The following is a 436,992-nucleotide window of genomic DNA, read 5'->3' on the forward strand; positions in this document are numbered from 1 at the left end:
CCAGCTGCCCAACTACCGGCTCGCCACCGTGGCCCATGCCTTCGGGATCCCGGCGCGGCCGGGGCAATCGGCGTTGTCCGGCGCACGGACCGTCGCGCAGCTGGTCTCGACCCTCTTCGGGCGACACGGCTTCACCTTCGCGACTCCGCCGGTCCTCCCGGCGCTGCCGCAGTTCGCCGTCGGGCCGCTGCGGCCGCGTCCCGACGTCCCGGTCGCCGAACCGGGGTGGATGGCCGAGGCCGTCGAGCGGGTCGTGGCCGGCCGGAACACCGACGCGTACCTGGACCTGCTCGCCGGGGTGGTCGCCGACCAGCACCTTTCCGCGGACGAGGTGTCGGCGCTGGCCGCGCTGGCGGCCGAGGCCGGCTGGCCCGAGGACCGCGTGCGCACAACGCACCAGCGGTTCGTCCACGCCCTGCAGGAAATCGCGGAACGGGACGGCGTGGTGACCGCCGAAGAAGCGCGCGGGCTGCGGCACGTCGCGACCGCGCTCGGCGTCACCGGTGTCGATCCGCAGCCGACCGCCGGTGGGAAGCCGATGCGGGTGCTGGTGCTCGGCACCTCTGTCGCCGCGGACCAGCTGCGGGCGCGAGTGCTCGCCGAGGGTGTCCAGCTGGCGAAGAAGCTGACCGCGAGCGTCACGCACCTGGTGGCCGACCCGAGCGTGCCGGCCGACGAGCCCCGGCTGGCCCGGGCCGCCGAGCTGGGCGCCGCCGTGCTCGACGTCCGCGCTGCGCCGGTCGCGCTCGGCTTCGAGCCACCGCCGTTGCGGGCCGTCGCCACGACGCCGGACCGCTCGATGCGGGTGCTCGGCGGACGGGTGCTGATGGGGGTCGGGCTGCTGCTGATGTTCCTCATCGTCATCGGCATGTTCGGCGGCACACCGCTGGCGGGCGGGATCTTCATCGCCGCGCTCGGTGTCGGCGCGCTGCTCGGCGGCTGGTGGATCACCGATCCCGCGCCGCGGTGAGCCGGATTTCGGTACCGTCGGTCCGGTGCCACGACTGATCCACCTGAACGGGCCGTCCGGGATCGGGAAGTCGACGATCGCGCGGTCCTACGCCGAGCGGCATCCCGGGGTGCTCAACCTCGACACCGACCGCGTCGTCTGCCTCATCGGCGGCTGGCAGGACACCTTCTTCGAGACGTTCAAGGCCGCGCAGCTGCTCACGCTCGCGATGGCCGAGACGCACCTGCGGACCGGGCACGACGTGGTCATGCCGCAGCTCGCCACCCGCGTCGTCGACATCGAAGCGTTCGAAACGGCCGCCGCGCAGTGCGGGGCCGAGTACCGGGAAATCCTGCTGACCGCGGACAAACCGGTCGCGCTCGAGCGGTTCGCCGTCCGCGCCGCGAGCGGGGACGCCGCGACCAAGGGTGTCGAGGACGTCGTGCAGGAACGCGGTGGCACCGCCGTGGTCGAGCGGATCCACGACCAGCTCACCGCCTACCTCCCGCAGCGGCCGCGATGCGCCGTCGTGCCGACCGACGGGCTCGCGCCCGAAGCGACCTACGAAGCCGTCCTCGCCCAGCTGCGCGCGAGCTGAGCAGGTCGGGTTCACTGGTCGGCATGGCGGCGATCCCCGAATTCGCGATGCGGCAGATCGAACGGTGGTGTGCCCAGCGCGGTTCCGAAGGCGGCCGCGTCGAGTGCCGGGTGCGGGAGCGTGCCGTTGTCCTCGTCGAACGGCTGGACGACGCCGGGGAACGGGAAATCGCGCAGTTGTCGCTCGACGAGTTCGGGATCTGGTCGATGCTGCGGCCCGACGGCGCCGGCGGGTGGCTCGCCGACCCGGACGCGCCCGTCGCGAGCACGCCGCCGCCGTTGCTGGCGCAGCTCTGACTCAGGACGGTGGCGGGAAGCGGACCTCGTTGCGGTCGATCTTCGCGTGCGCCGCGGCCGCGAGGTCGACGCCGAGGCGGTCCGCCAGCTGCAGCAGGTACAGCGTGACGTCGGCGATCTCGTCGAGCACCTTCGCTTCCAGCGCGGGATCTTCGCGCCACGCGTCGGACTCCTCCGGCGTGAGCCACTGGAACAGCGCGGTCAGCTCGCCGGCCTCGCCGGACAACGCCATCACGAGGTTCTTCGGGGTGTGGTACGGCTCCCAGGAGCGGGCCGCCGCGAAGCCGCGGAGGCGCTGGGTCACGTCGTCGAAGGTCACGGGGACGATTGTCCCCGGTGGTCACGGTCCGCTAACGGCCGTATGGCGGACTGCCGTTGACCGGTGAATCTCTCACTCAATAGGTTGAACTTCGTCGGGATCCTGCGGGGCCCAGGGCACGGGAAGGAACGTCTTGAAGTACCTGCGATCCGTCCGCGGCCGCATGCTGTGCATCGCGTTCATCCCCGGTGGCGGGCTTGTCGTCGTGGCGCTCGTGATCGCGTTCTTCCTGGTCCACCAAGCGGTTCGGACCAGCGACCTGGCGATGGAGACGGCGGGCGCCGCGGACCGGACGGCGCGTTCGGTGGGCGTGCTGCAGGCCCAGCGCAGTGACGCGATGGCCGCGCCCGACCACCGGGCCGGGGCGTACGCGAATTTCACCCAGCGGATCGACGGCGCGATCACCGGACTGCGCGACTACGCGCGCCGCGCCCCGAACGCCGAATCCGGGTACCAGCAGACGACCGCCGTCGAGCTGCTTTCCGTCGCCGAGGGCATGGACCGCTCCGATTCCCTCGCCCTCGCGGGGATCGACGGGGTGACACGGCGGCCGTACGCCGCCGCCGTGGCCGCCTACCGGGCCGACCTGACCCGGGTTGCGCCCCAGCTCACCGAGAGTGGCCGGACGGCGTACGAGTCGCTCACGCGCAGCGCCGATTGGAGCAGGCTGGCGGCCGTCGAGGACGCGTTCGCCACCGCGGAACCGTTGCCCGTCCCCGAATCGACGTGGCGCAGCGCCGCCTACACCGTGTCCCAGCAGCTCGGCCGGCTGTACTCGCAGCAGAGCCAGTACGCCGTGCAGCTGACCCTCGACGACGGCCGCCGCACCCTGGCCGGCGCGCTCGCCGCGGGCACGGCGCTGCTGCTGTTCGCCGGGCTCCTGCTGGTCGTCGTGCGCCGGCTGGTCGCGCGGGTGCCGGTGCCGGTCGTGCCGATCATGGTGCCGATGGCGCACGCGGCCATCCCGCGCCCCCGGCACGCACGGTCACGACGGCCGCGCACGCCGGAGCCGTGGCCGCTGAAAGCCGTGCTCGACGACTTGCGGCGATTTTAGGCCGATGACGGAGCGTCATGGATTAGGCCGAAAAGAGCACGCGGTTGGCCCACACGCCACGCCGTCGCGGTCGGGCAGACTGGGGCGCGTGAGTCCCCACTCGGATCTTCGCCCCTACCTGCGCACTTTGGACGCGGAGACGCTGGCGGACCTGCTGCACGCCCACGCCGAGCGTGACCCTGAGTTGCGCCACTCGCTCGAACTGCGCGCGGCCACCCAATCCGGTGACGTCAGCGAGGCGCACCGGCTGCTCGACGCCGCGGTGACCGACGGGAACGTCGAGTACACCGCGAAGATCGGCGCGGTCCTCGACACGCTGCAGCGGATGCTCGACCTCGGCAGCCGCGCCGACCTGGCCCCGCTGGCCCGCCGCACGGTCGACGACATCAGCGAGGTGCTGGAACAGTCCGGCGACCACACCGGCGACCTCGGCGACCGGCTGGAGCGGGCCGTCGAGCTGTACGCCCGCGCGTGCACCGCCCGGCCGCCGGACCCGGAGAAGCTGGCCGACTGGATCCTCGAGGTCGAGTTCGACGGCCCGGGCTGGCCGGTCATCGACCTCGCCGAGTTCGCCACGGCACTGGGCGAGCCGGGCCTGCGCCGGATCAAGTCCACTGTGGACGACGTGCTCACCGCGACCGAGGCCGGGCACCGCCGTGACGTGGCCGAACGGCTCCGGGAACAGCTCGCCGAGGTGCTCGGCGACGTCGACGAGCTGGTCGCGATCCTGTCCGCCAAGCCGCCGCGGCGCGACGTCAGCCTCAAGATCGTCCGGGTGCTGCGGGCCGCCGGGCGGCACAGCGAGGCCATCGCGCACGCCGCCCGCGCGTTCCTCCACGACAAGAACGGCCACGCGCCGCCACCGCCACCGCCATCGCCACCGCCGGCACCGGTCGAGGAGGACGACGACGTTTCCCGCCGTCGCAAGGACTTCGACGCCCGGCCGGACCGCGAGACGTACGCCGCGCTGCGCGAAGCCGCCACGGCCGCGGGCAAGTGGACGTCGCAACGGCGAGCCGCGCTCGCCCGCCTGCGCGAACTGGCCGCCGAAGGGCCCGAGCAGGCCGAGGAGCTCGCCCGCGTCCTGCTCGACGACGGCCGTCCCGACGAAGCCTGGCGCGCCTGCGTGCGGTTCGGGGCCTCGCCGGAACTGCGGCTCGAACTGGCCGAGCAGCGCGCCGCCGAGCACCCGGCCGAGACGATCCCGGTCTTCCGCGAGCACGTCGAAGAGCTCATCGAGCGCAAGGACCCGCAGGCCTACCAGGAAGCCGCGCGCCGGCTGAAGCTGTTGCGCAGCTTGCACAAGCGCGCCGAAACCCCGGACGAATTCACCGCTTACCTTGCCGCGCTGGTGGAAACCCACCGCCGGAAAACCCGCCTGATCACGGAAATCCGTACCGCGCGGATCGCCTTGCCGAAAGCCGTATCCTCGCCGCGCACGCCTCGTTGACCGAGGTGAACCGGTGTTTCACGTGCACCGGGACATCGAAGGTCCCGCCAAGACGGCGACGCTCTTGGCCAGCGATGTCGCGGTGGCCCTGTTCCGCCGTCCGGCTCGGCGCCTCCCCGCCGAGCCCGCGGCGGGACCCGCGCCAGGGCCACCGCGACCAGCTCTGAAAGCATGAAGGCATGAGCCCGGTAAGTCGCGCCCGCAAGAAGGCACCGCAGCCCGTCACCCACAGCGTGACCGGACTGTTCAAGGACGTCCTGAACGACTTCTCGGCGCTGGGCGCCGACCCTTCCCCGGTCGACGTCGAGCTCCTCACGTCCGAAGTCCTCGGCCAGTTCCACGACGTCCCGCTCGAAGAGGGCGACGAGCCGCTGGGCCTCGAGCTGATCGCCTTCGCGCAGCGCAAGATCACGCCGGGCGCGGCCGCGCTGCTGGCCGCGCTGAAGGTCGTCGCGGAATCCGACGTCGAGCGCAAGGCCGCCGAAGACGGCCTCCAGGTTGTCCTCGGCCGCGGCATCCCCGAGCCCACCTGGGCCGCCGGGCTGGGCCGGGCCACCGCCGGCGAGTGCTGGCGGACCGGTGACGTCTACGGCGACGAGTCGTCCCTGCTCTGCGTCTTCTCCCACGGCGACCAGCAGCACGGCCTGCTCGCGCTGCTCGACTTCAGCGAGGCCGGCCGCGTGCGCGACCTCGTCGTGATCGAGCAGCCCGGCGAAGTCCTCGCCGAGATGCGGGCGCAGGCCGACGCCGACCCGGAGCTGGTCGTCTTCGAAGCGGTCGAGCCCGCCGAGGCACACCGCCTGCTCGCGGACGGCCTCGCCGCGACCGACCACCTCGACGAGGCCGACGTCAGCGAGGACTACGCGCGCTTCCACGCCGTCGCGCTCACCTGGAGCCGCGCGCTGCCGGAGCCCGCGCTCGTCCCCGAGATCGCCGAATGGTCCGAGACCGAGCGAGCGGCCGTCGTCGAGCAGTTCGTCGCGGCGAGCGGTGAAGACGCGGACGCCGCGCGCGCCATCGGCGGCCTGCTGCTGGAGCACGGTGTGCGCACCGACCCGGCGAACCCGCTGCGGGTCGGCCCGGAGAAGCTCGCGCGGTTCCTCGAGGGCCTGCTGGGCGAGGAGTACGAGCTCGACGCCGACCACGAGGAAGCCGTCGAGCCGGTGGTCCTGGCCTGGGTGCAGTGGACGGCGGAGCGGGCCGGCCTGACCGAGACGGCGATCGCCGCGCTCGACGAAGCCGTCGCCGACTACCTGAGCGAGTACGCCGACGAGGACGACTCCCCGCTGGAGCGCTACTTCGGCGACGTCGGCGACCTGTCGCCCACCGAGCTGGCGGACGCGCTGGAGCGCCGGATGTTCGCGGTGCCGTCGCTGACCACGGAGATCGAGGACGAGGAGGTCGACCTCGACCCCACCGACCCCGACCAGCGCCGTGCGCTCGTCATTGCCGAAGCCGACGAAGACGAGGACGAGCAGCGGCTGGTGCTGCGCGCGACGATCGTCGACCAGCTGTGGGACGACGAGCCCGCCGAGGTCTGGCAGGTCGTGCAGCGCCTGCAGGAGGGCGAACTCGACCGCGACGAGATCTTCGAGCGGCTGATCGACGCCCTGGAAAGCAGCCTGCTGGACTCGGAAAGCCTCGAATACGACGCCGACGGTTACCTGGAAGCGCTGGCCGAGCTGGCCTGAGTCACGGGAGGGGGCCCGCGGGCTCGACGGGCTTGGTCTTGCGGCGGCGCTCCTGGATCTTGTCGTCGAAGTCCACGACGAACGTTCCGGCGGCCATCGCGATCAGCAGGGCCAGACCGAGCACCGCACCGACCCACGTGAGGATCATCTCGAACATCGTGGGCCTCCTCCCCAGCTCAGAGTCGTTTTCCGGTCTCCTTCAGGGTCGCTTTCCGAACGGGGCACCGGTATCGGCCAACCGGTTACGCCTGACGGCCCCGCCTCGGCCGATCGGCCGGTGAACGGACGCGGAACGTCGCCGCGCGCAACACCGAGTGCCCGGGTGTTCGCCCAGTGTGGGAATGATCGGCATGTGGGTGACGGGGTGCGTCACCGATCCGACGAATCAGAGCTTGCGCAGGCGGACCCGGTTGATGGTGTGGTCGGCGTCCTTGCGCAGCACCAGCGTCGCGCGCGGCCGCGTCGGCTTGATGTTCTCCATCAGGTTCGGCTCGTTGATCGAGCGCCACAGGTGCCGCGCCTCGGCGCGGGCCTCGTCGTCCGGCAGGCCGGCGAAGTGGTGGAAGTGCGACGCCGGGTCCGCGAACGCCGTGTGCCGCAGTTCCAGGAACCGCTCGATGTACCAGCGCTGGATGTCGTCGGTGTGCGCGTCGACGTAGATCGAGAAGTCGAAGAGGTCGGACACCATCAGCCGCGGGCCCGGCTGCAGCACGTTCAAGCCCTCGAGGATGAGGATGTCCGGCTGCTGCACCACCTGCTCCTGGCCGGGCAGGATGTCGTAGGCGAGGTGGGAGTACACCGGCGCGGCGACCCGCTCGGCGCCCGACTTGACCTCGGTGACGAACCGCAGCAGCGCGCGGCGGTCGTAGCTCTCCGGGAACCCCTTGCGGTGCATGATCCCGCGCCGCATCAGCTCGGCGCGCGGGTGCAGGAAGCCGTCGGTGGTGACCAGGTCGACGCGGGGGTGGTCCGGCCAGCGGGCGAGCAGCGTGCGCAGGATGCGGGCGGTGGTCGACTTGCCGACCGCCACGCTCCCGGCGATGCCGATCACGTACGGGACCTTCGTGCCGCGGGAGTCGTCACCGAGGAACGTCGTGGTCGCTTCGTAGAGCCGCTGGCGCGCGGCGACCTGGAGGTTGATCAGGCGGGAGAGCGGGAGGTAGACGTCGGCCACTTCGGCCAGGTCGACCTGCTCACCGAGACCACGCAGCCGCAGCAGCTCCGCCGCGGTCAGCGGCAAGGGCGTCGAACTTCGTAGTTCTTTCCATTGTTCCCGGTGCAGCTCGACATACGGGCTGAGTTCGCGGACCCGGGTCATCGCACACTCCTCCGGCCGTCGCCTGCACTGGCGGACGTTTCACCTGCGTGATTAACGGTAGGGCTTACGGCCGGTGAACGCGCTGTGATGTAGTCCACCCCCTAACTTCGGGTGATCACCGAGGGTGACGGCTACCGAAGACCTCGTCCCAGGCCGCCGCGACCTGCCGCGCGCACGTGGCGGGGTCCACCCCGCCGACGCCGGTGCCCAGCCCGGGCATCGCGATCGTGTCCACGAACTCCCGGACCGGCCCGTCGTCGAGCCGGCCGTCGCGCCAGTTCAGGAACACCGCGCGGGCGGCGAGGTACGGGTGCACGGTGTCGGCGGGCAGCCGCTCGCCCGGTCCCCGCATGGTCGGCGCGCTGATCAGCCACGCCGGTTCGGCTTCGCCGGTCGGGACGATCACGGCCTCGCCGATCGGCAGCTCGCCGCCGTGAAAGGCCAGGACGGCACTGCGAACGCTCTGCTCGACACCCGGGAACGCCCGCGCGTAGACGGCGTCGATGCCGCCGCGCATCCAGCCGTAGGAGTTGGCCGGGCTGACCACGGCCTGGGCGACGACGTCGAGGACCGACCCGCGATGCACCCGGACCCGGCCGACCACTGATTCGGCAGCAGTCGTCCAGGCGGTGGCGAGTGGTTCGTCAACGGCGCACAGCACCAGCTCCGGTGTGCGAGGGGAGACCGGCGGGTGTGCGCCCTCACGGCCGGTGTGCGTGCCCGAGTCGGCGGTCACGCACCTAAGCATCGCAAAAAATGCCACCCGGCGTAACCGGGTGGCGTACCGGCTGTCCGAGTGAAAGTCGCCACCCCCGTAGCCTGGTGGCGTGTCACGGATCGCATACTTCGGCCCCCAGGGGACCTTCACCGAACAGGCCGCGCGGGTCCTCGCCGCCGGCGAAGAGCTGGTCCCGGTCGAGACCATCCGGCTGGCGATGGCGGCCGTCCGCAAGGGTGAGGTGGACGCCGCGTGCGTCCCCATCGAGAACTCCGTCGAAGGTGTGGTGCCCGGGACACTCGACGGCTTCAGCGAGGCGACCCCGCTGGTCGCCGTCGCCGAGGCCATCCTGCCGGTGCACTTCAGCGTGCTGACCCGGCGCGGCGGCGCGCCGATCCGGACCGTCGCCAGCCACCCGCACGCGCTCGCCCAGGTCCGCGACTGGCTCGCGGCGAACCTGCCGGACGCCCACCCGGTGGCGTCGTCGTCGACGTCGGCGGCCGCGGTCGGCGTGCTGGACGGCGATTTCGACGCCGCCATCTGCGCGCCGGTCGCGATCGAGCACTACGACCTCGAGGTGCTGGCCACCGAAGTCGCCGACGTCACCGACGCGGCCACACGGTTCCTGCTGGTCCGCGAGCCGGGTGAGCTGCCCGCCCCGACCGGCGCCGACCGGACGTCGGTGGTGGCCGCGGCGGTCAACCGCACCGGCACGCTCGCCGAGCTGCTCACCGCGCTGGCCGACCGCGGGATCAACCTGACCCGCCTCGACGCCCGGCCGACCCGCAACAACTTCGGCGAGTACCGCTTCTTCATGGACTTCGAGGGGCACGTGGCCGAGCCGCGGATCCTCGACGCGCTCACCGCGTTGCGCCGGCACTGTCGCAACCTGCGCTTCCTCGGTTCGCACCCACGCGCCGACGGGATCCGCTCGACGATCGAACCCGGCTTCGGCAACAACGAGTTCGTCGAAGCGGCCACGTGGGCCGAGGCGGTCCGCAAGGGAGAGCTGGCGTGAGGCTGCTGCTCATCCGCCACGGCCAGACCGACGGGAACGTCCGGGGCGCGCTCGACACCGCCCTGCCCGGCCCGCCGCTGACGGACCTCGGCCGCACGCAGGCCGACGCGCTCGCCGAGCGGCTGGCGGGAGAGCCGATCGTCGCGGTCTACGCGTCCCAGGCGATCCGCGCCCAGCAGACGGCGGCGCCGCTGGCCGCGCGGTTCTCCCTGGACGTGCAGGTGGTCGACGGCGTCCACGAGGTCGTCGCCGGTGACCTCGAGGGCGCGACCGACCACGAGTCGATCCGGACGTACATGGGGACGGTCCGGCGGTGGACGCTCGGCGAGCTGGCGCCGGCCCTGCCCGGCGGCGAGAGCGGCACGAGCGTCCGCACCCGCATGCTCGACGCGGTCACCCGGCTGCGCGCCAAGCACGAGCAGGCCGACCCGGACGGCGTGGTCGCCCTGGTCAGCCACGGCGGCGCGATCCGCCTGACCGGCGAGTGGCTGGCCCCGAACGTCCACGCGGACGTCGCCAACGCCGCCCTGATCCCGAACACCGGCCTGGTGGAGTTCGACGCCCGCCCGGACGGCGAGTGGTACTGCCTGACCTGGGTCGACACCCCCCTCTGACCGCGCCCCGCACGATCACCGGAACGTGGTCGCGCGATCGCGGAAGTGCACCACATGGATTTAGAGTCTGTGGGTAATTAACGAGTGGGAGCCAACCCACCCGGGGGCCGGTACGTCTACCGACCAGGAACACCCAACTAGGGAGGCGAATGGAATGCAGCTTTCACGGTTGTTCCCGGTCGTGGCGGCCTCGGCGGGCGTCTTGGCGCTGTCCGCCTGCGGGGGTGGAGCCACCCCGGCCGCCAGCAGTTCGACACCGACGACGTCGGAGTCGCCGACTTCCACGACGGCCACCACGGCCGCCTCGAGTCCCAGCAGCTCGGCACCGGCCCCTGCGCCGAGCGCCGCGCCGGTGGACAACGGGCTGTGCAAGGCCGGGGACGTCAAGCTCGCGCTCGGGCAGGGTGACGCGGGCGCCGGCTCGCTGTACCGCCCGCTGCGCATCACCAACTCCAGCTCGAAGCCGTGCACCATCCAGGGCTTCCCCGGGGTGTCGTACGTGGCCGGCGAGGACGGGCACCAGGTCGGCAAGGACGCCTTCCGCGAGGGCACCAAGGGCAACGCGGTCAAGCTCGACCCGGGCCAGACCGCGGCCGCCGACATCCAGTTCGTCAACGTGCGGAACTTCGACTCGGGCACCTGCCAGCCGACCACGGTGAAGGGCCTGCGGATCTACCTGCCGCAGGAGACCGCGTCGAACTTCGTGCCCGCCGAGGGCACCGGCTGCGCGAGCACGAAGATCCCGGGCAACCAGCTCGCCGTGAAGACGGTCCACCCGGCCTAGATGCGGCCGCAGATCTCCTTGGCCTCGACCAGGTGCCGCTGGCCGGAGATGTCGTTGAAGTGCAGGCTGAGCACCATCCGGCTGACACCGTCGATGTGGTCGGCCAGCGGCTGGTAGGTGGCGTTCACCTGGGCGGCCGCCGCGGCGAGCTCGCGCGCGGCCGTCATCCGGTGCAGGCGCTCCCCGCTGAGGCCGGGCGTCAGCGACGGCTGCGCGTCCCGGCTCGTGTCCGGCAGCTCGCCGATGCGGTCGAGCGCCTGGCAGGCCGCGAGGGCGTCGTCGAGGGCGCCCGCGTGCACGCCGGACAGGCCCCAGAGCAGGCCGAGCACCCCGCCGCCCAGGACGAACCCGGCGACCGCGCACAGCACCAGCATCCGGCGTGACGGCGGTGGGCCCGCCGTCACCTCGCCGGTCTCGGCCGACGTCTCGTCCGAGGGCTCGTCGAAGTCGGGACCGGCCTCGGTGCCGGTGCCCGGGTCCACGGTGCGCATAAGCCGCCTCCCACCACCTGGGTGATGAGACATTTCAGCTCACAAACCCGGATCCTGGTGCAGTAGTGCCCCGGCTGAGTCCGATTCGTCATCCAGCGAGGACCGCCGCAGCGCGCCGAACGCGAGCCCGGCGATCACCAGCATCACCACGCCGGACACCGCGAACGTCCGTGCGGCCGTGCCGAGCGCCTCGGTCAGCACCCCGCCGAGCAGGGCGCCGAGCGGGATCGCGCCCCAGACGACCGTGCGCCACACCCCGAGCACGCGGCCGAGCAGCGCGCCGGGCACCAGCCGGTGCCGCGCGGTCGCCAGCACGACGTTCACCGCGACCACCGCCGCCGCGAACAGCCCGAACAGCGCCGCGCCCGCGACCGGCGAGCGGACCAGGCCCATCCCGCCGAACCCGGCGGCGCACCCGATGATCCCGCCGACCACAACCGCGCGGCGGCCGGCCGCACGCACCAGCCGTGGGGTCACCCCCGCGCCGATCAGGCCGCCGATGCCGCCGACGAACGCGAAGAACCCGAAGGTCGCTTCGGACAGGTGGAGGTCTTCGAGTGCGTAGAGCACCAGCTGTGCCTGCGCGAGTTCGCTGACCAGGCTGAGCAGGCCCGCGATCGTGACCAGCCGCAGCAGCAGCGTGTGCCCGCGCAGCCAGCGCAGGCCTTCCGCGAGCTCGGTGCGCAGCTTCGCCGGCCGGACCGCCACCTCCGCCACCTCCGTCGTCCCGCGGTAGGTGCCGGCCAGCCCGAGCAGCACCGCCGCCGCGATCGCGAACCCCGCGGAGTTCAGGAAGAACGGGAAGGCGGCGAAGAGCGCGAACGACAGGCTGCCGATCGGGCCGCCGAGGAACGTCTGGCCGACGATTTCGCACGCCTGCAGCTTGCTGTTGGCCGCGTCGAGCGAACCGTCGCCGACCACCGCCGGGACCAGCGCGTTGGCCGCGCTGTCGGCGATCGTCTCGGCCGTCCCGATGACCAGCGCGGTCAGGTAGACCAGCCAGATCGTCATCCCGCCGGCCGCGACGACCACCGCCAGCACGCCGACCGCCACCGCGCGCACGGTGTTCGCGACGATCATCGCGCGCCGCCGGTCGATCCGGTCGACCAGCGCGCCGGCCACCGCGGCGAACAGCAGCCAGGGCAGGAACTGGGTGGCGGACAGCCCGGCGATGAGCACGGGGTCGCGGGTCAGGGTCGAGGCGAGCAGGGGCAGGGCCACCTTGCCGAGGCCGTCGCCGAGGTTCGACGCGGCGCTCGACGTCAACAGCCAATTGAGTCCGCGGGTCTTCTCCATCGGCCCCCCGGCACTGCTCGCAGTCACCCCATGACTTCGGGTAACAGGATAAAGGCGCTGTCACCCGTTCGTGGTCACGGTGTCACTACGTGTGCGAGCTCAGCCCCAGCCGAGCTCGTGGAGCCGGGCGTCGTCGATGCCGAAGTGGTGACCCAGCTCGTGCACCACGGTGATCAGCACTTCTTCGACGACTTCGTCCTCGTCCTCGCACATCGAGAGGATCGGCTGCCGGTAGATCGAGATCCGGTCGGGCAGCACCCCGCCGTACGACGACGTCCGCTCGGTCAGCGCGATCCCGTGGTAGAGCCCGAGGATGTCCGGCGCCTCGTCGTTGAACTCCTCGACCAGCACCACGACGTTGTCCATCGCCTTCGCGAACTCCGCGGGCACCTCGTCCAGGGCCTCCGAGACCAGTTCTTCGAACCGCTCCCGGCTCATCTCGACGGGCATCAGCCGTTCTGCTTCGACGTCGGCGGGGCGGAGCTCGACGTCGCCGGACCGCCGCCGCCGTCCGACGGCGGGCCGCCGTCCTGGGGCTGGCCACCGTCCTGCGGCTGGCCGCCGTCGGCGCCCGCCGGCGCCGCCTTGATGCTGCCGGTCACCGCCTGCAGCCCGCTCTTGTCCGGCAGGAGCGCCGCGACCTTGCAGTTGACCTTGGCCGACCCCGCGTCCCAGCTCTCCTGCTCCCGCAGGTCCCAGGTCAGGATCAGCTTCTTCGCGTCCAGGTCGGCGCCGCCGGTGTAGTCCGACGCCTGCTTGGTGCACTCGGTGTCGAGCCAGGCCTTCTGGTCGTCCTGCGACGGGTAGCCGTCCTTGAACTTCGTCTTGAGGTCGAGGGTCGCGATGATCTCGTAGGAGTGCGGCTTCGTGCAGTCGACCGGGTCGCCGACCCCCTTGCCCTGCAGCGCGAGGCAGGTGCCCGGCTCGAACACGAGCGACTGGTCCTGCTCCTTCGCCGGTCCGGTGGTCGCCAGCAGCGTGCCGCCGGGGCCCGCCCACTGCAGGCCGCACCGCAGCTGGCGGTCGCCGTCGTCCCACTGTGACGGCGTCGGGCGCAGCAGGTTCGTCGTGAGCTTGCCGTACGGGTCGAGGTTGTGACCGAGGTACGGCTTCACGTCCGAGGTGCACTTCTGCTGCGCGATCTGCTGCCACTGCTCCAGCGACGGCACCGGCGCGCCCTCCGGGAACTGCGCGCCGATGTCGACGAGCGCGGTCACCTCGAACTTGTGCGGCTGCGTGCAGGCGACCTTGCGCGCGTCGCTCGCGTCGGGGTTCGTCCAGGTCAGGCAGCTGCCGGGCGGGGAGTGGAAGGCCTCCTCCGCCTCCGGGGACAGCTTTCCCGCCCCGCCACCGGACCCGCCGGCAAAGCCGCCGCTGCCGGTGAACAGGACGCTGAGGGCGAGCGCGATGAGCGCGCCCGCGAAGATCCCGCCCATCACGACGCGAGTGCGCAGCGTCTGCGTGGTGGCGGCAGGGAACCGATCGGCGCTGGGAGACATCGCAGTCCATGATGCCCGCGCCGCGTGTGACGTGCGCGATCCGGGTGGTTAGGGTGGGCCACGGGTTCGTGGTGGCAGCGATTACGGAGCGTGTATGACGCAGGACAACAACACTGGGGACCAGCCGCCCCCCGAACCGCCGCAGCGCGGTTCGATGAGATTCCAGGACTCGAGCACCCAGCCCCGCCAGCCGTCGGTCGCGGAGCAGCGAGCGCGTCAGCAGGCCCTCGCGCAGGAGGAGCGTGACGCCGAGCTGGCCCGCCAGGCCGACGCCAAGGCGGAGACCCGGCGGAAGATCCTGATCGGCAGCGGGGTCACCGTCGGCCTCGTCGGCCTGGTCGCGACGTTCTACACGGTCGCCAAGCCGGCCGGCACCGTCACGGCGGTTTGCACCGACGCCAGTGGTGTCATCCAGAACGACGACAACTGCGACGAGAACTACGTGACCAGTCACGGCGGCCACGTAAGCGGCGGTTTCCTGTTCCTGCCGATCGGTGGTGGCGGTTTCAACAGCTACCGCTACAACTACGGCGGCACCGGCACGATCGGGCAGCGCGTGTCCGGCGGCACGTACGACGCGCCGTCATCGCGCACCAGCGTCAACACGAAGTCGGGCAAGTCCGTCCAGCGCGGTGGCTTCGGCATCAGCGGCAAGAGCGGTAGCACCGGCGGCGACAGCGGCAAGAGCGGGGGATCGTAGGTGTACCGGGACCGGCGTGAGCCGCGGCGAGACTGGCAGCGGATCGTCGAGGAGCAGGGACTCGTCTACGGCACGCCGGCCCGCGACAGCAGCGGCCGGATGCGGCCGTACTGGGACGAGTCGGTGCACTACGTCTTCGACATGGACGAGGTGCTCTCGCTCGAAGCCGACGTCGAACTGCTGCACTCGATGTGCCTCGAGGCCGTCGACAACGTCGTGACGACCGAGGGCTACCAGCGCTTCGGCATCCCCGAGTGGGTCTGGCCGCACATCGCGGAGTCGTGGAAACGGCAGGACCCGCACGTCTACGGGCGGTTCGACCTGCGCTACGACGGCAAGTCGCCGGCGAAGCTGCTGGAGTACAACGCCGACACGCCGACCACGCTGCTCGAGGCGTCGCTGCTGCAGTGGCACTGGAAGACCGACGTCTTCCCGGACGACGACCAGTGGAACTCGATCCACGAGAAGCTGGTCGAGCGCTGGGCGTTCCTGCAGGACAAGCTGCCGTCGAACGAGCTGCACTTCACCTGGTCGGCGGCCGACCCTTCCGGCGAGGACAACGTCACGACGGCGTACCTGCAGGAGACCGCGGCCGAGGCCGGGCTCGACACGGTCGGCCTGGCGATCGAGGAGATCGGCTGGGACCCGCTGCTCAAGCGGTTCGTCGACCTCGAAGAGTCGCAGATGGCGACCGTGCTGAAGCTGTACCCGTGGGAGTGGGTGGTCGACGAGGAGTTCGGCCGCAACGCCGTCGAGTCGCTGCCGCGGACGCTGTGGATCGAGCCGCTCTGGAAGATGATCCTCTCCAACAAGACGCTGCTGGCGGTCCTGTGGGAGAACTACCCGGGCCACCCGAACCTGCTGCCCGCGTTCGCCGACGACCCCGGGATCCTCACCGAGTACGTCCGCAAGCCGAAGCTGGGCCGCGAGGGCGCGAACGTCCAGATCGTCGCCACCGGTTACGAGACCCAGACCGACGGTGTCTACGGCGCCGAAGGGTTCGTCTACCAGGCGTTCGACCCGCTGCCCGAGTTCGACGGTTACCGGCCGGCGCTCGGCGCGTGGATCGTCGGCGACAGCTCCGCGGGGCTGGGCATCCGGGAAACCGGCGGCCTGGTGACCGATGACGGTGCGGCATTTGTCCCACACCGCATCCCCGAGTCGTGATACAACACCGCTGCTGATCAGCTCTTTTTCCTGGGAGAGAACTCGTGAACACGACCCTTGCGCTGTCCGACACGTTCGGCTCCGACCTCGTGCGGGGGATCGGCGCGATCCTGCTCTACGGCGTCATCGGCCTGCTGCTGATGTTCGCCGGCTTCTACGCCATCGACTGGACCACCCCCGGCAAGCTGTCGAAGCTGGTCACGCAGGGCCTGCCGAACGCGGTGATCGTGACCGCGTCGGGGATGCTCTCGATGGCGTTCATCGTCGTCGTGGCGATCTTCAACTCGGCGAGCGACCTCACCGAGGGCTTGATCACGTCGCTGGTCTACGGCCTGCTCGGGATCATCGTCCAGGTGGTCGCGGTCCGGCTGCTGGAGTGGGCGACCCGCATCGACGTGGCGTCGACCATCGAGAGCGAGCACTTCGCCCCGGTCAGCATCGTCGTCGCGGCGGCGCACATCGGCCTGGGCCTCGTGGTGGCGGTCGGCATCTCCTGACGATCACCCTACGATCGACCGTGAGCCGGGCCAGATACATGGCCCGGCTCTGTCGTTCCCACTAGCGTGGGGTGCGTGCGCCTGCTGAGGACACCGGACGACCGGTTCACGGACCTGCCCGACTTCCCCTTCGAGCCGAAGTACGTCGAGCTCGACGACCCGCACGGCGGCGTGATCAGAGTGGGTTACGTGGAGGCCGGCCCGGCCGACGGCGAGCCCGTGCTCCTCCTGCACGGTGAGCCCAGCTGGTCGTACCTCTACCGCAAGATGCTCCCCGTGCTCGCGGCCGCCGGGCTCCGCGCCATCGCGCCGGACCTCGTCGGGTTCGGCCGGTCCGACAAGCCGGGCGACCTGGTGGACCACACCTACGCGCGGCACGTCAACTGGATGCGCGGGTTCGCCTTCGACGCCCTCGACCTGCACGACGTGACGCTGGTCGGCCAGGACTGGGGCGGCCTGATCGGGCTGCGCCTGGTCGCCGAGCACCCGTCCCGCTTCGCCCGGGTCGTCGCGTCCAACACCGGCCTGCCGAGCGGCGACCACGACATGCCGGCCGTCTGGCACGCGTTCCGCGAGGCCATCGAGAAGGCCCAGGTGCTGGACGTCGCCCGCTTCGTCCAGTCCGGCTGCCGTTCCGAGCTGTCCGACGAAGTCCGGGCGGCGTACGACGCACCATTCCCGAACGAGATGTACAAGGCCGGCCCGCGCGCGATGCCCGGCCTGGTCCCGTACTCCCCGGACAACCCGGCGACGGAGGCCAACCGCGCGGCTTGGAAGACCCTTTCCGAGCTGGACCTGCCGTTCCTGGTCGCGTTCTCCGACGGCGACCCCATCACCGGCGGCCTGGCCCCGATCCTCCAGCGCTCGATGAAGGGCGCCCAGGGCCGCGAGCACCCGGTGATCGCGGACGCGGGCCACTTCCTGCAGGAGGACAAGGGCGAGGAGCTGGCCGAGCACGTGGTCAGGTTCATCCGCGGCTAAGCAGCCCGCCGGAAGCCGGCAACGCAAGCCGACCACGAGGTCACCAGACCTCCCCCGCCCCTCGTCCCAAGCTGCACTTCAGTCGACGCTCGGGTTTGTCAAGGCACGCTTTCCCGCCTTGACAAAGCTGAGCGTCGACTGAAACTCCTACCGGAGGGGCGGGGGAGGTCGGACCCGTCGTTCTGCCGCGGCAGAACAAAAAGATTGTCCTCGCCGGACGGGCAGGCTCCGGGATGACCACCGGTCCCGCTGTCTTCTCACCTCTGTGAGATGGGCCGCTGGGTGGTCATCCCGTCGCCTGAACGAGGCCTATCACTTTGAGCCGGGCCCGCAAGCTTGCGTCGCTGTCTTGTGGTGCGCTGTGGGTTGCGGGCCCGGCTCAAAGTGATTTCACGGCCTCAGGCGACGGGATGACCACCCAGCTCCTTGGTTTTAGAGGGCTGCGTGCGTCGCCGCCAGGGAGTCGACCAGGATGTCCAGGCCCTCCTGGGCCTCCTCGGCGGTGAGCGTCATCGGCGGCCCCAGCCGCAGGACGTTGCCGTGCAGACCGCCCTTGCCGATCAGCAACCCGCGCTTCTTCGTCTCCTCCAGCATCCGGGCCGCCGCCGCCACGTGAGGCTCGGTCGTGCCCGGCTTGATCAGCTCCACGCCGATCATCAGCCCCTTGCCGCGCACCTCGGCCACCAGCGGCGAACCAGCCGAACGCAGCCCGTCGAGCAGCTGACGGCCGCGCGCCGCGCAGTTCGCCTGCAGGTCGTGGTCCTTGATGTAGTCGAGCACCGCCGTCGCGCCGGCCATGGACACCGGGTTGCCGCCGAACGTCGAGAACGACTGGGCCTGGAAGCAGTCCAAGACGTCCCCGCGGGCCACCACGCCGCCGACCGCGAGGCCGTTCCCCAGGCCCTTCGCGAACGTCATCATGTCCGGCGTGACGCCGTGTGCGTCGATGCCCCAGAAGTGCTCGCCGGTGCGGCCCCAGCCCGTCTGGACCTCGTCGGAGATGAACAGCACCCCGTACGAATCCAGCACCTCCTTCATGGCCCGGAACAGGCCGTCCGGCGGGAGGCTGAACCCGCCGACACCCTGGATGGGCTCGGCGATCAGGCACGCGACGTCGCCCGCCGTGGCCGTCTCCAGGACGTCCACGAGGTCGGCGACACAGGCCTTGATGTAGTCAGCGTCGGACATGTCCCGGAACGGGCTCCGGTAGCGGTAGCCGCCGTGGACGTAGTTGACCTTGACCGGGCTCAGCGCCGACGCCGACCAGCCGCGGTTGCCGGTGATGGCGACCGTTCCGAAGGACCGGCCATGGTAGGAGTTCCGCATCGCCAGCACCTGGTTGCTGCGCCGGAACTGCGTCGCGAGCATCAACGCCGTGTCGTTGGCCTCGCTGCCGGAGTTGGTGAAGAAGACCTTCGCGTCCGGGATGCCGGACAGCGAAGCGATCCGCTCGGCCAGCTCGACCTGCGAGCGGATCAGGTACAGCGTCGAGGTGTGCAGGATGCCGGTGTCGAGCTGCTTGCGGACCGCGTCGCCGATCTCGGCGACGTCGTAACCCATCGAGTTGGTCAGCACACCGGCGAAGAAGTCGAGGTAGGTGCGGCCCTGCGAGTCCGTCATCCGCCGGTCGTGCGCGTGCACGATTTCGATCGGCTCCTCGTAGAGCAGCGACATCCAGGACGGCATGACAGCGCGGTGCCGGGCCAGCAGCTCGTCGGTCATCAGACGCCTCCTCCGGGGTTTCTTGGAGTATGAGGAGCCCGCGAACAGCGCTTCAACGATCAGACTGTCGGGATAACCCAGTAGGGACGCACAGTCTGTACGGACTACCCTCTGTCTTCGTGATTGACCCCAGGACTCTGCGCGATGACCCGGAAGCCGTGCGCGCGTCGCAGCGCGCTCGTGGTGAAGACGAGGGAGTGGTCGACAAGCTGCTCTCCCTCGACTCCCGGCGCCGCTCTTCGATCGCGGCCGCGGACAAGCTGCGCAACGAGCAGAAGATCCTGGGCAAGCAGATCCCGAAGGCGCCGCCGGCGGAGAAGCAGCAGCTGCTGGCCACGGCCAAGGAGCTCGCCGCGCAGGTCAAGGCCGCGGAGGCAGAACAGAACACCGCCTCGGAGGAGTTCGACACGCTCTTCCGCACCGTGGCCAACCTCGTCCACCCGGACGCGCCGGTCGGCGGCGAAGACGACTTCGCCGTCGTCAAGCACGTCGGCGAGCCGACGAAGTTCGACTTCGCCCCGAAGGACCACCTCGAGCTGCTCGAAGCGCTCGGCGGCGTCGACATGGAACGCGGCGCCAAGGTCTCGGGCTCGCGGTTCTACTTCCTCACCGGCGTCGGCGCGCAGCTGCAGCTCGGCCTGCTCAACATGGCCATCGCGCAGGCGCTCGAGAACGGCTTCACGCCGATGATCACGCCGTCGCTGGTCCGCCCGGAGATCATGGCGGGCACCGGCTTCCTGGGCCAGCACTCCAGCGAGATCTACCACCTCGAAGACGACGACCTGTACCTCGTCGGCACGTCGGAGGTGCCGCTGGCCGGCTTCCACGCCGACGAGATCCTCGACCTCAACGACGGCCCGAACCGCTACGCGGGCTGGTCGTCCTGCTACCGGCGCGAGGCCGGCTCCTACGGCAAGGACACCCGCGGCATCATCCGCGTCCACCAGTTCGACAAGGTGGAGATGTTCGTCTACACCAAGCCGGAGGACGCCGAAGCCGAGCACGAGCGGCTGCTCGGCTGGGAAGAGCAGATGCTCGCGAAGATCGAGGTGCCCTACCGGGTCATCGACACCGCGACCGGCGACCTCGGCACGTCCGCGCACCGCAAGTTCGACTGCGAGGCGTGGATCCCGACGCAGGACACCTACCGCGAGCTGACCTCGACGTCCAACTGCACGACGTTCCAGGCCCGCCGCCTCTCGGTGCGCTACCGCGGGGAGAACGGCAAGCCGCTGATCGCCGCGACGCTCAACGGCACGCTGGCGACCACCCGGTGGATCGTCGCGATCGTCGAGAACCACCAGCAGGCGGACGGCTCCGTGCGCGTGCCGGAGGCGCTGCGTCCGTTCGTCGGCGGCAAGGAAGTCCTCACGCCGCGCTGAATCGGGCGGATCCCCGGTGCTCTCCCGTTCGTCCCAGTATCGTGCGGGCCGAACGGGAGAGGACTCATCGCATGCGCATGAAGTGGCAGGTCGTGGTGGCGCTGGCCGCCCTGACCGTGGTGTCCGGCTGCACGGTGGCCGTCAGCGGTTCGGCGGCGCCGGTGCCGGGCCAGGGCCCGATCGCCAAGGCGATGGACGCCTGCACGCTGCTCGACGAGGCCCAGCTCGACGCCCTCGGCTACGAGGCCAAGGGCCGCTCGGTGGAGGAGAACAAGGAGCGGCTCCAGACGCCGATGTGCCTGTGGAACACGAAGGACGACGTCGAGCCGTCGGCGATCCTCAACGTCGGCTACACCACGGACATCGACTTCAACGAGTACATCGCCGGCGCCGTCCCGAAGTCCGGGCCGCAGCAGATCGCCGGCTTCACCTGGACGCAGTACCCGTCGATCATCGGGGACGACTGCGTGATGTACGCCATCCTCGGTGACAAGTCCTTCGCGTACGTGAGCGTTTCCGAGCCGCCCCTCGAGAAGGCCTGCGAGATGGCCAAGGTGACGATCCCGCGGGTCGCGGCCCACCTGCCCGGCGGGCAGGACGCGCCGTCGATCACCCCGACCGGGCCGGCGAAGGCCGAGCCGGGCGGGCCGCTGCTCTCGGTCGACCCGTGCACGATGCTGAAGCCGGAGCAGGTCGCGCAGCTGCCCGGCATCAAGCCCGAAGGTGAGAAGGACAACTCGTCCGCGGTGCCGAACGCGTCCTACTGCCTGTGGGACGACACCGACGGCGACCAGGGCCAGAAGGCGTTCGAGGTCTGGTTCGGCCCGAGCACCCCGGTGACCGAGTGGCCCGGCGCGAAGGGTGTCCCGGCGACCGAGACCCTCGACGTCGGCGGCAAGAAGTGGGGCCTCTTCCCGAACATGGGCGGCCTCCGCGCGACCTGCGGCGCGACCCTGGCGATCACCGAGACGTCGTCGGTGCAGGTGGTCAGCGGGTTCATCGGTGACGACACCAAGACGTGCGACCTGGTGAAGAAGGGCCTGCCGCTGGTGACGGCGAACCTGCCGGGCTAGGCGGACACCTGGTCGGCGATGTGGCGCGCGATCTCGAGCGCGCTCGTCGCGGCCGGCGACGGCGCGTTCAGGACGTGCACCTGGTCACGCGCGGTCTCGATGAGGAAGTCGTCGACGAGCGAGCCGTCGCGGCGCATCGCCTGGGCACGCACCCCGGAGCCGTGGCGGACGATGTCGTCTTCGGTGACGGCCGGGACGAGCCGCGCGAGGCTGGCGGCGAACCGCTTCCTCGAGAACGAGCGCCGGACCTCGTCGAGCCCGGTCGGGAACGCGTACTTCTTCGCGAGCCGCCAGACGCCGGGGAAGGCGGCGACCTCGGCGACGTCCTTCGCGGAGAAGTCGCTCCAGCGGTAACCCTCGCGGCGCAGCGCGAGCACGGCGTTCGGCCCGGCGTGCACACTGCCGTCGAGCATGCGGGTGAGGTGCACCCCGAGGAACGGCAGTGTCGGGTCCGGAACCGGGTAGATCAGGCCCTTGACCAGGCCACGGCGTTCGGGCTTGAGCTCGTAGTACTCCCCGCGGAACGGCACGATCCGCGCCGACGGCGTCAGCCCGGCCAGCCGCGCGACACGGTCGGAGTGCAGGCCGGCGCAGTTGACGAGCCCGTCCGCGACGATGACGTCATTGCCGGTGGCGACCTCGACCCCGCCGTTGCTCCCGGCGCGGATGGCCAGCGCGGGACTGTTGAGGCGAAGGTCGACGCCGGCTTCGTCGAGCAGCCGGACGAGCGCTTGGCACACGCCCGGGAAGTCGATGATCCCGGTGGATTCGACCCGCAGCGCGGCGACGCAGGCGACCTCGGGCTCGTACTCGCGGGCTTCGGCGGGGGAGACCTTCTTCGCCGGGACGCCGTTCGCTTCGGCCCGCTCGGCGAGTGTGTTGAGGGCGGGGATCTCCTTCGCGTCGGTGGCGACGACGAGCTTCCCGCACACCTCGACCGGCACGCCGTACTGGCGCGCGAAGTCCACGATGGACCGGTTGCCGGCGACGGACATCCGCGCCTTGAAGGAGCCCGGCTTGTAGTAGAGCCCGGCGTGCACGACGTTCGAGTTGTGCCCGGTCTGGTGCGCCGCCCAGTGGGATTCCTTTTCCAGCACCGTGACGTCCAGCCCGCGCCTGGTCAGCTCCCAGGCCACGGCCAGACCGACGATCCCACCCCCGACGACCACCACGTTGCGCACGATCGACCAGGCTACGCGAGTGTGCTGCGGCTGCCGCTCCCTGGCGTTACCTAACAGTCGTCAGGTACAGTACCTAACCGATGTCAGGTAAGCGATTGACGCGGGAAGCCCGGCGCGAGCGAATCCTCGCCGCCGCCGGCTCGGTGTTCGCGTCAGCGGGTTACGACGCGGCGGGCATGCGCGAGGTCGCCGCGGCGGCCGGCATCAGCACGCCGGTGCTCTACGACCACTTCCCGGCGAAAGCGGAGCTGTACGCGGCACTGCTGGAGTCCGAAGTGGACGACCTGCTGGCCGGCTGGGGCGCACTCCCGCCGTCGGACGACCCGGAGGTCCTGCTGCGCAGCAGGGTGTCGGCGATCTTCGCGTGGATCGAATCCCACGAGCGCGGCTGGCGGATGATCTTCGCCGAAACGCCGTCGGACCCGGCGGTCGCCTCGGTGCACCGCGCCGGCCAGGAGCGCGCGACGGCCAACCTGGCCGCGTTGTTCCACGGCGTGCCGCTCGACCTCACGGCCCGCATTCCGCGCCCGCTGGCCGAGGAAGTGCTGGCGGAGGCGTCCAAGAGCGCGCTGAACGCGGTGGCGACGTGGTGGTGGCGCCACCGCGAGGTGCCGCGCGGCGAGGTCGTGGCGCTGACGGTGGATTTGCTGTGGCGCGGACTGGGAACGCTGACCAAGGGGGACCGATGAGCACGGAAATCTATCGCCGAGCGGCCGAAGCGGGCGACGCCGACCTGGCGCTGACGGCGTTCGCGCCGGACGCGGTGCTGCACTCGCCGCTGACTTCGCGGGTGCGCTTCACCGGGCATGAGGAATTGAGGGCGCTGATCGAGGTGGCGTACACGCACCTGTCGGAGATCCACTTCCACACGGACGTCGGCGACGCGCGGACTCGGGTGATGGTTTACACGGCCCGGATCGGCGGTGAGCCGATCGAAGAGGCAACGGTGGTGAAGCTGAACGCCGCCGGCCTGATCTCGGAGGCAACGCTGTTCGTGCGGACGCTGCCGGGCCTGGTGGCGCTGATGGACCGCTTCGGCCCGGACATCGCGCGGAGGAACGGTCGCCCCCTGGCGGCGCGGGTGCTGAGCGTGCTGGCGAAGCCGCTGCTGGCGATGGTGCGGTCGGGGGATCGGCACGCGGTCCCGCTGGTCAGCGGCCGAGCTGGGTGAGGAACGCCCGCCGTCGGCTTTCAGCTCCAGTCCTCGCCGCGATCGACCTCTTCCGCCAGCCCGATGAGGAAGCTCGAGGACTCTGCCGGGCTCATCGCGACCGCTTGGATGCCCTTGACAGCCGCGCGGTATTTCCGCACATCGTGGTCATCGGGCACGAATGCGCCGGAACTCAAGTGTTCGAAGTAGACCACCGCGCTCTTGTCCGGGAACGAGTACACGATGAAAGGCCCGGGGATTCCCGGATGCCACCCGCAGCGCGCCGGGACCACCCGGACCGTGATCGTGCGGAACTCGGAGATCTCCGCGAGGAAGCGCAGCTGCTCCGCCATGACGGCCGGAGTGCCGAGACGTTCGCGAAGGGCCGCTTCGCCGATCAGAGCCTCGAACGGAGTCGGCTCACTCCCGACGATGATGCGGCGCCGCTCCAGCCGCACCATCACCTTCTGATCGACTTCGTGCTCGGACGATGACCAGGAGCCGAAGAGCGCGCGGGCGTACGCGGGTGTCTGGAGCAGGCCGGGAATGCCCATTGCCGACCACTCGACGATCGAGCCGGCCGCTTTCTCGCACTCGATCACCGCCGCGAGCTGCATCCCGGGTGTGCCGTACGTGATCCAGCCCGGCTCCGAGGCCCCTTTCGCGAGGGTCAGGATCTGCTGCTTCCGATGACCGACCACGCCGAGCGCGCCCAAGATGGCTGTCACGTCCTCCAGCCGTGGGGTGCGGTGGCCGTACTCCCATTGGCTGAGCAGCTGGGGAAGGACCCCGATCCGGCGGGCGAGCTCTCGCACGCCCGAGCCGGTCTCCTTGCGTACCTCGCGGATCGATGCGGCCAGGGTCCGCGATCGCGGGGTGACCGTGTTCGTCCTCGGCATGCACGCAATTTACGTGTCCGAACTCGCGGACACCTCTCCCTCGATCGAGTGCTCCAGCGCCTTCTGCGCACTCATCCCCAACCCGGCCTCATAAGCCCGCGAGAACCCACCGGCCCCCAGCGACTCGACGACCCGGCCCCGCACCGACGTCACATCCGGATCCCCGCTGATCGCGATCCCCCGAACCCCCGCCGCCGCGCCCAACAACACCGCCGCCTGCTCCGGCGACTCCGCCGCCCCGGCGAGACCCTCCAACGCGAACGCCACCAAGTCGCCCGCGTGCCACTGATGCCCGGTCAGCAACGCCGTCCGATGCAGCTGAACCGCCTCGGCCACCCGGCCCTCGTCCAAAGCCAGCCAGCCCAACGAGATCATCGCCGCCGCGCGGGCCGTCTCGGCTGCGAACGAGCCGCCCGGGCACTCCGCCAGGGCCCGCTCGCACAACGCGCGGGAAGCGGCCAAGTCACCTTCGTACCGGGCCAGGTTCGCCAGCCCGATGTACGCCGCCGCGCGGGACTCCGGCATCCCCGTGCGGCGGGCCGTTGACACCGCCAGCTCGTAGTCGACACGAGCGCCGTCGCGGTCGCCCGACAACAGGCGTGCCCAGGCTCGGCGGCTGATGAGGTCCGCGGCGTCGTCCGTCGCGCCGATCTCGTGCATCAGGCCGAGCGCTTCGTCCATCAGCGGCAGCGCCGCCTCGTGCTCACCCCGCCACGTCAGCAGCTGTGACAAATGATCAAGCGCCATCGACAGGCCCCACCGCTCACCGAGCGCGCGGAACTGCGTCGCGCCCTCGCGCAGGCCCTCTTCGGCGCCGGTCAGGTCGCCGTTCATCATCGCCTGCAGGCCCATGCCCGTCGGCAGGAGCGCCCAGCTCCACGCGTCGCCCTGGGCCAGCAGGCCCTCGCCGCGGCCGGCCAGCTCCGCGTCGTCGCCGGGCGGGCCGACGACCACCCCCAGGAGCATCACCAGCATCGGGTTGCGGGGTGACCAGTCGCCGTCCGCCGCGTACCGCCGGACGAGCGGCAGGTACTGCTCCAGCGACTCGTGCGCCGACCCCGACATCGCCCCGAGCACACACACGAGGAACTCCTCGACGTACTCCTCGCGCACCTCCGGCGGGCACCGGGAGACCACGGCCAGCGACAGCCCGGCGCCCTCGAACCGCCGCCCGCGCATCCACCAGTACATCGCCAGCAACGGCACCAGCCGCAGCGCGAGCGCCACGTCGTGCTCGGTCGCCCAGCGCAGGGCCGCCAGGAGGTTGTCGTACTCGGCGTCGATCCGGTCCAGCCACTCCAGCTGCGACGCGGTCCGCAGCATCGGGTCGGCTTCTTCGGCGAAGCGCAGGAAGTACTCGGCGTGCGCGCGGTGGAACTGCTCGGTCTCGCCCGCTTCGGCGAGCTTTTCCGCGCCGAACGCGCGGATCGTCTCCAGCATCCGGAACCGGCCGCCGACCGCTTCGACCAGCGACTTGTCCGCCAGCTCGAGCACCAGGTCCGCGTCCGCGCCGCAGACTTCGGCCGCCGCGGCGAGTGTCGCGCCGCCCGGGAACACCGTCAGGCGCCGGGCGAGTTCGTGTTCCTCCTCGCCGAGCAGGTCCCAGCTCCACTCGACAACGCCGCGCAGCGAGCGGTGCCGCGCCTCGGCCGTCCGGCTGCCGCGGCCCAGCAGCCGGAACCGGTCGTCGAGGCGGGTCGCGATCTCGCCGATGGCCAGCGCCCGGACGCGCGCCGCGGCCAGCTCCAGAGCCAGCGGCAGGCCGTCGAGGGCCGCGCAGATGTGCTGGACGTCGCCGATGGTCGACTCGTCGACGGTGAACGCGGGGTCACTCGCGGCCGCGCGGTCGGCGAACAGCCGGACCGCCGGATACGTCAACGCCTCGGCGGCCGGCGTCCCCGGCGGCGGGACGGCCAGCCGTGGGATCGGCGCCAGCTGCTCACCCGTGATGCCGAGCGGTTCGCGGCTGGTGGCCAGCACCCGCAGCCCCGGGCAGGCGGCGAGCAGCCGCGCGGCCAGCCGGGCCGCGACGTCGACGACGTGCTCGCAGTTGTCGAGCACCAGCAGCGTCGTGCGGTCGCTCAGCGCCGCGACCAGCCGTTCGACGGGGTCCTGTGCGGTACCGCGCCGCAGTGACACGTCCCGGAGGCCCAGCGCCCCCAGCACCGCGCGGGCGACGTCGGCACCGTCCTGCGGCGCGAGCTCGACAAACGCGACCGGTCCGGCTTCGGCCGCGGCGACCTCGACGGCCAGCCGCGTCTTGCCGGTGCCGCCCGGCCCGGTCAGCGTCACCAGCCGGCTGCGCGCGAGCAGCTCAGCGACCTGCCGCAGCTCGTCCGCCCGGCCGACGAAGCTGGTCAGCTGCGCGGGCAGGGCCGAGATCACCGGCTTCTCGGTTTCGCCGCGAAGCACGGCGAGGTGCGCTTCGGCGAGTTCCGGGCCCGGGTCGGCGCCGAGCTCGTCGGCCAGCGTGCGGCGGGCGTCTTCGAACGCGGCCAGCGCGTCGGCGGAGCGGCCCACCGCGGCCAGCGCCCGGACCAGCTGTGCGCGCGGCCGTTCCCGCAGCGGCTGTGCGGCGACGGTCTCGCGCAGCCCGGCGAGAACGTCTTCGGCCTGGCCCAGCGCCAGCCGGGCCTCGACGTGGTCGTCCGCCGCGTCGGCTCGCAGCTCGTCGAGCCGGGTGGCCTGGGCGGCCGCGAACGGCGCGTCGGCCAGGTCGCTGAACGCCGGTCCGCGCCACAACGCCAGCGCTTCGCCCAAGATGGACGCCGCCCGCGTGTGCTCCCCGTTCTTCAGCAGCGCACGGCCTTCGCGGATGAGACGTTCGAAGGCGTGAACGTCCACTTCGTCCGGCTCGACAACGAGCCGGTACCCCGCCGCGGTGAACTCGACCGGCGCCAGTTCCTTCAGCGCCGTCCGCAATCGGGACACTTGGGACTGGAGGGCGTTCGCCGCGCCGTCCGGCGGGTGTTCGCCGTACATCCCGTCGATCAGCCGTTCGGCCGGGACGAACCGGCCGGCCTCGAGGGCGAGCAGCGCGAGCAGCGTCCGCGAGCGCGGGCCGCCCACCGCCACCTGCGTGCCGTCCGGGCCCCACGCGGTGACGGCCCCCAGCACCCCGAATCGCATGTGGCCAGCGTAGGACGTCTTCTGACCTGCGGTGGGCGTCACACGAAAGAGGGGTTCGGCGTGGGCCTGTGAATCAGCTGAGCGTGCGTATATACACTTCGCCGGGTCCCCACGCAATGGGAGAGGTATGTCGTTCGACAGCATTGCCCTAGGTCAGCCGACGGTGGGCGAAGAAGAGCTCGCCGCGGTCGCCGAGGTCTTCCGGTCCGGCTGGCTGGCGGGCGCCGGCCCGGCGTGCCGTCGTTTCGAAGAGCGGTTCGCCCAGGTCACCGGCACCGCCCACGCGTTGACGACCGCGAACTGCGGCTCGGCGCTCTTCCTGGGCCTCAAGGTCCTCGGGGTCGAGCCCGGCGACGAGGTGATCGTCGGTGACTACACGTTCCCGGCCACCGGCCACGCCGTGGTGCAGGCCGGCGCGACCCCGGTGTTCGCCGACATCCGGCCGGACGTCTTCAGCGCCGACCCGGCCCACGTCGAAACGCTGATCACCCCGCGGACCGTCGGCATCCTCGCCGTCGACGTCGCGGGCCAGCCGGGTGACTTCGACGAGTACCGCGCGATCGCCGACAAGCACGGCCTCTGGCTGTTCGAGGACGCCGCGTGCGCCGCGGGCGCGACGTACAAGACGCGCCCGGCCGGCAGCCTCGCCGACCTCGCCGCGTTCTCCTTCCACGGCCGCAAGGGCATCACCGCCGGGGAGGGCGGCGCGCTCGTCTCCGACCGCGAGGACCTCATCGCGCACGCCCGCAAGCTGCACACCTACGGCATCGAGCCGGCGATCAGCCGCGAAGGCTCGAACACGCTGCCGATCCCGGAGTTCCACGAGCTCGGCTACAACTTCCGCATGTCGGACGTGCAGGCCGCGATCATGAACGTCCAGCTCGACCGCCTGCCGGATCTCCTCGCCGCCCGCCGATCCGTCGCGAAGCGCTACCACGAGGCCTTCGAGGACGTCGGCGCGCTGACCGTCCCGGTCGAACTGTCCGATCGCGAACACCCGTGGCAGGCCTACCTGCTCACGGTCGCGCCGGAGGTCAGCCGCGACACCCTCGCCCTGCGCATCCGCGAGCAGGGTGTCCAGTGCAACTTCGGCACCTACGCCTCGCACCTCCAGCCGATCTACGGGCCCCAGACCCCGCTGCCCGTCTCCGCCGACGCGTTCGCGCGTCAGCTCGCGGTCCCCATGCACGCCAACCTGACGGACGCCGAAGTGGCGCGCGTCGGCGAGGTCGTGCGCGAAGCCGTGCAGTCCCTGTCTTGAACCCGCCGACCGAGGAGAAATTGGTGTCCGACAAGAAGGTGCTCTTCACCGGGGCGGGTGGGTTCATCGCCGCGCACGTGATCCCGCTGCTCATCGAGGGCGGCTACACCGTGCGCATCTTCGACAACATGACCCGCGGTGACCGCGCGCGGGTGAACGAGTTCGTCGCCACCGGCAAGGTCGAGCTCGTCGAGAAGGACGTCCGCTACGGCGGCGCGGTGCGCGAGGCCATGCGCGGCTGCACGCACGTCATCCACTTCGCCACGGTCTCGATCAACAAGTCGATCGCCGACCCGCACGAGTCGTTCGACATCAACATGACCGGCAACCACAACGTGTTCGCCGCGGCCGCCGACGAAGGTGTCGAGCGCCTGGTGTTCGCGTCGACCGCGTCGGTCTACGGCGAGCCCAAGCGCCTGCCGATGCACGAGGACGACGAGCTCAAGCCGCTCACGCCGTACTGCATCTCGAAGCGCGCGGGCGAGGACATGCTCGGCTTCTACGAGCGCCAGAAGGGCCTGTCCTGGAACGCGTTGCGGTTCTTCAACGTGTACGGCCCGGGCCAGAAGATCGAGGCGTACTACACCTCGGTGATCAACCACTTCATCCAGCGCCTGCGCGCCGGCCAGCCACCGATCATCGACGGCCGCGGTGACCAGTCGATGGACTTCGTGCACGTCACGGACCTGGCGCGGGCCGTCGTCGCGGCGCTGGAGTCGGAGCAGGCGAACCTGCCGATCAACATCGGCACCGGCATCGACACGTCGATCGCCGCGCTGGCGAAGATCCTCATCGAGGCCGTCGGCGTCGACGTCGAGCCGCTGTTCAACGAGCGTGACGTGCTGGTCTCGCGGCGCGCCGCCGACATCACCCGCGCCCGCGACGTGCTCGGCTGGGAGCCGCGGATCACGGTCGAAGAGGGCATGCGGCAGCTGGTCGAGGAATCCGAGTGAATGCCACCGCGGGGCCGGCCCAAGGACGTGCGATGCGCATCGCGGTGGTGAACAACTTCTTCCCGCCCCGGGTGGGCGGGAGCGCGCACATGTCGGCGTCGCTGGCGGCGCAGTTCGTCGAAGCCGGGCACGAGGTGCTGGCGATCACGGCCGCGTACGCCGACGCCCCCGCCGAGGAGGAGCGCGACGGTTACCGCGTCGTGCGCCTCCCGGCGACGAAGATGCCGCAGGTCGGGCTGTCGATCGACTTCGACATGAGCTTCGCGTCGCTGCGGCCGGGCAACTGGCGGCGGCTGTGGAAGCTGCTGAACGAGTTCAAGCCGGACGCGATCCACCTGCACGGCCAGTTCTTCGACCTGTCGTGGCTGGCCGGGATCTACGCGCGGCGCCGGAACATCCCGGTGCTGCTGACCATCCACACGCTCCTGATCAGCGACAACAAGCTGTACGGCGGCGTGTTCCGGCTGCTCGACGCGGTCCTGGTGCGGCCGATCCTCAGCTACATCAAGCCGCGCTACGTCATCCTCGACAAGCTGGGCGTCGACTACTGCGTCGACCGCTACGGCACGAGTGACGCGAATTCGGAGTACTTCCCGATCGCGGTCGACACCGGCCACTTCGCGAAGCCGGTGACGAAGGACGTCCGCGCGGAGCACGAAATCGGTGACGCGCCGCTGATCGTCTCGCTCGGGCACGTCATCCCGCTGCGGAACCGGCTGCCGCTCATCGAGGCCCTGCCGTCCATTTTGGACAAGCACCCCGGCGTGCGGGTGGTCGTCGTCGGCCGCGTCTACCACGACGCGTTCCTGAAGCGTGCTGCTGAGCTGGGCGTTTCGGACGCGCTGGTCGTCACCGGCGCGGTGCCGAAGGAAGACGTCCCGGCGTACTTCGCGGCCGCGGACATCGTCACGCACGACCTCAACGGCGGCTGCGGCACGGCGTCGCTCGAGGCGATGCTCTCGGGCACGGCGACGATCGCGTCGGTCACCGAGGACAACTACCCCGGCATCGAGCTGCGCAACGGCGAAAACGTGCTGCTGGTCCGCCCGGACGACTCGGAAGCCGTGGCGCGCACGGTGGTCGAGCTGCTCGACGACCCGGACCGGCGCGCGCAGATCGCGCAGCGCGAAAGCGAGATGGTGCGGGCGAACTTCGGCCTCGACGTGGTCGCCGAGGAGCACCTGCGGACCTTCGAGAAGCTGGTGTCGGACGCCCATGTTCTTCGATGACGAGCGCAGCCACAAGCTGCGCCCGCAGATCCTGACCGAGCTCGTCTCGCAGTACATGAACGACGCCGAGCGGGCGCAGTTCTACGGGCTGCCCTCGACGTGCCGCGTGCGCGAGCGCGTCAAGATCATCAGCCCGGAAAACCTCAAGATGGGCGACCACTGCTGGATCGGCGAAGGCGCGGCGCTCGACGCGAGCGGCGGCCTGGAGATCGGCGAGCACACCAGCATCGGGCTGAACACGCTGATCTTCACGCACTCGAGCTGGCTCGCGAACATGACGCTGCAGAACCATTCGGGCAGCGACCTGATCGAGCGCAAGCCGGTCAAGATCGGCAAAGGCTGCTTTATCGGCGGCCTGGTGGTCATCATGGCCGGCGTGACGATCGGTGACTTCGCCACGGTGCAGCCGAACTCGGTGGTGGCCAAGGACGTCCCGCCGCGGACGCTGGTGGCGGGTAATCCGGCTCGGGTTTTCCAGCGGTACGACGAGGAGTACATCCAGTCCGAAGTGGACCGGGTGCAGGCGGAGAACGCCCGCCGCCGCGCCCTGGCCGAGGAACGCGGCGGCGACGCTTCCGGCTGGGGTGCGCCGTCCGGGGACTTCTCGGAGTAGCTCAGAGCCGGTCGCCGAGCAGCTTCGCCAGGGATTCGCAGACGTCGGCGCGGCTGCGGCCCATCTCGATCTCGGCCACCCGCAGCTGGCCGTGGGCGTGCTTGGCGACGAACACCAGCGAACTGGCGCCCGAGCCGTAGCAGTAGCTCGCGGTCTCACCGGCGCCCGGCACCGGCTTTGCCGGGTCGTCGCACTCCGACTGCAGCTGCTTCACCATCGAGCTCGCCGACTTGCTGCCCGCCACCGCCAGGACGTACAGCTCGCCGAACGCGTAGGAGCAGCGGAACGCCTTGCCGGGGCCGATCGGCTCGGGCGGCATCTCACTGGGCTCCCGCACGTTCCACGCGGTGCCCAGCACCTGCGCGAACTCGGCGTTCCCGAGGAACGGGCACGCCCCGGTCACCTTCGCCGGCGAGACGGCCGGTGCAAAAGCAGGCGGTGCGGTGGTGGCCGGCTTCGGCTTGCTCACCGAAGTGGATGACGGCGGCGCCGACGTGATCGCCGGCGCCGCCGTCGTGGAGCCGCCCGAACACGCTGTGACGCAGGTCAGCAGGCATGCGGCGGCGAAGATTCCCCCTGGGATGCGCACCGGAAGTAATCTAGCGCTCGGTAACTGAACGCAGGATATCGGTTACGCAACGTTTCAGCCGTGTCCCACTCCGGTGTCACCCGTTGGAAGCTCGGCGCCCGCCGCGTCGAAGGCCTTCAGGCCCTCCGGCTCCGCGACACCCGAATCGAACCAGAACACCACGACGTTCGGGTCCACGCTCCACTGCGCCTGGTGCGCAACCCCGGACTGCGCCGTGATCTTCGCGGCCGGGCCGTAGTAGTACCCGAAGCTCGGCACGTCCTGGCCGTCGGCGTTCAGGCCGCCGGTCACCGCGTGAAAACCGGCCGCCCTGTCGGACCCGTTCGTCTCGTTCGCGATGACGAGGTCCTTCAGGCCGCCGGCGTCCCGCGTCCCGGCCATGATGCCGAACGTCGTCTGCGGAAGGCGCGGCTCCTGCACCTTCACGCCGTAGAACACCAGGTCGCCGAGGCCCGACGGGATGACGTCGCCCAGCACCTCGTGGTCGGGCGCGGCGACCCGGGTCGGCGGCGGCGAAACCGGCGCTGCGGCAACCGGCGCCGCCGCCACCGCGACCGGCGCGGTCTCGGCGTTCGCCACGGTCAGGACGCCGGACACCACCAGCGCACCGCACGCGGCGGTCACCGCACCGGCGATGACGAGGCGTTTCTTCATGGTTCCTCCCTCAGTCGCAAGATCGTCCGGAGGGAACTACGGGCGTACGCTCGGAAAGGTTGAGAGCAACCTTTCCGCGGCCCGGCCGTCGCTGGGGGAGAAGGAAACGGGGTGGGCATGGCGCGCGGTGACGACGAGTTCGCGGAGTTCGTCCGCGCGTCGTCGGCTCGGCTCACCCACGCCGCCTACCTGCTCACCGGTGACCGCCACCAGGCCGAGGACGCCGCCCAGACCGCCTTCACCCGCACGTACGCGGCGTGGTCGCGCGTCCGGCACAAGGACGCCTACGGGTACGCCCGCACCGTCCTGATGAACCACGTCATCGACGGCTGGCGGCGCCCGATCCGCGAGTACGCCACCGAGGCGATGCCCGAGCAGCAGGACCGCCTCGACGTCGACAAGGCCGTCACCCAGCGCGCGTGGCTCACCGCGGTGCTCAAGACGCTGACCGCCCGCGAACGCGCCGTCGTGGTGCTCCGCCACTTCTTCGACCTGCCGGAAGCCGACGTGGCCCGTGAACTCGGCGTTTCGCTGGGTACCGTGAAGAGCACGAACTCGCGGGCGCTGGCCAAGCTGCGGATCGAAGCGGGCACCGAAGACACGCTGATCGGAGGGAGCGGGCGATGAACGACCTCGACGACTTCCGTGCCGCGCTCCGCCGGCCGCCGGGTGAGCCCTTCGCCGAGCCGGACCTGGCCAAGATCATGGCCGACGGCACCCGCATCCGACGCCGGCGCCGCGTGCTGCAGAGCACCGCCGGGGTCGCCGCCGCGGCCGTTGTCGTGCTGGTGGTCGTGTTCGCCGTCCAGCTGCGGCAGCCCGCGCCGGCGCCGGTCGCGCAGCCGCCGTCGATCTCGGTCACTACACCGCCGACGACCACCACCGGGTCGCCACAGTCGGTGCCGCTCGGCGACGTCGTCGGCACCGGCATCCAGACCGGTGCCGGCGAGATCGTCCTCTTCGCGCGGGCCGTCGACGAGCCGCGGCTGCTCCCGGACATCCACTTCGGCCTGGTGGCCGGGTTCCGCTCCGGGACGTCGTTGCAGGGTGCGCTGGCGACGAACGAGGTCCGCGGCTCCGACCGGTCGTTCGGCTTCCACGCCACCGACGGCGGCGAGCTCGTCAACGACCAGGTCATCCCGGTCTTCGGCTACTTCGCCGGGCCGGTCGCGCGCATCACGACGACGGTGAAGGGCAAGACCGTCGAGGCGAACCTCGCGAAGTGGACCGAAGACCCGAACGTGGTCTTCTTCTGGTTCGACCGCACCGAGGTCCCCGACTCCGGCGCGCTGACCCCGCTGGTCGCCTACGACGCGAACGGCAAACGGCTCACCAAGTAGCCGGGCGTCCGGTCGGCGGTACACGCCGGTGGGGCGCGGGCGTAAGACGTGAACGGTGACCTCTCGACGAGCGTTCCTCACCGCCACCGCCGCTCTCGGCGTGGCCTCCGCGGCGGGTGTCCCGGCGGGCGCCGCCGAACTCGGTGACCGCGGCCCCGGCGGCCCGGTCCGGCCGCAGCCGCCCGGCCCGGAGCTGCGGGCGTTGCTGCGGCAGGTCGACGAACGCCGGATCGAGGCCACCGTCCGGCGGCTGGCCGCGTTCGGCACCCGGCACACGCTCTCGTCGCAGGACGACCCGGTGCGTGGCATCGGCGCGGCCCGCGACTGGCTCTTCGCGCAGTTCCAGCAGGTCGCGGCCGCTTCCGGGGGCCGGATGAGCGTTGAGCTGCAGTCCTACGTCCAGCCGCCCGCCGACCGGATCCCGGTGCCGACGAAGATCACCAACGTCGTCGCGACGCTGCGCGGGTCCACCGATCCCGGCCGCGTGTACGTCGTTTCGGGGCACTACGACTCGCGCTGCTCCGACGTCATGGACTTCACCAGCGACGCGCCGGGGGCGGACGACGACGCCTCGGGTGTCGCGGTTTCCCTGGAGCTGGCGCGAGTGCTGTCGACCCGGCAACCGGCCGCCACGATCGTCTTCGCGGCCGTCGCGGGCGAAGAACAGGGCCTCTACGGCTCGCGGTACATGGCGCAGCAGTTCAAGGCGGCCGGCACCGACGTCCAGGCGATGTTCACCGACGACATCGTCGGCTCCAGCCGCGCCGACGACGGCACGCGGGACCCGTCGACGATCCGCCTGTTCGCCGAGGGTGTCCCGACCGCGGAGACACCGGCGGAGGCGAACCTGCGCCGCAGCATCGGCGGGGAGAACGACTCGCCGCCGCGGCAGCTCGCGCGGTTCGTGAAGTCGGTGGCGGAGAACGATGCGACCGGCATGACGGTCCGCGTGATCTACCGCCGTGACCGCTACCTGCGCGGCGGTGACCACATCGGGTTCCTCGAGCAGGGTTACCCCGCGGCGCGGTTCACCGAGCCGGCCGAGGACTTCGCGCACCAGCACCAGAACGTCCGCGTGGAGAACGGCGTCCAGATCGGGGACCTGCCGCAGTTCTGCGACTTCCCGTTCATCACCCGCGTCGCGCGCGTGAACGGCGCGGCGCTGTGGTCACTGGCGACGGCGCCGGGCACCCCGAAGGGCGTGAAGATCCGCACGGCGGCGCTGACGAACGACTCGGAGCTGCTGTGGGACGCGACGCCGGGCGCGTCGAGTTACGAGGTCGTCTGGCGCGAGACGACGGCCCCGGACTGGACCCACACCATCAACGTCGGCCCGGCGCTGACGGCGAAGATCGACCTGTCGAAGGACAACGTCTTCTTCGCCGTCCGCGCGGTGGGCCCGGACGGCCGCCGAAGCCCGGCGGCCTTCCCGGTGCCGGTCAGCTAGCGGGTCCGCCACTGCTCGGCATGCTGTGCCGATGGCGGCGCGTGTGAGCAGCAGCGGGGCTCACCTCGCGTATGCGGGGTTCCTGGCACTGATCGCGCCGAGCGGCTGGCTGCTGCTTTTCGCGGTGGGCACGGGAACTACGCCGTTGAAGAGGACGGCGAAGTCGCCGCGGTGGTCTTCGGAGTCTCTAGCGTTGATCCTATGGACGCCACGCCGTATGAATGGACACCACACGGATTGCCCTGCTACCGGTCACAGGCCGCTCCAGCCTTCCTGTGCACGGAGGCCAACTACGCTTGCGCAGCCCGAGAAGTGGCCGCCGACCCACCCCGAAGCCGGATTGTGACAACGGCCGGCAGCACCGCGTCAAGGCGGGAAAGCGTGCCTTGACCCGGCACTACCGGCCGCGTGCTGGCTTCGTATCGGGGTGGCGGGGGGGGGCTGGGTGTGCCGCTGGTCATGCCATTTGCCTGCCATTCAGGCCGGTCAATCAAGGTTCAACAGCGGGTGCCGCGAGACAGCTCTGCCCGCAGGGCCTGCCGGTGCTGGAGACGCTGCACTCGCAGCCGGCGGGTTGGTCAACCGCGGGTACTTCCGCGACTTCACCGTCGCCGCGACGGCGATCGACGACTTAGTGCAGGTCTCCAGCGGCGTCCGGGTCGTCACCGACAGCGGCTCACGCCGGCCGGCCGCCGGGGCCGGGTTCGGGGACTACCCCGGGGAAACCCGGCGCCGGCTGGTGGCGTGGCACACGACCGTCAGGCGGCGGCCTGCGTGAGGACCTGCTCGACGACGTGGTGCGAAGGCAGGATCAGATCCCGCTCGGTCTCGGCGTCGATCTTGCCTTCCAGCAGGTCGCAGAAGCGGTCCAGCTGGGTGGCCAGCGGCTCGCGCGCCGTGACGAGCTCCGGGATCTCGATCACCGTTTGCTGCCGGTAGCCGAGGCCGTCCGGGGTGACGGAGTCGTGCGAGATGTGCCGGTAGATCGTGACGTCGCGGCGCAGCAGGTCGATCTCGATCAGGCGGTCCAGTTCGGACACGACCAGCGAGCGGACCTTCTTCTGCCCCAGGCGGGACGCCGAAACCGTGGCCAGGCCGGTCGGGAACGACAGCACCGTCTCGATGGTGTCCTCGGCGCCCTCGACCGACTGCGGGTGGAAGTAGCCCGCGCCGGACGTCACGCGGGCCGGCGTCGCGCCGCCGAAGAACTGGATCGCCAGGTCGACGTCGTGCACCAGCAGGTCCCACGCGACGCCGGTCTTGATGCGCGGCGCGTACGGGCCGTGGCGGCGGGCCATCAGGTGGATCGGCTCCTGGACCAGCGCCCGCGCGGTCATCACGGCGGGGTTGTAGCGCTCGAGCAGCCCGCACATCAGCGGCACGTCCTGCTTCTTCGACAGCGCGACGATCTCCTGCGACCGCTCGAAGCTGTTGCACACCGGCTTTTCCACCAGCATCGGCTTGCCCTGGCCGAGGATCTCCTGGGCCAGGTCGTAGTGCACCTCGGTGGCCGAGGCCAGCACGACGGCGTCCACATCGGACAGTGAGCCGATCTCCGGCGTCCACTTCGTCTCGTACCGTTCGGCGACGGCCTTGCCCGCCGCTTCGCGCGGATCGATCACGCGGACCAGGTCGACCCGCTCGTTGGCGGCGAGCACACGGGCGTGGAGGGAACCCATGTTCCCGGTCCCGACAAGAGCGATCCGATGCGTCATGCGCCCAGTACCTCGCGAACGGTTTCGATGATGGTGTCCAGGTCGGACTCGGTCAGGTGCGGGTGCACCGGCAGCGAAACGGCCTGCTCCGAAACGGCCTTCGCGACCGGGAAGTCCTCGACGCGCGCACCCGGGATCAGGTCGTGACCGGAGTAGCAGTCGTAGTCGAAGACGATCTTGGGGTAGTAGATGCCGTTGCCGATGCCGCGCTCGGTGAGCGCCGCCGCCAGCTCGTCGCGCGAGAGGAACGCGTGCGGCCCGACCAGCACGGTGTACTGGTGCCAGACGTGCTCGCGGCCCGGCAGGACCTTCGGCACCTCGAGACCCGGCGTGCCCGCGAGGCCCTCCGAGAGCCGCTTCGCGTTGGCCTGGCGGGCGGCGGTCAGCTGGTCGAGCTTCGCCAGCTGCGGGATGCCGACGGCCGCGTGCAGGTCGGTCATCCGGTAGTTGTGCCCGGCGACCTCGTACTGGTAGCGGGCGCGCATGCCCTGGTTGCGCAGCACGCGCAGCTTGTCGGCCAGCGCGTCGTCGTCCGTCGTGATGACGCCGCCCTCGGCGGTGGTGATGTTCTTCGTCGCGTACAGCGAGAAGCAGCCGATGCCGAACGAGCCGGCCTGCTTGCCCTCGAACGACGCGCCGACGGCCTGCGCGGAGTCCTCGATCACCTTGAGCCCGTGCTCGGCCGCGAGGGGCGCGAGCTTGCCCATGTCCGCGGTCTGGCCGTAGAGGTGCACCGGCATGAGCACCTTGGTGCGATCGGTCACCGCCGCGGCGACGGCGTCCGGGTCGATCGCGAAGTCGTCGCGCCGGATGTCGGCGAAGCGGACGGTCGCGCCGGCTTCGAGGATCGCGTTCAGCGTCGCGACGAAGGTGAACGGCGACGTCACGACCTCGTCGCCCGGCTTCAGGTCGAGGACCTGGAGCGCGGCGACCAGTGCGGTGGTCCCGTTGTTGACCGCGATCGCGTGCTTCGTCCCGGAGACCGCCGCAAAGGCGTCTTCGAAGCGCTTGACCATCGGTCCCTGTGCGATGGCGCCGGAACGCAGGACCTCGACGACGAGGTCCTCCGCGTCGCGGACGTCGACCACGGTGATGGGGATCATGGGCAGTCTCTCTCGGCAGGCGATTTCGGCGCGTCCGGTACAGTGAGCCGCCGGTTCTGCGCCCGGCCGCCCTGCATGAACGCGGGCCACACGTTACCGGGCGCGGTAGCACGCCCAGTACCCAGCCGCCGACGAACGGATACCCGCCCGTGGCCAACCGCATCCACCCGACCGCCGTCCTCGGTGAAGGCGTCGAAATCGGCGAGGACAACGTGATCGGCCCGTTCGCCGTCGTCGTGGGCCCGACGCGGATCGGCGACGGCAACTGGATCGGCCCGCACGTGACGATCGGCACGCCCGGCGAGGACCGCGGCCGGCCCCACCCGGCGGCCTGGGAAGACGCTCCGGCCGGTGACGCGGATCACGACGGCCACGGGGTCGTCATCGGCAGCCGCAACCGGATCCGCGAGTACGTGAGTGTCCACCAAGGGACCTGGCGGACGACGACGGTCGGCAGCGACGGTTACTTCCTCCGCAACTCCCACATCGCGCACGACTGCCTGGTCGGCGACGGCGTGACGATCGCCTCCAACGCCGTCACCGGCGGCCACTGCCACATCTGGGACGGCGCCAACCTGGGCATGGGCGCGATCCTGCACCAGAAGGTCGTGATCGGGCCGGGCGCGATGATCGGGATGGGCTCGGCGGTGCGGCGCGAGATCGGCGCGTTCACCATCGCCGTCGGCAACCCGGCGCGCGTCACCGGCATCAACGTCGTGGGCCTGTCCCGCCGCGGCCTCGACGAGGAGACCATCGAGGCGCTCGGGCCGTGGCTGAAGGGGAAGGCGGGGCTCCCGGACAACACGCTGCCCGCGGAACTCTCTACCTTGGTAAAGGCGTGGGACGCCCGCCCGCGCGAAGAGCACTAGGAGCTGTCTGATGTCGGAAGTCGCCCCCAAGCTGCGTGAGGTCTTCGTCGAGGCGTTGGACCTCGACGGCGACGTGGACGTCGAGAACCTGAAGTACCGCGACCTCGAGGCGTGGGACTCGGTCGGCCACATGGCGCTGGTCGCGGCCATCGAGGACGAGTTCGACGTCGAGTTCGACACCGACCAGGTGATCGACATGTCGAGCTTCAAGGTCGCCGTGGACATGGTGACCGAGCTGCAGTCGAAGAATGACTGATCTGGCAGGTCGCGTCGCGCTCGTCACCGGCGGGACGCGGGGGATCGGCCTGGCCACCGTGCGCGCGCTCGCCGAGGCGGGCGCGACGGTGGTGCTCACCGGCCGCGACGAGGCTCGCGCCAAGGAAGCCGCTTCGGCGGCTGGTGCCGCGGCCGGGCTCGCGCTGGACGTCACCGACGCGAAGGCGGTGTCTTCGCTGGTCAGGGGCGTCGCGAAGGAGCACGGCAAGCTCGACATCGTGGTCGCCAACGCCGGGATCATGGAGGACGCGCTCCTCGGGATGATCCGCGAGGAGCTCGTCGACACCACGCTGAGCACGAACGTCGCCGGCACGCTGCACACCGTCCAGGCCGCGGCCCGGGCGATGATGCGCAAGAAGACCGGCTCGATCGTGGTGCTCGCGTCGATCGTCGGCGAACACGGAAGTGCTGGTCAGACGGTGTACGCGGCGTCGAAGGCGGCAGTGGCGAACATCGCACGCTCGGCCGCGAAGGAACTCGGCCGGTCCGGCATCCGGGTCAACGCGGTCGCGCCCGGCGTCATCGAGACCGACCTGACCGCGGGCCTGAGCGAGGACGCGAAGGCGGAGAACACCGGCAAGACGCCGCTCGGCCGGCTCGGCCGGGCGGAAGACGTGGCGAACGCGATCCGGTTCCTGGTGAGTGATGAAGCGTCCTTCATCACCGGCCAGGTGCTGGGCGTCGACGGAGGCTTGGTGCTGTGACGCTGTTGGGTGCGGGAGCCCGGCTGGTCGATGTGGCCGGGGGCCGCACGCTGGCGGGCGCGGAACTGTCGGCCGAGGTCGGCCGCCGGATGGAAGAGCTGGCGTCGCTGCCGACCGGCGTGGTGTTCGCGCGGATGTCGGTGGACCTGCCGAGCGTGCTGACCTACCTCGGCGCGTTCGAATCCGGCCGGGCGATCGCGCTGATCGACCCCGCGCTGGACGCCGACGTGCTGGCCGGACTCGTCGAACGCTTCCGACCGGCGGCCGTGCTGTCCGCTTCGGGCGACGCGCCTGCCGGGTACACGACCCGGGGCGACGACTGGATCCGCGACTCCGCCGAAGGTGTCCCGCCGCACCCCGACCTGGCCGTGCTGCTCCCGACCAGCGGATCCACCGGCAATCCCAAGCTCGTCCGGCTCTCGCGCCAGGCGATCCTCGCCAACGCCGACGCCATCGCGCAGGTGCTGCACATCACCTCCGACGAGGTCGCGCCCACCTGCCTGCCGCTGCACTACAGCTACGGCCTGTCGGTGCTGAACTCGCACCTGGTGCGCGACGCGACCGTCGTCATCGAGCCGTCCGGCGTGCTCGGCCGCGGCTTCTGGGACGCCGTGAACACCTACGGCGTCACGTCCCTCTCGGGCGTCCCGTACCACTACGAAATGCTGCGGCGGCTCAAGTTCGACCCCGCGAAGTACCCGACGCTGCGCACGCTGACGCAGGCCGGCGGGAAGCTGCGCGACGACCTGATCGCCGAGTTCAACAACAAGATGCTGGCCGTCGGCGGCCGGATGTACGTCATGTACGGCCAGACCGAGGCCGCGCCGCGGATGACGACGGTGCCCGCCGAGCGGCTGGCCGAAAAGCTCGGTTCCGCCGGGCCGGCGCTGCCAGGAGGCAAGTTCGCCGTCCGCCGGGACGACGGGTCGGAGACCACACACCCGAAAATTGTCGGTGAGGTCGTCTACCGTGGGCCCAATGTGATGCTGGGTTACGCGGACGACGAGTCCGGCCTGGCCAAGGGTGACGAATACGGCGGCGTGCTGGCCACCGGTGACCTCGGGTACCTCGACGAAGAGGGGTTCCTGTTCATCACCGGCCGGCTCAAGCGCATCGGCAAGGTCTTCGGCAACCGCGTCAGCCTCGACGACCTCGAGCAGGCGGCCCGCACGGCGGCGGTCGGCATCGACGTCGTGGCGGCGGTGCCCGCCGGCGACAAGGTCGTGCTGTTCGCGGAGGGTGTTGACAAAGCCATCTGCAAGGACGCGTCGAGGGCGCTGGCCGAGCGGCTGCACCTGCACGCCAGCGGGTTCGACGTGCGCCCGATCGACACCGTGCCGCTGCTGGCCAGCGGCAAGATCGACTACCGGTCATTGGAGGCGAAGGTATGAGCGTGTTCACTCGGTCGCAGGCCGACCGGGAGGCGTTGCTGCTGCCTGAGCTCGCCGCCCTCACTGCACACCATCGGGCGAACTCCGAAGGCTACGAGCGGATCCTGTCGTCGCTCGGAATCGCGCCGGACGCGTCCTTTGCCACGATCGCCGACCTGCCGTGGCTGCCGGTGCGGATGTTCAAGACACACGACCTGAAGTCCGTGCCGGACAGCGAGGTGTTCAAGACCCTCACCTCCTCCGGCACCACCGGCGCCGGCGCGTCGCGGATCTACCTGGACAAGGAGGCGGCGGGCGCGCAGACCAAGCAGCTCGGCGCGACCCTGCAGGAGGTTCTCGGCGGTGAGCGGCTGCCGATGCTGATGGTCGACACCATCGGCATCATCAAGAACCGCCGCTCGTTCTCCGCGCGCGGCGCGGGTGTGCTGGGCATGGCGAACTTCGGTCGTAAGCACACGTACGTGCTCGACGAGAACGACCAGCCGGACGTCGAGGCCGTCAAGAAGTTCCTGGCCGAGTACGGCGACAAGCCGTTCCTGATCTTCGGCTTCACGTTCATGGTCTGGCAGTATCTCTACGAGGTCGCGCGGGACAACGGGCTCGACCTCTCGAACGGCATCCTCATCCACTCCGGTGGCTGGAAGAAGCTGATCGACCGCGCGGTGGACAACACCGAGTTCCGGCGGCGCTTCAAGGAGGACACCGGGCTCACCCGGATCCACAACTACTACGGGATGATCGAGCAGATCGGCACCGTGTTCCTCGAGGGCCCGTCCGGGAACTCGCTGTACTGCCCGGACTTCGCCGACGTCGTGATCCGCAACCCGGAGACGTGGGAAGAGCAGCCGGTCGGCGAGCCGGGCGTGATCGAGGTCGTCTCGACGCTGCCGCGGTCCTACCCCGGCCACGTGCTGCTCACCGAAGATCTCGGCGTGTACAACGGGATCGACGACGGTGACTGGCCCGGCAAGCACTTCTCCGTGCTCGGACGGCTGCCGAAGGCCGAGGCCCGCGGCTGCTCGGACACCTTCTCGGGAGCGGCGGCGTGACCACTCTGACCCAGCGTTTCCCCGCTTCTTCCGGGATCGAGGCCGGCGACCTGGTCGACGAGCTGCGCGCCGAGCCGCCCGGCGGCCGGTTGCGCGTCGGCGACCCGCGGGTTGTCGAGTTCGTCACGAAGTTCGCGCGCAAACTGCTGGCCCCGGCCACCGCGCGCCGGTTCCCGGAGCTGGCGTCCCTCGGCTTCTTCCTGCGCAAGGGTGAGATCGCCAAGGCATTGTCCACTTTGGACACCAGTGGTGGCGCGCTGCGGTTCCCGCGCGGGCTGGTGTTCCACGTGCCGCCGGCCAACGTCGACACGATCTTCGTCTACTCGTGGGCGCTGTCCGCGCTGGCGGGCAACCACAACGTCGTCCGGGTGTCGTCGCGCTCGGCCGGTGCCGCCGAGGCGGTGCTGGAAGCGCTGAACGCTGCACTGTCCGAAGTGGACCCCGATACGGCAGCGGCCATCACCGCCACCCAGCGCATGGTCACCTACGACCGCAGCGACGAGGTGAGCGGCGCCCTGTCGCTCGCCGCCGACCTGCGTGTCATCTGGGGCGGCGACGGCTCGGTCGCGGCCCTGCGCAAGTACCCGCTCGCGCCGCACGCGCGTGACCTGACGTTCCCGGATCGCTCGTCGTTCGCCGTCGCCTCGGTGGCGGGCTGGCAGCGAGCGTCCGAAGCGGAGCGCCGCGCGGCCGCCGAGGGCTTCTACAACGACTCGTACTGGTTCGATCAGGCCGCCTGCTCGTCCCCCCGCGCGGTGTTCTGGGTCGGCGACGAGTCCGGCGCGCAGGCCGCGGGGAGCGAGTTCCGCACCCTGCTGGCCGAAGTGCTGAAGACGAAACAGCACGTCACCGAGCCGGCGATGGCGGTCCAGAAGCGCGTCTCGGCGTACGGCGCGGCGGTCGACGGGCTGGTCAAGGAGATCGCGTTCGACGGCAACGGCCTGGCCACTCTGGAGCTGACTGATCCGGCGATCATGCCGCGCGAGTGGCTCGGCGCCGGCACCTTCGCCAACGCCCACGTGTCCTCTTTGTCCGATCTGGTGCCGATCGTCCTCCGGAAGGACCAGACGGTCGGCCAGTTCGGCTTCAGTGCCGACGAGCTGACGGCGTTCGCGTACGAACTGGCCGGTCGCGGAGTCGACCGGATCGTGCCGTTCGGGAGCGCCCTGACGTTCTCCGCGGTGTGGGACGGTTACGATCTGCTGTCCGAGTTCAGCCGCCTGGTCACCGTGCAATGAGGCTTATTCAGCCGTCGGCCGCCGCATGACTTCTGCGGTGATCAGCACCATGCGGGCGGGCCGCGGCGGCCTAACCAGAATAAGCCTCAGACCTGAGGAGATGCGCCGATGACGACACTGGAGTCGCCTGAATGGGAGACGCCGGCTGCCAAAAAGCAGCCGAAGTCCACCAAGGCGAAGATCCTCGACGTCGTCCGGTGGGTCGCGATCCTGCTGGTCATCGGCTTCGCGGCGAAGCAGCTCGCGTCGAACTGGGGCGAGTTCTGGCACACCCTGAGCGACGTCGCCTGGCAGTCGTCGCTGCTGAGCCTCGTTGCGCTGGTCGCCGCGATCATGGTGTCGACCTGGGGCTGGCAGGTGATGGTCGACGACCTGGGCAAGCCGATCGGGTACGCCCGGGGCGCGCAGATCTGCCTGGTCGGCTCGCTGGGCAAGTACGTGCCGGGCTCGGTCTGGGCGTACCTGCTGCAGATGGAGCTGGGCCGCAAGGCGGGCCTGGCCCGCGCCCGGATCTTCACCGGCTCGCTGATCCAGCTCGGTGTCGGCGTGGTGTCGGCGCTGGTCGTGTCGCTGCTGGCGGCCCCGGCGGTGTTCAGCAACAGCCCGCGCGCGCTGTGGCTGTTCGTGCTCATCCCGGTCGGCCTGGCGATGCTGCACCCGAAGATCCTGACCTGGGGCACGTCGCTGGTCCTGCGGATCCTGCGCCGCCCGCCGCTGCAGCACCCGCTGAGCTGGCGTGTGGTGGGCAAGGTCTTCGGCGCCTCGACGGCGGCCTGGTGCCTCCAGGGGGTCCACCTGTGGCTGCTGGCCAACTCGGTCGGCGCCCCGGGCTTCAGCGGCTTCGTGTTGTGCGTCGGCGCGATGGCGGTGGCGATGACCGTGGGCACGTTCGCGTTCATCCTCCCCAGCGGGGTGGGGGTCCGCGAGGTGGCGCAGGTGGCGGTCCTGACGGCCAGCGGCCTGACGGTCGGCCAGGCCACGGCGTTCGCGGTGGCGTCCCGGGTGATGTTCACGGTCGCCGACCTGCTGACGGCCGGCATGGCCGCGGTGGCCGCCCGCTCGACCCGCCCGGCGGTCACGTCCGCCTGACCGGGTTGTCCACCGGCTGTACCCAAGTTGTCCACAGGGCTTACGCACATGTGGACAAGTGTGTCGGGAATTAACCCGATCTCACCGCACCAGGCGATAGATCACCGCATCCGAGTTGCGGTACGCCTCCTGCAAAAACGGTTCTCCCGCCAATCCGATCAACCCGGGCTGATAAGGCTTCCCCGGCACGGTTGACGGCTTCCCCAAAATCACCCAACGGACGTTCAACCGCTTGACCGCCGCCCGCACCACCGCGTCCGTCGAATAGTCGCGGAACCGGTCCGCCAGCACCAGCGCGTCCGTGGGCGGCAAAGTCTGGTCGTAATGCGCGGCCACCGTCCGGACGCCTGAGAGCGCGTACGTCCAAGCCGTCCCGTCGAACCGGTCGTTCATCGCCCAGTCGCCCGGCGCCGCCAGCTTCCCGAGCTCCACCATCGCCGACGCCTCACCCGGCGTCACGCCCAGCTTCGACGGGTCCGCGGCCTGGTAGCCGGTGTAGACGCGCGCGCCGTTGGAGCGGAAGTACAACCCGTTCGAGAGCACCACGAACCCCAGCAGGACGACCGCGGCGACCGCCACCGCCGGCACCCGGGACGGCAGCCGGTCACGCAGCCAGGCCTGCGTCGAGGCCAGACCGTGCGCCGCCAGGACGCACAGCGGGATCGCCGCCATCGAGAAGAACCGGTACGGGTCGTCCCACCAGGGCCGGGACAGCGTCATCACGATCGGCTCGTTCGACGACGCCACGGTTATGTAGGCCAGGCCGGTGACCGCCGCCGTCAGGCCGATCCAGCGCAGCGCGCCCGCGCGCGCGAAGAACACGAACCCCAGGAACAGCGCCACCGACAGCCAGATCTGCGGGTGCGGTTCGACGTGCTGGAAGCCCAGCAGTGCGCCCAGCGCCGTCGACGCGCGGTACTCGTTCGGCCAGCCGTAGTACGGCACCGCGCTCGTCGCCAGCCCCAGCGCGCCGAACAACTGCAGCCACGCCACCAGCAGTGACACCGCCGCGATCGGCAGCAGCGCCAGCAGGTCGCGGCCGATCCGGCGCCACTGCGAAAGCCAGCGCTGCACCAGCAGCGGCCCGGCGAACAGGATCGCGCCGAACAACGTCGACGAGTGGATGCACAGCAAGCCCACCGCGGCCAGCACCAGCACCAGGCCGGTGTCCGGCGCGACGCGCTCCAGGTAGCGCCGCAACGCCACCGCGGCCAACGGCGTCAGCGTCACACCCAGTGCGAACGGCAGCAGCGGCCCGCGGTCCATCGACTCGTAGACGCCCATCACCGGCGCCACCGCGGTCAGCGCCACCGCACCCGCCAGCACCGCGCGGCCGCGGAACTCGCGCACCAGCGTCACCAGGGACAACGCGAGCAAACCGGGCAGCAGCACGGTGTTCGCGTCCAGGACTTCCGGGATCGACGACCCGCTGAGCCGGTAGGTCACCGCCGCCAGCAGGTGGTACGCGTTGGGGTAGAACACCGGCGCCGCGTCGCCGTACCAGTTCACCTGGCCGGTGCCGAACAGGCTGCCGTCGCCGGTGTCGGCGATGTAGCGCACCGCGTTGCCGTGGTACACCGCGTCGAAACCCTGCGGCAGCGCGCCGATCCGGCCTAGCCCCCGCATCGTCGCGTAGAGACCGACCGCGGCCGCGAAGAGCAGGCACACCACCACGGCCAGGTGCCCGCGCCGTGCCCACAGACCCGGCTCCGGTTCCGGCGGCCGGCGCCGCACCGTCAGTTTCCGGACACCAAAAGCGATCGCCGCGAACACCACCGTCGAAAGCGCGTAGGTCAAGGGTGTGAACGACCACCCGAGCGCGGCGGTCCACGGTCCGGTCAGCCCGCCGACGGCGTAACTCAGCAACGGCGCCAAACCGGCCAGGGCCCACCCGCGCAAACCGGCGGCGAGACCGGTGAACAGGCCCGGCAGGGCGATGACGAGAATGGCGACGGTGACGGAGAGCACGGTGGAGAGTAAGCCGACAATGCCCGGCCGGACGCTCCGGGGTTGACGGTTTCATCGGGACAATTGACAAATATCTCTTCGTTACACCCGATCGGGTTATATTGGTGAGTGTAGTTCCCTGCTTGACTGGCGCCGGCGGAGCGATCTTCAGAGGGGGCCGGGTGGTCTACGCGGTCGTGGTGGCGTGGCTGGTGCTCGCCGCGATCGTGGTGCTGACCTGGGGCCGCCTGGATACCGACCGCGGCTGGCGCGGCACCGTCGTCGCCCTCACGCTGGGTCTTTCACTGCTCCACCAGCTGTTGTTCGCGACCGTCACCGACGACGCGCTCGTTTCGTTCCGCTACGCGCAGAACATCGCGGACGGCAACGGCCCGGTCTTCAACCCCGGTGAACGCGTCGAGGGTTACACGAACTTCCTCTGGTTGGTGTTGATCGCACTTCCGCGGGCCGCATTCGGCGCGGATGTGCAAACGACCGCCGTGGTGTTCGGAGTTGTCTCGACACTCGGTTGTGTGCTTATTTCCTACTTTCTGGTGAACCGGATCGTTGTGCTGGCCACGCCGGACGGCGCCGAGCCGCGCCCGGCGATCGGCGTTGCCGCCGCGGTGCTCACCGCGAGCGCCGGCGGCCTGGCCGTCTACGGGCCGTCCGGCTCCGAGGTCCCGCTGTTCGTGCTCCTGGTCCTGGCCGTCTGCTACTCGCTCGCGGCACGCCGCCCGGTCGTGGCCGGCGTGCTCGTCGCCTTCGCCGTGATGACCAGTCCGGAGGGGCTCGTCGTCGCCTTCCTGGGCGAGTTCTGGCTGCTCGGCGCCGCGCTGAAGAAGAAGCACAGCTGGTGGGCACCGGTGGGGTACGTGCTCGGCGCGCTGGTGTTCCTGATTCCCCGGCTGGCCTGGCGGGCGACGTTCTACCAGCACTTCCTCCCCGCGCCACTGGCCGCGAAGCTCGGCGGCCCGCTCGGCTCGCAGGTCGCCGCCGGCTGGCCGTACCTGTCCGGGTTCGCCTTGGCGCACCAGGGTTTCCTGCTCCTCGGCCTGGTCGCGGCGGTCGGGTTGCTGCTGCGCCGCAGCAAGGGTGTTGCGATCGAAGCGCGCGCCCTGATCTGGCTGCTGTTCGCGACGGTGGTCGGGCTCGCCGCGGTCGCCGTGCCGGCCGGCGGCGACCTGGGGCCGTCGTGGCGGCTGCTGGTCCCGGTGCCGCCGCTGCTCGCCGTCGCGTCCGTCGCGGTGTACGGCGTGCTCACCGCGGACGTCGAGGCAAAGCCGGCGCCCCGGCCGAGGGCGTGGCCCGCCGCGACACGGCTGGTCCCGGCCACCGCCTGCGGGCTGGCCGGGATCGCGGTGCTCGTCTCGGTGTTCAGCCCCGAGATGCTCGACCGCGTGCGCGACTGGCGCACCTACGGCTCCGAAATCGCCGAAATCGGCGGCTGGCTCGACGAGTACCTGCCGCCCGGGTCGGTGGTCAGCGGCACCGCGCCCGGCGCCCTCGCCGTCCACGGCGAGCAGCTGCTCGTCATCGACGTCCTCGGCCGCACCGACGACCACATCGCCCGCGAGGGCCGGCACGCCGACGGCGTCGCGACCGACTACGACTACGTCGTCAACGGCCGCCGCCCGACCGTCGCCGTGCCCGCGGACGGCGGTTACGCCGATCGCCAGCACTGCACGATCGACCCGGTCTACGCGGGCAAGTACCAGGTCGCCACGTTCCGGCGGGTCGGTACGCCCTACTGGGTCGCCGTCTACCCGCGGGCGGAACAGGCGAAGTCCGTGGTCACCGACCTCGACCAGGGCCCGGACTTCCGCTACGTACCCTGTCCTTCGTGAAGCTCGAGGTCCCGAAACGGCAGCTGGACGCCGAGGCGCTGCTCGGACTCGGGGTGTTCGGCGCGTCGCTCGCCCTGTTCGTGGTGCGGTTCCTGGTGCCGCGCCCGATCGCGATGTCCAACAACGGCGACGGCGCCCGCGTGCTGTGCGGCGCCGGGATCACCTGGCACGGCGGGCCCGAGCCGTTCATCCACCTCGCCTACAGCGCGGACCCCGGCGCGGCGCCGTGCCGGCCGACCTACCTGCTCACGCAGGGCTGGCTCGCGGACGTCGCCGTCCGGCTGGGCGGCCTGGTCGGCGTCCACGGGACGTTGAGCCTGGTCGTGCTGGGCCTGCTGAGCAGCATCATCGCCGCGGCGGCGATCACCACGATCGTGCTCGGCCTGCCGCACGACCGCCGGGCGCGGCTCGCCGTGGCGGCCGGGCTCCTGCTGGTCGTCGCCGATTCGGCGTTCTTCGGGTACTTCGCCGCGGTGCTCGGTGAAGGCGCCGCGTTCCTCGGCCTGCTGCTGGTCGCCGGCGGCCTGCTGCTGACCGCCCGCGAGGGCCGGTGGAGCTACGCGGGCATGGCGGTGGCGCTCGTGGGCGGCGTGCTGGCGGTCAACGCCAAGGTCCAGACGCTGACCATCCTGCCGATCCTGGTGCTGGCGATCCTCCTGGTCCGGCCCGGCACCCTGCGCGGCGCGCGGCGGTGGGCGTCGGCGGCGCTGGTCATCGGTGCTCTCGGCGCCATCACGCTCTACGCGCAGCAGAGCGTCGAACCGGCCGTCGCCCCCGACGGCACGCTCGCCGCGCGTCCCGGCGACGACTCGCGCGAGATCAACGTCTTCAACTCGATCTTCCTGAACATCGTCGACGGCAAGCACGACACCCAGGCCGACCTGGCCGAGCTCGGGCTGCCGCCGTCGTTCGCGCAGTACGCGGGCAACGGCTGGTGGCACCCGCACCCGGCGCGGACGGACCCGAGCTACGGGCAGTACCGCGGGCAGCTGAGCCGCCGGAACGTCGTCACCTACTTCGCGACGCACCCGGGCCGGACGCTGGAGGTGCTGAACCGGGCCGCGACCGACCAGCTCACCGCCCGCCCGGACTACCTCGGCAGCTTCGACCAGTCCGCCGGTTTTGCGCCGCACGCGCAGGAGTACCGGGTGCCGGTGGTGTCGTGGCTGACCGGCCTGATCGCCCCGCTGGGCCTGTTCGTGCTGGTGCCGATCTGGCTGTTCGTGCTGGTCAGGGCGTGGTTCCAGCGTCGCGAGCCGCTCGGGGTGGTGCTGGCGTTCCTGCTCGCCGTCTCGCTGACGCAGTTCGGCACGGCCGCCCTCGGTGACGGCATCGAAGGCATCAAGCACCAGTCCGTTGCGCTGTTCACCGTCCTGCTGGCCGTCGTGCTGGCGATCCCGGTCCGGCGGCGAGCCGTTCGGACCGCGTGAGCTACGCCCGTTTTGTGTTCTTCCCCGCTGAACCACCGGCCGTAACCTACGGTCCCGTAACCTGGCGGAATGGCTGACTTCGTGTACCCGCCCGTGATCGGAGCGGCCCGGGCGATGTTCCGGGTACTGGACAACCGCATCCGGGTCGAGGGCGCGGAGCACATCCCGCGCACCGGCGGCGCGGTCATCGCGTGCAACCACGTGAGCTACCTCGACTTCATCTTCTGCGGCCTCGGCGCGCGCCCGGCCAAGCGGCTGACGCGGTTCATGGCGAAGCAGGAGATCTTCGACAACAAGATCGCCGGGCCGCTGATGCGCGGGATGCACCACATCCCGGTCGACCGGTCCGCGGGTCTCGCCTCCTACCGCGCCGCCCTCCAGAAGCTGAAGGACGGCGAGGTGGTCGGCGTCTTCCCGGAGGCCACCATCAGCCGGTCGTTCACCGTCAAGGAGATCAAGTCCGGCGCCGTCCGGATGGCCGCGGCGGCGGACGTCCCGGTGGTGCCGATGGCGCTGTGGGGCACCCAGCGGCTGTGGACGAAGGGCCGGCCGAAGGACCTGACCCGCCGGCACGTGCCGATCTCGATCCTCATCGGCGAGCCGATGCACCCCGCGAAGGGTGACGACTGGGACGTCGTGACGAAGGAGCTGCGCGACCGGATGAGCGCGCTCGTCGACCGCGCCCAGGCCGAGTACCCGGAGCAGCCCGCGTCCGACGAGGAACGCTGGTGGCTGCCCGCGCACCTGGGCGGGGCCGCGCCGACCCCGGAGGAAGCGGCCGAGCTCGACAGGCTGTGACAGCCGGGGGCCTCCGCCACTCGGACCCCCGCAAGACGGTCAGAACCAGCGCTCGAGGACCTGCGCCACCCCGTCGTCCCCGGCCGGGCCGGTGACCTCGTCGGCCACCTCGAGCACCGCCGGGTGCCCGTTCTCCATCGCGACGCCGTGGCCGGCCCACCGCAGCATCTCGACGTCGTTGGGCATGTCGCCGAAGGCGATCACCTGCTCGGCCGCGACGTCGAAGCGCTCGGCGACGTCGGCGAGGCCGGTCGCCTTGGTGATGCCGTGCGCGGAGATCTCCACCAGGCCGCCCGACGACGAGTAGGTCACGTCGACCTCGTGCTCGAACAGCGAGTTCACCGCGTCGGCCATCTCCGCCGACGACATCCCGCGGTGGCTGACCAGCAGCTTGATCGCCGGGTGCCCGAGCACCTCGGCGCGCGGCCCGGTCCGGCCTTCGCCGTCACCCCACGGGTTGTGGTAGTCCGGCTCGATCACGAAGTTGCGCATGTCGTGGTCGACCGCGCCGGTGCTGACCCGCTCGGACGCCAGCCGGCAGCCCGGCAGCGCCTTGTCGAGCGCGCTCGCGATGTCGTGCAGCAGCGTCGGGGCGAGCAGGCCGTGCACCTCGACGATCTCTTCGGTGCCGCAGTCGTAGAGCACGGCGCCGTTCGCGCACACGGCGTACCCGGTCAGCTCGAGGGGCTTGGCGATCGGGGCGATCCAGCGCGGCGGCCGCCCGCTGGCCAGGACGAACGGCACCCCCGCGTCGATCGCCCGGCGGACGGTCGCGATGGTGCGGCCGCTCAGGGATTCGGAGGGGCCGAGCAGGGTGCCGTCGACGTCGGACGCGATCAACTGGGGTCTCTCCACCTCGCCATTGTCCCTGACACGTCCGGGTGGGCCGCCGCCCGTCCGTGCGACTGCCGGTGGTTCCCGATAACGTCCGGCGGTGTGCGAGTAGGCATCGTGATTCTCCCGGAAGATCGTTGGTGGGCCGCCGAGCCGAAGTGGCGCGCCGCCGAGGAATACGGCTTCGACCACGCGTGGACGTACGACCACCTGGGCTGGCGCAACCTCGTCGACGGGCCGTGGTTCTCCGCGGTCCCGACGCTCACCGCGGCGGCGATGGTGACGTCCCGGATCCGCCTCGGCACGTTCGTGGCGTCGCCGGTCGCCCGGCACCCGGTGCCGTTCATGCGTGAGCTGGTCACCCTCGACGACGTCTCCGACGGGCGGTTCGTCCTCGGTGTCGGCGCGGGGGTCGACCACCTGCACTACGACGGCGCGGTGCTCGGCGCGCCGGAGCTGTCGGCCAAGCAGCGCGCGGACCGGTTCACCGAGTTCGTCGAGGCGCTCGACGGGCTGCTCATGACCGACAAGTTCGACTTCGACGGCGAGTACTACCGGGCCCGCGAAGCCCGCAACCTGCCGGGCACGGTCCAGCGCCCGCGCCTGCCGTTCGTGGTGGCGGCGAACGGCCCCCGCACGATGACGCTGGCGGCGCGCTTCGGCGCGGGCTGGGTGACCACGGGCAAGGGCGGCGCGACCGAGGACGAGTGGTGGCGCGGCATCAAGGAGCTCACGCAGGTCTTCGACGAGCGGCTCGACGCCGTCGGGCGCGAGCGGGCGAGCATCCAGCGTCACCTCAGCCTGGACGCGTCCCCGGTGTTCTCGCTGAGCAGCGTGGAGGCGTTCCGCGACGCCGCGGGCCGGGCGGGAGAGCTGGGCTTCACCGACGTCATCGCGCACTGGCCGCGGTCGTCGTCGCCGTACGAGGGCCGCGAGGCCGTGCTGGAGCAGGTCGCCAGTGAGGTCCTGCCGGAGCTGCACGCCGGCTGATCACTAAGCCGAACGGGTGACATCCGGGCGGCCGGGAAACCGATTGCCGTCCTCCCGGCGTCCTTCAAAGCAGACGTCAAGGATCACCCCGGGGGTGGTTGGGGGACGGGAGGCCCTCGTGGCCGCGGCACGGGGCGCCGCGGCCACGAGGGCTCTTTACTTCACGATCCGGTAGATCACCGCACCCGGGTTCCGGTACACGACCTGCAGGAAGTCGTGCCCGTCCAGGTGCTGCAGGCCCGGCGCGATCGGGGTGTCACGGCGGATCGTGCCGCTGCCGATCAGCACGTAGTGCACGTTCAGCCGCTGCGTCGCCGCGCGGACCTGCGGGTCGCTGTCGTAGTCGCGGAAGTGGCGGGCCAGGTAGTCGGCGTCGAGGGGGACCACGCCGGCGTCGTAGTGCGCGGCCACCGGGTGGACGCCGGTCAGGGCGTACATCCACGCCGTGCCGTCGAGGCGGTCGTTGAGCACCTTCTGATCGGCCGGGATGCCGAGGGTGGCGAGCCGGTCCATGGCGTCGATCTCGTCCGCGCTGACCGGCGGGACCACCTCGCCGGGCAGGCCGTTGTAGTACAGCAGCGACACCGTCTTGGCGTTGGCCGCGCGGTAGAACCCGCCGGTCAGCACGCCCATCGCGACGACCAGCAGCACCGCCGACGCCAGCCCGACCCGGCCGGTCAGCCACGGCCGCGCCCGCACCCACGCACGTCCGCTCGCGACCTTCGCCAGCCACTGCTGGGCCTCGCTCATCCCGTGCGCGGCGAGCAGGCACATCGGGATCGCGGCCAGTGCCATCAGCCGGAACCGGTCGTTCCACCACGGCCGCGACAGGCTGATCACCCAGTCTTCGCCACCGAAGCACGCGACGACGATGAAGAGCGCCGACAGCACGATCGCCGAGAGCCCCACCCAGCGCATCCGCCGCAGCCGGACGAGCGTGAACACGCCGAGGGCGAGGAACACCGTCAGCCAGATCTGCGGGACCGGCAGCACCTGCTTGAACGTCGCCAGCATGGCCAGCGCCTTCCACAGCGGCATGTGCGAGCCCCACGCGTGGTACGGGTACGACCCGGACGTGAAGGAGATCGCGCCGAGGATCATCGGCGCGGCCAGCAGCCCGGCCGCCACCATCACCGGCACCATCCGCAGGACGTCCCCGCCGGCGACCCGCCACGCGGCGCGGCGTTCGGGCACACCGTCGACGGCGCGTCCGCGCAGCGCCCGGTACCAGCGCTGCACCACGACCGGGAGCGCGAACAGGATCGCGCCGAACAACGCGCTCGAGTGCGCCGCGAGCAGGCCGGTCGCGCTCAGCGCCAGCACCGCGCCGGTGTCGACACCCGGCCGCACGACGAATCGCTGCAGGGCGACCACGGCCAGCGGCGTCAGCACGATGCCGAGCGCGAACGGCAGCAGCCCGCTCGACACCGATTCGTACGCGCCCGTCGTCGCGCCGCCCGCGACCAGTGCGGCGCTGCCGGCGAACACCGCGCGGCCGCCGAGCTGGCGCACCAGCGCGACCATGGCCAGCGCGAACAGCCCGGCGATCGGCATCGTGACGGCGTTCAGCGTGACCGGGATCGACGTCCCCGACAGCTGGTAGACCAGCGCGCCGACCAGGTGGTAGGCGTTCGGGTAGAAGGAGCCGTCGGGGTACCAGTTGAGCGTGCCCATGCCGGTCAGCGAGCCGTCGCCGGTCTCGGCGATGTACCGGATGCCGTTCGCGTGGAAGACGGTGTCCCAGCGCTGGAACACCGCGGTCGTCCCGCCGCGGCCGGAGACCACCACGGCGATCGACACGCCCACGGCGATCGCGACGCAGGCGCCGACGGCCAGGTGCGCCCGGCGCGTCCACGGCACCGGCGGCTCCTCGGCGCCCGGCGTCATCCACCCGCGCGCCACCGCCAGCCGGCGCAGGCCGTAGAGCACGGCGGCGAGCAGCAGCGTGCACGCGGCGACGCTCAGCGCGCCGTACGGCACGTGCACCATCGCCAGCCACGGCCCGGCCAGGCCGGTGATGGCGTAGCTGAGCAGCGGCGCGAGCCCCGCGAGGGCCCACCCGCGCAGGCCGGCGGCCCACCCGGCGACGCCGCCGGGCACCGCGAGCACGGCCAGGTAAGTGACCACCGCGGTGAAGTAACTCCAGAAGTCCTCGGGTGCAGGCACTGCTTTCCAGGTGTGTCGTAGGCCGAAATGTGATAGTCGGGTGCGGGCCGGGTTACCGGACTGCGTACCCTCGACGCCCGTGAGCGCGCACACGAACCCCGCCAAGGTTACTGAAGCCGATTTTGCTGGTTACGACCTCGTCATCGTCGGGTCCGGATTCTTCGGCCTGACGATTGCCGAGCGAGCCGCGGCCGAGCTCGGCAAGAAGGTCCTCATCCTCGAGCGGCGCAGCCACATCGGTGGCAACGCGTACTCGGAGGCCGAGCCCGAGACCGGGATCGAGGTGCACAAGTACGGCGCGCACCTGTTCCACACCTCGAACAAGCGCGTCTGGGAGTACGTGAACCGGTTCACCCAGTTCACGAACTACCAGCACCGGGTGTTCGCGCGGGTCAAGGACCAGGTCTACTCGTTCCCGATGAACCTGGGCCTGATCAACCAGTTCTTCGGCAAGTCCCACACGCCGGACGAGGCCCGCGAGCTGATCGCGAAGCAGTCGTCGGAGTTCGAGACCAGCGCCGCGCAGAACCTCGAGGAGAAGGCCATCTCGCTGGTCGGCCGTCCCCTCTACGAGGCGTTCATCCGCGGGTACACCGCGAAGCAGTGGGAGAACGACCCCAAGAACCTGGGCGAGAACATCATCACGCGCCTGCCGGTCCGCTACAACTTCGACAACCGGTACTTCAACGACACCTACGAGGGCCTGCCCGTCAACGGGTACACCGCGTGGCTCGAGAAGATGGCCGAGCACGAGAACATCGAGATCCGGCTGAACGTCGACTACTTCGACGTCCGCGAGCACATCCCGGCGGGCACCCCGACCGTCTACACCGGGCCGCTGGACCGCTACTTCGGCTACTCGGCGGGCCGATTCACCTGGCGCACCGTCGACTTCGAGTCCGAGGTCGCCGAGACCGGTGACTTCCAGGGCACCTCGGTCGTCAACTACAACGACCAGGAAGTCCCCTACACCCGCATCATCGAGTTCCGGCACTTCCACCCGGAGCGGGACTACCCCAAGGACAAGACGGTCATCTTCCGGGAGTACTCGCGGTTCGCGAAGGAAGAGGACGAGCCGTACTACCCGATCAACACCCCGGAGAACCGCGAGAAGCTCGAGGCCTACCGCGAGCTGGCGAAGACCGAGGCGCGCGAGCGGAACGTGCTGTTCGGCGGCCGGCTCGGCACCTACAAGTACCTCGACATGCACATGGCGATCGGGTCGGCGCTCTCGGCGTTCGACAACAAGATCGCCCCGCATCTGACCGACGGCGCGCCGCTCGACGGGTCCCTCGATGCTTGAGAAGGGCGCCCCGACGGGCGAGGTCGCTGTCCTCTCGAAGGCGCAGGGCTTTCTGAAGAGTGACGTTTCGGTGAAAGCCGCGCGCGGCATGTCGCACTTCGGCGAGCACGCCATCGGCTGGTTCGGCATCGGCCTGATCGGCGCCGTGGTCGACAAGAAGCGGCGCAAGGACTGGCTGGTCGCGTCGGCCGGCGTCGTCGGCGCGCACGCCGCCTCGATCGCGGTGAAACGCGTGGTCAGGCGGCCCCGACCGGACCACCCGAGCGTCGAGGTACTGGTCGGCACGCCGAGCAAGCTGAGCTTCCCGTCGTCGCACGCGACGTCCACTACGGCGGCGGCGGTGCTCTACTCCGGATTGACCGGGCGTAACCTGGTGCCCGCCCTGGTACCGCCGATGCTCGCCTCGCGGCTCGTACTCGGCGTTCACTATCCGACAGACGTTCTGGCCGGTGCGGCCCTCGGGGGGCTCGTCGGTGGTCTGATACGACGGAAGCTGAAGAAGAACCCATGAGCGAGACGACCGAGCAGCGCAACAGCGACGAAGCGGCCGTGACTCCTGAGGCGCCGGAGACCCCGGTGACGGCGGAGACGACCACGGCGACCGCCGTCCGCGGGCCGTTCGGCCTGGTCGGCGGCGTCATCAAGACGGCGCGGCCGCGCCAGTGGGTCAAGAACGTGCTGGTCTTCGCGGCCCCGTTCTTCGCCTTCTCGAAGTCGACCGACCGCACGGGCCTCCTGCTCGACGCGATCGTCGCCTTCGTGGCGTTCTCGCTGGTGGCGAGCTCGGTCTACCTCATCAACGACGCGGTCGACGTCGAGGCCGACCGGGCCCACCCGACCAAGCGGAACCGGCCGATCGCGGCCGGGATCGTGCCGGTCCCCGTCGCGTACGGGGCCGCGGTCGTGTTCTTCCTGGCCGGTCTCGGCGTGTCGTTCTTCGCCAGCTGGCAGCTGGCGATCGTGCTGGGCGTCTACGAGGCCGTCCAGCTCGGTTACTGCTTCGGCCTGAAGCACCAGCCGGTGGTCGACCTGGCCATCGTCGGCTCGGGCTTCCTGATGCGCTCGATCGCCGGTGGTGTCGCGGGCGGCCTCGCGCTCTCGCAGTGGTTCCTGCTGGTCACGGCGTTCGGCTCGCTGTTCATGGTGGCCGGCAAGCGCTACGCGGAGATCATGCTGTTCGAGCGCACCGGCGCGAAGATCCGGTCGTCGCTGAAGAAGTACTCGGCCAGCTACCTGCGGTTCGTCTGGGCGACGTCGGCGGCGATCCTGATCATGTCCTACTGCCTGTGGGCGTTCGAGATCCGCCAGACCGAGCACAACTCGGTGTGGGCGCTCATCTCGATGGTGCCGTTCGTGGTGGCGGTGCTGCGCTACGCGGTGGACGTCGACGGCGGCATCGCGGGCGAGCCCGAGGAGATCGCGCTCAAGGACCGCGTGCTGCAGGTGCTCGGCGCGACCTGGGTCGCCACGCTGTTCCTCTCGTTCTACCTGTGACTCATGGCGGATCGACAGGTTCGTTTCAGGTGACACACAGCTGAGCGGCGCACCCTGAAGTGGTGGGGGCGGGCAGTGCGCCCGTCCCCGTGACCAGGGGAGCCACGATGAACGACCAGCCGCGCGAAGAGAAGGCCCCGGAGGGGGCCGACCACCCGACCGGCGAGCAGCCCACGGCCCAGGCCGGCGCGGCTGAGCAGCCGACCGTCGAGCAGCCGACCACGCAGCAGCCGGCAGCCGCCGCGCCGGGACAGAGCGAGCCCGCGACTCAGGCGGCTCCCGCCGCTGCGCAGGCCCCGGCCGGGAACACCTTGCCGAACGCCGGGCCGCCGGCCGACCAGACCGCCGTCCACGGTCAGCAGCCGCCACCCGCCCCACCCACGCCGCAGCTTTCCCAGCCCGGCCCCGGCCAGGTCTACGGCGCCTGGGGCCCGCCTCAGGCCGCCCAGCGGCAGCCGGGCGGCTTCCGGCGCTTCGTCGGGCACCGCGCCACCCAGCTCGTCGGCGTCGGCGTCCTCGGCCTGCTGATCGGCGGCGGCATCGTCGGCGGGATCGCCGCCGCGACCAGTCACGGTCCTCGTGATGGCCGCCCCGGCATCCACCGCCAGTACGACGGCCCGAACGGCAACCAGGGCTTCGACGGCCGTGGCCCCGGCTTCCCGGGCCGCGGCGGCGGCAACTCCGGCAACTCCGGCAACACGGGCGATTCTGGCTCCGGGAACGGCATCTGATCGCTGTGGTCTGAGCCACCTGCACCGCGCTCAGATCACAGAATCATCACGAGCAGAGTACGGTGTTCGTGATGCGAAGCGCCTCCGCAGAACTCCCGAAGGTCGCCGGTGCGCTGCCGGCGGCCCTGCCCGTCGCCCGTTCGTGGGCCTTGCCGGCGGGTGCCGCGGTGGCTTCCGCGCTGGTGTTCGCCCTGGTCAGCAGCCATCTCATCGATGACACCTACATCACGCTGTCCTACGCGAAGAACCTCGCCTTCCACGGCCACTGGGGCCTGATCGAGCAGGGGACGGCGAACACCGCGACGTCACCGCTGAACGTCCTGGCCCTCGGCGTGGTCACGTTCGTCGTCCGCGACGCCGTGCTGGCCGCCGGATTCGTCTTTGTCGTCGCGCAGGTGCTGCTTGTGCTCGGCCTGCGCCGGCTGGGCGAGCGCAGTGGGCTGCCGGCGGCGTTCGCCCCGCTGACGTTCGGGCTGCTGCTGGTCAATCCGCTGCTGTTGTCGTCGATCGGGCTGGAGGTCGCGCTCGGCGCCACCGGTGTCGTCTGGACGCTGGTCTACGCGGGGGAGCGGCACGCGGGCCGGCTCGGCGTGGTGATCGGGCTGCTCGCCCTGGTCCGGATCGACCTGCTGCTGATCGCGGCGGTGCTGTTCGCGGCCCGCCGCGAGTTCTGGACGGGCATCTGGCGGACGGCGTTCGCCGCGCTCGCGGTGACACTGCCGTGGTTCGGGTTCAGCTGGGTGGTGCTCGGCTCGGCCGTGCCGGACACGCTCGTCATCAAGATCAGCCAGCAGTCGTGGGGGCCGTTCAGCTTCACCAACGGCCCGCTCCTGTACTGGCGCACCTTCCCGGTCGAGGCGACGCTGTCGTTCCTGTCGCTGCTGCTCGCAGGCGTTGCGGGCGTGGTCTGGGTCGTCCGGTACCGCCACGGCTCCGAGATCGCCCGCCGCCTGACGCCGTTCGCGGCGCTCGCCGTCGCGGGGGCCCTGCACTACGTGGCCTACAGCCGCCTCGGTGTGCCGCCCTACCACTGGTACTACGCGCCGAGCATCATCGGCGCGACGATCTTCCTCGCCGCGTGTGCTTCGGCGGTCCCCGAACGGGTGCGCCGCGGCACGTGGACGGCGGCCGGCGTGGTGCTCGCGGCGAGCGTCGCGGCCTACGCGATGCCGGGCCTTCCACGCCAGTTCGCGCCGATCACCAGCAACCACGCGTCGACCACCGAGTACCGCGAGATCGGCCACGAGCTGGCGGCGATCGCCCACGGCCGCAAGGTGGAGACGGCGGGCGAGGTCGGCGCGCTGGCGTACGCGTGCGACTGCGAGCTGGTCGACGAGTTCTCCGACCGCGGCGCGGTCGACCCGGCGATCACCGAGACGAAGCGCCGCAGCGGCGACGTCGGCCGGGCGCTGCTGGAGGCCAACTTCCACAACTTCGACCACAGCGTCGCCCCGATCAGCCCGGACCTGATCCTGACGACGACCCGCCGCGCCCCACCGCCGACGGCGCTGGCGAGCTGGCGGATCGACTCGCCGTGGATGGGCACGCAGAACCTGTACCTGATGCCCGCCCACGCCGCCGGCAGCTGAGCTTCAGCTCCGGACGGCGGTGACGTCCAGCGTCAGCGTGAACTCCCGGCCGCCCAGCCGCTTCCCGTACGTCAGGCCGAACGCGAACCGGTCGACCACCGTCGCCGCGCGGGCCGAGAAACCCTCCGGGGACACCTGGACCGCGTCGATCGCGCACCGGACGCGGCCGGCCGTCCCGCGGACCGTGACGATGCCGTCGAGCTGCCACTTCGGCCCGGCCGCCACCGGCCGGCCCTCGGTGAACGTGATCAGCGGGTGCTCCCGGCCGTGGAGGAACCGGCGCGACTGCAGTTCGGTGTCACGCAGCCGTTCGCCCGTGGTGAGGCCGGTCGCGTCGATCTCGGCCGTCACGAGCGACTCCGTCACCGGGTCGGCGACCACGACCACCCCGCCCACCAACGGAAACGTGCCGTCCACAGTGGACATCCCGAACAGGTGGGTGCCGGACACGCCGATCCGGCAGCGCGCGGGGTCCAGCCGGTACTCGCCCGGCGGCGGGATCTCGATCATCGGCGTGCCCACATCCGGTTCATCGTGCCCTCCCGCGCGAGCAGCACCTGGGTGACCACCTGGAGCACCACAAAACTCGCGATGGAGAGCACCGTATCGAGTCCGGGCACCACGTCCACCGGGAACGTGTAGGCCATGACGATGCTGAGCCCGCTGTGCACGAGCCCGCCGACACCCCAGACCACCGTCAGGACCTGCCACACCCGCCGGAACGACGGCGTGTCCGCCCAGCGCGCCTCCAGCTCGTCAGTGCGGCCGGGCAGCAGGGCCAGCGTGGCCTGGTACGTCGTCGGGCGGCGGCCGATGCGCAGGCTGGCCAGCATCCAGACGCCGATCAGCACGCTGAACCACGCCCCGCGGACCAGCTGCAACCGCGCGTCGCCGGTCAGCAGCGACGTCACCAGGCCGAGCGCGACGATGAGCAGCACGAACACACCCATGCCGTCGACCCGCCGGTGCCGCACCGCCAGGTAGAGCACCCGCAGCGCCGGCGGGAGGCCGCTCAGCGTCAGCGCCCAGATCGGCGCGACGTCGAACGCCCGCAGCAGGTAATAACCGCCGACCGGCGCGGCGATGTCGCAGAGCAGCGCAAGCAGCGATTTCCCCATGCCTCAGAGCATCGCGGGCGGGCGCGGCCGCCACCATCGTCGAGGCGGTGGTCACGCATCCACCGTCCGGTTGATGCCCATCCGCTGCCGCGTCACCTTCACGCCGAGCACCACGGTCCCGATCGTCAGCACGGTGTCGAGGATCGGCACGACGTCCACCGGCAGCGTGAACGCCATCACCACGACGGCGCAGGCCAGCAGGACGCAGCCGGCGCCCCACCAGAGCGTCGCCGAACGCCATCGCTGCCGGAACGGCGCCGAAACGCCCCACAGCCGTTCGAAGTCGCCGGCGCGGGCGGGCTGGAGGGTGCACACCGCCCGGAACAGGAACGGCCGGCGGCCGACGAGCAGGCTCACCAGCATCACCACGCCGAGCGGCAGCGTGATCCAGGCGCTGCGGACGAGCAGCAGCCGGGCGTCACCGGAGAACACCGCCACCGCACTGTTGACCAGCAGCACAGCCAGCACGAACGCGCTGACCGGGTCGATCCGCCGGTGCCGCGCCAGGACGTACCCGGTCCGCAGGGCCGGCAGCACGGCGCCGGCCAGCAGCGCCCACAGCGCGTCGACGTCGAAGGAGCGGAGGACGTAGTACAGGGCCATCGGGAGGGCGACGTCGCGCAGGAGCATCGTCAGCCCGCCACGGTCGCTCGTCGTGGTTGTCATGGTGACAGTCTGTTTCGACGGTCGCCACGACACATCGGCGTGCGGGCGGGGCCCGGATGGAACCCCGCCTCAACCCGGGGGTGGAGAGATCAGACGGGGAGCTTGCGGAAGATCGGCCGCGGAACGTGCCGCAGCACCGACATCACCAGCCGGAACGGCGCCGGCGCCCAGATCAGGTCCTTGCCCGCGCGAGCCGCCGCGACGGCCTGCTCGGCCACCTGGTCGGCGTTCTGGGTCAGGGGAGCGTCCTTGAGGCCGTCGGTCATCTTCGTCCGGACCTGGCCCGAGCGGACGACCGTCACCTTCACGCCGTGCGGCGCGAGAGCCTCGCCGAGGCCCAGGTAGAAGCCGTCGAAACCGGCCTTGGTCGAGCCGTAGACGAAGTTGGAGCGCCGGACGCGCTCACCGGCCACCGAGGACAGCGCGATCACCGTGCCGTGGCCCTGGGCCTTGAGCTTCTCCGACAGCGCAACGCCGACCGACACCGCGGCGGTGTAGTTCACCGTCGCCGCCTCGACCGCCTTCGCGTGGTCCTGCCAGAGCTCCTCGGGGTCGCCGAGCAGGCCGAACGCCACCACCGCGACGTCGATGTCGCCGTTCTCGAACGCCTTGTCCAGCACGCCCGGGTGCGACGCCAGGTCCTTCGCGTCGAAGTCGACGGTCGAGACCTCGGCGCCCTTGTCCTTCAGGCGCTGCGCGGCCGCGTCCAGCCGCGGCGACGGACGCGCCGCGAGCACGACCCGCAGCGGCTTCTCGGCGAGGTACTTCTCGGCGATCGCCAGCGCGATGTCGGACGTGCCGCCGAGCAGCAGCAGGGACTGGGGGTTGCCAACAGCGTCGATCACAGCTCGAGCCTCCGGCTCATGTCAGAGGCGAAAACGCCTTCGGGGTCAACGGCGGCGCGCACCTTGCGCCACTCTTCGAGGCGCGGGTACATCTTCGCGAACGTCTCGGGCGAGGTGCGCGAGTCCTTCGCGGTGTACAGCCGGCCGCCCAGCTCGAGGACGTCGTCGTCGAGCTCCTGGCAGAAGCGGCTCAGGCCGTCCTTGATCGGGAAGTCGACGCAGACCATCCAGCCGGGGTGCGGGAACGACAGCGGTGCCGCGTTGCCCTCACCCATTCGCTTGAAAACGTTGAGGAAGGACACGTGCCCCGACTCGGCGATCTTCTTGACGATCTTGCGCAGCGGCTCGGCCGCGCCCAGCGGCGTCGAGAACTGGTACTGCAGGAAACCCTTCGAGCCGTAGGCCCGGTTCCACTCGCCGAACATGTCCAGCGGGTGGTAGAAGGCCGTGAGGTTCTGCACCACGCCGCGGGCTTCCTTCGGCGTCTTGCGGTAGTAGAGCTCGCCGATCGTGCCGAAGGTCAGCTTGTTCGCGAGGCCGTTGGGGAAGACGTCCGGCAGGGTCGCGAGCTGCGGGGCGTCGAACTTGAGCGGGTTCGCGCGCAGCTTCGGCGGCAGCTCGTCCAGCTTCGCGAGCGAGCCGCGGCCGAAGGCGGCGCGGCCCAGCTTCGAGCCCGTCGAGATCGTGTCGAACCACGCCGACGAGTACGTGTAGTTGTCGTCGGAGCCGTTGCTGACCAGCTCGAGCGTCTCGTCGAGGTTGTTCGTGCGCTCGTTGTCGGCGAGGAAGTACGCCGTCTCGGTCTTGGTCATCCGGATCGTGGCCCGGGTGATGATGCCGGTCAGGCCGATGCCGGCGACGGTCGCCCAGAACAGCTCGGCGTCCGGGCCCTCCGGGGTCAGCGTGCGGACCTTGCCGTCCGCGGTGACCAGGTCCATCGACACGACGTGGTTGCCGAAGCTGCCCGCGCTGTGGTGGTTCTTGCCGTGGATGTCGTTGGCGATCGCGCCGCCGATGGTCACCTGGCGCGTGCCCGGCAGGACCGGGACCCACAGGCCGTACGGCAGCGCTTCGCGCATCAGCTGGTCGAGGCTCACCCCGGCGTCGAGGTCGACGAGCGCGCTGTCCGGGTCGATCGAGTGGATCCGGTTCAGGGCCGTCATGTCGATGACCAGACCGCCCGCGTTCTGCGCCGGGTCGCCGTAGGACCGGCCGAGGCCGCGCGCGATGACACCGCGCTCGCCGGCCCGGGTCACGGCCCGCGCGATGGCTTCGACGTCTGCGGTGCTCAGCACGTCGGCGGTGGTCGGTGCCGTCCGCGCCCAGCCCGTGAGCGTGCGACGCTGTGTCTCGGGTGCTTGGGTCACCCGACCAGGGTAGCCACGCCGAACGACGCCCGGAACGTGACCCTGAAGTGCTCGCTTCTACACTTTGCGCATCAAGGCACAAGCGCCCGCGCGGGTGACCATGACTCAGGCAACGAGGTAAAGCAGTGGTGGCGACCGATCCGCAAGCCGACATCGCAGCTGCTCAGCCGTCCTCCATCGGACTGCTCGGGCAGCTGATCCGCTTCGCCCTGATCGGCGGCTTCTGCGCCCTGGTCGACCTGGGCACGTACACGTTGCTGACCCAGGTGGCCGGGATGGCCACTTCACCGTGGGTCGACGTCGCTCGCGCTATCAGTTTCATCGTGGGCACCACCACGGCGTTCTTCCTGAACCGCAAGTTCACCTTCTCCGGCGGACGGCGCGACGGGAAGGCGCAGGTCGGCTCGTTCGTCCTGCTCTACACCGTGACGTTCTTCGTCGCGGTCGGGGTGAACCAGCTGATGTTGCAGGTGCTGCCGGAGTCCGCGTGGCAGCACACCCTGTGCTGGGCCGTGTCGCAGGCGACTGCCACGGTGATCAATTTCGTGATGCTCAAGTGGGTCGTCTTCCGCGAGCCGTCGACCGAGGAGAACTGAGGAACTCAATGCCCGGTAAAACAGCCACCCCGGCGCCGACCACCACAGCCGGCGCGGCCGCCGAGACGCGGTTCACCGAGCACACTCCGCAGGGTCGCTTGACGGCGCAGCGCGGGCTGTACGCCGGCCCCGCGCCGATCGTGAGCAAGGACCTCTACGCCGAGCTCGAGTGGGGTTCGGCCGTGCGGGAACGTGCGGTGATCACCCTCGAGCCCGCCTCCAAGGTGTCGGGCAACACGTACTTCGGCCGCTTCCCGGCCTCCTACTGGCAGCGCTGGTCGACGGTGACCGAGGTGTCGGTCGAGGCCGTCGTCACCGGCACCGGCCTGCTGTCGATGGGCGCCTCCGACGTCGAGGGCGAGCCGCGGGTCGTCGAGGCCGAGCAGGTCGCCGACGTCAAGCAGCACAAGGTCACCCTGACCGGCAAGCTGGACAAGTTCTACGACGGCGGCGCGCTCTGGCTCGACCTCGAAACCGAGGGCGGGCAGACGCTGCGTGTCGAGCAGGTCCGCTGGACGGTCGAAGCGCCGGAGAAGATCCGCCCGACCGCGGTGACGATCTGCACGATGAACCGCGCCGACGACTGCCTGAAGAACCTCCAGGCCCTCGCGGCGGACGTGTCGTCGCTGGACACCCTGGACGCGATCTACGTCGCCGACCAGGGCACCGACCTCGTCGAGTCCCGCGACGGCTTCGAGCAGGTCGCCAAGGACCTCGGTGACAAGCTGCACTACATCAAGCAGCCCAACCTCGGCGGCGCCGGCGGTTTCACCCGCGGCCTGTACGAGGTGGCCGGCCACACCGCCACCGAGCACGCGAACGTCCTGTTCATGGACGACGACGTGCTGCTCGAGCCGGACCTGGTGATCCGGATGACGGCGTTCTCCAACCGCGCCGCCAACCCGATCATCGTCGGCGGCCAGATGCTGAACCTGTTCCACCCGAACCAGCTGCACGTCGGCGCCGAGTACGCCCGGCTCAACACCCTCGAGCCCGGCCAGCCGGTCGAGCACTCGCTCACCACCGCCGACCTGCTCGGCGTGGACGAGGAGACGCTGAAGCCGAACCGCCAGGAGCGCCGTCTCGACGCCGGTTACAACGGCTGGTGGTCGTGCCTGATCCCCTACGAGGTCGTGCAGGCCACCGGCTACCCGATGCCGTTCTTCTTCCAGTGGGACGACGCGGAGTACTCCTACCGCGCCCGCGCGCACGGCTTCCCGACGGTGACGCTGCCGGGTGCGGGCGTGTGGCACGCGGACTTCCACATGAAGGACTGGGACGAGTGGCACCGGTACTTCAACCTGCGCAACTCGATCATCACCGCGGCGCTGCACTCGCCGTTCAACCTCAACCTGCTTTCGCGGGTGCTGCTGGCCCAGCTGGTCCGTTACCTGCTCGGCATGCAGTACGGCCTGTCGGCCACGCTGATCAAGGCCGTCGAGGACTTCCTCGAGGGCCCGGAGGTCCTGCGTGACGGCGGTGTCGAGGCGATGAAGGAGATCCGCCGGATCCGCGACCAGTACCCGGAGACCAAGCGCCACAAGGCCACCGACGTCCCGGGCATCGCGTCCAACGACATCGGCATCATCAACAGCGCGCCGCGGCCCAGCATGCAGCGCCTGGTGCTGATCAAGCGCGTGCTGGACCGCGTCCTCGGCCGCAGCCGTTTCGGCCTCGGCGCGGTGCCGATCGACGAGGCGAACTGGTGGCACATCGCCCTGTTCGACACGGCGGTCGTGACGGACGCGAACCAGGAGGGCGTCCGCGTCCGCTCGTACGACAAGGTCAAGATGTTCGACCTGGCCAAGCGCGGTGCGAAGGTGGTGCAGCGGCTTCGCAAGGAAGGCGCGGCGGTGCAGGAGCAGTACAAGCGCGCCATGCCGGAGCTGACTTCGCGCGAGAACTGGCAGCGCCTGTACAAGCTCTGACCACAGGCTCACGAAGGCCGTCTCACGCTCGTCGTGAGGCGGCCTTCGTGCGTCAGGAGTGCATGCCGAAGACCGTGGACTTCCGGTTCAGGTCGTCGACGTAGGCGGCGGCGACGTGGGCGAAGTTGATCGCCACCGCCGCGCCGTCCTTGGTGGTCACCGTTTCGACCGCGCCCGTCTTCACGAGCTCGGCGAGCTTGCCCGTCAGCTTCGCGGATTCGTCGGTCTTCAAGGCGAACAGCAGCGGTTCGCCGCCGGTGGCGAGGTGGAGCACGAGTGCGGGTTTCGGGTCAGCCATGCCTCCATCGGACCAGCGGCGATCTTGCGCTGACAAGCGGTTTCGCTGTAGGCGCAGCATCCGGCTGCGGGCGGGGCACGCCGTGGACTACCGTTTCCGGAGGCCAAGGAACCCGCGGGGGGAAGACAAGATGCCGCACTCGTTCTCGCTGTCGCTGGCGGCGGTGGACATCCTGCTCGAACAGCTCGGGCTGGGCCGCGCGCCGACGCCGTTCGAAGTTCCGCACGTCGGCACGACCGTCGAGCAGCGGGCGATGATCCGCGACGCCGTCGTGCGCGACCTGTCCGGCCGCGGGCTGTGGAGCCGCGGCCGCCTCGACGCGGACGCCGAGCTGGCGCTCGCCACCTTCGTCCGGGGCAGTGTGGTGATCAACGCGGCGGCCGAGCTGGGCGACCGGCACCTGTTCGCCCGGGTCGCCACCGACGGCCAGTTCGCGGTGCTCGCCCGGCAGGAGGAGAACCTCATCGTCTTCGAGGAGGTCCGCCCGACCGGCATCGTCCCGGCGATCGTCGACCTGCTCCCGCTCACGCCGGCCGCGCCCGGCCAGTCCGTCACCATCTCGCGCCCGGCCGAACAGCCGCGCCACCAGCGCCGCGACGACGTGTACGACCCGTTCGCCGGTGTCAGCGGCCCGCGCTCGCAGAGCAGCAGCGGCGGGCCGCAGCTCCGGATGATCGAGCGTGTCTTCCAGGAGCCGAAGAAGCGCGTCGGGCAGTTCACGGCCGTGACCCGCGGCGGCACGTTCCCGCCGCTGGCCTGGTTCGACACCCCGTCCGGCCGCTGGCTGATGTCCTCCCGCGCGGCCGCCGACGGCCAGCGCTGGATCACCTACGCGCCGGCCGACAACGCACGGCTCGCCCAGCAGCTCTACGCCCAGCTCGACGGGCAGTTCTGACCTTCGGGAACCGCTCGTCGCGCGGCTGCGTCACAGCTGAAGATCGGTGAACGGCCGTTGCGCAGGGTGCCCGGCTAGTAGACTCCCGGGTGCACACGCACGGGTGAAGTGATTCGGGGTGGAACAGCGATGCAGATGGCTGACGGCGGGGGCGGCGGCACGTTCGCGGACGTCATGAACCTCGGCGCCATTCAGGGTGTCACGGCGGAGACCCAGAAGCTGGTCGACGCGGCCAAGAGCGGCGGCTTCAAGATCACCCCGGAAGGTGTGAAGCCGATCCGGGACGCCCTGACCGACCTCGTGAACGGCCTCGCCGACGTGCAGGCCACGAGCTACTTGCTGGACCAGAACCCGCAACTCGGCAACCACCCGTACGGGCACTCCGTCGCCAAGCACGACTCGACGGCCGCCAGCAAGGCGACCGAGGTTCTGGAGCAGCTCAGGCGGGTCGCGCAGCAAGCGGACGAAGCGCTCGCCAGGGCCGCGGGCCTCTACAAGGAGACGGAGAACCAGGCCTTCTCCGCTCTCCAGACCAAGCAGGCTTGAGGTATGACGAAACTTCTCGTACGGGTTCTCTTTCCGCTCGTGGCCGGTGGCGCGCTGCTCGCCGGGTGCACCACGACGCAGGGGGGAACGGCGTCACCCGCCCAGTCCTCTTCGGCCAGTGAGCCGGCGGCGCCGGAAAGTCCGGCTGCCGGGGGCGGCGGGACGCAGTCGATCACCGATGCCTGCTCGCTGCTGGAAGCGGGTGACCTCAGCGGCTACGGCGAGTTCAAAGACCCGGTGCAGGGCACGACCGGCGACGTGCGCACTTGCAGGTACCAGAAGAAGATCACCTCGGCGAGTGACAACGCCACGGTGGTCGCCGTCAACGTCCGCGACACCGCGTCGGTCGCGCAGGTCAACGACACCGGCGGCGGCCTGGTCGACAAGGACGTCAACGGCCGGAAGGCGAAGGAGGCGCCGGGTGGTGCTTCCGTGGCGGCCTGCACGCTCGCCCTGCCGGTGGGAGATGCGTCGCGGGTGGATGTTGCGGTGACCGGCGCCGCCTCGGCGGACGAGGCCTGCCAGGTCGCCGAGGCGGTCGCGAAGGCCGTCGAGGCGCGGCTGCCGAAGGGATAGGGGAACCCAGATGACGACGCAGAAGCAGCCGCCGCCGATCAAGACGCCGGCGGAAGTCGCGGACATGGCTCCGGCTGACCGTGACGCCTACCTCCAGGCGAAGGCCGAGGCGGGTGTCGACCGGAACGACCCGTTGTTCGGGTGGGTCCAGCGGTTCGTCGCCCAGGCGCAGGCCAAGAACCAGTCCCAGGAGGTCGGCGACAAGAACGTCGCCGACGCCACCAAGGGCCGTGACGTCGAGTACGTGCAGGGCCTGAACCCGTCGAGCGCGGACTACAAGGGCAGCGACCACACGCAGCTCAAGGGGTACCTGGACACCAACTTGGACGTCAGTCAGGTTTCGGAGCTTTCGACCGCGTACCACGACGTGCACAAGGTCTTCGACAAGTTCGCCACGTCGATGAACACCGCGGTCAACGCTTCGAAGGGCACCTGGGAAGGCAGCGCCGCCGAGAGCGCGCAGCAGTACTTCACCAGCCTCGGCAAGTGGTCCGACGCGAACTCGCAGAACGCGAAGCTCGCCTCCGAGACCATCTACGACCAGGGCCAGGCCGCGTCCACGGCGAAGAACGCCATGCCGGCGCCGATCCCGTTCAGCTGGAAGGACGAGTTCTCCAACTGGGCGACGTCGAACCCGTTCAGCCTGCCGGACAACGTCGACAAGTCCCTCCAGAAGCAGAAGGACAGCCAGGCGGCGCACGACGAGGCCGCCGGTGTCATGTCGACCTACGACAAGAACCTCTACGAGGCCGCGTCGAAGCAGCCGGCCTTCGCGCCGCCGCCCAGCTTCAGTGCCGGGGGTGACGGCGGTGACCCCAACGGCGTGGACAAGAACGGCATCAGCGACCACAACACCAACGTCACGATGCCGAACAGCAACCCGGTGAACACGCCGAACGGGACGAACAACAACTTCACCACCGGCAACGTCCCCGGCCCGAACATCACGCCGAACATCACGCCGCACATCACCGGCCCCGGCTCGACCACCGGCACCGGGATCGTGCCGGCCGGGACCACCACGCCGTCCGGGTTCACCCCGGGCTCGATCCCCGGTGGGTCGACGCAGAACCCGAACCAGTCGTTCGGCGGCATGCCGCCGATGAGCCCGATGCCGATGGGTGGCATGAACATGGGCGGCGACGAGGCCTACAACTCCAAGGTCGGCGGCGGGGGCGGCGGTCGCGGGAGCGGCAGCGGCTTCGGCCCCGGTGGCTCCGGCGCCGGCGGCAGCGCGACCGGTGCGGGCGCCGCGTCGGGTGCGGCCCGGCCGGGTGGCATCGGTGCGGCCGAAGCGGCCGCGGGCCGCGGGATGGGCGGCCTCGGCGCCGGTGGCGCGGGTGCCGGTCGCGGTGGCATGGGCGCGGGCGGCGGCATGGGCCGCGGCCAGAAGGGCGAGGGTGACGAGGACACGGAGCACTCGCGGCCGACGTACCTGGTCGAGGGTGACCCGGACGAGGTCTTCGGCACCGACATGCGCACAGCGCCGCCGGTCATCGGCGAATAACGGACAAAACGAACGGGTCCCGGGTTTCCCGGGGCCCGTTTTGTCTGTTCACGCTGGTCATGGAACCAGTAGCCTTCGCTGCGCGTCGGACACCGCGGAGGCGAGGATGACACCTGAGGAATGGCTGGCGGGCTTCGAAACGAAGATCGCCGACGTGCGCGAGAAGGCGGAGCAGTTCCGCGTCGGGCTCGAGGCCGCCGGGACGACCGTGGCTTCGCCGGACGGGACCATCCGCGTCGGCGTCGCGCCCAACGGTTCCCTCACCGACCTGCAGCTCACCGACTCCGCGCTGACCGGCAAGTCGGGCGCCAAGCTCGCCGAGGAGATCCTCAAGCTCGCGCGCAAGGCCCAGCGTGACGCCGCGGTCAACGTCGCCGCCGCGTTCGAGCCGCTCGGCGGTGACTCCGAGGCGATGCACATGGTCACCGGTTACCTGCCGCCGGAGGAGCCCGAAGAGCCGCCCGCGCCCGAGGCCTACCAGGAGCGCCGGCTCTGGCAGCACGAAGAGCCGGAAGCCGCGCCGCCGCCTCCGCCACCACCGCCGGTCCGCCGTCCGGCGCGGCCCGTCCGCGACGACGATGACGACTTCGGGGACAACACGTTCATGCGCCGGGACTGAGGGGGATCTGGACCATGACCACCGCTACTTCGGGTGCCGGCATCGTCGACACCTACGCCGGGCTCGTCGACTCGATCAAGGCCGACTCCGAGTCCGAGGGCGAGCGTGTCCTCGAGGTCTCGATCAGCGCGGCCGGCGCGGTGGTCGACACCGTCGGCGCCGCGATCGACCCGCTCGGCGCCGTCCTCAACGCCGGTGTCGGCTGGCTCCTCGAGCACATCAGCTTCCTGCGCGAGCCGCTCGACGCGCTGCTCGGCAACCCCGACGAGATCAACGCGAACGTCGACCAGCTCAAGTCCGCGGCGGCCGAGATGCACACGCTCGCTCAGGAGCACCGCGACGACCTGCGCAGCGTCGCCGAATGGACCGGCCAGGCCGCCGACGCCTACCGCGACAGCCTCACGAAGATGGCCGAGGAGCTGGAGTCGCTCGGCAAGACGCTCGACGGCACCGCGGCCGTCGCCGGCATTTCCGGAATGCTCGTCTGCACGCTGCGCGGCATCGTCTTCGGCCTGATTTCGTCGGTGATCGCCGAGCTGATCCGCGACGCGCTGATCGCGGCGGCGTCGGCCGTGTGCACCTTCGGCGGGTCGATCGCCGCGTTCTGCGGGGTCGCGTCGGCCCGCGCCGCGGCGACCGCGTCGAAGATCGCGGGCAAGATCAGCAAGCTCCTCGAGGGTTTCGCACGGCAGGGTGGCCGCCTGGCCAAGCTGCTGGAGGCGATGGAGAAGCTGACCAAGGGCCTCGACCGGTTCTCCACGGTCGGTGGCCTCGCGATGGGCGCCTACCAGGCCGCGAAGCCGTACGACACGCAGCAGCCCGCGGAGGCGTGACATGGCGACCCACCACACGACGCACACCAGCACGCCACACCACACGAGCACCCCGCACCACACGGACACGACGCCGACGCACCACGAGACGTCGGCTCCGCACCCCACCGAGCCACGCCCGGCGCACGAAACACACCCGAGCGGGGGCGGCGCCGGCAACGGGTACGCGCTGCACACGGACTCGCTCGGCACGATGGAGGGCCACCTCGGCCGCACGAAGGACAAGGTCCACGCGGTCGGCCAGACCGTGGCCGGCACCAGCTTCGGCGCCGAGTCGATGGGCGTCGTCGGCTCCGGCATGACGGGCACGCTCAACAGCGCCGTCTCGGGCGCGAAGGAGCACGTCGCCCTGGCCGGCAAGGCAGTCGACGACGCCGGCGCGCGCACGAAGGCCGTCAAGGAGCACTACCAGACGACCGAGGCGAACAACGCCTCGACGATCGCGTCGGCAGCCAAGCCGGTCGACGCACCCCCCGCGAAGACGGCCGGGGGCGGCGCCAACCCACCACCCCCGGGCTCGAACCCACCCCCACCGCATTCGCCCGACGGCGGCGGCGGAATGCACAACAACCAGGGCCACCACGCGACGGACGCCGAGCTGCAGGGCCAGTACACCCGCGACTCGATGCAGACCCGCCCGACCTCGACGGACAACCAGATCCGCGACGCGGCGAGCAGGCTGGGCTACGACCCGGACCGGCATCTGGCGATGACCCTCAAGCCGGTCACGGATCTCACGCACGCCGAGCGGGCCGAGATCGTGGCGGTGCGCAACGAGCTGAAGGCCAACCCGGGTGAGCTCATGACGAAGGTCGTGAAGCCGGAGATCGGTGAGGCCACTCTCTCGAACGAAACCACTTACGTAGATCGCCACACGGGCAGCACCGAGACGAACTACCCCACCTCAGTGGCCGGGTCGATCGCCCGCGGCAGCGACAGCGCGCAGTACGGAACTCCGCAGGAGTTCCGCGACAGGCTCGCCCTCGACGACAAGGGTGCGGGGTGGACCCCGATCAAGGCCGGGGCCAATGAGGCGTACCAGCTCCGCTTCCCGGCCTCGCGCGATTCGTCCGCGATGGAGGTCAGCTACGGCGGCACCGACCCGGGCTCGGTCAAGGACATGCAAGCGCTCTCCGGCCAGCCGAACCCGCGGCCGATGGACCCGCCGTTCCTGGGCACCGGCTACACCGGCGGAGGCGTGCCCGAGTGGATGCACTCGCCACGCGGTTATGCGGGCCGTGGTGAGATGTGGCTCGTGCACGCGGACGGGTCGGAATCGCTGGCGGGCGTGTACCTGCCCGACCGCGGCTGGTTCGACGTACGTGGCCGAGGAGGCTCCAGTGCCGGAAGTCCGTAGGGTTTCGCCCGCCGAACGCGCGGTCTACCAGGGCGAAACGTATGCCGCGGCCGAGCGGGCGCCCGACCACGTGCAGCTCTACCGCGATGGCGCTCCCTGGCAGCTGGTGCCGATCACGGACCTGGACGAGTGGTACACGGTTCGCACCTGGGGCACCTTCCTCGAGCACGAGTTCGAGGTGGTGGACGAGCGAGACGGCCGCTACTCGCTGTTCTTCATGGCCGGGGACGGCCAGTGGGCAGCACGGGTCTGGGCCGAGCCGGAAGCCCATCCGGACGTGGACTTCCAGCAGCAGGACAGGTACACGTTCATCGCCCTCGCGCCGAAGGACCGGGTGACCGGCATCCGCGAGGTTCGCACCGACATTCTCGAACCGAAGGAAACCGATGAGTCCTGACGCTCCGGCCGGCCTGGCCGGCGGCACCGTCGTCCAGCTCCCGGTCAAGCCCGGGCTCGTCGGCCTCTACCTCGGCAACGTCATCGTCCCCGGCCGGTTCGAACCCCACCGGATCCAGGGCTTCGCCGGCCGCGCCGAAGACGTCTCCGAGCTCGACACGGCCGCGATGGTCCGGAACTACGGCCTCGGGAAGATCCCCGGCTGGGGCCCGCTCGACGAGCTCTACCTGCTCCGCTTCACCGCCGGCCACACCTTCCCGTTCCGCACCTCCTACGGCGCGTCGGACCGGGAGATCGCGGCTGAGTTCGGCGTCGCCCGCGTCTACCCGCCGCCGTTCCTCGGGACCGGGTACTTCCCCGGCGTTGACCACCCGCTGCCCGAGTACGTGCTGCAGCTGACCGAACTTCCCGTCGGCGCCGAGCTTTGGGTGCGCCGCGCGGACAACACCGCAGAGCGGCTCGGGCAGTACCACAGCCGGAAGGTCGGCTGGATCCCCGAGCAGAAGGACGCGTTCGGCGAGGCCACGTTCTTCCCGCCGCCGGTGCCGCTGCCGCCGCTCGTGCGCCGTGGTTACACCGCGCGGTACCGCGGGGGCGACTTCGACGCCGAGTTCGCCGGGCCGGGCCGGGTTGTCCTGCACCCGTTGCCGGGGGCCGCCGCGCCCGCCGACTTCGGGGAGACCTACGGCTTCCGGATGAAGGCCGTCGACCAGGTCGAGCTGGACGAGCTCACCTTCGTGCGGACGCTGTGCCGGTGGCACGGCGGCACCTTCGAGGTGCTGGGCCGGCCGCGGGACACCGCCGACCTGCACCTGGTCGACGAGGACTACCTGCTCGCGCGCGACCTCGGACTGTCCGAAGTGGACTACCGGGTCTGGCGCCGGACCGTGCCGGGCGCCGAGCTCACCGACGTCCGGACCGAGTCCGTGCCGGTGCCGCTCGAAGGGCAGTTTCAGTAGCGGTAGAACTTCTCCGCCCGGCCCTGCCGCACCAGCTTCAGCCACTGCAGGAACGCCTTCGGGTCACGCTTGACACCCACGAAGTACAGTCCGAAGCGGACGATCTCCAGCGCGCCGATCTTCCGCATCCCGGGCTGGGACAACAGGTATCCGCGGTTGCGGTAGGTGTAGTAGCGCTTGACCTCGTTCTCCGGGTCCTGCGCGTGGAACTTGCCGCCCAGCATCGGCTTGAACTCGTCGGAGCCGTCCGGGTGCAGGTACTTCGTCTTCAACGACGTGCCGAACGGCAGCCCCGAACGGACCAGCCGCCGGTGCAGCTCGACCTCGTCGCCGCGGAAGAACAGCCGCAGGTCCGGCACGCCGACGACGTCCAAAGTGGACGAACGGAAGAGCGCGCCGTTCATCAGGGACGCGATGCCGGGCAGGAAGTCGACCCCGAGCTCGGACTGCGAACGCTTCCAGGTCAGGCCGCGGCGCAGCGGGAAGGCCAGCTTGTCCGGGGCGTCGATGTTGGACACCACCGGCGAAATCTCCGCCAGGTTCCGTTTTTCGGCCTCGGCCAGCAGGATCTCGAGCACGTTCTCGTCGGCCGGGCGGCCGTCGTCGTCGGCCAGCCAGACCCAGTCCGCGCCCATCGACAGCGCGTGCAGCATGCCCAGCGCGAACCCGCCGGCGCCGCCGAGGTTCCGGTGCGACGGCAGGTACGTGTGCGGCAGCGGGTAGTTCTCGACGACCTCGCGGGCCGAGTCGTCCGGCCCGTTGTCCACCACCACCAGGTGGTCGACCGGCCGGGTCTGGGCGGCGATGACCTTCAGCGAGTCCGCGAGCAGCTCGCGCCGGTGCCGCGTGACGACCACGCCGACGACCGCGCCGTCGGGCAGCTGCCGGGTCTCGCTGGTCATCATTCCCCGCCGTTCGTCGTCGCCGCCGGCTCGACGCCGAAGCGCGCCAAGGTTTCCTGGCTCATGTTCTCGAAGGGGTCGCGCCCCTTGTATGACGTGAGGACGTCCCGCAGCGAGCCCTGTTGCTTGAGGTGCCCCTCGTCCATCCAGATGGCCGAGTCGCACAGCTCGAACAGGAACTCGTCCGAGTGGCTGGCGAACACCAGGATGCCCGAGCGTTTCACCAGGTCCTTGAGCCGGTCGCGCGCCTTGTTGAGGAACGCCGCGTCGACCGCGCCGATGCCCTCGTCGAGGATCAGGATCTCCGGGTCGATCGAGGTGACGACACCCAGCGCCAGCCGCACGCGCATGCCCGTGGAGTACGTCCGCAGCGGCATCTGCAGGTAGTCGCCGAGCTCGGTGAACTCGGCGATGTCGTCGACCCGCTTCTCCATCTCCTTGGCGGTCATGCCGAGGAAGAGGCCGCGGATGATGATGTTCTCTTCGCCCGAGATTTCCGGGTCCATGCCGACGCCGAGGTCGAACACCGGCGCGATCTTGCCCTCGATCCGCGACGAGCCGCGGGTGGGCTCGTAGATGCCGGCGAGCAGGCGCAGCAGCGTGGACTTGCCGGCGCCGTTGTGCCCGACGAGGCCGACGCGGTCGCCCTCGCGCAGGTTCAGGGTCACGTCGTGCAGGGCTTCGATGATCGGCACCTTGGTTTCGGTGCCGATCTTGCCGCCGACCTTGCCGAGGACCTTCTTCTTCATCGACCGGGTCTTCGCGTCGAAGATCGGGAAGTCGACGAAGGCGTTGTGGACGTCAATGCTGACCATTTGTCACACCCAGTAGGAGACGCGAGCACGGTAGTTGCGCATCGCGACGAGCGCGAGCGCCCAGCCGACGATGGTGATGGAGCCGACCACGATCCAGTTGCCCACGGTGAACTGCTGGCCGATCAGCGGCGCCCGGACCACCTGCATGAAGTGGTACAGCGGGTTCAGCTGGATGATCGGCAGCACCCACGAGATGCTCGCGCGTGTCCCGCCGGAGAGCAGCTGGTCGACCGGCCACACGATCGGCGTGCCGTAGAACAGCAGCTGGATCAGCGAGTTGATGACCTGGGGGATGTCGCGGAAGCGGGTCGAGATGATGCCCAGCAGCAGCGTCACCCAGCCCGCGTTCAGCGCGAGCAGGAAGAACCCGGGGATGGCGAGCAGGATGTTCCAGCTCAGGCCCGGGTGGCAGAACAGCCCGGCCTGGCAGACACCGTGCGGATCGCCCAGCGAGTACCGGTTGTCCAGCGCCGAGAAGAAGATCACCAGGATCACGACGTAGACGATCATGTTGTGCGCCAGCAGCAGCGTCTGCCGCCACACCGTGCGCAGCATGTAGACGCTCAGCGGGGCCGGGAGCTGCTTGATCAGCCCCTCGTTGGAGATGAACGTCTCCATGCCTTCGGCGAGGCAGCCGCTGATGAAGCCCCAGAGGATGAAACCGGTGCTCAGGTAGGGCAGGAACACCTGGATCGGCGAGTTGAACAGCTGCGAGTACAGCAGGCCGAGCCCGAGCGCGATGACCGCCTGGCTGATCGTGATCCAGAACGGGCCGATCACCGAGCGGCGGTACCGCTGCTTGATGTCCTGCCAGCCGAGGTGACCCCACAGCTCGCGGGCGTGGAAACCGGCCTTGATGTCGGCGAAGGCGCGCGAGAACGTCTTGCTGTCCGACGTCGGCGGGGCCGAGGTCGTCACGGGTGAGTCTGCGGCCTGAACCGTGCTGGTGGCATGCACGTGGACGAGGGTACCGATGGGATGAGCGGCGTCCGGCCCACCCCGCCCCTGTGGTAGAGCTCAGGGACCCGCTACGCGGCGGCGTCACTCGTCCGTGCTGGTACTTTCTCGGCTTATGACTGCTGCTCTCGGCGCGGCGAGCTTGATGGTCAACCTGCTCGCGGCCTACGCCGACCGGCCCGACCCGCTTTCGGTGGCGGTCGTCGGCAACCAGCCGCTCCCGCCCGACCCCCAGCGGGCCAAGGCGATCGACGCCTGTGACCTGGTGATCCGGGTCAACGGGTTCGTCGTCGACAAGCCCGGCGAGGAGGTCGTCGGCAGCCGGACGCACGTGGTGGTGTTCAACCGGGCGATCCGGGCGACGCCGTACGTCTTCCAGGACTACCGCAAGCGGCTCTACCTGCTGGTCGAGCCGGGCCGGATGCACTGGGAGCCGGAGGACCTGCCGGGCTGGTGGCCCGCCGACCTCGGCGCGGTCCCGGTGTCGAACCGCGAGGTCGTGCTGCCGCTGTCGGACGCGCTGGGGCTGCCCACGCGCGACGAGCCGACGTGGTCGACCACCGGCACGCTGGCGGCGTGGATCGCGCGGACGTCGTTCCCGACCGCGCAGCTCGTGCTCACCGGGTTCTCGTTCATCGACAACCCGGACCAGACCTCGTGGGAGCACGCCGCCGGCGACTCCTGCATCGTCGGGCCGGAGCACCAGATCGCCGCCGAAGGGCGGCTGCTGGACTCCTGGACCAAGACCGGTGACACCACCCTCCTGCGCTGAACGCGCGTCCCCACTCCAGGTAAGGAACTCCCCATGGCAGTGCAGAAGCTGGGCAGAGGCCTGATCGAGCGGATCGTCCGGGTCGTCGACTTCCGCGTGGACGAGCGCACCCGCGGGCTCGCCGAGCGGGTCAACAACCTCGAGCACGCCACCGCCGACCACCGGCGCCGGCTCGACAGCGCGGAGCACAACCTCGAGCAGGCCCGTGGTGACCTGCGCTGGGCCCGCGCCGAGCTGGACCGGCTCATCCCGCACGTCGCCGCCCAGGAAGGCCGGCTGGAGACGCTGCGCGAGTCGATTTCGCTGGTCCCCACCGGTGACAGTCACCAGGTCGCCGAGGCCCGCACGCTGATCGAGGAGATCCAGCGCCAGCACGCGCAGATCCGCGCCCGGCTGGCGGGCATCTCCCGTTACGAAGACCGGCTGCGCCGCCTCGAGGACCGGGTCGAAGAGCCCGTCGCGCCGTAGGTGCGTGCCCGCGAGGCCACCGAGGCGGACGCCGAACTGCTGCTGACCTGGCGCAACGACCCCCGCACGCGGGAGTCGTCACGCTCGACGGCCGTGGTCACCCTGGCCGAGCACCTCGGCTGGCTGCGTGGGGTGCTGGCGGACCCGGACCGGTTGCTGCTGGTCGTCGAGCACGAGGATGCGCCGGTCGGCACCGTCCGGTTCGACCGGCGTGACGGCGACGGCTGGGAGGTCAGCATCACGCTCGCCCCGGAGAGCCGCGGCCGCGGCCGGTCCGGGGCGGTGCTCGCCGAGGGCGAGCGGGCGGTGCGGGAGCAGCTCGGCGTCCGGGTCGTGCTCGCCGCCGTGCACCAGGACAACGCGGCTTCGGCCGCCCTGTTCGAGCACGCCGGGTACGCCGAAGCCGCGCCTGCCGTCGGGGGCTTCCGGCAGCTGCGCAAGACTCTGGGGTGACTGAACCGTTCCACCCCGGGGAGGCACCCATGCACGACATCCGGTTCGGCGCGCACCAGATCGGTCCGGGCCACCCGCCGTTCGTGATCGCCGAGATGTCCGGCAACCACAACGGCGACCTCGACCGGGCGCTGGCCATCGTCGACGCCATCGCGGAAACCGGCGCGCACGCGGTCAAGCTGCAGACCTACCGCCCGGACACGATCACCATCGACGTCGACACCCCGGCGTTCCGGATCGGCGACTCGCATTCCCTTTGGGGCGGCGAAAACCTGTACAAACTGTACGAAAAGGCCCACACGCCGTGGGAATGGCACGCGCCGATCTTCGAGCGCGCCCGTTCGCGCGGGTTGGAGATCTTCTCCAGCCCGTTCGACCCGACGGCGGTCGAGCTGCTGGAGTCGCTGGACGCGCCGGCGTACAAGATCGCGTCGTCGGAGATCGTCGACCTGCCGCTGGTCGAGCTGTGCGCGCGCACCGGCAAGCCGCTGGTCATCTCGACCGGCATGGCGAACGTCGCCGAGATCGACGCCGCGGTCCGCACCGCACGCGCGGCGGGCAATGACCAGCTCATCGTGCTCGGCTGCACGGCGAGCTACCCCGCGTCGCCGTCCGAGAGCAACCTGCGCGGCCTGCCGTTGCTGGCGGGCCTGACGCAGACGCTGGTGGGGCTGTCGGACCACACGCCGGGCATCGGCGCGCCGGTCGCGGCCGTCGCGCTGGGCGCTGTCGCCATCGAGAAGCACGTCACGCTGGCTCGTGCGGACGGCGGCGTCGACTCGGAGTTCTCGCTGGAGCCGTCCGAGCTGGCCGCGCTCGTCACCGAGACGCACCGCGCGTGGGAGGCGCTGGGTCAGCCGGTGCTGGGCCCGCGCGAGAGCGAGAAGGAGGGCCTGCGGCTGCGCCGGTCCCTCTACGTCGTCGAGGACGTCCGGGCCGGCGATGAGGTCACGGCGGCGAACGTCCGGTCGATCCGGCCCGCGGGCGGGCTGGCCCCGGCCGAGATCACGGCCGTGGTGGGGCGCACCTTCCGCGTCGACGCCGCGAAGGGCACGCCCCTGACCTGGGACCTGATCTAGAAGAAGTCGCGTACGGCGTCGACAACGCGGTCGACGTCGGCGTCCGTCAGCGACGGGAACAGCGGCAGCGACAACTCCTGCTCGTAGTACGCCTCGGCGTTCGGGCAGAGGCCGCGCCGGTAGCCGAGGTCCTCGAACACCGGGTGCCAGTACGCCGGGATGTAGTTGACCTGGACGCCGATGCCGACCCCTCGCAGGTGCTCGAACAGCGCCTTGCGGCGGCCTTCGAGGACCTGCAGCGGGTAGAGGTGCCACACGGGATCGGCGCCCGGGCGGCTCGGCGGTGTCGCGACGCCGTCGACGTCCGCGAAGGCCGCCGTGTAGCGGGCGTGGATCTCGGCGCGGCGCTTCTTGAACTCTGCGAGCCGGGTGAGCTGGCTGCTGCCGAGCGCGCAGAGGACGTCCGGCAGGCGGTAGTTCAGCCCGAACTCGTGGACTTCCTGGTGCCAGGCGCCTTCGTCCGGGTGACGCTGCTCCGCGCGGTCGCGGACCAGGCCGTGGTTGCGGAACTTCCGGGCGCGGTCCAGGAGGTTCTCGTCCGGCGTGACGACGGCGCCGCCCTCGGCCGTCGTGAGGTTCTTCGTCGGGAAGAACGAGAACGTCGTCAGGTCGGCGATCGACCCCACCGCGCGGCCCTGCCAGGAGCCGCCGACGGAGTGCGCCGCGTCTTCCAGGAGCAGCGCGCCCGCGTTGTGGGCGATCTCGGCGAGGGCGTCCAGCTCCGCCGGGTGCCCGGCGTAGTCGACGGCGGCGACGACCTTCGTCCGCTCAGTGACCGCGGCTTGTGCCGCCTCGACCGAAAGGTTCCCGGTGTCCGGTTCGACGTCGGCGAAGACCACCTTCGCGCCGAACAGCGCGGCGGTGGCGGCCGTCGCCACGAACGTCATCGGGCTCGTGACGACCTCGTCACCCGGCTTGATCCCGGCCGCCGCGTAGGCGACGTGCAAGGCCGCGGTGCCCGAGGTGACGGCCACCGCGGGTGTGCCGCCGGTGTGCGCCGCGAGGTCCGTCTCGAACTGCTGGACCGCGGGGCCGGTGGTCAGCCAGTCGCCGCGCAGCACGCTGACGACGGCTTCGATGTCGGCGTCACTGATCGACTGGCGGCCGTACGGGAGGAAGTCACCCATACTGCTCGACCAGTTCGCGCAGCTCCTCCGCGTCCAGCCAGAGGTCGTTGGTGTCCGAGCGGTAGGCGAAGCCCTCCGGCATCGGCGTGCCGCCGGCCGGCTCCTGGTAACCCCAGCCGGCGAGGTGCGGCTGCACGACGTAGCGGTCCTTGAGCTGGACCGTCCGGCGCGCGTCGTCCGGGGCGATCATCTCTTCGTGCAGCTTCTCGCCCGGGCGGATGCCGACCTCGTGCATCTCGCCGCCCGGCGCGATCGCCTGGGCCAGGTCGACCAGCCGCATGCTCGGGATCCGCGGCACGTACAGCTCACCGCCGTGCATCTGGTCGAACGAGTCGACGACGAACTGCACGGCCTGCGGGAGCGTGATCCAGAAGCGGGTCATCTCCTTGTGCGTGATCGGGAGCGACTCGCCCTTTTCCGCCAGCTTGCGGAAGAACGGGATGACACTGCCGCGCGAGCCCATCACGTTGCCGTAGCGGACCACGGAGAAGCGCGTCACGTGCGCGGCCGCGTAGTGGTTGCCGCTGATGAACATCCGGTCGGCGCACAGCTTGGTGGCGCCGTAGAGGTTGATCGGGCTGGACGCCTTGTCGGTCGACAGCGCGACGACCTTCTTGACGCCGGTGTCGATCGCGGCCTCGATGACGTTCTGCGAGCCCACGACGTTGGTCTGGACGAATTCGAACGGGTTGTACTCACCGGTGTCGACCTGCTTGAGCGCGGCGGCGTGCACGACGTAGTCGACGCCGTGCATGGCGCGCTCGAGCCGGCGCCGGTCGCGGATGTCGCCGATGAACCAGCGCAGGCGCGGGTCGTCGTTGAACAACTGCCGGGCTTCGTACTGCTTCAGCTCGTCGCGGGAGAGCACGACCAGCCGGCTCGGGTTCAGTTCGGCCAGCGCGTAGGCGATGAACGCCTTGCCGAAGGAACCGGTCCCGCCGGTGAGCAGGATGCTGGAGCCATCCAGCTCGGACATCGTTGACCTCCGCGTTCGGGGTGGGTTGCCGTCGGCCATCATGTCACCCATGCGTGCAGCGCCCGTGGTCAACGCCGTCATCCAGGCCCGGTCGTCGTCGACCAGGCTGCCCGGCAAGGTGCTGCGCCCGCTGGCCGGCCGGAGCGTGCTCGGCTGGGTCGTCCGCGCCGCGGCGGCCGCTCCCGGCGTGGACCAGGTGGTGGTCGCGACGTCTTCGGACGCTTCGGACGACGAGGTCGCTCTTGAGGCGGCTCGCTGTGGCGCAGCCGTGGTCCGCGGCCCACTCGACGACGTCCTCGACCGCTTCGGGCTGGCGCTCGCCGAGCACCCCGCCGACGCCGTGATCAGGCTCACCGCCGACTGCCCGCTCCTGGACCCGTCGCTGATCGGCCAGCTCGCGACACTGTGGCGCGCCCAGCCGTCGCTCGACTACGTGAGCACCACGCTGGTCCGGACGCTGCCGCGCGGCTTCGACGCCGAGCTGGTGCGGGCTTCTGTGCTGACGGAGCAGGTCGCCACGGCCACCGGCGCGCACCGCGAGCACGTCACCTCGGGCATCTACTCGCAGCCCTCGCGCTATTCGTGCACCGGGATCGTGGTGAGCCCGGCGGCCGACGACCTGCGGGTGACGTTGGACACCGCCGAGGACTGGGCCCTGCTTTCCGCGGTGGTCGGCGAGCTCGGCGACGGTGTCGGCGACTGGCGAGCGGTGGTGGCGCTGCTGCGGTCGCGCCCGGACCTGGTGGTGTTGAACGCGCACGTCGAGCAGAAAAAGGTCGGCCGGTGAGGCTGCTCCTGCGCGCGGACGCGTCGGCGTCGATCGGCGCCGGGCACGTCTCGCGGGCGGTCGCCTACGCCGAGCGTGCGGTGGTGCGGGGCTTTTCGGTCGCGTTCTCGGGCCAGGTCGACAACGCGGAGTGGCTCGCTTCGCGCTTCGACGAGCTGGGCGTCGAGCGCGTGTCTTTCGACGCTTCCGGGTTCGAGGCGGTGATCGTCGACCACTACGGCCTCGGTGAACTGCGGAAAGAGGTCAACGCGGCGGGTGCGCTGCTCGTCTCGATCGAGGACGACGTGTTCGGGCGCCGTCCCGCCGACATCGTCGTCGACTCCGGCTTCGCGCCGGCTCCGCGTCCGGACGACGGCTCTGACGTCCTGCTGCGCGGAATCGCGTACGCGCCGCTGCGAGACGTCGTGCGGCACACGCGCCGGACGTCGGCTGCGCCTCCACTGCACGTCACGGTGGTCCTGGGTGGCGGCGCCGAGTGGGCGTCGACGGTCGAGTTGCTGCTTCGCGCGCTTCGCGACACGGAACTGCCGTTCGTGGCGGACGTCCTCGTGCGAGGGGAGCCGTCGCTGCCTGCCCTGCGTCCGGACCAGACGATCCGGGTCGCGGCGCCGAGCCCGGCGCTGCTGGAGCTGTTCGCGACCACCGACGTCGCCGTGAGCGCGGCCGGGGTGACGTTCGTGGAGCTGTGCTGCCTCGGCGTCCCGACGGCGGCGGTGCAGCTGGTGGACAACCAGGGCCCGGGCTACCGGGCTGCGTTGGAGATCGGCCTGGCGGCCGGGCTCGGCCACGCGGCGACTCTCGCCGACCGGCTGCCCGCGGTGACGGCGACCCTGCACACGCTGCTTTCCGACGCCTCGCTCCGCCGGACGCTGTCGGAAACAGCGTCGTCCACAGTGGACGGCCTCGGGGTGGACCGGGTCCTGGATCGAATCGAATCGCGGACCGGAACTGTCCGCGATGCCGCCTACCGTTGAGGCATGACCTCAGAGATCACGCCGTTCCGCATCAACGTCCCCCAGGCCCAGCTCGACGATCTCCGCGCGCGCCTGGCGAACACCCGCTGGCCCGACCAGCCCGCCGACACCGGCTGGCGGCTCGGGGCGCCGGTGGATTACGTGCGTGAGCTGGCCGAGTACTGGCACACGGGCTTCGACTGGCGGGCGCACGAAGAGCGGCTCAACGCGTTCCCCCAGTTCATGACGACCATCGACGGCACGAACGTGCACTTCCTGCACGTGGTCTCCCCGGAGCCGTCCGCAACACCGGTGCTGCTCACGCACGGCTGGCCGGGCTCGGTGGTCGAGTTCCTGGACGTGATCGGGCCGCTGACGGACCCGCGCGCGTACGGCGGCGACCCGGCTTCGGCGCTGACCGTGGTGGTCCCGTCGATCCCGGGTTACGGCTTCTCCGGCCCCACGCCGACGGCCGACTGGGGCCCGGACCGCGTCGCGCGCGCATTCGCGGAACTGATGACGCGCCTGGGTTACGACCGTTTCGGAGCCCACGGCGGCGACTGGGGCGCGATCATCTCGCGCGAACTGGCGGTGCAGTTCCCTTCGCGGCTCCTCGGCATCCACGTGACGATGCTGGCGTCGGCGGTCGCCCGCACCGAGGCGGACCTCGAGGACTTGCCGGACCAGGAGCTCGGCCGGCGTTCGCTGGAGAAGGGCCGCGCGTTCTCGGCTTCCGGAACGGGCTACGCGATCATCCAGGCGACCAAGCCGCAAACGCTTGCGTACGGCCTGCACGATTCCCCGGCGGGCCAGCTGGCGTGGATCGCGGAGAAGTTCCGCTCGTTCTCGAACACGTCGGTGGACCTGATCGACCGCGATGATTTGCTGGCCGACGTGTCGATCTACTGGTTCACGGAGACGGCGAACTCATCGGCCCGCCTGTACGCGGCCTTGACGGGTGGCTGGGGCGCACCGCCACCGGCCAACACGGTCCCGACCGCGGTCGCGGTGTTCCCGGACGACATCGGCCTGCCGATCCGGACCTTGGCGGAGCGAACGGACAAGATCGTGCGCTGGACGGAGTTCCCGCGCGGCGGGCACTTCGCGGCGTTGGAGGAACCGGACGCGCTGATCGGCGACATCCGCGAGTTCTTCGGTTCCTTGGACTGACGTCCGGACGCTATTCGGCTCGCTCTCGGACCGCTGCGGTGGGGATGGCGTTCTCGCCGAGGACGGCCGCGATAGGCGAGTTGTCCACAGCAGTTGTCCACATCCCCCTCGGTCTGTGGACAACCTCGCCGCGGCCCAGAACCGAGTCAACCCCGACAACAGACCAAAACAGTGAAGGCCTCCCAACCGGCAAAGCCGACAAAGGGAGGCCTTCACAAAAACCGTCAGAGGTACTGACCCGTCCCCGAAATCCCGGGCCCGTGCCCATGCCCCTCAAGCCCACCACTCGCCGAAGGCCCGGCCGGCAACCCCCGCCGCATCTGCTCGAGCTGAACCCGCGCCGCCATCTGCTGGGCGAACAGTGCGGTCTGTATCCCGCTGAACAACCCCTCGAGCCACCCGACCAGCTGCGCCTGCGCGATCCGCAGCTCCGCGTCCGACGGTGTCGAATCGTCGGTGAACGGGTGGACCAGACGCTCCAGCTCGTCGCGCAGCTCCGGCGCCAGCGAGTTGGACAGCTCCTTCACCGACGTCTGGTGGATCTCGCGCACGCGGGTGCGGGACGCGTCGTCGAGCGGGGCCGCCCGGACCTCCTCCAGGAGCTGCTTGATCATCGTGCCGATCCGCATCACCTTCGCGGGCTCTTCGATGAGCTCGCCCACCGCTTCGGCGTGCTCCGCGCCCTCGACAGGTGAGCCGTCCGGTCCGACTACCACCACGTGGGGTGAAGATTCGTGGTCGGCGTCACCCGCTGTGCCCGATTCCCGGAAGTTCGGCTCGGTCATGTGCTCCATCCTGGCTTGCGTTCAACACGCTCCGCGACGCCCGAGGGGCGTCCGTCTCCGAGCGTAGCGGCTCTCCGGCTTTCCGGTGGCTCTCCACCCAACCCCGGACGCACGGCGAAACCGCACGTCCGTACGGTGTCCCCATGGCGTTCGACGTCGCTCGTATCCGTGGGCTCTTTCCCGCGCTGGGTGACGGCTGGATTCACTTCGACGGCGCCGCCGGAATGCTGGTCCCGGAACAGGTCGCTTCGGCCGTTTCCACGGCGATGCGCGCCCCGGTGTCGGGGCCGGGCGGAGCGTTTCCGGCCTCACAACGCGCGGAAAGCATCGTGACCGCGGCCCGCCGGGCCGTGGCCGACCTGGTCGGGGCCGACCCGGCCGCCGTGGTGCTCGGGCCGAGCTCGCCGGTGATGCTGCGCCGGCTCTGCGACGCGCTCGCCGAGCGCTGGACGATCGGCGACGAGGTCGTCGTCTCCCGGCTCGACGAACAAGCCAACCTCGCGCCGTGGCAACGCGCCGCGAAGCGCGTCGGCGCGGTCGTGCGGTGGGGCGAGATCGACATCGAGACGTGCGAGCTGCCCGCGTGGCAGTACGAGCAGCTGGTGTCGGCGCGCACGAAGGCCGTCGCGGTCACGCTCGCGTCCGGCTCCGTCGGCACCCGGCCGGACGTGCCGACGATCATCGAGTTCGCCAAGCGGGTCGGCGCGCTGGTCGTGGTCGACGCCACGTACGCCGCGCCGTTCCTCCCGCTGGACATCAACGCCCTCGGCGCCGACGTCATGGTCGTGTCCGCGCAGGCCTGGGGCGGGCCTTCGGTGGGCGCGCTGGTGTTCCGCGACCCCGAGCTGATCGAACGCATCTCGTCCGTCTCGCTCGACCCGGCGGCGCGCGGTGCGGCCCGGCTCGAGCTGGGCCCGCACGCCTACCCGTTGCTGGCCGGGCTGATCGCGTCCATCGACTACCTCGCCGGCCTCGACGACGCCGCGTCCGGCTCCCGGCGCGAGCGGCTGGTCACCTCGCTCGGCTCGGCGAAGTCGTACCACGCCGGGCTGCTCGCGCAGCTGTCGACGGAACTGCTGTCGTTGCGGCACATCATGGTCATCGGCAACGCCATGCGCCGCATCCCGGCGCTCGCCTTCGCCGTCGCCGGCAAGAAGGCGCCCGAGGTCGCCGAATACCTGGCTTCGCAGGGGTTGTGCGCCTTCGCCGATGACGGCGCAGCAGGCGTCTTCGCGTCACTCGGTGTCGGAGAAGTGGGCGGCGCCGTGCGGATCGGGCTCGCCCACTACTCCAACGTCTTCGAAATCAACCAGCTCGTGCGGGTGCTCGAAGAACTGCGCTAGGACTTCGCGGCCAGCAGGATCTTCCCGAACACACTGCCCTCTTCCAGGGCGCGGTGCGCGGACGCGGCTTCGGCCATCGGGACGACCTGGCCGATGATCGGCTTGACGGCGCCCTCCGCAACCAGCGGCCACAGGCGTTCGCGGACGTCGGCGACGATCGCCGCCTTCTGGTCCAGCGGCCGGAAGCGCAGGCCCGCCGCGAACACCTCGGCCCGCTTGCCGAGCAGCGCGCCGACGTTCAGCTCGCCCTTCACCCCGCCCTGCATGCCGATGATCACGAGCCGGCCGTCGGTCGCCAGCGCGTCGATGTTGCGGCCGAGGTAGGACGCGCCCATGTTGTCGAGGATGACGTTCGCGCCGCCGGTCTCCTTGCGGAGCACCTCGACGAAGTCCTCTTCCTTGTAGTTGATGGTGATGTCGGCGCCGAGCTGGCGGCAGCTTTCGAGCCGTGACGCCGAACCCGCGGTGACCGCGACGGTCGCGCCGAGCGCCTTGCCCACCTGGATCGCGTGCGTGCCGATGCCGCCGGCGCCGCCGTGGACCAGCAGCACCTCGCCTTCGGTGAGCTTCGCGTGCATCACGACGTTCGCCCACACCGTGCAGGCCACCTCGGGCAGCCCGGCCGCGGTGATCAGGTCGACCTCGCCCGGCACCGGCAGCAGCTGCCCGGCCGGCACGACGACCTTCTCCGCGTAGCCGCCGCCCGCGAGCAGCGCGCAGACCTCGTCGCCGACGTTCCAGCCTTCGACACCTTCGCCGAGTTCCGCGATCGTGCCCGAACACTCGAGCCCGATCGTCTCGCTGGCGCCCGGCGGCGGGGGATAGTGGCCCTTCCGCTGCAGCAGGTCGGCCCGGTTCACGGCGCTCGCCGCGACGTCCAGGAGGACCTCGCCGGCCCCGGGTCGCGGATCAGCGACCTGCGTCCATTCGAGAACGTCCGGCTCGCCCGGCTCACGGATGGTGATCGCGTACATACGTCGACCGTATACCGGCCGCCGAAGTTCCCGCCGAATGACGCATTGACGTACTTCTCATATCGAACAAAGGTGAGCAACCATGTCACTCTTCCGAAAGAGATTCCTCCCTCCGGTGGCCCTGGCCGCCGGAGCGACGCTGGTGCTCGGCCTCACCCCGGCCGCCGCCGCCGTCAGCACGGTCCCCGACGGCCCCGCACTGGCCAAGCAGCTCGTCAAGAAGGTCGACGTCAACGGCGTCAACCGGCACCTCATCGCCCTGCAGCGGATCGCCGACACCAACGGCGGCACGCGGGCGGCCAGCACCGACGGCCACAAGAAGTCCGCCGAGTACATCGCCACCAAGCTCGAGGCGGCCGGCTTCCAGGTGACCCGCCAGGAGTTCCCGTTCACCTACGCGGAGACCCTGGCCGAGAAGCTCACCGCGGGCGGCGCGAACGTGCCGATCATCGCGATGGAGTACACCCCGTCGACCCCGGTCGGCGGCATCACCGCGCCGCTGTCCGTCGTCGCGGTCGACGACACCAGCGGCTGCGAGGCCACCGACTACACCGCGGACGTCGCGGGCAAGATCGCGCTGATCAAGCGCGGTGGCTGCTCGTTCGCGCAGAAGCAGGCGACGGCCGCGGCCGCGGGCGCGATCGGCGCCATCGTCTACAACAACACCGACGGCGACCTGAACGGCACGCTGGGGGACCCGGCCGACGCGAAGATCCCGACCGGTGGCGTGACGGCGGCCGCGGGCGCGCAGCTGGCGACCCTGGGCGGGCAGGCCGTGACGCTGGAGCTGCGGGCCTTCCAGGAGGCGCGGACCAGCTACAACGTCATCGCCGAGACCAAGACCGGGCGCAAGGACAACGTCGTGATGCTCGGGTCGCACCTCGACAGCGTCCCGGCCGGCCCCGGCATCAACGACAACGGCAGCGGCTCGGCGGCCCTGCTCGAGACGGCGCTGCAGCTGGGGAGCAGCCCGAAGGCGAACAACGCCGTCCGCTTCGGCTTCTGGAGCGCGGAGGAGTTCGGCCTGATCGGCTCGACCTACTACGTCGACTCGCTGAGCTTCGAGCAGCAGCTCGACATCGCGCTGTACCTGAACTTCGACATGATCGGCTCGCCGAACGCCGGGTACTTCGCCTACGACGGTGACGACTCCGACGGCGTCGGTGCGGGCCCCGGCCCGTACGGCTCGGCGCAGATCGAGAAGACCTTCGTCGACTACCTGCAGGCCGCGCGCGGGGTGGCCCTCGAAGGCACCGACTTCACCGGGCGTTCGGACTACGGCGAGTTCATCGCCGTCGGCATCCCGGCCGGCGGTCTCGACACCGGTGCCGAGGTCCTGAAGACCCCGGCGCAGGCGGCGAAGTGGGGCGGCACGGCCGGCATCGCGTTCGACCCGTGCTACCACCAGGCCTGCGACAACCTGGGCAACATCGACCGGGTCGCGCTGGACCGCAACTCCGACGGCCTCGCCTGGGCCCTCGGCGTCTACGCGACGAGCACCGAGAGCGTCAACGGCGTCAAGCCGGGCAAGGCGAAGACGGCCAAGCAGAAGGCCGCCGAACGCGGTGCGCAGCGGAACTTCTCCGCGCACGCCGTGGCCGGCGACCCGCACGCGCTGACCGCCTGAGAACAGACCGAAGGGGCCGTCCCGCCGGGACGGCCCCTTCGTCGTGCGTTAGCCCAGATTGCTGGTGGCGAAGGTGTCGCAGCGTGCCGGCTCGCCGGTCTGGAAGCCGGTGGTGAACCACTTCTTGCGCTGCGCGGACGTGCCGTGGGTGAACTTCGAGCGGTCGACCTGGCCGCCGCCGAGGTTCTCCTGGATGTAGTCGTCGCCGATGCGGGACGCGGTGTCCAGCGCCGACGCGATGTCGTCCTGCGTGACGTCGCTGATCAGCGGTTTGCCGCTCTCGGTCGGCGTGGTCGAGGCGTGGTTGGCCCAGACGCCGGCGTAGCAGTCGGCCTGCAGCTCGAGCCGCACCGAACCGGACGTCGGGCCGGTGCCGGTGCCCTTCTTCGACGTGCCGAGCAGGTTCTGAACGTGGTGGCCGTACTCGTGGGCGAGCACGTACGCCTCGGTGAAGAGGCCGCCCTGCGCGCCGAAGCGGGTCTTCAGCTCGTCGAAGAAGGTGAGGTCGATGTAGACCTCGGAGTCGGCCGGGCAGTAGAACGGCCCGGTGTCGGAGGTCGCGCTGCCGCAGCCGGTGCGCACCCCGCCGTTGAAGAAGTTGGTCGGCGCCTTCCGGTAGGTCGAGCCGGAGCGCGAGAACTGCTGCGTCCAGTAGTCCTGGACGGAGTTGACGATCGCGACGATCGCGCAGTCGTGGTTCTTGTTCGCGTCGGCGCCCGTCTTGCACTCACCGGCGAGCTTGGAGTTGTCCACCTGCTGCCCGGAGCCGACGCTCCCGAGCCCGCCGCTCAGGCCGCTCCCGCCGTCGCCGCCGATGCTGACGCCGCCGAGCTGGGAGAGCACGAAGTAGATGATGACGCCCACCACGCCGAGCCCACCACCGCCGAGCGCCACGCGGCCGCCGATCCCGCCGCCGCCACCACCGCCGCTGCCGCGCAGGTCCTGGACTTCGGAAGCGTCCAGGCCGGCGTCGTCGTCGAATCTCACGCGCAGATGGTACTGCGCCGCTCGGCACCGGGCGCGGTAACGAGCCCGGGCCGCGTCCGTCGCGCTGACGGCTGCAACCCGGGCTCTGTACCGAGGTATGTCTTTGGTCGAGCGGTTGGCCGCGTTCGGGCCGGCGTGCAGGCGCTGTCGTCACGGCTGCCGAGGCCGTGACCGGAACCAGGCCCGATCGACGCCGAATGCGTGAGGCGCATGGAAGCCCGCGCGTAGAGCTGTTCACAATCGCGCCCGGCCCGTTCGATGCCGTTCCGGTCGCGGGGACACAGCTGGGCGGTCAACCGCGAGAATCACCCGTCACGCAACCACCTGACCTCTCCCGGCGGGGGGCCGGGCCGGCACGTCACCGTTGCCGAGCCGCATACCCTGGCCGACCTTCCGCCACAAGCAGAATGCGCCTTTTCCGGCCGAGTCTCAACCTTTTCGTAACCCCACCTTCGGGCGATGTTGCGACGGTATTTTTACCGGCACGCAGTTCGGACTCGGACCGCGCGGTCCCTTGATCACCGTTCTAGGCTGCCTTATGACCGAGGAGCGGCCTGTGCGTTGGTTGAACGAAGCCGAGATGGCTGCTTGGCGCTCCTACATCGTCGCGACGCTGCGGCTGCGGCAGCGGCTGCACCGCGAACTGTCCGACCAGCACGCGGTGTCGCTGACCGACTACGAGGTGCTCGTCTGCCTGGAGTTCCAGCCCGGGCAGCGGATGCGGATGTCGGAACTGGCCGTGCTGATGGGGTCGACGAAGAGCCGGTTGTCCCACCAGGTCGGCCGGCTCGAGGACGCGGGGCTCGTCCGGCGCGTGCGCGACCCGGAGGACAAGCGCGGTGTCATCACGGAGCTGACGGACGCGGGCAACGCCCTGCTGCAGACCGCGGCGCCGACGCACCTGGAAGGGGTGCGCGAGCACCTCATCGACCTGCTGAGCCCGGCGGAACAGGCGACGATCGCCGCGGCGTTCGAGCGGGTGCTGGACCACCTGTCGGAGGTCGAGGGCTGAACCCGGGCGCGGCTACTCCGCGCCCGGGATCCGGAGCGGTAGCGGTGGGATTCGAACCCACGGAGAGGTTGCCCCCTCGCATGTTTTCAAGACATGTTCCTTCGGCCGCTCGGACACGCTACCTCGCCCCACGAGCCTAGCCGACGGAGTTCGCGGCAACCTTGGCCGTGCCTGGGACGTGCACTGCGCATGGACGCGCGACCGGAAGCCCGGGGCCCGGCCCCGACCGTGGGCTCGATCCTCTTGCTGGTGATCCTGGTGGCGTCCGTCATCGGAAGCTGGGTCGTCGTGGGCGCTCTCAGAGACCGCGCCGGCTCCGCTGTCACCACTGCGACGGTGGACCGGGTCGTCGCCCTGGACAAGGTGGTCGCGCGCGTCGACGAGCCGGGTGGCGAACGGTATCGGGACGTGCGGCTCGACACGCGGTACGACCGCCGTGAGCACCGGTGGCTCGGCCCCGGTTACGTGCGGGGCACCCGCATCGAAGTCCGCTGCCGGCCCCACGACGGCGGCGGCTGCACCGACACCGCGGGCGAGCTGTGGCTGCCGGGGGCGTGGGTCCTGGCCATTCCCGTGGCCGGGCTCGTCGCCGGGTTCGGCGGCCTGCTGCTCCTCGCCCGGCGACGGCGGGCTAGGTCCAGCTCAGCGTGAGCGCCGCGCCCTGGGCGAGGCCCGCTTCGGCGGCCGGCTTGCGGGTCGCCGGATCCAGCGGGTTGTCGCCGAACGCCGTCACCGACGCCTCGTCCGGGGTGACCAGCGTGACCTCCGCGCCCTTCGCGCGCAGGTCGTCGAGCACCGTGAGCAGTGGTTTCTCCATCGGCAGCGGGGATTCCACGCCCAGCGGCGAGACGACCGTGACCCGCGTGAAGCCGGTCGCGTAGTCCGCGTTCTCACCCGAGCGGACACCGCCGTCGACGTAACGGCGGCCGTTGATGGTCACCGCGGGCCAGACGCCCGGGACCGCGCAGCTCGCCGCCACCGCGTCGACCAGCGGCACGCCGGACGCGCGGTCGAACTGCCACGGCTCCCCGGTTTCCGCGTCCACCGCGACGATCACCAAGCGCTGCGCCGGCCACTCGTGCACCGGCAGGCGAGCCGCGATCACCGCGCGCCGGTCCGCTTCGGACACCGTGTCCGCCGCCAGCGCGAGCTTGCCCACCGCGCGGCGCACCTCAGCCGGAGAGGTGGCGCCCGTGACCGCGCCGCCGAAGTCGGCGGCGAACTGCTCGAAGTCGATTTCGGCCGGGATCTCGGGTGTTTGACGCGCCGGGTCGGTCTGGCGGGCGAGCAGCTCCTCCAGGGAAACGCCGCTGGTCACCTGCGCCGCGACCGCCGCACCCGCCGACGTCCCGACGAGCAGGTCCGCGCCGGTGAGGTCCTGGCCGTGGCCGGCCAGCCCGGCGAGCAACCCCGTCGTCCACGCGATCCCGGCGAGCCCGCCGCCGCCCAGCACCAAAGCCTGTCCGCTCATGCCGGCAGCGTATCGAGCGGGACCGACAGTTTTGGTGGATCAGGGCTGGCGCAGGGCCTTCGCGGCGATCCTCGCCTGCACCTCCGGCCGGCGCAGCGGCGGCACGGTCGCCGGCGGCTGGCGGCGTTCGGGCAGCTGCTCCAGCAGCCGCGTGGTGATTTCGGTGATCTCGGCGACGGCGGCTTCGAACGGCTCGCGCGTGGCGTCCGAGAGGGACTGGACCCCGGTCACCTTGCGGACGTACTGGCGGGCCGCGGCCTCGATCTCCTCGCCCGTCGCGGCCGGCTGGAGCCCTCGGAGGGTGGTGATGTTTCGGCACATGCCGCCCAGGGTACGACGCTTCGGAGCCCCCGATCACACGGTCGGGTTGGCTGTCCCCGGCGTCGTTGACGCTGCTGCCCGCGGTTGGGCAGTGTCGGGGAAGTGCCTCTCAGACCGCGTCCCTTCCGCTCCGCCCGTCCCGATCCCGGCATCCTCGAAGAAGCTCCGCCGGAAACCCCGATCCCGGAACAGGCCTGGCCCCGCGTGCGGGCCGACGAGCTGGTCACCCTCGTGGCACACGTCTTCGCCGCCCACGGCTTCCCCGAAGCACGCGCCCGCATCGCGGCCGAAGCGCTGTGCCACGGCGATCTCACCGGGTCGCCGGAGACCGGCGTCGCCGACCTGACCCGCGTCCACCTGCCGATGCTGGAGAACGGGCTCGTCGTGCCGCGCGCCGAGCCGTTGATGATCGCCGACCGCGGCGCCGCCGCGCTGATCGACTACCGCCGCGCGTCCGGGCTCTGGGCCGTCGGGGACGCGATGGACCGGGCGGTGACGCGGGCCGGCCGCTTCGGCGTCGGGCTCGTTTCCCTGCGTGGCATCGGGCCGTTCGGCCGGGCCGGGCACCACGCCGCGCGCGCCCTGCCGCACGCGATGATCGGGCTGGTGCTGGCCGCGGGTGGTGAGCCCGGCCAGCCGATGAACCCGCTGGGCATGGCGGCCCCGGGCGGCGCGTACCCCGAGTTCGTCTTCGACATGGACCGCTCCGGCTCGGAAGGCGCCGGGCTGACGCTGCTGGTCGAGGTCCTCGCCGGTGTGCTGTCGGGCGTCGCCGACCACGAGCACGACACGGGCCTGCTGGTCCTGGCGATCGCCCCGACCACATTGCGCAGCGCCGACGGCTTCTACCGCGCGGCCAGCGCGCTGTTCGGCAGCATGCTCGGCTGGGAGGGCGGCGCGCCGATCCGCTACCCGGGCTGGCGCGAGGCCCAGCACCTCGAGCAGTGCCGGGCGCTCGGCGTGCCACTCGGCGGGCCGGTGCGGCGCGAGCTGGACGCGCTGGCCGCGTCACTCGGCCTGCCGCCGCTGACCAGCGTGGGTTAGCGGACCAGGACGACCCTGCCGCGGTCGGGGCCCACCGCCACGACGTCGCCGTCGGTCAGCTGACGGCCGCGGCGGGTCTCGACCTCGCCGTTGACCGTGACCTCCTCCGCGTCGATCAGGTCCTTCGCGTGGGAGCCGTCTTCGGCGAGGCCGGCGAGCTTGAGGAACTGGCCGAGCCGGATCGGCTCGCCGGTGATGGGTACGTCGACGGGGTCGGTCATACCCCGCATCATGCCGGGTCAGGCGCGGGCGGTCGTCTGCCGGTAGAGCGCCTGGACGTCCGTGTCGAAGTAGCTCGAGTACGACGTGTCGGGGTCGTCGCCGCCGTACTCGAAACCGCCGATGACGCCGATCACCGTGCCGAGCCGGGTCCGCGGGTCCTGGCCGGCCACCCACGGGCCGCCGCTCGTGCCGGTCGGGAAGCCCGCGCAGTCCACCTTCAGCTGGTAGGTGTCCTGCCGGCTGGTGGTGTTCCGGCAGACGGCCGGGGTCTCGGAGTCGTCCGGGTAGCCGGTGAGGGTGATGGCCTGCTCGAACTCGCCGCCGGTGGCCAGCGTGTTCGCGCCGACCAGGCTCTCCAGCGACTTCGTCGCGCCCGTCTGGTGCGCGGTGGCGAAGCCGACGTCGAGGTCCTGGTCCGACGACGCGGTCCAGCCCGGCGCGACCAGCTCGTCGGACACCGTCCAGAAGCCGAACGGCGCCACCCCGTCGTGGTAGCCGGGCGCGAAGGTGACGCCGGTGAGGTAGTCGCCGCCCTCGCCGTCGTGGATGCAGTGGGCGGCGGTCAGCAGCACGTCACCCTGCTGGCTGTGCACGACGCTGGCGGTGCAGTAGTGCGAGCCGTCGAGGAACAGCGCGCCGACCGCGGGACTGGAGTCCGGGGCCACGACCGGAGCGGCTTCCGGAGCCGTGGCGGCCGCGGGCTGCGTCCGCCGGCCGGCGAAGACCACGACGAAGGCCGCGCCCAGCAGCAGGACCGCGGCGAGGATGAGCAGGACGGCGGGCCGCCGCACGCGCATCGCCTCCTGTCCGCTCGTCCCCGGGCTCCGACCAGATCACCATAAGACTTCGCTCCGGCACAACGAGCACACCCACAGCAAGCTCACAGCCGCTAGTATCCGTAACTCGGGAGTAACACCTAGGGAGGGCCGATGAAGCAGTTCGCGGACAAGGTCGTGGTGATCACCGGGGCGGGCTCGGGGATCGGCCGGGCGCTTTCGCTGGAGTTCGCCCGGCGCGGGGCGCGCGTCGCCCTCTCCGACGTCAACTCCGCGAACGCCGAGGAGACCGCGAAGCTGGCCGGGGACAAAGCGCGGGCCTACACCCTGGACGTCGCCGACCGGGCCGCCGTGCTCGCGCACGCCGAGGAGGTCGCGGGTGAGTTCGGGGGTGTCAACGTCATCGTGAACAACGCCGGTGTTGCGCTCGGCGCGACCGTCGAGGAGATGACCTTCGAGGACTACGACTGGCTGATGGGGATCAACCTCGGCGGCGTGGTGAACGGCACGAAGGCCTTCCTGCCGCACCTGATCGCCTCCGGCGACGGGCACGTCGTGAACATTTCCAGCGTCTTCGGCTTTGTCGGCGTGCCGACGCAGAGCGCGTACAACGCGGCGAAGTTCGCGGTCCGCGGATTCACCGAGGCATTGCGCGAGGAAATGCTGATCGCGCGGCACCCGGTCGCGGTCAGCTGCGTGCACCCGGGTGGGATCAAAACCAACATCGTGCGCAACGCGCGAAGCATCGGCGACGACCAGGAGAAGGCCGCCGTGGGCTTCGAGCGCATCGCCAAGACCACACCGGAAAAGGCGGCACAGACGATCCTGCGCGGGATCGAGCGGAAGTCGGCGCGGATCCTCATCGGACCGGACGCCTACGTGATCGACGCCATCCCGCGCGTCCTGGGCTCGGCTTACCAGCGGCCGCTGGCGGTGCTGGCGCGGCTCGGCCTCAAGCAGATGGAAAGCTGAACAGCTTTTCGTATTGCGACTTTCGGGCGAACCCCCTGGCCGGGGAAGGAGTCTTCAGGACACTCTGGATCGCCTTGTTCGGGTTGCCCGTCGGAGAGCTGCTTCACTCAATGGAGTTGCGTTTCTGACAGGACCGTCCGAAATGGTCCAGAATGCTTGGGGTCCACGAGCCCCGTACCGGAGGTCCTTGATGCTTCGCACCGCAACCCGCAGTGCGACCCGTCCGTCCGGCGACACCGCGGTGGAGCTGCTGGATCGCACCGGCATCATCGCGGCGAGCCTGCCGCAGCGCCGCCGCACCGACGACGACCTGCCGGAGCTCGAGCAGATCTACACCCGGCCACCGGTGTGCGACCAGGACGTGCGCCCCAAGTCGGTGGTGATCCGGCGGCGCGCCCGCACGTGGCTCGGCAGCGGCGCCGCGGTGCTGCTCGTCGCGGTCGGATGGCTGGGTGGCGGAATGCTGTCCGGTGGCCTGGCCGGCTCGCCGCCGGCCGACGACGTCGCCCAGCTGGACCCGCGCCCGGCCGTCGCCGAGGGGCCCGCGCCGCAGCCGCAGGCCCCGCAGGCGCCGGCGGTCACGCCGCCGCCGACCACCGTGTACGTGGCGGTGCCCGCGAAGCCGGCCCCGAAGACCGTTCAGGCGCAGGCGAAACCGCAGCCGAAGAAGAAGTCTTCCGAGGAGGACGTGCCGCGCGTCGACCTGCCGTCACCGCCGCCGCCGTCGACCACCAACCCGGTCCAGGTCTGGGTGAACGCCGCCGAAAGCATGATGCAGCAGTACCAGTACCGCTCGGAGACGACCACCCGCCGCTGAGTCAGGCGCCGGACCAGCGGTACTCGTGCTCGGGGCGCCCGGTGGCGCCGTAGCGCAGCCGCATCTGGATCGTCCCGGACTCCGCCAGCGCCGTGAGGTACCGCTGCGCCGTCGCCCGCGCCATGCCCAGTTCACCGGCGACCTCCGCCGCCGACAGCGGACGCCCCGCGCGCCGCAGCTGCTCCGAGACGAGCCGGGACGTCGCCGTCGACTGGCCCTTCGGCGCGGACGTCCGGTCCTGATCGTGCAGCACCCGGTACGCGCGGTCGACGTCGTCCTGGGCCATCGGCCGGTCGGCGGTGAGCAGGCCGCGGAAGCGCGCGTACGACGTCAGGCGTTCCGCGAGCTGGCGCGTGGTGAACGGCTTGATCAGGTAGTTCAGTGCGCCGGCCCGGATCGCCGCGGCCACGGACGCGCTGTCGGTCGCCGCGGACAGCACGATCGTGTCGGTCTGCAGCTCCGGCAACACCGCCAGGCCGGACTCGTCGGGCAGGTAGACGTCGAGCAGGACCAGGTCGGGCGAGAGCTCGCGCACGCGGGCGCGAGCCTCGGCCGCGGTGTGCGCGGTGCCGACCACCGCGAACCCGTCGACCTCCTCGACGAACCCGGCGTGCACCCCGGCGACCCGGAAGTCGTCGTCCACGATGAGCGTGCGGATCATCCGTCCTCCGTCAGCATTCCGGGCAGTTTGGCGACGAACAGGGCGCCGGTCTCGCCGTTGCCGGGGCTCGCCAGCCAGACGTCGCCGCCGCGGGCGCGGGCGGCTTGGCGAGCGAGCGCCAGGCCGAGCCCGTGGCCGGGCGCGATCTTCGTCGAGACGCCTTCGTCGAACAACGTCCGCCGCAGGTCTTCGGGCACCCCGGGGCCACTGTCCACAACGGACACGTGCAGCGTGCCGGCCTCGGCGAGCAGGGAGATCTCGACGGTCGCCGGCCGCCGCGGACCCATCCGCGCGGCGTGCAGGGCGTTGTCGACGAGGTTGCCGATCACGGTGTTCGCGGCGATCGGATCGGTCACCGTCGTGGGCACCCAGGTGTCGTCGGCGAGGGTGAGCGTGAGGCCCTTTTCCTGCGCCTGCTCGGTTTTCGCGACCAGGAGCGCCTGCAGGTACGGGTCGGCGACGGCGTCACCGAGTTCGCTGGAGCGGGCCGACGGTGAGTCCGTGAGCGTCTGCAGGTACTCGACGGCTTCGGTGTGGTGGCCGAGCTGGAGCAGTCCGTAGAGCGTGTGCAGCCGGTTCGCGAACTCGTGCCGTTGCGCGCGAAGGCCGTCGGACAGCGCGCGGATACCGTCGAGCTCGCGGGTGAGCGTGTCGAGGTCGGTGCGGTCGCGGAAGGTCAGCACGGTGCCGATCGGCCGTTCGTCCAGGTGCACCGCCCGCGAGTTGATGACGAGGACCCGGTTCCCCGCCACGGCAAGGAGATTGTCCACCGGCCGGCCCTCGGCGACGGCCTTGTGCACCCGCGGCGACAGCTCGAGCTCGGCCATCGCCGCGCCGATCGGGAGCTCGGTGCCGAGGAGGCGTTCGGCTTCGTCGTTGCGCACCGAGACGCGGTTCGCCTCGTCGACGGCGAGCACGCCCTCGCCGATGCCGTGCAGCACGGCTTCGCGTTCGTAGAGCAGCTCGGTGAGTTCGTGTGGTTCGAGGCCGTGCGTCACGCGCCGCAGCCGCCGGTTGAGCAGCGCCGACGCCCCCGCGCCGAGCAGCAGCGCACCGCCCGCGAACAGCAGGGTGGTGACGAGCAGCTGGTTGAACGCGCCGGTCGGGTCGGCGACGTCGAACCCGACACTCACCTCGCCGACCACCCGCCGGTGATCCGCTGTCCAGATCGGCGTCTTGCTGCGCACGGACAGCCCGAGCGTGCCGCTCTGCACCGCGCTGACCTCGTCGAACCCGGCGAGCGCCCGGTCGGCCGGGGTGCTGACACGCTTGCCGATCTCGCTCGCCGTCGGGTGGGCCAGCCGGATGCTGTTGTTGTCGGTGATCACCACGAACAACGCCTCGGTCCGCTCCCGCACGGCGAGCGCGCGCTCCTGCAGGGCCCCGCCGGGGCGCTTCGCGGCGGTGTCGGCGACGACGACCGGGTCCGCCGCCACCGACTTCGCGATGGCCAGCGCCCGCTGCCCGTACTGGTCGGTGAGGGTGCGGCTCAGCAGCACGCTGATCAGCGCGACGCCGATCCCGACGACGAGGAGGACCACGCCGATCTGCAGCAGCAGCACCTGCCTGCTGAACCGCATCCGCGGGAAGAGCGCCCACTTTGGCATGGGTCGGAACATACCCCCAGCTCACGGGCGTGCGCTAAACGAGCAAAACATTCAGAACGCGCAGCTGCGACGCAGAACGTCGACAAGCTTCACCTGGGCGACCCCCGTACTTAACGTGCCTTCCAACGTGACAGGCACCACGTGACGAAGGAGTCACCTCCCCATGGTTCCCCCACTGATCGAACTCACCGGAGCCACCAAACGGTTCCCGAGCGGGTCCGGTTCCGTGCACACGGCCGTCCGCGACCTGACCATGACCGTCCAGCCCGGCGAGTTCGTCGCCGTGGTCGGCCCCACCGGCTGCGGCAAGTCGACAACGCTTTCGCTGGTCTCGGGGCTGCAGCCGCCGTCCGCCGGCCGGGTGCAGGTGAACGGCGAAGACGTGAAGTCCATCCCGGACGGCGTCGGGTACATGTTCCAGACCGACGCCGTGATGCCGTGGCGCTCGGTGCTGGACAATGTCGCCTCCGGCCCGCGTTTCCGCGGTGCGTCGAAGGCCGAGGCCCGCGCGCAGGCCGTCGACTGGATCGCCCGCGTCGGGCTCGCCGGGTTCGAGAAGTACTACCCGCACCAGCTCTCCGGCGGCATGCGCAAGCGTGTCGCGCTGGCCCAGACACTCGTCACCAAGCCGAAGATCATGCTGATGGACGAGCCGTTCTCGGCGCTGGACGTGCAGACCCGCGCGCTGATGCAGGACGAGCTGCTGCGGCTGTGGTCCGGTTCGGGGGCCGCGGTGATCTTCGTGACGCACGACCTCGACGAGGCGATCGCGCTGGCGGACAAGGTCGTCGTGCTGACTTCCTCGCCGGCCACCGTGAAGGACACCTTCGAGATCCCCCTGGAGCGGCCGCGGAAGGTCGAGGAGCTGCGGCTCACCGAGGAGTTCCGCAAGCTCTACGCCGACATCTGGGAATCACTGCGCAGCGAGGTCGACAAGGCCCGTGAGAAGGGAGCGAGCAATGTCGCTTGACATGCTTCCGACCGCGAACCCGAACCCGGTCATCGAGACCGAAGCGAGCATCATCGCGCAGCAGAAGCGGAAGTCGTCCGCCCGCCGGCGCAACATCTGGCTGCTGCGCCTGGCGATCGTCGTCGTGTGGCTCGGCAGCTGGGAGCTGACCGCGACGTACTGGATCGACCCGTTCTTCTACTCGAAGCCGTCGAAGATCTGGGAACGGCTCGTCGAATGGTTCAGCGCCGGCACGGACTTCGGCTCGATCTGGTACCAGATCCTGGTGACCGTCGAGGAGGCCGCGATCGGCTTCGTCATCGGCGCCATCGCCGGGGTCGTGCTCGGGGTGATCCTCGGCCGCAGCGCCTACCTCGCGGACGTGCTCGCGCCGTTCATCAAGGCCGCCAACGCGTTGCCGCGCATCGTGCTCGCCGCACTGTTCGTCATCTGGTTCGGGCTCGGGCTGTCGTCGAAGGTCGCGACGGTCGTCGTGCTCGTGTTCTTCGCGGTGTTCTTCAACGCCTTCACCGGCGCCCGCGAGGTGGACCGCAACGTGATCGACAACGCCCGCATCCTCGGCGCGACCCGCGGCCAGGTGCTGAAGTCGATCGTGCTGCCCAGCGCGACGTCGTGGATCCTGTCGTCGCTGCACGTCGCGTTCGGCTTCGCGCTGATCGGCGCGGTCGTCGGCGAGTACACCGGCGCGAAGGCGGGCATGGGCTTCCTGATCGCCAACGCGCAGGGCACGTTCGACACCGCCGGGGTGTACGCGGGGATGCTGATCATCACCGTCGTCGCGCTGCTGGCCGAATGGGGCATCGCCACGGCCGAGGGCAGGTTGCTGCGCTGGCGGCCGCGGGCGGCCGACGCCGGGCCGGGGATCTGACATGCGCCTGAAGAGGACAGTCGGCGTGGTGGCCGCGCTCGCGGTCACCCTCGCCGGGGTCACGGCGTGCCGCGACTCGCGGGAGATCGCGCTCGGCACCACCGGCCAGCCGCACATCAAGGTCATGATCGGCGGCCTCTCGAAGGTCATCTACCTGCCCGGTCAGCTCGCCGCGCAGATCGGCGCCTATAAGAAGCAAGGCCTGGACGTCGAACTGTTCGACCAGCCGTCCGGCGCCAACGCCGAGACGTCACTGCTGGCCGGCGAGGTGCAGGCGGTGGTCGGGTTCTACGACCACACGATCGACCTGCAGGCCAAGGAGCAGTGCATCCAGAGCGTGGTGCAGTTCGCGAACGTGCCGGGTGAGGCCGAGATGGTCGCCACCGGCAAGGCGGGTGAGATCCGGTCCGGCAAGGACTTCAAGGGCCGCAACCTCGGTGTCACGTCGCTGGGTTCGTCGACGGACTTCCTGACGAAGGCGCTCGCCTCGCGCGGCGGGGTCAGCTCGAAGGAGTACACGCCGGTGAAGGTCGGCGCCGGGCAGACGTTCATCTCGGCGCTGAACCAGGGTTCGATCGACGCCGGGATGACCACCGACCCGACGATCGCGCAGCTGACCAACACCGGCCAGGCCAAGGTGCTCTACGACATGCGCACGGTCGAAGGCACCAAAGCCGCTTTGGGTGGTTTGTACCCGGCGAGCTCGCTGTACATGGGCTGCGAAATCGTGAAACGCTATCCGGACATCGTGCAGAAACTGGCCAATGCGTACGTCGAGACGTTGAAGTGGATTTCGACGCACACCGCGGAACAGGTCGCCGACATCATGCCGCCGTCGTTCGCCGGCGGGGACAAGGCGCTGTACGTGAAGTCGCTCAAGGACAGCCTGCCGATGTTCACGAAGGACGGCCGGATGGACCCGGCGGGCGCGCAGAACGTGCTGAAGGTGCTGGGTGAGTCGTCCAGCAACGTCAAGCCGAAGAAGGACAAGATCGACCTGTCGCAGACGTACACCACGAAGTTCGTGGACACGGCGCACGCGCAGGCCGCGCAATAGCCCCGCTCACCTGACCGGGCGGTAGGTGAGCTGCATGAGACCCGTGAAGGCCTCTTCCCCCGCGGAGGCCTTCACGGGTCTTTTCGTTCAGCGGGGCGTAAAACCGGCAAATGGTGAGTATTTCCCGGAATGTGAAGACCCTTCGAAAGTAGCTACCTTCTTTTCGGTGCGGATCCAACACTTGAGGTCACGGTTTTCCCGGTCCCCCTCGGTGAACGGAGTTCCCGCATGTCCAGATTCCTTTCTTCGCGTGCTGTCCGCGTCCTCACGGTGACGGCCGCGGCGGTGGCCGGCCTGGCCGTCTCGGGCACGGCCCACGCGGCGGTCGAGTACGGGTCCCACTTCCACGGCCACCAGTTCTCCGGCGGCAACTGGGGCGGTTACGTCAGCTTCGGCTCCTTCACGACGGCCACCGCGAGCTGGACCGAACCGTCGGTGACCTGCCGGTCGAGCAACGACCTCTTCGCGCCGTGGGTCGGCATCGACGGGGACGGATCGTCCACTGTGGAGCAAACCGGCGTCGAGACGGACTGCTCGAGCGGGCGTCCGGTCTACTCGGCCTGGTACGAGATGTACCCGGCCGCGCCGGTGTACTACAACGTGTCGGTCAGCGCCGGGGACCACATCACCGCGACGGTGACGCGCACCGCGACCAACACCTACCGCCTCGACCTGTCCGACACCACCAAGGGCTGGACCAAGACGACCACGAAGTCGCTGACCTCGAAGCACGCGTCGGCGGAGGCGATCATCGAGTCGCCGACCGACTCCTACCCGACGATCTCGGGCGGCATCACGTTCACCGGCGTCAAGTTCAACGGGACGAACCTGGCTTCGACCAGCCCGTCCGCGCTGAACGCCGACGACCGCGGCACGAACACCTGGATCCCGGGCGCGATCGGCTCGGACGGCCAGAGCTTCACGATCTCGCGCCACTGAGCTACTTGAGGTTGTTGATCGCCCAGGCGACCACCATCACCGCCAGCACCAGCGAGACGACGGCCTGCAGCATCATCGTCATCTTCGCCCAGATCCGCAGGGGCATGACGTCGGTGGGGCTGAAGGCGGCCGCGTTGGTGAACGAGAAGTAGAGGTAGTCCAGGTAGGATGGTTCCCAGTCCTGGTGCGCCAGGTCCGGGTCGGCCATCTGCGGGAACTGCAGGTCGGGGAACTCCGCCCGGCCTGCAGCCCGCCGGCCCGAGCCGCCGCGGTCGAACTCCCAGTACCAGAGCGAGAAGGCCACGATGTTCGTCCAGTAGACGATCCCGCCGGTGACCAGCACGGCCCCGGCGCGGTCGCCGATGGAGCTGGTGACGATGCCGTAGACCAGCTGCACCGCGGATGCGACGTTCACCGTGGTGACGGCCGCGACCAGCAGCAGCGAAATGACCCGTTCGACGGCGCTGAACTCCGTCATCCGGCCCGGGTTGACCAGTAGCAGCGCGACGACGAGCAGCCCGGAGACGGCGGGCAGCAGCCACTTGGGGTGCAGCGCCATGTCATCGGGCAAGGCGACCTGCAGGACGAGCGTGGCGACAACAACGCCCATCGCGGGCCAGCGCGTCTCACCGGCGGTCCGCCGGCGCCACGCGGGAAGGGCAGCTTCAGTCACCGGCCCACGTTAGGACGGCGCCGCTCACCCCGCCAGCGCTCACCCCGTTCGGTCAGCCGGCCGGGGCGGTGGTGACTTCGCCGGGCAACTTCCTCGCGACGTCCGTGCGTGAGCGCGCGCCGAGCTTTCGCAGCACCTTCGCCACGTGCTGCTCGACGGTCCGCGGCGAGAGGAACAGCCCGTCCGCGATCTCCCGGTTCGTCCGCCCCTCGGCCAGCATCCGCGCCACTTCGCGCTCGCGCGGCGACAGCTCACTCCCGTACCCACGCCGTCCACGCTGCGAAGGCGCCCAAGCGCCGTGCTCTCGCAGCTGGTGACGGCACCGTCCCGCGTCCCGCGTCGCACCCAGCTGTTCGTACGCCTCGGCCGCGGCCGTCAGCTCCTCGACGGCGTCGCGGTTGCCCGCGGCGAGGCGGCACATCGCGGCGCGCTCCCGCATGGCCGTCGCGGGATAGGGCATCGGCAGCGTCACGTAGCCCGACGCGGCTTCGTCGAACAACGTGGCCGCGGCGATGTGCTTGCCGCGCGCTTCGAGCAACACCGCGCGTCCGGCCACCAGCGCTGCCGAGGCCACCGGCGCGTCCCGGCTTTCGATCCCGCGGGCGAACGCCTCGACGACGTTGTCCGCCTCCGGCCAGCGCCCGGCCCGCGCGTACGCCTGGGCCGCCGCCGGCACCAGCGCCGCCGCCCAGATCCAGACGCCCTTGCGCCCGGCCGCGGCCACCGCGGTGTCGGCCACCGCGCACGCGCCGTCGACGTCGTCGGTCGCGAGCAGCACCGTGATCAGCACGCCGGCGGCCGACAGCACCACCGGGATCGGGCCACGGTCCGGCGCGTGCACACTCGCCGCCGTGAGATGTCGTTGTGCCGCGGCGAACTCGCCGCGCACGGCCGCCAGTCCGCCGAGCACCAGCGACGACTCCATGACGATCGGGCCGAGCTCCGGATAGCTGTCCCGCAGCTGCTCGGCGGCTTCGGCGAGCCCGGTCCAGCGTCCGCGGACCCAGTCCAGCCGGACGCGGGTGCCCTGGATCAGGCCGATCGCGTACAACGCGCCCGCGTCGGTCGCGCGCCGGACGCCTTCGGTGACCAGCCGCTCCGCCCGGTCCAGGTACCCGGCCCAGGCCTGGCCGTCGGCGAGGTTGCACCACAGGCGGGCCAGCTGGACGCGCTCGGCGACCGTGCCGACGGTGTCCGACATCGCTTCGAACTCGGCCCACGCCGACGGGTCGCCGACGTGCGAGGCGGCCGCGATGCGGTCGGCGGTCAGCGCCAGCCGCAGCTCGGTGTCGTCGAGCCGCTCGTACACCTCACCCGCGCGGGCGCGCCAGGACTCGTGCCACGACAGCGGGGTCAGCCCGTCGATCGGCTGGGCGAGCAGCGTGATCCCGCGGGCCGCGAGGTCGGGCCGGTCGGTCAGCTCGCCGATCGCGCGCTCAACCTCGAGCCGGCCACGGCCGAGCCCGCCGATGGTCCGGACCAGCAGCATGCCGAGGCTCAGCCGGATCGAGCCGCGGACCGAGGCCGGCAGCGTCACCTCTTCGAGGACCCGTTCGAGCGTGCCGATCACGTCCGGGCGGAAGCCGCGCAACGCGACCTGGCTCAGCTTGCCCGCGACGCGCCCGATGTCGGACTGCGCCGGGCCGGGCTCGGCTAGCACCGCCTGCAGCAGGTCGATCGCGCGGGACGTCTCACCGCGGGTGATCGCCTCGTCGGCGGCTGCTTCGGCATAGTGGCGCCACTGGTCGACCCGTCCCGCGGCGCGCGAGTGCCGGGCCAGCAGGGTGAGCGGCGGGGACGGCTGCGCGGCGAGCACGCGGATCGCCTGCGCGTGCAGCAACGCGCGTTCGGGTCCGCTGACCGTGTCGTAGACGGCCTTGCGCGCCAACGGGTGCCGGAAGCCGTACTTGCCGTCGCCGACTTCGCCGAGCACGCCGCCGGACAGCGTGTCGAGCAGCGCCGTGCGGAGGGTGTCGTCGGAGAGCCCGGCCAGTTCGCCGAGCACAGCGGCTTCGGCGCCGACGCCGAGCACCGCGGCCGCCCCGGCCAACCGCACAGCGGCTTCGGGCAGTGTTGCCAGCCGTTCGGTGACGGCTTCTCGCAGCAGCGCCGGGACTTCGAGGTTCTCCAACAGCCGGTCGGAGAGGACTTCGCCGACCGGCAGCCGCTCGGCCGCTTCCCGCAGCGCCCGCAAGGTTTCTTCGACCACGAACGGGATCCCGGCCGTGCACTCGTGCAGCTTCGCCGCGAACTCGTCGGTGACGCGGGGGAGTTCGAGGATTTCGACGGCGAGCCGGCGCACGGCCGTGACGTCGAGCGCGCCGAGCGCGACACGGGCGGAGTGGACGGCCGGGTCGGTCCGGAAGGGGGAGCCGAGCGGGCCGGGGCGGACGTCCGTCGCGGACCGGTAGGTGGCGACGACGGCCAGCTCCGGCGGCATCGCGCCGGCGAGGAACCGCATCAGGTCGCGGGTGTCCTCGTCGGCCCACTGGAGGTCGTCGATCAGCACGAGCGCCGGCCCGCACGCGGCGAGCAGCTCCCGCACCGCGCGGAACACACGATGGCGTTCGGCGACGGGGTCGGCGAGCGGCTCGGGCCGCGGAGGAAGCGCTTCCGCGAGCTCCGGGAGCAACGGCCGCAGCACCCCGGCGACCGGGCTGAGCGGCCCGAGCGGACCGTCACCCACCGCGCGAAGCGCTTCCAGAACGGGGCCGTAGGGAAACGGTTCCCGCAGTGGCTGGCAGGCGCCGGTGAGCACGCGGCCGGCACTGAACTCCTTGCGTCGCCCGATCTCGGCGAGCAGGCGGGTCCGGCCCATGCCGGGCTCACCTTCGATCAGCACCGCGGCGGGTCGCCGGCAGAGCACCTCGACGATGGCGTCGAGTTCGGCGTCGCGGCCGGTGAGCCTTGTGGGCCCGGACCGGACGGAGACCGAGGTCGGACGGGGCGCGGTCAGCCACACAGGGACCTCCTCGACGCACCAGGACTGTGCGCGGAGCCTAAGCAGCGCTCAACCGTCCGTAAACCTTTCACCGAATAGGTGGTGGCCACCGCGCTCACACGTCCGCCTACGCGCCGTCACCGGTTTGCCGGTGGAACCGCGGGAACGGGGTTACGCCGCGTGCGAAACGTCGGCGTCTAGCGCTTTCAGGCGTCGCTTAACGCGTTCGTGTGCTGAGCGTGACTACCGAAAGTAATTCACGGAAACCCTACTTACGGACCTGTCCGACCGGGTGACAGCGCCGGCGGGGATCGCTTGGAGCAGGGATTCGTCCGTCGTCAATGCGTATACCCATTCGCCGGGCGCCCGGATTGCACCGTAACGCCCACTGCGGGGACCCTCACCCGGGGGAGTACCACTGCGTGGCCGGTGCAGAGCCGCGCGTAACCAGCTAGGGAGAAGCATGAAGATCGCGAGACTTCTCGGTGCCGCTGCCACCGCGGTCATGGCGACGGGCGCGCTCACCGCGCTCGCCGTCCCCGCGTCGGGCCAGGACCTGCTGAACCCGGACATCGTGCCCGCCATGCAGCGGGACCTGGGCCTGACCCACGACCAGGCGCTCGCGCGGCTGAAGAGCGAGGACGTCGCGAGCAAGGTCACCGCGACCCTCAGCGCGGCGCTCGGCGACGCGCTCGGCGGCGTCACCTACAACGCGGCTTCGGGCAAGGCGCACGTCACCACGACGAACGCGACGCTGGTCGGCAAGATCCGCGAAGCCGGCGCCGAAGCCGAGGTCGTGAAGTTCAGCGCCCGGCAGCTCAGCTCCACTGTGGACACCCTGAACGCCGCCGACAAGGCGGCGCCGGCCGCGATCACCGGCTGGGGTGTGGACGACACCACCAACCGCGTCACGCTTTCCGTGCTGCAGGGCCAGCGCGCCGCCGCGGACACGTTCCTCACGCAGTCCGGTGTGGACAAGTCTTCGATCACGATCCTCGAAACGGCGAGCAAGCCGACCACCTACGCCAACATCCGCGGTGGTGACGCCTACTACATCGGCGGCTCGTCCCGCTGCTCGGTCGGGTTCTCGACGACCACCGGCTTCCTCACCGCCGGGCACTGCGCGGCGCTCACCGGCGGCGGCTCGCTGACCGGTTCCAACGGCGCTTCGCTCGGCTCGTGGGGCACCTACCGGTTCCCGGGCGCCGACTACGCGCGGGTGAACACGAACAGCAACTGGACCCCGGTCGGCCAGATGAACAACGGCACCCGCGTGACGGGTTCGTCCAACGCGGCGACCGGCACCTCGGTCTGCAAGGCGGGCTCGACCACCGGCTGGACCTGCGGCACCATCGGCGCCAAGAACCAGAGCGTCCGCTACGCCGAGGGCACGGTCAACGGCATGACCGCGACCAACGTCCGTTCGGCCGCGGGTGACTCGGGCGGCGGCTTCATCGCCGGCAACTCGGCGCAGGGCATCCTGTCCGGCGGCAACACGTCCGTGACGTACTTCTACCCGATCGGCGCCGCCCTGTCGGCGACCGGCACGACGCTGCGGCTCGGCTGAACCTCCTGAAAACGGCGAAAGGGCGGGTTTCGAGTGCCTCCAGCGCACTCGAAACCCGCCCTTGTCCTCGCCGCGGGAATGGGAGGTTTCAGGGGTCAGACGTTGCTGATCTCCTCGATCAGCCCGTCGACGTCGAAGTGCGCGCTCTCTTCGCCGAGCGGCACCAGTTCGTAGGACGCCTCGAGGAACGTCCGGACGTCTTCAACTTCGAGCTCGAACGACGCATAACCGTCCGGTGACTCGATTTCGAGGGTGAGAAAGTCTTCGTCCTCGGACAGGTCCGGGCGGACCCGGACGTCGCCGAGCCCGGCCGGCTCGTCGAGCCCGGACACGAGCAGGTCACGCGCGAAGGTCCACTCGATCCACCGGCCGCGCTCGGTCCGGAACGCCACGGTGACCGCGAACGGCTCGAGGGCGTGGTAGGAGAGGCGCGAAAGGACGGGCGTGGTGCTCTCGTTCAGCACCACGAACTGGCTCTGGTGAATGGCGTCGGTGTGCACGGCCCCTCCTGGAGTCTCGGGTGGTTCGCGCGGCGCGAACTGTTCGGCAAGGAGATGACCGGGGAGCTCCGCCATGACGAAGGAACTCCCACGTTCACTTGATCGGTTGCATCCGTCCATTGTGGTGTAACGCCCGGCACATACCCCTTGCGTTCAAGCGGCGACTGGTGGTGACGGTTCGCGCAGCGCGACCGGCAGCTTCTTCCGCAGCACGAGCAGGGCCGGGACGGCTGCCGCGCAGGTCAGGGCCAGTACGGACCAGGTGAGCGCGTTGTCCACGCTGAGCAGTGCGGCCAGCAGGCCCGGCGCGAGTGCCACCGGCAGGCCCCAGGAGAGCTGGAAGATCGCGCTGGCGCGGCCTTCGGCGCCCGGGGGAGCCGCCGCGGCCGCCGCCGCGGTGCCGGTCGGGCCGAACATCGCTTCCGCGACCGAGAAGCCGAGGCTGGTCACGAGGATCAAGCCCGTCGCAACTTGCAGAGGGACCATTTCCAACGGGACCAGCAGGGTGAAGGAAACCGCGAAGAGCACGGCGGCGCCGATCAGCCCGGCCGTCCGGCTGCGGCCGGCGAGCAGCGCGACGATCGGGCGCTGCGCGGTGACGACCACCACGGTGCCGAGTGTGATCGCGGTCCCGGCGATCCACTGTGGACCGTGCAGCAGATCCCGCACGACGATCGGCAGTACGGCGAACTTGCTCGCGCTGGCGAGCGTGAAAGCCATGTGGGTGACGCAGAACCCGGTGAACGGCCGGTCGCCCAGCACCGCGCGCCAGCGTCCGGACGGCGGGTGGCTGCGGGCTTCGGCGCGCGGCAGCAACCCGATCAGCACGGCTGCCACCGCGAAGCTCGCCGCGTTCACGTACGCGAGCAAGTGGAACGCCCACGGGCTCGTGATCGTCGGCAGCACCGCGGTCGCCGCCGCCCCGATCCCCGCGCCCGCGAACCGGCCCACCGTCTGCGTCGCCAGCATGCGGTCCGTCCCGCTCCCGGACGTGAGCCGCGTGACCATCGGCGCGTTGCACGTCCAGAACAGCCGGTCGCCGAAGCCGGCGACCACCGAAACCACGATCACCTGCCAGCTGGTGTGGACCAGTGGATAGGCGCAGAAGGCCGCGACCCGCACGAGGTTCCCGGCGACGAGCAGCGCCCGCGGCCCGAACCGGTCCATCGCGGCCCCGGTCGCCGGACCGCTGACGAGCGCCAGCAGCGCGCCGGTACTCAGCGACGTTCCCGCGTCGAGCAGGCCCATGCCCTGGCCGTGCACGAGGAACAGGAGCGCGAACGGCACCCACAGCCCGCTGCCGAGCGCGTCGATCAGAGTCGCGGCCAGAAAGATCCGGCGATGTCGAAGCATGCTTCCCCCAAGAAGGTCAGCGTACCCGACTTCATAAGATGCTAGTGTCTACTAGCATGGAAGACCGAATGGGATGGGCCGAGCGGGCCGCGGCCTTCTTCGCCGAGCAGTACGGCATCCCGCCGATCGCCGGCCGCATCCTCGGCTGGCTGATGGTCTGCGACCCGCCCGCGCAGTCGGCGACCGCCATCGCCGAGGCCATCGGCGCGAGCCGGGCGTCACTCACCTCGAACACGAACCTGCTGACGGCGTCGCGGCTGGTCCGCAAGCAACGCCTGCCGGGTGACCGCACCACCTACTTCCGGATCGACGACGACGCGTGGCCACGCGTGGTCCGGGAGCGCATCGCGACGCTCGCCTCGTTCGTGGACATCGCCGACGACGGCTTGGCGCTGTTCGAACCCGGCGACGAGCGCGCTGCCCGGGTCCAGGCCGCTCGCGACACGTTCGCGTGGCTGGCCGAGGCACTGGAGAGACCGCGATGAAGGCAGTGGTGGCGGGCGCCGGCATCGGGGGCGTCACGGCGGCGCTCGCGCTGACCCGGGCCGGCTGGGACGTCGAGGTGCTCGAACGCGCGCCCGAGCTCGGCGAAGTCGGCGCCGGCCTCTCGATCGCGCCGAACGCCCTGCGTGCGCTGGACACGCTGGGCATCGGGGAGAAGGTCCGCGAGGCGGCGACACCGTCGCAGGCCGCTTACAACCTGCGGGTGCCATCGGGGGCGTTCCTGCGGCGCTTCGACCCGGCGCACGACACGCCGTTGTCCTGCTTCCACCGCGCTGACCTGCACCGGCTGCTCGTCGCCGAGCTGCCGCCGGGGATCGTGCGGACCGGCTGCGCGGTGCGTTCGGTGACCCCGGACGGCGAGGTCGTCCACGAACACGGACGGCTGCGGGCCGATCTGGTGGTGGGCGCCGACGGCATCCACAGCGCGGTCCGGGAGGCGCTGTGGCCCGGCGTGACGCCCCGGTTCCGGTACACGGTCTGGCGCGGCGTGACCGAACCCGCCTTCACCGAGGCGGGCACCTTCACCTTCGGCCGCGGCGCGTACTTCCTGGTCCACCCGGTCGGCGGCGGGCGGGTGTACTGGGCGCTAGCCGGGCGCGAACGGCGGCCAGGCGTTCGCTACGACGACGACCTCGCCGAAGTTCGCCGCCGCGTGCGGGGCTGGCCCGTCCAGCAGTTCCTCGACGCGACGCCGAAGGTGCTGCACAACGACGTCACGGACCTGCCGCCGCTGCCGGCGTACGTCCGCGGCCGGGTGGCCCTGCTCGGCGACGCGGCGCACGCGATGACCCCCGACCTGGGCCAGGGCGCGTGCCAGGCCATCGAAGACGCCGTCACGCTGGCCGCGGTCGGCCTCGAAGGCTACGACCAAGCCCGGCTCGCGCGGACGCACGGCATCGCGCGGATGGCCCGGCAGAAGGGCGCGCTGGCCCTGACGACGTCACGGCTGGGGTACGCGGTGAACCGGCTCGGCATGCGCGCGCCCGCGGCGGTGATCCGGAAGCAGACGGAGAAGCTCTGGGCCTGGACCCCGCCTACGGGCCCAGCGGCAGGTTGAGCCCCACCTTCACCCGGTCCATCGCCACGCTCGTGGTGAAGTGCCGGACGTTCGGGTTGTCGAAGAACATCCGCCGGGTGAAGGCCTCGAAGCCGGCCATGTCCGGGCACGTCACGATCAGCACGAAGTCCGCGTTGCCGGTGACGTAGTAACACTGCTGGACGCAGTCGTCACCGAGGACCTGGCGGCGGAACGCGTCCAGCACCGCGAGGTTCTCACGCTCCATCTCGACCATGACGACGAACGTCATGCTCAGCCCGAGCGCCTGCGGTGACAGCACCGCCACCTCGCGCTCGATGACGCCGGCCTCGCGCAGCCGCTTGATCCGCCGCTGCACCGCCGCGGCCGAGAGACCGACCTTCGCGCCGATCGTTTCGGCGATGGTGCGGGCGTCCTCCTGGAGGCAGGCGAGGATGGCGGTGTCCAGCTGGTCGAGGTCGGGAGTCTGCACCTCAGCAGGCTAACCGGGACCCCCGACGATTTGCCGCGAGTTCGCGCTGGGCTCACCCCTCCGTGACCCTGCTCACTACTCCGTACGCCGGGAAGATGAAACAACTTTCTGAGTGAGCTGGAACACAACTCACCGGTCTACCAGGGGGTAGCCCATACAAGTGGAAGACCAGCCGGACGCTCCGCCAACCCGCCGGCGTGGGGAGGCTCTCCCGTGCCCGCACCTGCCGCCGTGCTGACCGGCCTCGGTTCGTGGTTGCCGACAAAAGTCCTGGACAACCACGAGATCGCCGCCCGGCTCGACACCTCGGACGAGTGGATCCGCACACGCACCGGGATCCGCGAGCGCCGCGTCGCCGGGCCCGGTGAGTCCACTGTGGACCTGGCGGTCGGGGCGGGGCGCAAGGCGCTGGCCTCCTCCGGCGGCTCGGCCGACATGGTCGTGCTCGCCACCTCGACCCCCGACCAGCCCTGCCCGGCCAGCGCGCCGCAGGTCGCCGCCCGGCTCGGGCTCGGCACGGCCGCGGCGTTCGACGTCAACGCCGTCTGCAGCGGCTTCGTCTACGCGCTGGCCACCGCCGCGGGCTTCATCGCGGGCGGCCTCGCCGAGCGCGTGCTCGTGATCGGCGCCGACACCTTCACCACGCTGATCGACCCCGCCGACCGCACGACCGTGCCGATCTTCGGTGACGGCGCCGGCGCGGTGGTGCTGCGAGCCGGTGACGCCGATGAGCCCGGCGCGTTCGGGCCGTTCGACCTGCACAGCGAGGGTGAGCACGCCGAGCTGCTGTGGGTCGAGGCCGGCGGCGCGCGCAAGCGCCTCTCCGACGACCCGGGTGACCGCTTCCTGGCGATGCAGGGCACCGCGGTGTTCCGCCACGCCTGCGCGCGGATGGCGGAGTCCTCGCGCACGGTCCTGGAGCGGGCGGGCTGGATGGTCGGCGACGTCGACCGCTTCGTCGGGCACCAGGCGAACATCCGGATCCTGCAGGCGGCGGCGAAGCAGCTCGGCATGCCGGCCGACGCCGTGGTCGCCAACATCGACCGCGTCGGCAACACCAGTGCCGCGTCCATCCCGCTCGCGCTGGACGACGCCCGGCGCGACGGCACCCTCTCGCCCGGCAACCGCGTGCTGCTCAGCGCGTTCGGCGCCGGCCTGACCTGGGGCTCGACCGTGCTGCGCTGGCCGGACCTGGGTCAGCTGTCCTGAGGTTCCGGGCCGGCCGTCCAGGTCGGCGTGACGGCTTGGCGGCCGCGTAGCTCCAGCTCGCCGTGCTTCGCCCAGTGCGCGGCTTCGCTCTCCCATGCCGCGGAGACGACGGCGTCGCTGGCGAGGATCCGGGACGGCACCGCCTTGGCCAGTTCGGTCAGCCGCGCGGCCTCGTTCACCGCGTCGCCGATCACGGTGTACTCGAGCCGGCTGCTGCTGCCGAGCTGCCCGGCGAACACCGGGCCGCTCGAGACGCCGATGCCGAGGTCGAGCTCACCCGTTTCCCGCACCGCGTCCCGGATCGCCCGGGCCGCGGCCAGCGCGGCGGTCGGCGCGTCCGCGAGCCGCGTCGGGGCGCCGAAGATGCACAGCGCGGCGTCCCCCTGGAACTTGTTGACCAGGCCACCGCGGGCGTTGACCGCGGAGACGACGGCGGCGAACAGCCGGTTCAGCTTCCCGACCAGCTCCTCCGGCGGCGTGCGGTAGGCCAGCGCGGTCGAGTCGACAACGTCGACGAACAACGCCGTCACCTCGCGGACGTCACCCGACAGCGACGCGCCGTACTCCAGCGCGTGGCGGGCGACGTCGGCGCCGACGTGCCGGCCGAAGAGGTCCCGCATCCGCGCCTGCTCGCGCAGCCCGGAAGCGAGCTGGTTCACCGACGTCTGGAGCAGCCCGATCTCGCTGGAGTCGTCCACGTCGACCGCGACGGTGTTGTCCCCGCGGGCGATCCGGTCGAGCGCGACGCGCAGCCGGTGCAGCGGCGCCGCGACCGCCCTGGCCAGCAGCGCGGTGCCGATCGCGCCGACCACGAGGCCGATCACCGACAGCATGACCAGGCTCGCGGTGTGGTTGCCGGTGCCGAGGTCCGGCGGGGTGGCGATGAGCAGCACACCCACGAACGGCACACCGCTGGCCAGCGCCCAGGTGACGACCAGCCGGGTCAGCACGGTGACGGGCAGCGAGCCACGCGGCGGCAGGATCCCCAGCGCGATCGTCATCACCGGCCGCGCCACCCACTCGGCGGCGAGGTAGGTGAGGCCGACGGTGGTGAGCCCGCCGAGCCCGATGACTGTCGCCATGCCGGCGGCGTCCTCACCGGAGCCGAGCACGCCGGCCAGCACCGCGAGGACAACGGTGCCGATCAGCCAGAGCGTGCCGCTGACCACGGCCATGTCGACCGGCAGCCGCAGCGCGCGTTTCGCCTCGCTTTCCGACGGCGGCCGGCCGAGCACGAACCAGATGGCGGTGCGGCGCTGCAGCCACGCCGTCCACAGTGTCCCGGCGAGCAGCGCCACGGCGACGATCCCGGCCGCGGTCAGGCCGAGCACCCAGCCGCGGTCCCCGACGTCCTTGGGCAAGCCCTGCAGCACCAGCAGCAGTGCGACCACACCGGACCCGGCAACACTGGAGCCGATGCCCAGCCCGGCGAAGCCCAGGCTGGTGCGCAACACCACCCGGAAGTTCTTCACGGCGATCTTGCGCACGAGGGTGATCGTACGGCCGAAAATGCGTGGCCACCGCCGGTGCCCGGTCGTTACGGTGCCGATCATGGAGCCACTCGGCCAGGACGAGATCCGGGCCTCGTTCGTCAACTGCACCCGCGGCGAGGCCAAGGGTGTGACGCTGCCCGCCCGGCCCGACGAAATCCCGTGGGAGCGACGGGACTTCCTCGGCTGGCGCGACCCGAAGGCGCCCGGGCGCGCCTACCTCGTGCTGCCGTACGGCGGTGAGGTGATCGGGCTCGCGCTGCGGGCCGCGCCGTCACCGAAGTCGCGGCTGCGCAGCAACATCTGCGGCTTCTGCACGACGACCCACGGCCTCGCCGACATCACGCTGTTCTCGGGCAAGCGCGCCGGGAAGCTCGGCCGCGAGGGCAACACCTTGGGCATCTACGCCTGCGGAAACCTGGGGTGCTGCCAGTACGTCCGCGGTGAGCTGAAGTCCGACGTGCCGCAGCCGCACGAAACGCTCTCGGTCGAGCAGCGCCTCGCGCGGCTGGAGGAGAAGGTGCACAAGTTCGTGGCGCGGGTGCTGGAGTCCCGTTAGAAGCGGTACCGCACGATGTGCGCCATCCGCGCCATCGCCGGGAAGTACTTCAGCATCCGCAGCTGGAACCGGGTGAACGGCCGCAGCCGGGCCATCACCTCAGGCTGGGACCAGTGGGCGGCGTCCAAAGAGGACATCAGGTCGAGGCCGTGGCGCTCCAGCTCGTGCGGGTCGTCGATGCCCCAGTGCAGGGTCGCCTTCGCTCGCCGGACCGGGGTGTTCAGCTTCTGCGCCTTGATGCCGAACTTGCTGAAGACGTCGCAGATCAGCTCGCCGGACGGGAACTTCGCGACCAGCCGCCGGACCAGCTCGTTGCCGGTCTCCGGGGTCAGGTACATGGTCAGGCCCTCGGCGACGATCAGCGCGGGACGGTCCGACGGCACCTGGTCGAGCCACTCGAAGTCGGTCACCGACGTGCCGATGTTCGTGTGGTTCGGCGCCGGCGCGTAGAGCTTCTCACGCAGCTCGACGACCTCGGGGTAGTCGACGTCGTACCAGTGCACGGTCTCGGGCGGCGCAAGGCGCTGGAACCGGGTGTCCATGCCGCAGCCGAGGTGCAGCACGATCGCGTCCGGGTGCTGCGCGAGGTAGGCGGCGGCCCATTCGTCGATCGGCTTGGCGCGCAGGACGACGCTCACCGCGCTGTCGCGGGTGATGCCGAGCTTCGCGAAGTCGTAGTCGATCTGGCGGACGGCTTCGTCGGCGGCCCGGTCACCGAGGACCGGCTCGGCCTCGCGGCTGTCGAGCGCGCGGCCGTACAGCGTGGCCAGCATGGTGGCCTTTTCTTCGGTGAAGTGAACCTTCTCCATCACGACCCCCAAAAAATTCACAATGTTGTGAAAAGTCTAGCGCTCTTCGGGATGCGCGGCGAAGTCGTGCGCGTACGTCTTTGCGTCCACCAGGTGCTTGAGGGTCAGCTCGCGGGCCGCGGCCGGGTCCGACCGGCGGATCGCGTCGAGGATGGCCCGGTGGTCGTCGACGGCCTTGCGGATCTGCCCGGGGAGTTTCAGCGCGGCCCGGCGCTCCTCGCCGACCAGCGCGAGCACCGACCGCAGCAGCCCGGCGACGTCGTCGTTGCCCGCGTTCTGCGCGATGACCCGGTGGAACTCGGCGTCGGTGGCGATGACGCGCAGCATGTCCCCGTCCTCGGCGGCCCGGGTCATTTCGGCGACGTTGTCCTCGAGCCGGCTCACCACCTTCGCCGTCGCGTGCCGGGCGAGCCGGCCGGCCAGCGTCGGCTCGACGGTCGCGCGCAGGTCGAACAGCTTCTCGACGAGCTGGTCGTGCTCGGTGAACCAGGTCCGCAGCGGCTGGTCCGGCTCCTCCTGTTCGCGCACGTAGGTGCCGGAGCCGGCGCGGATCTGGACGTACCCGATGGAGTCGAGCACCCGCAGCGCCTGCCGCAACGACCCCCGGCTGATGCCGAGCTCTTCGCAGAGCACCCGTTCGGCGGGCAGCCTGCTGCCCGGCGCCAGCGCGCCGGAGTCGATCAGCGACCGCAGGTGGTCGACGGTCGCGCTCCAGACCTGCTCGGTGTCCTCTCCCACGGCTCCCATCCTGACAGCCCACCCGGAATTGTCGGGGGTGGCTGCCATGATCGCGGGCATGGACATGCTGGGGGCGTGGGTGCAGGGCTGGGCGGTGTCACGGGCGGCGCCACCACCGGTCGACGAGCCGGACGGCCACCGCGTCGACGTCGGCCTGCCCGGGCACCGGGTGCGCTACCTGCTGCGGACGCCGTCGACGGTGGCGCGGCGGGCTCGCACGGTGGATGCGCCGGGCACGTGGCTGAAGACGTGCGGCGCGCGCTCCGCCGTGCTCGCGGGCCTGACGGCCGAGTGGGTGGTGGGGGAGACGGAGTACCTGATGAGCTTCGACGGGGGCTTCCCGCCGGTCGAGGTTCCGGCGCCGTACGCGGTGGCGGTGACCGGGGACGGACCGGTGTGGCAGGTGGTGGTGACTTCCGACGGGGCGCCGGCGGCGCGCGGCTGGGTCGCGGTGGCCTCGGGCGTTGCGGTGTTCGACCGGATCGTCACGGAGCCCGAACACCGTCGCCGCGGGCTCGGCCGGGTGGTGATGCACCGGCTGGGCGCCGCGGCCGGGGCGCGTTCGAGTGTGCTGCTGGCGTCGACGGCCGGGCGCGGGCTGTACGGCGCCCTCGGCTGGCGCGTGCTGTCCGACGTCGTCCCCGCCCACGTACCGGAAGGAGCGGCATGACCGCGCAGTTCAAGGACCTCGCCCTCGACGCGAACGACCACCAGGCCCTGGCGGACTGGTGGTGCCGCGCCATGGGCTACGTCCGCCGCGACTCGCTCACCGGTGACACGCGGCCGGACGACTGGCCCGTCCCCATCGTCGACCCGGCCGGCAACGGGCCGCTGATCTGGCTCAACCCGGTCGCGGAGAAGAAGACGGTGAAGAACCGCATGCACCTGGACGTCTTCGGCGACCCGGCGGAACTCGAAGCCCTGGGAGCGACGCTGATCCGCGCCCGTGGCGGCGACCTCGAGTGGGAGGTGATGGCCGACCCGGAAGGCAACGAGTTCTGCGTCTTCACCCCGCGGTGACTGTTCGACCAGACACATCTGCGTCGCGGGACCGGCCCACGATGCTTAGGCTCCGCACGTGAGTGCTTCATGACGTGGTGGCACGCGGTGATCGTCGTGGTCGCCGGGATCTGGGCCGGCACCATCAACGCCGTGGTCGGGTCGGGGACCCTCGTGACCTTCCCCGTCCTGGTCGCGCTGGGGTATCCGCCGGTGACGGCGACGACGTCCAACGCGATCGGGCTGGCGCCCGGGACCCTCAGCGGCGCCTGGGGTTACCGGCACGAGCTCAAGGGCTACTGGCGGCAGACCGCCCAGTTCGCCGTCGCGTCGTTCTTCGGCGCCATCGGTGGCACCATCCTGCTGCTGTCGCTGCCGAAGGACGCCTTCGAGGCCGTCGTCCCGATCCTCGTGGGGCTGGCCGTGATCCTCGTGATCGTGCAGCCGCGCGTCTCGAAATGGGTCGCGAAGCGCCGCGAAGGCAACGGCGAAGAGCACAAAGCCGGCCCGCTGCTGATGTTCTTCATCTTCCTCATCGGCATCTACGGCGGGTACTTCACCGCCGCGCAGGGCGTGATGCTGATGGCCGTGATGGGGATGCTGCTGTCCGAGCCGCTGCAGAAGCTCAACGGCGTCAAGAACGTCCTCGCTGCCGTCGTGAACGTCGTCGCCGGGGTGATCTACGCGTTTGTCGCGCCGATCAGCTGGCCCGTGGTGCTGTGGCTGGCCGTCGGCTCGACCGCCGGCGGCTTCCTCGGCGCGAAGATCGGCCGGAAGCTGCCGCCGGCGGTGCTGCGCGGCGTGATCGTCGTGATCGGCGTCGCCGCCGTGATCCAGCTGGTGGTCAAGCAGTTCAGCGAGTGAATTCCCGCGCCGCGGCCAGGAAGAGGTCGTTCTCGTCGCGGGTCCCGATGGTCACCCGCACACCGTCGCCGGCGAACGGCCGCACCACGAGCTTGCGGTCGAGCGCGTGCTCGGCGAACGGCACGGCCTGCGCACCCAGCGGCAGCCAGACGAAGTTCGCCTGCGTCTCCGGCACCTGGTAACCGGCCGCGATCAGCGCTTCGCGCACCCGCCCGCGTTCGGCGACGATCTCCTTGCACCGCTCGAGGAGCTCGTCCGCCGCGTCGAGCGACGCCAGCGCCGCGACCTGGGCCAGCATGTTCACCGAGAAGGCGACGTACACCTGGCGAAGCGCATCCGCGATCCGCTCGGGCGCGACGGCGTAACCGACCCGCAGGCCCGCGAGGCCGTACGCCTTCGAGAACGTGCGAAGCACCATGACGTTCGGGCGCGTGCGGGTGTACTCGACACCGTCGGGGACCTCGGGGTCGGTGACGAACTCCTTGTACGCCTCGTCCAGCACGATCAGCACGCGCTCGGGCACCGCGTCCATGAACCGCTCCAGCTCGGTGCGGCGGATCGCCGTCCCGGTGGGGTTGTTGGGGTTGCAGACGAAGACGACGCGCGTCCGGTCGGTGATCGCCGCGAGCATCGCGTCGAGGTCGAGCTCCTGGCCCTCGGTGATCGGCACCTTCACGGACACGGCGTTCGCGACCTGCGTGACGATCGGATAGGCCTCGAACGAGCGCCAGGCGAAGATGACCTCGTCGCCGGGCGAGCAGACCGCCTGGATCGTCTGCTGGCACAGCGAAACCGAGCCGCAGCCGATCGCGACGTGCTCGACCGGCACGTCCAGGTCGCGCGCCAGCCGCTCGCGCAGCACCTGCGAACCGGTGTCCGGGTAGCGGTTGATGCCGGCCGCGGCCTCGGCGATCGCCCGCGCGACGCTCGGCAGGGCGCCACCGGGCACCTCGTTGCTCGCCAGCTTGATGGCGCCTTCGATCGTCCGGCCGGGGACGTATTTCGGCAACGATTCGAGATCGGCACGCGGGGACACGGACGACATCTTCGGCGCTCCTGGATTTCGACGGGACGACCCCGTCACCGTATCTTTTCCGCCCGCCGCCCCGCGAGTCCCTTCAGCCGGTGAAGGGTGCGATGAGCTGCCACACTGGGTTCCTTCCGTTCACCAAGTAGTGATTGAGTGACGCAATGACGTCGACCAGCACCGTGGACTACCAGCGCACCGACGGCCGTGCCCTCCGCCTGACCTTCTCGGAACCCGAAGCCGCGCTACGCGGCGGTTTGGTCGTGCTGCACGAGGCGGACGGGGTCACCGACGGTGTCAAGCTGCTGCTCGCGAGCCTCGCCCTCGAGGGCTGGCTGACCGTCACCCCGCACCTCGAGAACGACCAGCTCACGCAGCAGGACCTGCTCGACGCGACGGACATCACACTCGCCTGGCTCGTCGAGCGCGGTGTCCAGGCCGACCTGCTCGGCGTGATGGGCTTCGACCTCGGCGGCACCGCGGCGCTCGTGGTCGCGTCGCACCGCAAGCTGGGCGCGGCCGTCAGCGTCGGCGGGCAGCAGGTCGCCGAACTGCCCGCGCTGGTCGAGATCGCCGGGAAGCTCACCAGCCCGTGGCTCGGCATGTACGGCGACGCCGGTGACGAGGCCGGCGGGGCCGAGGTCGAGCGGTTGCGCGACGCCGCCGCGTCGGCGCAGGTCGCGACGAACGTCGTCCACTACCCGGGTGCGAACCACCGCTTCGACGCCGACCCGGGCGCGGCCGCCGAAGCCTGGCAGCGCACGCTCAACTGGTTCGACGCGCACCTGCGCTAGGCGGATTACCCTCGGGGAGTGACGCACACCGCCGACGCCCCCGAAGTGCTCTGGCGCCCTGAGCCGAGCCACGTTGCCGACACCAAGATCGAAGCCTTCCGGCAGTGGCTGCGCGCCGAACGTGCCGTCGAGGTGGACGATTACCGCTCGCTCTGGGAGTTCTCGGTCGAGCGCGGCCCGGACTTCTGGGCGGCGGTCGCGGACTTCCTGGGTGTCCGCTGGCACGACCAGCCGGGCGAGGTGCTCTCGGGCGAGATGCCGAACGCCGTCTGGTTCGAGGGCGGCACGCTGAACTACGCCGAGCACGCGCTCACCCCCGGTATAGCGGGCGCCGCGAAGGCTGACGACGAGACAGCAGTGATCTTCCACCGCGAAGACGGCTTCGCGAGCCACCTGACCTACGGCCGGCTTCGCGCGCAGGTCGCCGCGGCCCGGGCGGCGTTCCTCGAACTGGGGGTCGGCAAGGGTGACCGGGTGGTCGCGCTGGCGCCGAACTGCCCGCAGACGCTGGTCGCGTTCCTCGCCGCGGCGAGCATCGGCGCGGTCTGGTCCTCGTGCTCGCCGGACTTCGGCGTCCGCGCGGTCGCGGACCGGTTCGTGCAGATCGAGCCGAAGCTGTTCTTCGCCGTCAACGCCTACGCGTACAACGGCCGTCAGTTCGACATCCGGCCGACGGTCGCCGACCTGCGGGAGAAACTCCCGTCGCTGGCCGCGACCGTCGTGGTCGAGTACGTCGGCGAGGGCCGGCTGGAGGGCGCGCACGACTGGGCCGAACTGCTCGCGAAGCACGAGGGCGCGCCGCTGCTGTTCGAGCCGGTCGACTTCGCGCACCCGCTGTGGGTGCTCTATTCGTCCGGCACCACGGGCCTGCCCAAGGGCATCGTGCACGGCCACGGCGGCATCACGCTGGAACACCTCAAGGCCCTCGGGCTGCAGACCGACCTCGGGCCCGGCGACCGGTTCTTCTGGTTCAGCACCACCGGCTGGATGATGTGGAACTTCCTCATCTCCGGCCTGCTGGTCGGCACCACGATCGTGCTCTACGACGGCAGCCCGGGGCATCCGGACCTGAACGCGCTCTGGCACCTCGCCGAGCAGCACCGCGTCACGTACTTCGGCACGTCGGCGCCGTACATCCAGAGCTGCCTGAAGGCGGGCATCAAGCCCGCGGAGCGCTACGACCTGACCGCGTTGCGGGCGCTCGGATCCACCGGCGCGCCGCTGAGCGTCGAGGGTTTCCGGTGGATCGTGAACGAGATCGGCAGGAAGGTGCAGATCTGCTCGGTCTCCGGCGGCACCGACCTGTGCGCGGCGTTCGTCGCGTCGGCGCCGGACGTGCCGGTCTGGCTGGGCGAGCTGTCCTGCCCCGCGCTCGGCGCCGCGGTCAACGCGTTCGACGAGGCCGGCAACGCCGTTGTCGAGCAGGTCGGCGAGCTGGTGATCACGAAGCCGATGCCGTCGATGCCGGTGTTCTTCTGGAACGACCCCGACGGCTCGCGGCTGCGTGAGGCGTACTTCGAGATGTACCCGGGGCAGTGGCGCCACGGCGACTGGATCCGGGTCACCGGCCGCGGCTCGGCGGTGATCTACGGCCGCAGCGACTCGACGCTCAACCGCGGCGGTGTCCGGATGGGCACCGCGGAGTTCTACCGGGTGGTCGAGGGCTACGACGAAGTCGCGGATTCCCTGGTCGTGGATACCTCGGCGGCCGGGAACGACGACGGGCAGCTGATCTGTTTCCTGGTGCTCGCCGGCGACGTGAAGCTCGAAGACGTCGAGCCCAGGCTGCGGAAGGAGCTCCGTAGCGCCCTGTCGCCGCGCCATGTACCCGATCGGTTCGTGGTGGTTTCCGAGATACCTCGTACCTTGAACGGTAAGAAGTGTGAGGTACCGGTGAAGAAGATCCTCGCCGGTGTGGCTCCCGACCGGGCCGTCAGCCGCGACGCGCTGGCCAACCCGGCGGCGCTGACGCCGTTCGTGGAGCTCGCCGGGGGGTAGACGGGGGAAGCATGATCGTCCATAACGGGTTGTACGGGTGGTGACGGGGACTCGCGCGCAGACCACCTGGCGGGTGGCGGGGGCCACCACCGTGGGGGTGATCACCTGGGTGACCCGGCTGGCCGGACTGATGACCTTGGTGTCGGTCCTGGTGCCGGCCGGGCGCCGCAACCTGCGCGGGCACCTGTCGGAGTGGCTGGAGCTGCCGCAGGAGGCGACCGTCGCGGCCGCGACGGTGGCGCTGGTCACCGGGGTGCTGCTGGTGCTGCTGGCCGCGGGGCTGCGTCGTCGCAAGCGCCGGGCCTGGCAGCTCGCGATCGGCGCGACGGTGCTGCTCACGGTGTCGCACATCGGGCTGAAGCACGTCTTCGCCGCGGGCTTGGTTTCGGTCGTGCTGCTGGTGGGCCTGATCGTGAACCGGCGCTACTTCGTCGCGAAGCCGGACCCGGTGGTCGGGCGCTGGCGGGCGATGCGCGTGTTCGTGCAGCTCGTGCTGGCCGGGTTCGTGATCAACCTCATCCTGCTCTCGGTGGCCTCCCGGAACGTGCTGGCGCCGATGAGCTTTCCGGACCGCCTGGCCGAATCCGCGCTGGCGCTGGTCGGCGCCAGCGGGCCGGCGGTGTTCCGCGAGATGTGGCTGGAGGACCTGACGGCGGCCGTCGGCCTGCTGTTCGGCCTCGCCGCGGTGCTGGTGTCGGCGTACTTCCTGCTGCGTTCGGCCGAACCGGCGCCGCGGCTGACCGACAACGAGGTCGACCGGCTCCGCAAGCTCCTCGACGAGCACGGTGAGCGTGACTCGCTCGGGTACTTCGCGCTGCGCCGCGACAAGTTCGTGGTGTTCTCCCGGACCGGCAAGGCCGCGGTCACCTACCGCGTGATCGCCGGGGTGGCGCTGTGTTCGGCCGACCCGCTGGGCGACCACGAGGCCTGGCCCGGCGCGATCGAGGAGTACCTGGAGGTCTGCCGCCGCAACGGCTGGGTCCCGGCGGCGATGGGCGTCTCCGAACTGGGCGCGACGGTCTGGGCCCGGTTCGGCCTGGAGGTGCTGGAGATCGGCGACGAAGCCGTCGTCGACGTCGCCGGGTTCACTTTGGACGGCCGCATCATGCGCGGCGTCCGCCAAGCCGCGGCGCGCACCAAGCGCGCGGGCTACAAGGTGCTGGTGCGCCGCACGGAGGACCTGCGCCCCGGCGAACTGGCCGAGCTGGAGGCGCTGGCCGCGAACTGGCGCGGCACGGACACCGAGCGCGGCTTCTCGATGGCGCTGGGCCGCATGGGCGACGCGGGATCGGTGCTGGTGACGGCCGAGCAGGGCGGCCGGGTCCGCGGCGTGCTCCAGTTCGTGCCGTGGGGCGCGAAGGGGCTGTCCCTGGACGTCATGCGCCGCGACCGCACGGCCGACAACGGCGTCAACGAGCTGATGATCTCGGAGCTCCTGCTGGCCGCCGACCGCCACGGCGTCGAGCAGGTGTCGCTGAACTTCGCGGCGTTCCGGGCGTTGATGGAACAGGGCCAGCGCATCGGCGCGGGCCCGGTCGCGCGCATGTCCGCGAAGGTGCTCCACTTCTTTTCCCGCTGGATCCAGATCGAGACGCTGTACAAGTTCAACGCGAAGTTCCAGCCGCGCTGGGTGCCCCGGTACCTGGTGTACCCGGGCGTGCGCGAACTCCCGCGTGTCGGCATCGCGACGTTCGAGGCCGAAGGGCTCGGCGGACGATCTCCACGCCTGCTCAGACTGCTGCGCCGAGCGTGAGGGGGGTGCCTTCGGAGGTGGTCCGGGGGGTGTGTAACCTATCTGAGCAGTGGTCGTTGGGCCCAGGAGGCTTCGCCTAGTCTGGTCTATGGCGCCGCACTGCTAATGCGGTTGGGGGTAACCCCCCCTCCCGGGTTCAAATCCCGGAGCCTCCGCTGGTACCCGGTTCGCCGGGTGCTAGGTTAGAGAACAACTGAACACGCGCCCGTAGCTCAGCTGGATAGAGCATCTGACTACGGATCAGAAGGTCAGGGGTTCGAATCCCTTCGGGCGCACGTCTGGTTGAGACAGCACTACAAGAAGCCCTCCTGCTTGCAGGGGGGCTTCTTGCTGTTCCGGGTAAGCGGCGGCCCACGTTGTTCGTCATTGGCCAACATGGCGCCGCACGTGCCCGCGTGGCCGCAGCCGGGGCAGGCGCCGGGCTGGAACCAGCAGCAGCGGGGCTGGGGACCGCCGCCCAGCGCTGAGCCCGACCGACAAAGCAGCCGAGTCCGATCGCCGGGCTCGGCTGCTTTGCGTAACTGGACTGGACCAGTGCACGCGCAACGCCGATCACCGGTTTCGGTCGTTCGGCGGCTGTTCGGCACTCTCCGTGGTGGTGCTTCCATAATTGGTCTGGACCACGTACCGTTTTCGCAAACGGCACAAAACACCGTCCTGGTCCCCGCCGGCGGTGTTGGTCCCCGCCGTTCCTGCCCCTGGCTCAAGGGAGAGTTATGTCGAGAAAGAGATGGCACCTCCTCGGTCTGTTCACCGCGGTCGGCGCGATCGCGATCGGCCTCGTCACCGTGCCGGCCAGCGCCGCCGGTGGCGTCAGCGCCAGCTTCACGAAGGGCTCCGACTGGGGCTCCGGCTACGAAGGCAAGTACACGATCGCCAACGGCTCCGGCTCGGCGCTGCCCAGCTGGACGGTCGAGTTCGACCTCCCGTCCGGTGCGAAGATCGCCTCCCTCTGGGACGGCAGCTACACCGCGGCCGGCCAGCACGTCACCGTCAAGAACACCTGGAACGGCAACGTCGGCAACGGCGCGAACGCCAGCTTCGGCTTCAACGTCAGCTACTCGGGCACCTACAGCGCCCCCTCGAACTGCAGGCTGAACGGCGGCTCGTGCGACGCCGGCGGTGGCACCCCGACCACCACGCCGACGACCCCGACGCAGCCGACCACCACCCCGACCACGCCGACCACACCCCCGACGACGACCACCACGACGCCGCCCCCGCCGGGCGGCCTGAAGAACGTCGGCTACTTCGTGCAGTGGGGCGTCTACGGCCGCAACTACCACGTCAAGAACATCGAGACGTCGGGCTCGGCGAACAAGCTGACCCACATCAACTACGCGTTCGGCAACGTCAAGAACGGCCAGTGCACGGCCAACGACGACCCCTACGCCGACTACCAGAAGACCTACGACGCCTCGACCAGCGTCGACGGTGTCGCCGACACCTGGGACCAGCCGGTGGCGGGCAACTTCAACCAGCTGCGCAAGCTGAAGAGGCTGCACCCCGGGCTCAAGGTGATCTGGTCGTTCGGCGGCTGGACCTACTCCGGCGGCTTCGGCCAGGCCGCGCAGAACGCCGCCGCGTTTGCGCAGTCCTGCTACAACCTGCTGAAGGACCCGCGCTGGGCGGACATCTGGGACGGCATCGACATCGACTGGGAGTACCCCAACTCGTGCGGCCTTTCCTGTGACACCAGCGGTGCCGCGGCCTACAAGAACCTGATGGGCGCGCTGCGGGCGAAGTTCGGCTCGTCGTTCCTGGTCACCTCGGCGATCACCGCGGACGGCAGCAACGGCGGCAAGCTCGACGTCGCCGACTACGGCGGCGCCGCGCAGTACCTCGACTGGTACAACGTCATGACCTACGACTACTTCGGCGCCTGGGCGGCGCAGGGTCCGACGGCCCCGCACTCGCCGCTGACCAACTTCACCGGCATCCCGACGCCGGGCTTCTACTCCGACGCGGCGATCCAGAAGCTGAAGAGCAAGGGTGTCCCGTCGAGCAAGCTGCTGCTGGGCATCGGGTTCTACGGCCGCGGCTGGACCGGTGTCACGCAGGCGACGCCGGGTGGCACCGCGACCGGCCCCGCGCCGGGCACGTACGAGCAGGGCATCGAGGACTACAAGGTCCTCAAGAACACCTGCCCGTCGACCGGCACGTTCGCCGGCACCGCGTACGCCAAGTGCGGCAGCAACTGGTGGAGCTACGACACCCCCGGGACCATCAACGGCAAGATGTCCTACGCCAAGCAGCAGGGCCTCGGTGGCGCCTTCTTCTGGGAGCTGACCGGCGACACCACCAACGGTGAGCTGATCACCGCGATGAAGAACGGCCTGTCGTGAGGCGCCGCTGGTTGCCCGCACTCGGGCTGGCGGCCGCGGCCGCCACGATCGGCGCGATGTTCGTGATCGCCCCGGCGAACGCGGCGGGCGGCGTGTCCGCGACCTTCTCCAAGGGCTCCGACTGGGGCACCGGGTACGAGGGCAAGTACACGATCGCCAACGGCTCGGGCTCGACGTTGTCCGCCTGGACGGTGGAGTTCGACCTGCCGAGCGGCGCGAAGATCTCGTCGCTCTGGGACGGCAGCTACACGGCGGCCGGCCAGCACGTCACGGTCAAGAACACCTGGAACGGCAACGTCGGCAACGGCGGTAGCGCGAGCTTCGGCTTCAACGTGACGTACTCGGGTTCGTACGTCGCGCCGTCGAACTGCAAGCTCAACGGTGGGTCGTGTGCGGCCGGGGGGACACCCCCCACGACGACACCGCCGCCTACGACGACGCCCCCGCCCACGACCACCCCGCCGCCGGGCACCGGCGGCAAGGGCGCGCCGTACCTCTACATGGGCTGGGGCAGCCCGCCGAACCCGCAGACGGTGATGAACGCGACCGGCGTCAAGTGGTTCACCATGGCGTTCATCAACGCCTCCGGTGGCTGCAACCCGGCGTGGGACAGCAGCCGTCCGCTTTCGGGCAGTGCCGACGCCACGGCGATCTCGCAGATCAAGGCGGCGGGCGGCCAGATCGTCCCGTCGTTCGGCGGCTGGAGCGGCAACAAGCTCGGCCCGAACTGCTCGACGCCTGCCGCGTTGGCCGGCGCGTACCAGCAGGTGATCAACGCGTACGGCCTCAAGGCGATCGACATCGACATCGAGAACTCCGACGAGTTCGAGAACGAGGCCGTGCAGGACCGCATCCTGAACGCGTTGAAGATCGTGAAGCAGAACAACCCGGGGATCCAGACGATCCTCACTTTCGGCACCTCGACGACCGGCCCGAACTACTACGGCAACCGGCTCATCGACCAGTCGAAGGCGCTGGGCGCCGGGGTGGACGTCTACACGATCATGCCGTTCGACTTCGGCGGCGGCTCGAACATGTACCAGAGCACGGTGAACGCGGCGAACGGCTTGCGCGACAAGCTGAAGTCGACGTTCGGGTGGAACGACGCCACGGCGTACAGCCACCTGGGCATCTCGGGCATGAACGGCCTGTCCGACCAGCAGGAGCTGACCGATCTTTCGACGTGGACCCAGATCACGAACTGGGCCAAGTCGAACAAGATCGGCCGCCTGGCGTTCTGGTCGGTCAACCGCGACCGCGGCTGCCCCGGTGGCGGCGTGCAGTCCGCGTGTAGCGGCATCGCGCAGAACGACTGGGATTTCACGAAGGTGACGGCGGGCTTCTGACGCCGTTGTGAAAGAAGGCCTCCTTGCCGGCTCCCCGGGCCGGCAAGGAGGCCTTCGTGTGTATCAGCGCCTCCCCGGCGCGGCTCTGTCCGGCATGAGATCTCTGAAGACCGTGGTCTGCACGCTGTTGCTCGCCGCGTCCCTGACCGGTTGCGAGCTCGAGAACACCGGCATCGAGGAGAGGGCCGGGACGGCGGCGCCGAGCGTGACGGCCGCCGGCTGCGGACGGCCGGGCACCCAGGTCGCGCACTGGCTCCCGAAGTTCGACGGCCGCTACGACGCGAAGGGCGTCAAGGCCGTGGGCAAGAACCCGTGCCCGCCGTTCCTCGACCTGGCGTCGAACGTCGAGCAGCTGATCCCGGAGGCGAAGGAGACCGAGAAGGCCGCAGCGAAGGAGCTGGCCGGAAAGGTCCGCGGGATGGCGGGCAGGTTCATCGCCGCGGCGGACACAACCCGCTGTTTCTACGAGGCGGACCGCCTGGCGGTGGCGGTCTACCAGCACGAGGAGGCGGGCTGGTCGCTCGGCGTCGTCCTGGTGGTCCGGACCGGCGCGGGCGCCCTCGTCGACCTCGCTTCGTGTTACCTGGTCGGCAACCCGTTCGCCGACGGCTTACGCGAAGAGACGCGGCTGCTGCGTCCGGACGGGTGCCTAAAGGTGGCTCAGCGGGAGCGGGCCGGCGAGACGTACCTGGTGGCTTGGATGGGCTCGTCGAACTGGATGTGCACCGCCCTGCGGCGCGACCTGCCGAGCAGTTAGGGCGGAGCCGCCGTCAAAGTGTCTTGACGGCGTCCCCGATCGCCTCGTCGAGGATCGACAGCCCGAGCGAAATCTCCTCCTCGGTCGCCGTCAGCGGTGGTGCGATCCGGAACACCCCGCCCATGCCCGGCAGCTGCACGATGTTCATGTGCAGCCCCAGCTCGAGGCAGCGCCGCGTGACGTGGGCGCCCAGCTCGTCCGAGCCTTGTTTCGTGTCGCGGTCCACCACCAGCTCCAACCCGGCCAGCAGGCCGCGGCCGCGGATGTCGCCGACCACGTCGTGGTACTCGGCAATCTGTTCCAGGCCCCGGCGCAGCACGCCGCCGAGCTGGCGGGCCCGCGAGTCCAGGCGGTCGCGGGTCAGCACGTCGAGGACCGTGTTGCCGACCGCCGCCGGTAGCGGGTCCGCGACGTGCGTGGTGAAGAACAGGAAGCCGCGGTCGTGCGCCTCCTGCTCGATCTCGGCGCTGGTCAGCACCGCGGCCAGCGGCAGCCCGGCGCCGAGGGTCTTGGACAGCGTCAGGATGTCGGGGACCACGCCGTCGCGCTCGAACGCGTACCAGGTGCCCGTGCGGCAGAGCCCGGTCTGGGCTTCGTCGAGGATCAGCAGCATGCCGCGTTCACGGCACTTCTGCTGCAGCGCGGCGAAGTAGCCGGGCGGTGGCTCGATGATGCCGCCGGAACTCAAGATCGGCTCGACCAGGCAGGCGGCCAGGCTCCCGACCGACTGCGCGTCGATCAGGTCGAAACCGAAGTCGAGCTGGCGCCGCCAGTCCAGCTTTCCGTCGGCGTCGGTGAAGTCCGGCCGGTACGCGTGGGGTGCCGGGATGGCGAAGTTGCCCGGCGCGGCGGGCCCGTACCCGCGGCGGCCGGCGCTGTAGGTGGCGCTCGCCGCGGCCTGCGTCATGCCGTGCCACGAGCGTGCGAACGAGACGATCTCGTGCTTGCCGGTGACGAGCTTGGCCATCCGGACGGCCGCCTCGTTCGACTCGGCTCCCGTGGTCAGCAGCAGCGCCTTCTCCAGCGGCGCCGGGAGCGTCTCGGCCAGCCGGCGCGCGAGGTCGACGACCGGGCGGCTCAGCATGCCGCTGAACAGGTGGTCCAGGCGCCCGACCTGGCGCCGGACCGTCTCGACGATCTCCGGGTGCGAGTGCCCGAGGATCGCGCTCATCTGGCCGGAGGTGAAGTCGAGGATCCGGCGGCCGTCCTCGGTGAAGACGAAGCTGCCTTCGGCGTGGTCGATGATCTCGCGGGTGAACGCACCGGCGCCGGCGTAGCGCACGAGGTGCCGGTCGGCGTCGGCCCAGAACGTGGCGGTGGGGTTCATGCGCTCGACGGTAGGTCCGCTCCGAGCGTCACGTCCAGCTCACAATTCCGGCTTTGCTGTTCGGTTCTTCCGCACAACAATGGGCTGATGCTGAACCCGTGGCGCCTGCGGCTGCTGAGCCGCCTCGACTCCCTGGGCACGATCCGCGCGGTGGCGCAGGACGCCAACCTGAGCGCGTCGAGCGTGTCGCAGCAGCTGGCCGTGCTCGAAGCGGAAACCCGCACCCAGCTGCTGGAACGCACGGGGCGCAGGGTCCGCCTGACCCCGGCGGGCCTGATGCTGGCCCGGCGCGCGCGGGCGATCCTCGACCACCTGGACACCGTCGAGGCGGAGCTGCGCAGCCTCGGCGAGGAGCCGGTCGGGCTGGTGCGGCTCGGCGCGTTCCAGAGCGCCATCCACACGATGGCGGTCCCGGCGGTGACCCGGCTCGCGAGCACGTACCCGCATCTGGACGTCGAGCTGCTGGAGCTGGAGCCGCACGAGAGCATCCCGGCCCTGCGCGGCGGCGACGCGGAGGTGATCATCACGACGACCGACTTCGTCGAGCAGCCGCTGGGCCCGGACCTCGACATCGTCCCGCTGGCCACGGACCCGATCGTGCTGGTTTCCTCCGGCGACGCCCCGCGAGGCCCGGCAGTGCTGTCGGCCTACGCGGACGAGCCGTGGGCGCTGGACGCGCCGCAGTCCTACATGGCGAACCTGACGCTGCGCCTGTGCCGCGAGTCGGGGTTCGAGCCGCGGGTGGTGTGCCGCTTCAGCAATTACCTGATGACGCTGCAGCACGTGGAGGCCGGGTTGTCGATCGCGTTGCTGCCCGGGCTGGCGGTCGACCGGCGGTATCGCGTGGTGACGCGCGAGCTGGCGACGCCGGTGAACCGCACGATCGCGGCGGTGGTCCGGCGCGGCTCGCCGACCCGCGCGGCGGTGAACGTGGTGCTGGACGCCCTGCGGCAGCAGCCGGACCTGCCGGCGCTGGCCGAATGGGCCGACAATGGGGGTAATCAACCCGAATCTACCCTCGATTGACGTGTGGGCCGGGTTGAACCCAAGGCAGCCAGATCGGGTCCGTGTATTCGGGTGGGTCGAAGCTCGCCACGATTTCGAGTTTGTCCGGTTCGTCAGCGATGACCCAGAGCGGGAACTTCGCTTCGTAAAGACCGCTGGCCACGCCGACGAAATAAATCAGCGGTCGCCTTTCTTGGAAGGCGCGACGGAGGGCAACATTGGTGAATAGATTCGGATCGTCGCCTCGGTACTTGTAGTGGACTAGTCCGTCGTCGCTCTCTTCGTCGTCGTAAGGCCGGCGCCGGCTTGGTGGCGTATACGCCGTCTTGATCGAAAGGGCGGCCTTCAGTACTTTCGGCTTCCGGATACCTTGCTGTTGGTCAGCCAGTGCGATCCGTTCGTCCTCAAAGGTAAAAAGGCCGAGTTGGCTCGAAGGTATGCGGTTGCCGTACTCCTTGCTCGCTTCGCTAAGCCAGGTGAAGGCCTGCAAGCGAAGTCGAGTGTCGAACTCCAAGCTCTCGTCGCGGACGGGCTGAACCCGCCGGGTGACGGTGGAAGTGTATCGACGCAGTGGTGAAGTGGCCGGCGCACGGAACAGCAGGTCCAATCCGAGCTCCGTGCGGATATCTTCGGCGATATCAGATTTGAAATAATCGCCAAGAAGCGTTTCGATGACGGCAAGTAGCGTTTCTGGGTAGTTCAAGAGCCGGACGAATTCTGGCTTCAATGTACCGCGTGCTCGACGCGCCTTGAGCCAGGAGCCGCTTTGCAAGGGGGAGTTTGCGATCGCCGTCCCCCTCGAGTCCGTCACGTCCCAGAGCGTGCGTTCCAAGTTGATGAACGCCGCTGCGGCCACATCGACGCTGTGCGGACCCGGCGCGTACTTATGGATCAGCTTTCCGACGGAGGTCTCGACCTCGGCGTAGGTCACGGTCGACGCGCGGGATAGGACGAATCTTTGTACGAGCGCGAGCGCGAAGAGGGACTTGTGGGACACCGGCAGACTGCCCCCTAGTCCCTGAAATGCCCCTACTGCGGCCAGGGCCTGCCTCTCGTCCAAGTCACCCCTCCGTGCATTCCGGCCACCGAGTGTAGCCGTGTGAAGCACGCGTACGCACGCTTCGCACGGCTTAAGCGGACCGTGTCCTGCACTATTGAGCAGGACAACGGTGACGCAGTGTGTACGGTTGGCTGTCATGACCGAACTGCCGCAGCGGCTCTTGGACGAGCTCGCGCGTAGTGAACTTGCTGACGCCGATCGCACCAAGCCCGGTGAAGGGCTTCGACTGCTGGAAGTGCTGTTAGCTACAAACGCCGGGTCATTGCCGATCGACAAGGTTGTTGCTGTTCGCAGCGTTGACGGCGAGGAGCTCATCGAGCAGTTCCGGAAGGCCGGCCGGCTCGCCGATACCGTCCTCGGGGTGGCGCTGGTGGATCTGGAGGCTGGTGGCAACCAAGTCGCCGGCCTCTCAGAGGAGTTCTGGGATCTGCTTGTGGCGCCTGCTCCCGAGCGGGTCGACGTTGGTTTGATCTTCGGTCGGAAGTCGAGTGGCTGGGAAGCCGTCTGGCTCGGTTATGCCGAAGTCGCGCGAGCCACGGCCACGGTGCTGAGTGAGTTCCTCGGCATTGAGGCGGAAGAAGTCGCGCCCATCGCCAGACCCAGGTACCAGCTCCACCTCGATGACCGTGTTCGGCGCATGCTCAGGCTCTCGGTCCGTTCGCGGCCAGCGTTGATGCTCGTGGGGCCGCCCGGTACGGGGAAGACGCATTTGCTCACCGAGTTGGTCTTCGCCATCTCTCAGGAGCCGGAGACCTACGGGTTGACCCGAATCCGAAAGCCCATGCTGGTCACGCCAGACGAGTCGTGGACCGCGCGCGAGTTGGTCGGCGGGGACACCGTGGATGACGACGGACGGCTCCGCTTCAGTCCCGGCCACGTGCTGGAAGCCATCCATCGCGATCGGTGGCTGATCTTGGACGAGGCGAACCGCGCAGACCTCGACCGCATTTTTGCCGGCCTGTTCACCTGGCTGTCCGGGCAGACGGTGGAGGTAGGCCGGGCGAGCGCAGCCCCGGGGGCGAGCAAGATCATGCTCGGCTGGGCCGATACCCGGCACAGCCAAGTCATCGGAGCGAACCGCCTGCGTCACGGCGGCACGACAGGCGGCCCGATCTACTACCTGGCCGGCCAGGATTGGCGGCTCTTAGGGACGTACAACGCCGTTGACGCCCAGCGGGTCTTCCGCTTTGGCCAGGCGCTCGGTCGCCGATTCGACCACATCCCGGTGCCTGTCCCGGACGGTACTGCCTTCACTGCGGCCCTCGACGTGCGGCTGAACGACGTCACGCCGAACCTCGAAGACCAGGAGAAGTCGAGGCTGGCGACGATACTTGCGGAGATTTATCGTGCTCACCTCGAGCAAGGCGAGACGATGGGGCCGGCCGCGCTGTTGTCGATCCCGCAGTACGTGGCGGCTGGGCGGCAGGACAGCGTCGACGTCCCGTTGGCCCAACTCGTCGCAGAAGCCTATTTGGCCGGCATGGGCACTTGGCTGGTCGGGCTCGACACGGCTGGTTCCTTCGAAGCCCGGCTGAGTGGGGAAGAGGTCCTCGGTGCGGAGTGGGAATGGATCCGCAGTCGGCTCACTGAGCTGCAGTGACGTCGCCGGCGTTGAGTACCAAGGCTCCGAGTCTGTCGATCCCCTGGGAGGGGATGCGAGAGCTGTTCCACAGCTGGTCGGGGAAGGGCGACCTCTTCGACGGGCTGGCAGCCGCACTGGGCGAGGATAAATTCAGCCGGTGGACCAAACGTGACGTCGAGCGGCGTGCCCACCGCGTGTTGTTCGAGAACTGCGTGGTGAGTCTTCAGCGCATGCCCGTCCGAACGCGCGACTGGCTGGCCATCATCCCGGTTCACTCGCAAGTGACCCCCGCGGCAACGCCGGCGCCACACGGACGGATCGACTGGGCGGCGACCAGGCAGACCGGGTGGCCGCCTCGCCAGTTTGTCGGGCGGACGCGGCAGCGAACTTCCGACGACGCGTTGCTGAGTGGGCTGCGGTGGACGGTTGAACGCATGCTCCTGGTGTACGGCGATGCGCGCTACGGTCGTCTGCGCGAAAAGAAGCCGGTCGTCGAAAAGCAGTTGGCGGCCCTCGATGGGCTCGTCGGTCGGCCCGAATTGCAACAGGTCGAGGCGGCCATGCCCGACCGAGCCACGATCAAGGATCTGCAACGCTCCGGACCGAAGTGGCGGCTCATCGGCGATCTGGCTGATCTCTTGCGCCAGGAAGAAACCAGCGATCTTATGGCGCTCGCCAAGGCCCAGATCATGCCGGACGCGACGATGGCCGCCGCGCTTTTCCACCTGGGGGTGTTCGGCCTCGTCCTCAGCGTGCTCAAGGAGAGCGGCGCCAAGCCGGTCAGCCTTCGCCCGCTGCGTGGAGGCGCTACCGGCGCCGCCTACGAGCTGAAGTTCTCAGGTCAGACCTGGTCACTGTGGTTCGAAGGCGCCGGAATCTGGTCCAAGCTTCGTCGAGTTGAGCCCTATGTGAACGCAACAAAAGGACTCAAGAGCCCGGGAGGGACAAAAAGTCCGGACATCCTCCTCATCAACGAAAAGACTCGTCGTGCTCTCATCGTTGAATGCAAGTACAGCGACGACTCTGAATACGTTCGCAGTGGCTACAGTCAAGCGTTGACCTACCTCGTTGAAGCGCGGACGATCATGATCGATGCCGGTGTTGCCTTTGTGGTGGCGCCCAGTGAGATGGTCTCAGCTCTCAGTACCGGTCACACCCACGCCGGACCAGTGTCGTTCTGTGCTCCTGAGCAGTTCAAGGATGCCTTCGGCGCGAACTTCGCCGATCTCTGCCGGTAGCCCGCTCGATCTTTGCTCGGACCAGGCGCAGACTGAGCGGGTGCGGGTGGCGATCAGGGTCGCTGGGGTGGTGCAGGGCGTGGGGTTTCGGCCCTTCGTCTACCAGCTTGCGCTCCGGCACCACCTCGCTGGGTTCGTGGGGAACGATGTGCATGGCGTTTTCCTTGAAACTGAAGGCACACAGGCCCAAGTAGAGGTGTTCGTCCAAGCGCTGCGGACCCAGGCGCCGCCGCTTGCGGTGGTTGAGCGGGTTGAGGTCTGCGAGATCTTGGTGACGGGGGAGCGTGGCTTCCGGATCGTCGAGAGCCCCGACGGGGGCGCCGCCGACACGCTCATCTCGGCCGACTCCGCCACTTGTGACGACTGCCTGCGCGAACTCCGCGACCCCGCCGACCGGCGCTACCGGTACCCCTTCGTGAACTGCACCCACTGCGGCCCGCGGTTCACCATCGTCCGAGGGGTGCCCTACGACCGGCCGCTCACCACCATGGCCGGCTTCGCGATGTGCGCCGACTGCAAGCAGGAGTACGAAGACCCGGCCGACCGGCGGTTCCACGCCCAGCCCGTCTGCTGCCCGGCCTGCGGGCCCACCCTGCGGTTCGAGCCCGGCGATGGTGATCCGATCCACGAAGCCGCGGCGGCCATCAACCAAGGCGCGATCGTCGCCGTGAAAGGGCTCGGGGGTTATCACCTCGCCGTCGGGGCGAGGCATGAGGAAGCCGCGAAGAACCTGCGGGCGAGGAAACACCGGGAGGACAAGCCCTTTGCCGTCATGGTTGCCGACTTGGAGCAGGCCCGGGAGCTCGCCGAAGTTGGTGAAGCGGCTGAGAAGGCGCTAAGCAGCAGGCGGCGGCCCATCGTGCTGCTCCCCAAGAAGGCCGGACTCGCCGACGCCGTGGCGCCCGGGAACCGGCGGATCGGGCTCATGCTGCCCTACACCCCGCTGCACCACCTTCTGCTGGAACTGACCGGGCCGATCGTTCTGACCAGCGCGAACGTCTCCGACGAGCCCATCGTCTACCGCGACGACGACCTCGGCCGCCTCAAAACCATCACCGACGCCTTCCTCACTCACGACCGGCCCATCCACATCCGCACCGACGACTCCGTCGTGCGCATCACCCGCGGTGCACCCCAGCTGCAACGGCGGTCACGCGGGTACGCACCCGAGCCGGTCCGTCTCAACCACGAGACGAAACTGCACCTCCTCGGCTGCGGCGCCGAACTCAAGAACACCTTCTGCCTCGCCAAAGGCCGCCACGCCTTCGTCTCGCACCACATCGGCGACCTCGAGAACTACGAGACGCTCAGGTCGTTCACCGAAGGCATCAACCACTTCAAGCACCTTTTCGACATCAACCCGGTGCTCGTCGCGCACGATCTGCACCCCGAGTACCTGTCCACGAAGTACGCACTCGACCAGGACGTCGAGCTGCTGGGTGTGCAGCACCACCACGCGCACATCGCCGCCTGCCTGGCCGACAACAATCACCAGGACCCCGTGCTCGGCGTCGCCTTCGACGGCACCGGTTTCGGGCCGGACGGCACCATCTGGGGCGGGGAATTCCTTCTCGCCGATCTGAGCGGCTACCAGCGGCTGAACCACCTGCGGCCGGTCGTGATGCCGGGCGGCGCCATGGCCATCCGGCAGCCCTGGCGGATGGCCGCGTCCTATGTGGACGAACTGGGGCGGCCCGCCGACGAAACCATCGTGAAGCTGAAACGCAGTGGCCTCAACTCACCGCTGACGTCGAGTGCGGGACGCCTCTTCGACGCCGCTGCCGCGCTGCTCGGCGTGCGGGACACGATCAACTACGAAGGCCAGGCCGCCATCGAGCTGGAACAGCTGGCCGACCCCGCCGAGCAGGCCGCCTACCCGGCGCGCGTGGACGACGTCGTCCACGGTGAGGACCTCATCGCCGCTCTTCTGGACGACACCGCCACGAAGGCCAAGCGAGCCGCGCGGTTCCACAACGGGGTCGCCGCGGTGATCGCGGACACCTGCCACCGGCTGCGGGACCACAGCACCACCGTCGCGCTGTCCGGCGGGGTGTTCCAGAACGTCCTCCTGCTCGACCGGACCGTGGAAGCGCTGGAACAAAAGGGCTTCCACGTCCTGACCCACCGGAACGTGCCGACCAACGACGGCGGGATCAGTTTCGGTCAGGTCGCCGTAGCCAGTTGTACCACTCGGTGAGGCCGTCGCCGCGGGTCGCGCTGACCGGCAGCAACGCCGCCGACGGGTTCACGCGGCGGAAGTCCCGCTCGAACTCGGAGACGTCGAAGTCGACGTAGGGCAGCAGGTCGACCTTGTTCAGCAGCACCAGGTCCGTCGCGGCGAACATGTGCGGGTACTTCAACGGCTTCCCGGGCCCCTCGGTCACCGACAGGATCACCACACGCGCCGCCTCGCCGAGGTCGAACAGCGCCGGGCAGACCAGGTTGCCGACGTTCTCGATGAACAGCGTCGACCCCTCCGCCGGCGCCAGCGAATGCACCGCCCGGTGCAGCATCGACGCGTCGAGGTGGCAGCCGGCGCCGGTGTTGATCTGCACCACCGGCGCGCCGGTGGCCTTGATCCGCTCGGCGTCCAGCAGGGTCTCCTGGTCACCCTCGACCACCGCGCAGGGCGTGTCCAGAGCCTGGATGGTCCGCTCCAGCAGCGTTGTCTTCCCGGCGCCGGGAGAGCTCATCAGGTTGATCGCGAAGACGCCGGACGCGCGGAAGTGCGCGCGGTTGTGCGTCGCCAGCTCGTCGTTCTTCGCCAAGATGTCCTGCTCCAGCACCACTGTGTGGGCTTCGTCGGTGATCCGGACGTCGCCGTCCGAGCAGCCGCAGGTGTCACACATGTCCGACCTCCACCGAGGTGATGCGCAGTTCCCGCCCGGCCAGCACCTCGACGTCGGCGCTGCCGCAGGGGCACAGCAGGATGAAGTCGTCGAGGCCGAACTCCTCGCCGCAGTCGCGGCAGCACGCCCGGCCGGACGGCTCGCTGATCTCCAGGTGCGCGCCGGCCAGCGAAGTGCCCGCGCACAGGACGTCGAAGCAGAAGCGGACGCTGTCCGGCACCACGCCGGACAGCCGCCCGATCTCCAGCCGCACGCTCGTCACGGTCGCGTCGCCGAGGCGGGCGACGATCGTGTCGACGACCGACTGCGTGATCGACATTTCGTGCATTCAGCAGATCCTCGGCAGCGGGTCCCCGACCAGCAGGTCCACGATCCGGGTGCCGCCGAACGTGGTGTTCAGCAGCACCAGCCCGGGCGGGTCGTCGGCGATCCGGCCGATCACCGCGGCGTCCGCGCCGAGCGGGTGTGAGCGCAACGCGGCCAGCGCGTCCCCGGCCTGGGCACCGTCGACGACCACCACGATCCGGCCTTCGCAGGCGACGTACAGCGGGTCGATGCCGAGCAGCTCCGACGCGCCGCGAACCTCGGTGCGGACCGGAACGGCCTTCTCGTCGACGACCACCGAGACGTCCGCGGCCTTCGCGATCTCGTTGAGGATCGTCGCGACACCGCCGCGGGTCGCGTCCCGCATCGCGCGCACCCCGGGCACCGCGGCCAGCAGGCCGGCCACCAGTTCGTGCACCGGCGCGGTGTCGGACTCCAGGTCGGCGTCGATGTCGAGTTCGCCGCGGGCCAGCATGATCGTGACGCCGTGGTCGCCGATCGGCCCGGAGACGAGGACGGCGTCCCCGGGCTTCACGGTGGCGACGCCGAGCCCGGTGCGGGTGAGCACCCCGACCCCGGCGGTGTTGATGTACACGCCGTCGGCCTTGCCGCGCTGCACGACCTTCGTGTCGCCAGTGACGATCTGGACGTTGGCCGCCAGCGCCGCCGTCTTCATCGAGTCGACGATCTTCAGCAGGTCCTCGACGGGGAAACCCTCCTCGAGGATGAACCCGCAGGTCAGGTACAGCGGCCGCGCGCCGGAAACGGCGAGGTCGTTCACCGTGCCGTTCACGGCCAGGTCGCCGATGTTGCCGCCGGGGAAGAACAGCGGCGAGACGACGTAGGAGTCCGTCGTCAGGGCCAGCCGGGCGTCGCCGATGGTCAGGGACGCCGAGTCCTCCAAGGGTTCCAGCAGCGGGTTGCGGAACGCGTCGAGGAACACCGCCTCGATCAGCGTGTGTGTCGACTTGCCGCCGGCGCCGTGGGACAGCGTGATGCGCTCTTCGCGGACCTTCGCACGCCGGCGCCGCGCCCGCTCGATCCGGTCGAGGACCTGCTGTTCGCGTTCCGTGGTGGTCATGCGCGGCTCGCTTCCCGGACGCGCTGGCGGCTGAACCGGCCGAAGTTGTAGTACGCCGCGCAGGCGCCTTCGGGGGAGACCATGCACGTCCCGATCGGCGTCTCCGGGGTGCACGCGGTGCCGAACACCTTGCACTCCCACGGTTTCAGCACACCCTTGAGCACCTCGCCGCACTGGCACGCCTTGGGATCGGCGACGCGCAGGCCGGGGATCTCGAAGATCCGTTCGGCGTCGAACTCGGCGTACTTCTCGCGGATCGCCATCGCCGAGTGCGTGATGAACCCGAGGCCACGCCACTCGAAGTACGGCCGCAGCTCCATGACCTCGTTGATGGCCTTCAGCGCGACCATGTTGCCGTTCCACGGCACGACCCGCGAGTACTGGTTCTCGACTTCGGACCGCCCGGAGGACAGCTGCAGCATCAGCATGTAGATCGACTGCAGGATGTCGAGGGGCTCGAACCCGGCGACCACGACGGGCTTGCCGTAGTCACGCGAGATGAACTCGTACGGCCGGCAGCCGATCACCGTCGAGACGTGCCCCGGGCCGATGAAGCCGTCGAGCCGCAGGTCGGGGGAGTCGAGGATGGCCTTGATCGCCGGGATGATCGTGACGTGGTTGCCGAACACCGAGAAGTTCTCGATGCCTTCGGAAGCCGCGCGCAGCAGGGTCATCGCGGTGGACGGCGTGGTCGTCTCGAAGCCGATCGCCATGAACACGACCCGCAGGTCCGGGTTCTGCCGCGCGATCTTCAGCGAGTCCAGCGGCGAGTACACCATCCGGATGTTGGTGCCCTCGGCGTTGGAGTCGAAGAAGTTCCCGCCGGACCCGGGCACGCGCATCATGTCGCCGAACGACGTCATGAGCACACCGGGCTGCCGCGCGATGTGGATGGCGTCGTCGACCCGGCCCATCGGGATCACGCACACCGGGCAGCCGGGCCCGTGCACCAGCGTGATGCTCTCGGGCAGGTAGTCCTCGAGGCCGTGTTTGTAGATGGTGTGCGTGTGCCCGCCGCAGACCTCCATGAACTTGTAGTGGCGGCCCGGCTCGCACAGCGACGTGATCTTCGCGGACAGCGCCCGCGCCTTCTCCGCGTCGCGGAATTCGTCGACGAAACGCATGGTCACTCCTATTCGATCTGGGATTCGAGCAACGCGGCCATTTCGTCTTCGTAGGCCTTGCCGATGCTTTCCAGGAAGTCCAGCGCCGCCGCGGCCTCCGCCTCGTCTATTTTGGACAGTGCGAAGCCGACGTGGATGAGGATCCACTCGCCGGGCTTCGGCGGGTCGTCTTCGAGCAGGCCGATGTTGATGAGCCGTTTGACACCGCTGACCGCGACCTTCGCGAGGTCCGGGCGCTCCTCGCTGATTTCGATGATCTCGCCCGGGATCCCGAGGCACATGGCTCAGACCTCCGTCTTTTCCTTGACCGGCAGCTGCGGGCTGGTGCCCCAGGTGAGTTCGATGACGGCGCGGACCGCGGCCGGCACCGCCGCCGCGACCGCCGGGGAAAGGCCGATCCCTTCGTCGAGGCAGTCCGGTTCGCACCCGACGATCAGCACCCGCCCGGCGTCCCCGCCGAGCAGCCGCAACAGCCGGAACACCGCTTCGGGCTGCATGCCGTGCGCGTCGATCGACGACGCCGTCGCCAGGTCGTCGGTGTCGGCTTCGATGAGCGAGAGGGTGCCGGGCGGCCGGCCGTGCGGGGTCGCGTCGAGCAGGATCGTCGTGTCGTAACCGCCCAGCAGGTCGTAGGCGAGGTGCATGCCGGCGATGCCGTAGTCGGCGATCTGCACCCACTCCGGCAGCTCGGCCTGCTCCAGCTCCTTGATGACTTCGACGCCGAAGCCGTCGTCGCCGAGGAAGATGTTGCCGATGCCGGCGACCAGTACACGTGGCCTCATTCCGCGACCTCCAAGGGCTCGATCTCGTCGGGGGAGAAGTACCGGTACCGGCCTTGCGCGTGCTGCAGGTCGGCACCGGGGTCGTCGTCGAGCGTCACCGCGATGTGTGTTGCCCCGTCCACATCGGACAAGATGACGTGCACGGTCGCGGTCTTGCCGGTGAGGAACATGTCCTGGGCGTCGGCGCCCCGCAGGTTCGGCAGCAGCCGAACCTGCGACCCCGCGGCGACGCGCACCCCGGCGACGACCACTGAAGGTTCGACCGGCCGAAGGGAGCGGACCGCGCCGTGGAGCCGCTCCAGCAGCTCGGGCGGCATCGAGTCGACGCGGTCCACGATGGCCGCCGCGCGCGGGTCGGTCGCCCGGGCCTCACGCTTCTCCTCGTCGGTCAGCGTCATCGTGCGCAGCGTCAGGATCTCGTCGATCTCGGTGCCGTCGAAGAGGTCCCCGGGGCTTTCCTCGGCGATCGACGGGTTGTCGTAGAGGATGATCGGCGACGCGAGCATGACCGTGCTGCGGGCGGTGTCGCCGATCAGGACCGGCCAGAGCCGTTCCTGCCGGCAGGCTTCGACCGCGGGTTTCGCCCACTCCGGCGGGTCCAGCATGGACAGGAAGTGCCCGGTGTCGACGCTGAGCACGAGGTGAGCGGCCAGCAGCGAATGCCGGAGAGCGTGCTCGCGGACGCCGTCGGCGGGCCACGACGTCGTGTTGTGCACCTCGACGCGCAGGCGGGCGCCGCCGAACGGCCCGTCGAGCGGTTCGACGCGCGCAGTGAGGACGCCGGACAGCGGGTGTGTCCGTTCTTCGCCTGGCACGTGGAACGCCTTCTCGGCCGGGAGTTCCGAAAGCGGCAGCTCGAAGTTGATCTCGTGCTCGACGGCCTCGTCCCACGTGAGCAACGTCCGCGTCTGCAGGAATCGCACCTTGACGTGCAGGATCGTATGGGCCAGGGGTTCCAGCAGGCACTCGACGCGCGCGGACGCGTGCTCGCCGATCTCCGCCGAGGCGTAGGACGGCGGCATCAGCACACCCCACTGCCAGCGCACCTTGTTCTTCCCGGCCGACGCGCGGTACGGGTAGAGCAGGTAACCCTCGTAGAGCACGGCGTCGCCGATGGCGCGGGCCTGGTCCCCGGCGTTCACGGCCCACCGGCCAGCAGCTGCTCGATCGCCGCTTCCCAGGTCGGGATGGCGTTCGCCGCCTTGTACTTGAGCAGTGCGTCGACCGTCTCGCGCGGCAGCTTGATCCACGCGACGTTCGGGAAGTAGCGCGCCATCAGCTCGTCCCAGACGGTCACCGGCATCCGGCACTCGGCCTGGGTGTGCCACGGCACCTGCTCGACCCAGAACCCCGGCCCGCCCTTGCCGAACACCGTGCCGCTGAACAGCAGCACCATCGGCACGACCCCTTCGGCCAGCGCGTGGAAGTACTTTCCGGCCGCGACTTCCAGGTCGTAGGTGCACGGCACCTCGGCGTCGACCTCGGTGGCGCCGGAGAACCCGGGCACCGTCACCGAGACCGTGGTGAACTGGAACGGCTTCAGCGTCTCGCCCCACCGGGCGCGCTCGCCGAAGAGATGGGTGAGCAGCTCCGACTCCTCATCGGAGTACCGGCGGCGCTGCGGCTCGATCCGGATCTGGACCCGCAGCACCATCGCGTGGACGGGCTGCCCGGTCAGCTCGGTGATCCGCAGCTTGAACGCCAGCGTCGGCGAGGCCGCGTACTTCAGCGGCCGGACGTCGACGCAGTCGAAGGTCAGCTCAGCCATCCGTCACGACCTCGCTGCGCTCCCGCAGCTTCGCGAAGAACGCGTCGATGGCTTCGTGCGCCTCGGTGCCGCCGTCGAAGCCGCGCCACGTCGTCCGGACGAGCCCGACCAGCTCGTAACAGACGTCGATCGGCACCAGGAAGCACTCGAACCCGAGGTCGAGCTGGTTCAGCAGCAGCGCTTCGACGTCGTCGGCGATGTCCGCGAACGCCGGCGTGCCGGCCAGCAGCTCGTCCCACGTGCCGAGCTCCAGCAGGGACTCGGTCGCCCCCGCCGGGCTCGGGTAGAACGCGACCGGCCGGTCCTGCACCGAGTTGCGGAACAGGAACGCCGTTTTCACCGGGATCCCCGCCGACTCCCACAACGCCGTGCCGGGGCCGAAGCGCGGTACGTGCCGGAACCGGTCCGGCACCGCGCGGTGCCGCTTCCCGCCCGCGCCGCGGTGGGTGAACAGCAGGTAGCAGCCCCGGCAGGCGCACAGGATCGTCCGGGATTCGAGGTCGATCACGTGCCCGTGCTCGGCGCCGATCGGCTCCGCGCACATCTCGCACCGCTCGCCGGGGGCGGCGCGCGGTGCGGGCGTGCGGAAGCGCCGGAGGCCGCCGGTCACCGGACCTCCACGGGGCACTCGAGGGCTTCGAGCGGCAGCAGCGGCCGGCCGCCGGGGCCGGTCTCCTCGGGCACCACACCCTCGACGACGACGTCGGAGATCTCCGGCGCCACCTCGCGGACCATCCGTTCGATGGCGTACTTCGCGGTGACCGTCGAGGACGGGCAGCCGTCGCAGGTGCCCTGCAGCTGCAGCCGCAGGACGCCGTTGTCGTCGATCCCGACGAACTCGACGTCGCCGGCGTGCGAACCCAGGTACGGCCGGACCTTGTCGAGGGCTTCGGTCACGCGCTCGTGGGTGGACTTCGGGTGCAGGTCGTGCAGCACGAGCAGACCGCGGACGTGGTCGTCCTCGGCGAGCCGGTCCAGCAGCGGCCGGTTCGCCTCGCCGACGACGTCCACGATCCGGGCCAGGCCGGCGCCGTAGAACTCGAGCAGCGTGTGGACGAGGTCCTCGGCCAGTTCGGCGTCCTTGCCGGAAAGCTCGCTCAGCAGCCGCTCGATGCGCTCGCCGACCTGGTCGACGTCGGCCATCAGGCGATCTCCCCGCCGAACGCGTGCGGGGTGTGCAGCCGCTCGATCACCTTGCCCTTGCCGGTGTACATGTGGACACCGCAGGGCAGGCACGGGTCGAAGCTGCGGACCGCGCGCATGATGTCGATGCCCTTGAAGTTCTCCTGGGTGTTCTCCTCGAAGATCGGCGTGTTCTGCACGGCGTCCTCGTACGGCCCCGGCGTGCCGAAGCTGTCGCGCACGCTGCCGTTCCACGGTGTCGGCGGGTACGGGTGGTAGTTCGCGATCTTGCCGCCCTTGATCACCATGTGGTGCGACAGCACACCGCGCACCGCCTCGGTGAACCCACAGCTCACGCCTTCGTCGGGGACCTTGAACGGCTCCCACGTCTTCGTGTTGCCCTTGCGGACCTCACCGAGTGCCTGCTCGGCGAAGTGCAGGGCCATCGCCGCCGAGTACGCCTGGAAGTACGTCCGGGCGCGGTTGCGCTCGAGCGCGTTGCTCCACTGCGGGATCTTCCACTCGAAGGCGACCTCGGGTTTGGTGGCCGTGCGCGGCAGGGTGATCGTCACGCTGTGCCCGGTCGACTTGACGTACGGCGTGTCGACGAGCCCGGCGAGCGCCGTCACCCACAGGCGGGCGATCGGGCCGCCGCCGGTGTCGAGGGCGAGGTGGTCCTTGCCGTCGAACCAGCGCGGCGACATCGTCCACGAGTACTTGCCGTCGAAGTCGCGCTTGGCCGGGCGCGGGATGGTGTGCTGGTTCCACGGGTGGCGCTGGTCGACCGGGTTGCCCAGCGGGTCCTGCGTGACGAACATCGGCTGGTCGGCCCAGTCCTCGTAGAACGAGCTGCCGAGCAGGATCCGGATGCCGAGGTTGATGTCGAGCAGGCTGGTGGTGACGAGCTTGCCGTCGACGACGATGCCCGGCGTCACGTACATCTTCCGGCCCCAGGACTCCATGTTCTCGTAGCTGAAGTCGCAGTACTCCGGGTTGTTCAGGCTGCCCCAGCAGCCGAGCAGGACGCGCCGCCGGCCGACCTCTTCGTAGCCGGGCAGGGCTTCGTAGAAGAAGTCGAACAGGTCGTCGTGCATCGGCAGGCAGCGCTTCATGAACTCGACGTAGCGCATGAGCCGGGTCAGGTAGTCGGTGAACAGCTGCACGGTGGCGACCGTGCCGACGCCGCCCGGGTACAACGTGGACGGGTGGACGTGCCGGCCCTCCATCAGGCAGAACATCTCACGCGTGCTGCGGGAAACCTGCAGGGCCTCGCGGTAGAACTCGCCTTCCAGCGGGTTCAGCGAGCGCATGATGTCGCCGATGGTCTTGTAACCGTGGTCGCCCGCGTGCGGTGCTTCGGTGCGGTTGGCCAGGTCCAGGACGCCGGGGTTGGTCTCGGCGACCATCTTCTCGCAGTAGTCGACCCCGACCAGGTTCTCCTGGAAGATGTTGTGGTCGAACATGTACTCGGCGGCCTCGCCGAGGTTGAGGATCCACTCGCCCAGGTGCGGCGGGCGGACGCCGTAGGCCATGTTCTGGGCGTACACCGAGCACGTCGCGTGGTTGTCACCGCAGATCCCGCAGATCCGGCTGGTGATGAAGTGCGCGTCGCGCGGGTCCTTGCCCTTCATGAAGATGCTGTAGCCGCGGAAGACCGACGACGTGCTGTGGCACTCGACGACGCGCTTGGCGGCCCAGTCGATCTTCGTGTAGATCCCGAGGCTGCCGACGATCCGGGTGATCGGGTCCCACGCCATTTCGACGAGGTCGGTCCGGCCCTTGGTGCTGACGCCTTTGTCCGTCATTGCCCGATCCCTTTCAGCGCCAGGAGGACTTGTAACCGGTGTTGAGCTTCTTGCCCGTGTGCCGCCACTTCGGCTCCTTGTCGAGCTTGCGCTCGGTGATCTTCCGCAGCCGCCGGATCACCGACCCGTACGCGCCGCTGGCGAACGACGACACCTGCGCGCCCGGCGGTTCGTCCATGAACGGCATGAACTTGTCCGGGAAGCCCGGCATCGTGCAGCCGATGCAGATGCCGCCGACGTTCGGGCAGCCGCCGACGCCGTTGATCCAGCCGCGCTTGGGCACGTTGCACTTGACGACCGGGCCCCAGCAGCCCAGCTTCACCAGGCACTTGGGGGAGTCGTAGGCGTCGGCGAACTGGCCCTGCTCGTAGTAGCCGCCGCGGTCGCAGCCCTCGTGCACGGTCGCGCCGAAGAGCCACTGCGGCCGCAGGTGGTCGTCGAGCGGGATCATCGGCGCCTGGCCGGCGGCCTGGTAGAGCAGGTAGGTGATGGTCTCGGACAGGTTGTCCGGGTGGGTCGGGCAGCCGGGCACGCAGACGATCGGGATGCCGGCGCCGGACTTCCAGTCCCAGCCCAGGTAGTCGGGCACACCCATGGCGCCGGTCGGGTTGCCCTCCATCGCGTGGATGCCGCCGTAGGTGGCGCAGGTGCCGACGGCCATGACCGCCAGCGCCTTGGGCGCCAAGCGATCCAGCCACTCGCTGGTCGTCATCGGCTGACCGGTCGCGGGGTTGTTCCCGAACCCGCACCAGTAACCCTCCTCCTTGATCGCCTCGTTCGGGATCGAGCCCTCGACGACCAGCACGAACGGCTCCAGCTCACCGCGGTCGGCCTTGTAGAACCACTCGATGAACGTGTCGGCCCCCTTGTCGGGGCCGCACTCGAAGTCGATCAACGGCCAGTGGACCGCGATCTTGGGCAGGCCGGGCAAAGCGCCGAGGACGATTTCCTCGATGCTGGGTTGCGTGGCGGCGGTCAGTGCGACGGAGTCGCCGTCACACGAGAGGCCGGCGTTGATCCAGAGGATGTGGATGGGCTGTTCTTCGGTCTGCTCTGCGGCATGCGTCACGGCTGATCACCCTTGGCGAGGTCGTCGAGCGCGCCGAGGGTCAGCTCCCACAGCGCGTGGTAAAGGGTCGTCTGGGCTTCCTGGATGCGGTGCACGGACGGTGACGGGACGACAAAGAGGTGGTCGATGCTGTCCAGCTCGGCCATCTTTCCGCCGTCGTAACCGGCGATGCCGACGGTCACCATGCCGCGCCGGGCGGCTTCGTCGAAGCCGCGCACCAGGTTCGCGGAGTTCCCGCTGGTGGACAGGCCCACCGCGATGTCGCCGGCCCGCCCGAACGCGCCGATCTGGCGGGCGAACACGACGTCGAACCCGATGTCGTTCGACAGGGCGGTCACCACCGCGATGTCGTTCGTCAACCCGAAGGCGGGCAACGGTTTTGCGTCCCCCGCCGGGCTGAGGAACAGGCTGGCGAGGTCCTGGGCGTCGGTCGAGCTCCCGCCGTTGCCGAAGGCGAGCAGCCGCCCGCCGCCGGCGAACGCGCGGGCGACGTCCTGCGCGCAGGCGAACAGGCGCTCGCCGTCGGCCGCCAGCACCCGGGCCCGCAGCGCGACGATCTCGCGCACCTTGTCCACAGTGGACTGTTCGACCTGATCGAGGACGGCGTCGACGTCACCGGAACCCGCGTAGAGGAACGGGTACAGCGCTTCGAGGCCGTCCGCGCCCACGGGGGACTGTTCCCGCGTCATGGCGCGTCAACTCCCTTGGTCAGGGATTCTCCAGACGGGCGATGGCTTCCCCGGCGTGCACCAGGATTCGGTCGCCGACGCCGGCCGAGACCAGCGCCACGCTCACCTCTTCCCGGCCCGAGCCGGTATCCACGACAGCGAACCCGAGGTCCAGGAGTTCGACCACGGTCACCTCGACCGCGGTGTCGGAGCAGGTGATGCACACCCCGTCATGGCAGACGGGGCCGACGTCTCTGTCGGCGTCAGAGGCGCTCACGACGCCACCTCCGGGGTCAGCAGGCCGGGCTGCTCGAAGAAGACGTGCACCAGCTCCCACAGCACGTGGTAGGTGGTCACGTGTACCTCCTTGACGACCAGGGGGTCGTCCGAGTGGGCGATGAAGACGTGGTCCAGCCCAGTAGTCGCAGCGATCGCGCCGCCGTTACCACCGGTCAGCGCAACGGTGAGCATGCCGAGGTCACGCGCCGTTTCGAGGCCGCGCTTGACACCCGCGCACTCGCCGTCGGTGGAGATGCCCAGCGCGATGTCGGCCGGTTCGCCGATGATCCGCAGCTGGTGGGCGAAGACGTCGTCGAGGCCGGTGCGGCTGGCGACCCCGGTGACCGTCGCGACGTCGGCGGTCAGCGAAATCGCCGGGAGCGCGCGCTTGCCGACGATCACCGGGTGGACGAACTCGACCGCCACGTGCTGGGCGTCGGTGCTGGGGCCGCCGTTGCCGAACACCACGAGCTTGCCGCCGCGGTGGAAGCGGCGGGCCATGTCGTGGCACGCCTCGGCGACCGTGCGCGCGTCGTCGGCCAGGGCGAGCACCGGCGCCTCGCGCCGTTCGAAAAGGGCGTTGACGGAGTCCGGGTGATTCGGTGACCACGACACGCGGCACTTCCTCGGGGCTGCTGCTCGGTGGTGGGAGCCCACCCCAGGCTAGAGGTGTGAGTTGGATCACACAATAGATCTACCCGGGTGAAAATGGTCCGTGGTGCCGTTCGGGTGCTCGCCTGTGCAGCCGATCAGTAGTGGTGCTCGCGGTCGTCCTGCACGTGCTCCGCACGGGCCAGCCACACGTCCGCCTCATGGGCGGCACCCCGCGACCGCAGCATCCGGGCCAGGCTGAGCATGCCCTGGACGTCGCCGGTTTCGGCGGCCCGCCGGAACCACTGCTCGGCCGCGGAGAAGTCCTCCCGGTGCTCGGCGAGGTGCCCGAGGTTGGTCAGCGCGGGCACGCTGCCGTGTTCGGCGGCCTTGCGGTACCAAGCAGCGGCCTCGCCCTCGTCACCCCGGTTGCGGGCGAGCACACCGAGGTTCGTCATCGCCGCCGGGTCGCCGCGCTCGGCGGCGTCGAGGTACCAGCTCTCGGCCTCTTCGAGGTCACCACGGCGGTGCAGCAGCAGCCCGAGCCGCACGATCGCCTCGACGTGCCCGCCGCCCGCGCCCTGGCGGTACCACGACTCGGCGTCGCCCGGCCGGCCGAGCCGCTCGGCCTGCCGGCCCAGCTGGCAGGTGGCCGCGAGGTCGCCGGCCAGCACCGCCGAGCGCCACCAGCGGGACGCCTCCGCGGCCTGGCCGCGGTCGCGCAGCACGATCCCCAGGTCGATCATCGCGCCGGTGATCCCGGCGTCGGCGGCCTGCCGCAGCCACGACTCGGCCTCTTCGGGTTTCCCCTGTTCCCGCAGCAGGTGCCCGAGCGAGGCGATCGACGGCAGGTCGCCGGTGCGGGCCGCCTCGCCGTACCAGTGCTGGGCGTCCTCGCGCTTCCCGCGCCGCTCGTACGACCGGGCGAGGTTCAGCATCCCGTGGGGGTCGCCGGCCAGCGCCGCCTCGTGGTACCAGCGCTCGGCCTCCTCCCGCTCGCCGCGTTCGGCCAGCAGGTGCGCCAACGCCGACATCGACACGCGGTCGCCGCCCATCGCGGCTTTGCGGAACCACGACTCGGCCTCGGAGAGCTGCCCACTCTCCCGCATCGCCGAGCCCATCCGTGCCATGGCGACGACGTTGCCGCCCTCGGCGGCCTTGCGCTGGAAAAACTCGTCGAACTTCTTGAGCCGACCGGGCATCGGCTGCTCCCTCCGGATGGTTCCTGCTCCGGTAGTCGCAGTTGAGCGGCTCGGTGTGACATCTCCGCCGTGGGTGGGCGAGATCACATTCGCGCCAGGTCGTCGTGTCGGCGCGGTTGTCCCGGGCCGGCAGAGGTGAGACTACGCCGCGCGCACCCGCAGGTGAGAGGAGAAAATCTTGGCGGCCCGCGGTTTTAGGCTCAGCGTGACGCAGCGAACTCTGCTGGTAGTCGCGATCCTCGCGGTCGCCCTCGTCGGGTACTGGGTGACGAGCAGAGGTGCGGGCGCGACCCCGCCCGCGTCGTCGTCCTCGTCTTCGGCGCCGGTCCCGGTCTCGGCGGCGGACGCGCAGAAGCAGCTCGGCGAGCTCACCATCGCCGCGCGGACGTCCATGGACGGCTACTCGCGCGAGAAGTTCCCGCACTGGGACAGCCAGGGCTCGGGCTGCGACACCCGCGAAGTCGTGCTCAAGCGCGCCGGTCAGGACGTCAAGACCGACAAGGACTGCAAGGCGACGGCCGGGACGTGGAAGAGCGTCTACGACGACGAGACCTGGACCAAGGCGACCGACCTCGACATCGACCACATGGTCCCGCTCGGGCAGGCCTGGGCGAGCGGCGCGAAGTCGTGGACGACCGAGAAGCGCGAGCAGTTCGCCAACGACCTGACCCGGCCGCAGCTGTTCGCCGTCACCGACAACCTGAACCAGCAGAAGAGCGACAAGGCGCCCGACCAGTGGAAACCGCCGCTCGTGGCGTTCTGGTGCACTTACGCGACCGACTGGATCGTCGTGAAGCACTACTACGGCCTGACCGTCACGCAGGGCGAGAAGACCGCCTTGACGGACATGCTGCGCCGCTGCTGAGCTGGCCGGCATGACGACGTTCGCGCTGATCCACGGAGGCGGCGGCAGCGGGTGGGACTTCCACCTGCTCGGCCCGGAGTTGGTCGCCCGCGGCCACGGCTTCGTGGCGCCGGACCTGCCGATCACCGACTCCTCGGCCGGGCTGGATTCGTTCGTCGACACGGTGCTGGACGCCTTGGAGGACACTTCGGACGTCGCCGTCGTCGGCCATTCCTACGGCGGGTTCACCGCGCCGCTCGTCGCGGCGAAGGTGCGGGCGCGGCTGCTGGTGTACCTGGCCGGGATGATCCCGGCGCCGGGGGAGCCGCCGGGGCAGTGGTGGGGGAACACGGGCTTCTCGTCGCCGGCCGGGCTGAGCGAAGCCGAGCAGTTCTTCAACGGCGTCCCGGCTTCGCTCGCCGAGGAGTGCCAGGCCCACGGACGCGAGCAGGTCAGCAAGGAGTGGGACGAGCCGTGGCCGCTGCCGGCCCACCCGGACGTCCCGACGCGGGTGGTGCTGTGCCGCGACGACCGCTTCTTCGTCCCGGACTTCCAGCGGCGCGTCGCGCGGGAGCGGCTCGGCGTCGAGCCGGACGAGATCGACGGCCCGCACTGCGTGCCGCTGAGCCACCCGGCCGCCTTGGCCGAGCGCCTGGTCAGCTACCTCTGAGCCGCTTTGGGCCGTTCGGGGTGTCCGCGGACTTAAAGGTCTAGACCTATTGACTGAGTGGTCCAGGCCACTTACCGTTTTTCCAGCGGCGAACCCGCGCTTCTCCACCTTGCGTCACCTCCACCCCGGTCCCCACCACGGAGGTTTCCCGCCATGCGCTTCGCCAGGGTCTTCGGGTTGGCGGTCCTGACCGCCGCCGGCCTGCTCACCGCCCCCGCGCTGCCCGCGTCCGCCGCTGTTCTGCCTGCGTGCCAGCACTTCTACCCCGGCCCCATCCCCGACCGCCCGGTCACCGGCGGGCACGGACCCGGCACGCTCGTCGGCGCCGTGGACGTGAGCAACCGCCTGCCCGCACCCGGTTCCGTCAGCGGCGGCCTCGGCGCCGACGCCAAGGTCACCTTCACCTTCGCCCGCGTCCCCGGCGCGAAGGCGTACCGAGCGTTCCGCAACGGCCAGGCCCTGCAGTGGATCAGCGACTGGGGTCAGCCGACGCTCACGGTGACCGACACGAGCCCGTGCCAGAACGCGAACTACCAGCTCTACGCGATGACGGCCGAGGACAACTCACCGGGCTCACTCGGCCAGCTCTCCACCGCTTACCGCCTCGACGGCGCCGACCGGCTCGCGCCCTACCGCGTCCCGGCCGGCACCACGCTGAACTACCGCGTCACGTCCTACAACGACGTCGCGCAGACGGCTCTCGGCTACAGCGCGGGGCCGGGCTTCTGCGCCGTCGACGCCCGGATCATCCCGTGGGGCACCAGGTTTTCGGTCCCCGGCTACGGCGAGTGTTACGCGGCGGACATCGGCAGCTGGATCAAGGACGACATCGTCGACGTCTGGCTACCCGGCTCTCAAGCTGACGCGTGGGGCATCCAGCGGCTCACCCTGACCGTGCGCTGAGAGCCGCCGCCGAACCACCCGGCCGCCGAAAGGCGGTGAAGGCCTCCTTGCCGACGTCCCCAACGCCCCGGCAGGGAGGCCTTCACGGCGGTCACCAGCGGTCGAGGTGCAGGACGTCCTCGAGGGGCTGCCGCGCCGCCGGCTTGAACGTGTCGCCCGTGTAGAACGCCGTCGGGATCAGCGCCGCCTGGTGGACGTTCTTCGGCAGGCCCAGCACCTCCGCCGCCTCCTGCTCGTACTTCAGGTGCAGCGTGGTCCACGCCGTCCCCAGCGTGACCGAACGCGCGGCCAGCATGTAGCTCCACACCGCCGGCAACAACGACGCCCACATCCCCGCCTGGTTGCCCGCCGGCAGTTCGGCGGCCGCCGTCTCGAGGCAGGGGACCACCAGGACCGGGACGTCACCCATCCGGTCGGCCAGGTACTCGACGCTGTCACCGACGCGCTTCTGCACCGCGGCGCGCGCCGGGTCGTCCGCGAACTGCTTGCCGGCCGCGTTCGGGGACGCCAGGTATTCGTGGCACGCCCGGCGGTAGATCTCGCCGAGCGCGGCCCGCTGGTCCGCGTCCGTGACGACGAGCCACTGCCACCGCTGGGTGTTCGAGCCGCTCGGTGCCTGCAGTGCGACCTGCACGCAGTGTTTCACCAGGTCGAGCGGCACGGGCCGGTCGAAGTCCAGCCGCTTGCGCACGGTCCTGGTGGTCGTCAGGAGCTCTTCGGGCGTCATCATCGGCCCATCATGCCGGGCTCACCAGCGATCGTGCACCAGCGGACGGATCAGCTCGTCGTACGTCTCGCGGACACCCGCCAACGCCTCGGGTGACAACGGCCGCAGCGAAGCCGCCGCGGTGTTCGCGGAAGCCTGCGCGGCGTTGCGCGCGCCCGGGATCACCGTGCTCACGCCCGGCTGGTCGATGATCCAGCGCAACGCGAACTGCGCGAGCGCCTGACCCTCCGGAACGAGCCCCCGCAGCCGCTCGACGGCCGCCAGCCCGACGTCGTACGGCACACCCGCGAACGTCTCGCCGACGTCGAACGCCTCGCCGTGGCGGTTGAAGTTCCGGTGGTCGTTCGCGGCGAACGTCGTCGAAGCCGTGTAGCGCCCCGACAGCAGGCCCGACGCCAGCGGCACCCGCGCGATGATCCCGGCGCCCGCCTCCGCCGCCGCGGGCAGCACGCGCTCCAACGGCTTGAGCCGCAGGCAGTTCAGGATGATCTGCACCGAAGCGACGTTCGGCCGCGCCAACGCCGTCAGCGCCTCTTCGCACGTCTCGACGCTCACGCCGTACGCCTTGATGCGCCCCTCGGAAACCATCTCGTCGAGCGCGTCGTACACCGCGTCGGACGAGTACACCGGCGTCGGCGGGCAGTGCAGCTGGACGAGGTCGAGCGTGTCGACGCCGAGGTTGCGGCGCGACCGGTCGTTCCACTCGCGGAAGTTCGCGCGGACGTAGTTCTCCGGCACCTGCTCGGCCCGGCGGCCCATCTTGGTCGCCACGAAGACGTCGCCGCGGTCGGCCAGGAACCGGCCGACCAGGGTCTCGCTGCGGCCGTCGCCGTAGACGTCGGCGGTGTCGAAGAAGGTGACGCCCGCGTCGGCCGCTGCGTGCAGCACCGCCAGTGCGTCGTTCTCGTCGACCTCGCCCCAGTCCGCGCCGAGCTGCCAGCAGCCGAGCCCGACGACGGACACCTCGCGGCCCAGCCGGGTGATCTTCCGGTTCTCCATGCCGCGATCCAAGCACACGCCCCCGCCTATGATCGGCCGTCATGGCGCTGACATCGGGTCCGGACGGGCTGGGGACCCGGATGCGGCACGTCCTCGAGATCCTCGACGGCGACGTCGCGAAGTTCCTCGCCGACATCGGCCTCGACGGCTACCGCCCGCGGTACTCGCCGGTCGTGCGGGCGCTGCTGGCGAGCGGCCCGCTGGCCATCCGCGACCTCGCCGCGGAAATGGGCGTGACGCACTCCGCGGCCAGCCAGACCGTCGCGCAGATGAACCGGGCCGGGCTCGTCGCCCTCGAGCCGGGGGCCGACGCCCGCCAGCGGATCGTGTCGCTCACCGCGAAGACGCGCGAACTGCTCCCGCTGATCGAGGCGGAGTGGACGGCGACCACCGAGGCCTCGGAGGCGTTGGAAGCGGAACTGCCGTACCCGTTGCGCGGGGTGCTGCAGGCGATCGTCGAAGCGCTGGAGCGGAAGCCGTTCCGGCAGCGGATCGGGGAGACCGAGGCGGCGCGGGAGCTCCTCGAGCCCTGATCAGGCGTCGGGGAGGCGGAACACCGCCCAGACGAACTTGCCGCCGGGGCAGCGTTCGAAACCCCAGTCCTCCGACAGCGCCTGGACGAGCACGAGCCCGCGGCTGCGTGCCTCGGCCGGCGACGGCGCCCGCAGCTCGGGCAGCATCCGGCCGGTGTCGTACACCCGCAGCGCGAACCGCCCGTCGGCGTAGGCCAGCTCCATCCGCTCGGGCCGGTCGCCGTGCTCGAAGGCGTTCGTGACCAGCTCGGAGGTCGCCAGCAGGACGTCGGCGAGCCGCCGTTCCCGGAGCCCGGCGTTCAGCAGCGCCCGGCGGACCTCGTGGCGCGCCCGCGCCGGGGCCGTCACGTCAGCCGGGAGGAACACCGTCAGCGGCGCGGCCGGCACGGCCGTGCGCTGCGGCATCTTCGACATCGTCATCTGGTCCCCCTCCCGGTGAGTTCGGTACCGTCCGCGAAGTACCCAGGCGGCCGAACGGCTAATCAGGTGCCGTCGGCCAGCTCGGATTCGTCCAGGCCCGAACGCAGCTTCTTCAACGTCGCAGCCAGCAACCGCGACACCTGCATCTGGGAGACCCCGACGCGGCGGGCGATGTCCGACTGGCTCATCCCGGAGCCGAAGCGCAACGCGACGATCTTGCGCTCCCGGTCCGGCAGGCTCTCCAGCATCGGCCGCAGCGCCTCCCGCAGCTCGGCCTGGCCCAGCTCGGCGTCCGGCGCCCCGAACCGCGTGTGCGCGGCGTTCTCCAGCAGGTGGTCGAGCGACGCGCCGTAGCGGCCCTGACCGGCGCGAAGACCCTCGTAGACGTCTTCGATCGGCACGCCGAGCCGGCCCGCGATCTCACTCGGCTTGGGCGCGCGCGAGAGCTGCACGGTGAGCTCCTCACGCGCCGCCGAGATGTTCGCGTTCAGCTCCTTGAGCCGCCGCGGCACCCGCACCGACCAGCTGTTGTCCCGGAAGTGGTGGCGCAGCTCGCCGGAGATGGTCGGCACGGCGAAGGCCAGGAAGTCCGTGCCCTGCGCCGGGTCGAACCGGTCGACGGCGTGGATCAGCCCGACCGTGGCGATCTGGACCAGGTCCTCCATCGCCTCGTCCCGGTTGCGGAACTTCCGGGCCAGGTTGCGCGCCAGTTCGAGGTGGTTGCGCACCAGCGTGTCCCGGATGCGTTCGCGCTCCGGGGAGTCCGGCGGCAGCGCGGCGAGCTCGGAGAACAGCGCGCCGACCCCCGCGTCGTCCCCGCTGCGCCCGGCGGGATCGGTCACGAGTCCGCCGCCTGGCTCTCCCGGACGAGGTCGACCCGGGACAGGTAGCTGCCGTCCTTCGGGGTCACGGTGCGCTCGGCCGACGTCGCCAGCGCGGTCAGCAGCTGCCACGAAAGGCCGGAATCGTCCTCGTGGTCCGGAGTGTCCGAAAGCACTGAGACGGAGACCTCGATGCGCGGCCCGTTCCAGGAGAAGACGCAGGTGAGCCGGCCGTCGGAGCTGGCGGGGAGCAGCAGCGAGCAGGCTTCGTCCACCGCCATCCGCAGATCCTCGACGGCGTCGAGGTCGAAGTCCTGGCGCATCGCGATGTCGGCGACGATGGTCCGCAGCGTCGGCACCACGTGCGGGATCGCGGCCGTCCGCACCTCGATGACCTGCGCGCCTTCCGGCACGAGCGGGGCGTTGTCCTCCACGTTTGTTCCTTTCTCCGCGCTCGCGCTGGGGTGAAGAGGCGGTGTCCTCCGACGCCCGGTCAGCGAGATGCCCGTGGGGTGAGCAAACCAAACCCGCGTTTGATCCGCTCCACCGGCGGGCACATAGCGATCGACGTGCTGATCCTGGGAAAGGCAGGGACGACATGGCTGACGTGAGCCGGCTGCCCAATGTGGTTGCTGAAGAGTGGGAATGGCAGCTGCGCGGCTCTTGCCGGGGTGCGGACAGCAGCCTCTTCTTCCACACCGACAACGAGCGCGGATCGGCGCGGGAGCGGCGCGAGTCGAGGGCGAAGGCGATCTGCCAGACGTGCCCGGTGCTGGCCCAGTGCCGCACGCACGCGATGACCGTGCAGGAGCCGTACGGCATCTGGGGCGGCCTCGGCGAGATCGAGCGGCGGCAGCTGTTCCTCCGCCAGCGCCGGGCGGCCCGGAAGGTCGTCGGTGCGCACTGAACAAGGCGCTGAGCAGGCAGGATTCGAGCACACGTGAACAGTGAGCGGGAAAGGGCGGCGGCCGTGGCGGGCCCGGCCGCTTCCTGGGCTAGGGTTGGCCCCGGAGTTGCCTTGACCGTGTCCGGCGCGGGGTCCTGCCCCGGCTGTGAAAGGCACGGTGACACGGATGCCGCTTGAGACGACAGGCGCGTACCCGGCGCAGGAGCAGCGCCTGACGAGGAGAAACTGCATGCCCGCAGCCGACCAGAACGCCACCCCGCCCGGGTTCGGCATCACGCTGGACACCGACGCGACGGAGCCCCGGGTGGTGGTCACCGGCGAGCTCGACCTGCTCACCAGTCCGCAGCTGCAGGAGGCCCTGGCCGGGCTGATCGCGGACAAGCGCGCGCAGCGGGTCGTGGCCGATCTGACCGGGGTGACCTTCTTCGATTCCTCCGCGCTGAACGTGGTGCTCCGCGCACAACGCCAGGCCGGCGAGCAGGAAGTCGAGCTCGAAGTCGTCCCGAGCCCCGCCGTGAGCCGGGTGATCGAACTCACCGGCGTGGCCGAACACCTGAGCGTGTCGGAGGACCCCCAAGCCTGACCGCCCGCTACGGTTCCGCGGATTGATTTTTCTGCGTGGACCTTGGGGGCGGCACGATGATGGGGCGCACGCACGCCCTGACCGGTTGGTGCGCGGGCTTGGCCCTGGCGCCCGCGGTCGGGGCCGGTTCGGTGCACCAAGCGGTGGTCTTCGCGGCCACGACGGCCGGGTTCGCCCTGCTGCCCGATCTGGACCACCCCGGCGCGAGCGCGTCCCGGCTGCTCGGTTGGCTGACGGGTGCCTTGTCCTGGCTGCTGCGCCGCGTTTCGGCGGCGTTCTACGCGCTGACCAAGGGCCCGCGCGACGAGAAGGTGACGGGCAAGCACCGCCACCTGTCCCACACGGTCCTCTTCGCGGCCGGCTTGGGGTTGCTGACGTCGTGGGGCACCACCACCGGCGGCCCGTGGGCCGTGGTCGGCGTGGTGATCTTCGGGTTGATGCTGGCCGAAGGCGCCCTGGGCGACTGGCTGCTGCCGGTGAGCGGGGCGGCGGTGGCGTGGTGGTTCTTCACCGCCCCGCCCGACCGGGCAGGTGAGCTGGAGTCGATCACGGGCTGGCTCGGCGTCGCGGTGGCGGCCGGCTGCCTGACCCACTGCCTCGGTGACGCGCTGACCGAAGCCGGCTGCCCGTTCTTGTTCCCGGTGCCGATCGCGGGTGAGACCTGGTACGAAATCCGGCCGCCCAAGGCGCTGCGGTTCCGCACCGGCAAGAAGGTCGAGAAGCGGCTCATCTTCCCGGTGTTCGCGTTGCTCGGCGTGCTGCTGGTGCCGGGGGTGTGGGGTTACACGGTTGCCACGTTCGAGCGGTTGTTCATTCCGCCGACGAGCCAGCAGGCGACGACGCCCTGAGCTGCCGGATCCGCTCCGCCGCCGCGGCGGTATCGGCGTAGTCGCGGGAGTACGTGATCAGCCCGTCCCGCACCGTCATGACCATCACGTACGTCGACACGAACGCCGAGCCGCCCAGTTCGCCGTGCAGGTCGAACTCCGCCACCAGCACCGAGGGATCCGACGTCTCGTGCACCACCACGTTGTCCGCCTTCACCAGCCGGCGGACCTTGCCCGCCGCGAGGAACCGGCCGCGCAGCTCTTCGCGGCCGTGCGTCAGCCGCGGCACACCGGCGGGCGTGAACGGCATCTCGATCACGACGTCCGGCGCGTACAGGTCGGCGAGGTCGTCCCAGCGGTTTTCCACCGAGGCTGCCAGGAACGCGTCGAACACCGCCCGGGCCGGACTCGCCGGCACTCGGCGGTAGTGGCGGTAGGACGTGATCTCGCCGGCTGCCACCGTCAAAACCCCGACGGCGACTCGAGCACGAATCCCGTCTCCGACAAGGTCACGGTGATCGGCGCCTGCTCCGTGTCCGGCCCTGCGGCGAGAGCAGCCAGGACGGCTTCGCGACCTTCGAACCGTTCGGACTGGAACGGCAGCTCGTATACCGCGTCAGCGGCGAACGGAGCGGTTTCCGGCACGGGCGTCCCCTGACGGACCAGGGCGGCGATTTCGGGCACGGTGCGTGGCATCGGAATTCTCCTGGGAAGCTGGACGTTGAATCGGAACGGTGCACCCGCTTAGGACGATACGGAGCGAGCGCTCCGGTTGTCAACGAGGAGGCTTGATGGAGAAGATGCGCGCGGACGCGCGGCGCAACCGGGCGAAGGTCCTGGCTGCCGCCGAAGAGGCGTTCGCCGCCGACGGGCTCGCGGTGCCCCTCGACGACATCGCGCGCCTGGCCGGGGTCGGCGCCGGCACCGTCTACCGGCACTTCCCCAGCAAGGAGGCGCTCTTCCAGGCCGTGGTCCTCGAACGCATCGAGCAGTTCGCCGAAGAGGCCCGCAAGCTCGCCACGGCCGAGGACCCCGGCGCGGCGTTCGTCGACTACTTCGTCCGCGTCATCAAGCAGGCTTCGCTCAACCGCGCGATCTGTGACGCCCTCGCCGAGTCGAGCGGGCACGCGTTCAAGGCCGGCGCGGGGAGCGAGTTCCGCGAGGCCCTGGCCGAACTGCTGGCCCGCGCCCAGGCGGCGGGCGCCGTCCGATCCGACATCGACGGCGACGACCTGCGGGCGCTCATCGTGGGCTGCCTCGCCGTCGAGCGGTACGCGCCGGGGAGCCGCCACCTGGTCCGCGTGGTCGTCGACGGGCTCACGGCGACGCCGGCAGCTCACGCAGCTTCCGCACCGGCGAGCACACCATGATCACCGCCGAAGCCAGCACGCCGGCCGCCGCGATCTGCAGGGTCGCCCGCATGCCGGCCACGCCGGCGAGCCCGCCGCCGAGGAGGCTGCCCAGCGGGACGGCGCCGAAGACCAGCGTGTGCGTGATCGAGTTGATCCGGCCGAGCAGTTCGGGCGGGGCGGCCGACTGCTGGAACGTCATGCCGAACACGTTCAGCACGATCACGCCGAAGCTCGCGAAGAATCCGGCGACGACGTAGCAGGCGAGCGCCCAGCCGGGGCCGGTGAACGGATAGAGCTGGTAGGCCAGGCCGTAGAGCACCGCCGCGCCCCACAGCGCCCGCGCGCCGCCGATCCGGTCGCCGAGCCACCGCGCGGTGAGCCCGCCCGCGAGGGCACCGGTGAGGGTCGACGTGCTGAGCAGCCCGATCGCCCACGGCGACAGCCCGACGTCGCGGCTGAGGAAGACGATCACCACCGCCAGGTGCACCGACTGGAAGAAGCTCGAGACCGCGCCGTGCGCGCTGATCGCCAGCAGGATCCGATCACCCCGGACCACCTGCAGGCCGTCGCGGATTTCGCGGAGCAACCGCCGCTCGCGCGGTTCGGGGCGCACGTCCGGTGTCTCGATCCGGCGCAACCAGAGCGCGGACCACAGGTAGCTGACGGCGTCGACGGCCAAGGCCGCGGCGGTGCCCAGTGCCGAGACGATCAGTCCGGCCAGGCCGGGGCCGGCCACCGCGGCCGTCGAAAGGCTCGTCTGGAGCCGGGCGTTGGCGTCTGGCAGCTGCTCGCGCGGCACCAGCCGGGGAACGTAGGTCTGGTGGGCGATGTCGAAGAACATGCTCAGCAGCCCGACCCCGAGCACGACGACCAGCAGCTGGGGCAACCCGAGCACACCGAGCAGCGCGGCGACCGGGACCGACACGATCAGCGCGGCGCGGCCGAGGTCGGCGGTGATCAGCACCGGGCGGTGCCGGACCCGGTCGCACCACGCGCCGGCCTGCAGGCCGAGCACCAGGTAGGGCAGGGTTTCCGCGGTCCGCAGCAGGGAGACCTCGAAGACCGACGCGCCGAGCGTGGTGATCGCCAGCAGTGGCACCGCGAGCACGTCGATCCGGCTGCCGAACTGGCTCGCGAGATCGGCCAGCCACAGGCGGCGGAAGTCGCGGTTCCCCAGTGCCCCCATGATCCCAGCGTGGCACGTGCGCGCGGCGGACGCACCAAAGTTGAGTCATCTCGACTCAGGGTGCACCGTGTGTAACACGAGCTAAGATCAACGCGAGTTAGTCCTCGAACCTGCGCTACGCGTGGCGAGGGGGTGCCCGGATGAGTGGCCGACCTACTTGGGGCTCCGCCGCGGTCACCGGGCTGGCGGGTTTTGTCGCCGGGTTGCTGGTGGCGGCACTGCTCGTGGCCGGCCGGTCCAGTCCGCGGCCCGCGGAAGTCACCGCGCCGCCGACCCCCTCCGCCAGCCCCGCTGTGCCGGTCACCGTGACCGCGCCCGTGCCGTCGCCCGCGACCGTCACGTCGATCGAGACGTCTCCGCCGACCACCACCACGAGTTTTGTCGAAGTGACGGTGGAACCGACCACCTCGACGACGGTCACGCCGACCTCGACGTCGCCCGCTCTGCCGCTGACCAGCGGCCGGCGGGACTGACGATGCAACCGCGCGGCCGCTGAGCCCGTCTTGTCCGGCATGCGCTTTGTTCCGTGGATCGCGGTGGTCCTCGCCCTCACCGCCGGCTGTGGCCAGGCCGGCTCGGGCCCGGAGGTCGCCTGCCCGGCGATCGGCACCCGGATCGGCATCGGGCTCACCGTCCCGGAACCCGCGGGCATCTCCCGCGCGACGCTCGAAGCGTGCTGGGGTGACCAGTGCGTCACGCGCCCGGTCGACCTGATGCCCGAGACGGCCGCCGGTCCGGCGACCTGCAGCGGCACCGGCCCGGACAGCGCCTGTGGTGTGCAAGCGGTCCCGACCGGCGGGCTCCAGGGCTTCGCGGACGTCCCGGGCCTGCAGGCCGTGCCGATCCGGGTCACCGTCCGGTTCGACGACGGCAAGCCGCACACCACGGTCGTCACGCCCGCCTTCACCGAACCGGGCGGCCCCGCCTGTGGGAAGGCGGGGCCGCAGGCTCAGCTCGTGGCCGGGGCCGACCGCGAGATCAAACCGCGCTAGCCGACGTCGCGGCGGCGCCAGCCCACCAGGCCGGCGACCAGTGCCACGATCGCCACCGCCGTGAGCCAGACGAGCGGCGTCGCGACGAGCTCCTGGCCGGGGATCTTCGGCGGGTGCTGGAACGGCGAGACGTCCAGCACCGCCTGGGGCAGGTCGACGACCGGGCCGAACAGGCTCAGCAGCAGGGCCAGCGCGCCGACCGCCCAGGCCGCGGCCGAGAAGGACGGCAGCAGCCCGAAGATCGTCACCGCGAGCGCGACCACCACCCAGGCCGCGGGCAGCTGGACGAGCATCCCGGCGAGCGAGTCGCCGATCGAGCCGCCGACGTCACCCGCGCGCAACCCGTTGGCCAGCCCCATGAACAGGCCGCCGGACAGCAGCAGCAACGCCGTGCCGAAAAACGCGAACACGAGGTGGCCCGCCGCCCAGCGCAGCTTGCCGACGCTGGTGGCCAGCACCGGCTCGAGCCGGATCGCGGTCTCTTCGCCGCGCATGCGCAGCACCGCCTGGATCCCGTACAGCGACGCGACCATCGCGAACATCCCGGCCATGGCGGCGAGGAACGCCTGCGTGAGTGCTTCGCTGCCGCCGAGGCGCGCCATGATCTCCTGCGCCTGCGGGCTCGAGCCGACCAGGCCGCCGATGCCGCTGGCGATCGAGCCGAACACCGCGCCGACGACCGCGGTGCCGATGGTCCAGCCGATCAGCGGGCCGCGGTGCAGCCGCACGGCGAGCGCGAAGGGCGAGCGCAGGCTCGGCGCCGCCGTCGCCGGGCCCGGCCGCGGCGGCAGGATGCCGACCCCGACGTCACGGCGGGGGAGCAGCCAGTACGCGAGCGCGCCGACCACCAGCGCGGCCGCCACCGACAGCAGCAGCACCCACCAGCGTTCCCCCGCGAACGGGCGGGTCTGCTGCACCCAGCCGATCGGCGACAGCCACGACAGCCAGCGAGCGTCCACAGTGGAGTCTCCGGCGCCGCGGAGCAGGAACGCGGCGCCGACCACGGCGGTGCCGATCCCGTTCGCGGTCCGGGAGTACTCGGCGAGCTGGACGGCGACCGCCGCGACGGCCGTGAACACCAAGCCTGCCAACGCTTCCGACACGCCGAAGGCGAGCGAGCCGGCCGTGGGCAGCCCGGCGCCGACCATGGAGCCGTACTGGACCAGGCCGATCAGCACACTCGCGCCCCCGGCCACGAGTACGGCCGACGTCAGCGCCGCGTACCGGCCGACCACCGCGGACGCGAGCAGCTCCGCGCGGCCGGTGTCCTCCTCGGCGCGGGTGTGCCGGGTGACCGTGAAGACCACCATCAGGCCGGTCAGCAGCGCCAGGAACCCGCACATGCGCCAGGCGATGAACCCGCCGGCGGTGGTCAGGTCGAACGGCGGCCCGTAGAGCAGCGCGTACGACGGGTTCGTGTTCGCGCCGATCTGCAGCGCCTGCCGGTCGGCCACCGTGGGGTAGAACTGCGTGAACGTCTTGGCCGTGCTGGCCGGGACGATGCTCAGCAGCACGATCCAGATCGGCAGCACCACGCGGTCGCGGCGCAGCGCGAGCCGGGTGAGGTGCCAGGTGCCGGCCAGCTCGTGGGCCGGCGCGACCTCGACGGGCTGCTCGAGGGTCGCGGTCATTTTGCGCTCGCCTCGGTGGTGTAGTGCCGCAGGAACAGCTCTTCCAGCGTCGGCGGCTGGCTGACCAGGCTCCGCACGCCGACCTGGGTCAGCTGACGCAGCGCTTCGTCGAGCGAGCGCGTCTCGACGTCGAACCTGACGCGGTTGCCTTCGACCTTGAGGTCGTGGATGTTGTCGAGCTTCGCCAGCCCGTTCGGCGGCCCGGCGAGCTCGGCGGTGATCGACGTCCGGGTCAGGTGGCGCAGCTCGGCCAGGGTGCCGGACTCCACCGTGGCGCCGTTGCGGATGATGCTGACCTTGTCGCACAGGGCCTCGACCTCGGCGAGGATGTGGCTGGAGAGCAGTACCGTGCGGCCCTGCTCGCGCTCCTCCTGGATGGCGTACTGGAACGTCGCCTCCATCAGCGGGTCGAGGCCGGACGTCGGCTCGTCGAGGATCAGCAGGTCGACCCGGGAGGCGAGCGCGGCGACGATGGCGACCTTCTGCCGGTTGCCCTTCGAGTACGTCCGCCCCTTCTTCTTCGGGTCGAGGTCGAACCGCTCGATCAGGTCGGCGCGGCGCTTCTGGTCGAGCCCGCCGCGCAGCCGCCCGAGCAGGTCGATCACCTCTCCGCCGGAGAGGTTGGGCCAGAGGTTGACGTCGCCGGGCACGTAGGCCAGGCGGCGGTGCAGGCTCGCCGCGTCCTTCCAAGGGTCGCCGCCGAGCAGCCGGACGTCCCCCGAGTCCGCGTGGAGCAGGCCGAGCAGGACCCGGACGGTGGTCGACTTCCCAGCGCCGTTCGGGCCCAGGAAACCGTGCACTTCCCCAGTAGGTACCTGCAGATCGAGGCCGTCCAAGGCCTTGGTCCGGCCGAACGACTTGTGCAAGCCGGAGATCGCGATGGCATTTTCCATGCTTCGGAAGCTACACTGATTTCACGAAGTTGTGAAGTTAAGAAAATGTCTAGATGGAGTGATCTTGACGTACCGGTACGGGAGGATGGGCCGATGACGACGCCTGACACGAAGCGAGATGAAGACGCCGTCCGCCGGTACGTCGAGAGCCTGGCCCTGGTGCTCTCGCAGATCGGGATGCAGCGCATGTCCGCGCGGGTCTTCGCGGCCCTGATGACCACCGACGACGCCCGGCTGACCGCGGCCGACCTGGCCTCGCAGCTGTCGGTGAGCCCGGCGGCCATCTCCGGCGCCGTGCGCTTCCTCGAGCAGATCGGCCTGGTCGCCAAGGAACGCGAGCCCGGCGAGCGCCGCGACCACTACCGCCTCTTCGACGACCTTTGGTACGCCACGTTCCTCAAGCGCGACCGCATGATCATCATGTGGCGCGACGCCGCGGGCGACGGCATCGACGCCCTCGGCGAGGACTCCCCGGCGGGCCGGCGGCTCGCCGAGATGCGGGACTTCCTGTCGTTCATGCTGGAGGAGCTCAACGGCATGTACGAGCGTTGGCACAAGCTTCGCGCGGAGAAGAACGCCTAGAGCCCGGCGAGCAGGGTGTCCGCGAGCCGGACGGCGAGGTCAGCCGGCTCGCTCTCTTCGAACGTGGCCAGGAACGCCTGCTGGAAGCACGCCCCGAGCAGCAGGGACGCGGCCGCCTCGACGTCGGTGTCCGCGCTGATCCGGCCCAGTTCCCGCTCGGCGCGCAGGTAGTCCGCGACGCCCTTCAGGGGGATGCGCGGACCGGTCGTGCCCATCCGCTCGCGGTGGTTCCGGAGCAGCTCGCGTGACGAGAACACCGAGACCGCGATCGGGAACCCTTCGAGGTAGAACGCCAGGCCCAGGCGCGCGACGCGGACGAGGTTGTCCCGCAGTGGCGCCTGGCCGGGGTCCGCGGTCAGGTCCGCCAGGGCCGCGCCGAGGGCGGGCAACTCCTCCGCCATGACGCTGAGGAACAAGTCGGTCTTGTCGCGGAAGTGCTTGTAGAGCATCGCTTCCGAGTAGCCCGCGGTCTGCGCGATGACCTTGGTCGTCGCGTGGGCGTAACCCTGTTCGCGCATCACCTTCGCGGCCGCGGCGACGATCTCCGCACGGCTTCCCATGACGGCTCCTGAGTGTGTTCTCAGCGTGGTTAGTGAACACTCACCCTACCTGGTGAGTGTTCACTAACCGAGGAGGAACCACCATGAAGATCACCGTTCTGGGGGCGACCGGCGGCGTCGGCGGCGAGGTTGTCAAGCAGGCGCTGGAGCGCGGCTGGGAGGTCACGGCCGTGGTCCGTGACCCGGCCCGCCTGAAGCTGCCGGCGCAGGTCGTCGTCGCCGGCCTGCACGAGCACGACAAGCTGACGGCCGCGATCGAAGGGCGGGACGCGGTGATCTCCGCGCTGGGTTCGCGTGACCGCGGACCGACCACGGTCTGCGCCGACGGTGCCCGCGCGGCGCTCGAGGCCGGGGCGAAGCGCCTATTGGTGGTCAGTGCCAGTGGGCTGGACGCCGACGGCGACGGCGTCTTCACCCGCACACTCGTGAAACCGCTGCTCAACGCGGTTCTGAAGCACGGCTACGCGGACATGCGCGCGATGGAGGCCCTGGTCACGGCAGCCGACCTCGACTGGACCGTGGTCCGCCCGCCGATGCTGCTCAACGGCGCGCGCACCGGAGTTGTCGCGAGCCGGCTGGACGGCAACGTGCGGGGCAGCTTCACCATCCGGCGCGCCGACGTCGCCGGCTTCCTCCTCGACGCCGTGGCGGAGCCCACGCTGATCAGGGCGAAAGTTTCGATCGCCCACGGCTAACTTCGAACGCATGGTGATCCTCGCTCAAGCCGTCTACGTCAAGCGGAAGACCCCGCGGCTCCCCGGCGCGTCCGGTCCGACCGAAGGACGAGTCCCGGGCGACGGCGAGCCCTTCCGCCTGGCCGTCCTCGGCGAATCCACAGTGGACGGTGTCGGCGCGGCGAACCACGAGGAGGCGCTCACCGGCTGCCTCGCCCGGGAGCTCGCCCGTGACGGCCGGGCCGTGCGCTGGCAGGCGGTCGGGCGGACCGGCGCCAACGCCCGCACGGTCCGCGCCGAGCTGGTGCCGCTGGTCCGCCCGGCCGACCTGGTGGTGGTCGCGCTCGGCGTCAACGACACCATCGAGCTGCGTTCGGCGCCCGCCTATCGCCGTGACCTGCTGAAACTGGTGATCGACCTGCGGCGGAGGCTCGGTCCGGTCGACGTCCTCCTGGCCGGGGTACCGCCGATGTCCCGCTTCCCGGCTCTGCCGAGGCCGCTGCGCGACGTCCTCGCGGCCCGCTCGACCGCGCTCGACAACGCCGCCGCCACCCTCGCGCGGATCCCCGGCGTCACGCACCTCCCGATGGACCCGCGCCTGCTCGACCCGGCGGCCTTCGCGTCCGACCGCTTCCACCCGGGCCCGGCGGGATACGCGCGCTGGGCGCAAACGCTTGCGGACGCACACCCAGTGATCGCTTAGCCGCGCTGCGTCGATCTTCGAAAAAAGTCGGCGGATCCGGTATCTGGCGGTCCCCCCACTGCGTCCTGTGGAGCAGCCAAGCACGGAGATGGAACGCGGCAGGGGGTGCCGAGTTCGGAAATGCGCGGTGACCGGGAGCCGAGGGGGCTCCCGGACACCGTCGGCCGGGTGCCCTTCGGGGGAGGGGACATCCGGCGGGGTCCGTTGGGGAGCGGACCCTTGAGGGAGGGGAGTATCGGCCGGCGCGGGTCCACCCGCTCGCGCCGGCCGGTACCTCCCCCCAACCGTCCCTGACCGGAAAGCGCGACCGACGAAGTAAGTGACTTGATGTATTCGAGATCCACCTGCACGCTCCTTCCCCCCGAAGGACCCGCGATACTGCCGAAGCCGACTCGAAGACGTTTCCGAAGAGGGGCAGATACGGTGACCGACGTGCAAACTGCAGAGGTAGACCCTCCGTGGGAGGGGCTGACCGGCGCCGAGCTGCATGCCGCCTGCATGCACGCCGCGAGAGACGGCGACCGCCAGGCGATGGCCCGCCTCGTCGAGGAGCTGACCCCGCTGGTCTGGCACGTCGCCCGCGCCAACGGTCTCGACCGCTCGGTCGCCGAAGACGTCGTCCAGACCGTCTGGCTCGCGCTTTTCAGCCAGCTCGGCAAACTTCGTGACCCCAAAGCCCTCGCCGCCTGGCTGATCACCACCACCCGGCGCGAGGCCACCCACCCCTTCGGCCGGCGCATGCAGCCCGTGCCGCTGAGCGACGAAGTCGCCGAAGCCATGCCGAGCACCCAACCGGCACCCGAAGACGAAGCCGTCCGCGCCGACCGTGACCGCCGGGTCTGGCGCGCCTTCGTCCGGCTGCCCCACCGCTGTCAAGAACTGCTCCGGCTGACCGTCCTCGCCGGCCGCGCCGAGTACCAGCTCGTCGCCGAGGCGCTGCGCATGCCACGCGGCAGTGTCGGACCGACCAGGGGGCGTTGCCTCGACCAGATGCGAGATCTCCTCGCCAGCGAAGGGGGAAGCCGATGAACGACGTCGGGGCGCCGGGAGGCCAAGCCTTCCGGGACGACGAGATCCTGCTGGCCGACATCGGCCGCTTCCTCGACGAGCTCGACCCCCCGCCGGACGACCTGGTGCAGCGGGTCCAGTTCGCGCTGGCGCTCGAGGACCTCGACGTCGAGGTCGCGCGGTGGGAACGGCTCGACAACCTCGCCGGGGTCCGCGGTGGCGGCACCGGGACGATCACCTTCACCGTCAGCGACCTGACCGTGATGATCAACCTCACGAAGATGGGCAAGCTGCACCGCATCGACGGCTGGCTGGTCCCCGCGGGCCAGTACGGCGTCGAGGTGCGGGTCGCCGAGCACGGCACGTCGTCCACGACCGCCGACGAAGGCGGCCGGTTCGTGCTCGACAACGTGCCGAGCGGGACCACGCAGATCCTCGTGCACCTCGGTGACGTGTCGTGCCGGCGCACGGTCGTGACACCGACAGTCGTGCTTTAACCCAGGAAATCGGCCAGGGGGACGGGTGTGAGCCCGTCCCTTTTGGCTTGGTCGACGAAGGCCGTGTAGTCCTCTTTGAACGTCTTCCGGAAGTGCATCAGCACCACGTCGCCCGGCTTGAGCTTGTCGCCGGCCTGGAACTGGACGTGCCCGTCGTTGACCGCGGCCGTCCACAACACGGCGGCGCGCATCCCGCACGCGGCCGCCGCGCGCAGCGTGTTCTGGTCGTAGTTGCCGAACGGCGGCCGGAACAACGCCGGCCGCACGCCGAGCTCGCGCTGGAAGTCGTCGGCGTCGTCGCAGATCTCCTTGTGCTGGAACTCGTACGGCTTGCCCTTGAGGTTCGGGTGGTCGACCGTGTGGTCGCCGAGCGTCGCGCCGGTGGCGTCGAGGATCTGCTTGAAGTAGGCCTCGTGGCCCTTCACGTACTTCTGGTTCAGGAACAGCACCGGGTGGGTGCCGTTCTGCTGCATCAGCTTCAGCGCGTCGGGGTCCTTCACCGCGCCGTCGTCCATGGTCAGGAAGACGTACGGCTTGTCGGTGGTGATCCGGCGGACCACCCCGACCTGGCCGTTCGTGATCGCCGGCGCCTTCTGCTGGACCGTGCCGAACGGGTAGGGCGCCGACGTCGTCGCGCCGGGACCACCACCCGGCGCCGGGTTCGGCTGGCTGGTGCCGAGCTCCCGCTGGTTCGGTTCGTTCGCCGAACAGGCCGTCAAAACCAGTGCCGCCGCGACGACGACCGCTGCCACGCGCTTCATCCGCGCCCCCTTTCGCGTAGTTCAGAACTACCCGATCGGGTGACGCGTAGGTGGGGGACGAAGTTGCGCCGGCTGATCTTGTGTGGCCGGAGCCACCCAGGTCAGCGCCCGGTTTCGGCCGCCTTGACCAGCTTGGCCGAGAAGAGCCGGATCGTCGCGCGCAGACCGGCGGCCAGCACGGGGCCGCTACCGCGGACCGGCTCGGTGAACGACCCGGTCCAGCGCAGGTGCGTGCCGCCGTCGGCGGTCGGGGTGAAGAGCACCTCGGCGCGGTAGTCCTTGATCGGGTTGGCCCCGAAGAACGTGTAGACGTGCTTGCGGCCGGGCTCGTATTCGAGCGTCTCCTCGCGGATCAGCACCGGCCAGAGCCCGACCTCGCGGACGGCGCCGACGCCGGCCGGCTCTTCGGTGCCCGGCCGCTTCCAGCGGGCCTGCACGATGAGTGGTTTTCCCCACTCCGCCCAGCGCGGGCCGTCGGTCTCGAGCGCGAACAGCGCGGCCGGCGGCGCACTACTCGTGCGGTTGACCTCGTAGGAGTACTTGCGGCCCACCGGAACCTCCCGCGTTGTTGACAGGTTGATAATTAAGCGTTTCCGGCAGCGTAGGTCAAGATGGGGGCGTGAGCACGACGCGCCCCGACATCGCCGCGCCGCACTGGCTGACCCAGCTCCTGCGCAGCAAGCCGGTCCCGGTGCCGTGGAACATGGTCGCCCGCGCCGTCGTCGCGCTGGCCGTGCCGCTCGCCGTGGCCTACGCGGCGGGGGACATCGGTGTCGGCGCGCTCATCTCGACCGGCGCGCTGCCCGCCGTCCTGTCCGAGTCGGCCGGGCCGTACCGCTACCGCGCGCGCCGGCTGGGGGGCGCCACGCTAGCGGCGACGGCCGGGTACCTCGTCGGGCTGCTCACCGGCGGCACCCCCGCGCTGTCCGTGCCCGCGGTGATCCTGGTCGCGGCGGTGTCCGCGCTGATCAGCGCGGCCGGCAGTAACGCCTCGGTCGCCGGGCTGCAGATGTTCGTCTTCTGCGTGCTCGGCACCGGCCAGCACGCGACCGGCGTCCGCGTCGAGGTCCTGTTCGGCTTCTTCTGCATCGGCGCCGCCTGGAGCTTCCTGGTCGCGCTTGCCAGCTGGACGTTCCGGGCGACCAGCCCCGAACGCTCCGCCGTCGCGCACGTCTACGTCGAGCTGGCCGCGATGCTCTCGGCGACCGACGAAGCCGTCTCGCGGGTGGCGCGCCACCGGCTGACCACGGCGATGAACACCGCCTACGACCAGCTGCTCACCGCGCGCTCGTGGCTGTCCGGCCGCGACGCCGCTTACCGGCAGCTGCTCAACCTGCTTTCCGCCTCGACCCCCGCGGTCGAGGCCTCGGTGGCGATGGTCAACGCCGGCCGCCGCACGCCGCCGGAGGTCATCGACCACTTCGTTGCGCTGTCCGCGTCGGTGCTGGCCAGCCAGCCGCTGCCGGAACCGCCGCCGCGGCCGGCCGAGGACGCCGACCCGGTGCTCACGGCGTTGTACGCGGGGCTGGTCCGGATCGGGAAGGGGGACGACCGGAAGCGCCGTGAGCCGACCCCTTGGTACCGGCGGCTGCGCGCGTGGGCCGGGTCGCTGGCGTCCGGCCCGCTGACGTGGATCGCCGCGCTGCGGCTGACGCTGTGTGTCGCGATCGCCGAGGTCGTCGGCCTGCTCGTGCCGCTGGAGCGGTCGTACTGGCTCACCCTGACCGTCGGCATCGTGCTCAAGCCGGACTTCGGGTCGGTCTTCGGCCGCGCGGTGCTGCGCGGGATCGGCACGGTGGTGGGGGTCGGGATCGGCGCCGTCGTGCTGGCCGCCGGCGGGCACGGCTGGGTGCTGGTCGCGCTGATCGCGATCTTCGCCGGCGGGGTCGCGGTGGGGAAGGTGCGCAACTACGGCATCCTCAGCGCCTTCGTGACGCCGTTGATCATCCTGCAGATGGACCTGGCCAACAGCGGGAGCTGGAACGTCGTGGTCGCGCGGCTGATCGACACCGTGCTGGGCTGCGCGATCGTCCTCGTTTTCGGTTACCTGCTGTGGCCGGGCAGCCGGCGTCCCCAGGTCGGCGGCCGGCTCGCCGACGGGCTGGACGCGGTTGCGAAGTACGTCTCGGGTGCGCTGGTCGAGGCGTCCGAAGGGGAGGCCCGGCTGGCGCGTTCGCGGGCCCGCCGCGGCGCCTACCGGGCGCTCGCCGACCTGCGGACGGCGTTCCAGCAGGTGGTCGTCGAGCCGTCCGCGAACGGCCGCCAGGCGGTGGCGTGGTGGCCGGTGATCGCCGCGCAGGAACGCGTCGCGGACGCCGTCACCGAGGTCGGCGTGACCATCGGGCGGGGGGTGCCGCCGCCGGCGGCGGGTGACGTCGAGCTGCTCACGGCCGCGATCGACGAGCTGGCCGCGTCGATCCGCGAACAGCGCGAGCCGCGGTCGATGCCGTTGCCGGACGCGCCGCAGCTGTCCGGCGTGGTCGACCAGCTGGAGTCGGCGTTCGACGCCGTCCGCGGTCCCGACCTGGTGGAACACACCCCGCTGCGGCTCGTGCGGCGGTTCCTGCCCTATCACCGGCGTACCTGACCGGCGTGCTGTTCAATTGGCCTCATGGGAATCGACTTCGACGCGTTGAAGGGCAAGGCCGAAGAGGCCCTGCGTGAGCACAACGACAAGATCGAGCAGGGGCTCGACAAGGCGGCCGACTTCGCGAAGTCGAAGTTCACCGGCCACGACTCGCAGATCGACGGCGGCGTCGAGAAGGCGAAGGACTTCCTCAACAAGTTCGACGACAAGCCGGACAACCCGCCGCCGGCCGCCCAGTAGCCCGAAGTCATGAGCGGCACCCTCATGGCTTTCAAGTCCATGAGGGTGCCCCTCATGGACGTTCCTACTGGACTTCGCCGGTCGCGGTCCCGTCGGCGAGCCCGGTGATCCGGCCACCGCGCTCGCCGAGGGCGATCAGGCCCTGCCGCGCGTCCGGGGCCGCCAGGCTGATCCGGACGCCGGCCCGCTCGACGTCCAAGCCGGCCGCGAACGCCTGCGCGCCTTCGTGTCCCGCGTTGATCGTGGCCGCGAGCCCGCCGGTGGACGCCAGCGAGCCGCGGGCCGCGCCGAGCCGGCCGAGCGCCTCGTCGACGATCGGCAGCAGCGCGTCCCGGTTGCCTTCGGTCATCGCGCGGACGAGGTGCGGGTTCGAACTCGCGACGCGCGTGCCGTCCCGGTAGGACCCGGCGGCCAGCGACATGGCCAGCGGCCCGCCTTCGGCGCCGATCGTGGCGAGGATCGCGGCGAACAGGTGCGGCAGGTGGGAGATCCGCGCGACGGCCTCGTCGTGCGACTCCGCGGGCAGCGGGACCACGTGCGCCCCGACGTCCAGCACGAACCGCGCCACCTCGGCCCAGGCTTCGAGGTCGGTGTCCTCTTCGACCCCGACCACCCACGCCGCGCCCTCGAACAGCGCGGCGTCACCGGCCGGCCAGCCGGAGTCCGACGTCCCGGCCATCGGGTGCCCGCCGACGTACCGCGTGTACGGCACCCGGCGGCGGACGGCGTCCAGGACCGGGGCTTTCACACTGGTCACGTCGGTGAGCAGGCAGTGCGACGCGTGCTGCGAGACCAGCCGCAGCAGGTCTTCGACGGCCGGGAGCGGCACGGCCAGCACGACCATCGCGTCCTCGGCCGCGGCCCGGTGCAGAGCCGCTTCGACGTCGGTCGTGACGTCGAACCCCGCCCTGCTCGCCGCGTCGGCGTCCACTTCGGAAACCGCGGCTCCCCACGCGGTGCGGCCGCTCGCGGTCGCCGCGCGCAGCAGCGACCCGCCGATCAGCCCGAGCCCGATCACGCATACGTCTCGCACGGGGTTCATCCTGCCAGTGCGGAGCCCGGGACGGGCGGTGGAACTACAGCGTGGCGGCCAGCCGGGTGCCCTGGTCGATGGCGCGTTTCGCGTCCAGTTCGGCCGCGACGTCGGCGCCGCCGATGAGGTGCACCGCGAGCCCGGCGGCCCGCAGGTCGCCGTCGAGGTCGCGCACGGGTTCCTGACCGGCGCAGACGACCACTGTGTCGACTTCGAGCAGCCGCGGCGCGCCGTCGACGGTGATGTGCAGGCCGGCGTCGTCGATGCGTTCGTAGGTGACGCCGGGAATCCGTTCGACACCCTTCGCCTTGAGCGCGGCGCGGTGCACCCAGCCGGACGTCTTGCCGAGCCCGGCGCCGATCCCGGACTTCTTGCGCTGCAGCAGGTAGACCTGTCGCGGGGACGGCTCGGGCTTCGGCTCGGTGAGCCCGCCGGCCGCCTGTTCCGGGTCGGTGACACCCCATTCGGCCATCCACGCGTCCCGGTCGAGCGCGGGCGACGCGGAGTGCGTGAGGAACTCGCTGACGTCGACGCCGATGCCACCGGCCCCGATCACGGCGACCCGCTCGCCGACCGGCTTCCCGTGCCGCACGACGTCGACGTAGGACAGCACCTTCGGGTGATCGATCCCGGGCAGCGACGGCACACGCGGTGTGACGCCGGTGGCCAGCACGACCTCGTCGAAGCCGGCGAGGTCGTTCGCGGTGACGCGGGTGCCGAGGTGCAGCTTCACGCCGGTCACCTCGAGGCGCCGCTGGTAGTAGCGGATGGTCTCGGCGAACTCCTCCTTGCCGGGGATCTGCCGCGCGATGCCGAACTGGCCGCCGATCTCGTCGTCCGCCTCGAACAGCTCGACGCTGTGCCCGCGTTCGGCCAGCGCGGTCGCGGCGGACAGCCCGGCGGGCCCGGCCCCGACCACGGCGACGTGCTTCGAACGCCGGGCCGGGGAGAGCGTCAGCGTCGTCTCGTGGCCGGCGCGCGGGTTGACCATGCAGGACACGAGCTTGCGCTTGAAGGCGTGGTCGAGGCAGGCCTGGTTGCACGCGATGCAGGTGTTGATCTCGTCCTCGCGGCCGGTCTCGGCCTTCCGGATCCACTCGGGATCGGCGAGGAACGGCCGCGCCATCGACACGAGATCGGCGTCGCCACTGCTCAGCGCCTCCTCGGCGACCTGCGGCATGTTGATCCGGTTCGACGTGACGACGGGGATCCCGACGTGCGGCTTGAGCTTGCCGGTGACCCAGGTGAACGCGGCGCGCGGCACCGACGTCACGATCGTCGGCACGCGGGCCTCGTGCCAGCCGATGCCGGTGTTGATGATCGTCGCGCCGGCGGCTTCGACGTCCTTCGCGAGCGCGACGACGTCTTCCCAGCGCTGGCCGCCGGCAACGAGGTCGAGCATCGAAAGCCGGTAGATGATGATGAAGTCGGCACCGACCTTCTCGCGCGTGCGCTTCACGATTTCGACGGCGAACCGGCGCCGCTTCTCGGGTGTGCCGCCCCAGGCGTCGGTGCGCTTGTTGGTGCGCTCGGCCAGGAACTGGTTGATCAGGTACCCCTCGGAGCCCATGATCTCGACGCCGTCGTAGCCCGCTTCGCGTGCGAGAGCGGCGCAGTCGGCGAAGGCGCGGATCTGGCGAAGCACGCCGTAGCCGGTCAGCGCGCGCGGCCGGAACGGGTTGATCGGCGCCTTGATGCTCGACGCCGACACGCTCAGCGGGTGGTAGGCGTACCGCCCGGCGTGCAGGACCTGCAGCGCGATCTTGCCGCCCGCCTCGTGCACCGGCGCGGTGAGCTGCCGGTGTTCCCGGGCTTCGGCGGACGTCGTCAGCTTCGACGCGAGCGGCAGCAGCCAGCCGGTGCGGTTCGGCGCGAACCCGCCGGTGACGATCAGCCCGACACCACCGCGGGCGCGTTCCGCGTAGTACTCGGCGAGCTCGGGGAAGTGCGCGGCCTTGTCCTCGAGGCCGGTGTGCATCGACCCCATCAGTACGCGGTTGCGCAGCGTCGTGAAACCGAGGTCGAGCGGCGACAGCAGGTTCGGGTACTGGCTCATCAGGCGTCCTTGGTGTGGTGGAGGGCGGCGAGGACTTCGTCGAACCACTCGACCTGGCCCTCTTCGACGCGGATTCCGCCGCGCAGCACCAGGTACTGGTGCAGGTGCTGACCCTGGAGGCCGGCGGGCGCGGGGAAGTCGCGCTTCTCGATCTGGCGGTAGACGTCGAGGCGCTCGGCGTGCGCCGCGCGGTGCCGGACGATCTCGGCCGCGACGGCGCCGGGATCACCGAAGGACGCACCGCGGATCTTCAGCGCCAGCTCGACGGGTCCGGCCGAAGGGTTCGGTTCGGTGAGCCAGCGGACGAGTTCGGCGCGCCCGCCTTCGCTGACCGTGTAGACCTTCTTGTCCGGCCGCCCCGACTGCGCGACGACGTCGACGGCGACCCAGCCGGCCTCTTCCATCCGCTTCAGCACGCGGTAGATCTGCTGGTGGGTGGCGCTCCAGAAGAGCCCGATCGACTTCTCGAACCGGCGCGTGAGCTCGTAGCCCGAGCCGGCGCGCTCGGACAGCGAGACGAGGATCGCGTGCTCCAGTGCCATGCGCCTCAGCATGCATATGCAACTAGGTGCAGTGCAACGAGGCGCACGTCACTTCACCCGCGCGAGTGACACCCTGCGTTGTTCACAAATCGGGTCGACGAATCGCCGGAAAAGACCAGGATGGGAGGAGTGCACCCGGTACTCGAACTGATCTCCGAACGGATGGCGACCGGCAGCGTCCCGGGCGAACGCACCGACGGCCGGCGCCTCGCGCTGGCCATCGAAGGCGGCAGCAGCCGCGGCACCTACTCGAGCGGCATGGTCCTGGCGCTGGACGAACTGGGCATCACACCCGCGTTCGACGCCGTCTACGGCTCGTCGGCCGGCGCGCTGAACGGCGCCTGGCTGCTCTGCGGCCGGTCGTCCACCGGCGTGCGGACCTGGTGGAACCCGGTCGTCATGCGCCGGATCATCAACCCGCTGCACACCCTGCGCGGCCGCGCGGTGATCGACCTCGAATACCTCGTCCACCAGGTCTACTCGGTGCTGGAGCCGATGGACTTCCCGGCGATCCTGGCCAACCCGGTGACGTTCCACCCGCTGGCCACCGACGCCGACACCGGGGAGCCGACCGACCTGCACCCGCTCCTGGACGACGTCGACGCGATCAAGGTGTCGCTCGCCGCGTCGTCGTGCATGCCGGTGCTGGCCGGGCCACCGATCCCGATGGCGGGCCGCCGGTTCGTCGACGCCGGGGTCGCCGAGCCGATCCCGTACCGCACGGCGCTGGCCCAGGACGCCACGGACGTCCTGGTGCTGCGCACCCGCCGCGCCGACGAGCTGCCGCTCCCGCCGCCGCGGGCGTACGACGTCGTGGTGCCGCGGTTCCTGCGCCGCCAGGCCCCGGGGGCGATTCCCGCCTGGCGCGACACCTACCGCCGTGACGTCGAGGACGAGGAGGTCCTCGCGTCCGATCCGCGCATCCTCAGTATCCGCCCGCCCGCCGGGGCACCCGACGTCGTGGCGCTGGAGCGTGATCCCGAGGTCCTGCACAAGGCCGTCGACCTGGGCAAGAGCGCGGTCCTCGACGTCCTCGAAGGGCTACGCGAAGCTTGCTAGCCGGGTGGCCCGGGACTGCACGACCAGCCGCTGCACACCCAGGGAAACCGCGAGGTAGAGCAGGATCGACGCGCCGGACAGGCCCTTCGCGCTGCTGTCGAAGAGGACGTCCAGTCCGATGTGGACACCGATCGCGACCACCCACAGCGCGATCGTGAGCCAGGTGCCCTGGCGCCACAGCTGCCCGTCCTGGCGCCAGAGCTTGACGCTGTGCGCGCGGACGACGCCGAAGCCCGCCGCGAGCACCAGGCTGCCGACCAGCAGCAGGATCACCGTGGCCGACGTCGAAGCGGTCTTCAGGTACGTGCTCAGCTGGACCACCCCGAGCACCAGCAGGATCAGCAGCACGGTGGGCTTGCGGTCTTCGCGGACCAGCCGCTTCTGCGTCTGCCGCCACAGCAGCCACGCCAGGACGACGAGTCCGATGAGGATGTTGGCCGAGCTGTCCACGAGCTTTCCCTTCCGCGACGATCTCTTGATCACCACGGTGCCCGCGCGACGGCGTCAAGACGTCAACCCGGGGGTGGAAGCCAGGTGGATCAGGGTTTGCGCGCGATGCCGCCGATCACCCGCGACTCGGACGGCGAGCCGGCGAACACGGTGTGCTCGTCCGGGTGCCACGCCGGCGCGTAGACGAGCCCCGGCTCGAGCATCGGCCAGCCGCCGAAGAAGCGTTCGAACTCGGCCATCGGCCGCAGGAAACCCGGGTTCGTCGTGGTCTCGTAGTACTCGAGCAGGTCGATCAGCGCCTGCCGCTCGTCCTCGTTGACCGGGTTCTCGTTGGTCATCTGCGAGAGCACCAGCAGCGAGCCGGGCGCGAGCTTCCTGCGGTAGAACGCGAGCAGCCGGTCGGGGTTCGCGTCGTCCTTGATGAAGTGCATGACGGCGTTGATCACCAGGGCGATCGGCTCGCGGACGTTGATGATGTCCGACGTGGCGACCCGCTCCCAGAGGTCCTCCGGCTGCAGGAAGTCCGCGGCGATGGCGTGGTGGCGCTCGGGGTCGGCGGTGTCGGCGAGCAGCAGCGTCGAGTGCGCGAGGGCGATGGGCTCGTTGTCGATGTAGAGCACGCGGGTGTCGAGCTCGTCGCGTTCTTCGTCGGCGACCTCGTGGACGTTGCCGGCGGTCGGCAGGCCGGAGCCGATGTCGACGAACTGCCGGATGCCGGCGCGCACGCACTCGCGGATCGCGCGGCCGAGGAACTGGCGGCTGGTCAGGCAGTACTCGCCCATGAGCGGGAGCCGCGCGCGGACCTTTTCGGCGAACGCGCGGTCGATCGCGTAGTTCGTGTTGCCGCCGATGAAGTAGTCGTAGATCCGGGCGGCGGAGGGCCGGTCGAGGCTGCTCTCGACGGCTTTGAGCGCGTCGTCGTGGTTGATCATGACCATCCCTTCGAGGCCATGCTAACCAGCCGGGGCGAGCGCTTCCCGATAGGCGTTCACGGATTCCGTCAACCGGTCCAGCTCCGCGCGCATCCGGGCGAGTCCGGCTTCGTCCAGGCCCATCGCCGCGCCGATCACGTCCGGGATGCCGACGGCCTTCTCGCGCAGCGCCTTCCCGGCGTCGCTCAGGCTGACCATGACCGCGCGCTCGTCGTCGACCTGCCGGTTGCGTTCGACCAGCCCCGCCGAGTGCAGCCGCTTGAGCAGCGGCGACAGCGTGCCCGAGTCGAGGTTCAGCTCGGCGCCGAGCTCCTTGACCAGGCGGTCGTCGCGCTCCCAGAGCGCGAGCATCACGAGGTACTGGGGGTAGGTCAGGTCGAGGTCGGCCAGGACGACCCGGTACAGGGACGTCACCGCGCGCGACGCCGAATACAGGCCGAAGCAGAGCTGGTCGTCCAGCCGCAGTGAGCCGGTGTCCGTCATGGCGTCCTCCTCTTGCCCGTAACTCTCCATGGTCCCGGACCCGGGTGCGCGCGGCAACTTAAGTGCCATAAATCTCATTGGACGTCATTCAGTTGTGCACAACTCAGTTGGGAGCTACCTTTACGTCATCAGGTTGCTCCACCCGCCCCGAGGAGGCAGACATGACCGCCAACCCGCACCACCTCGCCCTGGAACCGGCCGCGCAGGCGTTCGCCGAGGCCACCGACCAGCCGCCGTACCTGTTCCAGCTGCCGCCGGAGGAGGGCCGCAAGGCCGTCGACGGCGTCCAGGACGGCGAAGTCGCCATGGCCGACGCCGACATCGAGGTGCTGAAGGTCCCGGGCGGTCCGACCGGCGAGGTCGAGACCCGCATCGTGCGCCCCGTCGGCGTTTCCGGTCCGCTGCCGGTCATCGTCTACATCCACGGCGCCGGCTGGGTGTTCGGCGACTTCCACACCCACCAGCGCCTGGTCCGCGAACTGGCCGCCGGGGTCGGCGCGGCCGTCGTCTTCCCCGAGTACGACCGCTCGCCGGAAGCGCGCTACCCGGTCGCCATCGAGCAGAGCTACGCCGTCGCGAAGTGGGTTGCCGAGCACGGCGCGTCGAAGGGTCTCGACACCTCGCGCATCGCGATCGCCGGTGACTCCGTCGGCGGGAACATGACGGCGGCCCTGACGCTGCTGGCCAAACAGCGCGGCGACGTCACCTTCCGGCAGCAGGTGCTCTTCTACCCGGTCACCGACGCGAACTTCGACACCGAGTCGTACCTGAAGTTCGCCGAGGGCTACTTCCTCGGCCGCGAAGGCATGAAGTGGTTCTGGGACCAGTACACGACCGACGAGGCCCAGCGCGCGGAGATCACCGCGTCGCCGCTGCGCGCGTCGCTCGACGAGCTCGCCGGCCTGCCGCCGGCCCTGGTGATCACCGGGGAGGCGGACGTGCTCCGCGACGAAGGTGAGGCGTACGCGGCGAAGCTGCGTCAGGCCGGGGTGCCCGTCACCGCCGTCCGGTACCAGGGGATCATCCACGACTTCGTGATGGTGAACGCGCTGCGCGAAACCCACGCCGCCGAGGCCGCGATCACCCAGGCGATCACCGTGTTGTCCCGGGCGCTCCGGAAATAGTTGAGAAATCGCTGAGTGAATCGCTCGTTGCGGCCCTATGACGGAACTCACAGGGCCGCAACGTGCACGGGTGGTCAAACGTGATATATGTGCGAGTCCCGTGATCCGGGCGCGCATTTCTCGCCGCCCGGAAGGACCGTTCCCATGCACCTGAGCAGCATCCGGCTGGATTCGTCGCTCACCATGATCGTGGTGGTCGTGCTGACGCTGCTCGCGATCATCGCCGTCCCGTGGTTCTGGGACCGGTGGAAGCGGAAGCGGTTGTGGCGCAGCGCCACGATCCTGCTCGCGGTGGTGCTCGTGGTGCTCACCACCGGCCTGACGGGCAACATGATCGGCGGGTTCTTCCCGACGGTCGGGTCGGTGCTCGGCACCGGCGCCTACGACGCGCAGGGCACCGACGCCGAAGCGGCGCAGAACGGCGAAGGCCTGGAAGACCTGCGTGTCACCGGGGCGGCGCGCGGGCACCGGGGCAAGGGCACGGTCGTCCACATGAAGGTGACCGGGCGGCGCACCCAGCTGACCCGCGACGTCACGGTCTACCTGCCGCCGCTGTACTTCGACGCGGCGTACCAGGGGCTGCGGTTCCCGGCCGTCGAATGGATCCCCAACTACCCGTCCGGCCCCGAGGTCTTCACCAGCGGCTACCAGATGCCGGAGCAGCTCGACGCGGCGATCGCCAAGCACGCCCTGCCGCAGGCGGTCGTGATCGTGCCGGACCCCACGGGCGTCCCGAAGATCGGCCACGACACCGAGTGCGTCGACGAGGTCGACGGCACCGCCAACGACACCTACCTGACCGCGGACCTGCGGGACTGGGCGCTGCAGAAGCTCGGCGTCTCCCCGAACCGGCGGGCGTGGACGATCGCTGGCTGGTCGTCCGGCGGGTTCTGCGCGATGAACCTGGCGACCCGGCATCCCCAGTGGTACGGGCAAGCGGTCAGCGTCAGCGGTTACGACAAGGCGCAGATCGACGCGGAGACCGAGGACCTGTTCAAGGGCCGGCAGGACATCAACGACGCCAACAACGTCGGCGTGAACGTGCGTCTGCACCCGTCGCCGGTGGACATCCTGGCGATTTCGGGTGACAAGGAAAACTCCGAGAACTCCGCGATCGACCGGATCCGCGCGGCGGCGCGGCCGCCGATCCAGCTTTCGACGTGGCGGGTTCCCGACGCGGGGCACAACATGAACACCTTCAAGTCGCAGATCCCGGATGTCCTGGCCTGGATCGGCGCGCACACGACGGCGCCGGCCCCGGCCGGACGGCGGGTGGAGACCGGTGGCGGGGTGCTCCCGTGGCCCCTGCCGCGCTCGGGCGCGCACGGTTCGTTGGCGGACATGGACCAGTAGCTGCTTCTCAGCCGAGCAGCGCCCGGACGACCGCCGTCACCCGCTTCGAGCCGGTCGCGTAGTCGACCGAGCTCGGGTTCTCGCTCAGCACGACCACGATGTAGCGGCCGTTTTCGCCGACCACGCCGGAGGTGTGCAGCATCCGCGTCGGCCCGCAGCACGACCAGCCCTGCTTGACCGCCCACGGCTGCTGCCCGGCGGCGTCGGGGATGCCGAAGTACTGCCGGAAGCCGTCCGAGCCCCGTTCGGTCGCGCCGCGCAGGGCAGCGAGGATCGTGCCCGGCGCGTGGGCCAGCATGTACTGGTAGATCCGCACGACGTCCGCCGCGGTGATCCGTGTGTCACCCCAGCGGCCGGGATCCGCGGGCGCGCGGGTGCCGGTGAGGCCGATCTTCTTGGCCCAGCCGGTGACGATCGCCGGCCCGCCGTACGACGACCAGAACCGGCTCGCGAGTTCGTCGTCGCTGCGCGAAAGCATCCGCTGCACCTGTGCCGCGGGCCCGCCCCGATCGAGCACGGCGAGCGCGATGAGCAGCTTCACGAGCGAGGCCGAGGTGTAGGCGCGATCGGCGTGCGCGGAGACGGTCGCCGCGCCCCGCTCCCGGTCGAACACGACGGCGCTGACGTGGCCGCCGGGCACCAGGCGGTCGAGCGCGGCGGCGTCCACTTCGGACTTCTTCTCGGGGGGCGGCGACGCCTTCGGGCTCGGAGTGGGGCTCGGCGTCGGTGTAGGGGTCGGTGTGGCCGATTCCGACATCGTTGTCACCGCTTCGGTGACCGCGATCGGCTTGGGTGCCGCGACGGTGCCGTGACTCGCCGTCACGACCACCGCGCCGATCGCCCCCACGCACAGCCCCACCAGGAAGATGCCGCTCAGCTTGCGCATGATCCGGATTGCCGGAACCGCGCTCCGGCGTTCCCCGGATCGGGTGGGTTTGTGGGATAGCTCTCGGATCGGCCCGGATCCGGGAACGCCGCGGGGCCCTGCGGGCAAGCGGCATCGTTTCGCTCCCCGTGTTCACGGGGTACCTGTGTGCGGTGACGGTCGTCACCACATGCTGGGAAGGACTGGAGTCATGACTCACGCGAAAGGCGCACGCATCCGGGTTCGCGGCCTGCAGCCGGCGCAGGTGCTGGCCGGACTGGCCGGGATCGCGTTCCTCGTCGTCGGCATCATCGGATTCACCAGGACCGGTCTCGGCAACTTCGCCGGGCACCACGACGCCGGGATCTGGCGGTTCTCCGGCAATCCACTCATGAGCCTGGTCCGCGTGGTGACCGGCGTCGTCGGCCTGCTGCTGGCGTTCGGCTCGGGCCGCGCGCGGATCTTCGGCTGGCTGCTGTTCATCGGCTACGGCGCGCTGTTCGTCTGGGGCCTGATGATCGACGGCCTCATCTCGAACAACCCGTTCGCCACCGCCGGCAACCCGATGGACATGGGCCGCGCCGACACCTGGCTGCACCTCGGTGTTGCCGCGCTCGGTCTGCTGATCGCCGTTCTGCCGGCCCGCCGCACCATCCTCGTCCCCGAAGAGGAGACCGGGATCGCCGACGAGCCGACGGTGGTCGAGCAGCGCACCGACCGCGTCACCGATGGCCATGTCACTGACGACGACCGGGTTGCCGACGAGCCCCGCACCCGCTCGTTCCTGCGTCGTGGACGCAAGGAGCGAGGCCCGGAGGTCGCTCGTGAAGAGCGTCCGCCGGGCCTCGCCCACTAGGAAGTTCGAGGTGGCTCAGTAAGTGGTGCCACCGGCGCCGCTCCCGGTGCCGCTGTCAGCCGGAGCAGGAGCCTGGCTGGCGGCGGCGCCGGCAGGGTTGGTGCCGACCTTGCAGCCGGCGGGCTCGATGACGAACCAAGTGCCGTTCACGCCGTTGCCGTTCGCGTCACCGGGCTTCGTGTCCTTCGAGAAGGTGTAGACCGGCCAGCCGCCGATGGTGACCTGCTCGGTGCCGTCCGCACGCTTGATGCTGCCGAGGAGCTTCGAGTCGATGCCCTGCAGCTCGACCTTGCCGTTCGAGAGCACCGCCGGCCAGGTCTTGGCGCAGTCACCGTTGCAGGCGGAGGTCTTGGCCTTCTTGGTGTCCTTCTGGAACAGGTAGAGCGTCATGCCGTTCTGGTCGACGATCGCGTCGCCGAGGCCGTCGATCTTGCTGGCGCTCAGCTTGACCACGCCGGCTTCGGCAGCGGCCTGCCCGGCCTTGCCACCCTTGGCGTTCGCCGCGTACCAGGCGCCACCGACACCCTGGCCGGTCGCGTCACCGGCCTTGGCGTCCTTGGCGTAGCGGTAGAGCGCCCAGCCACCGACGGTGATCTGCTCGGTGCCGTCGGACCGCGTCACCTTCCCGACGAGGTTCTTGTCGACCCCCTGGACCTGAACGTCCCCGGTGGCCAGCATCGGCGGCCAGGCCTTGGCGCAGTCACCGTCGCAATTGGACTTCGGCGGCTTCGCCGTGTCCTTGTCGAACCGGTAGAGGGTCATGCCGTTCTGGTCCGTCAGCACCTGCCCGACGGCCGCGACATCCGCGACGACCAGTTTCGACTCGTTCGACGCCGGAGCGGCGTTGCCGACCTGCCCGTTGGCGATCTGGCCGCCTCCGGTGCCACCGGCGGCCGCCGGGGCGATGACCGGCTGAGCAGTTTCTGCACCCGAGCAAGCGGTGAGCACTGCCAGCCCGGCTGCCGCCGCGGCGACGGAGACGGCGATGCGCGTGCGAAGCATGGAAGTTCTCCTTGTGTCCGTTGGGGTTTCCCGCCGCTCGGTGCGGCTGCTTGATACCCACTACACGGACACCCGGCGAAGGCGGTTCAAAGAAATTTCGACGGGAGCGCACGCCTGGTCAGAAGGGGGCGGTCACCGGGGCACCTCGCCGAGGGCCCGGTCGACCAGCGTCGCCGCCGCGCCGGTGTAGCCGGCCGGGTCGAGCAGGTCGTCCAGCGCCGCCGGGGTGAGGACGCCCGTGATCGCGGGCAGGTCGTCCAGCACGTCCCGCAGCGGCCGGTCTTCGCGCACGGCTCGTTGTGACGCCTCACCCAGCAGTTCCTTGGCCTTCGCCTTGCCGAGCAGCGGCGAGAGCACGGCGGAAAGCCGTTCGGAGACGATCAGCCCGTGCGTCGACGCCAGGTTCGCCCGCATCCGCTCGGGCTGCACGGTGAGCCCGCGCGCCAGCTCGGCGGCGGTGTGCGCGGACCCGCCGGCCAGCCGGAGGCACTCGCGGACCAGCTGCCACTCGGCGTGCCAGACCCCGGCCGAGCGTTCGTCCTCGGTCAGCATCGACTGCGTGACACCCGCGGCCAGCACCGGCACCTGCAGCGCGGCCGAACGGATCAGCGTCGCGAGCACGGGGTTCCGCTTGTGCGGCATCGCCGACGAGCCGCCCCGGCCATCGGCGGCTGGTTCGACGACTTCGCCCAGTTCGGTGCGGGTGAGCGTCTCGACGTCGACGGCCAGCTTCCCGAGCGCACCGGCGGTGAAGGCGAGCGCGTTCGCGAGGTCCACGACCGGCGTGCGCAGCGAGTGCCACGGCAGCGTCGGTGCGGCCAGGCCGGTTTCCGTGGCGAACGCGGCGGTCAGGCGTTCCGCGTAGGTGGGATCGACGTAGGTGGGATCGACGGTGTTGCGATCATCGCCCCCGCCCCCGCCCCCGCCCCCGCCCCCGCCCCCGCCTTTTGCCGCGGCCGCGTCGGTCGCGTCGCCCCGCACGGCGTCGGCCAGGCGCGCGTACTCGACGTACGCCGCCAGCGTCCCGGCCGCGCCGCCCAGGGAGACCGGCAGCCCGCCGTCGAGCACCCGCCGGACCCGGACGGCCGCGTCCAGCACCAGTTGCCGCCAGCCCGCGGCCTTGAGCCCGAAGGTCGTCGGCACCGCGTGCGCCGTCAGCGTCCGGCCGGCCATCGTCGTGTCCCGGTGGGCGCGCGCCAGCTCGGCCAGCGCCTCGGCGGTGGTGTCGAGGTCCGCCACCAGCGGCCGCAGCGTCCGGTCGGCGACCAGCATCATCGCCGTGTCGAAGATGTCCTGGCTGGTCGAGCCGCGGTGCACGTACTCCGCGGCCCCGGGTGCGATCTCCCCGACCGCCGACATCAGCGCCTTGACCAGGCCGACGACCGGGTTCGCGGTCGCCCGCGACTCGCGCGCCAGCTCGACGACGTCGATCCGCGCACCGCCCGCCGCCTCCGTGATCGCGGCCGCGGCCTCGGAAGGCACCGTTCCGAGCCGCGCCTGCGCTCTGGCGAGCGCCGCTTCGGCGTCGAGCATGGCGCGCAGCCAGGCCTCGTCGCCGGTCGACGCTTCGGCCGGCGTACCGGCCCGCACCGGGGACAGGAGTCCGGAATCGGGGTCGACGCTCATGGGCGCCAGCATCGCACGCACCCGACCTCCGCGACGGCTGCGCAGCCGCGTCTGGCACGCTCCTCGGCCATGAGCAGCGTCACGTCCGACGAAGACGCCGTCGGCTCCGAAACCCGGGGGATCGCCGCCGAGCGGCTCACCTTCTTTTCGGACGCCGTCGTGGCCATCGCGATCACCCTGCTCGCGCTCGAGCTGCCGCTACCGGAGGGCGCCACCAGCGCCGAACTGCTGCGGTCACTCGGGCATCATCAATCCGAATACATCTCCTTCCTGATCAGTTTCGCCGTGATCGGCGGCCACTGGCGCGCGCACCACCGCCTGTTCCACCACGTCACCACGCTGGGCGGCGGGCTCGTGCAGCTCAGCTTCGGCTGGCTGCTGATGCAGGTGGTCATGCCCTTCGCCACCAAGGTGATCGGTGAGGACGGCGGCTTCGAGTTCCGCTTCGTCTTCTACGCGCTCGTGCAGGTCGTCGCGCTGACGCTGTTCCTCGTGATGACCCGGCAGATCCAGCGTCACCGCCTCTACCGCGCGGACACCCCGCCGGAGCTCTTCGGCGGGATCTACCGCGGGGTCGGCACGATGGCCGCCGCCTTCGCCGTCTCGATCCCGGTCGCCTTCTTCACGCACTGGGCGTACGCCTGCTGGATCGTCGTTCCCCTCGTGGGCAGCCTCCTCTTCCGGTTCCGCCGTCGCGCCGCGGCAGAAGCCTGAGCCGTTATTCGCCGGTCGCGCCGTCGATCCGTTCGCGGACCAGGTCGGCTTGGCCGAGGTGCCGCGCGTACTCGCCGATCATCCGCAGCATCAGCCAGCGCAGGGTGAACGGTTCGCCGGTGCTGATGCGGGTGCCCGTCTGGTCGAAAGTGCTGGCGGCCACGATCTCCCGCGACCGCGCACATTCGCTGTGCCACAAAGAAAATGCTTCGTCGACGTCGCCGTCCAGCGCTGTGAAGTCCTGCTCCGGGTCGTCGTCGGAGTAGTAGAGGTTCGGGAGGTCCTCACCCGCGAACTGGATGCGGAACCACCAGCGTTCGACGCCGGTGAGGTGCCGCAGCAATCCGTGCAGGGTCAGCGTCGACGGTGGCACGGAGCGTTCGGCCAGCCGGGCCGGGTCCAGGCCTTCGCATTTCAGCTCGAAGGTGCGCCGGTAGTAGTCGAGGCTTTCGGTCAGGGCCTGGCGTTCGTCGGCGACCGGGGTCGGATCGATCCGGTCACCGGTCAAGCGTGCCGGGGCCGCCACCGGAGTCGTGTGTTCGGTCATGAGCGGAGCGTGCCACAGGGGTCTGACAATTTCGGATCATGCCAGCTCAGGCCCGGTCTCGAAGGACCCGGCGCCGCACCGCGTCGGCGGTCTCTTCGACGGTCTGCTCGGTGGTGTCGATGACGTTCCGTTCGAGCTCGCCCAGTTCGGCGAACGCGCCGTGCATCCCCTTGATGGGCTCGATCTCCGTGAGCTCCCGGCCTTCCCGACCGGTCCCCCGGGCGAGGGTGACATCAAGACTCGGCCGCAGCACGACGTAGCAGAGGTCCAGACCGTCCCGCTTCGCAGCGTCGCGGAAGGGATCCAGCGCCCACGGCCCGACAATGCCGTCGAGCACCACGTCGTAGCCCCCGCGCGCGTAACCGCACGCGGCTTCGGCGATCACCCCGAGCACAACGTCGTTCTGCCGCGCGGCCTCGGGCAGGTACGGCGGCACGAACCCGGTCCGGATCCAGACGTAGAAGCTGTCGGTGTGCAGGTGAACGGTCGCCCGCGGCGCATCTTCGGTGATCAGCCGCGCAACGGTGGACTTCCCGGCCCCGGGCGGCCCGGTGAGGATCAGCAGCGAACCCAGCATGAACGCATCATGGGCGGCCACCCCGCCAAGAACCAGTCTTGACCTTCAGCGACGCCTGAGCCGGACCCGGTGTGCGGGTGGGTGACCAGCCCCTGGCTAAACTGGACGCGCGGGCCGTTAGCTCAATTGGTAGAGCTGCGGACTTTTAATCCGTAGGTTCTGGGTTCGAGCCCCAGGCGGCCCACTCAAACTCCCTGGTCAGCGGCCTGTTGGTCGCTACTGGTCAAGATCGGCTCCCCGGGTTATCCCCGGAATTGGGGTCCGACGGTTTATCTGGGGGAGCGGCTGGCTGCGGGACGGTGTGCTCCGCGTCACTCGGCTCGTCTGATTGGCGCACTGGAGTAGGCGGCCTGGCGTCAGCGGTGCGGTGACCGAGCTCGGCCGCCACCTGGTCGGCCAGTGCTCGACGGGCCTCGCGTTCGACCGGACGGAGTTCGCGCAGCTTCATGTACGGCTGCCCGAAGTCAACACTTCCGCTGTGACCCTTCTGCGCGGCGTCTCGTTCTAGGTCGATCAGCCCCACCGCTGAAATGATGTCTCTCACGACCTCCCGCCAACGATCAAGGCGTGACCGGACCTCGTGCGATCCGAATGCGCTCACGGTTGCTTCCACTTCGGTCTGCGCCTCGATTTCTGGAAGTGGTGGGACGGGTTGCGGCGGGTCAGTGTCCATCATCGGCTTCACTGACTGAGCCCAAGCGCCACTACGTTCAGCCATGACAAGTAATCGGACGTAGGCGCCCCCTAGTCGCTCCTGCTCTCGGGCCTCTTTGGCAAGTTGCCGTTCGTGTCGCGACCGCTGCTGAGCAAGGCGTTCAGCGTGATCTCGCCCCTGTTTTGAACTGAGCCACGTGAAGAACATGCCAGCTAGACCGAGGAATCCTGCTACCGAGACGCCAATCCATTGATTTGTCATGAATCCGATTATGCGCTTACGAATCACATCGCCGTTCAGCTTCTTTTTCACTGCCGGTACTAGCCACGTCCAAGAGCCCTTCGAGGGCCTTCGCCGTGATCGGGTCCACGGTCTTCCGGCCCAGGTAGGTGTCCTGCGTCATCGACACCCGCGAGTGGCCGAGGTGATCAGCGATCAGCCGAGTCGGGACGCCCGCGTCGTCCAGCGCGGTCGCCGTCGTCTTCCTGAAGTTGTGCGACGTGAGCCATAGGAAGTCGTCCGATCCCCGGATTTCACGGAGCACCCGCAGGACGTTGTTCGGGTCCCGCAGCGTGCCGACCGTGCTCGCGAAGATCGGGCTCGCCAGAGGCCGGCCATCCGCCTTCGCCTCAGCCCACCGCCGCTCCAGCAGCGCCAGCGCCCAGGACGGCAGGGGGAGTGCGCGCATGCTCGACTCCGTCTTCGGCCGAGGCTTGCGGAGCAGGCCCTCGCCCTTGACCCGCACGACCGTGTGCGTGATGTCGATCGTGCCCTCGACGAAGTCGACGTCCTCCCAGTACGTCGCCAGGGCCTCGCCGACCCGGACGCCCGCCGCCATCATGAAGCGCGAGAGGTCCGGCAGGTCCCAGCGCCGCGCCTTCTCGCTGGCCTCGACCTTCGCCAGCCACTTCGTGCGCTCCTCAGCGTCCAGGGCGCGGGGCTTCTTCTTGCTCTTCGGGATGCGCCGGGTGTCCCGCGTCGGATTGCTGTCAATCGCGTCGTACCGAGCGGCCAGGCCGAGCATCCCGGACAGCGCCGTCCTCGCGGTCTTGGCGGTCGAGGCCCCGACGGTCCGTTGAAGGGCGCCGAGGAACCGGTCCAGCCGCATCACGGTCGCCTCGCGCACCCGCAGCTCACCCATCCCCGGGACCACGTGGCGCTTGAGGATGGACTCATAGGTGTTGATGGTCGTCGGCGACTTGATGCCCTCCCGGACGTCCTGCTGGACCTGTTCGATCCACACAGCGGCTAGATCCTTGAGCCGGGTCTCCCGCGTGATCTCGCCGACCGTCGAGCCCTGCCAGTTGAGGAAGGCGGCCCGAAGCCGGTTTGCGGCTTGGGTTTTCGTCTTCCCCGAGCGCTCGACCTCCCGCGTCTGGCCGTCGAAGTCGCGGAAGAGCGCCCGAGCCCGCCAGCCCTTTGCAGTTGCCGAATAGCGGATCTCCCCGTACGTCCCGATCTCCAGCTGAGGGCGAGGCATCACGCCACCTCGTCCGACAGCTGGTCGACCCACGAACTGACGTCCTCCGGCCGGTACCGGACGTACTTGCCGATCCGACGGCCGGCCGGACCGTAGCCCTTAGTCCGCCACTGGTACAGCGTCGACACCGGGACGCCGAGGTAGTTCGAGACGTCCTCGACCGTCCACAGCCGACTGAACCCCGCGAAGTTGTTCATGCCTCCCCCTTCCAATCAAGCCGCGAGCTGAGTTGCCGAAGCTTCCGGACCGTCCCCTGGTGGTCCGGCGGCGAGTAGCGCCCGGTCGTACTCGGCCCTCCACGTGATCCGTTCCGCGATCGCGCGCATGACCAGGTGCGGCCGAGGCGGAACCTGCGGGTCGCCGGGCTCGACCTTCCGCCAGACCAGCCGGGCCGGGTCCGGTTGCGGCTTCTCAATCCCGATCGCCGCCAACGCCTGCGTGACGAAGGCTTTCCGGTCGGCTTTGTGATCGTCGAGGGTTTTGCCCGACCACTTCCGTGACACCAGCACCCGACGGCCGGGAAGCCCGAGCGTGATCCGCCGATGAGCCCGTCCCTTGCAGTGCCCCGGAGTCGTCTTGCTGCCCGCACCCTTCGGCTGGATTCCATACAGCAGCCAGACTGCGCAGCGCGGCGAGCACGGCGTGACCGACAGTTCGGCGTGCAGCCGGTCGTGGTGATCCCGCAGCCGCGCCGTGTCCGCCTCGACCACTTCCCCGGTGGACTTGGTCAGGTACTTCGTGAGGTAGCCGATGTGGCGGCCAGCCTCTTCGGTACCGCCGAGGATGCCCTTCGAGTGCACCTGCCGCCCGAACGTGACGACATGCGCCGGGTCCTCCACGGCCTCAACCGCGTCATCCCAGTTGGTCAGCGGCGTACGGGTGTCCGGGTCGAGGAACATCCGGGTGTCGCCGTCCCACACGGGCAGCCGGTCAACGTAGACGATCTGGTCGTGATTGGGCCACCAGACCTGGTGATAGGTGGCTTCGGTGACCTGCCGGATGACGTCGTGCGGGATCGCCCCGCGAATCGCCGCGTGCAGGTGCGGAGCCGTCCGCTTCTGCGGCTCCACGGTCGCGAAGTACTGCGCATCCCAGCCGACCACGCGACGGAGGTTCTGCCACCACCGGTCCACCAGCGCCGAGAAGTGCACCGCGTCCCGAGCGGCCCGCCGGTAGTCGTACCGGGCCGGGTCGACCGGTGCCCCATCTCGAACGGGGCCGTAGGTGTCGCAGGTCAGCGTGACGAACATCGACGGACGGAACTTCCCCGCGTACTCCCGTCCCACGGTGGTCTTCGCGACCTTCTGCCGAGGCAAGTTCGGCGCGTCCTGCCTCCGCCTGGTCGAGCGCTTCACCGCCCGCTTGGTCGGGACGTCGAGAGTGGGCAGCCGGCCCCGCATCCCGAGTTGCCGAAGTTCCGCGTCAACCCCGGCGACCTCCTCTCGCAGCTCCTCGGCCTCCGCCTGGTCGTGCTCGATCACCTCCCGGTAGGCCGCGACCAGGTCCGCGCGGTAGGTCAGCAGCTCTTTGTGGTCCTCGGACGGAGGCTCGGCGGCGAGGACGGGTTCTTCGGTCATGTGCCAGCCCTCGCGGCACTGCGCCTGCCGAAGCGCTTTCGCCTTCCGGGCGCAGGGTAGGCACACCGATTCCACTGTGGAGCCGCAGGGAACCGGGACGTAGCGAAGTTCGCCCGTTTCCGTGTCGCCCACTTCCATCGTGAACGGGCGGACGCAGACGCCGTGTTTCTCCGCCGTCGCCCGGATGACTTCGGCGGCCAGCGGTGATCGCATCCGTTCGGCCCGCGTACCAGTCGTGGCCGGCTGGCTCTGTTCCTGATCGGTCATCAGGCAGCCACCTCCCCGGGGCGGGACCATTGCCGGAGCTGGAACACGGGCATGTCCTGCCGCTCACCGGCGGGCAGGTCCGGGAACATCGCCGGGTCGTGCGAGACGCCGCCGTAGACCAGGACCGGAATCCCGCACGGCGTCCGACCAGTGACCGACAGGTGCACTGAACGGCCGTCACGGGTCCGCCACAGCTGTGCGGCCACGCCGTCGAGCGTGTTGGCCCAGGTCAGCAAGGCCCCGGCGACGTCGGGCAGCCGGTGGGCATCGAGCTGGACCGTGAGCGGGTCCGACCAGGTCCGCACGGTCACCGTCGCCACCGGCGGGAGCTGGTGGAGGTCGAGGTGGTCTCGGATGGTGTCGAGGAAGACCATCAGCCGGTTCACGCCGCCACCCCCTCGCCGCCAAGCACAGGGCGGGCCACGCCGCCGTTGGTGACGTACTGCTCCAGCGCCTTGACCGTCTCGTCTGAGACCCAACCCGCACGAATTCGCAGGGGTTCGCGGATGCCCTCGCCCCACACGAATCCGACTCCGGCCTCGGAATCGCCGATCCGGTTGGCCCACGCGCCCCGTTCGTAAGCGCCGTCGCCGAGGACCATGCCGACGTGCGTCTTCGAGGTCACTCGCAGGCACACCCGGCGAGTGAACAGTTCCCGCACGGGGACGGTGTCCTTGGTCGGCTCCTGCACATAGCCGCGAACGGAGATGTTCAGAGCCCGCCCCTGAGTGTTCAACAGCGCCACGCGCTCGACGATCTGTTCGCGGGTCTTGCGATCGGTGTACTTAGTCAGAGCGCCGATCTCGTCGAACTCCAGCAGCTCAAGCGGATAGTCGGTGGACAGGGGGATGGTGCGGACGTGGCCGGCGAACTCCCGCTTGCGGGTCTCCATCTCCTCGACCAGGCCGTCGAGCACCTCGAGCGCGTCCTTCCCGGACACCGCATAGCGGGCGAAGATCCCACGCCCGTAGGCCAGCTCCATCCCCTTGGGATCGATCCCGGACATGCGCACGAGGCCCGAGCGGATCGCGGGTGCCGCCGCGACGAGCGGGCACCACATCACGCTGTTCTTGCCCGCGCCCGAGGCACCGGCGGTGAGGCAGTGCGCGCCGGAGCCGAGCAGTGGGACTTGCCAGTCGTGCCCGTACTCGGTTCGACCGGCCCAGACCTTGCGCAGGTCCACCGCGGATTCCCCCTCAGGAAGCGCAGGGGTGTGCACGAGCGCGGCCAGCTGGTCACGGCGTTGGAAGTCGACGGAGACCACGTTCGGCTTCAGCTCCCGTACCTGGCAGCGTGCGACGTTCCGCGCCGAGGCCAGTGCACGGGCGGCCTCGTCGAAGTCTTCGGGCTTCTGGCCGGGCACGAGCTGAACCCGCACCTCATCCCATGACGGGCCAGAGCGGACGCCGAGAACCTTGGGGATCTGCACCCCGGACTGCCGGGCCGTCGCCCGTGAAGCCTTCCGACGACCGACCAGGTTGACGGTGACCTCGACCGGCAAGGCGGCGTCTCGGACACTGAGGCCGCAGGCGTGCAGCCAGCCGGGCAGCTTGAGGTGATAGACCGCCCAGCGCAGCCACCACGACCGCAGAGGCCGGCCGCACCACTGGTCGAACGAGGTCACATCGAGCAGCCGCCACACCCCGAAGATCAGCGCCAGGCCGCCGAGGTTCACGACGAGCCAAACCCAGCCAAGCCACACGCACCACAGGTAGACCGCGATCACGGTCAACGACGTGCGCCAGTGGATCACGACCTGAGAGAACAGCCAGAACACGACCTTGCAGGCCCACCACAAGGCGAAGAACACGACCGCCATCGCAGCCAGCGCCTCAGCCATCGACGCCAACGCACGCCCGATCTTGGCCAGCACCCACACGCCGAGGCCGAGGCCGGCCAGGGCGATCACGAGCATTCCGGGGGAGGTCATCGCCGACCACCACCCAACACCGCCGAGAGATCCAGCGGCAACGCACCCAAGCAAGGGGCGCACTTGGTCTCACCCGGCAGCAGCCGGGCGAACCGTTTGCATTCCGAGCATCGCGAGCGGGTGACCCCCACTGGCGATGGTTGCTTGTCATCGTCTAGCGTCTGCATTGTTCACACCTCGCGGTTGTGGACAGCGCAGGAGCGGCATGGTTGGTAGCCGAGTTTCCGCTTCTGCGCCTTGCCTTTTGGTCGCCGCATTTGGGCGTGCGGCATCGCCGCGCGACCCCAGCGCACGTTTTGTCTAATGTGGACTGTTCTAGTTGGACTTGTGCTGTTCTCGGTACCGTCGCTCGCGGTCGGCTATCGCCCGATCGATATGGGCGACGCAGTTGCGGCAGACGTAGTAGCCGTCAAGCTGGAGGAACGACCCGTACCCGCACATGCGGCAGACGAGCCACTTGAGCCGAACGCGACGCAGGCGCTTGGCTCGGTACGGGTGATCGCGTCGCCAGCGGGTGAGCCGTAGCCTGGCACTCACCGCTTCACCTCCCTTGTGGAACGTGGACGGGAGGCACGGGGACGGTGGCAGGGCCAAACTTCCAACCGTCCCCGTGCCGGACTTAGGTGCCGGACTCGCCCGGCTCGGTCTGCAGAACCTTGACCATTTCGTCAGCCGCGTCGCGGAGTTCGCGGAGGAACCTGACGAACTCCGGCCACGTCGCCGGGCCACCCGGTGTCGTGATCGCGATGCTGTCCTTGTCCAGGTACATCACGAGCGCCGGTTGGTTGTGGTGGATTCCGACGACCTGCATCCCCGCGACCGCTTCCGGCCCAGGGGCCCACGTCGCGTTGAACGCCATGGCCTTGTCCTTCCTCGCTGTCCGAGCGCGCCTGCCACAGGAGCGCCTGTTCCTCGAACCCTTCGATTGCGGCGGTGACGGCCGCGAGCACCCACCAGGAAAGCTGGCCCTGACTCGCGAGACCTCGCCAGGCAGTCGCGACGTCGACCGAAGCGGCAGCCAGAGCATGAGCGGTACGGCCGTCGGCCTGGTCGCCTGCCCGTGTCGACAGGTCGCCATAGCGCCGGTAGGCCGCCTCCCAGGCTTCGACCAGGTACCCAGGTGCGAGCGAAATGCTCCCGTTCCTGGGCACCAGGGCACCCATCACGCGGCCTTGGGCGTCGACTCGGTGTTCGTCCGAGCCGACTTCGTGCCGCCACCGGAAGCCGCGGACTTGAAGCCGGTGGCACGGTAGACGTACGACTGGTACTTGAACTCACCCTGACCAGCGACTTTCGGCTCAGCCGTCAGGCCGTCCAGCTCGATCGGACGCATCCCCGGCAGCGCCTCCGCCGTGGTCGGCACTGGCTGCACGTCGGCCAAGAGCGTGATCTCGAACGATGCTCGCTTCGCCTTCGTCTCATCCGGGTCAGTGACCGTGGCCTTCCACTGCCGCTTACCGGTGATCTCGTCGACCCGCTGTCGAGCAGGCCGGCCAGCCGCCTTGTCCTCCCGAGACTGGTACTCGTTGTCCGGCGAGACCTCGCCGACCAGCACCAACCCCTGCGGGAAGGCGTGGTCGAAGCCGATCTCGAACCGGTGTCCCCTGGTGATCGCCATCGTGTGTCCCTTGCTCTTCGTGGTGCCCGCCGTCCGGGCCTGCGTTGGTCCGTTCGAACCAACCTCGTATACGAAGGTAAACCTCGTATGTGAAGCTGTCAACATACGAGGTTCATGAGACGATGACAGGCAACGACCAGGAGGAGACATGTCAGAGCTGCTGTTCGGCGACCACCCGGAGTTCCCGGACAACGACGAGCCCCGCTACAAGCAGATCGCCAAGGAGTACCGGGCCCGGATCATCAGCGGCGAGCTGCGGGATGGGGAGAAGCTGCCAAGCGAGGCTCAGCTCTGCGAGATCCACGACGTCTCGCCGATCACCGCGCGCGCTGCGATGCGCCTGCTACGGGAGTGGGGCTTCGCGAACGGCATCCGGGGCAAGGGTGTGTTCGTCCGGCGCCTGGACAAGCTGACCCGGATCGCGCCGCTGCGCTACTTCCGAGGCCAAGAGGCCCGCACGTACGTGCGCGAGGCCGAGGCTGCGAACGTCGAGATGCAGGTCGAGCACAAGACGACCAAGACGACGGCGCCGGCCAACATCGCCGAGCGGCTGGGCATCAACGAGGGCGACCCGGTGACCTGTACCCGCTACTTCATCCGGATGGGGAACCCGCCGCAGCCTGTCACGAGCAGCCTGGCTTGGGAGCCGCTGGCCATCACGGGCGGGACGGACATCGAGCTGCCGCACGAGGGGCTGCACGCCGACAAGGGCATCGTCGACCGGTTCTCGGCGATCGGACACGAGGTTAACCAGGTTGAAGAGCGCCTGGACATCCGCACGCCGACTGCCGAGGAGGCCAAGCTTCTAGACATCCCGGCGAACCGGCCGGTCGTGCAGATCACGCAGACGTTCCGCATTGCCGATCGTTTCGGCGCGGAAGACGACCTTGCAGTGGAGACAGCGGATATTCTTTTCCCAGCTGATCGCTATGAACTGCGTTATGTAATGGAAATCCGTTAATGCGGCCGCGCTTGCAGAATGAATCAATGACCGGCTAGTCGTACAGCCTGGGCGGATTCCCTTTTCTTTCAAGCACTGTTCGCACTTGATGCTCCCAGCGAGTTAGTATTTGATTCCATTCCGATGACTTCAGGTAGTTGAGTGGATCTCCTGTAAGGTCAAACTCTGGTGCGTACAGACCTGTTACACCCTTTTCGAGGAGTCCATCTGCGAGAACGCCGCTTTCTCGCATGATCAAAGTGGGTAGACCGAGTTGGTAAGCCATCGCTGGCTCAATGTGGATCCAAGGAGTGCTGAGCCAGACGTCCGACAATGGATACTGATTGATATGGTCGAGGTCGGCTCGAAAGTTGCCCGTGCCGGATTCAACGTAAATCCGTCTAAATGCTACAGCGAGAAGACCGTGGGATTCAAACATTAGGCGCCTGACGGCCCGCAGGGGTGCGTCCATGTCGTAGTCGGTGACCCCTAGTGTGCGTGGGAAAAATCCTCGGCTCTTTAAGTTCTCCGACAAGTGCCTAATGAAGGCTATTTGAGCAGCATTGTAAGGCTTCGGAAAGCTGAAGAAAATCGAGGCCCCGTACCCAGTTCCCGGCTCTAGGTAGGAAGAGCGGCCGTCTTTTGCGCCGCCATGCTCGTCTTCAGGCATCTGTTTAGGTGTTCTTACCCAGGTCGCGTGCGACCTTATGGATTGCGGCTAGGTAGGGGTCATCTTCTGACTTGGTGCGCGCATCTAGTTGATCAAATGGTACAAGAGACTTGTGTTGCATACCCTTCTGGATGATCCAACCAGACCATGCATCATGTACGTCCGAGAGTGAAGTCTTTGTGCCCTTTGCTCGAACGAGGATCGCGTACAGGACGAACAGGTCATCAGTATCTGCCGGTGGCTCGATTTCCGATGGTACCGCTGCTCTGACTCTTGCCGCCAGATCGGACAGGTAGTTAGACATTAGGTGAGTCTAGCAACCAGCAGTAGTATGTACAAAACGGCAAACAGTGCAGGTATTATTCGCTCAATTGTTCCCAGTTCGGCGTATCTTCCACGCCATCCTGGAATTGGATCTCTTTTGAGGCTTTCCCATTCATCGGAGAAGATGCTAACCGGTAGTCTATCTTCCATTTTGTTGATGACCGTAAACTTTGCCCTATTCAGATCTCGGTAGCTCCTCAACTGCAGCCACCACGATATCGAAATTGCCATCCCGACAATTGATACGACTAAAGAGTTCCACCAATTGGATTCATTTAGCTTAGGTGTGACTATTCCCAGAACTGTGACAAAAGCAGTTTGGACGGTCAGGTAGAACGTATTCGCGGTCGAGCGCCTTGCTGATACTCGATCGGCCATCTCAACGGCCAGCTTGTATAATTCGAGTTCCCGCGGGTCGATCTCCGACGCTTTATCCGTCACCTGGCGCCACCGATTAGCTTCTTGAGATTCGGCCAGGTCCAGTTGTACATCTTGTCTGATGCGCGCGCCGTAGTAGGCTTGTAGCAAGTTTTCGAACTGTAGCCCTGTAGGAGAAAGTAAGAAATCTCTTCTTCTTGAGCTATTTCAAGCTCAACGCCGACCCCGATTGCCTGGTGAGTATGTTCTCCGCATAGCACGACTACAATATCGGACGCGCGAATTCGGTATCGCGCTTTTTTCTTCCAGTCCGCGGAGGCTTCCTTGATTGACCAATCTGAAATTGAAAACGGCGAGTCGGCATTTTTTGACTGTCCAACTAAAGCTTCCTTTAGAAACTGGTCGTAGTCGTAGTCGAAGCTGATGAACACTCGCTTTGCCATGATTCCTGAACCCTCTCGTCATCTTTGTGTCGAAGCATACTGCCGAATTTGGCTCTATGGGATCAAGGGCGCGCCGCCGGGCGGCGCGCCGGTCGCCTGGCGTAACTGCTCCCGTTGGCGACCACGCCCGTGCCCGGCACGGTCGGCTCCGCTCCGCTCTGCCGACCGGCCGGGCGGCGTGGCCGCCTTCGGTGCAGTTGCGCAGCGCCGCCCGCCGACGGCGTGTCTGAGCCATCCAGTCAACGTCGAGCCCTCCCTCGCCGATGAGTCGTACAACCCGGGTCGCCGCCAGATGCCACCGTGTTACGCCCATCTGGCGGTAAGCGCCATCCCGAAGCTTGATCGTGACAACGGCCGGTGACGCCGCGTCAAGGCTGAGAAGCGTGCCTTGACCCGACGCCACCGGCCGCGTGCTGGCTTCGTATCGGGATGGCGGGGGAGCTGTGGGCGGTACAGAAGGTACGCGCGAGCTGGCAGCAAGAGCCGCGAAGAGAGCATGATCATCTCCCCGGTTTTCCCCCGGGAAACGACGCAGAACGACGAGAACCAGTGACCGAGCATGATCGTTTGGCGCGGACGTCCATGCAGGTGAAGACTGGTATCGACAGATGACGAGAACTAGCCGCTGACCTGGGCTTATTCTCCGTAGGTTCTGGGTTCGAGCCCCAGGCGGCCCACTCAAAGCCAGGTCGACGCCTGGCGTCGCTAGGGTGACGGCCATGGACGCGACCAGGTGGCTCATCGTTCTCCGGCACGCCAAGTCGGACTGGTCGGACGACCTCCCGGACCACGAACGGCCCCTCGCGGCCCGTGGCATCCGCGATGCGCCCAAGCTCGGCCGTTGGCTCACCGAAACCGGGCACGTCCCCGAGCGAGTCGTCTGCTCCACCGCTCGCCGTACCCGCGAAACCTGGCAACGACTCAGCGAAGCGCTCCCGGCGCAGCCGCCCGTCGAGTACGACGAAGACCTCTACGGCGGCGACGTCGACGAGTTCCTGAACGCTGCTCGCCGGATGCCGCCGGAAGTCACGACGCTTGCGCTCGTCGGGCACGAACCCGGTGTCAGCGACTTCACCCTGCACCTTGCCGGCCGTGGTGAAGACACCCGGCTGGTTCAGGCCAAGTTCCCGACCGGTGCCGCGGCCTTGCTCGCCACCACCGATGGCTGGGACGCGCTGTCCAGCGCGCGGCTCGTTGCTTTCTTCCGGCCCCGCGACATCTGACGTCGCAGGGCCGGAAGAATACTTCCGGGAATCAGACCCCGGCCACCTGGGAAATCCAGCTGCGATAACGCGTGATGTTCGTGTACGCGGTGTTGTTCGACCGGTCGCTGGTCGACGCGACGCCGACCTGGCGGCCGGAGGCGAACATCGGGCCGCCCGAGTCGCCGCCGGCGGTGATGCCGTTGACGCGGTTCGCGCACACCGCGACGCCGCCCGTGTAGTCACTGCAGCCGATCGAGTTGACGCGGACCGTCGCGACCTTCAGGTACCGCGACTGGCAGTTGATCTCGGAGCCGCACTGGCTGGTCGCGCCCCAGCCGTAGACCGAGACGTTCTGGCCGACCGAGACGTCGCCGACGCTGCCGAGCGGTGAGTACGTCGCGTTCACCGACGTCGTCAGCTTGACGATCGCCAGGTCGGCGCTGCCGTTGTAGCGGGTGATCGTCGAGCCGGTGGCCATCGTGCCGCCGCTGGACTGGTCCAGGCTGCCGATCCGGAACGTGTAGGTGCCGGAGCTGCTCACGCAGTGCTTGGCGGTGAGGATGTACTGCGGCGCGATGATCGTCGCGGTGCAGTTCTGCTGGCCGTTCACGAACAGCCGGGCGGCCCACGGACCGCTCGACGCGGTGCTGCCGCCGATGATCGACGGCTGGGCCTGCGGGGTGCTCTCGGCCGCCGCGGGGCCGCCGAGGCCGACGACGGCCAGTGCGGTGCTCGCGGCCAGCAGGACGAACTTGCCGAATTTCACGCTGACTCCTTTTCGCGCGGAGAACCGCGCGGGGGAAAGCCGGTGGGGACCGAACTCCGAAAGTGTCCGAGTTCGCGGGGAATGTCCGGAACCGACGAAAGTCCGGTCGAATCCGTATTTATTTCCCGGACCGGGCTACGTGCAGTTCCCCGTACTGTTCCGCGCTCAACCCAGGGGTGGAGGCCCCACCCATCGGGTTCAATCCGGGGCTTGAGGACTCCGGCGCCGCGCCGCCCTAGCGTTTTCGGGGACCGGAGGGGGAGACATGACGGTGACGGCCGAGGTGCGGACCAGGCGGGGCGAGTGGGTTGCGGTGGGGGTGGTCCTCGCCGTCGCGGCGGTGCTGTGGGGGTGGGCGCTGGGCAGCCGGCCGCTGCAGCCGTACTACGTCTCCGCGGTCCACTCGATGTCGCGCGACATCTCGGCGTTCTTCTTCGCGGGCTTCGACCCGGCGGGCGTCGTCACGGTCGACAAACCGCCGCTCGCGTTCTGGACGCAGACCCTCGGCGTCGCGGTGTTCGGCTTCCACCCTTGGGCGATCGCGCTGGTCCAGGTCGTCGAGGGGGTCGCCGCCGTGTTCGTGCTGAACCGGGTGGTGCGCCGTTGGGCGGGACCGCGGACCGCTCTGCTCGCCGCGGCGCTGTTCGCGCTGACGCCGATCACCGCGGCGATCAACCGCGACAACCTGCCGGACACCCTGCTGGTGCTCCTCCTGCTGCTCGCCGCCTACTGCGTCACCCGGGCGGTCGAGGAGGCCGGGACGCGGTGGCTGGTGTGGGCCGGCGTGTTCGTCGGGCTCGGGTTCCTCACGAAGATGCTCGCCGCGTGGATCGTGCTGCCCGGGCTGGCGCTGGCCTACTTCGTCGCAGCTCCCGGGTCACGCGGTCGCCGGCTCGCGCAGATCGGCCTGGCGGGCGTGGTGACGCTGGCCGTGTCGCTGTCCTGGCCGGTGGCCGTGAGCCTGTGGCCGGGCGCGAAGCCGTTCGTCGGCAGCACCACGGACGGCTCGGTCTGGCAGCTCGCCTTCGGTTACAACGGCCTGACGCGCCTGGTCGGCGGGGCCACCGGGATCGGTGGCGGTTACGGCGCCACGGTCGGCGCGGCCCTCGGTGGCGGGCCGGGGCCGCTGCGGTTGTTCGACGCCGAGGTCGGCGGTCAGATCGCCTGGCTGTTGCCGCTGGCGCTGGTTTCCCTGGTTGTCGCCGTGTGCCGCGCCCGCGGCGCCGCGCCTCTCGTGAAGGCGGGCTGGGCGATGTGGGGCGGCTGGCTGGTCGTCGGCGCAGGGGTCTTTTCGTTCACCGGCGGCATCTTCCACGCGTATTACACCGCCGAGCTCGCCCCCGCCATCGCGGCGCTCGCCGCGGCGGGGCTGGTCACGGCCTGGAGCTGGTACCGCGCCGGGGGACCGGCCCGGTTCGTGCTGCCGGCCGCGGTGGCCGGGTCGGCGGTCTTCGCCTACGTCCTCCTCGACCGGACGCCGGACTGGGCGCCGTGGCTGCGGTACACCGTGCTCGCCCTGGCGCTGCTCGCGGTCGTCGCGGCGCTCCTTCGTGCGGGAGCCGTGGCGGTTGTGGCCGGACTGGCCGCCGTCGTCGCCGGTCCCGCGGCCTTCGCCCTCGACACTGCGACGCGGCCGGTCAGCGTGCTGGAGACGGCCGACCCGGGTGCCGGGCCGCCGTCGACGTCCGCGTTGCGCACCGTCGTCGGCATCAACACCGGTCAGGGCGCCGAAGCCGGGTACGTCCGGTTCATGGAGAGTGCGTACCTCCTGGGCCCGGGGCAGCGGGAGGTGCTCGAGTACGCCCAGGCCCAGGCGCCGTCCGCTGAGATCGTGCTGGCGGTCGAGGGTGGCACGTACGGCGCGGACCCGTTCCTGCTGAACACCGACGCTCGCGTGGCGCCGCTCGGCGGTTACCTCGGCTTCGACCCGGCGCCGGCCGCCGCGGACCTGCCGCGGTGGGTGTCGGCCGGGAAGCTGCGGTTCGTGCTGCTGCCCCAGGTGTTCGTCGACATCGGGCGCGCCGGCTCGAAGCAGCGGGCCGAGGTGTCGGTGGGGGACGCGGGCGAGCTCACCCGGCGGATCGGCTGGGAGGCGAAGCACTGCCGATCGGTGCCACCCGCGCGGATCGGCGCGGACGCCGCCACGGCCGGAGTGCTGTTCGACTGCGGCGGGCTCAGGCCGTGACCTTCGCCGGGGCGGTCCGGCGCAGCCAGTACAACCCGACGACCGGCAGCACCAGCGGGATGAACAGGTAACCCTCGCCGTAGACCGACCAGACCGTCGGGTGCCGGAACGCGGCCGCGTCGACGAGGCTCAGCGTGCCGATGGTCAGCACACCCAGGAGCTCGATCGAGCAGGCCGTCAAGGCCACGCGCCACCAGCCGTCGCCGCGGCGGGCCAGCGCGATGGTCGCGACGATGTAGACGACCGCGGCGAACGCCGAGAGCAGGTACGCCAGCGGGGCTTCGTGGAACTTCGTGCCGATCTGGACGCCGGCCCGCGACGTCGCCGCCAGCGCGAAGATCGCGTACACGGCGACGAGCACCCGTCCGGGGCCGGTGGCCGTCCTACGCTGTTGCTCCACTCCACACCTCGTTCAGTCGCAACACCATCACCGGGATGGCGATGCAGGCGATGCCGAGCACCGCCGTGCTCGACCGGCTGCGTTCGGCCAGCGCCCAGGCGGCGCCGACGGGCAGCACGACCAGGCTGCCGATCAGGTAGGCCAGGTAGGTCGCCAGGCTGCCCGGGCGGTCGCCGCCGGCGAGCAGCACGATCCCGATCACCAGCTGGGCGACCAGGAGCAGTTGGAGGACTGCGAGCGCGACCAGGAGCGGTTTGTCGGGCAGCCGGTTGCGGGCCGACTGGACGAAGCTCCACAGCGCGACGAGCGTGGCCGCCACGGCGACCGTCACGGCGAATCCGAAGACCACCCGTTCCTCCTTCCGGTCCGCCGGGGGCCAACGTACTCCGTAGTGCCGATGGGTCCGTCCGCCGAGGTGCCGCGGGGTGGCGTGGACCACCCGGGCCGCTCCACTGTGGACTTGTCCGAGGTGACCAGTTGTGCTCGCACCGAGTTAATTGATCACCAGAAGGTCTTGATGGCATTGTGCCAATTCCGTCGTTTATTCCGTGTTATCTTGGTGTGGACCTGCGGGAATGTTGCAAAAAGCTTCGTGTTACACCCCGACAGGGTGGTTGGCCATCGGCCAAGAATCACGCTGGGTTCGACTACCGGCCGGTATGTGCCCTTTTTGCCTACCTCGGATAGCCCAGTTGAACCCCCGGGTTGGCGGATAGGCGCGAGGCCGTCCGGCATGGGGGAATATTCCTCGTCCCCGGTGCCGAGGTACCCGGGGGAACACACGAAGGGGTATCTTCGATGGACCTGCGCTACGAAGCATTTTGCTTCGCCGACCCGTTGTTCTACGACGAACAACAGGAAATCGGCGCGCCGGTCGACGACTTTGCCCAGGCACTGCCGATGCCGGCCACTGGCTGGGTCACCGCCGGTCGCGGGGTCTGGCGAGTGCTGCACCCCGAGGGTCGCGAGCTGCCTGGTCAGGGCTGGAAAATCCACGTTTCCGCTGGTCTGGACAATGCCCGGCGAGTGCTCGTGCAGGTGCACGAGTACTGTATCGAGCACCGGATCTCCTACAAGCACCTTCGCTCGCTGATGATCCTGCTCGCCCGCAATTCGAAATACGCCCCCCGTGACGGCAGCGCCAAGCTCATCACCATTTACCCGGCTGACGAAGACGAGCTGGGGCGTGTTCTCGAAGATCTGGGGACCCGGCTCGAAGGTGAGCACGGCGCCTATATCCTGAGCGACCTGCGATACGGCGACGGACCACTCTACGTGCGTTACGGCGGATTCGCCGAACAGTGGGTCGAACACGACGGCAACCGCGTCTTGGCGATCCGCAAGCCGGACGGCCGGCTGGTGCCGGACAAGCGGGAACCGACGTTCTCCATCCCCGACTGGGTGAAAGTTCCGGCTTGTTTGCAGAGCAGCATCGCCGCGCGTAAGGCCGGCGACCCGAGCCAGTTCCCCTATCGGGTGACGAGCTCGCTGCACTTCTCCAACGGCGGCGGCGTCTACCTCGCCGACCCGAAGGCGGGCGGCGACGAGGTCGTGCTCAAGGAAGCCCGGCCCCACGCCGGCCTGGACCGCGCCCAGATCGACGCCGTCGCACGGCTGCGCCGCGAGCACGAGGTGCTCGACGCGCTGGCCGGCATCCCCGGCGTTCCCCGTGCCTTCGAGCACTTCACCGTCTGGGAACATCACTACCTCGCCATGGAGTACATGCCCGGCACGTCGCTGGGCAACTGGCTGGCTCGCAACTATCCGCTGACCAGGCGCGACACGACCGAAGCCGACCTCACCGAGTACGCCGCACGGGCGCTGGCCGTGCTCGCGAAGGTCGAGGAAATGATCGAGGCGATCCACGCCCGCGGCTTTGTCTTCGGTGACCTGCACGCGCTGAACATCCTGATCGACGAAGACGACGAGAGCCGAGTCTCGCTGATCGACTTCGAAATGGCCGCCGACGTCGAGTCCGGCGAACGGCCCGCGCTCGGCGCGCCGGGCTTCCGCGCACCGGCCGACCGCAACGGCTTCGAGATCGACGAGCACGCCCTCGCGGCGCTGCGGCTGTGGATCTTCCTGCCGCTGTCAGCGTTGCTGGAGCTGGCACCGGCGAAGCTGCATGGCATCGCCGACTTCGTCGAACGCCGGTTCGGCCTGCCCGAGGGCTATGCCGACGCCGCAGTCGCGGTGCTGGCTTCGCGTGAGAAGACCGCGGAGCCGGCACCGGTTCACACGGAGCTCGACCAGGAGAAACCGGACTGGCCGCTGGTCCGCAAGCAGATCGCCGAGGCGATCCTGGCCAGCGCGACTCCCGAGCGCCAGGACCGGCTGTTCCCCGGCGACATCGAGCAGTTCCGGGTCGGCGGCGCCTGTTTCGGTGTCGGTGCCGCGGGTGTGCTGCACGCCCTCGACGTCACCGGCGCCGGCCGGTTCCCCGAACACGAGCGCTGGCTGATCGACTCGGTCCGCCGTGAGCCGCCGACCCGGCCCGGGTTCTACGACGGCAGTTACGGCATCGCGTACGTGCTGGAGAACCTCGGTCACCACGACGAGGCGAGCCGGCTGCTGGCGTCGTCGGCGCGGCTCGTCGAGCAGACCACCGACCACGCGCTCGAGGGCGGACTGGCCGGCATCGGCCTGACGCAGCTGCACTTCGCCGCGGCCCGGCAGGACAACGAGTTCGGCCGGCAGGCACTGTCCACCGCCGTCCGGCTGGCCGAGGCGCTCGAAACCGCGGCGCCGCCCGGGAAGTTCGCCCGCGCGGGACTGCTGTCCGGCTGGTCCGGCCCGGCGCTGCTGTTCATCCGGCTCTTCGAAGGCACTGGCGAGCCGGCGTGGCTGGCGTTCGCCGACCAGGCGCTGCGCCGTGACCTCGAAGAATGCGTGCTCGCCGACGACGCGTCACTGCAGGTTCGTGACGGCGCAACGCGCACGCTCCCGTACGCCGGCATCGGCAGCGCGGGGATCCTCACGGTCGCCGAGCAGCTGGCTCGCCACCGTCCGGACGCCGTCGCCTGCGAAAGCCTGCCCGAGCTGCGCCAGTCGTGCCGCGGCGAGTTCGTGATCCACCCCGGCCTGCTCTACGGCCGGCTCGGGCTCGCGGTCGCCCTCGGCATGGGCGCCGAACCCGAGCAGCGCGTCCGCGACGCGATCGACCTGCACCTGGCCCGGCTGGCCTGGTACGCGGTGCCGTTCCGCGGCGGGCTCGCCTTCCCCGGCAACCAGCTGCTGCGGTTGTCGATGGACGTCACCACCGGCGGCGCGGGGATCCTCCTCGCACTCGCCGCCCTCCTGGACGGCAAGGAGGTGCTGCCCTTCCTGGGCGGCACGCCGTCCCCCCACACCTCCGGTCGTTGAAGACCGGCGGACACGAAGAAACCGAGGAAAGGAACACCATGGAACTCGTTCTGGAGCTGCAGGCCCTGGAGACCCCCGAGGTGCTCAACGGTGGTCACGGCGGCGGGGGCGGCGCGCCGTCGAACCTGAGCCTGCTGGCCTCCTGCACCAACAGCACCCTCTCGCTGCTGACCTGCCACTGACCTGGCAAGTCCGCCGCAAGTAGTGCCTAGGTGAACAGTGCGGGAGCGGCACAGGCCAAGTGCGCCGCTCCCGCACGTTCATTGTGGCCCCGGTACCGCCTCGGCGGTACCTCGTCCGAAGGAGTGAGATGCGCGGCTCCGCCGATCGGTTGCTGGTCCGGGTAGCCGGCCTCGACCGACCGCGACTCGCCGCCATCGTCCTCACCGCCCTGGTCGCCACCGCGGCCGGTCTGCTCCTTCCCGGCGCGCTCGCGGCTGCGGTCGACGCCGTGGTCGCGGGCCGCCCGAGCTGGCCCGAAGTCTCGTGGCTGCTGCTCGTCGGCGGCGCGGAGATCGCGGCCGACGTCGTCGGCGGGATCCTGACCACCCGCGTGACGGCGACCGCCTCCGCGTGGTTGCGCCGCACGCTCTCCGACAAGCTCTTCGCGCTCGGCGCCCGTTCACGCCTCGCCGAGGGCGACGCGATCAGCAGGCTCACCGGCGACTGCGTCGGCGCCGGCGGCATCGTGACGATCGTCGTCCAATGCGGCTCGATGCTGGTCATCTCCTCCGGCGCCGTGGTGCTGCTCGCCCTGCTCGAGTGGCGCTTGGCGCTCGTCTTCCTCGGCAGCATCCCGTTCGCGCTGCTGCTCGCTCGCAGCCACCTCAAGCACACCGCCGACGACGTCCTCGCCTACCAGCGGGTTTCCGGCGAACTCGCCGCCCGGATGGTCGACGCGGTCGCCGGCCTCCGCACGATCGCGGCGTCCGGCACAGCCGACCGCGAAGCCGAGCGCGTACTGCGCCCCCTGCCGAAGCTGGGCATGGCCGGGCTCGGCATCTGGCGCACGCAGGCCCGCATGGTCTGGCGTGCCGGCTTGCTGACGCCCGCGGTGGAAATCTCCGTGCTGGCCGCGGCCGGCTTCGGCGTCCTCGCGGGCCGGCTCAGCGTCGGCGACGTCGTCGCGACGCTCGGCTACGTGACCCTCGCGCTCGGCCTGGTCACCCAGATCCCGCTGCTCACCATGTTGTCCCGGGCGCGCGGCTGCGCCGAACGGCTCGTCGAGGTCCTCGACGAGTCCGCACCCGAGCCCGGCAAGCTCCCGCTCCTGGCCGGTGACGGCACCCTCGACGTCCGCCACGTCGGCGTCACCGGCGCCCTCGCGGAGATCGACCTGCGCATCGACGGCGGCACGTTCCTCGCGGTCGTCGGCCGGTCGGGTGCGGGCAAGTCGGCGCTGGCCGGAGTGCTCGGAGGGCTGATCACGCCCGACGAAGGCCAGGTCCTGCTCGACGGCCGCCAGCTCGAGTGCCTCCGCCGCGAGGAACTGCGTGCCGTTGTCGGCTACGCCTTCGAACGGCCCGCCCTGCTCGGCACCACGGTCGCCGACGCGGTCGGCTACGGCTCCTGGGCCGGTGAGTCCGCGGTCCGCAGCGCCTGCCGGACGGCCCAGGTCGACGAGGTCGTCGTCCGCCTCCCTGACGGCTACCACACGCCGTTGACCGAGACGCCGCTTTCGGGCGGCGAGGCCCAGCGGCTCGGTTTGGCCCGCGCGCTCGTGCACAACCCACGCGTCCTGATCTTCGACGACGCCACGGCCAGCCTCGACACGGTCACCGAAGCCGCGGTCGAGCGTGCATTGGCCAGCGTGTTGCCCGGCCGCACCCGCGTCGTCGTGACCCACCGCGCCGGCACCGCCGCCCGCGCCGACCTGGTGGTCTGGCTCGAGGAGGGCCGGATCCGCGCGGTGGCCCCGCACGCCGCCCTCTGGCAGGACCCCGGGTACCGGGGCGTCTTCACGGAGGACGACGAGTGAGCCTGCGCCGGTTGTACTGGTCCGCGCTCGCCGGGCAGTGGCGTGGCGGCGTGGTGCTGCTCGTGTGTTCGGTGCTCGAAGGCGTACCCGCTTTCTTCTCGGGACGGCTCGTCGAGCTGTCCGTGGACCGGGGTTTCTCGATCGGCGACCCGGCGTCCGGCCTCGGCTGGCTGACGTTGTTCGGGCTCGCGGCCGTGCTCGGTGCGTTCGGCTCGCGGATGGTCTGGCACCAGCTCGGCAAAGTGGTCGAGCCGTTGCGCGACGCTCTGGTGACCGCGGTCGTCCGAGGTGTGTTGCACGACGAGTCCCCGCCGCGCAACCAGCCGGACTCCAGCGGCGTCGCCCGGATCACCCAGCACGTCGAGGTGGTCCGCGACGCGACCGCCGGCCTGCTGGTGCAAGCCCGCGGCATGCTGGTGACGACGGCATCCGCGCTCGCCGGCCTCGTGACGGTCGCCGGCGCGCTGGTGGTCCCGGTCGCGGTGCCGGTGGTCGTCTCGTTGGTCGCCTTCGTCTGCCTCCTTCCCTCACTCGCCCGCCGCCAGCGCGCGCTGGCTCTGGCGGACGAGCACACGGCCGCGACGGCGGGCGCATCCTTGGCCGGGATGCGCGACATCGTGGCCTGCGGTGCCGAGCCGATCGCCGCGCTGGCGATGTACGGCGCGGTCGACGAGCAGGCGACGGCCGCGATCCGCGTGGCGCGGTCGAGCGCCCTCCGGTCGCTGGTGATCTCGATCGGCGGGTTCGTCCCGTTGCTGCTGGCGCTGGCGCTGGCCCCGGGGCTGGTCGCCCGCGGCGAACTGACCGCGGGCGCGGCGCTGGGCGCGCTGGTCTACCTGGCCACGACGATGCAACCGGCTCTCCGCGGCCTGGCGGCTACCGCCGGCACGGTCGTCCTGCGCCTGCTGGTCGCGCTGCGCAGGCTGGCGGAGACGGCCGAGCTACCGGTCGTGTCCGATGGCACGGCGACCCCGCGCGGCACCGACGTCCAGGTCCGCGGCCTGACGTTCGGCTGGGGCGCGGCGGCCGAGCCCGTAGTCCGTGGGCTGGACCTGGGACTGCGACGGGGGGAGCACCTCGCCGTCGTCGGGCCGAGCGGTATCGGCAAGTCGACGTTGGCCGGCTTGCTGACCGGGATGCTCACACCCCAGGAAGGCCGGGTGCTGCTGGGCGGTGTCCCGGTCCGGGACGTACCCGCGGCGCTCCGGCACCAGCTGGTGGCGCTGATCCCGCAGGAGGCGTACGTCTTCGCGGGAACCGTGCGGGACAACGTCGGTCTCTTCGCCCCGTCAGCTCCGGACGACGCACTCTCGGCCGCCGCGGATGCGGTGGGCGCAGGCACGCTGCTGAGCCGCCTGGGTGGACTCGACGCCGAGATCGGTCACGGCGGCGAAGGCGTCTCCGCGGGCGAAGCACAGCTGCTCGCGTTGGCCAGGGTGTACGCCAGTTCGGCGGAGTTCGTGATCCTCGATGAAGCGACCTCCCATCTCGACCCGGTGTCGGAAGCCCGCGCGGAGCGGGCCTTCGCTGCGCGTGGCGGTGTTCTGGTGGTGATCGCGCACCGGCTTTCGTCGGCCCTGCGCGCGAATCGTGTCCTCGTCATGGACGGCCGGGAGACCGCGGTGGGCAGCCACGCCGACCTGATGGCCGGCTCGGCGCGGTACGCGGAACTCATGCAGGCCTGGGCGACACCGGCGGCTCGGAAAGCAGCCACCGGTGTCGCCAGACCGGAGAGAGACGGGCCGGCCGGTACCGCCGGACCGCCTGCGGGCGGTGCGGTCGCGATCGTCGCCGGGGCGCCTGCCGGCGACTGACCGCGAGCACCGTCGCTTCGTCCTGTGGACGATGGTCCTCCCGGCCGTGGGCGGGGCGCCTTCCGCGAACGGCCGGGCGACCATCGTTCAGCTCTCTGCGACAGTGGGTGTTCCCTCCCCGCGGGCGGGGCGCCTGCCGGCAACAAGGACGGTCACCACTGTCGACCGCATGAAGCAGTGGGTCCGCGACCGCCGACGCGATGGCGGATTCGCTACCACTGCCGGGCCGCCTGCACACTCGGTCCGCCGCAGACACCGATCGACGCCTAGGTCGCCACCTGCGCTGCGTGCGGAGCCGGGTGAACCGGCTGCCCATCCACTGTGGACCCGTTCACTGTATCGCCGTGGAAGGGTGCCGAAAGGGCTCGTTCCAGATCTGTGGACAACACGCCGATGCGCACGGCCCCTGTGGATAACTCGAGCCGATCGCCGCGTTCTGTCGGTGCGGTGGTGCATGATCGGAATCGCGGGAAGAACATCGCCCGGCAACCGGCATCGTCAGGAAGGAGGTGAGCCACGCTTTACCCAGGTTGCAGTGCTTCCAGCGCCGCGCGCAGCTTGCCGGAGAGCGGTGTCGGCCGGCGGGACTCGCGGTCCACGAAGACGTGCACGAAGTGCCCTTCCGCGACCAGGGACTCGTCGGCGGCGTACATGCCGATCTCGTAGCGCACGCTGGACTTCCCGAGGTGTGCCACCCGCAATCCCACCCGGAGCGAACCAGGAAAGGACACCGATGCGTGATACCCGCAGTGCGACTCGACGCACAGCCCGATCACCTCCCCGGTCTCGATGTCGAGGCCGCCCTGCTCGATGAGCCACGTGTTGATCACGGTGTCCATCAGCGAGTAGTGCACCACGTTGTTGACGTGCCCGTAGACGTCGTTGTCCTTCCAGCGCAACGGAACCGTCTGCCAGTGCGGGTACCCGTTCACCACAGCGACACCGACTCACGGAGGATGCCGGAAAGGTCCTCCGCGGATGCCTCGCGGGGCGCTGTGGCCAGCAGCCGTTGCTGCTTCAGGGTTCCTTCGACCAGGGAGTCCACATCGGACTCCGTGTAGCCGACGGCGCCGATGCCGTCCGGGATGCCGATCTGCCGCATCAGGTCGATCAGCACCGCGGGCAGGTGGTCGGCGAAGTCGCCGGGCCACTCGAAGTCGGGCGCCAGCAGGCGTGCGACGCGCAGGTGGCGGTCCGGTGCCGCGTCGAAGGTGAAGCGGAACGCGGCGGGCGCGGTCAGTGAGACGGCCATGCCGTGCGGCACCATGGGCTCTTCGCCTGGGTAGCCGTCCGGGTGGAAATCCCTGACCTGTCCGGCAATCGGGTACGCGTTCGCGTGCGGGATGTGCACACCGGCGTTGCCGAACCCGAGTCCGGCGAACGTCGCGGCCAGGGCCATGGCTTCGCGGGCCTTGAGGTCGGAGCCGTCGCGCACCGCGGCGGGGAGGGCCCACGACAGCAGCCGCAGCGACTGCTCGGCGAACATGTCGGCCAGCGGGTTCGAGCCGCAGTACGGCACGCGCTGTTCCGGGCGCTTGCGGTCGAACTCGGTGTACGGCTTGGCGGTGTAGCTCTCGGCCGCGTGGCAGAGGATGTCCATGCCGCTGGCGGCGGTCACGCCGGCCGGCTGGCTGACGGTGAGCCGCGGGTCGACGACCGCGAGGGTCGGGCGCAGCCGCAGGTGGCTGATCCCGCTCTTGACGCGCAGCGACAGCACGTCCAGCACGCAGACCGTGGTGCTCTCCGAACCGGTGCCGGTGGTGGTGGGGACCGCGACCAGCGGCTTCAGCGGGCGGTCCGGCGCGCGGCCGCCGCCGACCGGCGCGTTGACGTAGTCCATCAGCTCGCCGTCGTTGCTGGTGAGCAGGTTCGCGGCCTTGGCGGTGTCGATGGCCGAGCCGCCGCCGACGGCGACGAACGCGTCGTACGGACCGGTTCCGCGGGCGAAGTCAACCGCCTTCTGCATGCTGACATCGGTGGGTTCGACGTGTACGCCGTCGAAGATCTCGGTCTCGATGCCGTAGCCCGCGATGCCGTCGGCGATGCGGCGCGGCCAGCCGGTCGCGGCCACCTGCGGGTCGGTCACGACCAGCACGCGGTGCACGCCGTACTGCGTGAGGTCGTACCCGATCTCGTCGCTGGCCCCCGTGCCGTACTTCAACCCCGGTGCGCCATAAGTAAAAACAGTTTCACGTTCGGTCGCGGTCAAGACTGCGGTCCTCGCTCCCATGATCGGCTGACAGACGGTCAAAGCGGACATTCAGTCCATCCTTGCCGAGTTTCGGCCAAGATCACTTGACTGCACTGAACGGTGCCCGCCTAAGCTCTCCTCATTAGATACCAACTGGGAGCGACCGTCGCCCAGACGGCCGTGCGGATCCTGACCGAGGCGCGGGTCCGCCGCGTGTACGCGGTGGTCGGTGAGTCGTTCCTGGAGGTGCTGGACGCGCTTCAGCGCGAGCGGGAGATCACGCTGGTCTCGGCGCGGCACGACGCCGGCGCGGCGTTCATGGCGGAGGCGGAGGGCAAGCTCACCGAGCGGCCCGCCGTGCTGCTCGCCAGCCGGGGGCCGAGCGCGGCGAGCCTGGCGATCGGCGTCCAGACGGCCTACCAGGACGAAACGCCGATGGTCGTGCTGCTGGAGACGCCGGCTACCGAGCCGATGACGTCGTCCTCCGGTGAGCTGCCGACGGCGGACCTGACGGACATGTTCGAGTCGATCGCCAAGTCGACCTTGCGGGTGACCGACCCGGACAGCCTGCCCAGCCTGCTGGCGCACGCGCTGACGACGTCGCAGGAGGGGCGCCCGGGGCCGGTTGTGCTCGGCGTGCCCTGCGACATCTGGGGAATGCCCTACGACGCGGCGAAGCCGATGGCGCGGGTGCGGCCGCCGGCGTCCGGGACGCTGGGCCGTTCGGCGGACGCCGTGGCGCAGCTGGTGGACGAGGCGAAGTACCCCGTGGTGATCGTCGGCGGGCGGGCGCGGTCGGCGCGCGACGAGCTGATCGCGGTCGCCGACGAGCTCGCGCTGCCCGTCTACAACGCCTTCCGGCGGCAGGACTCCTTCCCGGAGAACCACGCGCGCTACGCCGGGCACCTCGGGCTCGGCATCCCGGCCCGGCAGCTGGACGCCTTGGAACGTGCGGACCTCGTGCTCGCGCTCGGCACCCAGCTCGACGAGGTGACCACCCAGGCCTACCGCTACCCGACCGCCCAGCAGACGCTGGTCATGGTCGGGACAGGCATCGAAGTCAGCCCGCGGCGGCGGGGGCTGACCTTCCGCGTCGACTCCGAGGTGGAGCCGTTCCTGCGGGAGCTGCGGGAGGTGGCGGCGCCGCGGACGCGTCGTGCTTCGGCGGCGAACGCGGCCGTCCATACCTTCATGACCCCGCCCGACACCAGCGGCAACACGCGGGTCCACCCGGTGGACGTCGTGCGCGCGCTGCGCAAGCTGGCGCCCGAGGACACCATCGTCACCAGCGACGCGGGCAACTTCGCCCAGTTCATGCACCGCTACTGGTGCTTCACGGCGCCGCGCAGCCAGCTCGGGCCGAGCAACGCCGCGATGGGGTACGCCGTGCCGGCCGCCGTGGCGGCGAAGCTGGCCGAGCCGCGGCGGACCGTGGTAGCCATGGTGGGAGACGCCGGGACGCTGATGACCGGCCAGGAGATCGAAACGGCCGTCCGGTACCGGGCGCCGGTGATGGTGGTGGTGTTCCAGAACGGCGTTCACGGGGCGCTCGCGATACACCAGGCGCGCACGCACGGCAGGCTCTCCGGGGTCTCGATCCCGTTGACCGACTTCGCTTCGTGGGCACGCGGGCTCGGCGCGGCCGGGTACACGGTGGACGATCGGGAAGAGCTGGAGCCGATCATCGCCAGCGCTCTGGTGCGGCAGCGGCCGTGCGTCATCGACGTGCGGACCGACCCCGACGTCGTGACCCCGGACGTGCGGCTTTCGGCCCTGCTGGGCCAGGCGCACCCGCAACCTCCCGCCCAGTAAGGGTTTTGCTCGGTTTCATTCCGGAAAACGCCGGGAATGTCGTGTGGTAGCGGGGCCTTGGCTCAGGTAGCCTGGCGGTGTTCCGGTGGTGGTTCGCCGCTGAACCTTCCCGGCCGGGTCCCGGCGGGAAATAGCCGGTTTCTGTCGGTGCCGCATGGCACCATCACGGTCATGACCCGCGCCGCAGCGGGCAGGGAACGAGGGGAGTTTCGACGTGACCGATCACCAGCACGCATCCGAAGCAGCGCGGAAGTCCTCCGGCGTCGTACCGGTGCTGTTCAGCGCCAGCTCGGAGGCCCACGACGACGCCGTGGTCGCGGCGGAACGCGACACGACCTGGCGTTCGCCCTTCTCGGCGGAGGGTCTGCGCCCCGCGAGTGGCGAATAGCTCACCCCTCCCGGGTGACGACTGCTTGTCCGCCCTGGTCAAGGTGTGCTTTACTGCACATGGTCTCGATTTTTGTGTTCGTGTTGAGTCACGCTCGCAGAATTCAGCGGGCGTAGTGTCTCCTCGCCGAGGAAGCAAACCGTCCCCGTGGTTGACCCGGGTCGCCGAAGTGGCTTCCTGTTTTTGGTGTTACACATGGAGACTTTTTTATGACTCAGGGCACTGTGAAGTGGTTCAACTCCGAGAAGGGGTTCGGCTTCATCACCCCCGACAACGGTGGCGGCGACGTCTTCGTTCACTACAGCGAGATCCAGGGTAACGGCTTCAAGAGCCTGGAAGAGAACGCTCGCGTCGAGTTCGAGATCGGCCAGGGCCAGAAGGGCCCGCAGGCCACGTCGGTCACCGTGATCTGACTTTGATCTTGAAAAAGGGCCGTCACCCGTTCGGGGTGGCGGCCCTTTTCGTAAACTCCGCGCCATGATCGAGCACGGCTACACCGTCTCCGGGATGAACTGCGGGCACTGCGCCCAGTCGGTCACCGAAGAAATCAGCGCGCTGCCCGGAGTGACCGAAGTGGACGTCGACGTCCCGGCCGGCCGGGTGGTCGTGCGTGCCGAAACCGCGCTGGCGGAAGACGCCGTCCGCGCCGCGGTCGAAGAGGCGGGCTTCACCTTCGAGGGCACGGCCAACCTCGTGCCGTAGCCGCTCGTGCCGTAGCCGCTTGCCGGGGCTCGGCTCCGGTTGGTTCTTCTCCGGCCGTGCGGCGTTCGCCTCCAAGGTGGACAGTCCATTCGAGAGCGCGGACCGCGCCGAGTGTGATCTTCGACGCTCCGGGTGCGCGCCCACCGGGCTGACCTCGTACGGGCCGCCGGTCGCCGTGCGCGGGTGAAGTGCAACGCCCTGCAACCCTTCCGTTCGCCCCCGTGTTCGGAGTCTCCTGTCCTCCGATGCGCTGTCGGGAGGTCAGGTGGGTGAAACGGTGGCGGGGATCGTCGCGAATCCGGCTTCGGGGCGGGACATCCGCCGGCTGGTCGCGCAGGCTTCGGTGTTCCCCACCGCGGAGAAGGCCAACATGGTCCAGCGGCTGCTGGCGGCGTTCGCCGTGACCGGGCTCGACCGGGCCCTCGTCTCGACCGATCTCGGTGGGATCTCCGCCACGGTCCTGCGGGCCCTGGGCCGGGGCGGGGCCTGGCCGAAGGTCGACTTCTGCGAGGACGACCCGATCACCGGCACCGCCGCCGACACGACGAATGCGGTGCGCCGGATGGTCGAGGCGGGCGCCGGGGTCATCGTCGTCCTCGGCGGGGACGGGACCGCCCGGGTCGCCGCCGCGGCCTGCGAAGACGTGCCGATCCTCGCCCTCTCCACCGGGACCAACAACGCCTTCCCGCAGATGCGGGAGGCGACCGTCGCCGGTCTGGCCGCCGGGCTGATCGCCACCGGGCAGATCGATCCCGACCTCGTCACGCACCGCGTCAGCATGCTCGAGGTCGTCACGAAGGCGCGTCGTGAGATCGCGCTCGTCGACGTCTGCGTGTCGCTGAGCAGGCACATCGGGGCTCGGGCGCTGTGGGACCCGTCGTCGCTGACCGAGCTGTACTGCACCTTCGCCGAGCCGGACGGCATCGGCCTCTCCAGCGTGCCCGGCCAGCTCTGCCCGAGCCCGCGGTCGAGCCCGGACGGCGTTGCGCTGCAGCTCGGGCCGGTCGGCGAGACGCCGTACGTCGTGCAGGCGCCGATCGCGCCCGGGCTCGTGCGGCCTGTCGGCGTGCGCGGGTGGGGTGTGCTCAAGGCCGGCATGCGGGTCGAACTGGCCGCGGCCGGCGGTGTCATCGCGCTCGACGGTGAGCGCGAACTCGAGCTGAAGACCGGCGAGAGCGCGTTCGTCGAGCTCAAGCCGGACGGGCCGTGGGTCGTGGACGTCCGGGGGGCGATGGCGGAAGCGGCGCGGAAAGGGCTGTTGCGCGCGGAAACCGAGCAAGGGAAGGAGCGTCGAAGATGACGGACACCCTGCGGGAGGCGTATCGCGTGATGCGCACCATCCGGGCCTTCGAAGAGCGGGTGCACGAGGAGTTCGCGACCGGGGAGATCCCGGGGTTCGTGCACCTGTACGCCGGTGAGGAAGCCTCGGCCACCGGCGTCTGCCTCCACCTCGACCACCGCGACGCGATCACCAGCACCCACCGCGGCCACGGCCACTGCATCGCCAAAGGTGTCGACGTCAAAGGCATGATGGCCGAGATCTACGGCCGCCGGACCGGGTCCTGCCACGGCAAGGGCGGCTCGATGCACATCGCCGACCTCTCGAAGGGCATGCTCGGCGCGAACGGCATCGTCGGCGGGGGACCGCCGCTCATCTGCGGCACCGCGCTCGCCGCGAAACAGCAGAACACCGGCGGTGTCGGCGTCGCCTTCTTCGGCGACGGCGCAAGCAACCAGGGGACGACGCTGGAGGCGCTGAACCTCGCGTCCGTCTGGAACCTCCCCGCGATCTTCGTCGCGGAGAACAACGGTTACGCCGAAGCGACGTCGAGCCGCTGGTCCGTCGCGTCGGACAACATCGCCGACCGGGCCGCCGGCTTCGGCATGCCCGGCGTGATCGTCGACGGGTTCGACTTCTTCGCCGTGCACGAAGCCGCGGGTGAAGCTGTCGAACGCGCTCGTGAAGGCGGCGGCCCGACGCTGATCGAGGTCAAGTTCACCCGCTACTTCGGCCACTTCGAAGGTGACCGGCAGACCCACCGGGCCGGCGAGGTCGCCGACGTCCGCAAGAACCTCGACTGCCTCAAGCGGTTCCGCGCCGGCGTCACCGAGAGCGGTGAGCTGCCCGGACAGGTCCTCGACGACATCGACGCCGAAATCGCGAAGCTCATCGAAGACGCCGTCACCGAAGCGAAGGCCGCGCCGAAACCCACGAAGGATGACCTCGAAACCGACGTCTACGTCTCGTACTGAAGCTGAAGGAGCGCCGTCATGGCCAGGACGATCAGCTACCGCGACGCGATCAACGAGGCGCTCGTGCAGGAGATGACCCGCGACGAGTCGGTCATCGTCATGGGCGAGGACAACGCGGGCGGCGCCGGCAGCCAGGGTGCGGACGACGCCTGGGGCGGTGTCCTGGGTGTCACCAACGGCCTCTTCCACCGGTTCCCGGGCCGGGTGCTCGACACGCCGATCTCCGAGTCGGCGTTCGTCGGCGCGGCGATCGGCGCCGCGACGCGCGGGCAGCGGCCGGTCGCGGAGCTCGTGTTCATCGACTTCATGGGTGTCTGCTTCGACCAGATCTTCAACCAGGCGGCGAAGTTCCGGTACATGTTCGGCGGCAACGCCCGGACGCCGGTGGTGATCCGCACGATGTACGGCGCCGGCCTGCGGGCCGCGGCGCAGCATTCGCAGTGCCTGTACCCGATCTTCACGCACATCCCCGGGCTGAAGGTCGTCGTGCCGTCGAGCCCGTACGAGGCGAAGGGCCTGCTCATCCAGTCGATCCGGGACGACGACCCGGTGATCTTCTGCGAGCACAAGGCGCTCTACGACACCAGCGGCGAGGTGCCGGAGGACAGCTACACGATCCCGTTCGGCGAGGCGAACGTCGTCCGCGACGGCGGTGACGTCACCATCGTCGCGATCGGCCGGATGGTCGGCATGGCCGAAGAGGCGGCGAAAGAGCTCGCGGACAACGGCATCGAAGCCGAGATCATCGACCCGCGCACCACCAGCCCGCTCGACACCGAAACGATCCTGGAGAGCGTCGGGAACACCGGACGGCTGGTCGTCGTCGACGAGGCCTCGCCACGCTGCAACCTGGCCACGGACATCTCCGCGCTCGTCGCCAAGGAGGCGTTCGGCTCGCTGCGGGCGCCCATCGAGATGGTGACGCCGCCGCACACGCCGGTCCCGTTCTCCGACGCGCTCGAGGACCTCTACATCCCGGACGCGCAGAAGGTGCTCAACGCGGCGAAGGCGGTTGTGGAGTACCGGCGATGATCCAGCACGGCGACGCGCAAGGCATCAACGCAGGTCGACTGCCGTCCACAGTGGACGCACTGAGGCACACGAGCCGGGGCGCCGAAGACGCCGTGCCGCCGCTCTTCCGATCACCGGATCAAAAAGGCAGACTGAGGAGGAAGAGCGCAAGGAGCGGCGGTTGGGGCGACAAGACCTCGAGGCAGCGTTGCCTGCCGGGGCGGACCCTCGGCGGCACGCACGCGTCCTCGCGCAGGTCCACGAAGCGGCGCTGAGCGGAAAAGCGCTGCCCAGCCGCCCGCGGGCCGTCATCGGCGCGTCCTGGCAGCGGATGCGCCGCCTCGGCATGGACCCGGACAGCCGCGCCGCCGCGCCCGTCCTGACCTTCGAACAGCTGGAAGTGCGCCGCCGCACGAGCCGGCTGGCCGAGGCGCTGCCGACCCTGCGCGGCGGCCTGATCAGCCTCGCCGAGCAGGCCTCGCACATCATGGTGATCGTCGACGCTGGCGGGATGGTGCTCTGGCGCGACGGCAGCGCCGCGGTCCGCCGCCGCGCCGACGCCCTCGGGTTCGTCGAAGGCGCCGACTGGCAGGAGGAAGCCGTCGGCACCAACGCGATCGGCACGGCGCTGGTGACGCGCCGCCCGGTGCAGGTGTATTCGGCCGAGCACTACGTCCGCGCGCAGCACTCCTGGACGTGCGCCGCCGCGCCGCTGCACGACCCGCGTGACGGCAGGCTGCTCGGCGTCGTCGACCTCTCCGGCCCGGCCCCGACCGTGCACGCGACGACGTTGGCGCTGGTCGACGCCGTGACACGGCTCGCCGAGTCCCAGCTGCGCGCCGCCCACCTCACCGAGCTGGAACGGCTTCGCGGCTTCGCCGTCCCGGTGCTCGCGAAGGTCGCTGGAAGGGCCGTCGTGGCCGACGACCACGGCTGGGTCGCGGCGGCCGCCGGGCTCGCGCCGGTCGACCGGATCGCGCTGCCCACCGGCCTCGCGCCCGGCCGGGTCTGGCTGCCGGCGTACGGCAACTGCGCGGCCGAGCCGGTGCCCGGCGGCTGGCTGATCCGGCTGACCGAGCACGAGACCGCGCCGCCCACCCGCGTTGTCCTCGACGTCCGTTCGCCGCGGGAACCCGAGCTGACCGTGGCCGGCGCCTCCGGGACATGGACGCACCGGCTCAGCCCGCGCCACGCCGAGATGCTGTACGTGCTGGCCAGCCGCCCCGAGGGCCGCTCGGCGTCCGAGCTGTCGCTCGACCTGTTCGGCGACGCCGGCCGCACCGTCACCGTCCGTGCCGAGATGTCCCGTCTGCGGCGCCACTTCGGCGGCATCCTCGGCGCGAAGCCGTACCGCTTCGCCGACGACGTCGAGGTGCTGGTCCGGCGGCCGCCGGACCCCGAAGCGGTGCTGCCGCATTCGCTGGCCCCCGCCATCCGCGGCTGACGCCGGGGGAAGATGGGGGCGTGCCGAACCGTCCCGCGCTGCCGGACACCATCGCGCCGAGCTGGCTCGTCGTGCAGCTGCTCGGCACCCTCTTCTTCGCGGCGACGCTGCTGACCGCGCACGAATCGGACCCGTGGATCTGGACCTGCTACGGCGTCGCGAGCGCCTGTTGGCTCGGATTTGTCGGTTTTGCGTCGCGGGCGCCGAAAGCGGCGGCCGTGCTGCTCGCCGTCGCGGGCACCCTGCCGGCGGTGATCGTCGGGTGGGCGGAGGACTCGTCGGCGATCGTCCTGTCCGTCATCGCGCTCGGCCGGCTCGCGACGCTGACCTCGGTCGGCGTCGGCGCGATCCTCGGGATCGGGCTGTCCGACATCGTGCTGGTGGTGGTCTCGCACCTGGTCGCCGGGCAGTCGGCGGCCGGCGCGTTCTCCGACGCCGGCGTGATGCTTCTGCTCGTGCTGATCGGGCTCAACCGCCGCCAGTACGAGGTCCAGGCGCTGCAGGCCGAGGCGCTGCTCGAGCAGACCCGGGTCGCGCAGGCGGAGCACGCGCGCGCCGCCGCGCTCGACGAGCGCACCCGGATCGCCCGCGAGCTCCACGACGTCCTGGCGCATTCCCTTGGCGCGCTGGGTGTCCAGCTCGAGCTCGCCGAGGCGCTGCTCGACGAACGGTCCGATGTGGACGGTGCGCTGAAGTCCGTCCGCCGGTCGCGGCGGCTCGCCGCCGACGGGCTCGTCGAAGCCCGCAACGCCGTCACCGCGCTCCGCCGGGACGTCCTGCCGCTCGCCGACGCGCTTGCCGCGACGGCCGCCGCACACGCCCGTGACCACCGCGTTTCCGTGGCCTTCGACGCCGATGGTGAGGCCCGGCCGCTGCCGTCCGCGGTGGTCGTCGCGCTGGTGGGCATCGCGCGTGAAGCACTGACGAACGCGGGGAAACACGCGCCGGGCGAGGACGTCCGGATGCGGTTGACGTACGCACCGGAGGCGGTCCGGCTCGAAGTCCGCAACGCGCTCGGCGAATTCACTCGGACAGGTGAAGGTTTTGGGCTGGCCGGGATGCGCGAGCGGCTCGCCCTCGCCGGTGGCACGCTGGCTTCGGGCCCGGAAGACGGCCACTGGCGCGTGCTCGCGGAGGTGCGGAGTTGATCAGGGTGGTCGTGGCCGACGACCAGCAGGCGGTGCGCGAGGGTCTGGTCGCGTTGCTCGGCCTGCTCGACGACGTCGACGTGGTCGCGTCGGCGGGCAACGGTCGCGAAGCCGTCGAGATCCTCACCGCCCACCCGGCCGACGTCGTGCTGATGGACCTGCGCATGCCGGGCCTCGACGGCGTCGCCGCGACCCGGCTGATCCGGCGCGACCACCCCGGCACCGCCGTTGTCGTGCTGACGACGTACGCCGACGACGCGTCGATCGCGGACGCACTCCGCGCCGGCGCCCGCGGTTACCTGACGAAGAACTCCGGGCGCACCGAGATCGCCGCCGCGCTCCGGTCCGCGGCGGCCGGGCAGGCGATCTTCACCGGCGAAGTCTCCGACCGTCTGGTCGCGGCGCTCGGGACCTGGTCCGCGCCCCGTGAGAAGCCCGAACTGCCGGACGGCCTGACCACCCGCGAAGCCGAAGTCCTCGTGCTGGTCGCGCGCGGGTTGACCAACCCGGAGATCGCCGCCGAGCTCTACATCGGTGAAGCCACGGTCAAAACGCACATCAACAACACTTTTGCGAAGATCGGCGCCCGGCATCGCGCGGAGGCCGTCAGATACGCGTTGACGCACCGCCTCTGAGATCACGTGCTGATGACAGCGGGCGGTGCCGGTGGCTGCACCGACCGCGACTCGGCTACCTTCTGCGGGTACCGCTTTTGGGGAGGAATCGGGGATGACCAGCACTGCGACGGCCCCGGGTCCCACGGCGCCCGCGCCGGGACCCCCACCGTCGCCACCGGACGGCCGCGACCGCGCCGGGGGCCGCAGCGGTCTGCTGGGGCTGCTGGACCTGCCCGGCCAGGGGGTGCGCGCGATCATCCGGTCCGCCGCGACCACACCCGGCCGGCTCACCGTGATCGCCGTCGGGCTGGTGCTGCTGGCGCTCGTCTCCGGACTGGTCGCGACCCTGTCGGTGCAGGACCGCGACGACACGATCAGCGGTGTCATCGACCACCGCGAGCCGCTCGCCGCCGCGTCGCAGCAGGTCTACCGCTCGCTCTCGGACGCCGACGCGACCGCGGCGAGCGCGTTCCTTTCGATCGGCACCGAACCGCCGGAACTCCGCCAGCGCTACGAGCGTGACGTCGCCGAAGCCGGCGCCGCGCTCGCGAAGGCGGCTTCGGACGCTTCCGACGTCGCCGACGCGGCCGCTCCCGTCGACATGCTGAACCAGCAGCTGCCGGTCTACACCGGGCTCGTCGAGACGGCGCGCGCGAACAACCGGCTCGGTTACCCGGTCGGCGCGTCCTACCTGCGCGAGGCGTCCGAGCTGATGCGGGCGAAGATCCTGCCCGCCGCGCAGGACCTCTACCGCGTCGACACCGCGCGGCTGATCGAAGAGCAGGACAGCGCCACCGGTTTCCCGTGGCTCGCCACGATCCTGATGGTCGCGCTGCTCGCCGCGCTCGTCGTGGCGCAGGTCTACCTGACCCGGCGCACCAACCGGCTGCTGAACGTCGGGCTCGTCGTCGCGACGGTCGCCGTCGTGGTGTCGCTGCTGTGGGGCGCGGTCGCGCTGATCCTGCAGGGCACCCTGGTCGCCAGCGGCCAGGAGGACGGCTCGCACCGGGTGGACGTCCTGGTGCGCGCGCGGATCGCCGCGCTGCAGGCCCGCGCGGACGAAACGCTGACGCTGGTCGCCCGCGGCGACGGCGCGACGTACGAGCGGGACTTCGGCACCAACGCGGCCCAGCTGCTCGGCCCCGACGGCCAGGCCGGCCTGCTCGGCGAAGCCCGTGGCCTGATCCCGGACGGCGAAGGCGCCGCGAAGGTCGCCGACGCGACGAAGGCCGCGAACGACTGGCTGAAGGCGCACGCGCAGGTGCGTGCCCAGGACAACGGCGGGCTGTACCAGGAAGCCGTCGACTCCGCCGTGCTCGAGAGCAAGGAAGGCGGCTCGGCGCCGGCGTTCCGGCGGCTCGACGACAGCCTCCAGGCGGCGATCGACGTCGGCAGGCAGCAGTTCCTCGACGACACGCACAACGGCGACCGCGCGCTGACGTTCCTCGCGCCCGGCCTTGCCGTGCTGGCGATCGTCGCCGCGGCGGGTGTCACCATGGGGACGCGGGAGCGACTGAGGGAGTACCGGTGAGCAGGCGCGGCAACACGGTCCGGGCGGGTGTGCTGGCGGTCGTCGCGCTGCTGGCGGCGTCCTGCGGCAGTCCCGGGAACCCGGTCGACCCGGCGCCGGTGAGCAACGCGGCCTGGCCGCAGCCCGCCCACGTCGGCGGGCCGGACACGAGCGCCGGCGGCGGCTCCGACACCAGTTGCAACCCGCTGGCCAGCCTCTCCCCGAGCAGCACCAGCGTTCCCGACAGCTCGACCATGGGCGAGATCAAACGGCGCGGGAAGCTGATCGCCGGGGTCGACCAGACCACCTACCTGTTCGGCTTCCGCAACCCCACGTCGGGCAACCTCGAGGGCTTCGACATCGACATGGTCAACGAGATCGCGCGCGCGATCTTCGGCTCGCCGGACGGGCACGTCCAGTTCCGCGCGATCACGTCGGGGCAGCGCGAGGAGGTCCTGGAAAAGCACCAGGTCGACATCGTGGTCCGGACCTACAGCATCACCTGCTCGCGCAAGAAGGACGTCCAGTTCTCGTCCGTCTACTACAAGGCGGGGCAGCGGATCCTGGTCACCAAGGAGTCGAAGGTGACCAAGCTGGCCGACCTCACCGGCAAGCGGGTGTGCGCGGCGAAGAAGTCGACGTCCGCGGCGAAGATCGCGACGGACCCGGCGAAGCTGGTGCCGGTCTCGGTGGACAACTGGTCGGACTGCCTGGTGATGCTCCAGCAGGGCCAGGTCGACGCGGTGTCGACCGACGACACCATCCTCGCCGGGATGGCCGCGCAGGACCCGACGCTGCAGGTCGTCGGCGGCCAGTTCACCGAGGAGAACTACGGCATCGGCGTGCCGAAGGACAACGAGGACATGGTCCGGTTCGTCAACGCCGTGCTCGACGAGGTCCGCAACGGTGGCGCCTGGCAGGACAGCTACCGCCGCTGGGTCGAGCCGTCGCTGGGCGCCGCGAGCCCGCCGTCGCCGCAGTACCAGTGACTAGGATCGACCCGCGCACGTCGCCGGGATCTGGGAGGTAGCAGTGTCGGAGGAGCCGCGCCGTCCTCGGCACGCCGCGCCGGACGACGAGCAGCAGGTGGCCGCGCCGAGCTGGCAGCCGCCACCGCCGGTGCGGTGGGAGACGCCGGAGCCGTCGATCTCCGGCCGCCTCGACGACGGCGAGCCGTCCGGCGCGTCCGGTGGGGAGGAGACCGTCTTCCACGCGCCCGTGCGCCGTCCGCCGACGCCGCCGCGCGGCCAGCCGGCACCGCCGCGTGGGCGAGTTCCGGGTGCGGAAGACCCGACGCGCCCGCCGGGCAGCTTCACCCCCGTGCCGCCGCCGGTGCAGGCGGTACCGCAGCCCACGCAGGTCGTCCGCCCGGATCCGAACGCGCCGCAGCCGACGAGCGTGCTCGCCGCGCCCGCGCCGGAGACCCAGAGCATCATGCCGCCGGCGCCCCGCCCGGAAACCGGGCCGGGCATGCCGCTGCCGGACCCCGGCACCGAAAGCGTGCTGCCCGAGCGCCCCAGCGAAGGCCGGCACACCGGCACCGGCACGGGCAGCGGGAGCGCATCGGGCTCCGGGCCCGGCGCGTTCCCCGGCACCTCGCGGCGGACGTCGTCGCGCAGCACCCGGTCGCGGCGCGGCCGGCTCGGCGCCGGGCTGGTCGACGTCCCGCCGGTGCCCGCGCGCGACCCCGCGTCGGCGGTGCTGGCGAACCCGATGGTGTCGGAGGAAAAGCGCTTCTGCAGCAAGTGTTCCGCGAAGGTCGGCCGGAGCAAGGACGGGAAACCCGGTGCGGCGGAAGGAAAGTGCGACAACTGCGGCACGCCGTTCTCGTTCCTGCCGAAGCTGCAGCCGAACGAGCTCGTCGGCGGCCAGTACGAAGTGCTCGGCGCGCTCGCCTACGGTGGCCTCGGCTGGATCTACCTGGCGCAGGACCACAACGTCAGCGACCGCTGGGTCGTCCTCAAAGGACTGATCGACTCCGGTGACCCGACGGCGCTGGCGGCCGCGGCCAACGAGCAGCGCTTCCTGGCCGAGGTCGAGCACCCCAACATCGTCAAGATCCACAACTTCGTGCAGCACCCGGACCGCCAGAGCGAGACGACCGTCGGCTACATCGTGATGGAGTACGTCGGCGGCCAGTCGCTGCGGCAGCTCGCGCTGGCGCACCACCGGGAAAGCCGCCGGCCGGAGCCGCTGCCGATCGGCCAGGTCATCGCGTACGGGCTGGAGATCCTGCCCGCCATGGGGTACCTGCACAGCCAGGGCATGCTCTACTGCGACCTCAAGCCGGACAACGTGATCCAGACCAACGAGCAGCTGAAGCTGATCGACCTGGGCGCGGTCCGCCGGATCGACGACTACGAGAGCCCGCTGTTCTTCACCACCGGCTACAGCGCGCCGGAGCTGGCGACGCAGGGCGCGTCGGTGGCGTCGGACCTGTTCACCGTCGGGCGCACGCTCGCGGTGCTGAGCTTCGAGTTCACCGGCTACACCACCAAGTTCAAGACGACCCTGCCCAGCCCGGACGCGGTCCCGCTGTTCGCGCTCTTCGGTTCGTACTACCGGTTCCTGCGCCGCGCGACGCACACCGACCCCGACCGGCGGTTCCTCTCCGCGGAGGAGATGTCCGACCAGCTGACCGGCGTGCTGCGCGAGATCATGGCGCTCGGCACCGGAAAGCCACGGCCTGGCGCGTCCACTGTGTTCGGCCCGGAGAGCCGTACGTTCGGTGTTCAGCTGGTGGTGCCGGAAGCCGGCGCCAGCGTGCCGCTGCCCGGCGCGGCCGAGGTGGTCGCCGGCCTGCCGATCCCGCAGGTGGACACCGACGACCCGGCGGCGGGCGTGCTCGCCACCACCACCGCGCTCGACCCGCGCGGCGCCATCGAGGCGCTGGCCGGCGCGCCGCGGGAGTCGATCGAGGTGCGGCTGCGGATCGTGCGCGCCCGCATCGAGCTGGGCGAGTTCTCCGAGGCGCAGCGGCAGCTGCAGGCCGCGCAGTACCTGGCGATCAAGAACGGCTTCCCGCACGACTGGCGGATCGACTGGTACCGCGGCCTGATCGAGCTGGCCGGCGGCCGCTCCCGCGTTGCGCACGTCGCGTTCGAAGCGGTGTACGACGACCTGCCGGGCGAGATCGCGCCGAAGCTCGCGCTCGGCATCAGCGCCGAGGGTGTCGGCGACTACTTCGCCGCCGCGCGGTTCTACGAGCTGGTCTGGCGGACCGACCGGAACTACGTCAGCGCCGCCTTCGGCCTCGCCCGGGTGTACCTCGCGCAGGGCGCGCGGTCGAGCGCCGTCGAGGTGCTCGAGACGGTGCCGCCGTCCTCGACCCACTACGTCGACGCGCAGGTCGCCGCCATCAAGATCAAGACGACGGCGACCAAGGCGAACGGCCGCGAGACCCCGGTGACCGAGCACGACCTGCTCGACGCGTCGGCCCGGCTCGAGCGGCTCCGCCTGGACGTCGAACGTCAGACTCGGCTCAGCGCCGGCGTGCTCGAAGCCGCGTACGAGTGGCTTCGCGGGCCGAAGCAGGGCAGTCCGACGCAGGGAGCGCGCGTGCTGGGGTGTTCGCTCGAGGAACGTGAGCTCCGGTTCGGGCTGGAGCGGTGTTACCGCGCCCTGGCACGGCTGGCGGGCACGATCGAGCAGCGCGTCGAGCTGGTGGACCGCGCGAACGCGATCCGCCCGCGCACCCTCACCTGAGCCCTACGGGTTGATCTCCCAGTCGCCGCGCTGCCGCTGGTTCTTCTCGTGCTGCTCGGCCAGCTTCTGCAGCGCCTGCGGGTCACCGTGGGTGCTGAAGTGCTCAAAACCGACCACGATGAACAGCGCGCGGGCGCTCACCGCGATCGGGCCGTCTTCGGCGTCGAGACGGCCGTCCGCGCTGACGTAGATCTTGCGGCCCGCGATGCCGTCGAGGCGGGCCTCGATGAACAGCGTCGAGCCGACCGGGACGGGACGGCGGAAGTCCGTCTCGAGCTTGCCGGTCACCGCCGGGCGGCGCATCAGGTTGCCGACCGTCGAGCCGAGGGCCTCGTCGAACGCGCAGGCCAGCAGGCCGCCGTGGGCAAGCCCGGGCGCGCCCTGGTGGGCCGCGGTCACGGTGAACCGCGAGTGCACGACCTGGCCTTCGCCGACGGTCGAGCGCAGGTGCAGCCCGGCGTCGGCCTCGTCACCGCACCCGAAGCACTCGCCGAAGTGCACCCCGAGCTCGGTGCCCGGCGCCGGCGCCTTCGGGTGCGGGACCGCCGGCTCCACGGCCACCGGCGGCCAGGGTTGAGAAACACGACTCATGCGCTGACGTTAACTCGCCGGTAGCGGGCGCCCGCGCGCGACCCGCGCGGTATGCAGGCAACGTACACCTCTCAGTAGCCGGAAAGTTCCCCACCGTAGATGTTTCGCGGTTCAGACTGCCGAGGTCAGGGACCCACGCAAGACTGAAGGGATGAGCTCGAACGGCCCAATGGGCACTGCACGGAGGAGGTCGTCGCCGGCATGAGCGAACCAGCAGCAACGACGGGGAAACCGTCAGTGGACGAGAGAACCGTCAAGCGCGCGGTGTGGGCGTCCGCCATGGGCAACGCCACCGAATGGTACGACTACGGCGTCTTCACCTCGGGTGCGATCGCCGTCAGCATCGGCTCGGAGTTCTTCCCCGGCGAAGGCAACGCGGTGCTCAAGTCGCTGGCGCTGCTCGCGGTCGGGTTCATCGTGCGGCCGTTCGGCGGGGCGTTCTTCGGGCCGCTCGGCGACAAGATCGGCCGCAAGCGGGTCCTCGCGATCACGATCCTGCTGATGTCCGGCTGCACCTTCCTGGTCGGTGTCCTGCCGACGTACGCCGGTAGTTACAGCATGGGTATCGCGGCGCCGATCGCGATCCTGCTGCTCCGGATCATCCAGGGCTTCTCCACGGGTGGTGAGTACGGCGGCGCGGCGACGTTCATCGCCGAGTACTCACCGACGAAACGCCGTGGCTTCTTCGGCAGCTTCCTCGAGCTCGGCACGCTGGGCGGCTACGTGCTCGGCAACCTCGTGGTGCTCTCCGTGACGCTCTCCCTGTCGGCCGACCAGGTCGACGCCTGGGGCTGGCGGATCCCGTTCTTCGTGGCGCTGCCGCTCGGTCTGATCGGGCTCTACCTGCGGAACAAGCTCGAGGACACCCCCGAGTTCCGCCGGATGGAGGCCGCGGGCGAGGCGCCGAAGAAGGCGCCGCTCAAGGAGATCTTCACCCGCAACTGGCGGATGATCCTCAACCTGATCGGCATCGTGCTGCTGCTGAACGTCGCGGACTACCTGCTGCTGACCACGATGCCGACGTACTTCACGGAAACGCTGAAGATCAACGACAACACCTCGACGTTGATCATCATCGCGGTCGAGGTCATCCAGATGGCGATCATCATCCCGCTCGGCGCGCTGTCCGACAAGATCGGCCGGAAACCGCTGCTGCTCACCGCGGCCATCGGGTTCCTGGTGCTGAGCTGGCCGTCGCTCAAGCTGATGCAGTCCGGCAGCATCTTCTGGCTCTTCGTCGGGTTCCTGATCGTGGCGCTCCTGCTGGTGCTGATGCTCGCGGTGATCGGCTCGACGTTCCCGGCGATGTTCCCGACCCGCGTCCGGTACGGCTCGTTCGCGATCGGCTACAACGTCTCGACGTCGCTGTTCGGCGGCACCTGCGGTGTCATCGTGACGGCGTTGATCCAGAGCACCGGAAACCCGGACTGGCCGGCGTACTACCTGATGGCCGCGGCGCTGATCGCGATCATCCCGATCATCAAGATCCCGGAGACGTCGCAGGTGCCGATGGACGAGATCGACACCGAAGGCAGCGGGGGCAAGCTGACCTCCGCGGCCGCTCAGCGCTGAGCGGCTCGCGCCGGAAACACGTGTGCCCCGTCCGGATCACCGGGCGGGGCACAGGTGCGTCGTGGGTCAGTTCGCGTCGCTCCGGGGAGTGAAGCGCTTACGAGACCAAGCGGCGAGCGCGCCCGCGACCACAACAGCGATTCCGGTTTCGACGACGAGTGCGGCGAACACCATGTGCTTCCTCCTCGGGTTCTCGGGCCGGCGGCAGAGCGTCCGGCTGAGCAGGTTGTCCGGCGTCCGATCGGAACACCACCGGGTTCATCGCCACGAGAAGCTCGGGCATTTCGTCAAAAACCCACTTCGGGACGGTGATCTGCGCCACGTCGCTGACCTGCGGAAACAGCTAGCGTGACGTGGTCGCGACGGGCGCTTCCGGGATCGTCGAGGTCGGGTTCGCCGAGGGCGGTGACGTCGGCCGCTCCACCTTCCGGGCCGAGGACGGGGTCGGCTGCGTCGTCTTCGACGCGCGCGGGGTCCGGCCCGGCTCGGCCGCGGGCGGCGCGATCGAGGTCGCCGGGACCTCGGTGGGCGGCGGCGAGCTGGGAGCGGTGGTGCCGATCGTGGAGAGCACGGGGCCGGCGGGCTGCACCGGCTCCGGCGGTCCGACGCGGTGCCCGGCCAGGAAACCGGCCACCGCGAGGACCACCGCCGTCGCGGTCGAGGTGCCCGCGACCGCCAGGCGCTTGCGTCGTCGCCGGATCCGGCCGCCACGCTCGATCACGTCGGCGGCCTCGAGCCGCATCGGCGGAGTGTCACCGGTGGCACCGGTGAGGATCGCGCGGACGTCGTCTTCGGGGTCCATGTTCGTCACCTCCCCTCCGTGGTCGCGCTGAAGGTCAGCGCTTCGTAGTGCGGGCCGAGCCGGTTGCGCAGCGTCGCCAGGCCCCGGGAGGCCTGGCTCTTCACCGTGCCGGTGCTGCAGCCGAGCGCCTGCGCCGTCTCCTCGACGTTCAGGTCCTCGAAGTACCGCAGCACCAGCACGGCGCGCTGCTTGGGGGCCAGCACGGCCAGCGCGTGCCGGACCAGCATGTCCTGGTCGCTCCCGGCGGGTTCGGCCGGGAGCTCGGGCAGGGTGTCGGTGAGCCGCTCCCGTTTCCACCTGCTGCGCCGGTGCTCGGCGAGGAACGTGCGCAGCACGACCTTGCGGGCGTAGGCGTCCAAGGCGTCGTGGCGCGACAGCCTCGGCCAGGCGAGGTACAGCTTGAGCAGCGCGGCCTGCGTGAGGTCCTCGGCCTGGTGCCAGTCGCCGCAGAGCAGGAAGGCCGTGGACCGCAGGCTGTGCGCGCGCTCGCCGAAGTACCGGGCGAACTCGCCGTCCCACGGCGAGCCCGGCCCGGTCGACGGACGGGAGCGGGAGATCACCTGGTTACCGGGACACCCCGATGGCGGGCAGGTGCAGGTCACCGGTCGGGCCGGCGGGCACGGCCCGGGGAACGCGCTGCGGACGCGCGGACGGCGCCTTCGTCGCCTCACGCGGCGGCGCGGGCATGGCGGTTGGCGCCTCGGTCGGCTTGCGGCTGGTGGTCGGGATCGCGGACGGCGGCGCGGTGGGCCGGGTCGTCGCGGTCGGGGCCGGCGGCTGCGCCTCCGAAGCCAGCGCGATGCCACCGGTCAGGGCACCACCGGCGAGCACGAGAGCGCCGAGGGAAAGGGCGATACGGATACGCAAGACAGCTCCTCTTCTCGCGGGCGCGGCTGGGGTCGCCGCGCCTCTGCCCTTAGTCATGCCGTGGGTGATCACCGGGGTTGCATCGAGTTCCGGCCGATCTTGAAGACGTTCGGCGCGGGTGCGGAGTTGCGGCGGCCGGTCCTGGGATCTGCGGGCGCGGCGAGCCGGCTGCCCGGTCCCTGGGGTAGCAGGGTTATGCACCCAATGTGGCGTTCGGTGCGTCGGACGCACCCAACGCCACATTGGGTGCGTCGCGCCGAGTCGCGGGCCGCCGGTCGAGCTGCCCCGAAACCGCGAACGGCCGGGAAGTCCGCTGGGGACTTCCCGGCCGCCCGGGGTTCGAGAGGTGGTCTCAGCCGGCGAGCGCCGACAGCTTCTGCCAGCTCGCCCAGTCGTAGGTCCAGTCGCTGTAGTCGCCGTCCTTGGCGGTCAGCGTCTGGGTGCTGCCGGTGATCTCGACCGGGTCGCCGGTGAGCACGCCGTCGTAGTACTCCTTGGCCCGCGCCGGTGACAGGTTCAGGCAGCCGTGCGAGACGTTCTTCTTGCCCTGCGCCCAGACCGACGCCGCGAGGCCGTGGATGAACTCGCCGTTGTTGGAGATCCGGACCGCCCACGGCACCACGACGTTCTCGTAGTGGTACTTCGGGTTGCTCATCGCGTACGTCGACTGCTTGCCCATCACCACGTGCACACCGCTGTGGGTGACGCGGCCCGGGTCGGAGTCGAGGCCGTAGCTCACCGGGTAGTCGGCGATCTGCTGGCCGTCGCGGATCACCTGCATCGTGTGCTGCGTGGTGTTGCCCTTGACGATCTGCGAGCGCCCGATGGCGAAGCTGGCCGACACGTCCTGCTTGCCGTACACGCCTTCGCCGATCTTGACGCCGTAGATCTTGGCGTTGACCTTCACCTGCGTGTTGGGCTTGAAGTACTCCTTCGGCCGCCAGTGCACCGAAGTGTCGCCGTTCAGCCAGGCCCAGGAGCCCTCGGTCTTCGGCGTCGTCTCGACCGACAGCGCCTTCTCGACGGACGCCTTGTCGGTGACGCGGCTCGGGAAGGTCAGCGCGATCGGCATCGCGATGCCGTACGTCTGGCCGTCACCGACGTTCAGGCTGGCCTGCATCTGCCGCTTCGGCTTGACGGTGGTGAACGCGCCGCCGATGGGCACGTTCTTGCCGTCGGCGCCCTGCGCCTGGCCGGACCAGGTGTAGGTCTTGCCGTAACCGAGCTGCTCGGTCGTGTTCCAGCTCTTCTTGTCCGCCGACGTCTGCCCCTGGACCTGCTTGCCCTCCGGGTTGGTCAGCGCCACCGAGACGATCGTGCCGCTGTCGACCTTGACCACGACCGGTTCGCCGGGCGGCACGTCCTGCGCGCCGCCGGCCGGCGTCACCGTCAGCTTCGCCGGCTGCGCGGTGGGCGCGGGCGCCTGCGTCGGGCCCCCGCCCGAAGATCCGCTCGCCGACACCGTCGGCTCGTTGCTGCTGCACGCCCCCAGCGCGAGCACAGCGACCAAGCCCAGTGCCACAGCCGCGCCCCGGCGCCGCGTGGAAGTCCTCACCGTCACACCCATTCCCCTTTGCCCCTTTGGTGCTACCCCTCTTCGAGACGTCCCGCGGACCTGCGACGTTGAGCAAAAGTCGCGTGACGAAGGTCACAACGGTGCGCGGGTGCTCTAACTGAGGGGGCACGGGCGACTCCGAGCCGTATCCGGTGATCACGGTGTCGCTGTGCTGCGCAAGACTATCCGGTGGGTCCGACAGAACGCGGCGGGGAGCCCTACGACGTTCCGGTGACCTTGGCCCGGACCGGCGTTTTTCGCCTCGATCACGGGGTTCAACTTTGGCCAGATCCCGGTAGTCTGCTTGCAGGCCGTCGTTTTGCGTGTTCGTGGCTTCACACTCGCGGAACTTCTGACGCGAGCCATGGAGCCGACACGCTCTTGACTCGACTCGTTGGAACCGCCCGGGACGGCCGGGGTGCCGCTTCGGTGGCATTCGAAGCGGATCTGTGTAACGAGGAGAACAGCGGTGGCGCAAGGCACTGTGAAGTGGTTCAACGCGGAGAAGGGCTTCGGCTTCATCGCGCAGGACGGCGGCGAAGGCGACGTGTTCGTTCACTACTCGGAGATCGAGGGGCGTGGCTTCCGCACCCTCGAGGAGAACCAGCGAGTGGAGTTCGAGGTCGGCCAGGGTCAGAAGGGCCCCCAGGCCCAGAAGGTCCGCGCGATCTGACAACAGGCCCTCTGCGTGTCTTAAGGCCTGAGCGAAGGGCCCCCGGCGATCTTGCCGGGGGCCTTTTCTCTTGGGAGCGGGAGGGCGGCGCTCAGCGCCGTCCGACGACCGGCGCCTCGAAGGCGTCGGCGGGGAAGTGGAACTCGTCGGTGAGGTCGGTGAGCTCGCCGGCGTCGACCTGCCGCTGGTCCTGCAGCGACGCGGCCTGGCCTTCCCAGTTGAGCCGCTCGAGGATCCACTCCTGAGCGAGCGCCTGGGGCGAGATGTCCCGAGCTTCGGCGATGTCCTTCAGCTGCTGGCTGGCGATGAGGCTCATCCGCAGCTGGAAGACCTGCGCTTCACCGAAGCGCTTACCGGTCCCGGTGCTTTCGTTGTCGGCATCCGGCGCCAGTGCCGCCAGATACGAGGTGAGTTCCGTGTCCTCGACAACGCCATCATCCGCCGGCTTAGCGGCACCACGATGGCGTCCGGAGGACGCGGCTTTGAGGTTCGTCCGGCTGCTCAAGCGGCCAAGGGAGGGAAGAGGCACGAACGCCACGATAACGGTTAGGTCTCACCACACAAACCACTGTGAGCCACAACACGCCGCCAACATTCCCCAATCAGCCCAACCCCCACCCATTCAGCCCAACAGAAACAAACACGCTGCAACCGGTCACTAACAGTACGAGTCGATCACACAAAGAAAAGGCAAGGGCGCAAAGCGCCCGAAGCCACCACCCCAAAAGCCGCACGCACGGCACCGCGGGGGCTCCGGGGGCTCGGCCCCCGGGCGATAAAACCGAAATGATCCGGGGCGGCGAAGGGCGAAGCCCGAAGCAGGCCCGAGAAATGGAGGACCCCCGCGCCAGGGGGAGGAACGCGGGGGTCGGAGGGGATCTCCACAGGCGCTGACCGGGGGTGTGTCAGCACTTCGATTGTTGCACGAGTTGGCTGGTTGGGCGAGTGGAGAGCGGGAAATTTCCGCGTCCGGTGTCACTCGGGGCCGGGGGTGACCGTCGTTCGGGTGGTGTTCTTCTCCGTGGTTGCCGATTGCGCTGCGTTGAGCGGAGCGTGGCCTCAGGTTCACTCTCCGGGGGGCTGTGTGCGGCGGCCGGCGCTGGTTAGCCTCGCGGCCAAGTTGTTCTGAGCCGTATGGAGGGGCTATGGGCGGGTCTGTTGAAGTGCGGCAGTTCCTCCTTCGGTACGAAGGTGCCGATGGGGGGAGTGCTCCGTTCGCCGGGGGGTTGCCGGCGCAGCGGAGCGGGTCTGCTGATGCGCAGCGGGTGTCGGACGATCAGGTCCGGCGGGCGCGGCTGGCGGTGGCGAACGGTGCGCTGGGGGTCGAGGACTGTGCCCAGTTGCTGGAGATGCTGGGGCTGAACGTGGACGAGGACGGGCAGGCGCCGGTTCAGCGGTGAGCGGGGTCGGGCCCGGTGGGCGGATGTCTGCCGCCGGGCTCCTCCGGTGATGTTCCTGCAGGTTGTAGCCGTTTTTGGTCGGTGATTCCCGAGGTCGTGGAACTTCCTTGACGCTAGTTTCGTAACAGTGTTACGGTTGCGGCGTCGAAAGGGGACGTCATGACGACGCTCGAAGATGGGGCCGGGCTGGCCAATCGGATCCGGCCGGTCGTGCAGGTGCTGGGCGGCAGGTTCATGACGTCGCCGGAGCTGGCGGCGGTCGAGGCGGAAGCCGGGCTGCCGCCGCGTTCGCTGTACCTCCGCGGGCGTTCGGCGGTGCTCGGCGACGTGCCGCCGAAGGTGGCCGCGGAGCTGTTCGGGATCTTCCCGCACTGGCTGTTCGACTTCGTGCTGCCGCCGGCGACCGAGGTCCTCGACGCACCCGCCGCCGTCCGCGCCTACGCGGAGTCATCGGCGCGTTGGTCACGCGTCCACCTTTCGGCCGTATCGGAGCCCGGGCGGCTGGCAGACCTGCTGTTCCGAGTAGTCGACTCCGCGGACGCCAGCGGGCTGGCACTCTTCGCCGGCTGGAAGAACGCTTCGCGCCCTTCCGTGGACGTCGAACGCCTCGGGTTCGCGCTGATGGTCTTCCGCGAGCTGCGCGGCGGGCTGCACTTCGCGGCGTTGCGGGCGCTGGGGCTGTCCGTGCCGGAGGCGGTGGTCGCGGACCCGGAGGGCGGCCGCGCCCGGCTGCTGCGCACGGCGTGGCCGGAGGAGGCGGCGGACGAGCTGATCGCCGCGGCGGCGCGCAAACCGGACCTGCTCGACCGCCACCGGCGAGCCGAGGCGCTGACGGACGACCGCGTCGGCGAACTGCTGGCGTCGGCGCTGACGGAGGCGGAGCAGGCCGAGCTGGCGCGCCGGTTGGCGGATCTGGAGTCGTTTGCGCAGGTCCCGGCTTCGGCTGGGGCTTAAGGAACCCCCTGTGCAAAGCGGTGGTGGCGTGCCCTATGCTTGTAATCGCTCCCGGGGGGACCTGAGAGCGCGGTCGGTCGGTCACCCGAAACCGGCCGGGCTCCCATCGTCCAGCGGCCTAGGACTCCGCCCTTTCAAGGCGGCAACGCGGGTTCGAATCCCGTTGGGAGTACGCAGTACTGTAGTAGAAGCAAGATGCAAGGCCCTGTGGCGCAGTTGGTTAGCGCGTCGCCCTGTCACGGCGAAGGTCGCGGGTTCGAGTCCCGTCAGGGTCGCAAGATCGTTCGGCTCCAGGCCGGCGTTCCCGGCCAGGTAGCTCAGTTGGTACGAGCGTCCGCCTGAAAAGCGGAAGGTCGCCGGTTCGACCCCGGCCCTGGCCACCGCTCACGAGACCGCTCTGACTCAGGTCAGGGCGGTTTTCTCGTATCCGGGGCCGATCTTGACCTTGATGGACCGCCGCCGTTGGCCTTCGCTAGTTGCATGCATGTTGCACGGCGGGCCTGGCGCTCTCGGAACTCGCAGCAGTCATCCGGCTTGCCCCGCTGTGGCCCAGGTCCGGCATCGTCAAGCGCTGAAAGGAACGACCACGATCTGGTCGGCGTCCTCGTAGATGATCTTTCCGGGCGCGTGGCGCGAGACCAGCTTGTCGCACCGAACGCCATGGGCATCGAGGACTTCGAGGTAGCCGGCGGCGCGGGCGACGAGCGCTTCGGCCGACTCCTTGAACCACGCGGTTGCGCCCGGGTTGACCGAGTGGTCGTAGACGGTGGGATCGACCGTTGCCGGGTTGGCGTAGTGGGACTCGTACCAAGCGTGGTTGGTCCGGCGGAACTCTTCCTGCTCGGCGGTGAGGCGACCGGCCTTGCTCAGATTGTTGATCAAGCCCAGGAAGCCTGGGTGGCGCCCTTCGGCGTTGGGCTCGGCGCTCTGGAACCTGACGTAGGCCATGTGCCCTTCATATCGAGGTGCCTGTCGAGGGCTGACACTAGGCCAAGTGATCGAACATTTGTTCTAACACTTGTGGCCTAGGGTCGTGATCCGCGAAGCTGGCCGAACCGGGGGGATGCGGGTGTCGTTGATGTACGGCGCCCGAAGTGTGGAGTCCTCCCGGCTTGTCCGACTGGGAGGGAACCCTTGCCAATGCTGAGATCCAGGCTGGCCGCGCTGGCCACGGCCGCCGTTGCTGCTTCGGTCACGCTCGTGTCCGCGGCTACACCGGCAGCCGCGGCGGCTTGCGCCTACGTTGCCGAACCTCTTGCGCTGCCCGCGGGTGTGACGAGCGCGGCGGCGACCGCGACCGACGGGGGCACCACTTTTGCCGGGCGGAGCCTCACCACGGTCCGTCAGCAGCTGATCGTCTGGCATGACGGTGTTCCGGAAGCGCTGCCCTCGCCGAGTGGTTCGCTGGATCTGACCGGGGTCAACGCGGCCGGCGATCTGGTCGGTGGGCGGTCCGTCGAAGTGGGGACCGGCTCGCCGCTTTGGTACCACGCCGGAGCGTTTCAGTCGCCTGGGGTGTTCGGGGACGAATCGCCGAGGCTCCACGGGATCAACGCCGCCGGGGACATCGTCGGCCTGATTTCGCGGAACGGCGCGCAGAAGGTCGCCGTGTGGCGGGCCGGGCACCTGGCGGACCCGCCGGCCGTCCTGTCGACGCCGGACGGGTTCTTCCCGACGGTTCCGCAGATCGGTGACGACGGGAGCGTCGCGATCTTCGGCGTGATCGAGTCGGCTGCCTACGGCTACGTCTGGGCCCCCGACGGAACCCGCCGGACCCTCACCACGCCGATCGGCGGAACGATCTCCCGGGTGGCGGGCATCCGCGGAGACCGGATCATCGGGTCGGCCTGGGGTTACGGGGCGGTCGAATGGGACCTGTCCGGGGCGTTGCTCGCGGCGCCGGGCACGTCGACGACCGAGGGGATCGCGGTGACCTCGGCCGGCACGGTCCTGATGAGTTACCGGAACCCGGCCGGGCAGGCCACGGTCCCGGTTGTTGTCAGTCCCGGTGCGGACTGGCAGTACCTGCCGGCCCCGGCGGGCTCCAGCAGTGCGTCCGCCGGTTCGATCACCGAATCCGGAGTTGTCGGCGGCAGCTACGTCGACGCGGTGACCGGGAAGACGCTGCCGGTGCGGTGGAAGTGCGTTTCCTGAGACCGGTCGTCAAGGCGTAGCCGAGACGGGCCCCCAGCCCTCGGGGTTGGGGGCCTGCTCGACGTTGCGAGGCCGGGACGGCTCGGCCAATCTCGGGGCTACGAACCCGCAACCCTCGAAAGTCAGGGCAGAGCATGACTTCCACCCGGCACGACGGAGACACCTGGGACCTGGCGTCCAGCGTCGGCACGACCGCCACCGCCGCCGCGGCGGCCCGGGCGATCGCGACCCGCGAGGATCGCTCGCTCATCAACGACCCGTTTGCCGAACCGCTCGTCCGGGCGGTCGGCATCGACCTCCTGACCCGGCTGGCGAGCGGCGAAGAGCCGCCCGGTGAGCTGGTCGCGCGGGCGGCGATCGACGTTGCCAAGGTGCGGACCAAGTTCTACGACGACTTCTTCCTCGACGCGACGAAGGCGGGCGTCACGCAGGTCGTGATCCTGGCTTCGGGGCTGGATTCCCGCGCGTACCGGCTGCCCTGGCCGGCCGGGACCGTCGTGTACGAGCTCGACCAGCCGCAGGTTGTCGAGTTCAAGACCCGGACGCTGACCGAGCTGGGCGCCGAGCCCACTGCCGACCGGCGGGTGGCCGCGGTTGATCTGCGTGACGACTGGCCCGCCGTCCTGCGCGCCGCCGGTTTCGACCCGGCACGGCCGACCGCGTGGAGCGCCGAAGGCCTGCTGGGTTACCTGCCGCCCGAGGCGCAGGACCGCCTGCTGGACACCATCACCGAACTCAGCGCGCCGGGCAGCCGGGTCGCCACCGAAAGCCGGCCCACCCCGAAACCGGGCGACGAGGACAAAACGAAGGAAAACCTGGACCGTCTCTCCGAACGCTGGCGTGCCCAAGGTTTTGACCCCGACATGGCGAAGCTGCGCTACTTCGGCGAGCGCAACGAAGCGGCGCCCTACCTGACCGGCCTCGGCTGGACGCTGACCGGGAGCACCGTCCGGGACCTGCTCACCGCCATCAACCTGCCGCCGCTCGAGGAAGACGACCTGCGCATGGGCGGCGTGCGCTACGTCAGCGGTGTTCTCGGGCAACCCGGGAACTGAGTCGCGCGCTCCTTGTCTCCTCGGCGGCGGCCGCGGGACGATCGGGCGATGACCGGGGTGGCCGAACTCGACAGCGCTTTCTTCGCCGACCCGCACCGGGCCTACCGCGAGTGGAGTGCGCGCGGCAGTGTCCACCGAGTGCGGTTTCCCGACGGACGGACCGGCTGGGTCGTCACCGGGTACGCCGAGGCACGGGCGGCGCTCGCCGATCCGCGGCTGCGGAAGTCCGGGGCCAACGCGCGGTGGGCCGGGGTCGCCTCGACCGGGAGCACCCACATGCTCGACGCCGACCCGCCCGACCACACCCGGCTCCGGAAGCTCGTCAACCAGGCCTTCACCGCGCGCGCCGTCGAGGCGTTGCGGCCGCGGGTCGAAGAGATCAGTGCCGCGCTCCTCGACGACCTGGCCGGCCACGACGAAGCCGACCTCCTCGCCGGCTTCGCCGTGCCGTTGCCGATCACCGTCATCGGCGAACTGCTCGGCGTCGCCCCGGGGGAACGCGCCGAGTTCCGGCGCCGCACCGCCGGTTTCGGGGCGGGCAGCGCGGAACCGGAACAGGTCCGGCACCTCAAGGAACTCCTCGTCGAGCTCGTCCGGCGCAAACGTGAAGAGCCGGCGGACGACGTGCTTTCGCGCCTGGTGCGGGCCCGCGACGAGGACGACCGGCTCAGCGAGCGCGAACTCGTCGCCACGGCGTTCTTGCTGCTCTTCGCCGGCTACGAGACCACCGTCAACCTCATCGGCAACGGCGTGTACGCCCTCCTGCGCAACCCGGACCAGTTCGACGCCCTGCGCGCGGACCCCTCGCTGGTGCCCGCCGCCGTCGAGGAGTTCCTGCGCTACGACGGGCCGGTCGGCTTCGCGACCCTGCGCTACGCCGGCGAGCCCCTGGAGATCGGCGGTGTCCGCATCGCCGCGGACGAGTTCGTGCACGTCGCGCTCGGCGCGGCCAACCGGGACCCGGCGAGGTTCGACGGCGCCGATCGGCTGGACGTCGGGCGCAACCCGGCCGGGCACGTCGCGTTCGGCCACGGCATCCACCACTGCGTCGGCGCGCCGCTTGCGCGGTTGGAGGCGCAGATTGCGTTTTCCCAGCTCGTGCACCGGTTTCCGCGGTTGAGACTGGCCGAGACGGCACCACTCGCGTGGCACGAAGGGATCCGGATCCGCGGGCTGGTCAGCCTGCCCGTTAGGCCGAACGAGTGAACCCCGAGAGCCCGTGTCCGGACTGGGCGACAGGCTCCGACCTCCGGGTGAAACGCAGCCCAACCGGGGCCGCCACCCACCGGGGAGCCGACCATGCGATACCTCCTGACCCTCCACATGAACCCCACCCTCTGGGCCACCCTGACCGACGACCAGAAGAACGGCGTCTACGAAGGCCACGGCGACTTCATCAAGCTGGTCACCGAGTCCGGCGAGATGGTCGAGACCAAGGCGCTCGCCGAGCCGGACGACAGCAAGACCGTCCAGGTCAGGAACGGCGCGCCGCAGATCAGCAACGGCGGTTACGTCGAGGCGGAGTCCTTCTTCTGCGGCTACTACGTCGTCGACGTCGACAGCGAAGAGCGCGCGCTCGAACTCGCGGCGAAGATCCCCGACGCGCAGTACACCGCCGTCGAGGTGCGGAAGGTCGTCCACGAAGGTTGACCTCGATCTTGGTCGAGGTTGCATCCTGGACACCATGGGCACTGAATGGGGTATCGAAGCCGTTGATCTCGACGCGTATCTCGAGCGGATCGGGCAACCGAAGCGGCCGCCGTCGGAGGAAGCTCTCCGAGACCTCGTGCAGGCCCACGTCGGAACCATCCCGTTCGAGAACGTCGACGTTGTTCTCGGTCAGCACCAAGGGATTTCGCTCGACGTCGTGAGCGCCAAGCTCGTCGGACGGCGGCGGGGCGGCTACTGCTACGAGCAGAGTGGCCTCTTCGCCGCCGTTCTCGAGCTACTCGGCTACACCGTGCACCGGCTTTCCGCGCGGGTGCAGCCGCGGCGGCCGGGGCCCTACACGCACATGACGCTCGTCGTCGACGTCGACGGCCGGCAGTTCCTCGCCGACGTCGGGTTCGGGGCCGGGATCCTCGCCCCGATGCCGCTCGTCGACGGCCAGGAGGTCGACCAGGCCGGCTGGTCGCACCGGCTGAAGCATGAGAACGGCTGGTGGACGCTGCAAAAGGACACCGAGGACCTGCTCGAGTTCCGCCTCAACGGCATGCACCCGATCGACTACGAGGTCTACCACCACTACACCTCGACGCACCCGAAGTCGCCGTTCACCGGGCGGTTGGTGGTCATGACGCTCGAACCCGGCCTCAGCCGCAAGCTGCTCGGCCGCGAGCTCACCGTCGAAAAACCGGACGGCAGCAGCAAAACCACCACCGTTGCGCCGGAGGAGCTCGACGTCACCCTCAAGGACCTCGGCATCGAACTGACATCCGGCGAACTCGCCCGGCTGCAAAAGGTCTACTGACTCCCGAACAGCTCGGCCGCCGGGACCGGCCGGCCGAGGTGGTACCCCTGCGCCTGGTCACATCCCAACGAGCGCAACAGGTCCAGCTGCTCCGCCGACTCGACCCCTTCGGCGATCACCGTCAGGTCGACGGCGTGGGCCATCGCGATGATGCTCGTGACGATCGCCGCCGCGTCGCGGGATTCGGCGATGCCGGTGATGAACGAACGGTCGATCTTGAGCGTGTCCAAGGTCAACCGGCGCAGCTGGGCGAGTGACGAATACCCCGTGCCGAAGTCGTCGATCGCCAGCAGCACCCCCAGCGCCCGCAGGGACGCCAGCACTTCCGCGGCCGCTTCCTGGTCACGCATCAACGCGCTTTCGGTGACCTCCAGGCACAGCGCGCCGGCGGGCAGGCCGGTGCTCGCCAGTGCGTCCTGGACCGCGGGCACCAGGTGCGGGTCGTCGAGCTGGCGGGTCGACAAGTTGACCTTCAGCGTCAGGTTCAAGCCCTGCTGGGTGCGGCGCGCGGCGAGCTCGCGGGTGGTCGCGCGGAGCATCTCCTTGCCGATCACGTTGATCAGATCGCTCTCTTCGGCGAGCGGGATGAACTCCGCGGGCGAAATCGCGCCGTAGCGGGGGTGCGTCCAGCGCAGCAGCGCCTCGACCGCGACCATCTCGCCGGTCCGCAGGTCGACGACCGGCTGGTACGCGGGCCAGAGCTGGCCGTCGTGCACCGCGTCGCGCAGGTCCTGCTCCATCCGCAGCCGCCGCTGCATGCGCTCGCGCAGGCCGACGTCGAAGAAGTGGTGGCGGCCCCGGCCGAGCGTCTTCGCCTGGTACATCGCGACGTCCGCGTCGCGCAGCAGGTCTTCGGCGCTGCGGCGGTCCGCGGTGCCGACGAGCACCACGCCGATGCTCGCGTCGAGGTGCAGCTGCCGGCCGAGCACGCCGATCGGCTCGGCCAGCGCGGCCCGCAGGTGCTCGGCCAGCGCACGGACCTCGCCGGGTTCGGTGACTTCGCCGGTGACGACGACGAACTCGTCACCGCCGAGCCGGCCGACCAGGTCGTCACGCCCGGAGCAGCGGCGCAGGCGCTCGCCGACGATCCGCAGCACCTGGTCGCCGACCGAGTGCCCGAGCGAGTCGTTGATGACCTTGAACTTGTCGAGGTCGAGGAACAGCACCGTGACGACGCCGCGGCCGTGGAAGTCGAGCCGGTCGAGCACCAGGGTCCGGTTGGCCAGCCGGGTGAGCGGGTCGTGGGTGGCGTCGTGGGCGAGCTGCGCGCTGATCGCGCGGGTCTCGGTGATGTCGGTGAACGACGTGAGCACGGCCATCGACGTCGGGTCGTCCGGGTTGAGCAGCCGCGACGTCAGCGACACCCAGACGTCGCGCCCGTCCGGCCGGCGCAGGCGCACGACCAGGCCGTTGTGCGTGACGCCGGTCCGCCGCGTCTGCACCGACGGCAGCTCGTCCGGCGGGATCCACTGCCCGGACTCGGTGAACAGCACCAGCGTGTGGCACGGGACGCCGATCAGCTCGGCTTCGGCGACACCGAGGATCCGGCACGCCGCCGGGTTCGCCGCTTCGATGAGGCCGGCCGGGCCCATCACCAGCACACCTTCGTCGAGGGACGCGACCACCGTGCGGTAGTTCTGCTCGGCCCGCCGTCGTGCCGTTTCGTCCGCGCAGACGAGCACGTAACCGTCGTTCATCTCAGCTGCCGAGACGCGGACCGCCAGGGGCGCGCCGTCCCGCCGCCGGTGCACCGCTTCGGTGACCCCGCCGCCACACAGGTCGAGGGGCGCGCCGACCAGCTCGCTCGCCCGGCGCCCGACGGCTTCGGCCGCGGTCCAGCCGTACACCGTTTCGGCGGCCGGGTTCCAGCTGGTCACGACGCCTTCGCCGGTGGTCGCGATCAGCGCGTCGCTGACGTGTGACACCAGCGCGGCCTGGAAACGCAGGGCGTCGGCCGCTGCCTTCTTCGCGGTGATGTCCCGCATGACGACCTGGTACGCGTGCCGCCCGCCGAGCCGCACCGACACCGTCTCGACGGCGAACTTGCTGCCGTCCAGCCGGGTCATCAGCGCTTCGACGGGGGCGGTCGCGGCGCCCGGCTCGCTCAGCCGCGTGAGCTCCTCCACCAGCGCGCCCCGCGACTCCTCGGCGACGAAGTCGGTGAAGCGCCGTCCGACCACCTCGTCGGCGGAGCGCGCGGCGAACGTCTCGAGGGCCGCGCGGTTGGCGTAGGTGACGACGCCCTTCTCGTGCACGCAGATCGCGTCCGGGCTCAGCTCGACCAGCTCGGCGGTGGAAGGCGCGGCCGGCCCGTTCTCGGCGACGGCGTCTGCCTCCATGTGCGTCCGCCCCCCATGCTCCGCGGCTGTGGCCCGTCGATTACACCACCGACTCCGGCTTGTGCATACCCGCCGGAATCCGGGCCCGGCCTGCGGATGCGCGACGCAGCCGCGGCCCCCAGAACAGCAGCCCGAAGTGCGCGGCGAACGTGTGCCCGAGCAGCGTGACGACCGAATCGAGGCTCGCCGGGTCGTCGCCGAGCCAGATCACCGCGATGAACGCCTCCATCACGGCCAGCGCGACGAGCCGCGCCCGGCCGCGCAGCAGGAACACCAGCGCGCCGGCGGTGGTGAAGAAGCCGTAGCTGACGCCGATGTCGAGCCAGTGTCCGGCGGAGCTCGGCAGGAGGTGCGCGCTGATCAGGGCCATCACCGGCAGCTCGGTGACGAGCGTGGCCAGCACGTGGCCGGAGAAGAACACGGTCGCCGCGCGGCGGGCGCCGAACCGGCGTTCCAGCGGCGCGACGGCGATCGCGAAGATCACGACGTAGGCGAGCCAGCCTTCGTCCGAGAGCCAGATCGCGCTGGTCAGCAGCGACGTGAGCGGCCGCCGCCACAGGTTGTGGGCGTCGGTGCTGGACAGCTGGAGCAGCCGGTCGGTCAACGCCGGGTCGGCGAACCGGAGCAGCAGGGTCGTGCCGAGCAGGAGGACCAGGTAGCCGAAGGTGAAGGGGGTCGTCTTCGGGTTCGGGACGAACCGGACGAGCGACCGCACGCTGCGCCGCGCGACGGCGGTCCGGGGGACCGGCCGATCGGCTTTCAACAGCATGGACTGAGCCTCGCCGGTCATGCTGGGAGTATCACGAAAGCCAGCTGTGAAAACGCTGTGGATTGTCACTCACCGTCAGATCTGGCGTTACGTGACGAATTTTTGCCAATACCTCACCCGTTCGGGTGCTTTGTGCGGTAAAAATACGGCCACGATGTCGGCCGAAAGGCCTTTCGGGAGGGTCTGTCGGGGTGAACGACGAGGTATCGGTCGCCGAGCTGCTCGTGCGCGAGGGCTGGGGCGACCGCGATGCGCCGGGGCAGTCGCGGTGGCGGGTGCTCGCGGTCATGCTCGCCGTGGTCCTGGGCTGCGGCGCCGCCGCGGTGCTGGTCGCCTTCGGCGGCGGCAAGGAGAGCCAGGACGCCTCCCCGGTCGACCAGATCCAGGTCATCCCCTTCCCGCAGCGCACCACCGGGCTCGGCGGCGCGGACCAGGCCACCGACTCACCGCCGGAGGGCGGCACCGGCGGCGGTGACGTCGTCCCGGGCGCCGGAGTGCCCCGCGAAACCGTCACCGAGGTGCCGGGCAGCACGCCGGCGACGGAGAGCAGCACCTCCGAAACGGCGACGACGACCACCACGACCAGTGGCACTTCGGTCACTCCGACCACCACAGCTCCGCCGGCCGGTCAGACACCGCCGCGGACGACCCCGCCGCCGCGGCCGACGTGCATCCTGATCATCTGCTGGTGATCAGGAGAGCTGCTCGGCGAGGTCGCTGAAGTCGGACGTGTTCCAGCGCTCCGGCCGCATCACGATCGCGATGTTGCTGCCGTGCGTCCCGTCGGTCGCGTCGGTGTACGCCTCGCTCACCCCCGGCGGCAGGTAGCGGGCCGCCACCTCGTGCCGTTCCGCCTTGGTCATCGGCCACGTCTTCACCACCGGACCCTCGACCGAGACGTACTTGTAGACGCCGTCCTGCTGCTGGACGCACAGCGCGAACCGGCCGGCGGCCTCGATCAGCCGGGTCTTGCGCAGGCCGGGCGACGTCATCACGAGGACGTCGCCACCCGGGGCGTAGCGGTACCAGATCGGCGTGGTCAGCGGCGCGCGGCCGGGTTCGGCGACGACGCTCAGCACGCCGACGTGCGGTTCGGCGAGAAACGCTTCGCGCTCTTCCTTGGTCATCTTGCGGGCCATCACCGGCTCCTTAAGGCAATCTGATTTGCCTTAAGGCTACGCAGACTCGGCGAGTTAAGGCAAGTGTGTTTGCTTTAAGATGAGCGGATGACCCGACCCGGCGGCCGCAGCGCCCGCGTCCGCGACGCGGTGCACGACGCCGTCGTCGAGCTGCTCGCCGCCGGGGAGATCGACGCGGCGATCCCGAAGATCGCCGACCGGGCCGGCGTCAACCCGACCAGCATCTACCGGCGCTGGGGCAGCCGCGACAACCTGCTCCTCGACGCGGCCGTGACGCGCCTGCGGGCGACGTCGCCGATCCCGGACACCGGCTCGCTGCGCGGCGACCTGCTCGGCTGGGCCGAAGGGGTCGAAGCCGCGATGCGCGACCGGCACGGCCAGATCCTGCTGCGCGCGCTCGTGGCGACCCTGGCGCCCGGCGCGGAACCGGTCGAGTACCTCCGGGCCCGCGGGGACGACCTGCAGCGGATGATCGACGCCGCCGCCGGCCGCGGCGAGCCGGCGCCGACGGTCGACGAGGTGCTCGACTTCGTGCTGGCCCCGCTCTACCTGCGGGTGCTGTTCCGGCGCCCGGTCGAGCCGGGCGCCGGGGCCCGGCTCGTCGAACGGCTGCTCACGGCGCTTCGAGCAGATCCGGCTCCGCCCGCCGGCCGAGGTGGTTGAACAGCAGGTTCAGCACGAACGCCAGCACCGCCGCCACCGTGATCGAGCTGCCGCCGATCGTCTGCAGCCACGCGGGGAAGTGCTGGAAGATCTTCGGCGCGAACGCCGGCAGCAGGCCGACGCCGAGCGCCACCGCGACGATGAAGGTGTTGTGGTTGCCCGAAAACTCCACCTTCTTGAGGTTCTGCGCGCCGACCGCGGCGACCATCGCGAACATCACCACCGCGACCCCGCCGACCACCGGCTGCGGGATCGCCGCGATGAACGCGCCGATCTTCGGCACCAGGCCCATCAGCACCAGGATCCCGCCGGTCACCGCGACCACCCAGCGGCTGCGCACGCCGGTCATCCGCACCAGGCCGACGTTCTGCGCGAACGCCGTGTCGGGGAAGGAGTTCAGCACGCCGCCGAGCACGGCCGAGAAGCCGTCGGTGGCCAGGCCTCGCGCGAGGTCGGAGTCCGTCGGCGGGCGCCCGGTGATCTCGCCGACGGCGATCATGTCGGCGGTCGACTCGGTGAACGTCACCAGCATGACCACGCACATCGACAGGACCGCGGCGACCGGGAAGGTCGGCGCACCGAAGTGGAACGGCGACGCGAGGCCGAACCAGCTCGCCGCGCCGAGGCCGTCCCAGTGCACGAGCCCCATCGGGATCGCGATCACCAGCCCGATCGCCAGGGCCAGCAGCGGCCCGATCTGGTTGGCGAACCCGCGTAGCACCCGCGTGAACAGCACCAGCAACGCGAGCACGCCGAACGCGAGCAGGATGTGGGACAGGGCCGCGTAGTCCGGCGCGCTCGGGTCGTTGCCCGCGATCAGCCCCGCGCCCGGGCCGAGCAGCGAGACGCCGATGACGAGCAGCAGCGTCCCGGTCACCAGCGGCGGGAAGAACCGGATCAGCTTCGCGAACGGCTTCGCGATGATCAGCCCGAAAACGCCGGATGCCATCATCGCGCCGTAGACCGCGGGCAGGCCGTACTGCGACGCGATCAGGATCATCGGGTTGACCACGCTGAACGTCGCGCCCGCGACCACCGGCAGCCGGATGCCGAGGAGCTTCCCGATGCCGACCGACTGGATCAGCGTGGCGATGCCTGCGACGAGCAGATCGGCGTTGACGAGCAGCCCGATCGTCGCCGGGTCCAGCTTCAACGCGCTGCCGACGATCAGCGGCACGGCGACCGCGCCGGCGTACATGATCGACATGTGCTGCAGGCCGAGCAGTGCGAGCCGGCCGGCGGGCAGGCCCTGGTCGACCGGGTGGACCTCGGGTTTTGTCATGATCACGCCCCTTCCCGCGGCACACCTAACGCCGTGTGTGTGACGGTGGCAAGACCCCGGACGTCAGGATCTTGTTTCAGGGGGCGGCGCGACGGCCCCGGATGTGTGACCATCGGTGCATGACTTCGGGTGGTATTTCCCAGGTGGGCCCGCCGTTTCGCGCCGATCACGTCGGGAGCCTCCTGCGGCCCCCGGTGCTGCGCGACGCGCGACGGCGGCACGAAAGCGGTGAGATCGGCGCGGAGCAGCTCCGCGCGGTCGAGGACGACACGATCCGCGACGTCATCAAGATGCAGCGCGCGGCCGGGCTGAGCTCGGCGACCGACGGCGAGTTCCGGCGCGCTTCGTGGCACATGGACTTCATCTACGCGCTCGGCGGCATCTCGAAGAGCGACGAGCGGCTGCACGTCAAGTTCCACAACCTGGCGGGCGACCTCGAGTTCAGCCCGCCGGGGCTGCAGGTCGACGGCAAGGTGCGGCTCGACGAGCCGATCTTCGCCGACCACTTCCGGTTCCTGCAGTCCCATGTGGAACCCGGGGTGACACCGAAGCTGACCATCCCGTCGCCGAGCATGGTCTACTACCGCGGCGGGCGGGCCGCGGTCAGCGAAAGCGTTTACCCGGATCTCGAAGAGTTCTTCACCGACCTCAGCACGGCGTACGGCGCGCAGGTTTCCGCGATGGCCGAGCTCGGCTGCCGGTACCTGCAGCTCGACGACACGAGCCTCGCGTACCTCAACGACCCGGCGCAGCGGGAGCTCGTCGCGCGGATGGGCGGCGACCCGGACACCCAGCACCTGCGCAACATCGCGACGATCAACGCGGCGCTGGCCGGCCGGCCGGACGGGCTGACCGTGACGACCCACTTGTGCCGCGGCAACTTCCGGTCCTCGTGGGCCGCCTCCGGGAGCTACGAATTCGTCGCGGAAGCGGTGTTCGGCGACCTCGCTGTCGACGGGTTCTTCCTGGAGTACGACGACGAACGCTCCGGCGGTTTCGAGCCGCTGCGGTTCGTGCCGAAGGACAAGAAGGTCGTGCTCGGCCTCGTCACGACCAAGCGGCCGGAGCTCGAGGACCCGGACGTGCTGGTGCGGCGGATCGAAGAGGCGTCGCAGTACGTCGACATCGACCGGCTCTGCCTGTCGGGCCAGTGCGGGTTCTCCTCGACCGAGGAGGGCAACGACCTCACGACGGACGACCAGCTGCGGAAGCTGGAGCTGATCGTGAAGACGGCCGACCGCGTTTGGGGCGGCCAGTGATCACGTGCGTCGTCGACTACGTCATCAACCCCGCGAAGCTGCCCGACTTCGAGCGCTTCGCCGCGGCGTGGATGCGGCTGGTGCAACGCGAAGGCGGCGTTCACCACGGCTACTTCCTGCCGGCGGAGGGGGCGAGCGACGAAGCCCGGGCGTTGTTCAGCTTCGAAAGTCTCGCCGCCTACGAGCGTTACCGGACGCTGTTCGGCGTCGACCCGGACTTCATCGAGGCCGACAAGATCCGCGAAGAAAGCGGCTGCGTGGTGCGGTACCGGCGGACGTTCATGCGCCCGCTGCTGCCGGACGACGACTGACGTGCGCCACAGCGCGCGGCGGCCGCCGTCGGTCGTCGACCGGGTGCTCGACCTGCTCGGCGCGTTCACGGCCGAGCGGCCGCAGCTGACGCTGTCGGAGCTGAGCCGCCGCGTCGGGCTGCCGTTGTCGACGACGCACCGGCTGGCCGGCGAGCTGACCAAACGCGGCGCGCTCGTCCGGGACGAAGCCGGCCTGTACCGCGTCGGCCTGTGGTTGTGGGAAGTCGCTTCGCTCGCCCCGCACGGTGCGGAGCTGCGGGAGAGCGCGATGCCGTTCCTGGAGGACCTTTACGAGGCCACGCACCAGAACGTTCAGCTCGCGGTGCTCGACGGGCCGGAAGTGGTTTACGTGGAACGGATTTCCGGCCGCGGCGCGGTCAACGTGCTGACGCGGGTGGGCGGCCGCCTGCCCGCGCACGCGACCGGGGTCGGCCAGGTGCTGCTCGCGCACGCCCCGGTCGAGGTCCAGGACGAGGTGCTGGCCGGTCCGCTCAAGACGTTCACGCCGAAGACGATCGGCTCGGAAGGTGAGCTGCGCCGGGTGCTCGCGGACGTCCGGCGCAACGGTTACGCGATCAGTGACGGCCAGATCGAGCTGATCTCGCTGTCGGTCGCGGCGCCGGTCTTCGCCGCGGACGACGCGGTGGCGGCGGCGATTTCGGTGGTCGTCCCGGCCGAGGGGACGGACCCGCGGACGCTGGTCCCGGCGGTGCGGGCGGCCGCGCGCGGGATTTCGCGGGTGCTGGGCGCGCCGCGGGCGTTGCGGACCAGCGGCGAACCTCACTGATCAACTTCGCGCCTCGACGATCCGGGGCGGGGTGTGCTCAGATGAAACCATGGGTGAGCAGGGAGCAGGCACCGTTCTGGTGGTCGGGGCCGGGCAGAGCGGGTTCCAGGCCGTGGCGTCGCTGCGGGACCGGGGCTTCGCCGGCCGGGTCGTGCTGATCGGGGACGAACCCGGGGTGCCGTACCAGCGGCCGCCGCTGTCGAAGGCCTACCTGGCCGGGACAGCCGGGTCGGAACAGCTGCACCTGCGTGACGAGGACTTCTTCGCCGAGAAGGACATCGAGCTCGTCGACGCGCGCGTCAAGTCGATCGACCGGGCCGCGCGCCGCGTCCACTTCGAAGACGACCGGGAACTGGCTTACGACCACCTCGTCCTGGCCACCGGCGCGCGCAACCGGACGCTGCCCGTGCCGGGCGCGGACCTGCCGGGCGTGCTGACCCTGCGCACCCGCGACGACGCGGACCAGCTCCGCGCGTCCCTTTCCGAGGCGCAGAACGTCGTGGTGGTCGGCGGTGGCTTCATCGGGCTGGAGTTCGCTTCGCACGCCGGCCGCCCGGTGACGGTCGTCGAGGCGCAGGACCGGCTGCTCAACCGTGTCGCGACGCCGGAGATCTCCGGCTACTTCGCCGCGCTGCACCGCGAAGCCGGCCACACGGTGCTGCTCGGCCAGGGTGTGTCGGCGCTGCACGGCGACTCGCGGGTGCGCGAGGTCGAGCTGTCCGACGGCTCGCGGCTGCCCGCGGACCTGGTCGTGGTCGCGGTCGGCGTGGTGCCGGAGACGGCGCTCGCCGAGGCCGCCGGGCTCGACGTCGCGAACGGCGTGGTCGTCGACGAGCACCTGCGCACGTCCGATCCGTCGATCTTCGCCATCGGCGACTGCGCCAACTTCCCGTGTGTGCAGGCGGGCGCGGCGACCCGGCTGGAGTCGGTGCAGAACGCCGTCGACCAGGCCCGGTGCGTGGCCGCGGCGCTGACCGGCACGGAAGAGCCGTACGCGAGCCTGCCGTGGTTCTGGACCGACCAGTCGGGCGCGAAGCTGCAGATCGCCGGGATCCTGGCGGACGCCGACCGCACGGTGATCGCGGGTGACCGCGAGGCGGGCAAGTTCTCGGTGCTGTCCTTCCGCGACGACGTCCTGATCGCGGTCGAGTCGGTGAACCGGCCGGCCGACCACATCGCCGCGCGGCGCCTGTTCACCGCCGAGCCGAAGCCGGCGTACGCGGACCTGGCGGCGAGCGAGTTCAACCTCAAGGAGCACCTGAAGTCGCGGGCCGCCTGAGTGCGTCAACTTGTGGTTGACGATCCGAGATCGTCAACCTACAGTTGACGGCATGACCCCACCTGAATATCCCATCAAGCTCGACGACCTCATCTCCGCCATCAAGAGCAACAACGACAAGGACGCACTGGCCCAGCTGTCCGACGCCGTCTACATGGGCGAGCACCTCGGCGAGCTCGCCGACCACCTGATCGGCCACTTCGTCGACCAGGCTCGCCGCTCCGGCGCCTCCTGGACCGAGATCGGCAAGAGCATGGGCGTCACGAAGCAGGCGGCCCAGAAGCGGTTCGTGCCCAAGGTGGACCCGGGCGGCGACGTCTCCGGCGCGATCGAGCGCGTCTACGGCCGCTACACCGACCGCGCGCGGCACGTGATCGTCGCGGCCCAGAAGTCGGCCATCGACAACGCCAGCCCGGCCATCGACACCGTGCACCTCGTGCTGGGCCTGCTCAGCGAACCCGCGGCCCTCGCGGCGGGCGCGATCCTGGCCCAGGGCGTCACGCTGGAAACCGTCCAGGAGGCCGCCAAAGCCCGGCTGCCCGAGCGGGCCGAGGCGGTGCCCACTCCGACGCCGTTCAGCGCCGAGGCGAAGAAGGCGCTGGAGCTGACGCTGCGCGAAGGGCTGCGGCTGGGGCACAACTACATCGGCACCGAGCACATCCTGCTGGCGCTGCTGGAGCAGCGTGAGGGCGTCGGCTTCGAGGTGCTCGACGGCCTGGGGATCAAGAAGGACAAGGCCGAGGCGAAGATCGTCGCGGTCCTGGCGGAGATCCTGGCCGCTCGAGGGCAGTGAGGCTCCTCTGCCTGGCCGCGCTGCTCGCGATCGTCCTGGTGACGCTGCTCTGACCGGGAAGGACCAGGGGGTCTTCCCGGTCAGAGCACGGCATCAGGCCTCGGACTCCGGGCGGCCGTCGGCGGCCCAGGCCGTGTGGAACGAGCCGTCGCGGTCGACGCGGCGGTACGTGTGGGCCCCGAAGAAGTCCCGCTGACCCTGGACCAGCGCGGCCGGGAGGCGGTCCGCGCGGAGGCCGTCGTAGTACGCCAGCGCCGTCGAGAAGCCCGGTGTGGGGATGCCCAGGCGGACCGCCGTCGAGATCACCGAACGCCACGAGTCCTGCGCGTCCTCGACGGCCTTGCGGAAGCCGCCCGACGTCAGCAGCGTCGGCAGTTCCGGCTCGTCGGCGTAGGCCGCGGTGATGTCGTTGAGGAACTTCGCGCGGATGATGCAGCCGCCGCGCCAGATCGAGGCGACCTTGCCGAGGTCGATGTCCCAGCCGTACTCCGTCGCGCCGGCCTGGATCTGGTTGAAGCCCTGCGCGTACGCGACGACCTTCGACGCGTACAGCGCCTGCTCGACGTCGTCGGCGAAGCGCTCCAGCTCCGAGCCGGACAGCGGCGACCGGGTGGGACCACCCAGGCCACGAGCCGCCGAGCGCAGCGAAGTCGAGCCGGACAGCGAACGCGCGAAGACGGCTTCGGCGATGCCCGAGATCGGGACACCGAGGTCGAGGCCGATCTGCACGGTCCAGCGGCCGGTGCCCTTCTGCTCGGCGGCGTCCGCGACGACGTCGACGAACGGCTTGCCGGACGACTTGTCGACGTGCGCCAGCACCTCGGCGGTGATCTCGATCAGGTAGGAGTCGAGCCGCCCGGTGTTCCAGGTCCGGAACACGTCGGCGATCTCCGCGGGGGAGTAGCCACCCGCGCCGCGCAGCAGGTCGAACGACTCCGCGATCAGCTGCATGTCGGCGTACTCGATGCCGTTGTGCACCATCTTCACGAAGTGGCCGGCGCCGTCCGCGCCGATGTGCGTGCAGCACGGCTCGCCGTCGACCTTGGCCGAGATGTCCTCGAACAGCGGGCCGAGGGACTCGTACGACTCCTTCGAGCCGCCGGGCATGATGCTCGGCCCGTGCAGCGCGCCTTCTTCGCCGCCGGAGACGCCGCTGCCGACGAAGTGCAGCCCGCGTTCGCGCAGCGACTTCTCGCGCCGGCGCGTGTCCGCGAAGTGCGCGTTGCCGGCGTCGATGATCACGTCGCCCTCTTCCAGCAGCGGCGCGAACTCCTCGATGACGGCGTCGGTCGGGCCGCCCGCCTTCACCATGATCACGACCTGCCGGGGCCGCTCCAGCGCGTCGACGAACGCCTGCGCCGAGTACGCCGGGATGAAGTCGCCCTCGTCGCCGAACTGGTCCACCAGCGCGCGGGTCCGCTCCTCGGACCGGTTGTGCAGGGCCACCGTGTGCCCGTGCCGGGCCAGGTTGCGGGCCAGGTTGCGGCCCATGACCGCCAGGCCGGTGACCCCGATGCTCGCCTTCTTGCTCATCCGCATCCTCTCGAAGACTCTCTCGATTCAGACACTAGTCCGATCGACGCCTCAAGGAAGGGCACGGAGCGGTGGCTCACTCAGTTCAGGAGAAGCAGCGGATCGGGCCCCGGTTGATCGCGACCATGTCCATCACCGCGGCCGCGAGGTCGATCTGCGCGCCCCACTCGGCGCCGTCCAGCTCGGCGTACGCGCGGTGCAGGTTGCCGGGCAGCCGCTCCTGCTCGCTCAGCTCCGCGAACTCGCCGAGGTCGGTGTCCCTCGCCAGCTCCAGCGGCGACAGCCCGGCGGCCTTCCCGCGCTTCGCCGTCTCCTGGAGAAAGGCCAGGTACGCGTCCACGGTGTCGACGGTTTCGAGCCCGCACGCGGGACCGTGCCCGGGCAGAATGACCGCCGGCTCCAGCTCCCGGACGACGTCCAGCGCCTTGCGCCAGCCGGCCACCGAGCCCATCAGCGCGAACGGGCTGCCGCCGTTGAACACCAGGTCACCGGCGTAGAGCACGCGCTCCGCGGGCAGCCAGACGAGCACGTCGTTGGTGGTGTGCGCAGCGTGGCCGGGGTGGATCAGCTCGCACGTGACGTCGCCGGCGTGCACGGTCAGCCGGTCGTCGAACACGACCTCGGGCGGCCGGGACCGCAGCTCACCCCAGTCGCTGCCGGTGAAGATACCGTCGAACGTCTGGATGCCCTCGGCGACCAGCAGCTCGCGGGTCTTGCGGTGCCCGATGACCGTCGCGCCCTCGACGAGGTAGTTGCCGTTGGTGTGGTCGCCGTGGTGATGGGTGTTCACCAGCGTCGTCACCGGGCTGCCGGTGGCGGCCTCGACGGACGCGAGCAGGGCGCGCGTCCGGCGCTCGGTCGAGCACGTGTCGACGAGCACCGTGTGGTCGCCGGCGTCGATGATCCCGCAGTTGTTTATGTACCAGGAGCCGTCCGGCTGGACGTAGCCGTGGACCCGGTCGGCCAGCCGGGTGACGGCGGCAGCGGAGGGCGAGCGATCGGTCACGCGCACCACTATGCCCCAGACCGCTGCCCGCCGGTTGGGCGAAAGGTCACGAATCCGCTGGTCCAGGCGAGTGAAGACCAAGGTGACTGGCATTCCGCGTCATTTCCTGGAACGCTGCGCGATGTCATCATCGAGATCCGCAAGGTCAAGCACTAGCCTGGGTGGGTTCGATAGTTCGCGCGCGACGGCGACCGGGAGGCCGCCGTCGCTTGGTAGTGGTCCGGGAGAGCAGGGCGATGGCCAGCACCGTCACCTCGCGCCGGAAGCAGCTCGGAAACGAGCTCCGGCATGCCCGCACCGCGGCGCGGATGACACAGCAGCAGGTCGCCGAGGTTCTCGGCTGCACCCAGGGCAAGGTCAACAAGATCGAGTCCGGTGCCGTCGGGGTGAAGCTCGGGGATGTGCGATCGATGCTGAACGCGTTCGGGATCAACGGCGAAGAAGCCGACACGCTGATGAACCTCGCGCGGGCCGCCGCCGGGCAACGCGGCCACTGGTCGGGTTACCGCTCGGTGGTGCCGCACTGGTTCCGCACCTTCACGGACCTGGAGCCCGCGGCCGCGGAGATCCTCACCTGGCACGGTGAGCGCATCCCCGGCCCGCTGCAGTCCGAGCACTACATGCTCAAGCAGTTCACCGAAGCGGGTGCGACCGACGTGACGTCGCTGGTGCGCAACCGCCTCGACCGCAAGGCGGTGTTCGAGCAGCAGCAGCCGCCGTACTACCGCTTCATCATCAGCGAGGGCGCGCTGCGGCGGGCGCCCGGCGGGTACGCGCCCGCGGTGATGCTGGACCAGGTCGAGCACCTGCTCTCGCTCGAACGCCACCCGCGTGTCTACGTGCACGTGCTGCCGTTCGGGGCGCGGCTGGCCGCGGTGCCCAACGACTTCACGATCATGCGGTTCCCGGACCGCACGCGGGACTTCGTCTACATCGAGCACTCCGCCGGCGGGTTGTACCTCGACGACGTCAAGGACTTCAACATCTTCGTCGACTCGTGGGACAGGCTGCGCGGCGCCGCGCTGGAGCGGCAGGAGACCCGGCAGTTCCTCAAGGAGCTCGCGGAGGGTTACCGCGGCCAGATGCAGCAGCTCCAATAGGGCGAACGGCGGCGCGAATCCCTCGGCCGGTGAACAACTTTCGGTAGAGTGACTCTGTTGCGCCCCAGTTCACCGGAAGTGCCGCCCGAAGGGGACATCGTGGACCCCGACTTCCTCCCCGATGCCGTCGACCTCGACCGGCCGAACGTGGCGAGGATCTACGACTGGGCGCTCGGCGGCACCGCGAACTGGGCCGTCGACCGGCAGTACGGCGAGCAGGCCCTGCAGGTCTTCCCGCTGGCGAAGACGCTCGCACGGAGCAACCGCGCCTTCCTCGGCCGGGCCGTCCGCTACTGCGTTTCCCGGGGCATCACGCAGTTCCTCGACCTCGGGTCCGGCATCCCGACCGCGGGCAACGTCCACGAGGTGGCCGACGACCTCGCCGACGACAGCCGCTGCGTCTACGTCGACAACGAGCCGGTGGCCGTCGCGCACGGGCGGATCCTGCTCGACGAAGAGGGCGACCCCGAGCGGCACGCTGTGCTGCACGCCGACCTGCGCGACGCCGAGGAGGTCTGGGAAGCCGCGCTGGCCACCGGCGTGCTCGACCCGGAGCAGCCGATCTGCCTGCTCAGCGTGGCGGTGCTGCACTTCCTGCCGGACGTCACCGGTGTGCGCGAAGCGATCCGCGACTTCCGGACGCTGCTGGCCCCCGGATCGGCGTACGTGCTCTCGCACGCGACCGAATCCGGCGTCGGTGGCCAGGAGCTGGAGCAGAGCCGGCGGCTCGTCAAGCTGTCCGAACGGTCGAGCTCGCCCGCGGTGTGCCGGTCGCTCGACGAGATCGCCGGGTTCTTCGGTAACTTCGACGTCGTCGAGCCCGGGATCGTGCCTGTGGGAGAGTGGCGCCCCGAGCCCGGCGCCGCCACGGTCCCCCTCGCGAGCGTGGTCGGCGGTGTCGGCCGCAAGCCTGGAGGACGGAACGCATGACGACTCAGGATCCAGAAGCCCCGGAAGGCGTCGACCTCGAGCGGCCGAACGCGGCCCGCATCTACGACTGGTTCCTGGGCGGCAACGCCAACTGGGCCATCGACCGGCAGTTCGGCGAGCAGGCGGTCAAGACCTTCCCGATGATCAAGACCGTCGCCCGGGTCGGCCGCGACTTCCTCGGCCGCGGCGTCCGCTACCTGGCGCGTAACGGCATCGACCAGTTCCTCGACCTCGGCTCCGGCGTCCCGACGGTCGGCAACGTGCACGAGGTCGCGGCGGAGGTGAACCCGAACGCGCGGTGCGTCTACGTCGACAACGAGCCGGTCGCCGTGGCGCACTCGCAGGTGCTGCTGGAGAAGGAGGGCGTCGCCGACCGGCACGCGGTGCTGCAGGGCGACCTGCGCGACCCCGCCGACATCTGGAAGCGCGCGCTCGACACCGGCGTCCTCGACCCGAACCGGCCGATCGGCCTGATCATCGTCGGCGTCCTGTACTTCCTCGGTGAGGACGAGCCGGTGGCCCAGACCATCCAGAAGTACCTGTCGCTGCTGCCGTCCGGCTCGTACTTCCTGTCCTCGCACCTGACCACCGAAGGCCTCGACGCGCTGGCCGACCAAGACAGCCGCGCGTCGATCGTGGAGCAGTACAAGAAGTCGAGCACGCCGCTGCACCTGCGCAGCAAGGCGGAGTTCACCACCTTCTTCGAGGGCTTGGAGCTCGTCGAGCCGGGCATCGTGTACCTGCCGGAGTGGCACCCGGAGGAGATCGAGTCCCGGGCGACGAAGAAGCTCGCGAACGACCCGTCGTTCGTCGGCCACATCTGCGGCCTCGGCCGCAAACCGTGACGGCGGCCGCCTACGACGCCCTCGCCGTCCGGTACGCCGAGTTCTCCCTCGAGGTCTGGGACTCCTCGGCGCTGGACCGCGCGGCCTGGGCGGCGTTCGCGGACAGCGTGCGCGGCGCCGGGCCGGTGGCCGACCTCGGCTGCGGGCCCGGCCACGTCACGGCGCACCTGCGCGACCTCGGCCTGGACGTGTTCGGCGTCGACCTCACCCCGGCGATGGTCGAGCTGGCCCGCGCCCACGCGCCGGACCTCCGCTTCGAAGTCGGTTCGATGGCCGCGCTCGACATCCCAGACGCGTCCCTGGCGGGGATCCTGTCGTGGTACTCGATGATCCACACGCCGCCGGCGGAGGTCCCGGGCTACTTCGCCGAGTTCACCCGGACGTTGGCGCCCGGCGGTCACGTTCTGGTGGGGTGCTTCGAAGCCGAGGACGACGTGGTGACGCCGTTCGACCACGCGGTCACGACGGCGTACCGCTGGTCGCTGTCCGAGCTGGCGCGGCTGGCGGGCGCGGCGGGACTTGCCGAGGTGGGCCGGATCCACCGCGAGCCGGGCGAGCAGGAACGCTTCGGCCACGGCGCCCTCTTGCTGCGGAAACCGTAGCCGGGAAGGCAAAAGTCCGTGGATGTCACGTTGAGGGACTCTGAGTCCCTCAACGTGGGTTTCTCAGTAGCGCCCCTCGGTGCGCGCCGCGGGGCACGCTTCGCCTTCGCGACCAATGCCTGTTTTGGTGCGCTCGGTGCACCAAAACAGGCATTGGCGCATGGTCGTCGCCCGTTGTCCGGCGATGCGATGCCGTGAACGAGTCATGCACCCTGTCCGACGCCAGGGCTCCGGCAAAGTTGGTTCACCGGCAAGGTCGCGGCGGGCGCGTCGACAACGCCGGAAGGTGCGGGCGAGGGCTGCTTACTGCGGAAACCGTAGCCGCACAACGAGGAGAGCCCCGGTCCCAACAGGGAACCGGGGCTCTTTGTGGTGGTACGGCAGTTCAGGCGTTCAGGCGCGCGATCCCACCCGGCCGCGCAGGAGCGGGCTCAGGTCGATCGCGGCTTCCAGCGGCCGCGTCGTGCGGACGCCGTCGGAATAGCGCCGGCGCGGGAGTTCCTGGTCCGTCGCCCACGTCGTCGTCTTGCGCAGGGGCGCCTGGATCAGGCTGAAGCCGAAGCGGTTGCGCAGCTCGTTCCCGATTCCCTGGCGACCGCGGTGCTCTTCCTCCTCGCGGCGGAAGAGCGAGTTCAGCCGGACGGCCATCGTCTACACCCCCAGCTCTCGTCGCGGTGACCGGGTGCGTTCGCCGCCGGTCAGTCCGAGACAGGGTTCGCACGGCATGCCGGCCCCGGGGGCCAGCCATTCCACGTCGGCACGGGAAAGCGCTTCCCCGCACTTGGTCCGGACCAGCTGGCTCGTGCTCCGGGCGTCGTCCAGTCCGAAGACGTGGACCACCCGGCGGGCCTCGCCGGTGGTTCCCTTGGCGAGCCTGCCCACGATCAGCACGCTCGGTGGCGCGCTGTCCTCGACGATCACGCTGATCCTCCCCCATGAGGTCCGCTGTGGTGGGTTGGTCAGTCGTCGGCCAGTGGCCTGCGCCGATCTACCGCCTGCCGCATGCAGGAAGTCGTTCACCGACGCCGGTGCCCCGGCCGATGCGATTAATCCTACTCCTGGAATAATCTTTATGTCGAGGCCGGAGCTAGTTGATCACCCGCTTGGCCCTGCGCCGTACTCCATTGAGACACTGAGTAGCCGGGAGCGGGTACCTTCGACCCAGTCGCGGCCGCGCCCCCCATCGATCCACGGAGGTACGACCCATGGCGGATTATCCGTCGTTCGCGGATTACGATCCGAGCACGGCCGTGTCCCTGTTCGAAGAGGCTGCCTGGGAGAAGTCGTTCGCCAGTGAGCCCAACGGTGGCAGCTGCGTCGAGGTCAACCTGGGCTCCGAAGGCCGAATCGGGGTCCGGGACACCAAGCTCGCGACCAGCCCCGTCTTCGTGTTCGACACCGCCGAGTGGGAAGCGTTCCTGATCGCCGTCAAGGCCGGGCAGTTCGATCTGCCCGCCTGATCCCTCCCCCGTGGAGGTGATCATGATCACCCACCCGTGTACAGAAATGGCGAAGGCCCCCTTCCCCTCTGGGATGAAGGAGGCCCTCGCGACGGCGTGGATACGCTCGAACGCCGATTGTGAGCGGAATCTCACCCGATTGCCGGAAGCTCCCCACCGCGCAACCGGCTGCGGGTCCGGCGCCAGGCCACCACGACCAGCACCACGAGCCCGATCAACGGCAGTGTGCTGATCGCCCAGCTGACGCCCATCGGCGGTCCCGGCTGTTCCAGCACCGGCAGCGCCCGCAGGTCGCCGGTGCCGGACCCGGCGGGCCCGTTGACGGTGAAGCGGAACGTCCATTCGCCCGGCCGCGGCATCGAGCGGACGTCGAGGCCCCAGACGTCGCGCTTGCGCGGGTGGCGGACCAGCGGCTGGACGCGGTTCTTCCCGCCCTCCGGGTTGATCATCGTCAGCGTTCCCGACTTGTCCTCGATCCCGCCGTCGGGGATGAAGGTGAAGTCCAGTGACTGCTGGGCTTTCAGCGGCCAGGTGCTGAACCCGATCGTCATCGCGTACGGCCCGGCCTGCACGTGCTCGGTGTGCACGATGTTGACCGGCTCGTACGCGTTTGCCGGCGCCGCGGTGGCGAACAGCAGCCCGGCCACGGCGGCCAGGGCCAGGAGTGTCTTACGCATCAGCGGTTTCCCCCTTCTTCGCGGGCGCCAGCAGGCAGAGCATCCCGCCGAACCGCCACCCGGCGAACCCGCCGAGCAGCCCGAGCAGGCCGGCCAGGACGGCCGTCGTCGCCAGGTACCAGCCCGGCGGCAGGTGCGCGCCGGTGTAGAGCAGGGTGCGCTGCACCGGCAGGCTCAGTCCGAGCAGCAGCCCGGCGATCCCGCCGGCGAGCACGGACACCCGGCCGACGCGCGATCCGCGGCGTCGCCCGGCGAAGTAGATCAGCTCCATCAGCGCGGCCACCGGCAGCAGCGCCATCGGGGTCAGCGACGGCATCTGCGGCACCCCCGAGATCGCGTCGCGCAGCGGCAGGCCGACCAGGTCGGCGTACGCCACCGCCGCCCACGGTGAGAACCACCAGAAGACCGCCTGCACGGCCGCGACCATCGCCGCGGTGCCGACCGCCCCGCCCGGGCGCCGGAAGAAGCCCGCGCCGACCGCGACCAGCAGCACCGCCATCATCGAGCAGCCGACCGAGACGGCGTCGGCGTAGTCGTCCGGCACCTGCTGCAGCCCCAGCGCCAGCACCGGTCCGAACGTGAGCAGCACGGTCAGCGACGCCAGCGTGCCGATCCGGCCCCAGCGGTGCTCCCGCGCCGCGGCGAACACCGCGGTCGTGCCGATCAGCGACACCGTGATCGACAGCAGCAGCCCGATGTGCGGCGGCGAGTCGATCACCGCGTCGAAGCCGTAGAGCCCGTGCCACCACTGGTCCCACAGGCCGTACAGCAGGAACGTCGCCGCGCCCACACCGGAAACCAGATAACCCAGTGGTGCCGCGAACGTCTTGCCGAACACGTTGACCACGCGCCCGCCGACCCGCGGGTCGACCGGCCGCCCGGCCCGGCGCGCCGCCGTCGTCAGCAGCACGACGGCGAGGCTCGCCAGGCCGACGACCGCGCTGCCCGCGTACAGGAACAGGTGCGGCAGCGTGAAGAACGTGTCCGGCCCGACGTCGCTGTGCCACTGGATGTCCCAGGTCAGCCCGACCAGCGACAGCAGTGACCCCCCGAGCACGACGTTCGCGGGCAGCAAGCCCGTCCGCGCCTGTTTCGCGACCGCGGTCGTCCTGACCCCGGATGCGGTGAGATCCATTCCCCCGACCTCCTCCTTCTACTTGACCAACACGGGAAAAACGACTTGGGCGGGCCCGCCGGGGCCGCGCAAGGAGACGGTGATCTCCCACTGCCCGGCCATCGGCAGCCCGACGTCCGCGGCACGGAACCGGCCGGGCCCGTCCGGTCCGGCGGGCACGGCCGGGAACGCGTGGCCCATCTGCGCCATGACCGGCGCGACCGTGACGGCGTCGGGCGCGGGCCCGGTCACCGCCACCGCGAACGTGTTGCCGCCGATGCGCGGCTGGTCCGCGGAGAACTGGACCGTGTACGGCCCGGAAACCGCTTGCTGCGTGGTGGCTTTGGCGCTGCCGCTCGGCCACAGCAGCCAGGCGGCCCCGGCCACGACGACCAGCACGACCACGGTGATCAGCAACGTCGGGCGTTTCATCGGCCGGCTCCTGTCGTCGGGACGTCGACCACCGCGGGGATGGTGAGCACGCGGTAGCCGCGTTCGGCCTGCAGCCAGATCCGGTACCGGCCGGGCGTGGCGAAGGTGTAGGTGAAGCTGACGTCCGGGCCGTAGGCGGCGACGGTCTCGTCGGGCCGGTCGACCTGGCCGGCGACCGGCGGGGTCATGGCGTGGACGTGCGCCCAGGTGGGCGCCTTCGCGGCGGCCGCGCCGACGTCCGGCCCGGTGATCGGCCCGGCGACGATGAGGTGGCCGAGCATGCCCAGCCACGGCTGGAGGTCACCGGTCCGGAAGTGCGCGGTGACGGTGGTCGGCGTGCCGGGGGAGATCGTCAGCTCGACCGGGGTGCCGTCGACCGTCCGCGGTCCGGCGCCGGGTGGTTCGGGCGCCGGCGCGGCGGTGCCGCTCATGTCCACAGTGGACCGGGCGAGCTGGACCCCGCCGCCGCGCCGGACCAGTTCCGCGGCGACCGCGTACGTGCCCGCTTCCGGATCGGCGAGGCTGACGCGGTAGTCGCCGGGGCCGACGCGCACCGGGTGCAGGTGGCGCATCCGGCCGGACGGCGAAACCAGCACCAGGTGCACCAGCGCGTTGTCGTGGACGAGCAGGTCGTCGACCGGCAGGCCGGTCGCGCCGTCGGTGAGCGCGAGCCGCAGGCCGCCGGGCGCGGTGTGCACCGCGAGGTTCACCGGCGGCCGCGAGTAGTCCACTGTGGACAGCTGTGCGTTCGCGTACGGGTCGGTGACGTTGTCGAACGTCGGGTCGAGCTGGCTGCCGGGCGCGGGCGGCGGGGGAGTGCTCGCCGACAGCAGCGCGCCGGTGACCGCGACGGCGATCGCGGCGATCATCCCGCCCGCCGGGATCAGCGCGTACGCGGTCCGTTTCGCCCGCACTCCCACCACGAGCGCGATGAGCAGGAACGCGCCCGCGGCGACGAACCCGCCGTAGGTCGCCTTTTCCCACGGCGGCACCACGCGGGCGGGCACGAGGAACGGGATCGTCGCGGCCGGACCGGCGCCGTCGCTCAGCGAAAGCAGCCACGGGCCGGGTTTGTCGACTTGGAGATTCCCCGAGTACACACCCGGTTCGTCGCCCAGGACGACGTCGGCCTGCGACGACATCACACCGTCGGCCGCCGCGGTCAGGTGCAGCGTGCCGGGCGCGGTGCCCTGGTGGGTCACGACGTCGACCCGCAGCGGCGACGGCGTGACGTCGACCCGGCGGATGATCACGGTCAGCTCGCGCACGCCGAGTGTCTGCGCGACCTGGATGTCCGCGCCGGTCGGTGCGCCGTCGGCGTGCGCGGTCCCGCCGCCGAGCGCGATGCCCAGCACGGCCAGCAGAAGCAGCAGCGCGGCTTTCGATTTGGTCCCCATCGTGGTTCGAACCTAGCGACGGCGGCCGGTGGCGGGCGTCACGGCGGGGAGGGAACTCCGGTCCCCAGTCCGGGGGACCGGCGGCCCCGGGGATCTCAGGGGTTCAGGAATCCTCGCAGGTGGGCGACAACTTCCCCGGGCTGCTCCTCGGGCAGGAAATGGCCGCATTCGGCCAGGGCCCCGCCGGTGACGTCGGTTGCGTACTCCTGCCAGATCTCGAGGGTCGGCAGCGTGCCGAGCAGGCCGTTCGCGCCCCAGAGCGCGAGGAGCGGCTGGGTGATGCGCTTCCCGGCGGCGAAGTCGGCGTCGTCGAGTTCGGCGTCGTCCGGGAAGGACGCGCGGTAGTCGTCGAAGCCGGCCCGGAGCGCGCCGGGCTGGGAGAACGCGCGGACGTACTCGGCGACGGAGTCCGCGTCGAGGCCGTGACGCTGGTAGGTCCAGCGTTCGAAGAAGTACCCGAGGTAGGCCGCGATGTTCTGGCCGGCCAGGAGCTCCGGCAGGTCGGGCTGGAGGTGGAAGAGCCAGTGCCAGTAGGCCTTCGCAACACCGGCGTCGAGCCGCTGCCACATCGCGCGGGTGGGGGCGATGTCGAGGACGGCCAGGCGTTCGACCTGGTCCGGGCGGTCCAAGGCCCAGCGGTGGGCGACCCGGCCGCCGCGGTCGTGGCCGACAACGGCGACTTTCGGGAACCCCAGGTGGTCGGCCAGCGCGGCGACGTCGGCGGCCATCGTGCGCTTGTCGTAGCCGGACTTCGGTTTGTCGGTGCGGCCGTAACCACGCAGGTCGGGGGCGATGACGGTGTGCGTCCCGGCGAGCGGCTCGAGCACGTGGTGCCAGCAGTGCGACGTCTGCGGCCAGCCGTGGAGCAGGAACAGCGGCGGGCCGTCGCCGGCCGCGAGGTAGTGCATGCGGAGCCCGTTGACCGTGGCCATGTTCTCTAACCTGTTCATGGGGTTAGACGGTAGCGCTGCTTCTAACTGTCTTCAAGGGTTAGAATGTCGGCATGGAGTGGGTCTTCGACGGCGGACGGCCGTGCCTCGACCTCGTCAACACGCTGCGCAGCCGGCACGACGGGGGTGTGGAGCTGCTGACGGGCCCCGGCGCGCTGGCCGAGTGGCTGTCCCTCGCGGGGTTCACGACGGGCGAAGTGCCGGTGACGGCGGGGAACGTGCTGGCGGCGAAGGCGCTGCGGGAGGCCGTCAACCGGGTGCTGCTCGCCGTCGAGCGGCCCGACACGATGGACGTCGACCTGGTGAACAACGCGGCGGCTTCGGCCCCGGCGCCGCCCCCGCGCCTGGTGCTGACCGAAGACGGCCTGCGTCGCGAGGTCCCGGCGCCGAAAGACCCGGTGGCGACGGCGTTCGCGGCGCTGGCGGCGGACGCGATCGACCTGGCCACGAGCGACGCGGAGGTCCGCGTCTGCGCGGCCGACGACTGCGGGCTGCGGTTCTGCGACGCCTCGCCGCGGCGGAACCGGCAGTGGTGCTCGATGTCGCGGTGCGGGAACCGGGCCAAGGCCCGCGCCCACTACGCCCGGGTCAGCGGCCGCGACGACTGAGCACCGGACGCGCCGGTCAGCGGTCGTGAGTGTTCCGGACGGTTGGAACCGCCCGGAACACTCACGAGCCGTGCGCCGAGCCGGGGCCGTTGCCGCCTACCAGCCGTCGGTAGGCCTTCGGATGGGCGCGGAACCAGACGTTGAGCTTCCCGATCCAGCGCATGTGCGCCGTCCGCAGCCCGGCCGGGATCGGCGTCGCGAGAATCCTCACGGCAAAAGCGAACCGCGCGAACTTCCGCTGGTCATGGTCAGTCCACTGTAGATCGAGCCGGGCCCGGAGAGCGGGCGGCAAAGTGGCCCGGATCAAGAACAACTGCCCCCGGGCCTGGGCCCGGCGCAGCGGGTGCCACCACGAATCCGGCAGCCACGTCACCGGCTTCTGCACCGTCTGGATCGTCTCGAAGAGCGTGTCGATCGTCGGGTTCCCGGCGAACCCGGCCACCATCTTGTCGTAGTAGCACTCGAAAGCCGCCCAGTCCGGTGGCAGATCACGCTCACGCACCCCGAGCACCCGGCCGATGTCGCACATCTGCGCGTAGTACTCGTCCAGCTCCGATGTGGACAGTGACTTCCCGAAGAACCGTTGTGCGTCAACGGGAACCTTCACCAGAGTCGCGTGCACCCACGCGTACGCCTCCGGGTTCAACGCGCTGTACCGGCGTCCGTCCGAAGTGCCGGTGAACGAGCGGTGCAACGACCACAACCGCGAAGCTTCCACCTGGGCGCCGGCAGCACCGCCGTAGACGTAGATCGAGAGCGACGCGCCCGTCCGCATCAGCCGCGTCCACGGGTCCGACGTGTAGTCCGAGTGGTCGCGCACCCCCGCCGCGACAACCGGGTGCGCCACCTGTAGCACCAGCACCTGCCCCGCCAGCAGCGCGTCGCGGAAGTCCCCGAAGTACTTCCACGCCGCCGTGCCGCGGACGACCGGTGGTGCCATCAGGCCCCGCGGATCAGCATCATCAGCGGCTCGGCGACCGGGGTGTCGGTGTCGCCGGTGGCCAGCCGGCGCAGCTGCAGCCCGGCGATCAGCGCCACCGCCGGCCCGGCCAGCCGGCGCGGATCGGGCACGCCGAGGGCTTCGAGGATCGTCACGGCCAGCTCGTCGTACGCCGCGAAGCAGCGCGAAGACGCTTCGTGCAGGCCAGGGTCGCGCGCGGACTGGAGGTAGAGCTCGTGCGCGCCGAGCTCGTCGGCGCCGAACGGCAGCTGGGCGATCACGTGCTCGACGATCGACGCCGCCTGCTCGAGGCTCAGGCCGTCCGAGCGGTAACCGTCGACGATCGCGCCGAGCTTCGCCGTCTCCTGCTCGACGAACAGCAGCATCGCCTCGCGCAGCAACGCCGTCTGGCTGGGGAAGTGGTAGGTGAGCGTGCCGAGCGAAACCCCGGCGGCGGCCACGATCCGGCGGTTCGTCAGCCCGCCGACCCCGTGTTCGCCGACGACGGTCAGCGCGCCGCGCAGGATGGCGTCCCGGGTGCTTACCAGCTTGTCTCGGGATGCCGCTCCGGCCACCGTTCGACCTCTTCCAGTTGCGCGGCGAGGGAGATCAGCCGCTCCTCGGCGTGCGAGGGGCCGAGCAGCTGCGCGCCGAGCGGCAGCCCGCCGTCCGTCAGCCCGGCCGGGACGTTGACCCCCGGCCAGCCCAGCACGTTCCACGGCCAAGCGTACGGGCAGGCGGCGATCATGGCCTGGTCGGTCTCCCAGCCGGACAGCCCGTCGAACGTGCCGATCGGCGGCGGCGGGGTCGCGGTCGTCGGGGTCAGCAGGACGTCGACGCGGCCGAAGACCGAACCGATCCGCCGGTGCAGTCCCGGCTCGAGCGCGCGGGCGAGCCGCAGCGCGGGCCCGGCCAGCAGGCGGCCGTGGCCGGCGTTGCTGCGGGTGCGCGGGTCGAGCCCGGTGCGGTCGGGCACCCGCAGCGTCCAGTCGCGGACGCCGGTGAGCGAGCGGGGCAGGAACGTCAGCCCGATCAGCCCGTAGTCCGGCTCGACCTCGACGATCTCGTGGCCCAGCCCGGCGAGCGACTCGGCGAGGCGGCGCACGTTGGCCTCCACGACCGGGTCGAGCCGGGTCTTGGTGGCGGTGAACGGGATCCGCGTGGACAGCCCGATCCGGAGCCGGCCGGGTTCGCGCGTGGCGGCCGCCCGGAACGTGTTCGGTGTTCCGGCGGTCGCGTCGAGCAGCAGGGCCGCGTCCTCGACCGTGCGGGCGAGCGGGCCGAGCACGGTCAGGCCGTGGAACAGCTCACCGTCGGTCGGGATCCGGCCGCGCTGGGTCTTGATGCCCACGAGCCCGGTCCACGCGGCCGGGATGCGCACCGAACCGGCGCCGTCGGAACCGAGCGCGGCCGCGATGACCCCCGACGCCACCGCGGCCGCGCTCCCTCCCGAAGAACCCCCGGGCGTGTGGCCGGTGTGCCACGGGTTGCGCGTCACGCCGAAGGCCGGGCCCTCGGTGAACGGCCACTGGCCCAGTTCGGGGGTGTTCGTCTTTCCGATGATCACCGCACCGGCTTCGCGCAGCAGCGCGACGGCGGGCGCGTCGGCCGTCGCGCACGGGAACTCGCCGGCACAGCCGAACGCCGTGGGCAGGCCGGTGAGGTCGACGTCGTCCTTGATCGCGACCGGCACGCCGAGCAGGGGAGCGTGGTCCCCGGCGGCCCGCCGCCGGTCCGCTTCGGCGGCGTCGGCGCAGGCTTCGTCGTCGCGCAGGTAGCGGAAGGCGTTGAGCGTGGGCTGGCTCGCGTGCGCGCGCCCGAGCGCCGCCGCGGTGACCTCGGCCGAGGTGACCTCGCCCGCGGCGAGCTGCGCGGCCTGGGCGGTGAGGCTCGTGAAGTCGAGGCCCGTCTTCGGCGTCGCGGTCATGGCAGCCCCCGGGGGTTCTCGTTCGTTCGAACGAACGTTACCGGATACCGGCGGTCTCCGGCTACTCCCGATGAGTTTTCTTCACCCGGGCCGTCTACCCGGGCACCAGCAAAACGAAGGAGAACTCCATGGCCACGGTGCACACCGGCATGACCATGTCGCTGGACGGCTTTGTCGCCGACCGGCGGGGCGGCACAGCGCGGTTGTCCGACCCCGCCGCGTCGAACGGCAGCGAGTACATGGACGAGCTGATCCGCGAGACCGGCGCCGTCGTCCTGGGCCGGCGGACGTTCGCGATGGCCGAGGACCCGGACTGGTACGCCGGCAACTACGAGTTCCAGGTCCCGATCTTCGTCGTCACGCACACGCCGCCGCCGGTCGTGCCGAAGCACGACGAGAACCTGACCTTCACCTTCGTGACCGACGGCATCACTTCGGCGGTCGCGCAGGCGAAGGCGGCCGCCGGGGAGCGCGCCGTCAAGGCGATCGGCGCCAGCGTCGTCCGGCAGGTCCTGCGGGCCGGGCTCGCCGACGAACTGCACGTCGACGTCGCGCCGGTGCTGCTCGGCGCCGGGCTGCGGCTGTTCGACGACCCGGACCTCGAGGACGTCACCCTCGAGAAGATCGACGCACGGGACGTCGGGAGGTTCACGGCCCTCCGCTTCCGGGTCCGTAACCCCCTATAGTGGTTAGAAAGCCGAGCCTGGAGGGCCGATGACGTTCGACTTCGCCGGATTCCCCGACGCCGCACTCGCCGCGATCCCGCGCGTCGACCTGGGCGGCTGGCCGACACCGCTGCACGAAGCGCCGCGGCTCGGCGCGACCCTGGGCCTGCCGAACCTGCTGCTCAAACGCGACGACGTGCACCCGCTCGGCGCCGGCGGCAACAAGCTCCGCAAGCTCGAGTACCACCTCGGCGCGGCCCTCGAAGCCGGCGCGGACACGGTGATCACCTTCGGCGCCCTGCAGACGAACCACGGCCGTCAGACGGCTGCGGCGTGCGCGAAGCTCGGGCTGCGCTGCGAACTCGTGCTCACCGCGAAGGTCCCGCGTGACGGCGACGCGTACGAGCGCGGCGGCAACGTCTCGCTGGACAAGCTGTTCGGCGCGAACGTCCACGTCTGCGCCGACGGCGAAGAGACCGGCCGCACCTACGACCGCCTGGTCGCCGAAGCCGCCGAAGAGGGCCGGAAGGTCGCGACGATCCCGGTCGGCGGCTCGAACGACCTGGGTGCGCTCGGCTACGTCCGCGCGACCTACGAACTCGCGAAGCAGCTTGAAGAACGCGGCATCACCCGCGCCCACCTCGTCGTCCCGCACGCCAGCGGTGGCACGGCGGCCGGGGTGGTGCTGGCCGCCGGGCTGCTCGGCGGCCTCGGCGTCGGCGTCGCCTGCGTCAGCCACCCGCTCGACGAGGCCACCGAGAACCTGCGCGAACTCACTGCCGGCGCGGCGAAGCTGCTCGGTGTCGAGCCGCCGTCGCTGGACCACGTCCGGCTGGGCGACTCCACACTCGGCCCCGGTTACGGCATCCCGACCGACGCGGTCTGGGCCGCGCTACGCCTCTTCGGCAGCACCGAGGGTGTCGTGCTCGACCCGGTCTACACCGGCAAGGTGGCCGCCGCGCTGGTCGAATGGGCGGGCCACTTCGCGCCGGACGACCACGTGGTGTTCCTGCACACCGGCGGAATGCCCGGCCTGTACGGCTACGGCCCCGAATTCGCGGCGGCCGTCGAAGGCTGACTCCAGCCGGGTCGCCACCCGCAGCAGGCTGAACAGCAGCACGACGTCGGCGAGCAGCAGCACCCGTTGCGTGACGCCGATCGGCAGCATGTCCGAGACCTCGGGGAACGGCTCGATGCCGGCTTCGCTGAGCCGCACGAACACGAAGCTCAGGGCGAAGAAGGCGAAGGCGACCGCGGTCAGCCGGATCGCGCGGACGACCAGCACCCGCTCCGGCCGTCCCTTCAGCGGTTCCAGCAGCGAGATCGCCGCGCCGGGCAGGCTGAGGAACGCGACCAGGCACGCGTAGAGGTGGATCTCGCCGCTCACCGGGTCCGGCGCCGCCGGGTAGCTCGCCGGGAACACCGCGGCGGCGGCCATCCCGAGCGACCACAGCACGAGCAGCAGCGGGGTCGTCCGGGACAGCGGCACGCCGGCGACCTGCAGCGCGCCGAGGATCGCCAGCGAGCCGATGGCCAGTGAGAGCACGCTCGCGGCGAGCATGCCTTCACCGCGGTCGGTCACGGTGTAGCTCGACAACGTGTCGTACACCGGATCGTGCGAACTGATGATGTGCAGCACCACGGCCGTGAACAGCCCCCAGCCGATCGCGCCCAGTGCCACGAGCCGCCACGGTCTCGTGCGCTTCCCCTGCTCCGTCCCCATGGCGTCCAGGTTCCTCGCCCGAGGGGATCGTCGTGATCAGGGAAGACCCTGAATTCCCCCGGAACAGGCGGCGAAGTCGACGAGGACGAGCGCCTGGTCGTCGTGCCGCTTCGGCCGCGGCCAGCGTTCGCCGTCCGGGTCCTGCTTCTCCGCGGTGCGCACGGCGTCGAGCACCGCGTCCGGCCCGTCGGCGCGGGTGGTGGCCAGGACTTCCCGCCAGTCGAACAGCGCGTACTGGTCGACGCCGATGGAGACGCCGTCACTGGCGAGCAGGACGGCGTCGACGTCGGCCCGCGGCCAGCTGCGCTTCACGGCGTGCGCGGCGGCGCCCGGATCGGCTTCGGCGACCCAGAAGCCGTCGTGGGCGTTGCGCCGGCGCCGGACGTCCGCGCCGGTCTGGAGCATCCCGCGCCGCCGCAGCCCGGCGAGCCGGTCGTCGGAGACGACGTCGACCCCGAAGCCGCCGAAACCGACTACCGGGCTGTCGGCCAGCACGAGCGTGTCGACGCGGTCTTCGTGCCACCGCACGGCGGCGACGGTGCTCGACGGCGAGCGTTGCGGCCGGAGCTCGTTTTCCGTCGTCACGGCGGCGATCGCGGTGGTGAGGACGTCGGTGAGGTCGGCTTCGGGCGTCGCGCGGAGGTCGTCGGCGAGCCGCCGCGCGAGCCGTTCCGCGTACCAGCCGCCCGGGGGCAGGGAGGGGTCCGACGAAGTGGCGCCGTCGAGGAGCAGAACCGCGTTGTCCAGCACGACGACGTGGTCTTCGGTCGGGCGGGGGTGGCCGTCGGCGCCCACCCCGGCCCGCTCGGCGAACACGATCTCGGGCATGGGCCCGACTGTACGTCGGCGGTTCGGCGGCCACGCGGTGAACGCGGTCGTCAACCGAAGTTGACAGACCCCTGGATGTCAACGTAGGTTGACAGGCATGACGGAAGCGACGGACCTGGCCGCCCGGGCCGGCGACCGCGATCCCCGGGTGGGACTGCGTGCGGTCGCCGCGCTCCGGCGGCTCTTGGAACAACTGGAGGCCGTGCAGGTGCGCAGTGCGCGGATGCACGGCTGGTCGTGGCAGGAGATCGCCGCCGAGCTGGGGGTCAGCCGGCAGGCCGTGCACAAGAAGTACGGGAGGCACTGATGTTCGAGAGGTTCACCGCCGACGCGCGGCTGGCCGTGGTCGAGGCGCAGATCGTGGCGCGGGAGTCCGGGTCGGTGGAGATCAGCCCGGCGCACCTGCTCGCCGGGCTGGTCAAGACCGGCGTCCCGTTGCTCACCGAGCTGGGTGTCTCCACCGAGGACGTCGCGGCGGAGCTGGCGCGCACCCGGCGCCGCGGCGGGGTCAGTGACGCCGACGCCGAGGCGCTCACCGAGTTCGGCATCAACGTCGAGCAGATCGTGGAACGCGTCGAGGAAACCCACGGCGCGGGCGCCCTCGCCGGCCGGCTCGGGCCGGCCAAGCGCGGGCACATCCCCTTCACGAGCCAGTCCAAGAAGACGCTCGAGCTGAGCCTGAAGGAAGCCGTCCGGCTGGGGGACAAGCACCTCGGGCAGGAGCACATCCTGCTGGCGCTGGCCCAGCAGCGCGGCACCGACGACGTCCTCGCCCGCCGCGGCGCGGACTACGTGACGCTGCGGCGGGTCGTGCAGCAGCGCAAGGCGGGTTAGTGCGCCTGCTTTTCGCGCCACGCGGTCAACGGCAGCAGCGCCTGGGTGAGCGGGCCGATGGCGAGGGCGTAGAGCACGGTGCCGATCCCGGCGGTCCCGCCGAGCAGGAAGCCCACCGCGACCACGGTGACCTCGATGCCGGTGCGCACCAGCCGGACCGACCAGCCGGTGCGCCCGGCCAGCCCGGTCATCAGGCCGTCGCGGGGGCCGGGGCCGAGCCGCGCGCCGACGTAGGTGGCGGTCGCGACGCCGTTCAGCACGATCCCGCCGGCCAGTAGCGCGATCTGCCAGCCGAGGTCGTGCTGGTCCGGCAGCACCGCGCGGACCGCGTCGACCATCACCGAGATGACGACGACGTTCGCGATGGTGCCGATCCCGGGCCGCTGGCGCAGCGGGATCCACAGCAGGAGCACCACGACCGAGATCAGGCCGGTCACCGTGCCGAACGTCAGGCCGGTGTGCTTCAGGACGCCTTCGGCCAGCACGCTCCACGGCTCGAGGCCGAGGCCGGCCCGGGTCACGAAGGCCACGCTGGCGCCGTAGAGGGCGAGGCCGGCCAGCAGCTGGACGCTGCGGCGGGCGGGGTCACGGGAGATCCGGACGGGCCGGAGATCGATCTGAGCCACACCTGCACTATCCGCCGCAAGTGGCCTTGTAAACCATAGCCAATTCCAGGATATTGGTCTTATGGAAGCCGCTGTCCCACTGGGTGGACGCATCTCTGGTCCTCGACTGGCCGTCATGCTGGGCTCATGGCGCCAAGGCTCACGGCAGGGCGCGGCCGACCTGGCCGCGGCCATCGAGCTGCAGGTGCTCGACGGCCAGCTCCCGCTCGGCACCCGGCTGCCCGCCGAGCGCGAGCTGGCCGACGCGCTCGGCGTCAGCCGGACGCTCATCGGTGCGGCCCTGGACCGGTTGCGGGAGAACGGGTTCGTCGCCAGCCGCCGCGGCGCGGGGTCGTGGATCGCCGCGCCCGGACGGCGTCGCCGCGGCCCGCTCGCCCCGGCCGGCGGCGGCTCGATCGACTTCACCCACGCCTCCTCGCCGGCCATCCCGGGCACGGCCGCGGCGGTCGACGCGGCCCGCGCCGGGCTCGCCGACCACCTCGGGGACCACGGCTACCAGGAGCGCGGGCTGCTCGGGCTGCGGGAGAAGATCGCCCGGCGCTACACCGAGCGCGGCCTGCCGACAACACCCGCGCAGGTGATGGTCACCAACGGCGCGCACCACGCGTTCGTCCTGGTCCTGCGGATGCTCTCGGGCCCCGGCGACCGGGTCCTGGTGGAGCAGCCGACCTACCCGAACGCCCTCGAGGCGATCCGCGCGGCGCACGCCATCCCGGTGCCGGTCGCGCTCGACCCGACCGGCGAGCGCGGCTGGGACATCGCCGGCGTCGACGCGGCGCTGCGCCAGACGTCACCGCGGTTCGCCTACCTCGTGGTCGACTTCCAGAACCCGACCGGCCTGCGCCTGGACGCCGAAGGCCGCGAACGGCTCGGCGCGGTGCTCGCGCGGGCCCGGACGCCGGTCGTCGTGGACGAGACGCTCGTCGAGCTGGACCTGGAAGGCGACCCGCTCGACGGGCCGCCGCCGCTCGCCGCGTTCGCGGGTGACCTGGCGATCTGCGTGGGCTCGGCGTCGAAGACGCACTGGGGCGGGCTGCGGCTCGGCTGGATCCGCGCGTCGGAGGACCTGCTCGGCCGCCTGGTTTCGGCGCGCTACGCCGTCGACCTGGGCTCACCGGTGTTCGAACAGCTCGTGCTGACCGAGCTGCTGGCCGACGGGACCGCACTGGTCCGCCGCCGCGAGGAACTGCGTGGTTACCGCGACGCCCTCGCCGGCGCGGTGGGCCGGCACCTCCCGGACTGGACGTTCACGCTGCCGAAGGGTGGCCTGTCGTTGTGGTGCCGGATGCCGGAGCCGGTGAGCTCACGCCTCGCGGTCGCGGCGGCGAGCCACGGCGTCCAGGTGGCACCGGGCTCGCGCTTCGGGGTCCACGGCGGCCTGGAGCGCTGGATCCGGCTGCCGTTCTCGCTGCCGCCGGACACGATGGACGAGGCGGTCCGCCGGCTGAGCGCCGCGGCGGTTTCGGTCAGCGGAACCCCGGAGTCGCTCGCCGCGCCGATCGCCTGAGGCACAAAAAACGAACCGGTGCGCTGGATGCGAGCCTGCTCCCAGGGATGGGCGGCGTTCGGGTGCATCCAGCGCACCGGTTCGTTGTGTCACACCCCCGCTCACGGACGTGACCCCGTTCGCGGGTAACCGCTGGCTTCCCGGCACAGCCCCTCGACGTGCCGGGAAGCCGGCGGTTCAGGCGTGCTCTCGGTACTGCGAGTCCTCGCTCGGCGCGGTGAGCAAGGGCTCCCGGAGCTCGCCCGGTGTGGGTCCCGGCGTCGCGGGGGCAGCGCGACGCCGGGACCGGGATCCGACCCGGCCGGGCGCGGTCGGCCGGTCGGAAAGACTGGGGTTTCGCATGGGATTCCGCCCCTGGGGTACGTCGGACGCGCGGACGCGTCACGAGACGTGAAAGAGCCACGGATTGCGTACTGGTGCAGGGGATTCGTCACGCGTCATCGGCGCGGACGTGCGTCTAGTTGATCTTGTTTTGGACGCAGTTCTCCCCGGCTGCCCGGGATCGGGTCAGTCGGGGGAGGTGGTGGGCAGGGCGGCTTCCCTGCCCGCGCCGTCGACCTCGTGGTCGCGGCTGACGCCGATGAGCTTCAGCTGGGTGGTGGTGGCGTGGTCGGTGTGGACGGCGAACGGGTGGCGGGCGCCACCGGGGCCGTCGTGACCGGGAGCGGCGGTCGGGGCCGGCGCGCTCGGCGCGCTGGTGCCGCCGGGCAGGCCGGGGGTGGAGTCGCCGCCACCGCCGTTGCGAGCGTGGACGCCGGAGTCACGCGGCTGCGGCTGCTCCTGCGTCGCCGGGAGGCTGTGCTGCCGCTCGATGAAGCGCACGACCACGACCCGGCCGGTCGTCTGCTGCTGGGTGACCGCCGCGGCCACCGTGCCCGGCACGGTCTGGGTGACGGCGGCGGTGGTGGTCGTCGCCTCGGTGGTGGTGCCGCCGAGCAGGCCCGGCACGATCGCCGTGACGCCGCCGGAGTTCGAGCCGGTGCCCAGCACCGGGGCCAGGATGTCGTCGAGGGGGAGCACGACCGGCGCGTCCGGGTTGTTCGCGGGCGGCTGGGTGAGCGGCGCGAGCACGGTGTGGGACAGCGTCGTCGTGACCGCGCCGACCGTGCTGGTGACCGTGTTCAGCGTGCCGCCGACCACGTTGAGGACCCCGCCGACGAGCCCGCCGAGCAGGCCGCCGCCGGACGAAGTCGTCTTCGCGGCGGGCGTCTCGGTCGCCGGCTCTTCGGTTTCCGAAGCGGACTGGACGGATGTCGACTGGAGGGACTCGGTGGTCTGCTTCGCCGCGGTCTGCTGCTCGACGACCGGCGTCTCGTCGGTCTTCGTGTCGGCGACCGAGGTTTCGGCGACCGGGGTTTCGTCGGTCTGCTTCGCCGCTTCGTCACCGGTCTCCGGCTGCTGCGCGCACGTGGCGGCGCCGGTTTCGCGGTGGTGGCCCCGGTGGTGCCTGCCGTGGGTGAACGGCTTCGCGGCGGAGTGGCCGGTGCTCTGGTCCACAGTGGAGACTGCGGGGGCGCCGGGGCAGCTCGCGGTTTCGGCGGCCGACGCGGTGCTCCCGGACAGCGCGGCGGTGAGCAGCCAGCCCGCCAGGGTCAGGCCGCCGGCGACCAGGATCTTGGCGGCCGGCCGGTGCAGCGGAGCGGCCCACGGGCGTGGGGCGCGCCCGCGCGCGTGCGGGGTTTCACCCTCGGTGAGCGTAGGCCGCGTGGGGGCGCCGCGGCGCGCAATCGCCGTGCTGCTCACCGCCACCACCACCGTCCGCGCCTGAAACTCTCGCGATGCACGCTCGAGACTGTTGAATCTGGGGTCTTTCTCCGGCCAGGTCGCAGATCCCCCCGGGGCTGCACTCTTTCTAGCACCGCTCGGGAGTCTTTCATCTCTCCCGCCCCGGATCCAGCCCGTAAGGCGGAACGGCCCTACCGGGCAAGGTATCTGCGGCCGACAAGTTGATCACTCTCAGTGCCGTTCGGGTGCTCGGCTGCGACCATTCGGACCAGTTCTGCAACTTGCACATTTTGCGGTTGACCTGATGTTTCCGGCATCCCGATGGCTTTCCGTGCCGGTTCGTACGCGCTGGGTGCTCGTGGACCGGTTCCGGCCGGACGATCGGAAAGTCGTCCGGGATGGGGGACGACGGCTGCGCCGAACGGGTTTGCGCGCCGGCGCCGACGGTCCCGTGCCGGGTCCACGGTGGACAGTCGGACCCGGCTGACGCGGAAGTGCCGTGGCGCGAAATGTTCCGTCCGCGGCTCCGGTCCGTGATCGCGCGCCGCCGATCGGCGCCGTCACACCGCGAGCGTCCGCCAGGCGAGCGCGGGAGCCGGGGCACTCCGGCGCTCGCGCGGTCACTCCCGCTCGATCGCGGAGCGTGACGGCGCATTGGGGCAATCGGTGGACGCGCCGGTTGAGCGCCGCCGACGCCGGACGCCCGTCCGCCGGGCCTCGCGTCGGTGACGGCCGCGCGTGTCGTCCGTCTCCGTCGGCGCGCTTCGGATGCCTTCGGGCGGCCGCGCGGAGACGTCCGCCCTTTACCGCGTCGTCAGACGAGTTTGCGCAATCGGGTGATGGCCTCGTCGATGACCTCATTGCGCTTGCAGAACGCGAAACGCAAGAGGTGTTTCCACTCGTCCGGGTGATCGGTGAACACCTTCACCGGCACCGCGGCGACACCCACCCGGCCGGGCAGCTCCCACGCCAGATCGGCGGCGTCGGCGAAGCCCAGCGGCCGCACGTCGACGCAGACGAAGTACGTCCCCGCGGTCGGCCGCACGGCGAACCCGGCGTCGGCGAGCCCGGCCGACAGCCGGTCGCGCTTCTCCTGCAGGCTGTCGCGCAGGCCGTCGACCCAGGGCAGCTCGTGGTCGAGCGCGTACGCGACGGCCGGCTGCAGCGGCCCGCCGGACACGAAGGTGATGAACTGCTTCGCCGCCTTCACGGCCGCGACCAGCTCCGGCGTCGAGCAGACCCAGCCGATCTTCCAGCCGGTGCAGTTGAACGACTTCCCGGCGCTGGAGATGCTCACCGTCCGCGGCCGCATGCCGGGCAGCGTGACCAGCGGGACGTGCTCGGTGTCGTCGAACACGAGGTGCTCGTAGACCTCGTCGCAGATCGCGATCAGGTCGTGCTCGACGCAGAGCGCCGCCAGCGCCTCCAGCTCGGCGCGGGTGAACACCGTGCCGGTCGGGTTGTGCGGCGAGTTGACCAGGATCGCCCGCGTCCGCGGGGTGACGGCGGCGCGCAGCCCCTCGACGTCGAGGCCGAACCGGCCGTCCTCGCCCTCCACCAGCCCGACGACCCGGCGTTCCGCGCCCGCCATCGCGACCGCGGCGGCGTAGGAGTCGTAGTAGGGCTCGATGACGATGACCTCGTCGCCGGGCTCGGTCAGCGCCAGCAACGCTGCCGCAATGGCTTCGGTGGCTCCCGTGGTGACCAGGATCTCCGTGTCCGGGTCGTACTCGGTGCCGTACCGCAGCCGGTGCCGCGCGATCGCCGCGCGCAGCTCGGAGCGGCCGGGCCCCGGCGGGTACTGGTTCGCGCCGCCGAACAGCGCGTTCTTGGCCGCGTCGAGCATGCCGGCCGGGCCGTCGGTGTCCGGGAAGCCCTGGCCGAGGTTGACCGCGTCGTGCTTGACCGCCAGCGCGGTCATCTCCGCGAAGATGGTCGAGGTGAACGGCCGGAGGCGGGGGACGAGAGCAGGTTCGCGCACGATCAGCCATCCTCACGGACAATGGGGATGTGGAGCAACTGACCCCCGCCAAGGTGACCCCGGCCGATCCGCCGGGCGGCGCAGCCGGTGAAGCGGAAAAGCGGCGCGCGCTGCGCAAGATGAAGCTGGTCGCGCTGTCTTTCCTGGTCGGCGCGACCGTCGTGTTCCTGCTGACGAGCTGGGCGCAGTCGGCCGGCTGGCCGGGCTGGGTCGGCTACGTGCGGGCCGCCGCCGAGGCCGGCATGGTCGGCGCGCTGGCGGACTGGTTCGCCGTCACCGCGCTCTTCCGGCACCCGCTCGGCCTGAAGATCCCGCACACGGCGATCATCCCGAACAAGAAGGACGCGCTGGGCAACAGCCTCGGCGAGTTCGTCGGGTCCAACTTCCTCTCCGAGGAGGTCATCCGCGACAAGCTCAAGCGGGTCGAGATCGCTCGCCGGCTGGGCGGCTGGCTCGCGCAGGAGGAGAACGCCGAGCGCGTGACGTCCGAGCTGGCCACGGTCGTCCGCGCCGCGGTGAAGGTGCTCCGCGACGAGGACGTCCAGGCGATCATGGAGCAGGCCGTCGCGCGCCGGATCATCGACAAGCCGTGGGGCCCGCCGCTGGGCAAGATCCTGCAGGGCGTCTTCGCCGACGGCGCGCACCACAAGCTCGTGGACCTGATGTGCGACCAGGCCTACGAGTGGGTCCGCGACAACCACACGACGATGCTGCGCGTGGTGTCCGACCGGGCGCCGAGCTGGTCGCCGAAGTTCGTCGACGAGATGCTCGCGGACAAGGTCTACGGCGAGGTGCTGTCGTTCGCGTGGGCGGTCAAGACCGACGTCAACCACCCGATGCGGCTCGCGCTGGACAAGTTCCTCGGCGAGTTCGCCCAGGACCTGCAGACCAACCCGGACGTGATGGCCCGCGCCGAGCAGGTGAAGGGCCAGATCGTGCACCACGAGGAGGTCCAGCGCCTGATCGGCTCGGCGTGGAGCACGGCGAAGGAGATGCTCCTGACAGCGGCGGAGGACCCGTCGAGCGAGCTGCGCCGGCGAGTGCGGCTCGGGCTGATGTCACTGGGCTCGCGGCTCGTCTCGGACGACCAGCTGCGTTCGAAGGCCGACGGCTGGGTCGAGGGCGCCGCGGCGTACCTGGTGAAGAACTACTCGAGCGAGATCACCACGGTCATCACCGACACGGTGGAGCGCTGGGACGCCGAGGAGACGTCCCGCAAGATCGAGCTCCAGGTGGGCCGCGACCTGCAGTTCATCCGCATCAACGGCACGGTCGTGGGCGCGCTCGCCGGCCTCGTCATCTACGCGGTGGCGGAGCTGCTGTTCTGACGGACGAGTCGTATACCACACGTGGGGGACCTTCAAACCAGTTGTCCACAGGAAGCTGAGTTATCCCCCGGGTTATCCACAGGTTTTCACGGTGATGGCCTAATGACTGTCCACAACGTGTGGGGGTGGGGCCGGTGGGGGCGTGGATATGTGGTGCCGGGTCACCGAGTTGTCCACAGCTGATCGAGCGTCCGCCGCTCGGATGAGACCCAGGCTCCGCCCCCGCGCGTGCCGGGATGGACGACACGCGTGCCGGGATGGACGACACGGCGCGACCTGCCCCGGCTCATCGTGTCGTCCGGCTGCGTACGCGTGTCGTCCGCCTGGGGACGCGTGTCGTCCGGTGCGGGTCAGCCGGTTGCGGCTCGGGCGCGCCAGCCGCGGGCCTTCTCGCGATTTCCGCACACCCGCATCGAGCACCACGTGCGTGAGCGGTTGCGGGACTCGTCGTAGAACGCCCAGAGGCACGTGTCGGCCGGGCAGATCTTCAGCCGGATCCAGTCGCCGCGGACGACCAGGCGGGCGCAGGCCGCGAACACCGCTCCGATGACGTCCTCCGCGACGAGCGCCGGTCCGTCGTCGGTGAGGGAGATGCGTGTTCCGACGTCGAGGCTGCCGCCGGGCAGGCGGGGGTCGCCGATCGCGGCGCGCAGGGCGTCTCGCGCCGCGCGGGCTTCGGTTGCCGGATTGGCCCGCAGGCCGTGCCCGGCCGCCCACTCGCGCCACCGCCGGGGATCTTCGAGCAGGTCAGTGCCCTCTTCGACGTTGACCGTGTTGAGGAACTCCACGACGAGGGTGGCGTCGGTGTGCACGCCTCAAGTGTACGGCGGCAGGCGGTTGCCTCCGCGTGCACTAACCCACATAATCGGTTCGCTGGTTACTCGCGATCGAAGGGAGCGACGATGAGTGCGGTACCGACGCTGGGCGTGGTGGCCCTGGACTGCCCCGACCCGGTGGCGCTGGCCGGGTTCTACCGGGCGGTGCTGGAGTGGGACGCGCCCGAGGTCGCCGACGACGGGCACTGGGTGACGCTGGCCAACCCCGCCGGCGGCGCGGGCATCGCGTTCCAGCGGGTGCCCGACTACCGGCCGCCGGCGTGGCCGTCGGCGGAGAACCCGCAGCAGATGCACCTGGATTTCGAGGTGACGGACATGGAAGCGGCGCACGAGCGCGTGCTCGGTCTCGGGGCGAAACTGCTGGACGACGGGCCCGAGACGTTCCGCGTCTACGCCGATCCGGTGGGGCACCCGTTCTGCCTCTGCGCCTGCTGAGTCGTTTATGCGTAGGCTCTGATGTGTGATTTGTCCGAAGTGTCAGAACCAAATGCGGACTGTGGACAAGAACGGCGTCCACATCGACCAGTGCGAGGGCTGCCGCGGGATCTTCCTGGACCGCGGTGAGCTCGAAGCCATCGCCGGTGCGGAGAGCTCGTTCTACGGGCAGCAGCCTCCGCCTTACCAGGGCGGCCCGGTGCACCACGGCCGATCCGACTCGCCACGCCCCTACCGCGGCGGCGGTTACCCGGACTCGCCGAAGGGCTACCGGGGCGGCGGGTACGCGGATTCGCCCAAGGGCTACCGCGGCGGTGGGTACTCGGATTCCCCGCGGCCCTACGGGCACGGGGGCCAGGGCCACCGCAAGCGCGGCTTCCTCGAGAACCTCTTCGACTGAGGTGGGGCTCGACCTGCGGATCTGCCCGTCGTGCGGCGACCGGGCGGACCGCCCGGTCGTCTCCGGCGAGTCGATCCACTGCACCCGCTGCGGGCACCGGTGGCCGTTCCGGCGGCTGCCGCTGTTCGCCCTGACCGGCCCGAGCGGCGCCGGCAAGTCGACGCTCGGGCCGTTGCTGGCGGCGCGGTTCGCCGGTGACGTCGTTGTGCTGGAGCAGGATGTCCTCTGGACGGGCGCCCTGCGTGACGACGTCGCGGCGTTCCGCGCGGTCTGGCTCCGGATGGCGGCGATGCTGCACCAGAACGGCCGCCCGGTCGTGCTGTGCGGCACGGTCGCGCCGCCGGAGTTCGAGCCGCTGCCGGAGCGCGCGTTCTTCAGCGACGTCCACTACCTGGCGCTGGTCGGCACCCCGGAGTCGCTGCGCAAGCGCTTGCGGGCCCGCCCGGCCTGGCGCGAGTGGGACGAGCCGCGGATCGAGGAGATGCTGGAGTTCAACGACTGGCTCCAGAAGTCGGCGTCGGAGCTGGGCGTCGACCTCTTCGACACGACGGAGGTCTCGGCCGAGGCCACCGCCGACCACGTCGAGAAGTGGATCCGCGCGCGGCTGCCTTAGCCGAGCGGCCAGGTGCGGCCGTCCGGGACGTCGAGCCAGAACTCCTGCCGCTGCCCGGTCACCGTGACGCCGAACCGGTCGCGTTCCGGCTTGCCCAGCTCGCACCACTCGACGTAAGCCGCCTCGGCGAGCTCCCACAGCGCCCGCGGCCCGCCTTGCGCGACCTCGTCCGCGCCACCGCGCTTGCGGTGGCGGACCCACGAACCGTCCTCGTGCACCAGCGCGACGGTCGGCGTCTCGTCGTCGGTGCCGTCGCGGACCGGCCGGACGCCGGGCAGCGCCAACCCGGCGAAGAACTCGAACTGCTTGCGCGGCTGGAGCACCGTCGACATCGCCAGCCGCGTCTGCTCCCAGTCGTCGCGCGACGGCATCGGCAGCGGCTCGGCGTCCGCCAGCCGGTGCGCGCGAAGCGGCATGAAGCGGCCGTCGCGCGCGAGGACGTGGCCCTTGCCGGTGCCGTCCTCGCCGGCGACGAGCCGGACGAGCCCGGCGCCGATCGGCCGGTTCAACGTCGTCACGATCAACCCGCCCGGCGTCGTCTGCGCCAGCCAGGCCGGCGGGATCGAAGACACCGAAGCGGTGCACAGCACCCGGTCGAAGAGCGTGCCGGCCGGGAAGCCGAGCGCGCCGTCGCCCACCGCGCACGCCGGGCGGTAACCCGCCACGGCCAGCCGTTCGCGCGCCTGCTCGACGAGCGCCGGATCGATGTCCACTGTGGACACCTGGCCGGCGCCGCAGCGGTGGCTCAGCAGGGCGGCGTTGTACCCGGTGCCGGTGCCGATCTCGAGCACCCGGTGCCCGTCCCGCACCCGCAGCTCCTCGAGCATGATCGCCATGATCGAGGGCATGCTCGACGAGCTCGTCGGTGTGCCCGGCACCGGGCCGTCGCGCCGGGCGAGCTCCCAGCGGTCCGGGTCGTCGTCGAGCTGCGTCACCAGCACGTCGCGGGAGTACACGGTCTCCAGCCAGCCCGGGTCGCCGCGGTCGACCGCCGCCCACAGCCCGCCCGCCGGCGCGAAGAAGCGCGGCAGGAAGACGTGGCGGGGTACCGCGCGGAAGGCGGCGATCCACTCCGGGTCGTGCAGGACGTCCTCGTCGAGCAAGTGCTCGACGAGGCGTCGCCGCAGCCGGGCCGAGCGCGTCATGCGCCCACGTTAGCGGGTGAGCACCATCACGCCCGATAGTTGCAAGCAGAGTGCTTGCAATAGCTAGCACGTCGGCGTAGCGTCGTTGGTGTCGCGAGGAGGTGACCGGATGGCAGAAACCGGTGGGACGCAGCCAGGATCAGGCAGTCCCATGGAGAAGGTCGCGGACATCGCTTCCGACATCGGCGAGTACATCCGCCAGCAGCGCAACACCGCGAAGATCTCGTTGCGCCAGCTGTCGAAGCTCGCCGGAGTGTCCAACCCGTACCTGAGTCAGATCGAGCGCGGGGTGCGCAAGCCCAGCGCCGAGATCCTGCAGCAGATCGCCAAGGGACTGCGCATTTCAGCCGAAGCGCTGTATGTGCAGGCCGGGATCCTCGATCTGCCGACGGGCGGTCCGGTGGGCGACGCGATTCGCGCCGACGCCGAGCTGACCGAACGGCAGAAGCAGGTCCTGCTCGACGTTTACGAGTCCTTCCGACGGGAGAACGCCGCGGCACGGCCGGCCGCCGAATCCCCCACCTCGGACACCACAGACACCTCACCAGCCGCAGACACCAAGAAGGAGTCAGCATGACCACCCCCAAGACCGAAGACGTCAAGAAGGCCGTCAACACCGCTTTCGACCAGGTCCGCACCCCGCTGCTCGCCGCGCTCGGCGCCGGCAACCTGGCCGGCCAGGCCGTCACCGACGCCGTGGCCAAGGCCAAGGAGAACGTGACCAAGGGCAGCGAGACCGCCCGCAAGAACCTGCAGGAACTGCCGACCGACGTCGACAGCCTCCGCGAGAAGCTGGACCCGGCCGAGCTGCGCAAGGTCATCGACGAGTACACCGAGGCCGCGCTGAAGCTGTACAACAAGCTGGCCGAGTCGGGCGAGCAGGCGTGGGACAAGATCGCCGCGCAGCCGCAGGTCAAGAAGGCCATCGAGCAGCTCGAGGAGGCCCTGGGCACCGCGCAGGGTCAGGTCGAGGGTGTCACCTCCGAGGTCCGCGAGCGCGTCGACGGCGTGCTGGCCACCTTCACCAAGCGCACCCGCTCGGTCGGCGAGAAGACCGCCCGCAAGGTGACCGCGGTCGCCGGTGACGCCGCCGAGGCCATCGAGGACCTGGGTGACGACGTCGCCCACGAGACCCGCTCGGCGAGCCGCAAGGTCGCCAACAAGACGGCCCCGAAGACGGCCTCCCCGGCCCGCCGGACCACCGGTGGCACGACCACCACTGCCGCCGCGAAGAAGCCGGCCGCGCCGAAGACCGACAAGTAGAGCCGAAGACCGACGAGTAAAAACGCCGTGAACACCCCGGCCCCGCCACCGCACCACGGTGGCGGGGCCGGGGTCGTTCGGGCGGTTTGCCGTAAGCTGTCGCTGTGCTGGTTGCCATCTGGATCATCGAAGTCATCCACTGGGGCAGCGCGCTGGTCGGGCTCTTCGCCTTCGTGCACGCGCTGCTGCAGCGTGCTGACGCTTATTCCGCCGCCGACCGCAAGTCCAAGCCCATCTGGATGCTGATCACCGGTGGCGCGACACTGGCGATGACGTTGTTCTACCTCGATCCCTACTCCCCGGGCATGATCTTCTGGGTGCCCGCGGCCGCGGCGTCGCTGGTCTACATCGTGGACGTCCGCCCCAAGCTGATCGAGGTCCAGCGCGGCGGCTCGACCTGGTAGTTACCCTGACGGGGTGACCTGGACGATTGCCGGGAGCCTCACCGTGGTTCCCGCCCCCACGCGTACTGACCTGCTGGCCGAGCCCGTCGCCAAGGCGCTCGCCGCACTCGGCGACCCGGACGCCGTCGGCGTCGCGGAGATCGACCCGGCCCTGGCCGACACCGCCGCCTTCTGCGAGACGTACGGTTCGCCGCTTGAAGCGTCCGCGAACTGCGTTGTCGTCGCCGGCAAGCGCGCGGGCGAAGTGCGCTTCGCGGCCGCGCTCGTGCTCGCGACCACCCGCGCCGACGTCAACGGCGTGATCAAGCGCCGCCTCGACGTCCGCAAGGCGTCGTTCGCGCCGATGGACGAAGCCGTCTCCCTCACCGGGATGGAGTACGGCGGCATCACCCCGGTCGGCCTGCCCGCCGACTGGCCGATCCTGGTCGACAAGGCTGTCGCCGACGCGCCCGAGCTCGTCATCGGCAGCGGGATCCGCGGCAGCAAGCTGCTGATCTCCGGCGCCGCACTGGCCGCGCTGCCCGGGGCCGAGGTCATCGAGGACCTCGCCAAGTGACGTCCGTCTGGCTCCGGTACCTGACCGGCGCCGACATCGACTCGCTCGGCGTCACCGAGGCGGACATCGTCGGCGCGGTCGAGGACGTGCTCGCCGACCACGGCCGTGGTCAGGTCGTCTTCGAGCCGCGGACGCACCTCGTGCCGGACAACGGCGGCAAGGGCCACTTCAACATCCTTCGCGGCCACCTGTCCGCGAAGCAGGTCAGTGGCGTGAAGGTCGTCGGTGACTTCGTGGGGAACTTCGAACGGGGCCTCCCTTCGGAAATGGCGCTGATCCTGCTCTTCGACCCGGACACCGGCATGCCGCGGGCGATCGTCGACGGCACGATGATCACCGAGGCCCGCACCGGCGCGATGACCGCCGTCGGCGCGAAGTACCTGGCGCGCCCGGACTCGCGGGTGCTCGGGCACATCGGCGCCCGCGGCACCGCCTGGTGGAACGTCGTGCTCCTCGACTCGTTGTTCGACTTCGCCGAGATCCGCGTGACCAGCAAGCGCCCGAAGTCCCGCGAAGACTTCGGCCGCCGGCTGTCCGAGCGGCTCGGCAAGGACGTCCGCGTCTGTGCCACGGCCGAGGAGACCCTGGACGGCGCGGACATCCAGGTCGAGGCCTCCCGGCTGGTCGAGCCCGAGGCGCTGGTGCGCCGCGAGTTCCTCCGGCCGGGCACCTTCCTGGTGCCCTACGGCACGATCAGCGCGCTGGAGCTCACGCTGCTCGACGACATCGACAAGGTCGTCGTCGACGACTGGCGCGAATCGCAGTCCGGCAACCCGCGGTTCGGCGCCCTGCGCCCGCAGCTCAACGCCGGCCTCCTCACCGCGGACCGGGTCCACGCCGAGATCGGTGACGTCGTGGCCGGGAAGAAGCCAGGCCGCGAGCACGACGCCGAACGGATCCTGTTCTGGCACCGCGGACTGTCCACAACGGACGTAGCGGTGGCGAACATGATCCTCACCCGTGCCGAGGCTTCCGGCGTCGGCACCATGCTGCCGTACCGATGATCGTCGACGGAAGCGAGTTCGCCGACGGTGAACGGTGGGTTCCGGACAAAGCGCTGGTAGAAGCCCTGGCGCAGCGCCGGAACGAGCTGTTGACCGCGCTCGAAAAGGGCGAAAAACCGGTCTACGGCGTCAACACCGGCATGGGCCGCCTGGCGGGTGTCACCCTCGACGCGCGGCAGCAGGCCGAGCACCAGCGCAACCTGCTGATCGGCCGCGCCGTCGGCGGGCCGCCGTGGCTCCCGCCCGAGGACGTCCGCGCGCTGCTCGTCGTGCGGCTGCGGGACTTCCTGCAGCCGTGGTCGGGAGTGAGCCCGGAGCTGGTGCAGTTCCTGGTCGACCGCATCAACGACGGCTTCACACCGGCCGTTCCGCGGGGTGGCCTCGGCAGTTCGGGCGAGATCATCCCGCTGTCGCACGCCTTTCAGACGTTCCTCGGCATCGGCACGGTCCTCGAAGACGGCGTCGAGACCCCTGCGGCGGACGCGCTCGCTAAGCGTGGCGTAGCGCCGTACGTGTTGGGGCCCAAGGAAGGTGCTTCGCTGCTTCAGGGTTCTCCGCTGGCTGTGGTGCACGCGCAACGCGGCTGGGCCGAAGCGCGGCAACTCATCCAGCTGCAGACGCTCACCGAGGCGATGGCGATCGACGTCCTCGGCGCACCGCGCGAGGTGTTCTCCCCGGTCATGGCAGGCGGCGACGACCACCTGCGGCGGCTGTTGGAAGCCCTGACCGGGATGGTGGGCGCGGGTCCGGTGCGAGCGGGGGTCGTGCAGGCGCCGCTTTCGGTGCGGGTCGCGCCCCGGGCGCTGGCGCACGCTTCCCGCGCCAACACGGATTTGCACGAGACGGTCGCGCGCTGGCAGACGATGCCGGGGGACTCGCCGTCGTTCGTCGAGGGGGAGTTCATCCCGGGGACGGCGTACCACGCGGTGGACCTCGGGCTGCGGATGGACGCGGTGACGGCGGCGCTGGTCCACCTCGGCGAGATCTCGGTGCAGCGCATGCACCGGCTGCTCGACGAGCGCTTCAGCGGCCTCCCGGCGCAGCTCACGACCGATCCCGGGCCGCGGGCAGGGCTGGTGCCGCTGCACAAGCGGGCGGTGGGGGAGCTGCACGCGTTACGACGGCTCGCGGCGCCCGCGACGCTCGGTTCGATCGACACCTCGGCTGGTCAGGAGGATGTGCAAGCGTTTGCGTGGGCGGCGGGGGAGCAGCTCCGGGCGGCTGCGACGCACCTTTTCGCGATCACGGCGGCTGAGCTGATCACCGGGTCGCAGGCGCGGTACCTGGCTTCGGACGGCGTTCCGAGCTTGGGCGCGGCCTATGAGTGGGTGCGGTCGGTGGTGCCGCCGGTCGACGAGGACCGGCCGCTGGGGCCGGAGGTCGAACGGCTCGTCGCCGCCTGCCGCGAGGCCGGCTTCGCCGGCTCGTGAGCCTGGACCTCGGGCTGGTCGGACGCGCCGCGGCGATGTTCGCCGTGACGAACGTCGACGATCTGGTGCTGCTCGCCGTCTTCTTCGGGCGGGCCGCCGGGCGCACGGTCGTGGCCGGGCAGTTCCTCGGGTTCGGCGCGATCCTCGCCGCGTCGGTCGCCGGGGCCCTCGGGGCCGGGTTGCTGCCCGACGGCGCCGTCCGCTGGCTGGGCGTGCTGCCCATCCTGCTCGGGATCCGGGCCGCCTGGCAGGCCTGGCGCAAAGACGACGACGAACCCGCGGTGGCGACCGGGGTGCTCGGGATCGCCGCCGTGTGCTTCGCGAACGGCGGGGACAACGTCGGCGTGTACGTGCCCGCCTTCGCCGCGACCGGGCCCGCCGGGCTTGTCGGTTACAGCGTGGTGTTCCTGGTGGGCGTGGCCGTGTGGTGCGTGGCCGGGCGGTTTCTCGCGACGCGGCCGGGCGTCGCGCGGGTGCTCGCGCGGTGGGGGCACGTTGTGCTGCCGGTGGTGCTGATCGCGCTGGGCGTGCTGATCCTGGTCGGCGCGTTCTAGCGGGCGATTTCCCCGATGTGGCGCCAGGTTTCGGGCGACACGGTCAACGTGCCGGACGCCGGTGCCTTCGAGTCCCGCACCATGACCACGTCAGCTGCGACGGCGACCTCGACGCAGTCGCCTTGGTTACCGCCGGAGCTGTAGCTGCTCTTGCGCCACTGCACGATGGTCGCCTCCTGTCAGGTTTCCGCGATCACCCGCCGGATCAGTTCGACCGAATCCGGTTCGTCCAAAGCGAGATCGGCAAGATGGCGGAAAATCAGCCTAGCAGCGTTGACGTCCTTGGCCTTCTCGAACTGAAGCGAGCCGAAACCGTGCTCGACGTAAGCGATGTCCGGCTCGTTGAGGCGCGGATAGCTGAGGATGGTGAAGCTACCGTCCCGGCCGCTGTGAAGGCCGTGGTGGAACGGAACGACCTGAATGGTGACGTTGGGCAGCTGCGCGCGCTCGATGATGTGCGCCAGCTGCGCGACCTGCTCGTTCGGGAGCAGGTCGGCGCGCCGGAGCGCAGACTCGTCGATGATCGCGTGCAGCAGGAGAGGCGGGTCTTCGGTGAGGCGGGTCTGGCGGCGCAGGCGGACGGCGACCGCGTTCTCCAGCCGACGACCGGACATCGGGTCGCGCGTGCCGCCGAAGGCCGCACGCATCCAGGCTTCGGTCTGCAGGAGGCCGGGGATGAGACCGAGCTGGTAGGTGCGGACCTCGTCGGCGTCGGCTTCGAGGGGGACATAGCCCAGGTCGTTCAGGCCGTAGCCGTGCCACCAGCCCTTCTCCCACGCACGGTCGTACTGGAGGATCCACTCGTCGTAGTCCGACACGATCACGCCGTAGCGGTCGAGCAGCGCCAGGAAGCCGTTGTAGTCGGGGAGATGACCCAGCTCGATGCGGCTCATCTTGTTCTTGTTGAACCGCATCGGGTCGCCGGCTTCGACCTGGGTGAGTCCGGCGTCCTCACGCAGCCGTCTGAGCTTGTTCGCGAGCAGGCGCTTGCGGGCGTTGGGCTTCGGCCGATCCATGCACGGATCGTAAGGTGTGACTGCTCAGGGTGAGATTCCTACGATTCCCGCCGGGCGTTCTGCAGGGCCAGACCTCGGGGTGTGGCCAAACGGGTGATCAGCGCGAACGCGCCGTCGCACACCAGCGCCAGGATGACCGCGGCCAGGCCGCCCGCGAAGATCTCGCCGTAACCCTGGGCTCCCAACGCGAAGCCGTCGACGATGTAGCGGCCCAGGCCGCCGCCGTCGTTGACGATCGCGCCGATCGCCACCGTCGCGATCAGCTGGAGGAACGACACCCGCGCGCCCGCCAGGATGACCGGGGACGCCAGCGGCAGCTCGAGGCGCAGCATGATCTGCCCCTCGCGGTAACCCGTGCCGCGCGCTGCGTCCACTGTGTCCTGTTCCAGGGACACCACGCCCGCGTACGTGTTGGTGAACAACGGCGGCATCGCCAAGGCGACCAGCGCCAGCAGCAACGGCCAGAACGTCGTGTCCAGCTCCCAGCGGCTGGCCAGGAACCAGAACAGGATGATCAGGCCGAAACTCGGGATCGCGCGGCCGATGTTCACCGCGCTGCTCGCGAGGAACGCGCCGCGACGGTAGTGGGCGAGCCACAGCGCCGCCGGGATCGTCAGCACCGCCGCGATCACCAAGGCCAGCAAAGAAAACCTGAGGTGCTCCAGCGTCCGGTACGGGATGCCGGCCTTGTCGGTCCAGCTCCAGCGGTTCGGGTCCGCGAGCCACGCGTTCAGCTGGTCGAAGAAGCTCATCGCGCCCGCACCTTCCGGGTCCAGGGCGCCAGCAGGCGCTCGCTGAGCCACAGCAAGAGATCTACGACCACCGCCAGGACCACCGAGAGAACCACGCCGACGATGATCTCCGTCGGGTTGGGCGTCGCGGTCTGGATGCCCGCGCGGATGAAGTAACCCAGCCCGCCGAGGCCGAGCATCGACGTCACCGTGACCAGGCCGATCGTCGTCACGGCGGCGACGCGCAGGCCGGCGATCACCACCGGCAGCGCGAGCGGCAGCTCGATCTGCCACAGCAGGCGGCCGCGCGTGTAGCCCATGCCGATCGCGGCTTCGCGGACCTCGTTCGGCACCTGGTCGACGCCGGTGACGATGTTGCGGACCAGGATCAGGAGCGTGTACGTCGCGAGGGGGATCATCGCCGTCACGAACGTCAGCCCGAAGAACGGCACCAGCACCGCGAACGCGCCGAGGCTCGGGATCACGTACAGCGCGCCGGCGGTGCTCAGGATGACCCCGTACGACCAGCGGAAGCGCAGCGACACCACGGCCAGCGCGATCGAGACGACCAGGCCGATGCCGAGCGCGGCGGCCGTCAGCGAGACGTGCTCGCCGAGGCGCTGGACGATGTCGTCGGCGTTCCGGTCCACCCACCGCCACTGGAAGATCGGGGGCCCGTTGTCGACACTGTCGGCGGCCAGCGGGGTCACCGCGGTCACATGCACCGGCCGACCCTACCCCGATCGGGCGGTCAAATTCCGAAGGCTGGGAATCTGGGACCGTTTCTCCCAACATGTGGATACTTGTCGGTGGGCGGCGCTAGGGTCCTTTCGTCTGTTCGAGTGACGAGGGAGTGGGGATTCGTGCGCTGGTTCCGGAACGCGTCCGTGGTGGCGGTGGCCGTCGCGGCCACGCTCGGTTTGGCCGCCTGTGGGGGTGGCAGCGACAGCGGTGACAAACCCGCCGCGCAGAGCAAAGGCGGGGCGCCGATCGTCGTCGCGTCCTTCAACTTCACCGACAGCCAGATCCTCGCCGAGATCTACGCGCAGGCGCTGGAGGCCAAGGGCTACCCGGTGACGAAGAAGCTGAACCTGGGGTCGCGGGAGCTGATCTACCCGTCGCTGAAGTCCGGTGAGCTGCAGTTCGTCCCGGAGTACCAGGGCGCGGCGATCACCACCGGCTTCGGCAAGGACGCCGGGAAGACGGCGCAGGAGGAGCACGAGCAGCTGGCGAAGCTGTTCGAGCCCAGCGGCGTCGCGCTGCTGAACTTCGCCGCGGCGGAGGACAAGAACACCTACATCATCAAGTCCGACCTGGCCAAGGAAAAGGGCATCGCGTCGATCAGCGACCTGAAGAAGCTGGACAAGGTCGTGATGGCGGGCCCGCCGGAGTGCGAGAAGCGCCTGCCGTGCTTCCAGGGCTTCAAGGACGTCTACAAGCTGACGAACGCGACCTTCCAGACCATCCAGGAGGCCGGGCCGCGGGTCGAGCAGCTCAAGTCGGGCGCCGTCACGGTGATCCCGGTGGACTCCGTCAGCCCGCTGACCGGCGACTCGAACTACACGGTGCTCAAGGACGACCTGAACATCGTGCCGACCGAGAACGTCGTGCCCGCGGTGAACAAGAAGGTGCTCGACGAGCGCGGAGCCGACTTCGCCAACGCCGTGAACGCGGTGAGCGCGAAGCTGACGACCGACGTCATGCGGGACCTGAACAAGCGCGTCGACTCCGACGGTGAGAAGGCCGAAGACGTCGCGAAGGACTGGCTGGCGCAGGCCGGTCTCTAAGCGGTTCCGCGGACCACCCAGGCGCGGGCCGACAGCGGGATCGAGCCGTCCGGGCTCGTCGGCAGGCGGCTGCGCAGTAGTTCACGGATCTGGTCCCGGCGGGCCTCGGGGAGTGTCGCGAGGTACGCCGGGGCCGGGCCCTGCGCGCCGAGGAACGGCTGCCAGTAGTCGTCGAAGCCCGCGAACACCGTCGGGATCTTGATCTCGCTCACCGACACCCCGGTGAGATCCGCGTCCGTCCACAAGCGACCGAGCGGCTCGGGGCGGCAGAGCGGGAACCGGCGGCCTTCGTGCAGGTCCGCGGCCGCCGGGTCCAGCTCCGCCGCGGCGTCCCAGAAGTGCCGGAGCAGCTCCATGCCCTGGGCGAGATCCCACAGGTAGGCCACGGCCGATCCACCGGAAACGGTCACCCGCTTGATCTCGGCCGCGGCCGCGGCCGGATCGGGGACGAAGTTGAGGACGAGCCCGGACACGACGACGTCGAAGCGGTCGTCCGGGAAGGGCAGCTCCCGGGCGTCGGCGAGCGTGAACGACGCCCGCGGGTCGGTCACGCGCTCGCGGGCGGTCTCCAGGAAGCCCGCCGACGGGTCGACGCCCGCCACCTCCGCCGGGTCGGCCGCCGTCAGGACCGCCGACGTCAGCGCGCCCGTTCCGCAGCCGACGTCGAGCCAGCGGCGGCTCGCCGGGGCGTCGAGCCGCCGCACGAACGTCTCCGCGAGCCGGCGGCTCCACCGCCCCATGAAAGCCTCGTACGCGTCACCCGACTGCCACATGCTGGGGAGTACAGCACAAAAAACGCTCGTCAGCTGTTGGCCAGATCACCCGTCGCGGCGGTGCCGGCCGACCGCGCGCGGCGGAGGAAGTCCGCGATCAGCTCGAGCTCGGCCTCGCTGTACTCCTCGCAGATCTCGTCCAGCGCGGCGTTCATGCCCGAGTAGAGCCGGAACAGCTCCCCGTTGCGGCCGGGGACCGCCCGTACGGCGATCGCGCGCCGGTCGGCGGCGTCCGGGTCGCGCTCCCGGACGATCCAGCCGCCCTTCTGGAGCCGGTCGAGGATGCCGGTCATCGTCGCGGGGTGCAGGCCCGCGCCACGGGCGAGCGCGCTCGGGCTCAGCGGGCCGTTCCGGGCGATCAGCTCGAGACAGTCCAGGTCGACGTCCTTGAGCGCCAACCGGGCGCTGACCTGGTGGTTCAGCAGCGAAAGCTGGTTCCGCAGATCGCGCAGCGACTCCTTGAGAGCCACGGTCGACCTCCGCCGGCGCCGCGCGGCATCTCCGCCGGAACTCGCTACGGAACTCATATGATATGCTCCTCGTATCATCTGGACTTCAGGCACCAGGGTAACGCGGGGGAAGGGTTTCACCATGATCGTGCTCACCGGGGCGACCGGGCTGGTCGGCCGCCTCCTCACCACCGAACTCGAGACCGACGGCGTCCGCGTCGTCACGCGCTCGCCGCTCGACGCCGGCTTCGCGTCCGGTGTCGAGGTCGTCGAAGCCGACCCACAGCGGCCGGAGAGCCTCCGGGGCGCGCTGCGCGGCGCGGACACGCTGTTCCTGCACTCGCGCGCGGTCGGCGACGCGGCATACGAGGTCGTCGCGCTGGCGCGGGAGCTCGGCGTGCGCCGGGTGGTCGCGCTCGCCGCAGCCAACGTGGACGACGACCTGGCCGCGCAACCGTCGCGATTCCGCGGCGACCGCAACAAGGAGGCCGACGACGCGGCAGCGACGAGCGGCCTGGAGTGGGTCAGCGTGCGGCCGAGCTCGTTCGCGCTCAACGCTCTGACCGCGTGGGGCGCCCAGATCCGGGCAGGCGACGACGTCCGGTACGTGCACGCGGGCTTCGAGGAGTCGCCGATCCACGAGCGGGACCTCGTCGAGGTCCTCGCCCGCGCCCTGCGCGACGACGACCTGCTCGGCCGACGCGTCGACCTCACCGGCCCGGAATCGCTGTCCCACGCGGAAATGGTCCGGCAGATCGGAGTTGCGCTCGGCCGGCCGCTGCGCTTCCACGAGGTGCCGCCCGACGCTGCCGCGCGCGGCATGCTCGCCGGCGGTCTCCCGGAGCCGTTCGTCGCCGCAATGATGGCGCGGTATGCGGCGAACCTCGCGCAACCGCAGTTCCCGCCGACGGCGGAGGCCGAGAAGATCCTCGGCCGGCCGGCGCGGACGTTCGGTGGGTGGGCTGCCGATCATGTCGGGGATTTCGCTGTGTAGGGCGGGTCTCCGGGGGTGGGCGGTTGTGGAGGCGGGGATGGTCCTCGGCTGGCCGGCGGACGTTCGGCGGGTGGGGTGCCGGCCATGTCGCGGATTTCACGCATGTAGGGCGGGTTCCCGAGGGCTGGGCGGTGGGTGGCCGCGGCTCTCGCCGACGGCCGAGGCCGAGCAGGTCCTCGGCCGGCCGGTGCGCACCTTCGCCGGGGTGGTCCACCGGCCATGTCGGGGATTCCGCTGCGTAGGGCGGGTCTCCAGAGGCCGGCCGCTGCCCCTTCCACGAGGTGCCGGCCGACGCGGCAGCGTGCGGCATGCTGGCCGGCGGTCTCCCGAAGCGTTTGTCGCCGCGACGGTGGCGCGCCACGCCGCGAACCTCGCGCGGCCGCAGGTCCCGCCGACGGTGGAGGTCGAGCAGGTCCTGGGCCGGCCGGCGCGCATGTTCCCGGGGTGAGCTGCCGGCCATGTCGGGGATTCCGCCGCGTAGGGCGGGTCCCCGGGGTTGGGCGGTGGTGGACGGCCGCGGTTCTAGCCGACGGCGGAGGCCGGGAAGGTCCTCGCCCGGCCGGTGCCCACCTTCGCCGGGCGAGCCACCGGCCATGTCGCGGATTTCACCATGTAGGGCGGCTCCCCGGGAACCGGGCGGTGGTGGAATCGTGGGTCCCGTCCGGTACCTCGGCACAAGGAGTGAAATGGGAAAGGTCACGGCCACCGCGGAGCGCACGATCGACGCCCCGGCCGACAAGGTCCGCGCGCTCGTCGCCGACTACGCCGAAACGCGGCCGAAGCTGCTCACCGAGCACTACCGCGACTACGAGGTGACCGAGGGCGGCGTCGGCGCCGGGACCAAGGCGGGGTGGAAGCTGCAGGCGACGTCCAAGCGCGTGCGTGACGTCAAGGCCACCGTCACCGAGCCGAAGCCCGGCACTCTGGTCGAGACCGACGCGAACTCGAGCATGGTCACCACCTGGACGGTCAGCGAGGCCGGCGAGCACAGCCTCGTCCGGATCGAGACGACCTGGGACGGCGCGGACGGCATCGGCGGCTTCTTCGAGAAGACCTTCGCGCCGGGCGGGCTCAAGAAGATCTACGACGGCGTGCTCGGAAAACTTGCGGAGATCGTGTAGCGCGTCACAATCGGAATGTGCGCCCCGGTTAGCTGGTTCTACTCGATGAAATCCGGGGCGCCTGCCCCGCTTGACGTCTCGACCCTAGGAGTTCGACGGTGAACGCACCCACCCAGGCGACCGAGATCCGGCTGGCCTCGCGCCCGGACGGTTTCCCGACGCACGACAACTTCGACATCGTGGACACCGAGATCCCCAGCCCGGGTGAGGGCCAGATCCTGGTGCGCAACCTGTTCATGAGCGTCGACCCGGCCATGCGCGGCCGCATGCGGGACGTGAAGTCGTACGCGCCGCCGTTCGCGGTGGGCGAGGTCATGTCCGGCGGGGCGGTCGGCGAGGTTGTCGAGTCCAACATCGACGGCGTGAAGGCCGGCGACCACGTGCTGCACCAGGCCGGCTGGCGCACCCACGCCGTGCTCGACGCCAAGCGCTTCGTCAAGGTGGACGCCGATGCCGCGCCGCTGTCGACGTACCTCGGCGTGCTGGGCATGCCCGGCCTGACCGCCTACGCGGGCCTGCTGGAGTCGGCCGAGTTCAAGGCGGGTGACACCGTCTTCGTGTCCGGTGCGGCCGGTGCGGTCGGCTCGCTCGTCGGGCAGCTCGCGAAGCTGAAGGGCGCCAAGCGCGTCATCGGCTCGGCGGGGTCGGCGGAGAAGGTCCGTCACCTGGTCGAGGACCTCGGCTTCGACGCGGCCTTCAACTATAAGGACGGCCCGGTCGCCGAGCAGCTCGAGAAGGCGGCGCCGGAAGGCATCGACGTCTACTTCGACAACGTCGGCGGTGAGCACCTCGAAGCCGCCATCAACTCGATCAACCTCCACGGCCGGATCGCCGTCTGCGGGATGATCTCCCAGTACAACGCGACCGAGCCGACCCCGGCGCCGCGCAACCTCGCGCAGATCATCGCCAAGCGGATCACCATCCGCGGCCTGCTGGTGCTCGACCACTGGGGCCTGCAGCAGCAGTTCGTCAGCGAGATCGCGCCGCTGGTCAGCTCCGGTGAGATCAAGTACAGCGAGACCTTCGTCGACGGCATCCGCAACGCGCCCGAGGCGTTCCTCGGCCTGCTGTCCGGGGCCAACACCGGCAAGATGCTGGTCCGGATCGCGGACTAACCCAGCAGCTCGGCCAGTTCCGGCAGCGTCGACACCGTGTAGGTGGGCTCGGCGCTGCCGGGCAGCGGCCGGACGCCGGGGCGGGCGAGCAGCGCGGTCCGCAGGCCCGCCGCCTGCGCGCCTTCGATGTCCCAGTCGTGCGCGGCGATCATCACCGCGTCCCGGGGCTCGACCGAATACGCGTCCAGGACCTGCCGGTACGGCTCGGGCGCCGGCTTGAGGCGGCCGACCTGCTCGGCCGAGAAGATCCGGTCGAAGAGCTTGGCCAGTCCCGAGTTCTGCAGCTGCGCCTCGGCCGTGGCGAGCGGCGAGTTCGTCAGCGCGACAACGTCGTGGCCCGCTTCGCGCAGCTTCACCAGCCCTGCTTCGACGTCCGGGTGGGCCGGGAGCGAGCGCAAGGCCGCGCCGATCTTCGAGAGATCCAGCTCCCGCCCGTGCCGGGCGGCGACCTCGACCGCCGCTTCACCGGCGATGCCCGCGAAGTCGCGGTAGCCGCCGGTCGCGGTGACGGTCAGCACGGTGTGGATGGCCAGCTCGAACCACTCGCGCCGCAGCTCGGGGCTGCCGATCTCGGCATCCATCGCGGCGAGGTCGAGCAGCGTCTCGTTGACGTCGAACACGCACAGCATGCGGGTCTCCGGAGGTTCGAAGGTGTTCGTACCTGCCCGAAGGTACGACAGCTGTCGTACCATGTCCAGCATGCCCGGTGAACTGCCGATCCCGGCGATGGCCGACGTCGACCTCGGCGCGGTGCTGTCCGCGCTCGCCGACCCGCACCGCCGCGCGGTGGTGCTGGAACTGGTGGACGGCGACGGCGCCGAACGCGCCTGCTCGTCGTTCCCGCTGCCGATCGCGAAGTCGACCCGCACGCACCACTGGCGGGTGCTGCGCGAAGCCGGCCTGGTCCGTCAGCGCGACGCCGGCAACGGCACCTTCGTCCGCCTGCGCCGGGACGAGTTCGACCGGCGCTTCCCCGGCCTGCTCGACGTGGTCGCCGGGATCAGTACTGCTGGGTCATCGCCCGCTCGTTGAGGTCGTCGTCCAGCTCCTTCGCCGACGTCGGCAAAGACAGCTGGTCGCGCAGGATCGTGCCCAAGGTGGGCAAGGTCGAGCGCTCCGGCCACGTCGACGGGTCCCACAGCGACGACCGCAGGAACGCCTTCGCGCAGTGCATGTAGAGCTCTTCGACCTCGATGACTATCGCAAGCTTCGGGCGCTTCCCCTGCACCACCAGCGAATCGAAGAACGGCGCGTCCGACAGCAGCTTCGCGCGGCCGTTGACCCGGAGCGTCTCGTTCATCCCCGGCACCACGAACAGCAACCCCGCGTGCGGGTTGTCGATGATGTTGCGGAAGCTGTCGGCGAGCTTGTTGCCCGGCCGGTCCGCCAGCACCAGCGTCCGGTCGTCGAGCACCAGCACCGAGCCCGCCGGGTCGCCACGCGGTGAGACGTCGCAGCTGCCGTCCGGCGCCGACGTCGCCAGCAGCACGAACGGCGAATGCGCGATCAGGTTCCGGGCGTGCTCGTCGAGGTGGTCGATGATCTTCTGCTGCGTCCTCGGCTTCGCCTCGCCGATCAGCTCGCGCAAGGCTTCGTGCGTCTCGATGGTCCCCATGGACCCAAGCTAGCGCGGACCACCGACAGTCCGGCCCGCGATCGCGATGCGGGCGGCCTCGGTCGACTTCTTCACCACGAGATCCACCGAATAGCCGTGCTTCACGAAGACGCCGTCGAGCTGGAACGTGCCGTAGCCGTGGGCCTGGGTGAACAGCTGCTCCATCAGCTCGAGCGCCGTTTCCGGATTAGGGGCGACCGCCAGGCAGCGCATCAGGAACTCGTCCGTCAGCCGGCGGGTCTGCTCGTGGAGGGTGACGTACTCGGGGCCGTGGAGGCCCTCGGCGTAGATGACGTTCATCCCGGCCCGGCGCTCGATCAGGTAGCGCGTGTAGGCGCCCGCGGCGGCGGCCAGCGCGTCCGCCGGGTCTTCGTGCTCGGCCGCCGCGGCCGCGACGCGTTCCGCCAGCTGACAGGCCACGTGGCAGGCGATTTCGGCCAAAAGGCTCTCGCGGGTGGGGAAGTGCCGGTAGGGCGCGCCGGGGCTGACGTTCGCCAGCTTCGCGACCTTCGCGACCGAGAAGCCCTCGAGGCCCTGCTCGGCGATCAGGTCGAGCGAGACGCGCACGAGCTCGGCCCGGAGGTCGCCGTGGTGGTACTTGCCGCCCATGACCTGGATCACATCTCCCGATCGAAATATGTAAGACCCCTCTTACGTAGAGATGTAAGAGACCTCTTACGAACACCACGGTACTTGAACTTGGAGGGTTCCATGAGCACCACCACGCACGCCATCGCCGCCCCGGCGCCGGGTGCGCCGCTCGCACCGACCACGATCGAGCGCCGCGAGCTGCGCGCCGACGATGTCCTGATCGACATCGCCTACGCCGGCATCTGCCACAGCGACATCCACCAGGCCAAGGAGGACTGGGGCCAGGCGATCTTCCCGATGGTCCCGGGCCACGAGATCGCCGGTGTGGTCGCCGCGGTCGGTTCCGACGTCACGAAGTACCAGGTCGGCGACCGTGTCGGCGTCGGCTGCATGGTCGACTCCTGCGGCGAGTGCGAATACTGCCTGGCCGGCACCGAGCAGTTCTGCGTCAAGGGCAACATCCAGACGTACAACGGTGTCGGCTTCGACGGCGAGAACACCTACGGCGGCTACAGCAACCAGATCGTCGTGAAGGACGCCTTCGTCTGCCGCATCCCCGAAGGCATCAGCCTCGACATCGCCGCGCCGCTGCTGTGCGCCGGCATCACCACCTACTCGCCGCTGCACCACTGGGGCGCGGGGCCGGGCAAGAAGGTCGCCGTGATCGGCCTCGGCGGCCTCGGGCACATGGGTGTCAAGATCGCCGCCGCGATGGGCGCCGAGGTGACCGTGCTGAGCCAGAGCCTCAAGAAGCAGGAAGACGGCCTCAAGCTCGGCGCGACGGACTACTACGCGACCAGCGACGAGGCGACGTTCGACGTCCTCAAGGGCAAGTTCGACGTCATCCTCAACACCGTGTCGGCCAAGCTGCCGATCGACGCCTACCTCGGCCTGCTGAAGGTCGGCGGCGCGATGGTGAACGTCGGCGCGCCCGGCGAGCCGCTGAACTACAACGCCTTCTCGCTGCTGGGCGGCAACAAGGTGCTGGCCGGGTCGATGATCGGCGGCATCGCCGAGACCCAGGAGATGCTGGACTTCTGCGCCGAGCACGGCATCGGCGCGGAGATCGAGACGATCTCGGCCGACAAGGTCAACGAGGCCTACGAGCGGGTCGAGAACTCCGACGTGCGCTACCGGTTCGTCATCGACGCCTCGACCATCGGGGCGTGACGAAGGAGCACGGCAACCGCGTCAGAACACCACTGTCCGGTTGCCGTGCACCAGCACCCGGTTCTCCAGGTGCCACCGCAGGCCGCGGGCGAGGGTGACCTTCTCGATGTCGCGGCCCTTGCGGACCATGTCCTCGACCGAGTCGCCGTGGTCCACGCGGATCACGTCCTGGTCGATGATCGGGCCCGCGTCGAGGTCCGCGGTCACGTAGTGGCAGGTCGCGCCGACCAGCTTCACCCCGCGCGTGTGCGCCTGGTGGTATGGCTTAGCGCCGATGAACGACGGCAGGAAGCTGTGGTGGATGTTGATCGCCCGGCCGGCCCAGTCGCGGCACAGGTCCGCGGGCAGGATCTGCATGAACCGGGCCAGCACCACCGCGTGCGGGTCGTGCTCGTCGACCAGCTTGCGCAATTCTTCGAACGCCTCGGCCTTACCGCCGGCCGGGAACGGCACGTGGTGGAACGGGATGCCGTGCGCGCGGGTGATGTCGGCGAGCGACTCGTGGTTGCCGATCACCGCCGCGATGTCGACGTCCAGCTCCCCGGACGCCACGCGCCCGAGCAGGTCGTACAGGCAGTGCCCGGCCTTCGACACCAGAATCACCGCCCGCCGCCGTTCACCGGTGTCACTGACCTGCCAGCTCGAGTCCGCGGACAGGTCCGCGGCCACCTCGGCGAAGCGGGCGCGCAGGCCGGCGGCGTCGAACGGCAGTGAGTCCGCGCGCACGACCTGGCGGGTGAAGAACCAGCCCGTGTCCGGATCGGTGTGGTAGGCCGCTTCGACGATCCAGCCGCCGTGCTCGGCGAGGAACCCGGAGATCCGGGCGATGATGCCGGTGCGGTCGGGGCAGCCGAAGGTGATGACGTAGCGGCGTTCGGGAGCGGTCACGACGGGCATTCTCCCTCGCCGCGGTTCAGGGTGCTGCCAGTGGTGTGAGGTCACCCGTGACCGACGCTTGGTGCGGACGGCCCCACAGCGCGCGGTAGACGTCGTCGGCGGCGCCGTTGATCTCGGCGTTCGGGGTGCCCAGGGTCCACGTGCGCTCCGGCGTCGTGACGCGCACGTCGGCCGTGATGCCCCGGCGCGGGGTGAGGTACGTCAGGTATTCGTCGACGCCGTCGTTCGCGAAGTCCGGTGAGAAGCGCGTCGCCGGCGCCGGGGTGAGCGCCGATTCGGCGTCGAGGCGGTGGATCGCCGTCTCGTGGGCCATCCGGCGCGTCCAATCGCCGACCGTCGTGCCGAAGCCCGGGTACGGCGAGTACGCCGGGGTTTCCGGGTCGCGGGCCAGTGCTTCGCGCAGGGCCAGGCGCTGGCCGTCCCACCAGCCCAGCAGGTCTGCCCAGTCCGCAGGCGGCTCGGGGCGCACCGGCCGGTTCACGGCCAGCCCGACGGCGAAGCCGTGCACAAACGCGATGTGCCCCACCAGGTCATGGACAGTCCACTTCGGACAGTTCGGCACCGGCGCCGCCGGCCCGGCTTTCAGCGCCGCCCGCTTCAGCGCGTCCGCGTGGATGTCGATCGCTTCCCGCATGAGCCGACCGTAGCCGTCGGCCGGCCTCGATCGCGACGACCAGGCCGAGTCCGAGGCCGAAGGACAGCAACAGGCCCTTCACCGGTTCGTCGGCGAAGGCGGCTCCGCCGGCGAGGCCGATCAGCACGCTGTACACCGCCCAGATCGCCGCGCCGGCGGCGTCGAGCGGCACGAACCGGCGCAGCGGACAACCGAGGCTGCCGTTCGCGAGCGCGCTGGCGACCCGCCCGCCCGGCAGGTAACGCGCGGCGATGATCAGCAGCCCGCCGTTGCGCCGCACCTGGTCCTGCGCCCACTCGTACCGGCGGCGCCCGTCCGGCCCGCGCTGCAGCCACGCGATCGCGCGCGGCCCCGCGGACCGCCCGGCGGCGTACCCGAGGCAGTCGCCCGCCCACGCCCCGGCGGCGGCGACCACGGCGAGCAGCGCGAGGTCCGCGGGATCGGGCCCGAGCAGCACGGCGACGGTGACCACGGCCGTCTCGCTGGGCATGAACGGCAGCAGCGCGTCCAATCCGGACACGGCGAAGACGAGCACCCACAGCCACGGCGAGCCCAGCGCGCCGCGCAGCAGCTCGGTGACGTGCGCCAGCAGTTCCACGTCCTCATGGTGATCACCCCAGGTCACCTCCGGGTGACGCAGTGGGGGTGCCTCGGTGAACGTTCAGGCGGGGGCGACGGCGGCCCACGGGACGGTCAGCTCACCCAGCCGCACCCGCGACGGCGGGCCCAGCACCGGCCACCCCCGCAAAACCAGCAGCCGCACCGTTTCCAGCCAGCGGGAGCGGACGCCGAACGCCTGGTGCGGGGCCGCCGTCGCCCAGCAGGCGTCGAGTGCCGACAAGAGCGCGTGGACCCGCTCACCCGGGACGTTCCGGTGGATCAGCGCCTTCGGCAGCCGCTCGGCCACCGTCGACGGCCGGTCCAAGCCCGCCAGACGCACCGACAGCGTCAGCGAGACCGGGCCGTCGCGGGATACCAAGATCCACGTCGAGAGCCGGCCGATCTCGTCACAGGTGCCCTCGACCAGCAAGCCTTCAGCGGGCATCGAATCCAGCATGAGCTGCCACGCGCCCGCGACCTCGTCCTCCGCGTACTGGCGCAGCACGTTGAACGCCCGCACCAGCACCGGCCGGGTCCCCGCCAGCTCAAACCCGCCGCGGCGAAAGGAAAGCCACGGTGGTGATGCCGCGTACTGGGCAAAAGCCACCCGCGAAGCGTCCAGTTCCAGGCCCAGCACCCGCACGTCCGGGCGGACCTGACGCAGCCACCGCGCCAGCTCGACCGTCGTCACCGGGGACGCGCCGTAACCCAGGTCGACGACCAGCGGCGAGTCCGAAGCACGCAGCAGGCGCGTGGTCGGCGGCGCGGAAGCGATCCACCGGTCGACCCGGCGCAGGCGGTTCGGGTTGGTCGTTCCTCGGGTCGGCGCGCCGACCGGGCTCAGGCGGCCTCGGCCAGCCACTTCGCGGAGAATTCGGCTTCGCGGTCCAGCAGCTTCGTGACCTGCTCGGCGATCACGCCCTCCAGCTTCGCGCCGAACAGCGGGATCCGCACGACCACTTCGCCGCTGGTCCGCAGCACCGTCTTGTCGCCGTCGACCAGCAGCGCCGTCCGCGCGGTGATTTCACCCGGGACCCCGCCGACCTCGACCGCCGCCTTGCCCTGGTACTCGGCGCCAGAGGGCTGCCAGATCTGCGTGCGGGTCACCATCAGGTCGCCCTTGTGCAGTGTCCGGACCGCCTGCGGCAGCTTGTCGGCGCTGATGCCCTGCCGCAGCTGGTAGCGCAGGCCCTTCTCGGAGACCTCGTACGACAGCAGCGCCGCGGCGTGCCCGCCGAGCTGCTCCAGGCGCGCTCGCAGCGCGTCTTCACCGGCCACCGCGGCGTACGCGGATGCGACGTCGGCGGTGAAGTCAGCACGGTGCTCGATCCGGGATCCCATGAGCCGGACAGTACCGTCAGACGCGTGAACTCCGCCCGAACTCCCGCACTCCCGAAGCTCTCCGCGTACACCACGCTGCGCCTCGGCGGCCCCGCCCGCCACTTCGTCAGCGCCGTGACCAGCGAAGACCTCGTCGCGGCGGTCCGCGAGGCCGACGCGGCGGGCGAACCGGTGCTGCTGCTCGGCGGCGGCTCCAACCTGGTGGTCGGCGACGCGGGGTTCGACGGCACGCTCGTCGAGGTGGCGAACACCGGCTGGCGGCGTGACGGCGACGTCGTCGAGGTCGAAGCCGGCCAGAACTGGGACACGTTCGTCGCCGGCCTGGTCGAGGCCGGGCTGGGCGGGCTCGAATGCCTCTCCGGCATCCCGGGCAGCGTCGGCGCGACGCCGATCCAGAACGTCGGCGCGTACGGCTGCGAAGTCGCGGAGTCGATCGTCTCGCTGGAGCTCTACGACCGGCGGACGCGCGAAGTGCGGACGCTCAAGGCCGACGAGCTCGGCTTCGCCTACCGCACCAGTGTGCTCAAGGGCACGGACAGCGGCGTCGTCCTGTCGGTCCGCTTCGAAATCCGCGGGGACGGCCTCTCCGCGCCCATCCGCTACGCCGAACTGGCGCGCACGCTCGGCGTCGGGATCGGCGCCCGCGTCCCGGCCGCCGACGCGCGCGAAGCCGTGCTCAAGCTGCGTCGCGGCAAGGGCATGGTGCTCGACGCCGACGACCACGACACGTGGAGCGCGGGCTCGTTCTTCACCAACCCGATCGTCCCGTCGGCCGAGGCGGAAGCCGTCCTGGCGCGCATCACGGGCAGTGTCGACGGCGACGTCCCGCAGTACCCGGCCGACGGCGGCGTGAAGCTGTCCGCGGCCTGGCTGATCGAGCGCGCCGGCTTCGCCAAGGGGTACCCCGGGCCGGGGAACCGCGTGTCGCTGTCGACGAAGCACACCCTCGCGCTGACCAACCGCGGCGACGCGACGACGGAGGACCTGCTCGCCCTGGCCCGCGAAGTCCGCGACGGGGTGTACGAGCGTTTCGGCGTCCGGCTGCACCCGGAACCTTTACTGATCAACTGCGTGATTTGAGCCGAACCGGGCAACCTGGACGTGTATGAGACGTCTTTGTCGACAAAGGCATGTCCACCTGATCGGATGGTCTTTACCTTTCGGCGGGTAACGTCAGAGCGGTCACCAGCGCTAAGGGCTTGGACCCGCTGGTCGGTGGGGGAAACTCGGGAGGTTTCGGTGATCGAACGGCGCATGGTCTTCAAGGCCGCTTTGGCGGCGGGGGCCGCAGTGATCGCCGCTGCCTGCTCGAGCACGAACGACGGCACCGCGCTGCCCACCGGCGCCGCGGGGGCCGACGGCGAGGGCGGCGCGCAGCCCGTGGCGAAGATCACAGCCGAGCCCGCGGCCGACGCGAAGGACGCCTCCGTCCTCAAGCCGGTCGTGCTCAAGGTCGCCGAAGGCAAGTTCACCGAGTGCAAGGTGACCGCCGAGGGTGGCAAGGACGTCAAGGGGGACACCGCGCCCGACGGCCTCACCTGGACCAGCTCCGAGCCGCTCGGTTACGGCAAGAAGTACACCTACGCGGCCAAGGCCACCGGCACCGACGGCAAGCCGGTCGAGTTCACCGGCAGCTTCACCACGATCTCGCCGGCGAAGCAGGTCCGCGCCACGCTCAACCCGGCCGACGACCAGCAGGTCGGCGTGGCCATGCCGGTCAGCGTCAAGTTCCAGTCGCCGGTCAAGGACCGCAAGGCGGTCGAGAAGGCGCTGTCGGTGAAGACGGACAAGGAAGTCGAGGGCGCCTGGGGCTGGCTGTCCGACAGCCAGGTCGACTACCGGCCGAAGGAGTACTGGCCGCAGAACATCACCGTGAGCGTCGAGGCGAAGCTGTACGGCGTCGAGCTGGGCGGCGGCGCGTACGGCAAGGCCGACGTCACCACGAAGTTCAAGATCGGCCGCAACCAGGTCGTCAAGATCAACACGCCGGAACACCAGATGCACGTCTACCGCGGCGGCTCGCAGGTCAAGAGCTACCCGTGCGCGAACGGCCTGGACGGCGAGGTCGACCGCAACACCCCGAACGGCACCTACATCGTGATGAGCAAGGAGCCGTCGGCGATCTTCGACAACGCCCGCTACGGCTACACGAACGTCAACAAGAAGTGGGCCTGCCGGTTCTCCAACCACGGTGAGTTCATCCACGAGAACCAGGACAACGCCGCCAACATCGGGAAGACCAACAACTCCCACGGCTGCGTCAACCTGCTCGAAGCCGACGCCAAGGACTACTTCGACTCCGCGCTGGTCGGCGACCCGGTCGAGATCACCGGCTCCAAGCTGGGCGCGCCGATGAACTCGGACGTCAAGGACTGGAACTTCTCCTGGTCGGCCTGGCAGGCGATGGGCGCGAAGTAACGGTGCGCACCGAAGTCGTCGGGCACGGCGGGACGCGGCTCGGCCTGCGGGTCGAGGGCGCCGAAAACAGCAGGCCGATCGTCTTCGTGCACGGCTGGGCGCAGTCGTCCGGGGCCTGGGCGGCGCAGCTGGCCGACCCCGCGCTGACCGAGCGGTTCCGGCTCGTCGCGATGGACCTGCGTGGCCACGGCGCCTCCGACGTCCCGGCCGCCGGCTACGACGACCCGGTGGTCTGGGCCGACGACCTCGCCGCGGTGCTCGACTTCGCCGGCCCGGACGCGATCGTCGTCGCCTGGTCGTACGGCGGCCTGGTGCTGACCGACCACATCCGGGTGCACGGCACCGCACGGCTGCGCGGCATCGTGCTCGTCGGCGCCATCACCGAGATCGGCCGCGAACGGCCGGGCGGACGTGTCGGGCCGCTGATGCGCGAGCACATGCGGGGCATGCTTTCGGACGATCCGGACATCGCGGTCCCCGCGCTCACCGCGTTCAGCCGCGGGATGGTGGCCGGCCCGGTGCCGGGCACCCAGGCGCAGGCCCTGCTCGGTGCGTCTTTGAGCGTGCCTCCCGCGGTGCGTTCGGCGCTCTTCCGGCGCGACATCGGCAGTGAAGAAGTGCTGGTCACGCTGGACAAACCGGCCCTCGTCGCGCACGGCACGGCCGACCGCGTGATCGAGCCGTCCGCGGCCGAACACCACCTCGGGAAGATTCCGGGTGCCGTCGGGCGTTGGTTCCTTGACGGGGGGCATGCGCCCTTCGCCGAGTCCGCGGACGAGTTCGACGTGGCACTGCGGCAGTTCGCCGAGGAATGCTGAAGTAACGCAGGAGACGACCAAGGTGACCAGCTCCATCCGGGGGTTCCGTGCTGCGCCGCGAAGGATCGCGGTGCTGTCCGTGCACACTTCGCCGCTCGAACAGCCGGGAACCGGTGACGCCGGCGGGATGAACGTCTACGTCAGCCAGACGGCGACCGAGATGGCCCGCCGCGGCGTCGAGGTGGAGGTGTTCACCCGCGCGACGTCGTCCGACCAGCCGCCGGTGGCCGAACTGGCGCCGGGGGTGACCGTCCGGCACGTGCAGGCGGGGCCGTTCGAGCCGCTGAGCCGCGACGAACTGCCCGGCCAGCTGTGCGCGTTCACCTCCGGCGTGCTGCGCACCGAGGCGTTCCACGAGCCCGGGCACTACGACCTCATCCACTCGCACTACTGGCTGTCCGGCCAGGTCGGGTGGCTCGCCCGCGACCGGTGGTCCGTCCCGCTCGTGCACACCGCGCACACGCTGGCGAAGGTGAAGAACGCCGCGCTCGCCGAAGGGGACAAGCCCGAGTCGCGCATCCGCGTCATCGGCGAGGAGCAGGTGGTCGCCGAGGCCGACCGGCTCGTCGCCAACACCGCGGTCGAAGCGCGTCAGCTCATCGACCTCTACGACGCCGAGCCGCACGCCGTGCACGCCGTGCCGCCGGGCGTCGACCTCGAGCGGTTCACCCCGGGCCCGAAGAACCTGGCGCGCGCCGAGCTGGGCCTGCCGGACGACGCCGTCGTGCTGGCCTTCGCCGGCCGGATCCAGCCGCTCAAGGCGCCGGACGTGCTGCTGTACGCGGCGGAAGCGCTGCTGCGACGGCGTCCCGAGCTGGCGTCGAAGCTGGTCGTGCTGATCGTCGGCGGGCCGTCCGGCACCGGGCTGGAGCAGCCGCAGGCCCTGCGCGAGCTCGCCGTCTCCCTCGGCATCGAGCGGCAGGTCCGGTTTCTGCCGCCGCAGCCCGGCGAAGCGCTCGCCCGCGTCTTCCGCGCCGCCGACGTCGTCGCGGTGCCCAGTTACAACGAGTCGTTCGGCCTGGTCGCCCTGGAGGCGCAGGCCTGCGGGACGCCGGTGGTCGCGGCCGAGGTCGGCGGGCTGCCGGTGGCGGTGCCGCACGGCGTCTCCGGGCTGCTGGTGCCCGGGCACGGCGCCGAGGAGTGGGCGGACGCGCTGGCCGCGGTCGCGCTGCGCCCCGACCGGTGCGCCGAGCTCGGCGCCAACGCCGTTGTGCACGCGCGGCGGTTCTCCTGGCGTCGCACGACGGACGCGCTGCTGGACATCTATGCTCAGGCCACCAGCGCCTTCCGGCACGCGCTGGAAGTGCGCACGGAGGTGGCGGTGTGAGCCTGGACGAGCTGATCCAGTCTACTTTGGACTCAGCCGAGCTGGAGTACGACAAACGCGGTCCTGGCAAGTACTTCGTCACGCTGCCGGGGACGAAGAAGCTGCAGACGAACGCGTGGCTCGTCGACGGCGACCACGCGTTTTCCGTGGAGGCGTTCGTCTGCCGCCGCCCCGACGAGTCCCATGAGGACGTTTACCGGTTCCTGTTGCAGCGCAACGCGAAGCTCTACGGCGTTCATTACACAGTGGACAGTCTCGGCGACATCTACCTGGTCGGCCGGTTCGGCAAGGACACGATGAGCGCCGACGAGCTCGACAAGGTGCTCGGCCAGGTGCTGGAGGCCGCCGACGGCGACTTCAACACGCTGCTCGAGATCGGCTTCGCGACGTCGATCAAGCGCGAGTGGGACTGGCGCGTCTCCCGCGGCGAGTCCCTCGCCAACCTCCAGGCGTTCAAGCACCTCGTGGCGCCCGAGAAGCCGCACGAGCCGGGCTTGACCGAGTCGTGACCCAGTCCGTGCAACGGGGCTGAACCGGACATCCGTCTCACCGCCAGTCGAAACTGGAGGGAGACCCAAGATGCGGACTCGATGGAGAGCGGCGCTGGCGATCACCGCGGCGGCGTTCGTGCTGGCCGGCTGCTCGGCGGCGGAAAACGGAGCGTCCACGGCGGACAGTGCGGGGTCGGCACGCGTGCCCGCCGCGCCGCAGCAGGGCACCGGCGGCACCGGCAAGACCGAGCAGGGCAAGGGCACGCAGGTGACCCCGCCGCAGGCCGGAGCCACCGATCGCAAGCTCTCACGCAGCGCCCGGATCGACCTGACCGCGACGAAGGTCGTCGACGTCGTCGCGCAGGCCCGTGGGATCGCGCTGAGCGCCGGCGGTTACACCGGGCAGGAGAGCACCGCGGACGAGTCGGCGACCCTTTCGCTGGCGGTGCCCGCGGACAAGCTCGACCCCGTGCTCGACCAGCTTGCGCACCTCGGCACCGCCATGGTGAAGCGGGAGCTGAACACCCAGGACGTCACCGAGCAGGTCGTCGACGTCGAAGCCCGGCTGACGACGCAGCGCGCGTCGGTCGCGCGGATCCGTGCGCTGCTCTCGCAGGCGACTTCGGTGTCGGACATCACGTCGATCGAAAGTGAGCTCACGAGCCGCGAATCGACGCTCGAATCCCTCGAACAGCAGCGGAACTCGCTGGCGGGCAGTGTCGCGATGGCGACCGTCGCGATGAGCATCCGGAGCGTGGCCGCGCCGCCGCCGGTGCAAGAAGAGTCCGCCGGTGGGTTCCTCGGCGGGCTGGCCGGCGGCTGGGACGCGTTCCTGACCTTCGGTGGCGGCCTGCTGACCGTGCTGGGCGCGATCGCGCCGTTCCTGCTGATCGCCGGGCCGCTCGCGTGGGTGGGCTGGCGGCTGAACCGGCGCCGCCGCGCGGCACGGCCGCACCCGGAGCCGACCGAGGCGTGAAGCGGGCAGGCGGGACGGCTCGAGGGAGGGGGGAGTCGCGATCTCGAGCCGCCCCGCTGAAGTTCCCGCCGATCAGGACCCGGTGACGAGGGGGGTGCCAACGGGGCCGGCGGGCCGCGGCTCGGCAGGGGGGAGACGAGCCGCGGTCAAAGCCCGAAACCGGCCGGGGAGTGCGTGGAATCCGACCGCTCGGGACGTAGTCAACCTGTCAGATCTCGACCTGTAATCACAAGACTACTCACTAGTCCGTTCGAGTGAAATTACCGCTGAGCGATAACGGTGTGCAGTCTGCGACCGGGATTTTGCGCGTTGTTGGCACCTGGACTTGTCGAAGAGTGAGGTGTTACTCCTAAGTAACACACTCTGCGTAGGTTATGAGGTCACCGGTGGGCCGGGTGGTCCGTTCTGGCAGGCTGGGCGCATGGCCGAGATTGGGACATTGGTGCTGCTGCGGCACGGGCAGAGCACGTGGAACGCGGAAAACCTGTTCACCGGCTGGGTGGACGTGCCGTTGTCGGAGCAGGGCGAGGGCGAAGCCCGCCTGGGCGGGCAGCTGCTGGCCGGCGCCGGGCTGCTCCCGGACGTGGTGCACACCTCGCTGCTGCGGCGCGCGATCTCCACCGCGAACATCGCGCTGGACGCGGCCGACCGGCACTGGATCCCGGTGAAGCGCGACTGGCGCCTCAACGAGCGCCACTACGGCGCGCTGCAGGGCAAGAACAAGAAGCAGACCCTCGACGAGTTCGGCGAAGAGCAGTTCATGCTCTGGCGCCGCTCCTACGACACCCCGCCGCCGGCGATCGACCCGAAGGACGAGTGGAGCCAGGCCGGCGACGCCCGGTACGCGAACCTCGGCGACAATGCGCCGCTGACCGAGTGCCTCAAGGACGTCGTCGAACGGCTGCTGCCGTACTGGGAGTCCGAGATCGTGCCGGACCTGCGCGCGGGCAAGACCGTGCTGGTCGCCGCGCACGGCAACTCGCTGCGCGCGCTCGTCAAGCACCTCGACGGGATCTCCGACGCCGACATCGCCGGCCTCAACATCCCGACCGGCATCCCGCTGCGCTACGACCTCACGGCCGACCTGAAGCCGGTGAAGGCGGGCGGCGAGTACCTCGACCCCGAGGCCGCCAAGGAAGCCGCCGCCGCGGTGGCGAACCAGGGCCGCTGACTCACGTGACCGGCCGGATGGCGGTCGCCTTCCAGCTCGCCCCTTCACGGACGACGTCCAGCTCGACCGTGAAGGGCTTGCTGGTGGCCTTGCCGGTCGCGTCGGTGACCTGAAGGTTCGTGAAGAACAGCACGATCGCCCGCCCGCCGGTGAGCGCGACGACCCCGGCCACCGGGTTCGGCCCGAGGGTGGCCTTGGTGCCACTCCGGCGGATCGCGTCGACGTTGCTCGCCTTGTTCGCGCGGTAGTTGCTCAACAGCGGATCGGCGAGGGCGGCCTCGACCCGGGCGTACGAGCCGTCCGGGTCGGCGCTGTCGGTCGTGAACACGGCGCCGGCGATCGTGCGGGCCCCCGCCAGTGCCGAGTCGCGCGCGCCCGACGGTGTGCCGTCGTCCGGCCGCGGCGCGGGGGCCGGCAGGACCGGGTTCACCACGATGTCCGAGAGCCGCCAGCGTCCGTCCGCCTTCACCGCCGTGAGCGAGACCGCGGCCAGGCCCACCGTTGCACCGGTGTGCTGCTCGAGCACGGCCAGTTCGCGGACGCGGTCGCCGGTGAACTCCACCGCGGCCGCCTGCCGCACCTGCGTGGTCAGCAGAATCGCCTGCGGGCTCTTCCTGACATGGTCGAACAACGTCGTGAGCTGGTCCTTCGCCCCTCCGGTGACGTTCGCGGCCACTGTCTGGTCGAACGCGGCCGGGTTCGCGGAGTCGTAGCTGAAGACGGCTTCGGCCGCGGTCTTCACCGCGGCGAGCGCGGCGGCCGTCGCCGGGGCGTCGATCACCGCGCGGTTCTCCGCGCCAGGGACCGGCGCGGCCGTGCCCGAGACCGCCGACGAGCACGCCGACGTCACCAGGACCAGTGCCAGGAGCGCTCGTTTCACAGCAGGCCGGCCTCGCGGGCCCGGGCCCCGGCCTGGAACCGGGACGACGCGCCGAGGAGCTCCATCAGCTCCGCCACCCGCCGCCGGTAGGTCCGCAGGCCGACACCGAGGGCGCGCGCCGCCGTCTCGTCCTTGCAGCCGGAGGCCAGCTGCACGAGGATCTCGCGCGCGCCCAGCTCGGTGAACCGGGCCTGGTAGGACTCCAGTTCGGTGGCGCCGGCCCAGGCCGCCTCGAACAGCGACTGGATGCCCTGGACCAGCTCCGGGCTGCTGACCACCGTGTAGCTGCGGACGCCGCCGACGTTGTCACCGGCCACGATCGCGATCCGGCGGTCCAGCAGGATCGTCTCGTTGATCTCGCGTTCGGTGATCCGGATCCGGGCGCCGTGCGTGGCCATGAACCGCAGGTGCTCGGCCAGCTTCGGGTCGAACAGCACGCCGGGCAGGTACATCTTGCGGACGTTCATGTCCCGCACCGCCTGCTCCCGCTCGGGCGCGGTCGGGTGCGCCACCGACCACGTGTGCAGGTCGCGGGCCGCGCACGAAACCTCCGTCGCGGCCGCGAACAGGTGGGCCGTCCGCTCGAACAGCTCCGCTTCGCCCCGCACCACGGCGACGTCACTGACTCTCTCCACGCATTCCAGTGTGGCAGCAAACTGCCAAAACCGGTGGTGGCGAGCCCGCGCCGGAAAGCTGGAGCCATGACCACGAACACCCTTCCCGCCGCCGCGGCGGGCACCTGGCAGCTCGGCTCCTTCGAAGTCAACCGGCTCGGCTTCGGCGCCATGCGCCTGATGTCCACTTCGGACGGTGGCATCCGCGACCGCGAGACGTCGATCGCCGTGCTCCGCCGCGCCGTCGAGCTCGGCGTGAACCACATCGACACCGCCGTCTTCTACTTCGCCGGCCCGCGCTCGGCGAACGAGCTGATCAACCGCGCCCTCGCGCCGTACGACAACCTGACGATCACCACCAAGGTCGGCCCGGGCCGCGACTTCACCGGCGCCTTCTACACCGCCCGGCCGGACCAGCTGCGGGCCCAGGTCGAAGAGAACCTCCGCGAGCTGGGCCTCGAGCACCTCGACGTCGCCAACTACCGGATCGGCGAAGGCCTCGACCGCGGGGAAGGCTCGCTCGCCGACGGCTTCGGCGCGCTCGCCGAGCTGCGGCAGGAGGGCCTGATCCGCGAGCTGGGCATCTCCAACGTCGCGCCGCACCACCTGACGGAGGCCCTCGAGATCGCGCCGGTCGTCTGCGTCCAGAACCAGTACGGCCTCACCGCCCGCCGCGAGGACGACGAGATCGTCCGGATGTGCGCCGAGCGCGGCATCGCCTTCGTGCCGTTCTTCGCCGTCGCCAGCGGCGCGGGGGAGGACGCGCGGGTCGCCGAGGTCGCGCGCCGGCACGACGTCACCCCGGCGCAGGTGCGGCTCGCGTGGACCCTCCACCAAGGACCGCACGTGCTCGCCATCCCCGGCACCGGCGACGTCGCGCACCTCGAACAGAACGTCGCCTCGGCGGCTCTGGAGCTCACCGACGACGACCTGAAGACCCTCGACGGCGATGCGTGATTCACCCGGAATGTCTCGCCGGGGAATCGATCGGGTGAACGTCGGCTGAAGCACACGCGAACATGTCCTCCCCAGGTGTCGCGGTGCTCACGACAAGGCGGACAACGCTAGGCCGAAGGGCCACTTCTCCGCTTACGATCGGCCTGTGACCACGCCTGTTTCACTCGCACTGGCCATCGGAGCCCTGGTGGCCGGTGCGGTGGTCGGTTACCTCGTCGCGCGGGCGCGCACCCGCCGCGAAGAGGCCCGGCCGCCGGGCCCGACCGTCGCCGAGCTCCTCGAACGGCTGGTCCGGTCGTCGAACAACGGCGTCGTCGTGCTCAACAAGTTCGGCGACATGGTGCTGCACAACCCGCGCGCCTACGAGCTGGGCCTGGTGAAGGTCAACCAGGCCGACCCGCGGGCCCGCAAGGCCGCCGAGCAGGTCGCCGAGACCGACGAGCCGCTGGAGATCGACCTTTCGCCGCTCGAAGCGCGCGGCCGCCAGCCGGAAGCGGTGCTCGGCGAGGTCCGGCCGCTCGGGGACGGCTTCACCGTCGTCGAGGCCGTCGACCACTCCGAGGCCATCCGGCTGGAGGCCGTGCGCCGCGACTTCGTCGCCAACGTCAGCCACGAGCTCAAGACCCCGGTCGGCGCGATCGCGCTGCTCACCGAGGCCGTGCTCGACGCCGCCGAGGACGTCGAGGAGGTCCGCCGCTTCGGCGGCAAGATCCTGCGCGAGTCCACCCGGCTCGGCCAGCTCGTCACCGAGCTGATCGCGCTGTCCCGGCTGCAGGGCGCCGAGCGGCTGCCGGACCTCAACGTCGTCGAGATCGACGCCGTCGTCCGCGAAGCGCTCGGCCGGACGACGCTCTCGGCCGAGTCCGCCGAGATCACCATCACCACCGACGCGGCCAGCGGCCTGCTCATCGAGGGTGACCGCACGCTGCTGGTCACCGCGCTGTCGAACCTGCTGGAGAACGCTGTCGCGTACTCGCCGGCCGGCAGCCCGGTCTCGATCTCCCGGCGGCTGGCCGACGGGATGGTCGAGGTCGCCGTCACCGACCGCGGCATCGGCATCCCGGAGGACGAGCAGACGCGGGTGTTCGAGCGCTTCTACCGCGCCGACAAGGCCCGCTCGCGCGCCACCGGCGGCACCGGGCTCGGCCTGGCCATCGTCAAGCACGTCGCGGCCAACCACGGCGGCTCGGTCGGGCTGTGGAGCCGGCCCGGCACCGGCTCGACGTTCACCCTCCGCATCCCCGCGCACGTCCGTCCCGAGCCGGCCCCGGAGCCGGCCCGCGCGGCCAAGACCTCGCCGGCACCACGGCAGGAGAAGACCCCCGAGCGCACCCCGAGGCTCGTGGTTACCGGGCAGGACAGCCCAGATCATGGAGGAAACCTGTGACCAGGGTTCTCATCGTCGAGGACGAGGAGTCGTTCGCCGACCCCCTCGCCTTCCTGCTGCGCAAGGAAGGGTTCACCGCGGCCGTCGCCGGCACCGGCCAGGCCGCGCTCGAAGAGTTCGACCGCAACGGCGCCGACATCGTGCTGCTCGACCTGATGCTGCCCGGGATGAGCGGCACCGACGTCTGCAAGCAGCTGCGCCAGCGCTCCGCCGTGCCGGTGATCATGGTGACCGCGCGCGACAGCGAGATCGACAAGGTCGTCGGCCTGGAGCTCGGCGCGGACGACTACGTCACCAAGCCGTACTCGGCGCGTGAGCTGATCGCCCGGGTCCGCGCGGTCCTGCGCCGCGGCGGCGAGCCCGGCTCCGAAGGCGAGCTGGCGCCGCTGGTGCTCTCGGCCGGCCCGGTGCGGATGGACGTCGAGCGGCACGTCGTGACCGTGGACGGTGGCGAGGTTTCGCTCCCGCTCAAGGAGTTCGACCTGCTCGAATACCTGCTCCGCAACGTCGGCCGGGTGCTGACCCGCGGCCAGCTCATCGACCGGGTGTGGGGCGCGGACTACGTCGGCGACACGAAGACGCTCGACGTCCACGTGAAGCGGCTGCGCTCGAAGATCGAGCCGGACCCGGGTTCGCCGCGGCACCTGGTGACGGTTCGCGGTCTCGGGTACAAGTTCGAGACGTAAGACCCGTTTCGGGCGGTATCGCCCCCGCGCAGGCGCGCCGGGGCGCTACCGCACCGAGTGTTGTTGGTTACAAGTTCGAGACCTGGCGCTCGGGCCGGTACCCTGGACCCCCGTGCGCCTAGGGGTACTCGACGTCGGTTCCAACACCGTCCACCTGCTCGTGGTCGACGCCCACCGTGGCGCCCACCCGACGCCGATGCATTCCGAAAAGTCCGTGCTCCGGCTGGCCGAGCGGATCACCCCCGGTGGGGAGCTCAGCAAGGCCGGCGCCGACGAGCTGGTGACCGCCGTCGAGTCCGCGAAGGAAGCCGCCGCGCGGCTCGGGTGCGAAGAAGTCATGGCCTTCGCCACCTCCGCGGTCCGCGAAGCGAAGAACTCCGCGAAAGTGCTGGCCCGGGTGGCCGACAAGACCGGCGTCGAGCTGCGGGTGCTGTCCGGTGTGGACGAGGCCCGGCTGACCTTCCTCGCCGTCCGCCGCTGGTACGGCTGGTCGGCCGGGCAGCTGCTGGTGCTCGACATCGGCGGCGGCTCGCTGGAGATCGCGATGGGCCGCGACGAAGAGCCCGTGCTGGCCGAATCGCTGCCCTTGGGCGCCGGCCGCACCACTCGGACCCGCTTCAAGCACGATCCGCCGACGCGCTCGGAGCTCGTCGCGACGTCGGCGTGGCTCGACGACCAGCTCACCGAGCTCTCGCGGAAGGTCACCAAATGGGGTGAACCCGATCGGGTCGTGGCGACGTCGAAGACGTTCCGCTCGCTCGCCCGGCTGACCGGCGCCGCCCCCTCGGCGGCGGGCCCGCGCGTGCGACGTACGCTCACGGACACCGCATTGCGCCAGCTCCTGGCCTTCATCTCGCGCATGCCCTCGGCCGAGCTGGCGCACCTCGAGGGGGTCAGCTCGAGCCGATCGCACCAGCTGGTGGCGGGCGCGCTCGTCGCGCAGGCCACTATGCGGGCGCTCGGTTTGCCGGAACTCGAGATCTGCCCGTGGGCTCTGCGAGAGGGTGTCATCCTGCGGCGGCTGGACCATTCCAACGGCGCGGATGAAACTGGAGCCGCCCTCGTGGCGCGTTTCGGCGCACAGGAGGACCGGTGAAAGCAGTCGGCTGGACTTCCCGGAAGGTAAACGGGCACGGTGAAGAGGTGACGGACATGCAGAGGTCGGCGTTCAGCGCGCGCGGCACCGCAGGTGTGCCGTCGCGGACCGCTTCACCAGGTGCCGAGGACCAGGAGCGCGCAGGGGACGACCAGGTATGACGGACCAGACCGGAGGCGACCAGCCGCAGAAGACCGTGGCTGAGCTGCTCGCCCAGCACGGCGCCCAGGTCGACGGCGGACGCCGTCGCCGCCGGCGCGCGGCCGATGACGACGACGAGCCGGCCACCCCGGAGGCGCCGCCCGGCGCGACCGGTTCCCACCGGCGACCGGGCGTGACCGACACCGGCCCGCAGGCGATCATCGACCGGGTCGCCGGCGAAGGCACCCCGCCGCCGCCCAACCGGCCCGCCGGCCGGCGCCGCGCCGAGCCGTCCCCGCCGCCCGCACCTCGCGCGGTCCCACAGGACTCCCAGCCGCTTCCGCGGCAGGTTCCGCCACCCCCGCCGCCGGCCCGGCCCGCCCCCGGTGGCGCCGAGTCCGGCCAGTACGCGCGGCCCCCGGCGCCGCCGCAGCAGTCGGGCCAGTTCACCCGGCCGCCGCAGGATTCCGGGCCGTTCCCGAACCCGCCGGCGCGGCCGCCGCAGGACTCGGCGCCGTTCGCGAGCCCGCAGGAGTCGGCGCAGCTGCCCGTGCCGCCGCGCGCGCCCCGGCGTCAGCCGCCTCCGCCGCAGCCGTCCCAGCAGCTGCCGACCCCGCCGCCGCCCGCGGCCGAGGAGACCCGCGGGGCCGTCCCGCCGGTCCGGCGCCGCCCGCCGCCGTCGCAGCAGCTGCCGACCCCGCCGCCGCAGCCGTCCCAGCAGCTGCCGACACCCCCGCCGCCCGCGGGGCCGCTGTCGGCCCGGCTCGACGGCCTCAACGGCAGCCCGGACGCCGACGTCGACGTCCCGCCCGGCCCGATGGCCAGCGGCACGTTCTCGACCCCGCCGGCCGCGCCCGGCCGGCCGCGCCGGGGCCCGGCGCGCCGTCCGCAGCCGCAGCAGGAGGCCTACACCGAGCAGTTCTCGGCGGTCCCCGACGACGAGCCGCCGGCACCGCCCAAGGGCGGCAAGGGCAAGAAGCCCGAGCCGCCGGCACCCTCCTCGCCCGCCGGCCTGGCGAACTGGCGCAAGCGCCGCGAGAAGGAGCAGATGGAGGACACCGAGATCGGCGTCATGCCGGTGGTGCCCACCGAAACCCCGGACGACGGTTATCCCGAGGACGACTTCGAGCCCGACGGTTTTGCCCCGGAGAGCAGCGGCTACCAGGCCGCCTTCGACGCGGGCCCGCCCACCGGCGCGTACCCGCCGCCGATGCCGTTCGCGCCCGGTGACCGGGCCTCGCGGGCGCCGATCCCGGACGACCTCGAGCCCTACGAGCGCGAGTTCGCCGACGGCTACCCGGCCGACGGCCCGGACTTCGAGCAGGACGACTACGCCTACGAACAGGGCGACGGTTACGAAGACGAGTACGACGACGTCCCGGAGCCGGTGGCCGAGCCGGAACCCGCGGCCTCGCCGGGCAAGGCGTGGCTGGCCCTGGCCGGCCAGCTGGCGATGGGCGTGGTCGGCGGCGCCGCCGTCTGGCTGGGCTTCAACTGGCTGTGGGTGAACATCCCGGCCGCCGCGCTGGTCGCGGCGCTGCTGGTGGTCGTCGCGCTGGTCTGGATCGTGCGGAAGATCCGCCGCGCCGAGGACCTGCAGACGACCGTGCTCGCGGTGCTGGTCGGCCTGGTGGTGACGGTCTCCCCGGCGGCCCTGCTGCTCGTCGGCCGCTGACCGGCGGGGACGCGGTGATCCGCGTCCCCTTCGGCGCACGCCCCTGCTTCGCACCCTGGGTGACGAGGCAGGATGGCGCGCGTGACAGACGAGAAGCCGGTTCCCGTCGGCCTGAGCACGGCGTCGGTGTGGCCCCTCAAGGCCGGGACGGCCTTCGAGCTGGCCGCCGAGCTGGGTTACGACGGCGTCGAGGTGATGGTCTGGGCCGACGCGGTCAGCCAGGACGTCACCGCGCTGCGCCGCTGGTCGCGCCGCACCGGCGTGCCCGTGCTGTCGATCCACTCGCCGTCGCTGCTGATCACCCAGCGGATCTGGTCGCCCGACCCGGAGGTCCGGCTGCGGATGTCCGTCGACGCCGCCCAGGAGCTCGGCGCGCGCACTGTCGTGGTGCACCCGCCGTTCCGCTGGCAGCGCCGGTACGGCGACGCGTTCGGTGATCTCGTCGACGAGCTCGAGGAGTCGAGCGGGATCGAAATCGCCGTCGAGAACATGTTCAAGGTCCGCCCGCCGGGTGGTTCGAAGAATTCCCGGGTGTCGGCGTTCCGGCCGTCGATCGATCCGACGGACGTCGGTTTCCGGCACTACACGCTCGACCTGTCCCACACAGCGGCAGCCCGGATGGACGCGCTGGCGCTCGCCGAGCGGATGGGTGAAGGCCTCACGCACCTCCATCTGGCGGACGGCACCGGCGTCCCGAAGGACGAACACCTGGTGCCCGGCCGGGGTGGCCAGCCTTGCGCCGCATTGCTCGAGAAGCTGGTCAGCAGTGGTTTCGCCGGTCAGATCGTGCTGGAGATCAACACCCGGCACGCCGTCAACGCGGCCCAGCGCGTCCGCGACCTGGCGGAGGCATTGCTGTTCGCGCGATTCCACTTGGGTGCATAACCGAGCACGTTCCGACAGAACACGACTACTCCCGAGTGCAATTCCGCCGGTTCGGCACGTAAAGTTCCGACTGTGAAACCGTCGCGCTCGTTGATCGTCACCTACCCGGATTCCCGCATCGGCACGGCGCGTTCGTGAGCGGAATGGACGGCACCGCCGGGTCCTTCGACACGGCGAGTGCGACGCGGTCGCTGGGGGACGGCACCTTCACCGCGGTGCTGCGTGCGGAATGGGCCATCGGCTCGCACCCGCACGGGGGATTTCTCCTGGCCCTGCTGGCCAAGGCGGCGATCGCCGCGCTGCACGAACGCGGGGAGCCGCACGCCGAGCCGCTGGTCGTCAGCGCGGAGTTCCTGCACGCGCCCGCGCTCGGCCCGGTGCTGCTGCGCACGGACGTCCGCAAGGTCGGCCGCCGCGCGACGGTCGTCGAGGTCCGGCTGGAGCAGCGCGGCCGCAGCTGCGTCGAGGCCCGGGTGACCACCGGGCGGCTGCCGATGCGGCGCCCGGAGTGGACGGACGTGCCGTCGATGCCCGCCGAGCCGCCGTCGGGGGCGCTGACCATGCCGGAGAGCCCCGAAGGCCCGTTCAACCTGGCCAAGGGCTGCGACGTCCGCCTCGACCCGGCAACCGCGGGCTACCTGGCCGGCCGCACCGGCGAGCCACCGCGGATGCGGCTGTGGGTCCGGCCGCGCCACGGCGTGGTCGACCCGTACTTCACGCTGCTCGCCTCCGACGTCAACCCGCCGGTGGTGATGAACCTCGGCCGGATCGGCTGGGCGCCCACGGTCCAGCTGACGGCGCTGCTGCGAACGCGCCCGGCCCCGGGCTGGCTGCGCGTCGTCGTCGAGTCCCGCTCGGTGCACGAGTCGTGGTTCGACTCGGACGCCACGGTGGTGGACGCGCAAGGGCGGCTGGTGTGCCAGGCGCGGCAGCTGGGCCTCGCCCCGGCACCGGGCGGCTGAGCCGGGCTTCGGTCGGGTCGGACGATGTGGGCGCCGGTTAGTGAGGTCTGCGGTGCCGGGCTTGCGCCGGGGGCTGTCAGGGCGTGGGGTTCGCTGCGTGGGACCGGCTCGGTGCGATCGTCGTGCGCAGGCCAGGGTCTGCTCGGGGTCGCCTCGGCACCGGGCGGCTGAGCCGGGCATCGGTCGGCTCGGACGACGTGGGCGCCGGTTCGAGGGGTCTGCTGAGGCTTGCGTTGAGCGCCGGAGCGCGTGGACCGGCTGAGCGCGACCGCTGCCTGCCGACCGGCGTGTGGCAGGCGCGGCAGCTGGGCCTCGCCCCGGCACCGGGCGGCTGAGCGGCGTTTGGCACGCTGGACGCCATGACGGTCATCGCGGTGCTGGGTGCGGGGAAGATCGGCGAGGCGTTGCTCTCGGGGCTGCTGCACGGCGGCCACGAGCCGGGCGACCTCCTCTTCACCGAGCGCTATCCGGCGCGCGTCGAAGAGCTCACCGCGCGCTACGGCATCCGCGGCGTCGACGTCGAGGAAGCCGCGAAGCAGGCCGACATCCTGGTCGTCGCCGTGAAGCCGCAGGACATCGAGCCGGTGCTCGCCGAGCTGGCGCCGCTGCTCGGGCCGTCGTCGCTGGTGGTGTCGCTGTGCGCCGGGCTGCCGACCTCGCTGTACGAGCGGCGGCTGGCCGAGGGGGTGCCCGTGGTGCGGGTCATGCCGAACACGCCGATGCTGGTCGGCGAGGCCATGAGCGCCATCTCGGCCGGGAAGCACGCCACCGCGGACCACCTCGCCGTCGTCCGGGACCTGCTGTCGCACGTCGGCCAGGTCGTCGAGGTGCCGGAGGGGCAGCAGGACGCCGTCACGGCACTCTCGGGCTCCGGGCCCGCGTACTTCTTCTTCCTGGTCGAAGCCATGATCGACGCCGGCATCCTGCTGGGCCTGCCGCGCGCGCTGGCCGGCCAGCTGATCATCCAGTCGGCCGTCGGCGCGGCGAAGATGCTCGCCGAGTCGGAGGAGCACCCGGTGCTGCTGCGCGAGGCCGTGACGTCGCCGGCCGGGACCACCATCAACGCGATCCGCGAGCTGGAGAAGCACGGCGTCCGGGCGGCGCTGCTGGCGGCCATCGAAGCGGCCAAGGACCGGTCCGTCGAGCTGGGCAAGGCCCACGAGGACTAGGCCCGCGGCCGCCAGTCGTTCGCCCAGGCGTCGAGCCGGATGAGCGTGCCGAACAGGGATTTTCCCTGCTCGGTGAGGGTGTAGCCCTCGGTGTGGGCGACCAGATCGGCTTCGCCCAGCTCGCGCAACCGAGTGGTCAGGACGCTCGACGAGACGCCGTCGCAGCGTTGCTGGAGCTCGCGGAACGTCGGTTTCGCGCCGTCGCGCAGCTCCCAGAGGATCCGCAGTGCCCAGCGCCGGCCGAGCAGGTCGAGCAGCGCCATGATCGGGCGGCCGGTGGTCGAGCCGCGGACGGGCCGGCCGGGGAGCGGTGTCATCGTGCTTTCCTTTCCGAAGCACGGATGTTAGCTTGCCGACATGCCTCTAAAATCGAAGCAGCCGCGGATCGCGCCCCTCGAGACGCCGTACGACGCGGATGCCGCCGAGGCTCTCGAGCAGCTCGGCCCGCCCATCCAGCTGTTCCGCGTGTGGGCGCGGCGTCCCGACCTGGCCCGCGGCGTCGCGGGCTGGGGCCGTTACTACTTCTCGCGGCAGTCGGCGTTGACGATCCGCCGGCGTGAGCTGGTCATCAACCGGACGACCGCGCTGTGCGGAGCCGACTACGAGTGGGGCGTGCACGTCGCGACCTTCGCCGAGAAGGCCGGCTTCGACGCTCCACAGCTCCGTTCGCTGGCGGCCGGCTCGCCCGCCGACGACTGCTGGGACGTGGGGGACCGCGCGGTGCTCGTGGCCGTCGACGAGCTGCACACGACGTCCGACCTCTCCGACGAGGCGTGGGCCGGGCTCGTGGCCGCGGCCGGCGAGGACGGCGCGCTCGAGCTGGTCCTGGTCTGCGGCTGGTACCACGCGATCTCGTTCGCGGTCCGGGCGCTGCGGCTGCCGCTGGAGCCCGGAACGCGGCCGATCGGCGCCTGACAGCTGTCCGGATTAGCCGTATTGGGCGATTGCGCCCTTCTTGCACGCGCGGGTGCCCGTGCGTTAGCGCTGGTAGGGGCCCATCTCGGTGACAGGCGTCGCATTAGTCCCACCAGTCCCGCTACTCTCGATAGAGCACGTGCGTGTCGATACCACAGGTGGGGAAGCCTCGTGGCGCGACACGTGTCGAAGGACGCGGTAAACATGTCGCCGAACAAAAAGGAGGATCTGCCGGCAGTCGGGCAGGTCCAGTTCCTGACGGTCGCCGAGGTGGCCACGCTGATGCGGGTCTCCAAGATGACCGTCTACCGTCTCGTGCACTCGGGTGAGCTACCCGCCGTCAGGGTCGGGAAGTCCTTCCGGGTGCCGGAGAAAGCAGTGCACGAGTACCTCCAGGGTGCGTATTACGACGTGGGATGAACCGGCCGGCGGGCACGCCGCCGCCAGCGGCGTGCGGGGCTTGGACGTGCCCGCCGACCGGCCCGCGCATCGTGGCGGGTAACCTGGAAAACCGCTCGTGCCTGTGCGCTCCACCCGTTGGACGCTGCGCCGGGCAGCGTGACCGACGACGACCTAAGGAGCGCCCATGGGCTCTGTGATCAAGAAGCGCCGTAAGCGCATGTCGAAGAAGAAGCACCGCAAGTTGCTTCGCCGCACGCGAGTGCAGCGCAGGAAGGCCGGCAAGTAAGCCAGCCCTGCGTAGCCGTGGCCCGTCCAGTCTCTGGACGGGCCACGTCCATGTGGTGGACCCGTCCCCCCGTTCGAGTGTTGTCTTCGTCGCTTTCCGGCGAATAGCGGTTAATAGCACGTAAGACACCCGTGAGCTACCACTGATGAGCGGTAACATCTCAAGGGCGTCCGCGCGATGCTTCCAGTGAGTGCAGGCCCGCGCACTTCGGGTGATCGTCCACCCCCACCACGCCCTACGCCGCAGGGAGCTGTATGCCGTCGAACGTCGTGCTCGTCACCGGGGTCGCCGGGGAACTGGGCGGGAAGCTCCTCGCCCGCCTGGGCAACAACCCCGACTTCGAACGAGTCATCGGTGTCGACACGGTTCCCCCGGACAAGACGGTTCTGCAGCGCATGGGGCACGCGGAGTACGTCCGCGCGGACATCCGCAACCCGCTGATCGCGAAGGTCATCAGCACCGCCAAGGTCGACACCGTGGTGCACGCGTCCTGCACCGCGCACCCGGCCGGGCCGGGGCGCCGCACGGCGATCAAGGAAGTCAACGTCATCGGCACCATGCGGCTGCTCGCCGCCTGCCAGCGCTCGCCGCTGGTCCGCAAGCTGGTGGTGAAGTCTACGGCGGCGGTCTACGGCGCCGGCGCCCGCTCGCAGGCGGTGTTCACCGAGGATTCCGAGCTCATCCCGACGTCGACCAGCGGATACGCGAAGGACGCCGTCGAGATGGAGGGGTACGTGCGCGGCCTGATGCGCCGCCGTCCCGACATCACCACGACGCTGTTCCGCTTCGCCAACATCATCGGGCCGTCGACCGACACCGTGCTTTCCCGCTACTTCGCGCTGCCGGTGGTGCCGACGGTCTTCGGGTACGACGCGCGCATCCAGCTGCTGCACTCTTCGGACGCGCTGGCCGTGCTGGAACGCGCGAGCCTGACCGACCACCCCGGCGTCTTTAACGTCGGCTCGGAGGGGGTACTCACCCTCTCGCAGGCGATCCGGCGAGCCGGCCGGGTCGAGCTGCCGATGCCGCGGACCGTGGTGCCGTCGGTCGGCAAGGTGCTGCGCGGGGCCCGCGTCGTCGACTTTTCCGCCGACCAGGTCCGGCTGCTGAATTTCGGCCGGGTCGTCGACATCACCAAGCTGAAGCAGGAGTTCGGGTACACCCCGCGGTGGACCACGCGTGAGGCGTTCGACGACTACGTCGTCGGACGTGGGCTCCGGCCCGTGCTCGACGGCGGCAAGCTGGCGGGCCTGGCCGGGAAGGTGCTCGTGGCTGCGGCGACGGGGCAGGCGAGCCGATGAGCAGGCCTTTCGGGGGTCCGGGTGGCGGAGCCCCCGGCCCGGAGCGAAGCTCCGGTTGTTACAGCAGGCCTTATGACTCGGACGACTTCGGAAGCGAGGCGGAGACAGTGGGCGGTGCCGAAGCGCAGGTCATCCCCCTGCACGGACCGGGCCGGGAGAAGCCCGAAGCGGTCGCGGCGGGACAGGATCTCCGCGAGAACGAGGACGCGCCGGTCGTCGCGTTCCCGGGCGCCGACCAGCCGGCGCCGGCCCCCGAGGTCCTCTCGGACGCGGCCCGCTCCGCGCTCGGCTTCATCCGCGACCGGCTGACCGGCGACTACACCGTCGACGAGTTCGGCTTCGACGCCGAGCTGACCGACGCGGTCTTCCTGCCGCCGCTGCGCGCGCTGTACAAGAAGTGGTTCCGCGTCGACACCCACGGCGTGGAAAACCTCCCGCTCGAGGGCGGCGCGCTGCTGGTGTCCAACCACTCGGGCACGTTGCCGCTCGACTCCCTGATGACGGCGGTCGCGGTCCACGACGAAACCGGCGGCCGGCACCTGCGCGGGCTCGGCGCCGACCTGGTGTTCCAGGTGCCGCTGGTCGGCTCGTTCGCCCGCAAGTCGGGTCAGACGCTGGCCTGCCACGCGGACGCGGAACGCCTGCTGCGCCAGGGTGAGCTGGTCGGCGTGTGGCCGGAAGGCTTCAAGGGTGTCGGCAAGCCGTTCTCCTCCCGCTACAAGCTGCAGCGCTTCGGCCGCGGCGGTTTTGTGTCGGCCGCGCTGAGCGCCGGCGTGCCGATCATCCCGGTGTCGGTCATCGGCGCCGAGGAGATCTACCCGAAGCTCGGCGACATCAAGCTGCTGGCCCGGATGTTCGGGCTGCCGTACTTCCCGGTGACGCCGTTCTTCCCGCTCCTCGGCGCGCTGGGCGCGATCCCGCTCCCGACGAAGTGGAGCATCGAGTTCGGCGAGCCCATCCGGACGGACCAGTTCGAGCCGGAGGCCGTCGAGGACCCGATGCTGGTGTTCCAGCTGACGGACCAGGTGCGCGAGTCGATCCAGCAGACGCTCTACCAGCGGCTTTCGCAGCGGAAGTCGGTCTTCCGCGGCTGAGCCTCAGCGGCGGCGGTAAGCCATCCCCGCCGCAACGGCACCGGCCAGCGCTCCGGCGCCGAGCACCGAAGGCACGCCGATCTTCGCCGCCTTCCGGCCGGTCCGGAAGTCGCGGATCTCCCAGCCACGCGCGCGGGCGACGTCCCGAAGGCCACCGTCGGGGTTCACGGCCACCGCCGTGCCCACCGCCGACAGCATCGGGATGTCGTTGGCCGAGTCGGAATACGCCGTGCAGCGCTTCAGGTTCAGCCCTTCCCGGGACGCCAGCGCGCGCACCGCGTGGGCCTTCGCGCGGCCGTGCAGCAGGTCGCCGACCAGGCGGCCGGTGTAGACGCCGTCGCGGGTTTCGGCCACTGTGCCCAAGGCGCCGGTCAACCCGAGCCGGCGCGAGATGATCGCCGCCAGCTCGATCGGGGTCGCCGTCACCAGCCAGACCCGCTGGCCCGCGTCCAGGTGCATCTGGGCCAGTGCCCGGGTGCCGGACCAGATCTTGTCCGCCATCAGCTCGTCGTAGATCTCTTCGCTGATCGACGTCAGCTCGGCGACCGTGCGACCGGCTACAAAGGACAGTGCGCGCTCGCGGTGGGTCTTGATGTCTTCCTTGTTCTCACGGCCGCCCAGGCGGAACTTGATCTGGCCCCAGACGAACCCGGCGAGGTCCGACGAAGTGAAGAACTTGCGCGCCGCGAGGCCGCGGGCGAAGTAGAAGATCGAGGCGCCCATCATCATCGTGTTGTCGACGTCGAAGAAGGCGGCCGCGGTGAGGTCCGGCGGGGCGGGCGGGACCGGGGGCTCGGCGGCTTCGGAAACCACGCGGGCGTGGGCGGCCTCGGCCGACGCCTCGCCCGCGAGCGCGGCGAGCCGTTCCAGCTCCTGACTCTTATCCCTGCCACGCCAAGCTGACACGCACACCGCCTCCACGTCTGCCCACGTCCGGCCACGTCCCTGCGAAGGTCCGGGTCCTTCGCACAGCGTAGCGAGCCGCCCACTGGCACGTCGCAGGTGTGGCCCGGACCTCAGCCGATCACGATCGGCGGCAAGCCGGGCAGCAGCGGCGGGATCGAAACCAGCGGCGGCGGCTGCGTGGTCGACGTCACCGGCGGCCGCGGTGCTGTTGTCGGCACCTCGCCGTACACCGGCGGTGGGGTGACCCCGTCGGTCGGCAGCTGCGTGCCCGGGGTCGCCGTCGCGTCCGACGGCGGCAGCTGCGTGCCCGTCGCCACCTGCGCGGTGCTTTCCGGCGAAGGCGGCCCGGTCGGCGCCGACGACGGCTGGTTGCCGGACGACGGCACCGGCCGCTGCGTGCACTCGCCGGTCGCGGGCAGCAGGCCCAGCTCGTCGGACGTGCCGGTGGTGATCTGGTAGCAGTTCATCCGCGCGGCCAGCCCGCTCGTGCGCTCCTGGACCTTGCCGAGCAGGCTGCGCACGTCGCCGAACACCGTGGCCGCGTCCGCCGGGAGGGCCGGCTGCTGCGCCGCCAGCCGCGCCGCCTGGTTCCGCGCCCACAGCCGGACGTCGGAGAGCGCCTGCGCCCCGCCGCCGTCGCTGGTCGCCACGGTGGCCAGCTGGGTGACGCCGGCCCGCAGGTCGGTGGCGAAGTCGTCGTACGCGGTCCGGTAGGCGGCCTCGCTCCCGCCTTCGGTGGCCAGCTCGGAGAGCTCGGTGATCCGGTTGGTGGCGAACTCGAGGTGCTTCTGCGCCTTGGCCTGGTCGCCGAAGGTCAGGCCGAGCGCCGTCGACTCCCCGGCGCGCTTCACGCCGTACAGCGGGTCACCCGGGAGCGCGCTGCGGGACAGCACGAGGGTCAGGCCGGAAAGGACCAGGAACAGGAAGAGCGCGGCGGCCACCAGGTCGGCGGTCCGCGGCCGCCACCTCCGACGTGGGGTGGTGGCCGCCGCCGTCTCCAGGCGGCCCGCGATCTCCGCGCGGATCCGCTGCCGGGTCTCCAGGTCCGGGGCCCCGGCCGCACCGAGCTCGCGCAGGGCGCCGACGAGGGCCAGTTCGTCGGCGAACTCGCCGTCCCGGCGTACCGGGGACGGCTCCAAAGCACGCGCGAACCGGTCGATCTCGGTTCGCTCACGCGCAAACCTCACTGCGCCAGCTCCATCTCGGGCCGTGGCCGGTCCTGACACCGGTCTGGGAGGAGTAACGATCCAGAAGCCGTCAGGGTTACCGGTTTTGGTCGACGAGTGCGAAAAGTTGGTGGATTCAGCGCAATCCGGTGGGCAGGAGTTGTGCCAGACGGCGTACCGCGCGGTGCTGCAGCGCCTTGATGGCGCCTTCGTTGCGGTTCATGATCTGGGCCGTCTCGGCCACGGAGAGTCCCTGCAGGAACCGCAGGATGATGCATTCCCGCTGGTCATCGCCCAGTTCCGCAACGCAGCGCAGCAGCTCGGTGCGGGTGGCGCGGCTGATCGCCTCCTGCTCGGGGCCCGCCTGCGCCGTCGCGCCGACGCTGAACGGCGCCGAGCCGGGCTCGGTGACCTCGTCGGTGACGACTTCGAGCCGGAACCGGCTCGACTTCACGTGGTCGAGCACGAGGTTGCGGGCGATGGTGACGAACCAGGCGCCGACGTCACGTCCCTGGTAGCTCACGGACGTGATCCGGCGCAGCGCACGCAGGAAGGTCTCGCTGGTGACGTCTTCGGCGAGGTCGCGGTCGCCCAGGCGGAAGAGCACGTACCGGTAGACGACGTCGACGTAGCGGTCGTAGAGCCGGCCGAAGGCGGACGAGTCGCCGTCCTGCGCGGCCCGCACCAGCTCCCAGGCCTCGGCCTTCGCCGCTTCGGCGCGCTCGTCGTCGGACGCCTGCCGGCTCACCGGCACGGTCGACGATCGCCCGAACACACGCTCGGCGAACATGAACACGGGCCCGCGGCTCACTGCGGTCGGCACGGTCATCGGGCGGCACCTCCGGCGGCGGCTCTGACCCAGTACGTCACGTTACCCCCGGACCACGGGCGAGCAGGGGCCTGCCGGCTCGCATGCCCCACGACCTCGTGGGCAGGCAAGTTCGTCACGGCGACTCCCTCTCTCCGGTCGCGGCGGTGATCAACACCACCCCGCGACGCAGTGCAGCATACGTGTAGTTACCGCGAAGTAGGTAGTGGCTCCGGGGTTGCAGAGAGGCGACGCTCGCGGTGGGCACCCATGACGTCGCTCCGAATGACAGACTTGCAACGGTTTGGCCGAGGGACGAGAGGTGGACCGCGGGTGAGTGCTCCAGAAGGGACGCAGTCGGGGGTCGGCGGGTTGCTCACGCGGGCCGCGGCGACCTGGCCGGACCACCCGGCCGTGCGGGAGACCGGCACCGGGCGCAGCCTGACGTTCCGCGAGGTCGAAGCCACCGTCCAGGCGCAGGCCAGGCGGCTCGCGGACGCCGGTGTCGGGCCCGGCGACCGGGTCGCGCTGCGGCTGCCGACGTCGGTGGACTTCGTGGTCGGCTTCTTCGGCGCGGTGCGCGCCGGGGCGGTCGTGGTGCCGATGTCGCCGCAGGCGCCCGACCCGGAGCTGGCCCGGCTGCTCGACCACAGCGGTGCCAAGGTTGTCATCCAGCGCGAAGCCGACACGCCGCCGCCGGCCGGCGTGAGCGTTGTCACGCCGGAAACCGACCCGGATGGAGTAGTCGAATTCGTCGACGCCGGCGGGTCGGGCGAGGACGTCGCGGTCATCTCCTACACCTCCGGCACCACCGGGCCGCCGCGTGGCGTGATGCTGTCGCACCGCGCGCTGCTGGCGAACCTGGAGCAGCTCGGCAACGTCGACGGTGTCCTGACCCACGACGACCGCGTGCTGATCACCATCCCGCTGTTCCACGTCTACGGCCTCGGGCCGGGCCTGCTGCAGGCGACGTCGGTCGGCGCGACGGCGATCCTGTCGGAGCGCTTCGAGGCGCAGCGCACGCTGGAGGACTGCGCCGAGCACGGCGTCACCACGATCACCGGCGTCCCGACCATGTACGGCGAGTTCGCCGCGCTCGGCGCCGAAGAGCTCAGCCGCGGGCTGGCCACCGTCCGGCGGATGACGTCGGGCGCCGCGCCGCTGCACCCGAAGGTGCTCGGCGCGCTCCGCGAGGCCACCGGCCTCGAGATCTACGAGGGTTACGGCCTGACCGAGTGCGCGCCGGTGGTGACGTCGACGCTGGTCACCGGCTACCCGAAGCCGGGTTCGGTCGGCCGCCCGCTGCCGGGCGTCGAACTGCGGCTGGTGGACAGCGACGGCACCGACCAGACCGTGCCGCTCGACCCGGACGACGTCGACGACGTCTTCGAGGCCGAGGGGGAGACCGGGCTGGTGTCGATCCGCGGCGCGAACCTGTTCTCCGGCTACTGGCCCGACGGCGACCACGGCCCGGACGACGAGGGCTGGTTCCGCACCGGCGACGTCGGCTACCTCGACACCGACGGTGACCTGCACCTGGTCGACCGGGCCAACGACCTGATCATCGTCAACGGCTTCAACGTCTTCCCGAACGAGGTCGAGTCGGTCATCGCCCAGCTGCCGGAGGTCGCCGAAGCCGCCGTGGTCGGCGTGGTCGACGAGCGCAGCGGCGAGGCCGTGAAGGCGTTCGTGGTGCCGGTCGCCGGCGCGTCGCTGTCCGAGCAGCAGGTCGTCGACCAGTGTGCGGCCCACCTGGCCGGGTACAAGGTGCCGCACGCGGTCGAGTTCGCCGAGTCGCTGCCGCATTCGGCCACCGGGAAGCTGCGCCGCGTGCGGTTGCGGTAATAAGGACGCCATGGCGCACGAAGTGACGGTGATGAGCCGGGGCGGCTGCCACCTCTGCGAGGTCGCGGAGGCGGACGTCGCACGGATCTGCGGCGAGCTCGACGTCGTGTGGAAGACGGAGGACGTCGACACCGACCCGGAGTGGCGCGCGGAGTACGGCGACCGCGTGCCGGTGATCCTGGTGGACGGCGCCGAGCACGGGTACTGGCGCGTCGAAGAGGACCGGCTGCGGCGCGCGCTGGCTTGAGCCGTAACACGTCCGTAAGCCACATTCGGCAGCCTTCCGGAGCGAGTGCTCCGAAGATGGAGGCGTGAGCACTCTGCAGGAAGCGCCGCCCGAAGCGCCGAGGCGGCTTTCGCTGCCCGTCGCGACCCTCATCGGGCTCCTCGCGCTGGCCGCGGCCCTCGGCGTCGGGCATCTCGTCGCGGGCTTCGTCGGCTACACCGCTTCGCCGTTCATCGCGGTGGCCAACTACGTCATCGACCACAGCCCGACCGGCATCGTGAAGTGGGCCGAGCGGACGCTGGGCACCTGGGACAAGCCGATCCTCAAGGTCGGGCTCGGCGTCGTGCTGGTGCTGTTCGCGCTGCTGGCCGGACAGCTCTCCCGCCGGACGCCGCGCGCCGGGCAGGTGCTCGTCGTGCTGCTCGGGGCCGCCGGGGTCGCCGCCGTCTACACCCGCAGCGACCTCGGGCAGGTGGCGCTGCTCGCGCCGGTCGCCGCCCTGGTCGCCGGGCTCGCGGTGCTGACCTTCCTGCACCGGATCGCGCTGCCGGTCGACGGCGCGCCCGACCGGGGTTTCGACCGCCGGAAGTTCCTGCGCGCCGGGATCGGCGTCGCCGCGGGTTCGGGGATCGCGGCCGTGGTCGGGCAGGTGGCCGGGACCAGCACGAACGCCGAAGACTCACGGGCCGCCGTCGGGCCGCTCGCCCCGGCGCGCACCGCGCCGCCGCTGCCCGCCGACGCCGACTTCGCGAAGCTGGGCTCGCCGCCGTTCATCACCCCGAACCCGGACTTCTACCGGATCGACACCGCCCTGGTCGTGCCGCAGATCCGCACCGAGGACTGGAGCCTTCGCATCCACGGGATGGTCGAGAAGGAGGTGACGTTCTCCTACAACGACATCCGCAACCGGCCGCTCGTCGAGCGCCGGGTGACGCTGACCTGCGTGTCCAACGAGGTCGGCGGGCCGCTGATCTCGAACGCCGCGTTCCTCGGCGTCGACCTGGTCGACCTCCTCGACGAAGCCGGGGTGCAGGCCGGCGCCGAGCAGATGTACGCCACCAGCGTCGACGGCTGGACGTGCGGCACCCCGGCGAACGTCGCGCTCGACCCGGCGCGCGGCGCGATGCTGGCGATCGGGATGAACGGCGAGCCGCTGCCGGTCGAGCACGGCTTCCCGGCGCGGATCGTCATCCCCGGCCTGTACGGCTACGTGTCCGCGACGAAGTGGGTCCAGTCGCTGGAATTCACCAAGTGGGACGCCCGGCAGGCGTACTGGCTCAACCGCGGCTGGGCCGAGCAGGCGCCGATCAAGACCGAGTCCCGGATCGACACCCCGACCGGCTTCGCGGGCGTCACCGCGGGCAAGGTCCGGCTGGCCGGCACGGCGTGGGCGCAGCACACCGGCATCGCGAAGGTCGAGGTCCGGCTGGACCAGGGTTCGTGGCGCGAGGCGACGCTCTCGGCCGAGGTGAGCAAGGACACCTGGCGCATGTGGTGGATCGAGCTCGACGTGCCGCCGGGCACGCACCAGGCCTTCGTCCGGGCCACCGATCAGGACGGCTACACGCAGACCGAAAACCGCGCGGACCCGGTGCCCGACGGCGCCACCGGCTGGCACTCGGTCACGCTCGACGCCCACTGACACCGGAAGTGCCTGGCGGACAAGGATTCTGACGCGGTGTCATGATCTCCCGGGCCCGCCCGGCCGCCCGGAACCGCCTCCGACCAGTGACTTTGTGCGCGCGTTCACAAGTGGACTACCGTATGGCCATCGCCCCGGGCGGCCCGGTATCGAACCGGACTCCCGGCCCTGGGTCAAGACACAGTTCCGAACGGTCGCGGCGATGGCCGCCAGGCGCACAGCGGGCAGGAGACGACGGCGTGGTGACACAGCGGGGGAGGCGCGACGGAGCGGACTCCCCGGGCCGGCCGCCACGACGGCCCCGCCGCCCGGACACCCCGGACGCCGACAACGCCCCGACCGCCGAGATGCCCGCCGTACCCGCCGAGGGCAACGGCCGCAACGGGGATGCCCCCGAGGCCGTCCGGGCGAAGCAGATCCCCGAAGCGGCGGTCGCCCGCCTCGCGGTCTACCTCCGGGTGCTGTCCGCGATGTCCGAACAGGGCGCGACGACCGTTTCGAGCGAAGAGCTCTCGCAGGCGGCGGGCGTCAATTCCGCGAAATTGCGCAAAGATCTCTCGTACCTGGGCTCGTACGGCACCCGTGGTGTCGGCTACGAAGTCAGCGTCCTGGTCAGCCAGATCGAGCGCATCCTCGGCCTGACGCGGCAGCACAAAGTGGCCGTCGTCGGCATCGGCAACCTCGGCCACGCGCTGGCCAACTACGGCGGCTTCCCGGGGCGCGGTTTCCCGGTGGAAGCGCTGTTCGACCTGGACGCGGACCTGATCGGCGTGCCGGTCGGCGGCCTCCCGGTGTCGCACATGGACGACATCCCGCGGGTCTGCGCCGAGCGCGGCATCTCGATCGGCGTGATCGCCACCCCGCCCACCGCGGCGCAGTCGGTGTGTGACCGCCTGGTCGCGGGCGGTGTCCAGTGCATCCTCAACTTCGCCCCGGTGGTGCTGCAGGTTCCTGCTCACATCGAGGTCCGCAAAGTGGATTTGGCCGTCGAGCTGCAGATACTCTCGTTCCATGTGGCCCGCCGCGCGGATGATGCCGCCGGTAATCAGGGCACTTCCGGATTACCTACCGGGGGTTCGCCCGCCGAGAATGGCAAGGGCAGCGGGCGGAACGGTTCGGGTCCGGACGGCGGACGGGAAATGGTGGTGCGCTCATGAGCGTCTTGGCGGTCGGTCTCTCGCATCGGAGTGCGGAGCTGAGCACGCTGGAGCGCGTCGCGGTCCCCGCGCCCGAGGTGGGCAAGGTGCTGTACGAGCTGCAGCAGGCCGAGCACGTCAGTGAGGTCATGCTCGTCTCGACCTGCAACCGCATCGAGGTCTACGCGGTGGTCGAAACCTTCCACGGTGGCCTCAACGACGTCTCCGAGGTGCTTTCGCGCCAGGCCGGGATGGAACCGGCCGAGCTCTACGACAGCCTGTACGTGCACTACGCCGGCGCGGCCGTCGAGCACCTCTTCTCCGTCACCTCCGGCCTGGACTCGATGGTCGTCGGCGAGACGCAGATCCTCGGCCAGGTCCGGTCCGCCTACGCCACCGCGCGCGAGGTCGGCACCGTCGGCCGCACGCTGCACGAGCTCATCCAGACCACGCTGCGTGTCGGCAAGCGCGTGCACACCGAGACCGGCCTCGACACCCTCGGCGCGTCGGTCGTCTCCGAAGCGCTCGCCGCGGCCGGGGACGTCAGCGGCAAGCACGCCGTCATCGTCGGCGCCGGCTCGATGGGCGCGCTGAGCGCGTCGCAGCTGCGCAAGGCCGGCATCGGCGAGATCACCGTGGCCAACCGCACCGACGCCCGCGCCCGCCGGCTCGCCGCGAACGTCACCGAGCAGGGGGTGCCGGCCCGCGCGATCCCGCTGTCGGCGGTCGCCGCGGCCGTGGCGGACGCCGACGTCGTGATCTGCTGCACCGGCGCGCAGGATGCTGTCTTCGGCCCGGCCCACGTGCTCCCGCGCGGCGGCCGCGACCTGGTCGTCTGCGACCTGGGCCTGCCCCGCGACGTCGACCCGGCGGTCGGCGAGCTCGACGCCGTGCGTGTGGTCGACCTGGCCACCATCCAGCGCCGGATGCGCGAAGCGGGCACCCCGACCACCGAGCGCCAGACCGCCAAGGCGACCGGGATCGTCCTCGACGAGGTCCGCGACTACCTGGCCGGCCAGCGCAGCGCCGAGGTCACCCCGACCGTGACGGCGCTGCGGCGGCGCGCGGCCGAGGTCGTCGACGCCGAGCTGCTGCGGCTCGACCACCGGCTGCCCGATCTCGAACCGGGTGTTCGCGAAGAGGTCGGCCGCACGGTCCGCCGGGTGGTCGACAAGCTGCTGCACGCGCCGACGGTGCGGGTCAAGCAGCTGGCCGCCGAGACGGCCGACACCGACTACGCGAACGCGTTGCGAGAACTGTTCTGCCTCGACCCGCAGGCGCCCGCCGCGGTGGCGAGCCCGACGCCCCCACCGGAGAAGAAGTAGTAGTGACCAGAGTCATTCGCATGGGCACCCGCGGCTCAAAGCTCGCGCTCGCCCAGACCGGGACCGTCGCCGACGCCCTGCGCGCCACCGGCGCCGAGGTCGAGATCGTCAAGGTGACCACGCCCGGTGACCAGTCCTCCGCGCCGATTCCCACGATCGGGGTCGGCGTTTTCACGTCGGCGTTGCGGGAAGCGTTGCTGCGCAACGAAGTCGACGTCATCGTGCACTCGTACAAGGACCTCCCGACGGCACCCGAACCGGGCATCAGCCTGGCCGCCGTGCCGCCGCGTGCGGACCCCCGTGACGCGCTGATCGCGCGTGACGGACTGACTTTGGGCGAGCTGCCGCCGGGCTCGACGGTGGGCACCGGCTCGCCGCGGCGCACCGCGCAGCTGCGCGCGCTGGGTCTCGGTTTGGAAATCGTGCCGATTCGCGGCAATATCGACACCCGCATGCGCAAGGTCACCGACGGCGAGCTGGATGCCGTGGTGCTGGCGCGTGCCGGACTGGCCAGGGTCGGACTGGCCGAGGTGATCACCGAGACCCTCGACCCGATCCAGATGCTGCCCGCGCCCGCCCAGGGCGCGCTGGCGGTGGAGTGCCGGACCGCCGACGAGGACCTCGAGCACCTGCTCGCGGCCACGTTGGACGACGAGGGCACGCGGGCCGCGGTGACGGCCGAGCGTTCCCTGCTGGCCGCGCTCGAGGCGGGGTGCAGCGCGCCGGTGGGCGCGCTCGCCGAGATCGTCGAAGATCTCGACGCCGAGGGCAAGGTCGTGGAACGGATCTCGCTGCGCGGCACCGCCGCGGTCGACGGCGAGGACGGCGCGGTGGACATGGTCCGGGCCATCGCGCTGGCCGACAAGCACCAGGCCGCCCAGCTGGGCAAGGACCTGGCCGCCGAGCTGCTGGACCTCGGAGCCGGAGCCCTCTCCGGTCCCGCTCAGTAGCGCTTTTCCGAGCGCTTCCAAAAGACGTAGGAGACCTGCGTCCGTGCGATCCCGCACGGCCGCCGCAAGAGGAGAAACGCACAGATGACCCCCGCGCGAAAGACCACCGGGCGCGTAGCGTTCGTGGGCTCCGGGCCCGGCGACGCCGGCCTGCTCACGGTCCGTGCCCAGGAACTGCTCGCCAAGGCCGAGGTCGTGGTGACCGACCCCGACGTGCCGCAGGCCGTGCTGGCCATGGCGGCCGAGGGCGCCGAGGTGCGGCCCGCCGTCGGCGAGGCCACCGAGGTCGCCAAGGACCTCACCGCCGAGGCCAAGGCCGGCCGCCTGGTGCTGCGCCTGGTCGCGGGCGACCCGCTGACCACCCCGGCCGTGGTGGCCGAGGTGCAGGCGGTCGCGCGCACCAGCGCCGTGTTCGACGTCATCCCGGGCGTTTCCCCGGGCGCGGCCGTCCCCGCGTACGCGGGTGTCGCGCTGGGCGGCACGCACGTCGAGGTCGACGTCCGCGGCGACGTCGACTGGGCGGCGCTGGCGGCTTCGCCCGGCCCGCTGGTGCTGCACGCGACGTCGGCCCACCTGGCCGAGGCCGCTTCGGCGCTCACCGGCCACGGCCTGCCGTCGTCGACCCCGGTCGCGGTCACCGCGAACGGCACCATCAACACCCAGCGCACCCTCGACACCACGCTCGAGAAGGTCGCCAACGACGCGGGTGAGCTCGTCGGGCCGCTGATCGTCACGATCGGCCAGGCCGCCGGGCAGCGCTCGAAGCTGTCGTGGTGGGAGTCGCGCGCGCTGTACGGCTGGAAGGTCCTGGTGCCGCGCACCAAGGAGCAGGCCGGCGAGATGGCCGAGCGCCTGCGCGGCCACGGCGCGACGTCGCACGAGGTGCCCACCATTTCGGTCGAGCCGCCCCGCAGCCCGGCGCAGATGGAGCGTTCGGTCAAGGGCCTGGTCGACGGCCGCTACCAGTGGATCGTCTTCACCTCCACCAACGCGGTCCGCGCGGTGTGGGAGAAGTTCGAGGAGTTCGGGCTCGATGCTCGTGCGTTCTCCGGCGTGAAGATCGCCTGCGTCGGCGCGGCCACCGCGGCGAAGGTGCGCTCGTTCGGCATCATCCCGGAGCTGGTCCCCTCGGGTGAGCAGTCTTCGGAAGGCCTGCTGGCCGAGTTCCCGCCGTACGACGACGTGCTCGACCCGGTCGACCGCGTGCTGCTGCCGCGGGCCGACATCGCCACCGAGACCCTGTCGGCCGGCCTGCGCGAACGCGGCTGGGAGATCGACGACGTGACGGCCTACCGGACCGTCCGGGCCGCGCCGCCGCCCGCCGAGACCCGCGAGATGATCAAGACCGGCGGTTTCGACGCGGTCTGCTTCACCTCGTCCTCGACCGTGCGGAACCTGGTCGGCATCGCCGGCAAGCCGCACACCCGCACGTTGGTCGCGTGCATCGGCCCGAAGACCGCGGAGACCGCGGTCGAGTTCGGGCTCCGCGTCGACGTCCAGCCGGAGAAGGCGGACGTGCCGCACCTGGTGGACGCGCTGGCCGAGCACGCCGCGCGGCTTCGTGCGGAAGGTGCGCTGCCGCCGCCGCGGAAGGCGAAGCGGGCGCGCCGCTCCTGAGGTTCGTAGGTCCGTGAAGGCCGCCCCGGTTCGCCGGGGCGGCCTTCACTGCTTCAGAACCCGTTGACGCCTTGGGCCTTCACCCAGGCGCGGAGTGCTTTGGCGATGTGGTGCGTGCCGTACAGCGCGTTGACGCTGCCGTTGTAGTAAACGCCGAGGTCAAGGGTCTGCTTCAGTGGCTGCTCCCGGCCGGTGGGGCCATCGTGTTCGATCGTCACGTCGTAGCGACGAGGCAGGTCCGTGCGCTGGTAGCGCGCTGCGGTGTTGTCGAAAATGGCCCGGTATTCCTTGCCCGGTGGGATGGTGGGAAATCCGTCGTGGAACCAGGACCACGCCCTGATCGGCTGCTCCGAGTCATCCAGAGTGCTCGCGATAGGCGGGTCGAAGGTGATTCGGACGTTGGATGCAAGCGTCGCGCCGACATTCTTCACCACGATGTCGAAGAAGAAGGTGTCCTGTGGGTTGAGGTCGAAGTCGACGACCACGAATGGCCGGGCCTGTTCTTCGCGGAGAGCCCTCGCCTCCCTGACTTGTTTGAACGCGGCCTGGGCTGCGAAAAACGCGACGGCCAGTGTTCCGATCGAAGCTCCCGCTGCGATCCACTCGGGAAGATTGCCGAAATCCGGCCAAGTCATCGGGCCTCCCGCGAGAGCTTGACGTGCCTCTTTGTGTCGCAGACGCCACACGGGTCAGCTCTCCGTTACGCCTTCTGAGCGGCCCTCCCCGCGGTCGGCTGCCACCCGCGGCCACACGCAGTCAGTCCCTCCACCAGTTCCTCGGCACTCTCGGTGAGCTGGGTGTTCGGCCCCGCGGGTCGATCCGCGGTCACTCACCGAGCGGAAGGTGCCGCTGAGCACCCTTGCGGAACGCCGGGGAGCAGGGCGGGAGTAACTTGGAGGGGTGTTCCCAGAGCATCGTCCCCGCAGGCTTCGCACCACCCCGGCCATGCGCAGGCTGGTGGGTGAGACGACGCTGCGGCCACGCCAGCTGATCCTCCCGATGTTCGTCGCCGAAGGGCTTGACCAGCCGCGGCCGATTTCGAGCATGCCGGGCGTCGTGCAGCACACCCGCGACACCCTGCGGAAGGCCGCCGTCGACGCGGTCAACGCCGGGGTCGGTGGGCTGATGCTCTTCGGCATTCCCGAGACCCGTGACGCCGAGGGCACGGGAGCCGTCGACGAGCACGGCATCCTCAACGTCGCCCTGCGCGACCTGCGGCACGAGCTCGGTGACGCCACCGTGCTGATGGCCGACACCTGCCTCGACGAGTTCACCGACCACGGTCACTGCGGTGTCCTGGACGCCGACGGCGCGGTCGACAACGACGCCACCCTCCGGATCTACGCCGAGATGGCCGTCGCGCAGGCGGAAGCCGGGGCGCACGTGCTCGGGCCGTCCGGGATGATGGACGGCCAGATCGGCGTCATCCGCCGGGCGCTCGACGAGGTCGGGCACAGCGACAAGGCCATCCTCGCCTACGCCGCGAAGTACGCCAGCGCGTTCTACGGCCCCTTCCGCGAGGCCGTCGACTCGCAGCTCAAGGGTGACCGCAAGACCTACCAGCAGGACCCGGGCAACGCCCGCGAGGCGCTGCGCGAGATCGAGCTCGACCTCGCCGAGGGCGCGGACATGATCATGGTCAAGCCCGCGCTGTCCTATTTGGACGTCCTCAAGGCGGCCGCGGACATCTCCCCGGTGCCGGTGGCGGCGTACAACATCTCGGGCGAGTACGCGATGGTCGAGGCCGCCGCGGCGAACGGCTGGCTGGACCGCGAACGGACCGTGCTCGAGGTGCTCACTTCGATCCGCCGGGCCGGCGCCGACATGATCCTCACCTACTGGGCCGCCGAAGCCGCTGCCTGGCTGGACTGACCGGCTATATTCACCCGCGTGGCGGACAGTGACTTCGAACGAGCTGACACCGGCGACCTCAGCGGTCTCACCGACGACGAACGTCGTAAGCGAGGCCTTTCGCCGGACCCGGTGCTGCCCGGCGAGAGCGCGCCGAAGGCGAACCCGCCGAAGCCGGTGGCCCTGTCGTTCTGGTTGTGGCTCGCCGGCGGTGTGGTGCTGATCCTCAGCTACGTCCAGCTGCTGACCAGCAAGTCCGCCGTCATCGACCAGTACGTCAAGGGCACCACCGACCCGAAGATCACGCCGCAGATGATCGCGGACGGGATCACGGCGCTGCTGTGGTACCTGCTCGGCGGCGCGATCGTGTTCACGCTGCTGTTCCTGCTCTTCGCGTACAAGGCCCGCGAAGGCACCCGCTCGGCCCGCACCGTGCTGACCATCCTGCCGGTCGTCATGGTGCTGCTGATCATGGTGATCGCGCCGATCATCAACTACCTGACGCTCGTCGCAGTGCTGCTGTTCGTCATTGCGCTCATCCTGATGTACCTGCCGTCGGTGGCCGGCTACTTCCCGAAGGTCGGCAAGAAGCCGTGAGTGACCGGCTCTACGCCGAATCCGGGGTGAGCTGGGCCGCGATCGTCTGGGGCCCGGTGTTCGCGCTGGCCGGCGCCCTCGCGGAGCTCGCCACCGGCGGCCCGGTGCACGTCGTGGGCTGGCTGATGGTCGGGTTCGGCCTGTGTGTCATCACCGTCCCGTGGGTGTACGCGCGGCGCCGGTTCCTCTCCCTCGAAGTCACGACGAAGCAGCTGCGCCAGGGCCGCGAGAGCGTGCCGGCGGACCAGCTCGCCGAGGTCACCGACGTCGGCACGCCGGTCGGCGCGCGCGTCCTGGGCGGCGGCTGGTCGGTGCCGCGCAAGTACGACTCGCTGCCGGTGAAGCTCACCGACGGCACTGTTGTGCTGGCGTGGGCGAAGGACGTCGAGGCCCTGCAGGACGCGCTCGACCGGCTCGTCCGGGCGACACCGCGCGAAGCATGAGAAAATCCCTGCTGTGATCGACCTTCCGCAGCCCACCGGCGCCGAGCTCTGGCCGCCGGAAGAACCCGGCCCGACCGCGCGGCTGCACAAGCCGTGGCGGACGCTGGTCGCCGTCGTGGAGGTCGTGCTCGCCGTGCTGGCCGGCTGGGCCGCCTACGCGTGCTGGCACAGCGGCGCCGCCACCGTGGTCACCCGCACCGACGACGGCGCCGTGCTCGAGTCGCACCGGTACTTCGGCGGGCTGCTCGCCGCGGCCATCGGGCTCGGCACGCTGGCCGCGATCCTGCTGGTCGACGCGGTGCGTCAGGTGTCGCTCGCGGTCCGTGCGCGGCACCGTTCCGGCAAGGACTGATACACAGCTCCCGCACAGGCAACCAACAGTCAATTGCTAAGCGGCGGTCCCAGAGTTGCCGCATGACGCGCGTGCGTGCCTCGAAGGCATGGGTGATCAACGGTGCTCTGGTCGTACTGCTGGCCGGAGCCGGATTCGGGATATACCAGGCGTTCAGCCCCGAACCGAACACGGCGCAGGCCCAGTCGCGCAGCACGCCGGTGCGCCGGGCCACGGTCACCGAGACCATTTCCGCCGCCGGGACCCTCGCCAGTAGTTACACGGGCGCGGCGAACTTCGCGACGGCCGGCAAGGTCACCTCGATCGACGTGAAGGTCGGTGACGTCGTGAGCGCCGGCCAGAAGCTCGCGACCGTCGACAGCACGCAGGCGGCGAAGCAGCTTCAGGTCGCGAAGGCGAACCTTTCGGTGGCGCAGGACAGCCTGGACAGCGCCGAGGACGCCGAAGACACCCCGGCGACCGGCCAGAACAGCCAGAACAGCACGCAGTCCGCCGCGAACAGCGTCACCTCGGCGCAGGCGAAGCTGGACCAGGCCGAGCTGGACGTCCAGACCGCGCAGGAAACCCTCGACAACACCACGCTCTACGCACCCGGCGCCGGCACGGTGACCGCGGTCAACGGCTCGGTCGGGCAGCAGTCCTCCAGCGGCTCGTCGAGCAGCAGTGCCCAGTCGACGTCGAGCACCGGCAGCGGTCAGGGCGGGCAGGGCTCGTCGAACTCCAGCGCCGCGACGTCGTCGTCCAGCACCGGCAGCAGCGGGTTCATCACCATCACGAACATGTCCGGCCTGGTCGTGAACACCTCGGTCGCCGAGATCGACGTCAGCAAGGTCAAGGCGGGCCAGAAGGCCACCGTGACACTCAACGCGCTGCCCGACAAGCCGGTGCAGGCGACCGTTTCGAGCATCAACCTCACCCCGACCACCAGCGGCAGCGTGGTGTCCTACGGCGCGCAGCTGGCGCTGACCGACCCGCCGGACGGGCTGCGACCCGGCCAGTCCGCCAGCGTCGTGATCACCGTCGCCGAAGCGGAGAACGCGCTGAGCGTGCCGGCCGCGGCCGTGACGACGGCCGGCAGCACCAACGTCGTCACCGTGCAGGAGAACGGCCAGAACGTCACCCGCCAGGTGCAGGTCGGCATCCGCGGTGAGTCGACCGTCCAGATCACCTCCGGGCTGACCGAGGGCGAGAACGTCGTGCTGACCGCGACCGCCTCGACCGGGACCACCGGCGGCACGGGCCGGACCGGCGGGACGGGTGGCACCGGCGGGTTCCCCGGCGGCGGGACCGGGGGCTTCCCCGGCGGCGGCCAGCGCGGCACGGGCACCGGCGCCGGCGGCGGTTTCGGCGGCCGCGGGTGAACCCGGTCATCGCGGTCTCCGGGCTGCGCAAGACCTACGGCGCCGGCGAGACGGCGGTGCACGCGCTGCGTGGGGTCGACCTCACCGTGTGGCCCGGCGAGTACGTCGCCATCATGGGCGCGTCGGGCTCGGGCAAGTCGACCCTGCTGAACATGCTGGGCTGCCTCGACGTCCCGACGTCCGGCCAGTACCTGCTGGACGGCTTCGGGGTGGGCAAGCTCAACGAGCGGCAGCTGGCCTTGCTGCGCAACCGGAAGATCGGGTTCATCTTCCAGTCGTTCAACCTCGTGCCGCGGACCTCCGCGCTGTCCAATGTGGAACTTCCGCTCGTCTACAGTGGACTCCGCCGGTCGGAACGGCGGCGCCGCGCGCTCGCCGCGCTCGAGATGGTCGGGCTGTCCGACCGGGCCAAGCACCTGCCCAGCGAGCTTTCCGGCGGGCAGGTCCAGCGCGTCGCGGTGGCGCGGGCGCTGGTCACCGGCCCGGCGATGCTGCTGGCCGACGAACCGACGGGCAACCTCGACCGTCGCAGCACCGCCGACGTCCTCGGCGTCTTCGACCGGCTCAACCGGCTCGGCCGCACCATCGTGGTGATCACGCACGAGGACGAGGTCGCCGCGCACGCGCACCGCGTCGTCCGGGTCGACGACGGGCTGATCGTGTCGGATGACGTCACCCGCGCGGTGGGGGCGGTCTCGTGAACTTCTTCGAAGTCCTGCGTTTCGCCGTGCGCGGGCTCACCGCGAACAAGCTGCGCTCGGCGCTCACCACACTCGGCATCACCATCGGCGTGGCGGCGGTGATCCTGCTCGTCGCGGTCGGCAACGGCGCGTCGGCGGCCATCGCGGCCAGCATCCAGGGCCTGGGCACCAACGTGGTCAACGTCTCCCCGGCGCGCGGCGGCGGGCAGGGCGCGTCGGCGCGGCCGCTGACCGTGCAGGACGCACACGCGCTCGTCGACCCGGTCGGCGCGCCCGACGTCAAAGCCGCGTCGCCGGTGGTGAACACCACGGCGACCGCGACCTACGGGCAGACGTCGTACGACATCTCGACCGTCGCGGGCACCGAACCGGCGTACTTCACCACGACCAACCGCGAGCTCGCGCAAGGACAGCTGTTCACCGCCGAGGACGTCACGGCCGCGCGGAAGGTCGTGGTGCTCGGCCCGACCACGGCGGAGTCGATCTTCGGCGCGGCCGACGCGGTCGGCAAGAACGTGCTGCTGAACAGCATCCAGTTCACCGTGGTCGGGGTGCTGCAGGCCAAGGGCAGCACCGGGCTGCAGAACGCCGACGACGTCGCGATCGCGCCGATCTCGGCCGTGCAGAACTCCCTGGCCGGCTACGGCAGCCTCAGCCAGATCGCCGTCCAGGCCACCAGCGCGGACGCCGTCTCGCTGGCCCAGTCGGAGATCACCGCGATCCTCAACGCGCGGCACGGCATCCGGCTCGGCGGCACCGCCGACTACCAGATCCAGAACTCCGAGGAGCTGCTCGCGACCCGGACGTCGGCGACCGAGACGTTCACCGTGCTGCTGGCCGCGGTCGCGGCGATCTCGCTGCTGGTCGGCGGGATCGGCGTCACCAACATCATGCTCGTCACGGTGACCGAGCGGATCCGCGAAATCGGCATCCGCAAGGCCATCGGCGCCCCGCGCGCCGCCATCCTCGGCCAGTTCCTCGCCGAAGCGACCATCCTCAGCCTGTTCGGCGGGCTGCTCGGCGTCGCGATCGGGCTGATCGGCAGCGAGTTCACCATCTCCGGGATCAAACCGGTCGTGGTGCCTTCGTCGATCCTGCTCGCCTTCGCGGTGTCCGCCCTGATCGGGCTGTTCTTCGGCAGTTTCCCGGCGAACCGGGCCGCCAAGCTGCGGCCCATCGACGCCCTGCGCCACGAATAAGGAGTTCTTGATGTCTTCGTCCACGACGACCCCGCCGGGTTCGGCACCGGGGGACGAGCCGACGGCCGAGCTGCCCCTGTCGGCACTTACCCGGGAAAGCGGCGCTCCGGAGCCGACGCCCGAGCAGATCGTCGCCAGCCCGGCGGTCGACGGTGACTTGAACGCCGAAATGCGCCGGGCCGCGAAGCCGTTTTCCCGCACGACGCTGGTGCTGGCCGGGCTGGTCGTGCTCGCGGTCGCGTTCGGCGGCGGCGCCTGGACACACGCGGCGTTCGGCTCCTCGACCTCTTCGGCGCCCACGCGGCAGGCCGGCGGTCAGCAGGCCCAGACCGGCGGCACCGGCCAGCAGGGCGGCGGCTTCCGCGGCGCCGGCGGCCGCGGCACCACCGGCACGGTCGACCGCGTCGACGGCACCACGGTCTACGTGAAGACCGCGCAGGGCGCCGACGTCAAGGTGTCCACTTCGGACTCGACCACGGTCGGCGTGACCCAGCAGGGCAAGCTTTCCGACCTCAAGCCGGGCTCGACGGTCGTCGTCCAGGGGCAGGCGGGTGACGACGGGACGGTGGCCGCGCAGGCCATCACCCAGCAGGCCGGCCGCTAGTTGAGGGCGATGATCGCGCCGTTGAGCGCGGTCGCGTAGCCGACCCAGGCGAGGTAGGGCACCAGCAGCGCGGCGGCGAGCTTCGACCGGCGCGCGAACAGGACGATCGTCACGACCACGACGACGTCCAGCAGGACGATGTCCACCAGCGCCAGCCGCGCCGCGCCGCCCTCGAAGAACAACGGCGTCCACAGCAGGTTGGCCAGCAGACCGATGCCGTACGCGGCGAACCCCTGGGTTTCGCCGTCCGTGCGCCAGTACAGCCAGCCGGCCAGGGCGATCATCAGGTACAGGACCGTCCACACCGGACCGAACAGCGACGCGGGCGGCGCCCAGGACGGCAGTTCGAGCCGGGCGTAGACGTCCTTCGCCGAGGCCGCGGCCAGTGCGCCGACCACGGCCACCACGGCGACGACGCCGACGAAGCCGGTCAGCACCAGCCACGGGTTGCGCTGTGACTCACGTTCGGTCACCGGTTTGTTCCCCTCCCCGGGCGGCGTCCGGCCATCCTAGGCGCGTTTGCGAGACTGGGCAGGTGAGCACTGGAACCGAGCAGTCGGAAGCATGGTTCGAACGCGCGAAGGCGGCCGTCCCGGGCGGGGTGAACTCGCCGGTCCGGGCGTTCAACTCGGTCGGCGGCACCCCGCGGTTCATGGTCCGCGGCGAGGGCCCGCACCTGTGGGACGCCGACGGGAACCGCTATGTCGACCTGGTGTCTTCCTGGGGTCCGATGATCCTGGGCCACGCGCACCCGGCGGTGGTCGAGGCGGCGCGCGCGGCGGCGACGTCCGGGCTGTCGTTCGGCACGCCGACCATCGGCGAGGTCGAGCTGGCCGAGGAGATCATCGGCCGGGTCGAGCCGGTCGAGCAGGTGCGGCTGGTCAACTCGGGCACCGAGGCCACGATGAGCGCGATCCGGCTGGCCCGCGGGTTCACCGGCCGGGCGAAGATCGTGAAGTTCGCCGGCTGTTACCACGGTCACGTCGACGCGCTGCTCGCGCAGGCCGGCTCCGGCGTCGCGACGCTCGGGCTGCCGACGTCGCCCGGGGTCACCGGCGCCCAGGCCGCGGACACGATCGTGCTGCCCTACAACGACCTCGACGCCGTCCGCCAGTCCTTTGTGGACAACCCGGGCGAGATCGCCGCGGTGATCACCGAGGCCGCGGCCGGCAACATGGGTGCGATCGCGCCGGACGAGGGCTTCAACGCCGGCCTGCGCGACCTGGCCCACGAGCACGGCGCGCTGCTGGTCATGGACGAGGTGATGACCGGCTTCCGCGTCTCGCGGTCGGGCTGGTTCGGCCTCGAAGGGGTGGCCGGCGACCTGTACACGTTCGGCAAGGTGATGTCCGGCGGGCTGCCCGCCGCGGCCTTCGGCGGCCGCGCCGACATCATGGCCAAGCTCGCCCCGGGCGGGCCGGTCTACCAGGCCGGGACGCTCTCCGGGAACCCCGTCGCGGTCGCCGCGGGCCTCGCGACGCTGCGTGCGGCCGACTACGCCGTGTACGCGGCGCTCGACGCCAACGCGAAGCGCCTCGGTGATCTCTTCCGCCGCGAGCTGAGCGCCGCCGGGGTCGCGAACAACGTCCAGTACGCGGGCAACCTGGTCAGCGTGTTCTTCGGTGAGAAGCCGGTACGCGACTACGCCGGCGCGCAGGCGTCCGAGACGTGGCGCTTCCCGCCGTTCTTCCACGCGTTGCTCGACGGAGGCGTGTACGCGCCCCCGAGCGCGTACGAGGCCTGGTTCGTCAACGCGGCCATGGACGACGAAGCGTTCTCGGTGATCGAAGCGGCCCTGCCGGCGGCGGCGCGCGCGGCGGCGGAGGCGGTCCAGTGACCACCGTCGTCCACATGCTGCGGCACGGCGAAGTCCACAACCCCGAGAAGATCCTCTACGGGCGTCTCGAGGGCTACCGGCTTTCCGAGCGCGGGCAGCGTCAGGCGCTCACGGTCGCCGAGGCCGTCGCGGGCCACGACCTCGTGCACGTCGTCGCGTCGCCGCTGCAGCGGGCGCAGGAGACGGCGGCCCCGATCGCCGCGGCGCACCGGCTCGACATCACGACCGACCCGGACCTGATCGAGGCCGGCAACCAGTTCGAGGGCCTGCACGTCGCGGTCGGCGACGGCGCGCTGCGGGAGCCGAAGCACTGGCCCAAGCTGGTCAACCCGTTCAAGCCGTCGTGGGGTGAGCCCTACCTCGAGATCGCGCACCGCATGCTCGGCGCGGTCCACCGGGCGCGCGAGGCGGCCGACGGGCACGAGGCGCTGTGCGTGTCGCACCAGCTGCCGATCTGGACGCTCCGCCGGTTCCTCGAGGGCAAGAAGCTGTGGCACGACCCGCGGCGCCGCCAGTGCTCGCTGGCGTCGCTGACCAGCCTCGTCTTCGACGGTGACGAGCTGCGCGAGATCGTCTACAGCGAGCCCGCGGGCACCACCGACCCGAAGGTGACCGGGGCATGAAACGGCTCCTCGTCACGCTCGCCGTGCTCGGCCTGGTCACCGGGTGCAGCGCCGGCAAGGACGCGGTGGTGCAGGGGAGCAGCTTCAGCTTCGTCTCCCCGGGCGGCCAGGTCGACATCACCTACGACCTCGCCCAGCGCCAGACCGCGCCGGTCCTCGCCGGGGACGACCTGATGAACGAGGGCAAGCAGCTGTCGCTGGCCGACTTCCCCGGCAAGGTCGTGGTGCTGAACCTGTGGGGCCAGTGGTGCGGCCCGTGCCGCACGGAGGTCCCGGAGCTGGAGTCGCTCGCGAAGCAGGCCCCGGGTGTCCAGGTGGTAGGCATCGACGTCCGCGACCCGGCGCGCGAGGTGGCGCAGGACTTCGTCCGCGACCGGCAGCTGACGTACCCGTCGATCTACGACCCGGACGGCCGGGTGCTGCTCAAGCTGAGCGGCTACCCGCGCAACATCATCCCGTCGACGATCGTGCTGGACAAACAGCACCGCGTCGCGGCGGTGTTCCTGCGGCCGGTGCTGGCCCAGGACCTGCTGCCGGTGACCCAGCGGCTGGAGAAGGAAGCCTGATCGAGGGGCTTTTGCCGGGATTTAACCGGCTTGCGCGGTTCTTCGGCTAGATTCCCCCATGATCATTTCGACCTGACCAGGGGGAGATTCTCTTGCTCAAGAAGTTTGCGGCCGCCACGCTGATCGCCGCCGCCGCGGTCACCACGGTCTCGGTGCCCGCCTCGGCGGCGCCGGTCTCGGCGGCGCCGGTGTCGGTCCAGGGGTTCACGGTGCTCAAGGAGAAGAGCGGCTACGGCCGCACGCTGCGCCTGTGGCTGAACTCCGCCAACAACCAGGTGCACGCGAACCTGTCCGGCGCCCGGTACGGCGACAAGCTGTCGATCGGCAGCTGCTGCTACCCGTACACGACGTACGAGACGGTCACCAGCAACGGCCAGTCCGAGCTCAACACGGGGGAGTACGGCAACTACGGCCCCAGCGTGAACGGGGTGTTCGCCGGCGGCGGCGAACTCCACTTCTGACCGGGTGTCCCGCTCGTCCGGTCCGGACGAGCGGGACGAAGGTCCTGAACTGCTGTGACCGAGGTCCTGTGAACCGGCCCCGGAGTTCTCACCGGGACCTCACTGCCTACCCTCAATCCCGTGAACTCCGTTACCGAGCTGGCGATCTCCGGACCGCTGCTGCTCGCCGCGGGCGTCGCGCTGCTGGCCGGAACGATCTCCTTCGCCTCGCCGTGCGTGGTGCCGCTGGTGCCGGGGTACCTCGCGTACCTCGCGGCGCTCGTCGGCGCGGACGCGCCGGCGGTCAGCGCCGACGAAGAACGCAAGCAGGGCCGCTGGGCCGTTCTCGGCGCGGCGCTGCTGTTCGTGCTCGGGTTCACCGTCGTGTTCGTCGCCACCCTGGGCACCCTGGTCTGGCTGGCCGAAACGCTCACCCTCAACCAGGACCTGCTGCAGCGCGTCGGCGGTGTCCTCACCATCGCGATGGCGCTGGTGTTCCTCGGCTGGATCCCGGGCCTGCAGCGCGAGTTCCGCTCGCACCGCGTGCCCGGCGGCGGTGTCTGGGGCGCCCCGCTGCTCGGCGCGGTCTTCGGCCTCGGCTGGACACCCTGCATCGGCCCGACGCTCTCCGCCGTCATGTCGCTGGCCACCGCGACCGGCGGCGCCGCCGCCCGCGGTTACCTGCTGATCGCCGTCTACTGCCTCGGCCTCGGGGTGCCGTTCCTGCTCATCGCGCTCGGCGCCCGCTGGGCCGTCCGGGCCACCGACTGGGTGCGCCGGCACGGCCGCCACGTGCAGATCTTCGGCGGCGCGCTGCTGATGGTCGTCGGGATCCTGCTGGTCACCGGCGTCTGGGGAGACCTGATGGGCTTCCTCCGCAACGAGCTCACGGGGACCCTGGAGCTGCCGCTGTGACAACCACCGAAGCCCCGCCTGCGGCACCGAAGGGGCCCACCCCCGCCAAGCGCACCTTCGCCTTCGTCCGCAACACCTGGCGCGGCCTGACGTCGATGCGCACCGCGCTCGTCCTGCTGTTCCTGCTCGCCCTGGCCGCGCTGCCCGGCGCGCTGCTGCCGCAGCGGAAGCTCAACGCCCCCAAGGTCGACGAGTACATCAGCGCCCACGGCTGGTGGGGCACGCTGCTCGACAAGCTCGAGTTCTACGACGTCTACTCCAGCATCTGGTTCTCGGCCATCTACCTGCTGCTGATGATCTCGCTGGTCGGCTGCCTCACACCGCGCAGCTTCGACTACGTCAAGGCGATGCGCGCCAAGCCGGTGCTGACCCCGCGCAACCTCGCGCGGATGCCGCACTACCGGCTCGGCCGCGGCAAGTCCGACGTCTCCGCCGAGGTCGCCGCCGTCCACAAGCAGCTGTCCGGCTGGCGGCGCGTCGAGCGTGAAGAGGCCGACGGCGTCCGCACCATCTCCGCCGAACGCGGGTTCCTGCGCGAGACCGGCAACCTGATCTTCCACTTCAGCATGCTCGGCCTGATCGTGTTCTTCGCGCTGGGCAAGCTGTACGGCTACGAAGGCCAGGTCATCGTCCAGGCCGACGGCGACAGCTTCTGCAACTCCGGCATCTACAACTACGACTCCTTCAACGCGGGCCTGCGCGTCGACGGCACCGACCTCGACCCGTTCTGCGTGAAGGTCAACGACTTCACCGTGCGGTACACCCCGGCCGGCGAGCCGGAGTACTACCACTCGAACATCGAGTACCAGTCCGGCCAGGACCTCGAGACGAACACCTGGCGCCCGTACGGCCTCGAGGTCAACTCGCCGCTGCGCACCGCCGGCGACCGCGTCTACCTGCTCGGCCAGGGCTACTCGCCGCAGTTCACGGTGACCTTCCCCAACGGCGACAAGCGCACCCAGAACACCCAGTGGCGCACGGTCGACCCGACGACGATGCTCGCCGAGGGCGCGACGAAGTTCGACCAGCCCGGCGTCACCGACGAGGTGCAGCGGCGGACCCGCCAGCTGGCCATCACCGGCCTGTTCGCGCCGACGTCGTTCCTGCACGGCAACGTCCTGACGTCGGCGGCGCCGGAGCTGAAGGACCCCGCCGTCGCCGTCGACATCATGCGCGGCGACCTCGGGCTCGACGCCGGGCGCGGCCAGTCCGTGTTCGAGATCGACCAGTCGCTGGTCGACGACGGCAGGCTGAAGAAGATCGCCCGCGAGAACATGAAGGTCGGCCAGGAGATCAAGCTCGACGACGGCACGAAGATCCGCTTCGACGGCGTCAACCACTGGGTCTCCCTGCAGGTCTCCCACGACCCGACGCAGGGTTTCGTGCTCGGGTTCGCCATCTCGATGTTCGTCGGACTCGGCGCGTCCTTGCTGGTCAAGCGGCGTCGGCTGTGGGTCCGGGTGAAGCCGGGCACCGAGGACGACCCGGGTACCGTCATCGAGGTCGCCGGGCTGGCCCGCACCGACCAGGCGGGGTACGGCGAAGAGTTCCACCGGATCAGTGAACGCTTGATCAGTGGTCAGAAGGGCTGAGGCATGCCGATCAACGAGACGTTGTCCCAGTACAGCGACTGGCTGTACACGACGGCCGCGGCGATCTACGTCGTCGCGTTGATGTTCTCCCTGATCGAGCAGGGCTTCGGCGCGAAGGGCCGGCTCGCCACCGAGCGCGCGAAGCTGCGGGCGCGTGAGCTCGTCGGCGCCGGCGGACCGCCGATCGAGGAGGTCCAGGCCGCGCAGCGCGAGGTCGGCCGCCCCGAGCGGATCGGCCGGATGGGCGCGGCGCTGCTGGTGCTCGGCGTGCTGCTGCAGCTGTCGGCGATCGTGCTGCGCGGGCTCGCCGTGCACCGCGCGCCGTGGGGCAACATGTACGAGTACGGCATGGCGGTCACCTTCATCACGGTGGTCACCTGGGTGATCGTGATGTGGAAGTTCCCGGTCCGGCACCTCACCGGCTTCCTGCTGCTGCCCGTCGTGATCCTGATGTTCATCAACGGCACGCTGCTCTACACGATCGCGGCGCCGGTGCAGCCCGCGCTGCAGTCGTACTGGCTGGTCATCCACGTCTCGGCGGCCATCATCGGCTCCGGCGTCTTCCTGGTGCCGGGTGTGGCGAGCGTGCTCTACCTGTTCCGCGCGGCCTACGAGAAGGACAACACGAAGTTCGCGCGCTTCGCCTCGAAGCTGCCCGCGGCCGACGTCCTCGACCGGATCGCCTACCGGACGACGATCTTCGCCTTCCCGGTGTTCACCTTCGGTGTGCTCTGCGGCGCCGTCTGGGCCGAGTCGGCGTGGGGCCGGTTCTGGGGCTGGGACCCCAAGGAGACCGTCGCGTTCATCGCCTGGGTGGTCTACGCGGCCTACCTGCACTCCCGCGCCACCGCGGGCTGGCGCGGGGCCCGGGCCGCGGCGATCAACATCGTCGGGTTCGCCGCGATCATCTTCAACCTCTTCTTCGTGAACCTCGTCACGGCGGGCTTGCACTCCTACGCCGGGGTGGGCTGAGCAACCCGCGGGTACGCCGACTACCGTCGTCTTCAGGGGAGAGCGATGTCGGCGGAGTGCGCGGAGGTTTACACCGGTGACCGGACCCAGCGAAGAATCGGCTCCTGGCCACCCCGAACAGGCCGAGCCGGCTGCTGCCCCGCAGCAGCCTGAAGCGGCGGGCGGGCTGTTCGCCGACGACCGGACGGACTCACACCCGCACCCGGACACCTCGGGCGCGTTCGACGTGCAGCCGACCCAGGCCGTCGCGCCGCCGCCGAACCCGGCGGTGTCCGGGCCGCACCAGGTGCCGAACCCGGCCGTCTCGGGGCCGCACCAGGTGCCGGGCGGTTCGGGACCCCAGTACGGCTACGACCAGAACCTGCCGCCGCTGCAGCCGCAGCAGCAGTACGCCCAGGCGCAGGCCCAGTACCCGCAGCAGCCTCAGCAGGGTTCGGGTCTGCCGCAGCCCCAGGGCGGGCGGCACGCGGCGCCGCAGCAGCCGGGCCACGGCCACGACCTGTCGACCGCGCACCTGGTCAAGCAGGTGAAGCGGCCGCCGCAGTCGGGCTGGCGCAAGGCCGTCTACGTCGGCACCGGGAAGCTGGTCAACCCGGGCGAGAGCCCGGCCGACACGCAGCGCCGTGACCTCATCGCGCGGGTCAACCAGCCGCTGCGCGGGTGCTACAAGATCGCGATGCTGTCGCTGAAGGGCGGCGTCGGCAAGACCACGGTGACGACGACGCTGGGCGCGACGTTCGCTTCGCTGCGCGGTGACCGCGTGGTGGCGGTGGACGCCAACCCGGACCGCGGCACGCTGTCGCAGAAGCTCCCGCTGGAGACGACGGCGACGGTCCGCCACCTCCTGCGCGACGCGGCCCGCATCACGCGCTACAGCGACGTCCGGTCGTACACGTCCCAGGGCGCCAGCCGGCTGGAAATCCTCGCCAGCGAGCAGGATCCGGCCGTCTCGGAGGCCTTCTCGGAGGACGACTACCGGCGCACGGTCAACCTGCTCGAGCACTTCTACAACATCGTGCTCACCGACTGCGGCACCGGCTTGATGCACTCGGCGATGAAGGGCGTCCTGGACGTCGCGGACGCGCTGGTCGTGGTGTCGTCGGGTTCGGTCGACGGCGCCCGGAGCGCCTCGGCGACCCTGGATTGGCTCGAGGCCCACGGTTACGGCGAGCTGGTCAAGCGCTCGGTGGCGGTGATCAACTCGGTCCGCCCCAAGGGCGGCTCGGTCGACCTCGACAAGCTGTCGGCCCACTTCGGCGCGAAGGTCCGGGCAGTCTGCAAGGTGCCGTTCGACCCGCACCTGGAGGAAGGCGCGGAGATCGAGCTGGACCGCCTGTCCGGTGACACCCGCCTGGCCCTGCTGGACCTGGCAGCGACCGTGGCAGATGGCTTCGCGACCCCACTCTCACAGGGCTACCGCTAAGCCGGTTCCGGCGTGATCAGGGCCGTCACTGGCGTGATTGAGGCCGTATCTCGCGAGTTCCGGCTCGGATCACGCGAGTTCCGGCGGGAATCACGTGAGTTCCGGGCCTGATCACGCGGGGCCCGGCTATCGGTAGGTAAAGCGCACGGAAGGCCACCATCGGGATTCGCTCCCGGAGGTGGCCTTCGGCGCGTCAGAGGTCGTCGTCCCGGCGTTTGCGTTGCTGTTCGGCCAGCTGGCGCAGGAAGTCGGGGTCGTCGTCCGGGGCGATCGGGGCGCGGCGCGGGGTCGAGGGCACCCCGACCCGCTGACCGGCGAACGACCGCCACAGGAGCAGGGCGACGACCAGCGCGCCGACCGCCGCGAGCAGAGCGAGCATGCCGGATCCTTCCGTGTGGGTCCCACGAGGTTAACCGCTTCGGCCGGGTTTCGGCCCGAACCCGTGTTGCGGAGTGACACCCAAAACACGAACGGGGCCGCGCGGGTGGGGGAGTTCCCCGTACCCGACACGGCCCCGGTGTCCGGATGGTTCAGGCCTTGCGCGCCGGTTCGCTGGCGTCGGTGGTCAGCTCGGCGAGGAGCTCGTTCACCTCGGACTCCCGGAACCGCCGGTGCCCGCCCGGGGTCCGGATCGAGCCGATCCGGCCCGCCGTCGCCCACCGCGTCACGGTCTTCGGGTCCACCCGGAACAGCGCTGCCACCTCGCCAGGGGTGAGCAGTCGTCCGCCCATCGTCGCGGTCATTTTCCGCCTCCTTAACGACCTCACTGCTATACCGGAGGCAATCCGGGCCCTTCTGGCCCGTCGCGCCGGGGTAGCCAACGCGGCAATCGTTGCACTTCACCCGTCAGGTACTCGAACGGTTGTCCAAGAGTAAAGAGCCCTTAAAGGTCAAAACGGACAGGTTGCTTACGGTGTGCAACTATCCTCTTGGTCACCTGACGTGCCCGGATGCAAATCCGCCCGGTCATCGGCCGCGAGGCGTGGTGCCAATGGGGGATTGTCCAACCGCATAGAGTGATGCCGTGGATCAGTTGGACCGGAAGATCATCGCAGCGTTGCGCATCAACGGACGGGCCACTTACGCCGACCTCGGGCGGGCCGTCGGGTTGTCCGCGTCGTCGGTGCACGAACGGGTGGGCAAGCTGGAAGCCGCGGGCGTGATCACCGGCTACCACGCGGTGGTCGACCCGAGCTCGGTCGGCCTCGGCGTGACCGCCCTCGTCAGCATCCACCCGACCGACACCGCCACGGAGGACGACGTCGCCGATGCGCTCGCCGCCCTCGACGAGGTCGAGAGCTGCTACGCGGTGGCCGGCGACGAAGCGTTCGTCGTGAAGGTGCGCGTGTCGACCGTCGACGAGCTGGAACGCACGCTCGGCCGGCTCCGGCGCATCCCCGGCGTCGGGCGGACGAACACCACCGTCGTGCTCTCGACGCGCTTCGAGGGCCGCCCGAACAACGCGGGCCTGCAGAAGGACCGGGCAGGTGGGGCGTAACCTGCGTTGATGTGAGCGACGTGAAGGCCGGCAACCTGCCCCGTGACCTGACGCTGTACCTGCTGGCGCGGTTCGTGCTGGTCGGGGTGATCGCGTGGGTGCTGACCCTGGCCAACGTGCCGCTGCTGGTCGCCCTGCTGATCGGGCTGGTCGTCGGGCTGCCGCTGGGGCTGCTGCTGTTCCGCTCGCTCAACGCCCGCGTCACGGCCGGCCTGGCGAAGCGCAACGAGAAGCGCGCCCGGGCCCGTGCGCAGCTGCGCGCCCAGCTCCGGGGTGACGCGTCCGGTCAGCCGGAATGAGCCGCCTGCACAGCCGCAGCTGGGTGCGCGAAGCCGTCCGGATCATCGAGGCCGACGCCAACCGCAGCGCCGACACACACCTGCACGTCTTCCCGCTGCCCCCGGAATGGGGCATCGACCTTTACCTCAAGGACGAGTCCGTCCACCCGACCGGCTCGCTGAAGCACCGGCTGGCGCGGTCGCTGTTCCTGTACGGGCTGGTCAACGGCCAGATCGGGCCGGACACCGTGCTCGTCGAGGCGTCCAGCGGCTCCACCGCGGTCTCCGAGGCGTACTTCGCCCGCATGCTCGGCCTGCGCTTCATCACCGTGGTGCCGCGGCGCACGAGCAAGGAGAAGATCGCGCTCATCGAGTTCTACGGCGGTGAGTGCCACTACGTCGACCAGGCGCCGGCGATGTACCCCGAGGCGGAGCGGCTCGCGGCCGAGTGCGGCGGCCACTACCTCGACCAGTTCACCTACGCCGAGCGCGCGACGGACTGGCGCGGCAACAACAACATCGCCGAGTCGGTGTTCGCGCAGATGCGCTCCGAGCGGCACCCGGTGCCCAGCTGGATCGTGGTCGGCGCGGGCACCGGCGGCACCAGCGCGACCTTCGGCCGGTACGTGCGCTACAAGCGCCACACGACGAAGGTCTGCGTGGTCGACCCGGAGAACTCGTCGTTCTACGGCGCCTGGGAAACCGGCGCGCTGGACTACGCAACCGGCATGCCGTCGCGGATCGAGGGCATCGGGCGCCCGCGCTGCGAACCGTCGTTCGTGCCCGGCGTGATCGACGAGATGTTCCAGATTCCCGACGCCGGTTCGCTGGCCGCGATCCGGCTGCTGCGCGAGCGCACCGGGCACTGGGCGGGCGGCTCCACCGGCACCAACCTCTACGGCGCGTTCCGGCTGATCTCCCGCATGGTCGAGGACGGCCAGGCGGGCAGCGTCGTCACGCTCCTCTGCGACGGCGGCGAGCGGTACGCGCACACCTACTACGACGACGAGTGGCTCGAGCAGCAAGGTCTTGACCTCGCGCCGCACACCGCGTTGTTCGAAGAGTTCCTGACGACCGGGAAGTTCGTCCCGGAGAGCTAGAGGTTCACCGCGATCGCGGTGACGACCGCCCAGACCAGCATCGCCAGGCCGGTGTCCCGCAACGCCGGGATCAGCTCGCGCCCGGTCTTCCCGCCGTGGACGGCCCCGATCGCGGGCAGGAGCAGGCCGGCGGTCAGCACCGCCAGCCCGGCCGCCCAATGGCCGGTGGCCGCCAGGACCACGCTGAGCACATAAGGCACCACGAGCAGCACCAGGTACAGGTTCCTCGTGCCGCGGTCGCCGAGGCGCGTGGCGAGCGTGCGCTTGCCGGCCTCGACGTCGGTCGGGATGTCGCGCAGGTTGTTGGCCGTGAGAACCGCCGTCGAGAAGCAGCCGACGGCGACCGCGCACGCCAGCGCCGTCCAGCTGACCCGGCCGGCCTGGACGTACACCGTGCCGAGCACGCCCGCCAGACCGAAGAAGACGAACACCGCGATCTCGCCGAAACCGTAGTAGCCGTACGGCTTCTTGCCGCCGGTGTAGAACCATGCGCCGAGGATGCACAGCGCACCCATCACCAGCAGCCACCAGTGCCCGCTGGACACCACCAGCACCAGCCCCAGCACCCCGGCCAGACCCAGCGCGACCAGCGCTGCCGTCAGCACGGCCTTCGGCGCGGCGACCCCGGAGCCGACCAGCCGCAGCGGGCCGACGCGGTTCTCGTCCGTGCCGCGGATGCCGTCGGAGTAGTCGTTGGCGTAGTTGACCCCGACGATCAGCGAGAGCGAGACCAGCAGCGCCAGCACCGAACGCCACCAGGAGAACGCGTCCAGCGCGATCGTCGCCCCGACCCCCGCCACCACCGGCGCCACCGCGTTGGGCAGCGTCCGCGGCCGGGCCCCCTCGATCCACTCGCTCAAGCTCGCCATGGCGTCATTCAACGCCATGGTGATCACCGTCGAGCGGGAACCCGGGAAGTCAGTCGCCGGTCGGCAGCTGCCAGACGAGCGAGCCGCTGTTGGGGTCGACCGAGGGGCCTTCGGCGGCCAGCGCCGAACCAGCGGTGGCAAGGACCCCCAGCGCGACGGCGGTGCTGATGAGAACAGTCCGAATCCAGCGCGTCATGGTGAGTAGCCAAGCGGGCGCACCCTGTGCGTGTCAACGAACTGCCACCATTCAGCCGCGCAAACCCGACGCAAGTCGGGTCCGCACCGCCGCCCGGTCGATCTTGCCCGGCCCGCGAAGGGGCAGCTCAGCGCCGTACTCGACGCGCTTCGGCGTGGCCGCGGCACCAAGCTCGGCGCGGACCGCGGCGCGCAGTTCGTCCGCTTCACGAGGTTCACCCTCCGGGACGACGAGCGCCACCACGGCCTCGCCCCACTCCGGGTCCGGCACACCGACAACACACGCGTCACGCACACCCGGCTGCGCGCAGAGGCACCGCTCGATCGCGTTCGCGGACACCTTCACCCCGCCGGTGTTGATCATGTCGTCGGCCCGGCCGAGCACCTCGATGCGGCCGTCTTCGTGCCGAACACCACGGTCGGACGTGGTGAACCAGCCGCCGTCGAACGACTCCGCGGTCAGGTCCGGCCGGAGCCGGTAGCCGTGCGCGAGGACGTCACCGGCGATGCGGATTCGGTCCCCGGTGACGTCGACGCGGACACCGTCGAGCGGGAAGCCGTCGTAGACGCAGCCGCTCGCCGTCTCGCTCATGCCGTACGCGGGCACGATCCGGACCCCGGCGTCGGCGGCGCGCTCCCGCAGCCCGGCCGACGTCGCCGCCGCGCCGACGACGATCGCGTCGAACGTCTTCGCCGCGGCCAGGCCCGCGCCGCCGTCGTCGAGCAGCCGGACGAGCTGGGTCGGCACCAGCGCCGTGTACCGCGGGCCGCCCTTCAGGGCCGACGCTGCGGCGGCGAAGTCGTCCGGCCGGAAGCCGTGGCCGGTCAGGTACGCCGGTTCGGTCCCCGCCAGCAGCGACCGGACCAGCACCTGCAGCCCGCCGATGTAGTGCGCCGGCGTCGCGAGCAGCCAGTGTCCCGGTCCGCCGAGGCGCGCGTGCGTGGCCTCGGCGGACGCGGTCAGCGCACGGGCCGAGAGCAGCACGCCCTTGGGCGCGCCGGTCGAACCCGAGGTCGCGATGACAACCGCGGTGTCCGGTTCGGCGGGCTCGGCCGGCGCCATCGCGTCCCGCAGTGCGGGGTCGGTGAACGGCAGCACCGCCGGGCCACCGCCCAGCGCGTCCGCGACAGCCCTTTTCAGCGCTTCGAGCGCTTCGGGGGAGCCGTCGAGTTCGAGAGGGCGCAGCTCAGTAGTAATAAGGGACGTCCTTGAAGTCGGGGTCGCGCTTCTGCAGGAACGCGTCACGGCCTTCGACGGCTTCGTCCTGCATGTACGCCAACCGGGTGGTTTCGCCGGCGAACAGCTGCTGGCCGACCAGACCGTCGTCGGTGAGGTTGAACGCGTACTTCAGCATCCGCTGCGCCGTCGGCGACTTGCCGGCGATCGTCCACGCCCAGTCCAGGGCCTCTTTTTCCAGGTCGGCGTGCGGGACGACGGCGTTGACCGCGCCCATCCGGTGCATCTGCTCGGCGGAGTACTCCCGGCCGAGGAAGAAGATCTCGCGGGCGAACTTCTGGCCGACCATCTTCGCCAGGTAGGCCGAGCCGTACCCGCCGTCGAACGAGCCGACGTCGGCGTCGGTCTGCTTGAACTTCGCGTGCTCGGCCGAGGCGAGCGTGAGATCGCACACGACGTGCAGGGAGTGCCCGCCGCCCGCGGCCCAGCCCGGCACGACCGCGATCACCGGTTTCGGCAGGAACCGGATCAGCCGCTGGACCTCGAGGATGTGCAGCCGGCCGGCCCGCGCGGGGTCCACCGTGTCGGAGGTCTCGCCGCTCGCGTACTGATACCCGGAGCGTCCGCGAATACGCTGGTCACCACCGGAGCAGAACGCCCACCCGCCGTCCTTGGGCGACGGGCCGTTGCCGGTGAGCAGGACACAGCCGACGTCCGAGCTCATGCGGGCGTGGTCGAGGGCCCGGTAGAGCTCGTCGACGGTGTGCGGGCGGAAGGCGTTGCGGACCTCCGGGCGGTCGAACGCGATGCGCACCACGCGTTTGCCGCCGCGGCTCTCAGCGGAGCGGTGGTAGGTGATGTCGGTGAAGGCGAAACCTTCGACCTCGGTCCACGCGGCGGGGTCGAACAGCTCGGAAACTCGGGCGTCATCCACGTTTGGGAGAATAGAACCTGTGGACCTAAGCGATCAGTCTGGAGCCTGCCGGTGAACCCTTCCACCGCGCAGGCCAGGGTCATCGTCGACGAACTCGTCCGCAACACCGTCTCGCACGTCATCCTCTGCCCGGGTTCCCGCAACGCGCCGCTGTCGATCGCGCTCTACGACGCGGCCGCGGCCGGGAAGCTCCAGCTCCACGTCCGCATCGACGAGCGCGGCGCCGCCTTCCTCGCGCTCGGCATCGCCGCGCGCACCGGCCGCCCGGTGGCCCTGCTGTGCACGTCCGGCACCGCGGCCGCGAACTTCCACCCCGCCGTGCTGGAGGCCGACCGCGCCGGCGTCCCGCTGATCGTGCTGACCGCCGACCGGCCGCCCGAGCTGCGCGCGGCCGGCGCGTCGCAGGTCATCGACCAGCACCGGCTGTTCGGCAACGCGATCCGCTACTTCGACGAGCTGGCCGTCGCCGAGCGCCGCGCCGGGCAGAACTCGTACTGGCGCAGCCAGATCTGCCGGGCCTGGAACGCCGCGTACGGCGAGTGGCGCTGCGGCCCGGTGCACCTGAACATCCCGTTCCGCGAGCCGCTCGTCCCGGATCTGGACGACGACGGCGAATGGTACGAATCGCTCGAAGGCCGTCCCGACGGCGAGCGCTGGACCGAGCTGCCCGACTTCGGCGCGCTGCCGTCGTTCGTGGTGCCTTCGGCGCGCCACGGCCTGGTCATCGCGTGTGACACCGGCGTGCAGGCGGCCAGCGAGTGGGCCGAGCAGCACGGCTGGCCGGTGATCTCGGAGACCGGCGGCCTCGGGCTGTCCGGCGGCACGGCGATCTCGTCCGGCGCGTGGCTGCTGGGGGTCGAGGAGTTCATCAAGCGGCACAAGCCCGAGCAGGTGCTCTGCCTGGGCCGGCCGACGGTGTTCCGGCAGATCCAGAACGTCCTCTCGGACGCGTCGGTCGAGGTCCTGCTGGTGCGCCCGGACTCGGACTGGCCGGCGCCCGCGCACAACGTCCGGCAGGTCGGGCAGTGGTTCGACGAGCCGACCAAGCCCGCCGACCCGGAGTGGCTCGCCAGCTGGCGCCGCGCCGACGCGGCAGCGTCGGCGGCGGTCACGTCGGTGCTGGATTCGGAGCCGTGGCCTTCGGGGCTTCGCCTGGCGTCGGAGCTGGTGGACGCGCTGCCCGCGGACTCGCTGCTGGTGGTGGGCTCGTCCAACCCCACACGCGACGTCGCGCTGGCCGGCCGGCTGCGCCCGGACGTCCTGGTGCACCGCAACCGCGGGGTCGCCGGCATCGACGGCACGGTCTCGACGGCGATCGGCGCGGCGTACGTCCACCGCGGCCCGTCGTACGCGCTGCTGGGTGACCTGACGTTCCTGCACGACGCGTCGGGGCTGCTGACCGGACCCGCCGAGCAGCGCCCGGACCTGACGATCGTGGTCTGCAACGACGACGGCGGCGGCATCTTTTCGCTGCTGGAGCAGGGCGCGCCGGAGCATTCCGCGAGCTTCGAGCGGGTGTTCGGGACACCGCACGGGGCGGACCTGGGCGCGCTGTGCGCCGGGTATCGCGTGCCGCACGTCGTCGCGGAGACGTTGACGGAGTTCCAGGCGGCGCTGCGGCCGGCGCCGGGGCTGCGGGTGGTGGAGGTGCGGGTGGACCGTTCGCGGCACCGCGACCTGCACGCCCGGTTGCGCTCCGCGGTGTCGACGGCGGTTTCGGCCGTCTGACGGGAGCGGTCAACCGCTTTCCGGGTGTGATCCCAGCAGGCAAGATCCTCCCTTCGGCTGTTCCTGGGTGCTTCCTGGCTGGCTACGTTCGAGCGCGCTGATTCTCACCCGTTGGAGGGATTCGAATGCGTGCAAGAACTCGCACCGGCTTCGGTGTGCTCGCGGCCGGGGTTGCCTCGGTGCTGCTCGCCGGCACCGCCAGTGCGGCCCCGGCACCCGGCGCGCCCGGTGTCGGTGACTCGTACTACCCGAACGCCGGCAACGGCGGGACGGACGTGCTGCACTACGACATCCGCCTGACCTACCAGCCCGCGACCGACGTCCTCGCCGGGACGACGACGCTGCTGCTCACCGCGACCCAGGACCTCTCGCGGTTCGACCTGGACTTCGCGCTCAAGGCGTCGAGCGTGCTGGTGAACAACCGGCCCGCGCAGTTCACGAACCAGACCGGCAACGGCGAGCTCGTCGTCACGCCGGCGCAGCCGCTGCTCAAGGGCCAGACCGCGACGGTCGTCGTCGCCTACTCGGACACCCCGTCGACCGAGTCCGTCGACGGCATCAACGCCTGGAAGAAGGGCTCCTTCGGCGCGCTCGGCATCGACGAGCCGCAGAGCTCCGCGTGGTGGTTCCCGGCCAACGACCACCCGACCGACAAGGCGACCTACGACGTCTCGATCGAGGCCCCGGACGACAACGTTGCCATCTCCAACGGCTCCCTCGTGCGCAAGACGAAGAGCCGCGCCGGCTGGACCCGCTGGCAGTGGCGGAGCACGAAGCAGCAGGCCACGTACCTGACGTCGTTCATCGTCGGCAAGTACGAGGTCAACCAGTCGACGACGCCCGAGGGCCGGCCGTTCGTGTCGGCGTACGGCAGCGACCTCGGCGACTCGCTGTACGCGGCGAAGGCCAGCGTCGAGCGGACGCCGGAGATCGACGCGTTCCTGGCGACGAAGTTCGGGCCGTACCCGTTCGAGGCCGAGGGCGGCGTGGTCACCACCGGCATCGGCTTCTCGCTGGAGAACCAGACCCGGCCCACGTACGGCGCGCGCAACTTCGCGGCGGGCTCCAACACGACGCTGATCGCGCACGAGAACGCCCACCAGTGGTTCGGCGACAACGTGTCGCTCGGCCGCTGGAGCGACATCTGGCTGAACGAGGGCTTCGCGTCCTACGCCGAGTGGCTGTGGTCGGAGCACGAGGGCGAGGGCACGGTCGCCGAGCTCGCGCAGTACACGTACGACTCCAACGCGGCCGACGCCGCGCTGTGGAAGCTCGTCCCGGCCGACCCGGGCGCGGACAACCAGTTCGACAACGCGGTGTACGACCGCGGCGCGCTGACGCTGCAGGCGCTGCGGACGGCGGTCGGTGACGAGGCGTTCTTCAAGATCCTGCAGACCTGGCAGGCCCAGAAGGGCGGCTCGCACGGGCGGATCCTCGAGTTCATCGCGCTCGCCGAGAAGGTTTCGGGCAAGCCGCTGCACGAGCTGTTCCAGACCTGGCTGTACACGGCGGGCAAGCCGTCGGTGGGCCCGAACGGCGCTTCGCCTGCAGCTTTCACCGCGCGCGCGGCCTCGGTGAAGCCGAAGTCGTTCGACCAGATCCAGGCCAACCACCGGAATCTCGCCACGGAGCACCAGCACTGAGCAGTACCGCTACGCTCGCGGCGTGAGCACGAAAGGTGAGCGGGCGAGGCGCGTCGGCTGGTGGGTCACCGTCGGCGTCGCCTCGCTCCTCACCGTGATGTGCGTCTGCCTGCTCTTCGCGGCGATCCGCAACGACCGCGCGATCGCCGCCCAGCTCGGCACGGCGACGGCCACGGTCGACTCGGTGGCCTTCGACCGCACGATCATCCACTTCGAAACCCCGGACGGCATCGTCCACAGCCCGGCGAACGGGGTGTTGTACCCCGACGGCCTGGCGGCGGGCCAGCTGGTCCGCATCGAGTACGACGCGACGGACCCGGAGCTGGCCCGGGTGGCGGGCCGCTCGGCGACGTTGACGTTGCTGCCGCTGGGGAGCTTCGTGCTGTTCACCTGGCTGGTGGCGGGGCCGATCCTGTGGTGGATCCGGCGGCAGAACAAACGAGCTGACGCCGAGCTCCCGGCCGCCGCCTGACCAGCCAAAACACCCCGCCACACCCAGGGGGCCGTGCCCTGTCCCAGTCTATCGGCGCCCACCCCCTCGAAGGGGTGACGCGGCAAATCTGTGGACAGCCGCGCCCGATGTGGACAACTCAGGCCGTCCCCTGCCATCGGCTCCGGGTGATTTCGTACTCGACCTCACCCTGCTCGGCGCCCGGGAGCACCTCGTCATAGTCCGCGGCCGAAGTGAACGCGCGGGCGAACGTGAGCCCGGCTGAAGCCATCGTCGCGCGGGACGGGGTGTTGACCGCCATCGTCTGGGCGAAGATGCGGTCGAGGCCGAGCTCCGAGAAGCCGTACCGGATCAGCTCGAGGGAGCCTTCGCGGGCGTATCCCTGCCGCCAGTGCCGGCGCAGCAACCGGTACCCCAGCTCGGCTTCGCCTTCGACGTCGGGCTGGTCCGGGCCGTGCGGTGGCCGCAGGATCCACCAGCCGACGAAGTCACCGGCGGCGAAGCCCATCCAGAAGCCGAAGCCGGGTGCGGTCGCCATCCGGCGCCGGTGCGCGGCCTCGACCTCGGCGCGGGTCGCGGCCCGCCCCGTCAGGTACCGCATTACTTCGGGGTCCGAGTCCAGCTCGTACTCCAACTCGAGGTGCTCGTCGGCCAGCGGAACGAGGGTCAGACGCGGCGTGTGGAGCGTGGGCATGCGTCGATCATCACCGCGCGCGCAACCGGTTTCAGCTCGCGTGGGCCGTCTCCTGCCACCAGCCCAGCACCTCGTCCGCCACGCCCGGCGCCGCCACCAGCAGGCCGTCCGTGGGCAGGGCCGTGTCCTCGCCGTGCTTGTCCAGCACCACCGCGCCCGCCTCGATGGCCATCGCCACCGAGCCCGCGACGTCCCATTCGTGGTAGCTGTGCAGCACCGCCGCCGCCGCGTGGCCCAGCGCCACCTGCGCGATCGACAACGCCGCGCAGCCCAGGACCCGGACCCCCGCGTGGGCCGCCGCCGCTCGCCCGATGAACTCGCCCATCCCCGGCCAGGGGCCGCGGCGGGCGAACTCCGTGAACACCAGAGCGCCCGCCGTGACGCAGCGGTCCGTCAACCGCACCGGTTTGCCGTTCGCGCGGGCCCCTCGTCCGCGCGCCGCGGCGTAGATCTGGGCGCGGTACGGGTCCGCCACCACACCCACCACCGGTCCGGCCGCGTCCACCAGCGCCAGGCTGTACGCGCACCACGGCACCCCGGCGACGTAGTTCGCCGTGCCGTCCACCGAGTCGACCACCCAGCGGTACTCGGCGACGTCCGCGCCGTGGTCGGCGCCGAACTCGTGGCCGACCACCGGGATGCCCGGGAACTCCGCGGTCAGCACGCGCCGGGTGTGCCGTTCGAGGATCCGGTCGGTGTCGGTGACCCAGTCGAACGGGGAGTCCAGCGTGGCCGGGTGCGCCCCCCGTCCGGCGGTCGCGGTGATGACGTCGGTGGCGTCGTTGGCCAGCCGACCGGCGACTTCGAGGGCCCTCGACAGCAGGCCGGGCTCCACGGGCCGCGGCGGCCTGGAGGACAAGAGGGTCATGCCTGCTTAGTCTGGGCCCCGCTGGTTTCCGGCACACGACCTTGAGATGACATGTCGTGGCCGATCTGTTCCGGAACCGTTGGCCGCCGTGTCACGCGGTCGCCAGGATCGGGTGCGATGGTCGGATCGTGCGAGTCGCGATAGTCACCGAAAGTTTCCTGCCCCAGGTGAACGGCGTGACCAACTCCGTCCTCCGGGTGGTCGAGCACCTGCGCGAACGCCGGCACGACGTGCTGATCATCGCGCCCGGCCCGGGCCCGGACTCCTACCGCGGCGCCCCGGTGATCCGGATCCCGGCGCTCGACTTCCCCGGCGTCCACTCGCTGCCGATCGGCGTGCCGACCCGCACGGTGCTGAACGCGCTGGCCGCGTTCGGCCCGGACGTCGTGCACCTGGCCTCGCCGTTCGTGGTCGGCGCGCGCGGGCTGGCCGCGGCGCGCCGGCTGCGGGTGCCGTCGATCGCCGTCTACCAGACCGACATCGCCGGGTTCGCCGCCGCGTACGGCTTCGGCCTCGCCGCCCGCGCCGCGTGGCGCTGGGTGCGGCGGCTGCACTCGCGCGCCGACCGGACGCTGGCGCCGTCCAGCGACTCGGTCGAGCAGCTGGAGCTACACGGCGTCCCGCGGGTGCACCGCTGGGCGCGGGGGGTCGACATCGATCGGTTCTCCCCGGAGCACGCCGACGCGGCGCTGCGGGCCGAACTCGCGCCGAACGGCGAGCTGCTCGTCGGGTTCGTCGGCCGGCTGGCGCCCGAGAAGGAAGTCGACCGGCTGGCCGCGCTGGCCGGGGTGCCGGGGATCCGCGTGGTCGTCGTCGGTGACGGCCCCGAACTCGAAAGCCTCAAGGCGCAACTGCCGGACGCGGCGTTCCTCGGCGCGAAGTACGGCGACGAGCTCTCGGCGGCGTACGCGAGCTTCGACGTCTTCGTCCACACCGGCCCGCACGAGACGTTCTGCCAGGCGGTGCAGGAAGCGATGGCGTCCGGCCTGCCGGTGCTCGCGCCGGACGCGGGCGGCCCGAAGGACCTCGTGCTGCCCGGCCGCACCGGCTACCTGCTGCCCGCGGACCGCGAGCTGTTCGGCCCGGCACTGCTCGAGAAGATCGACGCCCTGCGCGACGCCGCGCTGCGGGCGCGGCTCGGTGAGAAGGCGCGCAAGGTGGTGCTCGGGCGGACCTGGCCCGCCGTCTGCCACGAGCTGATGGGGCACTACGAAGCCGTGCAGGGCCGCGCCGCCCGCGCGGCCTGACCATGCACATCGTCCAGCTCGCGAACTTCTACGGGCCACGCTCGGGCGGGTTGCGCACGGCACTGCACCACCTCGGCGCCGGGTACGTCGCGAGCGGGCACGAGGTGACGCTCGTGGTGCCCGGCACCCGCTACGCCGACGAAGTCCTGCCGACCGGCGTCCGCCGGTTTTCCCTGCCCGCGCCGAAGATCCCGGGCACCGGCGGCTACCGCGCCGTCGACCCGCACCGGGTCCGCGCGGTGCTGCGCAAGCTCGAGCCGGACCGCCTGGAGGTGTCGGACCGGCTGACGCTGCGGGGGATGGGCGGCTGGGCGCGGCGGCACGGCGTCCCCAGCACGGTGATCTCCCACGAGCGCCTCGACCGGCTGCTGGAGCAGTTCCTGCTACCCGAGGTTGTGGCGCGCCGCGTCGCCGACGTCGCCAACCGGCGGATGGCGGCGAGCTACGACACGGTCGTCTGCACCACGGCGTTCGCACGGGCGGAGTTCGACCGGATCGAGGCGCCGAACGTCCACCGCGTGCCGCTCGGCGTCGACCTCACGACGTTCCGGCCCGCCATGCGCGACGACGGCTGGCGCACCGACCTCACCGGGGGAGCGGACGCGCTGCTCGTCCACTGTGGACGCCTGTCGCCGGAGAAGCACGTGGAGCGCAGCGTGGACACCGTCGCGGAGCTGACGGAGTCGGGCGCGCGGGTGCGGCTGGTCGTAGCCGGCGACGGCCCGCGAAGACGCGCGCTGGAACGCCGGGCGCGCGGCCTGCCGGTGACGTTCCTGGGGTTCCTGTCCGGCCGCGGCGACGTCGCACGCCTGCTGGCCAGCGCGGACGTCTCACTGGCGCCGGGCCCGCACGAGACATTCGGGCTCGCCGCGCTGGAGGCCCTGGCGTCCGGGACGCCGGTGGTGGTCTCGGCGTCGTCGGCGCTGCGGGAGATCGTCCGGCCGGGCTGCGGCGCGGCGGTGGACGACCACGCGCCCGCGTTCGCCTCGGCCGTCACGAACCTCCTGGTGAGCCCGGAAGACCTGCGCCGCGCGGCGGCCCGGGCGCGGGCCGAGGAGTTCACCTGGCCGGCCGCGGTGGCCGGAATGCTGGCCGCCTTCCGCTGACACGGCACTGGTCAGGGCTTTCCGAGGCGGCCGTAGCCGGGGTGGACGCCGGGCGTGAGGTTCTGCTCGTCGGCGACCTTGGTCAGCAGGGTGTGGAGGGTGGCGCGTTCGTCGTCGGTGAGTGCCGCGGTGATCGTGCGTTCGTGCGCCATCGCCGTCTGCGCGACGCGGCCCATCAGTTCCCGGCCCGCCGAACTCAGCTCCAGCGCGTAGAGCCGCCGGTCCTCGGCGTTGCGGCGGCGTTCGATCAGGCCGCGCTTCTCCAGGCCGTCGACCAGCGGGACCAGCCGGGTCGCCGGCGTGCCGAGCTGCTTGGCCAGCTTCTGCTGGCTCTGCCCCGGTCGGGACGCGACCAGCCGCAGCAGCCCGACCTGCGCCGGCGTCAGGTCCAGCTCGCCGATCCGCTCGGTGAACCGCTGTGCCGCGTGCGCGCCGACCTGGGCCAGCAGGAACGCGCTGCCGAACCGGGGAGCTTCCATGGCCGGAACGATAGCCGTTGACAATCGATTACACCAGTGTAATCGTTTAAGGCATGAAACGAATTGCGATCATCGCCTACGGCCTGTTCACCGTCGCCGGGGGAGTCCTCGGCGCCACCGGCACCCGCCCGGACTCCTCCGCCGCCGACGTCGCCGCCTACAACGCCACCCACCAGGGCCTCGTCCAGCTGCTCGCGCTGGTCGTCTTCGGCGCGGGGCTGTCCTTGGCGACCTGGACCGCGGCCGCCAGACCGCCGCAGCTCGGTTTCGCCGGTGGCCTGCTCGCGTCGGGTTCGCTGCTGCTGAGCGGCCTCGCCACTTGGACGGCCGCCCAGAACCCGGACCTCGCCCGCGCCTTCACCTCGCTGGCCTTCGCCGGCGGCGCCTTCGGATTTGCGGTGCCCCTGGCGCTGCTGATCGCGGTTGTGGCCCGGACCGAGCGAAAGTGGCTGGCGGTCACCGGGTACGTCATCGCCGCGCTGGCCGGGCTTTCGGCGTTCGGCATGCTGACCGACGTGCTCTACCCGTTGATCCCGGTCGGCCGCTTCGGCGGCCTCGTCTGGCTGGTGCTCGCGACCTTCCTCAAGCGCCGCGACTAATCTCAAGTCATGTCACGCGCAAGCCTGGACAAGGACCCGCACGAAGTCGCCGCCATGTTCGACGGCGTCGCGGACGGGTACGACCGGGCGAACTCGTTCATGACCTTCGGCTTCGACCGGCGCTGGCGCACCACCACCGCCCGCGTGCTCGACGCCCGCCGCGGCGAGAAGGTCCTGGACCTCGCCGCCGGCACCGGGGTGTCCACCGTCGAGTACGCCCGCGGTGGCGCCTGGTGCCTGGCCGCGGACTTCTCGTTCGGCATGCTCCGCGCCGGGCTGCACCGCAAGGTGCCGATGGTCGCGGCGGACGCGCTGAACCTGCCGTTCGCCGACGAGAGCTTCGACGCCGTGACGATCTCCCTGGCGCTGCGGAACTTCGTCGACACGAAGGCCGCGCTCACCGAGATCGCCCGCGTGGTCAAGCCGGGCGGCCGGCTGGTGATCTGCGAGGTCTCGACACCGCCGTTCGCGCCGATCCGGTTCATCCACCGGCGGTTCATGCTGAAGCTGCTCACGTGGGTCGGCAAGCGGACGTCGTCCAACCCCGAGGCCTACTCCTACCTGGCCGAATCGATGCTGGCCTGGCCGGACCAGCGCACGCTCGGCGAGATCATCGCGAGCGCCGGCTGGGCCGACGTCGAGTGGTTGAACCTCACATTCGGCGTCGTCGCGATCCACCGCGCCCGGAAGCCTGCCTAAACTCGCGGTATGAGTCGTCGAAGCCCTGACCAGGACGCCGAAGTCATCGTCGTCGGCGCCGGACCGGCCGGGTCCACCGTCGCGACCTACCTCGCCCGGTCGGGCGTCGACGTCCTGCTGCTGGAGAAGACCGAGTTCCCGCGCGAGAAGGTCTGCGGCGACGGCCTGACCCCGCGCGGCGTCAAGCAGCTGATCGACCTGGGGATCGACACGAGCGAAGACGCCGGCTGGGTGCACAGCCGCGGCCTGCGGATCCTCACCGGCGACCTGACGCTCGAACTCGACTGGCCGGACCTCACCAGCTATCCGCCGTACGGCGTTTCCCGCACGCGTCACGACTTCGACGACCTGCTCGCGAAGCTCGCGGTCAAGGCGGGCGCGCGGCTGTACGAGCGCACGACCGTCACCAGCGCGATCACCGACACGACAGGGCGTGTGGTCGGCGTCGAGGCGAAGGTCGGCCCGGAGCGGACGCCGGTCAACTACCGCGCACCGCTCGTCCTGGCCTGTGACGGCGTGTCCGCGCGGCTCGCGCTGAGCGTCGGCATCCAGAAGAACGAGAAGCGCCCGATGGGCGTCGCGGTGCGCCAGTACTACAAGAGCCCGCGTCACGACGACCCGTTCATCGAGGGCCACCTCGAGCTGTGGGACAAGTCGGATCCGCGCGACCCGAAGCTGCTGCCGGGTTACGGCTGGGCGTTCCCGCTCGGCGACGGCACGGTGAACGTCGGCCTCGGCATGCTCTCGACGTCCGCCTCGTTCCGGAACACCGACTACCGCGCGCTGCTGCGCCAGTGGCTCGACGGGACGCCGGAAGAGTGGGGCTACCGCGAGGAGAACGCGATCGGCAAGGTCGGCGGCGCCGGCCTCCCGATGGGCTTCAACCGCACCCCGCACTACCGCGACGGCCTCCTGCTGCTCGGCGACGCGGGCGGCATGGTCAGCCCGTTCAACGGCGAAGGCATCTCGGCGGCGATGGAGTCCGCGCAGATCGCCGCGGAGGTCGTCGTCCAGGCGCTGGCACGGCGCGAAGGGCCTTCGCGTGAGCGGGCACTGGAGGCGTACCCACGCGCGGTCCGTGAGCTGATGGGCGGCTACTACCAGCTGGGGAACGTCTTCGCGAAGATCATCGGCAAGCCGAAGATCATGCACGCCTGCACGAAGTACGGGCTGCGGATCAACAAGCTCCTGCCGCTGGTCTACAAGGGCCTGTCGGGCTGCTACGACGCCAAGGGCGGCGACGGCGTCGACCGCCTCATCTCGGCCCTCGCCAAGGCGGCCCCCTCCCCGCGCTGACCCCCGAAGCTGTCACTTTCCCTGGGAAAGATGCGTCTCGAGGGCCCTCCGACGCATCTTTCCCAGGGAAAGCTCGGGGTTGGTCGCGCGCGCGGACACACGGGTGGAGTAACAAGTTGGCCGTGCGGTCAGTGGGATAGCTCACAGGTCAACGCCCGGATTGTCCGCCCGGCGGGCGATCTTGAAGGGTCTTCGCGCAGGTCGCGCGGGCGCCGTTGCCGGGCTGTGACAACGTTGGCGCTGGAACTTAGGGCACCCTGATAACACGGGGGCCTAGGGACAAGAATGTGAGTCGCGTCCTACACTCCCCCCATGCTTTGTGAATCCCTTCACATCCACGACGAGTGGCTTGTGAACTATTTCACAAGCACGCCGTGGCCCCGCCACGGGCCGTAAGGAGACCCTGACCCTCGGCGGTGTGACCCAGGTCCCTTAGGGTGCCGACGAGGCCGGCGGTTCCACCACAAGCAAAACCGCAGCGGCGCGGAAAGGATGGCGAAGACCCCGTGCTGACGTTGCTGACCCGGACCGACACGGTGCAGCTGGCGCAAGAGGCCCCGAGCCTGAAGCCCTACCTGCCCCTGGTCCTGTTGTTCGTGCTGGCGCTCGGTTTCGCCGTGCTGTCGGTGCTGCTGGGCCCGCTGGTCGGCCCCAGCCGCTACAACAAGGCCAAGTTCGAGGCCTACGAGTGCGGCATCGAGCCGTCCCCGCAGCCGCTCGTCGGCGGCGGCCGGATGCCGGTGGCGTACTACATCACCGCGATGCTGTTCATCCTGTTCGACATCGAGATGGTCTTCCTCTACCCGTTCGCCGTGCAGGCGGACGCGCTGGGCACCTTCGGCCTGGTGGAGATCCTGCTGTTCATCGCGACGGTCGGCTTCGCGTACGCCTACGTGTGGCGGCGCGGCGGCCTGGATTGGAACTAGACCCATGGGCCTCGAAGAGAAACTCCCCAACGGCATCCTGCTGGCCAGTCTCGAAGGTCTCGTCAACTGGTCGCGGAAGAACTCGATGTGGCCCGCGACCTTCGGGCTCGCCTGCTGCGCGATCGAGATGATGACCGTCGGCGGCTCCCGCTACGACATCGCCCGCTTCGGCATGGAGCGCTTCAGCGCGACGCCGCGGCAGGCCGACCTGATGATCGTCGCCGGCCGGGTCACCCAGAAGATGGCCCCGGTCCTGCGCCAGATCTACGACCAGATGGCCGAGCCCAAGTGGGTGCTCGCGATGGGCGTCTGCGCCTCCTCCGGCGGCATGTTCAACAACTACGCCGTGGTCCAGGGCGTCGACCACATCGTGCCGGTCGACATGTACCTGCCCGGCTGCCCGCCGCGGCCGGAGATGCTGCTGGACGCGATCCTCAAGCTGCACGCCAAGATCCAGGACGAGCCGATCAACGCCCGCCGCGCCGCCATCCGCGCCGCCAGCGGGGCGCGCACCGAGCTCGTCGCGTCGTCGATCAAGTACGCGAAGAAGTAGAGCGATGACTGAAACCCCTGAGACCGGCGGCGAGCAGTCCAGCGCCGACCGCCCCGAAGGCGGCCTCGAGCCCCGCGGCACCCGGCCCGCCGAGCCCGTCGTCACCGGCCGCGAACGCCAGGGCATGTTCGGCGTGCACGGTTCCGGCGACACCTCCGGCTACGGCGGCGTCCGGCTCCCGGCCTACAGCCCCGCGCCGGCCGAGCGCCCGTACGGCGGCTGGTTCGACCAGTTCGCCGACGAGTTCTACGCGGCACTGGCGGACAACAAGATCCCCGCCGAAGCGATCCTGCAGACGACGGTCGACCGCGGCGAGATCACCTTCTACGTCGCCCGCGAGCAGCTGCCCGCGATCGCGAAGGTGCTGCGCGACGACGGCGGTCTCCGCTTCGAGCTGCTGTCCTCGGTGTCCGGCGTGGACTACGGCGTCGACGTCCCGCAGCGGCTGCACTCGGTGTACCACTTCACTTCCCTCACCTACCGCCGCCGCATCCGGCTCGAGGTCACCCTCGACGTCGACGACGCGCACGTGCCGTCGCTGGTCGGGATCTACCCGACCGCCGACTGGCAGGAGCGGGAGACCTGGGACATGTTCGGCATCGTCTACGACGGCCACCCGGCGCTCACCCGCATCCTCATGCCGGACGACTGGGACGGCCACCCCCAGCGCAAGGACTACCCGCTCGGCGGGATCCCGGTCGAATACAAGGGCGCGGAGATCCCGCCGCCGGACCAGCGGAGGTCTTACTCGTGACGATCAACGACGAAACCACCGAAGTCCCGGAAGCCGATTCCCGCGACACGACCGAAGGCCGCGTCTACTCGGTCTCCGGCGGTGACTGGGACGACGTCGTCGCCGACGCCCAGCACGACGAGCGCATGGTCATCAACATGGGCCCGCAGCACCCGTCGACGCACGGCGTGCTCCGGCTCGTGCTGGAGATGGAGGGCGAGACCGTCACGCAGCTGCGGTCGGTCATCGGCTACCTCCACACCGGCATCGAGAAGAACTGCGAGTACCGGACCTGGACCCAGGGCGTCACCTTCGTGACGCGCATGGACTACCTGGCCCCGCTTTCGACGGAGATGGCGTACTGCCTCGGCGTCGAGAAGCTGCTGGGCATCCGGGCGCCGCGGCGCGCGGAACTGCTGCGCGTGATGCTGCTGGAGATCAACCGGATCGGCTCGCACCTGGTCTACATCGCCACCGGCGGCATGGAGCTCGGCGCCACCACCGCGATGACGCTCGGCTTCCGCGAGCGCGAGGTCGTGCTGCACCTGCTGGAGCACCTCACCGGCCTGCGCATGAACCACGCGTTCATCCGCCCCGGCGGCCTCGCGCAGGACATGCCCGAGGACTACCGCGAGAAGGTCACCGAATTCGTCAAGACGATGAAGGAACGCCTTCCGCTGTACGACAAGCTCTTCACCGGGCAGCCGATCTGGCGCAACCGGCTCAAGGGTGTCGGGTACCTGCCGGTGGACGCGTGCCTCGCGCTCGGCGTCACCGGCCCGGTGCTGCGGTCCGCGGGCCTGCCGTGGGACCTGCGCAAGACCGAGCCGTACTCCTGCTACGACGAGTTCGACTTCGACGTGCCCGTGGACAACGGCGCCGACTGCTGGTCGCGCTACCTGATCCGGGTGCACGAGATGCACGAGAGCCTCAAGATCATCGAGCAGTGCCTGGAGAAGCTCGAGCCGGGCCCGGTCATGGTCGAGGACAAGAAGGTCGCCTGGCCCGCGCAGCTGTCGATCGGCAGTGACGGCATGGGCAACTCGCTCGAGCACGTCAAGAAGATCATGGGCCAGTCGATGGAGTCCCTGATCCACCACTTCAAGCTGGTCACCGAGGGCTTCAAGGTGCCGGCCGGGCAGGTCTACACGTCGGTCGAGTCGCCGCGCGGCGAGCTGAGCGCGCACCTGGTGTCCGACGGCGGCACCCGGCCGCTGCGGGTCCACGTGCGCGAACCGAGCTTCGTGAACCTGCAGTCGATGCCCGCAATGGCCGAAGGCGGCCTGGTCGCGGACGTAATCGCCGCGATCGCCTCGATCGACCCCGTCATGGGGGGAGTGGACCGATGACCTCATCCACCGCGGTGCCCGAGCCCGGGCCCCACGCGGCCGACCAGACGCACGCCGCGGCCGGCGGCGACGTCGACGTGATCGCCATCGCGCCCGACCCCGCGGTCGCCGCCGGGATCATCGAAGACACGCCGCTCGAAGACATCTTCGACGAAGGTGTCGTCGCGCGGGCCCAGGACCTGATCGCGCGTTACCCGGTGTCCCGCTCGGCGCTGCTGCCGATGCTGCACCTCGTGCAGTCCGTGCAGGGCTACGTCAGCCAGGAGGGCATCGCGTTCTGCGCGAAGCAGCTCGAGCTGTCCGACGCCGAGGTCAGCGCGGTCGCGACGTTCTACACGATGTACAAGCGCAAGCCGTGCGGTGAGCACCTCGTGAGCGTCTGCACCAACACGCTCTGCGCGGCCATGGGTGGCGACGCGATCTACAAGAAGCTCCAGTCGCACCTCGGGTCCGAGTCGGAACCGCTGGGGCACAACGAAACCGCGGGCACGCCGAACGAGCCGGGCTCGATCACCCTCGAGCACGCCGAGTGCCTCGCGGCCTGCGACCTCGCGCCGGTCATCCAGGTCAACTACGAGTACTTCGACAACCAGACCGAGGACAAGGCCGTCGCGCTGGTCGACGCGCTGCAGGCGGGCAAGCGCCCGGCCCCGACGCGTGGCGCCCCGCTGACGAACTTCAAGGGCGCCGAGCTGCAGCTCGCCGGGTTCTTCCCGGAGGACGAGCGCCAGTACCGCACGGACGTCGACGGTCCTTCGCAGGCCGTCGAAACCCTGCGGGGCGCGCAGATCGCGCAGGAGCGCGGCTGGGTCGCGCCGGTCGCCCAGGACGTCCCGCTGCCTGCTGTGCCTGTTAAAGATGGGGAGAAGAAGTAATGGCAGATCCCATTACGCCGGTCCTCACGAAGCGCTGGCTGTCGCCGAACTCCTGGCAGATCGGGACGTACGAAGCTCTCGAGGGCTACACGGCCGTCCGCAAGGCGCTCGCCGGCACGCCGGAGCAGCTCGTCCAGCTGGTCAAGGACTCGGGCCTGCGCGGCCGCGGCGGCGCGGGCTTCCCGGCCGGCATCAAGTGGTCGTTCATGCCGCCGAACTTCGACAAGCCGCACTACCTGGTGATCAACGCCGACGAAGGCGAACCCGGGACGTGCAAGGACATCCCGCTGATGATGGCGGACCCGCACTCGCTCATCGAGGGCTGCATCATCGCCTCGTACGCGATGCGCTCGAACCACTGCTTCATCTACGTCCGCGGTGAGGCGCTGCACTGCATCCGCCGCCTCAACGCGGCCGTGCGCGAAGCCGAAGCGGCGGGCTACCTGGGCGAGAACATCCTCGGCTCCGGCTTCGACCTCAAGATCACCGTCCACGCGGGAGCGGGCGCGTACATCTGCGGTGAGGAGACGGCGCTGCTCGACTCGCTGGAAGGCCGTCGTGGCCAGCCGCGGCTCAAGCCGCCGTTCCCCGCGGCCGCGGGTCTCTACGCCGCGCCGACCACGGTCAACAACGTCGAGACCATCGCGAGCGCGCCGTTCATCGTCAACGGCGGTTCGAGCTGGTTCCGCGAGATGGGCCGCGAGAAGTCGCCCGGCCCGAAGATCTACTCGATCTCCGGCCACGTCGAGAAGCCCGGCCAGTACGAGTGCCCGCTCGGCACCACGCTGCGCGAGCTGCTGGACATGGCGGGCGGCATGAAGGACGGGATCCCGCTCAAGTTCTGGACCCCGGGCGGCTCGTCCACCCCGATGTTCACCGCCGAGCACCTCGACGTTCCCCTGGACTTCGAGGGCGCGGCGGAAGCCGGGTCGATGCTGGGGACGACCGCCGTCCAGGTCTTCAACGAGACCGTGTCGGTGCCGTGGGCCGTGATGAAGTGGACGCAGTTCTACGAGCACGAGTCCTGCGGCAAGTGCACCCCGTGCCGCGAAGGCACGTACTGGCTCGCGCAGATCCTCGAGCGCATGGTCGACGGCCACGGCACCGAGGAGGACATCGACACCCTCCTCGACGTCTGCGACAACATCCTCGGCCGGTCGTTCTGCGCCCTCGGTGACGGCGCGGTGTCGCCGATCCAGAGCGGCATCAAGTACTTCCGCGAAGAATTCCTGGCGCTGTGCGAGAAGAACCGGCACGAAGCGACCAAGCCCGAACTGGTGGGAGCGCAGGCATCATGACGATCGCCCCCGACAAGACCGAGACCGCCGAGACGCCGGTCCCCGAGGGCCACGTCAAGCTGGTCATCGACGGCGAAGAGGTCATCGCCCCCAAGGGTGAGCTGCTGATCCGCACGGCCGAACGCCTCGGCACGGTCATCCCGCGGTTCTGCGACCACCCGCTCCTCGACCCGGCCGGCGCCTGCCGCCAGTGCCTGGTCGAGGTCGAGATGGGCGGCCGGCCGATGCCGAAGCCGCAGGCGTCCTGCACGATGACCGTCGCCGACGGCATGGTCGTCAAGACGCAGCTGACGTCGCCGGTCGCGGACAAGGCCCAGCAGGGTGTGATGGAGCTGCTGCTCATCAACCACCCGCTGGACTGCCCGATCTGCGACAAGGGCGGCGAGTGCCCGCTGCAGAACCAGGCGCTGGCCCACGGCCGCGCGGAGTCGCGGTTCGTGGACACCAAGCGGACGTTCCCGAAGCCGCTGCCGATCTCGACGCAGGTGCTGCTGGACCGCGAACGCTGCGTCCTCTGCCAGCGCTGCACCCGGTTCTCCCGCGAGATCGCCGGCGACCCGTTCATCGAGCTCCTCGAACGCGGCGCCCACCAGCAGATCGGCACCGCGGAGACGGCGGACGTGCTCGACCTGGCGTCGCGGACGACGTCCGGCCAGCCGTTCCAGAGCTACTTCTCCGGCAACGTCATCCAGATCTGCCCGGTCGGCGCTTTGACGAGTGCCGCCTACCGGTTCCGTTCCCGCCCGTTCGACCTGGTGTCCTCGCCGAGCGTCTGCGAGCACTGCTCGTCCGGCTGCGCCGAGCGCACCGACTTCCGGCGCGGCAAGGTCCAGCGCAAGCTGGCCGGCGACGACCCCGAGGTCAACGAGGAGTGGATCTGCGACAAGGGCCGCTTCGCCTTCCGCTACGTGGGCGCCGAGGACCGCATCCGGCGTCCCTTGGTCCGCAACCGCGAGACCGGTGAGCTGGAAGAGGCGTCCTGGACCGACGCGCTGCGAGCAGCCGCGGCCGGCCTCACCGAGGCCCGCTCCAACGGCGGCGTCGGCGTGCTGCCCGGAGGCCGGCTGACCGTCGAGGACGCCTACGCGTACTCGAAGTTCGCCCGCGTCGCCCTGCAGACCAACGACGTCGACTTCCGCGCCCGGCCGCACTCGGCCGAGGAGCTCGCGTTCCTCACCTCGCACGTCGTGGGCGTGACCCCGGAGTCCGGCGTCACCTTCGCCGAGATCGAGCGGGCCCGCACGGTCCTGTGCGTGGCGTTCGAGCCCGAGGACGAGGCGCCGATCGTGTTCCTGCGGCTGCGCAAGGCGGCCCGCAAGAACCGCACCCGCGTCGTCCACTTGGGACAGTGGACGACGTCGTCGGTGCAGAAGACGTTCGGCGAGCTGCTCGCCTGCGTCCCCGGCGCCGAGGCCGCGGCCATCGAAGGCATCGCCAAGCACGCGCCGGACCTCGACGAGGGCCTGCGCGGCGAGAACGCGGTCGTCCTGGTCGGCGAGCGTGCCGCTTCGGTGCCGGGCCTGTTCTCCGCGCTGCACGACCTGGTGGAGCGCACCGGCGTCCGGCTCGCGTGGATCCCGCGCCGCGCCGGTGACCGGGGTGCGCTGGAGACCGGCTGCGTGCCGTCGCTGCTCCCCGGCGGCCGCCGAGTCGGTGACGACGCCGCGCGTGTCGCCGTCGAAAACGATTGGGGCGTCCCGCTTCCGTCCGCTCCCGGCCGCGACGCGACCGAGATCCTCAAGGCCGCTTCGAGCCGCGAGCTCGGCGGCCTGGTCGTCGGCGGGGTCGACCCGTTCGACCTGCCGGACCCGGACCTGGCGCTGCGCGCGCTGGACAACGCGGGGTTCGTCGTCAGCCTCGAACTGCGGCACAGCGCGGTGACCGAACGCGCGGACGTCGTGCTCCCGGTGGCGGCGTCGGACGAGAAGGCCGGCAGCTTCCTCAACTGGGAAGGCCGCACCCGCCCGTTCGACATCACCATCGAGGGGGTCGGCACCCTGCCGGACTGCCGGGTGCTCGACACCTTGGCCGTCGAGATGGACGTCGACCTGTTCACGCAGACGCCGGCCGCCGCGCGCGGTGACTACGAGAAGCTCGGCCCGGCTTCGGCGCTGCGCTGGGGTCACGTCGAAGCCGAAACCGGAGGCGCCACCGCGGCTCCGGGCGCCGGCCAGGCGATCCTGTCGACCTGGCGCCAGCTGATCGACAACGGGTCCCTGCAGGACGGCGAGCCGCACCTCAAGGGCACCCAGCGCACGCCGGTCGCGCGGCTGTCCGCGAAGACCGCGGAAGGCCTGGGCGCCGTCGTGAAGGTGAGCACCGAACGCGGCGCGATCACGCTGCCGATCGAGGTCGCCGACCTGCCCGACGGCGTGGTGTGGCTGCCGGGCAACTCCGACGGCTCCGCCGTGGCCAAGACGCTCGGCGCCGGTCACGGCGCCGTGGTGAACCTCGCTGGGGGTGAACAGTGACACCGTTGCTGACCGAAGCTGCCGTGGGCAGTGTGCCGGACGCGGCGACGCGTGCGGCGCTGCTCGCGGACGACCCGTTCTGGCTGATCCTGCTGAAGTCCGTGGTCATCCTGCTGATCGGGCCGATCATGACGATCTTCCTGATCGTCTGGGAGCGCAAGGCCGTCGGCCGGATGCAGAACCGGCCCGGCCCCAACCGGGTCGGCCCCGGCGGTTACCTGCAGTCCCTGGCGGACGCGATCAAGCTGCCGTTCAAGGAACAGATCATCCCGGACACCGCCGACCGCAAGGTGTACTTCCTCGCGCCGGTGCTGTCCGCGGTGCCCGCGCTGATCGCGCTGTCGGCCATCCCGTTCGGCCCGGTCGTGTCGATCTTCGGCGAGCGGACCGTGCTGCAGCTGCTTGACCTGCCGGTCAGCGTGCTGGTGATCCTGGCCTGCTCCTCGATCGGCGTGTACGGCATCGTGCTCGCCGGCTGGGCGTCCGGTTCGCCGTACCCGCTGCTCGGCGGCATGCGCTCGGCGGCGCAGGTGATCTCGTACGAGATCGCGATGGGCCTGTCGATCGTCGCGGTGATCCTGCAGGCCGGTTCGCTGGACCTGGCCGACATCGTCGCCAAGCAGCAGCCGGTGTGGTTCCTCTACCTGGTCCCGAGCTTCGTGATCTACCTGATCTCGATGGTCGGTGAGACCAACCGCGCCCCGTTCGACCTCCCCGAGGCCGAGTCGGAGCTGGTCGGCGGCTTCCACACCGAGTACAGCTCGATGAAGTTCGCGATGTTCTTCCTCGCCGAGTACGTCAACATGGTGATCGTCTCGGCGTTCGCCACCACGCTGTTCCTCGGCGGCTGGATGGCCCCGTGGCCGCTGTCGCTGATCGGGAACAACGTGCTCAACACCGGCTGGTGGCCGGTGCTGTGGTTCTTCGCGAAGATGTTCGTCCTGCTCTTCGGGTTCATCTGGCTGCGCGGCACGCTGCCCCGCCTGCGCTACGACCAGTTCATGCGGCTGGGCTGGAAGGTCCTGGTCCCGCTGAACCTGGTGTGGATCGTCATGGTGACCTTCGCGAAGGTCATCACCTGGAACACCGCGTCGATCATCATCGCCGCGGTCGCGATCTTCATCGTGCTCGCCCTGTTCTTCTACGTCCGCGCCGCGGGCCGCGAGGAAGAGAGCGAGAGCATCCCGGTGACCGGCGGCGGGTTCCCGGTGCCGCCGCTGGACCTCAAGGTTCCGCAGACCACCCCGCGTCAGAAGGCTTTGGCCAAGGCCGAAGCCAAGGCGGCCCGCCGCAAGCCGGCAGCCGTCGGCACCGCAAAGGAAGGAGCGCAAGATGGGGTTTCTTGATCCCGTCAAGGGCTTCGGCGTCACCTTCGGGATGATGTTCAAGAAGGTCGCCACCGAGGAGTACCCGGAAGCCGGCGCCCCCGCCGCCCCGCGGTACCACGGCCGGCACCAGCTGAACCGCCACCCGGACGGCCTCGAGAAGTGCGTCGGCTGCGAGCTGTGCGCCTGGGCGTGCCCGGCGGACGCGATCTTCGTCGAGGGCGGTGACAACACCGAGGAGGCCCGGTTCTCGCCGGGTGAGCGGTACGGCGCGGACTACCAGATCAACTACCTGCGCTGCATCGGCTGCGGCCTCTGCATCGAGGCGTGCCCGACGCGGTCGCTGACGATGATCAACTTCTACGAGCTGGCCGACGACGACCGCCAGCGGCTGATCTACACGAAGGAAGACCTGCTCGCCCCGCTGCTGCCCGGCATGGAGCAGCCGCCGCACCCGATGCGGCTGGGCGAGAACGAGCAGGACTACTACGTGAACGGCCCCGAACTCGCGCGCGGGGAGGTCAAGCCGTGATCACCGCACTCCTGGCCCAGGCGCCCACCGGCGCCGCCGCGGGCGTGACGACCGGTGAGGCCATCGCGTTCTGGATCCTCGGCCCGGTCTGCCTGCTCGGCGCGCTCGGCATGATCTTCTCCCGCAACGCCGTGCACTCGGCGCTGTGGCTGGTGCTGACCATGCTGAGCCTGGGCGCGCTGTACATGATCCAGTCGGCGCCGTTCCTCGGCTTCACGCAGATCATCGTCTACACCGGCGCGATCATGATGCTGTTCCTGTTCGTGCTGATGCTGGTCGGCCGCGAGAGCTCGGACTCGGTCGTCGAGGTCCTGCGCGGGCAGCGGCTGGCCGCGACCGTGCTCGGCATCGGGCTGGCCGCGCTGCTGGCCACCGGCATCTACCGGGCGATGGACAACGTCACCCCGGCCGTCCCGCTCGACTCGGCCACCCCGGCCGGCGGCGGGCCGAAGGGCCTCGGCCGGCTGATCTTCACCGACTACCTCTTCCCGTTCGAGCTGACGTCGGCGCTGCTCATCACCGCCGCGGTCGGCGCGATGGTGCTGGCCTTCACCGACCGGCACGCCAAGGGCGGGAAGCTCACCCAGAAGGAGCTCGTCGTGCTGCGCTTCCGCGGCGAGCACGACCGGCCGTCGCCGCTGCCCGGCCCGGGTGTCTTCGCCACCGCCAACTCGGTGGCCACCCCGGCGCTGCTGCCGGACGGCACGGTCGCGCCCGAGTCGCTGTCGGCGATCATCGAGTCCACCTCGGCGATCGAGCTGGCGAAGGAACGCAAGCTCGTCAAGGACGAGGGCCCGCACCCGGACGCGCACGCGCTGGTCGGTTCGGAGCCCTCGGACTCTTCGGAAGCCGAAGGGGAGAAGGAATGACCCCGACGTACTACCTGCTGCTGTCGGCGCTGCTGTTCTCGATCGGCGCCGTCGGGGTGCTGGTGCGCCGCAACGCGATCGTCGTGTTCATGTGCATCGAGCTGATGCTGAACGCGGTGAACCTCTCGCTCGTGACGTTCGCCCGGATCAACGGCAGCCTCGACGGCCAGATCATGGCGTTCTTCGTGATGGTCGTCGCGGCCGCCGAGGTCGTGGTCGGCCTGGCGATCATCATGGCCATCTTCCGCACCCGGCGCTCGGCCTCGGTCGACGACACCAACCTGCTGAAGTACTAGGAGACACCGAGTGACCGCATCATCGTGGCTGCTGGTGGCCCTCCCTGCCCTCGGCGCCTTGATCCTGCTGTTGACGGGCAAGCGCGCGAAGGCCTGGGGGCATCTGCTCGGCTGTGCCACCGTCACGCTGGCCTTCGTCTACGGCCTGATCCTGTTCTTCACCGCCGACACCGGCACCACGACGGACACCAAGCTGTACTCGTGGATCCCGGCCGGCGCGCTGCAGATCGACTTCGGGCTGCGGATCGACGCGCTGTCGCTGACGTTCGTGCTGCTCATCACCGGCGTCGGCATGCTGATCCACTACTACTCGATCGGCTACATGGCCGACGACGAGGGCCGGTACCGCTTCTTCGCGTACCTGAACCTCTTCGTCGCGTCGATGCTGATCCTGGTGCTGGGCGACAGCTTCGTGACGCTGTACCTCGGCTGGGAAGGTGTGGGTCTCGCCTCGTACCTGCTCATCGGCTGGTACCAGGGCCGCCCGTCCGCCGCGACCGCGGCGAAGAAGGCGTTCCTGATGAACCGCGTCGGTGACGTCGGGCTCGCGGTGGCGATCTTCATCATGTTCAAGTACGCGGGCTCCACCGGTTACGCGCAGGTCTTCCAGGCGGTCGGCGACGGCAAGTTCCCGCCGGCCGCGATCACCGCGATGGCGATCATGCTGCTGCTGGGCGCCTGCGGTAAGTCCGGCCAGTTCCCGCTGCAGGCCTGGCTCCCGGACGCGATGGAGGGCCCGACCCCGGTGTCGGCCCTGATCCACGCGGCGACGATGGTCACCGCCGGTGTCTACCTGGTGGCCCGCTCGCACGACATCTTCAACGCGACTCCGGACGGCCGCCTGATCGTGACGCTCGTCGGCACGGTGACCTTGCTGCTCGGGTGCATCATCGGCTGCGCGTACGACGACATCAAAAAGGTCCTGGCGTACTCGACGGTCAGCCAGATCGGCTACATGATGCTGGCCGTCGGCCTCGGCCCGATCGCGTACGCGCTCGGCATCATGCACCTGGTGGCGCACGGCTTCTTCAAGGCCGGGCTGTTCCTCGGCGCCGGGTCGGTCATGCACGGCATGAACGACGAGGTCGACATGCGGAAGTTCGGCGGCCTGCGCAAACACATGCCGATCACCTTCGTCACGTTCGGCCTCGGCTACCTGGCCCTGATCGGCATCCCGCCGCTGTCGGGCTTCTTCACCAAGGACGCGATCATCGAGGCGGCGTTCAGCCAGGGTGGCTGGCGCGGCTGGGTGATGGGTGGCGCCGCACTGCTCGGCGCCGGGCTCACCGCGTTCTACATGACCCGCCTGATGGTGATGACGTTCTTCGGCAAGGAACGCTGGAAGGACATCAAGAGCACCGACGGCCGCGACTTCCACCCGCACGAGTCGAAGGCGATCATGTGGGTCCCGATGGCGGTCCTGGCGGTCGGCTCGGTCGGCGCCGGCTTCTTCTTCTCCCAGGGTGATCGCTTCGCCGAATGGCTCAAGCCGTCGGTCGGCGAACTCGTGGAAGAGCACCACGCGCCGTTCGACGCCTGGGTGATCTCCACCGGGGCGATCGTGTTCTCACTGCTGGGCGTGCTGATCGCGTGGCTGATCTTCCGCCGTGACGTCCCGGTCGAGCGGCCGGAACGGGTTTCGTTCGTCACCCGCGCCGCCCGCAAGGACCTGTACGGCAACACCCTCAACGAGACGCTGGTCGCCCGTCCGGGCACCTGGCTCTCGCGGGCGCTGGTGTTCGTCGACAACCGCGGGGTCGACGGCGCGGTCAACGGTCTCGCCGCCTCCCTCGGCGGCGGCTCCGGCCGGCTGCGGCGGCTGCAGACCGGGTTCGTCCGGTCCTACGCGCTGTCGATGCTCGGCGGCACGTTCCTGCTTCTGGCGGCTCTCCTGCTGGTGAGGTTCTCCTGATGACCTGGTTGCTGATCCTCATCCTGCTGCCGCTGGCCGGCTCCCTGGTGCTGGCGTTCCTCAAGGGGAACGACCGCGCCGCGGTGCTGGCCGCGCTGGCCTTCTCGATCCTCGAGTTCCTGCTGATCATCCCGTTCTGGCTCAGCTACTCGCCGTCCGGCGCGCGGCTGCAGATGACGTCGAGCGTCGACTGGATCCCGAGCTTCGGGGTGCACATCTCGTTCGGCACCGACGGCATCTCGCTGGTGATGATCGCGGTGATCGCGCTGCTGGTGCCGATCGTCGTCGGCGGGCTCGGTGTGCTGGACAAGCTGCCGCCGGGCCGCAGCGCGGGCGGGTTCCTCTCGCTGATCCTGCTGCAGGAAGCGCTCACGATCGGCGTCTTCGCCGCGACCGACGTCTTCCTGTTCTACGTGCTGTTCGAGATCATGCTGATCCCGATGTACTTCCTCATCGGCGGGTACGGCGGCGCGAACCGGCAGTACGCGGCGGTGAAGTTCTTCCTCTACTCGTTCCTCGGCGGCCTGATCATGCTGGCCTCGGCGATCGGGGCGTACTCGCTCGCCAAGGACAAGCTCGGGCACGGCACCTTCGACTGGGCCACGCTGGTCACGGTCGTCCGGGACGCGCCGCTGAGCACGCAGATCTGGCTGTTCCTCGGGTTCTTCCTGGCGTTCGCGATCAAGGCGCCGCTGGTGCCGTTCCACACCTGGCTGCCGGACGCGGCGGGGGAGGCGCCGATCGGCGTCGCCGTCCTGCTGGTCGGCGTGCTGGACAAGGTCGGCACGTTCGGGTTCCTGCGCTACTGCCTGCCGATGTTCCCCGACGCGAGCAAGACCCTGGCGCCGCTGGTGCTGGTGCTCTCGGTGGTCGGTGTCCTCTACGGCTCGATCCTGGCCGCGGGGCAGCGGGACATGAAGCGGTTCATCGCCTACGTCTCGATCGCGCACTTCGGCTTCATCTCGCTCGGCATCTTCGCGTTCAACGAGCAGGCGATGATCGGCTCGGCGACGTACATGCTGAACCACAGCCTCGCGACCGGCATGCTGATCGTGGTGATCGGCCTGGTCGTCGCGCGCGGCGGGTCGTCTCGCATTTCGGACTACGGCGGCATGGCGAAGGTGACCCCGCTGCTGGCGGGGCTGTTCCTGCTCGCCGGTCTGTCGACGCTTTCGCTGCCGGGCACCAACTCGTTCGTCTCCGAGTTCCTGGTGCTCATCGGGTCCTATGTGGACCAGCCGGTCTACGCGATCCTCGCGACGGTCGGCATGGTCCTGGCCGCGGCGTACGTGCTCTGGCTCTACCAGCGCGTGATGCAGGGTCCGGTCCGTGGTGACGCGCTGGTCGGCGTCGGCGGCGGGCCGGGCACGGCGATCGCGCCGGAGCTGGGCGCGAAGAAGGCCATCCGCGACCTGAACGGCCGCGAGATCGCGATCCTCGCGCCGCTGGTCGTGCTGATCATCGTTCTCGGCTTCTACCCGAAGCCGGTGCTCGACACAGTCACCCCGACGGTGCAGCAGACGCTGTCCGCGGTCCAGGGAGGCAAGTAACCGTGCTCGACATCCTCCTGGCCCAGGCGCCGGAGCCACCGGTGCAGGTGCCGTCGGTCGACTACAACGCCGTGCTGCCGGTGCTGATCATCTTCGGCGCGGCGTGCGTCAGCGTGCTGGTGGAGGCGTTCGCCTCGAAGCGCTCGCGGTTCGGCGTGCAGGTCGGGCTGAGCCTGCTGGCGATCGTCGCGGCGGGCGCCTGGCTGATCAAGTACGCGGTCAGCGACGCGCCCGCGGGCGGCGTGAAGACGTTCAGCGGAGCGATCTCGATCGACAAGCCGGCGCTGTTCCTCTGGGGCACGCTGCTCGCCCTGGCGGTCGGCGCGGTGCTGCTGATCTCCGACCGCGTCGTCGAGCCGGGCGGCGCGCTGGTCGCCCAGGCCGGCATCCGCCCGGGCACCGTGCAGGACCGCGCCCAGACGGCGACGGTCATGCAGACCGAGGTGTTCCCGCTGACGCTGTTCGCGCTCGGCGGCATGATGGCGTTCTGCGCGTCGAACGACCTGCTGACGATGTTCATCGCGCTGGAAGTGCTTTCGCTGCCGCTGTACCTGATGTGCGGCCTCGCGCGCCGTCGTCGGCTGCTGTCGCAGGAGTCGGCGGTCAAGTACTTCCTGCTCGGCGCGTTCTCCTCGGCGTTCTTCCTCTATGGACTCGCGCTGCTGTACGGCTACGCGAACTCCGTGAAGCTGGGCGACATCGCGGCCGCGGCGGCCGGTTCGGACCGCTCGGACACGCTGCTCTTCGCCGGCCTCGGCCTCCTGGTCGTCGGCCTGCTGTTCAAGGGTTCGGTCGGCCCGTTCCACACCTGGACCCCGGACGTCTACCAGGGCGCGCCGACTCCCGTGACGGCGTTCATGGCGGCGTGCACGAAGGTCGCCGCGTTCGGCGGGATCCTGCGGGTGCTGTCGGTGGCGTTCGGCTCCACGAGCTGGGAATGGCGCGGCGTGCTCTGGGGCGTCGCGATCATCTCGATGGTGATCGGCGCGGTGCTGGGCCTCACGCAGACCGACGTCAAGCGCATGATCGCGTACTCGTCGATCGCGCACGCGGGCTTCCTGCTGATCGGCGCGATCTCGATGACCGCGGACGGCCTGTCGAGCACGCTGTTCTACCTGCTGTCGTACGGTTTCACGACACTGGCGGCGTTCGGCGTGATCAGCCTGGTCCGCGATTCGTCCGGCGAGGCGACGCACCTCTCGGCGTGGGCCGGCTTGGCCAAGCGTTCTCCCTTGCTCGCGGCGGTGTTCACGTTCCTGTTGCTGGCCCTGGCAGGGATTCCGTTGACGTCCGGGTTCGTCGGCAAGTTCGTCGTGTTCTCGGCGGCGCTGTCGGACGGGATGGCCCCGCTGGTGGTCATCGCCCTGGTGTTCAGCGCGGTGGCGGCGTTCTTCTACCTGCGCGTGATCGTGCTGATGTACTTCTCGGAGCCGGCCGCGGACGGCCCGTCGGTGACGGTTCCCGGTTTCGGCACGGGAACGGCGATCTTCCTGGGCACGGCGGTGACGTTGGTGCTGGGCCTGGTCCCGGCGTTCGCCCTGTCGTGGGCGGGAGCCGGCGGGTTCGCCCTCTGAGGTTTCTTTTCTGGCCGCCACCTGGTTTTTCCGGGTGGCGGCCTTTTTATTGCAGTCTCCGGCTCAGTTCATTCGGCTCGCCGGGAAGCACACTGATGTAGCCATCGGCGAGCGTGATGCCCACGCGTCCGGCGTCGAGATCGAGGTAGCTGAGCTCTTTCTGCCCGGCGTAGAGCTGCCCGATGCCGTAGTAGGGCTGCTGGAGGAGAGCGTCGAGCTCCTGCGCTTCCCGGCTGCGCGCGGGAGCGTCGTCGAAGATGTCACTGACGTCTTGCGGCTCCTGAAAGTCCTTCTGAGGCAGTGAAAAGGGCTTGATGCTCGCCGGCCTCCACATCGGCAAGTTCGCGACCAGAGCGTCTTCAGGGCTGGTTTCAACGCCCTTGAGTTCGACCCGCCCACCCAGGCAGACAACGGAAACGACGGTACGTCCCCGCGCGGCGACGAGGATGCCTCGCTGGGCGGTCTCGTCCCGGGCGTAGCCGTGGAGTGCGGTCGCCGGGCTGTCGATGAGGTGCAGGATGTCTTCGAATTCGGGGGTGAAGCCGTCCCCTTGGGTGAAGCCGAGTTCGCTGAGTTCCTCGAAGGCTTCACGGTTTACGTGCTGCTTCGCGGACGGCGGGATATAGCGGAGCCCACCAGCGAAGACCGGATGCGGGTCGCCGGAACCGTTCTGGCGGAGGGCGGTGAGCAGGGTGTTCAGGGAGAATTCGGCGTTGAGCATGTGTTATTTCTTCTCGCCGATCACCGGAGGCATCGGCTTTTCCGGGAAGCCGCCGAAGGTTTCGTCCGGGTCGGGGTTTTGCAGGTAGGGGGCCTTCTTCTTTTCGCGGTCTTCTCCTTTGCCGCGCCCGCCGCCGAGGGGGCCGCCCATGGGCATGCCGTTGGCACCGCGCGCACCGGCTGCGCCGCGGGTGGCGGGACCGCCGGGGAGGCGTTCCTCGGGGAGGCGGGCGCCGGTGCTCGGGCCGGGGGCGCGCATGCCGGGTTGCCCTCCGGTGCCTGGTCCTGTGCCGGGTCGGTATCCGCTGCCCGTGCCGGTGTTCGTGCCGCTTCCGTACCCGCCAGTGCCGGGTCCGAAGCCGCCGCCGGCTCCGGGTCCGAAGCCGCCCGAGTATCCGCCGTTGTTCCCACCGAGATTGCTGACAGGCTGCCCGGTGGGTCCGAACTCATAACCACCCTGCGCGGCCGGCGGCATGACGGGCTTGGGAACGTAGCTGTTGGCGTGGGTACTGTCGCTGTTCCCGGGCGGCTGGACCTGGTTCTGGAACTGATTCTGATTCTGCGTCTGGTTCTGAACCGGGTTCCGGGTCTGGTCCCGTCCGGGTTGAACGGTCTGCCGGTTCTGCTGCGCGGGAACCTGAGGCTGCCGGGGATTCCGCGCCCACTCACCGGTGTCGGTGGTCCCAGCGGGCTTCCCCGGGGTGTCTTCACGCAGGGAGATCGGCGCACCGGAGTCGTTGAGCTGCGCGTACTGGGCGGGCATCTGCCCACCGTTGGTGGAGCTGGCGGAGTGGTAAGCGCTGAACGCGTCGATGTTGGCCTGAGTATCGGCCTGCCAGCTGCCGACCTTGGACTTGTAGGACTCCCACCCCTGACCGGCAAGCGCATTGACAACATCAGCAGAGCTGAGCTCAGGCGGCTGCGCGGCAACGGGTTTGACGGAGTTCTTGGCGGTGCCGAAAGCATCCATCTGAGCGCCGACGGCAGTCTGCGCATTCTTGAGATGAACGGCGTCGTCAGCAGCGGCTTGCACGAGGGGGAGAGTGGCGTCGGCAGCGGAGTTGCCGGCGGCGCCTTGCCAGCCGGACATTGTTTTGGCCCGGAGAGCGCTGATCCGCTGGGCTCGCTCGATCATCCGGTTGGTCAGGTTGCTGGCGCCGTCCTGGGCATCGGCCAGCGAGCCGGTGCCTTCACCGCCGGTGATCTGTTCGTAGATCTGTGCCGCAGTCAAAGGTCCTTCGGCGACCATCAGTTCGCTCCAAGAAGATTGCCCAGCACCTGGGCGGCCACGTCATGTGCCGCAGCGCAGGGATCTTTTTTACCGATGTTGACTTCAGACTGTGCGATGTGGATGTCCACCGCCTGTGTGTCACTGACTCCCATCGCGACTGCGCACCGGCCGCGCGTCGCCCGTTCGTCGTTCACGCCATAAGCCACGATGGGGAATCCGTTGACCGGCGGTTGCGGCTCGAAGAGTTGATATTGCTTGCCCTTGGCTTCATACACGCTAGTCAGACCCAGTTGGTCCGCGGACATGAAGATCACGCCAACCCCAGCTTGGGAAAGGCCGGCGGAATCCCAATCGCAAGTTGGTCCGGCGGGCGCCTTCAGGTCGGATTTGACCGAAGCCTCGGCGCCGAGCAGAGCGGCTACTTGTGCTTCACTCAGCGCATCGCACGGCGCGTTCTTGAAACGCGCCACGTCGATCGGATGCTCCACTTTCGGGACGCCAGGGCCGGGTACGGCGCTCGTGGCTTCGGTCGAGGAACCTGCGCTCGTCGTTGTGCTTGGAGTCGACGGATTTCCCGGATTGGTCGGCGAGCATGCCACGACCGCAAGCAGTAATGCGCTGAACATAGGGACCGCGCGGCGCATCAGAGACTGCCTCCGGTTTGCTTGATTTCGGTGGTGTGACCATCTTCAGCTTGTGCGTACTTGCCCAGGGCGGCGTTGAATTTACCGGCCATGGTGCGGCAGTATTCTTCTCGGGCAGCCAGGGTCCCCAGCAGCGCGCTGCCTGACTGCTGAATTTTTTCCGCGTTGTCACCACTTGCGTACTCAAGGCCTGGTCCCTTGGCGCGAGCGAGAGCGGCGGCCTGCTCTTGGTCGCGCCTGAACTCGTCCGCCAGGTCGTTCCATTCCCGCACCAGCTCATGCAGCGTCGCCTCGTCGTACTGGAACCCCACCCCGCCCGAACCAGCCCCAACCTCAGCCCCATAAGACCCCGCACGAGGGATCCCGTTCGGCCCCGGCAGCTCCCAGTTCCCGCCAGGTTCGTACACAGGCGGCTGCCCCTCAGCCACGACCCGCCACCAAACACGCCGTCGTCATCAGCTCTCCCCTAGCTCGCACTGTGCTCCACCCCGGGCACCCTGCGTATCCGACGGCGAGAACCCTACCAAGGTTCCCGGCGCCAAAGAAAGAGCAGGTCACGAGGGCCGCGGCCGTCCTCTCGGGGGGCTCCCGGGCCGCGGCCCTCGCGACGTCTACGGGGTCGGGGAGCAGGAAGTGTGACCCAGGATCACCTGACCGCTGATTCCCGACGCCGGCAGGAAGTCGATGCGCAGCATCGTCAGGCCGATGCTTCCGTCGCCCGGGAGGTTCTGGATGTTGAACACCGCGTTCGCCAGCACCGTTCCGTTCGACTTCTTGAGCGGTGACACGTACCCGACCGGCACCGGGCTCGGCGGGTTCGGGATGCCCGACATGCCGCCGTACGTCCAGTTCGCGTTCGTCTGGGTCTGGGTTGCCGTGCACGTCACCTTGAACGTCGACAGCTTGACGCGCGGCCCGCCCGCGCTCACCAGGGCGGACAGCTCGAAGTTCTTGCCCGTCGCCGTCGAGGTTGTCGATGTGGCGTCCGTGTTCGGGTCCGTCACCGCTGTCGTGCAGGACGATGTGCCGCCGCCGAAGGTGATGCCTGTTTTCGAGACCACCTGGGCCGTTGCTGTTGTCGGGCCGTCGATCGAGCACTTGCCCTGGACCGGGACCTTGATCGTCGTGCCGGCCTTCGTGAACTCCGCCGAGCCGATGTTCGCCACGCCCGGCTGGGGTGCGGCCTGGGCCGGGCCGGCCGTCGCGGCGAGGCCGGCCAGCAACAGTGTTCCGGCGAGCGCGGCCCGCCTCGCGATGGTGTTGCGCATTTCGCGTCCTCCTTGCCGACGGGGAGAGCCACGCTCTTCCTCGAGGTGAATATCCGCCCGCCGGAGACGTCCGTTGCGCCCGAAACCACTGATCACTCCTTCGTGGATCATGAACCACCCGGTGGATAATCCCTTTGGTATCCGGATACAGGTCTGTATGTTGACGCGCATGCCGACCTACCGCGTCCTCGTCCGGGGCAAGTTCGACCACCCCACCCAGGCCGTCCGCGACAAGCTGCTGGGCGCCCTCAGCCAGGGCGATGACCTCAGAGGCCAGCTCTTCAGCGAAGCCGGCTCACTCACCTACAGTCACCACCTCGGCGGCTTCAGCTTCCGCGTCTCGGTCGAGGTCGCTCCGGGTGACGACGCCACACAGGAAGCCCATGACCAGGCGGAGCTCGCGGCCATGGAACTGCTGGACCGCGAGGGCTACCCGTACCGCGACCTGACCGTCAGCTCCACCTGCATGGACGACGTCCGGATCAAGCGACGCCGAGGTGTCATGTTCGTCACCGTTTCCGCAGGACAGCGGGTAAACGACAGCGCGGGGTAGCCACTACGCTCAAGGGACAACCCGACCGGTGCACGAGTAGAGCGGAGCCGACGTGTCTGTGCCTTCCCCAGCCCCCGGGGCGGGATCCCTCCCCGCTGCGCCGGGTGGCGCCCTCGAGGACCTGCGCTCGTCGGTTGGCCTGCAGATCGCCGACGAGACCCTGCTGCGCTCGATCGCCGGTGGGCTGGCCGAGGTCGAGAAGCTGCTGCGCGAGGTCGTCCGCAGTGACGTCCAGGCCGTCAACGACGCCGCGCTGCACCTGGTCGAGGCGGGGGGCAAACGCTTCCGCCCGCTGTTCACGCTGCTGTCCTCGCAGTTCGGCCCCAAGCAGGACGACCACGTCGTGATCGCCGCCGCCGCGGTCGAGCTGGTGCACCTGGCCACGCTCTACCACGACGACGTCATGGACGAGGCGGACATGCGCCGCGGCGCCGAGAGCGTCAACGCGCGCTGGGACAACACCATCGCCATCCTCACCGGCGACTTCCTCTTCGCGCACGCCTCGCGGCTGGTCGCCGACCTCGGCACGGACGCCGCGCGGATCATCGCGGAGACCTTCGGCGAGCTGGTCACCGGCCAGATGCGCGAAACCGTCGGCCCCGGACCGGGTGACGACGCCGTTGCGCACTACCTCACCGTCATCGCGCAGAAGACCGGCTCGCTGATCGCGACGTCCGGGCGGTTCGGCGGCATGATGTCCGGCGCCGCCGAGGAGCACATCCAGGCGCTGCGCCGGTTCGGCGACATCATCGGCACCGCGTTCCAGATCTCCGACGACATCATCGACATCGCGTCGCCGTCCGACGAGCTGGGCAAGGCGCAGGGCACCGACCTGCGCGAAGGCGTCCGGACGCTGCCGATGCTCTACGCGCTCGCCGACCCGGGCACCGACCCTCGGCTGGTCGAGCTGCTGTCCGGGCCGATCGCCGACGACGCCGTCGTCCAGGAGGCGCTGGAGCTGCTGCGGGCGAGTAGTGGACTCGAACGCGCACGCGTCACCCTTTCCGACTACGCTCGGCGCGCGCGAGCCGAGCTCAGCGCGCTGCCCGCGTCACCCGCCCGGGACGCGTGCGAGTCGGTCGCCGACTACCTGGTCGCGCGCACGCACTAAACAGGGGCAGGGATAGATGTCCATATTCGGACAGGTTTGGCTGTGGAGCCTCGCCGCGTTCTTCGTCGGAGTTCTCCTCACCTGGCTGGTGCTGGTGCTGCCGCTCCGGAAGAGCGTCCGCAAGCTGGAGAGTTCGCTGGCGCAGGCCCACGCCGACGCCGCGCGCACCCCGGCGAACGCCGCCGGGCTGGGCACGCCGGGCACCGAGGTGTTCTCCCGGCCGCAGCCGCGCCCGGAGCCGGAGCCGTCGCGCCAGGAGACGTCCTACCCGGGCACGCTGGTCGCCGCGCCGCCGATGAGCCGCGACGACGTCCACGACGACATCGACGAGGACTTCGCCGAGCTGGACTCGCGGGTGCACCCGGGAACGCTGCCCGAGCCGGAGCCCGAAGAGGCGTACCGGCCCGAGCCCGAGCCGGAGTCCGAGTCGGACGATGCGTACCGGTCGGCGGCAACGCAGTTCCTCACCCCGGTCGGCGAAGCCGAGCCGGCGGACGACCCGTACCGCGCCACGGTGACCGAGTACATGGTCCCGGACGAGGAGCCCGAGCCCGAGTCGCCGGCGCTTTCGCGGCTCGAGCAGGAGCTCGACCCGGAACCCGCTGCGGGGTCGCTGTTCCAGCCCCCGGCGGGCGAGCACGCGCCCGAGCCGGATTGGTTCGACCACGAGCCGCCGGGCGAGCGGTCCGCGTTCGAGGAGCCGATGGAGCGCACGCGCTACATCGGCGAGCACCCCGGTTCGGTGCGCAAGGACGAGCCCGAAGAGGCCGAGGAAGAGACGCCGCAGTACGCGTTCGCCGGTGACGATGTGGCGTCCGGCGGTGAGCTGGACGTGCCGCCGGAGACGCCGGCCGAAGCGACGCAGGTGCTGCCGAAGCGGCAGCCGCGGGAAGCGGTGCGGGGCGGATTCGAAGCGCCGCAACCGATCCAGCCGTCGATGCGCACGGTCGAGCGGCGCGAGCCCGACCTCTCCGGCGCGCACAGCGGCTCGCTGTTCGAGCCGTCGGTGCAGCCGAACCAGGCGCCGGTCTCGGCCCCCGAGCCCCCGCCCGCCCGGCAGACGGCGGACGACGCGGTGCCGCCCGGCCCGTTCGGCCCCGGCTCGGCGATGCCGCGTCCCGGCGGCGGAGCGCCGAGCGACGGCTTCGTCGTGAAGGCGAGCGTCACGGCGTTGCGGTACTGCACCGACGAATCGGCGCAGTTCCCGAAGATGGTTGCCGAGGTGTGGTTCCGGACCGCCGAGGACGCCGAGCGCGTCGGATTCCGGCCGCTCGCCTGAGTTTTCAGGCGGCTTGGAACAGGGCCAGCGCCGCGCCGCCGGGATCGGTGACCACCACGAGGGAGCCGACGGGCAGGTCAGTACGTTCGCGCACCAGGGTTCCGCCCAGTTCCACCGCCTTCGCCGCGGCGGCGTCCACATCGGACACTGGCGCGTAGGGGAGCCACTGCGGCGCGCGGTCGTCGTCCGGCGCGATTTCGGTGAGGCCGCCCCACGGTGTGCCGTCCGCGGTGAACAAGGGGCCGGCGGACTCCCAGCCCAGCAGGTCGGCGAAGAACCGCTTGGTGCCGTCCACGTCGGCGGTCCGGACGTCGAAGAACACAAAAGGTCGCATGACCCAAAACTTAGGACACGCGTCCTAACTCTGGCAACCCCCGAAAGCCGTGAAGACCCCCTTACCGGCATCTTGAGCCGGTAAGGGGGCCTTCACGGACCTTGGAGAAACGAGGTTACGCGACCGTCCAGGTGTCCTTGCCGCGCAGCAGGCCCTGCAGGTCGGGGGTGCGGGCCGCGCGGGCCTGCTCGACCTGGGCGCGGGCGCCGTCGTCGTACGTCGGGCGCTCGACCTGGCGGAGGATGCCCGTCGGGACGTGGTTCAGGCTCTGGTCGCCGAGGCGCGAAAGCGCGAAGGCGTACGACGTGTCGACGATCGACGGGTCGTGCACCACCACGTTGTCCTCGCCGATGTCGGCGACCTTCGCGACGTCCAGGCCGCCCCAGTCGCCGCGCTTGACGCCGAACTCCTGGTTCGGGCCGAAGCGGATCGGCTCGCCGGCCTGCAGCGGGATCAGCCGGGCGGCGGCCTCGTCGGCGTCCTTGAGGACGTCGAACGCGCCGTCGTTGAAGATCGGGCAGTTCTGGTAGATCTCCACCAGCGCCGAGCCGCGGTGCTGCGCCGCGGCCTGCAGGACCTCGGTCAGGCCCTTGCGGTCGGAGTCCATCGCCCGGCCCACGAACGACGCCTCGGCGCCGATCGCCAGCGAGAGCGGGTTGAACGGCGTGTCCACCGACCCCATCGGGGACGACTTGGTGACCATGCCCGGCCCGGACGTCGGGGAGTACTGGCCCTTGGTCAGCCCGTAGACCCGGTTGTTGAACAGCAGGATCTTGATGTTCACGTTGCGCCGCAACGCGTGGATCAGGTGGTTGCCGCCGATGGACAGCGCGTCACCGTCACCGGTGACGACCCACACCGACAGGTCCGGGCGCGTGGTGGCCAGGCCGGTCGCGATCGACGGCGCGCGGCCGTGGATCGAGTGCATGCCGTAGGTGTTGAGGTAGTACGGGAACCGCGACGAGCAGCCGATGCCCGAGATGAACACGATGTTCTCGCGCTTGAGGCCGAGCGTCGGCAGGAACGACTGGACGGCGTTCAGCACGACGTAGTCGCCGCAGCCCGGGCACCAGCGGACCTCCTGGTCCGACTTGTAGTCCTTGGCCTTCTGCGGCTCGTCGGTGGTCGGGACGAGATCCAGACCGCCCTGAGTGGGCAGCCCCAAATCGATCGCAGTCACTTCGCCGCCTCCATAACGCCGGTGATGATCTCCGAGAACACGTTCTGCAGCTCTTCAGCCTTGAACGCCATTCCAGCGACCTTGGTGTGCGAGTGGACGTCCACGAGGTACTTCGCCCGCAGCAGCAGGGAAAGCTGGCCCAGGTTCATCTCCGGCACCACGACCTCGTCGTAGCTGCGCAGGATGTCGCCGAGGTTGGCGGGCAGCGGGTTGAGGTGCCGCAGGTGCGCCTGCGCGATCGGCATGCCGAGCTTGCGCACGCGCCGGCAGGCCGCGCCGATCGGGCCGAACGACGAGCCCCAGCCCAGCGCGAGCACCCGGGCCTTGCCGCCGCTCGGGTCGTCGACGACGAGGTCGGGGACGTCGATGCCGTCGATCTTCGCCTGCCGCAGCCGGACCATCTTCTCGTGGTTGTCCGGGTCGTAGGAGATGTGGCCGGTCTTGTCGGCCTTCTCCAGCCCGCCGATGCGGTGCTGCAGGCCGGGCGTGCCCGGGATCGCCCAGGCGCGCGCCAGCGTCTCGGGGTCGCGCACGTACGGCCAGAACTCGCCGGAGTCGTTGTCGGCGTTGGGTTCGGCCGCGAACTCGACGTGCAGGTCGGGCAGTGTCGCGACGTCCGGGATCAGCCACGGCTCGGAGCCGTTCGCGATCGCGCCGTCCGAGAGCAGCAGCACCGGGGTGCGGTACTTCAGCGCGATGCGCGTCGCCTCGATGGCCGCGTCGAAGCAGTCCGCGGGGGACAGTGGCGCGACGATCGGCACCGGCGACTCACCGTTGCGGCCGAACATCGCCTGCAGCAGGTCGGCCTGCTCGGTCTTGGTCGGCAGGCCGGTCGACGGGCCACCGCGCTGGACGTCGATGACGACCAGCGGCAGCTCCACCATCACGCCGAGGCCGACGGCTTCGGACTTCAGCGCGACACCCGGGCCGGACGTCGAGGTGACGCCGAGCGCGCCGCCGTAGGACGCGCCGAGCGCGGCGCCGATGCCGGCGATCTCGTCCTCGGCCTGGAAGGTGATGATGCCGAAGTTCTTGTGCTTGGACAGCTCGTGCAGGATGTCCGACGCCGGGGTGATCGGGTAGGTGCCGAGCAGGATCTGCAGGCCCGAGCGCTGCCCGGCGGCCACGAGGCCGTAGGCGAGCGCGGTGTTGCCGGTGATCTGCCGGTAGGTGCCCTGGGCCAGCTTCGCCGGCGCGACTTCGAACGTCGTCGCGAACGACTCGGTGGTCTCACCGTAGTTCCAGCCCGCGCGGAAGGCGAGGATGTTCGCCTCGGCGATGTCGGGCTTCTTCGCGAACTTCTCGCGCAGGAACCGCTCGGTGCCCTCGGTCGGCCGGTGGTACATCCACGACAGCAGGCCGAGCGCGAACATGTTCTTGCAGCGCTCGGCGTCCTTCTTGCCGAGGCCGGTCTCGGCGAGCGCGCCCTGGGTCAGGGTCGACATCGCGACCCGGTGCACCTGGTAGGCCTCGAGCGTGTCGTCGGCGAGCGGGTCGGTGGCGTACCCGACCTTGGTCAGGTTCCGCTTGATGAAGTCGTCGGTGTTGAGGATGATCGTCCCGCCGTGCGGGACGTCGGCGAGGTTCGCCTTGAGCGCGGCCGGGTTCATCGCCACCAGCACGTCCGGCCGGTCGCCGGGGGTGAGGATGTCGTAGTCGGCGAAGTGCACCTGGAAGCTCGAGACGCCGGGGATGGTGCCCTGCGGGGCGCGGATCTCGGCGGGGAAGTTCGGCATCGTCGACAGGTCGTTGCCGAACGCGGCGGCTTCGGACGTGAAGCGGTCACCGGTCAGCTGCATACCGTCACCCGAGTCGCCCGCGAACCGGATCACGACCCGGTCCAGCTTGCTGACCTCGGTCGGCCTGGTGGCGGCGAGAGAGCCGTCACCAGCGCCGTTGCCGTTCGCACTCGTGCTCATGGGTCAGGGATTCCCTCTCTCCCGACGTTGCGGCTTCGGTCGCCCGCCCGGTGTCATGACAGGCCGATCACCAGGCCCTACCACGAGGTTAGCTCGCGCATGACCACGATGTTCCTAGAGTCCCGTCCGGCGGGCGACCTCCTGTGTGCGCTGCCGGTTCCTCTGTGCTGGTCCGACAAATACCTGTAACCGATGGTAACGGGTATTCACTCGTGTTCGTTGTGACACGCATCTCGCGCGACGGTGTCCACCTGGTGGGATTCAGGACCGGGACCGGATCCGCGCCCGCATCGCTTCGAGCCGTTCGGCGAACTCCGGCGACGCCAGCGACGCCAGTTGCGGCTCGATTTCGACGTCGACGGCGTCGGCGTGCGCGGCCAGCGAGGCGGTGGTCCGGAGGCTGCGCTTGGTGGCCAGCAGTGCCTCGCGCGGCGCCGCGACGGCCGGTGCTGCCAGCTCTCGCGCCGCGGCCACCAGGTCGCCGTCGACCACCTTCAGGGCCAGCCCGGCGCGGACCGCCGCCTCGGCGTCCAGGGACTGCCCGAACAACGTCATCGCGGCGGCCTGCTGCGGCCCGGCGAGCCGCTGCGTCATCCAGGTCATCCCGCCACCGGGGTGCAGGCCGAGCTCGAGGAACCGGGCGACGAACTTCGCCCGCGGCCCGGCCAGCCGCACGTCGGCCGCGAGCGCGAGGTTCAGCCCGGCGCCGACGGCCGCACCACCGACGGCGGCGATCGTCGGGAGTGTGCAGCGCGCGACGGCGAGGAAGCCTTCGTAGATGGCGCGCAGGCCGCGTTCGTCGGCTTCGCCCAGCGCGGACAGGTCGGCCCCGGCGCAGAACGCCGGCGGTGTGCCGGTGACGACGACGGCGTGCACGTCCTGGTCCCGTTCCGCGGCTTCGACGGCGGCCGCGAGCTGAGCGGAGAGGTCGAGGGTGAGCGCGTTGCGGCTGCCGGGCGCGTCGACGGTCAGCAGGGCGATGCCGCCGGAGTGCTCGCTGACGATGCTGTCGGTCATCGGGTCAGGGTATTGGTGGAGGCATGGGGGAGCTGCTGGGAGCCGTGCTCAGGGGAATCATCGTGCTGGTCGGCAACGCGCTGACGGTGATCGACACTTCGGAGCTGTTCGGCGGTCGCCGGCGCCGGTCCCGGCAGGCGGCTTTCGAGCGGGGTGAGCGGGTCGAGTTCCCTTGTGTGCTGCGGGACGAGGAGCTGACTGGCGGCCGCGAGAAGCGCGGGTGGCTGGCGGTCGGGGCCGGACCGTCTTCGTGGCGTGTGCCCGGTGGGGAGCCGGTGGTGTTCGAGCCGGGTGAGCTGACGATGCAGGCGGTGGACCGGCAGGCGGTGACGTTCCACGCCGCGGGTGGGCGGACCGAGCTGCGGCTGCATCCGGACGAGGCGCCGCTGGTGCTGCGGGAGCTGGCTGGGTGAGAGCGGGCCTCCGCCCCCGGTTTCCAGCGTATCGGCGGGGGCGGACAGTTCCGCGGTTTCGACGGCTCAGGTTCCGGATCTGTCCACAGGCAGCCGGACCTGTGGACAGCTCCGCGCGCTCGGGCGGGAACCGTCGGTTTCCGTCAGTGCCCGCCGATAAGCTGGAAGACGGGGGCCGGAGGCGTCACCCCTCCGGCGTCGGCGGGCGCTCGAGCAGCCGGGAGAGCACCACCGTCGACACCGTGCGGTCCACGATCTCCAGGCCGCGCAGCCGCTCCAGCGCCGTCTCCAGGTGGTGGATGTCCGACGCGCGCAGGTGGACGATCGCGTCCGCCGCGCCCGACACCGTGTACGCCGCCACCACCTCGGCCAGCGGCTCCAGCCGGGCGCGGATCCGGGCCGGCGTGATGTTGCCCTGGCACGTGACCTCGACGAACGCCTCCGTGCCCCAGCCCAGCGCCTCCGGGTCGACCACCGCCGTGAACCCGCGGAGGATGCCCGTTTCGAGGAGCCGGTCGACGCGCCGCTTCACCGCGGGGGCGGACAGGCCGACCACCTTGCCGATCTCCGCGTAGCTTGATCGCGCGTTGGCCAGGAGGCACGAAACGATTCGCTGGTCGATGGTGTTCACACGCAACATTTAGCACAGATACGCGCAGCGAACAGCGATTGATTGCGAATTAGGCAGACCTTACCCTGCAATCATGCAGGGATCACAGCCCTTGGCCGCTCGTGTGCCGACCACCCGCCGATACCTGATGTGCCCGCCGCGCTTCTTCGCGGTGGACTACGTGATCAACCCGTGGATGGACCCGACCCAGCCGGTCAGCGCCGACGTCGCCGTCGCGCAGTGGACCGAGCTGCGTGACACCTACCGCCGCCTCGGCCACACCGTCGAGGAGATCGACGCCCAGCCCGGCCTGCCCGACATGGTCTTCGCCGCGAACTCCGGCACCGTTGTCGACGGCCGCGTCCTCGGCTCGCGGTTCCGCGCGCCGCAGCGCGCCGCCGAGGCCGAGCACTTCCGCCGCTGGTTCGTCGAGCACGGCTACCGCGACATCACCATGCCGGAGAAGATCAACGAGGCCGAAGGCGACTTCGCTTGGACTGGCAGCGTGCTGCTGGCCGGTACCGGCTTCCGCACCGACCCGGCCGCGCACGCCGAGGCGCAGGAGGTCCTCGGGGTCCCGGTCGTCTCGCTGAACCTGATCGACCCGCGCTACTACCACCTCGACACGGCGCTGTTCGTGCTCGCCGAAGCGACCGACACGACGCGCGCGCAGATCGTCTACTACCCGGACGCGTTCTCGGCCGGCTCGCGCCGCGTGCTCGAGCGGCTCTTCCCGGACGCCGTGCAAGCGACCGCCGCCGACGCCGAATGTTTCGGCTTGAACGGCGTTTCCGACGGCCGCAATGTCGTCCTGCCCGTCGAGGCCACCCGGTTGGGTGAACTGCTCACCGATCGGGGGTACGAGCCGGTCTACGTCGACATCTCCGAGCTGCGGAAAGCCGGCGGTGGCCCGAAGTGCTGCACACTGGAAATCCGGAAGGGCTGAATTTCGCCGAATCCTGTAACTCACCCGTTTGCCATCGCGATTAATCGAGGTAACAAATCGACTACTCGCGGTGGCAGGCGGTGGAAGCAGTGACGGTGAACCTCGCCGTGCACGGGATCGGCCGGCCGGCTCGCCAGCTCGACCCCGGCGAGGACGAGCGCTGGGTGACGGTCGAGCAGTTCGAGCGCGTGCTGGACGCGGTCGAAGGGGAGGACGTCCAGCTCACGTTCGACGACGGCAACGAGTCGGACGTCGAGATCGTGCTGCCGCGGCTCGTCGACCGCGGCTTGACGGCGGAGTTCTTCCCCCTCGCGGGCCGCCTCGGCCAGCGCGGGTACCTCGACCGCGCCGGGCTGTGCGAGCTGGTGCGCGCGGGCATGGAGATCGGCTCGCACGGCTGGGAGCCCCGCGACTGGCGCCGCCTCGACGACCGCCACGCCCGCCGCGAGCTTTCCGACGCCCCGAAGCTGCTCGGCGACCTGTGCGGCCGGCCGGTGGAGCGGTACTCGCTGCCGTTCGGCGCCTACGACCGGCGCGTGCTGGCGCGGCTGAAGCAGGCCGGCGCGACGCGGGTCTACACGAGCGACGGCGGGGCGGCTCGCCGTGACGGCTGGCTGCAGGCGCGCACGGAGCTGAGGCACGACCTCGACGACGACTGGCTGCACGGCGTGCTGACGACCGGGCGGCCGCGCGGGAACTGGGTGGGCCGGTTGTTCCGCCGGGGTGAGCGCTAGGCGGGGTGGGCTGCGGGGGCTCGCGGGGTGGGCGGTTGCTGGGGGATGCGCGAAGCGTGCCGGGCGGGTTGCCGGGTGCCGCTTGGCGGGCGGGCTGCGGTGGCTCGAGGGGTCGGCGGCCGCGGGGCGGCGAGGCGTGCCGGGCGGACCGCTGGCCGGGCCGGCCGCGGCGACTCGGGGTGGGCAGCCGTGAGAATCGGTGAAGCGTGGCGGGGCGCCGCTGGCCGGACCGGGCCAGCTGCGGCGGCTCGCGGAGTCGGCGGCCGCAGGGGATGTGCGAAGCCTGCCGCTAAGTCGGGTTTGCCGGATCCGCTCGCCGTCAGATGCTTTCCCGGTGGCCGGAACATCGTCCAGACCAATTCTCCGCACTCTCGTCCGGTGAGCAGCCTTTTCGTCAAGGCTGCCCGGGTGATGGGAAATTCCCGTACCGCAAGGTCTTGAACCGGCCGCGACCACGGGTGCATCCTGGGTGCCTCGCCGCCGTAAGGAAAGTTTCCTAACTAAAGGGAGCACCAGGAATGCGGAAACTGATCCTGCTCGCGACCATGGCGCTGGCCGCGGCCGTGATGCCCTCGGCCCTTGCTTCCGCGGCTCAAGCCCCGGCGGCACAAACGCCCGCAGCCGCGCCGGCGGCCGGCCCCACGGCGGCCCAGCTGCTCGCCAAGACGAACAGCTGCAAGCAGATCTCCAACGGCAAGTACAAGACCGACGAAGACGTCTCCGCCAAGACCGTCGCCGTCTGCGATGCCAATGGCGCCGTGTTCTGGAAAGCCGACATGGACATCGACTGCGACGGGCAGCGCTCGACGCAGTGCAACGAAGACACCGACTGCTGCTACCAGGACGACACGGCCTTCCACCAGTCCGACGGCAAGCCGCTCAACGCCGCGAAGCTGCCCTACATCGTCGTGCCGAGCTCGAGCAGCATCTGGAAGTACTCCTCGTCGCAGCTGAAGGGCGGCGGCTCGTGCGCGGTGATCTACAACGGCAAGATCGAGTACGCCGTCATCGGGGACACCGGGCCGACCCAGATCATCGGTGAAGCCTCCTACGCGACGGCGAAGGACCTCGGCATCAACCCCGACCCCTCCAACGGGGGCACCGACTCCGGTGTGACGTACATCTGCTTCAAGAACTCGACCGTCTCGCCGATCGAGAACCACGCCAATGCGGTGAGCAAGGGGGAAAGCCTCGCCACCACTTTCGTGAACAACAACTGACGCCGACGCGGCCGGGGCCGATCCGTTCAAGACCGGGATCGGCCCCGGCTGGTGTGCTGGACCCATGAGCAAGGAACTGCTGAAGCTGGCGAACATCGGCCCGGCGATGGTCCGGGACCTCGGCCGGCTCGGCATCACCGAACCCGCGCAGCTGGCCGGGCTCGACGCCGTCGAGCTGTACGAACGCCTCTGCGCGGTCGACGGCGTCCGGCACGACCCCTGCGTGCTCGACACGTTCATGTCCGCGGTCGACCAAGCCGACGGCGCGCCGCCGCGGCCGTGGTGGACCTACACCCCGGAACGGAAACGCCTTCTCGGGACCCGCTGACCGAAAGCGCGTCCACCGGGTTGATCACCCACGTGCACCTTGCAATTCGAGATCCGATTTTTACGCGAAAACCGTTACGCCTAACGGCAGCCTCACGCTTTACCCCGTTCGCCGCCCCCGCGGTAACGATCCAGGGGAGCGCGGCGACCAACTTGAGGGTCGCGCGGAATAGCGGAGGTTTTGGCGTGAAGATCAGTGTCTTCGGGCTCGGGTATGTCGGGTGTGTCTCCGCTGCGTGCTTGGCGGGGCAGGGGCACCGGGTGGTCGGCGTGGACGTCAACCCGGTCAAGATCGACCTCATCACCCAGGGCAAGGCCCCGGTGGTCGAGGAGCGGATCGGCGAGCTGACCGCCGAAGTCGTCGCGAGCGGCGGGCTGAGAGCCACGACCGACGTCGCGGAAGCCGTCGCCGACAGCGAGATTTCGCTGGTCTGCGTGGGTACACCCTCGGCGCCGAACGGCAGCCTCTCCACCGTCTACCTCGAGCGGGTCGCCGAGGAGATCGGCGAGGCGATCGCGAACAAGAGCGAGCGGCACACCGTCGTCTTCCGCAGCACGATGCTGCCCGGCACCTGCCTGGACCTGCTGGTCCCGATCCTGGAGAAGGCGTCCGGCCGCACGGCCGGCGTCGACTTCGGGGTCGCGGTGAACCCCGAGTTCCTGCGCGAGGGCACCAGCGTCCGCGACTTCTTCGACCCGCCCAAGACCGTGATCGGCGAGATCGACACGGCCAGCGGGGACGCCGTCGCGGCGCTCTACGAGGGCCTGCCCGGGCCGGTCTTCCGGGTCGCGATCCCGGTCGCGGAGATGACGAAGTACGCCGACAACTCCTTCCACGGCCTGAAGATCGGGTTCGCGAACGAGCTCGGGTCGATCTGCCGGGCGCTCGGCCTCGACTCGCACCAGGTGATCGACGTCTTCCTCGCCGACACCAAGCTCAACATCAGCCCGGCCTACCTGAAGCCCGGCTTCGCGTTCGGCGGCTCGTGCCTGCCGAAGGACCTGCGCGGGCTGGTCTACGCCGCGCACCGCGCCGACGTGAAGGTGCCGATCCTGTCGCACGTGCTCAGCTCCAACGAAGAGCACCTGCAGCGGGCGTTCGACCTGGTCGCGCGCACCGGCAAGCGCAAGGTCGGGCTGTACGGGCTGTCGTTCAAGCCGGGCACCGACGACCTGCGCGAGTCGCCGCTGGTCGAGCTGGCCGAGAAGCTGCTCGGCAAGGGGTACGACCTCAAGATCTACGACGCGAACGTCAGCCTCTCGCGGCTGATGGGCGCCAACCGCGAGTACATCGAAGGCCGGCTGCCGCACCTCGGGCAGCTGCTCGCCGGGTCCGTCGAAGAAGTCATGGCCCACGCCGACGTCGTCATCGTCGGCTGCAAGGACCCGGACGTGCTGGCGGCCCTGCCGCACGGTGGCGACCGGGTGCTGATCGACCTCGTCCGCCTGCCCGACGCCGAGACGCGTCGCCTTGAAGAGGGATACGCCGGCCTTGCCTGGTAAAGCGCTCATCCTCGTCGAAAACCTCTCCGTTCCCTTCGACCGGCGGGTCTGGCAGGAGTCCACGACCCTGCGCGACGCCGGGTGGGAAGTCCACGTGATCTGCCCCCAGGGCACGAAGCGCGACACCGAGGCCGAAGCCGTCATCGACGGCGTCCACATCTACCGCTACCCCCTGAAGGCGGCGACCGGCGGCCCGGCCGGCTACCTGCAGGAGTACGGCAGCGCGCTGTGGCACACGCTGCGGCTGGCGCGCAAGGTCGGCCCGGTCGACGTCGTGCACGCCTGCAACCCGCCCGACCTGCTCTACCTGGTCGCGAAGCTGCTCAAGCGGCAGGGCGCGAAGTTCATCTTCGACCAGCACGACCTGTGCCCGGAGCTGTACCTGTCGCGCTTCGACCGCGGGCAGGACCTCCTGTACCGCGGGGTCTGCGCGCTGGAACGCGCCACCTACCGCGCCGCCGACGTTGTCATCTCGACGAACGAGAGTTACAAGCAGGTCGCCCGGATCCGCGGCGGCAAGCGGCCCGAGGACGTCTTCGTCGTGCGCAGCGCCCCGGTCGTCGAGCGCTTCCACGAGGTGCCCGTCGAGCCGGAGCTGAAGCAGGGCAAGCCGTACCTGCTCGCCTACCTCGGCGTGATGGGCCCGCAGGACGGCGTCGACTACGCCCTGCGTGCGCTGGCGAAGCTGCGTGACGAGGTCGGGCGCACCGACTGGCACGCGGTGTTCGTCGGCTCCGGTGACGCCTTCGAGGACATGGTCGCGCTGTCGGCGAAGCTCGGGCTGGCCAACCAGGTCGAGTTCACCGGCCGGATCTCCGACGAGGACCTGGTCCGCTACCTCTCCACCGCCGACGTCTGCCTGTCGCCGGACCCGCTCAACCCGCTCAACGACGTCTCCACGATGAACAAGGTCATGGAGTACATGGCGATGAGCAAGCCGATCGTCTCGTTCGAGCTGCGCGAGGCGCGGGTCTCCGCCGGGGACGCCGCGGTCTACGCCCCGGCGAACGACGAGGCGGAGTTCGCGGCGCTGGTGTCCCGGCTGCTCGACGACCCCGAAGAGCGGGTCCGGATGGGCAAGCTCGGCCAGGCCAGGGTGGCGGGCCCGTTGTCCTGGGAGAACTCGGCGAAGGCCCTCGTCGCCGCTTACGAGCACGCACTCGGTTCCTGATCGCCGTTCGGTCAAGAAGCCACCGGACGTGTAACCAATGCTCCCGGTCCGACGACGGTTCGGGTAACCGGCCGATCCACTGAATCCGTTCGGCGTACCCGTCTCAGGAATGGAGAGCCCGCCGTTGACCGAAGACACGGTGCGCCTGGCCCTGATCGGGCAGGTCCTCCGACGACGCTGGCGGCTCTTGGCCGCCCTCGCCGTCCTCGGCGGGGTGGTCGGCGCCGGCGCGTCGGTGCTGCTCTCGCCGGGCTACCAGACCACGTCCAGCGTGCTCCTCCAAGGACCGCGCCAGGCGGACGAGCTGCTCACCCAGGCCGAGGTCGCGACCAGCTCGGTCGTCCTCGACCGCGCGTCGGTGACCCTGCCGTGGCACCCGAGCGGCGCGGACCTGAAGAAGCAGGTCACCGCGTCGACGGCGAACGGCAACGTCGTGACGATCACCGCGTCCGCGGACACCGCCGAGCACGCCCAGCTGCTCGCCGACCAGGTCGCGGCGCAGTACGTGAAGTACGCCGGGCAGCTGGCGACCAACTCGGGTGACGCCTCGGTGCAGCTCGCCGGCGAACAGCGTGAGGCCCTGCGCCAGCAGGTGCGGCAGGCCACGCAGAAGATCGACGAACTGGCCAAGACCACCGGCAGTGACCTCACCGTGGAGAGCGTCCAGGCCCGCACCCAGCTCGAAGGCCTCCGGTCTTCGCTGGACCAGGCGATCAAGGTGCTCGGCGAGGCCGACGCCACCGCCGGCAGCAACAACGCCGTGGCGATGGGCAACGCGCCCGCCCCGACCGGCCAGGCCGCGCCGACCCCGGTGCACTTCACGATCGGCGGCGCGCTGCTGTTCCTGATCGCCGGGGTCTTCGGCCACCTCGTGGCGTTCCGGCGGGACCGCCGGCTGCGGCACCAGGAACAGATCGCTTCGGCGCTCGGCACCGGCGTGCTCGCCCTCGTCGACGTCGAGCTGCCGCCGGCGGACCGGGCGAAGGACAAGGGCCTGCTCGGCCGGGTCCGGTGGCTGCTCGGGATCGACCGGCCGTGGCTGCTGCCCCCGGTCGCGGTCCCGGCGGGCGCCGCCCAGCGCGACATCCGGAACCGCCGGGTGCTCGAACAGCTCGACGCCGGTGCTCGCGGGGTCCTCCTGCTGGTGCCGGAGGACGACACCAGCGCGGGGACGGCGGCCGAGCGGCTCACCGAAACCGCGGACCGGATGAGCGTCCCGGCCCGGGTGTGCCGGGTGTCGCCCGAGCGGCCGCTGGTCCCGGACGGCGACGACGTCACCGTCGTGGTGACCAGCCCCGGCACCCGGATCGACTGGGAGCTCGTCGACCTGGCCGCCGCGTGCGCCGAGGCCGGTCGCGAAATCGCCGGTGTTGTCGTCACCCATCCCGTGCGGCCGTCCGGCCGGGCGCCGGCACCGGAGGCCGGGGTTCCCGGCGAAGCCATGGCAGGTCGACCGTGACGAACCCCAGCTCGCAGGCAGCACCCCTGATCGACCTCTCGCGGCTGACCGTCGCGATCCGCCGCCGGAAGCGGTTCTGGCTGGCCACCGCGCTGCTCGGCCTGATCGGCGGCGTGCTGGTCACGCTGCTGCTGCCCCCGCCGCCCAGCGCGGTGGTGACGGTGATGGTCACGCACGCGCAGGACTCGCCGACCGACAGCGGCTCCCTGATCCGCACCGACGTCACGGTGCTCCAGACGACCCAGATCGCCGGCGAAGCGCTGAAGGCGATCGGGAGCGCCGACAAGCCCGAAGCGTTCACCAAGGACTACGCGGGACTCGGCCTGAGCAACAACATCATGCAGATCACGGTCAAGGCGAAGACCGGTCCCGACGCCGTCGCGAAGGCGAAGGCGCTGGCGGACATCTTCATCGCCGACTACGTGAAGCGGGACAAGGCCGTGGCCGACGCGGAGGCCAAGGCCCTGCTCGACCAGCGCAAGACCGCGCAGGACGAGCTGGCCACGGTCGACCAGCAGGTCACCGAGGAGACGGACAAGGGGCGCAACGCGAACCCGAGCACCCTCGAGGGGCTCTACAGCCGCCGTGCCGCGTTGACGTCGCAGATCTCGGACTTCTCGTCCCGGGCCCAGCAGGCCGGTCTCGGCAACCCGAAGGTGACCTCGGGCACGCAGATCGTCGACGCCGCCCGGGAGCTTCCCCGCGGCATGCTGAAGGCCGGCGCCCTGAACGGCGGCATCGGGCTCGGGCTCGGCCTGGCGCTCGGGCTCGCGTTCGCCGCGGTCGCCGCGATCTCGCGGGACAAGCCCGTGCTGCGCGGCGAGATTTCCGCCGAGCTCGGCGCCTCCGTCATCGCCCAGCTGCGGAGCCGGTTGCCGGGGCCCGCCCGGTTCTGGCGGCGCTCCCGCGCCGTTGGTGAACGCCAGCGTGTCGCCACCACACTGGTCCGCGCGATCAAGGCCGAAGCCCGTGAGGTCTCACTGCTGGAGCTCGGCGCACCCAAGATCGCCGCCGCGCTCGCCCTCGACATCGCCGGGGAGCTCGGCGCCGACGGCAAGGTGAGCGTCGTCGACGACCTGGCGGGCGAAGACGTCCGCAAGCTGGCGAAGGAAACCGGCAGCGAGGTCACCGTGCTCGGCGTGGGCGACCCCGCCGCCGAACCGGGGGAGCGCCGCGTCGGGGTCGGCTCGGTGGCCCCGGGCACCGCGTGGACCGACCTGGAGCACCTCGGCGCGGAAACCGTGCTGATCGTCAAGGCCGGGCACGCGAACACGCTGTGGCTGCACACCGTCGCACGGCAGCTCGCCGACCAGCAGATCCCGATCGTCGGGGTGGTGCTGGTCGACCCGGACCCGCGCGACCAGTCCGACGGCACCCTCTGGGACGGCCTGCACACGGCGTTGCGCGCCCGCGGCAAGGTGGCCCCGGCGGTGCAGCTCCTCCCGGTCGAGCACGAGGACCGCATCAACGAGCTGGCCGCCCGGATCGCCGAGCGTGTCGCGGTCGTGGAGCCGCCGACACGCCGGATCGTCCCGGTCCGGCCGGTGGCCCCGCCGCCGCTCGCCAAGCCCAAGCCGCCGGCGGCGCCGCTGCCGGCACCCGGCGCCGTGAGCGTCCCGGACCACCTGGACGCCCCGACGAAGAAGTTCGCCCCGGTCAAGCCGAAGCGGCCGACGCCGTTCAAGCGTGACCACGGCGAGCCCACGCACCAAGGCGAACTGAAGGCCGAGCTCGAGCCCGAAAAGAGCGCGGAGGTCTCCTGACTTCCGGGCGCAGTGACCGAAGGGGAACCCACTCGAGATGTGCGGCATCGCAGGCACCTACCTCTGGCCGGACGGCGGGCCGCTCACCGACCGGCTGACCAAGACGCTGGCCCACCGCGGGCCGGACGGCTCCGGCCGCTACGACCACCGCGTCGGCGCCGGCGACGTCCACCTGGGACACCGGCGGCTCTCGATCCTCGACCTGACCGAGACCGGCGCCCAGCCGATGGTGCTGGACGGGCTTGCGCTGAGCTACAACGGCGAGCTGTACAACGCGCCGGAACTGCGGGCCGAGCTGCAGGCGGCGGGGGTGCGCTTCCGCGGCACGTCCGACACCGAGGTGCTGCTGCAGGCGTGGCGGCGCTGGGGCACCGACTGCCTGCCGAAGCTGCGCGGGATGTTCGCCTTCGCGATGTTCGAGGAGGGCACCGGCGAGCTGTTCCTGGTCCGCGACCAGCTGGGCATCAAGCCGCTGTTCTTCGTGCAGCGTGCCGGCGGGGTGGTGTTCGCGTCGGAGCTCAAGGCCCTCGCGGGTGAGCTCGGCGGGTCGCTGCAGGTCGACAACGCCGCGCTGATCGCGTCGCTGCTCTACTACTGGGTGCCGGACAGCCGGTGCGCCTACCAGGGCGCGGAGAAGCTGCAGCCGGGCACCTGGCTGCGCTGCCGCCCGGACGGCCGGGTCGACCGCGGCCGGTTCTGGTCGCTGCGGGAGGTCGCCGAGGAGGGCGCGGCCTACGAGGGTGACGTCGACCTGCACGAGGTGATTTCCGAGTCGACCGCCAAGCACCTGCTCTCCGACGTCCCGGTCGCGACGTTCCTCTCGGGTGGTCTCGACTCCAGCTACCTGACGGCGCTGGCCGCGCGGTCGCAGCCCGGGATCTCGGCCTACACCATCGGGTTCCGCGCCGAGGACGCCAAGTTCGAGGCGATGCCGGACGACCTGAAGTACGCCCGGATCGTCGCCGAGAAGTTCGGCGTCGACCTGCACGAGATCGAGATCGCGCCGCAGGTGCTCGACCTGCTGCCGAAGATGATCCACCACCTCGACGAGCCGATCGGCGACCCGGCGGCGATCAACTCGTTCCTCATCTGCTCGGCCGCGCGCGAAGCCGGCGTCAAGGTGATGCTGTCCGGGATGGGCGCCGACGAGCTGTTCGCCGGCTACCGCAAGCACCTTGCGAACCTCATCGCGCTGCGCTACCACAAGGTGCCGGGCGCGGTCCGCCGTCCGGTCGAGTCCCTTGTGGACCGGCTGCCGGTGGCGTCGGCCAAGCGCGGGTACCGCTCGGTGCGGTTCGCCAAGCGGTTCCTGTCCTTCGCGGGCCTGCCCGAGGAGACGGCGTTCCGGCGCAGCTACACGATGTACGACCGGACGGAGCTGCTCGACCTGCTCAACCCGGACTTCGCGCCCCAGGTCGACGAAGTCCTGACCGAGCACGCGGACACCTACCACGACCAGGCGCTCGACGACTTCGTCAACCGGATGTGCCTGGCCGACTCGCGGATGTTCCTGCCCGGCCTGAACCTGACCTACACCGACCGCTCGACGATGGCCGCGTCCACCGAAGTCCGGACGCCGTTCGTCGACGTCGAGGTGGTGCGGGCGGCGTTCCGGATCCCCGGGCACAAGAAGATCGTCGGCCGCGGCGGGAAGATGGCGCTCAAGAACGCGGCGCTCAACATCCTGCCCAGCGAGATCGTGCACCGGCCGAAGGGCCTGTTCAGCGCGCCGCTGCGGGCCTGGATGAGCCGCGATCTGGCGCCGCTCGTGCGCGAAGTCGTCAACGAAGGCGTGCTCGTGGAGTCCGGCTTCCTGCAGCGGGAGGCGCTGCAGCGCATGGTCGCCGAGGACGCCGCCGGCCAGGAGGACCGCGGCAAGCACCTCTGGCACATCTTGACCCTTGAGTACTGGTACCGGAACGCGATGGCGGGAGCGAAGTGAAGCAGGTCGTTCAGAACTACAAGAGTGGTGAGCTGGCACTGCTCGAGGTGCCGGAACCGGCCTGCAAGGCCGGCGGGGTGCTCGTCCGGACGGTGTACTCGCTGATCTCCACCGGCACCGAGATGATGAAGGTGTCCGAGGCGAGCCTGTCCCTGGTGGGCAAGGCGAGAGCCCGGCCCGACCAGGTGGCGAAGGTCGTCCAGAGCGTGGCGACCAACGGCCTGTCGGCGACCTACCGCAAGGTGACGTCCAAACTGGACTCCTACACCCCGCTCGGCTACTCGCTGTGCGGCATCGTCGAGCAGGTCGGCGACGGCATCACCGACGTCGCGGTCGGCGACCTCGTGGCCTGCGCGGGCAACGAGCACGCGCTGCACGCCGAGCTGAACTGGGTGCCCAAGAACCTCTACTCCCGCGTCCCCGCCGGCGTCGACCCGCGGCACGCGGCGTTCGGCACCGTCGGCTCGATCGCCATGCAGGGTGTCCGCCGCGGCGAGCCGCAGATCGGCGACGTCGCCCTGGTCATCGGGCTCGGCCTGATCGGCCAGCTCGTGGTGCAGCTGCTCGCGTCGTCCGGCGTGCGCGTCTTCGGCGTCGACCCCGACCCCGAGCGCTGCAAGCTCGCCGAGAGCCTCGGCGCGCTGGTGTGCAGCCACCCGGCCTCCGGTGTGGTCGACACCGCGGTCGAAGAGGCGACGCACGGCGCGGGTGTCGACCAGACCTACCTCGCCGCCGGCGGCAACACGAACGACCCGGTCGAGCTGGCCGCGAAGCTGTCGCGCGACCGCGGCCGGGTCATCGACATCGGCAAGTGCAAGCTCGACCTACCGTGGAACGCCTACTACGAAAAGGAACTGGACGTCCGGTTCTCCCGCTCGTACGGGCCGGGCCGCTACGACCCGTCGTACGAGCTCGAAGGCCGCGACTACCCGATCGGCCAGGTCCGCTGGACCGAGCGCCGCAACCTCGAGTGTGTCCTCGACTTGATCTCGCGCGACCGCCTCGACGTCGAGCCGCTGATCACGCACGTCTCGGACTTCTCCGAAGCCGTCGAAACGTACAAGGCGCTCAACGAAGGTGAGCTGAAGGCCGTCGCGGTGCTCTTCCGCTACCCGGACGCGGTCGCGAAGACCGAGCCGGTCGTGACGTCCGCGCGGGTCGGGCTGGTCGAGCACAAGGCCGCGCCGCTGCCGGCCGGGCAGCCGGTGCGCCTCGGTTTCATCGGGGCCGGCAACTACGCGTCGTCGATGCTGCTGCCGCACCTCGCCGAGCGGGCCGACGCCCAGCTCATGCACGTCGCGACGACGTCGGCGCTGTCCGGCGCCAACGCGCGGCGCAAGTTCGGCTTCGCCGAGGCGTCCACCGACATCGACAACGTGCTCGGTGACGACTCGATCGACGCCGTTTTTGTCGTGACGCGGCACAGCTCGCACGCCGAGCTGACCCGCCAGGCGCTGCTCGCGGGCAAGACGGTGTTCGTCGAGAAGCCGCTCGCGCTGTCCCCCGAAGAACTCCAGAAGGTGCTCGACGCGATCGAGGAGTCCGGCAACAACCGGCTGCAGGTCGGCTTCAACCGCCGGTTCGCGCCGCTGCTGCACGAGGCCCGCGGCCAGTTCGGCCCGCGGGTCGGCCCGGCGACGGTCCGGTACCTGGTCAACGCCGGCCGGCTCGACCACGGCAGCTGGTACAACCAGACCAGCACCGAAGGCTCGCGCTTCGCCGGTGAGGGCGGGCACTTCATCGACACCGTCAGCTGGCTGCTCGACGCCGACCCGGTCTCGGTGTACGCGACCGGCGGCACGGACCTGCAGGTCACCCTCGGCTACGCGGACGGCTCCACGGCGGTCATCACCTACGCCGAGAGCGGCTCGTCGGGCTTCCCGAAGGAGACGCTCGACGTCACCGCCGACGGCAAGGTCCTGAAGTTCGACGACTTCGTCCGCGCTTCGGTGTACTCGCGCAAGAAGTGGGCCAGCTCGCGGATCCCGAAGGGCCGCGACAAGGGCCAGGCCGCCGAGGTCGACGCCTTCCTCGAGGCCGTCCGCACCGGGGGCCCGATGCCGATCTCGGTCGCTTCGCTGGCCGCGACGACGCTTGCCACGCTCGCCGCGCAGACGAGCGTCGCGAACGCGGCGCCGGTCCGGCTCGAACTGCCGCGGAAGGCCGGTGCCCCGGCATGATGGGTCCCGGCTGGTACCTGCGCCGGCTGTCCCGGATGGGGCCGGCGGAGGTCCTCGGCCGCGCGCGCCACGCCGTCGTCCAGCGGCAGTGGCGGTCCACGCTGCCGGAGCCGCCCGACTGGCCGTCGCATCCGCGCTTCACGGCCGCACTGCCGGACGGCGTGCTCGGCAAGGTGTCCGGTGAAGCGGTCGAACAGCTGCTGGTCACGGCCGATGAGCTGATGGCCGGCCGCGCCGAGTACTTCGGCGTGGTCCGGGACGACATGGTCGCGCCGGATTGGTTCCTCGACCCGAAGACCGGCCGTCGCGCCCCTGACGACGACTACGCGTTCGACGTCCCGTACCGCTCCGAAGACGCGGTCGGGGACATCAAGCAGATCTGGGAGCCGTCACGCCACCAGCACCTGACCGTGCTGGCCGCGGCGTACGCCCTGACCGGGGCCGACGCCTACGCCGAGCGCGCGGCCGAGCACCTGCGGTCGTGGTGGGCGGCGAACCCGCCGTTGCAGGGGCCGCACTGGGTCAGCGGCATCGAGCTGGGGATCCGGCTGCTGTCGTGGGTCTGGACCCGGCGGCTGCTCGACGGCTGGGCGGGGGTCGTCGAGCTGTTCGACGAGAACCCGGACTTCCAGCTCCAGCTGTGGCACCACCAGAACTGGCTCGCGACCCTGCGCAGCCACGGCTCGTCGGCGAACAACCACGTGATCGCCGAGGACGCCGGGCTGCTGGCTTCGGCGTGCGCCTTCGGCTGGTTCCCGGAGTCGCCGCGCTGGCGGACCGAGGCGATGCGCTCGCTCGACGTCCAGCTGGGCCGCAACACCTTCGCGTCCGGCCTCAACGCCGAGCTCGCGTCCGAGTACCACGGCCTGGTGCTGGAGCTCGGCCTGGCCGCGGCGGTGGAGGCCGACGTGGCGGGCACCCCGGTGCCGGAGTCCACCTGGGACACCCTGCTCCGGATGACCGACGCGCTGGCGTCCATTGTGGACAACCGGCTCCGGCCGCCGCGGCAGGGTGACGCCGACGACGGTTTCGGCCTGATCGTCGACGGCGAGGAGACCGACCGCTGGGCGTCGCTGCTGGCGACCGGTGACGCGCTCTTCGGCCGCCTCGGCTGGTGGCCGCCGGTCCCGGGGGACGACGTCCGCACGCCGCTGCTGGCCGCGCTCGTGCTCCGGACCCCGCGTGCCACCGGCGTGGTGCGCCCCGACCGCCGTCCCGCGCAGCTGCGGGACGCGGGCATGACGATCCTGCGGTCCGGTCGCGTCTGGGCCCGCTGCGACGGCGGGCCGCACGGCTTCCTGTCGATCGCCGCGCACGCCCACGCGGACGCGCTCTCGGTCGAGGTCCGGCACGACGGTGTCGACATCCTCGCCGACCCGGGCACCTTCTGCTACCACGGCGAGCCGCAGTGGCGGTCGTACTTCCGGTCCACGCTCGGCCACAACACGCTGGAGCTGGGTGGCCGTGACCAGTCGGTGTCCGGCGGGCCGTTCCTGTGGACCCGGCACGCGGTCACGAAGGTGCTCACCGTCCACACCCCGGACGAAGGTGCTTCCCGCTGGTCGGCGGCCCACGACGGGTACGCCCCCACGGCGCACCGCCGCACCGTGGAGCTCGACGGCAGCGAACTGAAGATCGTCGACGAGGTCCTGCGCGGCGCCGGCACGGACTTCCGCCTCGCGTTCCACTTCGGACCGGACGTGCGGGTCGTCCTGGACGGCCACCGAGCCCGGCTGTCGTGGCAGCGTGACGGTGAGCGGCGAACGGCCTCGCTCGTGCTGCCGGAATCCGTCACGTGGACCGCGCACCGCGGCGAGCAGGATCCGCCGCTCGGCTGGTACTCACCGGGATTCGGCCGGCGAGAGCCGGCCACCACCCTCGTCGGCGCGGGCACGGCGGCGTCCGACGAGACCCTGACCACGCTCCTCGGCTTCGAGTCATGAGGGGCGCGGGGCGGGCACGATCGGCGTGGGGCGCCCTCTTCGGGACGCTCCTGCTCGGGCTGGGCGCCTGCTCCACACCGCCTCCACCGGACAACACGCCGAAGGCCGCCGCCGTCTGCGGGCACGTGCCGGCCGGGCCCGCCACCGCGCCGGCCGGTGCCGTGACCGTCGACCCCGCGGTCCACGGCGACCTGCTCACCAAGACCGAAGCGAACCCGCCCGGGACCACGTTCTGGCTCGCCCCCGGCACGCACACCCTGGGCGACGGCGAGTACGACCAGGTGGGGCCGAAGGAGGGCGACCACTACATCGGCGCGCCCGGTGCGATCGTCGACGGCAAGAAGGTCAACCGCTACGCCTTCTCCGGCAAGGCGACCAAGGTGACGATCGAGCACCTGACGATCACCGGGTTCAAGCCGCCGGACAACGAAGGCGCGGTGAACCACGACTCCGGCGCGGAGTGGACGATCCTGGCCAACGACCTCGTCGAAAACGCCGGCGCGGCGGTCATGGGCGGCACCCGCGAGGTGCTGAAGGGCAACTGCCTGCGCAACAACGGCCAGTACGGCCTCAACGGCTGCTGTGACGACCTCGGCGGGCTCAGCGGGCTGGTGATCGAGGGCAACGAGTTCGTCGGCAACAACGCCGAAGACGTCGAGAAGAAGTACCCCGAGGGGTGCGGCTGCAGCGGCGCGATGAAGCTCTGGGCGGTCAACGGCGCCGACATCCGCGGGAACTGGATCCACGACAACCGCGGCCCGGGGATCTGGGCGGACACGAACAACAACGACTTCCTGATCGAGGACAACGTCATCGAGAACAACGACGACACCGCGATCTTCTACGAAACCAGCTACAACGCGACCATCCGGAACAACCTGCTCAAGGGGAACAACCTCGTCGCCGGGCGGAAGTACGTCCAGGAGGACGACAGTTTCCCGGTGGCCGCGATCTACATTTCGGAGTCCGGCGGGGAACCGCGCGTGAAGGCGCGCACCGCGAAGATCGAAATCTCCGGCAACACCCTGGTGAACAACTGGTCGGGCATCACCCTGTGGGAGAACGCGGACCGCTTCTGCAACAGCCCGGCCAACTCCTCCACCGGCGTCTGCACGCTGCTCGTCCCCGAAGTGGCGAAGTGCGCGCCGCCGGGCATCGCGGCCGAGCCGCTCCGGGGTGACTGCCGGTGGAAGACGCAGAACGTGGACATCCACGACAACCACTTCTCCGTCGACCCGGCCGCGATCGACTGCCGGGAGATGTGCGCCCGGATGGGCCTGCTCTCCAACTTCGGCACCGTGCCGGACTGGTCGCCGTACCAGGCCGAAGCGGTCGAACAGGCGATCACGTACAACCAGAACAACCGGTGGTCCAACAACCGCTACTCCGGTCCGTGGACGTTCGTGACCGAAGAAGCCAGCCGGCTCGCCGATCCGGCACGCTGGCAGGGGGTGCCCTACCAGCAGGACCAGGGCAGCACGTTCGACGCGGGAGGCGGGAACTGATGAGCCGAGCCGAGCACCCGCACGACGTCCCGCGCACGGCGCAGGCGGTCAAGGTCATCAGCGTCGTCTGGGCGCTGCTGGTCTTCAACACGCTGGGCTCGCTCGGCGCGTCCGTGCTGCCGATCCCGCGCTCGGTGCTGCAGATGCTCACCATGTCGTCGGTCGGCTTCGCCTTCGTGCTCGCGCTGGCGGTCAACCCGCGGTTCAAGTTCCGGCCGAGCGCCTACCTGATGCTGCTCACGCTGCTCCTCGTCGGCAGCTTCGCCAGCAGCGCGCAGCTGACGTCCGGCTGGGGGGCGCTGTTCCGCTGCGCCCGGTTCTCCCTCTTCATCGGGACCCTCTGGCTGATCAGCCCGTGGATGGACAACGCGCTGCACTTCGTGAAGCACCACGTGCGGGTGCTCGCCGCGCTGCTGGTGACGGTGGGGATCGGCCTGGTCGTCGCGCCCGGGCTGGCGCTGAACGAGATCAACGAGGGCCGGCTCACCGGGGTGCTGTGGCCGCTGACGGCCACCCAGGTCGGGCAGTACGCGGCGATCACCATCGGGCTGACCGTGCTGCTCTGGCTGAACAAGCTCACCACCGGGAAGAGCGTCGCCCTCGTGTCGGTGCCGGCGACGGTGATGCTCGTGCTGACCCACACCCGCACCGCGACGGCGGGCCTGGTGGCCGGCCTGGTGGTGGCCGGGCTGTCGATGCTGCTCACCAACGCCCGGGCCCGGAAGGTGCTGGTCTGGGCCATCGCGGCGGCGGTGGCCGGGATCGTGCTGCTCGGCGCGTTCATCCAGGCCTGGCTGCTGCGCGGGCAGGACCAGGAGAACTTCGCCAACCTCACCGGCCGCGCGAAGGTGTGGGGCCGGTTGCTGGACATGCCGCGCACGTGGTTCGAGCAGGTGTTCGGCACGGGATTGTCCAACAAGTCCTTCGACGGCTTGCCGATCGACAACAGCTGGCTCGCGGTTTACCACGAACAGGGATACCTGGGCGTGGTTGTTGTGGTGCTGTTCCTGCTGACGCTCGTCGTCGCCGCCATTTCCCGGGCCCCTTCGCCGGCTCGCGCGTGCGCATTGTTCCTCATCAGTTACTGCCTGCTCGCGTCCTACACGGAAGCCGGACTCGGTGACGCGTCGCCGTATCTGCTGCACCTGGCGCTCGCGTCCTGGCTGCTCGCGACCCCTTCGCCGGACAGTGAAGCGGCGCTCTCACCCCGGTCCGATCACCTGAGCAGCGCGGCGTAACGATGCCCCGGGCCAGGACGACCTCATTGTCGCAACACGAATTTCTCCGGTGCGGGGCCGCCCCGGGCCCATTCCCCACAGAAAAGGCGGGCGAACCGTGAGCCGACCAGGGGTGCTGCTCGACCGAGACGGCACGATCATCGTGGACACCGGCTACGTCGGTTCGGTCGACCGGGTCGAGTTCATCGACGGCGCGGCCGAAGCCATCGCGGCCCTCAACCGCGCGGGCCTGCCGGTGGCCGTGGTCACCAACCAGGCCGGCGTCGCCCGCGGGTACTACGGCATCGAAGACGTGGAGCAGGTCCACAAGTACATGATCGCGGAGCTCGCCCGGCACGGCGCGCACGTCGACCTGTGGCTGTTCTGCCCATACCACACCGACGGTGTCGTGCCCGCCTTCGCGCGTCCCAGCGCCGACCGCAAACCGGGCCCCGGCATGGCGCTCGCCGCCGCGCAGGCCCTCGACCTCGACCTGACCGCCTCGTGGGTGGTCGGCGACAGCCCGTCGGACGTCGGGCTCGCGGAAGCCGTGGGCGCGCGCGCCCTGCACGTGGGCCCGCCCAGCTCGGCCGTGCACGGGGTCGACACCTACCCGGACCTCGCCGCCGCCGTCCGGGTCATCCTCGGCGACGAAGACCTCGCCGCGCCGGCCGGGCACACCGGCGTCGACGGTGTGCCGAAGTTCCCGGCCGCGCGCTTCCACCGGGCGGACTCCTACGGCGGCGCGTACGTCAACGAGATCACCCGCGCGTTCGGCACGGTCGACCTCGAGCAGATCAGCCGCGCGGCCAAGATCCTCACCTCGGCCCACGACCGGGACGCGACGATCTTCGCCTGCGGCAACGGCGGGTCGGCGTCGATCGCCAACCACCTGCAGTGCGACCACCTGAAGGGTGTCCGCAACGGGACCGGGCTCACCACGCGGGTGCACAGCCTGTCCACCAACGTCGAGCTGTTCAGCGCGATCGCCAACGACCTCGGGTACGAGCAGGTCTTCGAGTACCAGCTCCAGTCCCAGGCCCGCCCCGGAGACGTCCTCATCGCCATCTCGTCCTCCGGCCGGTCGCCGAACATCCTGCGCGCCCTCGACTGGGCCGCCGCCCACGACGTGGCGACGATCTCGCTCACCGGCTTCGAGGGCGGCCCGGCCCGGACCAAGGCGACGGTTTCGGTGCACGTCGACTCCGTCAACTACGGGGTGATCGAAGACGTCCACCAAGGCTGCATGCACCTGCTGGCCCAGTACGTCCGACAAGCGAGGATGACCCCCGATGCCGTTGTCTCCCAGACGTTCTGAGCGCATGCGCGTCGCCATCAACCTGCTCACGGACGACCCCGGCAACCCGTCGGGCGCGCACTGGTTCTGGACCCGGGTCATCCCGGAGATGGCCAAGCGCCTCGACGAGCACGAGTCGTTCCACCTGCTGGTGAGCCCGAAGTCGAAGCCGACGCACCAGGGTTACGGCCCCAACGTCAAGTACATCACTTTCCCGTGGTCCAACGAAAAGCGGAACCTCCGCACGCTTTCGGAGCACCTGCTTTCGCCGGCCCGGCTGCCGCTCGGGCGCATCGACGTGCTCAACACGCTGATGGCGCCGATCGTGCGGTCGGCGCCCGGGCTGGTCGCGCACATCAAGACGTTGCACGCCTACACCACCCCCGACGCCATCTCGCGCGGCGCGCGGCTGTACCGGCAGTTCAGCTACCCGCGCACCGTGGCGAAGGCGGACGCGGTCATCCTGAACTCGAACAGCCTCGTCGCCGAGGCCCAGGAGTACCTGGACATCGACCCGGCGAAGATCCGGCTGATCCCGGAAGCGGTGGACCACGACCTGTTCAACCCGGGCGACCGGGAAGAAGCGTTCCAGCACGTGTCGCAGCGGTACGGCGTCAGCAAGCCGTTCGTGCTGTTCGTGTCCTCGCTGTGGCCGTACAAGAACTGCGAAGGCCTCATCCGCGCGTTCGCCGCGGCGAAGAACGAGCTGGGTGACCGGCAGCTGGTCGTGGTCGGCCCGGGGCGCGACACGGAGTACGTCGGTGAGCTCAAGGCGCTCGCGGACAGCCTCGGCATCGGCGGCGACGTGCTGTGGGTCGGCGGGGTGCCGCTGACCGAAACGGTGCACTTCTACCGGGCCGCCGACGTGTTCGTCTACCCGTCGCACAACGAGACGTTCGGCCTGCCGATCCTCGAGGCGATGGCCGCGGCCTGCCCGGTGGTGACGTCCAACGTGACCGCGATGCCGGAGACCGCCGGCGGCGCCGCGCTGCTGGCCGACCCGAAGGACCCGGACTCGATCGCCGACGCCATCGTCAAGGCCTGCGGGCCGGAGAACGAGCGCCTGCGCAAGAGCGGTCCCGAGCGGGCCGGCGAGTTCACCTGGGCGGCCACCGCGGAGAAAACCCTGGCCGTCTACCGCGAAGTGCACGCGATCCGGAGTGGACGTTGAGAATCCTGGTCACCGGCGGCGCCGGGTTCATCGGGTCGCACACCTGCGACCGGCTCGTCGAGCTCGGGCACGAGGTCACCGTGCTGGACGCGCTCGTCTCGCCCGTGCACCGCGACGGGAAGCCGAACCACCTGACCCCGGGCGTCGACTTCTACGAAGGTGACGTCCGCGACCGCGACCTCGTGCGCAACCTGCTGCGCCGCACCGACGCCGTCTACCACTTCGCCGCGTACCAGGACTACCTGCCGGACTTCGCGAAGTTCACCGACGTCAACGTGACGTCGACGGCGATGATCTACGAGATCATCGTCGCCGAGCGGCTCGACATCTCCCGCGTGGTCGTGGCGTCGTCGCAGGCGGCCATGGGCGAGGGCCTCTACCGGTGCGCCGAGCACGGTGAGCAGACCCCCGACATGCGCCCGGAGAGCCGGCTGAAGGCCGCGGAGTGGGACGTCCGGTGCCGCGAGTGCGACGGCCCGCTCACGATGCTGCCCACGCCGGAACGGGTGTCGAACCCGCAGAACGCCTACGGCATGTCCAAGCACGGCGAAGAAGTCGTCGCGGTGAACCTCGGCCGGCGGTACGGGATCCCGACCGTCGCCCTGCGCTACAGCATCGTCCAGGGCCCGCGGCAGTCGGTGTACAACGCGTACTCCGGCGCCTGCCGCATCTTCAACCTGCACTACCTCCTCGGCGGCGCGCCCACGCTGTACGAAGACGGCCAGGCGATCCGCGACTACGTCAACATCCACGACGTCGTCGACGCGAACGTCCTGGTGCTGACCGACCCGCGGGCCGCGGGCCGGGTGTTCAACGTCGGCGGCGGCGAGGCGTACACCACGCAGCAGTTCTCCGACGTCGTGCAGCGGCACTACGGCTCTTCGGAGCCCGGCGTGGTCAGCGGCGAGTACCGCTTCGGCGACACCCGGCACATCCTCTCCGACATCGACGCGCTCAAGGAGCTCGGCTGGAAGCCGCAGCGCTCGCCCGCGGAGTCCGTCGCCGAGTACGCCGGCTGGCTGCGGGACATGCCCGGCCTCGACGAGATCCTCACCCAGGCGAACGCGAAGATGCGCTCCCTCGGTGTCGTCCGGAAGGCCGGGGCGTGAAGGCGTTCCTGCTCGCCGCCGGCCTCGGCACCCGGCTGCGGCCGCTGACCGACCGCGTGCCGAAGTGCCTGGTGACCGTGGGCGGCAGGCCGATGCTCGACCTCTGGCTGGACGCGCTCGAGGCCGCCGGGGTCGGCGAGGTGCTGGTCAACCTGCACCACCTGGCCCCGCTCGTCCGGTCGCACCTGGCCGGCCGGCGCGGCGGGCCGGTGGTGCACCTGGTGGAGGAGCCGGAGCTGCTCGGCAGCGCCGGAACGCTCGCCGCCAACCGGAAGTTCGTCGAGCACGAGGAGAGCTTCCTCGCCCTCAACGCCGACAACCTGACCGACTTCGACCTCCGCGTGCTGATCGACGCGCACACCGCCGGCGGCGCCCCCGCGACGTTGTCGCTGTTCCACGCGGCCGAGCCGTCGCGCTGCGGCATCGTGACCGTGGACGACGGCGGTGTGGTCACCGCGTTCCACGAGAAGCCGGAGAACCCGCCGGGCGACCTGGCGAACGCCGGGATGTACGCGTTCACCCCGGAAGTGCTCGACCTCATCGGGCCGGCGCCGCGCGACATCGGCTTCCACCTGCTGCCGCAGCTGGTCGGCCGGGCGCGGACGGTCTCGATCGGCGACTCGTACTTCCTCGACATCGGGACGCCCGCCGCGCTCGCGAGCGCACGAGAACACTGGGAGAGGCGAGCAGGATGATCATCACCCGCACCCCGCTGCGCATCGGCCTCGTCGGAGGCGGCACGGACCTGCCGGTGTACTACCGGGAACACGGCGGCCGTGTGCTGAACGCCGCGATCGACAAGTACATCTACGTCGTCGTGAAGCAGCGGTTCGACGACGACATCTACGTGAACTACTCGAAGAAGGAGATCGTCTCGCGGGTCGAAGACCTCGAGCACGAGCTCGTTCGCGAAGCCATGCACATGACCGGAGTGCGCGGTGGGGTCGAGATCACCACCCTCGCGGACATCCCGTCGTCCGGGTCCGGCCTGGGCTCGTCGTCGTCGGTCACGGTCGGGCTGCTGCACGCGCTGTTCGCCTACCAGGGCCGTCAGGTGACGGCGAAGGAGCTGGCGGACCGGGCGTGCGCCATCGAGATCGACCGCTGCGGCAAGCCCATCGGCAAGCAGGACCAGTACGCGGCGGCCTACGGCGGCCTGTGCGACCTGCACTTCGGCCCCGGCGACGACACCCACGTCGAGCGGATCGAGCTGCCGCGCCCGCAGTGGCGTGCGCTGCAGGACGAGCTGATGCTCTTCTACACCGGCGTCACGCGCAGCGCGAACAACATCCTGGGGGAGCAGACCGCCAACGTCGGTGACCGCTTGCCCCAGCTCAAGCAGCTGCGCGACCTCGCCGGTGAAGCGGCCGACGGGCTGCGCGCGCTGGACGTGAGCGCGCTGGGCATCGCGCTGCGCAAGAGCTGGGACGCCAAGCGCGCGCTGGCGTCGGGGGTGTCGAACCCGCAGATCGACGAGGCCGTGGAAGCGGCGCTCGCGGCCGGCGCGTCCGGGGCCAAGGTGACCGGCGCCGGCGGGGGCGGCTTCCTGCTCGTCACCTGCCCGCTCGAGCACCAGCAGGCGGTGCGCACCGGGCTGCCCGGGATGAAGGAGCTGCCGATCCAGCTCGAGCGGCAGGGCTCGCGCGTGATCTTCAACGTGCACCAGGACATTTGGAGCTGACCGGCCGCCGTGCGCCCGTTGTCAATCCGGCCGAAAGCAGGCCGACCGTCGAGCGACAGGTGCCCGGTGCTACGAGGGCCATTCGGCCGTGACTGTGGCCGGATTGGCAACGAACGGCACAGTATGATCGGACTGTGACGCGCATGGACTTCCGGGCCGCGGCACCCGCGTTGGCCCGGCCGGTGCGGGTGCCGCTGTTCGTCGTCGCCGTGGTCGCCGCGGTGGTAGCCGTCGTCATGGGGTTCCTGTTCCACGGCCACACCCTCGGCACCGAGCTGGACGAGTCGGTCTACCGGACGCTGCACGGGAGCATCGAACCGTCGTTCGCCTACGGCGTGGCCTGGGTCATCGGCTCCGCCGGGGATCCCCTCGGCGCCGCTCTGATCGTTGTGCTCCTGGCCTTCCTGGTGCACCGGGCGGGCCAGACCCGGCTGGCGGTCCTGGTCGTCGCCGGCCCGGTGGTCACCGGCGTCGTCACGACGCTGGCGAAGCCGGTGGCCGGCCGGTACATCAACGGGGACAACCTGTCCTACCCCAGCGGGCACACCGCCTTCGTGACCGCCGTAGGCCTGATCATCGGGCTGTTCCTGACAACCCGGTACGGCCTCGGCCGGATTGGCGGGACCGCCGTGGTGCTGGGGCTCGCGCTGCTGTGCGCGGCGGCGATGTCGTGGTCGCAGGTCTCGGACCGGGTGCACTACCTCTCCGACACCTTCGGCGGTTTCTGCGTCGCCATTGCGTTGGTGACGGCGACCGCGACCATTGTGGACGCCGTCATCGATAGGGTGAACGCCCGCCGCTGACGCCGTTTCCGGCCTTATCGTTGCCGACGTGAAACGGGTGTTGTCGGTTCTGGTGTCCCTGCTCGCGGCCCTCGTCCCGGCGGTGGCCGCGCCGGCGGCCCACGCGGACCCGGCGCGCGCCCATGTCTGTGACAGCGAGGGCCTCCGGGGCCCGGACGCCCCGCCTGCGGGCGCGGTTGTCGTCCCGGCCGGGCGGCTCGACGGCAGCGACCTGGAGACCCCGGGCGCGACCTACTGGTTCGCCCCCGGCGTGCACACACTGGCCCCCGGCGAGTACTCCCAGCTCGCCCCGGCCGAGGGCGCGACCTTCGTCGGCGCGCCCGGCGCCGTCCTGGACGGCAACCACGACAACCGGTACGCGTTCACCGGGCGCGCGAAGAACGTGACCATCCGGCACCTCACGATCACCGGCTTCGCCGCGCCGCGGGACGAAGGTGTGGTCAACCACGACTCCGGCGACGGCTGGGTGGTCGAGCACAACACCCTGACCGGCAACGACGGCGCCGCGCTGATGGCCGGCGCGGCGAACCGGATCACCGGGAACTGCCTGCGCGACAACGGCCAGTACGGCCTCAACGCCTACCAGGCCGGCAACGGGATCCGGCAGCTGCTGGTCGAGGGCAACGAGTTCACCGGGAACAACACCGCCGACTGGGAGTCGAAGGTCGAAGGCTGCGGCTGCACCGGCGCGATGAAGTTCTGGGCCGTCGACGGCGCCGACGTCCGGGGCAACTGGATCCACGACAACCGCGGCCCCGGCCTCTGGGCGGACACGAACAACAACAACTTCCTCGTCGAGGACAACGTCATCGAAAACAACGACGACGTCGGGATCTTCTACGAGATCTCGTACAACGCGGCGATCCGTGGAAACGAGCTGCGCCGCAACGGCTGGGTGGCGGGCCGCCGCGCGGTCGAGAAGGGCGACCCGTTCCCGGTCGGCGCGATCTACCTGTCCGAAGCGGGCGGTGACGCGCGGGTCCCCGCCCGGTTCGCGAAGCTCGAGGTGAGCGGCAACCGGCTCGAGGACAACTGGGACGGCATCGTCGGCTGGGCCAACGCGGACCGCTTCTGCAACTCCCCGGCGTCCACGACGTCGGACTGCACCCGGCTGGTCGGGCCGTCGAACACGTCCCGCTGCGCGGCGCCGGGCATCGCCTCGGCGCCGCTGTACCGCGACTGTCGCTGGTGGACGTCCGAAGTGGACATCCACGACAACGTCTTCACCTTCCACCCGGCGACCGTCGGCTGCTCCGCGCGGTGCGGCCGGATGGCGCTGTTCGCCAACGTAGGCACGGTCCCGAGCTGGTCCCCGTACCAGGGCGACGTCATCCAGCGCGACATCGTCCACACGGCCGGGAACCGCTGGCACGACAACAGTTATGCGGGGCCGTGGCAGTTCACGGTGGTCGACATGGCCACGACGGTCCCGGCCGCCACCTGGACCGGCCCGGTCTACGGACAAGACTCCGGCAGCACCTTCGCGAGCTGACCCTCAGGCGAAGGGGCGGAAGACCGGCTTCACCGCTCGGCCGCCCATCCACGGCGTCGGATCTCCCGCGTCGAGAGCCTTCCGGTACACCGTGCAGGCCTGGGCGACCACGTCGATCGTCTTCTCGATGTCCGCCTCGGTGAGGCCCGCGCTGACCACGAACGACGGCCCGAGCACGCCGCCCGACAGCAGCTCGCGCAGGAACAGCGTCCGGTACGGCTGGGACGGCTTGAGCTGCTCGTCGAGGGTGCCGAAGACCAGGTTGCTCGCCCGGCCGCGGACGACCACGTGGTCCTCGACCCCGATGCCGGCCGCGACCTCGCGGACGCCGGCGGCGAGCCGGTCGCCGAGGGCGTGCAGGCGGGCGATCACGTCCTCGTCGCGGTAGACGTCCATCACCGCCATCGCGGCGGCCAGCGAGTGGGTCTCCGCGCCGTGCGTGGTCGAGAGCAGGAACACCCGCTCGCGGTCACTGCGCAGCCCGCCGAGCTCCATCAGCTCTCGCTTGCCGGCCAGCGCGGAGATCGCGAAGCCGTTGCCCAGCGCCTTGCCGAACGTCGAGAGGTCCGGGGTGACGCCGTAGAGGCCCTGCGCGCCGTGGGCGGACCAGCGGAACCCGGTGATCATCTCGTCGAACACCAGCACCACCCCGTACCGCGTGGCGAGCTCCCGCAGGCCCTTGAGGTAGCCCAGCGGCGGGGCGACGACGGTGGCCGGCTCCAGGATCAAGCAGGCGATCTCGCCTTCGTGGCGCCGCAGGAGCTCTTCGGTCGCCGGCAGGTCGCCGTACGGGAAGGACAGCGTCGTTCCGGTCACCTCGTCCGGGATGCCCGCGTTCATCGGCGTGGTGCCGATGAACCAGTCGTCGGTCGAGAAGAACGCGTGGTCGGCGCACTTCGCGACGAGCTTGCGCCCGGTCGCGGCGCGGGCCAGCCGGACCGCCGCCGTGGTCGCGTCGGAGCCGTTCTTGGTGAACTTCACCATGTCGGCGGTCGGCACGTTCTCGAGGAACCGCTCGGCGGCCTCGGCCTCGATGATCGACGGCCGGATGAAGTTGCTGCCCTTGCCGAGCTCGCTGCGCACCGCGTCGAGGACCCGGGGGTGGGCGTGGCCCAGGCTGACCGCTCTCAGCCCGGCGCCGTATTCGATGTAGTCGTTGCCGTCGACGTCCCAGACGTGGCCGCCGAGGCCGTGGGAGATGACCGGAGCCATCCCTTCGGGATACTGGTCCGAGCCCTTGGCGTAAGTGTGCGCACCACCCGGGATGACCCGGTGCAGCCGCTCGTTCGCCGTCGCGGAGCGGGGCAAGTTCGTTCCCATGGGGATCACCTCGTTGGTTTCAACGCCTCTCCGAGAGACGGCGCGCGCTCATCCCGGTCACTGACCATTGTGACCGACAGTGGCCACGAAATGTCCAATTCAGGGTCTTTGTACGAAATTGTAATGTCTTCGGCGGGGTCGTGGGCCCGGTCGATACGGTACGAAACGTCCGAGGGATCCGTGAGTGACTGGAATCCGTGCGCGCACCCCGCCGGGATGTACACCGAAACCTGCGTATCACCGGAAAGTTCGAAGGACTTCACATTGCGGAATGTCGGCGAATCCGGTCGGAGATCCACGACGACGTCGAAGACCGCGCCGTACGAGCACCGCACGAGCTTGGCCTCCCCGGCGCCGCCGCGCAGGTGCATCCCGCGGACGACGCCCTTGCGGGACCGGGAAAGACTGTCCTGGACAAAACCGTCCGGGTTGATGCCGACCGAGGCGACCACGTCGCGGTCGAACGTCCGGCTGAAGAACCCGCGCCGGTCGGGGAACGGCGTCGGCTCGAACAGGTACGCGCCCTCGATTTCGGGCACCGGAATGGCCTTCACACCGCACCTCCGTCGATGACGAGCTTGGAAAGCTCGGTGAACTGGTCTTCGACCCGGGCCGCCATCTCTTCGGACCGCCGCGTCACGATTTTGACCACTTCGCCGCGGTTCTCTTCCAGCCGGCGGAAAAGCGCCACCAGCCGGTCGAAGTCGGGCTCGCGGGCCGAGAGGCAGAACTCGTCCACCCCCAGCAACGACATCAGCACGTCGCTCTTGCGCGCGTAACCGAACGAGACCGTCGGTTTTGCGGACTTCAGCGAGCACAGGACGTTGTGGTAGCGCGTGGCCACCACGGTGTCGACCGCCGCCATCTGGTCCATCAGGTCGCCCAGCGACTTCAGCGGCCGGGTGGTGACGTCGGCGTCCGGCCGGTGGGCCCGGGCGTCCGCGATGACCTCGCCGGGCACGTCGAGGTCGGCGACGTCGCCGATGAACAGCCGGACCGGCCGGCCCTCGTCGACCATCAGCCGCACGAAGCGCTTGACCGTGCCGAGGTACGCCGCGTTGATCCGGTCCGCCCGGTCACGGTCGTCGTTGTTGCCGTGGAACTCCATCAGCCCGACGCCGACCGCCCCGGTCGACGGCCGCGGCTCGGGCGCGGGCAGGGCGAAGGCGAGGTCCGGGAAGACGTGGTCGTCGCGGACGTCCACGCCCATCCGCCCCAGCGCCTCGCGGGAGTGCTCGTCGCGGAACGACCGGTAGTGCGCCAGCCGGGCCGCGCGGGAGACGACCCACCGCGTTCCGCGCTTGCGGACGTAGTCGGCTCCGACGCTCACGAGCGCGACCTTGGCGCCGGTCAGCCGTGCGGTGATCCCCAGCCAGAGCAGCGAATACGGCAGTGCCCACGGCCGGATCGGCAGGGTCGCTTCGAGCACGCCCATGCCGGGCACGATGACGACGTCCTGCTTGCGGACCCACTTCCAGGTCCGGTACGGGTCGAGGAGCTTGCCGAGCACCTTGAGCGCCGCGGCCCGCAGGCCGGTCGCGTCGCCCGCGTGCGGCTCGTACCACTGCAGGTGCGTCGCCGGCGCGTCGTAGCGCGCGGTGAGCTCCTCGGGGCCCATCGCGAGGAAGTCGAGCCGGACGTCCGGGTACGCGCGGCGCACGTAGGCGACCACTGCCTCGAGGGAGCCGTCGTTGCCGAGGTTGCCCGAACCGAGGATGCCGAAGAAGCCGATCTTCGTCACGCGATCAGCCCGGCCTTCCGCAGCGGCTTGCCGCCGAACCACTCGGCCATGACGGCGTAGCAGTTCCGGCGCTCGGTCGCGGTCAGCGGCGCCTGCCGGATCGCGGAGACGTAGCCGGCCAGGTATTCGCCGAACAGCCGGGCCTTCGACTGGCCCGCCCGGCGCGGGTCGAGGTTGGTGCACACCTTCTGCACGGTGCCCAGGTTGTCCCCGCGGCCCGGGTGCTCCCGGCGGAAGAACATCACCTCCGGCACCTGGACGAACGTGCCGTGGAGCGAGAGTTCGCCGACGAACTTGCGGCCGGCGTTGTGGTAGCTGTCGTGCGGCGCGATCCGGCGCAGCACCGCGGTGCGGATGACGCCGTAGAAGTCGTCGCCGCCCTCGCGGAACACGAGGTCGCGGAACCGGACCGCCGGGTCGGGCGAGTCCGTCCGGAGCTGGTAGTCGTAGTTTTCGAGGATCTCGCCCTGCTCGTCGACGATCGCCATGTACGAGTGGGCGAGCACGGCTTCGGGGTGCTCGTCGAGCGCCTGGACGCAGGCCGCCAGCAGGCCGGGGGCGAACAGGTCGTCGTGGGCCGCCCACTTGAAGAGCTCACCGCGGGCGGCCTGGACGAGGAAGTTGTGGTTCGGCGCGGCCCCGATGTTCCGGGGCTGCCGCACGTACCGGATCCGCTCGTCCTTCGCGGCGTACTTCTCGCAGATCTCCCGCGTGCCGTCCGTCGACGCGTTGTCCGAGATGATCAGCTCGTAATCGGTCCAGGTCTGCGCGAGCAGGGTGTCGATGGCCTCGGCGAGGTAGTTCTCCCCGTTGAAGACAGGCAGTCCGATGCTCAGCCGTGGTGCGCTCGTCATGGTGTCCTCGTTTCCTGAGGGGTGCGGGTGTGTGCGCGAACCGCGAGGTGGAGCTGGCTCCACCAGAGGAAGGCGGAGAGGAACGTGGCGGTGGCGACGCCCCAGCCGGAGCCGACCGCGCCGCCGAGCACGGCGCCGCCCAGCCCGCCCACCACGTAGAGCGCGGAGGCGATCAGCTGGCAGCGCATGCTCCGCCGGGCCGCGCCCAGCGCCCGCAGGCCGGTGCCCGCGCCGCCGATGAAACTGGCGTTGAACACCGAGAAGGTGGCCGGGAGGATCAGCAGCTGCGCGGTGTGCCAGACGTCGCCGAGGACGAACTCGCCGAGCCGGTCGTTCAGCACCAGCAGCAGCGTGGTGCCCCAGATCAGCGCGGCGAAGGCCTGCGAGCCGCCGAGGAGGAAGCAGAACTTCATCAGCTTGTGGACGTCGCGCTTCACCACCCGCGCCGCCTCCGGCACCGCGACGAAGGCGAGTCCCATGAGGACGGCGACGAACGGCCCGAGCAGCAGCTCGCCGCCGCGGACCGTGCCGACGGCGGCGACCCCGGCGATCGCGCCGAGGCCGTACATCCGGATCTGCGAGCCGCTGCTGTTGCTCACGTTCTCGACGAGGTAGCGCGTGCCGAGGTCGCGGTGGTCGCGCAGCCAGGTGCGCACGCCGGCGAGGCTCGGCCGCAGGTGCGTCTGCACGTAGCCGTACCCGGCGGCCACGGTTGCGGCGCCACCCCAGGCCAGCAGGAACGTGACGACGTTGGCGTGCAGGCTCGCCAGCAGCATCGTGGGGATCATCGCGACACCCCACACGACGTCGTTCAGGAAGGCCTTCTGGCCTTCACCGGAGGCGAAGAACGCGAACCGCCAGCTGTCCTGCAGCAGCAGCGACGGCATGATGACACCGAGCGCGACGAACGCGGAGCCGAATTCGCCGCCGGCCGCGAGGCCGAAGAGCAGGCTGACGGCGCCCGCGCCGACGCCGATCACCAGCGCGGTCGCCGACGCCCGGGCCACGGCGCCGCGCCACAGGTCGGTGTCCACCCCGCTGAACCGGACCATCAGCGGGTCCGTCGCCAGCCCGCGGGAGATGTTGATCAGCACGCCGTAGGTCACCCAGGCGAGGCTGAACATGCCGAACGCCGTCACGCCCAGCTCGCGGGCGACGAAGATGCCGATGGCGAAGTTGGTCAGGCTCGACACCGCCTGGTCGCCCAGGCCCCACGAGAGCCGCCCCGCCATCGCCTTGAGACCGGCGCGGCGGGGGCGGACGGCGCGGTGCTGACCGGTCGTCATCGAGTTCACTCCTTGACCAGGCCGGCGTCGTGCAGGGCACGCGCCGCGACGTCCACGATGCCGAACGGGAGGCCGGCGCGCTCGGCGATGTCGAGGAGGCTGTGCTCGCCGTCGGAGAGGTTGAGCACCCAGAGCATCGCCATCTGGGCCTGCTTGGCGTCACTGCGGCCGCCGAGCGAGTCGTACAGCCCGCGCTTGCCGAGCTGCGGCTCGCCGTACGGGCTGAGGTTGACGTAGCGGCGGTTGCGATCCAGGACGCCGAACGCGTCCTTCAACGCGCCGAGCGTGTCCTCCATCGCCGACGGCGAAACGAAGGCCGGGTTGTCGGCGGAGGTGTGGTACTCGGGGTAGCCCGCGTACGGCGTCCGCGTCAGGGAGCCGACGCCGAGGTTGAAGCCCGGCGAGCAGAACTGGCGCTCGTCGTAGCCGTACGGCGAGAAGTCGATGACGCGGTGTTCGCGCGTCTTCAGCACGTGCTGCAGCACACGGTCGATCTCGGCGTCGTCGCGCCGGGACTTCTTGTAGGTCAACGATCCCGTGTCGCCGGCGCAGGCCAGCACCAGCCCGTGCTTGACCTTGTCGATGCGGTCGGCATTGCGCGCGAGCCAGGTGATCGAGCCGATCGTGCCCGGCATGAACAGGAACCGGTACGTGTAGTGCGGCTGTGTCTCGGCCAGCTGCTGGGCCAGCGAGATCGCCACCGCGATGCCGGCGAGGTTGTCGTTGGCCAGCGACGGGTGGCAGACGTGGCAGGACACGATGACCTCGTCGGTGACGCGGCCGGGGACGACGTGCTCGCCGTAGGTGAGCGAGCCGTCGGCCAGGGTCGAGTCGATGACCACGTCGTAGTCGCCGTCGGGGAGTGCGTCGAGCTTCTCCTGCGCGAGGCAGAATCCCCAGGCCGGGGCGTAGTAGCTGGTCCGGTAGGGAACCCACGACGGCTGGTCCGGCAGCGTGTGGAGGTGCCCGCGCAGCTCGCTCAGCGGCATCCGCTCGTTCACCGGGACGCTGTACCCGACGACGTGCAGGTTCGACTCCTGGAAGTCGATCACCCGCTCGCCGTCCGGAGTGGCGACGTAGGCGTCGCGGATGTTCCACTCCTGCGGGATCGTCCAGTCCAGCACCTGGGTGCCGGTCGGGACCTCGTGCCGCTCCAGCGAAATGTGCTCGCCGACGATGTCCAGGGTCTGCCGCACGCCGTCGCCGGTGATGCTGCGGCAGATCGGGTACAGCCGCTCGACCAGGGCGTGCAGTTCCGCCCCGGTCCGCAGCCGGGTGCTCGTCACTAGCGCCGCCGCATGGTGTCGTCGACGCGGCCGGCTTCGCCCTCGCTCTTCAGCCAGGCGAGCCGGGTGAACAGCTGCTGGAACGACTCGCGGGTCAGCCCGAACTTCCGGTAGGCCTCGATGAGCTCGACGGCGCCGTCCTTGACCGACCACTCGCAGGTGAAGCCGGGGATGGCGGCGCGGAAGCGCGAGAAGTCGACCCGGTAGGAGCGCGGGTCGGAGCCGGCTTCACCGGTGATGTTCAGCGTCGAGCCCGGCACGGCCTCGACAACCTCCTGCGCGATCTCGGCGACGGTGACGTTGTTGTCCTCGGTGCCGATGTTGAAGGCCTTGTTGTGCACGGCCTCCTTCGGCGCCGTCAGCGCGGCGGTGAACGCGCGCGCGATGTCCTGGGCGTGCACCAGCGGGCGCCACGGCGTGCCGTCGGAGAGCACCAGCACCTCGCCGGACAGGTGGGCGTGCGCGGTCAGGTTGTTCAGCACGATGTCGCCGCGCAGCCGGGGCGAGTAGCCGAACGCGGTCGCGTTGCGCATGTAGACCGGGGTGAAGTCGTCGTCGGCGAGCTCGTGGACGTCGGCCTCGACGCGCACCTTCGACTCGGCGTACGGCGTCACCGGCTTCAGCGGCGCGTCCTCGTCGACCAGGTTGTCGCCGCCCGCGCCGTACACCGAGCAGGTCGACGCGTAGAGGTAACGCTTGACGCCCGCGTCCTTCGCCAGCTTCGCGAGCTTCACCGACGCGTGGTGGTTGATGTCGTAGGTCAGCTCGGGCGCGAGCGAGCCGAGCGGGTCGTTCGACAGCGCGGCGAGGTGGATCACGGCGTCCACATCGGACACGTGCTTCGCTTCGACGTCACGCAGGTCGACGACGTGCCCGGCCGGGTCGGCCGGGACGGGCCCGAGCAGGCAGTCTTCGAACAGCCCGGAGTCCAGGCCGACGACCTCGTGCCCGGCGGCCGCGAGCACCGGGGCCATCACCGTCCCCAGGTAGCCCTTGTGCCCCGTCAGCAACACCCGCATCGGATCAGCCCTTCAGGTCGAGAGTGAGTTTCTTGACGAAAAACGCTTCGGCGTACTTCGCCGCGGCTTCGATCCCGCGGATCCGGGCCAGGCCGAGGAAGGCCTCGCGGTCGTACCAGGGACGGTGGCGCTGCGACGCGTAGTGCGTCTGCAGCAGCCGCACCTTTTCTTCGGCGACGTCGTCGTCAAGCGGCTGGTAGACCGAAGGGGCGCCGAGATCGCCGTCCCACTTGACGATCTCGTAGCCCAGCGCGAGGTGGTCGCGGAATGCGGTCGGCACCAGCTTCGCCAGCCCGCGGTGGTCCTGGTGGGCGTCGTCGGTGCGCGGCGCCAGGATGACGTCCGGGTCGGTCCGCCGCCGCAGCTCTTCGAGGGCGTTCTTGGCCTCTTCCCAGTGCGCCGGGAACCGGCCGTCCGGGAGCTTCAGGACCGTGACGTCGAGCTGCGCGCCGGGGCAGAACGCCGCCAGCGCCGCCCGCTCCTCGTCCTCGCGGGGCGTGCCGCCGCCGGAAAGGACCAGCGCGTCGACCTTGAGCCCCGGCCGGTTCGCGCAGAGCGTCAGCAGCGTGCCGCCGGCGCCGATGGTGATGTCGTCGCAGTGCGCGCCGAGGGCGACCACACCGCCGAGCCGTCCCGGCCGCAGCCCGATCACGCGGTGCTCGCGACGGGCTGCTCCCAGAGCGCCCAGGGCCGCCGGCCGTGCGTGTACGCGTCGTCGAGGGCCGCCCGCTCCTTGACGGTGTCGGTCGGCTTCCAGAACCCGCGGTACGGGTAGGCCAGCAGCCGGCCGCGCTTGGCCAGCTCACCGCAGCCGTCGGCGACCAGGTCGCCGTTCTCCGGGATGTGGTCGAAGACCTCCTGGCGGAGCACGAAGTACCCGCCGTTCTCCCACAGCGGCATTTCGCTGACCGCGGTGATCGAGCCGACCTTGCCGCCTTCGTCCATTTCCACGCAGTGGAACGACGACTGCGGCGGGACGACCATCATCGACGCGCCCGCGTCGGTGTTCGAGAACCGCTCGATCATGTCCGGCAGCGGCACGTCGGAAAGGACGTCGGCGTAGTTCGCGAGGAACATTTCGTCGCCGTCGAGGTAGTCGCGGACCCGGCGCAGGCGCTCGCCGATCGGCGACTCGATGCCGGTCTGCACGAAGGTGATCGTCCAGTCGGCGATGTCGGTCGACAGCAGTTCCGGCCGCCCGTTGCGGAGGATGAAGTCGTTGGAAATGGTTTCCTGGTAGTTCAGGAAGAAGTTCTTGATGTGCGCCGCGCCGTAACCCAGGCACAGGATGAACTCCGTGTGGCCGAAATGCGCGTAGTAGCGCATGACGTGCCAGATGAGCGGTCTCGGACCGACCATCGCCATCGGCTTCGGGACGTCGTCGGCCGCGCCGTTGCGCATCCGCATCCCGTAGCCACCGCAGAAGAGAACGACCTTCACGTCACTGCACCTCGACGATTTCCAAGTGGGGGATCGGGAACACGAGCTTTCCGCCCCAGGCCCCGATGTAGGAGAGTTGTTCGGTCAGTTCCTCCCGGAGGTTCCACGGGAGGACGAGCACGTAGTCGGGCCGATCGGCTTCGATCCGCTCCGGGGGCAGCACCGGAATGCGCGTGCCCGGGGTGAAGCGGCCGTGCTTGTACGGGTTGCGATCGACGGTGTACTGCAGCAGGTCCGTCCGGATGCCGCAGTGGTTGAGCAGGGTGTTGCCCTTGCCCGGGGCGCCGTAACCGACGACGGTCTTCCCGTCGTTGCGCGCCTCGATGAGGAACTTCAGCAGGTCCAGCCGCACGCGGGTGACGCGCTCGGCGAACTCGGTGTACCCGGACAGCTCGTGCAGCCCGGCGGCCTTTTCGCGCTCCAGGACGTCGGTCATCCGCTCGCTGGGCTCGCCCGCGACCGCGTCGGGACGCGCCCAGAGCCGGATCGACCCGCCGTGCGTCGGCACGAGTTCGACGTCGACCACGGTCAGCCCGCCGGTCGCCAAGGCCCGGCGCGCGGATTCGACCGTGTAGTACTGGAAGTGCTCGTGGTAGATCGTGTCGTACTGGTTCTTCTCGATCAGCGTGAGCAGGTGCTGCACCTCGATGGAGACCCAGCCGTCGTCCGCGACCAGGGCGCGCAGGCCCTTGGTGAAGCCGATGACGTCGGGGATGTGCGCGTAGACGTTGTTCGCGGCGACCAGGTCGGCCGGCCCGTGCTCCTCGCGCACCTGGCGGCCGGTTTCCTCGGAGAGGAAGGCGGTCAGGGTGGGCACGCCGGCGTCGCGCGCGGCCTGCCCGACGTTCACCGAAGGTTCCACACCCAGACACCGGATGCCGTGCCCGACGACGTGCTTGAGCAGGTAACCGTCGTTGCTGGCGACCTCGACGACGAAGGATCTTCCGTCGAGCCCGAGCCGCTCGACGGAGCCGTCGACGAAGCGCTTCGCGTGCTCGACCCACGAGGTGGAGAACGACGAGAAGTACGCGTATTCGGTGAATGTGTCGTCAGGATCGATCAGCGGCGGGATCTGGGCGAGCCAGCACTCGGTGCACACGATGAGGTGCAGCGGGAAGGTGGCTTCCGGCTCGTCGAGCTGCTCGGCGGTCAGAAATCGCTCACACGGGGGAGTCGCGCCCAGGTCCACGACGCTGGCCGTGTTTGTCGAACCGCAGAGTCGACATGTGGTCATCTACCAGGCTCCTTGGCTCGCGGTCGCGATATGCGTTAAACACGTCGAGCGGCGGTGGATCGTCGTTACAACGACGCGTGCCGGCCCGGTGGACCGATTCGGAACCGCAACATCATCCACCGGTGTGGCGCAGGTCACGGCCGGCGTTCGTAACGTCCACAGTGGACCAGCCCGGCCGGGCTAGGCTGACCGGATGACTTCGGAGACGGGTCCCCGCCTGAGCGGGGTCGCGGGCGTGGTGCTGACGGTCCGCTTCCTGACGGAACTGGCCCTCCTGGGCGGCCTCGCCCTGGCCGGCACCCAGCTCGGCAGCGGGGTGGCCCTGGCGATCGTCGACGCGGTCCTCCTGCCGCTGGTAGCGGCCGCGATCTGGGGGCTGTTCATCGCCCCGCGCGCGAGCCGCCGGCTCCCGGAACCGGCCCGCTTCCTGGTGGAGTTCGCGTTGTTCGCCGTGACTGGCGTGGTGCTGGCGCTGGTGGGCTGGGTGGTGACGGGAATCGTGCTGGCGGTGGTGGGCATCGGCGTCGCGGCTTTGACGCGGCGCTTCGCCAAGGACGGCTGAGTCCTTTTACCGTTCGATTAACCGAGCTCTCCTCGTTAGCGTCACGACTCGAAAGCGTTCAGTCACCGGGGAGGGTGAAGTGGGCACGCTGCGGGTCGATTTCTCGGCATTACGAGCGCAGGCGGACGACCTCGAATCCGCGTTCAACCGCGCCGAGGAGCTGTTGACGAAGCTCGAGCAAGAGCTGAAGGACGCGCTGGGCGACTGGCTGGGCGACGGGCAGTCGGCGTTCGCCCGGAGCTACGGCGACTGGGTGGCGGCAGCCCGCGAACTGCACACCGACCTGCCGCGCATCCGCGATCTTGTGCTCACCGCGCACGACAACCACGGGGCGGCGCTGTCGGCGAACCTGGGCATCTGGCGGGTGTGACGCGGTGGCGCGGATCGACGACGGCGGGGTGCCGCAGGGCGTCATCGACGTCACGCCCGAGGACTTCCACGCTGTGGCGCTCGAGCTGGCCGAAGGGCAGGAGCGGCTGCACCGGATTCGCCTGAAACTGTTCTCCGACCTGGAGGGCAACGCCGGCGCGGCTGGTGCGGGCGACGGTGCCGACGCCTTCGAACGCGGCTACCAGAACGCCATGCGCACGGTGGTCGCGGCGTTCTTCCGGGCTTACGACGTGCTCGGCTCGGTCGCCGCGGGGATCGACCAGGCCGGGCTGAACCACTGGAACGCCGACAACGCGTCCCGGCCGCAGCCGGGACCGGCGCCGTGGCAGCCGCTGGTGCCGCCGAAGGCGGGCGGCAGCCCGGCGTGGCCGAGCCTGCGGGGCGCGGAGGAGTGGTGGCTGCCGCACGAGATAGCCCGATACGTGCCGAATGCCGACACCGGCAAGCTGACGAACATCCAGACCGCGTTCGAGCAGGCGGGAGATGCGGTCCAAGCACTGGCCGCCGACCTGAAGACGCAGATGTTCGCGCTGGTGGAGAACAACGACTCGGCGGACGTCGACGCTTTGAACGACTTCTGGGACCGGCTGGCGGGCGGCCACGATTCGGCGATCTTCTTCGTCCTGCCGCAGTTCCTCCAGAAGCTGTCGACGGGGTTCGCCGACTTCCGGGTGTGGGTCGTCGACACCCGGGAGCGGATCGAAGAATCCGTGCGCGACCTGGTCGACGGTGCGGGTCTCGGCCTGGCGATCGCGGGCGTCGTCAGCATCCTCACCGACGGTGTTTTCGACCTTCTCGCGGGCGCGGCCGAACTGCTGGGCATCGATGTCATCGGCCTGCTGGCCGGCCCGGTCGCCGAGATCTCGGCCGGCGCGGTGGTGACGCTGGAAGGAGCCGAAGTCCTCGGTGCGGTCGCGGGTGGTGTCACCGCCATGGCGATGGCGATCGACAACACCCCGGAGCCGGGCATCGAGCAGGCGGACACCGCCAAGCTCGGTGATGAGCTGGGCAGCCGGCGGGGGACCATCGACCAGTCGGAGTCGACCTTCAACCAGGCGGAGCAGAAGATCGCCGACCGGCTGGCCGCCGAGGGGCACGACGTGAAGGCGGTCAAGCCTTCGAACGAGCCAGGCGTGCGCCGGCCGGATGCGACCGTCGACGGCACCCCCACGGAATTCAAGACGGTCAAGGCGCCGGAACCGACGAGTACCAAAATTCTGCGCATGCTCGACGATTCGGCGCGCCGCGGCGGGCAGGCGCGGGAAATCGTCATCGACGCCGAAGGGACGTCGTTGACCAAGGAGGCGGCACTTGAAGGAATGCGACGTTTCCAAGGACTCGGAAAAGACGCTTATGATAAAATCGTCGTGTGGGGAGACGGCTGGACCGCCGTCGGCCCGTGACCGGAGTGATCAGGAGATGCCCAGCTGATGGCCACCCACGTCGAGATCTTCCTGCGGCCTTTGGTGGCCCGCTCCACGCAGTCCGTCGTGGGTGAGGTCTCTGCCCTGGCCGGGGTGCCGCTGCCGCGGGAACCGGGTTACGAGGACGAGGCGTACGCCGGCGTGTGTGACGACATCGTGGTGGAATTGTTCGCCGGCCACGGGTACGAAGACGATGACGACATGCCGTTCGGCAGTCATCCGTTCATGCTTCGCTTCCGGAGCCTCAGCAGAGATGTCGATGCTGCACAGGTTTTCTTGAAAAAGGTTTATGCCGACTTGGCGAAAACCGGTCACTATTCGCTGTTCGCCACTTATGACCTGCAATACCGGCTCGATCTCGGGTGATCAGCCGACCGAACCGGTAGCAGGCTGCCTCGCGGACTTGGTTCCGCGAGGCAGCCCTCGCCTAGATCTTCTCGGCCGCCGGGATCACGTCGGTGCCGAACTTCTCCAGCACCGCCGGCTTGTGCACGTGCGGCACCACGCCGAGCGCGACGTGGATGCCGAGCCCGTTCAGCCGCTCCAGCTCCGCCAGCAGCGGGCCCGTCTTCGAGCCGTCTTCGCCGATGTCGAGGATGTGGTAGACGGTCTTGGTGATCGAGTCGTAGTCGCGGCCCTCGTTCTCGCAATGCTGCTTGAGGACGTCGAGCTTGTGCTCCAGCTCCGGGCTGTTGAACAGGTTGCACTGGTCGGCGTACTTCGCCACCAGCTTCAGCGTCTTCTTCTCCCCGCCGCCGCCGATCATGATCGGGGGGCGTGGCTTCGACAGCGCCTGCGGCACGTTCAGCAGCCGCGAGGCGTCGAAGTGCTTGCTCTTGAACGGCTCGTCGCCGTCGGCCCACATCTGCAGCACGTACTGGAGGTTCTCCTCCAGCAGCTCGAAGCGCTCCGCGAGCGGCGGGAAGGGGAAGCCGAGCCCGCGGGACTCCTCCTCGTTCCAGCCCGCGCCGATGCCCAGGATCGCGCGGCCGCCCGACAGCACGTCCAGCGTCGTGATCGCCTTGGCCAGCACGCCCGGGTGCCGGTAGAGGACGCCGGTGACGACGGTCAGCAGCTTGGCGCGCTCGGTGTGCGCCGCGATGAAGCCGAGGGTGGTGTACGCCTCGAGCATGTCGTTTTCGACGGGGCCGACCCCGCCGATCTGGAAGAAGTGGTCCATCACGGCGATGGAGTCGAAGCCCGCGTTGTCGGCGGTGCGGACGACGGCGGCCAGGTCGGCGCCCAGCGCGGACGCCCCGTTCGGCCAGGTGAAGTCGGGGATCTGCAGTCCGAGTTTCATGCTTTCGACCGTATACCTGGAGTTACGCCAGCTGCGGGGTCAGAAATCGCGGATCACGGAAACCCTGCCGTGCAAGGGATCCGTGACGAACACCGTGCGCGTGCGCTGGTCGACCGCGACGTCGCCGGGGTTGATCCCCAGCGACAGCTCGCCGGTGAGCGTGCCGCCCGCGCCGTCGATCCGGCTCAGCCCGTTCTGGCCGCCGTTGGTGTACACCGTGTTCGTGCCCTGGTGCACGGCCAGCGCGGAGGATTCGCTGCGCAGCAACACGGTCTTGCGCTCGGTGCGCGTCGCGGCGTCCACAATGGACATGTGGTGGATGCCGGAGTTGGCCACGTACACCGTGCCGCTGGCGGCGTGCACCGCGACGGCGGTCGGCCGCGCCCCGACCTTCACGCTCCCGACGAACTTCCCGCTGTCGATCGAGAACACCTCGACCGAGTCCGTGCCGGTGCTGGCGCAGTAGGCGAGCTTGCGGCCGGGGTCGACGGCGATCCCGGCGAGGCTCGGCTTCGGGCCCGGGACGAGCGCCGCCAGCGTGCAGCTCACGCCGTCGAGCACGGCGAGCGTGCCGGTGTCGCCGCTGGCCGCGTAGACGCGGTTGGCCTGCTCGTCCACCGCCAGCGCGGACGCGCCGGCGCCCGCGCCGATGATGCTGACCAGGTCGTGGGTCCGGCCGTCCAGCACCACCACGGTGCCGGCCGGCGGGTTCGCGACGTAGATCCGGCCGGCCTTCGGGTCGACGGCGATGTCCCCGGGCGCGCCGCCGACGTCGACCTCCGCGACGACCGACGCGCTCTGCGGGTCCAGCACCGACACCGTCCCCGACTCCGGATCCGCGACGTACGCGAGCCCGGTGACGGGATTCACCGCGACCCCGGCCGGGGTGCCGCCGACCTCGATCGAACGGACGTCCTGCGCCCGCGCCACCCCGGGCAGGGCCAGTGCCCCGGCACCCGCGGTGACCAGGGCGAACAGGGTCCGCCGGCGTATCTGGCGACCTCGCATCGGCGCCTCCGCTCGTGATCAACTCGCCTCCCGAGCGTAACCCGCCGGGTGATCACGTGAAGGAACTTCGCGTCGCCCGATCGCGTTGTTTCCACTGGGTAACCCCGGGGAACGGACCAGAGCGGACGGAGGCGAGCGCGCGTGCACGGGCACCAGAACGGACTGAAGACGGCGTTGCTGCTCGGTCTGCTGTCGGCGATCATCGTCGCGATCAGCGGGCTCTTCGGCCGCGGCGCGCTGGTCATCGGCCTGGTCGTCGCCCTCGGGATGAACGCCTTCGCCTACTTCAACTCGGAGAAGATGGCGCTGCGCGCGATGCACGCCCGGCCGGTGTCCGAGGCCGAGCGGCCCGCGATGCACCGGATCGTGCGCGAGCTCGCGACCACGGCCCGCCAGCCGATGCCGCAGCTCTACATCAGCCCGACCACCGCGCCGAACGCGTTCGCGACCGGCCGCAGCCCACGCCACGCGGCCGTCTGCTGCACCACCGGCATCCTCGACCTGCTCGACGAGCGCGAGCTGCGTGCGGTGCTCGGCCACGAGCTGTCCCACGTCTACAACCGCGACATCCTGATCTCCTGCGTCGCCGGCGCGCTGGCCAGCGTGATCAGCGTCCTGGCGAACATCGCCCTGTTCTTCGGCGGCAACCGCAACTCGAACCCGCTGGTCAGCCTGATGCTGATCTTCATCGGCCCGATCGCGGCCGCGGTCATCCGGATGGGCGTGAGCCGGTCGCGGGAGTACCAGGCCGACGCGTCCGGCGCCGAGCTGACCGGCGACCCGCTGGGCCTGGCCTCGGCACTGCGGAAGCTGGACGCGGGGACGCGGGCCCGGCCCCTGGTGGCGGAGCCGCAGCTGGTGTCGCAGTCGCACCTGATGATCGCGAACCCGTTCCGCCCGGGTGAGGGCCTGAGCAAGCTGTTCTCGACCCACCCGCCGATCGCCGACCGGATCCGGCGGCTCGAGGAGATGGCCCGCCGCGGCCCCGGCGGCCTCTAGGCGGACGCCCCCGCTGCGACGGCCACGGCCTTGACGTACTCGC

General features: G+C 70.4%; 462 protein-coding genes, 7 tRNA genes and 1 pseudogene (2 of these 470 only partly in view). 278 read left to right on the forward strand and 192 right to left on the reverse strand.

What is annotated here, in order from left to right; all coding sequences use genetic code 11:
- The 3 genes in view from ACIA5G_RS00840 to ACIA5G_RS00850 are tightly spaced (at most 25 nt apart) and all read left to right on the forward strand, a layout consistent with a single transcriptional unit that may run on beyond the window.
- Window positions 1–970: the 3' portion of an exonuclease domain-containing protein gene (locus ACIA5G_RS00840; protein WP_395920153.1), read on the forward strand. It extends 416 nt beyond the left edge of the window; the window shows 970 of its 1,386 coding nt (coding positions 417–1,386); the start codon falls outside the window, past its left edge; it ends in the stop codon at window positions 968–970.
- A gap of 25 nt (window positions 971–995) precedes the next feature.
- Window positions 996–1,547 (forward strand): AAA family ATPase, encoded by a 552-nt coding sequence (locus tag ACIA5G_RS00845; protein ID WP_395920154.1) that lies wholly within the window; start codon window positions 996–998, stop codon window positions 1,545–1,547.
- A 23-nt stretch (window positions 1,548–1,570) separates the two neighbouring features.
- On the forward strand, window positions 1,571–1,843 hold the full coding sequence (locus ACIA5G_RS00850) for a hypothetical protein (protein WP_395920155.1): 273 nt from the start codon (window positions 1,571–1,573) through the stop codon (window positions 1,841–1,843).
- A gap of 1 nt (window position 1,844) precedes the next feature.
- Here the strand turns inward: ACIA5G_RS00850 and ACIA5G_RS00855 are convergent, their stop codons facing one another.
- Entirely contained in the window at window positions 1,845–2,162 is a 318-nt protein-coding gene (locus ACIA5G_RS00855; RefSeq protein ID WP_395920156.1) for a nucleotide pyrophosphohydrolase, read from the reverse strand.
- Window positions 2,163–2,295: 133 nt separating this feature from the next.
- Between ACIA5G_RS00855 and ACIA5G_RS00860 the strand changes: the two genes are divergently transcribed.
- The 3 genes from ACIA5G_RS00860 (at window position 2,296) to ACIA5G_RS00870 (ending at window position 6,357) form a co-directional block, all read left to right on the forward strand.
- Entirely contained in the window at window positions 2,296–3,216 is a 921-nt protein-coding gene (locus ACIA5G_RS00860) for a nitrate- and nitrite sensing domain-containing protein (protein WP_395920157.1), read from the forward strand.
- A gap of 88 nt (window positions 3,217–3,304) precedes the next feature.
- Window positions 3,305–4,666: a hypothetical protein gene (locus tag ACIA5G_RS00865; RefSeq protein WP_395920158.1), complete on the forward strand. Its 1,362-nt coding sequence runs from the start codon at window positions 3,305–3,307 to the stop codon at window positions 4,664–4,666.
- A 179-nt stretch (window positions 4,667–4,845) separates the two neighbouring features.
- The gene (locus tag ACIA5G_RS00870) at window positions 4,846–6,357 is read left to right on the forward strand and encodes a hypothetical protein (protein WP_395920159.1); all 1,512 of its coding nucleotides are present in this window, start codon (window positions 4,846–4,848) and stop codon (window positions 6,355–6,357) included.
- 1 nt (window position 6,358) lies between these two features.
- Here the strand turns inward: ACIA5G_RS00870 and ACIA5G_RS00875 are convergent, their stop codons facing one another.
- The 3 genes from ACIA5G_RS00875 to ACIA5G_RS00885 all read right to left on the reverse strand — a co-directional run bounded on the left by ACIA5G_RS00875 (window position 6,359) and on the right by ACIA5G_RS00885 (window position 8,411).
- Window positions 6,359–6,514 (reverse strand): hypothetical protein, encoded by a 156-nt coding sequence (locus ACIA5G_RS00875; protein WP_395920160.1) that lies wholly within the window; start codon window positions 6,512–6,514, stop codon window positions 6,359–6,361.
- A gap of 228 nt (window positions 6,515–6,742) precedes the next feature.
- The gene (gene coaA / locus ACIA5G_RS00880; RefSeq protein WP_395920161.1) at window positions 6,743–7,675 is read right to left on the reverse strand and encodes a type I pantothenate kinase; all 933 of its coding nucleotides are present in this window, start codon (window positions 7,673–7,675) and stop codon (window positions 6,743–6,745) included.
- Window positions 7,676–7,790: 115 nt separating this feature from the next.
- Window positions 7,791–8,411, reverse strand: coding sequence for a macro domain-containing protein (locus ACIA5G_RS00885; RefSeq protein WP_395920162.1), 621 nt, complete (start codon window positions 8,409–8,411; stop codon window positions 7,791–7,793).
- 91 nt (window positions 8,412–8,502) lie between these two features.
- Here ACIA5G_RS00885 and pheA point away from each other — a divergent pair, with 91 nt between their 5' ends.
- From pheA to ACIA5G_RS00900, 3 genes are all read left to right on the forward strand, one after another.
- Window positions 8,503–9,411, forward strand: coding sequence for a prephenate dehydratase (pheA, locus tag ACIA5G_RS00890; RefSeq protein WP_395920163.1), 909 nt, complete (start codon window positions 8,503–8,505; stop codon window positions 9,409–9,411).
- A complete protein-coding gene (locus ACIA5G_RS00895) occupies window positions 9,408–10,025 on the forward strand; it encodes a histidine phosphatase family protein (protein ID WP_395920164.1) in 618 nt (205 codons plus the stop codon). The genes pheA and ACIA5G_RS00895 overlap by 4 nt, the downstream gene beginning before the upstream one ends.
- A gap of 154 nt (window positions 10,026–10,179) precedes the next feature.
- The gene (locus tag ACIA5G_RS00900; RefSeq protein ID WP_395920165.1) at window positions 10,180–10,809 is read left to right on the forward strand and encodes a DUF4232 domain-containing protein; all 630 of its coding nucleotides are present in this window, start codon (window positions 10,180–10,182) and stop codon (window positions 10,807–10,809) included.
- Here ACIA5G_RS00900 and ACIA5G_RS00905 read toward each other — a convergent pair.
- The 4 genes from ACIA5G_RS00905 to ACIA5G_RS00920 form a co-directional block, all read right to left on the reverse strand.
- The gene (locus tag ACIA5G_RS00905; protein WP_395920166.1) at window positions 10,806–11,300 is read right to left on the reverse strand and encodes a hypothetical protein; all 495 of its coding nucleotides are present in this window, start codon (window positions 11,298–11,300) and stop codon (window positions 10,806–10,808) included. The genes ACIA5G_RS00900 and ACIA5G_RS00905 overlap by 4 nt on opposite strands.
- A 39-nt stretch (window positions 11,301–11,339) precedes the next feature.
- Window positions 11,340–12,596 (reverse strand): MFS transporter, encoded by a 1,257-nt coding sequence (locus ACIA5G_RS00910; RefSeq protein WP_395920167.1) that lies wholly within the window; start codon window positions 12,594–12,596, stop codon window positions 11,340–11,342.
- 99 nt (window positions 12,597–12,695) lie between these two features.
- Complete coding sequence (locus ACIA5G_RS00915) at window positions 12,696–13,046, reverse strand: metallopeptidase family protein (RefSeq protein WP_155548455.1); 351 nt, start codon at window positions 13,044–13,046, stop codon at window positions 12,696–12,698.
- Complete coding sequence (locus ACIA5G_RS00920) at window positions 13,046–14,095, reverse strand: septum formation family protein (RefSeq protein ID WP_395920168.1); 1,050 nt, start codon at window positions 14,093–14,095, stop codon at window positions 13,046–13,048. The genes ACIA5G_RS00915 and ACIA5G_RS00920 overlap by 1 nt, the downstream gene beginning before the upstream one ends.
- A gap of 154 nt (window positions 14,096–14,249) precedes the next feature.
- Between ACIA5G_RS00920 and ACIA5G_RS00925 the strand changes: the two genes are divergently transcribed.
- The 4 genes from ACIA5G_RS00925 to ACIA5G_RS00940 all read left to right on the forward strand — a co-directional run bounded on the left by ACIA5G_RS00925 (window position 14,250) and on the right by ACIA5G_RS00940 (window position 17,440).
- Complete coding sequence (locus ACIA5G_RS00925; protein WP_395920169.1) at window positions 14,250–14,795, forward strand: hypothetical protein; 546 nt, start codon at window positions 14,250–14,252, stop codon at window positions 14,793–14,795.
- On the forward strand, window positions 14,796–15,962 hold the full coding sequence (locus ACIA5G_RS00930; RefSeq protein ID WP_395920170.1) for a glutathionylspermidine synthase family protein: 1,167 nt from the start codon (window positions 14,796–14,798) through the stop codon (window positions 15,960–15,962). It abuts the gene before it with no gap.
- 44 nt (window positions 15,963–16,006) lie between these two features.
- Window positions 16,007–16,459 (forward strand): DUF350 domain-containing protein, encoded by a 453-nt coding sequence (locus tag ACIA5G_RS00935; protein ID WP_395920171.1) that lies wholly within the window; start codon window positions 16,007–16,009, stop codon window positions 16,457–16,459.
- Between the two features lie 66 nt (window positions 16,460–16,525).
- On the forward strand, window positions 16,526–17,440 hold the full coding sequence (locus tag ACIA5G_RS00940; protein WP_395920172.1) for a haloalkane dehalogenase: 915 nt from the start codon (window positions 16,526–16,528) through the stop codon (window positions 17,438–17,440).
- A gap of 432 nt (window positions 17,441–17,872) precedes the next feature.
- On the opposite strand, the gene ACIA5G_RS00945 is transcribed toward ACIA5G_RS00940, so the two are convergent.
- Entirely contained in the window at window positions 17,873–19,162 is a 1,290-nt protein-coding gene (locus ACIA5G_RS00945; protein ID WP_395920173.1) for an aspartate aminotransferase family protein, read from the reverse strand.
- Between the two features lie 119 nt (window positions 19,163–19,281).
- Here ACIA5G_RS00945 and serS point away from each other — a divergent pair, with 119 nt between their 5' ends.
- Together serS and ACIA5G_RS00955 are read left to right on the forward strand one after the other, a co-directional pair.
- Window positions 19,282–20,544, forward strand: a complete 1,263-nt coding sequence (serS, locus tag ACIA5G_RS00950; RefSeq protein ID WP_395920174.1) for a serine--tRNA ligase — start codon at window positions 19,282–19,284, stop codon at window positions 20,542–20,544.
- 71 nt (window positions 20,545–20,615) lie between these two features.
- A complete protein-coding gene (locus tag ACIA5G_RS00955; RefSeq protein ID WP_395920175.1) occupies window positions 20,616–21,617 on the forward strand; it encodes a DUF3558 family protein in 1,002 nt (333 codons plus the stop codon).
- Here ACIA5G_RS00955 and lhgO read toward each other — a convergent pair.
- Window positions 21,614–22,798, reverse strand: a complete 1,185-nt coding sequence (gene lhgO, locus ACIA5G_RS00960; protein WP_395920176.1) for an L-2-hydroxyglutarate oxidase — start codon at window positions 22,796–22,798, stop codon at window positions 21,614–21,616. The genes ACIA5G_RS00955 and lhgO overlap by 4 nt on opposite strands.
- 80 nt (window positions 22,799–22,878) lie before the next feature.
- Between lhgO and ACIA5G_RS00965 the strand changes: the two genes are divergently transcribed.
- Complete coding sequence (locus ACIA5G_RS00965; protein WP_395920177.1) at window positions 22,879–23,487, forward strand: TetR/AcrR family transcriptional regulator; 609 nt, start codon at window positions 22,879–22,881, stop codon at window positions 23,485–23,487.
- Window positions 23,484–23,969, forward strand: a complete 486-nt coding sequence (locus tag ACIA5G_RS00970) for a nuclear transport factor 2 family protein (RefSeq protein ID WP_395920178.1) — start codon at window positions 23,484–23,486, stop codon at window positions 23,967–23,969. The genes ACIA5G_RS00965 and ACIA5G_RS00970 overlap by 4 nt, the downstream gene beginning before the upstream one ends.
- A 20-nt stretch (window positions 23,970–23,989) precedes the next feature.
- On the opposite strand, the gene ACIA5G_RS00975 is transcribed toward ACIA5G_RS00970, so the two are convergent.
- Complete coding sequence (locus ACIA5G_RS00975) at window positions 23,990–24,847, reverse strand: helix-turn-helix domain-containing protein (protein WP_395920179.1); 858 nt, start codon at window positions 24,845–24,847, stop codon at window positions 23,990–23,992.
- 9 nt (window positions 24,848–24,856) lie between these two features.
- On the reverse strand, window positions 24,857–27,976 hold the full coding sequence (locus ACIA5G_RS00980) for a BTAD domain-containing putative transcriptional regulator (protein WP_395920180.1): 3,120 nt from the start codon (window positions 27,974–27,976) through the stop codon (window positions 24,857–24,859).
- 127 nt (window positions 27,977–28,103) lie between these two features.
- On the opposite strand from ACIA5G_RS00980, the gene ACIA5G_RS00985 reads away from it, so the two are divergent.
- Genes ACIA5G_RS00985 through ACIA5G_RS01000 form a run of 4 tightly spaced genes read left to right on the forward strand, consistent with a single transcriptional unit; the run spans window position 28,104 to window position 32,032 of the window.
- Entirely contained in the window at window positions 28,104–29,237 is a 1,134-nt protein-coding gene (locus ACIA5G_RS00985) for a DegT/DnrJ/EryC1/StrS family aminotransferase (RefSeq protein WP_395920181.1), read from the forward strand.
- A gap of 23 nt (window positions 29,238–29,260) precedes the next feature.
- The gene (locus tag ACIA5G_RS00990) at window positions 29,261–30,190 is read left to right on the forward strand and encodes an NAD-dependent epimerase/dehydratase family protein (RefSeq protein ID WP_395920182.1); all 930 of its coding nucleotides are present in this window, start codon (window positions 29,261–29,263) and stop codon (window positions 30,188–30,190) included.
- Window positions 30,191–30,222: 32 nt separating this feature from the next.
- Window positions 30,223–31,419, forward strand: coding sequence for a glycosyltransferase family 4 protein (locus ACIA5G_RS00995; RefSeq protein WP_395920183.1), 1,197 nt, complete (start codon window positions 30,223–30,225; stop codon window positions 31,417–31,419).
- On the forward strand, window positions 31,406–32,032 hold the full coding sequence (locus ACIA5G_RS01000; protein ID WP_395920184.1) for an acyltransferase: 627 nt from the start codon (window positions 31,406–31,408) through the stop codon (window positions 32,030–32,032). The genes ACIA5G_RS00995 and ACIA5G_RS01000 overlap by 14 nt, the downstream gene beginning before the upstream one ends.
- Window position 32,033: 1 nt before the next feature.
- On the opposite strand, the gene ACIA5G_RS01005 is transcribed toward ACIA5G_RS01000, so the two are convergent.
- Both ACIA5G_RS01005 and ACIA5G_RS01010 read right to left on the reverse strand, forming a co-directional pair.
- Window positions 32,034–32,621 (reverse strand): hypothetical protein, encoded by a 588-nt coding sequence (locus ACIA5G_RS01005; RefSeq protein ID WP_395920185.1) that lies wholly within the window; start codon window positions 32,619–32,621, stop codon window positions 32,034–32,036.
- Window positions 32,622–32,675: 54 nt separating this feature from the next.
- Window positions 32,676–33,275 carry a hypothetical protein gene (locus ACIA5G_RS01010; RefSeq protein WP_395920186.1) on the reverse strand — a complete coding sequence of 200 codons (600 nt, stop codon included), beginning with the start codon at window positions 33,273–33,275 and terminating at the stop codon, window positions 32,676–32,678.
- A gap of 117 nt (window positions 33,276–33,392) precedes the next feature.
- On the opposite strand from ACIA5G_RS01010, the gene ACIA5G_RS01015 reads away from it, so the two are divergent.
- From ACIA5G_RS01015 to ACIA5G_RS01030, 4 genes are all read left to right on the forward strand, one after another.
- The gene (locus ACIA5G_RS01015) at window positions 33,393–33,902 is read left to right on the forward strand and encodes a SigE family RNA polymerase sigma factor (protein WP_395921837.1); all 510 of its coding nucleotides are present in this window, start codon (window positions 33,393–33,395) and stop codon (window positions 33,900–33,902) included.
- A complete protein-coding gene (locus tag ACIA5G_RS01020; RefSeq protein ID WP_395920187.1) occupies window positions 33,899–34,615 on the forward strand; it encodes a hypothetical protein in 717 nt (238 codons plus the stop codon). The genes ACIA5G_RS01015 and ACIA5G_RS01020 overlap by 4 nt, the downstream gene beginning before the upstream one ends.
- Before the next feature lie 55 nt (window positions 34,616–34,670).
- The gene (locus ACIA5G_RS01025; RefSeq protein WP_395920188.1) at window positions 34,671–36,062 is read left to right on the forward strand and encodes a M20/M25/M40 family metallo-hydrolase; all 1,392 of its coding nucleotides are present in this window, start codon (window positions 34,671–34,673) and stop codon (window positions 36,060–36,062) included.
- Window positions 36,063–36,636: 574 nt separating this feature from the next.
- Complete coding sequence (locus ACIA5G_RS01030; protein WP_395920189.1) at window positions 36,637–36,840, forward strand: hypothetical protein; 204 nt, start codon at window positions 36,637–36,639, stop codon at window positions 36,838–36,840.
- Here ACIA5G_RS01030 and ACIA5G_RS01035 read toward each other — a convergent pair.
- Window positions 36,821–37,777, reverse strand: a complete 957-nt coding sequence (locus tag ACIA5G_RS01035) for a Gfo/Idh/MocA family protein (RefSeq protein ID WP_395920190.1) — start codon at window positions 37,775–37,777, stop codon at window positions 36,821–36,823. The genes ACIA5G_RS01030 and ACIA5G_RS01035 overlap by 20 nt on opposite strands.
- Window positions 37,774–38,880 carry a DegT/DnrJ/EryC1/StrS family aminotransferase gene (locus ACIA5G_RS01040; protein ID WP_395920191.1) on the reverse strand — a complete coding sequence of 369 codons (1,107 nt, stop codon included), beginning with the start codon at window positions 38,878–38,880 and terminating at the stop codon, window positions 37,774–37,776. Before ACIA5G_RS01040 ends, ACIA5G_RS01035 begins: the two co-directional genes overlap by 4 nt.
- A gap of 149 nt (window positions 38,881–39,029) precedes the next feature.
- Between ACIA5G_RS01040 and ACIA5G_RS01045 the strand changes: the two genes are divergently transcribed.
- The 7 genes from ACIA5G_RS01045 (at window position 39,030) to ACIA5G_RS01075 (ending at window position 45,496) form a co-directional block, all read left to right on the forward strand.
- Complete coding sequence (locus ACIA5G_RS01045; protein ID WP_395920192.1) at window positions 39,030–39,749, forward strand: UDP-N-acetylglucosamine acyltransferase; 720 nt, start codon at window positions 39,030–39,032, stop codon at window positions 39,747–39,749.
- Window positions 39,750–39,759: 10 nt separating this feature from the next.
- A complete protein-coding gene (locus tag ACIA5G_RS01050) occupies window positions 39,760–40,005 on the forward strand; it encodes an acyl carrier protein (RefSeq protein ID WP_326945597.1) in 246 nt (81 codons plus the stop codon).
- Window positions 39,998–40,729: an SDR family NAD(P)-dependent oxidoreductase gene (locus ACIA5G_RS01055; protein ID WP_395920193.1), complete on the forward strand. Its 732-nt coding sequence runs from the start codon at window positions 39,998–40,000 to the stop codon at window positions 40,727–40,729. Before ACIA5G_RS01050 ends, ACIA5G_RS01055 begins: the two co-directional genes overlap by 8 nt.
- Window positions 40,726–42,120, forward strand: coding sequence for an AMP-binding protein (locus tag ACIA5G_RS01060; RefSeq protein ID WP_395920194.1), 1,395 nt, complete (start codon window positions 40,726–40,728; stop codon window positions 42,118–42,120). Before ACIA5G_RS01055 ends, ACIA5G_RS01060 begins: the two co-directional genes overlap by 4 nt.
- Entirely contained in the window at window positions 42,117–43,169 is a 1,053-nt protein-coding gene (locus ACIA5G_RS01065; protein ID WP_395920195.1) for an acyl-protein synthetase, read from the forward strand. Before ACIA5G_RS01060 ends, ACIA5G_RS01065 begins: the two co-directional genes overlap by 4 nt.
- Window positions 43,166–44,407 (forward strand): acyl-CoA reductase, encoded by a 1,242-nt coding sequence (locus ACIA5G_RS01070; RefSeq protein ID WP_395920196.1) that lies wholly within the window; start codon window positions 43,166–43,168, stop codon window positions 44,405–44,407. The genes ACIA5G_RS01065 and ACIA5G_RS01070 overlap by 4 nt, the downstream gene beginning before the upstream one ends.
- A gap of 108 nt (window positions 44,408–44,515) precedes the next feature.
- Window positions 44,516–45,496, forward strand: coding sequence for a lysylphosphatidylglycerol synthase transmembrane domain-containing protein (locus ACIA5G_RS01075; protein WP_395920197.1), 981 nt, complete (start codon window positions 44,516–44,518; stop codon window positions 45,494–45,496).
- A gap of 81 nt (window positions 45,497–45,577) precedes the next feature.
- Here the strand turns inward: ACIA5G_RS01075 and ACIA5G_RS01080 are convergent, their stop codons facing one another.
- Window positions 45,578–47,464 carry a DUF6541 family protein gene (locus ACIA5G_RS01080; protein WP_395920198.1) on the reverse strand — a complete coding sequence of 629 codons (1,887 nt, stop codon included), beginning with the start codon at window positions 47,462–47,464 and terminating at the stop codon, window positions 45,578–45,580.
- Window positions 47,465–47,625: 161 nt separating this feature from the next.
- On the opposite strand from ACIA5G_RS01080, the gene ACIA5G_RS01085 reads away from it, so the two are divergent.
- The 3 genes from ACIA5G_RS01085 to ACIA5G_RS01095 all read left to right on the forward strand — a co-directional run bounded on the left by ACIA5G_RS01085 (window position 47,626) and on the right by ACIA5G_RS01095 (window position 51,518).
- A complete protein-coding gene (locus ACIA5G_RS01085; RefSeq protein ID WP_395920199.1) occupies window positions 47,626–49,290 on the forward strand; it encodes a hypothetical protein in 1,665 nt (554 codons plus the stop codon).
- Window positions 49,287–50,720, forward strand: a complete 1,434-nt coding sequence (locus ACIA5G_RS01090) for a hypothetical protein (protein ID WP_395920200.1) — start codon at window positions 49,287–49,289, stop codon at window positions 50,718–50,720. The genes ACIA5G_RS01085 and ACIA5G_RS01090 overlap by 4 nt, the downstream gene beginning before the upstream one ends.
- Before the next feature lie 69 nt (window positions 50,721–50,789).
- The gene (locus ACIA5G_RS01095) at window positions 50,790–51,518 is read left to right on the forward strand and encodes a lysophospholipid acyltransferase family protein (RefSeq protein ID WP_395920201.1); all 729 of its coding nucleotides are present in this window, start codon (window positions 50,790–50,792) and stop codon (window positions 51,516–51,518) included.
- Between the two features lie 39 nt (window positions 51,519–51,557).
- Here ACIA5G_RS01095 and ACIA5G_RS01100 read toward each other — a convergent pair whose 3' ends face one another.
- On the reverse strand, window positions 51,558–52,358 hold the full coding sequence (locus ACIA5G_RS01100) for an HAD family hydrolase (protein ID WP_395921838.1): 801 nt from the start codon (window positions 52,356–52,358) through the stop codon (window positions 51,558–51,560).
- 96 nt (window positions 52,359–52,454) lie between these two features.
- On the opposite strand from ACIA5G_RS01100, the gene ACIA5G_RS01105 reads away from it, so the two are divergent.
- Entirely contained in the window at window positions 52,455–53,342 is an 888-nt protein-coding gene (locus tag ACIA5G_RS01105; RefSeq protein ID WP_395920202.1) for an LLM class flavin-dependent oxidoreductase, read from the forward strand.
- Window positions 53,343–53,498: 156 nt separating this feature from the next.
- On the opposite strand, the gene ACIA5G_RS01110 is transcribed toward ACIA5G_RS01105, so the two are convergent.
- On the reverse strand, window positions 53,499–55,508 hold the full coding sequence (locus ACIA5G_RS01110) for a DUF6541 family protein (RefSeq protein ID WP_395920203.1): 2,010 nt from the start codon (window positions 55,506–55,508) through the stop codon (window positions 53,499–53,501).
- Between the two features lie 79 nt (window positions 55,509–55,587).
- On the opposite strand from ACIA5G_RS01110, the gene glf reads away from it, so the two are divergent.
- From glf to ACIA5G_RS01135, 5 genes are all read left to right on the forward strand, one after another.
- Entirely contained in the window at window positions 55,588–56,811 is a 1,224-nt protein-coding gene (gene glf / locus ACIA5G_RS01115; RefSeq protein ID WP_395920204.1) for a UDP-galactopyranose mutase, read from the forward strand.
- On the forward strand, window positions 56,804–57,322 hold the full coding sequence (locus ACIA5G_RS01120) for a phosphatase PAP2 family protein (protein WP_395920205.1): 519 nt from the start codon (window positions 56,804–56,806) through the stop codon (window positions 57,320–57,322). Before glf ends, ACIA5G_RS01120 begins: the two co-directional genes overlap by 8 nt.
- Window positions 57,319–58,305: a decaprenyl-phosphate phosphoribosyltransferase gene (locus ACIA5G_RS01125; protein WP_395920206.1), complete on the forward strand. Its 987-nt coding sequence runs from the start codon at window positions 57,319–57,321 to the stop codon at window positions 58,303–58,305. Before ACIA5G_RS01120 ends, ACIA5G_RS01125 begins: the two co-directional genes overlap by 4 nt.
- A gap of 107 nt (window positions 58,306–58,412) precedes the next feature.
- Window positions 58,413–59,036 carry a hypothetical protein gene (locus ACIA5G_RS01130; RefSeq protein WP_395920207.1) on the forward strand — a complete coding sequence of 208 codons (624 nt, stop codon included), beginning with the start codon at window positions 58,413–58,415 and terminating at the stop codon, window positions 59,034–59,036.
- A 71-nt stretch (window positions 59,037–59,107) separates the two neighbouring features.
- On the forward strand, window positions 59,108–60,625 hold the full coding sequence (locus ACIA5G_RS01135) for a hypothetical protein (protein ID WP_395920208.1): 1,518 nt from the start codon (window positions 59,108–59,110) through the stop codon (window positions 60,623–60,625).
- A 3-nt stretch (window positions 60,626–60,628) separates the two neighbouring features.
- Here the strand turns inward: ACIA5G_RS01135 and ACIA5G_RS01140 are convergent, their stop codons facing one another.
- From ACIA5G_RS01140 to ACIA5G_RS01160, 5 genes are all read right to left on the reverse strand, one after another.
- Window positions 60,629–61,135 (reverse strand): YceI family protein, encoded by a 507-nt coding sequence (locus tag ACIA5G_RS01140; RefSeq protein WP_395920209.1) that lies wholly within the window; start codon window positions 61,133–61,135, stop codon window positions 60,629–60,631.
- Entirely contained in the window at window positions 61,132–61,743 is a 612-nt protein-coding gene (locus ACIA5G_RS01145) for a VC0807 family protein (protein ID WP_395920210.1), read from the reverse strand. Before ACIA5G_RS01145 ends, ACIA5G_RS01140 begins: the two co-directional genes overlap by 4 nt.
- Window positions 61,744–61,794: 51 nt before the next feature.
- Window positions 61,795–62,409, reverse strand: coding sequence for a VC0807 family protein (locus tag ACIA5G_RS01150; RefSeq protein WP_395920211.1), 615 nt, complete (start codon window positions 62,407–62,409; stop codon window positions 61,795–61,797).
- An 89-nt stretch (window positions 62,410–62,498) separates the two neighbouring features.
- Entirely contained in the window at window positions 62,499–63,254 is a 756-nt protein-coding gene (locus ACIA5G_RS01155; RefSeq protein ID WP_395920212.1) for a decaprenylphospho-beta-D-erythro-pentofuranosid-2-ulose 2-reductase, read from the reverse strand.
- The gene (locus tag ACIA5G_RS01160) at window positions 63,251–64,621 is read right to left on the reverse strand and encodes an FAD-binding protein (RefSeq protein WP_395920213.1); all 1,371 of its coding nucleotides are present in this window, start codon (window positions 64,619–64,621) and stop codon (window positions 63,251–63,253) included. Before ACIA5G_RS01160 ends, ACIA5G_RS01155 begins: the two co-directional genes overlap by 4 nt.
- Window positions 64,622–64,746: 125 nt before the next feature.
- On the opposite strand from ACIA5G_RS01160, the gene ACIA5G_RS01165 reads away from it, so the two are divergent.
- Together ACIA5G_RS01165 and ACIA5G_RS01170 are read left to right on the forward strand one after the other, a co-directional pair.
- Window positions 64,747–65,217, forward strand: a complete 471-nt coding sequence (locus tag ACIA5G_RS01165; protein ID WP_169735160.1) for a GtrA family protein — start codon at window positions 64,747–64,749, stop codon at window positions 65,215–65,217.
- A gap of 8 nt (window positions 65,218–65,225) precedes the next feature.
- Window positions 65,226–67,145 carry a glycosyltransferase gene (locus ACIA5G_RS01170; RefSeq protein WP_395920214.1) on the forward strand — a complete coding sequence of 640 codons (1,920 nt, stop codon included), beginning with the start codon at window positions 65,226–65,228 and terminating at the stop codon, window positions 67,143–67,145.
- Window positions 67,146–67,197: 52 nt separating this feature from the next.
- Here the strand turns inward: ACIA5G_RS01170 and ACIA5G_RS01175 are convergent, their stop codons facing one another.
- On the reverse strand, window positions 67,198–67,443 hold the full coding sequence (locus ACIA5G_RS01175) for a hypothetical protein (RefSeq protein ID WP_395920215.1): 246 nt from the start codon (window positions 67,441–67,443) through the stop codon (window positions 67,198–67,200).
- A 130-nt stretch (window positions 67,444–67,573) separates the two neighbouring features.
- On the opposite strand from ACIA5G_RS01175, the gene ACIA5G_RS01180 reads away from it, so the two are divergent.
- From ACIA5G_RS01180 to ACIA5G_RS01220, 9 genes are all read left to right on the forward strand, one after another.
- On the forward strand, window positions 67,574–68,338 hold the full coding sequence (locus ACIA5G_RS01180; RefSeq protein WP_395920216.1) for an ESX secretion-associated protein EspG: 765 nt from the start codon (window positions 67,574–67,576) through the stop codon (window positions 68,336–68,338).
- A gap of 129 nt (window positions 68,339–68,467) precedes the next feature.
- Entirely contained in the window at window positions 68,468–68,884 is a 417-nt protein-coding gene (locus ACIA5G_RS01185) for a hypothetical protein (RefSeq protein ID WP_395920217.1), read from the forward strand.
- Window positions 68,885–68,887: 3 nt separating this feature from the next.
- Entirely contained in the window at window positions 68,888–69,460 is a 573-nt protein-coding gene (locus tag ACIA5G_RS01190; RefSeq protein ID WP_395920218.1) for a DUF3558 family protein, read from the forward strand.
- A 10-nt stretch (window positions 69,461–69,470) separates the two neighbouring features.
- Complete coding sequence (locus ACIA5G_RS01195; RefSeq protein WP_395920219.1) at window positions 69,471–70,967, forward strand: hypothetical protein; 1,497 nt, start codon at window positions 69,471–69,473, stop codon at window positions 70,965–70,967.
- 106 nt (window positions 70,968–71,073) lie between these two features.
- Window positions 71,074–71,586, forward strand: a complete 513-nt coding sequence (locus tag ACIA5G_RS01200) for a YbaB/EbfC family nucleoid-associated protein (protein WP_395920220.1) — start codon at window positions 71,074–71,076, stop codon at window positions 71,584–71,586.
- Window positions 71,587–71,600: 14 nt separating this feature from the next.
- Entirely contained in the window at window positions 71,601–72,419 is an 819-nt protein-coding gene (locus ACIA5G_RS01205; protein ID WP_395920221.1) for a WXG100 family type VII secretion target, read from the forward strand.
- A gap of 1 nt (window position 72,420) precedes the next feature.
- Window positions 72,421–73,776 carry a hypothetical protein gene (locus ACIA5G_RS01210; protein ID WP_395920222.1) on the forward strand — a complete coding sequence of 452 codons (1,356 nt, stop codon included), beginning with the start codon at window positions 72,421–72,423 and terminating at the stop codon, window positions 73,774–73,776.
- Window positions 73,760–74,173, forward strand: a complete 414-nt coding sequence (locus tag ACIA5G_RS01215) for a hypothetical protein (protein WP_395920223.1) — start codon at window positions 73,760–73,762, stop codon at window positions 74,171–74,173. The genes ACIA5G_RS01210 and ACIA5G_RS01215 overlap by 17 nt, the downstream gene beginning before the upstream one ends.
- Window positions 74,163–75,131 (forward strand): hypothetical protein, encoded by a 969-nt coding sequence (locus ACIA5G_RS01220; protein ID WP_395920224.1) that lies wholly within the window; start codon window positions 74,163–74,165, stop codon window positions 75,129–75,131. The genes ACIA5G_RS01215 and ACIA5G_RS01220 overlap by 11 nt, the downstream gene beginning before the upstream one ends.
- On the opposite strand, the gene ACIA5G_RS01225 is transcribed toward ACIA5G_RS01220, so the two are convergent.
- The 3 genes from ACIA5G_RS01225 to ACIA5G_RS01235 are packed head-to-tail and all read right to left on the reverse strand — an operon-like array spanning window position 75,125 to window position 77,805.
- Entirely contained in the window at window positions 75,125–76,033 is a 909-nt protein-coding gene (locus ACIA5G_RS01225) for a glycosyltransferase (protein WP_395920225.1), read from the reverse strand. The genes ACIA5G_RS01220 and ACIA5G_RS01225 overlap by 7 nt on opposite strands.
- On the reverse strand, window positions 76,033–76,848 hold the full coding sequence (locus ACIA5G_RS01230) for an ABC transporter ATP-binding protein (protein WP_395920226.1): 816 nt from the start codon (window positions 76,846–76,848) through the stop codon (window positions 76,033–76,035). Before ACIA5G_RS01230 ends, ACIA5G_RS01225 begins: the two co-directional genes overlap by 1 nt.
- Window positions 76,849–76,851: 3 nt before the next feature.
- Window positions 76,852–77,805 carry an ABC transporter permease gene (locus ACIA5G_RS01235; protein WP_395920227.1) on the reverse strand — a complete coding sequence of 318 codons (954 nt, stop codon included), beginning with the start codon at window positions 77,803–77,805 and terminating at the stop codon, window positions 76,852–76,854.
- Between the two features lie 145 nt (window positions 77,806–77,950).
- Between ACIA5G_RS01235 and ACIA5G_RS01240 the strand changes: the two genes are divergently transcribed.
- From ACIA5G_RS01240 to pseI, 4 genes are read left to right on the forward strand one after another with little or no spacing between them, the layout of a single operon-like run.
- Window positions 77,951–78,577, forward strand: coding sequence for a hypothetical protein (locus ACIA5G_RS01240; RefSeq protein ID WP_395921839.1), 627 nt, complete (start codon window positions 77,951–77,953; stop codon window positions 78,575–78,577).
- A gap of 33 nt (window positions 78,578–78,610) precedes the next feature.
- Entirely contained in the window at window positions 78,611–79,045 is a 435-nt protein-coding gene (locus ACIA5G_RS01245) for a hypothetical protein (protein ID WP_395920228.1), read from the forward strand.
- Window positions 79,046–79,498 (forward strand): GNAT family N-acetyltransferase, encoded by a 453-nt coding sequence (locus ACIA5G_RS01250; protein ID WP_395920229.1) that lies wholly within the window; start codon window positions 79,046–79,048, stop codon window positions 79,496–79,498.
- A 29-nt stretch (window positions 79,499–79,527) separates the two neighbouring features.
- On the forward strand, window positions 79,528–80,577 hold the full coding sequence (gene pseI, locus ACIA5G_RS01255; protein WP_395920230.1) for a pseudaminic acid synthase: 1,050 nt from the start codon (window positions 79,528–79,530) through the stop codon (window positions 80,575–80,577).
- Here the strand turns inward: pseI and pseC are convergent.
- Both pseC and pseB read right to left on the reverse strand, forming a co-directional pair.
- Complete coding sequence (pseC, locus tag ACIA5G_RS01260) at window positions 80,574–81,704, reverse strand: UDP-4-amino-4,6-dideoxy-N-acetyl-beta-L-altrosamine transaminase (protein ID WP_395920231.1); 1,131 nt, start codon at window positions 81,702–81,704, stop codon at window positions 80,574–80,576. The two genes, pseI and pseC, sit on opposite strands and share 4 nt — an antisense overlap.
- Window positions 81,697–82,680, reverse strand: a complete 984-nt coding sequence (gene pseB / locus ACIA5G_RS01265) for a UDP-N-acetylglucosamine 4,6-dehydratase (inverting) (RefSeq protein WP_395920232.1) — start codon at window positions 82,678–82,680, stop codon at window positions 81,697–81,699. The genes pseC and pseB overlap by 8 nt, the downstream gene beginning before the upstream one ends.
- 40 nt (window positions 82,681–82,720) lie before the next feature.
- On the opposite strand from pseB, the gene ACIA5G_RS01270 reads away from it, so the two are divergent.
- Genes ACIA5G_RS01270 through ACIA5G_RS01280 form a run of 3 tightly spaced genes read left to right on the forward strand, consistent with a single transcriptional unit; the run spans window position 82,721 to window position 85,590 of the window.
- Window positions 82,721–83,467 (forward strand): cytidylyltransferase domain-containing protein, encoded by a 747-nt coding sequence (locus ACIA5G_RS01270; RefSeq protein WP_395920233.1) that lies wholly within the window; start codon window positions 82,721–82,723, stop codon window positions 83,465–83,467.
- On the forward strand, window positions 83,464–84,441 hold the full coding sequence (locus ACIA5G_RS01275) for a spore coat protein (protein WP_395920234.1): 978 nt from the start codon (window positions 83,464–83,466) through the stop codon (window positions 84,439–84,441). The genes ACIA5G_RS01270 and ACIA5G_RS01275 overlap by 4 nt, the downstream gene beginning before the upstream one ends.
- Before the next feature lie 3 nt (window positions 84,442–84,444).
- Window positions 84,445–85,590, forward strand: a complete 1,146-nt coding sequence (locus ACIA5G_RS01280) for an epoxide hydrolase family protein (protein WP_395920235.1) — start codon at window positions 84,445–84,447, stop codon at window positions 85,588–85,590.
- Window positions 85,591–85,814: 224 nt separating this feature from the next.
- Here ACIA5G_RS01280 and ACIA5G_RS01285 read toward each other — a convergent pair whose 3' ends face one another.
- Entirely contained in the window at window positions 85,815–86,384 is a 570-nt protein-coding gene (locus tag ACIA5G_RS01285) for a bacterial proteasome activator family protein (RefSeq protein WP_395920236.1), read from the reverse strand.
- A gap of 134 nt (window positions 86,385–86,518) precedes the next feature.
- On the opposite strand from ACIA5G_RS01285, the gene ACIA5G_RS01290 reads away from it, so the two are divergent.
- Complete coding sequence (locus ACIA5G_RS01290; RefSeq protein WP_395920237.1) at window positions 86,519–87,718, forward strand: cysteine desulfurase-like protein; 1,200 nt, start codon at window positions 86,519–86,521, stop codon at window positions 87,716–87,718.
- Here ACIA5G_RS01290 and ACIA5G_RS01295 read toward each other — a convergent pair.
- Complete coding sequence (locus ACIA5G_RS01295) at window positions 87,715–88,692, reverse strand: NAD(P)H-quinone oxidoreductase (protein ID WP_395920238.1); 978 nt, start codon at window positions 88,690–88,692, stop codon at window positions 87,715–87,717. The genes ACIA5G_RS01290 and ACIA5G_RS01295 overlap by 4 nt on opposite strands.
- Before the next feature lie 82 nt (window positions 88,693–88,774).
- On the opposite strand from ACIA5G_RS01295, the gene ACIA5G_RS01300 reads away from it, so the two are divergent.
- Entirely contained in the window at window positions 88,775–90,319 is a 1,545-nt protein-coding gene (locus ACIA5G_RS01300) for a M28 family metallopeptidase (RefSeq protein ID WP_395920239.1), read from the forward strand.
- Window positions 90,320–90,367: 48 nt separating this feature from the next.
- Here the strand turns inward: ACIA5G_RS01300 and ACIA5G_RS01305 are convergent, their stop codons facing one another.
- Complete coding sequence (locus tag ACIA5G_RS01305) at window positions 90,368–91,306, reverse strand: neutral zinc metallopeptidase (RefSeq protein WP_395920240.1); 939 nt, start codon at window positions 91,304–91,306, stop codon at window positions 90,368–90,370.
- Between the two features lie 538 nt (window positions 91,307–91,844).
- Between ACIA5G_RS01305 and ACIA5G_RS01310 the strand changes: the two genes are divergently transcribed.
- Window positions 91,845–92,318, forward strand: a complete 474-nt coding sequence (locus ACIA5G_RS01310; RefSeq protein ID WP_395920241.1) for a MarR family winged helix-turn-helix transcriptional regulator — start codon at window positions 91,845–91,847, stop codon at window positions 92,316–92,318.
- A gap of 36 nt (window positions 92,319–92,354) precedes the next feature.
- Here ACIA5G_RS01310 and ACIA5G_RS01315 read toward each other — a convergent pair.
- Window positions 92,355–92,441, reverse strand: a tRNA-Ser gene (locus tag ACIA5G_RS01315).
- A gap of 66 nt (window positions 92,442–92,507) precedes the next feature.
- On the opposite strand from ACIA5G_RS01315, the gene ACIA5G_RS01320 reads away from it, so the two are divergent.
- Window positions 92,508–92,969, forward strand: coding sequence for a hypothetical protein (locus tag ACIA5G_RS01320; RefSeq protein WP_395920242.1), 462 nt, complete (start codon window positions 92,508–92,510; stop codon window positions 92,967–92,969).
- Here the strand turns inward: ACIA5G_RS01320 and ACIA5G_RS01325 are convergent.
- Window positions 92,950–93,789 carry a patatin-like phospholipase family protein gene (locus ACIA5G_RS01325; RefSeq protein WP_395920243.1) on the reverse strand — a complete coding sequence of 280 codons (840 nt, stop codon included), beginning with the start codon at window positions 93,787–93,789 and terminating at the stop codon, window positions 92,950–92,952. The genes ACIA5G_RS01320 and ACIA5G_RS01325 overlap by 20 nt on opposite strands.
- 39 nt (window positions 93,790–93,828) lie before the next feature.
- Entirely contained in the window at window positions 93,829–94,110 is a 282-nt protein-coding gene (locus ACIA5G_RS01330; protein ID WP_395920244.1) for a DUF2277 domain-containing protein, read from the reverse strand.
- A 102-nt stretch (window positions 94,111–94,212) separates the two neighbouring features.
- On the opposite strand from ACIA5G_RS01330, the gene ACIA5G_RS01335 reads away from it, so the two are divergent.
- Window positions 94,213–95,154, forward strand: coding sequence for an Ldh family oxidoreductase (locus ACIA5G_RS01335; RefSeq protein ID WP_395920245.1), 942 nt, complete (start codon window positions 94,213–94,215; stop codon window positions 95,152–95,154).
- Here the strand turns inward: ACIA5G_RS01335 and ACIA5G_RS01340 are convergent.
- Window positions 95,151–95,375 (reverse strand): RNA-binding S4 domain-containing protein, encoded by a 225-nt coding sequence (locus ACIA5G_RS01340; protein ID WP_395920246.1) that lies wholly within the window; start codon window positions 95,373–95,375, stop codon window positions 95,151–95,153. The two genes, ACIA5G_RS01335 and ACIA5G_RS01340, sit on opposite strands and share 4 nt — an antisense overlap.
- Window positions 95,376–95,393: 18 nt before the next feature.
- A complete protein-coding gene (locus ACIA5G_RS01345) occupies window positions 95,394–96,173 on the reverse strand; it encodes a trypsin-like serine peptidase (RefSeq protein ID WP_395920247.1) in 780 nt (259 codons plus the stop codon).
- Window positions 96,174–96,305: 132 nt separating this feature from the next.
- Here ACIA5G_RS01345 and ACIA5G_RS01350 point away from each other — a divergent pair, with 132 nt between their 5' ends.
- Both ACIA5G_RS01350 and ACIA5G_RS01355 read left to right on the forward strand, forming a co-directional pair.
- The gene (locus ACIA5G_RS01350) at window positions 96,306–97,124 is read left to right on the forward strand and encodes an SDR family NAD(P)-dependent oxidoreductase (RefSeq protein WP_395920248.1); all 819 of its coding nucleotides are present in this window, start codon (window positions 96,306–96,308) and stop codon (window positions 97,122–97,124) included.
- Between the two features lie 190 nt (window positions 97,125–97,314).
- Window positions 97,315–97,941, forward strand: coding sequence for a hypothetical protein (locus tag ACIA5G_RS01355; RefSeq protein ID WP_395920249.1), 627 nt, complete (start codon window positions 97,315–97,317; stop codon window positions 97,939–97,941).
- 1 nt (window position 97,942) lies between these two features.
- Here the strand turns inward: ACIA5G_RS01355 and ACIA5G_RS01360 are convergent, their stop codons facing one another.
- Entirely contained in the window at window positions 97,943–98,602 is a 660-nt protein-coding gene (locus ACIA5G_RS01360) for a response regulator (RefSeq protein WP_395920250.1), read from the reverse strand.
- Window positions 98,599–100,182, reverse strand: coding sequence for an ATP-binding protein (locus ACIA5G_RS01365; RefSeq protein ID WP_395921840.1), 1,584 nt, complete (start codon window positions 100,180–100,182; stop codon window positions 98,599–98,601). The genes ACIA5G_RS01360 and ACIA5G_RS01365 overlap by 4 nt, the downstream gene beginning before the upstream one ends.
- 190 nt (window positions 100,183–100,372) lie before the next feature.
- Between ACIA5G_RS01365 and ACIA5G_RS01370 the strand changes: the two genes are divergently transcribed.
- From ACIA5G_RS01370 to ACIA5G_RS01385, 4 genes are all read left to right on the forward strand, one after another.
- Entirely contained in the window at window positions 100,373–101,179 is an 807-nt protein-coding gene (locus ACIA5G_RS01370) for an ABC transporter ATP-binding protein (protein ID WP_395920251.1), read from the forward strand.
- Window position 101,180: 1 nt separating this feature from the next.
- Window positions 101,181–102,047 carry an ABC transporter permease gene (locus tag ACIA5G_RS01375; RefSeq protein ID WP_284744476.1) on the forward strand — a complete coding sequence of 289 codons (867 nt, stop codon included), beginning with the start codon at window positions 101,181–101,183 and terminating at the stop codon, window positions 102,045–102,047.
- A 1-nt stretch (window position 102,048) separates the two neighbouring features.
- Window positions 102,049–103,104: an ABC transporter substrate-binding protein gene (locus ACIA5G_RS01380; protein WP_395920252.1), complete on the forward strand. Its 1,056-nt coding sequence runs from the start codon at window positions 102,049–102,051 to the stop codon at window positions 103,102–103,104.
- A 228-nt stretch (window positions 103,105–103,332) separates the two neighbouring features.
- Window positions 103,333–104,043: a G1 family glutamic endopeptidase gene (locus ACIA5G_RS01385; RefSeq protein WP_395920253.1), complete on the forward strand. Its 711-nt coding sequence runs from the start codon at window positions 103,333–103,335 to the stop codon at window positions 104,041–104,043.
- A 1-nt stretch (window position 104,044) separates the two neighbouring features.
- Here the strand turns inward: ACIA5G_RS01385 and ACIA5G_RS01390 are convergent, their stop codons facing one another.
- Window positions 104,045–104,653 carry a hypothetical protein gene (locus ACIA5G_RS01390; protein WP_395921842.1) on the reverse strand — a complete coding sequence of 203 codons (609 nt, stop codon included), beginning with the start codon at window positions 104,651–104,653 and terminating at the stop codon, window positions 104,045–104,047.
- 115 nt (window positions 104,654–104,768) lie between these two features.
- On the reverse strand, window positions 104,769–107,678 hold the full coding sequence (locus tag ACIA5G_RS01395) for an ATP-binding protein (protein WP_395920254.1): 2,910 nt from the start codon (window positions 107,676–107,678) through the stop codon (window positions 104,769–104,771).
- 442 nt (window positions 107,679–108,120) lie between these two features.
- Here ACIA5G_RS01395 and ACIA5G_RS01400 point away from each other — a divergent pair, with 442 nt between their 5' ends.
- On the forward strand, window positions 108,121–109,224 hold the full coding sequence (locus ACIA5G_RS01400) for a S1 family peptidase (protein WP_395920255.1): 1,104 nt from the start codon (window positions 108,121–108,123) through the stop codon (window positions 109,222–109,224).
- A gap of 95 nt (window positions 109,225–109,319) precedes the next feature.
- Here the strand turns inward: ACIA5G_RS01400 and ACIA5G_RS01405 are convergent, their stop codons facing one another.
- Entirely contained in the window at window positions 109,320–109,724 is a 405-nt protein-coding gene (locus ACIA5G_RS01405) for an SsgA family sporulation/cell division regulator (RefSeq protein ID WP_395920256.1), read from the reverse strand.
- 153 nt (window positions 109,725–109,877) lie between these two features.
- Complete coding sequence (locus ACIA5G_RS01410) at window positions 109,878–111,077, reverse strand: MFS transporter (protein ID WP_395920257.1); 1,200 nt, start codon at window positions 111,075–111,077, stop codon at window positions 109,878–109,880.
- 56 nt (window positions 111,078–111,133) lie between these two features.
- Here ACIA5G_RS01410 and ACIA5G_RS01415 point away from each other — a divergent pair, with 56 nt between their 5' ends.
- Window positions 111,134–111,562 (forward strand): GbsR/MarR family transcriptional regulator, encoded by a 429-nt coding sequence (locus ACIA5G_RS01415; protein ID WP_395920258.1) that lies wholly within the window; start codon window positions 111,134–111,136, stop codon window positions 111,560–111,562.
- A complete protein-coding gene (locus tag ACIA5G_RS01420) occupies window positions 111,559–112,638 on the forward strand; it encodes an FAD-dependent monooxygenase (RefSeq protein WP_395920259.1) in 1,080 nt (359 codons plus the stop codon). The genes ACIA5G_RS01415 and ACIA5G_RS01420 overlap by 4 nt, the downstream gene beginning before the upstream one ends.
- On the opposite strand, the gene ACIA5G_RS01425 is transcribed toward ACIA5G_RS01420, so the two are convergent.
- Window positions 112,616–113,089, reverse strand: coding sequence for an Lrp/AsnC family transcriptional regulator (locus tag ACIA5G_RS01425; protein ID WP_395920260.1), 474 nt, complete (start codon window positions 113,087–113,089; stop codon window positions 112,616–112,618). The genes ACIA5G_RS01420 and ACIA5G_RS01425 overlap by 23 nt on opposite strands.
- A 213-nt stretch (window positions 113,090–113,302) precedes the next feature.
- On the opposite strand from ACIA5G_RS01425, the gene ACIA5G_RS01430 reads away from it, so the two are divergent.
- Window positions 113,303–114,298, forward strand: a complete 996-nt coding sequence (locus tag ACIA5G_RS01430; protein WP_395920261.1) for a beta-ketoacyl-ACP synthase III — start codon at window positions 113,303–113,305, stop codon at window positions 114,296–114,298.
- Here ACIA5G_RS01430 and ACIA5G_RS01435 read toward each other — a convergent pair.
- On the reverse strand, window positions 114,286–115,785 hold the full coding sequence (locus ACIA5G_RS01435) for an adenylate/guanylate cyclase domain-containing protein (RefSeq protein ID WP_395920262.1): 1,500 nt from the start codon (window positions 115,783–115,785) through the stop codon (window positions 114,286–114,288). The genes ACIA5G_RS01430 and ACIA5G_RS01435 overlap by 13 nt on opposite strands.
- Window positions 115,786–115,849: 64 nt before the next feature.
- Between ACIA5G_RS01435 and ACIA5G_RS01440 the strand changes: the two genes are divergently transcribed.
- On the forward strand, window positions 115,850–116,347 hold the full coding sequence (locus ACIA5G_RS01440) for an FBP domain-containing protein (protein ID WP_395920263.1): 498 nt from the start codon (window positions 115,850–115,852) through the stop codon (window positions 116,345–116,347).
- Here ACIA5G_RS01440 and ACIA5G_RS01445 read toward each other — a convergent pair.
- Together ACIA5G_RS01445 and ACIA5G_RS01450 are read right to left on the reverse strand one after the other, a co-directional pair.
- Window positions 116,344–117,156 (reverse strand): class I SAM-dependent methyltransferase, encoded by an 813-nt coding sequence (locus tag ACIA5G_RS01445; protein ID WP_395920264.1) that lies wholly within the window; start codon window positions 117,154–117,156, stop codon window positions 116,344–116,346. The two genes, ACIA5G_RS01440 and ACIA5G_RS01445, sit on opposite strands and share 4 nt — an antisense overlap.
- Before the next feature lie 36 nt (window positions 117,157–117,192).
- Entirely contained in the window at window positions 117,193–117,894 is a 702-nt protein-coding gene (locus ACIA5G_RS01450; RefSeq protein ID WP_395920265.1) for a FadR/GntR family transcriptional regulator, read from the reverse strand.
- Between the two features lie 46 nt (window positions 117,895–117,940).
- On the opposite strand from ACIA5G_RS01450, the gene ACIA5G_RS01455 reads away from it, so the two are divergent.
- The 3 genes from ACIA5G_RS01455 to ACIA5G_RS01465 all read left to right on the forward strand — a co-directional run bounded on the left by ACIA5G_RS01455 (window position 117,941) and on the right by ACIA5G_RS01465 (window position 119,757).
- Window positions 117,941–118,564, forward strand: a complete 624-nt coding sequence (locus tag ACIA5G_RS01455) for a GNAT family N-acetyltransferase (RefSeq protein WP_395920266.1) — start codon at window positions 117,941–117,943, stop codon at window positions 118,562–118,564.
- Window positions 118,561–118,914, forward strand: a complete 354-nt coding sequence (locus ACIA5G_RS01460) for a VOC family protein (protein WP_395920267.1) — start codon at window positions 118,561–118,563, stop codon at window positions 118,912–118,914. The genes ACIA5G_RS01455 and ACIA5G_RS01460 overlap by 4 nt, the downstream gene beginning before the upstream one ends.
- A gap of 69 nt (window positions 118,915–118,983) precedes the next feature.
- Window positions 118,984–119,757, forward strand: coding sequence for a sulfite exporter TauE/SafE family protein (locus ACIA5G_RS01465; protein WP_395920268.1), 774 nt, complete (start codon window positions 118,984–118,986; stop codon window positions 119,755–119,757).
- Here ACIA5G_RS01465 and hisC read toward each other — a convergent pair.
- A complete protein-coding gene (gene hisC, locus ACIA5G_RS01470; RefSeq protein ID WP_395920269.1) occupies window positions 119,747–120,802 on the reverse strand; it encodes a histidinol-phosphate transaminase in 1,056 nt (351 codons plus the stop codon). The two genes, ACIA5G_RS01465 and hisC, sit on opposite strands and share 11 nt — an antisense overlap.
- Before the next feature lie 146 nt (window positions 120,803–120,948).
- On the opposite strand from hisC, the gene ACIA5G_RS01475 reads away from it, so the two are divergent.
- The 8 genes from ACIA5G_RS01475 (at window position 120,949) to ACIA5G_RS01510 (ending at window position 129,777) form a co-directional block, all read left to right on the forward strand.
- Window positions 120,949–121,578, forward strand: coding sequence for a dienelactone hydrolase family protein (locus ACIA5G_RS01475; protein ID WP_395920270.1), 630 nt, complete (start codon window positions 120,949–120,951; stop codon window positions 121,576–121,578).
- An 18-nt stretch (window positions 121,579–121,596) separates the two neighbouring features.
- On the forward strand, window positions 121,597–123,576 hold the full coding sequence (locus ACIA5G_RS01480) for an acetoacetate--CoA ligase (protein ID WP_395920271.1): 1,980 nt from the start codon (window positions 121,597–121,599) through the stop codon (window positions 123,574–123,576).
- A gap of 37 nt (window positions 123,577–123,613) precedes the next feature.
- On the forward strand, window positions 123,614–125,329 hold the full coding sequence (locus ACIA5G_RS01485) for a phosphatidylglycerol lysyltransferase domain-containing protein (protein WP_395920272.1): 1,716 nt from the start codon (window positions 123,614–123,616) through the stop codon (window positions 125,327–125,329).
- A 65-nt stretch (window positions 125,330–125,394) separates the two neighbouring features.
- A tRNA-Ser gene (locus ACIA5G_RS01490) sits at window positions 125,395–125,484 on the forward strand.
- A 46-nt stretch (window positions 125,485–125,530) separates the two neighbouring features.
- Window positions 125,531–125,604 (forward strand) — tRNA-Arg (locus ACIA5G_RS01495).
- 441 nt (window positions 125,605–126,045) lie between these two features.
- Window positions 126,046–127,674, forward strand: a complete 1,629-nt coding sequence (locus ACIA5G_RS01500; protein ID WP_395920273.1) for a glycosyl hydrolase family 18 protein — start codon at window positions 126,046–126,048, stop codon at window positions 127,672–127,674.
- Window positions 127,671–129,020, forward strand: coding sequence for a cellulose binding domain-containing protein (locus tag ACIA5G_RS01505; protein ID WP_395920274.1), 1,350 nt, complete (start codon window positions 127,671–127,673; stop codon window positions 129,018–129,020). Before ACIA5G_RS01500 ends, ACIA5G_RS01505 begins: the two co-directional genes overlap by 4 nt.
- A 94-nt stretch (window positions 129,021–129,114) precedes the next feature.
- Window positions 129,115–129,777 carry a hypothetical protein gene (locus ACIA5G_RS01510; RefSeq protein WP_395920275.1) on the forward strand — a complete coding sequence of 221 codons (663 nt, stop codon included), beginning with the start codon at window positions 129,115–129,117 and terminating at the stop codon, window positions 129,775–129,777.
- A gap of 13 nt (window positions 129,778–129,790) precedes the next feature.
- Here the strand turns inward: ACIA5G_RS01510 and ACIA5G_RS01515 are convergent, their stop codons facing one another.
- Window positions 129,791–131,104 (reverse strand): aspartate aminotransferase family protein, encoded by a 1,314-nt coding sequence (locus ACIA5G_RS01515; protein ID WP_395920276.1) that lies wholly within the window; start codon window positions 131,102–131,104, stop codon window positions 129,791–129,793.
- 87 nt (window positions 131,105–131,191) lie between these two features.
- Here ACIA5G_RS01515 and ACIA5G_RS01520 point away from each other — a divergent pair, with 87 nt between their 5' ends.
- Window positions 131,192–132,130, forward strand: a complete 939-nt coding sequence (locus tag ACIA5G_RS01520; protein WP_395920277.1) for a LysR family transcriptional regulator — start codon at window positions 131,192–131,194, stop codon at window positions 132,128–132,130.
- On the opposite strand, the gene ACIA5G_RS01525 is transcribed toward ACIA5G_RS01520, so the two are convergent.
- Window positions 132,117–133,040 (reverse strand): hypothetical protein, encoded by a 924-nt coding sequence (locus ACIA5G_RS01525; RefSeq protein ID WP_395920278.1) that lies wholly within the window; start codon window positions 133,038–133,040, stop codon window positions 132,117–132,119. The genes ACIA5G_RS01520 and ACIA5G_RS01525 overlap by 14 nt on opposite strands.
- Window positions 133,041–133,305: 265 nt before the next feature.
- Between ACIA5G_RS01525 and ACIA5G_RS01530 the strand changes: the two genes are divergently transcribed.
- Genes ACIA5G_RS01530 through hypF form a run of 3 tightly spaced genes read left to right on the forward strand, consistent with a single transcriptional unit; the run spans window position 133,306 to window position 138,186 of the window.
- Window positions 133,306–134,769: an AAA family ATPase gene (locus ACIA5G_RS01530; protein WP_395920279.1), complete on the forward strand. Its 1,464-nt coding sequence runs from the start codon at window positions 133,306–133,308 to the stop codon at window positions 134,767–134,769.
- Window positions 134,770–134,822: 53 nt separating this feature from the next.
- Complete coding sequence (locus tag ACIA5G_RS01535; protein ID WP_395920280.1) at window positions 134,823–135,989, forward strand: hypothetical protein; 1,167 nt, start codon at window positions 134,823–134,825, stop codon at window positions 135,987–135,989.
- A 40-nt stretch (window positions 135,990–136,029) separates the two neighbouring features.
- On the forward strand, window positions 136,030–138,186 hold the full coding sequence (hypF, locus tag ACIA5G_RS01540; RefSeq protein WP_395920281.1) for a carbamoyltransferase HypF: 2,157 nt from the start codon (window positions 136,030–136,032) through the stop codon (window positions 138,184–138,186).
- Here hypF and hypB read toward each other — a convergent pair.
- The 16 genes from hypB to ACIA5G_RS01620 form a co-directional block, all read right to left on the reverse strand.
- Window positions 138,143–138,838 (reverse strand): hydrogenase nickel incorporation protein HypB, encoded by a 696-nt coding sequence (gene hypB, locus ACIA5G_RS01545; RefSeq protein WP_395920282.1) that lies wholly within the window; start codon window positions 138,836–138,838, stop codon window positions 138,143–138,145. The two genes, hypF and hypB, sit on opposite strands and share 44 nt — an antisense overlap.
- Window positions 138,831–139,166 carry a hydrogenase maturation nickel metallochaperone HypA gene (locus ACIA5G_RS01550; RefSeq protein ID WP_395920283.1) on the reverse strand — a complete coding sequence of 112 codons (336 nt, stop codon included), beginning with the start codon at window positions 139,164–139,166 and terminating at the stop codon, window positions 138,831–138,833. The genes hypB and ACIA5G_RS01550 overlap by 8 nt, the downstream gene beginning before the upstream one ends.
- Entirely contained in the window at window positions 139,167–140,243 is a 1,077-nt protein-coding gene (hypE, locus tag ACIA5G_RS01555; RefSeq protein ID WP_395920284.1) for a hydrogenase expression/formation protein HypE, read from the reverse strand. It lies immediately after the preceding gene.
- Window positions 140,240–141,367 (reverse strand): hydrogenase formation protein HypD, encoded by a 1,128-nt coding sequence (hypD, locus tag ACIA5G_RS01560; RefSeq protein WP_395920285.1) that lies wholly within the window; start codon window positions 141,365–141,367, stop codon window positions 140,240–140,242. The genes hypE and hypD overlap by 4 nt, the downstream gene beginning before the upstream one ends.
- An 8-nt stretch (window positions 141,368–141,375) precedes the next feature.
- A complete protein-coding gene (locus tag ACIA5G_RS01565) occupies window positions 141,376–141,648 on the reverse strand; it encodes a HypC/HybG/HupF family hydrogenase formation chaperone (RefSeq protein WP_395920286.1) in 273 nt (90 codons plus the stop codon).
- 3 nt (window positions 141,649–141,651) lie between these two features.
- A complete protein-coding gene (locus ACIA5G_RS01570) occupies window positions 141,652–142,149 on the reverse strand; it encodes a hydrogenase maturation protease (protein WP_395920287.1) in 498 nt (165 codons plus the stop codon).
- The gene (locus ACIA5G_RS01575) at window positions 142,146–143,291 is read right to left on the reverse strand and encodes a hypothetical protein (protein ID WP_395920288.1); all 1,146 of its coding nucleotides are present in this window, start codon (window positions 143,289–143,291) and stop codon (window positions 142,146–142,148) included. The genes ACIA5G_RS01570 and ACIA5G_RS01575 overlap by 4 nt, the downstream gene beginning before the upstream one ends.
- On the reverse strand, window positions 143,288–143,917 hold the full coding sequence (locus tag ACIA5G_RS01580) for a DUF6084 family protein (RefSeq protein ID WP_395920289.1): 630 nt from the start codon (window positions 143,915–143,917) through the stop codon (window positions 143,288–143,290). The genes ACIA5G_RS01575 and ACIA5G_RS01580 overlap by 4 nt, the downstream gene beginning before the upstream one ends.
- The gene (locus tag ACIA5G_RS01585) at window positions 143,910–144,527 is read right to left on the reverse strand and encodes a DUF5947 family protein (protein WP_395920290.1); all 618 of its coding nucleotides are present in this window, start codon (window positions 144,525–144,527) and stop codon (window positions 143,910–143,912) included. The genes ACIA5G_RS01580 and ACIA5G_RS01585 overlap by 8 nt, the downstream gene beginning before the upstream one ends.
- A complete protein-coding gene (locus ACIA5G_RS01590; RefSeq protein ID WP_395920291.1) occupies window positions 144,524–145,060 on the reverse strand; it encodes a NifU family protein in 537 nt (178 codons plus the stop codon). The genes ACIA5G_RS01585 and ACIA5G_RS01590 overlap by 4 nt, the downstream gene beginning before the upstream one ends.
- The gene (locus ACIA5G_RS01595) at window positions 145,060–146,844 is read right to left on the reverse strand and encodes a nickel-dependent hydrogenase large subunit (RefSeq protein WP_395920292.1); all 1,785 of its coding nucleotides are present in this window, start codon (window positions 146,842–146,844) and stop codon (window positions 145,060–145,062) included. The genes ACIA5G_RS01590 and ACIA5G_RS01595 overlap by 1 nt, the downstream gene beginning before the upstream one ends.
- 13 nt (window positions 146,845–146,857) lie before the next feature.
- Window positions 146,858–147,913 (reverse strand): hydrogenase expression protein HypE, encoded by a 1,056-nt coding sequence (locus ACIA5G_RS01600; protein ID WP_395920293.1) that lies wholly within the window; start codon window positions 147,911–147,913, stop codon window positions 146,858–146,860.
- Entirely contained in the window at window positions 147,910–148,602 is a 693-nt protein-coding gene (locus tag ACIA5G_RS01605) for an SIS domain-containing protein (protein WP_395920294.1), read from the reverse strand. The genes ACIA5G_RS01600 and ACIA5G_RS01605 overlap by 4 nt, the downstream gene beginning before the upstream one ends.
- Window positions 148,603–148,621: 19 nt before the next feature.
- Complete coding sequence (locus ACIA5G_RS01610; RefSeq protein WP_395920295.1) at window positions 148,622–148,858, reverse strand: HypC/HybG/HupF family hydrogenase formation chaperone; 237 nt, start codon at window positions 148,856–148,858, stop codon at window positions 148,622–148,624.
- A complete protein-coding gene (locus tag ACIA5G_RS01615) occupies window positions 148,855–149,475 on the reverse strand; it encodes an SIS domain-containing protein (protein ID WP_395920296.1) in 621 nt (206 codons plus the stop codon). The genes ACIA5G_RS01610 and ACIA5G_RS01615 overlap by 4 nt, the downstream gene beginning before the upstream one ends.
- 134 nt (window positions 149,476–149,609) lie before the next feature.
- Window positions 149,610–150,653, reverse strand: coding sequence for a tetratricopeptide repeat protein (locus ACIA5G_RS01620; protein ID WP_395920297.1), 1,044 nt, complete (start codon window positions 150,651–150,653; stop codon window positions 149,610–149,612).
- A 178-nt stretch (window positions 150,654–150,831) separates the two neighbouring features.
- Between ACIA5G_RS01620 and ACIA5G_RS01625 the strand changes: the two genes are divergently transcribed.
- From ACIA5G_RS01625 to ACIA5G_RS01635, 3 genes are all read left to right on the forward strand, one after another.
- Window positions 150,832–151,518 (forward strand): HNH endonuclease family protein, encoded by a 687-nt coding sequence (locus ACIA5G_RS01625; protein ID WP_395920298.1) that lies wholly within the window; start codon window positions 150,832–150,834, stop codon window positions 151,516–151,518.
- A 10-nt stretch (window positions 151,519–151,528) separates the two neighbouring features.
- Window positions 151,529–152,167: an alpha/beta fold hydrolase gene (locus tag ACIA5G_RS01630; RefSeq protein WP_395920299.1), complete on the forward strand. Its 639-nt coding sequence runs from the start codon at window positions 151,529–151,531 to the stop codon at window positions 152,165–152,167.
- 153 nt (window positions 152,168–152,320) lie between these two features.
- Window positions 152,321–153,070 (forward strand): 3D domain-containing protein, encoded by a 750-nt coding sequence (locus tag ACIA5G_RS01635; RefSeq protein ID WP_395920300.1) that lies wholly within the window; start codon window positions 152,321–152,323, stop codon window positions 153,068–153,070.
- A 91-nt stretch (window positions 153,071–153,161) separates the two neighbouring features.
- Here ACIA5G_RS01635 and ACIA5G_RS01640 read toward each other — a convergent pair whose 3' ends face one another.
- The gene (locus tag ACIA5G_RS01640) at window positions 153,162–153,800 is read right to left on the reverse strand and encodes a nitroreductase family protein (protein WP_395920301.1); all 639 of its coding nucleotides are present in this window, start codon (window positions 153,798–153,800) and stop codon (window positions 153,162–153,164) included.
- Between the two features lie 18 nt (window positions 153,801–153,818).
- On the reverse strand, window positions 153,819–154,796 hold the full coding sequence (locus ACIA5G_RS01645) for an aldo/keto reductase (RefSeq protein ID WP_395920302.1): 978 nt from the start codon (window positions 154,794–154,796) through the stop codon (window positions 153,819–153,821).
- 41 nt (window positions 154,797–154,837) lie between these two features.
- Here ACIA5G_RS01645 and ACIA5G_RS01650 point away from each other — a divergent pair, with 41 nt between their 5' ends.
- On the forward strand, window positions 154,838–155,329 hold the full coding sequence (locus ACIA5G_RS01650) for a MarR family winged helix-turn-helix transcriptional regulator (protein ID WP_395920303.1): 492 nt from the start codon (window positions 154,838–154,840) through the stop codon (window positions 155,327–155,329).
- Here ACIA5G_RS01650 and ACIA5G_RS01655 read toward each other — a convergent pair whose 3' ends face one another.
- The 3 genes from ACIA5G_RS01655 to ACIA5G_RS01665 all read right to left on the reverse strand — a co-directional run bounded on the left by ACIA5G_RS01655 (window position 155,330) and on the right by ACIA5G_RS01665 (window position 157,004).
- Window positions 155,330–155,749, reverse strand: coding sequence for an ATP-binding protein (locus tag ACIA5G_RS01655; protein WP_395920304.1), 420 nt, complete (start codon window positions 155,747–155,749; stop codon window positions 155,330–155,332). It lies immediately after the preceding gene.
- A gap of 62 nt (window positions 155,750–155,811) precedes the next feature.
- The gene (locus ACIA5G_RS01660; RefSeq protein ID WP_395920305.1) at window positions 155,812–156,591 is read right to left on the reverse strand and encodes a SigB/SigF/SigG family RNA polymerase sigma factor; all 780 of its coding nucleotides are present in this window, start codon (window positions 156,589–156,591) and stop codon (window positions 155,812–155,814) included.
- Complete coding sequence (locus ACIA5G_RS01665) at window positions 156,588–157,004, reverse strand: anti-sigma factor (RefSeq protein WP_395920306.1); 417 nt, start codon at window positions 157,002–157,004, stop codon at window positions 156,588–156,590. The genes ACIA5G_RS01660 and ACIA5G_RS01665 overlap by 4 nt, the downstream gene beginning before the upstream one ends.
- 164 nt (window positions 157,005–157,168) lie before the next feature.
- Between ACIA5G_RS01665 and ACIA5G_RS01670 the strand changes: the two genes are divergently transcribed.
- From ACIA5G_RS01670 to ACIA5G_RS01680, 3 genes are all read left to right on the forward strand, one after another.
- Window positions 157,169–157,477, forward strand: coding sequence for a WhiB family transcriptional regulator (locus ACIA5G_RS01670; RefSeq protein WP_395920307.1), 309 nt, complete (start codon window positions 157,169–157,171; stop codon window positions 157,475–157,477).
- Window positions 157,478–157,706: 229 nt separating this feature from the next.
- Window positions 157,707–158,060: an STAS domain-containing protein gene (locus ACIA5G_RS01675; RefSeq protein ID WP_086673555.1), complete on the forward strand. Its 354-nt coding sequence runs from the start codon at window positions 157,707–157,709 to the stop codon at window positions 158,058–158,060.
- A gap of 59 nt (window positions 158,061–158,119) precedes the next feature.
- On the forward strand, window positions 158,120–158,908 hold the full coding sequence (locus ACIA5G_RS01680) for a metal-dependent hydrolase (protein WP_395921844.1): 789 nt from the start codon (window positions 158,120–158,122) through the stop codon (window positions 158,906–158,908).
- Here the strand turns inward: ACIA5G_RS01680 and ACIA5G_RS01685 are convergent.
- Window positions 158,871–159,347, reverse strand: a complete 477-nt coding sequence (locus ACIA5G_RS01685; protein WP_395920308.1) for a nuclear transport factor 2 family protein — start codon at window positions 159,345–159,347, stop codon at window positions 158,871–158,873. The two genes, ACIA5G_RS01680 and ACIA5G_RS01685, sit on opposite strands and share 38 nt — an antisense overlap.
- Window positions 159,348–159,349: 2 nt before the next feature.
- Entirely contained in the window at window positions 159,350–159,583 is a 234-nt protein-coding gene (locus tag ACIA5G_RS01690) for a hypothetical protein (protein ID WP_395920309.1), read from the reverse strand.
- A gap of 95 nt (window positions 159,584–159,678) precedes the next feature.
- Between ACIA5G_RS01690 and ACIA5G_RS01695 the strand changes: the two genes are divergently transcribed.
- On the forward strand, window positions 159,679–160,257 hold the full coding sequence (locus ACIA5G_RS01695) for a TetR/AcrR family transcriptional regulator (protein ID WP_395920310.1): 579 nt from the start codon (window positions 159,679–159,681) through the stop codon (window positions 160,255–160,257).
- On the opposite strand, the gene ACIA5G_RS01700 is transcribed toward ACIA5G_RS01695, so the two are convergent.
- Window positions 160,205–161,425: an MFS transporter gene (locus ACIA5G_RS01700; protein ID WP_395920311.1), complete on the reverse strand. Its 1,221-nt coding sequence runs from the start codon at window positions 161,423–161,425 to the stop codon at window positions 160,205–160,207. The genes ACIA5G_RS01695 and ACIA5G_RS01700 overlap by 53 nt on opposite strands.
- A gap of 140 nt (window positions 161,426–161,565) precedes the next feature.
- Between ACIA5G_RS01700 and ACIA5G_RS01705 the strand changes: the two genes are divergently transcribed.
- Both ACIA5G_RS01705 and ACIA5G_RS01710 read left to right on the forward strand, forming a co-directional pair.
- On the forward strand, window positions 161,566–161,898 hold the full coding sequence (locus ACIA5G_RS01705) for a hypothetical protein (protein WP_395920312.1): 333 nt from the start codon (window positions 161,566–161,568) through the stop codon (window positions 161,896–161,898).
- A 39-nt stretch (window positions 161,899–161,937) separates the two neighbouring features.
- Complete coding sequence (locus tag ACIA5G_RS01710) at window positions 161,938–162,417, forward strand: hypothetical protein (RefSeq protein ID WP_395920313.1); 480 nt, start codon at window positions 161,938–161,940, stop codon at window positions 162,415–162,417.
- Here the strand turns inward: ACIA5G_RS01710 and ACIA5G_RS01715 are convergent.
- Together ACIA5G_RS01715 and ACIA5G_RS01720 are read right to left on the reverse strand one after the other, a co-directional pair.
- Complete coding sequence (locus ACIA5G_RS01715; protein ID WP_395920314.1) at window positions 162,414–164,048, reverse strand: ABC transporter permease; 1,635 nt, start codon at window positions 164,046–164,048, stop codon at window positions 162,414–162,416. The genes ACIA5G_RS01710 and ACIA5G_RS01715 overlap by 4 nt on opposite strands.
- Window positions 164,045–164,941, reverse strand: coding sequence for an ATP-binding cassette domain-containing protein (locus tag ACIA5G_RS01720; RefSeq protein WP_395920315.1), 897 nt, complete (start codon window positions 164,939–164,941; stop codon window positions 164,045–164,047). The genes ACIA5G_RS01715 and ACIA5G_RS01720 overlap by 4 nt, the downstream gene beginning before the upstream one ends.
- Window positions 164,942–165,034: 93 nt before the next feature.
- Between ACIA5G_RS01720 and ACIA5G_RS01725 the strand changes: the two genes are divergently transcribed.
- Window positions 165,035–165,523 (forward strand): GbsR/MarR family transcriptional regulator, encoded by a 489-nt coding sequence (locus ACIA5G_RS01725; protein ID WP_395920316.1) that lies wholly within the window; start codon window positions 165,035–165,037, stop codon window positions 165,521–165,523.
- Here the strand turns inward: ACIA5G_RS01725 and ACIA5G_RS01730 are convergent.
- The gene (locus ACIA5G_RS01730) at window positions 165,520–166,083 is read right to left on the reverse strand and encodes a TetR/AcrR family transcriptional regulator (RefSeq protein WP_395920317.1); all 564 of its coding nucleotides are present in this window, start codon (window positions 166,081–166,083) and stop codon (window positions 165,520–165,522) included. The genes ACIA5G_RS01725 and ACIA5G_RS01730 overlap by 4 nt on opposite strands.
- Before the next feature lie 83 nt (window positions 166,084–166,166).
- On the opposite strand from ACIA5G_RS01730, the gene ACIA5G_RS01735 reads away from it, so the two are divergent.
- The 4 genes from ACIA5G_RS01735 to ACIA5G_RS01750 all read left to right on the forward strand — a co-directional run bounded on the left by ACIA5G_RS01735 (window position 166,167) and on the right by ACIA5G_RS01750 (window position 168,965).
- A complete protein-coding gene (locus ACIA5G_RS01735) occupies window positions 166,167–166,778 on the forward strand; it encodes an NAD(P)-dependent oxidoreductase (protein WP_395920318.1) in 612 nt (203 codons plus the stop codon).
- A 10-nt stretch (window positions 166,779–166,788) separates the two neighbouring features.
- The gene (locus tag ACIA5G_RS01740) at window positions 166,789–167,460 is read left to right on the forward strand and encodes an SGNH/GDSL hydrolase family protein (protein WP_395920319.1); all 672 of its coding nucleotides are present in this window, start codon (window positions 166,789–166,791) and stop codon (window positions 167,458–167,460) included.
- A gap of 423 nt (window positions 167,461–167,883) precedes the next feature.
- Window positions 167,884–168,489, forward strand: a complete 606-nt coding sequence (locus ACIA5G_RS01745) for an RNA polymerase sigma factor (RefSeq protein ID WP_395920320.1) — start codon at window positions 167,884–167,886, stop codon at window positions 168,487–168,489.
- On the forward strand, window positions 168,486–168,965 hold the full coding sequence (locus tag ACIA5G_RS01750) for a carboxypeptidase regulatory-like domain-containing protein (protein ID WP_395920321.1): 480 nt from the start codon (window positions 168,486–168,488) through the stop codon (window positions 168,963–168,965). Before ACIA5G_RS01745 ends, ACIA5G_RS01750 begins: the two co-directional genes overlap by 4 nt.
- Here the strand turns inward: ACIA5G_RS01750 and ACIA5G_RS01755 are convergent.
- Both ACIA5G_RS01755 and ACIA5G_RS01760 read right to left on the reverse strand, forming a co-directional pair.
- On the reverse strand, window positions 168,962–169,726 hold the full coding sequence (locus ACIA5G_RS01755; protein WP_395920322.1) for a polysaccharide deacetylase family protein: 765 nt from the start codon (window positions 169,724–169,726) through the stop codon (window positions 168,962–168,964). The genes ACIA5G_RS01750 and ACIA5G_RS01755 overlap by 4 nt on opposite strands.
- A 101-nt stretch (window positions 169,727–169,827) precedes the next feature.
- Window positions 169,828–170,277 carry an SRPBCC family protein gene (locus ACIA5G_RS01760; protein ID WP_395920323.1) on the reverse strand — a complete coding sequence of 150 codons (450 nt, stop codon included), beginning with the start codon at window positions 170,275–170,277 and terminating at the stop codon, window positions 169,828–169,830.
- Between the two features lie 68 nt (window positions 170,278–170,345).
- On the opposite strand from ACIA5G_RS01760, the gene ACIA5G_RS01765 reads away from it, so the two are divergent.
- Window positions 170,346–172,313 (forward strand): FUSC family protein, encoded by a 1,968-nt coding sequence (locus ACIA5G_RS01765; RefSeq protein WP_395920324.1) that lies wholly within the window; start codon window positions 170,346–170,348, stop codon window positions 172,311–172,313.
- A 24-nt stretch (window positions 172,314–172,337) separates the two neighbouring features.
- Window positions 172,338–172,553, forward strand: coding sequence for an antitoxin (locus ACIA5G_RS01770; RefSeq protein WP_395920325.1), 216 nt, complete (start codon window positions 172,338–172,340; stop codon window positions 172,551–172,553).
- A 64-nt stretch (window positions 172,554–172,617) separates the two neighbouring features.
- On the opposite strand, the gene ACIA5G_RS01775 is transcribed toward ACIA5G_RS01770, so the two are convergent.
- Genes ACIA5G_RS01775 through ACIA5G_RS01785 form a run of 3 tightly spaced genes read right to left on the reverse strand, consistent with a single transcriptional unit; the run spans window position 172,618 to window position 176,184 of the window.
- The gene (locus ACIA5G_RS01775) at window positions 172,618–173,595 is read right to left on the reverse strand and encodes a prephenate dehydrogenase (RefSeq protein ID WP_395920326.1); all 978 of its coding nucleotides are present in this window, start codon (window positions 173,593–173,595) and stop codon (window positions 172,618–172,620) included.
- Window positions 173,596–173,629: 34 nt separating this feature from the next.
- Window positions 173,630–175,642 (reverse strand): FAD-dependent oxidoreductase, encoded by a 2,013-nt coding sequence (locus ACIA5G_RS01780; RefSeq protein ID WP_395920327.1) that lies wholly within the window; start codon window positions 175,640–175,642, stop codon window positions 173,630–173,632.
- Entirely contained in the window at window positions 175,642–176,184 is a 543-nt protein-coding gene (locus tag ACIA5G_RS01785; protein ID WP_395920328.1) for a PadR family transcriptional regulator, read from the reverse strand. The genes ACIA5G_RS01780 and ACIA5G_RS01785 overlap by 1 nt, the downstream gene beginning before the upstream one ends.
- 120 nt (window positions 176,185–176,304) lie before the next feature.
- Here ACIA5G_RS01785 and ACIA5G_RS01790 point away from each other — a divergent pair, with 120 nt between their 5' ends.
- Window positions 176,305–177,243: a patatin family protein gene (locus ACIA5G_RS01790; RefSeq protein ID WP_395920329.1), complete on the forward strand. Its 939-nt coding sequence runs from the start codon at window positions 176,305–176,307 to the stop codon at window positions 177,241–177,243.
- Here ACIA5G_RS01790 and ACIA5G_RS01795 read toward each other — a convergent pair.
- From ACIA5G_RS01795 to ACIA5G_RS01805, 3 genes are all read right to left on the reverse strand, one after another.
- Window positions 177,226–177,693, reverse strand: coding sequence for a hypothetical protein (locus ACIA5G_RS01795; protein ID WP_395920330.1), 468 nt, complete (start codon window positions 177,691–177,693; stop codon window positions 177,226–177,228). The genes ACIA5G_RS01790 and ACIA5G_RS01795 overlap by 18 nt on opposite strands.
- Before the next feature lie 89 nt (window positions 177,694–177,782).
- Window positions 177,783–178,625, reverse strand: a complete 843-nt coding sequence (locus tag ACIA5G_RS01800; RefSeq protein ID WP_395920331.1) for an SAM-dependent methyltransferase — start codon at window positions 178,623–178,625, stop codon at window positions 177,783–177,785.
- Between the two features lie 21 nt (window positions 178,626–178,646).
- Window positions 178,647–179,108 carry a MarR family winged helix-turn-helix transcriptional regulator gene (locus ACIA5G_RS01805; RefSeq protein ID WP_395920332.1) on the reverse strand — a complete coding sequence of 154 codons (462 nt, stop codon included), beginning with the start codon at window positions 179,106–179,108 and terminating at the stop codon, window positions 178,647–178,649.
- Window positions 179,109–179,269: 161 nt separating this feature from the next.
- Between ACIA5G_RS01805 and ACIA5G_RS01810 the strand changes: the two genes are divergently transcribed.
- Window positions 179,270–180,232: an alpha/beta hydrolase gene (locus ACIA5G_RS01810; RefSeq protein WP_395920333.1), complete on the forward strand. Its 963-nt coding sequence runs from the start codon at window positions 179,270–179,272 to the stop codon at window positions 180,230–180,232.
- A 144-nt stretch (window positions 180,233–180,376) separates the two neighbouring features.
- On the forward strand, window positions 180,377–181,585 hold the full coding sequence (locus ACIA5G_RS01815; protein ID WP_395920334.1) for an alpha/beta hydrolase: 1,209 nt from the start codon (window positions 180,377–180,379) through the stop codon (window positions 181,583–181,585).
- Window positions 181,586–181,592: 7 nt separating this feature from the next.
- Here the strand turns inward: ACIA5G_RS01815 and ACIA5G_RS01820 are convergent, their stop codons facing one another.
- Window positions 181,593–182,471 carry a hypothetical protein gene (locus ACIA5G_RS01820; RefSeq protein ID WP_395920335.1) on the reverse strand — a complete coding sequence of 293 codons (879 nt, stop codon included), beginning with the start codon at window positions 182,469–182,471 and terminating at the stop codon, window positions 181,593–181,595.
- Between the two features lie 190 nt (window positions 182,472–182,661).
- Between ACIA5G_RS01820 and ACIA5G_RS01825 the strand changes: the two genes are divergently transcribed.
- The gene (locus ACIA5G_RS01825) at window positions 182,662–183,306 is read left to right on the forward strand and encodes a DUF4383 domain-containing protein (protein WP_395920336.1); all 645 of its coding nucleotides are present in this window, start codon (window positions 182,662–182,664) and stop codon (window positions 183,304–183,306) included.
- Window positions 183,307–183,321: 15 nt separating this feature from the next.
- Here the strand turns inward: ACIA5G_RS01825 and ACIA5G_RS01830 are convergent, their stop codons facing one another.
- Both ACIA5G_RS01830 and ACIA5G_RS01835 read right to left on the reverse strand, forming a co-directional pair.
- The gene (locus ACIA5G_RS01830) at window positions 183,322–184,308 is read right to left on the reverse strand and encodes an SCO0930 family lipoprotein (RefSeq protein WP_395920337.1); all 987 of its coding nucleotides are present in this window, start codon (window positions 184,306–184,308) and stop codon (window positions 183,322–183,324) included.
- A gap of 132 nt (window positions 184,309–184,440) precedes the next feature.
- Entirely contained in the window at window positions 184,441–185,934 is a 1,494-nt protein-coding gene (locus ACIA5G_RS01835) for an adenylosuccinate lyase family protein (RefSeq protein WP_395920338.1), read from the reverse strand.
- Between the two features lie 69 nt (window positions 185,935–186,003).
- Between ACIA5G_RS01835 and ACIA5G_RS01840 the strand changes: the two genes are divergently transcribed.
- Complete coding sequence (locus tag ACIA5G_RS01840) at window positions 186,004–186,648, forward strand: TMEM175 family protein (protein WP_395920339.1); 645 nt, start codon at window positions 186,004–186,006, stop codon at window positions 186,646–186,648.
- 4 nt (window positions 186,649–186,652) lie between these two features.
- On the opposite strand, the gene ACIA5G_RS01845 is transcribed toward ACIA5G_RS01840, so the two are convergent.
- A complete protein-coding gene (locus ACIA5G_RS01845; RefSeq protein WP_395920340.1) occupies window positions 186,653–187,195 on the reverse strand; it encodes a DinB family protein in 543 nt (180 codons plus the stop codon).
- Window positions 187,196–187,241: 46 nt separating this feature from the next.
- Entirely contained in the window at window positions 187,242–187,772 is a 531-nt protein-coding gene (locus tag ACIA5G_RS01850; protein ID WP_395920341.1) for an AAA family ATPase, read from the reverse strand.
- A gap of 111 nt (window positions 187,773–187,883) precedes the next feature.
- On the opposite strand from ACIA5G_RS01850, the gene ACIA5G_RS01855 reads away from it, so the two are divergent.
- Window positions 187,884–187,956 (forward strand) — tRNA-Lys (locus ACIA5G_RS01855).
- Window positions 187,957–187,995: 39 nt separating this feature from the next.
- Here ACIA5G_RS01855 and ACIA5G_RS01860 read toward each other — a convergent pair.
- From ACIA5G_RS01860 to ACIA5G_RS01895, 8 genes are all read right to left on the reverse strand, one after another.
- Window positions 187,996–188,739, reverse strand: coding sequence for a hypothetical protein (locus ACIA5G_RS01860; RefSeq protein ID WP_395920342.1), 744 nt, complete (start codon window positions 188,737–188,739; stop codon window positions 187,996–187,998).
- The gene (locus ACIA5G_RS01865) at window positions 188,705–189,907 is read right to left on the reverse strand and encodes a tyrosine-type recombinase/integrase (protein WP_395920343.1); all 1,203 of its coding nucleotides are present in this window, start codon (window positions 189,905–189,907) and stop codon (window positions 188,705–188,707) included. The genes ACIA5G_RS01860 and ACIA5G_RS01865 overlap by 35 nt, the downstream gene beginning before the upstream one ends.
- Window positions 189,907–190,104, reverse strand: a complete 198-nt coding sequence (locus ACIA5G_RS01870) for a helix-turn-helix domain-containing protein (RefSeq protein WP_328446082.1) — start codon at window positions 190,102–190,104, stop codon at window positions 189,907–189,909. Before ACIA5G_RS01870 ends, ACIA5G_RS01865 begins: the two co-directional genes overlap by 1 nt.
- Before the next feature lie 15 nt (window positions 190,105–190,119).
- Window positions 190,120–191,751, reverse strand: coding sequence for a replication initiator (locus ACIA5G_RS01875; RefSeq protein WP_395920344.1), 1,632 nt, complete (start codon window positions 191,749–191,751; stop codon window positions 190,120–190,122).
- Window positions 191,751–192,137 carry a hypothetical protein gene (locus tag ACIA5G_RS01880; protein WP_395920345.1) on the reverse strand — a complete coding sequence of 129 codons (387 nt, stop codon included), beginning with the start codon at window positions 192,135–192,137 and terminating at the stop codon, window positions 191,751–191,753. The genes ACIA5G_RS01875 and ACIA5G_RS01880 overlap by 1 nt, the downstream gene beginning before the upstream one ends.
- Complete coding sequence (locus ACIA5G_RS01885; protein WP_395920346.1) at window positions 192,134–193,681, reverse strand: FtsK/SpoIIIE domain-containing protein; 1,548 nt, start codon at window positions 193,679–193,681, stop codon at window positions 192,134–192,136. The genes ACIA5G_RS01880 and ACIA5G_RS01885 overlap by 4 nt, the downstream gene beginning before the upstream one ends.
- A 619-nt stretch (window positions 193,682–194,300) precedes the next feature.
- Window positions 194,301–194,540 (reverse strand): hypothetical protein, encoded by a 240-nt coding sequence (locus tag ACIA5G_RS01890; RefSeq protein WP_395920347.1) that lies wholly within the window; start codon window positions 194,538–194,540, stop codon window positions 194,301–194,303.
- 303 nt (window positions 194,541–194,843) lie between these two features.
- Entirely contained in the window at window positions 194,844–195,299 is a 456-nt protein-coding gene (locus ACIA5G_RS01895; protein ID WP_395920348.1) for a hypothetical protein, read from the reverse strand.
- A 148-nt stretch (window positions 195,300–195,447) separates the two neighbouring features.
- Here ACIA5G_RS01895 and ACIA5G_RS01900 point away from each other — a divergent pair, with 148 nt between their 5' ends.
- On the forward strand, window positions 195,448–196,260 hold the full coding sequence (locus tag ACIA5G_RS01900; RefSeq protein WP_395920349.1) for a GntR family transcriptional regulator: 813 nt from the start codon (window positions 195,448–195,450) through the stop codon (window positions 196,258–196,260).
- A 34-nt stretch (window positions 196,261–196,294) separates the two neighbouring features.
- Here the strand turns inward: ACIA5G_RS01900 and ACIA5G_RS01905 are convergent, their stop codons facing one another.
- The 4 genes from ACIA5G_RS01905 to ACIA5G_RS01920 are packed head-to-tail and all read right to left on the reverse strand — an operon-like array spanning window position 196,295 to window position 198,054.
- Complete coding sequence (locus tag ACIA5G_RS01905) at window positions 196,295–196,909, reverse strand: hypothetical protein (RefSeq protein ID WP_395920350.1); 615 nt, start codon at window positions 196,907–196,909, stop codon at window positions 196,295–196,297.
- Window positions 196,910–196,913: 4 nt separating this feature from the next.
- Window positions 196,914–197,213, reverse strand: coding sequence for a hypothetical protein (locus tag ACIA5G_RS01910; RefSeq protein WP_395920351.1), 300 nt, complete (start codon window positions 197,211–197,213; stop codon window positions 196,914–196,916).
- The gene (locus tag ACIA5G_RS01915) at window positions 197,213–197,674 is read right to left on the reverse strand and encodes a hypothetical protein (RefSeq protein ID WP_395920352.1); all 462 of its coding nucleotides are present in this window, start codon (window positions 197,672–197,674) and stop codon (window positions 197,213–197,215) included. Before ACIA5G_RS01915 ends, ACIA5G_RS01910 begins: the two co-directional genes overlap by 1 nt.
- Window positions 197,671–198,054: a TIR domain-containing protein gene (locus tag ACIA5G_RS01920; RefSeq protein ID WP_395920353.1), complete on the reverse strand. Its 384-nt coding sequence runs from the start codon at window positions 198,052–198,054 to the stop codon at window positions 197,671–197,673. Before ACIA5G_RS01920 ends, ACIA5G_RS01915 begins: the two co-directional genes overlap by 4 nt.
- 719 nt (window positions 198,055–198,773) lie before the next feature.
- On the opposite strand from ACIA5G_RS01920, the gene ACIA5G_RS01925 reads away from it, so the two are divergent.
- Window positions 198,774–199,277, forward strand: coding sequence for a SixA phosphatase family protein (locus ACIA5G_RS01925; RefSeq protein ID WP_395920354.1), 504 nt, complete (start codon window positions 198,774–198,776; stop codon window positions 199,275–199,277).
- Between the two features lie 31 nt (window positions 199,278–199,308).
- Here the strand turns inward: ACIA5G_RS01925 and ACIA5G_RS01930 are convergent, their stop codons facing one another.
- On the reverse strand, window positions 199,309–200,025 hold the full coding sequence (locus tag ACIA5G_RS01930; protein ID WP_395920355.1) for a S1 family peptidase: 717 nt from the start codon (window positions 200,023–200,025) through the stop codon (window positions 199,309–199,311).
- A 265-nt stretch (window positions 200,026–200,290) separates the two neighbouring features.
- On the opposite strand from ACIA5G_RS01930, the gene ACIA5G_RS01935 reads away from it, so the two are divergent.
- Window positions 200,291–202,210, forward strand: coding sequence for an ArnT family glycosyltransferase (locus tag ACIA5G_RS01935; protein ID WP_395920356.1), 1,920 nt, complete (start codon window positions 200,291–200,293; stop codon window positions 202,208–202,210).
- Here the strand turns inward: ACIA5G_RS01935 and ACIA5G_RS01940 are convergent.
- Both ACIA5G_RS01940 and ACIA5G_RS01945 read right to left on the reverse strand, forming a co-directional pair.
- Window positions 202,200–202,571 (reverse strand): hypothetical protein, encoded by a 372-nt coding sequence (locus ACIA5G_RS01940; RefSeq protein WP_395921846.1) that lies wholly within the window; start codon window positions 202,569–202,571, stop codon window positions 202,200–202,202. The genes ACIA5G_RS01935 and ACIA5G_RS01940 overlap by 11 nt on opposite strands.
- Window positions 202,572–202,593: 22 nt before the next feature.
- Window positions 202,594–202,959: a hypothetical protein gene (locus ACIA5G_RS01945; RefSeq protein WP_395920357.1), complete on the reverse strand. Its 366-nt coding sequence runs from the start codon at window positions 202,957–202,959 to the stop codon at window positions 202,594–202,596.
- A 449-nt stretch (window positions 202,960–203,408) separates the two neighbouring features.
- On the opposite strand from ACIA5G_RS01945, the gene lanKC reads away from it, so the two are divergent.
- The 4 genes from lanKC (at window position 203,409) to ACIA5G_RS01965 (ending at window position 209,765) form a co-directional block, all read left to right on the forward strand.
- Complete coding sequence (lanKC, locus tag ACIA5G_RS01950) at window positions 203,409–205,973, forward strand: class III lanthionine synthetase LanKC (RefSeq protein ID WP_395920358.1); 2,565 nt, start codon at window positions 203,409–203,411, stop codon at window positions 205,971–205,973.
- Window positions 205,974–206,011: 38 nt separating this feature from the next.
- Window positions 206,012–206,155 carry a SapB/AmfS family lanthipeptide gene (locus tag ACIA5G_RS01955; protein ID WP_155548626.1) on the forward strand — a complete coding sequence of 48 codons (144 nt, stop codon included), beginning with the start codon at window positions 206,012–206,014 and terminating at the stop codon, window positions 206,153–206,155.
- Between the two features lie 128 nt (window positions 206,156–206,283).
- On the forward strand, window positions 206,284–207,951 hold the full coding sequence (locus tag ACIA5G_RS01960) for an ABC transporter ATP-binding protein (RefSeq protein ID WP_395920359.1): 1,668 nt from the start codon (window positions 206,284–206,286) through the stop codon (window positions 207,949–207,951).
- A complete protein-coding gene (locus tag ACIA5G_RS01965; RefSeq protein WP_395920360.1) occupies window positions 207,948–209,765 on the forward strand; it encodes an ATP-binding cassette domain-containing protein in 1,818 nt (605 codons plus the stop codon). The genes ACIA5G_RS01960 and ACIA5G_RS01965 overlap by 4 nt, the downstream gene beginning before the upstream one ends.
- A 521-nt stretch (window positions 209,766–210,286) precedes the next feature.
- Here ACIA5G_RS01965 and ACIA5G_RS01970 read toward each other — a convergent pair.
- Window positions 210,287–210,700: an acyl-CoA thioesterase gene (locus ACIA5G_RS01970; RefSeq protein ID WP_395920361.1), complete on the reverse strand. Its 414-nt coding sequence runs from the start codon at window positions 210,698–210,700 to the stop codon at window positions 210,287–210,289.
- Window positions 210,694–211,995: a hydroxyacid-oxoacid transhydrogenase gene (locus ACIA5G_RS01975; RefSeq protein ID WP_395921847.1), complete on the reverse strand. Its 1,302-nt coding sequence runs from the start codon at window positions 211,993–211,995 to the stop codon at window positions 210,694–210,696. Before ACIA5G_RS01975 ends, ACIA5G_RS01970 begins: the two co-directional genes overlap by 7 nt.
- A 141-nt stretch (window positions 211,996–212,136) precedes the next feature.
- Here ACIA5G_RS01975 and ACIA5G_RS01980 point away from each other — a divergent pair, with 141 nt between their 5' ends.
- The 13 genes from ACIA5G_RS01980 (at window position 212,137) to ACIA5G_RS02040 (ending at window position 226,546) form a co-directional block, all read left to right on the forward strand.
- Window positions 212,137–213,768: a thiamine pyrophosphate-binding protein gene (locus ACIA5G_RS01980; RefSeq protein WP_395920362.1), complete on the forward strand. Its 1,632-nt coding sequence runs from the start codon at window positions 212,137–212,139 to the stop codon at window positions 213,766–213,768.
- 214 nt (window positions 213,769–213,982) lie between these two features.
- Window positions 213,983–214,156 (forward strand): hypothetical protein, encoded by a 174-nt coding sequence (locus tag ACIA5G_RS01985; RefSeq protein ID WP_395920363.1) that lies wholly within the window; start codon window positions 213,983–213,985, stop codon window positions 214,154–214,156.
- Between the two features lie 209 nt (window positions 214,157–214,365).
- On the forward strand, window positions 214,366–214,569 hold the full coding sequence (locus tag ACIA5G_RS01990; protein WP_013222289.1) for a cold-shock protein: 204 nt from the start codon (window positions 214,366–214,368) through the stop codon (window positions 214,567–214,569).
- A gap of 64 nt (window positions 214,570–214,633) precedes the next feature.
- The gene (locus tag ACIA5G_RS01995; protein WP_395920364.1) at window positions 214,634–214,858 is read left to right on the forward strand and encodes a heavy-metal-associated domain-containing protein; all 225 of its coding nucleotides are present in this window, start codon (window positions 214,634–214,636) and stop codon (window positions 214,856–214,858) included.
- A 265-nt stretch (window positions 214,859–215,123) separates the two neighbouring features.
- Window positions 215,124–216,158: an ATP-NAD kinase family protein gene (locus ACIA5G_RS02000; RefSeq protein ID WP_395920365.1), complete on the forward strand. Its 1,035-nt coding sequence runs from the start codon at window positions 215,124–215,126 to the stop codon at window positions 216,156–216,158.
- Window positions 216,155–217,111: a thiamine pyrophosphate-dependent dehydrogenase E1 component subunit alpha gene (locus tag ACIA5G_RS02005; protein WP_395920366.1), complete on the forward strand. Its 957-nt coding sequence runs from the start codon at window positions 216,155–216,157 to the stop codon at window positions 217,109–217,111. The genes ACIA5G_RS02000 and ACIA5G_RS02005 overlap by 4 nt, the downstream gene beginning before the upstream one ends.
- Before the next feature lie 18 nt (window positions 217,112–217,129).
- The gene (locus tag ACIA5G_RS02010) at window positions 217,130–218,143 is read left to right on the forward strand and encodes an alpha-ketoacid dehydrogenase subunit beta (protein ID WP_395920367.1); all 1,014 of its coding nucleotides are present in this window, start codon (window positions 217,130–217,132) and stop codon (window positions 218,141–218,143) included.
- 160 nt (window positions 218,144–218,303) lie between these two features.
- Window positions 218,304–219,566 carry a GAF domain-containing protein gene (locus tag ACIA5G_RS02015; protein WP_395920368.1) on the forward strand — a complete coding sequence of 421 codons (1,263 nt, stop codon included), beginning with the start codon at window positions 218,304–218,306 and terminating at the stop codon, window positions 219,564–219,566.
- Window positions 219,567–219,586: 20 nt separating this feature from the next.
- Window positions 219,587–220,714, forward strand: coding sequence for a sensor histidine kinase (locus tag ACIA5G_RS02020; protein WP_395920369.1), 1,128 nt, complete (start codon window positions 219,587–219,589; stop codon window positions 220,712–220,714).
- Window positions 220,711–221,349 (forward strand): response regulator, encoded by a 639-nt coding sequence (locus tag ACIA5G_RS02025; RefSeq protein WP_395920370.1) that lies wholly within the window; start codon window positions 220,711–220,713, stop codon window positions 221,347–221,349. The genes ACIA5G_RS02020 and ACIA5G_RS02025 overlap by 4 nt, the downstream gene beginning before the upstream one ends.
- 94 nt (window positions 221,350–221,443) lie before the next feature.
- Window positions 221,444–222,862: a hypothetical protein gene (locus ACIA5G_RS02030; RefSeq protein ID WP_395920371.1), complete on the forward strand. Its 1,419-nt coding sequence runs from the start codon at window positions 221,444–221,446 to the stop codon at window positions 222,860–222,862.
- Window positions 222,859–223,830 (forward strand): glutamate ABC transporter substrate-binding protein, encoded by a 972-nt coding sequence (locus ACIA5G_RS02035; protein WP_395920372.1) that lies wholly within the window; start codon window positions 222,859–222,861, stop codon window positions 223,828–223,830. Before ACIA5G_RS02030 ends, ACIA5G_RS02035 begins: the two co-directional genes overlap by 4 nt.
- A gap of 43 nt (window positions 223,831–223,873) precedes the next feature.
- Complete coding sequence (locus ACIA5G_RS02040; RefSeq protein ID WP_395920373.1) at window positions 223,874–226,546, forward strand: tetratricopeptide repeat protein; 2,673 nt, start codon at window positions 223,874–223,876, stop codon at window positions 226,544–226,546.
- 3 nt (window positions 226,547–226,549) lie between these two features.
- Here ACIA5G_RS02040 and ACIA5G_RS02045 read toward each other — a convergent pair whose 3' ends face one another.
- On the reverse strand, window positions 226,550–227,137 hold the full coding sequence (locus ACIA5G_RS02045) for a PaaI family thioesterase (protein ID WP_395920374.1): 588 nt from the start codon (window positions 227,135–227,137) through the stop codon (window positions 226,550–226,552).
- 237 nt (window positions 227,138–227,374) lie between these two features.
- Here ACIA5G_RS02045 and ACIA5G_RS02050 point away from each other — a divergent pair, with 237 nt between their 5' ends.
- The gene (locus ACIA5G_RS02050; protein ID WP_395920375.1) at window positions 227,375–228,709 is read left to right on the forward strand and encodes an MFS transporter; all 1,335 of its coding nucleotides are present in this window, start codon (window positions 227,375–227,377) and stop codon (window positions 228,707–228,709) included.
- A gap of 343 nt (window positions 228,710–229,052) precedes the next feature.
- Here the strand turns inward: ACIA5G_RS02050 and ACIA5G_RS02055 are convergent, their stop codons facing one another.
- The 4 genes from ACIA5G_RS02055 to ACIA5G_RS02070 all read right to left on the reverse strand — a co-directional run bounded on the left by ACIA5G_RS02055 (window position 229,053) and on the right by ACIA5G_RS02070 (window position 231,945).
- Window positions 229,053–229,511 carry a hypothetical protein gene (locus ACIA5G_RS02055; protein WP_395920376.1) on the reverse strand — a complete coding sequence of 153 codons (459 nt, stop codon included), beginning with the start codon at window positions 229,509–229,511 and terminating at the stop codon, window positions 229,053–229,055.
- 5 nt (window positions 229,512–229,516) lie between these two features.
- Window positions 229,517–230,071 carry a SigE family RNA polymerase sigma factor gene (locus tag ACIA5G_RS02060; RefSeq protein WP_395920377.1) on the reverse strand — a complete coding sequence of 185 codons (555 nt, stop codon included), beginning with the start codon at window positions 230,069–230,071 and terminating at the stop codon, window positions 229,517–229,519.
- A gap of 4 nt (window positions 230,072–230,075) precedes the next feature.
- The gene (locus tag ACIA5G_RS02065; protein WP_395920378.1) at window positions 230,076–230,378 is read right to left on the reverse strand and encodes a hypothetical protein; all 303 of its coding nucleotides are present in this window, start codon (window positions 230,376–230,378) and stop codon (window positions 230,076–230,078) included.
- A 352-nt stretch (window positions 230,379–230,730) separates the two neighbouring features.
- The gene (locus ACIA5G_RS02070; protein ID WP_395920379.1) at window positions 230,731–231,945 is read right to left on the reverse strand and encodes an Ig-like domain-containing protein; all 1,215 of its coding nucleotides are present in this window, start codon (window positions 231,943–231,945) and stop codon (window positions 230,731–230,733) included.
- Between the two features lie 457 nt (window positions 231,946–232,402).
- Here ACIA5G_RS02070 and ACIA5G_RS02075 point away from each other — a divergent pair, with 457 nt between their 5' ends.
- Window positions 232,403–232,606 carry a cold-shock protein gene (locus tag ACIA5G_RS02075; protein WP_003097368.1) on the forward strand — a complete coding sequence of 68 codons (204 nt, stop codon included), beginning with the start codon at window positions 232,403–232,405 and terminating at the stop codon, window positions 232,604–232,606.
- Between the two features lie 91 nt (window positions 232,607–232,697).
- Here the strand turns inward: ACIA5G_RS02075 and ACIA5G_RS02080 are convergent, their stop codons facing one another.
- Window positions 232,698–233,135, reverse strand: coding sequence for a hypothetical protein (locus ACIA5G_RS02080; protein ID WP_395920380.1), 438 nt, complete (start codon window positions 233,133–233,135; stop codon window positions 232,698–232,700).
- A gap of 616 nt (window positions 233,136–233,751) precedes the next feature.
- Here ACIA5G_RS02080 and ACIA5G_RS02085 point away from each other — a divergent pair.
- From ACIA5G_RS02085 to ACIA5G_RS02105, 5 genes are all read left to right on the forward strand, one after another.
- Window positions 233,752–234,006, forward strand: a complete 255-nt coding sequence (locus tag ACIA5G_RS02085) for a hypothetical protein (RefSeq protein WP_395920381.1) — start codon at window positions 233,752–233,754, stop codon at window positions 234,004–234,006.
- A gap of 159 nt (window positions 234,007–234,165) precedes the next feature.
- Complete coding sequence (locus ACIA5G_RS02090; protein WP_395920382.1) at window positions 234,166–234,960, forward strand: hypothetical protein; 795 nt, start codon at window positions 234,166–234,168, stop codon at window positions 234,958–234,960.
- Between the two features lie 99 nt (window positions 234,961–235,059).
- Window positions 235,060–235,132 (forward strand) — tRNA-Glu (locus tag ACIA5G_RS02095).
- Between the two features lie 29 nt (window positions 235,133–235,161).
- Window positions 235,162–235,235 (forward strand) — tRNA-Asp (locus ACIA5G_RS02100).
- Window positions 235,236–235,266: 31 nt separating this feature from the next.
- Window positions 235,267–235,340: transfer RNA gene (locus tag ACIA5G_RS02105), tRNA-Phe, on the forward strand.
- A gap of 184 nt (window positions 235,341–235,524) precedes the next feature.
- Here the strand turns inward: ACIA5G_RS02105 and ACIA5G_RS02110 are convergent.
- Complete coding sequence (locus ACIA5G_RS02110; protein WP_395920383.1) at window positions 235,525–235,908, reverse strand: hypothetical protein; 384 nt, start codon at window positions 235,906–235,908, stop codon at window positions 235,525–235,527.
- Window positions 235,909–236,100: 192 nt separating this feature from the next.
- On the opposite strand from ACIA5G_RS02110, the gene ACIA5G_RS02115 reads away from it, so the two are divergent.
- The 5 genes from ACIA5G_RS02115 (at window position 236,101) to ACIA5G_RS02135 (ending at window position 240,639) form a co-directional block, all read left to right on the forward strand.
- Window positions 236,101–237,114, forward strand: coding sequence for a hypothetical protein (locus ACIA5G_RS02115; RefSeq protein WP_395920384.1), 1,014 nt, complete (start codon window positions 236,101–236,103; stop codon window positions 237,112–237,114).
- 134 nt (window positions 237,115–237,248) lie between these two features.
- Window positions 237,249–238,169, forward strand: a complete 921-nt coding sequence (locus ACIA5G_RS02120; protein WP_395920385.1) for an SAM-dependent methyltransferase — start codon at window positions 237,249–237,251, stop codon at window positions 238,167–238,169.
- A 48-nt stretch (window positions 238,170–238,217) separates the two neighbouring features.
- Window positions 238,218–239,375: a cytochrome P450 gene (locus ACIA5G_RS02125; protein ID WP_395920386.1), complete on the forward strand. Its 1,158-nt coding sequence runs from the start codon at window positions 238,218–238,220 to the stop codon at window positions 239,373–239,375.
- A 93-nt stretch (window positions 239,376–239,468) separates the two neighbouring features.
- Window positions 239,469–239,819 carry a YciI family protein gene (locus tag ACIA5G_RS02130; protein WP_395920387.1) on the forward strand — a complete coding sequence of 117 codons (351 nt, stop codon included), beginning with the start codon at window positions 239,469–239,471 and terminating at the stop codon, window positions 239,817–239,819.
- Between the two features lie 34 nt (window positions 239,820–239,853).
- Window positions 239,854–240,639: an arylamine N-acetyltransferase gene (locus ACIA5G_RS02135; protein WP_395920388.1), complete on the forward strand. Its 786-nt coding sequence runs from the start codon at window positions 239,854–239,856 to the stop codon at window positions 240,637–240,639.
- On the opposite strand, the gene ACIA5G_RS02140 is transcribed toward ACIA5G_RS02135, so the two are convergent.
- Window positions 240,633–242,978, reverse strand: a complete 2,346-nt coding sequence (locus ACIA5G_RS02140; protein WP_395920389.1) for an EAL domain-containing protein — start codon at window positions 242,976–242,978, stop codon at window positions 240,633–240,635. The genes ACIA5G_RS02135 and ACIA5G_RS02140 overlap by 7 nt on opposite strands.
- 40 nt (window positions 242,979–243,018) lie before the next feature.
- A complete protein-coding gene (locus tag ACIA5G_RS02145) occupies window positions 243,019–243,768 on the reverse strand; it encodes a rhomboid-like protein (protein WP_395920390.1) in 750 nt (249 codons plus the stop codon).
- A gap of 170 nt (window positions 243,769–243,938) precedes the next feature.
- Between ACIA5G_RS02145 and ACIA5G_RS02150 the strand changes: the two genes are divergently transcribed.
- On the forward strand, window positions 243,939–244,439 hold the full coding sequence (locus ACIA5G_RS02150; protein WP_395920391.1) for a hypothetical protein: 501 nt from the start codon (window positions 243,939–243,941) through the stop codon (window positions 244,437–244,439).
- Here the strand turns inward: ACIA5G_RS02150 and ACIA5G_RS02155 are convergent, their stop codons facing one another.
- Complete coding sequence (locus ACIA5G_RS02155) at window positions 244,440–244,886, reverse strand: pyridoxamine 5'-phosphate oxidase family protein (RefSeq protein ID WP_395920392.1); 447 nt, start codon at window positions 244,884–244,886, stop codon at window positions 244,440–244,442.
- Between the two features lie 87 nt (window positions 244,887–244,973).
- On the opposite strand from ACIA5G_RS02155, the gene ACIA5G_RS02160 reads away from it, so the two are divergent.
- Window positions 244,974–245,549, forward strand: coding sequence for a TetR/AcrR family transcriptional regulator (locus ACIA5G_RS02160; RefSeq protein WP_395920393.1), 576 nt, complete (start codon window positions 244,974–244,976; stop codon window positions 245,547–245,549).
- On the opposite strand, the gene ACIA5G_RS02165 is transcribed toward ACIA5G_RS02160, so the two are convergent.
- Window positions 245,500–246,831: a nucleobase:cation symporter-2 family protein gene (locus tag ACIA5G_RS02165; RefSeq protein WP_395920394.1), complete on the reverse strand. Its 1,332-nt coding sequence runs from the start codon at window positions 246,829–246,831 to the stop codon at window positions 245,500–245,502. The two genes, ACIA5G_RS02160 and ACIA5G_RS02165, sit on opposite strands and share 50 nt — an antisense overlap.
- 119 nt (window positions 246,832–246,950) lie before the next feature.
- On the opposite strand from ACIA5G_RS02165, the gene ACIA5G_RS02170 reads away from it, so the two are divergent.
- Genes ACIA5G_RS02170 through ACIA5G_RS02190 form a run of 5 tightly spaced genes read left to right on the forward strand, consistent with a single transcriptional unit; the run spans window position 246,951 to window position 251,260 of the window.
- Window positions 246,951–248,090, forward strand: coding sequence for a 5-methyltetrahydropteroyltriglutamate--homocysteine S-methyltransferase (locus ACIA5G_RS02170; RefSeq protein ID WP_395920395.1), 1,140 nt, complete (start codon window positions 246,951–246,953; stop codon window positions 248,088–248,090).
- Entirely contained in the window at window positions 248,087–248,401 is a 315-nt protein-coding gene (locus ACIA5G_RS02175) for an NIPSNAP family protein (RefSeq protein WP_395920396.1), read from the forward strand. The genes ACIA5G_RS02170 and ACIA5G_RS02175 overlap by 4 nt, the downstream gene beginning before the upstream one ends.
- 1 nt (window position 248,402) lies before the next feature.
- Window positions 248,403–249,188, forward strand: a complete 786-nt coding sequence (locus tag ACIA5G_RS02180) for an IclR family transcriptional regulator (RefSeq protein ID WP_395920397.1) — start codon at window positions 248,403–248,405, stop codon at window positions 249,186–249,188.
- A 49-nt stretch (window positions 249,189–249,237) separates the two neighbouring features.
- Window positions 249,238–250,467 (forward strand): NAD(P)/FAD-dependent oxidoreductase, encoded by a 1,230-nt coding sequence (locus tag ACIA5G_RS02185; RefSeq protein WP_395920398.1) that lies wholly within the window; start codon window positions 249,238–249,240, stop codon window positions 250,465–250,467.
- A 52-nt stretch (window positions 250,468–250,519) separates the two neighbouring features.
- Window positions 250,520–251,260 carry a Clp protease N-terminal domain-containing protein gene (locus tag ACIA5G_RS02190; protein WP_395920399.1) on the forward strand — a complete coding sequence of 247 codons (741 nt, stop codon included), beginning with the start codon at window positions 250,520–250,522 and terminating at the stop codon, window positions 251,258–251,260.
- Window positions 251,261–251,353: 93 nt separating this feature from the next.
- Here the strand turns inward: ACIA5G_RS02190 and gndA are convergent, their stop codons facing one another.
- Window positions 251,354–252,793, reverse strand: a complete 1,440-nt coding sequence (gene gndA, locus ACIA5G_RS02195) for an NADP-dependent phosphogluconate dehydrogenase (protein ID WP_395920400.1) — start codon at window positions 252,791–252,793, stop codon at window positions 251,354–251,356.
- Between the two features lie 85 nt (window positions 252,794–252,878).
- Window positions 252,879–253,799, reverse strand: coding sequence for an MBL fold metallo-hydrolase (locus ACIA5G_RS02200; RefSeq protein WP_395920401.1), 921 nt, complete (start codon window positions 253,797–253,799; stop codon window positions 252,879–252,881).
- A 236-nt stretch (window positions 253,800–254,035) separates the two neighbouring features.
- On the opposite strand from ACIA5G_RS02200, the gene ACIA5G_RS02205 reads away from it, so the two are divergent.
- The 4 genes from ACIA5G_RS02205 to ACIA5G_RS02220 all read left to right on the forward strand — a co-directional run bounded on the left by ACIA5G_RS02205 (window position 254,036) and on the right by ACIA5G_RS02220 (window position 257,276).
- Entirely contained in the window at window positions 254,036–254,899 is an 864-nt protein-coding gene (locus ACIA5G_RS02205) for a helix-turn-helix transcriptional regulator (protein ID WP_155548665.1), read from the forward strand.
- Between the two features lie 99 nt (window positions 254,900–254,998).
- Window positions 254,999–255,829, forward strand: coding sequence for an SAM-dependent methyltransferase (locus ACIA5G_RS02210; protein ID WP_395921849.1), 831 nt, complete (start codon window positions 254,999–255,001; stop codon window positions 255,827–255,829).
- Window positions 255,826–256,674, forward strand: coding sequence for an SAM-dependent methyltransferase (locus ACIA5G_RS02215; protein WP_395920402.1), 849 nt, complete (start codon window positions 255,826–255,828; stop codon window positions 256,672–256,674). The genes ACIA5G_RS02210 and ACIA5G_RS02215 overlap by 4 nt, the downstream gene beginning before the upstream one ends.
- Window positions 256,671–257,276 (forward strand): class I SAM-dependent methyltransferase, encoded by a 606-nt coding sequence (locus ACIA5G_RS02220; RefSeq protein ID WP_395920403.1) that lies wholly within the window; start codon window positions 256,671–256,673, stop codon window positions 257,274–257,276. The genes ACIA5G_RS02215 and ACIA5G_RS02220 overlap by 4 nt, the downstream gene beginning before the upstream one ends.
- A gap of 393 nt (window positions 257,277–257,669) precedes the next feature.
- Here ACIA5G_RS02220 and ACIA5G_RS02225 read toward each other — a convergent pair whose 3' ends face one another.
- Both ACIA5G_RS02225 and ACIA5G_RS02230 read right to left on the reverse strand, forming a co-directional pair.
- A complete protein-coding gene (locus ACIA5G_RS02225) occupies window positions 257,670–257,924 on the reverse strand; it encodes a hypothetical protein (protein WP_395920404.1) in 255 nt (84 codons plus the stop codon).
- 3 nt (window positions 257,925–257,927) lie between these two features.
- Complete coding sequence (locus ACIA5G_RS02230) at window positions 257,928–258,197, reverse strand: hypothetical protein (protein WP_395920405.1); 270 nt, start codon at window positions 258,195–258,197, stop codon at window positions 257,928–257,930.
- 284 nt (window positions 258,198–258,481) lie between these two features.
- On the opposite strand from ACIA5G_RS02230, the gene ACIA5G_RS02235 reads away from it, so the two are divergent.
- Window positions 258,482–258,736, forward strand: coding sequence for a DUF397 domain-containing protein (locus tag ACIA5G_RS02235; RefSeq protein ID WP_395920406.1), 255 nt, complete (start codon window positions 258,482–258,484; stop codon window positions 258,734–258,736).
- 131 nt (window positions 258,737–258,867) lie between these two features.
- Here the strand turns inward: ACIA5G_RS02235 and ACIA5G_RS02240 are convergent, their stop codons facing one another.
- The 5 genes from ACIA5G_RS02240 to ACIA5G_RS02260 form a co-directional block, all read right to left on the reverse strand.
- Window positions 258,868–259,413, reverse strand: a complete 546-nt coding sequence (locus ACIA5G_RS02240) for a hypothetical protein (protein ID WP_395920407.1) — start codon at window positions 259,411–259,413, stop codon at window positions 258,868–258,870.
- A complete protein-coding gene (locus tag ACIA5G_RS02245; protein ID WP_395920408.1) occupies window positions 259,406–260,548 on the reverse strand; it encodes a hypothetical protein in 1,143 nt (380 codons plus the stop codon). Before ACIA5G_RS02245 ends, ACIA5G_RS02240 begins: the two co-directional genes overlap by 8 nt.
- A gap of 18 nt (window positions 260,549–260,566) precedes the next feature.
- Window positions 260,567–260,959 carry a FixH family protein gene (locus ACIA5G_RS02250; RefSeq protein WP_395920409.1) on the reverse strand — a complete coding sequence of 131 codons (393 nt, stop codon included), beginning with the start codon at window positions 260,957–260,959 and terminating at the stop codon, window positions 260,567–260,569.
- Window positions 260,956–262,356: a hypothetical protein gene (locus tag ACIA5G_RS02255; protein WP_395920410.1), complete on the reverse strand. Its 1,401-nt coding sequence runs from the start codon at window positions 262,354–262,356 to the stop codon at window positions 260,956–260,958. Before ACIA5G_RS02255 ends, ACIA5G_RS02250 begins: the two co-directional genes overlap by 4 nt.
- Before the next feature lie 95 nt (window positions 262,357–262,451).
- Window positions 262,452–263,306 carry an alpha/beta fold hydrolase gene (locus ACIA5G_RS02260; RefSeq protein WP_395920411.1) on the reverse strand — a complete coding sequence of 285 codons (855 nt, stop codon included), beginning with the start codon at window positions 263,304–263,306 and terminating at the stop codon, window positions 262,452–262,454.
- Window positions 263,307–263,359: 53 nt separating this feature from the next.
- On the opposite strand from ACIA5G_RS02260, the gene ACIA5G_RS02265 reads away from it, so the two are divergent.
- Window positions 263,360–263,914, forward strand: a complete 555-nt coding sequence (locus ACIA5G_RS02265) for a CGNR zinc finger domain-containing protein (RefSeq protein WP_395920412.1) — start codon at window positions 263,360–263,362, stop codon at window positions 263,912–263,914.
- A gap of 61 nt (window positions 263,915–263,975) precedes the next feature.
- Here the strand turns inward: ACIA5G_RS02265 and ACIA5G_RS02270 are convergent, their stop codons facing one another.
- From ACIA5G_RS02270 to ACIA5G_RS02280, 3 genes are read right to left on the reverse strand one after another with little or no spacing between them, the layout of a single operon-like run.
- Window positions 263,976–264,854, reverse strand: coding sequence for an oxygenase MpaB family protein (locus ACIA5G_RS02270; protein ID WP_395920413.1), 879 nt, complete (start codon window positions 264,852–264,854; stop codon window positions 263,976–263,978).
- Window positions 264,854–265,429 (reverse strand): TetR/AcrR family transcriptional regulator, encoded by a 576-nt coding sequence (locus ACIA5G_RS02275; protein WP_395920414.1) that lies wholly within the window; start codon window positions 265,427–265,429, stop codon window positions 264,854–264,856. Before ACIA5G_RS02275 ends, ACIA5G_RS02270 begins: the two co-directional genes overlap by 1 nt.
- Window positions 265,396–266,781, reverse strand: coding sequence for an amidase (locus ACIA5G_RS02280; RefSeq protein WP_395920415.1), 1,386 nt, complete (start codon window positions 266,779–266,781; stop codon window positions 265,396–265,398). The genes ACIA5G_RS02275 and ACIA5G_RS02280 overlap by 34 nt, the downstream gene beginning before the upstream one ends.
- Window positions 266,782–266,909: 128 nt before the next feature.
- Here ACIA5G_RS02280 and ACIA5G_RS02285 point away from each other — a divergent pair, with 128 nt between their 5' ends.
- Together ACIA5G_RS02285 and ACIA5G_RS02290 are read left to right on the forward strand one after the other, a co-directional pair.
- Window positions 266,910–267,467 carry a dihydrofolate reductase family protein gene (locus ACIA5G_RS02285; protein WP_395920416.1) on the forward strand — a complete coding sequence of 186 codons (558 nt, stop codon included), beginning with the start codon at window positions 266,910–266,912 and terminating at the stop codon, window positions 267,465–267,467.
- A gap of 28 nt (window positions 267,468–267,495) precedes the next feature.
- A complete protein-coding gene (locus tag ACIA5G_RS02290; protein ID WP_395920417.1) occupies window positions 267,496–268,524 on the forward strand; it encodes a D-cysteine desulfhydrase family protein in 1,029 nt (342 codons plus the stop codon).
- Between the two features lie 84 nt (window positions 268,525–268,608).
- On the opposite strand, the pseudogene ACIA5G_RS02295 reads toward ACIA5G_RS02290, so the two are convergent.
- Both ACIA5G_RS02295 and ACIA5G_RS02300 read right to left on the reverse strand, forming a co-directional pair.
- Window positions 268,609–269,169: pseudogene (locus ACIA5G_RS02295) on the reverse strand (DUF998 domain-containing protein); the annotation flags it as partial.
- A gap of 36 nt (window positions 269,170–269,205) precedes the next feature.
- Entirely contained in the window at window positions 269,206–269,997 is a 792-nt protein-coding gene (locus ACIA5G_RS02300) for a hypothetical protein (RefSeq protein WP_395920418.1), read from the reverse strand.
- Window positions 269,998–270,094: 97 nt separating this feature from the next.
- Here ACIA5G_RS02300 and ACIA5G_RS02305 point away from each other — a divergent pair, with 97 nt between their 5' ends.
- Together ACIA5G_RS02305 and ACIA5G_RS02310 are read left to right on the forward strand one after the other, a co-directional pair.
- Entirely contained in the window at window positions 270,095–270,304 is a 210-nt protein-coding gene (locus tag ACIA5G_RS02305) for a helix-turn-helix domain-containing protein (protein ID WP_323329256.1), read from the forward strand.
- Window positions 270,304–270,831, forward strand: coding sequence for a Clp protease N-terminal domain-containing protein (locus tag ACIA5G_RS02310; protein WP_395920419.1), 528 nt, complete (start codon window positions 270,304–270,306; stop codon window positions 270,829–270,831). The genes ACIA5G_RS02305 and ACIA5G_RS02310 overlap by 1 nt, the downstream gene beginning before the upstream one ends.
- On the opposite strand, the gene ACIA5G_RS02315 is transcribed toward ACIA5G_RS02310, so the two are convergent.
- A complete protein-coding gene (locus ACIA5G_RS02315; protein WP_395920420.1) occupies window positions 270,828–271,457 on the reverse strand; it encodes a YitT family protein in 630 nt (209 codons plus the stop codon). The genes ACIA5G_RS02310 and ACIA5G_RS02315 overlap by 4 nt on opposite strands.
- A 61-nt stretch (window positions 271,458–271,518) precedes the next feature.
- On the opposite strand from ACIA5G_RS02315, the gene ACIA5G_RS02320 reads away from it, so the two are divergent.
- Complete coding sequence (locus ACIA5G_RS02320) at window positions 271,519–272,964, forward strand: PLP-dependent aminotransferase family protein (protein WP_395920421.1); 1,446 nt, start codon at window positions 271,519–271,521, stop codon at window positions 272,962–272,964.
- 507 nt (window positions 272,965–273,471) lie between these two features.
- On the opposite strand, the gene ACIA5G_RS02325 is transcribed toward ACIA5G_RS02320, so the two are convergent.
- Both ACIA5G_RS02325 and ACIA5G_RS02330 read right to left on the reverse strand, forming a co-directional pair.
- Window positions 273,472–274,707 carry a hypothetical protein gene (locus ACIA5G_RS02325; RefSeq protein ID WP_395920422.1) on the reverse strand — a complete coding sequence of 412 codons (1,236 nt, stop codon included), beginning with the start codon at window positions 274,705–274,707 and terminating at the stop codon, window positions 273,472–273,474.
- A gap of 796 nt (window positions 274,708–275,503) precedes the next feature.
- Complete coding sequence (locus tag ACIA5G_RS02330) at window positions 275,504–276,670, reverse strand: pyridoxal phosphate-dependent aminotransferase (protein WP_395920423.1); 1,167 nt, start codon at window positions 276,668–276,670, stop codon at window positions 275,504–275,506.
- 29 nt (window positions 276,671–276,699) lie between these two features.
- Between ACIA5G_RS02330 and ACIA5G_RS02335 the strand changes: the two genes are divergently transcribed.
- Window positions 276,700–277,998, forward strand: a complete 1,299-nt coding sequence (locus tag ACIA5G_RS02335) for a DUF445 domain-containing protein (RefSeq protein WP_395920424.1) — start codon at window positions 276,700–276,702, stop codon at window positions 277,996–277,998.
- Window positions 277,999–278,348: 350 nt separating this feature from the next.
- Here the strand turns inward: ACIA5G_RS02335 and ACIA5G_RS02340 are convergent, their stop codons facing one another.
- Window positions 278,349–278,810, reverse strand: a complete 462-nt coding sequence (locus tag ACIA5G_RS02340; RefSeq protein WP_395920425.1) for a CGNR zinc finger domain-containing protein — start codon at window positions 278,808–278,810, stop codon at window positions 278,349–278,351.
- A 90-nt stretch (window positions 278,811–278,900) separates the two neighbouring features.
- Here ACIA5G_RS02340 and ACIA5G_RS02345 point away from each other — a divergent pair, with 90 nt between their 5' ends.
- Genes ACIA5G_RS02345 through ACIA5G_RS02355 form a run of 3 tightly spaced genes read left to right on the forward strand, consistent with a single transcriptional unit; the run spans window position 278,901 to window position 280,282 of the window.
- A complete protein-coding gene (locus tag ACIA5G_RS02345; RefSeq protein WP_395920426.1) occupies window positions 278,901–279,269 on the forward strand; it encodes a VOC family protein in 369 nt (122 codons plus the stop codon).
- Between the two features lie 28 nt (window positions 279,270–279,297).
- Entirely contained in the window at window positions 279,298–279,669 is a 372-nt protein-coding gene (locus ACIA5G_RS02350) for a zf-TFIIB domain-containing protein (protein WP_395921851.1), read from the forward strand.
- Window position 279,670: 1 nt separating this feature from the next.
- Window positions 279,671–280,282, forward strand: a complete 612-nt coding sequence (locus tag ACIA5G_RS02355; protein WP_395920427.1) for an AAA family ATPase — start codon at window positions 279,671–279,673, stop codon at window positions 280,280–280,282.
- Here ACIA5G_RS02355 and ACIA5G_RS02360 read toward each other — a convergent pair.
- Window positions 280,279–281,427: a methyltransferase domain-containing protein gene (locus ACIA5G_RS02360; protein ID WP_395920428.1), complete on the reverse strand. Its 1,149-nt coding sequence runs from the start codon at window positions 281,425–281,427 to the stop codon at window positions 280,279–280,281. The two genes, ACIA5G_RS02355 and ACIA5G_RS02360, sit on opposite strands and share 4 nt — an antisense overlap.
- 151 nt (window positions 281,428–281,578) lie before the next feature.
- Here ACIA5G_RS02360 and ACIA5G_RS02365 point away from each other — a divergent pair, with 151 nt between their 5' ends.
- The 7 genes from ACIA5G_RS02365 (at window position 281,579) to ACIA5G_RS02395 (ending at window position 286,638) form a co-directional block, all read left to right on the forward strand.
- Window positions 281,579–282,004 carry a helix-turn-helix domain-containing protein gene (locus ACIA5G_RS02365; RefSeq protein WP_395920429.1) on the forward strand — a complete coding sequence of 142 codons (426 nt, stop codon included), beginning with the start codon at window positions 281,579–281,581 and terminating at the stop codon, window positions 282,002–282,004.
- Complete coding sequence (locus tag ACIA5G_RS02370; protein WP_395920430.1) at window positions 282,001–282,690, forward strand: hypothetical protein; 690 nt, start codon at window positions 282,001–282,003, stop codon at window positions 282,688–282,690. Before ACIA5G_RS02365 ends, ACIA5G_RS02370 begins: the two co-directional genes overlap by 4 nt.
- Before the next feature lie 104 nt (window positions 282,691–282,794).
- Window positions 282,795–283,094 (forward strand): DUF2516 family protein, encoded by a 300-nt coding sequence (locus ACIA5G_RS02375; RefSeq protein ID WP_395920431.1) that lies wholly within the window; start codon window positions 282,795–282,797, stop codon window positions 283,092–283,094.
- 13 nt (window positions 283,095–283,107) lie between these two features.
- On the forward strand, window positions 283,108–283,650 hold the full coding sequence (locus tag ACIA5G_RS02380; RefSeq protein ID WP_395920432.1) for a YbaK/EbsC family protein: 543 nt from the start codon (window positions 283,108–283,110) through the stop codon (window positions 283,648–283,650).
- Window positions 283,647–284,654, forward strand: coding sequence for an ornithine cyclodeaminase family protein (locus ACIA5G_RS02385; RefSeq protein ID WP_395920433.1), 1,008 nt, complete (start codon window positions 283,647–283,649; stop codon window positions 284,652–284,654). Before ACIA5G_RS02380 ends, ACIA5G_RS02385 begins: the two co-directional genes overlap by 4 nt.
- Window positions 284,651–286,084 carry an aromatic amino acid lyase gene (locus ACIA5G_RS02390; protein ID WP_395920434.1) on the forward strand — a complete coding sequence of 478 codons (1,434 nt, stop codon included), beginning with the start codon at window positions 284,651–284,653 and terminating at the stop codon, window positions 286,082–286,084. The genes ACIA5G_RS02385 and ACIA5G_RS02390 overlap by 4 nt, the downstream gene beginning before the upstream one ends.
- A gap of 2 nt (window positions 286,085–286,086) precedes the next feature.
- On the forward strand, window positions 286,087–286,638 hold the full coding sequence (locus ACIA5G_RS02395) for a cadmium resistance transporter (RefSeq protein ID WP_395921852.1): 552 nt from the start codon (window positions 286,087–286,089) through the stop codon (window positions 286,636–286,638).
- Here ACIA5G_RS02395 and ACIA5G_RS02400 read toward each other — a convergent pair.
- Genes ACIA5G_RS02400 through ACIA5G_RS02415 form a run of 4 tightly spaced genes read right to left on the reverse strand, consistent with a single transcriptional unit; the run spans window position 286,635 to window position 289,110 of the window.
- Window positions 286,635–286,802: a DUF397 domain-containing protein gene (locus ACIA5G_RS02400; protein ID WP_395920435.1), complete on the reverse strand. Its 168-nt coding sequence runs from the start codon at window positions 286,800–286,802 to the stop codon at window positions 286,635–286,637. The two genes, ACIA5G_RS02395 and ACIA5G_RS02400, sit on opposite strands and share 4 nt — an antisense overlap.
- Before the next feature lie 15 nt (window positions 286,803–286,817).
- Window positions 286,818–287,654, reverse strand: a complete 837-nt coding sequence (locus ACIA5G_RS02405) for a helix-turn-helix domain-containing protein (RefSeq protein ID WP_395920436.1) — start codon at window positions 287,652–287,654, stop codon at window positions 286,818–286,820.
- A gap of 38 nt (window positions 287,655–287,692) precedes the next feature.
- The gene (locus tag ACIA5G_RS02410; RefSeq protein WP_395920437.1) at window positions 287,693–288,406 is read right to left on the reverse strand and encodes an ABC transporter permease; all 714 of its coding nucleotides are present in this window, start codon (window positions 288,404–288,406) and stop codon (window positions 287,693–287,695) included.
- Entirely contained in the window at window positions 288,403–289,110 is a 708-nt protein-coding gene (locus ACIA5G_RS02415) for an ABC transporter permease (protein ID WP_395920438.1), read from the reverse strand. Before ACIA5G_RS02415 ends, ACIA5G_RS02410 begins: the two co-directional genes overlap by 4 nt.
- Before the next feature lie 138 nt (window positions 289,111–289,248).
- Between ACIA5G_RS02415 and ACIA5G_RS02420 the strand changes: the two genes are divergently transcribed.
- Window positions 289,249–290,172, forward strand: a complete 924-nt coding sequence (locus ACIA5G_RS02420; RefSeq protein ID WP_395920439.1) for an ABC transporter substrate-binding protein — start codon at window positions 289,249–289,251, stop codon at window positions 290,170–290,172.
- On the opposite strand, the gene ACIA5G_RS02425 is transcribed toward ACIA5G_RS02420, so the two are convergent.
- Entirely contained in the window at window positions 290,169–290,912 is a 744-nt protein-coding gene (locus ACIA5G_RS02425; RefSeq protein WP_395920440.1) for a class I SAM-dependent methyltransferase, read from the reverse strand. The two genes, ACIA5G_RS02420 and ACIA5G_RS02425, sit on opposite strands and share 4 nt — an antisense overlap.
- A gap of 62 nt (window positions 290,913–290,974) precedes the next feature.
- A complete protein-coding gene (locus ACIA5G_RS02430) occupies window positions 290,975–291,472 on the reverse strand; it encodes a MarR family winged helix-turn-helix transcriptional regulator (protein ID WP_395920441.1) in 498 nt (165 codons plus the stop codon).
- Window positions 291,473–291,536: 64 nt separating this feature from the next.
- Between ACIA5G_RS02430 and ACIA5G_RS02435 the strand changes: the two genes are divergently transcribed.
- The 4 genes from ACIA5G_RS02435 (at window position 291,537) to ACIA5G_RS02450 (ending at window position 294,624) form a co-directional block, all read left to right on the forward strand.
- Window positions 291,537–292,388, forward strand: coding sequence for an NAD(P)H-binding protein (locus tag ACIA5G_RS02435; RefSeq protein ID WP_395920442.1), 852 nt, complete (start codon window positions 291,537–291,539; stop codon window positions 292,386–292,388).
- A 301-nt stretch (window positions 292,389–292,689) separates the two neighbouring features.
- Complete coding sequence (locus ACIA5G_RS02440) at window positions 292,690–292,836, forward strand: hypothetical protein (protein ID WP_395920443.1); 147 nt, start codon at window positions 292,690–292,692, stop codon at window positions 292,834–292,836.
- 238 nt (window positions 292,837–293,074) lie between these two features.
- The gene (locus ACIA5G_RS02445) at window positions 293,075–293,509 is read left to right on the forward strand and encodes an SRPBCC family protein (protein ID WP_395920444.1); all 435 of its coding nucleotides are present in this window, start codon (window positions 293,075–293,077) and stop codon (window positions 293,507–293,509) included.
- A gap of 98 nt (window positions 293,510–293,607) precedes the next feature.
- Window positions 293,608–294,624, forward strand: coding sequence for an NADP-dependent oxidoreductase (locus ACIA5G_RS02450; protein ID WP_395920445.1), 1,017 nt, complete (start codon window positions 293,608–293,610; stop codon window positions 294,622–294,624).
- Here ACIA5G_RS02450 and ACIA5G_RS02455 read toward each other — a convergent pair.
- Entirely contained in the window at window positions 294,621–295,253 is a 633-nt protein-coding gene (locus ACIA5G_RS02455) for a haloacid dehalogenase type II (RefSeq protein WP_395920446.1), read from the reverse strand. The two genes, ACIA5G_RS02450 and ACIA5G_RS02455, sit on opposite strands and share 4 nt — an antisense overlap.
- Window positions 295,254–295,323: 70 nt before the next feature.
- On the opposite strand from ACIA5G_RS02455, the gene ACIA5G_RS02460 reads away from it, so the two are divergent.
- Window positions 295,324–295,656: an ArsR/SmtB family transcription factor gene (locus ACIA5G_RS02460; protein ID WP_395920447.1), complete on the forward strand. Its 333-nt coding sequence runs from the start codon at window positions 295,324–295,326 to the stop codon at window positions 295,654–295,656.
- On the opposite strand, the gene ACIA5G_RS02465 is transcribed toward ACIA5G_RS02460, so the two are convergent.
- Both ACIA5G_RS02465 and ACIA5G_RS02470 read right to left on the reverse strand, forming a co-directional pair.
- Window positions 295,625–296,239, reverse strand: coding sequence for a pyridoxamine 5'-phosphate oxidase family protein (locus tag ACIA5G_RS02465; RefSeq protein WP_395920448.1), 615 nt, complete (start codon window positions 296,237–296,239; stop codon window positions 295,625–295,627). The genes ACIA5G_RS02460 and ACIA5G_RS02465 overlap by 32 nt on opposite strands.
- 9 nt (window positions 296,240–296,248) lie before the next feature.
- On the reverse strand, window positions 296,249–296,848 hold the full coding sequence (locus ACIA5G_RS02470) for a TetR/AcrR family transcriptional regulator (protein ID WP_395920449.1): 600 nt from the start codon (window positions 296,846–296,848) through the stop codon (window positions 296,249–296,251).
- A gap of 102 nt (window positions 296,849–296,950) precedes the next feature.
- Between ACIA5G_RS02470 and ACIA5G_RS02475 the strand changes: the two genes are divergently transcribed.
- The gene (locus ACIA5G_RS02475; protein WP_395920450.1) at window positions 296,951–298,000 is read left to right on the forward strand and encodes an NAD(P)-dependent alcohol dehydrogenase; all 1,050 of its coding nucleotides are present in this window, start codon (window positions 296,951–296,953) and stop codon (window positions 297,998–298,000) included.
- 21 nt (window positions 298,001–298,021) lie between these two features.
- On the opposite strand, the gene purU is transcribed toward ACIA5G_RS02475, so the two are convergent.
- From purU to ACIA5G_RS02500, 5 genes are all read right to left on the reverse strand, one after another.
- Window positions 298,022–298,897, reverse strand: coding sequence for a formyltetrahydrofolate deformylase (gene purU, locus ACIA5G_RS02480; protein WP_395920451.1), 876 nt, complete (start codon window positions 298,895–298,897; stop codon window positions 298,022–298,024).
- A gap of 16 nt (window positions 298,898–298,913) precedes the next feature.
- On the reverse strand, window positions 298,914–299,531 hold the full coding sequence (locus tag ACIA5G_RS02485; RefSeq protein WP_395920452.1) for a maleylpyruvate isomerase family mycothiol-dependent enzyme: 618 nt from the start codon (window positions 299,529–299,531) through the stop codon (window positions 298,914–298,916).
- Window positions 299,428–300,129 (reverse strand): DedA family protein, encoded by a 702-nt coding sequence (locus ACIA5G_RS02490; protein ID WP_395920453.1) that lies wholly within the window; start codon window positions 300,127–300,129, stop codon window positions 299,428–299,430. The genes ACIA5G_RS02485 and ACIA5G_RS02490 overlap by 104 nt, the downstream gene beginning before the upstream one ends.
- 63 nt (window positions 300,130–300,192) lie before the next feature.
- Window positions 300,193–300,993, reverse strand: coding sequence for a class I SAM-dependent methyltransferase (locus ACIA5G_RS02495; protein ID WP_395920454.1), 801 nt, complete (start codon window positions 300,991–300,993; stop codon window positions 300,193–300,195).
- Window positions 300,972–301,472 carry a DUF2505 domain-containing protein gene (locus ACIA5G_RS02500; RefSeq protein ID WP_395920455.1) on the reverse strand — a complete coding sequence of 167 codons (501 nt, stop codon included), beginning with the start codon at window positions 301,470–301,472 and terminating at the stop codon, window positions 300,972–300,974. Before ACIA5G_RS02500 ends, ACIA5G_RS02495 begins: the two co-directional genes overlap by 22 nt.
- Window positions 301,473–301,496: 24 nt before the next feature.
- Here ACIA5G_RS02500 and ACIA5G_RS02505 point away from each other — a divergent pair, with 24 nt between their 5' ends.
- The 7 genes from ACIA5G_RS02505 (at window position 301,497) to ACIA5G_RS02535 (ending at window position 308,673) form a co-directional block, all read left to right on the forward strand.
- A complete protein-coding gene (locus tag ACIA5G_RS02505) occupies window positions 301,497–302,552 on the forward strand; it encodes a UDP-N-acetylmuramate dehydrogenase (RefSeq protein WP_395920456.1) in 1,056 nt (351 codons plus the stop codon).
- A 159-nt stretch (window positions 302,553–302,711) separates the two neighbouring features.
- On the forward strand, window positions 302,712–303,890 hold the full coding sequence (locus tag ACIA5G_RS02510; protein WP_395920457.1) for an Ig-like domain-containing protein: 1,179 nt from the start codon (window positions 302,712–302,714) through the stop codon (window positions 303,888–303,890).
- 2 nt (window positions 303,891–303,892) lie between these two features.
- Entirely contained in the window at window positions 303,893–304,708 is an 816-nt protein-coding gene (locus tag ACIA5G_RS02515; RefSeq protein WP_395920458.1) for an alpha/beta fold hydrolase, read from the forward strand.
- Window positions 304,709–304,730: 22 nt separating this feature from the next.
- Entirely contained in the window at window positions 304,731–306,035 is a 1,305-nt protein-coding gene (gene mshA, locus ACIA5G_RS02520; protein WP_395920459.1) for a D-inositol-3-phosphate glycosyltransferase, read from the forward strand.
- Window positions 306,032–306,544, forward strand: coding sequence for a YbjN domain-containing protein (locus ACIA5G_RS02525; RefSeq protein ID WP_395920460.1), 513 nt, complete (start codon window positions 306,032–306,034; stop codon window positions 306,542–306,544). The genes mshA and ACIA5G_RS02525 overlap by 4 nt, the downstream gene beginning before the upstream one ends.
- 70 nt (window positions 306,545–306,614) lie before the next feature.
- Window positions 306,615–307,502, forward strand: coding sequence for a DUF4349 domain-containing protein (locus ACIA5G_RS02530; RefSeq protein ID WP_395920461.1), 888 nt, complete (start codon window positions 306,615–306,617; stop codon window positions 307,500–307,502).
- Between the two features lie 421 nt (window positions 307,503–307,923).
- The gene (locus tag ACIA5G_RS02535) at window positions 307,924–308,673 is read left to right on the forward strand and encodes a phosphoglyceromutase (protein WP_395920462.1); all 750 of its coding nucleotides are present in this window, start codon (window positions 307,924–307,926) and stop codon (window positions 308,671–308,673) included.
- Between the two features lies 1 nt (window position 308,674).
- Here ACIA5G_RS02535 and ACIA5G_RS02540 read toward each other — a convergent pair whose 3' ends face one another.
- Window positions 308,675–309,553, reverse strand: a complete 879-nt coding sequence (locus ACIA5G_RS02540) for a hypothetical protein (RefSeq protein WP_395920463.1) — start codon at window positions 309,551–309,553, stop codon at window positions 308,675–308,677.
- The gene (locus ACIA5G_RS02545) at window positions 309,550–310,188 is read right to left on the reverse strand and encodes a DNA-binding response regulator (protein WP_395920464.1); all 639 of its coding nucleotides are present in this window, start codon (window positions 310,186–310,188) and stop codon (window positions 309,550–309,552) included. Before ACIA5G_RS02545 ends, ACIA5G_RS02540 begins: the two co-directional genes overlap by 4 nt.
- Before the next feature lie 66 nt (window positions 310,189–310,254).
- Here ACIA5G_RS02545 and ACIA5G_RS02550 point away from each other — a divergent pair, with 66 nt between their 5' ends.
- From ACIA5G_RS02550 to proC, 8 genes are all read left to right on the forward strand, one after another.
- Complete coding sequence (locus ACIA5G_RS02550) at window positions 310,255–311,124, forward strand: oxidoreductase (protein WP_395920465.1); 870 nt, start codon at window positions 310,255–310,257, stop codon at window positions 311,122–311,124.
- Window positions 311,125–311,269: 145 nt separating this feature from the next.
- Window positions 311,270–312,511: a sensor histidine kinase gene (locus ACIA5G_RS02555; RefSeq protein WP_395920466.1), complete on the forward strand. Its 1,242-nt coding sequence runs from the start codon at window positions 311,270–311,272 to the stop codon at window positions 312,509–312,511.
- A complete protein-coding gene (locus tag ACIA5G_RS02560) occupies window positions 312,508–313,197 on the forward strand; it encodes a response regulator transcription factor (RefSeq protein ID WP_285482158.1) in 690 nt (229 codons plus the stop codon). The genes ACIA5G_RS02555 and ACIA5G_RS02560 overlap by 4 nt, the downstream gene beginning before the upstream one ends.
- A gap of 112 nt (window positions 313,198–313,309) precedes the next feature.
- Window positions 313,310–314,293, forward strand: a complete 984-nt coding sequence (locus ACIA5G_RS02565) for a Ppx/GppA phosphatase family protein (RefSeq protein ID WP_395920467.1) — start codon at window positions 313,310–313,312, stop codon at window positions 314,291–314,293.
- Window positions 314,294–314,450: 157 nt separating this feature from the next.
- Complete coding sequence (locus tag ACIA5G_RS02570; protein ID WP_395920468.1) at window positions 314,451–316,109, forward strand: hypothetical protein; 1,659 nt, start codon at window positions 314,451–314,453, stop codon at window positions 316,107–316,109.
- A gap of 72 nt (window positions 316,110–316,181) precedes the next feature.
- The gene (locus ACIA5G_RS02575; protein WP_395920469.1) at window positions 316,182–316,994 is read left to right on the forward strand and encodes a sugar phosphate isomerase/epimerase family protein; all 813 of its coding nucleotides are present in this window, start codon (window positions 316,182–316,184) and stop codon (window positions 316,992–316,994) included.
- 143 nt (window positions 316,995–317,137) lie between these two features.
- A complete protein-coding gene (locus tag ACIA5G_RS02580; RefSeq protein ID WP_395921854.1) occupies window positions 317,138–317,956 on the forward strand; it encodes a thioesterase family protein in 819 nt (272 codons plus the stop codon).
- Between the two features lie 359 nt (window positions 317,957–318,315).
- Complete coding sequence (gene proC / locus ACIA5G_RS02585; protein WP_395920470.1) at window positions 318,316–319,125, forward strand: pyrroline-5-carboxylate reductase; 810 nt, start codon at window positions 318,316–318,318, stop codon at window positions 319,123–319,125.
- Here the strand turns inward: proC and ACIA5G_RS02590 are convergent.
- Window positions 319,122–319,442, reverse strand: coding sequence for a winged helix-turn-helix transcriptional regulator (locus ACIA5G_RS02590; protein WP_395920471.1), 321 nt, complete (start codon window positions 319,440–319,442; stop codon window positions 319,122–319,124). The genes proC and ACIA5G_RS02590 overlap by 4 nt on opposite strands.
- A 40-nt stretch (window positions 319,443–319,482) precedes the next feature.
- Here ACIA5G_RS02590 and ACIA5G_RS02595 point away from each other — a divergent pair, with 40 nt between their 5' ends.
- The 5 genes from ACIA5G_RS02595 to ACIA5G_RS02615 all read left to right on the forward strand — a co-directional run bounded on the left by ACIA5G_RS02595 (window position 319,483) and on the right by ACIA5G_RS02615 (window position 323,123).
- Complete coding sequence (locus ACIA5G_RS02595) at window positions 319,483–320,040, forward strand: carboxymuconolactone decarboxylase family protein (protein ID WP_395920472.1); 558 nt, start codon at window positions 319,483–319,485, stop codon at window positions 320,038–320,040.
- Between the two features lie 204 nt (window positions 320,041–320,244).
- On the forward strand, window positions 320,245–320,460 hold the full coding sequence (locus ACIA5G_RS02600) for a helix-turn-helix domain-containing protein (protein WP_013222402.1): 216 nt from the start codon (window positions 320,245–320,247) through the stop codon (window positions 320,458–320,460).
- Between the two features lie 166 nt (window positions 320,461–320,626).
- A complete protein-coding gene (locus ACIA5G_RS02605; protein ID WP_007030867.1) occupies window positions 320,627–320,728 on the forward strand; it encodes a 30S ribosomal protein bS22 in 102 nt (33 codons plus the stop codon).
- A gap of 254 nt (window positions 320,729–320,982) precedes the next feature.
- Window positions 320,983–322,029, forward strand: coding sequence for an NAD-dependent epimerase/dehydratase family protein (locus ACIA5G_RS02610; RefSeq protein WP_395920473.1), 1,047 nt, complete (start codon window positions 320,983–320,985; stop codon window positions 322,027–322,029).
- 107 nt (window positions 322,030–322,136) lie between these two features.
- Window positions 322,137–323,123 (forward strand): lysophospholipid acyltransferase family protein, encoded by a 987-nt coding sequence (locus tag ACIA5G_RS02615; RefSeq protein WP_395920474.1) that lies wholly within the window; start codon window positions 322,137–322,139, stop codon window positions 323,121–323,123.
- Between the two features lie 3 nt (window positions 323,124–323,126).
- On the opposite strand, the gene ACIA5G_RS02620 is transcribed toward ACIA5G_RS02615, so the two are convergent.
- The 3 genes from ACIA5G_RS02620 to ACIA5G_RS02630 all read right to left on the reverse strand — a co-directional run bounded on the left by ACIA5G_RS02620 (window position 323,127) and on the right by ACIA5G_RS02630 (window position 326,024).
- The gene (locus ACIA5G_RS02620) at window positions 323,127–324,029 is read right to left on the reverse strand and encodes an HAD family hydrolase (RefSeq protein ID WP_395920475.1); all 903 of its coding nucleotides are present in this window, start codon (window positions 324,027–324,029) and stop codon (window positions 323,127–323,129) included.
- A gap of 110 nt (window positions 324,030–324,139) precedes the next feature.
- Complete coding sequence (locus ACIA5G_RS02625; protein ID WP_395920476.1) at window positions 324,140–325,216, reverse strand: DUF5667 domain-containing protein; 1,077 nt, start codon at window positions 325,214–325,216, stop codon at window positions 324,140–324,142.
- 115 nt (window positions 325,217–325,331) lie between these two features.
- A complete protein-coding gene (locus ACIA5G_RS02630) occupies window positions 325,332–326,024 on the reverse strand; it encodes a sigma-70 family RNA polymerase sigma factor (protein ID WP_395920477.1) in 693 nt (230 codons plus the stop codon).
- Between the two features lie 312 nt (window positions 326,025–326,336).
- On the opposite strand from ACIA5G_RS02630, the gene ACIA5G_RS02635 reads away from it, so the two are divergent.
- The 7 genes from ACIA5G_RS02635 to ACIA5G_RS02665 all read left to right on the forward strand — a co-directional run bounded on the left by ACIA5G_RS02635 (window position 326,337) and on the right by ACIA5G_RS02665 (window position 334,744).
- Entirely contained in the window at window positions 326,337–327,848 is a 1,512-nt protein-coding gene (locus ACIA5G_RS02635; RefSeq protein ID WP_395920478.1) for an AMP-binding protein, read from the forward strand.
- Between the two features lie 10 nt (window positions 327,849–327,858).
- A complete protein-coding gene (locus ACIA5G_RS02640) occupies window positions 327,859–328,095 on the forward strand; it encodes a glutaredoxin family protein (protein ID WP_395920479.1) in 237 nt (78 codons plus the stop codon).
- 64 nt (window positions 328,096–328,159) lie between these two features.
- Entirely contained in the window at window positions 328,160–329,716 is a 1,557-nt protein-coding gene (locus tag ACIA5G_RS02645; protein ID WP_395920480.1) for a molybdopterin-dependent oxidoreductase, read from the forward strand.
- A 239-nt stretch (window positions 329,717–329,955) separates the two neighbouring features.
- Window positions 329,956–330,873 (forward strand): redox-sensing transcriptional repressor Rex, encoded by a 918-nt coding sequence (locus tag ACIA5G_RS02650; RefSeq protein ID WP_395920481.1) that lies wholly within the window; start codon window positions 329,956–329,958, stop codon window positions 330,871–330,873.
- A complete protein-coding gene (locus ACIA5G_RS02655; protein ID WP_395920482.1) occupies window positions 330,870–332,177 on the forward strand; it encodes a glutamyl-tRNA reductase in 1,308 nt (435 codons plus the stop codon). Before ACIA5G_RS02650 ends, ACIA5G_RS02655 begins: the two co-directional genes overlap by 4 nt.
- 20 nt (window positions 332,178–332,197) lie before the next feature.
- A complete protein-coding gene (hemC, locus tag ACIA5G_RS02660) occupies window positions 332,198–333,127 on the forward strand; it encodes a hydroxymethylbilane synthase (protein WP_395921857.1) in 930 nt (309 codons plus the stop codon).
- Window positions 333,128–333,211: 84 nt separating this feature from the next.
- On the forward strand, window positions 333,212–334,744 hold the full coding sequence (locus tag ACIA5G_RS02665) for a uroporphyrinogen-III synthase (protein ID WP_395920483.1): 1,533 nt from the start codon (window positions 333,212–333,214) through the stop codon (window positions 334,742–334,744).
- Between the two features lie 53 nt (window positions 334,745–334,797).
- Here ACIA5G_RS02665 and ACIA5G_RS02670 read toward each other — a convergent pair whose 3' ends face one another.
- The gene (locus tag ACIA5G_RS02670; protein WP_395920484.1) at window positions 334,798–335,379 is read right to left on the reverse strand and encodes a hypothetical protein; all 582 of its coding nucleotides are present in this window, start codon (window positions 335,377–335,379) and stop codon (window positions 334,798–334,800) included.
- Window positions 335,380–335,644: 265 nt separating this feature from the next.
- Between ACIA5G_RS02670 and hemB the strand changes: the two genes are divergently transcribed.
- The 8 genes from hemB to ACIA5G_RS02710 all read left to right on the forward strand — a co-directional run bounded on the left by hemB (window position 335,645) and on the right by ACIA5G_RS02710 (window position 341,852).
- Window positions 335,645–336,616 carry a porphobilinogen synthase gene (hemB, locus tag ACIA5G_RS02675; protein WP_395920485.1) on the forward strand — a complete coding sequence of 324 codons (972 nt, stop codon included), beginning with the start codon at window positions 335,645–335,647 and terminating at the stop codon, window positions 336,614–336,616.
- An 18-nt stretch (window positions 336,617–336,634) separates the two neighbouring features.
- The gene (locus tag ACIA5G_RS02680) at window positions 336,635–337,192 is read left to right on the forward strand and encodes a hypothetical protein (RefSeq protein ID WP_395920486.1); all 558 of its coding nucleotides are present in this window, start codon (window positions 336,635–336,637) and stop codon (window positions 337,190–337,192) included.
- The gene (locus ACIA5G_RS02685) at window positions 337,189–337,635 is read left to right on the forward strand and encodes a hypothetical protein (protein ID WP_395920487.1); all 447 of its coding nucleotides are present in this window, start codon (window positions 337,189–337,191) and stop codon (window positions 337,633–337,635) included. Before ACIA5G_RS02680 ends, ACIA5G_RS02685 begins: the two co-directional genes overlap by 4 nt.
- Window positions 337,636–337,648: 13 nt before the next feature.
- On the forward strand, window positions 337,649–337,987 hold the full coding sequence (locus ACIA5G_RS02690) for a hypothetical protein (RefSeq protein ID WP_395920488.1): 339 nt from the start codon (window positions 337,649–337,651) through the stop codon (window positions 337,985–337,987).
- Window positions 337,988–338,049: 62 nt separating this feature from the next.
- Window positions 338,050–339,348, forward strand: a complete 1,299-nt coding sequence (locus tag ACIA5G_RS02695; protein WP_395920489.1) for an efflux RND transporter periplasmic adaptor subunit — start codon at window positions 338,050–338,052, stop codon at window positions 339,346–339,348.
- Entirely contained in the window at window positions 339,345–340,049 is a 705-nt protein-coding gene (locus ACIA5G_RS02700) for an ABC transporter ATP-binding protein (protein WP_395920490.1), read from the forward strand. The genes ACIA5G_RS02695 and ACIA5G_RS02700 overlap by 4 nt, the downstream gene beginning before the upstream one ends.
- Window positions 340,046–341,248, forward strand: a complete 1,203-nt coding sequence (locus tag ACIA5G_RS02705) for an ABC transporter permease (protein ID WP_395920491.1) — start codon at window positions 340,046–340,048, stop codon at window positions 341,246–341,248. The genes ACIA5G_RS02700 and ACIA5G_RS02705 overlap by 4 nt, the downstream gene beginning before the upstream one ends.
- Before the next feature lie 10 nt (window positions 341,249–341,258).
- Window positions 341,259–341,852, forward strand: coding sequence for a hypothetical protein (locus ACIA5G_RS02710; protein ID WP_395920492.1), 594 nt, complete (start codon window positions 341,259–341,261; stop codon window positions 341,850–341,852).
- Here the strand turns inward: ACIA5G_RS02710 and ACIA5G_RS02715 are convergent.
- Window positions 341,849–342,325 carry a TspO/MBR family protein gene (locus ACIA5G_RS02715; RefSeq protein ID WP_395920493.1) on the reverse strand — a complete coding sequence of 159 codons (477 nt, stop codon included), beginning with the start codon at window positions 342,323–342,325 and terminating at the stop codon, window positions 341,849–341,851. The two genes, ACIA5G_RS02710 and ACIA5G_RS02715, sit on opposite strands and share 4 nt — an antisense overlap.
- 62 nt (window positions 342,326–342,387) lie before the next feature.
- Here ACIA5G_RS02715 and hemL point away from each other — a divergent pair, with 62 nt between their 5' ends.
- From hemL to ACIA5G_RS02755, 8 genes are all read left to right on the forward strand, one after another.
- Window positions 342,388–343,689, forward strand: a complete 1,302-nt coding sequence (hemL, locus tag ACIA5G_RS02720) for a glutamate-1-semialdehyde 2,1-aminomutase (RefSeq protein WP_395920494.1) — start codon at window positions 342,388–342,390, stop codon at window positions 343,687–343,689.
- Window positions 343,686–344,312: a histidine phosphatase family protein gene (locus ACIA5G_RS02725; protein ID WP_395920495.1), complete on the forward strand. Its 627-nt coding sequence runs from the start codon at window positions 343,686–343,688 to the stop codon at window positions 344,310–344,312. The genes hemL and ACIA5G_RS02725 overlap by 4 nt, the downstream gene beginning before the upstream one ends.
- Complete coding sequence (locus ACIA5G_RS02730) at window positions 344,309–344,878, forward strand: TlpA family protein disulfide reductase (RefSeq protein WP_395920496.1); 570 nt, start codon at window positions 344,309–344,311, stop codon at window positions 344,876–344,878. The genes ACIA5G_RS02725 and ACIA5G_RS02730 overlap by 4 nt, the downstream gene beginning before the upstream one ends.
- A 92-nt stretch (window positions 344,879–344,970) precedes the next feature.
- Entirely contained in the window at window positions 344,971–345,339 is a 369-nt protein-coding gene (locus tag ACIA5G_RS02735; protein ID WP_395920497.1) for a hypothetical protein, read from the forward strand.
- 120 nt (window positions 345,340–345,459) lie between these two features.
- Window positions 345,460–346,233, forward strand: coding sequence for a cytochrome c biogenesis CcdA family protein (locus ACIA5G_RS02740; protein WP_395920498.1), 774 nt, complete (start codon window positions 345,460–345,462; stop codon window positions 346,231–346,233).
- Window positions 346,230–347,825 carry a cytochrome c biogenesis protein ResB gene (locus ACIA5G_RS02745; RefSeq protein ID WP_395920499.1) on the forward strand — a complete coding sequence of 532 codons (1,596 nt, stop codon included), beginning with the start codon at window positions 346,230–346,232 and terminating at the stop codon, window positions 347,823–347,825. Before ACIA5G_RS02740 ends, ACIA5G_RS02745 begins: the two co-directional genes overlap by 4 nt.
- Window positions 347,826–347,828: 3 nt before the next feature.
- The gene (gene ccsB / locus ACIA5G_RS02750) at window positions 347,829–348,797 is read left to right on the forward strand and encodes a c-type cytochrome biogenesis protein CcsB (protein ID WP_395920500.1); all 969 of its coding nucleotides are present in this window, start codon (window positions 347,829–347,831) and stop codon (window positions 348,795–348,797) included.
- Window positions 348,798–348,873: 76 nt separating this feature from the next.
- Window positions 348,874–350,220: an AAA family ATPase gene (locus tag ACIA5G_RS02755; RefSeq protein WP_395920501.1), complete on the forward strand. Its 1,347-nt coding sequence runs from the start codon at window positions 348,874–348,876 to the stop codon at window positions 350,218–350,220.
- A gap of 193 nt (window positions 350,221–350,413) precedes the next feature.
- Here ACIA5G_RS02755 and ACIA5G_RS02760 read toward each other — a convergent pair whose 3' ends face one another.
- On the reverse strand, window positions 350,414–350,599 hold the full coding sequence (locus tag ACIA5G_RS02760; RefSeq protein WP_395920502.1) for a hypothetical protein: 186 nt from the start codon (window positions 350,597–350,599) through the stop codon (window positions 350,414–350,416).
- A gap of 151 nt (window positions 350,600–350,750) precedes the next feature.
- Window positions 350,751–350,963, reverse strand: a complete 213-nt coding sequence (locus tag ACIA5G_RS02765) for a BldC family transcriptional regulator (RefSeq protein ID WP_072474890.1) — start codon at window positions 350,961–350,963, stop codon at window positions 350,751–350,753.
- 281 nt (window positions 350,964–351,244) lie between these two features.
- Between ACIA5G_RS02765 and ACIA5G_RS02770 the strand changes: the two genes are divergently transcribed.
- From ACIA5G_RS02770 to ACIA5G_RS02780, 3 genes are read left to right on the forward strand one after another with little or no spacing between them, the layout of a single operon-like run.
- Entirely contained in the window at window positions 351,245–351,718 is a 474-nt protein-coding gene (locus ACIA5G_RS02770) for an Lrp/AsnC family transcriptional regulator (protein ID WP_395920503.1), read from the forward strand.
- An 11-nt stretch (window positions 351,719–351,729) separates the two neighbouring features.
- A complete protein-coding gene (locus tag ACIA5G_RS02775; protein ID WP_395920504.1) occupies window positions 351,730–352,017 on the forward strand; it encodes a DUF4229 domain-containing protein in 288 nt (95 codons plus the stop codon).
- Window positions 352,014–353,096 (forward strand): PLP-dependent cysteine synthase family protein, encoded by a 1,083-nt coding sequence (locus ACIA5G_RS02780; protein ID WP_395920505.1) that lies wholly within the window; start codon window positions 352,014–352,016, stop codon window positions 353,094–353,096. The genes ACIA5G_RS02775 and ACIA5G_RS02780 overlap by 4 nt, the downstream gene beginning before the upstream one ends.
- Here ACIA5G_RS02780 and ACIA5G_RS02785 read toward each other — a convergent pair.
- From ACIA5G_RS02785 to ACIA5G_RS02800, 4 genes are read right to left on the reverse strand one after another with little or no spacing between them, the layout of a single operon-like run.
- Entirely contained in the window at window positions 353,093–353,965 is an 873-nt protein-coding gene (locus ACIA5G_RS02785; RefSeq protein WP_395921858.1) for a 1,4-dihydroxy-2-naphthoate polyprenyltransferase, read from the reverse strand. The two genes, ACIA5G_RS02780 and ACIA5G_RS02785, sit on opposite strands and share 4 nt — an antisense overlap.
- A 49-nt stretch (window positions 353,966–354,014) precedes the next feature.
- The gene (locus ACIA5G_RS02790) at window positions 354,015–354,161 is read right to left on the reverse strand and encodes a hypothetical protein (protein WP_395920506.1); all 147 of its coding nucleotides are present in this window, start codon (window positions 354,159–354,161) and stop codon (window positions 354,015–354,017) included.
- Between the two features lie 51 nt (window positions 354,162–354,212).
- On the reverse strand, window positions 354,213–355,346 hold the full coding sequence (gene menE, locus ACIA5G_RS02795; RefSeq protein ID WP_395921859.1) for an o-succinylbenzoate--CoA ligase: 1,134 nt from the start codon (window positions 355,344–355,346) through the stop codon (window positions 354,213–354,215).
- A 1-nt stretch (window position 355,347) separates the two neighbouring features.
- Window positions 355,348–356,271, reverse strand: a complete 924-nt coding sequence (locus tag ACIA5G_RS02800; protein WP_395920507.1) for a 1,4-dihydroxy-2-naphthoyl-CoA synthase — start codon at window positions 356,269–356,271, stop codon at window positions 355,348–355,350.
- Window positions 356,272–356,322: 51 nt separating this feature from the next.
- Between ACIA5G_RS02800 and menD the strand changes: the two genes are divergently transcribed.
- The 3 genes from menD to ACIA5G_RS02815 all read left to right on the forward strand — a co-directional run bounded on the left by menD (window position 356,323) and on the right by ACIA5G_RS02815 (window position 360,114).
- Window positions 356,323–357,999, forward strand: a complete 1,677-nt coding sequence (menD, locus tag ACIA5G_RS02805; protein ID WP_395920508.1) for a 2-succinyl-5-enolpyruvyl-6-hydroxy-3-cyclohexene-1-carboxylic-acid synthase — start codon at window positions 356,323–356,325, stop codon at window positions 357,997–357,999.
- Between the two features lie 125 nt (window positions 358,000–358,124).
- Complete coding sequence (locus ACIA5G_RS02810) at window positions 358,125–359,642, forward strand: M1 family metallopeptidase (protein WP_395920509.1); 1,518 nt, start codon at window positions 358,125–358,127, stop codon at window positions 359,640–359,642.
- A 22-nt stretch (window positions 359,643–359,664) separates the two neighbouring features.
- Window positions 359,665–360,114 (forward strand): DUF3592 domain-containing protein, encoded by a 450-nt coding sequence (locus tag ACIA5G_RS02815; RefSeq protein ID WP_395920510.1) that lies wholly within the window; start codon window positions 359,665–359,667, stop codon window positions 360,112–360,114.
- A gap of 118 nt (window positions 360,115–360,232) precedes the next feature.
- Here the strand turns inward: ACIA5G_RS02815 and ACIA5G_RS02820 are convergent, their stop codons facing one another.
- Both ACIA5G_RS02820 and ACIA5G_RS02825 read right to left on the reverse strand, forming a co-directional pair.
- Window positions 360,233–360,787 (reverse strand): GNAT family N-acetyltransferase, encoded by a 555-nt coding sequence (locus ACIA5G_RS02820; RefSeq protein WP_395920511.1) that lies wholly within the window; start codon window positions 360,785–360,787, stop codon window positions 360,233–360,235.
- Between the two features lie 31 nt (window positions 360,788–360,818).
- Window positions 360,819–361,655 carry an inositol monophosphatase family protein gene (locus tag ACIA5G_RS02825; RefSeq protein ID WP_395920512.1) on the reverse strand — a complete coding sequence of 279 codons (837 nt, stop codon included), beginning with the start codon at window positions 361,653–361,655 and terminating at the stop codon, window positions 360,819–360,821.
- Between the two features lie 176 nt (window positions 361,656–361,831).
- Here ACIA5G_RS02825 and ACIA5G_RS02830 point away from each other — a divergent pair, with 176 nt between their 5' ends.
- The gene (locus ACIA5G_RS02830) at window positions 361,832–362,902 is read left to right on the forward strand and encodes a glycosyltransferase family 4 protein (RefSeq protein WP_395920513.1); all 1,071 of its coding nucleotides are present in this window, start codon (window positions 361,832–361,834) and stop codon (window positions 362,900–362,902) included.
- 2 nt (window positions 362,903–362,904) lie between these two features.
- Entirely contained in the window at window positions 362,905–364,008 is a 1,104-nt protein-coding gene (locus ACIA5G_RS02835) for a glycosyltransferase family 4 protein (protein WP_395920514.1), read from the forward strand.
- A gap of 11 nt (window positions 364,009–364,019) precedes the next feature.
- On the opposite strand, the gene ACIA5G_RS02840 is transcribed toward ACIA5G_RS02835, so the two are convergent.
- Window positions 364,020–364,487 carry a MarR family winged helix-turn-helix transcriptional regulator gene (locus ACIA5G_RS02840; RefSeq protein WP_395920515.1) on the reverse strand — a complete coding sequence of 156 codons (468 nt, stop codon included), beginning with the start codon at window positions 364,485–364,487 and terminating at the stop codon, window positions 364,020–364,022.
- Window positions 364,488–364,540: 53 nt separating this feature from the next.
- Between ACIA5G_RS02840 and ACIA5G_RS02845 the strand changes: the two genes are divergently transcribed.
- The 17 genes from ACIA5G_RS02845 to nuoN all read left to right on the forward strand — a co-directional run bounded on the left by ACIA5G_RS02845 (window position 364,541) and on the right by nuoN (window position 383,344).
- Window positions 364,541–365,086, forward strand: coding sequence for a DUF4386 domain-containing protein (locus tag ACIA5G_RS02845; RefSeq protein ID WP_395920516.1), 546 nt, complete (start codon window positions 364,541–364,543; stop codon window positions 365,084–365,086).
- A 9-nt stretch (window positions 365,087–365,095) separates the two neighbouring features.
- Complete coding sequence (locus ACIA5G_RS02850; RefSeq protein ID WP_086838659.1) at window positions 365,096–365,785, forward strand: demethylmenaquinone methyltransferase; 690 nt, start codon at window positions 365,096–365,098, stop codon at window positions 365,783–365,785.
- Window positions 365,786–365,794: 9 nt separating this feature from the next.
- Entirely contained in the window at window positions 365,795–367,081 is a 1,287-nt protein-coding gene (locus ACIA5G_RS02855) for a geranylgeranyl reductase family protein (protein WP_395920517.1), read from the forward strand.
- A 506-nt stretch (window positions 367,082–367,587) separates the two neighbouring features.
- The gene (locus ACIA5G_RS02860; RefSeq protein ID WP_395920518.1) at window positions 367,588–368,007 is read left to right on the forward strand and encodes an NADH-quinone oxidoreductase subunit A; all 420 of its coding nucleotides are present in this window, start codon (window positions 367,588–367,590) and stop codon (window positions 368,005–368,007) included.
- A gap of 4 nt (window positions 368,008–368,011) precedes the next feature.
- Complete coding sequence (locus ACIA5G_RS02865; RefSeq protein WP_020643101.1) at window positions 368,012–368,560, forward strand: NADH-quinone oxidoreductase subunit B family protein; 549 nt, start codon at window positions 368,012–368,014, stop codon at window positions 368,558–368,560.
- A gap of 4 nt (window positions 368,561–368,564) precedes the next feature.
- On the forward strand, window positions 368,565–369,314 hold the full coding sequence (locus ACIA5G_RS02870) for an NADH-quinone oxidoreductase subunit C (protein ID WP_395920519.1): 750 nt from the start codon (window positions 368,565–368,567) through the stop codon (window positions 369,312–369,314).
- On the forward strand, window positions 369,311–370,642 hold the full coding sequence (locus ACIA5G_RS02875; RefSeq protein ID WP_395920520.1) for an NADH-quinone oxidoreductase subunit D: 1,332 nt from the start codon (window positions 369,311–369,313) through the stop codon (window positions 370,640–370,642). The genes ACIA5G_RS02870 and ACIA5G_RS02875 overlap by 4 nt, the downstream gene beginning before the upstream one ends.
- Window positions 370,639–371,517 (forward strand): NADH-quinone oxidoreductase subunit NuoE, encoded by an 879-nt coding sequence (gene nuoE / locus ACIA5G_RS02880; RefSeq protein WP_395920521.1) that lies wholly within the window; start codon window positions 370,639–370,641, stop codon window positions 371,515–371,517. Before ACIA5G_RS02875 ends, nuoE begins: the two co-directional genes overlap by 4 nt.
- A complete protein-coding gene (gene nuoF, locus ACIA5G_RS02885; protein WP_395920522.1) occupies window positions 371,517–372,815 on the forward strand; it encodes an NADH-quinone oxidoreductase subunit NuoF in 1,299 nt (432 codons plus the stop codon). The genes nuoE and nuoF overlap by 1 nt, the downstream gene beginning before the upstream one ends.
- Window positions 372,812–375,286 (forward strand): NADH-quinone oxidoreductase subunit G, encoded by a 2,475-nt coding sequence (locus tag ACIA5G_RS02890; RefSeq protein ID WP_395920523.1) that lies wholly within the window; start codon window positions 372,812–372,814, stop codon window positions 375,284–375,286. The genes nuoF and ACIA5G_RS02890 overlap by 4 nt, the downstream gene beginning before the upstream one ends.
- Window positions 375,283–376,632 carry an NADH-quinone oxidoreductase subunit NuoH gene (nuoH, locus tag ACIA5G_RS02895; protein WP_395920524.1) on the forward strand — a complete coding sequence of 450 codons (1,350 nt, stop codon included), beginning with the start codon at window positions 375,283–375,285 and terminating at the stop codon, window positions 376,630–376,632. The genes ACIA5G_RS02890 and nuoH overlap by 4 nt, the downstream gene beginning before the upstream one ends.
- On the forward strand, window positions 376,619–377,143 hold the full coding sequence (gene nuoI, locus ACIA5G_RS02900; RefSeq protein WP_395920525.1) for an NADH-quinone oxidoreductase subunit NuoI: 525 nt from the start codon (window positions 376,619–376,621) through the stop codon (window positions 377,141–377,143). The genes nuoH and nuoI overlap by 14 nt, the downstream gene beginning before the upstream one ends.
- Window positions 377,140–378,012, forward strand: a complete 873-nt coding sequence (locus ACIA5G_RS02905) for an NADH-quinone oxidoreductase subunit J (protein ID WP_395920526.1) — start codon at window positions 377,140–377,142, stop codon at window positions 378,010–378,012. The genes nuoI and ACIA5G_RS02905 overlap by 4 nt, the downstream gene beginning before the upstream one ends.
- Complete coding sequence (gene nuoK, locus ACIA5G_RS02910) at window positions 378,009–378,308, forward strand: NADH-quinone oxidoreductase subunit NuoK (protein ID WP_247060354.1); 300 nt, start codon at window positions 378,009–378,011, stop codon at window positions 378,306–378,308. The genes ACIA5G_RS02905 and nuoK overlap by 4 nt, the downstream gene beginning before the upstream one ends.
- A 10-nt stretch (window positions 378,309–378,318) precedes the next feature.
- Entirely contained in the window at window positions 378,319–380,220 is a 1,902-nt protein-coding gene (gene nuoL / locus ACIA5G_RS02915) for an NADH-quinone oxidoreductase subunit L (protein WP_395920527.1), read from the forward strand.
- The gene (locus ACIA5G_RS02920) at window positions 380,220–381,770 is read left to right on the forward strand and encodes an NADH-quinone oxidoreductase subunit M (protein ID WP_395920528.1); all 1,551 of its coding nucleotides are present in this window, start codon (window positions 380,220–380,222) and stop codon (window positions 381,768–381,770) included. The genes nuoL and ACIA5G_RS02920 overlap by 1 nt, the downstream gene beginning before the upstream one ends.
- 2 nt (window positions 381,771–381,772) lie before the next feature.
- Complete coding sequence (nuoN, locus tag ACIA5G_RS02925) at window positions 381,773–383,344, forward strand: NADH-quinone oxidoreductase subunit NuoN (RefSeq protein WP_395920529.1); 1,572 nt, start codon at window positions 381,773–381,775, stop codon at window positions 383,342–383,344.
- 46 nt (window positions 383,345–383,390) lie between these two features.
- Here nuoN and ACIA5G_RS02930 read toward each other — a convergent pair whose 3' ends face one another.
- From ACIA5G_RS02930 to ACIA5G_RS02950, 5 genes are all read right to left on the reverse strand, one after another.
- Window positions 383,391–384,065, reverse strand: a complete 675-nt coding sequence (locus tag ACIA5G_RS02930) for an ESX secretion-associated protein EspG (protein WP_395920530.1) — start codon at window positions 384,063–384,065, stop codon at window positions 383,391–383,393.
- A gap of 3 nt (window positions 384,066–384,068) precedes the next feature.
- Window positions 384,069–385,313: a hypothetical protein gene (locus tag ACIA5G_RS02935; protein ID WP_395920531.1), complete on the reverse strand. Its 1,245-nt coding sequence runs from the start codon at window positions 385,311–385,313 to the stop codon at window positions 384,069–384,071.
- Window positions 385,313–385,939 (reverse strand): DUF3558 domain-containing protein, encoded by a 627-nt coding sequence (locus tag ACIA5G_RS02940; protein WP_395920532.1) that lies wholly within the window; start codon window positions 385,937–385,939, stop codon window positions 385,313–385,315. The genes ACIA5G_RS02935 and ACIA5G_RS02940 overlap by 1 nt, the downstream gene beginning before the upstream one ends.
- Window positions 385,939–386,250 carry a hypothetical protein gene (locus ACIA5G_RS02945; protein WP_395920533.1) on the reverse strand — a complete coding sequence of 104 codons (312 nt, stop codon included), beginning with the start codon at window positions 386,248–386,250 and terminating at the stop codon, window positions 385,939–385,941. The genes ACIA5G_RS02940 and ACIA5G_RS02945 overlap by 1 nt, the downstream gene beginning before the upstream one ends.
- Before the next feature lie 300 nt (window positions 386,251–386,550).
- A complete protein-coding gene (locus tag ACIA5G_RS02950) occupies window positions 386,551–387,207 on the reverse strand; it encodes a hypothetical protein (RefSeq protein ID WP_395920534.1) in 657 nt (218 codons plus the stop codon).
- Between the two features lie 169 nt (window positions 387,208–387,376).
- Here ACIA5G_RS02950 and ACIA5G_RS02955 point away from each other — a divergent pair, with 169 nt between their 5' ends.
- From ACIA5G_RS02955 to ACIA5G_RS02965, 3 genes are read left to right on the forward strand one after another with little or no spacing between them, the layout of a single operon-like run.
- Window positions 387,377–387,760 (forward strand): DUF6204 family protein, encoded by a 384-nt coding sequence (locus ACIA5G_RS02955; RefSeq protein WP_395920535.1) that lies wholly within the window; start codon window positions 387,377–387,379, stop codon window positions 387,758–387,760.
- A gap of 58 nt (window positions 387,761–387,818) precedes the next feature.
- Window positions 387,819–388,871, forward strand: coding sequence for a polyprenyl synthetase family protein (locus tag ACIA5G_RS02960; RefSeq protein ID WP_395921860.1), 1,053 nt, complete (start codon window positions 387,819–387,821; stop codon window positions 388,869–388,871).
- Window positions 388,872–388,887: 16 nt separating this feature from the next.
- Window positions 388,888–390,150, forward strand: a complete 1,263-nt coding sequence (locus ACIA5G_RS02965) for a hypothetical protein (protein ID WP_395920536.1) — start codon at window positions 388,888–388,890, stop codon at window positions 390,148–390,150.
- Between the two features lie 4 nt (window positions 390,151–390,154).
- On the opposite strand, the gene ACIA5G_RS02970 is transcribed toward ACIA5G_RS02965, so the two are convergent.
- From ACIA5G_RS02970 to ACIA5G_RS02985, 4 genes are all read right to left on the reverse strand, one after another.
- Window positions 390,155–390,484 carry a VOC family protein gene (locus tag ACIA5G_RS02970; protein ID WP_395920537.1) on the reverse strand — a complete coding sequence of 110 codons (330 nt, stop codon included), beginning with the start codon at window positions 390,482–390,484 and terminating at the stop codon, window positions 390,155–390,157.
- 115 nt (window positions 390,485–390,599) lie between these two features.
- Window positions 390,600–391,664, reverse strand: a complete 1,065-nt coding sequence (locus tag ACIA5G_RS02975) for a 2-oxoacid:ferredoxin oxidoreductase subunit beta (protein ID WP_395920538.1) — start codon at window positions 391,662–391,664, stop codon at window positions 390,600–390,602.
- A complete protein-coding gene (locus ACIA5G_RS02980) occupies window positions 391,661–393,583 on the reverse strand; it encodes a 2-oxoacid:acceptor oxidoreductase subunit alpha (RefSeq protein ID WP_395920539.1) in 1,923 nt (640 codons plus the stop codon). Before ACIA5G_RS02980 ends, ACIA5G_RS02975 begins: the two co-directional genes overlap by 4 nt.
- 261 nt (window positions 393,584–393,844) lie before the next feature.
- Entirely contained in the window at window positions 393,845–394,600 is a 756-nt protein-coding gene (locus tag ACIA5G_RS02985) for an enoyl-CoA hydratase (RefSeq protein ID WP_395920540.1), read from the reverse strand.
- 23 nt (window positions 394,601–394,623) lie between these two features.
- Here ACIA5G_RS02985 and ACIA5G_RS02990 point away from each other — a divergent pair, with 23 nt between their 5' ends.
- Window positions 394,624–395,013 (forward strand): hypothetical protein, encoded by a 390-nt coding sequence (locus ACIA5G_RS02990; protein WP_395920541.1) that lies wholly within the window; start codon window positions 394,624–394,626, stop codon window positions 395,011–395,013.
- A gap of 184 nt (window positions 395,014–395,197) precedes the next feature.
- On the opposite strand, the gene ACIA5G_RS02995 is transcribed toward ACIA5G_RS02990, so the two are convergent.
- Complete coding sequence (locus tag ACIA5G_RS02995; RefSeq protein WP_395921861.1) at window positions 395,198–395,644, reverse strand: Lrp/AsnC family transcriptional regulator; 447 nt, start codon at window positions 395,642–395,644, stop codon at window positions 395,198–395,200.
- Between the two features lie 73 nt (window positions 395,645–395,717).
- On the opposite strand from ACIA5G_RS02995, the gene ddaH reads away from it, so the two are divergent.
- The 20 genes from ddaH (at window position 395,718) to ACIA5G_RS03095 (ending at window position 421,086) form a co-directional block, all read left to right on the forward strand.
- Window positions 395,718–396,569, forward strand: a complete 852-nt coding sequence (gene ddaH, locus ACIA5G_RS03000) for a dimethylargininase (RefSeq protein WP_395920542.1) — start codon at window positions 395,718–395,720, stop codon at window positions 396,567–396,569.
- An 80-nt stretch (window positions 396,570–396,649) separates the two neighbouring features.
- On the forward strand, window positions 396,650–397,303 hold the full coding sequence (locus tag ACIA5G_RS03005) for a polysaccharide deacetylase family protein (protein WP_395920543.1): 654 nt from the start codon (window positions 396,650–396,652) through the stop codon (window positions 397,301–397,303).
- 518 nt (window positions 397,304–397,821) lie between these two features.
- The gene (locus ACIA5G_RS03010; protein WP_395920544.1) at window positions 397,822–398,523 is read left to right on the forward strand and encodes a glycoside hydrolase family 75 protein; all 702 of its coding nucleotides are present in this window, start codon (window positions 397,822–397,824) and stop codon (window positions 398,521–398,523) included.
- A gap of 64 nt (window positions 398,524–398,587) precedes the next feature.
- Entirely contained in the window at window positions 398,588–398,851 is a 264-nt protein-coding gene (locus ACIA5G_RS03015; protein WP_395920545.1) for a helix-hairpin-helix domain-containing protein, read from the forward strand.
- Window positions 398,852–399,036: 185 nt separating this feature from the next.
- Complete coding sequence (locus tag ACIA5G_RS03020; protein WP_395920546.1) at window positions 399,037–400,353, forward strand: nucleotide sugar dehydrogenase; 1,317 nt, start codon at window positions 399,037–399,039, stop codon at window positions 400,351–400,353.
- Window positions 400,343–401,524 (forward strand): glycosyltransferase family 4 protein, encoded by a 1,182-nt coding sequence (locus tag ACIA5G_RS03025; RefSeq protein ID WP_395920547.1) that lies wholly within the window; start codon window positions 400,343–400,345, stop codon window positions 401,522–401,524. The genes ACIA5G_RS03020 and ACIA5G_RS03025 overlap by 11 nt, the downstream gene beginning before the upstream one ends.
- Before the next feature lie 124 nt (window positions 401,525–401,648).
- Window positions 401,649–402,983, forward strand: coding sequence for an exopolysaccharide biosynthesis protein (locus ACIA5G_RS03030; RefSeq protein ID WP_395920548.1), 1,335 nt, complete (start codon window positions 401,649–401,651; stop codon window positions 402,981–402,983).
- Window positions 402,980–404,746, forward strand: a complete 1,767-nt coding sequence (locus ACIA5G_RS03035) for a Wzz/FepE/Etk N-terminal domain-containing protein (protein WP_395920549.1) — start codon at window positions 402,980–402,982, stop codon at window positions 404,744–404,746. Before ACIA5G_RS03030 ends, ACIA5G_RS03035 begins: the two co-directional genes overlap by 4 nt.
- A 37-nt stretch (window positions 404,747–404,783) precedes the next feature.
- The gene (gene asnB / locus ACIA5G_RS03040; protein WP_395920550.1) at window positions 404,784–406,688 is read left to right on the forward strand and encodes an asparagine synthase (glutamine-hydrolyzing); all 1,905 of its coding nucleotides are present in this window, start codon (window positions 404,784–404,786) and stop codon (window positions 406,686–406,688) included.
- Entirely contained in the window at window positions 406,685–408,868 is a 2,184-nt protein-coding gene (locus tag ACIA5G_RS03045) for a bi-domain-containing oxidoreductase (protein ID WP_395920551.1), read from the forward strand. Before asnB ends, ACIA5G_RS03045 begins: the two co-directional genes overlap by 4 nt.
- Window positions 408,865–410,811 carry an alginate lyase family protein gene (locus ACIA5G_RS03050; RefSeq protein WP_395920552.1) on the forward strand — a complete coding sequence of 649 codons (1,947 nt, stop codon included), beginning with the start codon at window positions 408,865–408,867 and terminating at the stop codon, window positions 410,809–410,811. The genes ACIA5G_RS03045 and ACIA5G_RS03050 overlap by 4 nt, the downstream gene beginning before the upstream one ends.
- Window positions 410,808–412,316 carry a right-handed parallel beta-helix repeat-containing protein gene (locus ACIA5G_RS03055; RefSeq protein WP_395920553.1) on the forward strand — a complete coding sequence of 503 codons (1,509 nt, stop codon included), beginning with the start codon at window positions 410,808–410,810 and terminating at the stop codon, window positions 412,314–412,316. Before ACIA5G_RS03050 ends, ACIA5G_RS03055 begins: the two co-directional genes overlap by 4 nt.
- Window positions 412,316–413,554, forward strand: coding sequence for an O-antigen ligase domain-containing protein (locus tag ACIA5G_RS03060; RefSeq protein WP_395920554.1), 1,239 nt, complete (start codon window positions 412,316–412,318; stop codon window positions 413,552–413,554). The genes ACIA5G_RS03055 and ACIA5G_RS03060 overlap by 1 nt, the downstream gene beginning before the upstream one ends.
- Window positions 413,555–413,651: 97 nt before the next feature.
- The gene (locus tag ACIA5G_RS03065) at window positions 413,652–414,851 is read left to right on the forward strand and encodes an HAD-IIIA family hydrolase (RefSeq protein ID WP_395920555.1); all 1,200 of its coding nucleotides are present in this window, start codon (window positions 413,652–413,654) and stop codon (window positions 414,849–414,851) included.
- A gap of 4 nt (window positions 414,852–414,855) precedes the next feature.
- Window positions 414,856–416,001: a glycosyltransferase family 4 protein gene (locus tag ACIA5G_RS03070; protein WP_395920556.1), complete on the forward strand. Its 1,146-nt coding sequence runs from the start codon at window positions 414,856–414,858 to the stop codon at window positions 415,999–416,001.
- Complete coding sequence (locus ACIA5G_RS03075) at window positions 415,998–417,110, forward strand: NAD-dependent epimerase/dehydratase family protein (protein ID WP_395920557.1); 1,113 nt, start codon at window positions 415,998–416,000, stop codon at window positions 417,108–417,110. Before ACIA5G_RS03070 ends, ACIA5G_RS03075 begins: the two co-directional genes overlap by 4 nt.
- On the forward strand, window positions 417,107–417,805 hold the full coding sequence (locus tag ACIA5G_RS03080; RefSeq protein WP_395920558.1) for an NDP-sugar synthase: 699 nt from the start codon (window positions 417,107–417,109) through the stop codon (window positions 417,803–417,805). The genes ACIA5G_RS03075 and ACIA5G_RS03080 overlap by 4 nt, the downstream gene beginning before the upstream one ends.
- Window positions 417,802–418,791 carry a GHMP kinase gene (locus ACIA5G_RS03085; protein WP_395920559.1) on the forward strand — a complete coding sequence of 330 codons (990 nt, stop codon included), beginning with the start codon at window positions 417,802–417,804 and terminating at the stop codon, window positions 418,789–418,791. Before ACIA5G_RS03080 ends, ACIA5G_RS03085 begins: the two co-directional genes overlap by 4 nt.
- 143 nt (window positions 418,792–418,934) lie before the next feature.
- Window positions 418,935–419,594 (forward strand): phosphatase PAP2 family protein, encoded by a 660-nt coding sequence (locus tag ACIA5G_RS03090; protein ID WP_395921862.1) that lies wholly within the window; start codon window positions 418,935–418,937, stop codon window positions 419,592–419,594.
- Between the two features lie 28 nt (window positions 419,595–419,622).
- Window positions 419,623–421,086, forward strand: coding sequence for a right-handed parallel beta-helix repeat-containing protein (locus ACIA5G_RS03095; protein WP_395920560.1), 1,464 nt, complete (start codon window positions 419,623–419,625; stop codon window positions 421,084–421,086).
- A gap of 3 nt (window positions 421,087–421,089) precedes the next feature.
- Here ACIA5G_RS03095 and ACIA5G_RS03100 read toward each other — a convergent pair whose 3' ends face one another.
- From ACIA5G_RS03100 to ACIA5G_RS03145, 10 genes are read right to left on the reverse strand one after another with little or no spacing between them, the layout of a single operon-like run.
- Window positions 421,090–422,406, reverse strand: coding sequence for a glutamate-1-semialdehyde 2,1-aminomutase (locus tag ACIA5G_RS03100; RefSeq protein WP_395920561.1), 1,317 nt, complete (start codon window positions 422,404–422,406; stop codon window positions 421,090–421,092).
- Window positions 422,407–422,411: 5 nt separating this feature from the next.
- Entirely contained in the window at window positions 422,412–422,960 is a 549-nt protein-coding gene (locus ACIA5G_RS03105) for a dTDP-4-dehydrorhamnose 3,5-epimerase family protein (RefSeq protein ID WP_395920562.1), read from the reverse strand.
- Window positions 422,957–424,147 (reverse strand): polysaccharide pyruvyl transferase family protein, encoded by a 1,191-nt coding sequence (locus tag ACIA5G_RS03110; protein WP_395920563.1) that lies wholly within the window; start codon window positions 424,145–424,147, stop codon window positions 422,957–422,959. The genes ACIA5G_RS03105 and ACIA5G_RS03110 overlap by 4 nt, the downstream gene beginning before the upstream one ends.
- On the reverse strand, window positions 424,144–425,001 hold the full coding sequence (locus ACIA5G_RS03115; protein ID WP_395920564.1) for a glycosyltransferase family 2 protein: 858 nt from the start codon (window positions 424,999–425,001) through the stop codon (window positions 424,144–424,146). Before ACIA5G_RS03115 ends, ACIA5G_RS03110 begins: the two co-directional genes overlap by 4 nt.
- Window positions 424,998–426,287, reverse strand: coding sequence for a hypothetical protein (locus ACIA5G_RS03120; protein WP_395920565.1), 1,290 nt, complete (start codon window positions 426,285–426,287; stop codon window positions 424,998–425,000). Before ACIA5G_RS03120 ends, ACIA5G_RS03115 begins: the two co-directional genes overlap by 4 nt.
- A 5-nt stretch (window positions 426,288–426,292) precedes the next feature.
- The gene (locus ACIA5G_RS03125) at window positions 426,293–427,573 is read right to left on the reverse strand and encodes a DUF4910 domain-containing protein (RefSeq protein ID WP_395920566.1); all 1,281 of its coding nucleotides are present in this window, start codon (window positions 427,571–427,573) and stop codon (window positions 426,293–426,295) included.
- On the reverse strand, window positions 427,573–428,592 hold the full coding sequence (locus ACIA5G_RS03130; protein WP_395920567.1) for an NAD-dependent epimerase/dehydratase family protein: 1,020 nt from the start codon (window positions 428,590–428,592) through the stop codon (window positions 427,573–427,575). The genes ACIA5G_RS03125 and ACIA5G_RS03130 overlap by 1 nt, the downstream gene beginning before the upstream one ends.
- Window positions 428,593–428,596: 4 nt before the next feature.
- Window positions 428,597–429,244: a PIG-L deacetylase family protein gene (locus ACIA5G_RS03135; RefSeq protein WP_395920568.1), complete on the reverse strand. Its 648-nt coding sequence runs from the start codon at window positions 429,242–429,244 to the stop codon at window positions 428,597–428,599.
- Window positions 429,241–430,032: a glucose-1-phosphate cytidylyltransferase gene (locus ACIA5G_RS03140; RefSeq protein ID WP_395920569.1), complete on the reverse strand. Its 792-nt coding sequence runs from the start codon at window positions 430,030–430,032 to the stop codon at window positions 429,241–429,243. The genes ACIA5G_RS03135 and ACIA5G_RS03140 overlap by 4 nt, the downstream gene beginning before the upstream one ends.
- 1 nt (window position 430,033) lies before the next feature.
- Window positions 430,034–431,266 (reverse strand): class I SAM-dependent methyltransferase, encoded by a 1,233-nt coding sequence (locus ACIA5G_RS03145; RefSeq protein ID WP_395920570.1) that lies wholly within the window; start codon window positions 431,264–431,266, stop codon window positions 430,034–430,036.
- 193 nt (window positions 431,267–431,459) lie between these two features.
- Here ACIA5G_RS03145 and ACIA5G_RS03150 point away from each other — a divergent pair, with 193 nt between their 5' ends.
- From ACIA5G_RS03150 to ACIA5G_RS03165, 4 genes are all read left to right on the forward strand, one after another.
- Window positions 431,460–431,828 (forward strand): YrdB family protein, encoded by a 369-nt coding sequence (locus tag ACIA5G_RS03150; protein WP_395920571.1) that lies wholly within the window; start codon window positions 431,460–431,462, stop codon window positions 431,826–431,828.
- A 79-nt stretch (window positions 431,829–431,907) separates the two neighbouring features.
- The gene (locus ACIA5G_RS03155; RefSeq protein ID WP_395920572.1) at window positions 431,908–432,198 is read left to right on the forward strand and encodes a WXG100 family type VII secretion target; all 291 of its coding nucleotides are present in this window, start codon (window positions 431,908–431,910) and stop codon (window positions 432,196–432,198) included.
- 4 nt (window positions 432,199–432,202) lie between these two features.
- Window positions 432,203–433,621 (forward strand): hypothetical protein, encoded by a 1,419-nt coding sequence (locus tag ACIA5G_RS03160; RefSeq protein WP_395920573.1) that lies wholly within the window; start codon window positions 432,203–432,205, stop codon window positions 433,619–433,621.
- A 27-nt stretch (window positions 433,622–433,648) separates the two neighbouring features.
- Window positions 433,649–434,008 (forward strand): hypothetical protein, encoded by a 360-nt coding sequence (locus tag ACIA5G_RS03165; protein ID WP_395920574.1) that lies wholly within the window; start codon window positions 433,649–433,651, stop codon window positions 434,006–434,008.
- A gap of 61 nt (window positions 434,009–434,069) precedes the next feature.
- Here the strand turns inward: ACIA5G_RS03165 and ACIA5G_RS03170 are convergent, their stop codons facing one another.
- Both ACIA5G_RS03170 and ACIA5G_RS03175 read right to left on the reverse strand, forming a co-directional pair.
- Complete coding sequence (locus ACIA5G_RS03170; RefSeq protein WP_395920575.1) at window positions 434,070–434,942, reverse strand: LLM class F420-dependent oxidoreductase; 873 nt, start codon at window positions 434,940–434,942, stop codon at window positions 434,070–434,072.
- Between the two features lie 39 nt (window positions 434,943–434,981).
- The gene (locus ACIA5G_RS03175; protein ID WP_395920576.1) at window positions 434,982–435,950 is read right to left on the reverse strand and encodes a YncE family protein; all 969 of its coding nucleotides are present in this window, start codon (window positions 435,948–435,950) and stop codon (window positions 434,982–434,984) included.
- 141 nt (window positions 435,951–436,091) lie between these two features.
- Here ACIA5G_RS03175 and htpX point away from each other — a divergent pair, with 141 nt between their 5' ends.
- Window positions 436,092–436,949 carry a zinc metalloprotease HtpX gene (gene htpX, locus ACIA5G_RS03180; protein WP_395920577.1) on the forward strand — a complete coding sequence of 286 codons (858 nt, stop codon included), beginning with the start codon at window positions 436,092–436,094 and terminating at the stop codon, window positions 436,947–436,949.
- Here the strand turns inward: htpX and rfbA are convergent.
- Window positions 436,946–436,992, reverse strand: the 3' end of a protein-coding gene (gene rfbA / locus ACIA5G_RS03185) for a glucose-1-phosphate thymidylyltransferase RfbA (protein ID WP_395920578.1). Its footprint extends 835 nt past the window's final position; 47 of the gene's 882 nt are visible here — the last part of the coding sequence; its start codon lies beyond the right edge, outside the window — the gene reads right to left on this strand; it ends in the stop codon at window positions 436,946–436,948. The genes htpX and rfbA overlap by 4 nt on opposite strands.

It is taken from the genome of Amycolatopsis sp. NPDC051758, from assembly GCF_044453095.1.
Taxonomy (GTDB): domain Bacteria; phylum Actinomycetota; class Actinomycetes; order Mycobacteriales; family Pseudonocardiaceae; genus Amycolatopsis.

Bases quoted from the DNA above. Each gene is read 5' to 3' on its own strand.
- ACIA5G_RS01935 (WP_395920356.1), top strand. From the start codon at position 200,291: ATGACGGTGACGGCCGAGGTGCGGACCAGGCGGGGCGAGTGGGTTGCG.
- ACIA5G_RS01410 (WP_395920257.1), bottom strand. From the start codon at position 111,077: ATGCTTCGACATCGCCGGATCTTTCTGGCCGCGACTCTGATCGACGCG.
- ACIA5G_RS01890 (WP_395920347.1), bottom strand. From the start codon at position 194,540: ATGGCGTTCAACGCGACGTGGGCCCCTGGGCCGGAAGCGGTCGCGGGG.
- ACIA5G_RS01330 (WP_395920244.1), bottom strand. From the start codon at position 94,110: ATGTGCCGAAACATCACCACCCTCCGAGGGCTCCAGCCGGCCGCGACG.
- ACIA5G_RS01730 (WP_395920317.1), bottom strand. From the start codon at position 166,083: ATGGGAAGCCGTGCGGAGATCGTCGCCGCGGCCGCGAAGGTGATGCGC.
- ACIA5G_RS01895 (WP_395920348.1), bottom strand. From the start codon at position 195,299: ATGGCGATCACCAGGGGACACCGGTTCGAGATCGGCTTCGACCACGCC.
- ACIA5G_RS01150 (WP_395920211.1), bottom strand. From the start codon at position 62,409: ATGACAACCACGACGAGCGACCGTGGCGGGCTGACGATGCTCCTGCGC.
- ACIA5G_RS00910 (WP_395920167.1), bottom strand. From the start codon at position 12,596: ATGGAGAAGACCCGCGGACTCAATTGGCTGTTGACGTCGAGCGCCGCG.
- ACIA5G_RS02240 (WP_395920407.1), bottom strand. From the start codon at position 259,413: ATGCGTAAGACACTCCTGGCCCTGGCCGCCGTGGCCGGGCTGCTGTTC.
- ACIA5G_RS01295 (WP_395920238.1), bottom strand. From the start codon at position 88,692: ATGTACGCGATCACCATCCGTGAGCCGGGCGAGCCGGACGTTCTCGAA.
- ACIA5G_RS03050 (WP_395920552.1), top strand. From the start codon at position 408,865: ATGATGGGTCCCGGCTGGTACCTGCGCCGGCTGTCCCGGATGGGGCCG.
- ACIA5G_RS01590 (WP_395920291.1), bottom strand. From the start codon at position 145,060: ATGGCCGACGTCGACCAGGTCGGCGAGCGCATCGAGCGGCTGCTGAGC.
- ACIA5G_RS02010 (WP_395920367.1), top strand. From the start codon at position 217,130: ATGGCCAGGACGATCAGCTACCGCGACGCGATCAACGAGGCGCTCGTG.
- ACIA5G_RS02285 (WP_395920416.1), top strand. From the start codon at position 266,910: ATGGCCACGGTGCACACCGGCATGACCATGTCGCTGGACGGCTTTGTC.
- ACIA5G_RS03070 (WP_395920556.1), top strand. From the start codon at position 414,856: ATGCGCGTCGCCATCAACCTGCTCACGGACGACCCCGGCAACCCGTCG.
- ACIA5G_RS01905 (WP_395920350.1), bottom strand. From the start codon at position 196,909: ATGCCTGAAGACGAGCATGGCGGCGCAAAAGACGGCCGCTCTTCCTAC.
- ACIA5G_RS01135 (WP_395920208.1), top strand. From the start codon at position 59,108: ATGCGAAGCGCCTCCGCAGAACTCCCGAAGGTCGCCGGTGCGCTGCCG.
- ACIA5G_RS01010 (WP_395920186.1), bottom strand. From the start codon at position 33,275: ATGAAGAAACGCCTCGTCATCGCCGGTGCGGTGACCGCCGCGTGCGGT.
- ACIA5G_RS01245 (WP_395920228.1), top strand. From the start codon at position 78,611: ATGGCAGTGCAGAAGCTGGGCAGAGGCCTGATCGAGCGGATCGTCCGG.
- ACIA5G_RS02935 (WP_395920531.1), bottom strand. From the start codon at position 385,313: ATGGTCGCCGAAGGACCTTTGACTGCGGCACAGATCTACGAACAGATC.
- ACIA5G_RS01750 (WP_395920321.1), top strand. From the start codon at position 168,486: ATGAACGACGTCGGGGCGCCGGGAGGCCAAGCCTTCCGGGACGACGAG.
- ACIA5G_RS03010 (WP_395920544.1), top strand. From the start codon at position 397,822: ATGCGGAAACTGATCCTGCTCGCGACCATGGCGCTGGCCGCGGCCGTG.
- ACIA5G_RS01380 (WP_395920252.1), top strand. From the start codon at position 102,049: ATGCGCCTGAAGAGGACAGTCGGCGTGGTGGCCGCGCTCGCGGTCACC.
- ACIA5G_RS03060 (WP_395920554.1), top strand. From the start codon at position 412,316: ATGAGCCGAGCCGAGCACCCGCACGACGTCCCGCGCACGGCGCAGGCG.
- ACIA5G_RS00945 (WP_395920173.1), bottom strand. From the start codon at position 19,162: ATGACCGACGAGCTGCTGGCCCGGCACCGCGCTGTCATGCCGTCCTGG.
- ACIA5G_RS00925 (WP_395920169.1), top strand. From the start codon at position 14,250: ATGAGATTCCAGGACTCGAGCACCCAGCCCCGCCAGCCGTCGGTCGCG.
- pseI (WP_395920230.1), top strand. From the start codon at position 79,528: ATGCACGACATCCGGTTCGGCGCGCACCAGATCGGTCCGGGCCACCCG.
- ACIA5G_RS01910 (WP_395920351.1), bottom strand. From the start codon at position 197,213: ATGTCTAACTACCTGTCCGATCTGGCGGCAAGAGTCAGAGCAGCGGTA.
- hypE (WP_395920284.1), bottom strand. From the start codon at position 140,243: ATGACCACCACGGAACGCGAACAGCAGGTCCTCGACCGGATCGAGCGG.
- ACIA5G_RS02425 (WP_395920440.1), bottom strand. From the start codon at position 290,912: ATGGGGCGGTGGAGCCGCCGGCTCGCGGAGACGTTCGTGCGGCGGCTC.
- ACIA5G_RS01280 (WP_395920235.1), top strand. From the start codon at position 84,445: ATGACCTCAGAGATCACGCCGTTCCGCATCAACGTCCCCCAGGCCCAG.
- nuoF (WP_395920522.1), top strand. From the start codon at position 371,517: ATGGCAGATCCCATTACGCCGGTCCTCACGAAGCGCTGGCTGTCGCCG.
- ACIA5G_RS02965 (WP_395920536.1), top strand. From the start codon at position 388,888: ATGTCCATATTCGGACAGGTTTGGCTGTGGAGCCTCGCCGCGTTCTTC.
- ACIA5G_RS01455 (WP_395920266.1), top strand. From the start codon at position 117,941: ATGATCGCGGGCATGGACATGCTGGGGGCGTGGGTGCAGGGCTGGGCG.
- ACIA5G_RS02155 (WP_395920392.1), bottom strand. From the start codon at position 244,886: ATGGCCCGCAAGATGACCAAGGAAGAGCGCGAAGCGTTTCTCGCCGAA.
- ACIA5G_RS01805 (WP_395920332.1), bottom strand. From the start codon at position 179,108: ATGACGGACACCGGCTCACTGCGGCTGGACGACCAGCTCTGCTTCGGC.
- ACIA5G_RS02225 (WP_395920404.1), bottom strand. From the start codon at position 257,924: ATGGCCGTCCGGCTGAACTCGCTCTTCCGCCGCGAGGAGGAAGAGCAC.
- ACIA5G_RS01850 (WP_395920341.1), bottom strand. From the start codon at position 187,772: ATGCTGGGTTCGCTGCTGATCCTCACCGGGCCGCCCGGGGCCGGGAAG.
- ACIA5G_RS03085 (WP_395920559.1), top strand. From the start codon at position 417,802: ATGATCATCACCCGCACCCCGCTGCGCATCGGCCTCGTCGGAGGCGGC.
- ACIA5G_RS00850 (WP_395920155.1), top strand. From the start codon at position 1,571: ATGGCGGCGATCCCCGAATTCGCGATGCGGCAGATCGAACGGTGGTGT.
- ACIA5G_RS00975 (WP_395920179.1), bottom strand. From the start codon at position 24,847: ATGCCGAGGACGAACACGGTCACCCCGCGATCGCGGACCCTGGCCGCA.
- ACIA5G_RS01815 (WP_395920334.1), top strand. From the start codon at position 180,377: ATGCACCTGAGCAGCATCCGGCTGGATTCGTCGCTCACCATGATCGTG.
- ACIA5G_RS01400 (WP_395920255.1), top strand. From the start codon at position 108,121: ATGAAGATCGCGAGACTTCTCGGTGCCGCTGCCACCGCGGTCATGGCG.
- ACIA5G_RS01230 (WP_395920226.1), bottom strand. From the start codon at position 76,848: ATGGTCAGCATTGACGTCCACAACGCCTTCGTCGACTTCCCGATCTTC.
- ACIA5G_RS01630 (WP_395920299.1), top strand. From the start codon at position 151,529: ATGACGACGTTCGCGCTGATCCACGGAGGCGGCGGCAGCGGGTGGGAC.
- hisC (WP_395920269.1), bottom strand. From the start codon at position 120,802: ATGTCGTCCGTGTCCCCGCGTGCCGATCTCGAATCGTTGCCGAAATAC.
- ACIA5G_RS01635 (WP_395920300.1), top strand. From the start codon at position 152,321: ATGCGCTTCGCCAGGGTCTTCGGGTTGGCGGTCCTGACCGCCGCCGGC.
- ACIA5G_RS01210 (WP_395920222.1), top strand. From the start codon at position 72,421: ATGGCGACCCACCACACGACGCACACCAGCACGCCACACCACACGAGC.
- ACIA5G_RS00970 (WP_395920178.1), top strand. From the start codon at position 23,484: ATGAGCACGGAAATCTATCGCCGAGCGGCCGAAGCGGGCGACGCCGAC.
- ACIA5G_RS02185 (WP_395920398.1), top strand. From the start codon at position 249,238: ATGGGTGAGCAGGGAGCAGGCACCGTTCTGGTGGTCGGGGCCGGGCAG.
- ACIA5G_RS01440 (WP_395920263.1), top strand. From the start codon at position 115,850: ATGGAGCCACTCGGCCAGGACGAGATCCGGGCCTCGTTCGTCAACTGC.
- ACIA5G_RS01865 (WP_395920343.1), bottom strand. From the start codon at position 189,907: ATGCCTCGCCCTCAGCTGGAGATCGGGACGTACGGGGAGATCCGCTAT.
- ACIA5G_RS00875 (WP_395920160.1), bottom strand. From the start codon at position 6,514: ATGTTCGAGATGATCCTCACGTGGGTCGGTGCGGTGCTCGGTCTGGCC.
- ACIA5G_RS02300 (WP_395920418.1), bottom strand. From the start codon at position 269,997: ATGCCCGAGATCGTGTTCGCCGAGCGGGCCGGGGTGGGCGCCGACGGC.
- ACIA5G_RS01990 (WP_013222289.1), top strand. From the start codon at position 214,366: ATGACTCAGGGCACTGTGAAGTGGTTCAACTCCGAGAAGGGGTTCGGC.
- ACIA5G_RS02930 (WP_395920530.1), bottom strand. From the start codon at position 384,065: ATGCTCAACGCCGAATTCTCCCTGAACACCCTGCTCACCGCCCTCCGC.
- ACIA5G_RS01875 (WP_395920344.1), bottom strand. From the start codon at position 191,751: ATGACCGATCAGGAACAGAGCCAGCCGGCCACGACTGGTACGCGGGCC.
- ACIA5G_RS01755 (WP_395920322.1), bottom strand. From the start codon at position 169,726: ATGAAGCGCGTGGCAGCGGTCGTCGTCGCGGCGGCACTGGTTTTGACG.
- ACIA5G_RS02365 (WP_395920429.1), top strand. From the start codon at position 281,579: ATGGAGAAGGTCGCGGACATCGCTTCCGACATCGGCGAGTACATCCGC.
- ACIA5G_RS02990 (WP_395920541.1), top strand. From the start codon at position 394,624: ATGGGGGAGCTGCTGGGAGCCGTGCTCAGGGGAATCATCGTGCTGGTC.
- ACIA5G_RS01095 (WP_395920201.1), top strand. From the start codon at position 50,790: ATGGCTGACTTCGTGTACCCGCCCGTGATCGGAGCGGCCCGGGCGATG.
- ACIA5G_RS02170 (WP_395920395.1), top strand. From the start codon at position 246,951: ATGACTTCGGGTGGTATTTCCCAGGTGGGCCCGCCGTTTCGCGCCGAT.
- ACIA5G_RS03165 (WP_395920574.1), top strand. From the start codon at position 433,649: ATGGCCACCCACGTCGAGATCTTCCTGCGGCCTTTGGTGGCCCGCTCC.
- ACIA5G_RS01780 (WP_395920327.1), bottom strand. From the start codon at position 175,642: ATGAGCCAGTACCCGAACCTGCTGTCGCCGCTCGACCTCGGTTTCACG.
- ACIA5G_RS01955 (WP_155548626.1), top strand. From the start codon at position 206,012: ATGGAACTCGTTCTGGAGCTGCAGGCCCTGGAGACCCCCGAGGTGCTC.
- ACIA5G_RS01170 (WP_395920214.1), top strand. From the start codon at position 65,226: ATGCCCGGTAAAACAGCCACCCCGGCGCCGACCACCACAGCCGGCGCG.
- pseC (WP_395920231.1), bottom strand. From the start codon at position 81,704: ATGGGTGACTTCCTCCCGTACGGCCGCCAGTCGATCAGTGACGCCGAC.
- asnB (WP_395920550.1), top strand. From the start codon at position 404,784: ATGTGCGGCATCGCAGGCACCTACCTCTGGCCGGACGGCGGGCCGCTC.
- ACIA5G_RS01645 (WP_395920302.1), bottom strand. From the start codon at position 154,796: ATGGAGAACCGGAAGATCACCCGGCTGGGCCGCGAGGTGTCCGTCGTC.
- ACIA5G_RS02570 (WP_395920468.1), top strand. From the start codon at position 314,451: ATGACGGACCAGACCGGAGGCGACCAGCCGCAGAAGACCGTGGCTGAG.
- ACIA5G_RS02465 (WP_395920448.1), bottom strand. From the start codon at position 296,239: ATGGGGACCATCGAGACGCACGAAGCCTTGCGCGAGCTGATCGGCGAG.
- ACIA5G_RS02955 (WP_395920535.1), top strand. From the start codon at position 387,377: ATGCCGACCTACCGCGTCCTCGTCCGGGGCAAGTTCGACCACCCCACC.
- ACIA5G_RS01785 (WP_395920328.1), bottom strand. From the start codon at position 176,184: ATGGCACTGGAGCACGCGATCCTCGTCTCGCTGTCCGAGCGCGCCGGC.
- ACIA5G_RS02390 (WP_395920434.1), top strand. From the start codon at position 284,651: ATGATCGTCGACGGAAGCGAGTTCGCCGACGGTGAACGGTGGGTTCCG.
- ACIA5G_RS01370 (WP_395920251.1), top strand. From the start codon at position 100,373: ATGGTTCCCCCACTGATCGAACTCACCGGAGCCACCAAACGGTTCCCG.
- ACIA5G_RS01820 (WP_395920335.1), bottom strand. From the start codon at position 182,471: ATGCGCAAGCTGAGCGGCATCTTCCTGGTGGGGCTGTGCGTGGGGGCG.
- ACIA5G_RS02730 (WP_395920496.1), top strand. From the start codon at position 344,309: ATGAAACGGCTCCTCGTCACGCTCGCCGTGCTCGGCCTGGTCACCGGG.
- ACIA5G_RS00995 (WP_395920183.1), top strand. From the start codon at position 30,223: ATGCGCATCGCGGTGGTGAACAACTTCTTCCCGCCCCGGGTGGGCGGG.
- ACIA5G_RS01580 (WP_395920289.1), bottom strand. From the start codon at position 143,917: ATGGCTGAGCTGACCTTCGACTGCGTCGACGTCCGGCCGCTGAAGTAC.
- ACIA5G_RS01995 (WP_395920364.1), top strand. From the start codon at position 214,634: ATGATCGAGCACGGCTACACCGTCTCCGGGATGAACTGCGGGCACTGC.
- ACIA5G_RS01535 (WP_395920280.1), top strand. From the start codon at position 134,823: ATGCGAGAGCTGTTCCACAGCTGGTCGGGGAAGGGCGACCTCTTCGAC.
- ACIA5G_RS01345 (WP_395920247.1), bottom strand. From the start codon at position 96,173: ATGCGCGTGCGGCGGCCCGCCGTCCTGCTCATCCTCGCCGCGGTCCTG.
- ACIA5G_RS01900 (WP_395920349.1), top strand. From the start codon at position 195,448: ATGTCAGAGCTGCTGTTCGGCGACCACCCGGAGTTCCCGGACAACGAC.
- ACIA5G_RS01840 (WP_395920339.1), top strand. From the start codon at position 186,004: ATGAGCAGCGTCACGTCCGACGAAGACGCCGTCGGCTCCGAAACCCGG.
- ACIA5G_RS02435 (WP_395920442.1), top strand. From the start codon at position 291,537: ATGATCGTGCTCACCGGGGCGACCGGGCTGGTCGGCCGCCTCCTCACC.
- ACIA5G_RS02595 (WP_395920472.1), top strand. From the start codon at position 319,483: ATGCCTCTAAAATCGAAGCAGCCGCGGATCGCGCCCCTCGAGACGCCG.
- ACIA5G_RS02865 (WP_020643101.1), top strand. From the start codon at position 368,012: ATGGGCCTCGAAGAGAAACTCCCCAACGGCATCCTGCTGGCCAGTCTC.
- ACIA5G_RS01055 (WP_395920193.1), top strand. From the start codon at position 39,998: ATGACTGATCTGGCAGGTCGCGTCGCGCTCGTCACCGGCGGGACGCGG.
- ACIA5G_RS02765 (WP_072474890.1), bottom strand. From the start codon at position 350,963: ATGACCGCGACGATGGGCGGACGACTGCTCACCCCTGGCGAGGTGGCA.
- ACIA5G_RS01195 (WP_395920219.1), top strand. From the start codon at position 69,471: ATGACGACGCAGAAGCAGCCGCCGCCGATCAAGACGCCGGCGGAAGTC.
- ACIA5G_RS02115 (WP_395920384.1), top strand. From the start codon at position 236,101: ATGCTGAGATCCAGGCTGGCCGCGCTGGCCACGGCCGCCGTTGCTGCT.
- ACIA5G_RS01240 (WP_395921839.1), top strand. From the start codon at position 77,951: ATGGTCAACCTGCTCGCGGCCTACGCCGACCGGCCCGACCCGCTTTCG.
- ACIA5G_RS01770 (WP_395920325.1), top strand. From the start codon at position 172,338: ATGGGAATCGACTTCGACGCGTTGAAGGGCAAGGCCGAAGAGGCCCTG.
- ACIA5G_RS01640 (WP_395920301.1), bottom strand. From the start codon at position 153,800: ATGATGACGCCCGAAGAGCTCCTGACGACCACCAGGACCGTGCGCAAG.
- ACIA5G_RS02145 (WP_395920390.1), bottom strand. From the start codon at position 243,768: ATGACCGGCGAGGCTCAGTCCATGCTGTTGAAAGCCGATCGGCCGGTC.
- ACIA5G_RS02265 (WP_395920412.1), top strand. From the start codon at position 263,360: ATGGAGTGGGTCTTCGACGGCGGACGGCCGTGCCTCGACCTCGTCAAC.
- ACIA5G_RS01885 (WP_395920346.1), bottom strand. From the start codon at position 193,681: ATGACCTCCCCCGGAATGCTCGTGATCGCCCTGGCCGGCCTCGGCCTC.
- ACIA5G_RS02790 (WP_395920506.1), bottom strand. From the start codon at position 354,161: ATGACGCGCTGGATTCGGACTGTTCTCATCAGCACCGCCGTCGCGCTG.
- ACIA5G_RS02870 (WP_395920519.1), top strand. From the start codon at position 368,565: ATGACTGAAACCCCTGAGACCGGCGGCGAGCAGTCCAGCGCCGACCGC.
- ACIA5G_RS02950 (WP_395920534.1), bottom strand. From the start codon at position 387,207: ATGCGCAACACCATCGCGAGGCGGGCCGCGCTCGCCGGAACACTGTTG.
- ACIA5G_RS01415 (WP_395920258.1), top strand. From the start codon at position 111,134: ATGGAAGACCGAATGGGATGGGCCGAGCGGGCCGCGGCCTTCTTCGCC.
- ACIA5G_RS01925 (WP_395920354.1), top strand. From the start codon at position 198,774: ATGGACGCGACCAGGTGGCTCATCGTTCTCCGGCACGCCAAGTCGGAC.
- ACIA5G_RS01140 (WP_395920209.1), bottom strand. From the start codon at position 61,135: ATGATCGAGATCCCGCCGCCGGGCGAGTACCGGCTGGACCCCGCGCGC.
- ACIA5G_RS02855 (WP_395920517.1), top strand. From the start codon at position 365,795: ATGAGTCGTCGAAGCCCTGACCAGGACGCCGAAGTCATCGTCGTCGGC.
- ACIA5G_RS01325 (WP_395920243.1), bottom strand. From the start codon at position 93,789: ATGAGCGGACAGGCTTTGGTGCTGGGCGGCGGCGGGCTCGCCGGGATC.
- ACIA5G_RS02125 (WP_395920386.1), top strand. From the start codon at position 238,218: ATGACCGGGGTGGCCGAACTCGACAGCGCTTTCTTCGCCGACCCGCAC.
- ACIA5G_RS01205 (WP_395920221.1), top strand. From the start codon at position 71,601: ATGACCACCGCTACTTCGGGTGCCGGCATCGTCGACACCTACGCCGGG.
- ACIA5G_RS03115 (WP_395920564.1), bottom strand. From the start codon at position 425,001: ATGACGAGCGCACCACGGCTGAGCATCGGACTGCCTGTCTTCAACGGG.
- ACIA5G_RS01320 (WP_395920242.1), top strand. From the start codon at position 92,508: ATGGACGCGCGACCGGAAGCCCGGGGCCCGGCCCCGACCGTGGGCTCG.
- ACIA5G_RS01300 (WP_395920239.1), top strand. From the start codon at position 88,775: ATGTCACTCTTCCGAAAGAGATTCCTCCCTCCGGTGGCCCTGGCCGCC.
- ACIA5G_RS02055 (WP_395920376.1), bottom strand. From the start codon at position 229,511: ATGGACCCCGAAGACGACGTCCGCGCGATCCTCACCGGTGCCACCGGT.
- ACIA5G_RS02135 (WP_395920388.1), top strand. From the start codon at position 239,854: ATGGGCACTGAATGGGGTATCGAAGCCGTTGATCTCGACGCGTATCTC.
- ACIA5G_RS01040 (WP_395920191.1), bottom strand. From the start codon at position 38,880: ATGATCCCCATCACCGTGGTCGACGTCCGCGACGCGGAGGACCTCGTC.
- ACIA5G_RS03120 (WP_395920565.1), bottom strand. From the start codon at position 426,287: ATGACGACCGGTCAGCACCGCGCCGTCCGCCCCCGCCGCGCCGGTCTC.
- proC (WP_395920470.1), top strand. From the start codon at position 318,316: ATGACGGTCATCGCGGTGCTGGGTGCGGGGAAGATCGGCGAGGCGTTG.
- ACIA5G_RS00985 (WP_395920181.1), top strand. From the start codon at position 28,104: ATGTCGTTCGACAGCATTGCCCTAGGTCAGCCGACGGTGGGCGAAGAA.
- lanKC (WP_395920358.1), top strand. From the start codon at position 203,409: ATGGACCTGCGCTACGAAGCATTTTGCTTCGCCGACCCGTTGTTCTAC.
- ACIA5G_RS01145 (WP_395920210.1), bottom strand. From the start codon at position 61,743: ATGGGGAAATCGCTGCTTGCGCTGCTCTGCGACATCGCCGCGCCGGTC.
- ACIA5G_RS01220 (WP_395920224.1), top strand. From the start codon at position 74,163: ATGAGTCCTGACGCTCCGGCCGGCCTGGCCGGCGGCACCGTCGTCCAG.
- ACIA5G_RS02280 (WP_395920415.1), bottom strand. From the start codon at position 266,781: ATGACCGCGACGCCGAAGACGGGCCTCGACTTCACGAGCCTCACCGCC.
- ACIA5G_RS02760 (WP_395920502.1), bottom strand. From the start codon at position 350,599: ATGCTCGCTCTGCTCGCGGCGGTCGGCGCGCTGGTCGTCGCCCTGCTC.
- ACIA5G_RS02005 (WP_395920366.1), top strand. From the start codon at position 216,155: ATGACGGACACCCTGCGGGAGGCGTATCGCGTGATGCGCACCATCCGG.
- ACIA5G_RS00870 (WP_395920159.1), top strand. From the start codon at position 4,846: ATGAGCCCGGTAAGTCGCGCCCGCAAGAAGGCACCGCAGCCCGTCACC.
- ACIA5G_RS02160 (WP_395920393.1), top strand. From the start codon at position 244,974: ATGACCCGACCCGGCGGCCGCAGCGCCCGCGTCCGCGACGCGGTGCAC.
- ACIA5G_RS02920 (WP_395920528.1), top strand. From the start codon at position 380,220: ATGACCTGGTTGCTGATCCTCATCCTGCTGCCGCTGGCCGGCTCCCTG.
- coaA (WP_395920161.1), bottom strand. From the start codon at position 7,675: ATGACCCGGGTCCGCGAACTCAGCCCGTATGTCGAGCTGCACCGGGAA.
- ACIA5G_RS01565 (WP_395920286.1), bottom strand. From the start codon at position 141,648: ATGTGCCTCGGGATCCCGGGCGAGATCATCGAAATCAGCGAGGAGCGC.
- ACIA5G_RS01825 (WP_395920336.1), top strand. From the start codon at position 182,662: ATGACTCACGCGAAAGGCGCACGCATCCGGGTTCGCGGCCTGCAGCCG.
- ACIA5G_RS02600 (WP_013222402.1), top strand. From the start codon at position 320,245: ATGTCGCCGAACAAAAAGGAGGATCTGCCGGCAGTCGGGCAGGTCCAG.
- ACIA5G_RS01675 (WP_086673555.1), top strand. From the start codon at position 157,707: ATGCCCGCAGCCGACCAGAACGCCACCCCGCCCGGGTTCGGCATCACG.
- ACIA5G_RS02130 (WP_395920387.1), top strand. From the start codon at position 239,469: ATGCGATACCTCCTGACCCTCCACATGAACCCCACCCTCTGGGCCACC.
- ACIA5G_RS01975 (WP_395921847.1), bottom strand. From the start codon at position 211,995: ATGGGAGCGAGGACCGCAGTCTTGACCGCGACCGAACGTGAAACTGTT.
- ACIA5G_RS02655 (WP_395920482.1), top strand. From the start codon at position 330,870: ATGAGCGTCTTGGCGGTCGGTCTCTCGCATCGGAGTGCGGAGCTGAGC.
- ACIA5G_RS01620 (WP_395920297.1), bottom strand. From the start codon at position 150,653: ATGCCCGGTCGGCTCAAGAAGTTCGACGAGTTTTTCCAGCGCAAGGCC.
- ACIA5G_RS01015 (WP_395921837.1), top strand. From the start codon at position 33,393: ATGGCGCGCGGTGACGACGAGTTCGCGGAGTTCGTCCGCGCGTCGTCG.
- ACIA5G_RS00965 (WP_395920177.1), top strand. From the start codon at position 22,879: ATGTCAGGTAAGCGATTGACGCGGGAAGCCCGGCGCGAGCGAATCCTC.
- ACIA5G_RS03100 (WP_395920561.1), bottom strand. From the start codon at position 422,406: ATGGGAACGAACTTGCCCCGCTCCGCGACGGCGAACGAGCGGCTGCAC.
- ACIA5G_RS01200 (WP_395920220.1), top strand. From the start codon at position 71,074: ATGACACCTGAGGAATGGCTGGCGGGCTTCGAAACGAAGATCGCCGAC.
- ACIA5G_RS01510 (WP_395920275.1), top strand. From the start codon at position 129,115: ATGAGATCTCTGAAGACCGTGGTCTGCACGCTGTTGCTCGCCGCGTCC.
- ACIA5G_RS03090 (WP_395921862.1), top strand. From the start codon at position 418,935: ATGGACTTCCGGGCCGCGGCACCCGCGTTGGCCCGGCCGGTGCGGGTG.
- ACIA5G_RS01520 (WP_395920277.1), top strand. From the start codon at position 131,192: ATGCTGAACCCGTGGCGCCTGCGGCTGCTGAGCCGCCTCGACTCCCTG.
- ACIA5G_RS01445 (WP_395920264.1), bottom strand. From the start codon at position 117,156: ATGGAGAAGGTTCACTTCACCGAAGAAAAGGCCACCATGCTGGCCACG.
- ACIA5G_RS01460 (WP_395920267.1), top strand. From the start codon at position 118,561: ATGACCGCGCAGTTCAAGGACCTCGCCCTCGACGCGAACGACCACCAG.
- ACIA5G_RS01700 (WP_395920311.1), bottom strand. From the start codon at position 161,425: ATGGGGGCACTGGGGAACCGCGACTTCCGCCGCCTGTGGCTGGCCGAT.
- ACIA5G_RS01735 (WP_395920318.1), top strand. From the start codon at position 166,167: ATGAAGATCACCGTTCTGGGGGCGACCGGCGGCGTCGGCGGCGAGGTT.
- ACIA5G_RS02030 (WP_395920371.1), top strand. From the start codon at position 221,444: ATGACCAGCACTGCGACGGCCCCGGGTCCCACGGCGCCCGCGCCGGGA.
- ACIA5G_RS01655 (WP_395920304.1), bottom strand. From the start codon at position 155,749: ATGACGATGTCGAAGATGCCGCAGCGCACGGCCGTGCCGGCCGCGCCG.
- ACIA5G_RS02305 (WP_323329256.1), top strand. From the start codon at position 270,095: ATGACGGAAGCGACGGACCTGGCCGCCCGGGCCGGCGACCGCGATCCC.
- ACIA5G_RS01350 (WP_395920248.1), top strand. From the start codon at position 96,306: ATGAAGCAGTTCGCGGACAAGGTCGTGGTGATCACCGGGGCGGGCTCG.
- ACIA5G_RS02235 (WP_395920406.1), top strand. From the start codon at position 258,482: ATGGCGGATTATCCGTCGTTCGCGGATTACGATCCGAGCACGGCCGTG.
- ACIA5G_RS02090 (WP_395920382.1), top strand. From the start codon at position 234,166: ATGACGACGCTCGAAGATGGGGCCGGGCTGGCCAATCGGATCCGGCCG.
- ACIA5G_RS02215 (WP_395920402.1), top strand. From the start codon at position 255,826: ATGACGACTCAGGATCCAGAAGCCCCGGAAGGCGTCGACCTCGAGCGG.
- ACIA5G_RS01550 (WP_395920283.1), bottom strand. From the start codon at position 139,166: ATGCACGAAATGTCGATCACGCAGTCGGTCGTCGACACGATCGTCGCC.
- nuoK (WP_247060354.1), top strand. From the start codon at position 378,009: ATGACCCCGACGTACTACCTGCTGCTGTCGGCGCTGCTGTTCTCGATC.
- ACIA5G_RS01715 (WP_395920314.1), bottom strand. From the start codon at position 164,048: ATGACCGCGACCCTCGAGCAGCCCGTCGAGGTCGCGCCGGCCCACGAG.
- ACIA5G_RS01725 (WP_395920316.1), top strand. From the start codon at position 165,035: ATGACGACGCCTGACACGAAGCGAGATGAAGACGCCGTCCGCCGGTAC.
- ACIA5G_RS01065 (WP_395920195.1), top strand. From the start codon at position 42,117: ATGAGCGTGTTCACTCGGTCGCAGGCCGACCGGGAGGCGTTGCTGCTG.
- ACIA5G_RS02640 (WP_395920479.1), top strand. From the start codon at position 327,859: ATGGCGCACGAAGTGACGGTGATGAGCCGGGGCGGCTGCCACCTCTGC.
- ACIA5G_RS01290 (WP_395920237.1), top strand. From the start codon at position 86,519: ATGGCGTTCGACGTCGCTCGTATCCGTGGGCTCTTTCCCGCGCTGGGT.
- ACIA5G_RS02500 (WP_395920455.1), bottom strand. From the start codon at position 301,472: ATGGGATCCCGGATCGAGCACCGTGCTGACTTCACCGCCGACGTCGCA.
- ACIA5G_RS01360 (WP_395920250.1), bottom strand. From the start codon at position 98,602: ATGATCCGCACGCTCATCGTGGACGACGACTTCCGGGTCGCCGGGGTG.
- ACIA5G_RS01835 (WP_395920338.1), bottom strand. From the start codon at position 185,934: ATGAGCGTCGACCCCGATTCCGGACTCCTGTCCCCGGTGCGGGCCGGT.
- ACIA5G_RS02890 (WP_395920523.1), top strand. From the start codon at position 372,812: ATGACGATCGCCCCCGACAAGACCGAGACCGCCGAGACGCCGGTCCCC.
- ACIA5G_RS02470 (WP_395920449.1), bottom strand. From the start codon at position 296,848: ATGGGCGGCAAGTACCACCACGGCGACCTCCGGGCCGAGCTCGTGCGC.
- pseB (WP_395920232.1), bottom strand. From the start codon at position 82,680: ATGTCCGAGCTGGATGGCTCCAGCATCCTGCTCACCGGCGGGACCGGT.
- ACIA5G_RS02260 (WP_395920411.1), bottom strand. From the start codon at position 263,306: ATGAACAGGTTAGAGAACATGGCCACGGTCAACGGGCTCCGCATGCAC.
- ACIA5G_RS02980 (WP_395920539.1), bottom strand. From the start codon at position 393,583: ATGAGCACGAGTGCGAACGGCAACGGCGCTGGTGACGGCTCTCTCGCC.
- ccsB (WP_395920500.1), top strand. From the start codon at position 347,829: ATGCCGATCAACGAGACGTTGTCCCAGTACAGCGACTGGCTGTACACG.
- ACIA5G_RS01075 (WP_395920197.1), top strand. From the start codon at position 44,516: ATGACGACACTGGAGTCGCCTGAATGGGAGACGCCGGCTGCCAAAAAG.
- ACIA5G_RS02045 (WP_395920374.1), bottom strand. From the start codon at position 227,137: ATGAGTCGTGTTTCTCAACCCTGGCCGCCGGTGGCCGTGGAGCCGGCG.
- ACIA5G_RS01035 (WP_395920190.1), bottom strand. From the start codon at position 37,777: ATGACGCATCGGATCGCTCTTGTCGGGACCGGGAACATGGGTTCCCTC.
- hypB (WP_395920282.1), bottom strand. From the start codon at position 138,838: ATGTGTGACACCTGCGGCTGCTCGGACGGCGACGTCCGGATCACCGAC.
- ACIA5G_RS01740 (WP_395920319.1), top strand. From the start codon at position 166,789: ATGGTGATCCTCGCTCAAGCCGTCTACGTCAAGCGGAAGACCCCGCGG.
- ACIA5G_RS00980 (WP_395920180.1), bottom strand. From the start codon at position 27,976: ATGCGATTCGGGGTGCTGGGGGCCGTCACCGCGTGGGGCCCGGACGGC.
- ACIA5G_RS01125 (WP_395920206.1), top strand. From the start codon at position 57,319: ATGAGCGAGACGACCGAGCAGCGCAACAGCGACGAAGCGGCCGTGACT.
- ACIA5G_RS02460 (WP_395920447.1), top strand. From the start codon at position 295,324: ATGCCCGGTGAACTGCCGATCCCGGCGATGGCCGACGTCGACCTCGGC.
- ACIA5G_RS01870 (WP_328446082.1), bottom strand. From the start codon at position 190,104: ATGAACAACTTCGCGGGGTTCAGTCGGCTGTGGACGGTCGAGGACGTC.
- hemC (WP_395921857.1), top strand. From the start codon at position 332,198: ATGGGCACCCGCGGCTCAAAGCTCGCGCTCGCCCAGACCGGGACCGTC.
- ACIA5G_RS02695 (WP_395920489.1), top strand. From the start codon at position 338,050: ATGACGCGCGTGCGTGCCTCGAAGGCATGGGTGATCAACGGTGCTCTG.
- ACIA5G_RS02580 (WP_395921854.1), top strand. From the start codon at position 317,138: ATGGACGGCACCGCCGGGTCCTTCGACACGGCGAGTGCGACGCGGTCG.
- ACIA5G_RS01920 (WP_395920353.1), bottom strand. From the start codon at position 198,054: ATGGCAAAGCGAGTGTTCATCAGCTTCGACTACGACTACGACCAGTTT.
- ddaH (WP_395920542.1), top strand. From the start codon at position 395,718: ATGCAGGGATCACAGCCCTTGGCCGCTCGTGTGCCGACCACCCGCCGA.
- ACIA5G_RS02085 (WP_395920381.1), top strand. From the start codon at position 233,752: ATGGGCGGGTCTGTTGAAGTGCGGCAGTTCCTCCTTCGGTACGAAGGT.
- ACIA5G_RS02590 (WP_395920471.1), bottom strand. From the start codon at position 319,442: ATGACACCGCTCCCCGGCCGGCCCGTCCGCGGCTCGACCACCGGCCGC.
- ACIA5G_RS01420 (WP_395920259.1), top strand. From the start codon at position 111,559: ATGAAGGCAGTGGTGGCGGGCGCCGGCATCGGGGGCGTCACGGCGGCG.
- ACIA5G_RS02550 (WP_395920465.1), top strand. From the start codon at position 310,255: ATGACCACGAACACCCTTCCCGCCGCCGCGGCGGGCACCTGGCAGCTC.
- ACIA5G_RS01595 (WP_395920292.1), bottom strand. From the start codon at position 146,844: ATGACGGACAAAGGCGTCAGCACCAAGGGCCGGACCGACCTCGTCGAA.
- ACIA5G_RS03175 (WP_395920576.1), bottom strand. From the start codon at position 435,950: ATGCGAGGTCGCCAGATACGCCGGCGGACCCTGTTCGCCCTGGTCACC.
- ACIA5G_RS01670 (WP_395920307.1), top strand. From the start codon at position 157,169: ATGGCTGACGTGAGCCGGCTGCCCAATGTGGTTGCTGAAGAGTGGGAA.
- ACIA5G_RS01680 (WP_395921844.1), top strand. From the start codon at position 158,120: ATGGGGCGCACGCACGCCCTGACCGGTTGGTGCGCGGGCTTGGCCCTG.
- ACIA5G_RS01530 (WP_395920279.1), top strand. From the start codon at position 133,306: ATGACCGAACTGCCGCAGCGGCTCTTGGACGAGCTCGCGCGTAGTGAA.
- ACIA5G_RS02610 (WP_395920473.1), top strand. From the start codon at position 320,983: ATGCCGTCGAACGTCGTGCTCGTCACCGGGGTCGCCGGGGAACTGGGC.
- ACIA5G_RS00915 (WP_155548455.1), bottom strand. From the start codon at position 13,046: ATGCCCGTCGAGATGAGCCGGGAGCGGTTCGAAGAACTGGTCTCGGAG.
- ACIA5G_RS01120 (WP_395920205.1), top strand. From the start codon at position 56,804: ATGCTTGAGAAGGGCGCCCCGACGGGCGAGGTCGCTGTCCTCTCGAAG.
- ACIA5G_RS02530 (WP_395920461.1), top strand. From the start codon at position 306,615: ATGCGGACTCGATGGAGAGCGGCGCTGGCGATCACCGCGGCGGCGTTC.
- ACIA5G_RS01180 (WP_395920216.1), top strand. From the start codon at position 67,574: ATGCCGCACTCGTTCTCGCTGTCGCTGGCGGCGGTGGACATCCTGCTC.
- ACIA5G_RS00920 (WP_395920168.1), bottom strand. From the start codon at position 14,095: ATGTCTCCCAGCGCCGATCGGTTCCCTGCCGCCACCACGCAGACGCTG.
- ACIA5G_RS02850 (WP_086838659.1), top strand. From the start codon at position 365,096: ATGTCACGCGCAAGCCTGGACAAGGACCCGCACGAAGTCGCCGCCATG.
- ACIA5G_RS01285 (WP_395920236.1), bottom strand. From the start codon at position 86,384: ATGGAGCACATGACCGAGCCGAACTTCCGGGAATCGGGCACAGCGGGT.
- ACIA5G_RS01475 (WP_395920270.1), top strand. From the start codon at position 120,949: ATGACGTCGACCAGCACCGTGGACTACCAGCGCACCGACGGCCGTGCC.
- ACIA5G_RS02605 (WP_007030867.1), top strand. From the start codon at position 320,627: ATGGGCTCTGTGATCAAGAAGCGCCGTAAGCGCATGTCGAAGAAGAAG.
- ACIA5G_RS02940 (WP_395920532.1), bottom strand. From the start codon at position 385,939: ATGCGCCGCGCGGTCCCTATGTTCAGCGCATTACTGCTTGCGGTCGTG.
- ACIA5G_RS01960 (WP_395920359.1), top strand. From the start codon at position 206,284: ATGCGCGGCTCCGCCGATCGGTTGCTGGTCCGGGTAGCCGGCCTCGAC.
- ACIA5G_RS01830 (WP_395920337.1), bottom strand. From the start codon at position 184,308: ATGCTTCGCACGCGCATCGCCGTCTCCGTCGCCGCGGCGGCAGCCGGG.
- ACIA5G_RS02320 (WP_395920421.1), top strand. From the start codon at position 271,519: ATGGAAGCCGCTGTCCCACTGGGTGGACGCATCTCTGGTCCTCGACTG.
- ACIA5G_RS02825 (WP_395920512.1), bottom strand. From the start codon at position 361,655: ATGACCCTCTTGTCCTCCAGGCCGCCGCGGCCCGTGGAGCCCGGCCTG.
- ACIA5G_RS02290 (WP_395920417.1), top strand. From the start codon at position 267,496: ATGACGTTCGACTTCGCCGGATTCCCCGACGCCGCACTCGCCGCGATC.
- ACIA5G_RS02840 (WP_395920515.1), bottom strand. From the start codon at position 364,487: ATGGAAGCTCCCCGGTTCGGCAGCGCGTTCCTGCTGGCCCAGGTCGGC.
- ACIA5G_RS03150 (WP_395920571.1), top strand. From the start codon at position 431,460: ATGACTTCGGAGACGGGTCCCCGCCTGAGCGGGGTCGCGGGCGTGGTG.
- ACIA5G_RS01800 (WP_395920331.1), bottom strand. From the start codon at position 178,625: ATGATCAACCACGACGACGCGCTCAAAGCCGTCGAGAGCAGCCTCGAC.
- ACIA5G_RS02985 (WP_395920540.1), bottom strand. From the start codon at position 394,600: ATGACCGACAGCATCGTCAGCGAGCACTCCGGCGGCATCGCCCTGCTG.
- ACIA5G_RS01390 (WP_395921842.1), bottom strand. From the start codon at position 104,653: ATGGGCGTTGTTGTCGCCACGCTCGTCCTGCAGGTCGCCTTGCCCGAT.
- ACIA5G_RS03170 (WP_395920575.1), bottom strand. From the start codon at position 434,942: ATGAAACTCGGACTGCAGATCCCCGACTTCACCTGGCCGAACGGGGCG.
- ACIA5G_RS02405 (WP_395920436.1), bottom strand. From the start codon at position 287,654: ATGGATCGGCCGAAGCCCAACGCCCGCAAGCGCCTGCTCGCGAACAAG.
- ACIA5G_RS02970 (WP_395920537.1), bottom strand. From the start codon at position 390,484: ATGCGACCTTTTGTGTTCTTCGACGTCCGGACCGCCGACGTGGACGGC.
- ACIA5G_RS01365 (WP_395921840.1), bottom strand. From the start codon at position 100,182: ATGCGGTTCAGCAGGCAGGTGCTGCTGCTGCAGATCGGCGTGGTCCTC.
- ACIA5G_RS03145 (WP_395920570.1), bottom strand. From the start codon at position 431,266: ATGACCACATGTCGACTCTGCGGTTCGACAAACACGGCCAGCGTCGTG.
- ACIA5G_RS02485 (WP_395920452.1), bottom strand. From the start codon at position 299,531: ATGCGGGAAGCGATCGACATCCACGCGGACGCGCTGAAGCGGGCGGCG.
- ACIA5G_RS01845 (WP_395920340.1), bottom strand. From the start codon at position 187,195: ATGACCGAACACACGACTCCGGTGGCGGCCCCGGCACGCTTGACCGGT.
- ACIA5G_RS02670 (WP_395920484.1), bottom strand. From the start codon at position 335,379: ATGACTTGGCCGGATTTCGGCAATCTTCCCGAGTGGATCGCAGCGGGA.
- ACIA5G_RS02535 (WP_395920462.1), top strand. From the start codon at position 307,924: ATGGCCGAGATTGGGACATTGGTGCTGCTGCGGCACGGGCAGAGCACG.
- ACIA5G_RS02820 (WP_395920511.1), bottom strand. From the start codon at position 360,787: ATGCCCACGCTCCACACGCCGCGTCTGACCCTCGTTCCGCTGGCCGAC.
- ACIA5G_RS00900 (WP_395920165.1), top strand. From the start codon at position 10,180: ATGCAGCTTTCACGGTTGTTCCCGGTCGTGGCGGCCTCGGCGGGCGTC.
- ACIA5G_RS01190 (WP_395920218.1), top strand. From the start codon at position 68,888: ATGACGAAACTTCTCGTACGGGTTCTCTTTCCGCTCGTGGCCGGTGGC.
- ACIA5G_RS02110 (WP_395920383.1), bottom strand. From the start codon at position 235,908: ATGGCCTACGTCAGGTTCCAGAGCGCCGAGCCCAACGCCGAAGGGCGC.
- ACIA5G_RS02245 (WP_395920408.1), bottom strand. From the start codon at position 260,548: ATGGATCTCACCGCATCCGGGGTCAGGACGACCGCGGTCGCGAAACAG.
- hypD (WP_395920285.1), bottom strand. From the start codon at position 141,367: ATGCGTTTCGTCGACGAATTCCGCGACGCGGAGAAGGCGCGGGCGCTG.
- ACIA5G_RS01270 (WP_395920233.1), top strand. From the start codon at position 82,721: ATGTCACCCATGCGTGCAGCGCCCGTGGTCAACGCCGTCATCCAGGCC.
- ACIA5G_RS01225 (WP_395920225.1), bottom strand. From the start codon at position 76,033: ATGACCAGCGAGACCCGGCAGCTGCCCGACGGCGCGGTCGTCGGCGTG.
- nuoE (WP_395920521.1), top strand. From the start codon at position 370,639: ATGACCTCATCCACCGCGGTGCCCGAGCCCGGGCCCCACGCGGCCGAC.
- ACIA5G_RS01720 (WP_395920315.1), bottom strand. From the start codon at position 164,941: ATGGAAAATGCCATCGCGATCTCCGGCTTGCACAAGTCGTTCGGCCGG.
- ACIA5G_RS01515 (WP_395920276.1), bottom strand. From the start codon at position 131,104: ATGAACCCCACCGCCACGTTCTGGGCCGACGCCGACCGGCACCTCGTG.
- ACIA5G_RS02575 (WP_395920469.1), top strand. From the start codon at position 316,182: ATGGCGCGCGTGACAGACGAGAAGCCGGTTCCCGTCGGCCTGAGCACG.
- gndA (WP_395920400.1), bottom strand. From the start codon at position 252,793: ATGAGCAAGAAGGCGAGCATCGGGGTCACCGGCCTGGCGGTCATGGGC.
- ACIA5G_RS02475 (WP_395920450.1), top strand. From the start codon at position 296,951: ATGAGCACCACCACGCACGCCATCGCCGCCCCGGCGCCGGGTGCGCCG.
- ACIA5G_RS02780 (WP_395920505.1), top strand. From the start codon at position 352,014: ATGAGCCGCCTGCACAGCCGCAGCTGGGTGCGCGAAGCCGTCCGGATC.
- ACIA5G_RS02255 (WP_395920410.1), bottom strand. From the start codon at position 262,356: ATGGGGACCAAATCGAAAGCCGCGCTGCTGCTTCTGCTGGCCGTGCTG.
- ACIA5G_RS01570 (WP_395920287.1), bottom strand. From the start codon at position 142,149: ATGAGGCCACGTGTACTGGTCGCCGGCATCGGCAACATCTTCCTCGGC.
- ACIA5G_RS02205 (WP_155548665.1), top strand. From the start codon at position 254,036: ATGGCCAGCACCGTCACCTCGCGCCGGAAGCAGCTCGGAAACGAGCTC.
- ACIA5G_RS01385 (WP_395920253.1), top strand. From the start codon at position 103,333: ATGTCCAGATTCCTTTCTTCGCGTGCTGTCCGCGTCCTCACGGTGACG.
- ACIA5G_RS02710 (WP_395920492.1), top strand. From the start codon at position 341,259: ATGTCTTCGTCCACGACGACCCCGCCGGGTTCGGCACCGGGGGACGAG.
- ACIA5G_RS02835 (WP_395920514.1), top strand. From the start codon at position 362,905: ATGCACATCGTCCAGCTCGCGAACTTCTACGGGCCACGCTCGGGCGGG.
- ACIA5G_RS01050 (WP_326945597.1), top strand. From the start codon at position 39,760: ATGTCGGAAGTCGCCCCCAAGCTGCGTGAGGTCTTCGTCGAGGCGTTG.
- ACIA5G_RS02345 (WP_395920426.1), top strand. From the start codon at position 278,901: ATGAGTGCGGTACCGACGCTGGGCGTGGTGGCCCTGGACTGCCCCGAC.
- ACIA5G_RS02665 (WP_395920483.1), top strand. From the start codon at position 333,212: ATGACCCCCGCGCGAAAGACCACCGGGCGCGTAGCGTTCGTGGGCTCC.
- ACIA5G_RS01695 (WP_395920310.1), top strand. From the start codon at position 159,679: ATGGAGAAGATGCGCGCGGACGCGCGGCGCAACCGGGCGAAGGTCCTG.
- ACIA5G_RS02630 (WP_395920477.1), bottom strand. From the start codon at position 326,024: ATGACCGTGCCGACCGCAGTGAGCCGCGGGCCCGTGTTCATGTTCGCC.
- ACIA5G_RS02270 (WP_395920413.1), bottom strand. From the start codon at position 264,854: ATGGCACCACCGGTCGTCCGCGGCACGGCGGCGTGGAAGTACTTCGGG.
- ACIA5G_RS01340 (WP_395920246.1), bottom strand. From the start codon at position 95,375: ATGACCGACCCCGTCGACGTACCCATCACCGGCGAGCCGATCCGGCTC.
- purU (WP_395920451.1), bottom strand. From the start codon at position 298,897: ATGCCCGTCGTGACCGCTCCCGAACGCCGCTACGTCATCACCTTCGGC.
- ACIA5G_RS01375 (WP_284744476.1), top strand. From the start codon at position 101,181: ATGCTTCCGACCGCGAACCCGAACCCGGTCATCGAGACCGAAGCGAGC.
- ACIA5G_RS01355 (WP_395920249.1), top strand. From the start codon at position 97,315: ATGCTTCGCACCGCAACCCGCAGTGCGACCCGTCCGTCCGGCGACACC.
- ACIA5G_RS01185 (WP_395920217.1), top strand. From the start codon at position 68,468: ATGCAGATGGCTGACGGCGGGGGCGGCGGCACGTTCGCGGACGTCATG.
- ACIA5G_RS01020 (WP_395920187.1), top strand. From the start codon at position 33,899: ATGAACGACCTCGACGACTTCCGTGCCGCGCTCCGCCGGCCGCCGGGT.
- ACIA5G_RS01690 (WP_395920309.1), bottom strand. From the start codon at position 159,583: ATGCCACGCACCGTGCCCGAAATCGCCGCCCTGGTCCGTCAGGGGACG.
- ACIA5G_RS02250 (WP_395920409.1), bottom strand. From the start codon at position 260,959: ATGAAACGCCCGACGTTGCTGATCACCGTGGTCGTGCTGGTCGTCGTG.
- ACIA5G_RS01130 (WP_395920207.1), top strand. From the start codon at position 58,413: ATGAACGACCAGCCGCGCGAAGAGAAGGCCCCGGAGGGGGCCGACCAC.
- ACIA5G_RS01500 (WP_395920273.1), top strand. From the start codon at position 126,046: ATGTCGAGAAAGAGATGGCACCTCCTCGGTCTGTTCACCGCGGTCGGC.
- ACIA5G_RS02785 (WP_395921858.1), bottom strand. From the start codon at position 353,965: ATGGCGAGCTTGAGCGAGTGGATCGAGGGGGCCCGGCCGCGGACGCTG.
- ACIA5G_RS01790 (WP_395920329.1), top strand. From the start codon at position 176,305: ATGGGAGGAGTGCACCCGGTACTCGAACTGATCTCCGAACGGATGGCG.
- ACIA5G_RS03015 (WP_395920545.1), top strand. From the start codon at position 398,588: ATGAGCAAGGAACTGCTGAAGCTGGCGAACATCGGCCCGGCGATGGTC.
- ACIA5G_RS02810 (WP_395920509.1), top strand. From the start codon at position 358,125: ATGCGTGCAAGAACTCGCACCGGCTTCGGTGTGCTCGCGGCCGGGGTT.
- ACIA5G_RS03130 (WP_395920567.1), bottom strand. From the start codon at position 428,592: ATGCGGGTGTTGCTGACGGGGCACAAGGGCTACCTGGGGACGGTGATG.
- ACIA5G_RS00955 (WP_395920175.1), top strand. From the start codon at position 20,616: ATGCGCATGAAGTGGCAGGTCGTGGTGGCGCTGGCCGCCCTGACCGTG.
- ACIA5G_RS01775 (WP_395920326.1), bottom strand. From the start codon at position 173,595: ATGAACCCCGTGCGAGACGTATGCGTGATCGGGCTCGGGCTGATCGGC.
- ACIA5G_RS03055 (WP_395920553.1), top strand. From the start codon at position 410,808: ATGAGGGGCGCGGGGCGGGCACGATCGGCGTGGGGCGCCCTCTTCGGG.
- ACIA5G_RS01650 (WP_395920303.1), top strand. From the start codon at position 154,838: ATGGCGCTGACATCGGGTCCGGACGGGCTGGGGACCCGGATGCGGCAC.
- ACIA5G_RS02410 (WP_395920437.1), bottom strand. From the start codon at position 288,406: ATGAGCTTCTTCGACCAGCTGAACGCGTGGCTCGCGGACCCGAACCGC.
- ACIA5G_RS02310 (WP_395920419.1), top strand. From the start codon at position 270,304: ATGTTCGAGAGGTTCACCGCCGACGCGCGGCTGGCCGTGGTCGAGGCG.
- ACIA5G_RS01605 (WP_395920294.1), bottom strand. From the start codon at position 148,602: ATGACGCGGGAACAGTCCCCCGTGGGCGCGGACGGCCTCGAAGCGCTG.
- ACIA5G_RS02445 (WP_395920444.1), top strand. From the start codon at position 293,075: ATGGGAAAGGTCACGGCCACCGCGGAGCGCACGATCGACGCCCCGGCC.
- ACIA5G_RS02120 (WP_395920385.1), top strand. From the start codon at position 237,249: ATGACTTCCACCCGGCACGACGGAGACACCTGGGACCTGGCGTCCAGC.
- ACIA5G_RS02360 (WP_395920428.1), bottom strand. From the start codon at position 281,427: ATGACGCGCTCGGCCCGGCTGCGGCGACGCCTCGTCGAGCACTTGCTC.
- ACIA5G_RS02430 (WP_395920441.1), bottom strand. From the start codon at position 291,472: ATGAGTTCCGTAGCGAGTTCCGGCGGAGATGCCGCGCGGCGCCGGCGG.
- ACIA5G_RS01000 (WP_395920184.1), top strand. From the start codon at position 31,406: ATGTTCTTCGATGACGAGCGCAGCCACAAGCTGCGCCCGCAGATCCTG.
- ACIA5G_RS02140 (WP_395920389.1), bottom strand. From the start codon at position 242,978: ATGGAGGCAGACGCCGTCGCCGAGAACGGGCCGGCCGCGCCTTCCACC.
- ACIA5G_RS01310 (WP_395920241.1), top strand. From the start codon at position 91,845: ATGACCGAGGAGCGGCCTGTGCGTTGGTTGAACGAAGCCGAGATGGCT.
- ACIA5G_RS02190 (WP_395920399.1), top strand. From the start codon at position 250,520: ATGACCCCACCTGAATATCCCATCAAGCTCGACGACCTCATCTCCGCC.
- ACIA5G_RS00905 (WP_395920166.1), bottom strand. From the start codon at position 11,300: ATGCGCACCGTGGACCCGGGCACCGGCACCGAGGCCGGTCCCGACTTC.
- ACIA5G_RS02845 (WP_395920516.1), top strand. From the start codon at position 364,541: ATGAAACGAATTGCGATCATCGCCTACGGCCTGTTCACCGTCGCCGGG.
- ACIA5G_RS01810 (WP_395920333.1), top strand. From the start codon at position 179,270: ATGACCGCCAACCCGCACCACCTCGCCCTGGAACCGGCCGCGCAGGCG.
- ACIA5G_RS02070 (WP_395920379.1), bottom strand. From the start codon at position 231,945: ATGGGTGTGACGGTGAGGACTTCCACGCGGCGCCGGGGCGCGGCTGTG.
- ACIA5G_RS02370 (WP_395920430.1), top strand. From the start codon at position 282,001: ATGACCACCCCCAAGACCGAAGACGTCAAGAAGGCCGTCAACACCGCT.
- ACIA5G_RS01175 (WP_395920215.1), bottom strand. From the start codon at position 67,443: ATGGCTGACCCGAAACCCGCACTCGTGCTCCACCTCGCCACCGGCGGC.
- ACIA5G_RS02165 (WP_395920394.1), bottom strand. From the start codon at position 246,831: ATGACAAAACCCGAGGTCCACCCGGTCGACCAGGGCCTGCCCGCCGGC.
- ACIA5G_RS01705 (WP_395920312.1), top strand. From the start codon at position 161,566: ATGAGTGGCCGACCTACTTGGGGCTCCGCCGCGGTCACCGGGCTGGCG.
- ACIA5G_RS01465 (WP_395920268.1), top strand. From the start codon at position 118,984: ATGACGTGGTGGCACGCGGTGATCGTCGTGGTCGCCGGGATCTGGGCC.
- ACIA5G_RS01710 (WP_395920313.1), top strand. From the start codon at position 161,938: ATGCGCTTTGTTCCGTGGATCGCGGTGGTCCTCGCCCTCACCGCCGGC.
- nuoI (WP_395920525.1), top strand. From the start codon at position 376,619: ATGGGGTTTCTTGATCCCGTCAAGGGCTTCGGCGTCACCTTCGGGATG.
- ACIA5G_RS02455 (WP_395920446.1), bottom strand. From the start codon at position 295,253: ATGCTGTGCGTGTTCGACGTCAACGAGACGCTGCTCGACCTCGCCGCG.